The 446231-nt window shown below is 68.4% G+C and carries 450 protein-coding genes, 10 tRNA genes, 1 other RNA gene and 5 pseudogenes (1 of these 466 running past the window's edge); 285 read left to right on the top strand and 181 right to left on the bottom strand.

The features are described from left to right. Nucleotides 1-5 precede the first annotated feature (5 nt). From ABDC25_RS15820 to ABDC25_RS15810, 3 genes are read right to left on the bottom strand one after another with little or no spacing between them, the layout of a single operon-like run. Nucleotides 6-623 carry a TetR/AcrR family transcriptional regulator gene (locus tag ABDC25_RS15820; protein ID WP_021201283.1) on the bottom strand — a complete coding sequence of 206 codons (618 nt, stop codon included), beginning with the start codon at nucleotides 621-623 and terminating at the stop codon, nucleotides 6-8. A gap of 25 nt (nucleotides 624-648) precedes the next feature. Next, a complete protein-coding gene (locus tag ABDC25_RS15815; protein WP_347123580.1) occupies nucleotides 649-2829 on the bottom strand; it encodes a YhgE/Pip domain-containing protein in 2181 nt (726 codons plus the stop codon). Next, nucleotides 2826-5696: a YhgE/Pip family protein gene (locus tag ABDC25_RS15810; protein ID WP_347123578.1), complete on the bottom strand. Its 2871-nt coding sequence runs from the start codon at nucleotides 5694-5696 to the stop codon at nucleotides 2826-2828. The genes ABDC25_RS15815 and ABDC25_RS15810 overlap by 4 nt, the downstream gene beginning before the upstream one ends. A gap of 119 nt (nucleotides 5697-5815) precedes the next feature. Here ABDC25_RS15810 and ABDC25_RS15805 point away from each other — a divergent pair, with 119 nt between their 5' ends. Then, a complete protein-coding gene (locus tag ABDC25_RS15805) occupies nucleotides 5816-6643 on the top strand; it encodes an SDR family NAD(P)-dependent oxidoreductase (protein ID WP_347123576.1) in 828 nt (275 codons plus the stop codon). A 133-nt stretch (nucleotides 6644-6776) separates the two neighbouring features. Here the strand turns inward: ABDC25_RS15805 and ABDC25_RS15800 are convergent, their stop codons facing one another. Both ABDC25_RS15800 and ABDC25_RS15795 read right to left on the bottom strand, forming a co-directional pair. After that, the gene (locus ABDC25_RS15800) at nucleotides 6777-7793 is read right to left on the bottom strand and encodes a GNAT family N-acetyltransferase (protein ID WP_347123574.1); all 1017 of its coding nucleotides are present in this window, start codon (nucleotides 7791-7793) and stop codon (nucleotides 6777-6779) included. A 2-nt stretch (nucleotides 7794-7795) separates the two neighbouring features. Next, complete coding sequence (locus tag ABDC25_RS15795) at nucleotides 7796-8107, bottom strand: NIPSNAP family protein (protein ID WP_292767500.1); 312 nt, start codon at nucleotides 8105-8107, stop codon at nucleotides 7796-7798. Nucleotides 8108-8184: 77 nt separating this feature from the next. Here ABDC25_RS15795 and ABDC25_RS15790 point away from each other — a divergent pair, with 77 nt between their 5' ends. From ABDC25_RS15790 to ABDC25_RS15780, 3 genes are all read left to right on the top strand, one after another. Beyond that, a complete protein-coding gene (locus ABDC25_RS15790; protein ID WP_021201277.1) occupies nucleotides 8185-9078 on the top strand; it encodes a formylglycine-generating enzyme family protein in 894 nt (297 codons plus the stop codon). 85 nt (nucleotides 9079-9163) lie between these two features. Continuing rightward, nucleotides 9164-10663 (top strand): arylsulfatase, encoded by a 1500-nt coding sequence (locus ABDC25_RS15785; RefSeq protein ID WP_021201276.1) that lies wholly within the window; start codon nucleotides 9164-9166, stop codon nucleotides 10661-10663. Nucleotides 10664-10827: 164 nt separating this feature from the next. Next, the gene (locus ABDC25_RS15780; RefSeq protein ID WP_167255455.1) at nucleotides 10828-12036 is read left to right on the top strand and encodes an MFS transporter; all 1209 of its coding nucleotides are present in this window, start codon (nucleotides 10828-10830) and stop codon (nucleotides 12034-12036) included. A 15-nt stretch (nucleotides 12037-12051) separates the two neighbouring features. On the opposite strand, the gene ABDC25_RS15775 is transcribed toward ABDC25_RS15780, so the two are convergent. From ABDC25_RS15775 to ABDC25_RS15765, 3 genes are read right to left on the bottom strand one after another with little or no spacing between them, the layout of a single operon-like run. After that, on the bottom strand, nucleotides 12052-13266 hold the full coding sequence (locus tag ABDC25_RS15775) for an LCP family protein (RefSeq protein ID WP_347123571.1): 1215 nt from the start codon (nucleotides 13264-13266) through the stop codon (nucleotides 12052-12054). 58 nt (nucleotides 13267-13324) lie between these two features. Continuing rightward, nucleotides 13325-14719, bottom strand: coding sequence for a HAMP domain-containing sensor histidine kinase (locus ABDC25_RS15770; RefSeq protein ID WP_347123569.1), 1395 nt, complete (start codon nucleotides 14717-14719; stop codon nucleotides 13325-13327). Continuing rightward, entirely contained in the window at nucleotides 14716-15369 is a 654-nt protein-coding gene (locus tag ABDC25_RS15765; protein WP_347123567.1) for a response regulator transcription factor, read from the bottom strand. Before ABDC25_RS15765 ends, ABDC25_RS15770 begins: the two co-directional genes overlap by 4 nt. A 97-nt stretch (nucleotides 15370-15466) precedes the next feature. Here ABDC25_RS15765 and ABDC25_RS15760 point away from each other — a divergent pair, with 97 nt between their 5' ends. Beyond that, nucleotides 15467-15925: a hypothetical protein gene (locus tag ABDC25_RS15760; RefSeq protein WP_021201264.1), complete on the top strand. Its 459-nt coding sequence runs from the start codon at nucleotides 15467-15469 to the stop codon at nucleotides 15923-15925. 2 nt (nucleotides 15926-15927) lie between these two features. Then, complete coding sequence (locus ABDC25_RS15755; RefSeq protein ID WP_031208045.1) at nucleotides 15928-16269, top strand: hypothetical protein; 342 nt, start codon at nucleotides 15928-15930, stop codon at nucleotides 16267-16269. 39 nt (nucleotides 16270-16308) lie between these two features. On the opposite strand, the pseudogene ABDC25_RS15750 reads toward ABDC25_RS15755, so the two are convergent. Further along, nucleotides 16309-17057, bottom strand: a pseudogene (locus ABDC25_RS15750) (class I SAM-dependent methyltransferase). 118 nt (nucleotides 17058-17175) lie between these two features. On the opposite strand from ABDC25_RS15750, the gene ABDC25_RS15745 reads away from it, so the two are divergent. Together ABDC25_RS15745 and ABDC25_RS15740 are read left to right on the top strand one after the other, a co-directional pair. After that, on the top strand, nucleotides 17176-18984 hold the full coding sequence (locus ABDC25_RS15745; RefSeq protein WP_347123565.1) for an oleate hydratase: 1809 nt from the start codon (nucleotides 17176-17178) through the stop codon (nucleotides 18982-18984). 149 nt (nucleotides 18985-19133) lie between these two features. Then, entirely contained in the window at nucleotides 19134-19871 is a 738-nt protein-coding gene (locus tag ABDC25_RS15740; RefSeq protein ID WP_347123563.1) for a glycosyltransferase family 2 protein, read from the top strand. A gap of 13 nt (nucleotides 19872-19884) precedes the next feature. Here ABDC25_RS15740 and ABDC25_RS15735 read toward each other — a convergent pair whose 3' ends face one another. Then, nucleotides 19885-20775: an alpha/beta hydrolase gene (locus ABDC25_RS15735; RefSeq protein ID WP_347123561.1), complete on the bottom strand. Its 891-nt coding sequence runs from the start codon at nucleotides 20773-20775 to the stop codon at nucleotides 19885-19887. A gap of 128 nt (nucleotides 20776-20903) precedes the next feature. On the opposite strand from ABDC25_RS15735, the gene ABDC25_RS15730 reads away from it, so the two are divergent. The 4 genes from ABDC25_RS15730 (at nucleotide 20904) to ABDC25_RS15715 (ending at nucleotide 24855) form a co-directional block, all read left to right on the top strand. Next, on the top strand, nucleotides 20904-22646 hold the full coding sequence (locus ABDC25_RS15730) for an MDR family MFS transporter (protein WP_347123559.1): 1743 nt from the start codon (nucleotides 20904-20906) through the stop codon (nucleotides 22644-22646). Next, nucleotides 22609-23103, top strand: a complete 495-nt coding sequence (locus tag ABDC25_RS15725; RefSeq protein ID WP_231479914.1) for a MarR family transcriptional regulator — start codon at nucleotides 22609-22611, stop codon at nucleotides 23101-23103. Before ABDC25_RS15730 ends, ABDC25_RS15725 begins: the two co-directional genes overlap by 38 nt. 54 nt (nucleotides 23104-23157) lie before the next feature. Continuing rightward, nucleotides 23158-23688: a MarR family transcriptional regulator gene (locus ABDC25_RS15720; RefSeq protein WP_021201256.1), complete on the top strand. Its 531-nt coding sequence runs from the start codon at nucleotides 23158-23160 to the stop codon at nucleotides 23686-23688. 78 nt (nucleotides 23689-23766) lie between these two features. Beyond that, nucleotides 23767-24855: an alkene reductase gene (locus ABDC25_RS15715; protein WP_347123556.1), complete on the top strand. Its 1089-nt coding sequence runs from the start codon at nucleotides 23767-23769 to the stop codon at nucleotides 24853-24855. On the opposite strand, the gene ABDC25_RS15710 is transcribed toward ABDC25_RS15715, so the two are convergent. Both ABDC25_RS15710 and ABDC25_RS15705 read right to left on the bottom strand, forming a co-directional pair. Further along, the gene (locus ABDC25_RS15710) at nucleotides 24819-25553 is read right to left on the bottom strand and encodes a hypothetical protein (RefSeq protein ID WP_167255481.1); all 735 of its coding nucleotides are present in this window, start codon (nucleotides 25551-25553) and stop codon (nucleotides 24819-24821) included. The genes ABDC25_RS15715 and ABDC25_RS15710 overlap by 37 nt on opposite strands. A 29-nt stretch (nucleotides 25554-25582) precedes the next feature. Next, a complete protein-coding gene (locus ABDC25_RS15705; RefSeq protein ID WP_347123554.1) occupies nucleotides 25583-26368 on the bottom strand; it encodes a DNA/RNA non-specific endonuclease in 786 nt (261 codons plus the stop codon). Between the two features lie 100 nt (nucleotides 26369-26468). Between ABDC25_RS15705 and ABDC25_RS15700 the strand changes: the two genes are divergently transcribed. The 4 genes from ABDC25_RS15700 to ABDC25_RS15685 all read left to right on the top strand — a co-directional run bounded on the left by ABDC25_RS15700 (nucleotide 26469) and on the right by ABDC25_RS15685 (nucleotide 30317). Then, entirely contained in the window at nucleotides 26469-27830 is a 1362-nt protein-coding gene (locus ABDC25_RS15700) for an aminotransferase class I/II-fold pyridoxal phosphate-dependent enzyme (RefSeq protein WP_021201252.1), read from the top strand. Continuing rightward, nucleotides 27827-29077, top strand: a complete 1251-nt coding sequence (locus ABDC25_RS15695; protein WP_347123552.1) for a pyridoxal phosphate-dependent aminotransferase — start codon at nucleotides 27827-27829, stop codon at nucleotides 29075-29077. The genes ABDC25_RS15700 and ABDC25_RS15695 overlap by 4 nt, the downstream gene beginning before the upstream one ends. A gap of 13 nt (nucleotides 29078-29090) precedes the next feature. Next, nucleotides 29091-29161: transfer RNA gene (locus ABDC25_RS15690), tRNA-Cys, on the top strand. A 43-nt stretch (nucleotides 29162-29204) separates the two neighbouring features. Then, nucleotides 29205-30317: a DegT/DnrJ/EryC1/StrS family aminotransferase gene (locus ABDC25_RS15685; protein ID WP_347123550.1), complete on the top strand. Its 1113-nt coding sequence runs from the start codon at nucleotides 29205-29207 to the stop codon at nucleotides 30315-30317. Nucleotides 30318-30352: 35 nt separating this feature from the next. On the opposite strand, the gene ABDC25_RS15680 is transcribed toward ABDC25_RS15685, so the two are convergent. Continuing rightward, on the bottom strand, nucleotides 30353-31204 hold the full coding sequence (locus ABDC25_RS15680; protein ID WP_021201249.1) for an AraC family transcriptional regulator: 852 nt from the start codon (nucleotides 31202-31204) through the stop codon (nucleotides 30353-30355). A 123-nt stretch (nucleotides 31205-31327) separates the two neighbouring features. On the opposite strand from ABDC25_RS15680, the gene ABDC25_RS15675 reads away from it, so the two are divergent. Then, the gene (locus tag ABDC25_RS15675) at nucleotides 31328-31873 is read left to right on the top strand and encodes a peroxidase-related enzyme (protein WP_021201248.1); all 546 of its coding nucleotides are present in this window, start codon (nucleotides 31328-31330) and stop codon (nucleotides 31871-31873) included. A 98-nt stretch (nucleotides 31874-31971) separates the two neighbouring features. On the opposite strand, the gene ABDC25_RS15670 is transcribed toward ABDC25_RS15675, so the two are convergent. Both ABDC25_RS15670 and ABDC25_RS15665 read right to left on the bottom strand, forming a co-directional pair. Next, nucleotides 31972-32703: a glutamine amidotransferase gene (locus ABDC25_RS15670; RefSeq protein WP_021201247.1), complete on the bottom strand. Its 732-nt coding sequence runs from the start codon at nucleotides 32701-32703 to the stop codon at nucleotides 31972-31974. Then, nucleotides 32700-33710 carry a glyceraldehyde 3-phosphate dehydrogenase NAD-binding domain-containing protein gene (locus tag ABDC25_RS15665; RefSeq protein WP_347123547.1) on the bottom strand — a complete coding sequence of 337 codons (1011 nt, stop codon included), beginning with the start codon at nucleotides 33708-33710 and terminating at the stop codon, nucleotides 32700-32702. The genes ABDC25_RS15670 and ABDC25_RS15665 overlap by 4 nt, the downstream gene beginning before the upstream one ends. A gap of 51 nt (nucleotides 33711-33761) precedes the next feature. Here ABDC25_RS15665 and ABDC25_RS15660 point away from each other — a divergent pair, with 51 nt between their 5' ends. Next, the gene (locus ABDC25_RS15660) at nucleotides 33762-34442 is read left to right on the top strand and encodes an HAD-IA family hydrolase (RefSeq protein ID WP_136024483.1); all 681 of its coding nucleotides are present in this window, start codon (nucleotides 33762-33764) and stop codon (nucleotides 34440-34442) included. Between the two features lie 15 nt (nucleotides 34443-34457). On the opposite strand, the gene gabT (ABDC25_RS15655) is transcribed toward ABDC25_RS15660, so the two are convergent. Further along, a complete protein-coding gene (gene gabT, locus ABDC25_RS15655; protein WP_021201244.1) occupies nucleotides 34458-35795 on the bottom strand; it encodes a 4-aminobutyrate--2-oxoglutarate transaminase in 1338 nt (445 codons plus the stop codon). Between the two features lie 80 nt (nucleotides 35796-35875). On the opposite strand from gabT (ABDC25_RS15655), the gene ABDC25_RS15650 reads away from it, so the two are divergent. Continuing rightward, nucleotides 35876-36655 carry a YggS family pyridoxal phosphate-dependent enzyme gene (locus tag ABDC25_RS15650; RefSeq protein ID WP_051668098.1) on the top strand — a complete coding sequence of 260 codons (780 nt, stop codon included), beginning with the start codon at nucleotides 35876-35878 and terminating at the stop codon, nucleotides 36653-36655. Nucleotides 36656-36661: 6 nt separating this feature from the next. Then, nucleotides 36662-37537, top strand: coding sequence for a heme o synthase (locus ABDC25_RS15645; RefSeq protein WP_347123544.1), 876 nt, complete (start codon nucleotides 36662-36664; stop codon nucleotides 37535-37537). 37 nt (nucleotides 37538-37574) lie between these two features. Here the strand turns inward: ABDC25_RS15645 and ABDC25_RS15640 are convergent, their stop codons facing one another. Both ABDC25_RS15640 and ABDC25_RS15635 read right to left on the bottom strand, forming a co-directional pair. After that, a complete protein-coding gene (locus ABDC25_RS15640) occupies nucleotides 37575-37778 on the bottom strand; it encodes a CDGSH iron-sulfur domain-containing protein (protein WP_297555630.1) in 204 nt (67 codons plus the stop codon). Then, entirely contained in the window at nucleotides 37775-38818 is a 1044-nt protein-coding gene (locus ABDC25_RS15635; protein ID WP_347123542.1) for an iron-containing redox enzyme family protein, read from the bottom strand. The genes ABDC25_RS15640 and ABDC25_RS15635 overlap by 4 nt, the downstream gene beginning before the upstream one ends. Nucleotides 38819-38973: 155 nt before the next feature. Here ABDC25_RS15635 and ABDC25_RS15630 point away from each other — a divergent pair, with 155 nt between their 5' ends. Both ABDC25_RS15630 and ABDC25_RS15625 read left to right on the top strand, forming a co-directional pair. Then, entirely contained in the window at nucleotides 38974-39819 is an 846-nt protein-coding gene (locus ABDC25_RS15630; protein WP_347123540.1) for an AraC family transcriptional regulator, read from the top strand. Nucleotides 39820-39913: 94 nt separating this feature from the next. Continuing rightward, nucleotides 39914-40765: a phytanoyl-CoA dioxygenase family protein gene (locus tag ABDC25_RS15625; RefSeq protein ID WP_347123538.1), complete on the top strand. Its 852-nt coding sequence runs from the start codon at nucleotides 39914-39916 to the stop codon at nucleotides 40763-40765. Nucleotides 40766-40778: 13 nt separating this feature from the next. On the opposite strand, the gene ABDC25_RS15620 is transcribed toward ABDC25_RS15625, so the two are convergent. The 4 genes from ABDC25_RS15620 to ABDC25_RS15605 form a co-directional block, all read right to left on the bottom strand. Then, nucleotides 40779-41609 carry an endo alpha-1,4 polygalactosaminidase gene (locus tag ABDC25_RS15620; protein ID WP_347123536.1) on the bottom strand — a complete coding sequence of 277 codons (831 nt, stop codon included), beginning with the start codon at nucleotides 41607-41609 and terminating at the stop codon, nucleotides 40779-40781. Then, entirely contained in the window at nucleotides 41606-43003 is a 1398-nt protein-coding gene (locus tag ABDC25_RS15615; RefSeq protein WP_347123534.1) for an MFS transporter, read from the bottom strand. Before ABDC25_RS15615 ends, ABDC25_RS15620 begins: the two co-directional genes overlap by 4 nt. Before the next feature lie 91 nt (nucleotides 43004-43094). Further along, entirely contained in the window at nucleotides 43095-44207 is a 1113-nt protein-coding gene (locus ABDC25_RS15610; RefSeq protein ID WP_347123532.1) for a YbdK family carboxylate-amine ligase, read from the bottom strand. 8 nt (nucleotides 44208-44215) lie between these two features. Beyond that, nucleotides 44216-44482: a Rho termination factor N-terminal domain-containing protein gene (locus ABDC25_RS15605; protein ID WP_021201234.1), complete on the bottom strand. Its 267-nt coding sequence runs from the start codon at nucleotides 44480-44482 to the stop codon at nucleotides 44216-44218. A 123-nt stretch (nucleotides 44483-44605) separates the two neighbouring features. On the opposite strand from ABDC25_RS15605, the gene ABDC25_RS15600 reads away from it, so the two are divergent. Further along, on the top strand, nucleotides 44606-44770 hold the full coding sequence (locus ABDC25_RS15600) for a hypothetical protein (protein WP_017201713.1): 165 nt from the start codon (nucleotides 44606-44608) through the stop codon (nucleotides 44768-44770). 75 nt (nucleotides 44771-44845) lie between these two features. On the opposite strand, the gene ABDC25_RS15595 is transcribed toward ABDC25_RS15600, so the two are convergent. Beyond that, nucleotides 44846-45052 carry a CsbD family protein gene (locus ABDC25_RS15595; protein WP_017829324.1) on the bottom strand — a complete coding sequence of 69 codons (207 nt, stop codon included), beginning with the start codon at nucleotides 45050-45052 and terminating at the stop codon, nucleotides 44846-44848. 215 nt (nucleotides 45053-45267) lie between these two features. On the opposite strand from ABDC25_RS15595, the gene ABDC25_RS15590 reads away from it, so the two are divergent. After that, nucleotides 45268-45645 (top strand): hypothetical protein, encoded by a 378-nt coding sequence (locus ABDC25_RS15590; protein WP_347123529.1) that lies wholly within the window; start codon nucleotides 45268-45270, stop codon nucleotides 45643-45645. 52 nt (nucleotides 45646-45697) lie between these two features. On the opposite strand, the gene ABDC25_RS15585 is transcribed toward ABDC25_RS15590, so the two are convergent. Continuing rightward, complete coding sequence (locus ABDC25_RS15585; protein WP_347123527.1) at nucleotides 45698-46045, bottom strand: hypothetical protein; 348 nt, start codon at nucleotides 46043-46045, stop codon at nucleotides 45698-45700. Nucleotides 46046-46342: 297 nt separating this feature from the next. On the opposite strand from ABDC25_RS15585, the gene ABDC25_RS15580 reads away from it, so the two are divergent. Further along, entirely contained in the window at nucleotides 46343-46837 is a 495-nt protein-coding gene (locus tag ABDC25_RS15580; RefSeq protein WP_347123525.1) for an FBP domain-containing protein, read from the top strand. A gap of 99 nt (nucleotides 46838-46936) precedes the next feature. On the opposite strand, the gene ABDC25_RS15575 is transcribed toward ABDC25_RS15580, so the two are convergent. The 6 genes from ABDC25_RS15575 to ABDC25_RS15550 all read right to left on the bottom strand — a co-directional run bounded on the left by ABDC25_RS15575 (nucleotide 46937) and on the right by ABDC25_RS15550 (nucleotide 53608). Further along, the gene (locus ABDC25_RS15575; RefSeq protein WP_347123523.1) at nucleotides 46937-47758 is read right to left on the bottom strand and encodes a PaaX family transcriptional regulator C-terminal domain-containing protein; all 822 of its coding nucleotides are present in this window, start codon (nucleotides 47756-47758) and stop codon (nucleotides 46937-46939) included. Continuing rightward, nucleotides 47748-48986, bottom strand: coding sequence for an aminotransferase class V-fold PLP-dependent enzyme (locus ABDC25_RS15570; protein WP_347123521.1), 1239 nt, complete (start codon nucleotides 48984-48986; stop codon nucleotides 47748-47750). The genes ABDC25_RS15575 and ABDC25_RS15570 overlap by 11 nt, the downstream gene beginning before the upstream one ends. A 1-nt stretch (nucleotide 48987) precedes the next feature. After that, complete coding sequence (locus ABDC25_RS15565) at nucleotides 48988-49938, bottom strand: hydrolase (protein ID WP_347123519.1); 951 nt, start codon at nucleotides 49936-49938, stop codon at nucleotides 48988-48990. Then, nucleotides 49938-50789, bottom strand: a complete 852-nt coding sequence (locus ABDC25_RS15560; protein WP_347123517.1) for a tryptophan 2,3-dioxygenase family protein — start codon at nucleotides 50787-50789, stop codon at nucleotides 49938-49940. Before ABDC25_RS15560 ends, ABDC25_RS15565 begins: the two co-directional genes overlap by 1 nt. Nucleotides 50790-50852: 63 nt before the next feature. Then, complete coding sequence (locus ABDC25_RS15555) at nucleotides 50853-52568, bottom strand: amidase (protein WP_347123515.1); 1716 nt, start codon at nucleotides 52566-52568, stop codon at nucleotides 50853-50855. After that, on the bottom strand, nucleotides 52568-53608 hold the full coding sequence (locus ABDC25_RS15550) for an agmatine deiminase family protein (RefSeq protein ID WP_021201225.1): 1041 nt from the start codon (nucleotides 53606-53608) through the stop codon (nucleotides 52568-52570). Before ABDC25_RS15550 ends, ABDC25_RS15555 begins: the two co-directional genes overlap by 1 nt. A 68-nt stretch (nucleotides 53609-53676) precedes the next feature. Here ABDC25_RS15550 and ABDC25_RS15545 point away from each other — a divergent pair, with 68 nt between their 5' ends. Both ABDC25_RS15545 and ABDC25_RS15540 read left to right on the top strand, forming a co-directional pair. Next, nucleotides 53677-54363, top strand: a complete 687-nt coding sequence (locus ABDC25_RS15545) for a TetR/AcrR family transcriptional regulator (RefSeq protein WP_167255511.1) — start codon at nucleotides 53677-53679, stop codon at nucleotides 54361-54363. Nucleotides 54364-54373: 10 nt separating this feature from the next. After that, nucleotides 54374-55747: a pyridoxal-dependent decarboxylase gene (locus tag ABDC25_RS15540; RefSeq protein ID WP_021201223.1), complete on the top strand. Its 1374-nt coding sequence runs from the start codon at nucleotides 54374-54376 to the stop codon at nucleotides 55745-55747. Between the two features lie 70 nt (nucleotides 55748-55817). On the opposite strand, the gene ABDC25_RS15535 is transcribed toward ABDC25_RS15540, so the two are convergent. After that, nucleotides 55818-56342 (bottom strand): TetR/AcrR family transcriptional regulator, encoded by a 525-nt coding sequence (locus ABDC25_RS15535; RefSeq protein WP_029259969.1) that lies wholly within the window; start codon nucleotides 56340-56342, stop codon nucleotides 55818-55820. A gap of 82 nt (nucleotides 56343-56424) precedes the next feature. On the opposite strand from ABDC25_RS15535, the gene ABDC25_RS15530 reads away from it, so the two are divergent. Further along, complete coding sequence (locus ABDC25_RS15530; RefSeq protein ID WP_347123511.1) at nucleotides 56425-57135, top strand: MBL fold metallo-hydrolase; 711 nt, start codon at nucleotides 56425-56427, stop codon at nucleotides 57133-57135. Nucleotides 57136-57150: 15 nt separating this feature from the next. On the opposite strand, the gene ABDC25_RS15525 is transcribed toward ABDC25_RS15530, so the two are convergent. From ABDC25_RS15525 to ABDC25_RS15515, 3 genes are all read right to left on the bottom strand, one after another. Next, nucleotides 57151-57714, bottom strand: coding sequence for a cysteine hydrolase (locus ABDC25_RS15525; protein WP_347123509.1), 564 nt, complete (start codon nucleotides 57712-57714; stop codon nucleotides 57151-57153). Continuing rightward, nucleotides 57711-59153 carry a cytosine permease gene (locus ABDC25_RS15520; protein ID WP_347123507.1) on the bottom strand — a complete coding sequence of 481 codons (1443 nt, stop codon included), beginning with the start codon at nucleotides 59151-59153 and terminating at the stop codon, nucleotides 57711-57713. Before ABDC25_RS15520 ends, ABDC25_RS15525 begins: the two co-directional genes overlap by 4 nt. Nucleotides 59154-59220: 67 nt before the next feature. After that, complete coding sequence (locus ABDC25_RS15515; protein WP_347123505.1) at nucleotides 59221-60504, bottom strand: M18 family aminopeptidase; 1284 nt, start codon at nucleotides 60502-60504, stop codon at nucleotides 59221-59223. 149 nt (nucleotides 60505-60653) lie between these two features. Here ABDC25_RS15515 and ABDC25_RS15510 point away from each other — a divergent pair, with 149 nt between their 5' ends. Together ABDC25_RS15510 and ABDC25_RS15505 are read left to right on the top strand one after the other, a co-directional pair. Continuing rightward, nucleotides 60654-66194: a DUF11 domain-containing protein gene (locus tag ABDC25_RS15510; protein ID WP_347123503.1), complete on the top strand. Its 5541-nt coding sequence runs from the start codon at nucleotides 60654-60656 to the stop codon at nucleotides 66192-66194. Between the two features lie 238 nt (nucleotides 66195-66432). Continuing rightward, the gene (locus tag ABDC25_RS15505) at nucleotides 66433-67296 is read left to right on the top strand and encodes an EamA family transporter (protein WP_021201216.1); all 864 of its coding nucleotides are present in this window, start codon (nucleotides 66433-66435) and stop codon (nucleotides 67294-67296) included. Here the strand turns inward: ABDC25_RS15505 and ABDC25_RS15500 are convergent, their stop codons facing one another. Next, nucleotides 67297-67953 (bottom strand): response regulator transcription factor, encoded by a 657-nt coding sequence (locus tag ABDC25_RS15500; protein ID WP_021201215.1) that lies wholly within the window; start codon nucleotides 67951-67953, stop codon nucleotides 67297-67299. Nucleotides 67954-68180: 227 nt separating this feature from the next. Between ABDC25_RS15500 and ABDC25_RS15495 the strand changes: the two genes are divergently transcribed. Then, on the top strand, nucleotides 68181-69323 hold the full coding sequence (locus ABDC25_RS15495) for a histidine kinase (protein ID WP_021201214.1): 1143 nt from the start codon (nucleotides 68181-68183) through the stop codon (nucleotides 69321-69323). A 254-nt stretch (nucleotides 69324-69577) separates the two neighbouring features. Here the strand turns inward: ABDC25_RS15495 and ABDC25_RS15490 are convergent, their stop codons facing one another. Further along, a complete protein-coding gene (locus ABDC25_RS15490; protein ID WP_029259976.1) occupies nucleotides 69578-70321 on the bottom strand; it encodes a GntR family transcriptional regulator in 744 nt (247 codons plus the stop codon). 169 nt (nucleotides 70322-70490) lie between these two features. On the opposite strand from ABDC25_RS15490, the gene ABDC25_RS15485 reads away from it, so the two are divergent. The 6 genes from ABDC25_RS15485 to ABDC25_RS15460 all read left to right on the top strand — a co-directional run bounded on the left by ABDC25_RS15485 (nucleotide 70491) and on the right by ABDC25_RS15460 (nucleotide 77052). After that, entirely contained in the window at nucleotides 70491-71420 is a 930-nt protein-coding gene (locus ABDC25_RS15485) for a phosphate/phosphite/phosphonate ABC transporter substrate-binding protein (RefSeq protein ID WP_347123500.1), read from the top strand. Between the two features lie 108 nt (nucleotides 71421-71528). Further along, nucleotides 71529-72359, top strand: coding sequence for a phosphonate ABC transporter ATP-binding protein (gene phnC / locus ABDC25_RS15480; protein WP_029267504.1), 831 nt, complete (start codon nucleotides 71529-71531; stop codon nucleotides 72357-72359). Next, entirely contained in the window at nucleotides 72356-74113 is a 1758-nt protein-coding gene (gene phnE / locus ABDC25_RS15475; protein ID WP_347123498.1) for a phosphonate ABC transporter, permease protein PhnE, read from the top strand. The genes phnC and phnE overlap by 4 nt, the downstream gene beginning before the upstream one ends. Next, on the top strand, nucleotides 74110-75249 hold the full coding sequence (locus ABDC25_RS15470; RefSeq protein ID WP_347123496.1) for a TIGR03364 family FAD-dependent oxidoreductase: 1140 nt from the start codon (nucleotides 74110-74112) through the stop codon (nucleotides 75247-75249). The genes phnE and ABDC25_RS15470 overlap by 4 nt, the downstream gene beginning before the upstream one ends. Continuing rightward, complete coding sequence (locus ABDC25_RS15465) at nucleotides 75246-75953, top strand: phosphonatase-like hydrolase (protein WP_347123494.1); 708 nt, start codon at nucleotides 75246-75248, stop codon at nucleotides 75951-75953. The genes ABDC25_RS15470 and ABDC25_RS15465 overlap by 4 nt, the downstream gene beginning before the upstream one ends. A gap of 10 nt (nucleotides 75954-75963) precedes the next feature. Next, nucleotides 75964-77052: an alcohol dehydrogenase catalytic domain-containing protein gene (locus ABDC25_RS15460; RefSeq protein ID WP_029267498.1), complete on the top strand. Its 1089-nt coding sequence runs from the start codon at nucleotides 75964-75966 to the stop codon at nucleotides 77050-77052. A gap of 17 nt (nucleotides 77053-77069) precedes the next feature. Here the strand turns inward: ABDC25_RS15460 and ABDC25_RS15455 are convergent, their stop codons facing one another. Genes ABDC25_RS15455 through ABDC25_RS15445 form a run of 3 tightly spaced genes read right to left on the bottom strand, consistent with a single transcriptional unit; the run spans nucleotide 77070 to nucleotide 78525 of the window. Then, nucleotides 77070-77639 carry a CinA family protein gene (locus tag ABDC25_RS15455; protein ID WP_347123491.1) on the bottom strand — a complete coding sequence of 190 codons (570 nt, stop codon included), beginning with the start codon at nucleotides 77637-77639 and terminating at the stop codon, nucleotides 77070-77072. Continuing rightward, the gene (locus ABDC25_RS15450) at nucleotides 77636-78049 is read right to left on the bottom strand and encodes a CBS domain-containing protein (RefSeq protein WP_021201205.1); all 414 of its coding nucleotides are present in this window, start codon (nucleotides 78047-78049) and stop codon (nucleotides 77636-77638) included. The genes ABDC25_RS15455 and ABDC25_RS15450 overlap by 4 nt, the downstream gene beginning before the upstream one ends. Continuing rightward, nucleotides 78046-78525 (bottom strand): hypothetical protein, encoded by a 480-nt coding sequence (locus tag ABDC25_RS15445; RefSeq protein ID WP_347123489.1) that lies wholly within the window; start codon nucleotides 78523-78525, stop codon nucleotides 78046-78048. Before ABDC25_RS15445 ends, ABDC25_RS15450 begins: the two co-directional genes overlap by 4 nt. Nucleotides 78526-78716: 191 nt before the next feature. Here ABDC25_RS15445 and ABDC25_RS15440 point away from each other — a divergent pair, with 191 nt between their 5' ends. The 3 genes from ABDC25_RS15440 to ABDC25_RS15430 all read left to right on the top strand — a co-directional run bounded on the left by ABDC25_RS15440 (nucleotide 78717) and on the right by ABDC25_RS15430 (nucleotide 81119). Beyond that, nucleotides 78717-79064, top strand: coding sequence for a hypothetical protein (locus ABDC25_RS15440; RefSeq protein WP_021201203.1), 348 nt, complete (start codon nucleotides 78717-78719; stop codon nucleotides 79062-79064). A gap of 202 nt (nucleotides 79065-79266) precedes the next feature. After that, on the top strand, nucleotides 79267-80151 hold the full coding sequence (locus tag ABDC25_RS15435) for an SDR family oxidoreductase (protein ID WP_167255533.1): 885 nt from the start codon (nucleotides 79267-79269) through the stop codon (nucleotides 80149-80151). A gap of 50 nt (nucleotides 80152-80201) precedes the next feature. Beyond that, a complete protein-coding gene (locus tag ABDC25_RS15430; protein ID WP_029259985.1) occupies nucleotides 80202-81119 on the top strand; it encodes a DMT family transporter in 918 nt (305 codons plus the stop codon). Here the strand turns inward: ABDC25_RS15430 and yidC are convergent. After that, nucleotides 81091-81870 (bottom strand): membrane protein insertase YidC, encoded by a 780-nt coding sequence (yidC, locus tag ABDC25_RS15425; protein ID WP_347123486.1) that lies wholly within the window; start codon nucleotides 81868-81870, stop codon nucleotides 81091-81093. The genes ABDC25_RS15430 and yidC overlap by 29 nt on opposite strands. A 66-nt stretch (nucleotides 81871-81936) precedes the next feature. Continuing rightward, nucleotides 81937-82209, bottom strand: a complete 273-nt coding sequence (locus tag ABDC25_RS15420; protein WP_029259987.1) for a DUF6412 domain-containing protein — start codon at nucleotides 82207-82209, stop codon at nucleotides 81937-81939. A gap of 152 nt (nucleotides 82210-82361) precedes the next feature. On the opposite strand from ABDC25_RS15420, the pseudogene ABDC25_RS15415 reads away from it, so the two are divergent. Continuing rightward, nucleotides 82362-83407 (top strand): annotated as a pseudogene (locus ABDC25_RS15415) (nitronate monooxygenase). A gap of 185 nt (nucleotides 83408-83592) precedes the next feature. Here the strand turns inward: ABDC25_RS15415 and purU are convergent. Beyond that, the gene (gene purU / locus ABDC25_RS15410; protein WP_021201197.1) at nucleotides 83593-84444 is read right to left on the bottom strand and encodes a formyltetrahydrofolate deformylase; all 852 of its coding nucleotides are present in this window, start codon (nucleotides 84442-84444) and stop codon (nucleotides 83593-83595) included. Nucleotides 84445-84560: 116 nt separating this feature from the next. On the opposite strand from purU, the gene ABDC25_RS15405 reads away from it, so the two are divergent. Continuing rightward, nucleotides 84561-85775, top strand: a complete 1215-nt coding sequence (locus ABDC25_RS15405; RefSeq protein ID WP_029259989.1) for a cation:proton antiporter — start codon at nucleotides 84561-84563, stop codon at nucleotides 85773-85775. Continuing rightward, the gene (locus tag ABDC25_RS15400) at nucleotides 85772-86242 is read left to right on the top strand and encodes a glutaminase (protein WP_167255539.1); all 471 of its coding nucleotides are present in this window, start codon (nucleotides 85772-85774) and stop codon (nucleotides 86240-86242) included. The genes ABDC25_RS15405 and ABDC25_RS15400 overlap by 4 nt, the downstream gene beginning before the upstream one ends. Nucleotides 86243-86271: 29 nt before the next feature. Here the strand turns inward: ABDC25_RS15400 and ABDC25_RS15395 are convergent, their stop codons facing one another. From ABDC25_RS15395 to ABDC25_RS15380, 4 genes are read right to left on the bottom strand one after another with little or no spacing between them, the layout of a single operon-like run. Then, complete coding sequence (locus ABDC25_RS15395; RefSeq protein WP_029267484.1) at nucleotides 86272-86988, bottom strand: GMP synthase; 717 nt, start codon at nucleotides 86986-86988, stop codon at nucleotides 86272-86274. Between the two features lie 43 nt (nucleotides 86989-87031). Further along, nucleotides 87032-87772, bottom strand: a complete 741-nt coding sequence (locus ABDC25_RS15390) for a LysR family transcriptional regulator substrate-binding protein (protein WP_347123482.1) — start codon at nucleotides 87770-87772, stop codon at nucleotides 87032-87034. Between the two features lie 10 nt (nucleotides 87773-87782). Continuing rightward, nucleotides 87783-88094, bottom strand: a complete 312-nt coding sequence (locus ABDC25_RS15385) for a hypothetical protein (protein ID WP_029259993.1) — start codon at nucleotides 88092-88094, stop codon at nucleotides 87783-87785. Next, nucleotides 88094-89668: a PspC domain-containing protein gene (locus ABDC25_RS15380; protein WP_347123480.1), complete on the bottom strand. Its 1575-nt coding sequence runs from the start codon at nucleotides 89666-89668 to the stop codon at nucleotides 88094-88096. The genes ABDC25_RS15385 and ABDC25_RS15380 overlap by 1 nt, the downstream gene beginning before the upstream one ends. A 114-nt stretch (nucleotides 89669-89782) precedes the next feature. On the opposite strand from ABDC25_RS15380, the gene ABDC25_RS15375 reads away from it, so the two are divergent. Together ABDC25_RS15375 and ABDC25_RS15370 are read left to right on the top strand one after the other, a co-directional pair. Next, nucleotides 89783-91030 carry an ATP-binding protein gene (locus ABDC25_RS15375; protein ID WP_021201191.1) on the top strand — a complete coding sequence of 416 codons (1248 nt, stop codon included), beginning with the start codon at nucleotides 89783-89785 and terminating at the stop codon, nucleotides 91028-91030. After that, the gene (locus ABDC25_RS15370) at nucleotides 91023-91682 is read left to right on the top strand and encodes a response regulator transcription factor (protein WP_021201190.1); all 660 of its coding nucleotides are present in this window, start codon (nucleotides 91023-91025) and stop codon (nucleotides 91680-91682) included. The genes ABDC25_RS15375 and ABDC25_RS15370 overlap by 8 nt, the downstream gene beginning before the upstream one ends. A gap of 21 nt (nucleotides 91683-91703) precedes the next feature. Here ABDC25_RS15370 and ABDC25_RS15365 read toward each other — a convergent pair whose 3' ends face one another. The 4 genes from ABDC25_RS15365 to ABDC25_RS15350 form a co-directional block, all read right to left on the bottom strand. Next, the gene (locus ABDC25_RS15365) at nucleotides 91704-92111 is read right to left on the bottom strand and encodes a DapH/DapD/GlmU-related protein (protein WP_017829277.1); all 408 of its coding nucleotides are present in this window, start codon (nucleotides 92109-92111) and stop codon (nucleotides 91704-91706) included. An 80-nt stretch (nucleotides 92112-92191) separates the two neighbouring features. Beyond that, nucleotides 92192-92965 (bottom strand): DNA-formamidopyrimidine glycosylase family protein, encoded by a 774-nt coding sequence (locus ABDC25_RS15360; protein ID WP_021201189.1) that lies wholly within the window; start codon nucleotides 92963-92965, stop codon nucleotides 92192-92194. Beyond that, nucleotides 92965-93762, bottom strand: a complete 798-nt coding sequence (locus ABDC25_RS15355) for an EI24 domain-containing protein (RefSeq protein ID WP_347123477.1) — start codon at nucleotides 93760-93762, stop codon at nucleotides 92965-92967. The genes ABDC25_RS15360 and ABDC25_RS15355 overlap by 1 nt, the downstream gene beginning before the upstream one ends. A 23-nt stretch (nucleotides 93763-93785) precedes the next feature. Continuing rightward, nucleotides 93786-98366, bottom strand: coding sequence for an ATP-dependent helicase (locus tag ABDC25_RS15350; protein ID WP_347123475.1), 4581 nt, complete (start codon nucleotides 98364-98366; stop codon nucleotides 93786-93788). 227 nt (nucleotides 98367-98593) lie between these two features. On the opposite strand from ABDC25_RS15350, the gene ABDC25_RS15345 reads away from it, so the two are divergent. Genes ABDC25_RS15345 through ABDC25_RS15335 form a run of 3 tightly spaced genes read left to right on the top strand, consistent with a single transcriptional unit; the run spans nucleotide 98594 to nucleotide 101315 of the window. After that, nucleotides 98594-99355, top strand: a complete 762-nt coding sequence (locus ABDC25_RS15345) for a DUF998 domain-containing protein (protein ID WP_200861074.1) — start codon at nucleotides 98594-98596, stop codon at nucleotides 99353-99355. Between the two features lie 32 nt (nucleotides 99356-99387). After that, the gene (locus tag ABDC25_RS15340; RefSeq protein ID WP_347123473.1) at nucleotides 99388-100659 is read left to right on the top strand and encodes a sensor histidine kinase; all 1272 of its coding nucleotides are present in this window, start codon (nucleotides 99388-99390) and stop codon (nucleotides 100657-100659) included. Continuing rightward, nucleotides 100656-101315 (top strand): response regulator transcription factor, encoded by a 660-nt coding sequence (locus ABDC25_RS15335; protein ID WP_029260003.1) that lies wholly within the window; start codon nucleotides 100656-100658, stop codon nucleotides 101313-101315. Before ABDC25_RS15340 ends, ABDC25_RS15335 begins: the two co-directional genes overlap by 4 nt. Before the next feature lie 87 nt (nucleotides 101316-101402). Here the strand turns inward: ABDC25_RS15335 and ABDC25_RS15330 are convergent, their stop codons facing one another. Then, nucleotides 101403-103094, bottom strand: a complete 1692-nt coding sequence (locus ABDC25_RS15330) for an ATP-binding cassette domain-containing protein (protein ID WP_347123470.1) — start codon at nucleotides 103092-103094, stop codon at nucleotides 101403-101405. 289 nt (nucleotides 103095-103383) lie between these two features. Here ABDC25_RS15330 and ABDC25_RS15325 point away from each other — a divergent pair, with 289 nt between their 5' ends. Next, nucleotides 103384-103707 carry a hypothetical protein gene (locus ABDC25_RS15325; RefSeq protein WP_347123468.1) on the top strand — a complete coding sequence of 108 codons (324 nt, stop codon included), beginning with the start codon at nucleotides 103384-103386 and terminating at the stop codon, nucleotides 103705-103707. Here ABDC25_RS15325 and ABDC25_RS15320 read toward each other — a convergent pair whose 3' ends face one another. Beyond that, nucleotides 103708-104364 (bottom strand): alpha/beta fold hydrolase, encoded by a 657-nt coding sequence (locus tag ABDC25_RS15320; protein ID WP_347123466.1) that lies wholly within the window; start codon nucleotides 104362-104364, stop codon nucleotides 103708-103710. Between the two features lie 72 nt (nucleotides 104365-104436). On the opposite strand from ABDC25_RS15320, the gene ABDC25_RS15315 reads away from it, so the two are divergent. Next, a complete protein-coding gene (locus ABDC25_RS15315) occupies nucleotides 104437-105042 on the top strand; it encodes an NUDIX hydrolase family protein (RefSeq protein ID WP_347123464.1) in 606 nt (201 codons plus the stop codon). Nucleotides 105043-105099: 57 nt separating this feature from the next. Here the strand turns inward: ABDC25_RS15315 and ABDC25_RS15310 are convergent, their stop codons facing one another. Beyond that, complete coding sequence (locus ABDC25_RS15310; protein WP_347123462.1) at nucleotides 105100-106167, bottom strand: low specificity L-threonine aldolase; 1068 nt, start codon at nucleotides 106165-106167, stop codon at nucleotides 105100-105102. A 101-nt stretch (nucleotides 106168-106268) separates the two neighbouring features. On the opposite strand from ABDC25_RS15310, the gene ABDC25_RS15305 reads away from it, so the two are divergent. Continuing rightward, entirely contained in the window at nucleotides 106269-107723 is a 1455-nt protein-coding gene (locus tag ABDC25_RS15305) for an MFS transporter (RefSeq protein ID WP_347123460.1), read from the top strand. 12 nt (nucleotides 107724-107735) lie between these two features. On the opposite strand, the gene ABDC25_RS15300 is transcribed toward ABDC25_RS15305, so the two are convergent. Together ABDC25_RS15300 and ABDC25_RS15295 are read right to left on the bottom strand one after the other, a co-directional pair. Next, nucleotides 107736-108395, bottom strand: coding sequence for an SDR family oxidoreductase (locus ABDC25_RS15300; RefSeq protein WP_347123458.1), 660 nt, complete (start codon nucleotides 108393-108395; stop codon nucleotides 107736-107738). Nucleotides 108396-108531: 136 nt separating this feature from the next. After that, nucleotides 108532-109971, bottom strand: coding sequence for a DUF6421 family protein (locus ABDC25_RS15295; RefSeq protein WP_021201176.1), 1440 nt, complete (start codon nucleotides 109969-109971; stop codon nucleotides 108532-108534). Between the two features lie 72 nt (nucleotides 109972-110043). Between ABDC25_RS15295 and ABDC25_RS15290 the strand changes: the two genes are divergently transcribed. Beyond that, the gene (locus ABDC25_RS15290; protein ID WP_017829260.1) at nucleotides 110044-110502 is read left to right on the top strand and encodes an Lrp/AsnC family transcriptional regulator; all 459 of its coding nucleotides are present in this window, start codon (nucleotides 110044-110046) and stop codon (nucleotides 110500-110502) included. A 15-nt stretch (nucleotides 110503-110517) separates the two neighbouring features. Here the strand turns inward: ABDC25_RS15290 and ABDC25_RS15285 are convergent, their stop codons facing one another. Further along, nucleotides 110518-111543 carry a DUF5937 family protein gene (locus ABDC25_RS15285; RefSeq protein ID WP_347123456.1) on the bottom strand — a complete coding sequence of 342 codons (1026 nt, stop codon included), beginning with the start codon at nucleotides 111541-111543 and terminating at the stop codon, nucleotides 110518-110520. A 45-nt stretch (nucleotides 111544-111588) separates the two neighbouring features. Between ABDC25_RS15285 and ABDC25_RS15280 the strand changes: the two genes are divergently transcribed. The 3 genes from ABDC25_RS15280 to ABDC25_RS15270 are packed head-to-tail and all read left to right on the top strand — an operon-like array spanning nucleotide 111589 to nucleotide 113282. Next, nucleotides 111589-111951, top strand: coding sequence for a cupin domain-containing protein (locus ABDC25_RS15280; protein WP_021201173.1), 363 nt, complete (start codon nucleotides 111589-111591; stop codon nucleotides 111949-111951). Nucleotides 111952-111965: 14 nt separating this feature from the next. Beyond that, complete coding sequence (locus ABDC25_RS15275; RefSeq protein ID WP_021201172.1) at nucleotides 111966-112256, top strand: DUF4287 domain-containing protein; 291 nt, start codon at nucleotides 111966-111968, stop codon at nucleotides 112254-112256. Between the two features lie 51 nt (nucleotides 112257-112307). Beyond that, a complete protein-coding gene (locus ABDC25_RS15270) occupies nucleotides 112308-113282 on the top strand; it encodes a 1,4-dihydroxy-2-naphthoate polyprenyltransferase (protein ID WP_347123453.1) in 975 nt (324 codons plus the stop codon). A gap of 15 nt (nucleotides 113283-113297) precedes the next feature. On the opposite strand, the gene ABDC25_RS15265 is transcribed toward ABDC25_RS15270, so the two are convergent. Next, entirely contained in the window at nucleotides 113298-113603 is a 306-nt protein-coding gene (locus tag ABDC25_RS15265) for a DUF4229 domain-containing protein (RefSeq protein ID WP_136024437.1), read from the bottom strand. Between the two features lie 9 nt (nucleotides 113604-113612). Further along, on the bottom strand, nucleotides 113613-114647 hold the full coding sequence (locus ABDC25_RS15260; RefSeq protein ID WP_021201169.1) for a hypothetical protein: 1035 nt from the start codon (nucleotides 114645-114647) through the stop codon (nucleotides 113613-113615). Between the two features lie 305 nt (nucleotides 114648-114952). On the opposite strand from ABDC25_RS15260, the gene ABDC25_RS15255 reads away from it, so the two are divergent. From ABDC25_RS15255 to ABDC25_RS15235, 5 genes are all read left to right on the top strand, one after another. Then, a complete protein-coding gene (locus ABDC25_RS15255) occupies nucleotides 114953-115933 on the top strand; it encodes a glycosyltransferase family 2 protein (RefSeq protein ID WP_167255561.1) in 981 nt (326 codons plus the stop codon). Then, nucleotides 115930-117276, top strand: coding sequence for a polysialyltransferase family glycosyltransferase (locus ABDC25_RS15250; RefSeq protein ID WP_021201167.1), 1347 nt, complete (start codon nucleotides 115930-115932; stop codon nucleotides 117274-117276). The genes ABDC25_RS15255 and ABDC25_RS15250 overlap by 4 nt, the downstream gene beginning before the upstream one ends. A 26-nt stretch (nucleotides 117277-117302) precedes the next feature. Continuing rightward, nucleotides 117303-118463: an acylneuraminate cytidylyltransferase gene (locus ABDC25_RS15245; RefSeq protein ID WP_031208005.1), complete on the top strand. Its 1161-nt coding sequence runs from the start codon at nucleotides 117303-117305 to the stop codon at nucleotides 118461-118463. 93 nt (nucleotides 118464-118556) lie between these two features. Continuing rightward, complete coding sequence (locus ABDC25_RS15240; RefSeq protein WP_021201165.1) at nucleotides 118557-119429, top strand: N-acetylneuraminate synthase family protein; 873 nt, start codon at nucleotides 118557-118559, stop codon at nucleotides 119427-119429. Further along, nucleotides 119426-120835: a DUF6716 putative glycosyltransferase gene (locus ABDC25_RS15235; RefSeq protein ID WP_052514725.1), complete on the top strand. Its 1410-nt coding sequence runs from the start codon at nucleotides 119426-119428 to the stop codon at nucleotides 120833-120835. Before ABDC25_RS15240 ends, ABDC25_RS15235 begins: the two co-directional genes overlap by 4 nt. Nucleotides 120836-120969: 134 nt before the next feature. On the opposite strand, the gene ABDC25_RS15230 is transcribed toward ABDC25_RS15235, so the two are convergent. Both ABDC25_RS15230 and ABDC25_RS15225 read right to left on the bottom strand, forming a co-directional pair. After that, nucleotides 120970-121749 (bottom strand): ABC transporter permease, encoded by a 780-nt coding sequence (locus tag ABDC25_RS15230; protein WP_021201164.1) that lies wholly within the window; start codon nucleotides 121747-121749, stop codon nucleotides 120970-120972. Beyond that, on the bottom strand, nucleotides 121746-122798 hold the full coding sequence (locus tag ABDC25_RS15225) for an ATP-binding cassette domain-containing protein (RefSeq protein WP_347123449.1): 1053 nt from the start codon (nucleotides 122796-122798) through the stop codon (nucleotides 121746-121748). The genes ABDC25_RS15230 and ABDC25_RS15225 overlap by 4 nt, the downstream gene beginning before the upstream one ends. Nucleotides 122799-122861: 63 nt before the next feature. On the opposite strand from ABDC25_RS15225, the gene ABDC25_RS15220 reads away from it, so the two are divergent. Both ABDC25_RS15220 and ABDC25_RS15215 read left to right on the top strand, forming a co-directional pair. Further along, entirely contained in the window at nucleotides 122862-123848 is a 987-nt protein-coding gene (locus ABDC25_RS15220) for a WYL domain-containing protein (RefSeq protein WP_167255567.1), read from the top strand. 87 nt (nucleotides 123849-123935) lie between these two features. After that, nucleotides 123936-124011: transfer RNA gene (locus ABDC25_RS15215), tRNA-Met, on the top strand. 107 nt (nucleotides 124012-124118) lie between these two features. Here ABDC25_RS15215 and ABDC25_RS15210 read toward each other — a convergent pair. From ABDC25_RS15210 to ABDC25_RS15175, 8 genes are all read right to left on the bottom strand, one after another. Further along, nucleotides 124119-125009, bottom strand: a complete 891-nt coding sequence (locus ABDC25_RS15210) for a siderophore-interacting protein (protein WP_347123447.1) — start codon at nucleotides 125007-125009, stop codon at nucleotides 124119-124121. Beyond that, on the bottom strand, nucleotides 125006-126829 hold the full coding sequence (locus ABDC25_RS15205; RefSeq protein WP_167255569.1) for an ABC transporter ATP-binding protein: 1824 nt from the start codon (nucleotides 126827-126829) through the stop codon (nucleotides 125006-125008). The genes ABDC25_RS15210 and ABDC25_RS15205 overlap by 4 nt, the downstream gene beginning before the upstream one ends. Beyond that, on the bottom strand, nucleotides 126822-128459 hold the full coding sequence (locus tag ABDC25_RS15200; RefSeq protein ID WP_167255571.1) for an ABC transporter ATP-binding protein: 1638 nt from the start codon (nucleotides 128457-128459) through the stop codon (nucleotides 126822-126824). Before ABDC25_RS15200 ends, ABDC25_RS15205 begins: the two co-directional genes overlap by 8 nt. After that, nucleotides 128456-129244 carry an ABC transporter ATP-binding protein gene (locus ABDC25_RS15195; protein WP_208323802.1) on the bottom strand — a complete coding sequence of 263 codons (789 nt, stop codon included), beginning with the start codon at nucleotides 129242-129244 and terminating at the stop codon, nucleotides 128456-128458. Before ABDC25_RS15195 ends, ABDC25_RS15200 begins: the two co-directional genes overlap by 4 nt. Nucleotides 129245-129255: 11 nt before the next feature. Beyond that, nucleotides 129256-130359: an iron chelate uptake ABC transporter family permease subunit gene (locus ABDC25_RS15190; RefSeq protein WP_021201157.1), complete on the bottom strand. Its 1104-nt coding sequence runs from the start codon at nucleotides 130357-130359 to the stop codon at nucleotides 129256-129258. Then, nucleotides 130356-131429 carry an iron chelate uptake ABC transporter family permease subunit gene (locus tag ABDC25_RS15185; protein ID WP_208323803.1) on the bottom strand — a complete coding sequence of 358 codons (1074 nt, stop codon included), beginning with the start codon at nucleotides 131427-131429 and terminating at the stop codon, nucleotides 130356-130358. The genes ABDC25_RS15190 and ABDC25_RS15185 overlap by 4 nt, the downstream gene beginning before the upstream one ends. Nucleotides 131430-131437: 8 nt before the next feature. Continuing rightward, a complete protein-coding gene (locus ABDC25_RS15180; protein WP_167255575.1) occupies nucleotides 131438-132499 on the bottom strand; it encodes an iron-siderophore ABC transporter substrate-binding protein in 1062 nt (353 codons plus the stop codon). Nucleotides 132500-132685: 186 nt separating this feature from the next. After that, the gene (locus ABDC25_RS15175; protein WP_029267430.1) at nucleotides 132686-133528 is read right to left on the bottom strand and encodes an AraC family transcriptional regulator; all 843 of its coding nucleotides are present in this window, start codon (nucleotides 133526-133528) and stop codon (nucleotides 132686-132688) included. A 109-nt stretch (nucleotides 133529-133637) separates the two neighbouring features. On the opposite strand from ABDC25_RS15175, the gene arfB reads away from it, so the two are divergent. Beyond that, a complete protein-coding gene (arfB, locus tag ABDC25_RS15170) occupies nucleotides 133638-134078 on the top strand; it encodes an alternative ribosome rescue aminoacyl-tRNA hydrolase ArfB (protein WP_029267427.1) in 441 nt (146 codons plus the stop codon). Between the two features lie 15 nt (nucleotides 134079-134093). On the opposite strand, the gene ABDC25_RS15165 is transcribed toward arfB, so the two are convergent. Next, the gene (locus tag ABDC25_RS15165; protein ID WP_021201152.1) at nucleotides 134094-134699 is read right to left on the bottom strand and encodes a TetR/AcrR family transcriptional regulator; all 606 of its coding nucleotides are present in this window, start codon (nucleotides 134697-134699) and stop codon (nucleotides 134094-134096) included. A 70-nt stretch (nucleotides 134700-134769) separates the two neighbouring features. Between ABDC25_RS15165 and tet(42) the strand changes: the two genes are divergently transcribed. Beyond that, a complete protein-coding gene (tet(42), locus tag ABDC25_RS15160) occupies nucleotides 134770-136056 on the top strand; it encodes a tetracycline efflux MFS transporter Tet(42) (RefSeq protein ID WP_347123442.1) in 1287 nt (428 codons plus the stop codon). Between the two features lie 3 nt (nucleotides 136057-136059). Here tet(42) and ABDC25_RS15155 read toward each other — a convergent pair whose 3' ends face one another. From ABDC25_RS15155 to ABDC25_RS15135, 5 genes are all read right to left on the bottom strand, one after another. Next, nucleotides 136060-136875, bottom strand: a complete 816-nt coding sequence (locus tag ABDC25_RS15155) for a nucleotidyltransferase domain-containing protein (RefSeq protein WP_347123440.1) — start codon at nucleotides 136873-136875, stop codon at nucleotides 136060-136062. A 96-nt stretch (nucleotides 136876-136971) separates the two neighbouring features. Further along, entirely contained in the window at nucleotides 136972-139047 is a 2076-nt protein-coding gene (locus ABDC25_RS15150; RefSeq protein ID WP_347123438.1) for a DUF2156 domain-containing protein, read from the bottom strand. 45 nt (nucleotides 139048-139092) lie between these two features. Next, on the bottom strand, nucleotides 139093-139905 hold the full coding sequence (locus ABDC25_RS15145) for a tyrosine-protein phosphatase (protein ID WP_021201148.1): 813 nt from the start codon (nucleotides 139903-139905) through the stop codon (nucleotides 139093-139095). Between the two features lie 90 nt (nucleotides 139906-139995). Further along, nucleotides 139996-140649, bottom strand: a complete 654-nt coding sequence (locus ABDC25_RS15140; protein WP_029260036.1) for a thioredoxin domain-containing protein — start codon at nucleotides 140647-140649, stop codon at nucleotides 139996-139998. A gap of 73 nt (nucleotides 140650-140722) precedes the next feature. Next, nucleotides 140723-141148 (bottom strand): hypothetical protein, encoded by a 426-nt coding sequence (locus ABDC25_RS15135; RefSeq protein ID WP_347123436.1) that lies wholly within the window; start codon nucleotides 141146-141148, stop codon nucleotides 140723-140725. A 75-nt stretch (nucleotides 141149-141223) separates the two neighbouring features. Here ABDC25_RS15135 and ABDC25_RS15130 point away from each other — a divergent pair, with 75 nt between their 5' ends. Genes ABDC25_RS15130 through ABDC25_RS15120 form a run of 3 tightly spaced genes read left to right on the top strand, consistent with a single transcriptional unit; the run spans nucleotide 141224 to nucleotide 144097 of the window. Beyond that, a complete protein-coding gene (locus ABDC25_RS15130) occupies nucleotides 141224-141574 on the top strand; it encodes a PLD nuclease N-terminal domain-containing protein (RefSeq protein WP_021201145.1) in 351 nt (116 codons plus the stop codon). Between the two features lie 14 nt (nucleotides 141575-141588). Next, nucleotides 141589-143238, top strand: coding sequence for a 2-succinyl-5-enolpyruvyl-6-hydroxy-3-cyclohexene-1-carboxylic-acid synthase (gene menD, locus ABDC25_RS15125; RefSeq protein ID WP_347126016.1), 1650 nt, complete (start codon nucleotides 141589-141591; stop codon nucleotides 143236-143238). A gap of 16 nt (nucleotides 143239-143254) precedes the next feature. Then, complete coding sequence (locus ABDC25_RS15120) at nucleotides 143255-144097, top strand: polyphosphate kinase 2 family protein (RefSeq protein ID WP_347123434.1); 843 nt, start codon at nucleotides 143255-143257, stop codon at nucleotides 144095-144097. Between the two features lie 13 nt (nucleotides 144098-144110). Here ABDC25_RS15120 and ABDC25_RS15115 read toward each other — a convergent pair whose 3' ends face one another. Continuing rightward, nucleotides 144111-145364, bottom strand: a complete 1254-nt coding sequence (locus tag ABDC25_RS15115; RefSeq protein WP_347123432.1) for a chorismate-binding protein — start codon at nucleotides 145362-145364, stop codon at nucleotides 144111-144113. Between the two features lie 56 nt (nucleotides 145365-145420). On the opposite strand from ABDC25_RS15115, the gene ABDC25_RS15110 reads away from it, so the two are divergent. The 5 genes from ABDC25_RS15110 to ABDC25_RS15090 all read left to right on the top strand — a co-directional run bounded on the left by ABDC25_RS15110 (nucleotide 145421) and on the right by ABDC25_RS15090 (nucleotide 150323). Then, on the top strand, nucleotides 145421-145984 hold the full coding sequence (locus ABDC25_RS15110; RefSeq protein ID WP_021201141.1) for a hypothetical protein: 564 nt from the start codon (nucleotides 145421-145423) through the stop codon (nucleotides 145982-145984). Then, complete coding sequence (locus ABDC25_RS15105) at nucleotides 145981-146700, top strand: class I SAM-dependent methyltransferase (protein ID WP_021201140.1); 720 nt, start codon at nucleotides 145981-145983, stop codon at nucleotides 146698-146700. Before ABDC25_RS15110 ends, ABDC25_RS15105 begins: the two co-directional genes overlap by 4 nt. A 46-nt stretch (nucleotides 146701-146746) precedes the next feature. Continuing rightward, nucleotides 146747-147808, top strand: a complete 1062-nt coding sequence (locus ABDC25_RS15100; RefSeq protein WP_021201139.1) for a polyprenyl synthetase family protein — start codon at nucleotides 146747-146749, stop codon at nucleotides 147806-147808. A 62-nt stretch (nucleotides 147809-147870) separates the two neighbouring features. Continuing rightward, nucleotides 147871-149244 (top strand): FAD-dependent oxidoreductase, encoded by a 1374-nt coding sequence (locus ABDC25_RS15095; protein WP_021201138.1) that lies wholly within the window; start codon nucleotides 147871-147873, stop codon nucleotides 149242-149244. Between the two features lie 71 nt (nucleotides 149245-149315). Then, nucleotides 149316-150323, top strand: coding sequence for an alpha/beta hydrolase (locus ABDC25_RS15090; RefSeq protein ID WP_021201137.1), 1008 nt, complete (start codon nucleotides 149316-149318; stop codon nucleotides 150321-150323). Nucleotides 150324-150329: 6 nt separating this feature from the next. Here ABDC25_RS15090 and ABDC25_RS15085 read toward each other — a convergent pair whose 3' ends face one another. From ABDC25_RS15085 to ABDC25_RS15075, 3 genes are all read right to left on the bottom strand, one after another. After that, the gene (locus ABDC25_RS15085) at nucleotides 150330-150962 is read right to left on the bottom strand and encodes a GntR family transcriptional regulator (protein WP_021201136.1); all 633 of its coding nucleotides are present in this window, start codon (nucleotides 150960-150962) and stop codon (nucleotides 150330-150332) included. A gap of 455 nt (nucleotides 150963-151417) precedes the next feature. Then, nucleotides 151418-151906: a YajQ family cyclic di-GMP-binding protein gene (locus ABDC25_RS15080; protein ID WP_017829222.1), complete on the bottom strand. Its 489-nt coding sequence runs from the start codon at nucleotides 151904-151906 to the stop codon at nucleotides 151418-151420. Between the two features lie 13 nt (nucleotides 151907-151919). Then, nucleotides 151920-152351 carry a hypothetical protein gene (locus ABDC25_RS15075; RefSeq protein ID WP_021201135.1) on the bottom strand — a complete coding sequence of 144 codons (432 nt, stop codon included), beginning with the start codon at nucleotides 152349-152351 and terminating at the stop codon, nucleotides 151920-151922. 186 nt (nucleotides 152352-152537) lie between these two features. Between ABDC25_RS15075 and ABDC25_RS15070 the strand changes: the two genes are divergently transcribed. From ABDC25_RS15070 to rplQ, 44 genes are all read left to right on the top strand, one after another. Beyond that, the gene (locus ABDC25_RS15070; RefSeq protein ID WP_029267389.1) at nucleotides 152538-153746 is read left to right on the top strand and encodes an extracellular solute-binding protein; all 1209 of its coding nucleotides are present in this window, start codon (nucleotides 152538-152540) and stop codon (nucleotides 153744-153746) included. 69 nt (nucleotides 153747-153815) lie between these two features. Further along, the gene (locus tag ABDC25_RS15065) at nucleotides 153816-155420 is read left to right on the top strand and encodes an ABC transporter permease subunit (RefSeq protein ID WP_347123427.1); all 1605 of its coding nucleotides are present in this window, start codon (nucleotides 153816-153818) and stop codon (nucleotides 155418-155420) included. A gap of 1 nt (nucleotide 155421) precedes the next feature. Further along, nucleotides 155422-156360, top strand: a complete 939-nt coding sequence (locus tag ABDC25_RS15060) for a sugar ABC transporter permease (RefSeq protein WP_029267386.1) — start codon at nucleotides 155422-155424, stop codon at nucleotides 156358-156360. A gap of 103 nt (nucleotides 156361-156463) precedes the next feature. Continuing rightward, the gene (locus tag ABDC25_RS15055; RefSeq protein ID WP_347123424.1) at nucleotides 156464-156796 is read left to right on the top strand and encodes a PadR family transcriptional regulator; all 333 of its coding nucleotides are present in this window, start codon (nucleotides 156464-156466) and stop codon (nucleotides 156794-156796) included. After that, entirely contained in the window at nucleotides 156793-157446 is a 654-nt protein-coding gene (locus ABDC25_RS15050) for a hypothetical protein (protein ID WP_029258213.1), read from the top strand. The genes ABDC25_RS15055 and ABDC25_RS15050 overlap by 4 nt, the downstream gene beginning before the upstream one ends. Before the next feature lie 70 nt (nucleotides 157447-157516). Next, nucleotides 157517-157669 carry a hypothetical protein gene (locus ABDC25_RS15045; RefSeq protein ID WP_021201129.1) on the top strand — a complete coding sequence of 51 codons (153 nt, stop codon included), beginning with the start codon at nucleotides 157517-157519 and terminating at the stop codon, nucleotides 157667-157669. A gap of 135 nt (nucleotides 157670-157804) precedes the next feature. After that, nucleotides 157805-158836, top strand: coding sequence for a hypothetical protein (locus tag ABDC25_RS15040; RefSeq protein ID WP_021201128.1), 1032 nt, complete (start codon nucleotides 157805-157807; stop codon nucleotides 158834-158836). Nucleotides 158837-158904: 68 nt separating this feature from the next. After that, entirely contained in the window at nucleotides 158905-159336 is a 432-nt protein-coding gene (locus tag ABDC25_RS15035; RefSeq protein WP_347123421.1) for a hypothetical protein, read from the top strand. A gap of 78 nt (nucleotides 159337-159414) precedes the next feature. Further along, on the top strand, nucleotides 159415-160062 hold the full coding sequence (locus ABDC25_RS15030; RefSeq protein WP_029258210.1) for a hypothetical protein: 648 nt from the start codon (nucleotides 159415-159417) through the stop codon (nucleotides 160060-160062). 232 nt (nucleotides 160063-160294) lie between these two features. Next, nucleotides 160295-160663 (top strand): 30S ribosomal protein S12, encoded by a 369-nt coding sequence (gene rpsL, locus ABDC25_RS15025; protein WP_017201609.1) that lies wholly within the window; start codon nucleotides 160295-160297, stop codon nucleotides 160661-160663. 5 nt (nucleotides 160664-160668) lie between these two features. Further along, the gene (gene rpsG / locus ABDC25_RS15020; protein ID WP_017201608.1) at nucleotides 160669-161139 is read left to right on the top strand and encodes a 30S ribosomal protein S7; all 471 of its coding nucleotides are present in this window, start codon (nucleotides 160669-160671) and stop codon (nucleotides 161137-161139) included. An 87-nt stretch (nucleotides 161140-161226) separates the two neighbouring features. Then, nucleotides 161227-163341: an elongation factor G gene (fusA, locus tag ABDC25_RS15015; protein ID WP_021201125.1), complete on the top strand. Its 2115-nt coding sequence runs from the start codon at nucleotides 161227-161229 to the stop codon at nucleotides 163339-163341. Nucleotides 163342-163491: 150 nt separating this feature from the next. Beyond that, the gene (tuf, locus tag ABDC25_RS15010; protein ID WP_017829210.1) at nucleotides 163492-164682 is read left to right on the top strand and encodes an elongation factor Tu; all 1191 of its coding nucleotides are present in this window, start codon (nucleotides 163492-163494) and stop codon (nucleotides 164680-164682) included. Nucleotides 164683-164865: 183 nt separating this feature from the next. Next, complete coding sequence (locus ABDC25_RS15005; protein WP_021201124.1) at nucleotides 164866-165078, top strand: hypothetical protein; 213 nt, start codon at nucleotides 164866-164868, stop codon at nucleotides 165076-165078. Between the two features lie 845 nt (nucleotides 165079-165923). After that, the gene (gene rpsJ / locus ABDC25_RS15000) at nucleotides 165924-166232 is read left to right on the top strand and encodes a 30S ribosomal protein S10 (RefSeq protein ID WP_017201594.1); all 309 of its coding nucleotides are present in this window, start codon (nucleotides 165924-165926) and stop codon (nucleotides 166230-166232) included. Between the two features lie 8 nt (nucleotides 166233-166240). Continuing rightward, a complete protein-coding gene (gene rplC / locus ABDC25_RS14995; RefSeq protein ID WP_021201123.1) occupies nucleotides 166241-166900 on the top strand; it encodes a 50S ribosomal protein L3 in 660 nt (219 codons plus the stop codon). 2 nt (nucleotides 166901-166902) lie between these two features. Continuing rightward, nucleotides 166903-167565, top strand: coding sequence for a 50S ribosomal protein L4 (gene rplD, locus ABDC25_RS14990; protein ID WP_021201122.1), 663 nt, complete (start codon nucleotides 166903-166905; stop codon nucleotides 167563-167565). After that, complete coding sequence (rplW, locus tag ABDC25_RS14985) at nucleotides 167562-167885, top strand: 50S ribosomal protein L23 (protein ID WP_017829206.1); 324 nt, start codon at nucleotides 167562-167564, stop codon at nucleotides 167883-167885. The genes rplD and rplW overlap by 4 nt, the downstream gene beginning before the upstream one ends. Before the next feature lie 20 nt (nucleotides 167886-167905). Then, nucleotides 167906-168745: a 50S ribosomal protein L2 gene (gene rplB / locus ABDC25_RS14980; protein WP_017201590.1), complete on the top strand. Its 840-nt coding sequence runs from the start codon at nucleotides 167906-167908 to the stop codon at nucleotides 168743-168745. A gap of 12 nt (nucleotides 168746-168757) precedes the next feature. After that, on the top strand, nucleotides 168758-169039 hold the full coding sequence (gene rpsS, locus ABDC25_RS14975; RefSeq protein WP_017829205.1) for a 30S ribosomal protein S19: 282 nt from the start codon (nucleotides 168758-168760) through the stop codon (nucleotides 169037-169039). Continuing rightward, nucleotides 169039-169437, top strand: a complete 399-nt coding sequence (gene rplV / locus ABDC25_RS14970; RefSeq protein ID WP_021201121.1) for a 50S ribosomal protein L22 — start codon at nucleotides 169039-169041, stop codon at nucleotides 169435-169437. The genes rpsS and rplV overlap by 1 nt, the downstream gene beginning before the upstream one ends. After that, complete coding sequence (rpsC, locus tag ABDC25_RS14965) at nucleotides 169437-170192, top strand: 30S ribosomal protein S3 (RefSeq protein WP_017201587.1); 756 nt, start codon at nucleotides 169437-169439, stop codon at nucleotides 170190-170192. Before rplV ends, rpsC begins: the two co-directional genes overlap by 1 nt. Beyond that, nucleotides 170192-170611, top strand: a complete 420-nt coding sequence (gene rplP, locus ABDC25_RS14960) for a 50S ribosomal protein L16 (RefSeq protein ID WP_017829203.1) — start codon at nucleotides 170192-170194, stop codon at nucleotides 170609-170611. The genes rpsC and rplP overlap by 1 nt, the downstream gene beginning before the upstream one ends. After that, nucleotides 170611-170928, top strand: coding sequence for a 50S ribosomal protein L29 (gene rpmC / locus ABDC25_RS14955; RefSeq protein WP_017829202.1), 318 nt, complete (start codon nucleotides 170611-170613; stop codon nucleotides 170926-170928). Before rplP ends, rpmC begins: the two co-directional genes overlap by 1 nt. Further along, nucleotides 170928-171260: a 30S ribosomal protein S17 gene (gene rpsQ, locus ABDC25_RS14950; RefSeq protein ID WP_021201120.1), complete on the top strand. Its 333-nt coding sequence runs from the start codon at nucleotides 170928-170930 to the stop codon at nucleotides 171258-171260. The genes rpmC and rpsQ overlap by 1 nt, the downstream gene beginning before the upstream one ends. Then, entirely contained in the window at nucleotides 171257-171625 is a 369-nt protein-coding gene (gene rplN / locus ABDC25_RS14945; RefSeq protein ID WP_017201583.1) for a 50S ribosomal protein L14, read from the top strand. Before rpsQ ends, rplN begins: the two co-directional genes overlap by 4 nt. Nucleotides 171626-171627: 2 nt before the next feature. Beyond that, nucleotides 171628-171987, top strand: coding sequence for a 50S ribosomal protein L24 (gene rplX / locus ABDC25_RS14940; protein ID WP_021201119.1), 360 nt, complete (start codon nucleotides 171628-171630; stop codon nucleotides 171985-171987). Further along, nucleotides 171987-172577: a 50S ribosomal protein L5 gene (gene rplE, locus ABDC25_RS14935; RefSeq protein ID WP_021201118.1), complete on the top strand. Its 591-nt coding sequence runs from the start codon at nucleotides 171987-171989 to the stop codon at nucleotides 172575-172577. The genes rplX and rplE overlap by 1 nt, the downstream gene beginning before the upstream one ends. A gap of 132 nt (nucleotides 172578-172709) precedes the next feature. Further along, the gene (gene rpsH / locus ABDC25_RS14930; protein WP_021201117.1) at nucleotides 172710-173108 is read left to right on the top strand and encodes a 30S ribosomal protein S8; all 399 of its coding nucleotides are present in this window, start codon (nucleotides 172710-172712) and stop codon (nucleotides 173106-173108) included. A 6-nt stretch (nucleotides 173109-173114) separates the two neighbouring features. Continuing rightward, nucleotides 173115-173651 (top strand): 50S ribosomal protein L6, encoded by a 537-nt coding sequence (gene rplF / locus ABDC25_RS14925; RefSeq protein ID WP_017829197.1) that lies wholly within the window; start codon nucleotides 173115-173117, stop codon nucleotides 173649-173651. A 2-nt stretch (nucleotides 173652-173653) separates the two neighbouring features. Beyond that, on the top strand, nucleotides 173654-174013 hold the full coding sequence (rplR, locus tag ABDC25_RS14920; RefSeq protein WP_017201578.1) for a 50S ribosomal protein L18: 360 nt from the start codon (nucleotides 173654-173656) through the stop codon (nucleotides 174011-174013). Between the two features lie 20 nt (nucleotides 174014-174033). Next, nucleotides 174034-174711, top strand: coding sequence for a 30S ribosomal protein S5 (rpsE, locus tag ABDC25_RS14915; RefSeq protein WP_017829196.1), 678 nt, complete (start codon nucleotides 174034-174036; stop codon nucleotides 174709-174711). Next, nucleotides 174711-174896 (top strand): 50S ribosomal protein L30, encoded by a 186-nt coding sequence (rpmD, locus tag ABDC25_RS14910; protein WP_017201575.1) that lies wholly within the window; start codon nucleotides 174711-174713, stop codon nucleotides 174894-174896. The genes rpsE and rpmD overlap by 1 nt, the downstream gene beginning before the upstream one ends. Next, nucleotides 174896-175531 carry a 50S ribosomal protein L15 gene (gene rplO, locus ABDC25_RS14905; protein WP_021201116.1) on the top strand — a complete coding sequence of 212 codons (636 nt, stop codon included), beginning with the start codon at nucleotides 174896-174898 and terminating at the stop codon, nucleotides 175529-175531. The genes rpmD and rplO overlap by 1 nt, the downstream gene beginning before the upstream one ends. A gap of 183 nt (nucleotides 175532-175714) precedes the next feature. Continuing rightward, nucleotides 175715-177037 (top strand): preprotein translocase subunit SecY, encoded by a 1323-nt coding sequence (secY, locus tag ABDC25_RS14900; protein ID WP_021201115.1) that lies wholly within the window; start codon nucleotides 175715-175717, stop codon nucleotides 177035-177037. Continuing rightward, a complete protein-coding gene (locus ABDC25_RS14895) occupies nucleotides 177034-177639 on the top strand; it encodes an adenylate kinase (RefSeq protein ID WP_021201114.1) in 606 nt (201 codons plus the stop codon). The genes secY and ABDC25_RS14895 overlap by 4 nt, the downstream gene beginning before the upstream one ends. A gap of 1 nt (nucleotide 177640) precedes the next feature. Further along, a complete protein-coding gene (gene map, locus ABDC25_RS14890) occupies nucleotides 177641-178492 on the top strand; it encodes a type I methionyl aminopeptidase (protein WP_021201113.1) in 852 nt (283 codons plus the stop codon). Then, nucleotides 178492-179160 (top strand): thioredoxin domain-containing protein, encoded by a 669-nt coding sequence (locus ABDC25_RS14885; RefSeq protein ID WP_021201112.1) that lies wholly within the window; start codon nucleotides 178492-178494, stop codon nucleotides 179158-179160. Before map ends, ABDC25_RS14885 begins: the two co-directional genes overlap by 1 nt. Before the next feature lie 164 nt (nucleotides 179161-179324). Then, nucleotides 179325-179546, top strand: coding sequence for a translation initiation factor IF-1 (gene infA, locus ABDC25_RS14880; protein WP_017201569.1), 222 nt, complete (start codon nucleotides 179325-179327; stop codon nucleotides 179544-179546). 64 nt (nucleotides 179547-179610) lie between these two features. Then, nucleotides 179611-179727, top strand: a complete 117-nt coding sequence (gene rpmJ / locus ABDC25_RS14875) for a 50S ribosomal protein L36 (protein ID WP_005050492.1) — start codon at nucleotides 179611-179613, stop codon at nucleotides 179725-179727. Nucleotides 179728-179905: 178 nt separating this feature from the next. Next, nucleotides 179906-180280 carry a 30S ribosomal protein S13 gene (gene rpsM, locus ABDC25_RS14870; RefSeq protein ID WP_017201568.1) on the top strand — a complete coding sequence of 125 codons (375 nt, stop codon included), beginning with the start codon at nucleotides 179906-179908 and terminating at the stop codon, nucleotides 180278-180280. Nucleotides 180281-180311: 31 nt separating this feature from the next. After that, the gene (gene rpsK / locus ABDC25_RS14865; protein ID WP_017829189.1) at nucleotides 180312-180710 is read left to right on the top strand and encodes a 30S ribosomal protein S11; all 399 of its coding nucleotides are present in this window, start codon (nucleotides 180312-180314) and stop codon (nucleotides 180708-180710) included. 134 nt (nucleotides 180711-180844) lie between these two features. Further along, nucleotides 180845-181834 (top strand): DNA-directed RNA polymerase subunit alpha, encoded by a 990-nt coding sequence (locus ABDC25_RS14860; protein WP_021201111.1) that lies wholly within the window; start codon nucleotides 180845-180847, stop codon nucleotides 181832-181834. Nucleotides 181835-181867: 33 nt separating this feature from the next. Further along, complete coding sequence (rplQ, locus tag ABDC25_RS14855; RefSeq protein WP_031207971.1) at nucleotides 181868-182425, top strand: 50S ribosomal protein L17; 558 nt, start codon at nucleotides 181868-181870, stop codon at nucleotides 182423-182425. Nucleotides 182426-182496: 71 nt separating this feature from the next. Here rplQ and ABDC25_RS14850 read toward each other — a convergent pair whose 3' ends face one another. Next, nucleotides 182497-184071, bottom strand: coding sequence for an AMP-binding protein (locus ABDC25_RS14850; RefSeq protein ID WP_021201109.1), 1575 nt, complete (start codon nucleotides 184069-184071; stop codon nucleotides 182497-182499). Nucleotides 184072-184162: 91 nt separating this feature from the next. Continuing rightward, entirely contained in the window at nucleotides 184163-185383 is a 1221-nt protein-coding gene (locus ABDC25_RS14845) for a PAS domain-containing protein (RefSeq protein ID WP_021201108.1), read from the bottom strand. Between the two features lie 163 nt (nucleotides 185384-185546). Here ABDC25_RS14845 and ABDC25_RS14840 point away from each other — a divergent pair, with 163 nt between their 5' ends. The 13 genes from ABDC25_RS14840 to ABDC25_RS14780 all read left to right on the top strand — a co-directional run bounded on the left by ABDC25_RS14840 (nucleotide 185547) and on the right by ABDC25_RS14780 (nucleotide 197589). Then, the gene (locus ABDC25_RS14840; RefSeq protein ID WP_021201107.1) at nucleotides 185547-186566 is read left to right on the top strand and encodes a tripartite tricarboxylate transporter substrate-binding protein; all 1020 of its coding nucleotides are present in this window, start codon (nucleotides 185547-185549) and stop codon (nucleotides 186564-186566) included. Nucleotide 186567: 1 nt separating this feature from the next. Then, complete coding sequence (locus ABDC25_RS14835; RefSeq protein ID WP_347123408.1) at nucleotides 186568-187137, top strand: tripartite tricarboxylate transporter TctB family protein; 570 nt, start codon at nucleotides 186568-186570, stop codon at nucleotides 187135-187137. Next, a complete protein-coding gene (locus tag ABDC25_RS14830) occupies nucleotides 187137-188684 on the top strand; it encodes a tripartite tricarboxylate transporter permease (protein ID WP_167255606.1) in 1548 nt (515 codons plus the stop codon). Before ABDC25_RS14835 ends, ABDC25_RS14830 begins: the two co-directional genes overlap by 1 nt. Before the next feature lie 49 nt (nucleotides 188685-188733). Next, nucleotides 188734-189531: a sulfite exporter TauE/SafE family protein gene (locus ABDC25_RS14825; protein ID WP_017829181.1), complete on the top strand. Its 798-nt coding sequence runs from the start codon at nucleotides 188734-188736 to the stop codon at nucleotides 189529-189531. Nucleotides 189532-189601: 70 nt separating this feature from the next. Continuing rightward, nucleotides 189602-189898 carry a hypothetical protein gene (locus tag ABDC25_RS14820; protein ID WP_136025474.1) on the top strand — a complete coding sequence of 99 codons (297 nt, stop codon included), beginning with the start codon at nucleotides 189602-189604 and terminating at the stop codon, nucleotides 189896-189898. Continuing rightward, on the top strand, nucleotides 189888-191450 hold the full coding sequence (locus tag ABDC25_RS14815; protein ID WP_347123406.1) for an ATP-binding protein: 1563 nt from the start codon (nucleotides 189888-189890) through the stop codon (nucleotides 191448-191450). Before ABDC25_RS14820 ends, ABDC25_RS14815 begins: the two co-directional genes overlap by 11 nt. Nucleotide 191451: 1 nt before the next feature. Then, nucleotides 191452-192111, top strand: coding sequence for a response regulator transcription factor (locus ABDC25_RS14810; protein ID WP_029258937.1), 660 nt, complete (start codon nucleotides 191452-191454; stop codon nucleotides 192109-192111). After that, nucleotides 192108-193715, top strand: coding sequence for an SLC13 family permease (locus ABDC25_RS14805; protein ID WP_021201101.1), 1608 nt, complete (start codon nucleotides 192108-192110; stop codon nucleotides 193713-193715). The genes ABDC25_RS14810 and ABDC25_RS14805 overlap by 4 nt, the downstream gene beginning before the upstream one ends. Nucleotides 193716-193834: 119 nt before the next feature. Continuing rightward, complete coding sequence (locus tag ABDC25_RS14800) at nucleotides 193835-195037, top strand: glycerate kinase (RefSeq protein ID WP_347123403.1); 1203 nt, start codon at nucleotides 193835-193837, stop codon at nucleotides 195035-195037. A gap of 57 nt (nucleotides 195038-195094) precedes the next feature. Continuing rightward, nucleotides 195095-195565 carry a MaoC family dehydratase N-terminal domain-containing protein gene (locus tag ABDC25_RS14795; protein WP_021201099.1) on the top strand — a complete coding sequence of 157 codons (471 nt, stop codon included), beginning with the start codon at nucleotides 195095-195097 and terminating at the stop codon, nucleotides 195563-195565. Then, complete coding sequence (locus tag ABDC25_RS14790; protein WP_167255610.1) at nucleotides 195565-195963, top strand: MaoC/PaaZ C-terminal domain-containing protein; 399 nt, start codon at nucleotides 195565-195567, stop codon at nucleotides 195961-195963. The genes ABDC25_RS14795 and ABDC25_RS14790 overlap by 1 nt, the downstream gene beginning before the upstream one ends. Nucleotides 195964-195976: 13 nt before the next feature. After that, complete coding sequence (locus ABDC25_RS14785) at nucleotides 195977-197110, top strand: UDP-N-acetylmuramate dehydrogenase (protein WP_021201097.1); 1134 nt, start codon at nucleotides 195977-195979, stop codon at nucleotides 197108-197110. Between the two features lie 77 nt (nucleotides 197111-197187). Next, a complete protein-coding gene (locus tag ABDC25_RS14780; protein WP_347123400.1) occupies nucleotides 197188-197589 on the top strand; it encodes a VOC family protein in 402 nt (133 codons plus the stop codon). Here the strand turns inward: ABDC25_RS14780 and ABDC25_RS14775 are convergent. The 3 genes from ABDC25_RS14775 to ald form a co-directional block, all read right to left on the bottom strand. Then, on the bottom strand, nucleotides 197547-197984 hold the full coding sequence (locus tag ABDC25_RS14775; RefSeq protein ID WP_347123398.1) for a hypothetical protein: 438 nt from the start codon (nucleotides 197982-197984) through the stop codon (nucleotides 197547-197549). The genes ABDC25_RS14780 and ABDC25_RS14775 overlap by 43 nt on opposite strands. 98 nt (nucleotides 197985-198082) lie before the next feature. Beyond that, nucleotides 198083-199282: a pyridoxal phosphate-dependent aminotransferase gene (locus tag ABDC25_RS14770; protein ID WP_021201094.1), complete on the bottom strand. Its 1200-nt coding sequence runs from the start codon at nucleotides 199280-199282 to the stop codon at nucleotides 198083-198085. An 81-nt stretch (nucleotides 199283-199363) separates the two neighbouring features. Next, entirely contained in the window at nucleotides 199364-200458 is a 1095-nt protein-coding gene (ald, locus tag ABDC25_RS14765; protein WP_021201093.1) for an alanine dehydrogenase, read from the bottom strand. Nucleotides 200459-200561: 103 nt separating this feature from the next. On the opposite strand from ald, the gene ABDC25_RS14760 reads away from it, so the two are divergent. Further along, nucleotides 200562-201080 carry an Lrp/AsnC family transcriptional regulator gene (locus ABDC25_RS14760; protein WP_029258929.1) on the top strand — a complete coding sequence of 173 codons (519 nt, stop codon included), beginning with the start codon at nucleotides 200562-200564 and terminating at the stop codon, nucleotides 201078-201080. A 13-nt stretch (nucleotides 201081-201093) separates the two neighbouring features. Here the strand turns inward: ABDC25_RS14760 and ABDC25_RS14755 are convergent, their stop codons facing one another. The 3 genes from ABDC25_RS14755 to aceA all read right to left on the bottom strand — a co-directional run bounded on the left by ABDC25_RS14755 (nucleotide 201094) and on the right by aceA (nucleotide 204745). After that, a complete protein-coding gene (locus ABDC25_RS14755; RefSeq protein ID WP_021201091.1) occupies nucleotides 201094-201525 on the bottom strand; it encodes a hypothetical protein in 432 nt (143 codons plus the stop codon). A gap of 98 nt (nucleotides 201526-201623) precedes the next feature. Then, nucleotides 201624-203294 carry a malate synthase A gene (gene aceB, locus ABDC25_RS14750; RefSeq protein ID WP_347123395.1) on the bottom strand — a complete coding sequence of 557 codons (1671 nt, stop codon included), beginning with the start codon at nucleotides 203292-203294 and terminating at the stop codon, nucleotides 201624-201626. Between the two features lie 125 nt (nucleotides 203295-203419). After that, nucleotides 203420-204745, bottom strand: a complete 1326-nt coding sequence (gene aceA, locus ABDC25_RS14745) for an isocitrate lyase (RefSeq protein WP_347123393.1) — start codon at nucleotides 204743-204745, stop codon at nucleotides 203420-203422. 133 nt (nucleotides 204746-204878) lie between these two features. On the opposite strand from aceA, the gene ABDC25_RS14740 reads away from it, so the two are divergent. The 8 genes from ABDC25_RS14740 to ABDC25_RS14705 all read left to right on the top strand — a co-directional run bounded on the left by ABDC25_RS14740 (nucleotide 204879) and on the right by ABDC25_RS14705 (nucleotide 214211). Next, entirely contained in the window at nucleotides 204879-206330 is a 1452-nt protein-coding gene (locus ABDC25_RS14740; RefSeq protein ID WP_021201088.1) for a helix-turn-helix domain-containing protein, read from the top strand. A 256-nt stretch (nucleotides 206331-206586) separates the two neighbouring features. Then, the gene (locus tag ABDC25_RS14735; protein ID WP_347126014.1) at nucleotides 206587-208143 is read left to right on the top strand and encodes a glucoamylase family protein; all 1557 of its coding nucleotides are present in this window, start codon (nucleotides 206587-206589) and stop codon (nucleotides 208141-208143) included. A gap of 36 nt (nucleotides 208144-208179) precedes the next feature. After that, nucleotides 208180-208806: a TetR/AcrR family transcriptional regulator gene (locus tag ABDC25_RS14730; protein WP_347123391.1), complete on the top strand. Its 627-nt coding sequence runs from the start codon at nucleotides 208180-208182 to the stop codon at nucleotides 208804-208806. Nucleotides 208807-209045: 239 nt separating this feature from the next. Further along, nucleotides 209046-210149 carry an ABC transporter substrate-binding protein gene (locus ABDC25_RS14725; protein ID WP_347123389.1) on the top strand — a complete coding sequence of 368 codons (1104 nt, stop codon included), beginning with the start codon at nucleotides 209046-209048 and terminating at the stop codon, nucleotides 210147-210149. Next, complete coding sequence (locus tag ABDC25_RS14720; protein ID WP_136024938.1) at nucleotides 210149-210946, top strand: ABC transporter ATP-binding protein; 798 nt, start codon at nucleotides 210149-210151, stop codon at nucleotides 210944-210946. Before ABDC25_RS14725 ends, ABDC25_RS14720 begins: the two co-directional genes overlap by 1 nt. Next, entirely contained in the window at nucleotides 210939-211787 is an 849-nt protein-coding gene (locus ABDC25_RS14715) for an ABC transporter permease (protein WP_021201083.1), read from the top strand. The genes ABDC25_RS14720 and ABDC25_RS14715 overlap by 8 nt, the downstream gene beginning before the upstream one ends. A gap of 167 nt (nucleotides 211788-211954) precedes the next feature. Then, on the top strand, nucleotides 211955-213334 hold the full coding sequence (locus ABDC25_RS14710; protein WP_347123386.1) for an NtaA/DmoA family FMN-dependent monooxygenase: 1380 nt from the start codon (nucleotides 211955-211957) through the stop codon (nucleotides 213332-213334). Further along, a complete protein-coding gene (locus ABDC25_RS14705) occupies nucleotides 213327-214211 on the top strand; it encodes a ribokinase (protein WP_347123384.1) in 885 nt (294 codons plus the stop codon). Before ABDC25_RS14710 ends, ABDC25_RS14705 begins: the two co-directional genes overlap by 8 nt. A gap of 2 nt (nucleotides 214212-214213) precedes the next feature. Here ABDC25_RS14705 and ABDC25_RS14700 read toward each other — a convergent pair whose 3' ends face one another. Further along, a complete protein-coding gene (locus ABDC25_RS14700; protein ID WP_021201080.1) occupies nucleotides 214214-214819 on the bottom strand; it encodes a PadR family transcriptional regulator in 606 nt (201 codons plus the stop codon). A gap of 103 nt (nucleotides 214820-214922) precedes the next feature. Here ABDC25_RS14700 and ABDC25_RS14695 point away from each other — a divergent pair, with 103 nt between their 5' ends. Both ABDC25_RS14695 and ABDC25_RS14690 read left to right on the top strand, forming a co-directional pair. Beyond that, entirely contained in the window at nucleotides 214923-215447 is a 525-nt protein-coding gene (locus ABDC25_RS14695; protein WP_021201079.1) for a flavin reductase family protein, read from the top strand. Next, a complete protein-coding gene (locus tag ABDC25_RS14690) occupies nucleotides 215444-215851 on the top strand; it encodes a riboflavin kinase (protein WP_021201078.1) in 408 nt (135 codons plus the stop codon). Before ABDC25_RS14695 ends, ABDC25_RS14690 begins: the two co-directional genes overlap by 4 nt. Before the next feature lie 154 nt (nucleotides 215852-216005). Here the strand turns inward: ABDC25_RS14690 and ABDC25_RS14685 are convergent, their stop codons facing one another. After that, nucleotides 216006-217514 carry a PucR family transcriptional regulator gene (locus tag ABDC25_RS14685; protein WP_167255623.1) on the bottom strand — a complete coding sequence of 503 codons (1509 nt, stop codon included), beginning with the start codon at nucleotides 217512-217514 and terminating at the stop codon, nucleotides 216006-216008. 99 nt (nucleotides 217515-217613) lie between these two features. Between ABDC25_RS14685 and gabT (ABDC25_RS14680) the strand changes: the two genes are divergently transcribed. The 7 genes from gabT (ABDC25_RS14680) (at nucleotide 217614) to ABDC25_RS14650 (ending at nucleotide 226358) form a co-directional block, all read left to right on the top strand. Then, entirely contained in the window at nucleotides 217614-218978 is a 1365-nt protein-coding gene (gene gabT, locus ABDC25_RS14680; protein ID WP_029258916.1) for a 4-aminobutyrate--2-oxoglutarate transaminase, read from the top strand. A gap of 107 nt (nucleotides 218979-219085) precedes the next feature. Next, nucleotides 219086-220468, top strand: a complete 1383-nt coding sequence (locus tag ABDC25_RS14675; RefSeq protein WP_021201075.1) for an NAD(P)/FAD-dependent oxidoreductase — start codon at nucleotides 219086-219088, stop codon at nucleotides 220466-220468. Next, on the top strand, nucleotides 220468-221352 hold the full coding sequence (locus tag ABDC25_RS14670) for a universal stress protein (RefSeq protein ID WP_021201074.1): 885 nt from the start codon (nucleotides 220468-220470) through the stop codon (nucleotides 221350-221352). The genes ABDC25_RS14675 and ABDC25_RS14670 overlap by 1 nt, the downstream gene beginning before the upstream one ends. After that, on the top strand, nucleotides 221352-222899 hold the full coding sequence (locus tag ABDC25_RS14665) for an APC family permease (RefSeq protein ID WP_029258915.1): 1548 nt from the start codon (nucleotides 221352-221354) through the stop codon (nucleotides 222897-222899). Before ABDC25_RS14670 ends, ABDC25_RS14665 begins: the two co-directional genes overlap by 1 nt. A 22-nt stretch (nucleotides 222900-222921) precedes the next feature. Beyond that, complete coding sequence (locus ABDC25_RS14660; RefSeq protein ID WP_029258914.1) at nucleotides 222922-224388, top strand: NAD-dependent succinate-semialdehyde dehydrogenase; 1467 nt, start codon at nucleotides 222922-222924, stop codon at nucleotides 224386-224388. Nucleotides 224389-224444: 56 nt separating this feature from the next. After that, a complete protein-coding gene (locus ABDC25_RS14655) occupies nucleotides 224445-225809 on the top strand; it encodes an NAD-dependent succinate-semialdehyde dehydrogenase (RefSeq protein ID WP_029258913.1) in 1365 nt (454 codons plus the stop codon). Nucleotides 225810-225920: 111 nt separating this feature from the next. Beyond that, nucleotides 225921-226358 (top strand): pyridoxamine 5'-phosphate oxidase family protein, encoded by a 438-nt coding sequence (locus tag ABDC25_RS14650; protein WP_029258912.1) that lies wholly within the window; start codon nucleotides 225921-225923, stop codon nucleotides 226356-226358. A 16-nt stretch (nucleotides 226359-226374) separates the two neighbouring features. On the opposite strand, the gene ABDC25_RS14645 is transcribed toward ABDC25_RS14650, so the two are convergent. Then, complete coding sequence (locus ABDC25_RS14645) at nucleotides 226375-226545, bottom strand: hypothetical protein (RefSeq protein ID WP_167255625.1); 171 nt, start codon at nucleotides 226543-226545, stop codon at nucleotides 226375-226377. A 182-nt stretch (nucleotides 226546-226727) separates the two neighbouring features. On the opposite strand from ABDC25_RS14645, the gene poxB reads away from it, so the two are divergent. Further along, the gene (poxB, locus tag ABDC25_RS14640) at nucleotides 226728-228452 is read left to right on the top strand and encodes a ubiquinone-dependent pyruvate dehydrogenase (RefSeq protein WP_021201068.1); all 1725 of its coding nucleotides are present in this window, start codon (nucleotides 226728-226730) and stop codon (nucleotides 228450-228452) included. Between the two features lie 42 nt (nucleotides 228453-228494). On the opposite strand, the gene ABDC25_RS14635 is transcribed toward poxB, so the two are convergent. Together ABDC25_RS14635 and ABDC25_RS14630 are read right to left on the bottom strand one after the other, a co-directional pair. Then, the gene (locus ABDC25_RS14635; RefSeq protein ID WP_347123378.1) at nucleotides 228495-231293 is read right to left on the bottom strand and encodes a hypothetical protein; all 2799 of its coding nucleotides are present in this window, start codon (nucleotides 231291-231293) and stop codon (nucleotides 228495-228497) included. Nucleotides 231294-231316: 23 nt separating this feature from the next. Beyond that, complete coding sequence (locus tag ABDC25_RS14630; RefSeq protein WP_347123376.1) at nucleotides 231317-233140, bottom strand: HSP90 family protein; 1824 nt, start codon at nucleotides 233138-233140, stop codon at nucleotides 231317-231319. Nucleotides 233141-233335: 195 nt separating this feature from the next. Between ABDC25_RS14630 and ABDC25_RS14625 the strand changes: the two genes are divergently transcribed. The 9 genes from ABDC25_RS14625 (at nucleotide 233336) to ABDC25_RS14585 (ending at nucleotide 239156) form a co-directional block, all read left to right on the top strand. Beyond that, nucleotides 233336-233408 (top strand) — tRNA-Trp (locus ABDC25_RS14625). Nucleotides 233409-233448: 40 nt separating this feature from the next. Then, nucleotides 233449-233721, top strand: coding sequence for a preprotein translocase subunit SecE (secE, locus tag ABDC25_RS14620; protein ID WP_021201065.1), 273 nt, complete (start codon nucleotides 233449-233451; stop codon nucleotides 233719-233721). Nucleotides 233722-233761: 40 nt separating this feature from the next. Next, nucleotides 233762-234805 (top strand): transcription termination/antitermination protein NusG, encoded by a 1044-nt coding sequence (gene nusG, locus ABDC25_RS14615; RefSeq protein ID WP_021201064.1) that lies wholly within the window; start codon nucleotides 233762-233764, stop codon nucleotides 234803-234805. Nucleotides 234806-235053: 248 nt separating this feature from the next. Beyond that, complete coding sequence (gene rplK, locus ABDC25_RS14610) at nucleotides 235054-235485, top strand: 50S ribosomal protein L11 (RefSeq protein WP_017829145.1); 432 nt, start codon at nucleotides 235054-235056, stop codon at nucleotides 235483-235485. 11 nt (nucleotides 235486-235496) lie between these two features. Beyond that, nucleotides 235497-236186: a 50S ribosomal protein L1 gene (rplA, locus tag ABDC25_RS14605; RefSeq protein ID WP_021201063.1), complete on the top strand. Its 690-nt coding sequence runs from the start codon at nucleotides 235497-235499 to the stop codon at nucleotides 236184-236186. 284 nt (nucleotides 236187-236470) lie between these two features. Beyond that, nucleotides 236471-237292 carry an amino acid ABC transporter substrate-binding protein gene (locus ABDC25_RS14600; protein WP_029258909.1) on the top strand — a complete coding sequence of 274 codons (822 nt, stop codon included), beginning with the start codon at nucleotides 236471-236473 and terminating at the stop codon, nucleotides 237290-237292. Between the two features lie 3 nt (nucleotides 237293-237295). Then, on the top strand, nucleotides 237296-237961 hold the full coding sequence (locus ABDC25_RS14595; protein ID WP_029258908.1) for an amino acid ABC transporter permease: 666 nt from the start codon (nucleotides 237296-237298) through the stop codon (nucleotides 237959-237961). Continuing rightward, nucleotides 237948-238751, top strand: a complete 804-nt coding sequence (locus ABDC25_RS14590) for an amino acid ABC transporter ATP-binding protein (protein ID WP_347123372.1) — start codon at nucleotides 237948-237950, stop codon at nucleotides 238749-238751. Before ABDC25_RS14595 ends, ABDC25_RS14590 begins: the two co-directional genes overlap by 14 nt. Before the next feature lie 48 nt (nucleotides 238752-238799). Then, nucleotides 238800-239156, top strand: coding sequence for a DUF1801 domain-containing protein (locus ABDC25_RS14585; RefSeq protein WP_021201059.1), 357 nt, complete (start codon nucleotides 238800-238802; stop codon nucleotides 239154-239156). Nucleotides 239157-239162: 6 nt separating this feature from the next. Here ABDC25_RS14585 and ABDC25_RS14580 read toward each other — a convergent pair whose 3' ends face one another. After that, nucleotides 239163-239825, bottom strand: a complete 663-nt coding sequence (locus ABDC25_RS14580; RefSeq protein WP_021201058.1) for a LysE/ArgO family amino acid transporter — start codon at nucleotides 239823-239825, stop codon at nucleotides 239163-239165. Between the two features lie 70 nt (nucleotides 239826-239895). On the opposite strand from ABDC25_RS14580, the gene ABDC25_RS14575 reads away from it, so the two are divergent. Then, nucleotides 239896-240840 (top strand): LysR family transcriptional regulator ArgP, encoded by a 945-nt coding sequence (locus ABDC25_RS14575; RefSeq protein WP_021201057.1) that lies wholly within the window; start codon nucleotides 239896-239898, stop codon nucleotides 240838-240840. Here ABDC25_RS14575 and ABDC25_RS14570 read toward each other — a convergent pair. After that, a complete protein-coding gene (locus tag ABDC25_RS14570) occupies nucleotides 240779-241267 on the bottom strand; it encodes a MarR family transcriptional regulator (RefSeq protein WP_031207956.1) in 489 nt (162 codons plus the stop codon). The genes ABDC25_RS14575 and ABDC25_RS14570 overlap by 62 nt on opposite strands. Beyond that, nucleotides 241254-242975, bottom strand: a complete 1722-nt coding sequence (locus ABDC25_RS14565) for an MDR family MFS transporter (RefSeq protein ID WP_347123369.1) — start codon at nucleotides 242973-242975, stop codon at nucleotides 241254-241256. The genes ABDC25_RS14570 and ABDC25_RS14565 overlap by 14 nt, the downstream gene beginning before the upstream one ends. Before the next feature lie 279 nt (nucleotides 242976-243254). Between ABDC25_RS14565 and ABDC25_RS14560 the strand changes: the two genes are divergently transcribed. The 5 genes from ABDC25_RS14560 to ABDC25_RS14540 are packed head-to-tail and all read left to right on the top strand — an operon-like array spanning nucleotide 243255 to nucleotide 246285. Continuing rightward, nucleotides 243255-243875: a SipW-dependent-type signal peptide-containing protein gene (locus ABDC25_RS14560; protein WP_347123367.1), complete on the top strand. Its 621-nt coding sequence runs from the start codon at nucleotides 243255-243257 to the stop codon at nucleotides 243873-243875. A 7-nt stretch (nucleotides 243876-243882) separates the two neighbouring features. After that, nucleotides 243883-244500 (top strand): SipW-dependent-type signal peptide-containing protein, encoded by a 618-nt coding sequence (locus ABDC25_RS14555; RefSeq protein WP_347123365.1) that lies wholly within the window; start codon nucleotides 243883-243885, stop codon nucleotides 244498-244500. A 26-nt stretch (nucleotides 244501-244526) separates the two neighbouring features. Beyond that, the gene (locus tag ABDC25_RS14550) at nucleotides 244527-245144 is read left to right on the top strand and encodes a signal peptidase I (RefSeq protein ID WP_347123363.1); all 618 of its coding nucleotides are present in this window, start codon (nucleotides 244527-244529) and stop codon (nucleotides 245142-245144) included. Next, complete coding sequence (locus ABDC25_RS14545) at nucleotides 245141-245791, top strand: hypothetical protein (RefSeq protein ID WP_347123361.1); 651 nt, start codon at nucleotides 245141-245143, stop codon at nucleotides 245789-245791. The genes ABDC25_RS14550 and ABDC25_RS14545 overlap by 4 nt, the downstream gene beginning before the upstream one ends. 23 nt (nucleotides 245792-245814) lie before the next feature. Beyond that, on the top strand, nucleotides 245815-246285 hold the full coding sequence (locus tag ABDC25_RS14540) for a hypothetical protein (protein ID WP_347123359.1): 471 nt from the start codon (nucleotides 245815-245817) through the stop codon (nucleotides 246283-246285). A 28-nt stretch (nucleotides 246286-246313) separates the two neighbouring features. Here the strand turns inward: ABDC25_RS14540 and ABDC25_RS14535 are convergent, their stop codons facing one another. After that, nucleotides 246314-246994: a YqaJ viral recombinase family protein gene (locus tag ABDC25_RS14535; RefSeq protein WP_029267314.1), complete on the bottom strand. Its 681-nt coding sequence runs from the start codon at nucleotides 246992-246994 to the stop codon at nucleotides 246314-246316. Between the two features lie 335 nt (nucleotides 246995-247329). Here ABDC25_RS14535 and ABDC25_RS14530 point away from each other — a divergent pair, with 335 nt between their 5' ends. The 3 genes from ABDC25_RS14530 to rplL all read left to right on the top strand — a co-directional run bounded on the left by ABDC25_RS14530 (nucleotide 247330) and on the right by rplL (nucleotide 249628). After that, on the top strand, nucleotides 247330-248322 hold the full coding sequence (locus tag ABDC25_RS14530; RefSeq protein ID WP_347123357.1) for a hypothetical protein: 993 nt from the start codon (nucleotides 247330-247332) through the stop codon (nucleotides 248320-248322). Nucleotides 248323-248707: 385 nt separating this feature from the next. Beyond that, nucleotides 248708-249196 carry a 50S ribosomal protein L10 gene (rplJ, locus tag ABDC25_RS14525; protein ID WP_017829129.1) on the top strand — a complete coding sequence of 163 codons (489 nt, stop codon included), beginning with the start codon at nucleotides 248708-248710 and terminating at the stop codon, nucleotides 249194-249196. A gap of 48 nt (nucleotides 249197-249244) precedes the next feature. Then, nucleotides 249245-249628, top strand: a complete 384-nt coding sequence (gene rplL / locus ABDC25_RS14520) for a 50S ribosomal protein L7/L12 (RefSeq protein ID WP_017829128.1) — start codon at nucleotides 249245-249247, stop codon at nucleotides 249626-249628. Nucleotides 249629-249804: 176 nt separating this feature from the next. Here the strand turns inward: rplL and ABDC25_RS14515 are convergent, their stop codons facing one another. Then, nucleotides 249805-250809, bottom strand: coding sequence for a LacI family DNA-binding transcriptional regulator (locus ABDC25_RS14515; protein WP_347123354.1), 1005 nt, complete (start codon nucleotides 250807-250809; stop codon nucleotides 249805-249807). Nucleotides 250810-251096: 287 nt separating this feature from the next. Here ABDC25_RS14515 and ABDC25_RS14510 point away from each other — a divergent pair, with 287 nt between their 5' ends. From ABDC25_RS14510 to ABDC25_RS14500, 3 genes are all read left to right on the top strand, one after another. Beyond that, nucleotides 251097-252413 (top strand): extracellular solute-binding protein, encoded by a 1317-nt coding sequence (locus ABDC25_RS14510; RefSeq protein WP_021199172.1) that lies wholly within the window; start codon nucleotides 251097-251099, stop codon nucleotides 252411-252413. A 103-nt stretch (nucleotides 252414-252516) separates the two neighbouring features. Continuing rightward, a complete protein-coding gene (locus ABDC25_RS14505) occupies nucleotides 252517-253656 on the top strand; it encodes a sugar ABC transporter permease (protein ID WP_029258742.1) in 1140 nt (379 codons plus the stop codon). After that, nucleotides 253653-254615: a carbohydrate ABC transporter permease gene (locus tag ABDC25_RS14500; protein WP_021199170.1), complete on the top strand. Its 963-nt coding sequence runs from the start codon at nucleotides 253653-253655 to the stop codon at nucleotides 254613-254615. Before ABDC25_RS14505 ends, ABDC25_RS14500 begins: the two co-directional genes overlap by 4 nt. 66 nt (nucleotides 254616-254681) lie before the next feature. Here ABDC25_RS14500 and ABDC25_RS14495 read toward each other — a convergent pair whose 3' ends face one another. Next, complete coding sequence (locus ABDC25_RS14495; RefSeq protein ID WP_021199169.1) at nucleotides 254682-255689, bottom strand: glycerophosphodiester phosphodiesterase family protein; 1008 nt, start codon at nucleotides 255687-255689, stop codon at nucleotides 254682-254684. Between the two features lie 141 nt (nucleotides 255690-255830). Here ABDC25_RS14495 and ABDC25_RS14490 point away from each other — a divergent pair, with 141 nt between their 5' ends. The 5 genes from ABDC25_RS14490 to ABDC25_RS14470 all read left to right on the top strand — a co-directional run bounded on the left by ABDC25_RS14490 (nucleotide 255831) and on the right by ABDC25_RS14470 (nucleotide 261287). After that, entirely contained in the window at nucleotides 255831-257207 is a 1377-nt protein-coding gene (locus ABDC25_RS14490; RefSeq protein ID WP_347123351.1) for a cystathionine beta-synthase, read from the top strand. Nucleotides 257208-257283: 76 nt separating this feature from the next. Beyond that, nucleotides 257284-258438, top strand: coding sequence for a cystathionine gamma-synthase (locus ABDC25_RS14485; RefSeq protein ID WP_347123349.1), 1155 nt, complete (start codon nucleotides 257284-257286; stop codon nucleotides 258436-258438). Nucleotides 258439-258596: 158 nt separating this feature from the next. Further along, nucleotides 258597-259997, top strand: a complete 1401-nt coding sequence (locus ABDC25_RS14480) for a multidrug effflux MFS transporter (protein WP_029258738.1) — start codon at nucleotides 258597-258599, stop codon at nucleotides 259995-259997. A gap of 31 nt (nucleotides 259998-260028) precedes the next feature. Continuing rightward, nucleotides 260029-260658 (top strand): phosphatase PAP2 family protein, encoded by a 630-nt coding sequence (locus ABDC25_RS14475; protein ID WP_029258737.1) that lies wholly within the window; start codon nucleotides 260029-260031, stop codon nucleotides 260656-260658. A gap of 26 nt (nucleotides 260659-260684) precedes the next feature. Continuing rightward, nucleotides 260685-261287, top strand: a complete 603-nt coding sequence (locus ABDC25_RS14470; protein WP_029258736.1) for a GNAT family N-acetyltransferase — start codon at nucleotides 260685-260687, stop codon at nucleotides 261285-261287. Nucleotides 261288-261459: 172 nt separating this feature from the next. On the opposite strand, the gene ABDC25_RS14465 is transcribed toward ABDC25_RS14470, so the two are convergent. Continuing rightward, nucleotides 261460-261547: transfer RNA gene (locus ABDC25_RS14465), tRNA-Ser, on the bottom strand. A 171-nt stretch (nucleotides 261548-261718) separates the two neighbouring features. On the opposite strand from ABDC25_RS14465, the gene mpaB (ABDC25_RS14460) reads away from it, so the two are divergent. The 13 genes from mpaB (ABDC25_RS14460) to ABDC25_RS14400 all read left to right on the top strand — a co-directional run bounded on the left by mpaB (ABDC25_RS14460) (nucleotide 261719) and on the right by ABDC25_RS14400 (nucleotide 272427). Further along, nucleotides 261719-262795 carry a daptide biosynthesis RiPP recognition protein gene (gene mpaB, locus ABDC25_RS14460; protein ID WP_347123346.1) on the top strand — a complete coding sequence of 359 codons (1077 nt, stop codon included), beginning with the start codon at nucleotides 261719-261721 and terminating at the stop codon, nucleotides 262793-262795. 17 nt (nucleotides 262796-262812) lie between these two features. Next, nucleotides 262813-263844 carry a daptide biosynthesis RiPP recognition protein gene (mpaB, locus tag ABDC25_RS14455; RefSeq protein WP_347123344.1) on the top strand — a complete coding sequence of 344 codons (1032 nt, stop codon included), beginning with the start codon at nucleotides 262813-262815 and terminating at the stop codon, nucleotides 263842-263844. Continuing rightward, nucleotides 263841-265094, top strand: coding sequence for a daptide-type RiPP biosynthesis aminotransferase (gene mpaD / locus ABDC25_RS14450; RefSeq protein WP_347123342.1), 1254 nt, complete (start codon nucleotides 263841-263843; stop codon nucleotides 265092-265094). The genes mpaB (ABDC25_RS14455) and mpaD overlap by 4 nt, the downstream gene beginning before the upstream one ends. Further along, nucleotides 265091-266278, top strand: coding sequence for a daptide-type RiPP biosynthesis dehydogenase (gene mpaC / locus ABDC25_RS14445; protein ID WP_347123340.1), 1188 nt, complete (start codon nucleotides 265091-265093; stop codon nucleotides 266276-266278). Before mpaD ends, mpaC begins: the two co-directional genes overlap by 4 nt. Beyond that, on the top strand, nucleotides 266279-266413 hold the full coding sequence (gene mpaA1, locus ABDC25_RS14440) for an MpaA1 family daptide-type RiPP (protein WP_021199159.1): 135 nt from the start codon (nucleotides 266279-266281) through the stop codon (nucleotides 266411-266413). It begins immediately after the preceding gene. Nucleotides 266414-266450: 37 nt separating this feature from the next. Further along, a complete protein-coding gene (gene mpaA2 / locus ABDC25_RS14435; RefSeq protein ID WP_268741823.1) occupies nucleotides 266451-266576 on the top strand; it encodes an MpaA2 family daptide-type RiPP in 126 nt (41 codons plus the stop codon). Between the two features lie 40 nt (nucleotides 266577-266616). Next, nucleotides 266617-266730 carry an MpaA3 family daptide-type RiPP gene (mpaA3, locus tag ABDC25_RS14430; protein WP_021199157.1) on the top strand — a complete coding sequence of 38 codons (114 nt, stop codon included), beginning with the start codon at nucleotides 266617-266619 and terminating at the stop codon, nucleotides 266728-266730. 66 nt (nucleotides 266731-266796) lie between these two features. Beyond that, nucleotides 266797-267624: a daptide-type RiPP biosynthesis methyltransferase gene (mpaM, locus tag ABDC25_RS14425; RefSeq protein WP_347123337.1), complete on the top strand. Its 828-nt coding sequence runs from the start codon at nucleotides 266797-266799 to the stop codon at nucleotides 267622-267624. Then, nucleotides 267611-269347 carry a daptide biosynthesis intramembrane metalloprotease gene (gene mpaP / locus ABDC25_RS14420; RefSeq protein WP_347123335.1) on the top strand — a complete coding sequence of 579 codons (1737 nt, stop codon included), beginning with the start codon at nucleotides 267611-267613 and terminating at the stop codon, nucleotides 269345-269347. Before mpaM ends, mpaP begins: the two co-directional genes overlap by 14 nt. Then, entirely contained in the window at nucleotides 269328-270044 is a 717-nt protein-coding gene (locus ABDC25_RS14415) for an ATP-binding cassette domain-containing protein (RefSeq protein ID WP_347123333.1), read from the top strand. Before mpaP ends, ABDC25_RS14415 begins: the two co-directional genes overlap by 20 nt. Then, nucleotides 270041-270769: a hypothetical protein gene (locus ABDC25_RS14410; protein WP_021199153.1), complete on the top strand. Its 729-nt coding sequence runs from the start codon at nucleotides 270041-270043 to the stop codon at nucleotides 270767-270769. Before ABDC25_RS14415 ends, ABDC25_RS14410 begins: the two co-directional genes overlap by 4 nt. Continuing rightward, nucleotides 270766-271527 carry a hypothetical protein gene (locus ABDC25_RS14405; RefSeq protein ID WP_347123328.1) on the top strand — a complete coding sequence of 254 codons (762 nt, stop codon included), beginning with the start codon at nucleotides 270766-270768 and terminating at the stop codon, nucleotides 271525-271527. The genes ABDC25_RS14410 and ABDC25_RS14405 overlap by 4 nt, the downstream gene beginning before the upstream one ends. A gap of 9 nt (nucleotides 271528-271536) precedes the next feature. After that, nucleotides 271537-272427, top strand: a complete 891-nt coding sequence (locus ABDC25_RS14400; protein WP_021199151.1) for a rhodanese-related sulfurtransferase — start codon at nucleotides 271537-271539, stop codon at nucleotides 272425-272427. Between the two features lie 4 nt (nucleotides 272428-272431). Here the strand turns inward: ABDC25_RS14400 and ABDC25_RS14395 are convergent, their stop codons facing one another. From ABDC25_RS14395 to ABDC25_RS14385, 3 genes are read right to left on the bottom strand one after another with little or no spacing between them, the layout of a single operon-like run. Further along, the gene (locus ABDC25_RS14395) at nucleotides 272432-274699 is read right to left on the bottom strand and encodes a DUF3488 and transglutaminase-like domain-containing protein (protein ID WP_347123326.1); all 2268 of its coding nucleotides are present in this window, start codon (nucleotides 274697-274699) and stop codon (nucleotides 272432-272434) included. Continuing rightward, nucleotides 274686-275876, bottom strand: coding sequence for a DUF58 domain-containing protein (locus ABDC25_RS14390; RefSeq protein ID WP_021199149.1), 1191 nt, complete (start codon nucleotides 275874-275876; stop codon nucleotides 274686-274688). The genes ABDC25_RS14395 and ABDC25_RS14390 overlap by 14 nt, the downstream gene beginning before the upstream one ends. A gap of 11 nt (nucleotides 275877-275887) precedes the next feature. Beyond that, on the bottom strand, nucleotides 275888-276877 hold the full coding sequence (locus tag ABDC25_RS14385; protein WP_347123324.1) for a MoxR family ATPase: 990 nt from the start codon (nucleotides 276875-276877) through the stop codon (nucleotides 275888-275890). A gap of 143 nt (nucleotides 276878-277020) precedes the next feature. On the opposite strand from ABDC25_RS14385, the gene ffs reads away from it, so the two are divergent. The 16 genes from ffs to ABDC25_RS14305 all read left to right on the top strand — a co-directional run bounded on the left by ffs (nucleotide 277021) and on the right by ABDC25_RS14305 (nucleotide 296366). Continuing rightward, nucleotides 277021-277117, top strand: an RNA gene (gene ffs, locus ABDC25_RS14380) — signal recognition particle sRNA small type. A gap of 83 nt (nucleotides 277118-277200) precedes the next feature. Next, complete coding sequence (locus ABDC25_RS14375; protein WP_347123322.1) at nucleotides 277201-277809, top strand: rhomboid family intramembrane serine protease; 609 nt, start codon at nucleotides 277201-277203, stop codon at nucleotides 277807-277809. Continuing rightward, a complete protein-coding gene (locus tag ABDC25_RS14370) occupies nucleotides 277806-278528 on the top strand; it encodes a hypothetical protein (RefSeq protein WP_021199146.1) in 723 nt (240 codons plus the stop codon). Before ABDC25_RS14375 ends, ABDC25_RS14370 begins: the two co-directional genes overlap by 4 nt. 65 nt (nucleotides 278529-278593) lie before the next feature. After that, nucleotides 278594-280726, top strand: a complete 2133-nt coding sequence (gene pta / locus ABDC25_RS14365; RefSeq protein ID WP_297555949.1) for a phosphate acetyltransferase — start codon at nucleotides 278594-278596, stop codon at nucleotides 280724-280726. Continuing rightward, nucleotides 280723-281943, top strand: a complete 1221-nt coding sequence (locus tag ABDC25_RS14360) for an acetate kinase (RefSeq protein ID WP_347123320.1) — start codon at nucleotides 280723-280725, stop codon at nucleotides 281941-281943. The genes pta and ABDC25_RS14360 overlap by 4 nt, the downstream gene beginning before the upstream one ends. A gap of 112 nt (nucleotides 281944-282055) precedes the next feature. Continuing rightward, a complete protein-coding gene (locus tag ABDC25_RS14355) occupies nucleotides 282056-282814 on the top strand; it encodes an HAD-IA family hydrolase (protein ID WP_347123318.1) in 759 nt (252 codons plus the stop codon). After that, on the top strand, nucleotides 282811-285315 hold the full coding sequence (locus tag ABDC25_RS14350; RefSeq protein WP_347123316.1) for a glycosyl hydrolase family 65 protein: 2505 nt from the start codon (nucleotides 282811-282813) through the stop codon (nucleotides 285313-285315). Before ABDC25_RS14355 ends, ABDC25_RS14350 begins: the two co-directional genes overlap by 4 nt. Before the next feature lie 45 nt (nucleotides 285316-285360). After that, entirely contained in the window at nucleotides 285361-287664 is a 2304-nt protein-coding gene (locus ABDC25_RS14345) for a DNA polymerase III subunit gamma and tau (protein ID WP_021199141.1), read from the top strand. Next, complete coding sequence (recR, locus tag ABDC25_RS14340) at nucleotides 287664-288257, top strand: recombination mediator RecR (RefSeq protein ID WP_021199140.1); 594 nt, start codon at nucleotides 287664-287666, stop codon at nucleotides 288255-288257. Before ABDC25_RS14345 ends, recR begins: the two co-directional genes overlap by 1 nt. Beyond that, complete coding sequence (locus ABDC25_RS14335) at nucleotides 288254-289171, top strand: DMT family transporter (protein ID WP_347123313.1); 918 nt, start codon at nucleotides 288254-288256, stop codon at nucleotides 289169-289171. Before recR ends, ABDC25_RS14335 begins: the two co-directional genes overlap by 4 nt. A 238-nt stretch (nucleotides 289172-289409) precedes the next feature. Beyond that, a complete protein-coding gene (locus tag ABDC25_RS14330) occupies nucleotides 289410-290690 on the top strand; it encodes an aspartate kinase (protein WP_167255679.1) in 1281 nt (426 codons plus the stop codon). 180 nt (nucleotides 290691-290870) lie between these two features. Next, nucleotides 290871-291941: an aspartate-semialdehyde dehydrogenase gene (locus ABDC25_RS14325; RefSeq protein ID WP_021199137.1), complete on the top strand. Its 1071-nt coding sequence runs from the start codon at nucleotides 290871-290873 to the stop codon at nucleotides 291939-291941. An 83-nt stretch (nucleotides 291942-292024) separates the two neighbouring features. Next, nucleotides 292025-293497 carry a malate:quinone oxidoreductase gene (locus tag ABDC25_RS14320; RefSeq protein WP_347123310.1) on the top strand — a complete coding sequence of 491 codons (1473 nt, stop codon included), beginning with the start codon at nucleotides 292025-292027 and terminating at the stop codon, nucleotides 293495-293497. A 9-nt stretch (nucleotides 293498-293506) separates the two neighbouring features. Beyond that, nucleotides 293507-294160 (top strand): thymidine kinase, encoded by a 654-nt coding sequence (locus ABDC25_RS14315; protein ID WP_021199135.1) that lies wholly within the window; start codon nucleotides 293507-293509, stop codon nucleotides 294158-294160. 213 nt (nucleotides 294161-294373) lie between these two features. Continuing rightward, entirely contained in the window at nucleotides 294374-295096 is a 723-nt protein-coding gene (locus ABDC25_RS14310) for a GntR family transcriptional regulator (RefSeq protein ID WP_136024965.1), read from the top strand. 10 nt (nucleotides 295097-295106) lie between these two features. Further along, entirely contained in the window at nucleotides 295107-296366 is a 1260-nt protein-coding gene (locus tag ABDC25_RS14305; RefSeq protein ID WP_029258715.1) for an alpha-hydroxy acid oxidase, read from the top strand. A 42-nt stretch (nucleotides 296367-296408) separates the two neighbouring features. On the opposite strand, the gene ABDC25_RS14300 is transcribed toward ABDC25_RS14305, so the two are convergent. From ABDC25_RS14300 to ABDC25_RS14275, 6 genes are all read right to left on the bottom strand, one after another. Then, nucleotides 296409-297251: a DUF1295 domain-containing protein gene (locus tag ABDC25_RS14300; RefSeq protein WP_167255685.1), complete on the bottom strand. Its 843-nt coding sequence runs from the start codon at nucleotides 297249-297251 to the stop codon at nucleotides 296409-296411. A gap of 52 nt (nucleotides 297252-297303) precedes the next feature. Beyond that, entirely contained in the window at nucleotides 297304-298059 is a 756-nt protein-coding gene (locus ABDC25_RS14295) for an HAD-IIB family hydrolase (protein ID WP_167255688.1), read from the bottom strand. Continuing rightward, on the bottom strand, nucleotides 298056-298532 hold the full coding sequence (locus ABDC25_RS14290) for a VanZ family protein (protein WP_021199130.1): 477 nt from the start codon (nucleotides 298530-298532) through the stop codon (nucleotides 298056-298058). The genes ABDC25_RS14295 and ABDC25_RS14290 overlap by 4 nt, the downstream gene beginning before the upstream one ends. 67 nt (nucleotides 298533-298599) lie before the next feature. Beyond that, a tRNA-Pro gene (locus ABDC25_RS14285) sits at nucleotides 298600-298676 on the bottom strand. 55 nt (nucleotides 298677-298731) lie between these two features. Continuing rightward, nucleotides 298732-299673 (bottom strand): metallophosphoesterase, encoded by a 942-nt coding sequence (locus tag ABDC25_RS14280; protein ID WP_167255690.1) that lies wholly within the window; start codon nucleotides 299671-299673, stop codon nucleotides 298732-298734. Next, a complete protein-coding gene (locus tag ABDC25_RS14275) occupies nucleotides 299664-302228 on the bottom strand; it encodes a transglycosylase domain-containing protein (protein WP_029258710.1) in 2565 nt (854 codons plus the stop codon). The genes ABDC25_RS14280 and ABDC25_RS14275 overlap by 10 nt, the downstream gene beginning before the upstream one ends. 89 nt (nucleotides 302229-302317) lie before the next feature. Between ABDC25_RS14275 and ABDC25_RS14270 the strand changes: the two genes are divergently transcribed. After that, complete coding sequence (locus tag ABDC25_RS14270; RefSeq protein ID WP_021199127.1) at nucleotides 302318-302542, top strand: hypothetical protein; 225 nt, start codon at nucleotides 302318-302320, stop codon at nucleotides 302540-302542. Next, entirely contained in the window at nucleotides 302539-302997 is a 459-nt protein-coding gene (locus tag ABDC25_RS14265) for a RidA family protein (RefSeq protein ID WP_021199126.1), read from the top strand. The genes ABDC25_RS14270 and ABDC25_RS14265 overlap by 4 nt, the downstream gene beginning before the upstream one ends. A gap of 89 nt (nucleotides 302998-303086) precedes the next feature. On the opposite strand, the pseudogene ABDC25_RS14260 reads toward ABDC25_RS14265, so the two are convergent. Beyond that, nucleotides 303087-303371: pseudogene (locus tag ABDC25_RS14260) on the bottom strand (acetyl-coenzyme A synthetase); the annotation flags it as partial. A gap of 162 nt (nucleotides 303372-303533) precedes the next feature. On the opposite strand from ABDC25_RS14260, the gene ABDC25_RS14255 reads away from it, so the two are divergent. Further along, nucleotides 303534-305723 (top strand): hypothetical protein, encoded by a 2190-nt coding sequence (locus ABDC25_RS14255; protein ID WP_347123305.1) that lies wholly within the window; start codon nucleotides 303534-303536, stop codon nucleotides 305721-305723. Between the two features lie 28 nt (nucleotides 305724-305751). On the opposite strand, the gene ABDC25_RS14250 is transcribed toward ABDC25_RS14255, so the two are convergent. From ABDC25_RS14250 to acs, 3 genes are all read right to left on the bottom strand, one after another. Further along, on the bottom strand, nucleotides 305752-306390 hold the full coding sequence (locus ABDC25_RS14250) for a hypothetical protein (RefSeq protein ID WP_347123303.1): 639 nt from the start codon (nucleotides 306388-306390) through the stop codon (nucleotides 305752-305754). A gap of 217 nt (nucleotides 306391-306607) precedes the next feature. Next, complete coding sequence (locus ABDC25_RS14245; protein ID WP_347123301.1) at nucleotides 306608-307456, bottom strand: GIY-YIG nuclease family protein; 849 nt, start codon at nucleotides 307454-307456, stop codon at nucleotides 306608-306610. Between the two features lie 93 nt (nucleotides 307457-307549). Further along, complete coding sequence (gene acs / locus ABDC25_RS14240; protein WP_347123299.1) at nucleotides 307550-309526, bottom strand: acetate--CoA ligase; 1977 nt, start codon at nucleotides 309524-309526, stop codon at nucleotides 307550-307552. Nucleotides 309527-309927: 401 nt separating this feature from the next. On the opposite strand from acs, the gene ABDC25_RS14235 reads away from it, so the two are divergent. The 5 genes from ABDC25_RS14235 to ABDC25_RS14215 are packed head-to-tail and all read left to right on the top strand — an operon-like array spanning nucleotide 309928 to nucleotide 313045. Further along, the gene (locus tag ABDC25_RS14235) at nucleotides 309928-310935 is read left to right on the top strand and encodes a TadA family conjugal transfer-associated ATPase (protein ID WP_021199124.1); all 1008 of its coding nucleotides are present in this window, start codon (nucleotides 309928-309930) and stop codon (nucleotides 310933-310935) included. After that, the gene (locus ABDC25_RS14230) at nucleotides 310935-311831 is read left to right on the top strand and encodes a type II secretion system F family protein (RefSeq protein WP_347126012.1); all 897 of its coding nucleotides are present in this window, start codon (nucleotides 310935-310937) and stop codon (nucleotides 311829-311831) included. Before ABDC25_RS14235 ends, ABDC25_RS14230 begins: the two co-directional genes overlap by 1 nt. Before the next feature lie 56 nt (nucleotides 311832-311887). Continuing rightward, entirely contained in the window at nucleotides 311888-312061 is a 174-nt protein-coding gene (locus ABDC25_RS14225) for a DUF4244 domain-containing protein (protein WP_347123297.1), read from the top strand. A 9-nt stretch (nucleotides 312062-312070) separates the two neighbouring features. After that, nucleotides 312071-312826, top strand: a complete 756-nt coding sequence (locus tag ABDC25_RS14220; RefSeq protein WP_347123295.1) for a hypothetical protein — start codon at nucleotides 312071-312073, stop codon at nucleotides 312824-312826. Nucleotides 312827-312859: 33 nt separating this feature from the next. Continuing rightward, nucleotides 312860-313045, top strand: a complete 186-nt coding sequence (locus ABDC25_RS14215) for a hypothetical protein (protein WP_347123293.1) — start codon at nucleotides 312860-312862, stop codon at nucleotides 313043-313045. 286 nt (nucleotides 313046-313331) lie between these two features. Here the strand turns inward: ABDC25_RS14215 and ABDC25_RS14210 are convergent, their stop codons facing one another. Genes ABDC25_RS14210 through ABDC25_RS14180 form a run of 7 tightly spaced genes read right to left on the bottom strand, consistent with a single transcriptional unit; the run spans nucleotide 313332 to nucleotide 316978 of the window. Continuing rightward, nucleotides 313332-313502, bottom strand: a complete 171-nt coding sequence (locus tag ABDC25_RS14210) for a hypothetical protein (RefSeq protein WP_347123291.1) — start codon at nucleotides 313500-313502, stop codon at nucleotides 313332-313334. After that, nucleotides 313499-313879, bottom strand: coding sequence for a hypothetical protein (locus ABDC25_RS14205; protein WP_347123289.1), 381 nt, complete (start codon nucleotides 313877-313879; stop codon nucleotides 313499-313501). Before ABDC25_RS14205 ends, ABDC25_RS14210 begins: the two co-directional genes overlap by 4 nt. Before the next feature lie 22 nt (nucleotides 313880-313901). Continuing rightward, a complete protein-coding gene (locus ABDC25_RS14200; RefSeq protein WP_347123287.1) occupies nucleotides 313902-314087 on the bottom strand; it encodes a hypothetical protein in 186 nt (61 codons plus the stop codon). Between the two features lie 2 nt (nucleotides 314088-314089). Continuing rightward, nucleotides 314090-314539 (bottom strand): hypothetical protein, encoded by a 450-nt coding sequence (locus ABDC25_RS14195; protein ID WP_347123285.1) that lies wholly within the window; start codon nucleotides 314537-314539, stop codon nucleotides 314090-314092. Next, nucleotides 314536-315162, bottom strand: coding sequence for a DUF2807 domain-containing protein (locus ABDC25_RS14190; RefSeq protein ID WP_347123283.1), 627 nt, complete (start codon nucleotides 315160-315162; stop codon nucleotides 314536-314538). The genes ABDC25_RS14195 and ABDC25_RS14190 overlap by 4 nt, the downstream gene beginning before the upstream one ends. A gap of 11 nt (nucleotides 315163-315173) precedes the next feature. Further along, on the bottom strand, nucleotides 315174-316631 hold the full coding sequence (locus tag ABDC25_RS14185) for a phage/plasmid primase, P4 family (protein ID WP_347123281.1): 1458 nt from the start codon (nucleotides 316629-316631) through the stop codon (nucleotides 315174-315176). Then, complete coding sequence (locus tag ABDC25_RS14180) at nucleotides 316628-316978, bottom strand: hypothetical protein (protein ID WP_347123280.1); 351 nt, start codon at nucleotides 316976-316978, stop codon at nucleotides 316628-316630. Before ABDC25_RS14180 ends, ABDC25_RS14185 begins: the two co-directional genes overlap by 4 nt. 715 nt (nucleotides 316979-317693) lie before the next feature. On the opposite strand from ABDC25_RS14180, the gene ABDC25_RS14175 reads away from it, so the two are divergent. Together ABDC25_RS14175 and ABDC25_RS14170 are read left to right on the top strand one after the other, a co-directional pair. Next, complete coding sequence (locus tag ABDC25_RS14175; RefSeq protein WP_347123278.1) at nucleotides 317694-317966, top strand: hypothetical protein; 273 nt, start codon at nucleotides 317694-317696, stop codon at nucleotides 317964-317966. Nucleotides 317967-318292: 326 nt separating this feature from the next. Next, nucleotides 318293-318406 carry a hypothetical protein gene (locus ABDC25_RS14170; protein WP_347123276.1) on the top strand — a complete coding sequence of 38 codons (114 nt, stop codon included), beginning with the start codon at nucleotides 318293-318295 and terminating at the stop codon, nucleotides 318404-318406. Here the strand turns inward: ABDC25_RS14170 and ABDC25_RS14165 are convergent. After that, entirely contained in the window at nucleotides 318403-319875 is a 1473-nt protein-coding gene (locus ABDC25_RS14165) for a recombinase family protein (RefSeq protein ID WP_347123274.1), read from the bottom strand. The genes ABDC25_RS14170 and ABDC25_RS14165 overlap by 4 nt on opposite strands. Before the next feature lie 25 nt (nucleotides 319876-319900). On the opposite strand from ABDC25_RS14165, the pseudogene ABDC25_RS14160 reads away from it, so the two are divergent. The 10 genes and pseudogenes from ABDC25_RS14160 to ABDC25_RS14115 form a co-directional block, all read left to right on the top strand. Continuing rightward, nucleotides 319901-320008, top strand: a pseudogene (locus tag ABDC25_RS14160) (DUF4244 domain-containing protein); the annotation flags it as partial. After that, nucleotides 320008-320403 carry a TadE family type IV pilus minor pilin gene (locus tag ABDC25_RS14155; protein WP_347123272.1) on the top strand — a complete coding sequence of 132 codons (396 nt, stop codon included), beginning with the start codon at nucleotides 320008-320010 and terminating at the stop codon, nucleotides 320401-320403. The pseudogene ABDC25_RS14160 and the gene ABDC25_RS14155, both read left to right, overlap by 1 nt. After that, nucleotides 320403-320729: a hypothetical protein gene (locus ABDC25_RS14150; RefSeq protein ID WP_021199120.1), complete on the top strand. Its 327-nt coding sequence runs from the start codon at nucleotides 320403-320405 to the stop codon at nucleotides 320727-320729. Before ABDC25_RS14155 ends, ABDC25_RS14150 begins: the two co-directional genes overlap by 1 nt. A gap of 80 nt (nucleotides 320730-320809) precedes the next feature. Then, complete coding sequence (gene topA / locus ABDC25_RS14145) at nucleotides 320810-323683, top strand: type I DNA topoisomerase (RefSeq protein ID WP_167255708.1); 2874 nt, start codon at nucleotides 320810-320812, stop codon at nucleotides 323681-323683. After that, nucleotides 323680-324309 carry a dTMP kinase gene (gene tmk, locus ABDC25_RS14140; RefSeq protein WP_167255710.1) on the top strand — a complete coding sequence of 210 codons (630 nt, stop codon included), beginning with the start codon at nucleotides 323680-323682 and terminating at the stop codon, nucleotides 324307-324309. The genes topA and tmk overlap by 4 nt, the downstream gene beginning before the upstream one ends. 71 nt (nucleotides 324310-324380) lie before the next feature. Then, nucleotides 324381-325538, top strand: a complete 1158-nt coding sequence (locus tag ABDC25_RS14135; protein ID WP_347123270.1) for a DNA polymerase III subunit delta' — start codon at nucleotides 324381-324383, stop codon at nucleotides 325536-325538. Next, nucleotides 325535-327088, top strand: a complete 1554-nt coding sequence (locus tag ABDC25_RS14130) for an alpha/beta hydrolase (protein ID WP_347123268.1) — start codon at nucleotides 325535-325537, stop codon at nucleotides 327086-327088. Before ABDC25_RS14135 ends, ABDC25_RS14130 begins: the two co-directional genes overlap by 4 nt. Before the next feature lie 70 nt (nucleotides 327089-327158). Further along, a tRNA-Thr gene (locus ABDC25_RS14125) sits at nucleotides 327159-327231 on the top strand. A gap of 67 nt (nucleotides 327232-327298) precedes the next feature. Beyond that, nucleotides 327299-327880 (top strand): isochorismatase family protein, encoded by a 582-nt coding sequence (locus tag ABDC25_RS14120; RefSeq protein WP_029258702.1) that lies wholly within the window; start codon nucleotides 327299-327301, stop codon nucleotides 327878-327880. Further along, nucleotides 327877-328410: a DUF1697 domain-containing protein gene (locus ABDC25_RS14115; protein ID WP_347123266.1), complete on the top strand. Its 534-nt coding sequence runs from the start codon at nucleotides 327877-327879 to the stop codon at nucleotides 328408-328410. The genes ABDC25_RS14120 and ABDC25_RS14115 overlap by 4 nt, the downstream gene beginning before the upstream one ends. On the opposite strand, the gene ABDC25_RS14110 is transcribed toward ABDC25_RS14115, so the two are convergent. Continuing rightward, nucleotides 328391-328615, bottom strand: a complete 225-nt coding sequence (locus ABDC25_RS14110) for a hypothetical protein (RefSeq protein ID WP_021199113.1) — start codon at nucleotides 328613-328615, stop codon at nucleotides 328391-328393. The genes ABDC25_RS14115 and ABDC25_RS14110 overlap by 20 nt on opposite strands. Nucleotides 328616-328640: 25 nt before the next feature. Here ABDC25_RS14110 and ABDC25_RS14105 point away from each other — a divergent pair, with 25 nt between their 5' ends. Further along, nucleotides 328641-329156 (top strand): CGNR zinc finger domain-containing protein, encoded by a 516-nt coding sequence (locus tag ABDC25_RS14105; protein ID WP_021199112.1) that lies wholly within the window; start codon nucleotides 328641-328643, stop codon nucleotides 329154-329156. Between the two features lie 15 nt (nucleotides 329157-329171). Here the strand turns inward: ABDC25_RS14105 and ABDC25_RS14100 are convergent, their stop codons facing one another. Next, the gene (locus ABDC25_RS14100) at nucleotides 329172-329717 is read right to left on the bottom strand and encodes a type 1 glutamine amidotransferase domain-containing protein (protein ID WP_029267250.1); all 546 of its coding nucleotides are present in this window, start codon (nucleotides 329715-329717) and stop codon (nucleotides 329172-329174) included. A 171-nt stretch (nucleotides 329718-329888) separates the two neighbouring features. Between ABDC25_RS14100 and ABDC25_RS14095 the strand changes: the two genes are divergently transcribed. Next, on the top strand, nucleotides 329889-330344 hold the full coding sequence (locus tag ABDC25_RS14095) for a hypothetical protein (RefSeq protein WP_347123263.1): 456 nt from the start codon (nucleotides 329889-329891) through the stop codon (nucleotides 330342-330344). Between the two features lie 26 nt (nucleotides 330345-330370). Here ABDC25_RS14095 and ABDC25_RS14090 read toward each other — a convergent pair. Beyond that, nucleotides 330371-330443: transfer RNA gene (locus ABDC25_RS14090), tRNA-Lys, on the bottom strand. Between the two features lie 137 nt (nucleotides 330444-330580). Beyond that, nucleotides 330581-331240, bottom strand: a complete 660-nt coding sequence (locus ABDC25_RS14085; protein ID WP_021199109.1) for a fasciclin domain-containing protein — start codon at nucleotides 331238-331240, stop codon at nucleotides 330581-330583. Between the two features lie 196 nt (nucleotides 331241-331436). Between ABDC25_RS14085 and sigK the strand changes: the two genes are divergently transcribed. The 4 genes from sigK to ABDC25_RS14065 all read left to right on the top strand — a co-directional run bounded on the left by sigK (nucleotide 331437) and on the right by ABDC25_RS14065 (nucleotide 334565). Beyond that, the gene (sigK, locus tag ABDC25_RS14080; RefSeq protein WP_029258697.1) at nucleotides 331437-332036 is read left to right on the top strand and encodes an ECF RNA polymerase sigma factor SigK; all 600 of its coding nucleotides are present in this window, start codon (nucleotides 331437-331439) and stop codon (nucleotides 332034-332036) included. Next, nucleotides 332033-332824, top strand: coding sequence for an anti-sigma factor (locus tag ABDC25_RS14075; protein ID WP_021199107.1), 792 nt, complete (start codon nucleotides 332033-332035; stop codon nucleotides 332822-332824). Before sigK ends, ABDC25_RS14075 begins: the two co-directional genes overlap by 4 nt. A 29-nt stretch (nucleotides 332825-332853) precedes the next feature. Further along, a complete protein-coding gene (locus tag ABDC25_RS14070; protein WP_021199106.1) occupies nucleotides 332854-333483 on the top strand; it encodes a hypothetical protein in 630 nt (209 codons plus the stop codon). Nucleotides 333484-333680: 197 nt separating this feature from the next. Next, on the top strand, nucleotides 333681-334565 hold the full coding sequence (locus tag ABDC25_RS14065; RefSeq protein WP_021199105.1) for an aminodeoxychorismate lyase: 885 nt from the start codon (nucleotides 333681-333683) through the stop codon (nucleotides 334563-334565). A 275-nt stretch (nucleotides 334566-334840) separates the two neighbouring features. Here the strand turns inward: ABDC25_RS14065 and pstB are convergent, their stop codons facing one another. From pstB to ABDC25_RS14030, 7 genes are all read right to left on the bottom strand, one after another. After that, nucleotides 334841-335620 carry a phosphate ABC transporter ATP-binding protein PstB gene (gene pstB, locus ABDC25_RS14060; RefSeq protein ID WP_017828973.1) on the bottom strand — a complete coding sequence of 260 codons (780 nt, stop codon included), beginning with the start codon at nucleotides 335618-335620 and terminating at the stop codon, nucleotides 334841-334843. A 28-nt stretch (nucleotides 335621-335648) separates the two neighbouring features. Beyond that, nucleotides 335649-336752, bottom strand: a complete 1104-nt coding sequence (pstA, locus tag ABDC25_RS14055; RefSeq protein WP_029267231.1) for a phosphate ABC transporter permease PstA — start codon at nucleotides 336750-336752, stop codon at nucleotides 335649-335651. A 1-nt stretch (nucleotide 336753) separates the two neighbouring features. Next, nucleotides 336754-337704, bottom strand: coding sequence for a phosphate ABC transporter permease subunit PstC (pstC, locus tag ABDC25_RS14050; RefSeq protein WP_021199103.1), 951 nt, complete (start codon nucleotides 337702-337704; stop codon nucleotides 336754-336756). A gap of 92 nt (nucleotides 337705-337796) precedes the next feature. Next, nucleotides 337797-338903, bottom strand: a complete 1107-nt coding sequence (gene pstS, locus ABDC25_RS14045) for a phosphate ABC transporter substrate-binding protein PstS (RefSeq protein ID WP_021199102.1) — start codon at nucleotides 338901-338903, stop codon at nucleotides 337797-337799. Between the two features lie 150 nt (nucleotides 338904-339053). Beyond that, nucleotides 339054-340043 carry an NUDIX hydrolase gene (locus ABDC25_RS14040; protein ID WP_021199101.1) on the bottom strand — a complete coding sequence of 330 codons (990 nt, stop codon included), beginning with the start codon at nucleotides 340041-340043 and terminating at the stop codon, nucleotides 339054-339056. Beyond that, nucleotides 340040-342205 carry an RNA degradosome polyphosphate kinase gene (locus tag ABDC25_RS14035; RefSeq protein WP_029258690.1) on the bottom strand — a complete coding sequence of 722 codons (2166 nt, stop codon included), beginning with the start codon at nucleotides 342203-342205 and terminating at the stop codon, nucleotides 340040-340042. The genes ABDC25_RS14040 and ABDC25_RS14035 overlap by 4 nt, the downstream gene beginning before the upstream one ends. Nucleotides 342206-342256: 51 nt before the next feature. Continuing rightward, nucleotides 342257-342940 carry a response regulator transcription factor gene (locus ABDC25_RS14030; RefSeq protein ID WP_021199099.1) on the bottom strand — a complete coding sequence of 228 codons (684 nt, stop codon included), beginning with the start codon at nucleotides 342938-342940 and terminating at the stop codon, nucleotides 342257-342259. Nucleotides 342941-343011: 71 nt separating this feature from the next. Between ABDC25_RS14030 and ABDC25_RS14025 the strand changes: the two genes are divergently transcribed. The 3 genes from ABDC25_RS14025 to ABDC25_RS14015 all read left to right on the top strand — a co-directional run bounded on the left by ABDC25_RS14025 (nucleotide 343012) and on the right by ABDC25_RS14015 (nucleotide 345193). Further along, the gene (locus tag ABDC25_RS14025) at nucleotides 343012-343302 is read left to right on the top strand and encodes a hypothetical protein (protein ID WP_021199098.1); all 291 of its coding nucleotides are present in this window, start codon (nucleotides 343012-343014) and stop codon (nucleotides 343300-343302) included. A gap of 150 nt (nucleotides 343303-343452) precedes the next feature. After that, entirely contained in the window at nucleotides 343453-344055 is a 603-nt protein-coding gene (locus tag ABDC25_RS14020; protein ID WP_322954493.1) for an FABP family protein, read from the top strand. 1 nt (nucleotide 344056) lies between these two features. Beyond that, nucleotides 344057-345193 (top strand): folate-binding protein, encoded by a 1137-nt coding sequence (locus ABDC25_RS14015; protein WP_347123256.1) that lies wholly within the window; start codon nucleotides 344057-344059, stop codon nucleotides 345191-345193. Between the two features lie 2 nt (nucleotides 345194-345195). Here ABDC25_RS14015 and ABDC25_RS14010 read toward each other — a convergent pair whose 3' ends face one another. Then, the gene (locus ABDC25_RS14010; protein ID WP_021199095.1) at nucleotides 345196-346023 is read right to left on the bottom strand and encodes a class I SAM-dependent methyltransferase; all 828 of its coding nucleotides are present in this window, start codon (nucleotides 346021-346023) and stop codon (nucleotides 345196-345198) included. Nucleotides 346024-346082: 59 nt separating this feature from the next. Between ABDC25_RS14010 and ABDC25_RS14005 the strand changes: the two genes are divergently transcribed. After that, entirely contained in the window at nucleotides 346083-346832 is a 750-nt protein-coding gene (locus ABDC25_RS14005; RefSeq protein WP_347123254.1) for a phosphoglyceromutase, read from the top strand. A gap of 72 nt (nucleotides 346833-346904) precedes the next feature. On the opposite strand, the gene phoU is transcribed toward ABDC25_RS14005, so the two are convergent. Continuing rightward, entirely contained in the window at nucleotides 346905-347615 is a 711-nt protein-coding gene (gene phoU / locus ABDC25_RS14000) for a phosphate signaling complex protein PhoU (RefSeq protein ID WP_021199093.1), read from the bottom strand. 216 nt (nucleotides 347616-347831) lie between these two features. Here phoU and ABDC25_RS13995 point away from each other — a divergent pair, with 216 nt between their 5' ends. Together ABDC25_RS13995 and ABDC25_RS13990 are read left to right on the top strand one after the other, a co-directional pair. Further along, a complete protein-coding gene (locus ABDC25_RS13995) occupies nucleotides 347832-349055 on the top strand; it encodes an ATP-binding protein (RefSeq protein WP_167255732.1) in 1224 nt (407 codons plus the stop codon). Beyond that, nucleotides 349052-349735 (top strand): response regulator transcription factor, encoded by a 684-nt coding sequence (locus tag ABDC25_RS13990; protein WP_021199091.1) that lies wholly within the window; start codon nucleotides 349052-349054, stop codon nucleotides 349733-349735. The genes ABDC25_RS13995 and ABDC25_RS13990 overlap by 4 nt, the downstream gene beginning before the upstream one ends. 70 nt (nucleotides 349736-349805) lie before the next feature. Here ABDC25_RS13990 and ABDC25_RS13985 read toward each other — a convergent pair whose 3' ends face one another. Next, a complete protein-coding gene (locus tag ABDC25_RS13985) occupies nucleotides 349806-350339 on the bottom strand; it encodes a DNA modification methylase (protein WP_347123251.1) in 534 nt (177 codons plus the stop codon). Between the two features lie 137 nt (nucleotides 350340-350476). Here ABDC25_RS13985 and ABDC25_RS13980 point away from each other — a divergent pair, with 137 nt between their 5' ends. The 5 genes from ABDC25_RS13980 (at nucleotide 350477) to ABDC25_RS13960 (ending at nucleotide 355398) form a co-directional block, all read left to right on the top strand. Beyond that, the gene (locus ABDC25_RS13980; protein WP_017201416.1) at nucleotides 350477-350959 is read left to right on the top strand and encodes a CarD family transcriptional regulator; all 483 of its coding nucleotides are present in this window, start codon (nucleotides 350477-350479) and stop codon (nucleotides 350957-350959) included. Between the two features lie 69 nt (nucleotides 350960-351028). Further along, complete coding sequence (ispD, locus tag ABDC25_RS13975) at nucleotides 351029-352225, top strand: 2-C-methyl-D-erythritol 4-phosphate cytidylyltransferase (RefSeq protein WP_347123249.1); 1197 nt, start codon at nucleotides 351029-351031, stop codon at nucleotides 352223-352225. 103 nt (nucleotides 352226-352328) lie between these two features. Beyond that, nucleotides 352329-353729: a cysteine--tRNA ligase gene (gene cysS, locus ABDC25_RS13970; protein WP_347123247.1), complete on the top strand. Its 1401-nt coding sequence runs from the start codon at nucleotides 352329-352331 to the stop codon at nucleotides 353727-353729. Then, nucleotides 353722-354735, top strand: coding sequence for a 23S rRNA (guanosine(2251)-2'-O)-methyltransferase RlmB (gene rlmB, locus ABDC25_RS13965; RefSeq protein WP_021199087.1), 1014 nt, complete (start codon nucleotides 353722-353724; stop codon nucleotides 354733-354735). Before cysS ends, rlmB begins: the two co-directional genes overlap by 8 nt. 21 nt (nucleotides 354736-354756) lie before the next feature. Further along, nucleotides 354757-355398: an NAD(P)H-binding protein gene (locus ABDC25_RS13960; protein WP_347123244.1), complete on the top strand. Its 642-nt coding sequence runs from the start codon at nucleotides 354757-354759 to the stop codon at nucleotides 355396-355398. A gap of 180 nt (nucleotides 355399-355578) precedes the next feature. On the opposite strand, the gene ABDC25_RS13955 is transcribed toward ABDC25_RS13960, so the two are convergent. Further along, nucleotides 355579-356883, bottom strand: a complete 1305-nt coding sequence (locus ABDC25_RS13955; RefSeq protein WP_029258683.1) for a DUF4032 domain-containing protein — start codon at nucleotides 356881-356883, stop codon at nucleotides 355579-355581. Nucleotides 356884-356966: 83 nt separating this feature from the next. After that, a complete protein-coding gene (gene ugpC / locus ABDC25_RS13950) occupies nucleotides 356967-358070 on the bottom strand; it encodes a sn-glycerol-3-phosphate ABC transporter ATP-binding protein UgpC (RefSeq protein WP_021199080.1) in 1104 nt (367 codons plus the stop codon). A gap of 229 nt (nucleotides 358071-358299) precedes the next feature. Between ugpC and ABDC25_RS13945 the strand changes: the two genes are divergently transcribed. After that, nucleotides 358300-359244, top strand: a complete 945-nt coding sequence (locus ABDC25_RS13945) for a thioredoxin domain-containing protein (RefSeq protein WP_167255734.1) — start codon at nucleotides 358300-358302, stop codon at nucleotides 359242-359244. Between the two features lie 45 nt (nucleotides 359245-359289). Further along, a tRNA-Thr gene (locus ABDC25_RS13940) sits at nucleotides 359290-359365 on the top strand. Nucleotides 359366-359419: 54 nt separating this feature from the next. Here the strand turns inward: ABDC25_RS13940 and ABDC25_RS13935 are convergent. The 5 genes from ABDC25_RS13935 to ABDC25_RS13915 all read right to left on the bottom strand — a co-directional run bounded on the left by ABDC25_RS13935 (nucleotide 359420) and on the right by ABDC25_RS13915 (nucleotide 362766). Further along, nucleotides 359420-359692, bottom strand: a complete 273-nt coding sequence (locus tag ABDC25_RS13935) for a DUF2510 domain-containing protein (protein ID WP_021199073.1) — start codon at nucleotides 359690-359692, stop codon at nucleotides 359420-359422. Between the two features lie 256 nt (nucleotides 359693-359948). Further along, nucleotides 359949-360818, bottom strand: a complete 870-nt coding sequence (locus tag ABDC25_RS13930; protein ID WP_347123241.1) for a M15 family metallopeptidase — start codon at nucleotides 360816-360818, stop codon at nucleotides 359949-359951. A gap of 138 nt (nucleotides 360819-360956) precedes the next feature. Beyond that, nucleotides 360957-361166, bottom strand: a complete 210-nt coding sequence (locus ABDC25_RS13925) for a hypothetical protein (RefSeq protein WP_021199071.1) — start codon at nucleotides 361164-361166, stop codon at nucleotides 360957-360959. A 468-nt stretch (nucleotides 361167-361634) separates the two neighbouring features. Next, nucleotides 361635-362432, bottom strand: a complete 798-nt coding sequence (locus tag ABDC25_RS13920) for a M23 family metallopeptidase (RefSeq protein WP_347123239.1) — start codon at nucleotides 362430-362432, stop codon at nucleotides 361635-361637. Between the two features lie 196 nt (nucleotides 362433-362628). Continuing rightward, on the bottom strand, nucleotides 362629-362766 hold the full coding sequence (locus ABDC25_RS13915) for a hypothetical protein (protein WP_021199069.1): 138 nt from the start codon (nucleotides 362764-362766) through the stop codon (nucleotides 362629-362631). 98 nt (nucleotides 362767-362864) lie between these two features. Between ABDC25_RS13915 and ABDC25_RS13910 the strand changes: the two genes are divergently transcribed. Then, on the top strand, nucleotides 362865-363143 hold the full coding sequence (locus ABDC25_RS13910; RefSeq protein ID WP_021199068.1) for a hypothetical protein: 279 nt from the start codon (nucleotides 362865-362867) through the stop codon (nucleotides 363141-363143). Between the two features lie 31 nt (nucleotides 363144-363174). Here the strand turns inward: ABDC25_RS13910 and ABDC25_RS13905 are convergent, their stop codons facing one another. After that, nucleotides 363175-363513 (bottom strand): hypothetical protein, encoded by a 339-nt coding sequence (locus ABDC25_RS13905; protein ID WP_029267214.1) that lies wholly within the window; start codon nucleotides 363511-363513, stop codon nucleotides 363175-363177. A gap of 238 nt (nucleotides 363514-363751) precedes the next feature. On the opposite strand from ABDC25_RS13905, the gene ppk2 reads away from it, so the two are divergent. Continuing rightward, complete coding sequence (ppk2, locus tag ABDC25_RS13900; RefSeq protein WP_347123236.1) at nucleotides 363752-364630, top strand: polyphosphate kinase 2; 879 nt, start codon at nucleotides 363752-363754, stop codon at nucleotides 364628-364630. After that, nucleotides 364608-365561, top strand: a complete 954-nt coding sequence (locus ABDC25_RS13895; RefSeq protein WP_021199065.1) for an aldo/keto reductase — start codon at nucleotides 364608-364610, stop codon at nucleotides 365559-365561. Before ppk2 ends, ABDC25_RS13895 begins: the two co-directional genes overlap by 23 nt. A 10-nt stretch (nucleotides 365562-365571) precedes the next feature. Here the strand turns inward: ABDC25_RS13895 and ABDC25_RS13890 are convergent, their stop codons facing one another. The 5 genes from ABDC25_RS13890 to ABDC25_RS13870 all read right to left on the bottom strand — a co-directional run bounded on the left by ABDC25_RS13890 (nucleotide 365572) and on the right by ABDC25_RS13870 (nucleotide 369971). Next, complete coding sequence (locus ABDC25_RS13890) at nucleotides 365572-366246, bottom strand: response regulator transcription factor (protein ID WP_021199064.1); 675 nt, start codon at nucleotides 366244-366246, stop codon at nucleotides 365572-365574. After that, on the bottom strand, nucleotides 366243-367517 hold the full coding sequence (locus ABDC25_RS13885; RefSeq protein ID WP_347123233.1) for a histidine kinase: 1275 nt from the start codon (nucleotides 367515-367517) through the stop codon (nucleotides 366243-366245). Before ABDC25_RS13885 ends, ABDC25_RS13890 begins: the two co-directional genes overlap by 4 nt. A 9-nt stretch (nucleotides 367518-367526) precedes the next feature. Further along, nucleotides 367527-368342 (bottom strand): ABC transporter permease, encoded by an 816-nt coding sequence (locus ABDC25_RS13880; RefSeq protein ID WP_347123231.1) that lies wholly within the window; start codon nucleotides 368340-368342, stop codon nucleotides 367527-367529. Further along, complete coding sequence (locus ABDC25_RS13875) at nucleotides 368339-369250, bottom strand: ABC transporter ATP-binding protein (protein ID WP_021199061.1); 912 nt, start codon at nucleotides 369248-369250, stop codon at nucleotides 368339-368341. Before ABDC25_RS13875 ends, ABDC25_RS13880 begins: the two co-directional genes overlap by 4 nt. A 94-nt stretch (nucleotides 369251-369344) precedes the next feature. Continuing rightward, the gene (locus ABDC25_RS13870) at nucleotides 369345-369971 is read right to left on the bottom strand and encodes an SOS response-associated peptidase family protein (RefSeq protein ID WP_029267207.1); all 627 of its coding nucleotides are present in this window, start codon (nucleotides 369969-369971) and stop codon (nucleotides 369345-369347) included. Nucleotides 369972-370073: 102 nt separating this feature from the next. On the opposite strand from ABDC25_RS13870, the gene ABDC25_RS13865 reads away from it, so the two are divergent. Then, nucleotides 370074-370985: a DMT family transporter gene (locus tag ABDC25_RS13865; RefSeq protein ID WP_031206933.1), complete on the top strand. Its 912-nt coding sequence runs from the start codon at nucleotides 370074-370076 to the stop codon at nucleotides 370983-370985. Nucleotides 370986-370989: 4 nt separating this feature from the next. Here ABDC25_RS13865 and ABDC25_RS13860 read toward each other — a convergent pair whose 3' ends face one another. Both ABDC25_RS13860 and msrB read right to left on the bottom strand, forming a co-directional pair. After that, on the bottom strand, nucleotides 370990-371637 hold the full coding sequence (locus tag ABDC25_RS13860; RefSeq protein ID WP_347123227.1) for a nitroreductase family protein: 648 nt from the start codon (nucleotides 371635-371637) through the stop codon (nucleotides 370990-370992). Then, nucleotides 371634-372038: a peptide-methionine (R)-S-oxide reductase MsrB gene (gene msrB / locus ABDC25_RS13855; RefSeq protein WP_021199057.1), complete on the bottom strand. Its 405-nt coding sequence runs from the start codon at nucleotides 372036-372038 to the stop codon at nucleotides 371634-371636. The genes ABDC25_RS13860 and msrB overlap by 4 nt, the downstream gene beginning before the upstream one ends. A gap of 71 nt (nucleotides 372039-372109) precedes the next feature. On the opposite strand from msrB, the gene ABDC25_RS13850 reads away from it, so the two are divergent. The 4 genes from ABDC25_RS13850 (at nucleotide 372110) to groL (ending at nucleotide 375773) form a co-directional block, all read left to right on the top strand. Continuing rightward, nucleotides 372110-373102 (top strand): DUF2332 domain-containing protein, encoded by a 993-nt coding sequence (locus tag ABDC25_RS13850; RefSeq protein WP_347123225.1) that lies wholly within the window; start codon nucleotides 372110-372112, stop codon nucleotides 373100-373102. A gap of 9 nt (nucleotides 373103-373111) precedes the next feature. Then, nucleotides 373112-373369: a DUF3263 domain-containing protein gene (locus tag ABDC25_RS13845; RefSeq protein ID WP_021199055.1), complete on the top strand. Its 258-nt coding sequence runs from the start codon at nucleotides 373112-373114 to the stop codon at nucleotides 373367-373369. An 81-nt stretch (nucleotides 373370-373450) separates the two neighbouring features. Further along, the gene (locus ABDC25_RS13840; RefSeq protein ID WP_021199054.1) at nucleotides 373451-374029 is read left to right on the top strand and encodes a LytR C-terminal domain-containing protein; all 579 of its coding nucleotides are present in this window, start codon (nucleotides 373451-373453) and stop codon (nucleotides 374027-374029) included. Between the two features lie 124 nt (nucleotides 374030-374153). Further along, complete coding sequence (gene groL, locus ABDC25_RS13835) at nucleotides 374154-375773, top strand: chaperonin GroEL (protein WP_021199053.1); 1620 nt, start codon at nucleotides 374154-374156, stop codon at nucleotides 375771-375773. 66 nt (nucleotides 375774-375839) lie between these two features. Here groL and ABDC25_RS13830 read toward each other — a convergent pair whose 3' ends face one another. From ABDC25_RS13830 to ABDC25_RS13820, 3 genes are all read right to left on the bottom strand, one after another. Continuing rightward, nucleotides 375840-376127 (bottom strand): WXG100 family type VII secretion target, encoded by a 288-nt coding sequence (locus ABDC25_RS13830; protein ID WP_021199052.1) that lies wholly within the window; start codon nucleotides 376125-376127, stop codon nucleotides 375840-375842. 141 nt (nucleotides 376128-376268) lie between these two features. Continuing rightward, on the bottom strand, nucleotides 376269-377963 hold the full coding sequence (locus tag ABDC25_RS13825) for an ATP-binding protein (RefSeq protein WP_347123222.1): 1695 nt from the start codon (nucleotides 377961-377963) through the stop codon (nucleotides 376269-376271). 61 nt (nucleotides 377964-378024) lie between these two features. Continuing rightward, the gene (locus ABDC25_RS13820) at nucleotides 378025-378717 is read right to left on the bottom strand and encodes a response regulator transcription factor (RefSeq protein ID WP_021199050.1); all 693 of its coding nucleotides are present in this window, start codon (nucleotides 378715-378717) and stop codon (nucleotides 378025-378027) included. A 175-nt stretch (nucleotides 378718-378892) separates the two neighbouring features. On the opposite strand from ABDC25_RS13820, the gene ABDC25_RS13815 reads away from it, so the two are divergent. Continuing rightward, a complete protein-coding gene (locus tag ABDC25_RS13815) occupies nucleotides 378893-379942 on the top strand; it encodes a type II CAAX endopeptidase family protein (RefSeq protein ID WP_021199049.1) in 1050 nt (349 codons plus the stop codon). A gap of 10 nt (nucleotides 379943-379952) precedes the next feature. Here the strand turns inward: ABDC25_RS13815 and ABDC25_RS13810 are convergent, their stop codons facing one another. Genes ABDC25_RS13810 through ABDC25_RS13800 form a run of 3 tightly spaced genes read right to left on the bottom strand, consistent with a single transcriptional unit; the run spans nucleotide 379953 to nucleotide 383625 of the window. After that, nucleotides 379953-381593, bottom strand: a complete 1641-nt coding sequence (locus ABDC25_RS13810; protein ID WP_292762336.1) for a DNA repair helicase XPB — start codon at nucleotides 381591-381593, stop codon at nucleotides 379953-379955. Between the two features lie 36 nt (nucleotides 381594-381629). Then, entirely contained in the window at nucleotides 381630-383339 is a 1710-nt protein-coding gene (locus ABDC25_RS13805) for a helicase-associated domain-containing protein (protein ID WP_167255751.1), read from the bottom strand. 10 nt (nucleotides 383340-383349) lie between these two features. Further along, nucleotides 383350-383625 (bottom strand): hypothetical protein, encoded by a 276-nt coding sequence (locus tag ABDC25_RS13800; RefSeq protein WP_021200011.1) that lies wholly within the window; start codon nucleotides 383623-383625, stop codon nucleotides 383350-383352. 117 nt (nucleotides 383626-383742) lie between these two features. Between ABDC25_RS13800 and ABDC25_RS13795 the strand changes: the two genes are divergently transcribed. Both ABDC25_RS13795 and ABDC25_RS13790 read left to right on the top strand, forming a co-directional pair. After that, a complete protein-coding gene (locus ABDC25_RS13795) occupies nucleotides 383743-384123 on the top strand; it encodes a cold shock domain-containing protein (protein ID WP_021200010.1) in 381 nt (126 codons plus the stop codon). After that, complete coding sequence (locus tag ABDC25_RS13790; RefSeq protein WP_347123218.1) at nucleotides 384107-384727, top strand: DUF3027 domain-containing protein; 621 nt, start codon at nucleotides 384107-384109, stop codon at nucleotides 384725-384727. The genes ABDC25_RS13795 and ABDC25_RS13790 overlap by 17 nt, the downstream gene beginning before the upstream one ends. A gap of 10 nt (nucleotides 384728-384737) precedes the next feature. Here the strand turns inward: ABDC25_RS13790 and serC are convergent, their stop codons facing one another. Further along, nucleotides 384738-385850 carry a phosphoserine transaminase gene (gene serC, locus ABDC25_RS13785; protein WP_029258663.1) on the bottom strand — a complete coding sequence of 371 codons (1113 nt, stop codon included), beginning with the start codon at nucleotides 385848-385850 and terminating at the stop codon, nucleotides 384738-384740. Between the two features lie 100 nt (nucleotides 385851-385950). Here serC and ABDC25_RS13780 point away from each other — a divergent pair, with 100 nt between their 5' ends. The 3 genes from ABDC25_RS13780 (at nucleotide 385951) to ABDC25_RS13770 (ending at nucleotide 388567) form a co-directional block, all read left to right on the top strand. Then, nucleotides 385951-386652 (top strand): metal-dependent transcriptional regulator, encoded by a 702-nt coding sequence (locus tag ABDC25_RS13780; RefSeq protein ID WP_021200007.1) that lies wholly within the window; start codon nucleotides 385951-385953, stop codon nucleotides 386650-386652. Between the two features lie 361 nt (nucleotides 386653-387013). Beyond that, entirely contained in the window at nucleotides 387014-387760 is a 747-nt protein-coding gene (locus ABDC25_RS13775; protein ID WP_036271506.1) for a M23 family metallopeptidase, read from the top strand. Between the two features lie 309 nt (nucleotides 387761-388069). Next, nucleotides 388070-388567, top strand: coding sequence for an HNH endonuclease (locus ABDC25_RS13770; protein ID WP_029258662.1), 498 nt, complete (start codon nucleotides 388070-388072; stop codon nucleotides 388565-388567). A gap of 46 nt (nucleotides 388568-388613) precedes the next feature. Here the strand turns inward: ABDC25_RS13770 and ABDC25_RS13765 are convergent. The 9 genes and pseudogenes from ABDC25_RS13765 to idi form a co-directional block, all read right to left on the bottom strand. Further along, a tRNA-Arg gene (locus tag ABDC25_RS13765) sits at nucleotides 388614-388686 on the bottom strand. A 40-nt stretch (nucleotides 388687-388726) separates the two neighbouring features. After that, nucleotides 388727-390913 (bottom strand): MMPL family transporter, encoded by a 2187-nt coding sequence (locus ABDC25_RS13760; RefSeq protein WP_347123215.1) that lies wholly within the window; start codon nucleotides 390911-390913, stop codon nucleotides 388727-388729. Nucleotides 390914-390940: 27 nt separating this feature from the next. After that, nucleotides 390941-391834, bottom strand: coding sequence for a prenyltransferase (locus ABDC25_RS13755; RefSeq protein WP_021200003.1), 894 nt, complete (start codon nucleotides 391832-391834; stop codon nucleotides 390941-390943). Beyond that, on the bottom strand, nucleotides 391831-392175 hold the full coding sequence (locus ABDC25_RS13750) for a lycopene cyclase domain-containing protein (protein WP_347123213.1): 345 nt from the start codon (nucleotides 392173-392175) through the stop codon (nucleotides 391831-391833). Before ABDC25_RS13750 ends, ABDC25_RS13755 begins: the two co-directional genes overlap by 4 nt. Continuing rightward, nucleotides 392172-392519 carry a lycopene cyclase domain-containing protein gene (locus ABDC25_RS13745; protein WP_347123211.1) on the bottom strand — a complete coding sequence of 116 codons (348 nt, stop codon included), beginning with the start codon at nucleotides 392517-392519 and terminating at the stop codon, nucleotides 392172-392174. Before ABDC25_RS13745 ends, ABDC25_RS13750 begins: the two co-directional genes overlap by 4 nt. Then, nucleotides 392519-394171 (bottom strand): annotated as a pseudogene (crtI, locus tag ABDC25_RS13740) (phytoene desaturase family protein); the annotation flags it as partial. The gene ABDC25_RS13745 and the pseudogene crtI, both read right to left, overlap by 1 nt. Continuing rightward, nucleotides 394117-395025 (bottom strand): squalene/phytoene synthase family protein, encoded by a 909-nt coding sequence (locus ABDC25_RS13735; RefSeq protein WP_167255757.1) that lies wholly within the window; start codon nucleotides 395023-395025, stop codon nucleotides 394117-394119. The pseudogene crtI and the gene ABDC25_RS13735, both read right to left, overlap by 55 nt. Beyond that, nucleotides 395022-396101, bottom strand: a complete 1080-nt coding sequence (locus ABDC25_RS13730) for a polyprenyl synthetase family protein (RefSeq protein ID WP_029258656.1) — start codon at nucleotides 396099-396101, stop codon at nucleotides 395022-395024. The genes ABDC25_RS13735 and ABDC25_RS13730 overlap by 4 nt, the downstream gene beginning before the upstream one ends. Before the next feature lie 3 nt (nucleotides 396102-396104). Then, complete coding sequence (gene idi / locus ABDC25_RS13725) at nucleotides 396105-396626, bottom strand: isopentenyl-diphosphate Delta-isomerase (RefSeq protein WP_029258655.1); 522 nt, start codon at nucleotides 396624-396626, stop codon at nucleotides 396105-396107. Nucleotides 396627-396714: 88 nt separating this feature from the next. Between idi and ABDC25_RS13720 the strand changes: the two genes are divergently transcribed. Beyond that, nucleotides 396715-397362 (top strand): MarR family transcriptional regulator, encoded by a 648-nt coding sequence (locus ABDC25_RS13720; protein WP_347123208.1) that lies wholly within the window; start codon nucleotides 396715-396717, stop codon nucleotides 397360-397362. A gap of 45 nt (nucleotides 397363-397407) precedes the next feature. On the opposite strand, the gene ABDC25_RS13715 is transcribed toward ABDC25_RS13720, so the two are convergent. The 3 genes from ABDC25_RS13715 to ABDC25_RS13705 all read right to left on the bottom strand — a co-directional run bounded on the left by ABDC25_RS13715 (nucleotide 397408) and on the right by ABDC25_RS13705 (nucleotide 399388). After that, on the bottom strand, nucleotides 397408-397752 hold the full coding sequence (locus tag ABDC25_RS13715; protein ID WP_029258653.1) for an Lsr2 family protein: 345 nt from the start codon (nucleotides 397750-397752) through the stop codon (nucleotides 397408-397410). 97 nt (nucleotides 397753-397849) lie between these two features. Then, nucleotides 397850-398707 (bottom strand): LuxR C-terminal-related transcriptional regulator, encoded by an 858-nt coding sequence (locus ABDC25_RS13710; RefSeq protein WP_021199994.1) that lies wholly within the window; start codon nucleotides 398705-398707, stop codon nucleotides 397850-397852. 168 nt (nucleotides 398708-398875) lie between these two features. Further along, entirely contained in the window at nucleotides 398876-399388 is a 513-nt protein-coding gene (locus ABDC25_RS13705; RefSeq protein WP_347123206.1) for a methylated-DNA--[protein]-cysteine S-methyltransferase, read from the bottom strand. Nucleotides 399389-399627: 239 nt separating this feature from the next. On the opposite strand from ABDC25_RS13705, the gene ABDC25_RS13700 reads away from it, so the two are divergent. Continuing rightward, entirely contained in the window at nucleotides 399628-403296 is a 3669-nt protein-coding gene (locus ABDC25_RS13700) for an ATP-binding protein (RefSeq protein ID WP_021199992.1), read from the top strand. Beyond that, complete coding sequence (locus ABDC25_RS13695) at nucleotides 403289-403492, top strand: hypothetical protein (RefSeq protein WP_021199991.1); 204 nt, start codon at nucleotides 403289-403291, stop codon at nucleotides 403490-403492. The genes ABDC25_RS13700 and ABDC25_RS13695 overlap by 8 nt, the downstream gene beginning before the upstream one ends. A gap of 136 nt (nucleotides 403493-403628) precedes the next feature. Here ABDC25_RS13695 and mscL read toward each other — a convergent pair whose 3' ends face one another. The 3 genes from mscL to ABDC25_RS13680 are packed head-to-tail and all read right to left on the bottom strand — an operon-like array spanning nucleotide 403629 to nucleotide 404959. Then, entirely contained in the window at nucleotides 403629-404051 is a 423-nt protein-coding gene (gene mscL, locus ABDC25_RS13690) for a large conductance mechanosensitive channel protein MscL (protein WP_021199990.1), read from the bottom strand. A gap of 24 nt (nucleotides 404052-404075) precedes the next feature. Further along, entirely contained in the window at nucleotides 404076-404348 is a 273-nt protein-coding gene (locus ABDC25_RS13685) for an FmdB family zinc ribbon protein (protein ID WP_021199989.1), read from the bottom strand. 14 nt (nucleotides 404349-404362) lie between these two features. Beyond that, nucleotides 404363-404959 (bottom strand): 5-formyltetrahydrofolate cyclo-ligase, encoded by a 597-nt coding sequence (locus ABDC25_RS13680; protein ID WP_021199988.1) that lies wholly within the window; start codon nucleotides 404957-404959, stop codon nucleotides 404363-404365. A gap of 41 nt (nucleotides 404960-405000) precedes the next feature. Between ABDC25_RS13680 and galU the strand changes: the two genes are divergently transcribed. The 7 genes from galU to ABDC25_RS13645 all read left to right on the top strand — a co-directional run bounded on the left by galU (nucleotide 405001) and on the right by ABDC25_RS13645 (nucleotide 413147). Further along, nucleotides 405001-405888 (top strand): UTP--glucose-1-phosphate uridylyltransferase GalU, encoded by an 888-nt coding sequence (gene galU / locus ABDC25_RS13675; protein WP_021199987.1) that lies wholly within the window; start codon nucleotides 405001-405003, stop codon nucleotides 405886-405888. A gap of 43 nt (nucleotides 405889-405931) precedes the next feature. Further along, a complete protein-coding gene (locus ABDC25_RS13670) occupies nucleotides 405932-406543 on the top strand; it encodes a GNAT family protein (protein ID WP_021199986.1) in 612 nt (203 codons plus the stop codon). 92 nt (nucleotides 406544-406635) lie between these two features. Next, nucleotides 406636-407481 carry a hypothetical protein gene (locus tag ABDC25_RS13665; RefSeq protein ID WP_029267172.1) on the top strand — a complete coding sequence of 282 codons (846 nt, stop codon included), beginning with the start codon at nucleotides 406636-406638 and terminating at the stop codon, nucleotides 407479-407481. A 52-nt stretch (nucleotides 407482-407533) separates the two neighbouring features. Then, nucleotides 407534-407606 (top strand) — tRNA-Ala (locus tag ABDC25_RS13660). Between the two features lie 142 nt (nucleotides 407607-407748). Beyond that, a complete protein-coding gene (locus ABDC25_RS13655) occupies nucleotides 407749-408462 on the top strand; it encodes a GntR family transcriptional regulator (protein ID WP_347123202.1) in 714 nt (237 codons plus the stop codon). Between the two features lie 159 nt (nucleotides 408463-408621). Next, the gene (locus ABDC25_RS13650; protein ID WP_347123200.1) at nucleotides 408622-411753 is read left to right on the top strand and encodes a LamG-like jellyroll fold domain-containing protein; all 3132 of its coding nucleotides are present in this window, start codon (nucleotides 408622-408624) and stop codon (nucleotides 411751-411753) included. Continuing rightward, the gene (locus ABDC25_RS13645; protein WP_347123198.1) at nucleotides 411750-413147 is read left to right on the top strand and encodes a HupE/UreJ family protein; all 1398 of its coding nucleotides are present in this window, start codon (nucleotides 411750-411752) and stop codon (nucleotides 413145-413147) included. The genes ABDC25_RS13650 and ABDC25_RS13645 overlap by 4 nt, the downstream gene beginning before the upstream one ends. 45 nt (nucleotides 413148-413192) lie before the next feature. On the opposite strand, the gene ABDC25_RS13640 is transcribed toward ABDC25_RS13645, so the two are convergent. Together ABDC25_RS13640 and ABDC25_RS13635 are read right to left on the bottom strand one after the other, a co-directional pair. Beyond that, nucleotides 413193-414125 carry an arginase family protein gene (locus ABDC25_RS13640; protein ID WP_347123196.1) on the bottom strand — a complete coding sequence of 311 codons (933 nt, stop codon included), beginning with the start codon at nucleotides 414123-414125 and terminating at the stop codon, nucleotides 413193-413195. 2 nt (nucleotides 414126-414127) lie between these two features. Next, nucleotides 414128-415405, bottom strand: coding sequence for a DUF445 domain-containing protein (locus ABDC25_RS13635; RefSeq protein ID WP_347123194.1), 1278 nt, complete (start codon nucleotides 415403-415405; stop codon nucleotides 414128-414130). Between the two features lie 105 nt (nucleotides 415406-415510). Between ABDC25_RS13635 and ABDC25_RS13630 the strand changes: the two genes are divergently transcribed. After that, complete coding sequence (locus ABDC25_RS13630) at nucleotides 415511-415783, top strand: metal-sensitive transcriptional regulator (protein WP_021199979.1); 273 nt, start codon at nucleotides 415511-415513, stop codon at nucleotides 415781-415783. A 63-nt stretch (nucleotides 415784-415846) separates the two neighbouring features. Here the strand turns inward: ABDC25_RS13630 and ABDC25_RS13625 are convergent, their stop codons facing one another. Then, entirely contained in the window at nucleotides 415847-417397 is a 1551-nt protein-coding gene (locus ABDC25_RS13625) for an amino acid permease (protein ID WP_021199978.1), read from the bottom strand. Between the two features lie 156 nt (nucleotides 417398-417553). Between ABDC25_RS13625 and ABDC25_RS13620 the strand changes: the two genes are divergently transcribed. The 12 genes from ABDC25_RS13620 (at nucleotide 417554) to ABDC25_RS13565 (ending at nucleotide 429651) form a co-directional block, all read left to right on the top strand. Next, entirely contained in the window at nucleotides 417554-418909 is a 1356-nt protein-coding gene (locus ABDC25_RS13620; RefSeq protein WP_347123191.1) for a glutamine synthetase family protein, read from the top strand. Further along, entirely contained in the window at nucleotides 418890-419642 is a 753-nt protein-coding gene (locus ABDC25_RS13615; protein WP_292769280.1) for a gamma-glutamyl-gamma-aminobutyrate hydrolase family protein, read from the top strand. Before ABDC25_RS13620 ends, ABDC25_RS13615 begins: the two co-directional genes overlap by 20 nt. Beyond that, nucleotides 419639-421000 carry an aldehyde dehydrogenase family protein gene (locus ABDC25_RS13610; RefSeq protein ID WP_347123189.1) on the top strand — a complete coding sequence of 454 codons (1362 nt, stop codon included), beginning with the start codon at nucleotides 419639-419641 and terminating at the stop codon, nucleotides 420998-421000. Before ABDC25_RS13615 ends, ABDC25_RS13610 begins: the two co-directional genes overlap by 4 nt. 39 nt (nucleotides 421001-421039) lie before the next feature. Continuing rightward, nucleotides 421040-421819 carry a 3-oxoacyl-ACP reductase gene (locus ABDC25_RS13605; protein ID WP_021199974.1) on the top strand — a complete coding sequence of 260 codons (780 nt, stop codon included), beginning with the start codon at nucleotides 421040-421042 and terminating at the stop codon, nucleotides 421817-421819. Nucleotides 421820-421852: 33 nt separating this feature from the next. Beyond that, complete coding sequence (locus tag ABDC25_RS13600; RefSeq protein ID WP_136024173.1) at nucleotides 421853-422581, top strand: GntR family transcriptional regulator; 729 nt, start codon at nucleotides 421853-421855, stop codon at nucleotides 422579-422581. Nucleotides 422582-422718: 137 nt separating this feature from the next. Further along, a complete protein-coding gene (locus ABDC25_RS13595; protein ID WP_292766698.1) occupies nucleotides 422719-423879 on the top strand; it encodes an ABC transporter ATP-binding protein in 1161 nt (386 codons plus the stop codon). Further along, complete coding sequence (locus ABDC25_RS13590; RefSeq protein ID WP_021199971.1) at nucleotides 423876-425054, top strand: spermidine/putrescine ABC transporter substrate-binding protein; 1179 nt, start codon at nucleotides 423876-423878, stop codon at nucleotides 425052-425054. The genes ABDC25_RS13595 and ABDC25_RS13590 overlap by 4 nt, the downstream gene beginning before the upstream one ends. Beyond that, a complete protein-coding gene (locus ABDC25_RS13585) occupies nucleotides 425047-425931 on the top strand; it encodes an ABC transporter permease (RefSeq protein ID WP_167255777.1) in 885 nt (294 codons plus the stop codon). Before ABDC25_RS13590 ends, ABDC25_RS13585 begins: the two co-directional genes overlap by 8 nt. After that, on the top strand, nucleotides 425928-426803 hold the full coding sequence (locus ABDC25_RS13580; RefSeq protein WP_021199969.1) for an ABC transporter permease: 876 nt from the start codon (nucleotides 425928-425930) through the stop codon (nucleotides 426801-426803). Before ABDC25_RS13585 ends, ABDC25_RS13580 begins: the two co-directional genes overlap by 4 nt. A 2-nt stretch (nucleotides 426804-426805) precedes the next feature. Continuing rightward, a complete protein-coding gene (locus tag ABDC25_RS13575; RefSeq protein WP_347123185.1) occupies nucleotides 426806-428470 on the top strand; it encodes an amidohydrolase in 1665 nt (554 codons plus the stop codon). Between the two features lie 531 nt (nucleotides 428471-429001). Continuing rightward, a complete protein-coding gene (locus ABDC25_RS13570) occupies nucleotides 429002-429397 on the top strand; it encodes a hypothetical protein (protein WP_347123183.1) in 396 nt (131 codons plus the stop codon). 20 nt (nucleotides 429398-429417) lie between these two features. Next, nucleotides 429418-429651 (top strand): hypothetical protein, encoded by a 234-nt coding sequence (locus ABDC25_RS13565; protein ID WP_021199966.1) that lies wholly within the window; start codon nucleotides 429418-429420, stop codon nucleotides 429649-429651. A gap of 162 nt (nucleotides 429652-429813) precedes the next feature. Here the strand turns inward: ABDC25_RS13565 and ABDC25_RS13560 are convergent, their stop codons facing one another. Then, entirely contained in the window at nucleotides 429814-431202 is a 1389-nt protein-coding gene (locus ABDC25_RS13560; RefSeq protein WP_167255783.1) for an aspartate aminotransferase family protein, read from the bottom strand. A gap of 15 nt (nucleotides 431203-431217) precedes the next feature. Further along, nucleotides 431218-432702: a CoA-acylating methylmalonate-semialdehyde dehydrogenase gene (locus ABDC25_RS13555; protein WP_021199964.1), complete on the bottom strand. Its 1485-nt coding sequence runs from the start codon at nucleotides 432700-432702 to the stop codon at nucleotides 431218-431220. A 170-nt stretch (nucleotides 432703-432872) separates the two neighbouring features. On the opposite strand from ABDC25_RS13555, the gene ABDC25_RS13550 reads away from it, so the two are divergent. Then, a complete protein-coding gene (locus ABDC25_RS13550) occupies nucleotides 432873-434345 on the top strand; it encodes a PucR family transcriptional regulator ligand-binding domain-containing protein (RefSeq protein ID WP_292777719.1) in 1473 nt (490 codons plus the stop codon). Between the two features lie 31 nt (nucleotides 434346-434376). Here the strand turns inward: ABDC25_RS13550 and ABDC25_RS13545 are convergent, their stop codons facing one another. The 6 genes from ABDC25_RS13545 to ABDC25_RS13520 all read right to left on the bottom strand — a co-directional run bounded on the left by ABDC25_RS13545 (nucleotide 434377) and on the right by ABDC25_RS13520 (nucleotide 440410). Beyond that, nucleotides 434377-435771, bottom strand: coding sequence for an aspartate aminotransferase family protein (locus ABDC25_RS13545; RefSeq protein WP_167255787.1), 1395 nt, complete (start codon nucleotides 435769-435771; stop codon nucleotides 434377-434379). Then, on the bottom strand, nucleotides 435768-436235 hold the full coding sequence (locus ABDC25_RS13540; RefSeq protein WP_021199961.1) for an Lrp/AsnC family transcriptional regulator: 468 nt from the start codon (nucleotides 436233-436235) through the stop codon (nucleotides 435768-435770). The genes ABDC25_RS13545 and ABDC25_RS13540 overlap by 4 nt, the downstream gene beginning before the upstream one ends. 83 nt (nucleotides 436236-436318) lie before the next feature. Continuing rightward, a complete protein-coding gene (locus ABDC25_RS13535) occupies nucleotides 436319-437476 on the bottom strand; it encodes an acyl-CoA dehydrogenase family protein (RefSeq protein WP_021199960.1) in 1158 nt (385 codons plus the stop codon). Continuing rightward, the gene (locus ABDC25_RS13530) at nucleotides 437473-438231 is read right to left on the bottom strand and encodes an alpha/beta hydrolase (RefSeq protein ID WP_021199959.1); all 759 of its coding nucleotides are present in this window, start codon (nucleotides 438229-438231) and stop codon (nucleotides 437473-437475) included. The genes ABDC25_RS13535 and ABDC25_RS13530 overlap by 4 nt, the downstream gene beginning before the upstream one ends. Nucleotides 438232-438284: 53 nt before the next feature. Continuing rightward, nucleotides 438285-439205: a sugar kinase gene (locus ABDC25_RS13525; RefSeq protein WP_021199958.1), complete on the bottom strand. Its 921-nt coding sequence runs from the start codon at nucleotides 439203-439205 to the stop codon at nucleotides 438285-438287. Next, a complete protein-coding gene (locus tag ABDC25_RS13520) occupies nucleotides 439202-440410 on the bottom strand; it encodes an MFS transporter (RefSeq protein WP_029267132.1) in 1209 nt (402 codons plus the stop codon). Before ABDC25_RS13520 ends, ABDC25_RS13525 begins: the two co-directional genes overlap by 4 nt. A gap of 391 nt (nucleotides 440411-440801) precedes the next feature. Between ABDC25_RS13520 and nrdH the strand changes: the two genes are divergently transcribed. The 5 genes from nrdH to ABDC25_RS13495 form a co-directional block, all read left to right on the top strand. After that, nucleotides 440802-441035 (top strand): glutaredoxin-like protein NrdH, encoded by a 234-nt coding sequence (nrdH, locus tag ABDC25_RS13515; protein ID WP_017828869.1) that lies wholly within the window; start codon nucleotides 440802-440804, stop codon nucleotides 441033-441035. Between the two features lie 6 nt (nucleotides 441036-441041). After that, entirely contained in the window at nucleotides 441042-441476 is a 435-nt protein-coding gene (gene nrdI, locus ABDC25_RS13510; RefSeq protein ID WP_021199956.1) for a class Ib ribonucleoside-diphosphate reductase assembly flavoprotein NrdI, read from the top strand. After that, the gene (gene nrdE, locus ABDC25_RS13505; protein ID WP_021199955.1) at nucleotides 441473-443617 is read left to right on the top strand and encodes a class 1b ribonucleoside-diphosphate reductase subunit alpha; all 2145 of its coding nucleotides are present in this window, start codon (nucleotides 441473-441475) and stop codon (nucleotides 443615-443617) included. Before nrdI ends, nrdE begins: the two co-directional genes overlap by 4 nt. Before the next feature lie 54 nt (nucleotides 443618-443671). Continuing rightward, on the top strand, nucleotides 443672-444649 hold the full coding sequence (gene nrdF, locus ABDC25_RS13500; RefSeq protein WP_017828866.1) for a class 1b ribonucleoside-diphosphate reductase subunit beta: 978 nt from the start codon (nucleotides 443672-443674) through the stop codon (nucleotides 444647-444649). Between the two features lie 363 nt (nucleotides 444650-445012). Further along, nucleotides 445013-446231: the 5' portion of a site-specific integrase gene (locus ABDC25_RS13495; RefSeq protein WP_167255799.1), read on the top strand. The gene runs 53 nt beyond the window's last position; 1219 of the gene's 1272 nt are visible here — the first part of the coding sequence; the start codon lies at nucleotides 445013-445015; its stop codon lies beyond the right edge, outside the window.

Genomic DNA, 446231 nt, shown 5'->3' with positions numbered 1-446231 from the left:
AGGGTTCAGTCCTGCGCGAAGACCTCGGGGTGCGCGGCGATGAGCTCGGCCTGCTCGGTCCATGAGAGGCCCACGATGCTCAGCACCACGCGGACGACGGTCGAGTCTGCGTCGGTCGTGGTGAGCCGCAGTTCGCGCAGCGTTGCTCTGGCGGTCTCCTCGATGAGGAAGGCGAGCAGATCGGCCGGCATGTCTCCCCGGAACGCCCCCGAGTCCACTCCGACGCTGGTCAGATCGCGGATGCGGCGACGCAGCGGCGCCAGGGCGAGCACGGTATCGGCCAGATGCGCATCGTCGAGGGCGATGTTGGCCGAGGCGCGCACGGCGGAGGCCTCCCGCCACAGCCGCGTCGCCATCCGTGCCAGGGTCACCCGGGGGTCGGACTCGTCGGTCGTCTCGGCGATCGCGTTGAACCGCTGCGCACCGACCGCGATCACCTCGCGGAGCAGGCTGTCGCGGTCGGCGAAGTGGCCGTAGACGGCGCGACGGGTGAGACCTGCCGCCTGCGCGATGACATCGAGCGACGCCGTGGGGTTGGTCGCGAGCACCGACTGCGCCGCGCGCAGCAGGGCTTCCCGGTTGGCCAGGGCGTCGCGTCGACGCGGCGGGTTCGGTGCGGTCACTTCGGGTCCTTCGGGGGCGCGGGGATCAGGACATCAGCTTGGTCGACGCGAGCGCCTCGACCAGTTTGCGGTTGTAGGTCATCAACGGACGCCGCAGCACGAGTCCGAGGAGCAGCGCCGGAACGATGAACAGCGCGAGTGCGCCGAGCGCCCACCAGAAGTCGGCCTGGTAGACGCCGGCGATCGCCGATCTCACCATGTTCACGGCATAGGTCGCGGGGAGGAAGGGACTGACGCTCTGGAACCAGTCCGGAAGCAGCTGCAGGGGGTACGCACCGCCCGACCCGGAGATCTGGATCACGAGCAGCAGCACGGCGAGCGCCTTGCCCGCGTTGCCGAACGCGACCACCGCCGTGTACACGATGAGCGTGAACACGGTCGAGATCGCCCACCCGGCCAGGATCAGCAGAAGCGGATGCGCGGGTTCGATCTGGACGAAGAGGATCAGGCCGAGCGTCAGCAACGTGCTCTGCGCGAGACCGACCAGACCGAAGATGCCGTAGCGGCCGAGGTACTTCTGCGTCGGCGTGAGTTCGGGGCGGTCGGGGAGCGTCTCGGCGTTCACATCGACGCGGATCGTCACCGTCATCAGAAGGGCACCGACCCACAGGGCGAGGATCATGTACAGCGGGGCCATGGCCGCACCGAACCCGGCCACGGGGAAGACCGCGGTGCGATCGAGGCGCACGGGCTCGGCGAGCGACGTGGCCAGCACACCCGGATCGGCGCCGATCAGCGCGCTGAGATCGCCGGTGTCCGCGGCCTTCGCGATCGACTGCTGCACGGTGTCGAACCTGTCGGCCAGGGCGTTCAACGATGCGGACAGCTGCGTCGTGGCCTCCTGCGCTCGCGACAGCGTCGACAGCACGGAGTCGGATGCTCCGGACAGCCCGGAGGTGATGCCGGACAGGTCGGAGCGGATCGCCGACACGTCGGACCCGATCTGCGTGAGCGTGGACGACAGGGCGTTCAGCTGCGCCTTCAGCCCGTCGTCGTAGGTGCTCCGGGCGTCGGCGATCGCCTTCTTGGCCTCGGCGATCGCCGCCGTGATCTCCTGGTGCGAGCTCTGTGCCGAGTCGTTGCCGGCCGCGATCTCGGTCGCCGCAGTCTGCAGGCGCTGCTGCAGCGCCTGCTGCCGCGCGATCGCCTCGTCGAGTCGGCTGATCACGGCGTCGAAGTCGGGCTGGGCGGATTCGGGAAGGTTCGGTCCGACCTGCGTCACCAGCGTGTTCTTCACCGCGGCATACTGATCGATCTGCTGCTGCACGCGCTCCGCGAGTGTGGTGATCGCCTGCACCTGGCTGCCGCTGAGCGAGGCGGCACCTGCGTAGAGCTCGTCGATGCGCTGGCCCACCGCGTCGTAGCTGTTCGATGTGGCCGCGAGGGCGTCCGCCAGCGACTGCGCCGCCGTCTGCAGGGTCGATTTCAGCGTGCTCGCCGCATCCACTCCGCTGCCGAGAGCGCCCGAGGTGTCCGAGAACGCGTCGCCGGCCTCGTCGACCAGGGCCGACGCGCTGTCCAGCAGCGGTCGGCTCGTCTCGAGCAGGGCCGTGAACGTGTCGGCCGTGCGCGCGCCCGAGCGCAGCTGAGCGCCCACGCTTCCCAGTCGAGTCTCGATGCGCGTGAGCGTCGCCTGCGTGTCTTCATCGGTGAGGTAGTCCGACATCGACGAGACGAGGCCGAGCGCCACGTCGCCGAGTGTCTCGGCGAACGTGTCGCTGATCGCGGACGACACCCCCTCCGCGCCCTGGCCGGTGATCTTCGGCGCCAGGGCGTTCTTCTTCTCGTTCGTGTAGAGCGCGATGTGCGTGCGGTCGCCGCCGTCGGCGTAGAACGTCAGCATGTCGGCGCTGAACGTCTCGGGCAGCACGATGGCGGCGTAGTACTCGCCCGACTTGGTCCCATCGATCGCGTCGTGCTCATCGGTGATCACCCAGTCGAGCTGCTCGTTCCCGCGGAGCTGGGAGAGGACCTGCTCGCCGACGTTCACCCGGATCGGGACCAGGTCGCTCTCGTACCCGGCGTCGGTGCTGGCGACGGCGATCTTCAGGTCTTTCGTGTTCGCGAACGGGTCCCAGCTGGCGATGACGTTGAACCAGGTGAACAGGGAGGGGATGACGACCAGGCCGAACAGAACGATGCACGCCATCACGTTCTGGGTCGCGTGACGTATGTCGCGGGCCGTCAGGTGCAGGATGTCCTTCACGCGCGGTCCTCCCCTTCGGCGGGCTCGTCGTCTGCGGTGGGTGCTTCTTCCTCCGGGGGGAGCGGGTCGTCTGCCGCCTTGGTGGCGGTCGCTTCCTCCGTCGGCTCGGAAGCCGCGGGATCGGCCTCCGGTTCCGCTTCCGTGTCGCCGGTCGTCTCCGACTGTGCTTCCGGATCGAACCACTCCGTGAGCAGTGCGTCGGCCTCGGCGCCGGCGATCGGCGCCTCGGAGGTGTCCCGGTCATCCGCCTCAGCGGGTGCGACCGGGGCGACCGGTACGTGCGGGACGGTGGCGAACGACTCATCAGCCGTGGGTGGCAGAACCGCTGCAGGGCCGGCGGGGCCGGCGAGAGCGAGCTGGCGCAGTTCGGCGTCGTCGAGAGCAGCGACCTCTGCGCCGTGCTCGAAGCTGTGCTTGATGTACTCGATGGCCACGAGGAACCCGATCACGAGCAGTATCCAGAGGGTCCACAGTCCCAGCAGCAGCGCTTTCGATCCGGGGAGCGCCCAGGTGAGGACGCCGAGAACGACGAGCCCCGCGACCCCCGTGAGCACTGTCGCCTTCAGCAGCGTCGGGTAGCGGCGTGTGAACGGCTCGGCCCGCCGAGCGAGGTCGTCGCGGTACTCGGCGCGGTTCGACAGCGCCCGGATGACGTCGGTGAGCCGGTATCCGCTGCCGACGACCTGCACTTTCTCGCCGATGAGGAGGTCGGTCGAGAGCACCTGCCGGTTGAAGAGCAGGGTGAAGTTCGCGAGGCGGCGACGCAGGACGAGTCCGAGGAGGAAGGCGAGGGCGACGAACACGGCGAGGGCGCCGAGGAAGCGCCAGTAGTGGCCGTCGTAGAAGCCCCCGATCGTCTCCCGCATGGCGTCGATGCCGTAGGAGAAGGGGAGGAGGGGATAGATCGCACGGAAGAATCCGGGCATCAGCTCGATCGGGTACAGGCCGGACGCACCGGGGATCTGCATGATCACCAGCAGGATGCACAGACCGCGGCCGACGTGCCCGAACGCGACGCAGAGGGCGTAGATGATGCTCACGTACGCGAGGGCGATGAGCACACCGGTGCCGACGAACGCGGCGGCGCTCACGGTCTGCACGCCGATGATGAGGTTTCCGATGCACACGATCAGCGCCTGGCCCACGGCGAGCGTCGCGAAGAGGAAGAAGCGGCCGAAGTAGGCCTCGCGCACCGTGACGCCCTCGACGCCCTCCGTGTCGACCTCGACGCGGAAGATCACCATCAGCACGAAGGAGCCGATCCACAGCGAGAGGTTCGTGAAGAGCGCGGCCATCGCCGACCCGTAGGTGTCGACCGGGAACACCAGGTGCTCGTCGACCTCGACCGGAGAGGAGATGAACTGGGCGATCTGCTCGGGTTCCAGATCGGTCAGGGTACCGAGCAGGCCCCATTCGGATGCAGCGTTGAGCGCGACGACGTCGGTGCGCGACGTCTGCAGACCCTGCTCGATGCCCGCGAGGTCGTTGTCGAAGCTCTCCAGTGCCGACGAGGTGGCGACGAGTTGCGAGTCCAACCCTGCCAGCAGCTGATCGGCCTGTGCGAGGACGCCCTTCTGCGCGTCCAGCGCCCCTGAGAACGATCCGACGCTCGCCGACAGCTGCGACATGGCGCTGTTCAGTGAGGGGACGGTGCGGGTGAGGATGTCGCGCATCGCCGATGAGGCGTCGCGGGTGTCCTGCATCGCCTGGTCGACCGCGTCGGCTGTCGCCTGAACGGAGCGCACCGTGTCGGAGGCGGCGGTCTTGAGGTCCTTGAGGTCGGCGAGCAGCTGCTGGTCGGTGGCGTTGCGCTGCTGCAGCGAGGCGATGACCTCGGTCAGGCGCTGCTTCGTGTCCTCGCTGAGGTCGGTGTCGTCCAGGAGCGCCTGCAGCCGGGCGACCGCCGCCTCGTTCGCCTTCAGCACGTTCGAGACGTCGTCGATCCCGGCGTCGATGCGCACCCCCGCCTGCTCGAGGCTCTGGGTGAGACGGGTGATCGAGACGTTCGCCTTCGATGAGACGTCGGCGAGCAGCGTCGTGCCCCGCAGGAACGCGGTGGTGGCACTGTCGCTGAACGCGATCACCTCCTTCTGCGTCTCCGCGATGATCGACTGCGTCTGGGCGAGCGACTTCTGCACATCGCCGAGCGTCTTGTCGACGTCGCCGAGCGTGTTCCGTGCGGACGAGAGCGTGCCGCGCGAGGAGGCGAGCCCGTCCTGGGTCTCGGCGAGGTTCTCGCGGGCCGAGGCGAGTGTCTGTGTCGCCTGGTCGAACGCATCGAGGGTGTTGTCCCTCGCGTTCAGCAGCCGCAGCTCGGTGGAGTCGCCGACGTCCTTGAGTGCGTTCGTCGCCGCGAGTGCCACCTGCTCCTTGAAGGCGCTCGTGACCTGCTTGTCGAGCTCGGAGGCGCCGACGTCGGTGATCTTCGGCGCGATCGCCCCGGCCTTCTCGTTGACGTAATACTGCAGCGACGGCTGCGTGAAGTCGCCGCTGGTGATGCTGAGCAGGTCTTCGCTGAATGCGGCGGGGATGACGATGGCCGCATAGACGTCGCCCTTCTTCACGGCCTCCTGGGCCTCGTCTTCGCCCATGAAGGTCCAGCCGAGCTGGTCGTTGTCCTCGAGCTGCTCCGTCACCTGCGCGCCGATGTCGATGTGGCCGGTGAGGTCGGAGGTGGCGCCCTCGTCGAGGTCGACGACCGCCACGCGGATGTTCGCGGTGTGGGCGTAGGGGTCCCAGAACGCGTTGATGTTGAACCATGCGTACAGGGCAGGGGTGATGAGCACCCCGATGATGATGATCCACGCTTTGGGGACGCGGGAGAGTCTCTTGACGTCGCGCTTGTAGACCCGCCAGCTCTGTTTCACAGGACGAGTTTACACATTACGTGCACATCAACGTGCAAGTTAGCTGGAAGCGGGTGCATGCGTCAGTCCAGGGTCGTGACCGTCAGGGGATTCCGGACCGCGGGTCGTAGAGTCGCCTGATGAACGACATCGCACTGATCACCGGCACCTCGTCCGGAATGGGACTCCACGCCGCCGTCGAACTGGCACGACGAGGCCTGCACGTCGTCGCGACCATGCGCGACACCCGGAAGGCCGGGGCGTTGCGGGACGCTGCGGCCGAGGCGGGCGTCGAGGTCGACGTGCGCGCCCTCGATGTCGTGGATCATGCGGCCGCGGCCCGGCTGGTGGCCGAGATCGAGGCGGAGCTCGGCGGCATCCGCGTCCTGGTGAACAACGCCGGACAGGGGAACGTCGCCACCGCCGAGCAGCTGACGATGGAGCAGATCCAGGCGCAGCTCGACATCAACTACCTGGCGCCGGTCAACCTCGCCAAGCTCGTGCTGCCGGGGATGCGCGAGCGTGGCAACGGCCGCATCCTCACGGTGACGAGTGTCGGCGGGGCGGTCGGCCAGCCGTTCGCCGACGCCTACTGCGGGGCGAAGTTCGCCGTGGAGGGCTTCATGCAGTCGCTCGCGGTGGTCGCCGAGCGCTTCGGTGTCGGGGTCAGCGTGATCGAGCCAGCCGCGGTCGCCAGCGCCTTCGTCGAGAACGCGATCCGGCCGGAGAGCGGTGGTCCCTACGGTTCGCTCCTGGATGCGTACATCGCGCGCAGCACCGGGGCCTTCGCGAACGCGCAGTCCGCCGAATCCGCGGGGGCGGCGATCGCGGCGGCAGTCCTCTCCGACGAATACCGCTTTCGCTGGCAGACCTCGGAGGGTGCGACGCGGTTCGTGGGTGTCTCCCTCGCCGACACCGACGGCAGCGGCGTGCTCGGCTTCACGCGATCGTGGATCGCGGCGGGTTGATCACTCCGCCCGCACGCGCTCGTCGATCGCGCGCGGTCGCCGGTCGGGCCTCGTCTTGACCGCAGCCCGGCGCCGGCACCTCCGACCCGGCTCCGACGGCACTTCCGAAGAACCCGCGTCGGAGCAGCGACGATCAGCGGTCGCTCTCCAGGGCGAACGTGTTGCCATCGGGGTCTGCGAACCACACGATCCGACCTCCGCCGGCCCTCGCCGTGATGCCCCGAGCGTCGTGGCTGAGTCCGTCGTAGCGCAGGAAATCGAGGTCGTTCGCCGCGAGTGCGTCGACGACCTGATCCAGGTCGTCGACGTGCCAGGTCGCGACGGTCGCCTGCGAGGTGCCTGCGGTCGTCGACTGATAGACGTGCAATGCCTCGTCGCCGCCTGAGCGATAGACGCGACTGCCACCCGAGATCCGCGCGCTCGGACCCGACCGTGCCAGGGGGAGCCGCAGAGTGCCCTCATAGAAGGTGACGGCGCGGTCGATGTCCGACACGGCGACGGAAGCGTGCAATGGGAAGTCGCTCAGGTGCCTCGGAACCGCGGTTCTCTCGGGGCGATCCGCGATGTCAGCGGCTTCGGGAGCGGCGGGCCGCTCGTCGGTGCTCAAGACCGACATGAGGATCGAGTCGACCCACTCGCCGTCCCAGAACAGCGTGTCGCGTTGGCGGCCCTCGTACCGGAACCCTGCCTTTTCGTAGGAGCGCTGCGCGCGGGGGTTGAACGAGAAGACGTCGAGACTCACGCGGTGAAGCCCGATGCGGTCGAACGCGTGATCGAGAACGGCGCGGGTCGCCTCGGTGCCGAAGCCGCGCCCGAGCCGGCCGGGATTCAGCGCGATGCGGAAGTTCATCGACGCATCGTCCGGCTCCAGCTCGTTGAGGACGATCTCGCCGACGTACTCCTCGGAGCCGAGCTCGATGATCGCCCAGTCGGCGCGGTCGTCGCGGTCGGCGAGGGAATCGAGGTGTCGCACCACCGCCTCGCGGGTGAACACCTGACGCGTGCCCGTGAGCCGCATGCTCTCGTCGTCGAGCAACCCTTCCCACACGCCGTCGAGGTGGGCGACGCCCAGGGGTTCGAGGCGAAGTCGCGGGGTCGACAGCGTGGCGACGTCCGTGAGCGCCGAGACGTCGACGGCCGGTGGGTTCATGCCTACGCCCCCTCGAAGACCGGACTGAGGAAGCGGCGCTCATAGCGGCGGATGCACCGCGTCCTGCGAGCGAAGTCGAACGCCTCGACGCACTCCGGGTCGGTCTTCGAGGCCGTCCGGTAGACCTCGTACTCCGTGAGGGAAGGGAAGGTGAACAGGGCGAAGGCCTCGTCGCTGTCGCCTTCGCTCGGCAGGAAGTAGCCGTGGTGGGTGCCGCCGTGCTTCTCCACGAGCCGGATCCAGGTGCGCCCGTACTCGGTGAAGTCGTCCAGCTTGTCGGGGTCGATCTCGTAGCGCAGATGAACGGTGATCATGCGGATGATCTTTCCAGATCGGTCCGGATGTCGCAGAGCCCGGACACTACGCTGAGCACGTGACGAACGCGCGCGATATGGTCCACATCCCGGGCGGGACCTTCCTGATGGGGTCAGACGACTTCTATCCCGACGAGCGCCCGGCGCACCGGCGTGAGGTCGCGTCGTTCTTCATCGACCGCTACCAGGTGACGAACGCACAGTACGCCGAGTTCGTCGACGCCACCGGGTACGTCACCGTCGCCGAGCGCGAGCTCGATCCTGCCGCGTTCCCCGGCGCCGATCCCGCCGATCTCGTGCCGGGCGCGATGGTGTTCACACCGACCTCCGGGCCGACGAACCTGGGCGATTGGCGCAATTGGTGGCGCTGGCAGCCCGGCGCGTACTGGCGTCGTCCGTTCGGACCCGACTCGACGATCGACGATCGCCTGCAGCATCCGGTCGTGCATGTCGCGTTCGAAGACGCGGTCGCCTACGCCGACTGGGTGGGGATGCGGCTGCCCACCGAAGCCGAGCACGAGTACGCGGCACGCGGGGGAGTGGACGGCGCCCCCTTCGCCTGGGGCGACGAGGCCTACCCGGGCGGCATCGCCCAGGCGAACTCGTGGCTCGGACGTTTCCCCTACGACAACCAGGGCGTAGGAGGTACGGCGCCGGTCGGCTCGTACCCCCCGAACGGCTACGGCCTCTACGACATGATCGCGAACGTCTGGGAGTGGACGACCGACTTCTACACCCCTCGGCACATCCGCCTCTCCGACACCCCCGTCGACGCCGGCAAGCGCACCAACCTGCTCGCCGTCGCCAGCGCGCAGGAGGGTTTCCCCGACATCCCGCGCCGCGTGCTCAAGGGTGGGTCGCACCTCTGCTCACCGGACTACTGCCTGCGCTTCCGCCCGGCTGCGCGCTCGCCGCAGGCCGAGGACACCGGTATGTCGCACATCGGATTCCGTCTCACCCGCTCCGAGTGAGGCGCCCTGGGCGCAGCCGCGAGAAGGTGCTTGGCTTCGAGCGAGGGCGATCGCCCCGTCTCACGCGTCGAAGCAAGGAGTCGTCATGGCTGACAAGCCCAACATCCTCATCATCTGGGGCGATGACATCGGCATCAGCAACCTGAGCACGTACTCAGACGGCCTCATGGGCTATCGGACGCCGAACATCGACCGTATTGCCGACGAGGGTGTGAAATTCACCGACTACTACGGCGAGCAGAGCTGCACCGCGGGGCGCGCGGCCTTCATCACCGGCCAGAACCCGTATCGCACCGGACTCACCAAGGTCGGGATGCCGGGGGCGAAGCTGGGTCTGCAGCCCGAAGACCCCACGATCGCCGACGCGCTCAAGCACCACGGCTACGCCACCGGTCAGTTCGGCAAGAACCACCTCGGTGACCGTGACGAGCATCTGCCGACCGCGCACGGCTTCGACGAGTTCTTCGGCAACCTGTACCACCTCAATGCCGAGGAGGAGCCGGAGCACCCCGACTATCCGACCGACGAGGAATTCCCGGGCTTCAGTGAGAAGTTCCGCCCGCGGGGTGTGCTCCACTCGTGGGCGAACGAGGACGGCACCCAGCGGATCGAGGACACCGGTCCGTTGACGAAGAAGCGCATGGAGACCGTCGACGAGGAGTTCCGCGATGCGGCCGCCGACTTCATCCGCGCCCAGGCCGAGGATGATACGCCCTTCTTCGTCTGGTTCAACTCGACGCACATGCACTTCCGCACCCACACCAAGGAGGAGAGCAAGGGGCGGGCCGGGCGTTGGCAGTCCAACTATCACGACACGATGCTCGACCATGATGACGTCGTGGGGAGTCTGCTCGACCTGCTCGACGAGCTCGGGCTCGCCGAGAACACGATCGTCATGTACTCCACCGACAACGGCCCGCACATGAACAGCTGGCCGGATGCGGGTATGACCCCGTTCCGCAATGAGAAGAACTCCAACTGGGAGGGCGCGTACCGCGTGCCCGCGATGGTCCGCTGGCCCGGACACATTCCCGCCGGTACGACGCTCAACGGCATCGTGAGCCACAACGACTGGTTCGTCACGCTGTTGGCCGCCGTCGGAGACACCGATATCGCCGAGCGGTTGAAGGCGGGAACAGAGCTGCACGGCACGGACTTCACGGTGCACCTGGACGGGAACAACCAACTGGACTACATAACGGGTGCCGTCGAGCACAGCCCACGTCGACACTTCTTCTACGTCTCGGACGACGGCGACCTCACGGCGCTGCGCTTCGAGAACTGGAAGCTCGTGTTCCTCGAGCAGCGTGCCGTGGGGACGCTGCAGGTGTGGCAGGAGCCCTACATCGAACTGCGCTTCCCGAAGCTGTTCAACCTCCGCACCGATCCATACGAGCGTGCCGACATCACATCGAACACCTATTGGGATTGGGTGCTCGACCACGTCTTCCTGTTCGTCCCGGCACAGGCGTACGTCGCGCGGATGCTGCAGACGCTCGTCGAGTTCCCGGCACGGCAGGAATCGGCGTCGTTCACGATCAACCAGGTGATGGCGAAGCTGGAGTCGACGGCCGGCAACTCCTGACCGTCTTCCGCCCGCGTCCCCCCTCGATAGCATTGCCGTTTCCCCCTTTCGTACGGCAATGAGGATGGTTCCGCGTGGCGGCTCGGCAATCAGGAACCGCGGACCCATCGGGCAGCCCCGTTTCCGCCGCGCGCTACATCCTCCGCTCGAGGTTGTTGCGCGGCGTGTTCGTCAGCCTCGTCATCTCCGGAATCGGGATCTCGGTCACGATCCCGCAGATCACCCTGTTCCTCGTGGGGGAACTCCATCTCTCGACGGCGCAGGCCGGCCTCTACTTCCTGACCAACCTCACCGCTCCGATCGCCGGGTATCTCGTGGGCTCGCTGTCGGACCGCGCCGGCTCGCGACTGCTGGTCTTCCGCCTGTCCGCGCTCGCCGGATTCGTCGGCTGGGTCCTGATGGCGGTCGCGATGCAGGCATGGATGCCGTTCGCCATCAACATGCTCCTGTTGAGCACGGCGGGTGCCGGTGCGGCGCAACTGCAGGCCGCGGTGAGAGACGAACTGAATCGGAGACCGACTCCGGCGGACAACGAGGTCGTCGCGGTGATGCGGATGGCCATGGCGTTCGGGTGGATCGTCGGCCCGGTCATCGGCGCCGTGCTCGGCGCGGTCATCGGCTTGCGTCCCCTGCTGCTGGTCACAGGACTCTGCGTGCTGCTCTCGCTGGTGCCGCTGATCGGGGTGAAGACCGACTCGGCGGCCGCGCGCAGGGCGCTGTCGACGCCCATCCGCGAGCCCGGTGGCGCCGCTCCGGTCTCGGTCGCGCCGCCCGTGCCGCATCCGCGTTCGATGCTCCCGCTGCTCGTCTTCACCGCGATCTACGTGCTCATCATGTGCGGTGAGACGGTCAAGCTCGCCTACCTGCCGCTGTACATGGACGGTGAGCTCGCCGTCGATGCCGGGGTGCGCGGTGCGATCATCGGCTTCCAGCCCCTCGTCGAGCTGCTCCTGATGCCGTTCGCCGCGAGACTCGCGACTCGGTACGGGACCACACGCGTCCTCTTCGTCGGCGCCCTGATGGCGGTCGCCGCCCACATCTCCTACGCGTCCGCCGGTCTGATCGCGCCGCACATCGTCCCTCTCATCGTCGGACAGGTGCTCATGGCCGGTGTGATCGCGACGTTCGGCGTGCTGGGCATCACGGTGGCTCAGCGACTGGTTCCGGCACGTGTGGGCATGGCGACCAGCGTCTTCATGAGCTCCTATGCGATAAACGCCGCGGTCGGCGGCTTCGTGGGGAGCATCGGCTCGCTGTGGCTGGGCTTGCCGCAGCTGTTCTGGATCCCCGCAGCGATCTCCGCGATCGGGGGAGTGGCGCTGATCATCCTCAACATGCGGGTGCCGCTGGATCCGCCTGACCGCACCCGCTGAGCCGCAGTCGCGACGCTATCCGGAGTACGGGCGCACGCAGGTGTCCTGCGCCGCACTCTGCCCGTCGATGTTCCCGGGCAGGTTCTCGGGCTGCGTCTCGGTGTCCGGCGGGGTCGTCGGCTCGTCGGGATCAGCGGACGGCGGGGCGCTCGGAGCCGACAGCTCGCTGCCACGGCCGGTGTGGTCGGCGCTGATGTTCACCGTCTCGCCGGCCTTCACCCGTTCCATCAGCACAGCGGCGGCCTGCTCGTCGGGGACCACGCGGTCGCCCGCGGGAAGGTGCGGGTACGACACGAATGCGATGTTCTCGAGGGGGAGGTCGCTGAAGACCTTCGCCATCGACGCGAGCGTTCCCAGGTCGGCGAGCGGCGTGGAGAGGGTCATGTTCCGCGTCGCGGCATCGGCGATCCCGTACAGCTTCACCGGGTCCGTCAGGGTCGACTGATCGCGCAGCGTGCGCACGAGGGACGACAGGAACACCTGCTGGGTCGAGATGCGGGCGAGATCACTCCCGTCGCCGACGCCGTATCGGGAGCGCAGGAGCGCCAGGGCCTGTTCTCCGCTGAGGTCGTAGGTCCCCGCTGCGGGGATCTCCAGCCCGGAATGCCGATCATGGATCGGGCCGGCGAAGCAGATGGGCACGCCGCCGACGGCGTTGGAGGCGTCGATGACCCCGGTGAAGGTGATCTCCGCGGCATAGGCGAGGTCGATCCCGGTCAGCGCCGTGACCGCGGAGGCGACGCACCCCAGTCCGCCGCGGGCGAGGGACTCGTTGAACTGCACCCGGTGACCGGCATCCCAGGTCTTCCCGGAGTCGGGGTCGGTGCATGCGGGCATGTCGACGAGCAGATCGCGCGGGAAGGAGATCACGGTGGCCGCGTCGTGCGACTCGTTCACGTGCAGCAGCAGCGTCACGTCGTTCCTGCTGCCTTCGACGTCGCCGCCCTCACCGTACTGTGCCCCCTGCCCTGCGCGACCGTCGGAACCGACGAGCAGCACGTCGAACTCGCCGTCGAAATCCGCGACGACGGGTGGCTCGTCCGTGCGTGCGGGGTGCAGGTCGACCGTGGTGACGTTCTGCGACAACCGGATCGCCGCGACGGCCACGGTCCCTCCGCTGACCACCAGGATCGCGACCGCGGTCAGGGTGAGGAAACGCCGGAGGCGTCTCCGGCGTCGTGTGCGCGGAGATGCCGGGCTGTTCGGAGAAGGGGACGGGGGAAGACTCATCGGAAGACCTCTCGACATCGGCGAACGGCCAGTGTCGATGACGAATGTCACACGAGTGTCACACGCGCGGAAGAGTCACGCGGAAGGTCGCACCGGGGGATCGGGGGAGCAGCGTGAGATCGCCGCCGAGGAGTCGCGCACTGTCGCGGGCGATCGCGAGCCCGAGCCCGGTTCCCGCACCGTCGGAGCGCGAACGGTCGGTGGTGACGAAGCGGTCGAACACCCGCTCGGCGTCGGCCGCGGGGATGCCGGGGCCCTGATCGCCGACATCGATGTGCAGTGCGTCGCCGTCTTCGTGCACGCGGACGGTGACGGGCGGGCGACCGTGCCGGGATGCGTTGGTGAGCAGGTTCGCCACCACCGTATGCAGCCGTGACGGGTCGGTGCGGATCTGCAGGCCGGGCGAGGCCCGCAGTTCGACGACATCGACGCCCGTCGCATCGATCACGTCGGCGAGCAGATCGGGGAGCACGAGGGTCGTGCGGTGGACGCGTGCGACCCCGGCATCGAGGCGGGAGAGCTCGAGCAGGTGCTCGATCAGGGTATGCAGACGGCGCGTTCCGGTGCGCACGACCGCAGCAGCGACCGCCCGCTCCTCGGCGGTCGTGTGCTCGTCTTCGTCGAGGAGCTCGTCGACCGCCATCATCGAGGTGAGCGGTGTGCGCAGTTCGTGGGCGACGTCGCTGACCAGCTGTCGGGACTCCGCTTCCCGGCGCTGCAGCTGCGCGATGGTGGACCCCAACTGTTCGGAGGAGAGACGAAGAGCGTCGGCCACCCGGTCGACGTCGTCGAACGACGGTTTCCACGCCGGTGGCCCCTCGCCGGACCCGACCGCCTGCGCGGTGTCGACCAGACGGCGGAGCGGGCGTGTCAACGCTCCGCCGAGCAGGCGTTCGAGCAGCACGACGAGCACCACCACGCCGCCGCTCAGGAGCGCCCCGGAGATGACGAGCTCCCGCACCTGCTCCCGCTGCGGCTCCATCGAGTACGCGGTGACCACGGCGAGTCGGGCGCTCGGGTCCTGGGGGAGATCGTCCCGCACCACGGAGACGAAGAAGACGTCGCGCCCTTCGAGCGTGGTCATCAGCGACGTCAGGTCTCCGGAGCGACGGGTGTCGTCGTCGATGGCGAGCGCATCGGGCACCTGGTCCGGCCGGAGCTCGCCCGCGCTCCGGCCGCTGTCGAGGTCGATGATGACCGTCTCGCCGGGAAGGATCTCGGCGTAGTACTTCCAGGTGTCCTCGGGGGACCCGGTGGAGATGGAGGTGAACAGGGCGTCCGCGGTGGTCGAGAACTCGTCGAGCAGACCCTGTTGGCGCGACTCGTAGACGATGCGCCCCGCGGTGAACACGACGACTCCGGTGACGATGACCGAGACCGCGATCGTGCTGCCGACGAGAACGAGCGCGATGGCCGTGCGGAGGGTGGGACGACGAAGACGACGTGCGGTCATCGCAGCCGGTATCCGATCCCGCGCATCGTCTCCAGCTGCGGTGTCGAGACCTTCGCCGCAGTCAGCTTCGCGCGCAGCCGCTGGATCGCGGTGTCCACGACCCGCGGGGTCTCGGGCGGGGACTGCGCCCAGACCGCGTCGATCAGGTGCGAGCGACTCAGGGTATGTCCGTCGTTCAGTGCGAGCTCGTGCAGGAGCCGGAACTCGGTGGCGCTCAGCGGCAGGGCCTCGCCGTCGGCCAGCGCTTCCGCGGAATCCTCGTGCAGCACGAGGGAGCCGACCCGCAGCGGCTCGGCGGTGAGACGGGAGCTGCGGCGCAGGACCGTCCGCAGGCGCGCTTCGAGCACGGCCACGCTGACCGGCTTCGCGATGTAGTCGTCGGCTCCGGCGTCGAGGCCGACCACGACGTCCGCATCCTCATCACGCGCGGTCAACAACACGGTCGGGAAGCCCCATCGGGTGCGGATCTCGCGACACAGCGAGAACCCGTCTCCGTCCGGGAGCATGACGTCGACGATCGCGACATCCGGGGCCGTGCGTTCGGCGAGCAGGCGTGCCGAGGCGACGTCCTCGGCGGTGTCGACGGTGTGTCGCGGCTCATCGAGGCGTCGAACATCCGGGAGGTGACGCTCTTCCCACGCGATCTGCACCGGCTCACCCCGTGAGCGGTCGGCGTCGGCATCCGTCGTGACTCCTTACGGAGGGAGGCGTATAGACTTCCGAATACGTTCCGAATATCATGAGGATATGACCCTGATCCATGATCCTCACATCACGTCTCGTCGTTCGTCCGACCTGAGTAAGCATTCGGCAGATGTGTTCGCAGAGGCCGAAGATCACACGGTTCGGATCACGCGTCGCGACGGCGAGCCGCTCGTGCTGATGTCGCAGCGCGCGGCGGATGCTCGCGCAATGCTGCTGCAGTTCGCTGCTGATCTCATCACGGTCACCCTCGATGACGAGGGCACTCTTGCCGCGCGCATGTCTGATCGATTCCCCTGGATGCTTGCCTTGTCGGAGGCTGATCGAGCCGCGTGCGCGCAGAACCTCGTCGATGCTGCTCGGGCATCATTTGCCACGGGGCAGCCCCACCTCGCTATCGCAGAGCTCACCTCCTGGCGGGAGACGGCGACGGCTATCGCGGCAGGGCTCTCTGCTCAGCCTGTCGAATGGCTGGATGACGACGAGCTGATCGAGCGTCCCTGAACGTGGCGAAGGACGACCTGGTCCCCAGACCCATGAAGAAGACCGAGTACACCGTCCGGTTTGCTACCTCGGGAGCACGGAAAGGCTGGCGAGACCTGGTCGCGACCATCCGGAACCCGATGGCGGATGCCTGGGACTTCCTCACTCGCACTCCCGCGGAGCGCACACCGACGAACTACCCGATGAGAGGTGAGCTGCAGTTCGTCCAGCGCGGCGCGGCGCGTCACGAGCGCTGGCAGCACAAGCCGACAGCACAGGGCGATGCGCGGATCTGGTTCTACATCGACGGTGACGCTGTGTTGATCGAGCAGGTGCACACGCATCACCCGAACGCGACCAAGTAGCTCCCTTCGACGTCGACGGCGACGGCGACGGCGCGCTCGCTAGGGGCGGCGCGCTTCGATGAGGTGACGGGTCGAGTGCGCGATGAACGGCCCGTCCTGCTGGATCAGGTCGTGGAGGTCGCGCAGTCGGTCGCGGCTGTTCTCCACGGTGAATCCCGGCACCCACCAGATCACCTTGCGCAGGAGATAGACAGCGGCGGCGACGTCGTGGATCTCGATGCGCAGGCGCGCAGGTCGACGATCTCGAGCCCGGCAGCCTCCGCGGCGGCGACCTCATCATCCTGGTGGCGTCCGCGGCGTGCCTGAGGCTGCGGGCCCAGGAAGAACTCGATCAGCTCGAACGCGCTCGCCGGCCCCACGTGCTGCGCGAAATAGGTGCCGTCGTGCGCCAGCACCCGTGCGATCTCCGACCACCAGATCGTCGCGGGGTGTCTGCTGGTGACCAGGTCGAAGGCCTCGTCGGCGAAGGGCAGTGGAGGCTCGTCGGGGTCGGCGACGACCACCACTCCCCGAGGGTGCAGCAGCTGCGTCGCGCGACGCACGTTCGGCGGCCACGACTCGGTCGCCACGGCCGTTGGCGGGAAAGACGCCGCTTCGGCGAGCACCTCACCGCCCCCGGTCTGGATGTCGAGCGACGCCGAAGCGGTGCCGAGGCGGTCGGACAGCAAGCGGGCATAGCCCCAGGGCGGCCTCTCCTCGGTCGCTCGGCCATCCAGCCAGGCGAAGTCCCACCCGGTGACGTCAGCGGTGTCGCCGGCCTCGATCAGCGCCTCGAAGGAATCCGTCATGGGTCGATTCTCCCAGCCCGGTCTACTACGGGTGAGATGCCCCGGCCCGCCTTCCGTTCCTCGCGCTCCTGCGGTCTACTGGACGCGAATCGACCGATGGGCGGGAAGGAAGATCGACATGTATCGGAGCAACGGAAACTACGAGGCCTTCGCGCGGCCCCGCAAACCCGAAGGGGTGGACGACAAGACCGTGTGGCTGGTCGGGGGCGGCCTCGCCGCGATGGCGGCGGCGATCTTCATGATCCGCGATGGCCAGATCGCCGGCGAGCGGATCACGATCCTCGAGGAGCTGGGTCTTCCCGGTGGAGCGCTCGACGGCATCAAGTATCCGGAGAAGGGATTCGTGATCCGCGGCGGGCGCGAGCTCGAGGACCACATGGAGTGTCTGTGGGATCTGTTCCGCTCGGTGCCATCGCTCGAGATCGACGGCGCCAGCGTGCTCGACGAGTTCTACTGGCTGAACAAGGACGACCCGAACTCGTCCCTGTGCCGGGTGACGGAGAAGCAGGGGCAGGACGCCCACACCAACAAGCTGTTCACGCTCTCCGACAAGGCGCAGAAGGACATCATCGATGTGATCCTCGCCACGCGGGAGCAGATGGAGGGCAAGCGCATCGATGAGGTGTTCGGCGAGGAGTTCCTCGCGAGCAACTTCTGGCTCTATTGGCGCACGATGTTCGCCTTCGAGGAGTGGCACTCCGCCCTGGAGATGAAGCTGTACCTCCACCGTTTCATGCACCACATCGGCGGTCTCCCCGACTTGTCGGCGCTCAAGTTCACGAAGTACAACCAGTACGAATCGCTCGTGCTGCCGATGCGGAAGTACCTCGACGACCACGGGGTGCGGTTCCGCTTCCATCACACCGTCACCGACGTGCACTTCGACCTCACGAACGGGCGCAAGCAGGCGACGCGCATCGACTGGATCGTGGATGGCGAGCCCGGTGGCGTGGACCTCGGACCGGACGATCTGTGCCTCATGACGATCGGGTCGCTGACGGAGAACTCCGACAACGGCGATCAGAACACGGCGCCCCGGCTCCTCGACGGTCCCGCCCCCGCGTGGGACTTCTGGAAGAAGGTCGCCGCGAAGTCGCCCGACTTCGGGCGCCCCGAGGTGTTCTGCAACGACATCGACAAGACGAAGTGGGAGTCGGCGACGGTCACCACGATCGACGAGCGCATCCCCGCGTACATCGAGAAGATCGCGCAGCGCGACCCCTTCTCGGGGAAGGTCGTCACCGGTGGCATCGTCACGGCGAAGGACTCGTCGTGGCTGATGAGCTGGACCGTGAACCGGCAGCCGCATTTCAAGGCGCAGAAGCCCAACGAGATCGTGGTGTGGGTGTACGGGCTGTTCGTCGAGACGCCGGGCGACTTCATCAAGAAGCCGATGCAGGACTGCACGGGCGAGGAGATCGCGCAGGAGTGGCTGTATCACCTCGGCGTTCCCGTCGCGGACATTCCCGAGCTCGCCGCATCCGCCGCGAAGACGGTGCCGGTGATGATGCCGTACGTCACGTCGTTCTTCCTGCCGCGCAAGGCCGGCGACCGCCCGCAGGTGGTGCCGGACGGCAGCGTGAACTTCGCCTTCCTCGGTCAGTTCGCCGAGACCACCCGCGACACCATCTTCACGACCGAGTATTCGGTGCGCACCGCGATGGAGGCGACCTATCAGCTGCTCGACATCGAGCGCGGCGTGCCGGAGGTGTTCAACTCCACCTACGACATCCGCTACCTGCTGAAGGCGACCGCGCGGTTGCGCGACGGCGAGGCCGTGCACATCCCCGGGCCGAACTTCGTGAAGGGCAAGCTTCTCGACAAGCTCGACAACACCCAGATGGGCGAGCTCCTCACCGACTTCGGTCTGATCCCGGCGCACGGAAGCACGACCAGGCGCGAGCGAGCGGACGACGCCATCGAGTGACCGGCTGCGGGGGAGTGGGACGCGACCTCACTTCCCCGCCGCGGAGTAGCTTCTGCACGACGCAGTTTCGGGTGAGGGCGGGGCACACGGCCGAAACGGTCGGCTACGCGCACAATGGGGGGACGATGACGACCGCCTTCTCTCGTTCCGTGTCCGTGGTCATACCGGTACGGAACGACGCCCGCCTGCTGGAGGTGTGTCTGCGGGCACTCGAGCATCAGACCCGGATCGCCGATGAGATCGTCATCGTCGACAACGGCAGCAGCGACGACACGGCCGCCGTCGCCGAGGGGTTCGGGGCACGGGTCGTCACCGAGCCGGTCCCGGGCATCCCGCGCGCATCGGCGGCCGGTTACGACGCAGCGACGAGCGACATCATCGCCCGGCTCGACGCCGATTCCCGCCCGGGGCCGGATTGGGTGGAGCGGATCGAGCGCACCTTCCGCGACCGCCCCGACGTCGACTTCGTCACCGGCGAACCGCGCTTCTACGGTTCGACACCTCTGGTGCATTGGATGGGGACGCATCTGTACATCGGCGGCATGTACGCCTCGATGGCTCCGGTCCTCGGGCACGCACCCCTCTATGGATCGAACATGGCCATGCGCGCCACCGTCTGGCGGATGCTGAGCGCCGAGGTGCACCGAGAGCAGACGAACATCCACGACGACTTCGACCTGTCGTTCCACATCCGCCCGGGGATGACCGTGCTGCGCGATCGGGGCCTCGTGGTCGCGGTGTCGGCGCGACCGTTCCAGGACTGGGCGTCTCTCCGACGGCGGTTGAGCTACGTGCTGCCCACGGTGCGGTTGCACCTGTCGGAGGAGCCCCTGCATCGGCGGCGGCAGGCGCGGCGCGAGGCCGACCGGTCCGCAGCCGGTCGGTGACGCCGGAGGCGGGTCAGTCGCGAGCCCGCGCGTAGAGATCGAGCAGGTCGGCGGTCAGCTGGTGCGGGGTGGTCTCGCTCGGGCTGTGTCCCGTCGGGTACGCCCGGAACTCCGCGCCGATCTCGCGCGCATACCGTTCGTGGGCGGCCAGCGGCCACAGGTCGTGCGATCCCGCGACGACGAGCTTGGGCATCGGCAATCCCCGCACGCGGCTGCGCAGATCGGGAGCGACCGTCATCAGGCCGACGATCTCATCGACGCTGCGTCTGCTCGTAAGTGCGAACCGCGAGCGGACGAACTCGAGCCGCCGTGGGGGCACCCGGTTCTTGTTCGTCACGATCCCCCAGATCATGAGGCCGGCGCCGCGACGAGGGCTCGCGATCGGGGCGAGGGGTCCCAGCCACTTCATGCTCGCGAACACGTTGCCGGAACCGGGAGGAGTGGTCAGGAGCGTGAGGGAGAGCACGAGGTCGGGGCGACGGACGGCGACCAGCTGTGCGACGGTGCCGGCGAACGAGTACCCGAGCAGATGCGCCGGCGCGCCAGCGTCGAGGAATGCGACCAGGTCGGCGATGAACAGCTCGTACGTGTAGGCGGAGTCCGCGCCGGCCGCGTGCGACTCGTACTGCCCGGCGAGGTCGAACGACTGCACGAAGTACCCCGCCTCGGCCAGCAGCGGCAGCATCAGGGCGAAGTCCTCCTTGGAACCGGTGGCCCCGGGCACCAGGACCACGCGCGGACGCTCGGGTGCGCCCAGCGAGATCACGGACAACTCGCCGCTGGGGGCACGGAACCACGATCTCGTCGATCCGGCGGGAGGCACGGTCCAGTCGACGTCCCCGATGGCCGCGTCGAGAGAGGCCGGGGCGCCGGGCGCCCGTCCGCTCCTGGAATCAGTCGACACGCTGACACGGTACCGCTCGGTTCCGCCGAGCAGAAGCACGACGCGAGCACATACGCCTTTAGTTGCGCTTTGGCAACTAAAGGCGTATGGTTGACCTCGATCAACTTTCTACGCAGGAGCGTTACCCCGTGACACACACCCCATCCGCACCCCCCGAGACGACCCGGTCGGCTCGCGAGGTCTTCACCGCGATCTCCGGACTCGTCGTCGGCATGTTCGTCGCCGTGCTCTCGGGCACCGTGGTGTCGACCTCGATGCCGGTCATCATCGCCGACCTCGGCGGCACGCAGTCCCAGTACACCTGGGTCATCACCGCGAGCCTTCTGGCCACCGCCGTCTCGACCCCGATCTGGGGCAAGCTCGCCGACCTCGTCGACCGCAAGGTGCTCGTCCAGATCTCCCTCATCCTCTTCACGGTCGGCACCGTGATCGCCGGCTTCTCGACCGACACGAACATGCTCATCGCGGTCCGCGTCATCCAGGGCGTCGGCGTCGGCGGCCTGATGTCGCTGGTCATGATCGCCGTGGCCCTCATCATCTCCCCGCGTGAGCGCGGCAAGTACATGGGCGTCGTCGGCGGCATCATGGCCCTCGGCACCATCGGCGGCCCGCTGCTCGGCGGACTCCTCACCGACGTGTGGGGCTGGCGCTCCAACTTCTTCGTCGGCGTGCCGTTCGCGATCCTCGCCCTGGTGCTCCTGCAGTTCACCCTGCACCTGCCGAAGCCCCAGCGCGACACCAAGGTCTCGATCGACTACTTCGGCATCGTGCTCCTCGCGGTCGGCGTCTCGACCCTCCTGATCTGGGTCTCGATGGGCGGCAACCAGTTCGACTGGGACTCCTCGACGAGCATCATGCTGATCGTCACCGCCGCGGTCGCGATCGCCGCGTTCATCACGGTCGAGTTCTTCGTCAAGGAACCGATCGTCCCGATGTCGCTGTTCCGCAACCGCACCTTCACCCTGTCGGTCATCGCCTCGATCGCGATCGGCGTCTCGATGTTCGCGACGTCGGTGTTCCTCGCGCAGTACTTCCAGCTCGCCCGTGGCGCCACGCCCACCGAGTCCGGCCTCATGACCATCCCGATGATCATCGGCCAGATGGGGGCGTCGATCATCATCGGCCAGCTCGTGAGCCGCTTCGGCAAGTGGAAGGGCTGGATGCTGACCGGGTCGGTCCTCGCGACCGCCGGCGTCAGCCTGATGGCCACGCTCCGCTACGACACCCCGTTCCCGCTCGTCGCCGTCTACATGTTCGTGCTCGGCGCGGGCCTCGGCATGGTCATGCAGAACCTCACGCTGATCGTGCAGAACGACACTGCTCCGCAGCAGCTGGGCGCCGCCTCGTCGAACGTGAACTTCTTCCGCACGATCGCCGGCACCATCGGCGTCACCGTGATGGGTTCGCTGCTGTCCACCAGCGTCGCGAACTACATCACCGATGCGCTCGACGGCTTCGTCCCGTCGACACCCGCCGAGATCGACGCGCTCAAGCACCTCGCCTCGGGTGACGTCCCCAAGGTCGGTCAGCTGCCCGACACGATCCGCACGATCGTCGAAGGAGCATACGGTCACGGCATCGCCGATTCCTTCATCATCGCGATCCCGCTCGCGGTGATCGCGATCATCGCGATCGCGTTCATCAAGAACAAGCCGCTGTCGACCAAGAACGCCGCCGAGCAGATGCTCGAGCAGGCTGAGGAATCGGTGATCGAGGTCTCCGAGGCGGAGGTCGGAGCCTCGCTCTCCACCGGAACCATCCGGATCGAGGGTGCCGGCAGCGCCCCCGCGACCGGTGCGGTCCGCGTTCTCGAGCGCGACGATCGTGCCCGTGATGACGTTGCCCGCGAAGACCGGGACGGGGAGCGCTGAGGTCATGGCCTCGGCAGCGGTCGCGGCGTCGGATGTCGACAGTGCGCTCGGTGACCTCCAGGCGCATCTGAACCTCATCTTCGCGAGGACCCGGTCGCTGTGGAAGGAATCCGCAGCCCGGGTCCACCCGGAGCTGCAGGTGGCCGGCTACAAACTGCTGACCTTCATCGACAGGGCGGGAACGGCCAACGCGCACGAGATCGCCGAGCGGTTCGAGATGGACAAGTCGGTCATCAGTCGTCAGGTGCGGATGCTGGAAGAGCTCGGTCTCCTCGAGTCCCGCCCCGACGAGCGCGACGGTCGGCTGCGGGTGCTGAGCGTGACCGCCACGGCCTGTGATGCGCTCGCCGCGGTCCGCCGCGACTACGGCACCCGTCTCCAGGCCGTGATCGATGAGCTGACTCCCGAAGAGATCCGGGCGGCGTCCAAGGCCTTCCGGCTGCTGGCCGAGGTCTGACCCGAAGCCCCGCCGTCACGATCGACGGCGGGGCTTCGCCGTACACTGGCGAGCATGAGCGCCTCCTCCGACGCCCCTGCCGATGATGCCGCCGATGATGCCGCGGGGGCCCCTGGCGAGACCCGTGCATCCGCTGCCGCGACCGACCTGCTGGGCGACGCCGACCTCGACCAGGCCGTCACCAGGGTCGAGCAGGAACTGGGTCGACTCTTCGCGCGGATCCGCATCGGCTGGCGTGAGGCCGCAGCGACCGTGCATCCCGATCTGCAGCCCCTCGGCTATCAGGTGCTGACCTCCATAGCGACGGGAAAGGCGACTTCGGCCGGAGCGATCATCGAACGGCTGCAGACCGACAAGTCGGCGGTGAGCCGCCAGGTGCGACAGCTCGAACAGCTCGGACTCGTGGAGAGCGTGCCGGACCCGGAAGACCGCAGGGCCCGTGTGCTCGTGGCGACCGACCTGGCGCAGGAGCGGGTGGCGCTCGCCCGTTCGCGCTATGAGGGGCGCATCGGCGAGCGGCTGCGCAACTGGACCGCGGCCGATCTCGACCACTTCGCCGATCTGCTCGCCGGCCTCGGCGGCTGAGGGAGACGACCGACCTCGTCCGGCGGAGCGAAACGCCGACCGGGAATACGCTGATCCCCTCGCGCCTTACCTCCCACTGTGAATCTCTACGAGCCCGCCGTCTTCGGCGCCCTGCAGCTGTCCAACCGCGTCGTCATGGCGCCGCTCACCCGCACCCGTGCGGATGACGACGGTGTCCCGACCGCGACGATGGAGGAGTACTACCGGCAGCGTGCGGGGCAGGGGCTCATCATCTCCGAGGGCACATGGCCGGTCGCCGAAGGCAAGTCGTACCCCGGGCAGCCGGGCATCGTGACGCCCGGGCAGATCGAGGGGTGGAAGCCGATCACCGCAGCCGTCCATGACGCGGGGGGAACGATCGTCATGCAGCTCATGCACGGCGGCCGTGTGGGGCACCCCGCCATCTCAGGCGAGGTGCGGGTCGTCGGTCCGAGTGCGCTCGCCGCACCCGGACAGACGCGCACGCCCGAGGGCAAGGCCGATCTGCCGGTGGCTCATGCGCTCACCCTCGACGAGATCCCCGAGGTCGTCGAGCAGTTCGCGCAGGCCGCCCGCAACGCGATCGCCGCCGGCTTCGACGGCGTCGAGGTGCACGGCGCGAACGGGTATCTCGTGCACGAGTTCCTCTCGCCGGTGTCGAACATCCGCGAGGACTCGTACGGCGGATCGCCCGAGAACCGCGCGCGCTTCGCGATCGAGGTCACCGCGGCCGTCGCCGCCGCGGTCGGAGCCGACCGCACCGGCATCCGCCTGTCGCCGCAGCACAACATCCAGGGTGTGCTGGAGGAGGACGATGCGGATGTCCGCGCGACGTACACGGCCCTCGCCGAGGGTCTCGCGCCGCTCGGCCTCGCGTTCATCGACGTGCTCAACGCCGACCCCGCCGGAGAGCTCGTGCAGCACATCCGTCGCACGGCGGGTGCGCCCCTGATCGTCAACACCGGCTTCGCGGCGGAGACGACCAAGGATGAGGCCGAGTCGCTCGTCGCCGACGGGCGGGCGGACGCCGTCGCCGCCGGCCGTCCCGTGATCGCGAATCCCGACCTGGTCGAGCGCTGGATCCAGGGAGCCGAGCTGAACGACCCGCGTCCCGAACTGTTCTACGGCCGGACCGCCGAGGGATACAGCGACTACCCGTCGCTGGAGTCGGTGCGCGCCGGGGTCTGAGGCGGCGTCGACAAGCGCGTGACGGCGAGGTCGACGAGGGCGAGAGCGTCCCGCGGGATCACCGCGGTGCACACGACGTGCTCGTCGACCCGGAAGCCGATGCTGTAGACGAACGGGTCGGTGTCGACGCACAGCGCGGGATGCTCCTCACCGTCGACCTCGACCGAGGCGTCCGATGCCGAGGCGGCCGTGGTCTTCCCGGTCCCGTCGGCGTCGGCACGGGGGTCGGTCGAGAGGCCGAGCTCGCCGCGGAAGCGGTTGCGCAGGATGTGGTCGGTGTGCGCGGCGAGCTGCTCGGCGAGAGAGGCCCCCTCCCGGCCGGGCGATGCATGCCAGGTCGTTCGCACCGCCTCCCACAGCATCGGGTACCGGAAGGCCTGCACCTGCGCGATCAGCCAGGCCGGACGACCCCAGGGCGGCTCTTCCGTGAGGGAGCGCCGTGTGGGTTCGTCCAGCTCGATCTCGTTGCGGGGATCGGCATGGTCGTCGGGGTGCCGCCACAGCGTGTAGCTGAACGATGCCGAAACCTCGTCGCGGCCCGCTGCGCCGGAGATCTCCATGAAGCCGGCCACGGGGAGTCGCGTGAGAGCGCGCTGCGGCTTCAGCTCGAATACCGGGAAGGGGAGGCTCTGCAATCGGGCATCGGACTCGATGCTCGGGTCGGGGGCATCGGTCGGGACCACTCCGCTGTACTCCATCGGTCCAGTGTGGCGCGATCGCTCCCGGATCACAGCACGATGTCGCCCGCGGTGTCGAGCGTCCGCCATCCGGACTCCCGCGCTCCCTGTCGCGGGAGCGTGTCCGCCTCGACCAGTGCTCCGAGGTCGATGCCGGTGAGTGCGACGATGTCGGCGATCGGCACCTGGAACGTACGGAAGGCGCCGAGCGGGGGGACGGCGAGCGTCTCATCCCGCATGTCGACGAGGTCGGACTGATCGAGCACGAAGCCCGCGGCGGCGAGGCCATCCGGTCCCTGCCACGCGGCGACCTTCCAGAAGCGGAGGGGCACGCGGATGCCTCGGTAGGGAGGATCGCTCTCGGCCAGTACCGGGGCGGTGAACACCGACAGGCGCTGATCGGTGCTCTCGGCATAAGCGAGCACGTGGTCTTCGAGGCCGAGCCACAGCTCCTTCGACTGGTTGAATCCCGCAGCCTGCGGCGCAGCGTTGGGATAGAAGAAGGTCGCCTCGCTGGCGGCGCGCGCGGTCTGCGTCGGTCCCCATCCCGGGTCTCGTCGCCGCACGAGGTGCCCGCGGTCGAGGTCGTTCCGCGTGTACACCTCGGGTCCCGTCTGCTCGTCGGCCGGGAGGCGGTCGTCGAGTCGCCAGTCGCCGGTGCGCGGCAGGTCCTGCAGCGTGGCGCCGTCGATGTTCACCGCCGTGACCGCCGCGAGACGCCGCTCGGGGTCGAGCAGCACCGTGAATCGCGGATACGGGAGCGAACGCATCTCGCGTTCGGGACAGGGGAGGGGGAGCCGGTTCCCGAGGAAGTCCGATTCGTAGCCGTCGGTCATGCACCCATCGTGCCCGGTGCCTCCGACGTGCGCACCCCGAAGCCGAAGCAGACCCTGCAGATCTTTTGACATAGGTCAAAAGATCGCCTACGGTCGAACCATGGCCCAGGCACCCGATCGCGAAGACCTCGAAGATGGCATCGTCGGGTCGACCGCGGCGGAGATCTCCGAGAGCGTGCGCGACCTCGTCGAGCGGGGTGCATACGCTCCGGGAGACCAGCTGCCGTCGGTCAGATCCCTCGCCGCTCGCCTCGGCGTGAACAGGAACACGGTGCTGGCGGCCTATCGTTCGCTGGTCACCGCGCGCATCGCCGCCACGGGTGGCCGCACCGGAACCACGGTGCTCGGGCCGGCGCAGAACCCCGACGAGGGATTCACCCCCGGCTCGGTGCTGCGTGATCTCGGCAGCGGCAATCCCGATCCCGCCCACCTTCCCGACCTCGCAGCCGCCTTCGCCGCTGTCACGCCCGGCCACGTGCTCTACGGCGAGTCCGTCATCGACGCCGACCTCGCCGAATGGGCGACCGAGTGGATCGCGGCCGACCATCCGCGTCCGTTCCGCCTGTCGATCACCGCCGGGGCGGTCGATGCCGTCGAGCGCCTCTTGGCCCAGACCCTGGTGCAGGGCGACCGCGTCGGGCTCGAAGACCCGTGCTTCCTCTCCAGCATCCACACCGCGCGTCTCGCCGGATACGTGCCGGTCGCCATCCCCGTCGATCGCGAAGGGATGACCGTCGCCGGCCTGCGTGCGGCCCTCGAGAGCGGCGCGCGCGCGATCGTCTGCACGCCGCGTGCCCACAACCCGACCGGTGTCGGCACCAGTCCTGCACGCGCACGAGAGCTCCGCGAGGTCCTCGCCGATCATCCGCACGTGCTCGTCATCGAAGACGACCATTTCTCGATGCTCGCACCCACGCCCTACGAGAGCATCATCGCCCCCACGCAGCAGCGGTGGGCGCTGGTCCGCTCGGTGTCGAAGTTCCTCGGGCCCGACATGCGCCTCGCGGTGACGGCATCCGATCGGGTGACCGCTCAGCGTCTGGCGCTGCGCCTGAGCCCCGGAACCATGTGGGTGAGCCATGTGATGCAGCGGCTCGCCGCCACGATGCTGCGCGATGACGAGACCCGGGAGCTCATCATCGAGGCGGGCGCGCACTATGCGGGGCGCAACCGCCTCTTCGTGTCGATGCTCGTCGAACAGGGGATGCACGCGCAGGCGGACAGCGGGCTCAACGTGTGGGTCGACGTCCGCGACGATGCGACGGAGATCAGCCGTCGCCTCGCTTCGCGCGGCTGGCTCGTGCGCCCCGGCTCCGAGTTCGCGCTCGATCCCGGCAGCTCGCAGGGCTCCACCCAGCTTCGCCTGACCGTGCACACGCTCGACGACGCGGAGATGCAGCGCCTCGTCGACGACCTCGTCGGGGTCGCCGGGGGCTCGAGCGCGGCGGGGGTGGAGGCATGACCCCGTCCCGGCCGGAGAGGGTCGATCATCGGATCGGACGCTCCTCGCGGTTGGAAGGCGTCCTGTACGACCTGCGCGGACCGGTTGCCGAGCGCGCGGCCGAACTGGAGAAGCGCGGAGAGTCCATCCTCCGTCTCAACATCGGCAACCCCGCCCCGTTCGGCTTCGACGCCCCGCCGGCCATCGTCGAGGCTCTCCGCTCGGCGTTGCCTCAGGCGCACGGCTACTCCGAGTCGGCCGGTCTTCCCGAGACCCGCGAAGCGATCGGAGCGCATTACGCGCTGCGCCCCGGATTTCCCGCACTGGGGATCGACGACATCACCGTAGGGAACGGCGTCTCGGAGCTCGTGGGGCTGACGCTGCAGGCGCTGCTCGAGCCGGGCGACGAAGTGCTCATCCCGAGCCCTGACTACCCCTTATGGACGGCGTCGACCGTGCTGGCCGGAGGGCGAGCGGTGCACTATCCGTGCCTCGAGGCCGAAGGATGGACGCCCGACCTCGCCGCGATGGAGGCGTCGATCGGTCCGCGAACCGCGGCCATCGTGGTGATCAACCCGAACAATCCGACCGGTGCGGTCTACACGCGTACGGTCCTCGAGCGGATCGCCGAGCTCGCGCGGCGCCACGGCCTCCTGCTGCTCTCGGACGAGATCTACGACCGGGTCGTCTTTCCGGGATACGCGCATGTGTCCATGGCGCAGGTCGCCCCCGACGTTCCGTGCGTCACGTTCGCCGGGCTGTCCAAGACCCACCGTGTCGCGGGCTACCGTGCGGCATGGATGACGACGACAGGGTTCCACCGCGACGATCCCTTCCTCTCCGGAGTGCGTCTGCTCGCCTCGATGCGCATGTGCGCGTCGGTGCCGGCGCAGCACGCGATCACCGCGGCCCTGACCCACGACGACTCGCTCGACGCTCTGGTGGCGCCCGGCGGCCGGCTGACGCGGCAACGGGATGCGGCCCTCGAAGCGCTCGAGGCGATTCCCGGGGTCGATACGCAGCCGGCGGGTGGGGGGCTCTACCTCTTCCCGCGACTGGATCCCGAGGTGCACGGCATCGAAGACGACGAGCAGCTGGTGCTCGACTTCCTCGACGCCGAGCGGATCCTCCTCGTACACGGCAGGGCCTTCAACCTGCAGACGCCCGACCACCTCCGGATCGCTTTCCTTCCGGAGGCCGAAGTGCTCACCGACGCGCTCCGTCGGCTCGGAACGTTCCTGAACGGGTACTCGCCGCCCGGACGCTGAGCACATCCGACCCGGTGGAGTGACCGAGTGGCCAGGTCGCGGTCCGCAAGACCGTGCACGCAGGTTCGATTCCTGCCTCCACCTCAACCGGGCTCATGCGAGCCGCCGCCGACGAAGGGCTTCCACGATGGACAGCGCATTCATTCCCGCCGCCAAGCCGATCATCGGCGATGACGAGGTCGCCGCCGTCGAACGCGTGCTCCGCAGCGGCATGCTCGCCCAGGGAGCGGAAGTCGCAGCCTTCGAAGCCGAGTTCTCCGCGCAGTTCCTCGACGGACGGACGGCGGTCGCCGTCAACTCCGGCACGAGCGGTCAGCTGCTCGGGCTCATCGCCGCAGGCGTGGGTCCGGGGGATGAGGTGATCGTCCCCTCCTTCACCTTCGCGGCCGTCGCCAACTCCGTCGTCCTCGCTGGGGCGACTCCGGTCTTCGCCGACATCGAGCCGGCGCACTTCACCCTCGACCCCGAACGGGTGCGGGCGGCGATCACCCCGAGGACGAAGGGGATCATGCCCGTGCACCTGTACGGGCACCCCTTCCTCGTCGATGGCATCGAAGCGCTGGCGGGAGAGCACGGACTCGCCATCTACGAGGATGCCGCGCAGGCGCACGGAGCCGCCTGGCGCGGACGTCCGGCGGGAACCATCGGTGCGTTCGGGATGTTCAGCCTGTACCCCACCAAGAACATGACCGCCATCGAGGGCGGCATCGTCTCGTGTGCTCGGGACGATCTCGCCAGGACCGTCCGCCTGCTGCGCAATCAGGGGATGGAGACGCAGTACGCGAACGAGATCGTCGGGTACAACAACCGCATGAGCGAGGTACTTGCGGCGGTGGGGCGTGTGCAGTTGCGCAAGGTGGGAGAGTGGACGCGGCAGCGACAGCGGAACGCCGCCCTGCTGGATGCCGAGCTCGCCGGCCTCCCCGGTCTCACCCTGCCTCCGGTCGCTCCCGAAGCCGAGCACGTCTACCACCAGTACACCGTCCGCATCGCCGACGGCGAGCGGGATCGTGTGCGTGATGCCTTGCGGGACGAGCATGGGGTCGGCGCAGGCGTCTACTACCCGATCCCGAACCATCGGCTGCCGTCCCTGCAGAGGTTCGCCCCGGAAGCGGAGTTGCCGGAGACCGAGCGGGCAGCGCAGGAAGTGCTCTCCATCCCGGTTCATCCCTCACTCTCGTCCGCCGATCTCGAACGGGTGATCGATGGGCTCCGAGCGGTGCTCGCGGCCGGTCGCTGATCGGTTCCGTCACACGGACCTGTCACGGTCGATCATCACGCGGCGAGCGTCAGCCACGCTCGAGGCGAGTGCCCGATGCGCTGAGCGAACACCCGCGAGAACGCCGATGAGCTGGCGTAGCCCAGTTCCGCCGCCACGGTGCTCACGGACACGCCCGCGCGCAGTTGCTCCTGGGCGATCGTGAGCCGCCACTCCGTGAGATAGTCGCCGGGGGAGCGCCCGAGCACCTCTTTGAAGCGGGCGGCGAATGCGCTTCGCGACATCGTGGCGGTGCGGGCGAGGGCCTCCAGGCTCCAGGACTCTCCTGGGGCCTCGTGCATCGCGACCAGTGCGGGGGCTAGCCGCTCGTCGGCGAGGCCGGGTATCAAGCCTGGCGGGAGGTCGAGTCGTTCGGCGTGATCGAGCATCCACCGCAACAACTGGATGAGCACGACCTCGAACATGCGATCCGCCACCAGGGGGCGACCGCACCGCACGTTGTCGACCTCGGAGAACATCAGGTCGAGTGCGGGGCTGAGCGTCTCGACCTCGTCGAGCGGCAGGACGATCGACGACGGCAGAGTGCGCACCAGCGGGTGCGTGGCGCCGCCGTCGAAGTCGAGCGTCGCGCAGGCGAAGTCGGATTCATCGGTCGGTGCGTTGAGGAAGGAGTGGTCGATCGGGCGGGGGAAGAACAGCAGGCTCGGTCGGGTGATGACCTCGCGCTCTGAGCTGCCGTCCGCACGGCGGTGCGTCACCTCCATCTCGCCGCGGCGCAGGACGTGCAGGAAGCCGTGGCCGCCGCTCGCCGGAAAGACCGTCGTTCCGCAGAGGGGGCCGTTGTGGAACAGCCGGGTCCGCACGCGGAAGCGTTCGAGCAGGGGAGAGAGGCGGTCGACGGCGGGCATACCTTCAGTATCGTGGACGATATGTCATGAAAGCAAGACTCTTTGGTGCGTATCGTCCGATATCTTTCGAAAGACTGAAGTGAGCCCGGATCCGGGCCCATCCCGTCATCGAAGGAGCATCCCGTGCCCAACGTCCCTCTCATCGACCGCGACAACGCCACCGGAAACGTCAAGGAGCAGCTCGACCAGATCGCCGGCGCCTTCGGAGCCGTGCCGGCCATGTTCCGCGCCGTCGCCAATTCTCCTGCTGCTCTCACGAGCATGTGGAGCGCATTCGGTGCCTTCGGCGGAGGATCCCTCGGTGCGGCGCTCGGCGAGCAGATCGCCGTCGCCGTCGCCGACCGGAACTCGTGCCAGTACTGCCTCGCAGCGCACACCGCCCTCGGCAAGAAGGCCGGTCTCAGCCGCGAGACGCTCACTGCCGCGCAGAGCGGCGAGTCCGACGACCCGCGCACGGCGGCACTGCTCGCCTTCGCGCTGAAGCTCGTCGAGGAACGCGGCCAGGTGTCCTCGGCGGACGTCGACGCCGTGCGCGCGCAGGGCTGGACCGACGAGCAGATCGTCGAGACGATCGCACAGGTCGCGCTGAATCTGTTCACGAACTACGTGAACATCGCTCTGGATGTCCCGATCGACTTCCCGAGCGTGGCGCTGCGTCGCGCGAGCTGAACGCCGCCACGCAGAAGGGGCCGGGTCCGTGGGGACCCGGCCCCTTCTGCGTGCACGGTCGGCTTCTGCGTGTGCTGCGCGCCTCGTAGGCGGCGGCGTCAGGCGGGGGAAGTCGGCTTCTCCACCGCATCCAACCAGGCGGCGATGGTGGAACGAGCCGCCTTTTCGAGCTTCGGTCCGTAGGCTCTGGCATCCTCGCGGATGATGCGCGGATCGATGCCGTTGTGGTGCAGCTCGTGCGCGTGGCCGATCAGCCAGCGTCCGATCGTGCGGTGGTCGGCCTCGAGGTGGAACTGCAGGGCGAGCACGGCGTCAGTGCTGAAAGCCTGGTTCGGGAACTCGGGCGTAGAGGCGAGATGGCGGGCGTTCGGGGGAATCGTGAAGGCGTCGCCGTGCCAGTGCAGCACCGGCATGCCGTCGAGCGGACGCAACGGCGAATCGAGGCCCTCCGTGGTGAGGTCGAGCGGTGCATAGCCGATCTCGACCGCACCTGTCGGGCGCACCTCGGCACCCAGCGCCTCGGCGATCAGCTGCGCGCCGAGACAGATCCCCAGCAGAGGCCGCCCGGAGCGGAGTCGATGGGAGACGGCCTCCTTCGACGCATGCAGCATCGGATAGCCGTCGGCGTCGTGCACGCCGATCGGACCCCCCAAGACGACCAGGAGATCGGCGTCATCCACCCGCTCGATGTCGATGGCCTCGATCCCGAGGTCGACGTACTGCACGCGATACCCGCGTTCGCGCAGGAGCGGTTCGATGTTTCCCAGGTCTTCGAAGTGCACGTGCCGGAAGGCGAGCGCGGTGCGCTCCCACGGGGTGGCGTTCGTCATGCGGGCAGCCTTTCTGCGACGTATTCGGCGAGCTCGGTGAGACGGTGCGAGTACCCCCACTCGTCGTCGTACCAGGCGGAGATCTTCACCTGCGACCCGATCACCCGGATCAGCCCGGCATCGAGGATCGACGAATGCGGATCGATGACGGTGTCGGCGATGGCGATCTCGTCGTCGGCGCAGCGCAGGATGCCCTTCAGCGGGCCGTCGGCGGCGGTCTCATAAGCGGCTCTGACCTCGTCGACCGTGACCGGACGGGAAGCGGTGACCGTGAGATGCGTGATGGAACCGCTGATCGCCGGGACGCGCAGGGCGAAGCCGTCGAGACGGCCCTCGAGTTCGGGGATCACGCGTCCGATGGCCAGCGCCGCCCCGGTGTCGCCGGCGGAGATCTTCGTGCCCTTCCCTCCGGCGGATCGTGGATCGGAGTGCGGGATGTCCTGCAGGAGAAGGTCTGTCGAGTCGGCGTGGATCGTCGTCATGAGGCCGGCGTCGATGCCGAAAGCCTCATGGAAGACCTTCGCCACGGGGGCGAGGCAGTTCGTCGTGCAGGAGGCGCTGGAGATGACGTGGTGCCGGGTCGGGTCGTAGGTGTGCTCGTTGACCCCGCGCATGAACGTGCCGTCGTCGCCCGCGGTGGGAGCGGTCATGATCACCTTCCTGGCCCCTGCGGTCAGATGCTTCCTCGCGTCGTCGGACCGGGTCTCGGCCCCCGTGGACTCGATCACGATGTCGATCCCCAGTGCCGCCCACGGAAGCCGCAGCGGATCGCGTTCCGTGAACATGCGGATCGCGTGGCCGTTGAGGAAGAGGTGCTTGTCGTCGAACCGCACGCCGCGGGTCGACGGACCGCTGTGACCGTCTCGCTGCAGCAGCTCGGCGAGAGCACGGGGCCCGCGCGGATCGTTCACCGCGACGAGCTCGAGCTCCGAGCGGCGGGCGGGCAGCAGGCGGAGCTGGTTGCGGCCGATCCGGCCGAGCCCGTTGACGGCGATCCTCGTTGGCATGGTGGTCCCCTCCGTGGCGCGGTCCCCCCGTGCCGATGATAGTTTTGGCCTATGCCAAAATTATCACATGTGCGAAGCGGAGATTCCTGGGAGTTCGAACGCGCCGGCGTGCTGTTCGACTGCGATGGCGTCCTGGTGGACTCGGTCGCGTCGGCGGCTCCCGCCTGGGAGGCCTGGGCGCGTCGGCACGCCCCGTCGTTCGACTTCCTCCGGGATGCGCCGCATGGCATGAGGCCGAGTGAAGTCGTCGCGGGTCTGGTGGGCCCCGATGCCGCGGCCGCCGCGACTGCAGAACTGGTCGCCCTCGAGATCGAGGCGGCCGTGCATACGAGAGCGATCCCCGGTGCCGCACGCCTCGTGGGGTCGTTGCCGCGTGATGTCTGGGCGGTCGTGACGAGCAGCAATCGCGCCGTGGCGCTGGCCCGGTTGCAGAGCTCCCACGTGCCACGGCCTCCGACCCTGGTTGCGGCGGAGGACGTGCCTCGCGGCAAGCCGGAACCCGACCCGTACCTCCTCGGCGCCTACCGGCTGGCGCGTGCTGCCGAGGACTGCATCGTGTTCGAGGACTCGGTCCCGGGGATCCGCTCGGCTCGCGCGGCGGGTGCCGGATTCGTCGTCGGCGTCGGAGCAGGATCGGCCGACGGCGATCCCGACGTGGTGGTCGCAGACCTCCGCGCGGTTCGGTGGCGGGACGGCGTCCTCGTGGTCGACACCGCCGGCGGGGTCGACTGACGTGCCGGTAGAGCGTCAGCCGAGCGTCGTCAGGGCGCGGTCGATCACGTCCATGGCGATGTCGATCTGATCGTCGGTGGTCGTGAGCGTCGGCAGGAATCGGATGACGTTCGAGTCGCTGCCCGCGGTCAGCAGCAGGATGCCGTGCTGGGCCGCGTAGGCCGCGATCGCCGACGCGGCCCCGGCTGCCGGCAGCGACGTGTCGGGGTCGCTCAGCTCGAACGCGTACATCGCGCCGATCCCGCGGACGTCTCCGATCAACGGGTGGCGGGAGGCCAGGGCGGCGAGATGGTCCTGGAGGCGTGCGCCGATGCGCAGAGCCTCCGCGAAGAAGTCGCCGCGGTCGAGCTCGTCGAAGACCGAGAGGGCGGCGGCGATGGAGACCGGGTTGCCGCCGAAGGTGCCCCCGAGCCCACCCGGGTCGGGCGCATCCATGATCTCGGCGCGACCGGTGACGCCGGCGAGCGGGAGTCCGGCCGCGATGCCCTTCGCCGTGAGCACGAGATCGGGGATCACGCCGAAGTGCTCGCTCGCGAACCAGGTGCCTGTGCGGCCGAGCCCCGTCTGGATCTCATCGGCGATGAACACCACGCCGTTGCGCGTGCACCATTCCTGCAAGGCGGGGAGATATCCGTCTGCAGGAACCACGAATCCGCCCTCGCCCTGGATGGGTTCGGCGATCAGAGCGGCGAGGTCGGCGGTGCCGATGCGCTGTTCGAGGTGGGCGATCGTCCGCTGCGCCGCCTGCGCGCCGGTGAGTCCATCGCGGTAGGGGTACGAGTTGGGCACGCGGTGGATGTCGGGGGCGAAGGGCCCGAACCCGGTGCCGTACGCGGCCTTGTGGTTCATCGCGAGTGTGAGGTTGGTGCGCCCGTGGAAGGCGTGGTCGAGGGCGGCGACCGCGCGGCGACCGGTGTATCGACGAGCGATCTTGACCGCGTTCTCGACGGCCTCCGCGCCGGAGTTCACGAACACCGAGCGCTTCTCATGGTCGCCCGGCGTCTTCTCGGCGAGGCGCTCCGCCAGTCGCACGTAGCCCTCATAGGGGGTCACCGTGAAGAGGGTGTGCGTCACCTGCTCGAGCTGTGCGGCGGCGGCGGCGATCGCGGCCGGATTGCCGTGCCCGATGGTGGTGACGCCGATGCCACTGCCCAGGTCGAGGAAGCGGTTGCCGTCGACATCGGTCACCCAGGGACCCTCGGCGTGCGCGATGTACACCGGCAGAATGCTCCCGACACCGCGCGCGACCGTTCTCGTGCGACGTTCGTGGATCGACCGGCTGCGCGGGCCGGGCACCTCGGTCAGGAGGGAAGGCGCGGCGGACGCGTCGGGGAGGACGAGAGACGAGGGCATGGCGGCTCCTTGGGTGAGCGGTGCCGAGCGAAGGACCTCGCCCGGTCGAATCGGCCTAAGACTATGTTACAGTTTGACCTATGTCAAAAATGGAAGCACCGGTCGGCTCCGATGACCGCTATCCCACGGCGTTCACCGTCGAGGACTTCCGGCGCAACCTCGCGGGCGTGGAAGCACGCATCGCCGCGGCGGCGCACCGAGCGGGCCGTGACCCGGACGAGGTGACGCTGCTGCCGGTGAGCAAGACCGTTCCGACCGATCGCGTCCGGGTCGCGATCCAGTCGGGTATGCGCCTGCTGGGCGAGAACAAGGTGCAGGAGGCGGTGCGCAAGAACGGCGAGACCGCCGACCTCGATGTGTCGTGGTCGATCATCGGACACCTGCAGACCAACAAGGCGAGAGACGTCGCCGCATTCGCTGCGGAGTTCCAGGCTCTCGACCGGCTGCGCGTCGCCGAGGCGCTCGATCGGCGTCTCCAGGCCGCGGGTCGCAGCCTCGACGTCTTCGTGCAGGTGAACACCTCGGCCGAGGACTCGAAGTTCGGGATGCCCCCCGAAGAGCTCCCGGCATTCCTGGAGGCGCTTCCCTCCTACGGGACGCTGCGGGTGCGGGGCCTGATGACGCTCGCCATCCTCACCCCCGACGACACCCGCGTACGTGAGTGCTTCTCCCTGCTGCGCACGCTGCGAGATCAGGCCAGAGAAGACGCCCCCGACCTGATCGGTGCGGGCGAGCTGTCGATGGGCATGTCGGGCGACTACGAGATCGCCGTCGAAGAGGGGGCGACCTGCGTGCGCGTGGGGCAGGCGATCTTCGGAGCCCGCGCGCTCCCGGACAGCTACTACTGGCCCGAGGGCTGAACGCGCGTGCTGCAGACCCTGCGCGCGTACGTCGAACTCACCAAGCCCCGCATCCTCGAGCTCCTCCTCGTCACCACGATCCCGGTCATGGTGTTCGCTGCCGATGGCCTGCCCGATCTGGGTCTGATGGCGGCGGTGCTCATCGGCGGGGCGCTGAGTGCCGGGTCCGCCGGTGCGTTCAACATGTACATCGAGCGGGAGAGCGACGCGCTGATGGAACGGACGGCTCAGCGCCCGCTGGTCACCGGCATCGTCTCACCGCGGGCTGGGCTGACCTTCGCGTGGGTGCTCGCCGCAGGCTCCGTCGTGTGGATGCTGACTCTGGTCGGTCCGTTGCCCGCTGCGCTCTCGACAGCGGGACTCGTGCTCTACGTGGCGTTCTACACGGTACTGCTGAAGCGTCGCACCGAGCAGAACGTGGTCTGGGGCGGTGTCGCGGGGTGCGTTCCCGTGCTCGTCGGCTGGAGCGCGGTGCGAGGCGGCATCGAATGGCCGGCCGTCGTGCTGTTCCTCGTGGTCTTCTTCTGGACTCCGGCGCACTACTGGCCGCTCTCGATCCGGTACCGGGACGACTACCGGCGTGCGGGCGTGCCGATGCTCGGTGCGACGCGCCCCCCGGCCTATGTCGCCGTCAGGGTGATCGGGTTCGCCGTGGCGACGGTCGTGTGCTCGCTGGCACTCCCGTTCGTCGCCGAGGTCAGTGGACTGTACGTGGTGACGGCACTCGCCGCGGGCGCGGGTTTCCTCATCTCTGCGTACCGCATGCGCGTGCGCGACCGGCGCGGTGCGGAGCTGCGCCCCATGCTCGTCTTCCGCGCGTCGATCGTCTATCTCGCGGTGCTGTTCCTGGCGGTGGGCATCGATCCGCTCTTGACGCGATGACGCGATGACGCGCTGGCGCCGAGCCGCGGAGGCAGCCTCAGTCGTCGGTGCGGAAGCCCGCCGCCTTGTGGGTGCCGTCGCAGAAGGGCTTGAGCGCCGAGAGGCCGCAGCGGCACAGTGCGACCGTGCGGCGGTGCGGTGCGATCCGCTCGCCGTCGGCCGTGCGCAGATCGATCTCACCCCGCACGAGCAGCGGGCCGTCGGGGTAAGGCGTGATCGTCGCGCGCTCCTCGCCGCTCACGACGGTGTCCGTTCGCGGAGGGATGAGGCACCCGCGGACCAGGACTCCAGGATGTGCGCCCCGCCCCACCCGTCCATCGTGAGGCCGGCGGCGGCACCGAACATGATGTCGGGCAGGAGCTCCGGGCGGTCCTCGGCGAGGCTGCCGGCGAGGTCTCGGGCGGCGATCTGCTCGTGCACCGCGTCGGCCTCGACGTGCTCGTCGAAGTACTCGGTGACATCGGGGGCGAACCCCAGCCGGCGCAGACCGTCGGCGTACAGGCGGCAGGGAATCGACGAGGTCATCTCGTAGGCGGCCAGGTGTCCGACGATCGAACCGACCAGGCGGCGATTGAGTCCGAACATCGACATCATGTTGAGTGACGCGAGCGTGACGGCGGGCAGATCGTCGATGTATGCGCCGTAGGTGTCATCGAGACCGGCCGCACGCATCGCTCGCGCGAAGAGGGTGGCATGCACGCGATGCGGGCGTCCGCCGCCGTACTCGTCGGACTGGATCTCGACGAGCGCCGCCTTGGCGCGTCCGTCCAATCGAGGAATCGCCCAGGAGTGCGGGTCCGCCTCGCGCAGTGTGTAGGCCGAACGCTGGATGAGCATCTCCTGCGCCTGCGCCTCGGTGGCCTTCTTCGCGAAGTACCGCGAGAGACTCGGTCCGGAATCGGCGCCCGCGAGCGCGAAGAGCGCTCGACCGACGGCATCGACCGTCGGCTCCGGGAGGTCAGGCATCGGCACCTTCCCGCGCAACTCGCCCTCGAAGGCCGCTTCGAGCAGGCGCCGGGTCGCGAGGAGCGCGGGATCCCACTCCCGATCGGGATCGAGCTGCGGGAGCGATCCGTAGGCGGAGGCGTAGAGCACGAACAGGGCGAGCTGGACGTCGTCGTCGCGGACGACGTCGGCGCTCGCCGCGACGACCTCCTCGGCGATGGTGGTGTGGTCGCCGGCGTCTTCCGCGCCGGTGAGATGCGCGATCACGGCGCGGCTCACCGGCCCTCTGTCGGAGAATGCCAGGGCTGGTGCGGATGCCGGGGCGGATGAGGTCATGTGTCGAGCTCCCAATCGATGCGGACACTCCGTATCCTGCGCGGAACGGTGGGATCCGGCCAGGGACTTGACGTGGGCTCTTCCGTGAGCCACGCGCGGGAGCTGCCGGAGCGATGCGCGGGGTGGACGGCGGGCGCGGCAGTAGGCTGACGTCGATGACGCCGACGGCCTCCTGGTCCCACTACGCCTCACCGCGCCATGCGATGCGACGATTCCTGATCTCGTGCCATGGAGCCGGGGAACAGGCGGGCCTGCAGCCGCCTTTCCGTCAGCGGGCACTCCCGACCCGCGGCCTCGTCTACATCTCCGAAGGGCGCGGCAGCTACGAGGAGTACGAGCCGCGCGGCCTGCAGGTGCCGGTGGCGGGCCCGGCGGTGATCTGGCTCACGCCCGGAGTCCGTCACGGATACGGCTCCGACGCCCGGGGGTGGTCGGAGCACTGGGTGCTGTTCGAGGGCGAGCCCTTCGCGGCATTCGAGACGACCGGACTGGGAGGGCGCCACCGGCCGGTGCAGAAACTCCTCCGTCCGGTCGAAGACGCGGATGCGATCTTCCGTGAGCTCTGCGTGGCTGTCGCCGCGGTGGGGGCGCGGGCGGAGATCGCCGCATCGGTCGCGACGCAACGGCTCTTGCTCGCCATCCTCGATGCCGCGGATCCGGCGGAAGGGGCGGCGGCCGGTGCCACCATCGTCGACCTCGTCACTCGTGGTGCGACCCGGACCCTCTCGGTCGCCGAGCGGGCAGCCGCCGTCGGGCTCACCGCGCGCGAGCTGGGGGATGCCGTGCGTTCCGCGACCGGGCTCACAGTGAACGATCTGGTCATCGAGGTGCGCATCGCGCAGGCCCAGTCGCTCCTGGCGGAGACCAGGCTCGATGTGGGCCAGATCGCCGCGCAGGTCGGCTACGACGACGCGGCCTATTTCTCCCGACTCTTCCGGCGGCGCACGGGGGCCGCGCCATCGGCGTTCCGCCGGCAGCAGGCCCGATCGCGCTTCGACTGAATACTCCAAGTCGCGGTCGGTTCATCCCGGATAATCCAATGATCCGGCGGAAAAGTCCATGGACGGAAGTCCAAGTGTCGCCGACGCTGGAGTCATGCTCACCTCCAACGGATACACCCTCGACGATTCTCCGTCCCGCCTGGGCAGGATGGAGCCCGTGCCGGACGCCATCCGCAGCGACAAGGATGCGCTGTGGGATCGGTTGCGTCGCGACGGCTATCTCTATCTGCCGCAGCAGCTCGATCCGCAGCTGGTCGCCTCGTTCCGCGAGTACTACTTCACGGCGATGGCGGACACCGGGATCACGGAGTCCGGTTCCGATCCCGCCGTCGGCATCGGCGCGCAGGGAGAGATCGACAGGGCGAAGATCCGCGCCGCCCTGTTCGACGAGATCGTTCCGGGGGAGCGATACGCGGCGCTGACCGGACACCCCGACATCCGCGGGTGGTTCGAATGGTTCCTCGGCGATGACGTGCACCTGCACCGGCGCAAGATCATCCGCCACATCCGTCCGGGCGAATCGGGCATCGGCACCGCCACACAGGCACACTACGACCTCGTCTATCTGCGCGAGGGAAGCGAGCGCGTGCTCTCGATGTGGATCCCCCTGGGAGACTGTCCCGTCGAGCAGGGCGGTCTCACCTATCTCGAAGGCAGCCACCACTGGGCCCTCGCCGCCGAGCGGGATCGCGGTGACAGGCCCCCGGCTGCGTCGATCACGGCCGACCTCCCCGCTCTCGCCGAGGCGCACGATGCGCGGTGGCTGCTCGCCGACTACCGGGCCGGCGACGTGATGGTCCATTCGTCGTACGTGGTGCACGCCAGCACCGACAACGTCGACCCGCAGGGGCGTATCCGTCTCTCCACCGACATCCGCTATCAGCGGGCATCCGAGCCGATCGACTGGCGCTGGCAGGAGCACTGGCACGAGGACGACGGTCTTTGAGCAGCCGGATCGCTCAGCCGCAGGTCTCGAACACGTAGGCGCCGTCGTCCGGGGTGACGAGGTCGCGGTCGCGGAGCACCATCGCGGCGGGAGAGGCGTCGTCGGCGCACATCTCGGCGAAGGACCGCGGGAGCTCGTCGGCGTACTCGATGTCGATGACGTGGTCGCCGTAAACCGACGTGTAGGCCTCGCACTCCTCGTACGCGGCGCATTCCTCGGTGACGGCGAAGTCGAAATCGGCCCGCGCGCGGAGCGGAGCCGCGTCCTCGGCGGCGTTCTTCTGCCCGGCGGCGAGCCCCGCGGTGTGGGCGGCATCGACGAGGAGCGAGGCCAGTGCCCGGTTGTCGTCGAACGAGAGGGAACCATCGGACCGTGAGTACGAGTCGAGGTTGTCGAATTCCACCGCGTCGAAGCCGGCATCCGCGCATTCGTCGATCCAGGGCTTCACCGTCTCGGAGATCCTGTCTCGATGCTCCGCGGTCGACGTGTCGAGCAGCGCCTCGTCCGGCCAGTCCGGATCGAACACGACCTCGCCCCCGCGCTGGAGCAGCAGATCGCGCGGCCAGTCTGCGAGTTCGCCCGGCTGCGTCTGGAAGCCGTTCACGTAGCAGATCGAGTACACGCCGGGTACGGGCTCGGCGCTCCGGTCCCGCCCGACGATGCCGACCTCGGGGCCCGGTGCGTAGGCTCCGCCCAGCTGGTAGTCGGGCACCGCGCCGGAGGGCGGAAGGGTGACGCTCGACGAAGGCGAATGCGCGGGCGCGGGGGAGCAGGCCGTCAGCGCGAGCGCTCCGACGACGATCAGACCGCCCCATCGGCCTCGCGCGAGTGCGGCCACGGTCATCGCGGAACGGGTCCGGTCGCGGCCGCGTCGGCCGGTGCCGGTTCGGCCGGATTGCGGCGGATGCCGATCCACGACACCACGCCGCCGATCACGAGCAGCGTCGCCGTGACCCATGCCGCGCTGTGGAACCCGTCGAGGTCGAGCGCACCGCCGACGATCGTCGACAGCATCGCCACCACGAGCAGCCCGGCGACACGCGAGACGGCGTTGTTGACGGCCGAGGCGATACCCGAGTGGTTCTCGTCGATCGCTCCGAGGATCGCGGCCGTGAGCGGAGCGACCGTGAGCGAGAGCCCGAGGCCCATCACGATCATCGCCGGCAGCACCTGCCACCAGTAGTCGAAGTCGGCCGAGACGAGGAGCAGCATGAGGGCGCCGACGGCCATGAGCAGCGGTCCGATCGTCATGAAGATGCGCGGTCCCCACCGACCGGCCCACTGGCCCGCGCGCGAGCTGACGAGGATCATCAGGATGGTCATGGGCAGGCTGGCCAATCCCGCGGCGGTCGCGCTGAGGCCCGCCCCCTGCTGCAGGTAGACGCCGACCACGAAGCCGTTGAGCGACAGGGCCGCATACACGAAGAAGGTGGCGAGGTTGCCCCAGCCGAAGTCGCGCACCCGGAACAGCCACAGGGGCATGAGGGGCGACGCCGAATGCTGCTGACGCCACAGGAACAGGGCGAACAGGGCGGCGCCGGCCACGGCCGGAATCCAGATCGCGGGCGACTGCCACCCCAGATTCGGCTGTTCGATGAGTGCGAAGACCACGGCGCCGAGTCCGACCGCGCACAGCGCCCCGCTCCACCAGTCGACCGTGATGCCACGGGGATGCTCGGGCAGACGAAGACGGGAGAGCAGGAGGAGAGTGATGCCGATCGGGATCACGTTGATGAGGAAGACGAAGCGCCAGGACAGGTAGTCGACGAACAATCCGCCCAGCAGTGGACCGACCAGCTGTGCTCCCGTGGTGAACGCCGTCCAGACGCCGATCGCCCTCGACTGCACATCGGAGCGCATGGTCGCGGTGATCAGTGCGAGCGAGCTCGGCACCAGCAGCGCACCCGCGGCCCCCTGCGCGGCCCTGGCGATGATCAGGACGAGTGGATCGAATGCCGCGGCCACGGCGATGGATGCCACGCCGAAGGCGATCAGCCCGATACGCATCACCAGCACCCGGCCGTAGGCGTCCGACACCGATCCGGCCAGCAGGATCAGGGCACTCAGAGTGATCAGATAGGCGTCGACGACCCACTGCTGGGTGGTGATGCCGCCTCCGAGTTCGCGACTGATCGCGGGCAGCGCCACGTTGACGACCGTGCCGTCGAGGAACGTCACGAACGACGCGAGCACCGCGATCGAGATCACGAGGCGCTGGAGCGGGGCGAAGGAGGCCACAGGCCGACCATACCGCCGTCATCGGACGTCGGGGCCGGCGAAGATCGGGGCCGGCGAAGATCGGGGCGGGTGAAGATCAGGTCGGCGAAGATCAGGTGGTCGGTGCGGAGGCCGGCTGCTCTGCGGGGGCGGGAAGCGGTGCGGCTGTCCCTGCGCGGAGAAGATCGCCGAGGGCACGCGTCCCGCCCTCGGCGACGGCGCGGCGCTGGCGCTGCGCACCGGACCCGTCGGTGCGCAGCCGATCGATGCCATCGCGGACCCGATCCTCGTCGCCGAGTTCGCGGAGCGTGGGAGCGATCGCGGACAGCATGCGGTCGGCGAGCTTCCAGGCGTCTTCGGCCTCGCCGGTCGTCGGATCGAGCAGGCGTGCGTCCATCCCTCGACGGGCCGCCGTCCACAGAGAGGCGTCGATGCCGTCGACACCGATGTCGGCGAGCGGCAGATCGGTGGTGAGCACGAGTGCGCGGGAGAGGAGCGCGGCGGACACCGAGTCCTCGGCCGTCAGTTGGGCGTCGAAGACCCGGACCTCGACGGTCGGGTACCGCTCCGATATCCGGGCCGACCATGAAAGCGACGCCGCATCGGTGAGCGCGCCGACGTCGATGAGACGCTGCACACCTGAGCGATAGTCGTCGTAGTCGCGGAAGCATGGCGGGGCCCATGACGACGGCAGCCGACGGATCAGGATGCTGCGCCAACTGGCGAAGTCGGAATCCCGTCCGTTCACGAACGGGCTGTTCCCGGTGAGCGCCAGCAGCACGGGGAGCCAGCCGCGCACCCGGTTCAGGGCGCGGACCCGCTCCTCGTCGTCGGTGACCTCGACGTGCACGTGCAGCCCGTTGACCTCGTGGTCGCGCGTGAGATGTCCGAGCTGCGACGCGACGTCGTCGTAGTGCGGCGAGGGCGATACGGCGGAGGACCGGGTCGAGGCGAACGGGGTGCCGGTGCCGGCGGCGATGGCATGCTGATCCTGGGCGTGCCATCCGATGAGGCCGCGCAGATGGGCCAGCTGCGCTTCAGCGTCCGTCGCGGTCGTGACCGGCTCGGTGAGGCACTCGATCTGCGAGGTCAGGTACTCTCTCGTCACTTCTCCGCCCGTCCTGAGGCGCGTGATGCGCTCGCGAGTGCCGGCGGTGAGCGTCACGGGCACCAGCGAGTGCGCATCCAGGAAGAGGAACTCCTCCTCGATGCCGAAGCGCGCCATCCGCGGCCTCAGTGATTCCTGAGCGCGGAGATCAACTCGGATTTCCGCTTGCCGCTGTAGCCGGTCAGACCGAGTTCCTTCGCACGCGCGCGCAGCTCCGGCACGGTCCAATCCTCGTAGTCTCCGTGTTCGCCGCCGCGGCGCCCCACGGCACTGCGCCCCTCTTTCGCCGCGGCGTTCGAGATGCGCGCGGCCTTCTCCTTCGAGGCGCCGTCTTTCCTCAGCTCTTCGTACAGCTCGGGATCCTTCAGCGAGTTGTCGCGTCTTCCTGGCATGTGCTCGTCTCCTTCGCGCACTCGGAGGGGGTAAGTCAACCCCCTCGGGCATAACGCTTCCCACGGCTAGCGTGGAGGCACCACAGTCGGGCGTTCGCGCCTGCCGAAAGAAGGGAAAGACCGATGAACATCCTCCTGATCATCGTCATCGTCGTCGCAGTGATCCTTGCGATCACCGGAGGACTGGTGCAGTCGCTCCAGTTCCTCCTGTGGGTCGGGCTCGTCCTCCTCGCGATCGCTGTGATCGCCTGGTTGATCCGAGCGATCAGCGGCAGCCGCAAGGTCTGACGACTCCACACGTCTGCCCCATCGAGGTGAGGCCCGCCGTTCGGCGGGCCTCACCTCTTCGGTGTGTGGGGCGTCTTACTTCTCGAACGCGTCCCGGACGCTGTCGCCGGCCTTGCCCGCGGCGTCCTTCACGTTCTCGCCGGCCTGCTTGGCGGAGGCCTTGACCTGATCCGCCTTGCCCTCGGCTTCGAGCTTCTCGTTGTCGGTGAGCTTTCCGACGCCTTCCTTGACCTTTCCGGCGGCCTTCTCGGCGGCGTTCTTGATGTCGTCTGCGGCACTCATGTGCGGCTCCTCTCGTAGGCGGATCGATTGCTTCCGACACTCTCACTCCTGCGGAGAAGCGGCCACGGGATTGACAATCGGCTCGCACCATGACAACGTTCGGCGCCCATCGACTCATGCACCGGGAAGGACTAGCCTGGCGCCAGGCGGGTGGTCCTGCCCGCGGACCTCGACCAAGGAAGCGGTGTGCGATGGACTCGATGATGATGGGCGCCATGTCGAAGAACATGGAGTCGATGCCCGACATGCAGATGATGGACATGGCCGTCATGCAGGCGTGCATGGATGCGTGCGCCGCCTGCGAGCAGGCCTGCACGGTGTGCTCGACGCAGATGATGGACTGTTCACCGGCGTGCATGAACTGCGCCGACATGTGCAACACCATGATGCGGTCGATGATGCGGATGCAGGGCATGACCCCGGCGTCGATGATGGCGATGCTGAACGCCTGCATCGCGATGTGCAGGACGTGCATGGACGCGTGCGCGCGGCATGCCGACGAGAGCGACGTCTGCCGGATGTGCGCTCAGGCGTGCCAGGCCTGCATGGATGCCTGCACCGCCATGAAGGAAATGCTGATGGCGAGCGCCTGAACCGGAACGCCTGAACCTGAACGCCTGAACCGGGGGCGGGCTCAGGGCGCGATCAGACGGCTGCGACGTTGAACTGCGTGCCGCCGACGGCCAGCACGCCGTAGCGCGCGTGGAGTGCGACGGGGGTGCCCGGGGCGGCTTCGAGCGCAGCGCCGGAGCCGTTCCACAGAACGTGCGCTTCGCCGTCGAGCGTGCGCACCACGAGGTCTCCCGATACCGCGTCGGCAGACTCGACCAGGGCGTCGATCCACTCCGTGGGCGTCGCCGAGGCGATGCGTGCCTGGATGAGGTGCAGAGCATGGCCGGGGGCGAAGGAGGAGCACCGGCCGCCGTGGCTGCACATGCACGCCGCACGCTCACGCACCGGGAGGGGCGAAAGGCGGTTCAGCGGCGTGGACACGGTGGTCTCCTTCTGCTCGGACGTTCCGGAAAGACTAAGACGCCCGTCGCGCTGTGCCCAGGCGGGCCGACACGGAGTGAAACAAACGGGTGTAAGCTCGCCGGGTGCTGTCGTCGATGAGCGCCCACGGGGCGCAGAACGGAGCTGCAGGCGCCTTCCGCGCCGCAGACAGAGGCTGAGGACCCACCGGAGGCGGAACCCCCGTCCCCGGTGTCGTGACGTACCCGGCATCCGCGTCCGGGACCTTCCTCCCATCGACTCGCCCTCGCGGCGACCACCCCGAAAGCACTCATTCTCATGCGTCCCATCGACGAGCGCGCCATCCGCGCCTCCTTCCTCAACGCCTCCCGCAAGGAGGTCTCCGACCTGACCCTGCCGCACGGCTTCGCCGAGATCGACTTCGATCGCCTCGACTTCCTCGGCTGGGCTGACCCGAGGATGCCCCGCCGGGCCTACGTCGTCAGCTGGGTCGACGACGCCCCGGTCGGCGTCTTCCTGCAGCGCGCCGAACAGCGCGTGATCGCGCGGGCGCAATGCTCATGGTGCGAAGACGTCACGCTCCGCAACGACGTGCAGCTGTACGTGGCGCGCAAGGCCGGGCCGGCCGGACGCAAGGGCGACAGCGTGGGCGTGCTCACCTGCGCCGAGTTCGGCTGCAACCACAATGTCCGCATCCTGCCGCCCCTGGCCTACCAGGGGTTCGACCGCGAGTTCGCGCGCGACCTGCGCATCCTGCGACTGCAGGAGCACGTGGCCGGCTTCCTCGCCGAGGTCGCGGGGCAGACGGGCTAGGCGATCCCGGCTTCGGATTGCTCCGGTCGCACTTCCTGTCGCCCGCGAGGCGCGCAGGCGACAGAAAGTGCGACCGGAACGGCGGGGTGGATGACGGAACTAGGTGATCCGGGCGCGCACATGCGCCCAGGCGGGTGCGGCCAGCTCCGCCGACCGACGGGCGAACTCGTCGAAGCTGCGACGACCGGGCCAATCGGTCGGCAGCATCGAGGGGGGAAGCCCCGGGTCGGTGTACGGCAGCACCCGCCAACGGTCGATCAGCTGCACGTACGCGGCGAACGGCTCGGCGGGCAGCGTCGCGAGCGCGCCCTGGAAAGCGAGGTGCTCGCGGCGCAGCGCCTCCAGGTCCCACCACTGCGCCGCGGCCTCGATCAGCGTGCCGGCGGGCACGGGCACGGATGTCGGGAACAGCGTCGCCCAGCCGCGCACGTCGAGTTCATGGAGGATCTGCTCCACCTCCGCCTGAAGGTGGCCGGGACAGATCCACAGCGCCGGCGATACGACACCCGCGCCGATCCACTGCAGCCGTCGACGCAACTGGTGGCGTACGCTCCGTGCGCTCTCGGGGATCGAGAACGACACCAGGCACCAGGTGTCGGCATCCGTCATCTCCCGCATCTCGAAGATGCGTCGATCCCCACGTTCCAGCATCCCGGTGGCTGCGGGATTGAGGCGATAGCCGATCTGCTCTTCGCGCGAGGCGAGCAGCAGGCCCTTCTGCTTGAGGCGGGCGACACCCGTGCGTGCCTGTGCCGCTTCGATGCCCAGGTCGCCGGCGAAAGCGACCAGGTCGGCCGTCGAGATCCATCCGCCGAGCGGGCGCAGGAAGACGCCGATGAACGTCCGCAGCAGCGAGGCGGTGCTGCCGGGGCGCGCATCGATGTCGTCGAGCACGGGGGCGACGGCGGGGTCAGAGGTCACCGGACTCCAACGCGTCACGCACCGCGAGAACGCCGGTGACCGTCTCGACGTGCGAAGTGCTGAGCGGGGAGAGGCCGAGGCGGATGCCATCCGGGAACCGGAAGTCGGGGATGATGCCGTCCGCCCACAGGCGCCGCGTGACCTCACGGAAGTCGGGGTGGCCGATCGTCACGTGACCGCCGCGCACCCCGGCGTCGCGGGGGCTGAGCAGTCGTACGCCGAGAGGGGCGAGCAGCTCGTCGTAGGCCTGCACCGCAAGATCGGTCAGCGACTGCGACTTCGCCCGCACTCCCTCGACCGTCGACTGCTCGATGAGGTCGAGCATGCCTTGCATCGCGAGCATCGATGTCACCGGCGGCGTGCCGCTGAGCAGTTGGCGGATGTCGCCCGCTGGTACGTACTCCGGCCCCATCGCGAAGATGTCGGCGGCGCTCCACCAGCCCTGGATCGGCTGGCGCAGCACACCCTGCAGTCCGTGGCGGAGGTAGGCGAAGGCGGGGGAGCCCGGTCCGCCGTTCAAGTACTTGTAGGTGCAGCCGACGGCCATGTCGACACCCCACTCGTCGAGCTGCATCGGGACCACGCCGGCGGAGTGGCACAGATCCCACATCATCAGTGCTCCGGCCTCATGCGCGGCAGCCGTGATGCCCGGCATGTCGGCCAGGGCGCCCGAGCGGTAGTCGACATGGCTCAGCGACACCAGCGCGGTGCGTGCGGAGACGACGGCCTCGACGTCGGCGACGGTCACCCCGTGCACCGGGTCGGGTTCGAGCCAGCGCAGAGTCATCCCGGTCTCGACGGCCACCCCCTCGGCGAGGAACCGGTCGGTGGGGAAGTTGCCGGCCTCGATCACGAGTTCGGTGCGGGTGGGATCGGCGCTCGCGGCGGCGCGCATGAGCTTGTAGATGAGCACGCTGGTCGAATCGGCGACGACCGTCTGCCCGGCAGCGGCACCGAGCGCCACCCGCCCGATGCGGTCACCGAGCTCCATCGGCAGCGCCATCCACTGCTCGTCCCAGGAGCGGATCAGCCGTGTTCCCCAGTCGTCGCGCACGAACGCGGCGAGCTTGTCGGGCATGTCGCGCAGCGGTCGGCCGAGGGAGTTGCCGTCGAGGTAGGCCGTGACGCCCGGGGCTTCGGCGAACGCGTCGAGGTGGGCGCGCAGCGGATCGGCGGCGTCGAGAGCGCGGGCGTGCGCGAGGAGCGAGGGGTCGGATGTCGTGGTCATGTCACACCTTCAGATCTGCGGGGGTGAGGGGGCGGGCGTCGAGCGGATCGGCCGTCGAGGCTGTTCCGCCCGAGAGGAGGAGCACGGAGGTGGGGTCGAACGGATCCCCGGGCGCGAGTGCGCGCAGGAGGGCGGCGTCGTCGAGCCCGGCTTCGCGGAGGGCGGCGATCTCGCGCGGGTTCAGGTCGACCGGCATCGGCCCGTTGCCCAGATCGGTGCCGTAGAGCACGGTCCCGCCTGCGGCGTGGAAGCGGCGCACGTTGTCGATCGCGATCGCGCGCTCGGGGTCTTCGTGGATCGCGAGCGTCGAGATCCACGAGGCCGAGGCCGCCTGGCGCACGATCTCCGCGTCGTCGAGGCGCTCCGTGAACGGGGCATGGGCCAGGTGGGAGGCTCCGAGACGCACGACGCGCTGCGCTTCGCCCGCCCCTTCGGCATGCGCGACGACCGCAAGGCCGTGCTCGTCGGCCGCCCGCACGATCGCGCGGAAGAGGTCGTCGGAGAGCACCGGTCCTGCGGCGCTGTTGCTGGTGACCTTGAGGCGGGTGGCTCCGGCCGCCGCCATCCCGGCGACCGCGGCGGCGGCGGAATCCGCGTCGGTGATCTCGCGGACGGAGCCCTCCGGTGCCCAGTCGCGGTCGGAGGGGTAACCGCCCGGAGCGGTCAGGAAAGCGCCGGCATAGTCGATCGCGACCGCCTGCACGGCGAGCCGGCGCAATACCTGGGGGTTGCCGCCGAGGTCGATCACGCGGCCGAGGCGCGACCCTGCCAGCAGGCCGTGCGCGACGAGCTGCAGGTGCACGTGGTGGTCGGTGAATCCGCCGGTGATGGCGCCGGGGATGCGGGGGAGGTCGGGGGTGGGGCGCTCATCGCGCAGCCGCACGCGCCCGTCGGCGAGCTCGACGACGCCCTCGCGCCATGCGGTCCCGTCGAAGAACGTCGCGGCCTTCATCAGCTGCCGATCTCGGTGCGCACGGTGTAGAGCTCGGGGAAGAACGTCAGGTCCAGCGCGCGCTGCAGGAATCCGACCCCGCTGGAGCCACCGGTGCCGACCTTCATTCCGATGGTCCGGGCGACGGTCTTGAGGTGCCGGAAGCGCCAGAACTGGAAGTTGTCCTCGAGGTCGACCAGGTCTTCGCACGCCTCGTACAGGTCCCAGTACCGGCTCGGATCCTGGTAGATCTCGCGGATCGCCGGCACCAGCTCCGGGGTCTCCCGGTAGGGCTCGCGCACGTCGCGCTCGAGGATCGAGCTCGGGATCGGCAGCCCACGGCGGGCGGCGAAACGCAGGAATTCGTCGTACAGGGTCGGCTTCTCCCACTCGGCGGTGAGCAGAGCGAGGTTGGCGGGGTGGTCGGCGAAGACGCTCAGCATCTTCGCGTTCTTGTTGCCGAGGGCGAACTCCACCGCCCGGTACTGCACGGACTGGAAGCCCGACGAGTTGCCCAGTGCCCCGCGGAACTGTGCGTACTCGGTGGGGGTGAGCGTGGCGAGCACCGACCACTGCTGCGTCATCACGTCTTGGATGCGCTTGACCCTGGCGATGCGCTTCAGGGCCTCGCGCAGGTCGTCGTGGGCGAGCAGCTCGCGAGCGGAGGACAGCTCATGCAGCAGCTGCTTGAGCCACAGCTCGGTGGTCTGGTGCTGGATGATGAACAGCATCTCGTCGTGGTGCTGCGGTGCGCTCACCGGGTGCTGCGCGGTGAGCAGCTGGTCGAGCGCCAGGTACGAGCCGTAGGTCATCCGCCCCGAGAGGTCGGTGACGATACCGGATTCGAGGGCGCGTTCGTTCTCGCTGTGCATGCGCCGAACATATCACTATCGTGGCGAGCGTCACAGGAGTGTTATGTCACGCTGGCGGCTCTTTCAGAGCGCGGGGGTGCGCGTCGGCGGCGTGCGACGCGTGCCAGGGCCGCCTGCCGCTTCGAATGCCGAGGCGAAACGCAGCAGTCGCGTGTCGTCGTACGCCCGTCCCGCGAATGTCAGCCCGATCGGCATGTCGATGTCGCTCATCAGTCCCATCGGCACGGTGACGGTCGGGATGCCGAGGTGACGTATCGCGAGGTTGCCGTTCGCGATCCACACGCCGTTGCGCCAGCCGAGGTCGGCGGATTCCGGGTTCACGTCCATGTCGGCCGGCCCCACGTCGGCGACCGCGGGGAAGACCACGGCGTCGAGCCGCAGCACATCCATCCACACCTCGAGGTCCCGGCGGCGGGTCTCCTCCAGGCCGCGCAGCCCGTCTTCGAGCTCGGGCATGTCCCTGTACGAGACGTCGGGATGGCGGCGCACCCAGTCCGGATACTCGGCGATATCGTCGTCGAACCCGGTGTAACGGTCGGGAAGCGCGCCCTCCGGATGCGGGAAGATCCTGGCGCCGTCGACCTCGGCGAGCGAGCGCAGGCCCGGGTCGCCGTTCGCCTGCAGGAAGTCCTCCCACGCCCACGCCGAGAGGTCGACGATCTCGCGGTGCAGGTACTCGGGTGACACCAGGCCGCGAGTCGCGATGGTGTGCGCCCCCGGACGGTCTCTCTCGTAGTTCGACACCGCGGGGAAGTCGACCTCGATCACGGTCGCTCCGGCAGCGGTGAGGTCGCGGCGGGCGGCCTCCCAGCGCGCGATGATGCTCGCCCGTGTGTCGATGCGCCGGCCGGTGGGGCCGCCGATGCCCGGGCTCTCGGTGCTGCCGGCATCCGGGTCCGCATTGATGTACATGCGGGGGATGCCGATGCGTGCACCGACGAGCGTGCGCGCCGTGTCCGCGGCGAGGGCGCGATACGACTCCGGGCGGACGGCGGATGCGGCGGGCAGCTCGACCCACGGCTGCGCCCGCCAGAAGTCGCCGCGGGTCTCGGCGTCGTCGGCGACGATCACGTCGAGCACCTCGAGCAGATCGGCCATCGAGCGGGTGTGCGGCACAACGACGTCCATGGTCGGCACGAGAGGCCAGTTCCCGCGGGTCGAGATCACGCCGCGTGAGGGGGTGTAGGCGCACAGCGCGTTGTTGGTCGCGGGGCCCCGGCCGCTCGACCAGGTCTCCTCACCGAGGCCGAAAGCGGCGAAACTCGCCGCCGTCGCCGTGCCGGAGCCGTTCGACGAGCCGGAGGCGAAGGGCGCTGTGAGGAAGGCCGCGTTGTACGGACTCTCCGCGCGACCGTAGGCACCACGCTGCATGCCGCCGTTCGCCATCGGAGGCATGTTCGTGAGCCCGAGGCAGATGGCTCCGCCCGCACGCAGCCGCTCGATCGTGAAGGCATCGCGCTGGGCCACGAGCTCCGCGAAAGCGGGACTTCCCGCGGCGGCGGTGAGGCCGCGCACGAGGTAGCTGTCCTTCGCTGTGTAGGGGATGCCGTCGAGGGGCCCGAGGGCCTCGCCGCGGGCGCGACGAGCATCCGATGCCGCCGCCTCGGCACGGGCCTCCGGGTTGGCGACGACGACGGCGTTCAGCGCCGTAGCCGTGCCGGGGGCGTCGAAGGCGGCGATGCGCGCGAGGTAGGCGTCGATGAGTTCGACCGCGGTCGTCTCGCCGGTCTCGAGGGCGCGCCGCAGCTCGGCGATGGATGCCTCCACCACGTCGAACATCAGTGGCTTCCGTCGAGGGCGGGCTGCTGCTGAGTGATGCAGTGGATCCCTCCGCCGCGGTCGAACAGCGGGCGCGCATCCACCGTGACGACCCGGCGTCCGGGGTAGGCGTCGGCGAGGATCTCGCGCGCCGCGGCATCCGCCTTCTCGTCGCCGAAGCCGCACGCCACCACGCCGTCGTTCGTGACCAGGTGGTTGACGTAGCTCCAGTCGACGGGCCCCTCCTGGTCCGTCAGCGTGGAGGGTGCGGGCAGGTCGATCACCTCGAAGCGGCGTCCGGCGGCATCGGTCTGCTCCGAGAGCAGGGCGCGCAGCTCACGGGTGACGGCGTGGTCGGGGTGCTCGGGGTTCTGCTGATCGTGCAGCAGCAGCCGCCCGGGCGAGACGATGGTGGCGACGATGTCGACGTGGCCGTTCGTGCCGAAGTCGTCGTAGTCGCGAGTGAGCCCACGGGGCAGCCACACGGCCTTGGTCGCGCCGATAGTGCGGGCCATCTCGGCCTCGATCCGCTGCTTGTCGGCGAAGGGGTTGCGCCGAGGGTCGAGCTGCACGGTCTCGGTGAGCAGCACGGTGCCCTCGCCGTCGACGTGGATGCCGCCGCCCTCGTTCACGAGTGTGGAGCTCACGAGCTCCGCCCCGACGGCGCCGGCGACGATGCGCGCGTGCTGCGCGGCCTTGCGCCACTCGGCCCATTCCGGCGCACCCCAGCCGTTGAAGATCCAGTCGACCGCACCGAGCACTCCCGGCCGGTCGTCGTCGACCACGAACGTCGGCCCGGAATCGCGCATCCAGAACTCGTCGACCGGCGCTTCGACGATCTCGATGCTGCTGCTGAGCATGCGCCGGGCCCTGTCGACCTCGCTCGGGTCGACCAGCATCGACACGGGCTCGAATTCTGCGACCGCATGGGCGACGGCGGTCCAGGTGGCGTAGCCCTCTTCGCGCGCCGTGTCGGTGTCGCCGAGGGTCTCGCCCTCTGCAGGGAACGCCATCCAGGTGCGCTCGTGACGTGCGGTCTCGGTGGGCATGCGCCAGCTCATCGTGATCTCCTCGCTGCTGCCGGTTCTTCTATTGAACATGCGATCAACAGGTGTTACGGTAACCCCTGATGAAGACCACGTCAACAGGTGCGGGCGCTCGCCGGATGTCGCCGGAGGAGCGCGATCACTCGATCCTCGACGGCGCGATCGGCCTTGCGCGCGAGAGTGGTCTCGAGAGCCTCACCGTGCGGGCGGTCGCCGCTCGCGTCGGGGTGACTCCGGCGCTCGTGGCGCACTACCGGCCGGGGATGGACGCGTTCGTCGCCGATGTGTTCGGGCTGATCGTGGCGGCTGAGCGCGACGAGGTGATCGCCGCGTTCGATGGCGCCGACGGCCCCGCCGCGCTGCGGGCCGGTCTGCTGCGCCTGATCGAGACACTCCTCGACGCCGACCGCGACGACGTCACCCTGATCTGGGTGCAGGCGTGGGCGCTCGGTGCTCGCAACGAGGCGCTCGCCGCCCGCGTGCGGCAGGAGATGGACGGGTGGCAGAGCGCGCTGGAGCAGATCTTCGCCCGGGCCGCGGCGACCGGTGCGATCGCGGCCGGCCGCGCCGACATGGCCGCGTGGCTGCTGCTCGCGATGGTCGACGGAATGAACGCGCACTCCCTCGTGAAGTGGGCGCCCCGCGACCGCGCCGACCTGGCCAGGCGTGCACTGTCGGCCGTGCTCGACACCGCACCGCTCGACATCGCACCGCTCGACACCGCACCCGCCGACTCTCTATCTGCCGACTCCCGATCTGATGACAAGTAAAGGAACGCCCATGGATGCTGTGCGCATGCACGCGGCCTCGCCCGAATCGACGGCGATCGTCGACGCCGTGCTCGACTACTCGCGTCGTCGCATGCTCGCCGCCGACGTGCCGCTCGACAAGCCCCAGTCCGAGGCCGAGCTGAACCGCCTCGTCGGGCCCACGATCACCGATGCGGGACTCGGGGCCGCGCGTGCCCTCAGCGTGTTCGAGCACGTCCTCGCCCCGGCGTGCCTGACCACGAGCCACCCGTTGTATCTGTCGTTCATCCCGACAGCGCCGACCATGGCGGCGATCGCGTTCGACCTCGTCGTGTCGGCATCCGGACTCTACGGCGGCAGCTGGCTCGAGGGCGCGGGGGCCGTGCACGCCGAGAACGAGGTGCTGTCGTGGCTCGCGAGCGAGTTCGGGCTGCCCGAGACCGCGGGCGGAGTGTTCGTGCAGGGCGGCACGATCGGCAACCTCTCGGCACTGGTCGCCGCGCGCGAGGCGGCGAAGGCGCGGCTGATCGCGGCCGGCAAGGAGCTGCCGAGCCGATGGAAGATCCTGTGCAGCGTCGAGGCGCACTCCTCGAACAAGTCGGCCGCGAAGGTGATGGATGCCGACGTGCTGCTGGTTCCTGCGGGCGACGACGGCGTGCTGCGTGCGGAGGGCGTGCGCGAAGCCCTCCTCGCGCACGGTGACGAGATCTGTGCGGTCGTCGCGACCGGCGGCTCGACCAACTTCGGCATCGTCGACGACATCGAGGGGATCGCGGCGCTCAAGGACGAGTTCGATTTCTGGCTGCATATCGACGGTGCCTACGGTCTCACCGCGATGCTGGCGCCGGAAGCGCGGCACATCTTCGCCGGCGTCGAGCGCGCCGACTCGGTCATCGTCGATCCGCACAAATGGCTGTTCGCACCGTTCGACTGCTGCGCGCTGATCTACCGCGACCCCGACAGCGGGCGCCGGGCGCACACGCAGCATGCCGAATACCTCGACATCCTCACCGACGTCGACGAGTTCAGCCCCTCGGACTACTCCATCCAGTTGACGCGTCGCCCGCGCGGCCTGCCCATGTGGTTCTCGGTCGCGACCTATGGGGTCACGGCCTACCGTGAGGCGGTGAGTGCCGGACTCGCGCTGACGCGACGGATCGCCGCGGAGATCGCCCGACGTCCGGAGCTGCGTCTGGTGCGAGACCCGCAGCTGTCGATCGTGGTGTTCGAGCGCGACGGCTGGGAGCGTGCCGACTACGACCGATGGTCGGCGGCCCTGCTCGACTCGCAGCGGGCGTTCGTGGTCCCCAGCTCCCATGCCGGGCGTCCGAACACACGCTTCGCCATCCTGAATCCCCTCACCACGTTCGAAGACCTCGTCGGCATCCTCGACACGATGAAGTAGCCCGGCGGCCCGCGGTGCGCGACTCCGGATGTGGATGCCGGTGCGCGACAGTGATCGAACCCGTGGCGGTTCAGCCGGCCATCCCGGCGATGAGTCGACGCAGGCCGTACTCGAAAGCGCGGTCGACGTCGCCGCCGAGTCGGAACGCTCCGGACAGCTCCATCTGCAGGAAGCCGGTCGCCCAGGCGGTGAACAGACGGGCGGCGTCGAGCGCGTCGTCGTCACCGACCAGGGAGGCGGCGGCGCGCATGAGGGGTGCCGCCGAACGTTCCAGCGCGTCATGCGGAGCCGCGATCGTGAACATGATCCGGAAGCCCTCCGGATGCGCGTGCGCGAAGTCGCGGTAGGCATGAGCGAGCGCACCGATGTCGTCACCCGCGGCTTCGAGCCGCGCCGTGAGCGCATCGATCGACGCGGTGGCGACGGCGGCGTGCAGAGCATCCCGGTCCCGCACCCGCTTGTAGAGCGAGGGGGCGCGGACGCCCACCCTGTTCGCGACCGCCTGCATCGTGAGGCCCGAAGGTCCCGCGACCTCGAGGATCTCCCGTCCGGCCGCGACGATCTCGTCGGTGGACGTGCGTTCCGGTGTCGGCATCGGATCCTCCCTGGATGGCTATTGACAATAGCCATGATAGCTACGTAACGTAGCCATCGCAATCATCCCGAGAGGATCCGCCATGAAGCTCGCACCGCACCTGCACCGCCTCGGCAACGACATCGTCGCCTCGTACCTGATCGACCTGCCCGAGGGCATCACCCTGATCGACGCGGGGCTGCCAGGGCACTGGCACGATCTGCAGCGCGAACTCGCCGCGCTCGGTCGCCCGCTGTCCGACATCCGCGGACTCGTCCTCACCCACGGCGACGGCGATCACATCGGCTTCGCCGAGCGGCTGCGCACAGAGGCGGGAGTGCCGGTGTTCATCCATGCGGCCGACAGCCATCGTGTGCGCACCGGGGAGAAGCCGAAGACCGCGATGGGACCGGCGAAGATCGGGCCCACGCTCGGCTTCTTCGCCTACGGCCTGCGCAAGAACGCCCTGCGCGCACATCACGTGTCGGTCGTCACGGAAGTCGGCGACGGCGACGTGCTGGATCTGCCCGGTGCTCCGGTCGTCATCGGGATGCCCGGCCACTCGCCGGGGAGCATCGCGGTGCACGTGCCGGCCGTCGACGCGGTGTTCGTCGGCGACGCGCTGACCACTCGGCACGTGCTCACGGGACGGACCGGGGCGCAGCGCGCGCCCTTCACGGACGAGCCCGACGAGGCGCTCGCCTCGCTCGACCGCCTGGCCGCGGTCTCGGCCTCCTGGGTGCTGCCGGGTCACGGCGCGCCCTGGCACGGCTCCCCGACCGACATCGCCGCCGCCGTGCGAGCCTCGGACTGAGGCCCACGCCCGCCGTCAGCGGTTGCCGAGCACGGTGGCGGTGTCGCTCACGGTGATCTGCGGGGGATACAGTCCCATGACGTGCAGCGCAGTCGCGTGGTTCTCCGCAGTCGAGCCGGCGCAGGCATCCGCGGCGATCGTGACGTGCGCACCCGCGTCGGCCGCGGCCAGAGCCGTCGAGATCACGCAGCAGTCCGTCGAGACCCCGGCGAGCACCAGGCGCCCTCCGCGACCGACCACCGCTTCGAGCTCGGGGCCCCACTTGCCGAACGTCGGCAGGTCGAAGCTCGGATGCGGGGAGAGGTCGATCGCTTCGGGCACCAGGGCGAACAGCGGGTCGCCCGGCGGCTGGTCGGCGAACGGCCAGGCTGCGAAGTAGTCGCCCCAGGAGGTGGACCGATCGGCGGTCGGCACCCAGCGCGTCACGAGCACGCGGTCGCCGAACGCCTCCGCCAGGGCGCGGATGCTCGGCATCGCCTCGGCGAAGAAAGGTGAACCCCACGCAGACTCCGGCGAGGCGAAGATCGCCTGCGGATCGATCACCACGAGCCAGGTGTCCCCGGCAGCCGGAGCGCTCACACGGCCTCCTGGCGTCGGATCTTCGCGGCCCTGGCGGCGTAGGTCACGAGGAACGACAGCACCAGCGCGAAGAACACCCCGAGGTTCGCGTATGCCCACTCGCCGTCCCTGCCGCCGATGAGGAACAGCAGGTAGCCCTGCCAGTTGTTCCACGCGGCATCCTCGGCGAAGTTGTTCACGACCAGGCCCCAACCGATCACGCTCGTGACGACCAGGGTGCCGATCGATGTCCAGTCCCACGCGCCGTAACGACCGTTCTGATCGAACAGGGCCTCCTCGTCGTAGTCCTTCTTCCGACGCAGGATGTCGGCGATCAGGATGCCGGCCCACGAGGCGAGCGGCACACCGAGCGTGATCAGGAAGCTCTGGAACGGCCCCAGGAAGTCGGTCGCGAAGAACACCACGAAGATCGTGCCGAGTGTGAGGATCACGCCGTCGATCGCGGCCGCCGACGGGCGCGGGATGCGGATGCCGAGGCTGAGCAGGGTGAGCCCGGAGGAGTAGATGCCCAGCACCGCGCCCGAGACGAGCGCGAGCACGGCCGTCAGCAGGAACGGCACGAGTACCCAGGGAGGAAGGATCGAGGCGAGCGCGCCGATCGGGTCGGCGGCGATCGCGTTCATGAGGTCTTCGTCGGAGCCGCCGAGCAGCAGGCCGAACACCACGAGGATCACGGGTGCCACGGAGCCGCCGATCGTGTTCCAGGCGACGATCGCTCCGTCGGACGCCGTGCGCTTCTGGTACCTCGACCAGTCGGCGGCGATGTTGATCCAGCCGAGCCCGAATCCGGTCATCACCATCACGAGCGCGCCGATCACCTGACCGACACCGCCGTCGGGGCGGGCCAGCACGGCGGCGAAGTCGATCGCCGGCGCCGCGAGGACGATGTAGACCACGGTCACCACGCCGGTGATCCACGTGAGCACCGACTGCAGCTTCATGATCGTGTGATAGCCGAGCACGGAGGCGGTCACGATCAGCGCTGCGACGATGACGGTCGCGACGATGCGCAGCCAGATGCTGTCGCCGTCACCTCCGAGTTGCGTGATGACGGTCGCGGTGGCGAGTACCGCCATGATCGCGAGGAACGTCTCCCAGCCGATCGAGGTCAGCCACGAGACGATACCCGGAACCTTCTGGCCCTGCACGCCGAACGCCGCGCGGGAGAGCACCATGGTGGGCGCCGAGCCGCGCTTGCCGGCGATCGCGATGAGCCCGCACAGCAGGAACGACACCACGATGCCGATGATCGAGACGAGCGTCGCCTGCCAGAACGAGATGCCGAAGCCCAACACGAACGAGCCGTACGACATGCCGAACACCGAGACGTTCGCCGCGAACCACGGCCAGAACAGGTCACGAGGCTTCGCGGTGCGCTCGGATTCGGGGATGATCTCGATGCCCGCACGCTCGATGAGGGCCGGCTTGATGTCCGTCATGCTCACATCCTGGCACTGCGGGGGCGCGGCCGGGCGGACTTCGCGTGGGCCGGATCCGCCCGCGTGCTCAGCCAGCGAAGAACGACTGCGCGGTGCGGGCCAGATCGTGCAGGTCGGAGACCCCGGCGAGCTCTCGTGCGGAGTGCATCGAGAGGATGGGGATGCCCACGTCGACCGTGCGGATGCCGAGGCGGGTCGCCGTGATCGGGCCGATCGTCGAGCCGCACGGCACGCTGTTGTTCGACACGAACTCCTGCGTCGCGACGCCTGCGCGCTCGCACCAGCTCCGCCATGACGCCGTGCCGATCGCGTCCGTCGCATAGCGCTGGTTGGCGTTGATCTTCAGGATCGGTCCCGAGCCGAGCACCGGTTGCACCACGGGGTCGTGCTTGGCGGCGTAGTTCGGGTGCACCGAGTGTCCGACGTCGCTCGACAGGCACCACGACGAGGCATACGCCTGACGGCGCGCGGATCCATCGGCGCCCAGCCTCGCGTACACGCGCTCGAGCACGTCTTCGAGGAAGGGGCCGGCGGCCCCGGAACGGGACTCCGAGCCGAGCTCCTCGTGGTCGAACGCGGCGAGCACCGCGATCGGTGCGCCCGCGGACGGTTCGTGCGTCGCGAGTGCGACCACGCCGGCGTGCACCGAGGCGAGGTCGTCGAGACGGCCGGAGGCGAAGAACGCGTCGTCCTTGCCGAACACCGCGCCGCGTGCGGAGTCGGCGACGACCACGTCGTATCCGCGGATCTCGGACGCTGCCACGTCGGCCGATGCGGCGAGTTCGGCGAGGATGTCGGCCTCGGTCGGGTCGCCCAGCCCCCACACGGGCTGCGTCTCGGTCTGCTTGTCGAGGGCCAACCCGTTGTTGACGCCGCGATCGAGGTGGATTGCGAGCTGTGGCAGGCGCAGCAGGGCGCCGGTGTCCGCCAGCACGACATGGCCGTCGGCCAGCGCCAGTCGCCCGGCGAGGCGCAGCTCGCGGTCGAGCCAGGAGTTCAACAGCGGTCCGCCGTACACCTCGACTGCAGCCTGCAGCCAGCCCCGCGAACCGGTGGTCGGCTGCGGCTTGAGCTTGAACCCGGGGGAGTCGGTGTGCGCGCCGAAGATCTGCACCGGCGTGGTGGTCGCGGCGTCCGACGGCACGACCCAGGCGATCGCCGCGCCGTCGCGCACGACCACGAAGCGCCCACCGGGCTGAAGAGGCCATTCGTCTTCCTCGTGCAGCCGCGTGAACCCGGACTCCTCCAGTCGTCGAGCGACCTCGGCTGCCGCGTGGTAGCTCGAGGGCGAGGCGGCGACGAAGTCGGCGAGGTCCTCGGCGTGGGCGAGGGCTGCGGGGGTGACGGGCATGTCGTGACCTTCCTGGAGAACGCGGTGCTTCGAGCGTAGTCGGGGACTTCGTCCGAAGGCCGGTCTACCACTTTCGGCTACACCCGGGTTAGCCTTCCAGCGGGGGAGATGCCGGTTCGGGCTCTTCCGTGAACCGGGGAGAACTTCACATGCGTGCACACCCACGTCTGTCCATTCGTCGCGCCATCGCGGGGGCGACTTCGGTACTGCTGCTGGCTGCTGGCCTCACCGTCGTCACCGAAGCGGTCGCTCCGACATCGGCATCGGCGGCGCAGACCCCGACCAGCTGTCAGGGAACGGTCGCCCTCGTCAACGGCGGGTTCGAGGCGCCGGTGATCCCGAACGCCTCGGTGTCGCTCCCCGACGAGAATCAGGTCCCCGGGTGGTTCACGAACGACAGCCTGAACCAGATCGAGCTGTGGAGCAGCGGATTCAACGGCGTCACCGCCGCCGCGGGGCGGCAGTTCGCCGAGCTCAACGCGAACAGCCCCAGCCGGCTCTATCAGGACGTGGCGACGACGCCGGGCCAGACGCTGTCGTGGTCGCTCAAGCACCGCGGGCGCACCGGGACCGACGTCATGCGCGTCGTGATCGGCACCCCGACCGGAGCCCTCGTGCAGAGCGGCCCCAACCTCTCCGACGGGAACACGGCCTGGGGCGCGCACACCGGCACGTACACCGTTCCCGCGGGTCAGACGGTGACGCGCTTCGGCTTCGAGGCGGTCAGCTCGGCTGGTGGCAGCGCTTCCGTCGGCAACTTCCTCGACGACATCACCTTCGGAACCGGCCCCTGTCTCATCACGAACAAGTCGGTGACCAATCTGACGCGCGGAGGCACGACCGCTGAGGTGGGCGACACGCTGCGCTACACGGTCACCACGAACAACGGCGGCGGGAACCCGGCGCTGCAGTCGGTGTCGTCCGACGTGCTCGCCGCAGGGATCGACTTCGTCCCGGGCTCGCTCAAGATCATCAGCGGAGCGGGCACGGGTGCCCTCACCGACGCCGCCGGCGATGACCGCGGCTCGTACACCTCGGGGAGCCGCACGGTGCAGGTGCGCCTCGGTGACGGGGGTACGGCCACTGCAGGCGGGTCGATCGGCGTGGGAGCGAGCACGAGCTACACCTTCGACGCCAAGGTCAATGTCTCGGCCGCGGCGACCACGATCGTCAATGAGGCACGGGTCGCCTTCCGCGACAACGTCGTCGGCCAGGACCGCACCTCGGTCAGCCAGGAGACCCAGACCCCTGTGAACGCCGCCGCCGACCTGGCGATCACCAAGAGCATCGACACGGATCCGCTGGTCGCCGGCCAGCCGGTGACGTTCACGATCGGTGTGACGAACAACGGCCCGCAGACTGCGACAGGGGTGACGGTCACCGACCCCATCCCTGCAGGCATCACGAACGTCAGGGTCGACTCGGGTGACGTGACGTGCACCGTCACCGCGACGGTGAGCTGCGCGGTACCGGACATGGCGGTCGGGCAGAGCACCGAGATCAAGATCACCGGAACGCTCTCCCCGTCGGGCGACCCCGGGGCCTCGTTGTCGAACACCGCCACGGTCTCGGGCACCCGCACCGATCCGAATCTCGCGAACAACACCGCGAGCGTCGTCAGCACGATATCCGCCCAGACCGACGTGTCGATCGTCAAGACGTTCTCCCCGTCCACGCCGGTCGCCGGCGAGCAGGTGACCTACACCCTCTCGGTCTTCAACGCCGGGCCGTCCGAGGCGCGCAACGTCGTGGTCACCGACCCGCTGGACCCGGACACGACCTTCATCAGCGCCGATCCCGGCCAGGGCACGTGCACGGCTCAGGGGTCGATGCTCACCTGCCAGGTGGGTACGCTCGCCCCCGGCGCGAGCTCCGTCGAAACCTTCGTCGTGGTGGAGATCAACCCCGGCGCCACCGCTGTGCTGCAGAACACCGCGACGGTGACGACCAGCACGACCGACACGAACCCGGCGAACAACGTCTCGTCGACCAGCTTCCAGCCCGATGTGATCGCCGACATGGCCGTCGTGAAGACGGCCTCCGCTGCGCAGGTCTCGGCCGGCGACACGATCGACTTCACTCTCGCTGTACGCAACCTCGGTGCGTCGGACGCCGTGAACGTGGCGCTCGTCGACACCGTGCCCGAAGGGTTCTCGGTGACGGGTGTCGACGCCCCGCCCGGCGCGACGTGCACATCCACCGCGAGTTCGATCATGTGCACCTGGGCGTCGTTCCTCGTCGGGGGACCGTCGAACGTGGTCGTGCACGCTCTGGTCGACGCCGATGCACCCGTCGGCACCGTGACGAACACCGCGTCCGTCGCGGCCCCCGCGGCCGACCGGGACACCACGAACAACTCCAGCTCGGTCGACGTCGAGGTCGTCCAGAGCGCTGACCTGAGCATCGTCAAGACGGCGCCGACGACGGGCGAGCCGGGGAGCTCTTTCACGTACACGCTCCGGGTTGCGAACGCGGGGCCCTCCGTCGCCCGCGGCGCCTCGGTCTCGGACACGCTCCCGGCGGGATTCCTCGACGTCGTCGTCAACGGACCGGGCTGCTCGATCGTCGGAGGGACGCTCGGGTGCGAGCTCGGCGACATCGCTCCCGGGGGATCGGTGGCGATCGAGGTCACGGGCACGTGGAGCACGACCGCGACGGGCGTGGTGTCGAACACCGCGACGACCACCTCCGGGACTCCGGATCCGAACACCGACAACAACACCTCGACGGTCGACGTCACGCTCGCGCCGAACGCCGACGTGAGCGTCGTCAAGACGACCTCGACCCCGACGGTTCCGCTCGGCGGGACCGCGACGTTCGAGGTCACGGTCACCAACGAAGGTCCGTCGGCGGCCGCCGGCGTGGTGCTCGACGAGCTGCTCCCCGTCGGGTTCATGCTCACCGGAGCCACGCCGTCGACAGGCACGTGGTCGATGGAGGACGCGCGCTGGACGGTGGGCACCCTGCTGCCGGGCGACTCCGAGACGATCACCGTCACCGCGACCGTCAACACGGAAGGACAGCTGACCAACACCGCGACGGCGAGTTCGCGCACGCCGGATCCTGACACGTCGAACAACACCGGCACCGCGTCGGTGACCGTCACGCCCTCCGCCGACCTCGCGATCGTCAAGACGATCTCGGCGAACCCGGCTCCTCTCAACGGCGCCGTGACCTACACGCTCGTCGTGACCAACAACGGGCCGAGCATCGCCTCCGCCGTCGCGGTCTCCGATGCCCTTCCCGCCGGCCTGCTGAATCCGTCGACCGCCACCCCCGGGTGCACGGTCACCGGATCGCAGCTCGCGTGCACGCAGCCGACCCTCGCGGTCGGCGCCACCTTCACCGCGACGGTGAGCGGCACGGTCGACCCGTCGATCGCGGGTGCGACGCTGTCGAACACGGCGACGGTGACCTCGAACACTCCTGACCCCGACCCGAGCGACAACACCTCGACGGTGACCGTTCCGGTCTCGGGAACGCCGCAGGTCGAACTCGTCAAGAGCGTCAGCGCTCCGACCGACACCGACGGCGACGGACGCATCGGTGCGGGTGACACGGTCGCCTATACCTTCACGGTCCGCAACACCGGCGACGTCACGCTCACCAGTGCCGCGATCACCGACCCGCTGCTCGGCGGTGCGGTGGCGTGCGCGGCCTTCGCCGCACCCTTGGCACCGGGCGGCACGGTGACCTGCGCGCCGGTCTCGTACACGCTCACGCAGGCGGACGTGGATGCCGGGACGGTGCGCAACACCGCCGCGGTGACGGCCCAGTCGGCCCAGGGCCCCGCGACCGACGATGCCGAGGCGAACGTCACGATCGCGGCGACCAACGGCATCAGTCTCGCCAAGAACCCGTCGACCGTGGTCGACGTGGACGGCGACTCCGCCGTCGGAGCCGGTGACACGATCGACTACACGTTCACCGTCACGAACAACGGCACGACGACGCTGCGCGACGCGGTGATCACCGACCCGATGCTCGGCGGAACCGTGACGTGCCCCGAGCTCGATGGAATCGCGCTCGCACCGGGGCAGTCGGTCTCCTGCACACCGATCACCTACACGCTCACCCAGGCCGACATCGACGGCGGGCTCGTGCACAACGAGGCCGCGGTCACGGCGAACGCACCGATCGGCACGGTGACCGACACCGCGCAGGCGGACGTGGACATCACCGGTACCGCGGCGATCGAACTGCTCAAGAACGTCGGGCGCGTGCTCGACGCCGACGGCGACGGCTTCATCGGTGCCGGTGACACGGTCGACTACACCTTCTCGGTGCGCAACCTCGGCACCACCACCCTCACGGGTGTGGTGATCACCGACCCGATGCTCGGTGCGGGAACCCTCTGCGCAGTCGGTGCTCTCGCGCCGGGCGGCACCTCGGACTGCGGCTCGTTCACGTACACGCTGACCCAGGCCGACATCGAGGCCGAGATCGTCCGCAACACCGCCACGACGACCGGCACCAGCCCGCTCGGTCCGGTCAGCGACGACGCATCGGCCGACGTCGTGATCACGGGCACGAGCGCGATCGAGCTGACCAAGACCCCGGGAGCGATCGCGCTCGGCGAAGACGGTCGGGCAGGAGCCGGTGACACGGTCGGCTACACGTTCACGATCCGCAATAGCGGCACGACGGTGCTGCGCGACATCGTCCTCGACGACCCACTGCTGGGTGGCAGGGTCGACTGCGCCGCTCTTGACGGTCTCGAGCTGAGTCCGGGTGACGAGGTCACCTGCGGGCCGGTCGACTATGTGCTCACGCAGCAGAACGTCGACGACGGGACCGTGCACAACGTGGCCACCGTCGAGGGGCAGTCGCGCAACGGCAGCGCCGACGCCCAGGACGAGGCCGACGTGCGCGTCGCGGGCACCGACGACATCACGCTGCTGAAGTCCGCGGCAGCCGTTGTCGATGCCAACGGCAACGGACGCACGGATGCCGGTGACACCATCGCGTACACGTTCACCGTGACGAACGCGGGCACGACGACCCTCACAGGCGTCACGGTCAGCGACCCGCGCCTCGGGGCGGCGGTCACGTGCGATGCGACCGAGCTCGCCCCGGGTGAGTCGACCGTCTGCGCGGCCGGCGCCCCTGCCGTGCTCACGCAGGCCGAGATCGATGCGGGCGAGATCGAGAACACGGCCACCGCCACGGGAACCGGCACCTCGGAGATCCCGCCGGTCGCGACCGACACCGTGGTGACCCCGCTCGTGGCACAGCCGGCCATCGCCCTGACGAAGACCGGCGGCGACTACGTCCATGCCGACCGCAACGGGAAGATGAACGCGGGCGACACCATCGCCTTCCGGTTCACCGTCACCAACACGGGAGCGGTGACGCTGACGAACGTGAAGATCGACGACCCGAAGCTGGGTGGCGTCGTCGACTGCGCGATCCCCGCCCTCGCTCCCGGCGCCACGGCGAGCTGCGGTCCGGTGACCTACGCCCTCACCACGGCGGACATCGCGGCGAGCACGGTCGTCAACGTGGCCACGGCGAGTGGCGTCGGCGGGGCCGTGACGGTCACGGCTGCCGCCACCGCGACGGTCGACCTGAACGGGCTCGCCGCCACGGGTGGCGTGATCACCGGAATCGGCTGGGCGCTCGCGTTGCTCGCGGTCGGGGCCCTGGTGCTGCTGATCGCCCGCGTGCGTCGCCGCGACGTCGAGGTCTGACGCCGCTCCATCCGCACGACGCGCCCCGCCCGATGATCGAGCGGGGCGCGTCGTCGTTTCCCCGCCGTTCATCCGATCGCGTTAGGCTCGTCCCGATAGCGCCTAGGGTTCCGGGGTTCGCGCCCGTCTGGTCCGAGCGGCGCCACGGCCCTCCTCCACAGGAGAGCCGTCATCTGACAGGACAAAAGCCCGGAGGACCCTGTTCGTCGCGCCGCGCGTCGGACGGAAGGGTCTCGTCGTGTCTCCACTCGCCTTCGTCCTGGTCTTCGGCGCCGCCATTGCCCACGCGGCGTGGAACATCATCGCGCACGGCATCAGCCGGGCCGGAGCGCCGTTCCTGTGGTGGGGATCGGTCGGCAGCACGGTCGTGTGGATCGGCGCGGTGCCGTTCACCGGCGGTCTCGGGGCCGACGACCTGGGATCGTTCGCCCTCGGCGTCGCCGTCTCGTCGGTGCTGCACGTCGGTTACATGGCGGTGCTCCAGCGCGGGTACCGGGAGGGCAACCTCTCCACCGTCTACGCGACGGCGCGGGGCACGGGCCCCTTCCTCTCGGTGATCGTGGCCGTGCTGCTGCTCGGCGAGCGTCCTTCGGCGGTCGCGCTCGTGGGCGTCGCCGCCGTGATCGTCGGCGTCGTCGCCATCGGACTCGTCGACCGGGGGAGAGGGGCGGGTTCTCGGCGGCTCGATCCCGGCATCGTCTTCGGGCTCCTCACCGGTGTCGCGATAGCCGTCTACACGATCTGGGACGCGCACGCGGTACGCACCTGGGGCCTCTCGCCGGTCGCGTTCATGGTCGGAACCACGCTGCTGCAGGTGCCGTTCTACTCGATCGCGGTGCGTCGGCGCTGGGGTGCGGTGTGGGCGCTCGGGCGCACGCAATGGCGCCGCATCCTGGCCTTCGGCATCCTGTCGCCGCTGTCGTACATCCTGGTGCTGACCGCGATCCAGATCGCACCGGTCGCGCTGGTGGCCCCCCTGCGCGAGGTCAGCGTGGTGCTGGTGAGCCTGTTCGGGGTGTTCGTGCTGCGGGAGTCGCGTCCTGCCTGGCGGATCGCGGCGTCGCTCGTCGTGGTCGCGGGGATCGTCCTGCTCGCGTGGTGATCAGCGGAAGCTGACGAGACCAGCGTGCGCGGCCGTCACGAGGATCTGCACGCGGTCGCGCAGGTGCCACTTGGACATCATGCGGCCGAGATGCGCCTTCACCGTACCCTCGGAGACGATCAGCGCCTTGGCGATCTCTGCGTTCGACATGCCCTGGGCGAGGCAGTGGAGCACCTCGACCTCGCGCTCGGTGAGCGGCTCGAGGGCGTCGGCGTCGGCCGCCACGGGCGTAGATTCGCGGACGTGCTTGATCAGCATCGAGGCGATCCGGGGAGAGAGGGAGCTGGCGCCGCTGTGCACTTCGCGGACGCCCGTGACGATGTCGTCGGCGCTGGAGTCCTTGAGCAGGTAGCCGGAGGCGCCGGCGCTGAGCATCGGAAGCACCGTGTCGCTGCCGTCGAGCGTCGTCACCGCGAGGACGCGGACGTGCGGCCAGCGCTCGGCGATCACGCCGGTGGCCTCGATGCCGTCCATCTCGGGCATCTGCACGTCCATCATCACCACATCGGGCTGCTCGCGTTCCACCGTGGCGATCGCCTCGAGGCCGTCCTCCGCCTGCGCGATCACGGTGATCTCCGGGTCACGCGACACGAAGTGCGACAGCGCCGAACGGACCAGTGGATCATCGTCGACGATCACGACACGGATTTCCTGCATAGGGGGAAGCCTAACGGCGGGAGCGCTTCGATGACGTCATGTAGACCTTTGGCCAAAAACCTCTAGACGTGAGACAGATGTGCGCCGCGTTGTTCGCCGAGAAGATGAATACAGACATCGACAAACGACTACATAATGGAGGTGAACGTAATGACTTTCTGGCAGCAGGTTGGCAAGTTTTTTGGTCTCGTCCGCTAGCGTACCTGGCGAATAGGAGATAGTGAACCATGGCCTTCGACCAGTCCACCCGACGATCTGCGGATTCGTTCCGGTTGGGTCGGGGCGAGAAGCTCAGCGCGATCGAGCGGATCGTCGTCCTGGTCATCGTCTCCATCACCATCGCCACGGACGTCATAGGTTTTTTCACCACGCCGGGTGTGAACCCGGTCGCACTTTTGGTGAGCGTCGCATGTACCGCAGCGTTCGCCCTCTATCTCTGGAATCCACTCATCGCGACATGCGCCCTCGGCGTCGTGTTCGCGACATCATTCCTCGTGGGAACCGAGTCCCAGGTTCTGACCGCAGCCGCTGTCGCGGCCGGGCTGGTCATGAGGCTGGGATGGACCTCCCTGATCCTGTCGTACACCGGTGCGTTCCTCATCGCTGCAGCACTCGTCGCCAACGGCGATGCCGACACCGATGTGAACGTCGGTCTGTTCCTCATCTTCGCCACGGTGGCCGGAGCTGTCGGGTTCGCCCTGCGGCTCGCCTTCGCTCGGGGCAGTCGCCTCGAGCGCGAACTCGAGGAGCGCGCGGAACAAGAACGTCAAGCAGTGCTCGCCGAGCGACGATGGATCGCCGGTGAGCTGCACGACAGCATCGCGCACCACCTCACGGTGGTGGCGCTGCACGTGCAGATGCTCGAAGACCCCGAGACCAGCACCGATTCGCAGGAAGCGATCCGTGTCGCCGCGCGCAAGGCGATGACCGATCTTCGCTTCGTGATCGAATTGGCGGACGACGGTCCGCAGTCGTCCAGTGTGCAGACGGGCGACCTCGCAGCAGCGATCGACGAGGCGCAGAGCGAGTTCGAATCCGCGGGTCACTCCGTGGCCCGCGACGGAGACCCCCGCGACGAGCGCATCCCGCGTGCCGTCGAGATCGTCCTCGCGCGCATCGTGCGCGAGTCCGCCACGAACATCCTCAAATACGCAGGACCCGGTGAGGTGCAGATCGACCTCGCCGTGGACGACGACGTCGCCCACCTCACGCTGCGCAGCCCGCTCCCGACGACGCCGCGCCGCGAGCTCTCCTCCAGTCGCACCGGCCTGGGAAGGATGGCGGAGCGCGTCATGGGCGCGAGCGGCGAGTTCAGCGCCGGCGAAGTCGAGGGATTCTGGGTCGTGTCGGCCCGACTTCCGGTCGTCTGATGCTCTAGAGTGTGTGAGCACCCCTTCCACGATCCGCGAGAACCTAGACGAAAGTCTAAGGAAGTCTCGACGTTCGACCCTGTGGAACGCGTTGCAGCCTCCCGTAATCTGAAGGCTCCCCAGATAAAGCGTCCCCAGCGCTGCGATCGCGGGCGCGGTCTTTCTGGCTTCTGAAACACCTTGCGCGCTCGCGATCGCCTTCTGCGTTAACGGCCGATTCTCCGGCCTCCCGACCGGTGCTCATGCACGTCCTGCTAGGCGCCGACGGCACGCATGAAATGGCCGTCGGTGGAGATCCCCGACGCGGCGACCGTGAAGCGCACGACCTCGCTCAGGTAGCGGTCCTCCGAGGCCTCGAAGATCCGCCCCTCCGCATCGCGCGACGTGCGTGTGAGGCGCAGGATGGGCGTGCCACGGGGCACGCGCAGCAGCGCGGCATCCTGGTCGTCGGCGGCCACCGCATCGATGACGTGCTGCAGCGTGACGATCGGGTGTCCGACGGAGCCCAGGTACTCCGTGATCGAGACCTCGTCGAGGTTCACCTCGAACAGTCGTCGTCCCGCGACCTCCGTGTAGTGGAGGCGCTCCAGCATGGTCGGGCGGCCGTCGAGCAGGCGCAGCCTGACCACGCTCACGATGGTGTCGCTCGCGTCGACGCCGAGTGCTGCTCCCAGATCGCCGGCGCGCCGCAGGCTCAGCTCCTGCGTCTGCGCCCCCGGGGTGACGCCCAGCTCCCGAGCCCAGCGCGTGAACGGCACCGACACGTCGACGGCCTGATTGGCCTTGCGGGCGACCACGCGCGCCGGCCGCCCGCGGCTCGTCTCGATCAGACCTTCGCCGCGCAGGGCGGCCAGGGCATTGCGGATCGGACCGCGAGATGTGCGCCACTTCTCGGCGAGGTCCGCCTCGGTCGGGACGTCGTCGCCCGGGCGCAGGGTGCCCGCCGCGATCTGCGCGCGAAGGTCGTCGGCGATCTGGGTGTACACAGCTTCGGCCACATAGGTACATTACTTCGCCATCTCGGTGGGCGCGATCACGTTCGAGGAGTGTTCATCCAGGCGAATGCTCGGTAAACGAGCCCTGAACTCTTCCGAGTTAGGTACATATCTCGGCGTGGCACCTGAGAGAGTCTTCCGTGGATCACCCCTCACACCCTGAAAGGTCCTCATGAAGCTTCGCGCTCTTCCCGCCCTCGCCGGCGTCGCGCTCCTCGCCCTCGGCCTCGCCGCCTGTTCCGGCTCGGCCGACGCAGCCGGCACACCCGGTGCCGACGAGTCGTCCTCCGCCAGCGGATTCGCGGTCGACGAGAACACGCTCGTCTTCGGCGTCGTGCCCGACTCGGTCGACACCGAGACGAACTACCAGCCGCTCATGGACTACATCGCCGAGATCACCGGCAAGACGGTCGAGTACCACGAGTCGACCGACTACGCCGCACTCATCGAGGCCGCGGTCGCCGGCAAGGTCGACGTCGCGTCCTTCTCCGGATTCACCTACGTCACCGCCACCAACAACGGTGCCAAGCTCACCCCGATCTCCTCGATCGTGACCGAAGAGGGCCAGGAGCCGGGTTACTTCTCGCAGGCGATCGTCCCGGTCGGCAGCGACATCACGAGCATCGACGACTTCAAGGGCAAGAAGGTCTGCTTCGTGGACCCGTCGTCGACCTCGGGCTACCTGTTCCCGTCGTACAACCTGCTCAAGGCCGGCATCGACCCCAAGACCGACATCACCCCGGTGTTCGCCGGCAAGCACGATGTCAGCGTCACCAAGGTCGGCGAGGGTGTGGAGTGCGAGGCGGGCTTCGCCGAGGACTCCGAGGTCGAGAAGTCGGACAAGGTGAAGGTCGTCGACGAGACGATGGTGCCCGGTGCGCCGCTGGTCTACTCCTCCACGCTCCCGGACGAGGTCTCGAAGAAGCTCATCGACGGCCTCGCCGAGATCACGATCGACGACATCATCGCCGCGGGCATCGACGGTGCCGACACCGACGCCTTCCGCAGCGTGTTCTACGCCACGAAGCCGGTCGACGACGCGTACTACGACCTGATCCGCGACATCTGCAAGGAGACCGAAGCGGACCAGTGCAAGGCCTGAGCCCGGCCTGACCGCTTCCCCTCACCCGGCGCCCTCCGTCCCTTCCGTCGCGCACGGACGGGACGGAGGGCACCACCGCACGACTCACGACACCACAGGAGCTACGACATGACCGCCTCGGCATCCGACGCCCTCATCCGCCTCGACGGCGTGACGAAGACCTTCGGGACGACCACTGCACTGAAGGATGCCTCGCTCGAGGTGTCCCGCGGCGAGATCGTCGTGCTCCTCGGCCTCTCCGGCTCGGGGAAGTCGACCCTGCTGCGCCACCTCGACGGTCTCGAGACCCCCACCGCGGGCTCGGTCGAGGTGCTGGGCTCCCAGGTCCCGGCGCTGAAGGGCAGGGCGCTGCGCGACCTCCGCAGCCGCGTGGGCTTCATCTTCCAGCAGTTCGAGCTGGTGCCCTCGCTCACCGTGCTCGAGAACGTGCTCACCGGCTCGCTGTCCGGCGTGCGCGGACCGCGCCTCGGCCTCTGGGGATACTCGCGTGCCGCCAAGCTCACCGCACTCGAGCACCTCGATCGCGTCGGTCTGCTCGACCGCGCCTACCAGCGCAGCGACACCCTCTCGGGTGGGCAGCAGCAGCGCGTGGCCATCGCCAGGGCCCTGATGCAGAAGCCCGACATCCTGCTCGCCGACGAGCCGGTCGCCTCGCTCGATCCGGAGTCGAGCGAGCAGGTCATGGCGCTGATCCGGGAGATCGCCGCCGACGAGGGACTCACCGTCGTCTGCAGCCTGCACCAGGTCGACCTCGCGATCTCGTGGGCCGACCGCATCGTCGGTCTGCGTCACGGCGAAGTGGTGCTGGACACCCCGACCGACGATCTCACCAAGGCCGAGGTCATGGAGATCTACGGCCGCGTCGCCACCACGACCGCCGAGATCCGTGCCGTGGCCGAGGAGCTGGTCGAGGCGGCTGCGCAGGTGGCCGCATCATGACGGCCCTCGATTCCGCGACGGATGCCGCCACACGCGGCGGAGGCCCCGTGGCTCAGGGCGGCGGGCGCAGCGTCGCCGAGCGCGCCCCGAAGCGTCCGATCTCGCCGGAGCGGATCGCGGCATCCCTCACCCTGGTCGCCCTCGTGGTGCTCGGCATCCTCGCCGTCCGCGATGTCGACATCTCCCTCCCGGCGATGGTGCAGAGCTGGGGGAATGCCGAGAACTTCATGGCGCGCGTCGGCGGTCTCACCTTCCCCGCCCCTGGCGACCTCGCCTGGCTGATCGCCCTCACCGTGGGACTCGTGCTCGTGGGCACGCTGCTCGCCGCCGTGCTGTCGGTGCCGATCGCCTACCTCGCCGCCGCCAACACCACGCCGGGCAACGGATGGCGCGCAGCCGCGCGGTTCATCGGCGTGCTCACCCGTGCGCTTCCCGACGTGGTGCTCGCGATGGCGTTCGTGCTGATGTTCTCGCTCGGCACCCTTCCCGGGATCCTCGCCATCGGCATCCACTCGATCGGCATGATCTCGAAGATGTTCGCCGATGCGATCGAGCAGATCGATGAAGGCCCCCGCCTCGCCATCCGTGCGGCGGGCGGCTCGAAGATGCAGGAGTTCACGTCGGGCATCCTGCCGCAGGTGCTGCCCAGCTGGGTGGCCACCGTGCTGCACCGCAACGACATCAACCTGCGCGGCAGCGTGGTTCTCGGCTACGTCGGCGTCGCCGGTCTGGGCCTGGAGATGTCGTATGCGTTCAAGTCGCTCAACTACGGCAAGGGCCTCGGCATCGCCCTCGTGATCTTCATCCTGTGCGTCGCGATGGAGATCGTCTCGAGCATGGTCCGCGGCGCGATGCTCGGCGAGCAGAAGCACACCCGATCCTGGATCGACAGGATCCTGCATCCGCGTCTCGGCGCGAATGCCGCATCGGCACCCGACGCCCGCCCCGCCTGGGCGGCCAGCCCGGAGACCGCGGTGCGGCGGCCCTGGACCGCGCAGCGCGTGCGCCACACGATCGCCGGCGTCATCGCGGTGCTCGTGGTGATCGGCAGCGTGGTGGTCAGCCAGATCAACTGGATGGACCTCATCACGTTCTGGGCCAAGCTGCCCGAGGTGGCGGCGAAGTTCTGGCCGCCGTCGTTCGGCAACTACGACGCGAGCGCGATGTTCCAGGCGATGCGCGAGACCGTCGCGATCGCCCTCGCGGCCACCGTGCTCACCCTGCTCCCGTCGTTGCTGCTGGGTTCGCTCGCGGCACGCAACGTCGCCCCGAGCTCCGGTGCCCGTGGCACCGCACGTCTGCTGCTCGTCGGCATCCGGGGCATCCCGGAGCTGATCCTCGCGATCGTGCTCGTGGTCATCACCGGACTCGGCGCGCAGGCCGGCGTCATCGCTCTCGCCATCGGCGGCATCGGACTGCTCGGCAAGCTCATCGCCGACTCCTTCGAAGAAGTGGACCGCGGACCGGAACGCGCACTTCGCGCGGTGGGCGCGACGCGTCTGCAGACCTATACCTCGGCGACAGTGCCGCAGGGCATGCAGGCGCTCATCGGCCACAGCTTCTACATGCTCGACACGAACATCCGCGCGGCGACGATCCTCGGCATCGTCGGCGGCGGCGGCGTCGGCTATTACCTGCTCAACGCCAGCCAGGGCTCTCGCTACGAGACCGTGACGGCGATCGTGCTGATGATCCTCGCCACCGTGCTGGTGGTCGAAGGGCTCGCGATGTGGATGCGGAAGGTGTTCCGATGAATCGTCCTCTCGACACGGCCGACGTGGTCGTCGTCGGCTCCGGGATCGTCGGTCTGGGTGCGGCGTACGCGGCGGTCCGGCGCGGTCTGCGCGTGATCGTGGTCGACCGCACCGACGCACCGGTCGGCGCCACGATCCGCAACTTCGGGCACCTCTGCATCGGGGCTCAGGGCGGGGAGGCCCGGCGGTACGCCGACATCTCGCGCGACCTGTGGCTGCGCCTCTCCCACGATGCGGGCTTCTGGCTGCGCGAGTCGGGCACGCTGGTCGCCGCCCGGCACGACGATGAGCTCGCCGTGCTGGAGGCCGCCTCCCGCGAGGGCGGGATCCGGATGCTGGATTCCACGGAGCTCCTGCGTCTCGCCCCGCTCCGTGCCGAGGGACTCATCGGCGGCGCGCACATCGAGACCGACCTGCAGACGGATCCGCGCACCGCGGCGGATGCCATCGTGCGTCACCTGGCTCGTCTGGGTGTCGAGTTCCGCTTCCGTACCGCCGTCACCGCGGTCGGAGACGGACGTGTCGAGACCACCCGCGGTCCGATCGCCTGCGGGAGCGTCGTCGTCGCCGTGAACCACGACATCGATCAGCTGCTCCCCGAGGTCGCCGAACGGCACGGGGTGGTCCGCTGCGCTCTGGACATGATGCGGGCGGCCGTGTCGTTCCGGCATCCGCTGGCGGCGCCGCTGCTCACCGGCTGGTCGCTCGTCCGCTACGGTCGGTTCTCCGACGGACCCGAGGCCGCCGTGCTGCGGGAGCGCCTGCACACCGAGCGGCCCGACCTCGCCGCGATCGACCTCAACCAGATGTATACGCAGCTCCCCGACGGCACGCTCATCATCGGCGACTCGCACGCGACGGCCGTGGCCCCGGCGCCGTTCCAGCCCGAGGCCGCCTTCACCGCCTTCCTCAGCGAGGCGGAAACGCTGTTCGATGCGCCGGCGCCCCGCGTGATCGAGCGGTGGCAGGGCGTATACGCGAAGGGGCGGCAGGAGTTCCTGATCGACCGGACCGACGACGGCGTCCTGGTGCTGGCCGCGACGACCGGCATCGGGATGACCACAGGGCTGGGGCTCGCCGAAGAGAATCTCACCGCCGCCTTCGGGTGGGCGGCAGCAATGGAAGGAACATCATGACCACTCCTCTCGAACTCGTCGTCCTCGACATGGCGGGAACCACAGTGCTCGACGACGGCGTCGTGGAGCAGGCGTTCCAGCGCGCCGCCGAGCGCACCGGCGTCGCGGACCGGATGCCGTGGGGCGAGGCGCTCGACTACGTGCGCGTGACCATGGGGCAGTCGAAGATCGATGTCTTCACGCACCTCTCCGGTGGCGACGCCGAGTCGGCCGCACGGGCGACCGCCGCGTTCGAGGGCGCGTACGCCGAGATCGTCTCCGAGCAGGGAGTCTCCGAGGTGCCTGGCGCCGCCGACGCGATCCAGGGGCTGAAGGATGCCGGGTTGACGGTCGTGCTCACCACCGGCTTCGCCCCGGTGACCCGCGACGCCCTGATCGACGGTCTGGGGTGGGGCGATCTCGTCGACCTCGTCCTGTCGCCGATCGATGCCGGACGCGGGCGTCCCGCCCCGGACCTGGTGCTCACCGCGCTGCTGCGCACGCAGACCGCCTCTGTCCAGGCCGTCGCTGTCGCCGGCGACACCGTCAGCGACGTCGAGTCGGGCCGCCGAGCCGGTGCCGGATTCGTCGCGGGCGTGCTGACCGGTGCACACGATCGTCCGGCGCTGAGCGCCGCAGGGGCGGATGCCGTGCTGAGCGATGTGACCGCCTTGCGCGGCGTGCTCGTCCAGCGCGAACTGCTCCCGCTCGTCGCCACCTCCTGAGAGGCCCGACATGGGAACGCTGCTGATCCGTCCTCCCGGGCACCGGAGAGACGTCGCCCTGCGCCCGGCGGCGACCGCGATGGTCTGGATCGGCGAGGGCCATCCGCACGAGACGATCGCCGTGCCCGGGGTCGCGCTCGCCGACGGCGATGTGCTCGTGGCGGTCGAGATGTCGACGATCTGCGGCTCGGATGTGCACACCGTGCAGGGCCGTCGATCCGCGCCGACGCCGCTCGTGCTCGGACACGAGAGCGTCGGGCGGGTGATCGCGACCGGCGACGCCGGAGCGCTCACCGTCGACGGCACTCCGCTGCGGATCGGCGACCGGGTGGTCTGGTCGGTCACGGTGTCGTGCGGGTGCTGCGACCGCTGCCTGCAGGGCATGCCGCAGAAATGCCGCGACCTGGGGAAGTACGGACACGACCGCGTCGGCGCGCACGGCGATCTCACCGGAGCCTTCGCGAGTCATGTGCAGCTGCGGGAGGGGACGGCCATCGTGCGCGTGCCGGAGGCGCTCCCCGCCTCGGTGCTCGCCCCCGCTTCGTGCGCCACGGCGACCGCCTGGGCGGCGGTGGCGAGGGCCGCCAAGGACCGCGACCTCGACGGGGCCGCCGTGCGGATTCACGGGGCCGGACTGGTCGGGCTGTCGGCTGCGGCCATCGCGGCCGAGCAGGGCGCGACCGTCGAGGTGCTCGACCCCAATCCGGATCGACGTGCGCTCGCCGCACGCTTCGGCGCGACGGGTCTCGCCCGTGAACCCGACGTGGTGATCGAGGCCTCGGGGCATGCCGTGGCCGAGGCACTCGCGGGTGTCGCGGTCGGGGGAACGGTCGTGCTCGTCGGGAGCGTGTTCCCCGCCGACCCGGTGCCGTTCGATGCCGAGAGCATCGTGCGACGGCTGGTCACGGTCGCCGGTGTCCACAACTACACCGGTGCCGAGCTGGCCGATGCCGTGGCCTTCCTCGCCGGACGGGGGCGGGCCTACCCGTTCGCGGATGCGGTCGGCGCGGTGCGCGGGCTGTTCGAGATCGACGCGGCTCTGGCGGCAGCCGCTAGCCCGGGCGCGCCCCTGCGGATCGGGCTCATCCCGGGGCAGTGACGCCCGGATCGCCGACGCTACTCGTCGGCGTCCTGACCGCGCAGGGGCCCGAGCGGGCGGAGCCCCTCGGAATGGAAGGCGAGCAGGCGGACGGCGGCGGCGACGGTCGCGGCCAGGACCTCTTCCGGGTCGCCGACCAGAGCGAGCCTCCGATGACCCGTATCGTCAGCGGTGGCCCAGCCCAGGTAGACGGTCCCCGCGGGGTGACCCCCCTGCGGCTCGGGGCCTCCGACGCCCGTGGTCGACACGGCGATGTCGGCGTCGAAGAGGTGCCGTGCCCCCGCGGCGAGCTGTTCTGCGCACGAGGAGGAGCAGGGATCGGTCCCCGGCGTCAGCCCGAGCACTCGCTCCTTGACGTCCGTCCGGTAGGCGACGACGCCGCCGGCGAACCAGTCCGAGGCCGCGTCGCCGGAGCCGATGGTGTGCGCGAGCAGGCCGGCCGTGAGCGACTCCGCCACCCCGACCCGCAGCGGTCGCTCGGCGGCGAGCTCACTCAGTCGCGCGATGTGGCTGCGCATGCCGGGGTCGCCGCTCGTGCCGTCCGCCTCGGTGTCCGGATCGGCTGTGGGGTCGTCGTGCAGGGTCACCGTGAGATGCTCTCCACCGTCTTGCCGGTCGTCGCCGCGGAGAGCGAACGGGCGATGTCCGCCTGACTGACGATCCCGACCAGCCGACGATCGGCGATCACCGGCAGGCGTCGCACCTGGTTCTCCTGCATCCGATCGAGGGCCACACGGATGTCGTCGTCGGCGTCGACCGTGACCGGCCTGCCCTTCGCGAGAGCGGACGCCGGCGTCGTCTCCGGGTCCATCCCGAGGGCGATCGCTCCGACGACGATGTCGCGGTCGGTGAGCATGCCCTTCAGCTTGCTGTCCTCGCCGCAGATCGGCAGGGCGCCGACATCCAGATCCGCCATCACGGACGCGGCGATGCGCAGCGAATCGTTCACCCCGATGCACCGCGGACTCGGCGTCATCAGATCGCGGGTGGTGGTCATCGCTCTTCGCTCTCGTCATAGTCGGGGCGAGGAGGCTGGAGCGGCTGGTCGGAGTACTCGCCGCCCGCGCGGCCTCCGTACGGGCGACCGTGATCGGCGAACTCATCCCGCGCGAACACGAGAGTCCACGGACCGGCCGTGAAGTGCGCTCCCGTGCGCAGTGTCTCGGAGTCTTCATCGACATGGGTCGCGTCCACACCCAGGCTCGCGTTCGTCTCGCCCTCGCCGTGCATCGTCAGCACATACTCGTCGCGGTCGTCGTGCGTGATCGTGGCATGCACGGGGTCGGTGTCGGCGAGGCGCAGCTCGTTGCCGTCGGCCGAGCCGATGCGCACCACGTCGTCTTCCAGGGCGAATTCGGTGCGTTCGTCGTCCCGCGTGATGCGCAGCCGCGGGTTTCCCGCGCCCCACTGGGCGTGGGTGGTCGTCGGCGTGTAGCCGTCGTCGGGACGGTCGTCGATGTGTCGGTCGTTCATGGCATTGCCCTTCTCGAGTTCGAGTGACCCCGAGGCTAGGCTCCGGTCGATGTCTCGCCGAGGGGGTTGACTTCGGTGTATCGAGTCGGCATCGGGCACACCTGCCCGTGAGGGCGGCATCCGGCGGAGGAGTGCGCGACAATGGATCGAAGCCGTCGTCTCGGCCAGGCAGCGACCAAGGAGCACCACCAATGGGAAAGTTCGTCTACGAAGGCGGCGTGAAGACCGAGATCGAGGACCGCGCCCTCACCCACCTGCAACTCGTCATCACCGCGAAGCTGCGGCGCGGCGAGCCGTTCCCGTTCAGCTGGCGCGAAGATGCGAGCGTGGGCGGCGGGCGCACGACCGTCTGGATCCAGCCCGGGAGCTCGCTCGTCTTCAAGTACTTCGGCAGCCGTCAGCCTTCGATCAACCGCGCGTGGATCGAGGCGCTGGCGTTCACGGCGAACGCTCCGAGCGGTCTGTACCTGGTGCCAGAACCCGCCGAGGCCGGCGACGAGCCCGGTGCCGGAGAGGTTCCGGTCACGCCCCCGCTCTGACCTCCGGGGCTCTCCTCGAGCCCACGCACCTCATCGAGACCCACCGGCGCGGAGCATCCGTCGGTGGGTCTCGGCGTTGCGCCCCGGACATCGACGGCACCCCGGCGAACGGCGAGATCTGTCAACCCCCTGACGAAGGACGGGACGATCGGGGAGGGTTGCTCCGACGACGACACGTCCGACGAGACGAGGAGGATCGGCCATGACCGACGACACCACCGACCCACGGCACGCGCACCGCGAGGAGGGTTTCCCCGCACAGCACCAGGACCAGCCGGGACTGACCGAGGAGACCAGGCCCGAACCGGACCACGGTGAGCGGACCTACGTCGGCCACGGTCGCCTGGACGGACGCCGCGCCCTCATCACCGGCGGAGACTCGGGCATCGGGCGGGCCGTGGCGATCGCCTTCGCACGCGAGGGCGCGGACATCGCGATCGCGCACATGCCCGAGGAGCAGGACGACGCGGAGGACACCCTCGCCCTGGTCCGCGAGGCGGGACGCACCGGAGTGGGCTTCGCCGGTGACCTGCGGGACGAGGCGTTCGCGACCGAGATCGTGGCGGGGACGCGGAGTGCGCTCGGCGGACTCGATGTGCTCGTGCTCAATGCCGGCTACCAGCACGACATCGACGGCTTCGAGAACCTGGAGACGGAGCGGATGCGCCGGGTGTTCGACACCAACCTCGCGGGAATGCTGTTCTCGGCACGGGCGGCCTACCCCCAGCTCGAGCCTGGAGCGAGCATCATCGTGACCGCGTCCGTCCAGGCCTACAACCCGTCGCCGGGATTGATCGACTACGCCATGACGAAGGCGGCGCAGGTGGCGTTCGTGAAGGCGCTCGCGGAGGAGGCAGGAACCAGGGGCATCCGGGTCAACGCCGTCGCGCCCGGGCCGATCTGGACGCCGCTGATCCCGGCGACCGGGTGGGACGCCGAGCGGCTGGCGACCTTCGGAGACGACACCCCGCTGGGCCGGGCGGGACAGCCGGCAGAACTGGCCGGGGCGTACGTGTACCTGGCATCGTCCGAGTCGTCGTACACCTCCGGATCGGTCATCGCGGTCACGGGCGGCAAGGCTCTCTGATCTGCGTCGAGGCGGCGGTCCGGCCGGGGGCCGCCGCCTAAGCTTGTCTGGTGCAGAAGCCCGCCGCGTCCAGTCCCCTCGTGGGGGTCGCGCTCGTCATCGGCTCCTGCCTCTCGCTCCCTTTCGGGGCCGCGGTCGCGGCCCAGCTCTTCCCCGTGCTCGGGCCGTGGGGCGTGACCTCGCTGCGCGTCGCGATCGCCGCGATCCTGCTCGTCGTCATCGTGCGCCCGCGACCGCGGAAGTGGACCCGCCCGCAGTGGCTCGCCGCGGTGCTCTTCGGTGTCTCGCTCGCCGCGATGAACGGCTTCTTCTACGCCGCGATCGATCGCATCCCGCTGGGCCCCGCCGTCGCGATCGAGTTCCTCGGTCCGCTCGTGCTCGCCGCCGTGCTCACCCGCAAGCTCGCGGACTTCGCCTGGGTCGGGGTCGCCCTGCTCGGCATGGTCGTCCTGGGCATCGACGGCATGATCGGCGCCGAGCCGCTCGATCCGCTCGGGGTCGTGTTCATCCTCATCGCCGCCGGCTTCTGGGTGATGTACATCCGGATGAGCGCCCGTGTCGGCGCGCTGATCCCCGGGAGCAGCGGACTGGCGATGGGCCTCGTGGTCGCGGCCGTGCTCCTCATCCCGGTCGGTATCCCCGCCGCATCGACGGTCGCGATGGACCCGCAGCTCCTGCTGCTCGCGGCGATCACCGCGGTGCTGTCGTCGGTGATCCCCTACAGCTTCGAACTCGCGGCGTTGCGCCGTCTGCCGCAGCGGGTGTTCGGGGTGCTGCTGAGCCTCGAACCCGCGTTCGCGACCCTCGCCGGGTGGCTCATCCTCGGGCAGGACGCGACACCGCTGCGGATGCTCGCCGTCGGGCTCGTGATCGCCGCGAGCGTCGGCACCACGCTCGGCGTACGGAGGGACCGTCGCGACGGCGGCCCCTCCGGCCCCTTCACCGCGCCGATACCGCTGCCCGACTGACCGCGGGCGTCGGCAGCGGGAACCGCCGCCGCAGGATGACACGCTGCACGAGCGTCCACACCACGGTGACCGTGAGATACAGCGCGGCAGCGAGCGGGACGAACGCGGCGAAGACGGCGGTGAGGTAGTGCATCGCCGAGACGACGCGCAGCATGGCGGGGGAGTTCAGCGGAGAATCGTCGCCCTCCACCGGTGCCGGACGGAAGACGCGACGGGTGATCTCGGCGGTGATGATCATCACCGCCAGCAGCGCGCCGAAGACGAGGAACGTGGCAGGGGTCGCGGTGCCGCCGAAGAGCGCCGACACCAGGCTCGTCCCGAGCGGCGCACCGAACAGGTCGTGTGCGAGCAGTTCGTTCGGGTGCCCCGCGATCTCCGGTCGGAGGAACAGCGTGTAGAGGATGCCGACGACCGGGGCCTGTGCCAGCACGGGAAGCATCCCGGCGAACGGCGACGTGTTCTCGGCCTTGTACAGCGCCAGCGTCTCCTTCTGCAGGCGCTCGGGGTTCTTCTTGTGGCGGCGCTGCAGCTCACGCAGCTTCGGGGCGAGGCGCGCCCTGGTCTGCTCGGCCTTGGCCTGGGAGATGCCGACGGGAATGAGGAGCGCCCGCACCAGCAGAGTGACGAGGACCACCGCGAGGGCGGCCGCCGAGGCACCGGCGAGGGGTGTGAGGAGGTCGGAGAGCCCGGTCAGGGCGCCGTAGGCGGCGTCGAGGAGGGCGGCGAGAGGGGGGAAGGCGAAGATGTCCATGCGGGTGTCCGTTCGTGGCGTCGGGAAGGGTCGGCGAAAGCCGCGTGATCCCATCGTGTGAACGGACTACGCGGCGGTCGCGACTCCCGGCGCCCGAGGGCGCGGATGCCCCGCGGCATCGGGATCGCTCTGCGTGAGGAGGGTGCCGACGTCGATCGCGCGCAGCGGATGCGGGGCGTCGGCTGTGGCTCCGGGGCGCACGCTCAGCACGATGGCGAGCGTGAGGGCGGTCACGGCGAGCAGCGCGATCGCGAGGCCGAGAGCCGCCGCGTCGGGCATCGAGACGAGACCGAGCGCGGTCGCGACGAAGCTCAGCATCTGCCCGAACCACTCGCTCATGTGCGCGCTCCTCCCTGCGACGAGGGTATCACCGGGGTCGGCGCTTCGCCCCGGCTTCGAATCGCGCGAAGCGTCGCATCGGCGGCTCGAATGCAACCGTTCGCGCGATCCGAACGGGGACGATACCTGCGCCGCGGGCGTAACGTCGAAGCATGAGTGACCTGCGCGCCCTGCTCGGCATCGATCATCCGATCATCCTCGGCCCCTTCGGCGGGCTCTCCTCGACGGCGCTCACCGCGGCCGTGAGCGATGCGGGCGGACTGGGATCGTTCGGCTTGTACGGCTACGACGGCGATCGCATCCGCGCGACCGGGGCCGAGCTGCGTTCCCTGACCGATCGACCGTTCGCGGTGAACATCTGGCTGCCCAGAGGCGATGAGGTCGAACCGAACCCGCAGCACACGGTGTTCGCGCAGGCACTTGAGCCCTTCTACGAAGCCGTGGGGGTCGAGGTTCCCGGAAGACCCGAGCGCTATACGCCCTCCCTCGATGAGCAGCTCGACGCCATCTGGGAGATCGACCCCGCGGTGCTGAGCGTGGTGTTCGGGGTGCCCTCCGACGCGCTGGTGGAGGGGCCCGACGTCGCGGCGTCCGGATCGTCGGCACGGCGACAACGGTGGCGGAGGCGGTCGCGCTCGCCGCAGCAGGAGTGGATGCCGTGGTCGCCACCGGCGCGGAGGCCGCCGGTCATCGGGTGTCGTTCCTGCGCCCTGCCGAGGAGTCGCTCGTCGGGACGTTCGCCCTGATCCCGCAGGTCGTCGATGCGGTCGACGTGCCCGCGATCGCCGCGGGAGGCATCGCCGACCGGCGCGGCGCGGCCGCGGCGTTCGCTCTGGGCGCCGCCGGTGTGCAGGTCGGTACGGCCTTCCTCGCGACGGCGGAGTCGGCGGCGAACCAGGCGCACCGTGACGCGATCCGCTCGACCGCCGCCGACGAGACCGTGCTCACGCGCGCGATGAGCGGACGCCTCGCCCGGGGCGCGCGCAACCGCGTGGTGCGGGCGATCGAGGCGAGCGGCACGATCGCGCCGTTCCCGATGCAGAACTGGCTCACCGGACGTTTTCGCACGGCGGCCGGCGAGCAGAACCTGGGCGCGTTGCAGTCGCTGTGGATGGGGCAGGCCGCGCCGCTCGTGCACCACGAAACCGCCGGTGAGGTGTTCGCCGAACTCCTCGCCGGGGTTCCGGCCGCTCCCTGACGCTCGCTGACGCTCGCTGACGCTCGCTGACGCTCGCTGACGCTCGCTGACGCTCGCTCTGCGGCGTTCCGGTCGCAGTTCCTGCCGCGCTGACGGCCTCGGAGCGACAGGAAGTGCGACCGGAACCCTCGCGAGCCAGACGCTGCTCTACGAGCCAGACGCTGCTCTACGAGCCAGACGCTGCTCTAGAGGATGACGGTGGACTTTCCGTGCACGATCACGCGGTCCTCGGCGTGCCACTGCACGGCGCGGGCGAGCACCAGGCGCTCGACATCGGCACCGCGGCTCTGCAGCTCGGCCGCCGACTCGGAGTGGGTCACGCGCGTGACATCCTGCTCGATGATCGGTCCTTCGTCGAGATCGGCGGTCGCGTAGTGCGCGGTCGCGCCGATGAGCTTGACGCCGCGATCCTTGGCGCGCGCATACGGGTTCGCCCCGATGAACGCGGGCAGGAACGAGTGATGGATGTTGATCACCGGGGCTTCGAGACGGGTGATGAAGTCGTCGGTGAGGATCTGCATGTAGCGGGCGAGCACGACCAGGTCGACGTTGCCGCGCAGCAGTTCGAGCTGTCGCTCCTCCATCGCGGACTTGTCGCCGGAGGGGATGTGCACGAACGGCACCCCGAACGAGCGGACGGCCTCCGCCAGGTCGGGGTGGTTGGAGACGACCATCGTGATGTCGATGTCGAGCTGTCCCCGCTGGGTGCGCCAGAGCAGCTCCATCAGGCAGTGATCGTACTTCGAGACGAAGATCGCGACGCGCTTGCGACGGGCCACGTCATGCAGCGACCACTCCATGCGGAAGCGCTCGGCGACGACCGCGATGTCGGCCTCCAGCGCGGGACGCGCGGCCGCCAGCCCGTCGAGGTGGATGACCGTGCGCTGGAAGAAGCGGCCCCCCTCGGAGTCGGTCGAGTGCTGATCGAGCGAGATGATGTTCGCCCCGTGCTGCGCGAGTACGCCGGCCACGGCGGCGACGATGCCGGGCTGGTCGTCGCAGGCGATGAGCAGGCGGGCGGTATCGGGCTGAGACATGGGGGCTCCTCGAGGGTGTGCATCGATTCTGCCGTGGATGCGCCGAGCGGGCGAATCGCGAAAGATCACCCGCAGCGCGTCACCCGCGAGGCGGCGGGCTCACCTACCCTGAGAGCATGGAAGCGAGCGACCTCGGCCTGGTGCTGATCCCCCTGCTGGCGGTGGCCGCGCCGTTGCTCGCGCGTGGTGTGCGACCCGTGGTGCGGGTGCCCATCGTCGTGTTCGAGCTCGTGCTTGGCATCCTCGTCGGCCCGGCCGTGCTCGGCTGGGTCGAGCCGGGACCGCTGCTCGAGAAGCTCAGCGACTTCGGCCTGGCGCTGCTGTTCTTCGTCGCCGGAACCGAGATCGACTTCAAGATGGTCGCGGGCAAGCCGCTGGCGCGCGCATCGCTCGGGTGGCTGCTCAGCGTCCTGCTGGGCATCGGGCTGGGGTTCTTCTTCGCGCCGGGGGAGGGCATGGTGGTGATCGGCATCGCGCTGAGCTCGACCGCGTTGGGCACGCTGATGCCCATCCTGCGCGATGCCCGCGAGCTCGACACCCCCTTCGGCCGTGCGATCAGCGCGATCGGCGCGGTCGGCGAGTTCCTGCCGCTCATCGCGATCTCGATCTTCCTGAGCACGCGGACGACGCCGATCGCCACCGTGATCCTCTTGACCTTCGTCGTGCTCGCCGGTCTCGCCGTGCTTCTCGCCAATCGTGTGCCGCATGGACGGCTGCACCGTATCGTGCGCGCCACGCTGCACACCTCCGACCAGTTCGGCGTACGCTTCGTGATCCTCCTCATCGCCGCGCTCGTCGGCCTCAGCGTCATGCTCGACCTCGACATGCTGCTCGGCGCCTTCGTGGCAGGCGCGATCTGGCGCATCATCATGGCGCGCGCCCCGAAGAAGGACGCGGAAGAGGTCGAGAGCAAGATCGAGGCGATCGCCTTCGGTTTCCTCGTGCCGATCTTCTTCCTCTACACCGGCGTCACCTTCGACCTGCAGGCGCTGCTCACCTCGTCGTCCGCGCTCGCAATGGTGCCGATCTTCCTGGTCGCCCTGCTGGTGATCCGTGGATCGGCGGCGCAGCTCTCTGTTCCGCACGGTGCGAGCGTGCGCGATCGGGCGGCCCTCGGGCTCCTCGCCGCGACTGGCCTGCCGATCATCGTCGCGGTGACGGCCATCGGTGTCGACCAGAAGATGCTCGATACCGGCACGGCCGCGGCGCTGGTCGGGGCCGGCATGCTGTCGGTGCTGCTGTATCCGCTCATCGGCATGACGCTCCGCGGCGATCGCGCCGAGGTCGTCGGGCCGACGCACGCCGCCGAATCCACGCAGGGAGAACTGTGACCACCGCATCCGCCCTCCTGACCCAGGCCGTGATGGACCTGAAGGACGCTCCGAAGGAGGGCCTCGGCGAGCAGCGCGACTCCCGGTGGCGCGGGCGTCGCATCGTGCGGGTCGGCGCGGCCTGGCACCTGGGCGTGCTGCTGCTGACCGATACGCATGCGCTGGCCACGAATGAAGTGTTGCGCGCCGCCGACCCCGGTCGCCGCGGCTACACGGCCGAGTCGGCGAGGGAGCGCGCCGAGCGCCGTGCCGAGGCCCTGCGCGGCGGCTTCGACGAGGGCGACGTGGTGCACGTGGGGTGGAGCGTGATCGACGTCGATGCGGTGGATGCCGGCGGTTCCTCGGGTCCGCTCGCCCTCATCGATGCGGTGCCCTCCGTGCGGTGGAGCACCGCCGGTGGATTCATGCCGCTGGAGGCATACCTGCGCGAGCGCGTGGCGCTGCTGCGCGACTCCGCGTCGAGCTGACGCCGGCGAAGAGACTCCGGCGGACCGACTCAGGCGAAGGTCTCGGCGAAGCGGCGCAGGAGTGCTGCGCCCTCGGTGACGGATGCGGCGAGCACCTGCTGCTGCACCGCGTCGAACTCGTCGGGGTCGAAGTAGCCGGTGGTGCGGTAGAAGGTCATCCGGTCGGCGAAGTCGCGAGGGGTGGGCTCGGGGTGGAACTGCGCCGCATACAGGTGCGTGCCCACGCGGTAGGCCTGCACAGGGCAGACCTCGTTCGTCGCCAGCAGCACCGCACCGGGAGGCACGTTCGCTGCGCTCTCCTTATGCGCGGTGAACACGGTGAGGGCGGAGCCGCTGGGACCGAAAACCGGGTCGAGCGCGCCCTCGGGGGTCGTCTCGATCACGGTGGCGCTCGCGGGCTCGGGGGTGTCGGTCACGACGTCTCCACCGAGCATGCGGGTGACGACTCCGATGCTGAAACAGGTGAAGAACACCGCGATCTCCGCCGCCATCGCCGCATCGGCGAGAGTCCGCAGATCGGCTTCGACGCGCATCTGCTCCGGAGTCTTCACGGCGTCGGAGACGTTGAAGGGCGAGCCGCCGACCACGACGCCGCGGTAGCCGCGCAGGCGCTCGATGTGCAACGGCGTCTGCAGCAGGTCGAGCCGGTCGACCACGTCCACGCCCAGCGCCCGCCGGAACGAAGCGTGCTCGGCATCCGCCGCCCCGATCTCGGGACGCACGCAGATGTAGAGAAGCGAGGCCATCAGGAGATTCTAACGAGCGTGCGGCGGTCGGCCGTCGCGGTCGTCAGCGCGAGGAGTTCGCCGTGCGGCCGCGGACGATGCCCACGAACGTCTCGACATCGGGTGTGGTGCGCTCGCGGGGCCAGGCCAGGGCCACGGTCGAGGTCGGTCCGTCCGTGAGGATGCGGTGGTCGGCGTCCTTGCGGTGGTGCTTGCGGGCGAGCGACATCGGGACGATCACGATGCCGACTCCGGATGCTGCGGTCGCGATCGCGTCATCGGTGGGGAGCGCCGCGAACGTCGCCGGGAGTGCGCCCGGGAGATCGAGGGGACCGAGCACATCGTCGGTCAGCGCGATCACGATCTCGCCCTCCAGGTCTGCCGCCGTGAGGTCATCGGCCGCCATCAGATGTGAGTCCGCCGCGGCGACCACGACGGGGAGCTCGTCGTAGAGCGGGATGACGTGCAACGACTCGTCCAGGAGGGGCAGGCGCACCAGGGCGGCATCGAGATCGTCCAGCGCTGCCCGCGAGGACGCCGCCTCGATCTCCACGAGTTCGAGCGGAACGTGCGGCATCCGCTGCTTCCACGCATCGACCCACTTGCCCGGCGTCGCGCCGGGCACCGCGCCCAGACGGAAGGTGCGGGGTGCCTCGGGTTCGGGCTGCGGAGAGTCGAAGACCACCTTGGTGGTCTTCTTCTTCGGCTTCTGCGGGGGGAAGCGCTCGGCAGGAGCGGCTTTGTTCCGGCGAACCGGTGTGCCGCGGCTTGCGCCCTTCGCGGGCCGTCTTCCCTGATTCGCCATGGGGACCAGGCTACTCGGCGAGCGGCCCCGGCACCTCCGGTGACGCAGCGGGGGTCGCGGCCGCGAGCTTGCGCTGCGCCCGGCGGATGAGTCCCGTGGCGCCGCCGACGAGCAGCAGCACGCCCGCGGTCAGCAGGAGGATCGTGATGATCGTGGGTGGAGTCAGAGCCAGGAGCGCGTCCGCGACCGCTTCGCGTCGGGTTTCGTCGGCGAGCGCCCAGAGGGCACCTCCCGCGATGGCGGCGAACAGGAGCCCCCAGATGATGGCGGCCCAGCGGGTGCGGGGCGGGGTGGTCGTCTCGGTGATCGTTGGCGTGCTCATCACTGGTCTTCCTTCGCGGGCTCGATGACGATGACGGCGATCTCGCCGCTCGACTGATGGATGGTGACCGGCTGGGCCGTGGTCGTCGAGGCGTTCTCCGCGGCGATCTTCACCGACACGGATGAGCGTCCGTCGCGTTCCTCGACGGGCCAGACGCCGCTGTCGACGATCCCGCCTCTCTCCTCGTCCTGCCGCGTCCAGGAGACAGTGGCCGTATCGACGGTGGCGCGCAGATCGAGCTCCACTCCCGGCTGCACGTAGATGAAGGTGTTCCCGGAACCCTTGTCCACGACGATCGACCGGGGGCCGTCGTCGTGCGGGTTCAGCGTGACGTACACATCTCCGAAGGGCTGGCGCACATGAGCGGGCGCGTTGTTGCCGATCGAGGCATAGCCGAGCGTGACGCCGGGGAAGGCCGAGAATGCACCGGCCACCAGTCCGCCCACCAGCGTGAGCACTGTCGCGAAGGCCAGGAAGCCGCTCCGCCGACGGAACGCTCCGGCGACGATCATCCCGAGGGCGAGGATGAGGGCGGCGGCGAGCAGGCCCAGTGCCCCGCCGAGGGCTTCCCCACCGGCGACGAGACCGACGGCGGCGCCCGTGATGATGGCGAGGCCGATCATGGTCGCGGCGAAGGCGAAGCCCGCTCGCGGGTTCGATGCGCGGCGGATGCGGCGGCGCTCGGCCGCCTCCGCGGCGAACACGGCGGCCTCAGCCTGGCGCTCCCGGCGCAGCTGGTCGCGGGCGGCCCGTTCGACATCCTGCTGCTGGCGCCGCCACGCTTGATCCTGTTCCTTCCAGGCGGCATGCTGGGCGCGCCACGCCTCGAGGGCGAGAGGGTCCTGGGATCCGGGCGGCAGCGGGGCCGGCGGCGCCGGCGGGGTCAGCCCGAGCCCGGCATCCGGTGCGGCGGGCTCCGTCACGGTGTCGGCAGCGGGGAGCGCCTGCGTGGAGAGAGTGGCGTCCGCCCCCTCGGCGGTACCCGAACCGTCGAGGGGAGCGGACGCGGCCGGGGCCGTCTGATCTGCGGACGCCGTCGGCAGATCGGACGCGGAAGCACCCGGGGTGCGGCTGGCCGCGCGCACGATCAGGAAGAGCAGACCGGCGACCAGCACCAGCCCGAGGATCCAGCTGAGGAGGGACAGAGCGGACCAGCCGTCGTATCCGAGCCCGAACAGGCGGCCGGCGAGGGGCGCGGTCGGGAACAGGCCGATGACGGCCATCGCCAGGATGCCCCACTGCACGGGCTGGTAATCGCGGCGCAGGAGGTCGCGCACGTGCACACGTCCGTCGATGTCGGGCAGCAGTGCCCAGGCGGCGGCGTAGAGGAAGATCGTCGGCAGTCCGAACAGGGCCGCGACCACGAGCACACCCCGCACGATCAGCGGGTCGATGCGGAGGCGGGCGGCGATGCCGGCGGCGACACCGCCGAGCCAGCCCTCGGAACGGGCGACGCCGAGACCGGCGACCCAGAGCAGGAAGCGATCGGCACCGCGCGGGATGTCGGTGCCCGGAGCGCCGACGGCCGGAGCGGCGGGGTCGGCGGGGGGTGGGGGCGCAGTCGGAATCGTCATGCTTCGATCCTGGCGGCGACAGCGGGATTGCTGCCATGGGGGGAACCCCTGAACGGACCCTGATTCCGGGCAGGGGAGCCCCCGGAGTACACGTGCGGATGATTGGATTGCCACATGTCCTCTTCGGCGCACGTTCCCGCGCGACCCCCGCGTGCCGCGGCACCGCCGCGCCCGCCGTTGAGCCGCGATCGCGACTGCCTGGTCGCCGGCGTCAGCACCGGGCTCGCGCGTCATCTCGGCGTGCGGGTGTGGACCGTGCGGGCACTGTTCATCGCCCTCACCCTGTGCGGCGGCGCAGGAGTGCTCCTCTACGCCTGGTGCTGGATGTTCACGCCGTGGGAGCAGGGGGAGGGTGCGCCGACGAGGCGGATGCCGGTGGCCTGGCTGCTGCTCGCTCCCGCGGCCGTGGGAATGCTCGTCGTGCTGGTCTGGCGCGGGGGCAGCGACTGGTTGAGCGGATCGATCCCGCCGGACCTCGCCGCGTTGGTCGTGGGCGGTACGGCGGCGCTCGCGACGGGTGCCGGGCTCTGGGCCACGCTGATCGACCGCACGGACACGGCGCGAGGACCCCGGCACACCATGAGCATCCGGATCCTCTCGATCCTGCTGCTGGCTCTGCTGTTCACGATCCTGCTGTCCTGGCCCGTCGCCCGATCCGGCGTGGCACTCGTGCTCCTTCCTCTGGCCGGACTCGCGGCCGTGGTGTCGTCGACGTTGATCCCTCGATGGCGTGAGCTCTCGGGTGAGCGCGTGCGCCGCATCCGCGAGGAGCAGCGCAGCCAGATGGCCGCGCACCTGCACGACTCGGTGCTGCAGACGCTGGCGCTGATCCAGAACAGGGCGGGGGCCTCCAGTGAGGCCGCACGCCTCGCCAGGGCGCAGGAGCGCGAGCTGCGCGCGTGGCTGTACGACGGGGACGCCCCGGCCGACAGCGACCTTCCGACAGACCTGCGCGACTATGCGGGAGCGCTCGAGCTCGACTATCCGGTGCGCATCGACGTGGTCTCGGCCGGACTGTCGACCGAACGTGCGAGCGGGGAGCTCGCGGCGGCCGCCAGGGAGGCGATCCTGAACGCAGCCCGTCATGCGGGTGGCGAGATCTCGGTGTACATCGAGGGGAGCGCTTCGGGCGTCGACGTGTTCATCCGTGACCGAGGTGCAGGGTTCCGCCTCGACGACGTGCCCAGCGATCGGCTGGGCGTGCGGGAGTCGATCATCGGGCGCATGCGGCGTGCGGGTGGCAGCGGAGCGGTCCGCAGCGACGAGAACGGCACCGAGGTGCACCTGCGGATCATGACGGGCCCGCTCCAGGATCGCCCGGCCGCGCGGCCGGCACCCGCTCGGGAGGAACAACGTGGCTGACAGCATCCGGGTCGTGATCGTCGACGACCACTCGATCTTCCGCTCCGGCCTGCGTGCCGATCTCGACGCGGGCGTCGACGTGGTCGGCGAAGCGGCCGACGTGCCCTCCGCCATCACCGTGATCGGCGCGACACAGCCGGATGTCGTGCTTCTCGACGTGCATCTCCCGGGCGGAAGCGGCGACGATGCGGCCGGCGGCGAAGCCGTGATCCGCGGTTCGGCACCCACTGGCGCACGGTTCCTCGCGCTGAGCGTCTCGGATGCAGCGGCCGACGTGGTGCGGGTGATCCGTGCGGGGGCCAGGGGCTACATCACCAAGGGCTCGTCCGGCATCGAGGTCAGCAGCGCGGTGCGGGCGGTGGCCGAGGGAGACGCCGTGTTCTCGCCGCGACTCGCCGGCTTCGTGCTGGACGCGTTCGGGGCGGTCTCCGGAGAGACCGCCACCGCGACCGACGAGCTCGACCGGCTCTCGGCGCGCGAGCAGGAGGTCATGCGCCTCATCGCCCGCGGGTACGCCTACAAGGAGGTGGCGTCGGAGCTGTTCATCTCGATCAAGACGGTCGAGACGCACGTGTCATCGGTGCTGCGGAAGCTGCAGCTGTCGTCGCGGCACGAACTCACCGCATGGGCGTCGGAGCGGCGCCTGCTGTGAGCCGGCTCAGGGCTCGGCCGGTCAGGCCGCGAGCCACAGGCCCTTCTGGTCCGTCGCGATGGTGAGTCCCGCGGCGACCGTCTCGTCGTCGCCGATCCTGGCGCCGCGGACGATGCGCGCTCCGGCGCCGATGTCGGTGCGGACACCCACGTAGGCGTGATCGCCGATCGCCGCACCGTGGCCGACGTGCGCGTGCGCGTCGACGAACGCGCCTTCGCCGATCACGGCATCCTCGTCGATCCAGGCGCCGCGGGCGATGGTGGCCCCGGCGCCGACGCGCGCCCCCGGTTCGATATACGCACCGGCCTCGATGTGCGCTTTCGGGTGCACTTTCGCGCCGTGCGCGACGAGACCCCGGCCGTTCGCGTGCTTGCGATACCGCAGCGTCGCGCCCTGGTCGTTCTCGATGTCGACGTAGTTCTTGCCCACGATTCCTCCCGTGCTCCGGAGTTCTCCGGATATATCAACAACCACGGCAGGGGCGGATTCATTCCCGCGGATGGATGTGGTCAGCGCTGGCAGGAGGGACACCAGAAGGTGACGCGCTCGCGGGTCGGATCGGCACCCTGCTCACCGCGTCGGATGAGGGTTCCGCAGCGTCGGCACGGGCGTCCGGCGCGACCGTATACCCAGGTGCCCTGACCCGGGCGATCGATGCCGGTGAAGGTGCGGTGGCGGCGGTCGCGATTGGCGCGGATGGTGCGGACGCCGAGATCGATGAGGGCGGACACATCGACGTCCGGCGTCGGCGTGGTCGGCAGGATTCCGCGCAGGAACAAGAGTTCCGCGGCGTACTCATTGCCGAACCCCGCGACGTTGCGCTGATCGAGGAGCGCGACATGGATGCTGCGCGTATCGGCCCGGAGACGCCTGACCGCTTCGGCCGCGTCCCAGCTGTCGGCGAGGGGATCCGGCCCCAGGTACCCCACGAGCTGGTCCTCGTCGCGCGTGGCGACGACCTCGATCTCGGCGATGTCGACGCCCACGGCTTCACTCCGCGGTGTGCCGACGACGGCGCGCACCTTGAACGCCGGGTGCCGCCACTTCTCTCCCGGGCGGTACGTGAACCAGGCGCCGTCCATGCGCAGATGCGAATGCAGTGTGCTGTCGCCGATGCGCATGAGCAGATGCTTGCCGCGGGGAACCACGCCGTGCACGGGCTGCCCGGTCAGATCGAGCGTGGCGAACCGGGGGACGCGGAGGTCGAAGCGGGTGACCTCCGCACCGGCCAGCGCTTCGTCGAGGCGTCGGGCCGTGCGGAAGACCGTGTCGCCCTCGGGCATCAGGAAGCCCCGAGGGGCGCGGGCGGGGGCGGCGTCGGGGTCGTCGTCGTGGGCAGCGCAGCGGTTCCCGTGCGGGTGAGCATGTCCCGCGCGAGCATGGTGCTGCCGGCGACGGCGGCGGGCATGATCGCGACGGCGCCGCCGGGGATGAGGAAGCAGAGCTGGGTCGCGACACCGAAGCCGAGCACCCGTGCGCGGCTGCCGGAGAACAGCACGGCTCGGTCGGCGGGGTTGAGGTCGCGGGCGTCGAAGGCGCGGCCCGTCAGTTCGCGTGCGAGCAGTCGACCGGTGAGCACGACACCGGCGATGGGGCCGAGGAATCCACCGACGGCCGGGATGAGGCCGATCAGCAGCACGAGGACCGCGATCAGGATGCCGAGCAGGACCAGTCGGAGCCCTTCGCCGAGGGCGCTCCAGAAGCCGCCGCCGTCGGCAAGGGGAGCGTCACCGAGATCGACCTCGACCGCGTGCCAGATGCGCTGATAGAACGGGTCGCCGATCGTCAGGGTCAGAGCGCTGAACACGACGCTGGCCAGGGCGAGCGCCGCCGCGACGATCACGAAGCTCACTGCGGACCGCAGCAGTCCGCGCCACGGTTCGAGCCACCCCTCGGCGAACGGCGTCAGCCAGGTGGAGACCGACGGCAGCGAGATGATCAGCGGCACGAGTGCGGCAGCGAGCAGGATCAGCGCGATGATCGCGGGGATCAGTCCGAGCACCATGAGGCCCGGCCGCGTGCGCCACAGGCCGAATCCCCGCAGCAGCGTACGGATGCCGGCGGCGAACTCTCGGATCATGGCTTCCAGCGTAGAGGCATCGCTCAGACGACCTTGCGGAGGGTGTATCCGCGCGGCGTCGCCACGAAGCCGGCCTCCTGCAGGGCGAGCGCGAGTGCGGTGCCGTAGACCCCCTCGCCGTTGATCTTCTCGACGGTGAGGGTATCCAGGCGTCGGCTGCGCGCGGTGGCAGCGAGGTCGGCGGTGGCGGCACGCAGCACGTCGACGTCATCGCTGAACGACAGCACCGTGCGGCCACCGCGTTCCAGGGAGAGCACCAGGGTGCCGTCGACCAGGACGACCAGACCTCCCGCCTTGCGCCCGGGGCGGTGCGACACCCCGTCGAGCTTGGGCCAGCCGAGCGCCGCACCGTAGGGGTTCGCGGGGTCGGTCGCGGCGAGGGTGACGGCCGTGCGGGGTGGTGGATCGGCGAGGCCCGCGTAGGTGCGCAGTCGGTCGACGGTGCCTGAGGCGGCGAATTGCGCGGCGCCGAGCTTCTCGATCACGTAGCCGCGGCGACAGTGCCCCGCCTCTTCGAAACCGGCGAGCACTCGATAGGCCTGCGCGAAGCCGCCGGGCACGCCTTCGGCCTGCACGGCCCCGCGGGTCACGACGCCGTAGCGGTCGAGCAGGAGGCCGGCGGTGACGGTCGCCCGACGGGAGGGATCGGTCTCGAGTGCGGGCAGCAGCGACCAGCGTCCGCCGATCGACGCGGGCCGCGGTGCGGCGGATCCGGTGAAGGACACGCCGCGGTAGGTGCGGGCACGGGGGGCGCGGCGCTTCACCTTGTGTGCCTGCGAGCCGCCGGCGAGAAGAGAGCGGATCGGGGCGAAGGTGTCGTTGGTGACGTAGCCCGACCACGTCAGCGACCACAGCGCCTCGAGCACGGACTGCTCGTTCTCGGCCGCGGCCATCTCTTTCAGCTGGCCGGCGAAGTAGGCGCCGCCGACGTCGAGGGCGATGAGGATACGTGATTCCAGGGAGTCGGAGGCGATCTCGGTGTCGCGTTCCGGGAGGGTGAAGGGCGCGATGTCGGCGGGATGCAGCGACACCCAGCCGTCGCGCCCCGGAAGCGTGCCGTGCCCCGACCAGATGACCTCGCCGGCGGCCGTCAGCTCATCCAGCATCCCGGGGGAGTAGTCGCGCACGCGGGAGGGGAGGACCAACGATTCCCAGGCGCTCGCGGGAATCGGAACACCGGCGAACTGCTCGATCACGCTGAGCACGCCGTCGACGCCGTCGAGGGGGCGACCGATGTGCTGCCAGTCGGGCAGGAATCGGGCGTACGCCTCGGGGGAGACCGGTTCGACCGATCCACGGATCGCGGCGAGCGAGCGCATCCGCAGGCGGCGCAGCACCTCGGTGTCGCACCATTCGATCGCATCGCCGCTGCCCGCCGCCTCCGGCAGGAAGTAGCCGCTCGTGATCCGCCCCGCGGTCTCGAGGCGCTGCAGGGTGTGCCGGGCCACCGCGGCGCCGAGTCCGAACCGGGCGGCGATGGCATCCGTCGTGAACGGGCCGTGCGTGCGGGCATGGCGGGCGACGAGGTCGCCGAGCGGGTCGGCGACGGGTTCGAGGAAGGCGACAGGGACACCGGTCGGGAGCGCAGCGCCCAGGGCATCGCGCAGGCGTCCTGCATCTTCGATCGCCGCGACCCGGCTCGTGCCGGCGATGGTCACGGGGATCGCCCGGCGCGCGGTGATCAGCTCGTCGAGCAGGGCGGCTGCCGAGGTGTCGACGATCGAGTCGGGGTCGAGGCGGGCCGTCGCCTCGTCGGCGTCGAGGGGGCCGAGCATCCGCAGCAGGTCGGCGACGCCCTCGAGTCCGCGCGCTCGGCGATCGGGGTCGAGACGCTGCGCCTCGCGCTCGAACTGGGCGATCACGTCGGGGTCGAGCAGTTCGCGCAGCTCGACCGTGCCCAGCAGCTCGCCGAGCAGTGCGGGGTCGACCGAGAGAGCGGCCGCTCTGCGCTCGGCGAGAGGGGAGTCGCCCTCGTACATGAAGGCGCCCACGTAGCCGAACAGCAGGTCACGGGCATACGGCGAGGGCTGGCCGGGCTCGGTCTCGACGAGGCGGATGCGGCGGTCGGCGATCGACGTCGCGAGGGTGCGCAACGAGGGGAGGTCGTAGACGTCCTGCAGCACTTCGCGCAGGGTCTCGAGGATCACCGGGAAGGTCGGATGGCGCCTGGCCACCTCGAGCAGCTGAGCCGACCGCTGTCGCTGCTGCCACAGCGGGGTGCGCTTGTTGGGATTCATGCGGGGCATGAGCAGTGCCCGCGCCGCGCACTCGCGGAAGCGGGACGCGAACAGGGCGGAGCCGCCCACCTCTTCGGTGACCAGGTGTTCCAGCTCGTCGGGCTCGAACACGAACAGCTCTGCGCCGGGCGGCTCGGCCTCGGCATCGGGGATGCGCACGATGATGCCGTCATCGCTCGCGACCGCCGACCCCTCGACGCCGAGGCGCTCACGCACCCGGGCGTTGATCGCCAGCGCCCAGGGTGCGTGCACCTTCATGCCGTAGGGGGAATGCAGGATGACACGCCAGTCGCCGACCTCGTCGCGACCGCGTTCGACGGTGAGCGTGCGGTCGGTCGGGAGCGTGCCCGTCGCTTCGCGCTGCTCCGTCAGGTGCGCCATGAGGTTCGCGCGCGCCTGCTCGTCGAGTCCGGCGTCGATCAGTCTCTGCGCCGCCTTCTCGGGAGTGGCCGCCGACACCTCACGGGAGAACGCGCCCAGAGCCTCGCCGAGCTCGAACGGGCGGCCGATCCCGTCGCCGTGCCAGAACGGCACCTTGCCCGGCTGCCCGTAGGCCGGGATCACGTTGACGCGGTCGTGGGTGATCTCCGCGATCCGCCAGCTCGTCGTACCGAGCGTGAACACGTCTCCCACCCGCGACTCGTAGACCATCTCCTCGTCGAGCTCGCCGACCCGCGCGCCCGTCGATTCGCCGGCGACGAAGACGCCGAACAGGCCGCGGTCCGGGATCGTGCCGCCACTGGTCACCGCGATGCGCTGCGCTCCCGGTCGCCCGGTCAGCGTGCCGGCATCGCGATCCCACACCAGTCGGGGGCGCAGCTCGGCGAACTCGTCGGACGGGAATCGACCGGCCAGCAGATCGAGCGTCGCCTCGTAGGCCGAACGCGGAAGAGCCTGGAAGGGCGCCGACCGGCGAACAGTCTCGAACCACTCCTCGACCCCGATGGCTCCGAGGGCGCTCGCGGCGACGGTCTGCTGCGCGAGGATGTCGAGCGGGTTGCGCGGCACCTGGATCGCCTCGATCTTGCCCGCGAGCATCCGCTCGGTCACGATCGCGGTGTGCAGCACGTCGCCGCGGTGCTTCGGGAAGAGCGCGGCGCGACTGATCTCGCCCACCTGGTGACCGGCGCGGCCCACCCGCTGCAGACCGGAGGCCGCCGAGGGCGGTGCCTCGACCTGGATCACGAGGTCGACCGCTCCCATGTCGATGCCGAGCTCGAGGCTGCTCGTCGCGACGACGCAGCGCAGCACGCCGGACTTGAGCTCTTCCTCGACCTGCGCGCGCTGCTCCTTCGAGACCGAACCGTGGTGCGCCTTCGCGAGCACGGGATCGGCACCTGCGGTCGCTCCGGCCTGCGCCATCATGGCGGCGGGTACGGTCGCCGCCGGAAGTTCGACGCCGATCCGCTCGGAGTAGATCTCGTTCAGACGCCCGGTGAGGCGCTCGGCGAGGCGACGGGAGTTGGCGAACACGATCGTCGAGTTGTTCTGCAGGATGCGGTCGACGATCGCCTCCTCCACATGGGGCCAGACCGAGCCGGTGACCTCGGAGTACTCGGCATCGGCCGCATCCCCCGGCACGCCGGGAGGGGGCGGCGGGTTGGTCATGTCATCCATCGGCACGACCACGCCGAGCTCGAAGGTCTTGGATGCGGGGGGCGCGACGATCTCGACCGGAGCCGAGCCGCCGAGGAACCGGGCGACCTCGTCGATCGGGCGGACGGTGGCCGAGAGTCCGATGCGCTGCGCGGGAGTCTCGATGCCGTTCGCGCGGCGCAGCGCGTCGAGGCGCTCCAGGCTCACGGCGAGGTGCGCGCCGCGCTTGGTGGCGGCGACCGCGTGCACCTCGTCGATGATCACGGTGTGCACGCCGCGCAGCGTCTCACCTGCGCGGCTCGTCAGCATGAGGTACAGAGACTCGGGGGTCGTGATGAGGATGTCGGGCGGGTCGGACACGAGCTTGCGTCGGTCGCTCGAGGTCGTGTCGCCCGAGCGCACGCCGACCGTCACCGCCGGCGCCGGAACTCCGAGCCGTCTGGCCGACTGTCCGATGCCGATCAGGGGCGAGCGGAGGTTGCGCTCGACGTCGACGCCGAGCGCTTTCAACGGAGAGATGTAGAGGATGCGCGTGCGTGGCTCGCCCTTCGCCGGAGGGGCGGTCTCCGCCATGCGCTCCCGGAAGACGCTGTCGATCGCCCACAGGAACGCCGACAGTGTCTTGCCCGACCCGGTCGGTGCCACCACGAGTGCGTGCTTGCCCGCGGAGATCGCATTCCAGGCGCCTGCCTGCGCCGGCGTGGGCGCGGCGAAGGCCCCCCGGAACCAGTCCTGCGTCGCGGAGGTGAAACGGTCGAGCACGTCGCTCATCACTCCATCTTCGTCGAGGCCGGGGACATCGGGGTCGTGACGATGTCGGCGGAAGGCGGGATGTTCGCATGCGCACACCTCCCGCGACCGCGAAGGGACGGCTTTCGGCAGAGGTCGTTCCCCCGCATCGCGGCGACGACGAGGCGTCGTACCTCGGTACGACGCCCCTCGACAGTGGGCACTCCGGGCCGACGCGACCGGGTTCCCTCCGCTCATACCGTCTCCCTATGCCCACCGAAAACACCGCCTCTCACCCTGCCGGGACCACTCTCCGCATCATCGCCTCGATCGTCGGAAGCCTGCTCGTCGCCGTCGCGCTGACCATCATCTGGGTCGCCCGTCTGAGCATCGACCGCGTCCTGTATGTGAGCGGACTCGGAGCCGACGGCGAGCCGACCGCGGGATGGTTCGAGCTCGCACTGCTGCTCCTCGTCACTGGTGGCTTCGCTGTGGCCTGGGCCTCGCGCGGGCTGCGTTCGACGGTGCCGTGGTTGAGCATCTGGTCGCCGTCGTTCTCGGTGGCGATGGCATCATCGCTGTTCCTGGTGGCCTCGCAGGTCACGTGCACGACCGGGTGCCCGCTGCCGGTGGGGCCCGCGTTCACCTGGCAGGATCTGGTGCACACCACGGTCGCCGTGCTCGCCTTCGCCCTGGCCGCGTTCGCGATGCTGCAGGTCTCCTTCGTCGAAGGTCGGCGCACGCTCCGGGTGCTCTCGCTCGGCGCGGGCATCTCGACGGCCGTGATCGCCGCGGCGGGAGGCATCCTCTCCCTGCTGCAGTTCCGCACGGACATCGGCAGCATCTTCGAGCTCGTCGCGACCACCATCGGCATGGGGTGGCTCGCGATCCTCGGAATGGACACGGCGGTCGCGCAGCGGCGTCGACGGGTGCGGCGCGAGACGTGGAAACCGGTGGCGCCGACCCTCGACCCGCATCAGAGCACCGCGCGTCGCACCGCGACGGGTGCGCTCGTCGCCGTCTCCCGCTGAGGAACCCGACGTGCGATGCGTAGAGTCGTCATATGCGAGAGTCAGCATCCGTCGGCGAGAGCGGGGTCCGGTCGGTGGACCTGCCGCGGCCGCCGGGGATCGTCCGGCGGTTCTGGGGAAACCACCCCTGGCTCTTCGACGGTCTGCTCGCCTTCGCCTACCTCGTCGTGAGCGTGTTCTGGGCGGTCGTCGCTCCCCTCTCCTCGGGCGACTGGTCCCCGCTCGCTCCGATCGTCGTCCCTATCGTGCTGGGCGTGCTCGCGGCGATCGGACTCCTCTTCCGCAGGTATCGACCGTGGCTCACGTTCGGGGTCTTCGCGGTCGTCGCGGTCGTGGCGCTCATCGCCGACACGCCTGCCGAGCCGATCGGCGTCGGCTTCGCCCTCTACGCGCTCTTCGTCTACCGCTCGAACCGCAGCGGATGGGTCGCCTTCGGGGTGACGGTGCTGGCCGGGGTCGTGGTGCTCCCCGCTCTCGACTGGCTGCGCCGCGGTGCCCCCGATGGCGGCTTCACGTATGTGCCGGGCAGCCTGCTGTTCCTCGTCGTGATGCTGATCGCCGCGCTCCTCGGAGTCACCGTGGGTGACCGGCGGCGCTACATCGGGGCGATCCTCGACCGCGCCAACCAGCTCGCACGCGAACGTGACCAGCAGGCGCGGATCGCGACGCTGGCCGAGCGCGCGAGGATCACCCGCGAGATCCACGACGTCGTCGCGCACAGCGTATCGGTCATGGTGTCGCTCGCCGACGGCGCCGGCGCGCTCGCGGAGAAGGATCCGCAGCGTTCGCGCAGCGCCATCCAGGAGATCGGCGAGGTCGGACGGCAATCGCTCGTCGAGATGCGCCAGCTGCTGGGCGCGCTCGGCGACGACGCGGACGACGGCGAGGAGCAGAGCCCGCTGCGCCCCAACCCCGGACTGGCGGAACTCACGGCCCTGGTCGAGACCTTCCGCTCCGCGGGTCTGCCGGTGACGGTGCATATGCAAGGGGCGGCGCCCGGGTCACCGGCGCTGCAGAACACGATCCACCGCATCGTGCAGGAGGCGCTCACGAATGCGCTGCGCTATGCCAAGGACCCGCGTGAGGTGCTCGTGAGTCTCGATTTCCGTGGAGAGGTCCTCGTGATCGAGGTCACCGATGACGGCCGGCAGGGCCCGCCGGCGGTCTCGGTCGGATCGGGCCGCGGCCTCGTGGGCGTGCGGGAACGCGCGCGGCTGGCCGGCGGGACGGTCGACGCCGGTCCGCTCCCCGAGGGCGGATGGCGCGTGCGGGTGGAACTTCCCGAACAGGAGGAACAGGGATGACCGAGGAGAAGATCCGGCTGCTCATCGTGGACGACCACGAGTTGATCCGTCGCGGCATGCGGATGGTGCTCGATGCCGAAGATGACATGCAGGTGGTCGGGGAGGCCGTCTCAGGAGCGGAGGCCGTGCACCTCGCGGCCGATCTGCGACCCGATGTGATCCTGATGGACATCCGGATGCCGGAGATGGACGGTATCGAGGCGACCAGGCGCATCGTGCGGAGCACGCCGTCGAGCCGGGTGCTGGTGCTCACGACCTTCGACCTCGACGAGTACGCGTTCGGCAGCCTCCGCGCAGGAGCGAGCGGGTTCCTGCTGAAGAACACCCCGCCCGCGCAGCTGACCGCCGCGATCCGCGCGATCGCCGCCGGTGACGCCCTCGTCTCGCCGCGCGTCACACGGTCGATGCTCGACCTGTTCGCCACCCGTCTTCCCCGACAGGCCGAGGCGGTCGATTCACGGCTGGACGTGTTGACCGAACGCGAGCGGGATGTCTTCCTCGCGATCGCCAAGGGATACAACAACACCGAGATCGGCGAGAGCCTGTTCGTGTCGGAGTCGACGGTGAAGACCCACGTCGGCCGCATCCTGCTCAAGCTCGATCTGCGCGACCGCGTGCAGGCCGTCATCCTCGCCTACGAGGTCGGCCTCGTCTGACGGTTCCGGTGCGACGACGGCGCGCGCCGAGGAAACGGAGTCCCGGCGCGCGTCGTCGTCTTCCGCGCGTTGTCGTCCTCCCGCGCGTCACTGCTCCAGCGAGACCTCCTGGAGCGCGCCGTCGGCGTCGATCTGGAGTGTCAGATCGAGGTCGAGCCGCCGCAGGAACGCATCGTCGTGACTCACGATGAGCACGGCCCCGCGATAGGCGCGGAGGGCGTCGACGAGCTGGTCGACCGTGTCGAGGTCGAGGTTGTTCGTCGGCTCGTCCAGCACCACGAGGTGGGGTGCCGGGTCGGCGAGCAGCAGCTTCGCCAGCGCGACGCGGAAGCGTTCGCCACCGGAGAGGGCGGCGACCGGTCGCTCGGCGGTGGCCCCTCGGATGAGGAACCGCGCGAGGCGGTTGCGCAGCTCCTTCTCCGGGACGTGCGGCGCCGCGGCCGCGATGTTCTCGAACACCGACCGCGCCTCGTCGAGGCCGTCGACCCGCTGCGGCAGGTAGCCGATCAGGTCGGTATGGGCTTCGGCATGCAGGGCTGGCCGTACGGAACTCAGGACCTCCGTCTCGGATCCGCTTCCTTCCCGCCCCTGCGGCCCGACGGGAGTTATTGTTCCTGAGCTGTGAACGCCGGTGGCGACCAACCGCTCCAGCAGCGTGGTCTTCCCCGCGCCGTTGCGTCCGATCAGCGCGACCCGCTCCGGCCCCTGGATCACCCACGCGCGTTCGTGATCGCCGACCGTCGCGATGCGGCGGCTGCGCGACACCTGCGGGTCGGGCAGCTCGATCTTCATCGACGAATCGGAGCGTACCCGTCGCCCGGCCTCGTCGAGAACCGAGCGCGCGGCATCCTCCTTCGCTCCCACCTCGGTGCGGAGCCTGCCGGCCGATACCTCGGCGGCCATCTTCCGGCCGTGCGCGACGATCTTCGGGACCCGCTTCTCGATCTCCGCCTTCTTCGCCGTGCGCGCGCGGTGGGCGAGCTTCACCTCGGCTTCGATCCGCTGCCGTTTCTCCTTGCGGAGCACCTGGGCGGCGGTGACCTCGGCCTGCTTCGCGGCATCCTGCTCGGCGTCCAGCCACGCACGCCATTCCGAATACGGACCGCCGAACACGCTCAAGGTCTGGGCGTAGAGCTCGGCGGTATCGTCCATCAGCTCGAGCAGCGACAGGTCGTGGCTGACGACGATGAGCGTGCCTTTCCAGGCGCGCACCATCGCCGCGAGCTTCGCCCTGGAGTCACGGTCGAGGTTGTTGGTCGGCTCGTCGAGGAGCGTGATCGGTGCGCGGCGCAGGCGGATGCCGGCGATCGCCGCGAGCACGGCCTCCCCGCCGGAGAGCTCTCCGACCCTGCGGTCGAGGAAGTCCGGCGCGAGACCGGCCTCCGCCAGGGACGCCTCGGCGCGCGCCTCGATGTCCCAGTCGTCGCCGACCGCGTCGAAGTGGGCGGGATCGACGTCGCCGGCGCTGATCGCCCGCACGGCGTCGAGCGCCTCCGACACTCCGAGAAGCTCGGCGACGCGGCGGTCGACATCGAGAGTCAGCTGCTGCGGAAGGTACGCGACCTCGCCGGATGCCGTGACCATGCCCGAGGTCGGTTCGAGCTCGCCGGCCATCAGCCGCAGCAACGTCGACTTGCCCGCGCCGTTGCGACCGACCAGGCCGGTGCGTCCCGAGCCGAATGCGCCCGAGACGCCGTCGAGCGCGACCGAGCCGTCGGGCCAGGTGAAGGTGAGCCGGTCGAGGATGACCGACGCGTGAAGAGTGGTGGGAGTTGACATGAGTGTCTCCTGTCGAGTGCGAGGGTGCACTGACACCGAGCCTCTGCCGGGCCGTGACACGCGTCACAGGATGCGAGAGGAGAGGGTCTGCCGTGGAGTCGGCGATCGTCGGGTCAGCGCGCGGAAAGAAGAGCGCGGAGGCGACGGATCAGATCAAAGGACTTCCAGACACGGCGGACAGGACTCCCCGACGATACCCGGGGCTGTCAGGATCGCGCAACCCCCGGGCGTGTCGGACATCCGTCGTGCGGGGGATGCCGTCGAGCCGGCGGATCCGTACCGTGGAGTCATGGCAGATCAGGATCCGAGTCCGCAGGAGTCGCGTTCGCGCATGGGCCTGGGCGTGGGGCTCGCGCTCGGGGTGGCGATCGGAGCGTCGATGGGTGCCGCCCTGCAGAACTGGGCGCTCGGTATCGGGATCGGAGTGGCGATCGGTGTCGCGCTCTCCGTCGCCATCGCGTCGGGCGGGGGTTCCCGCCCGGGAAGCCAGCCTGAGGGCGACCCTGACGACGGCCCTGACAGCGACGGCCCTGACGGCGACGACACCGACGACGGCCCCGACGGCGATCCCGGCGCTTCCGCGGAGAAGCCAGAGGAGAAGCCCGAGCTCTGATCAGCCGGTGGTGATCCCCTCCAGCCACTTCGTGAGGAACCGGTGCACGTCGGTCAGCTCCTCCTCGGAGATGCTGTGCGTGAGGCCGGTGTACACCCGTCCGGAAAGCTCGGAGTGCGCAGGCAGCCACTGCGCGGTGTGATCGATCAACGCGGGCGGGATGACGTCGTCGTGCGTGCCCCGACCCCAGAACACGTGCGGGCGCAGTTCTGCCAGCGACTCGTCGTTCGGCAGCTCGCCCGGTGCCGCGTAGCCGCTCAGGACCGCGACGGCTCCGAAGCGCTCCGGTGCCAGGCGCAGAGCCTGCAGCGACACCGCCGCACCCTGGGAGAAGCCGAGCAGGGCGACCGAGGAAGCATCGGCCGCCGCGGAGTCGAGCCAGCGCAGGAAGGCCTCCGCCGCGGCGGTCACGGCCTCGGAGCTGCGCCCGTCGAGTCCCTCGATCGGGTACCAGGAGCGCCCGGGCATCGGCCACGGGGGCGCGAGGGGCGCGGCGACGGATGCGACGGCGATGCCCTCGGGAAGGTAGGGGACGAGTCCGAACAGGTCGTGCTCGTCGGCGCCGTAGCCGTGCAGCAGGACCAGCAGAGGCATGCCTCCGCGGTCGGGGGATGACCATCTGGTCGCGGTGTCGTCGATCGTCAGGTTCTCGCTCACACCGTCATCCTGCCAGGGGCGACCGACGTGCGCGCGGTGTCGGTTCGCAGAAGCGGCTGGTAGAAAGGACACATGGCCGTCCGCACACCTGATCCCGATCCGGAGCCCGATGACGACGGTCTCGGTGACTTCCCGGATTCGAACCGGCTCGCGCCCGACGCGAATCCCGGCTGGCTGAGCGAGTTCGAGCTCGAAGAGGCTCGGCGCCGTCTGCCGATGCTCTACGTCGAGGCGATCCCGGTGCGCACCGACGGCTCCGGCCAGGTGATCGAGATCGGCATCCTGCTGCGCTCCACTCCGATGGGCGAGATGACCCGCACGATCGTGTCCGGTCGCGTCCGCTTCGGTGAGACGATCCGCGACGCCCTCTTCCGCCACGTCGAGAACGACCTGGGCCCGATGGCCTTCCCGCTGCTGCCGCCGCAGCCGCTGCCGTTCACGGTGGCCGAGTACTTCCCGATCCCCGGGGTGAGTGCGTTCCACGATGATCGGCAGCACGCCGTGTCGCTGGCGTTCGTGGTGCCGGTGACGGGAACGTGCGAGCCGCGTCAGGACGCTCTCGAGGTCACCTGGTTCTCGCCGGAGGCCGCCGGTTCCGACGCGGTCGCCGCCGAGATGGAGAACGGCCGGGGCACGCTCATCCGACAGGCTCTCGCGAGCCTCGGTCTGCTGCGCTGACGTCCGTTGCGCTGACGTCTTCTGCGCTGACGTCTGCTCTGCTGGCCTTCGCGGCGCTCAGGCCGTGGTGAGCCGGGCGAGTTCGGCGACGAAGGCGTCGACGTCGGCTTGCTCGGTGTCGAAGCCGCACATCCACCGCACCTCCTTGCGCGCCGCGTCCCAGTCGTAGAAGCGGAACGAGTCGCGGAGCTGGTCGGCGACTCCGTCGGGGAGCGTGGCGAACACGCCGTTGGACTGGGTCGGCTGGGTGAATCCGACGCCCCGGATGGAGCCGTCGGCGATGCCGGCCTCGATCTCGGAACGCAGACGGGCCGCCATGGCGTTGGCGTGCTGGGCGTTGCGCAACCAGAGGTCGCTCTCGAGCAGGGCGATCAGCTGCGCCGACACGAACCGCATCTTCGACGACAGCTGCATGTTGAACTTGCGCGAGTACTTCAGTCCGTGGGAGGCCTCGGGGTTCAGCACGACGATCGCCTCGCCGAGCATGGCACCGTTCTTCGTCCCGCCGAAGGTGAGCACGTCGACACCCGCGTCACGGGTGAACGCGCGCAGCGGCAGGTCGAGGGCGGCAGCGGCGTTCGAGAGGCGTGCGCCGTCGAGGTGCAGCTTCATGCCGCGCTCATGCACGTGGTCGGCGATCGTGCGGATCTCGTCGGCCGTGTACAGCGTGCCGAGCTCGGTGGTCTGGGTGATCGAGACGACCAGCGGCTGCGCGCGGTGCTCGTCGCCCCAGCCCCAGGCCTCGCGGTCGATCAGCTCGGGGGTGAGCTTGCCGTCGTCGGTGGCGACCGTGAGCAGCTTGAAGCCGCCGATCTTCTCGGGCGCCGCAGCCTCGTCGACGTTGATGTGCGCGGTGGAGGCGGCGATCACCGCGCCCCAACGCGGCAGCATCGACTGCAGGCCGGTCACGTTCGCGCCGGTGCCGTTGAACACCGGGAACGCCTCCGCGCCCTCGCCGAAGTGCTCCTGGAAGACCTCCTGCAGGCGCGCGGTGTACGCGTCCTCGCCGTAGGCGCTCTGGTGGCCGCCGTTCGCCGCGACGATCGCCGCAAGGATCTCGGGGTGGATACCGGAGTAGTTGTCACTGGCGAAGCCCCGGATCGCGGGGTCATGCTGGATGCTCACCTCCCCAGCCTAATTGTCCGGCCGGTGCTCGCGGTGCGACGACGATGCTCTGTCCGGAGAGGGGCTTCCGGATGTCGGAGGCCGGTCCTACCCTCTTAGGCATGCAGCGCACCGCAGCGAAGAGGGCCTTCGCCAACGTCCTCGTCAACACGCTCATCGCGAACGTGACGACGAGCTTCCTGTGGTTCGCGCTCACGTTCTGGGTCTACATCGAGACGCAGTCGGTGCTGGCCACGGGCATCATCGGCGGTGCCTACATGCTGTTCGTCGCGTTCTTCGCGATGGCGTTCGGCACGATCGTCGATCGAAACCGCAAGCACACCGTCATGGTGATCTCGAGCGTCATCTCGGCTGTCGCTTTCCTGGTGGCCGGGGTGCTCTACCTCTGGCAGCCCGAGGCGGCCCTGCTCGACCTGGGAGGACCGTGGTTCTGGCTGTTCTCTGGCATCATCCTGTTCGGCGGAGTCATCGAGCAGCTGCGCAACATCGCGCTGTCCACGACGGTCACCCTGCTCATCCCCGAAGAGAGACGTGCGAACGCCAACGGCCTGGTCGGCACGGTGCAGGGCATCGCCTTCCTCGTCACGAGCGTGTTCTCGGGACTCTCGATCGGCTTCCTCGGCATGGGGTGGACGCTCGCGATCGCGATCGCCGCCATGGCGCTCACGTTCGTGCATCTGCTGTTCGTACGCATCCCCGAGGGCAATCCGGAGCCCGACCCGAACGCGTCGAGCGCGCTCGACTTCCGGGGGAGCGTGCGGGCCATCCGGCTGGCTCCCGGCCTCTTCGCACTGATCATCTTCTCCACGTTCAACAACCTCATCGGCGGCGTCTACATGGCGCTCATGGATCCTTACGGGCTGACGCTCTTCGACGCCCAGACCTGGGGATTCGCCCTGGCGTTCGCGTCGACCGGATTCCTGGTCGGCGGGGGACTCGTGGCCAAGTTCGGTCTCGGTCCGAAGCCGATGCGCACGATGCTGCTCGTGGTCATCGCGATGGGGCTGCTGGGCTCCGTGTTCATGCTGCGGGAGTGGTGGCCGCTGTATGTGGTCGGCATGTGGGTGTACATGGCGCTGGTGCCTCCGGTGGAGGCGGCCGAGCAGACCGTGATCCAGAAGGTCGTGCCGTTCGAGCGGCAGGGGCGCGTGTTCGGAGTGGCCGCCGCGATGGAGGCGGCAGCGGCCCCGATCACCGCATTCCTGATCGCACCGATCGCCGAGTTCCTGATCATCCCGTACATGGACACGGCGCAGGGGCAGCGGCAGTGGGGGTGGCTGCTCGGCGAGGGAGAGGCTCGAGGCATCGCGCTCATCTGCCTGTTCGCCGGACTGATCATGGTCGTCGCCGCCACCCTGGCCTTCTTCACCCGCTCGTATCGCAAGCTCACAGAGCTGTACGCAGAGGCTCCGGAGCAGGAGGTCGCGGGGGCGGAGGAGGAGATCTCGGACCGGACACCGGACGATGACGAGACCGAGCCCGTCGTGACCCGGCGTGCGGACGCACCGCCCGTCGTGCCGGGGATTCCCCCCGAATCCGGGGGACCGCGTCGGTGATCCCGGGCGGAATCAGGCCACGTCGAACACCCGGTCGTTGAGCTCGGCGGCGTCCGCATCCCACAGCGCGACGATCCGTGCAGCGAGCACCTCGGCGTCGAGCGCCTGGGCGCGGAACACGACGGATGCGGCCCGCAGTGGGTCCCCGGCCTCGCGCGACGCCTTGGCATACCCCTGCGCGACCGCTCGGGCCCAGGCTTCGCTCGCGGCCTTGACGGCGGCGTAGTTCGCCCCGCCGGCGAGGGGACGTGCGACGGCGGTCGAGGAGACGATCGCGAAGCGTCCGGCCGCGGAGGCGCGCAGGGCAGTGTCGAACGCCCGGCTTGTGGCGCGCACCGCTTCGAGTGCCGGCAGCAGGGCGGCGAAGTCAGCGTCGGATTGCCCGGCTAGCCCTCCACCACCGCGCCAGCCGCCGACCAGCGGGACCACCGCATCCACGGGGCCGATCCGCGAGGCCACGGCGGTCATCGCGTCGAGGGAGGTCGCATCGGCGACCTCGACCTGAGCCCCGGCATCTGCGAGTTCCCGCAGGCGCTCCGCGGAGCGGCCGGTGGCGATGACACGGGCATGCGCGGCGACCAGTGCGCGTGTGGCGGCGAGGCCGGCGGCGCTGGTCGCTCCGGCGAGGACGACGGTGCGTCCGGCGGCGTTCGAATCGGTGCGTTCAGCCATGTGTCCACTCTTCCGCGTCGTCGGGGCTTCTGCGGCCGGAACCCGCGGAGAGATCCGCAGAACAGGTTCCGGCCGCAGCGCGGTGCGCCCCAGCGTCACACTCGGAACGCGCGCGGTGCGCGCGTGGTCTTCATCCTCAGTCGTCGGTACCGCGGATGCCGACAGTCGACTCGATGACCGGCTTCATCTTCTTGTCGAGGGTCTCGAAGAACATCGACAGCGGGAACTCGTCGTCCATCACGGCGTCCGTGTAGCCCTTCGGCGCACCGGCGAGGATCTCGTCCGAGAGCCCGCGAGCCCACTGCGATGCCGGGTGCGGGGTGAGCGTGCCGCGCACCAGTTCGTATGCGGCGAGCCAGTGCGCGACCTTCGGGCGGTCGATCGAGTGCCAGTACAGGTCGTCGATCGCATCGCCCAGAGCCACCACGGCATCGGGCACGTTGTCCCAGTCGAACGCCAGAGCGGTGTCGGTCCAGTGCAGCACGCCGCGCTGGTGCAGCCATGCGAACAGCAGCTGCCCGCCGACCGCGTCGTAGTTGCGGGTGCGGGTGCCCGTGATCGAGAAGCGGAAGATGCGGTCGAAGATCACCGCGTACTGCACGAGGTGCGCGTAGTCGTGCATCTCCTGCTCGGTCGCAGTGAGCTCCTCGCCGGCGTCGATGCGTGCCGCGAGGGCGCGCTCGATCTTCACGGACTCGCGGAACGCCGTCATGTCGCAGCGCATCTCCTCGAGCGAATAGAGGAAGAACGGCATCCGCTGCTTGATCATGAACGGGTCGAACGGCAGGTCTCCGCGCATGTGGGTGCGGTCGTGGATGATGTCCCACATCACGAACGTCTTCTCTGCCACCTGCTGATCGTCCAGCATCGCGGCCGCGCGCTCCGGCAGGTCGAGGTTGGTGATCTCGGCAGCGGCACGGGTGACGCGACGGTAGCGGGCCGCCTCGCGGTCCTGGAAGATCGCGCCCCACGTGAAGGACGGGATCTCGCGCATCGCGACGGTCTCGGGGAACAGCACGGCCGAGTTGGTGTCGTATCCGGGCGTGAAGTCGACCAGACGCAGCGAGACGAACAGCTTGTTGCCGTAGTCGCCCGCTTCGAGCGCCGCGATGAACTCCGGCCAGATCGTCTCGACGATCAGCGCTTCGACCAGGCGGTCGCTGGATCCGTTCTGCGTGTACATCGGGAACACGACGAGGTGACGGATGCCGTCGACGCGGTGCTGCTGCGGCTGGAAGGCCATGAGCGAGTCGAGGAAGTCCGGCACGCCGAAGTCCGAGGCGGACCAGCGGTCGAAGTCGACCACGGAGGCGGCGAGATACTCGGCGTCGTGCGGGAAGGCCGGGGCGAGCGCGCGGATCGCGGCGGTGATGGCGCCGACCAGCTCGCGGGCGGCGGCATGATGAGCGGCGTCCGGGATCGAGCCGTCCTTGATCTGCATCTCGCGGATCGCGATCGCCGCGTCCTTGAGCTGTGCCCAAGCGGTCGACTGCTCGGCGATCGATGCGTCCTCGACGACCTCGGGTTCGCCGACGATGGCCTGAACAGCGGAACTGTTGGCGGAAAGAAGGGACATCGGGACCTCCGATCGGAGCTTTTAACGGAAAGATTCCTGCACAAACGGAATCCTGACGATAATCTTACAGCCATGGATGACTCTGTCGACCGCGCGATCCTGACCGCGATCTCCCGTGACGGCCGTGCCACGCTCTCCCAGCTCTCGGATGCGGTGGGGCTGTCGGTCTCGGCGGTGCAGTCGCGCCTGCGTCGATTGGAGACGCGGGGAGTCATCTCCGGATACCAGGCGATCCTCGACCCCGAGCAGGTGGGCACGCCGCTCTCGGCGTTCATCGAGATCACCCCGCTCGACCCGGCGCAGCCCGACAACGCGCCCGAGCTGCTGGAGCACCTGGACGCGATCGAGGCATGTCACTCCATCGCCGGCGATGCCAGTTACATGCTCTTCGTGCGGGTTCCGTCACCGCGTGCGCTCGAAGAACTGGTGCGCGACGTGCGGCTCGCGGCGAACGTCAGCACCCGCACGACCGTGGTCCTGCAGACGTACTACGAGCACCGGCCGATCATCCCGGTGGGCTCCACCGAGTAGTCGGACGAGCGGGCGTCAGAGCATCGCGCCGACCATCGCCTCGCCCAGCGGCGTGCGCAGATGCAGCATCCTGGCGCCGTCGCGTTCGCTGGCGATGAGACCGCCGCCCCGCAGCACCGAGAGGTGGTGCGATGCCGTCGATATCGCGATGTCGGCATCGCGTGCCACCTGCGAGGTCGTGCGGGCCGTGCCGGCGCCGAGCAGGATGGCCGCTCGGGCCGGCCCCAACAGGGCGCCGAGGGCGTCGGCGATCTCGGTGGCGTCGCGGGCCCATCCGGCCGTGACTCCCCGGGCGGGATAGAACAGGGTGGGCTGTGCCGGCGGCTCGGTGAGCACCATGCATCCCCATGACGACATGACGGACGGGACCAGGACCAGGCCGCTTCCCCGGCAGTCGACCTGTTCGCTGTGGCGGCGCAGCGAGACGCGGACGGCACCGGACCCCCAGGTCACCTGTCGGTGCAGATCGCCGGCCATGCCGGCGATGCCCGCGCTCGCCATCGTGCGTGTGCGGACGGCGATGTCGGCGCGCAGCAGCCGGTCGAGCTGCGGCCACACCGGGGCGAGTGCGGCGTCCCACACGGCGCCCCACGCGTCGGCGATCAGGCTGCGGGCGCGGGCGGGGTGATCCCGCATCGCGCGGAGAGCCTCTCGCCGGGTTCCGCTCGACCGCGCCACCATCTTCCCGAAGTCGACGCGCATCGGGTCGAGGGGTGCGGCACGCAGTTCGTCGAGCTCGATCTCGGGCGTGAGGTCCCAGCGGGGTGTGGTCGTCAGGAAGTCGGGCAGGTAGCCGTCGTCGCCGATCACGGTGGCGAGCAGCGCGATGTCGTCGCGGGGGAGGCGGTCGCGCACGGAACGCAGCCACCCCCATTGCAGGGGGTGGGCGGTCGGTCGCCGTAGTACCCGTACCGCGTGCGCGAGCTCGTGTCCGGGCGAGATGCCGAACCGCACCGCCTCGACGTCACCCGGGCTCAGGTGGAACTCGACGCGGTGATCGGGGTGCTCGACGCCCTCGATCGGGCCGTAGTTTCGATCCACGTCGAAACTCTAGGGACTCTTCGCGAGTCTGTCGAGACTGGTGCCATGAACAGCACATCACCATCGAACGGGGTCGTCTCCGGGGCGGACATCCGCATCGGTACGGGCGGCAGCCGCAGGTTCGTGGGAGCCGAGCACGGCGCCGAGGTGTCGTACTTCTTCGTCGAGAACCAGCCGGGGGAAGGGCCGGGGCTGCACTGGCATCCCTATCCTGAGACCTGGGTCGTGATCGAGGGCATTGCCTCGATCGCGGTGGGCGAGGAGACTTTCGTGGCCGGGGCGGGAGACACGGCCACCGGGCCCGCCTTCATCCCGCACCGCTTCACCAATGTGGGGGACGGGGTGCTCCGTATCATCGGCATCCACGCCTCCGCCACCATCATCCAGACGTTCCTCGATGAGGACTGACCACAGGAGCACCGATGTCCTTCCAGGCATACCTCGACAACATCGAGACCAAGACCGGCCTCACCCCGCGGCAGTTCATCGCGCTCGCGACCGAGAAGGGGTTCGACCGCACCACCAAGGCGACGCCGATCGTCGCGTGGCTCAAAGAGGACTACCAACTCGGTCAGGGGCACGCCATGGCGCTCGTGCACGTGATCACCAAGGGCCCGCAGATCAGCGACAAGCACGTGGGCACGGGCGGTGCCCACGCAGACGCGTCCGACACTCTGTGGCTCGACGGCAAGGACAGCAACCCGAACTCCTGATGGGCCCTCACGCTGAGGTCGGGCATCGCCCCGGCCAGTAGGATTCCCTGCGTGGAAGCATCCTCCCAGCGCAAGAAGAAGACCCCGACCGCGAAGCGCACCCCGGTCCGCACGAGCGGCAACCCGGCGAAGCGTCCGGCGGTCGAAGCGGGCCCCGTGACGGCCTCCGACTGGGTCGGGGCCGCGCGTCTTCGCACCCTTCCTCTCGCGATCGCGCCGGTCGTGATCGGCACGGGAGCCGCGCGCAGCACCGGGCCCGAGTTCCACTGGGTCATCGCGCTCGCCTGTCTCGCCGTCGCGGTGCTGCTGCAGATCGGCGTGAACTTCACGAACGACTACAGCGACGGCGTGCGCGGCACCGATGCCCACCGGGTAGGGCCCGCGCGCCTGACCGCATCCGGGCGGGTCGCGCCGCGCACCGTCCTCATCATCGGGCTGGTGTTCTTCGCGCTCGCCGCGCTCGTCGGGCTGGCGATCGTCGTGCGCACCGGACAGTGGTGGATGCTCGCGGTGGGCGCCGCCTGCATCGTGGCCGCCTGGTTCTACACCGGCGGCAAGCGGCCCTACGGCTACTACGGCCTCGGCGAGGTCTTCGTGTTCGTGTTCTTCGGGCTCGTCGCCACCCTCGGCACGACCTGGGTACAGATCTTCGCGCTGCCGCAGCAGGCGTGGCTCGGTGCGATCGCGACCGGTCTTTTCGCCTGCGCCGTGCTCCTCGCGAACAACCTGCGGGACATCGATCAGGACCGCGAAGTGGGAAAGCGCACGCTGACGGTGCTGATCGGACGCCGGGCCACCCAGGTGCTGTTCACCCTCTTCGTGATCGCGCCGTTCGGGATCGCGGCCTTCCTGGCGTTGGCGTTCCCGATCGCATGGATCTCGCTGCTGGCGCTGCTCGCAGGGCTCCCGGCGATCGCGATCGTGTGGTCCTACCGGCAGCCCAAGGAACTCGTGACCGCTTTGGCGCTCACGTCGCTGACGTCGCTGCTCTACGCGGGCGCCCTCTTCTGGGCGTTCGTCGGCTGAGCGCAGCCGGGGCGCTCAGGCCCTGGCGTCGCCGTCGATCGGGTCGTTCGACTCGTCGATGACCTGGTCCTCGGCGTCCGCATCGGCCTGTCCGGCGGACGAGCGGCTCTCGCGGCGTTCCTGCAACCGGGCGGAGGCGTCGGTGAGGGGCGCACGCAGGAACAGCATCGAGATGCTCATGCCGATCAGCGCGGCGAAGATCGCGGCGAGCCACCAGAACTCTCGGAAGATCGGGAAGAACACCCAGAGGATGGCGAGCGGGACGAGGAACGCCAGCAGCCGCAGCACGGTGTAGACGAGGAAAGGCGCGGGCTTCTTCACCCCTCCAGTCTACGTTCGCTGCGGACGGCCTCCGTCGCGGGTGCTGTCGTCGGTCCCGTCGTCGGTGCTGCGGGGGATGCCGAGTCGGGGGAAGGGGATGCCGCGCACCACGCGCCGCCACGGATGCTCGCCGAGCGACCACAGCAGTCCCGCCTCGAGGTCGAGGGCGAGGTCTTCGCATCCGACCGGCAGCGGCACCGGAGTCGGCGCGAGCGCCTCGCGCCGGCCGCTCCAGAGCGTACCGGGGTGCATACGGTCGGATTGCGACACGAAGTGCCGATCGCCCCAGCGGACGGCCCCCTGCATCCGCGGGATGCCCGGGGTGAAGCGATCGACCTCGGTGAAGTCGTCCTCGGCGCTCGCGGGGACGATGAACTCGCCGATCCGGCCGCTGTCATCCGTGCGGTGCTCACCGATGAGCACTCGCGGCAACGACGCGCCAGCGTCGTCGAACACGCGGCCGAGGTACGAGCAGCGCAGCGCGATCGGATGCGCGCGGGTGCGTACCGCGATGAGCGCCGTCGTGCGTCCACTGCGACCGCGTGCCCCGGCCAGTCGCTGAGCGAGTGCGCCGTGCACCTGACGGATGTCGGACATGTCGAATTCCCAGACACCGCGTCCTGTGGCCGCGGCGAACAGGCGATCCCCGAACCAGGCGAGCCCGCCGGCGTGGATCCGCGCCGGTTGCAGCTCGCCCTCGTCATCGGTGACCGCGAGCAGGATGTCGATGTGGCGCGAGCGCTCCAGATCGACGAGCGTGACGCGGGAGGCGAGGTGCTCCCCGGAGAGCTCCTGACGGAACCAGCTCACGGCCAGGGTGCGTCGCCCGCGCCACTCGCCGACGTCGACGCCCTGCGGGTACCAGCGCCTGGTCCACGTCCTCGCGCTGAGCCATCGCAGATCGACGGTGTCGCGACGACGCTGTCGCACGGGACGCCAGGTCGATCCGAAGGGCCAGAGCATGCTCCCATCGTCGTCGATGCGTCGCGCGGGTGCGAACCGAACCTCGAAGAGCGCGGCATCGCGGCGCGCAGATTCCATCATGCTGGCATGTATTATGTTACCGGAGGTCGATTTCGTCTCTGGGAACGAATGCGACGACGAAGAACGTCTCGGGGGAGTCTGATGGGGGTCAGACGACCCCGTGGCCCGCGGGGTCGTATCTGCGATCCTGCATCCCGAACGTGTCACGTTCGGCAGTGCGATGCACTGGGAGGTGTGGTTCCGTTCGGGTGCGGGACCACACCTCAGTGCTCGTCTCCGTGGACACCCATCGTTCACCTCCGCGTCGCCATCCGGCAACGACCGCCTGGCACCATTCCCGGACACCGTCCGTCTCCGGGAGTCCTGTGCGCACACCCTTCGTCACCGTCATCCTGCCCGCGAAAGACGCCGGCGAGTACATCGGGACGACGCTCGAAACGCTCACCCGCCAGTTCGACGATGCCGGAGCGGTCAAGCTCGTGGCCATCGACGACGGGTCCCGCGACGACACCGGCGAGCTCATGCAGAAGTACGCGCAGTGCTTCGATCACGCCGAGGTGCTCCGGAATCCGACGGCGCGCGGGCTCGCGACGGCCCGCAACCAAGGCCTCGCGCATGTCGAGGGCGACGCCTTCTGCTTCCTGGACGGCGACGACTGGATGCAGCCGCGGCGGCTCGAGGTACTGCTGTCGCGTATGCGGGAGCTCGGCTGCGACTTCGTGCGCACCGACCACGTCACGGTGACCGACGGACAGCGGGCGCTCGTCCGCGCACCGCACCCGTGGCGGGAGCGGGTGACACCGCCGCGAGAGGCGATCCTGCCCGAGAACGAGTCGACGATGGTCGACTATCCCTACGCCTGGGCAGGGCTCTTCCACCGCCGGATCATCGACAGCGGTCTCGCGGCGTTCCCGGAGGGCCTGTTCACAGCGGAGGACCGTCCTTGGATCTGGCGACTGCACCTGCAGGCCCGATCGTTCGCTGTGGTCGATGCGCCTGCCCTGCTCTACCGCCGAGGCGTCGCCACATCGCTGACGCAGGTGCACGATCGGCGGCAACTCGACTTCGCCAGGGCCATGAATGAGGTCGTCTCAGTGGTCGAGCAGGACGCGGAGGCGGAGCGCTTCCTGCCCAAGGTCGTCTGGACCGCACTCGCCCTCAGCTCCCACCACCTCGTGCGCGCACGGCGGATGAGCCCACAGCTGCGCACGGAGATGCGATCCGGGATCCGCGACATGCTCCGCCGGCTCCCCACTGATGAGGTGACTGCGGTGCTGGGGCGCTTCGACGGGCCGCGCCGCCGCGTGCTCGCGCGCATCCTCCGACAGGCAGGGAGTGCGGCATGACGCAGATCTTCGCGCTCCACAGCGCCTATGGCCTGGTGACGGCCGTCGCCGGGATCGATTCCGGACTCCTCGACGCGTCCGTCGGCGAGCGCCTCCTGGTTCCCTTCACCTCGTCTCGAGTGCCCGAGACGGTGGTCGGGATCGCGCACGACCCGGCGCTCGGATCTCTGCGTGCGCGGTTCGACCGTATCGAGCCGTGGGAAGACCTGCTCGGGCCCATGCATCCGAGTTCGTGGGAGCCGGCCGATTCCGACCTGCCGATGCTGGAGCGGCTGTTCGCACGCGCGTGGGATCTGGATCCTCACGATCTCGAACTGTTCGTGCAGAGTCCGCAGGTCGCGCCGGCCCGCACACTGATGGCGTTGTTCCCGCAGGCGCGCATCACGATCATCGGCGATGGTCTGATGACGTACTCGCCGATGCGGGTGCGGATCCCCTACTCCGTCGCCGCACGCATCGAACAGGTCGTCTACGCCGATGTCGTACCGGGGGTCCGACCGCTCGTCGGGTCACCCGGTGCACAGGTCGTGCCGGTGCCGCCGCGGGTGTTCGCCGCCGCCCTGCGCGAGACGGATGCCGGTTCCCCCGAGCCTCGGGACGAGGCCGGTCCGACGGTGCTCGTGCTCGGACAGTATCTGTCGGCGCTCGGACTGATGACGGCGGCTGCCGAGATCGATCTGCAGACGCGCCTGGTCGACCGCGCGGCGCAGTGGGGACCGCAGTGCATCGTGTTCAAACCGCATCCGGCCGCTCCGCCGCTGGTGACCGCCGCCGTCGAAGGGGCAGCGGCCCGTCGCGGCATCGACTTCGAGGAGTATCGCGGCCCCCTCCCCGCGGAACTGCTCGCCGAGCGACTGGACGCGGTGGCGGTGGTCGCCGGGTTCTCCACCGCGCTGCCGACCGTGCATGCGCTCTTCGGCCGGGCGATCGGTTCGGCGGGAAACGACACCGTGCTGGCCGCCCTGACGCCTTTCGAGAACAGCAACCGGATTCCCGTCACCCTGGTCGACGCCCTCACGCGTGAGGACTCGCCCTATGCCGATCCTGCCCGACTGCAGCTGCTCATCGACGCGGTCGGCTATGCGATGCAGCCGGAGATCGCCGGCCACCTGCGGGGTCGGGCCGAGGAACTGCTGCGTGGCCTCGACGCCGACGAGCGTGCTCGGTACTTCACGCCCCGACGGCTCGCCGAGCTGCGGCTGCCCGGTGCGCCGGCGGAGAACGCCCTGCGTCGTGCGCTGCGTCCTGCCGGGGGAGTGGGCAGGATCGAGGAGTGGCGCCTTCACGCCCTCGGGGCCAGGAGGCGGGCAGGGCGTGCGTGGCGGGCGCTACGCGGACGATGACGATGGCGACGACGAGGATGTGGACGATGGACGAGCGGAAGCCCCTCACGGTGGCGATCATCCCGGCGCGCGGGGGATCGAAGCAGGTGCCACGCAAGAACCTTCAGCGCGTCGGCGGTGTGCCCCTGGTCGAGCGTGCGGTCCGCGCCGCGGCCGCCGCACCCGGCATCGATCTGGTCGTCGTCTCGACAGACGATGACGAGATCGCTGCGGTGGCGACGTCGGCCGGCGCGCGGGTGGTCCGTCGCCCCGCGGCGCTCTCCGGTGACACCGCGACCTCGGAGAGCGCGATCCTGCATGCATTGGACGACCTCGAGGTGAACGGAGCCGCCGTCGGCATCGTGGCGTTCCTGCAGGCGACCTCGCCGTTCATCCCGAGCGATGCGCTCGCTGACGCCGTGGAGGAGATCCGCGCCGACCGCGCCGACAGCGTCTTCTCGGCTCACGAGACCTATGCGTTCCTGTGGCGGGAAGGGGAGGGGAGCGAGGCGGTGGCGATCAACCACGAAGCCGCGCACCGCCCGCGCCGACAGGACCGCGAGCCGCACCACCTCGAGACCGGCGCGTTCTATGTGTTCCGTGCCGCGGGCTTCCGCGAGAACAGGCACCGCTTCTTCGGCAGGACCCGCATCGCGGCGGTGCCGGAGTGGACGGCGATCGAGATCGACGATGCGGATCAACTCCGCGTCGCCCGTGCGCTCGCCCGCCTGCACGAGGCCCCCACGCCCATCGTGGTCCGCGCGGTCGTCACCGACTTCGACGGCGTGCACACCGACGACACCGCGATCATCGACGCCGACGGCGGTGAACGGGTGCGGGTCAGCCGGGAGGACGGCATGGGCGTCGCCCTGCTGCGCCGAGCCGGCGTGCCGCTGCTGATCCTGTCGACCGAGGTGAATCCGGTGGTCCGCGCTCGCGCCGACAAGCTCAGGGTCCCCGTGCTGCACGGCATCGACGACAAGGAGACGGCGCTGCGCAACTGGGCGCGCGACAACGAGGTGCCTCTCGGCGACATCGCCTACCTCGGCAACGACGTCAACGACCTGCCGGCGATGCGGATCGTGGGGTGGCCGGTCGCGGTCGCGAACGCGCATCCGCTGGTGATCGAAGAGGCCCGTGTCGTGCTGCGTCGCAGAGGTGGAGAGGGTGCGGTGCGGGAGCTGATCGAGCGGGTGTTGTCGAGCTGACCGATGCCGGTAACCCGGCGGTCGCCCGGTGTTCATCCTCGGCCCGTATCCAGGAAGGAGGGGTAGCACCAACGCTCGAACACCGGAGGAATCATGACTGTCAGCATCGGCTCACGAGTGATCGGCGGAGGGCGTCCTGCCTACGTCATCGCAGAGATCGGCCTGAACCACAACGGCGACGTCGACATCGCGAAGAAGCTCATCGACGTCGCGGCCCGAGCCGGTGCCGATGCCGTGAAGTTCCAGAAGCGCACTCCGGAGATCTCGACGCCGGAGCACATGCGCGACGTTCCGCGCGAGACGCCCTGGGGTGTGATGAGCTACCTCGACTACCGCCGTCGTGTCGAGTTCGGGCGCGACGAGTACGTCGAGATCGGCGACCACGCCACGATGCTCGGCCTGGACTGGTTCGCCTCGCCGTGGGACGTTCCCAGCGTCGCGTTCCTCGAAGAGTTGAACGTGGTGGCCCACAAGGTCGCCTCGGCCAGCCTCACCGACACCGAACTGCTGATCGCGCTGCGGGAGACCGGCAAGCCCGTGATCCTCTCCACCGGCATGTCGACCATCGAGCAGATCGACCGGGCGCTCGACACGCTCGGCACCGATCGGGTGGTCCTCATGCATGCGACGTCGACCTACCCGCTGGAGCCGGAAGAGGCGAACCTGCGGGTGATCGCGACGCTGCGCGACCGCTATCCCGGCGTGCCCGTCGGCTACTCGGGTCATGAGCGCGGACTGCAGATCTCTCTCGCCGCCGTGGCCATCGGAGCCGTCGCTGTCGAGCGCCACATCACCCTGGACCGCACGATGTGGGGATCCGACCATGCGGCCTCGCTCGAGCCGACGGGCCTCGAGCACCTCGTACGCGACATCCGTGTGATCGAGCGTGCGACCGGCGACGGAGTCAAGCGGGTGTTCGACAGCGAGCGTGCGCCGATGGCGAAGCTGCGCCGCGTTCCGGCATGACGGCGGCCACCGGCATCCGCGTCGTCGCCATCGCGGATGCCGACTCGTTCGTGAAGTGGGCCGCCTCCCTTCTCGGTTCCGTGCCGGGTGTGCGCCCGCACCTGCTGCTCGTGCGCACACCGCTCACGGCCAGCGCCGAGCAGCAGCGCACGGCTCTCGCCGGCACGACGCTCAGACCGGATGACGTCACCCGCATCGGGTTCGCGCAGACGGAGGCCTGGCTGGCCGGACAGCGCCCCGACGTGGTCCTGCTCGCGGGGCGCGGACCGTTCGTGCGGCTGATGGGACGCGTGATCGACGCGTTGGAGCATCGACCGGTCACGGTCTCGGGACTGCCCGGCATGGCGATCCCCGCCCAGCGCGGGGCGCTGGATTATCGCCGCCACACCGATCTGCTGGTCGTGCATTCCCACAGGGAGGTGCGGGCCTTCGAAGAACTCGGCCGCCGCATCGGGGTGCAGACGCCGGCGGCGCTCGCCACCCTCCCGTTCGCCCGGCGGCGGCAGCGCATGCTGCGTCCGGAGCGCGTCGGCATCGATGCGGTGGCGGGTCGGCGAGCCGGTCTTGCCGCGCGGGGCGGTGGCGTCGCGGTCGCCGAGCGCCCTCCGCGGCCTGCCCCGGTCAAGCCACCGGCGACCGACGTCGTCTTCGCCGCGCAGGCCCTCGTTCCGCTCGCGAAAGACCAGCGGGCCGAGATCGCGGCCATGCTCGTGCGGGCGGCCGAGGCCGAGCCGGGTCGCCGTGTGGTGGTGAAGCTGCGTTCGCGGCCGGGGGAGTCGGAGACCCACCTCGAGCGCGAACCGTATGCGGGGCTGCTGCCGTCGCGCCTGCCGCCGAATCTCGTCTTCTCCTACGACTCGATGAGCACCGCGCTCGAGACGGCCGCGGGCCTCGTCACGGTGAGCTCCACCGCCGCCATCGAGGCCACGGCTCTCGGTGTGCCCGTGATCGCCCTCGACGCGTTCGGGGTGAGCAAGAACCTGCTGAACACGGTGTTCGTGGGAAGCGGGCTGCTCGGCGGTCGTAGCGAGGTCGTGGCGGGGCGCTTCCGGCATCCGCACCCTGACTGGCTGCGCGACAACTACTTCCACCCCGATGGCGAGTCGACGTGGTGGGAGCGGGTCGAGCAGCTCGTGGCGCTGCGGCGTTCCGGGGCACTGCCGGCGCGGCGGGTGCCGTCGGCCCGCGGCGGATCACTGCACGAGGCCTGGCATCGGGCGAGTGTGCTCGGCGCGGAGGATCGCACGATACGAGGGACGGTGGCGCTGGCCATGGGCGCGCCGGCGACCCGAGCGCTGGCCGCGGTGCGCGGACGCCGACTGCCCGCCGACGGGGGAACCTGGGCGGACGCGTTGACCGACTACACGTTGGAGCCGAACCCGTTCGACGACTCCCTCCGGCGCTGAGCGAGCGCGCTCCTCGGCGCTGCCGAAACCCAGACGCTTCGTTCCACCGTCGGGGTGTCGCCTCACGACGCGCGGATGATGCGCCACTGCGTCTGGGTTTCGGCATGCCCGCAGCGGCGCACCATCGGGCGCGGTCAGTTGCTGCGACGGATCGCGCGCACTCCGACGATCAGTCCGACGACCGCGACGGCGAGCGCCGAGACCCAGCCCCACAACACGGTGACATCGCCGAGGTCTCCCGCGAACAGGGCACGCTCGGCCTGGACGACCCAGTTGACCGGGTTGACCGAGGCGACGACCCGCATCCAGTCGGGTGCCGCGTCGAGGGGCAGCAGCATCCCCGACAGGATCAGCAGCGGGAAGATCAGCGACTGCTGCACACCCCAGAACAGCCACTCCCGATCCTTCGTCGCGAGAGCCAGCGAGTACGACAGCGAGCCGAGACCCACCCCGAACACGGCAAGCAGTGCCAGGCCGATGAGCAGACCGGGGATGTCGGCCGCGAATCCGAACGGCCAGGCGATCAGCACGATCACCAGAGCCTGCACGACGATCGGTGCGATCTCCTTGAGGGCGCGTCCGACCAGCAGCGAGGACCGGGCGAGCGGGGCGACCAGGGTGCGCTCGTGCGATCCGGTCATCATCTCGTACTGCAGGTTCGACCCGGTCGACCCGGTGCCGAACAGCACGATCATCACCAGCACGCCCGGCACGAACCACGCCAGCGTCTCACCGGCCGGCTGTCCGGAGTCGCCGATCAGCAGGGGCGCGAACAGCCCGAGGAAGATGAGCGGCTGCAGCAGGCTGAAGATCAGCGTGAAAGGGTCGCGGAGCACGGGCTTGAGTTCGCGCGTCAGCACGTTCCGGGTGTCGCGCGCGAGGTTCGGGCGCACGAGGGTGTCGTTGGTGATCATGACAGGACTCCTGTCGTGCGGTTCTCGGAGGCGGGGCTGTTCTCGGGGGTGCCGGGAGCGGATGCTTCGCCCGTGGCATCCGCTCCTTCTCCGGCATCGCGGAGGGTGCGGCCGGTGAGGGCGAGGAAGACGTCATCGAGCGTCGGCGGTACTCCTGTGGCCCGACGGACCAGGATCCCGGCGGCGTCGAGTTCGCGCACGATCACCGGGAGCAGCCGGTCGCCGTCCTGCACGGCGAGGGAGATCGATTGCCCGTCCGCGGTCACCGGCGCCGGGCTGAGACGGGCGACCACGGCGCGGGCGCTCGCCGCCTCGTCGGCATCCGCGAATCCGAAGGTCAGCACGTCGCCGGCAAGAGTCGCCTTGAGGGAGGCGGCGTCGTCGTCGGCGATGATCCGCCCCTTGTCCATCACCATCACCCGCTCGGCGTAGCGGTCGGCCTCTTCCAGATAGTGCGTGGTGAGGAAGACGGTCGTGCCGTGCTGCGTGCGCAGGTCGAGGATGTGCTCCCAGAGGTTGGCCCTGCTCTGCGGGTCGAGTCCGGTGGAGGGCTCGTCGAGGAAGATGAGGGGAGGTGCGTGCATGAGTCCGAGCGCGATGTCGAGTCGGCGCTTCTGTCCGCCGCTGAGCTGCTGCACACTGCGGGTCGCGAAGGACGTGAGATCGAGGGAGTCGATGAGCTCGTCCGCTCGCCGGGCGCTGTCCCGACGCGACATGCCGTAGAAGGCGCCCTGGCTGAGCAGCTCGTCGCGTACGCGCTGCGAGAAGCTGCCGCTCGTGAGCTGACCGACATACCCGATGCGTGCGCGTACCCCGGCCGCGTCGGAGCGGATGTCGTGGCCGACGACCCGCGCATGGCCGGAGGTGGGCGGGATCAGGGTGGTCAGCATCCGCAGAGTCGTCGATTTGCCGGCGCCGTTGGGACCGAGGAAGGCGACAAGCTCTCCGCGCACGGCGGTGAAGGAGACATCGGTCACGGCGTGGACCGGCGTCTTCTTGACGGTGAAGACCTTGGTCAGGCCTTCGGTCTCGATGAGGGATTCGTTCATGGGAGCGAGCGTAAGAACCAATGCGGACAGATCCTGTCCGCATATTCTGACAATCTGAGACGCATGACCGACACCACCTCCCGTGCTCTCGCTCTGCTCAACCTGCTGCAGACGCACCGGCACTGGCCGGGGACGGAACTCGCCGCCCGGCTGGGGGTGACCGAGCGCACCGTGCGCCGCGACGTCGATCGGCTGCGCGAACTCGGCTATCGGGTCGAGTCGACGCCCGGTGCCGCCGGCGGATACCGGTTGGAGGCGGGGAGCGCCGTGCCTCCGCTGCTGCTCAACGACGACGAGGCGGTGACCATGGCGATCGGACTCCGCATCGCCGCCACGCAGCAGCTGGTCGGCGGACCCGACGTGACGCTCACGGCTCTTGCGAAGCTGGAGCAGGTGCTTCCATCGGCGCTGCGGCAACGGGTGAACGCGCTCGCCGCATCGGTGCAGGCGCCGCGCATCGGAGAAGGGCCGGTGGTCTCACCCGAGGTGCTGGGGGAGATCGCGCTCGCCACCCGCGACACCGAGCGGCTGCGCCTGCGGTACCTCGACGGGGAAGGGCGCGAGAGCGTGCGCCGCGTCGAGCCGCATGCCCTGGCCCCGGCCGGTCGCAAGTGGTTCCTGTTGTGCTGGGACCTCGATCGGGACGACTGGCGCACGTTCCGCGTCGACCGCATCGCCGCGGTGGAACACACGCGTGTGCTGTTCACCCGTCGCGAGATCACGGAGGACGAGATCGAGGAGCGCGTGCTCGTCGCCTCGTCGTGGTCGCCGCAGAAGGTCGAGGCGGCCGCCGTGATGGAGCTGCCGCTCGCCGAGATGCAGGAGCGCTTCGGGCCGTGGTGGCAGGGCGCGACCGCTGTGGGCGACGACCGCACGCGGTGGCCGTTCGGAGGCTCGGACTGGCGCGAGGCCATGTACGCGCTGCTCTGGATCCCCGAGGGCGTCGAGTACGCGGTGGCGCTCGCCGAACCGCACCGGAGCGAGTTGCGCGAGGCGGTCGCACGGCTGATGCGTGCCCTCGACGCCCCGGAGCCGGATGACGCCGGGTGACGAAGAGGCGTCATCCGCAGACTCATAGGGTTATCCCAGGCAACCATCCTGGCGGGGAAGATCACGGCCGGGTAACGTCATTCCCATCGCGGCGATCCGGGCGGTCCCGGGCCTCAGTTCATACCTGAAGGCGTTGCGGGTTCGACTCCCGCCGTCGCGTCCACTTGAAGCCATCTCACCCGTTCCGGTCGCAGTTGCTGCCGCCTCGACGCACGCAGAACGGCAGGAACTGCGACCGGAACACGACGGGGTTCCCGGGGAGGATCCGCCTCACAGCCCCAACTGGTCCAGTCTCTCCTCGAAGCGCACCTGCACGTCTTCCGGCTCATCGCCCTCGGACTCGGCCCATATCGCATCCAGCTCCTTCTGCACCGACTCGGGCAGGGCGGCGAACTTCTCGTCCCACGCGACGACCGGCGTCCAGTAGCCGACGACCTTGAAGCGGGTCGCGGGCAGGGCGAGCTCCTTGCGCAGGTACTTGCGCACGTCGCGCAGCGCCACGGTCTCACCGGCCACCCAGACATAGCCTTCGTCGAGCGGAAGCCGGTCGTCGACGATGCCGCGCACGAGCGGACCGAGCGCACTGGGACCGCGGCCGTTGCCGCCGACCACCCAGGTGACCTCGACGTCGGCGCCCACCTCGAGAGCGACGCGGTCCGCCTCGCTCGGCACTTCGAGCACGACCCGCGTGCGCACGCCCTCCGGGGCCTCGGCGATGATGCGCGCCACGGCCGGAAGCCCGGTGAGGTCGGCGACGAGCACCTGCCACGTGATGCCCTCCGGCGGCGAGTACAGGCCCGTCGGGGAGTTGAACCCGAGCACGTGCCCCGGCTCCGCCCGCGCGGCCCAGGGGCCCGCGACACCTGCCTCGTGGATCACGAAGTCGATGTCGAGTTCGCCGGCGTCCGGGCGCACGCCGCTGATGGTGTACGTGCGCATCGGGGCCTCGGGCGCACCCTCGGGCGTCTCCCACCAGTCGCCCGCCGGCACCGGCAGCGACACCTCCTTCGGGTCGTCGCCGTGCGGGAAGAACACCCGCACGTATTCGTCGCCGATACCGGTGCTGAGGAAGTCGGCGACGCCCTCGCCGCCGAGCGTGACGCGGACCAGGGTCGGGGTGAGGGTGGTCGTGCTGCTGACGATGCCGCGGTGGATGCTCACGGAGTCTCCGTCTCTGTAGGGCGAATCTCTTCGGTGGGGGATGGGTCGGTGGGGGCCGGGTGGGATGTGCTGCGGGTCTGGGCGAGCCAGGAGTCGCGGTAGAGCCCTTCGGTCGCGAGGAGCTCTTCATGCGTGCCGCGCTGCGTCATCCGTCCGTCGGCGAAGACGACGATCTGCTCGGCGGTCACTGCCTGCTGCAGTCGGTGGGCGATGAGCACCGCCGTGCGTCCCTCCCGCAGTGCCGCGATCGCGTCTTCGACGGCTTCGCGGTGGTGGAGCCCCACGTCTGCGGTGGCCTCGTCGAGGATCACCACATCCGGGTCGGCGAGGAAGGCGCGGGCGACCGCGAGCTGCTGGATGCGCCCCTCGTCGAGCGGTACGACGGAATCGGCGGACGAACTCTCGCCCTCTGCGGACTCCTCACGACGCATCGCCTCGACCGCCCACTGCGCCCCGACCGCCCGCAGCGCCGCCGCCATCTCCTCGCCGCTCGCTTCGGGGGCGACGAGGCGCAGGTTGTCGGCGATCGTGCCTCGGAAGTGGTGCAGCTCCTGCGACAGGTAGTACGGGGCGTCTGTGCGGGACGCCAGGTGCACGCTTCCCGACGTCGGCGGGTGATGCCCGGCGATGACGCGCGCCAGCGTGCTCTTGCCCGACCCCGAGGTGCCCACCAGCGCCGCCGTGGTGCCGGGGTCGACCCGCAGGTTCACGCCGCTGATCCCCCGGCCGGTGGTGGGGTAGTGGAACGTCACGTCCCGCACCTCGATGCCCGCGGATGCCGGCGGTGCAGCTTCCGTCTCCGGGCTCTGGGCGGCCGGCGCGGGCGCGAGATCGATGACCCCGACAAGTCGCGCGAGACCGATGGCTGCCCGCTGGATGTCGTCGAGTCCGAAGATCAGCTGTCCGACCGGGCCGAACAGGCGATGGAACAGCAGCGCAGCAGTGGTGACCGCGCCTACCGTGACAGCGCCGGCGGACTGCAGAAGGAATCCGGCGCCGAGGATCGCGGCCAGCCCGACGAGCTCACCGCCGTTGATCCAGCGGAACAGACGATTCGTCACCCGCACGCCCTCGATCTGCATGTGGATCGACGCCACCGCGCGCTCGCGCACCCGCTCGAGAGCGGGCTCCTGCTCGTTGAACGCGGTGAGGGTCTCGATGCCGTCCACCGTGTCGAGCACGGCCTGGCTGCGGGCGGCCTCGCGCACCCGCACCTCGCGGAACACCACACGGGACTTCCGCAGAAAAGCGCGCGTACCGAGGATGTAGAACGGCACGGAGGCAAGCCCCGCGAGCGCCAGCCAGGGATCCAGAGCGGTCAGCGCGACCACCGAGACGCCGATCGCGAACCCCGCGGACAGCAGGGTCGGAGCGACGTTCCCTCCGGCTTCGGCAACGGCATCGACGTCGCCGGTCACGCGGGAGAGCAGATCGGCGCTCTCTCCGTCGTCGACCGCGCTGACGGGCAGCCGCATCGCCGAGGCGAACACGTCTTCACGCAGGCTCGCGAGCATGTCCTGCACCAAGCCGGTGAGCACGCGCACGGCCCACAGCATCACCACAGCTGCGCCGATGGCACCCAGACCGGCCGCGGCGACCCACCCGGCGATGGTCGCGAAGCCGGCGTCGGACGACACGGCATCGACGATGCGCCCCAGGCACGCGGGCATCACGATCCCGAGAGCGGATGCCGCGAGGAACAGCGCGGCGACAGCGGCGGTGCGACCGGGATGCTGCCGCAGCAGCCCACCCACGACGGCCCGCACCCGAGCGCCGGAGGCGATCGGGAGCAGCGCGCCGGTCGAGGTCGAGTCACTCATGGCGTGTATCCGATCCTTCGGAGGGAAGCTCGACGACCCGGTCGCAGGCTCCGAGCAGCACCGGCGAGGTGGTGATCACGATCACGGTCTCGGTGTGCTCTGCAAGGGCGCGGGCGATGTGCGCCTCGGTGATGGCGTCGACGGCCGAGGTGGGCTCGTCGAGCACGAGCACGTCGGCCTCCGCGTGCAGGGCTCGGGCGATGCCGATGCGCTGGCGCTGTCCGCCCGAGAGGCGTCGCCCGGCCTCTCCTACCTCTGACTCCCACCCTCCGACCTGCACCACGGTGTCGTGCAGCGCCGCCATCTCGATGAAGGGCGCGTGCGGCTGGTCCTCCACGCCGTGGCCGCGCACGGCCTCGCGCAGGGAGCCGCTCACGATCGTCTGCCTGTGCGGAGGGGCGACGACCCGACGCCGATACTCGACCGGGTCGAGGTCGGTCAGATCGTGCAATTCACCGTCGATCGCGAGCGCGACCCGGCCGCGGTCGGGTCGGGTGCGCAGACCGAGCAGGCGCGAGAGGGCACGGGCCGTGTCGCTGTCGGCGGGACGGATGCCGAGCAGTTCGCGCTCGCGCACCTCGACGGGCGCGGAGGCGGATCCCGCGCGGAAGGTCAGGACGACGTCCTCCGCCGGTCGTACCGGGGCGGCCGCCGCGACGGGCGCATCGAGCAGGTCGTCGGCGTCGATCACCTCGGCGAGTCGCTTGGCCGAGGCGAGCTTGTGGATCCAGTTCGAGGGGAAGGAGCCCGCATACGCGAGGTAGCCGCTGATGAACTGAGCGAGCCCGAGCACCGTGACCAGCTCGCCGATGCTGATGCGGCCCTCGGAGGCGAACCAGGCCGACATACCTGCCAGCGCGGTGGTCGCGATCGCCGCCAGCGTGCCGCTCACCGCCTCGTATGACGCGAGGGAGCGACCTGCCGCGGTCGCCGCCCGCCGAGAGGTGTCGCTCGCGGCGATGTAGCGGCGCACGGCCTCCTCGCGGGCGCCGATGCCCACGAGCACCCGGAATCCGCTCATGAAGTCGGCGGCGACCGCCCCGGCCTCGGTGGCCGCCTGCTGCTCGACGAGGCCACGGCGTTCCAGCGGGCGCGACACGACCTGCATCACGAGCATCATCGCGATGGTCGAGCCGAATACGACGAGCGTCGCGACGGGCGAGATCACCAGCATCGCGAGACCGGCTCCGATGATCGCGGCGATCGTGGAGCACTGCTGCGCGACCGACCAGGCGACGCCGGCGACCCGATAGGTGTCCGACGTGACGAAGGTGAGTGCCTCGCCGGGGGCCACTGTGCGGCGAGAGAGCCGGGGGCGCAGCATCCGAGAGAGCGTGAGGTGGCGCAGCGCCTGCTCGCCGTAGCCGTAGATCGACACCATGAGGTGGGACGCCGACTGGTAACTCGCCGTCAGCACGAGGAACGTGCCGACCAGGGCGCCGAGCCAGAGGGCGAGTGCTGCGGGGTCGGCGGGGAGCACGGCGCGGTCGATCGTCGCACCGATGATGACGGGGATCGTCGCCTCGGCGAGCGCATGCACGATGAGCAGCGCGGTCGCTCCGGCGAGGGCGATGCCACGCCCCTCCGACTTCAGCGCGATCCCGAAGAGCCTCCGCGGCGTGGGCGTCACGGTGTCCGCCGACCGAGCGGGAGCACCAGCGGCGTCCCGGAGACGGGGTCGGTGATCACTCGACACGGAAGGTCGTACACGGTGTGCACGAGCTCTGCGGTGATGATCTCGCGCGGATCGCCCTGCGCCACGATGGCCCCGTCGCGCATCGCCACGAGGTGCGTCGCGTAACGGGCCGCATGGTTGAGGTCGTGCAGCACGGCGACGAGCGTGGTGCCGCTGCGGTGCAGGTCGGCGAACAGCTCCATCAGGTCGATCTGGTGCGCGATGTCGAGGAATGTCGTCGGTTCGTCGAGCAGCAGATGCGTGGTCTGCTGGGCGAGGGCCATGGCCACCCAGACGCGCTGCCGCTGACCGCCGGAGAGCTCGTCGACCAGGCGCCGCGACAGATCGGTGACCCCGGTCGCGGCCATCGCCTCGGACACGGCGCGCTCGTCGGCGCTGCTCCACGTGCGCAGGGCGCTCTGGTGCGGGAAGCGTCCGCGCCCGACGAGATCGGCGACCGTGATGCCGTCGGGGGCGATGGACGACTGCGGAAGCAGTCCCAGCTTGCGGGCGACTTCTTTCGGCTTGAGCGAACGCAGTTCGTCGCCGTCGAGCAGCACGGCGCCGGTGGTCGGGCGCAGCAGCCGGGCGAATCCGCGCAGCAGGGTCGACTTGCCGCACGCGTTGGGTCCGATGATGATCGTGAACGAGTTGTCGGGAACCTCGAGAGTGAGGTCGGAGATGATCGGGGTGTCCCCGTAGCCCAGCGTGATGTCGCGGGCCTGCAGCGAAGCGGTCAAGGGTGTTCCTTTCAGGTGCGGCGCGCGTACTGGGCAGCGAGCAGCCAGGCGAGATAGAGGCCGCCGACCGACACCGTCACGACGCCGACCGGCACAGCGACGAGCTGGGCCACGGCGTCCGACACCACGACGAGGGCGGCGCCGGTCAGCATCACGGGCACCGTGCCCATCGGGGTGTTCGAGCGGGTGAGGCGCTGCGAGATCTGCGGGGCCGCGAGGGCGATGAAGGAGATGGGGCCGGCCGCGGCGGTCACCAGCGCGACCAGGGCGACGCCGAACACCATCGCTGCGAGACGGGTGCGACCGGGACTGATACCGAGAGCTGTCGCCGCGTCGTCGCCCATCTCGAGCACGGGAAGCGTGCGGGCGAGGGGGAGGGAGAGCAGGGTCACGATCGCGAACACGATCGCCGCCGGGATCAGCTGGTCGAAGCCGAGCGAGGCGATCGAGCCCGCGCCCCAGGTCGCCGCCATCATGGCCTTCTCGACGCTGACCGAGATCAGGATCCACGAGGTGAGGGATCCGAGTCCCGCCGAGACGCCGATGCCGACGATGATGAGCCGGAACGACGACATCGTGTTCTTGCTGGCGAGCACGTAGACGAGCAGCGCGGTGAACAGGCCTCCGACGAGCGCACCCGCCGCCTTGAACATGTAGGTGTTCAGCTCGAAGACGATCATGACCAGCGTCACACCGAACTGTGCGCCGATGCCGAAGCCGATGATGTCGGGGGAGCCGAGCGGATTGCGGGTGAGGGACTGGAAGATGCCGCCGGCGAGGGCGAGGGCTGCGCCGCACAGCACCGCGAACAGCACGCGCGGCAGGCGCCATTCGAACACCACCTGGCGGATGTCGGGGTCGGATGCGGGATCGAAGATCGCTCGGATGACGGCCGCGAAGTCGACCTCGTAGGCGCCGAGGGTCATGGAGAACAGGCCCGCGCCGATGATCACGACGACCAGCAGGAGGCTGACGATGACGGATCGCACCGGGATGAGCGTGGCGATCCGCGCGGTCTCGATCCGGAACAGGCGTCGACCGTGATCGACCGGGGTGAACGCGGCGGGCGATGCCTCAGTGTGGGGCGCGGTGCGGGTCTTCTGGTCGATGCTCACAGGCCGCTCACCCGCTTGCGACGCACGAGCATGATCAGGATCGGGGCTCCGAGGAGGGCCGTGACGATGCCGACGCGCATCTCCCCGTTCGGGAGCACGATGCGGCCGAGGACGTCGGCGAACAGCAGGAAGGCGGGGCCGATGATCATCGAGTACCCGAGCACCCAGCGCTGGTCGGGGCCGGTGAACCAGCGGACGATGTGCGGGATCATGAGCCCGACGAAGGCGATGGGTCCGGCGGCGGCGACGCTGGTTCCGGCCAGCAGGGTGACGGCGATGATGACGAGGATGCGAGTCACGCGCACGCGTGCACCGAGGGCCTGCGCCAGGTCGTCGCCGAGGGCCAGGGCGTTCAGGGAGCGCGCGCACAGGAGTCCGATCAGGAGACCGGCGACGATCAGGGGCACGGCCCAGGTGAGCTGGTCGAGGGTGCGTCCACCGATCGAGCCGACGCCCCAGAACCGCATCACCTGCAGGGTGCTGTGGTCGCGCAGCACGATCGCGGTGGTGAAGCCGGTGAAGGCCGCGCCGAGGGCGACGCCGGCGAGGGTGAGCTTCATGGGGGTCGCCCCCGAGGCTCCGAACGAGCCCAGTATGTAGACGAGCATGGTGAGGACGAAGGCTCCGCCGAGGGCGAAGGGCACGTAGGCGCCGGGGGCGGTGAGGCCGAGCACACCGACGGCGAACGTGACGGCGAAGGATGCACCGGCGTTCACACCGAGGATGCCGGGGTCGGCCAGCGGGTTGCGGGTGAAGGCCTGGATCAGGCCGCCGCACACCGCGAGAGCGGCACCCACGACGATGCCGAGCAGGGTGCGCGGCACACGCAGCTCCATGACCATGAGGTGCAGCGGGTTCTCGTCGTCGTAGGAGAAGAGGGACTGCAGCACGGTGATGGGGTCGATCGCGAGGGCGCCGACGGCGAGCGAGGCGATGGCGGCGATGGCCAGCACCACGACCGAGATGACCAGTCCCGCCACGAGCGTCCCGTTACGGTGCGGGGAGTCGACTGCACGACTCCCCGCACCCGTGTTCGAGACGTCCGTGCCGTCATCCGTCGCCAGGGACATCTCTCGGATCACTTGCCGGTGATGGTGGGCTCGCCCTGGAGCGCCCCGGCGAGGTCGTCGACGTACGTCGGCAGGATGTACTTCAGCGAGAGCACGGTGGGCGCGCTGATGGCCGAGGCCTCGGCGTCGTCGGCGTAGATCACGTACGAGCCGTTGGCGATCGGGTTCCAGCGCGACACGACCTTGTTCTCGACCGTGTACGTGCCCTCGTCGGCGCTGCCGCCCCAGGCCGCGAACAGATCGGCCTCCACGTCGTAGAGGTTCTCGAGGCTGACGCCGGTGTACCAGTTGTCGCCCTCCGCGGTCTGGAGGAAGCTGTCCATCGCCGGGGTCGAGGTGAATCCGAGGGCCTCGGTGATGCGCACGCGGGGGTCGTACTCGAGGTAGACGCCGAGGTCGGTGCCGCCCTCGTTCAGGGTCAGACCCCAGACGAAGGTCTTGTCCTCGAACTCGGGGTGCTCGCCGGCCAGGGTGGTGATCTGCTTCTCTGTCTCGGCGATCAGCTCATCGGCCTTGTCCTCTTCGGACAGTGCCTTGCCGACCGTGCGGGTCATGTCCTCCCAGGTCCCCGGGTTCCAGGGGCCTTCGATGTAGGGGACGGTCGGGGCGATCTCGGTCAGGCGCTCGTACTCGATGTCGGAGACGCCGGAGTAGAGGCTCAGGATCAGGTCGGGCTTGAGCTCCTTGATGGCCTCGTAGTTGGGGCCGTCCTCGAGGAAGGGGATGATCTCGGGGGTCTCGCCGTACTCCTCGGTGACATAGTCCTCGAACCAGGGCTGGTAGCCGCTCTCGCCTGCGCCCCAGACCTCCTCCATGCCGACGGGATTGGTGCCGAGGGCGGCGACGATGTCGGCCGTCATCCAGCCGAGGGTGACGATGCGCTGCGGCTTCTCGGGGATCACGGTCTTGCCGTGGCCGTGCTCGATGACCACGCCGTCTGTTGCGGTGGAGGCGGAACTCGATTCCTCGGGGGTGGACGAGCACCCGGCGAGGGTGAGGGCGGCGGCGACGGCCGCGGCGACGAGGGCCGAGCCTCGGCGGATCTTCGGGCGCGCAGAAGCGAGCGACATGGTTCTCCTTCGGGAAGGGGGGAGGGTGTTGCCGCGTCGACGCGGCGAGAAGTTAGGTAAGCATGCCCTAACAGAACGATGCTAGAACGCGGATCCTGCGCTCAGTGTCGCGGGAGCGACGACTTGTATCGCGGAACCGACAACGACGGTCGGATTCGCCGTCAGGGGATCAGGATCGCCCCGCCGTCACCGCCAGTACAGCTGGTGCGCCGCGTCGGCCTGCACGCGCGCCACGTGCTGCCGGGGAGTGAGCCCGAAGCGCTCCTTGAACGCGGCGGAGAAGGCGCTCGTCGTGGCGTAGCCGCAGCGGTGCGCGGCCGCACCGATCGGAGTGCCGTCGACGATCAGACGCGCCCCGAGGGTCATCCGCACGCCGGTGCGCCACCGCCCGAAGCTCATGCCGACGTCGTTCTGGAAGATGCGCAGGACCGTACGCTCGTGGAGCCCGTGCGCGAGGAACAGCTCGATCGCACTGCGGGGGTCGCCGGGGTCGGCGAGAACGGCCTGCACGAGCGGGGCGACCCGCTCATCCGCCGGCATCGGCACCTCGCCCCATTCGCTCGCGGCCTCGGGAAGCGGCTGCTGCAGCATCTCGATGAGCACCGACTGGATGCGCACGCGCAGGTCGGTGGGCATGTCGTTGATGCCGAGGTGGAGCAGCATCTCCTGCACCGCGCGCGGCACCAGCACCCGTGTGATGTCGTCGATCGGGGCGATCAGCGATGAGTCGGGGATGTACGTGTAGCAGCCGGTCGAGTCGGGTTCGTGATGGGCCGTGTGCGGGGTGCGTGCGGGGATCCACACGCCCTGACCGGGAGCGAGGCGCCACCTCGTGTCCTGCAGGTGCACCCACACCGTGCCGCGATAGCACCAGGCCAGCATCGGGTCGGCGTGGCTGTGCGGAGGGGAGAGCGGGCGGGTGCCGGTGTCCTCGGCGGTGACCACGCCGGTGCCCATCAGATACGGCTCGTTCACGGTCGACGGATACGACGGGCTCGCTGCCCAGTCGTCCTGCCGGTATGAGTTCATTCGTGCTCCGCATGAGGCGGCGCCGACTGCTCGGGAAAACAGGTCCTGCCGCCCTCGCCATGCTATCCGGGTGAGGCGCGATGGCCCCGCGAGGCCCGATGATGGACACATGCCTTCCGCCCATCGCCCCGGTTTGCGGGTCTCGTCGGGTCTCACGATCCCCGAGGCCGAGTTGTCGTGGCGCTTCTCGCGGTCATCCGGGCCGGGGGGACAGGGCGTCAACACCGCGGATTCCCGCGCTGAACTGGTCTGGGATGCGGCGAACTCCGCGGTGCTCTCACCGCATCAGCGCGAGAGGCTGCTCGACCGACTGAGCGCTCGCCTGGTCGATGGAGTGCTGACGATCGCCGCGTCCGAGCACCGTGCCCAGTTGCGCAACAGGGATGCGGCGCGGGAGCGGCTCGTCGCCCTCGTCGCAGAGGCTCTGCGCCCGCCGGCACCACCGCGACGGCCGACGAAGCCGAGTCGGGGGTCGAAGGAGCGCCGGCTGAAGGCCAAGCAGCGGCGCACCGACGTCAAGAGTCTTCGCCGGCGCCCTCGCGACGACTGACCCGGCGCCGGAGAATCACCTGGCGAGACGCTCTTCGACAGGGTCCCAGCCACTCGCGAGCACCCGGAATCCCGCGTCCACCGTCTCGAGTGGATCTTCGCTGTCGTTGATCAGCAGTTGCATCTGCAGGACGAATCGGGCGTAGACGCGGATCTCGGCGACCGGCTCGGCGAGCCCGAGCTCGTCGGCGATGGCCGCGGCGAGGGCATCCTCGTGTCGGAGCCACATCTTCGCGGCATAATCGCGCAGGGCGGGTGTCTCGTTGAGGAAGCGCATGAACACGCGGGTGACGTCATCACCGTGCTCGTCGAAGTTCGCCCTGATCTCGGCGGCGAAGAAGTCGTGGATCGCGCGGTTGATCGTGCGTCCGGCGGGCCGGTCGCGCACGGCCGAGACCAGACGGTCGCGCTGTTCGTCGTCCTCGTCGAAGACGAGAGCCTCCTTCTGCGGGAAGTGCGCGAACACGGTCGTAGGGGAGACGTCCGCCGCATCGGCGACCTCGCGGATGCTGACGTTGTCGAAGCCGCGCTCGAGGAACATCATCGTCGCGACGTCGGAGATCGCCTTGCGGGTCGCGGCCTTCTTGCGCTCGCGGCGTCCGAGGGGCTCTGGGTTCGTCATGACAGCAGTCTATCGTGGACCGACTACAAACCTGGCTTGACACCAAAACTGGTATCGGTACACTTTCGGTATGACTTCACCCAACGTCCTCACGCGACGGGATCAGAACCGCGCGTGGATCATGCTCATCGTGCTCACGATGCTCACCGTCATCGGTATGACGGTCGTCCTTCCCGTCCTGCCCTTCGCCGTGCTGCAATACGTCTCGCACGAGAGCGACCTCGCCATCTGGGTGGGCGTGCTCGAGGCTGTCAACGGCCTCTGCGCCTTCCTGGTCGCCCCCTTCCTCGGCCGGCTCTCCGACCGCTTCGGTCGTCGACCCGTCATCATCGTCGCCGCGTTCGGCGCCGCATTCTCGATGGCGCTGTTCGGCATCGGCGGTGCGATCTGGGTCCTCGTGCTCGCGCGCATGATCCAAGGCCTGACCGCGGGAGATCTCCCCGCCCTCTTCGCCTACCTCGCCGACATCACCCCGCCGGAACAGCGGGCGAAGCGCTTCGGTCTCCTCGGCGCTCTCACGGGAATCGGCACCATGGTCGGCCCGGGGATCGGCGGTCTGCTCGCCGCGGTGAGCATTCAGCTCCCCGTCTTCCTCACCTCCGCCGTCGCCCTCACGATCGCGATCCTCAGCATCTTCCTGCTTCCGGAGAGCCTCAAGCCCGGGAACCGCATCAGCGCCATCCGGCTGCGTGACGTGCAGCCGTTCGCGGTCTTCAAAGAGGCGTTCGGGCGCAAGGAGCTGCGCGGACTGATGATCGGCTTCGGTCTGCTCGCCCTGCCGTTCGGCTTCTTCGTGAACAACTTCAGCGTCCTCGCGCTGGACTCCATCCAGTGGGGGCCGACGCAGATCGGACTCCTGACCGCGGCCGTCGGCATCATCGACATCCTCATCCAGGGTGTGCTGCTCGGCATCCTGCTCCCGCGCATCGGTGAGCGCGGCGTGATCATCAGCGGCATCGTCGCGCAGATGGTCGGTCTCGCGGCGCTCGCCATCGTCGCGTCGATCTTCGCCCAGCCGTGGGTGTTCATCGTCGGTGCGCTCATGCTCGCTGCCGGCCAGGGAGCATCCCAGGCGGCGATGGACGGTGCCATGTCGAACGCGGTGGGCGACGACGAGCAGGGCTGGCTCGGCGGAGCGACGCAGTCACTGAACGCGGCCATGGGCACGGCCGCCCCGCTCATCGCGGGGGCGCTCTACGCGCTGGTCAGCCACGCCGCCCCGTACTGGCTCGGTGTCGCACTCATGATCGTCGCCGTGATCGTGGTCAGCCGTGCACACATCGCGAACACCGCGAAGCGCCCGGTCACCGATGGTGTGGGAGCGACTCCGGTCGAAGCCGTCGAGACCGTCGGCTGAGCATCAGGCTGCGGGAGCTGCCGGACGCGGCAGCTCCCGCAGCCGCGTGATCGAGGCGAGCAACTCCTCCGGCGTCGTGCCGAGATTCCCGAGTGCCAGTGCCGCCGACGCGCTGAATCCCGCCGAGTCGATCGGGAGGCGTGCCACGTTCGGCACCAGCCCCTTCTCGTTCGTCACCCAGTTCCCGGCCGCGGCGTGCCAGGCGTGCGCGGTCAGCATGGCCGTCGTGGTTCCGCAGAGGGAGACGTATGCGACGTCTCCCGCCTTCGCGCCCTTCACGGCCGCGTTCAGCAGGAAGTCGACCTGCCAGAGGCTCGTGAGGAACGCCTCGCGCAGCGCCGCGGGATAGGGGATGACGCTCCGTGCCAGACCGACCAGGAGTCCCTCCGGATCGCGAAGCGGCACGCTGGTGGCCACCTCGCCCGCATAGGCGACATCGAGGAAGCCGAGGGGGTGACCCGGTTGGGTGTGGAAGGCGAACTCGCCGCGGACGGCGCGAGCGCATTGCTCTCCGACGCGGGTGACGTCGCGGAGGATGAGGTCGACCGGGACGCCGTCGACGATCAGCCAGGCGCCGCCGTCGACCCAGGGTCCCCATCCGCCGCGCTCGGCGACCTCGACGGGTTCGCCCGTCCACCCGCTCGCCACGCGCGCGATACCGGCGCGGTCGACATCCGAGTCCACGTAGAGCCCCAGATCGATGTCGGAGTCGGGTCGGTGCGTCCCGCGGGCGCGGCTGCCGCCCAATGCGACGGCACGCACGCCGGGAACCCGGCTCAGTTCGTCGGCCATCGAGCGGAGGCGGTCTTCATCGAGCACGACACCGATCGTACTCACGTGGTCTCACGCCGTCGGAGAACAGACGCCATCCGGAGATCGACCCACCCGACGCGTTCTCGGACGGCGTGGGCTCCGTCAGTCCTTCCCGCCCCGTACGAGTTCGAGCCCGGCACCCGCGAACTGGCGCAGCGTCGCATCCGGCAGGAACGCCCGCGTGAGTGCTCCACCGATGCGGGTGAGGTCGCTCTCGTCGCGGAAGAGGAGATACATGGTCTCGTACCGGGGGTGGAACTTCTGCTTGAACCGATGCAGCGACCCGAAGCCGTACACCGGTTCCAGCGCATCGGCCAGCCGGTCGCTGAGAGCGGCGATCATCCCGGCATCCGGCGGATAGTCGTGGGCGAGGGGCGCGCCGGAGAGCGACATGATCTGCGCGCCCTCCTCGGCGAACTGCTTGGCCGAGGAACCGATCAGATACTCCATGACGGGCCCGAAACCGCCTTCGCGGCGACGCATGAGGTCGAGGGTCCAGCCCCGCACCGCACCGTCGTCGCCGTACACCGGCAGCCAGGAGAGGAAACCGTCGACGTCGCCGTTGGGAGCGAGCGCCAGGGCGAGCCGCACCTCCGGATCCTCGGCCTCGTCGAGGGTGCCGAGCGTGAAGCGCATCTCGGGCAGGTCCTTGTCTCCGACCCAGGCCTCCGAGATCGCTCTGAGCTGCTGCTGCACACCCCACGGCTCCGCTTTGAGGTGTGTCATCCGGAAGGTCATCTCCTCGCGACCGGCCTTGTTCAGTGAGGTGCGCACCGAGTTCCAGCGCTTGCCCGTGAACTCCAGCCCCGGCAGGTCGACGATCGTGTCGTCGGCCACGACGATGCTGCGCCAGGTCGAGGGGACGGCCGCCCGCGTGGCCTCATCCGCACTGAAGAAGCAGGGAACGAGGCCGGCGAGCTCCACGGCGTGGATGAAATCGTTCACGGCTTCTGCGCGTGTCTCCGCAGGGCCGATCGGGTCGGCCAGGGCCAGGGCGACGCCGTTGCGACGCTGGTACGCGACGATGCCGCCGGCCACCCGGGCATAGCTGTTGCCCTCCCAGGTGGTCATCCACGAGAGCGTTCCGCCGCCATGAGTGCGCAGCTCGCGCTTCATGTCATCGACGTTCGGAGCGGGCTGGATGCCCAGCTTGGCGCGGCGCTTGGCTCGGAACGCGCGTCGCACCCACACCAGGTATACGAGCATGATGAGCCACAGGAAGCCGTTGGCCATCGCGAGCTCGGTCTCACCGTCCCAGCGCAGATCGAGCTCCGCCTGGCTCGTGATGATGATGAGGGTGAGCACCAGCGCGGCGCCCGAGATGTTGAACAGGCCGAGCAGGATCGCGAGCACCCACGCGAAGCGCCGCCCGCGACGGAGCCCGTTCACGAGCACGAGGATCACGACGAGGTCGATCGCGAGGTCGATGAATCCTCCCGACGCGGGATCGGTCGGTCCGAAGGGTCCGTCCGTGGGCAGGAAGGTCGTGATGATCTCGACGGCGCCCAGGACGAGGATCGCCACCACGGCGATCAGCCGCTGCTCGCGGACCGTCGTGTGCCGCACCCGCAGCGATCGGTCGACGACGAGGATCAGCAGCACCGCGAGCAGGTGCTCGAGGTCGGCGACCTTGCCCCAGAAGAGCATCGCGATGAACACGAAGCCGAGCAGGATGAGCCAGCCGCGCACCCGCCACGGCGGACGGAACAGGCCGACCGCGGCGGCGATGCACGCCATGGTGCCGCCGGATGCTCCCACGTCGAGCGCCTGGGCCTGCTCCGCCGCCCACGCCCACGGGAACTGCGAGAGCACGTACAGCAGCAGGGCGGTGGCGAAGATCGCGAACAGCTGACCGAGCCAGTAGTAGGCGAGCGCCACGCGCGATCCGCGACGGAACTCCAGGTAACCCATACCCCAGAAGCCTGCGATCGTGAACAGGTACACCCAGGGCTGGTTCACGAAGAACGTGCCGGTCAGGGGCGTCCACCACTTGCCGTCGGCGAGGTTCGGGAGCCCGTAGGCGACTGTCTGGAAGAGTGCGGTGTCCTCGAACGGCGCCCAGAGGCCGCTCCAGACGACCCCCACCGCGATGATCAGCAGCACCATCGTCAGCGTCGCCGGAATGCGCCGGACGACGGCCATCACCGGATGGGGGGAGGGGGAGTGCTCCTCGGTCATGCGCTCAGCGTAGCGAGGGCTGCGTCCGCACGGGCACGGGCGCTCCTACTCCCCGCGAAGCACTCGACGAAGGTCGGCGATCTCGTCGTCGGTCAGACCGCCGCTTCGCAGATAGCCCGCGACGTCGCCGTGGTTGTCGTCGATCCAGTCCATCGCAGCCTCGATGGCGGATGCCGGAGCCTCGGTCGCGAGCGTCTTCAGGGCCGGCGTGAGGGGGACGCCGAGCGAGGTGATCAGTGCGGTGAGGGCTTCGGCGAAACCCCGCGCCAGATTCTTCTCCGTCTGCGTGTAGTCCTCGACGATCGCCTCGCGAGGTGCTTCGGCGACGAGCAGCAGGATCGCGGCGGCGAGCCCCGTGCGGTCCTTGCCCGCAGTGCAGTGGAACAGCACGCCGGGTCGTTCGGTGCGCGAGGCTTCGAGCACCGTCCGCGCGATGGTCGCGAACGGGGTGGCGCTGGCCGCCAGGATCGAGACGTACAGCTCCTCCAGCGTCGGCACCTGCTTCAGCACCTCGGCGACCTGGGTCACCGAGAGTCCCGCTCCGCCGGTTGCAGGGAGCAGCTGCTTCACCATCTCGTCCATCGCGCCGCCCTGCATGGGCAGAGTCAGGAGCGTCACGCTGCCGTCGTCGGGCAGGCGATCCGCGGCGCGTGCGCGTTCGCCCTCGGTGCGCAGATCGATCACGGTGCCGATGCGGAGGTCGGCCAGCGCCTGCATCCCCTCGTCGGTCAGCGCGGCGAGCGCGTCCGATCGGAAGAGCAGACCGGAGGCGAGCGTGCCGCCGCCCGAGGTCGGGATCCCGGCGAGTTCGCGGGCGTTGTGGGTCGTCTGCAAGGCGGTCGTGATGTCGATGGTCATTCTGGCCCTCTCCTGGGTAGGCGGCCAGAATATCGGTGCGGCGGGATCGCGCGGCTTCGACACGGAAGCCGCGCGATCCGCCTTTCCATGTCAGCCGTTCACGGCCTTCTCGATGGCCTGTTCGAGGTCATCCCACTCCTGCAACACGATCTTCTCGCCGTCGATGAAGAACGTCGGCGTGCTGTTCACCCCGAGCTTCTCGCCGTCGGCCTTGTCGGACTGCACGCGCTCCGCGGTGGCCGGGTCGGCGATCGCGGCATCGTACGCGCCCATGTCGAGCCCGAGATCCTGGGCGAACCCGCGGAACACCTCGGGGGTCTCCTCGGGCTGCTCGCCCCACTGCGCCTGCGTCTCGAACAGACGGCGGTACATGTCCTCGAAGCGGTCCTGCTGCCCGGCGGCCTCGGCGGCCAGCGCGGCCTGGGTGGAGTTGATGTGCCCGGGCAGGGGGAAGTATCGGACGACATACGTGATCTCGCCGTCGTACTTCTCCCTGAGGTCTTCGACGACGGGGTAGAACGCCCCGCACGCCTCGCACTCGAAGTCGAGGAACTCGACCACGGTCACGGCGCCCTCGCCCCCGTCGTCGAGCACATGGGAATCGGTGCGGACGGTCTGCTGCGGCTCTCCGCCCTCCGCGGGCGCGGCGGGTTGCTGTTGGCTGATCGCGAAGACAATTCCGGCGATCAGCAGGACGATGGCGACGGCGATGGCGATCAGGGTCGCTTTGACAGAGTTCTTCATGGGGTCTCCAGACACACGGGTACGACGAGGGAAGGGTGCCGCTTTCGGGCGGCTCGATGCGCGCGTCGGCGGGTCAGGTGCGGGAGATGGAGAGCTGCGTGAGAGTCAGGGCGGGGACGAAGGCGCGCGGACCCGCGCGACTCGGCGACACCGTGCGCGGGGCGCGGGTGCCGAGCGGCCGGGTGCCCCCGGCGAGCCGGCGGAACAGCAGGACCAGCGCGACGCCGCCGAGCACCGCGAGCAGGCAGATCCCGACACCGGAGCTGAGCACGTCGATCGTGGGCGCTGTCGCCGCGTCACCTGCCGTCGGGGCGGCAGCCGTCGACTCCGAGACGCCGGAGGCGAGACACAGCGTCGCGTGCACATCGGCCGAACCCCGCGAGGTCGACCAGGCGCCGACCACGAGCAGGAGCGCGAGGCCGACGGCGGTGATCACCCGGGCGATCAGCATCCGCTCGGCCCGCGCTCGCGGCATCGGATCCGGCGATGAGGGCAGCATTTCCCGCGCAGTCTAGCAACGGCGCCTCTGTCCTCCCCGGGGCCGGGGAAGCCGTGGCGCGCCTACACTGGAGGGGTGGCGAGACTACTGATCGTCGGCGGCTTCCTCGCCGCCGTGTTCTGGGTGTTCAGCATCGTCGACTGCGCAGTGCAGCCGGCGACGCGGCACCGCGGTGTGTCCAAGCCCGTCTGGATCCTGATCGTGGTGCTCCTTCCCGTGATCGGAGGCATCCTCTGGTTCGTGATCGGCCGTCGACGTGCGAACGATCCCGGGGTCCGTCCGGTCGTCGCGCCCGACGACGACCCGGCCTTCCTGCGCAGCATCAGCAAGACCGAGCAGGATGCGCGCATCCGCCGCCTCGAAGAGGAGCTCGCCCGTCTGGACGAGGAGACCGACGAGCCTCCCGCCACGGACCAGCGCCCGTGACCCCGTCGCCGGCCATGGATGCTGCGGCATCCCTGATCGCCGACCTCGTCGCCCAGGGCGTGCGCCACATCGTGGTGTCTCCGGGCTCACGCTCGCAGGCCCTCGCGCTCGCCGCGGTACGGGCCGCCGATGACGGACACGTCCGGGTGCACGTCCGGATCGACGAGCGGGTCGCCGGCTTCACGGCTCTCGGAATCGCCCGTGAGACGGGCGTGCCCGCCGCGGTGGTGTGCACCTCGGGAACGGCCGTCGCGAACCTGCTGCCCGCGGTGATGGAGGCTTTCCACTCCGGGGTGCCGCTGCTGCTGCTCACCGCCGACCGGCCGCCCGAGCTGCGCGGGGTCGGTGCCAACCAGGCGACGCTCCAGGACGGCCTCTTCCACCCCTGGGTGCGTGACCAGTTGGACGCTCCGGTGCCCGGGGATGGCGACTGGTCGGGACTCGCCGCGCAGGCCGTGGCCGCGGCGATGGGGGCTCGCGAGGTCGAGAGCGGCCTTCGCGGGATCTCCGGACCCGTGCATCTGAACCTCCCGTCCCGGGAACCGCTCTCGGGCGATCTGCCCTCGATCGCCATCACCCCGGGCGAGGCGCCGGAGGCTCTGAGAAGCACACCGTTCGAACTCGACCGCGGGCCGCGCACCGTCGTGGTCGCCGGGGCCGACGCCGGCCCCGATGCCGAGGAGATCGCGCACGCCGGCGGCTGGCCGCTGATCGCCGAGATCGTGAGCGGCGCGCGATTCGGACGCCAGATCGTACACGGCTACCGTCGACTGCTCGCGCGTGAGGATCTCGGCGGACGCGTCGAGCGGGTCGTCGTCCTCGGGCATCCGACACTCAGTCGCGAGGTCGCGGCACTCCTCTCGCGTCAGGATGTCGAGGTCGTGGCCGTGCACCGCGGCGGCGAGGAGCTGAACCTCAATCACCGTACGAGGGGGGTCGACGCCGTCGTCGTCGCTCCGGGCGTCGCGGATCGCAGCTGGCTCGGGGAGTGGATGCGAGCATCCGCGGCCGAGACTGTCGACCTGAGCGAGCGCGCCCCCGATCCGGAAGCGCTGGCGTCCTCCGATTTCGCGGCGCGCAGGCAAGCTGTGAAGGCCGAGCTCGACGCCGTCCGCCGTCCGCTCGATCGCGAGCTGCTCGTCGATGCCGTGTGGCGCGCCACCTGGCCGCACGACCGCCTGGTGTTCGGCTCCTCCCGGCTCGTCCGCGTCGCCGATCAGGTGCTCGGCGGCAAGAAGGTCCCCGTCCATGCCAACCGCGGTCTCGCCGGCATCGACGGCACGATCGCCACCGCGACCGGAGTCGCGATCGCGAGTCAGGCGGCCGGCGCCCCCGGCGTGACGCGGGTGCTGCTGGGCGACCTCGCCTTCCTGCACGACGTCGGCGCCCTGCTGCTGCCGCCTGACGAGACCGAGCCCCGGTTGCAGGTCGTCGTCGGCAACGACGGCGGGGGCACGATCTTCGACTCTCTCGAGGTCGCATCGTCAGCACGCCCCGGCGACCTCGATCGCGCCTTCTACACGCCGCACACGGTCCGCCTCGAGCACCTCGCTCTCGCGTACGGCTGGGAGTACCAGCGGGTCACCACCCGCACGGCACTGGATCAGGCCCTGACCTCGCCTCGTGGTGGACGTCAGATCATCGAGGTGCCACTGGCGCGTTGACTGGCAGGATGTGCGTATGAACGCGCACACCTGGACGCAGACGCTGCGAGTCGACGAGGGATTCCGTCTCGCCGACGTCGACCCCGACGCCAAGCCCGGATACGACCACGGCAAGTCCCGCGGGGTCTCCGACCTCGCAGCCGGGCTCACCGACCTCAATGTGCTGCAGGAACGGCTCTTCGCCGAGAGCCGGGTAGGGGTGGCGAAGGATGCGGTGCTGCTGGTGCTGCAGGCGATGGACTCGGCCGGCAAGGGCGGCATCGTGCGGCACGTCGTCGGCGGCGTCGACCCGCAGGGCGTCGCGCTCGCCGCGTTCAAGGCGCCGACGGCAGAGGAACGCGCGCACGACTTCCTCTGGCGCATCGAGAAGCGTCTGCCTGAACCGGGGTTCATCGGTGTGTTCGACCGCTCCCACTACGAGGATGTGCTGATCGGGCGTGTGCGCGAACTCGCCCCGCCGGACGAGATCGACCGCCGCTACGACGCCATCAACGAGTTCGAGTCCCGGGTCGCGGCATCCGGCACCCGCATCGTCAAGGTCATGCTGCACATCTCACCGGAAGAGCAGAAGTCGCGGCTGATGGAGCGACTCGAGCGTCCGGACAAGCACTGGAAGTACAACCCCGGCGACGTGGACGAGCGCATGCTGTGGCCGCAGTACATGGAGGCGTACCAGACGGTGTTCGAGCGCACCTCGACCGAGGTGGCCCCGTGGCACGTGATCCCGGCGAACGCCAAGTGGTACGCCCGGCTGGCCGTGCAGGAACTGCTGCTCGCGGCCCTGGAAGACATCGACCCGCAGTGGCCACGTGCCGACTTCGATGTCGAGGCCGAGAAGAAGCGTCTCGCCGCCAGCTGAGGGTCGGCCGCGGTCAGGCCAGCGCGTCGACCAGGGGGCGGAACTTCACGCGCGTCTCGAGCAGTTCGCTCTCCGGGTCGGAGCCCGCGACGATCCCGGCGCCCGCGTAGGCCGTCACCCCGATCTCTCCCTGGCGCACGGTGAACTGCGCGCAGCGCAGCGCGATCGCCCACTCGCCGTTGCCGGCGGCATCCACCCAGCCCACGGGGCCGGCGTAGCGCCCGCGGTCGAAGGGTTCGAGCTCGCGGATCGCGTCGATCGCCGCCGGTGTCGGCGTGCCGGCGACGGCGGCGGTCGGATGCAGTGCCCGCACCAGGTCGAGCGCGCTCTCCCCATCGGCCAGCTCGCCCTCGACGTCGGTGGCCAGATGGAACAGATTCGGCAGCTTCAACAGGAAGGGCTGCTCGCTCGCCGCCAGCGCCCGGGTGTGGGATCGGAGCGAGGCGAGCACGCTCTGCACGGCGTACTGGTGTTCGTCGAGGTCTTTGACGCTCGACGCGAGGTGAGCGGATGCGGCGGTGTCGGCGTCGGCGTCCGCGCCACGGCCGATCGTCCCCGCCAGCACCCGTGCGGTGACGGTTCCGTCGTGCACGGTGACGAGCGTCTCCGGGCTCGCACCGATCAGCCCGTCGACGGCGAACGCCCACGTGTCGGGGTAGCCGGTCGCAAGGGCGCGCACGAGCCGACGCAGGTCGGAGCCTGCCGGGATGCTCCCGGTGAGGTCGCGGGCCAGCACGACCTTGCTCAGGTCTCCGTCGGCGATGCGGGCGAGGGCGCGGCGCACCGAATCCTGGTATCCCTGCGGGCTCTGCGCTCCGGGGCCGACGGTGCCGGCCCAGTGCGGGCCGTAAGGCTGGGTGACGAGCTCGTCACGGTCGTCCGGAGCGCCGGCGAAGCGGAGCGTGGTGCGCCAGAACCGGTCGCCGTGTCGCCCCACCACCTGCGTGGGCACCACGAGCACGCTGTCCGCGGCCGAGTCCTCGTCGAACGCGAATGCCCCAAAGGCCACGAGCCCCGTGCCCGGGAGGCCCATCGGGTCGGAGATCTCGGACTGCGCCGCCATGGTGCGCCAGGCAGCCGCGAGGGTCTCGACGCGTGACGTTCCCGCTTCGACCGCGGGACGGATCTCCGTGAGCGGTCGGCCGACGGCGACGATCCCGTCTCCGCGGCGCAGCCAGGCAAGAGGGCGGGCGGGGTCCGCGTAGGCCAGGAGGTCTTCGACCGGGTCGATCTCGCGGGTCTCCACGACCAGGTGGGTGGTGTGCACGTCTCCAGCCTATGCCGCTCAGGGCGCATGGATCCGCGTGGTCGTAGGGTGAGCGGATGAGCGACGCACGTCCTGCACCCGGCACCGAGATGGTCTTCCAATGGCGCAAATGGGATGGCTCGCCGCACTGGCGGCACGAGTGCGTCTATCTCGGCGCCGACGAGTGGGGCGACTGGATCGGGCAGCCCGTCGGATGGCACAGTGTGCGCCCCGGCGCCGAGTTCCACGCGGGCGGTCCGAACGTCACCCTGGTCCCGGCGAGCGGTGACCATGCGCTCACCGTCAATCGCCGTCACCGCAAGGGCATGCGCATCTACATCGATCTGGGGTGGGACATCCGCTGGTCCGATGATCCGCTGCTGGCGACCGGGATCGACATGGACCTCGACGTGGTGCGCGTGGAAGGGGAACGGGGAACGTGGGTCGACGACCGCGACGAATGGGCCGACCACAGTGCCCGTTACGGCTACCCGACCGATGTCATGGCGCATCTGGAAGCCCTCGCGCTCGACCTCGAGGAGCGGGTGCGGGCCCGGGTCGCGCCGTTCGACGATGCGACCGCCGATCCCTGGCTCGACCGCCTCGAAGCGCTGGGCCTCGCGCCTAGACTGAACTCGTGACCTCGAACGAGAAGAACCGCGCCGATCTCGGCAAGGACCCCGCCCGCGTCAGCGGCATGTTCGACCAGGTCGCCGCAGGGTACGACCGGACGAACACCGCGATGACCTTCGGCAACGACGTGCTGTGGCGTGCGGCGACCACCCGAGCGGTCGCTCCGAAGCCGGGGGAGCGGATCCTCGACCTGGGGGCGGGCACGGCCTCGTCGTCGGCGTCCCTTGCGCGGAGCGGTGCCCAGGTGGTCGCGGCCGATTTCTCTCCCGGCATGCTCGCCGAGGGCGAGCGCCGGCACGGCGCCATGCGCAACCTGTCGTTCGTGCAGGCCGATGCCACGGATCTTCCGTTCCCGGATGCGACGTTCGACGCGGTCACGATGTCGTACGCGCTGCGCAACGTGAACGATCCGAAGAAGGCGCTGAGCGAGCTCTACCGCGTGACCAAGCCCGGAGGACGGCTCGTGATCAACGAGTTCTCGACCCCGCCGGGAAAGCTCTTCCGCAGTGCCTACCGCTTCTACAACGCCCAGGTGCTCCCGCGGGTGGCCCGCGTCGCCGGTACGAACGGCGAGGCCTACGACTACCTGAACGAGTCGATCCGCGAGTGGCCGGACCAGAAGCGGCTCTCCGCCTGGATCCGCGAGGCGGGCTGGAGCGACGTCGCCTACCGCAATCTCTCGTTCGGCATCGTGGCCCTGCACAGAGCGCGCAAGCCGGAGTGAGTCTCTCGGGCGAAACCTCGACATCCGACGAAGGTAGGCTGAGAACGTGACTTCGAGCCCCATCGCCCCGGGTTCGCGACTGGCGAGCCGTCTCGGCTTCAGCGATCGCGTCTTCATCGGCCCTGCCGCCCGACGTGTCGCGCGCGCCATCGAAGACGGGCTGGAGCTCGTCGAGACCGGCCTGGCCGACGACGTCCGCGTCGCCGACCCGCTGGCCGACGCCGCCAGCCGTTACCTGTACGAGGCGGGTGGGAAGCGCATCCGCCCCGTGCTCACGCTCCTCGCCGCGCAGCTCGGCGACGGCAACACCACCGAGGTCATCGACGTCGCGAAGGCCCTCGAGATCACGCATCTCGGCTCGCTGTACCACGACGACGTGATGGACGGTGCCGACCGCCGCCGAGGGGTTCCCGCCGCGCATGCCGTGTGGGGCAACAACATCGCGATCCTCACGGGCGACATCCTGTTCTCCCGCGCCAGCCAGCTGATGTCGCGGCTGGGGGAGCGTGCCATCCGTCTCCAGGCCGACACGTTCGAGCGTCTGGTGCTCGGTCAGATGCACGAGACCCTGGGACCGCAGGACGGCGACGACCCGATCGAGTTCTACATCCAGGTGCTCGCCGACAAGACGGGCTCCCTGATCGCCGCGGCCACGCAGGGCGGGGTGATCTTCTCGAACGCTCCCTCGGAGTACGAGGAGCCCCTGCGCGTGTACGGCGAGAAGATCGGAGTCGCGTTCCAGCTGCTCGACGACGTGATCGACCTCTCCGCGAAGCCCGAGGAGACCGGCAAGGTGCCGGGCACCGACCTGCGCGCCGGCGTTCCGACGATGCCGTATCTGCTGCTCAAGGCGGAGGGGGACGAGGCGTCGATCGACCTCGCGGCGCGCATCGATGACGGCGTCGCCCTCATCGCCGACGGAGCGGACCCGGCCATCCTCGACGGCCCGTTGGACGAGTTGCGCGACCATGTCGTGACGCAGAAGACCCTCGAGCTCGCCCACGCGTGGACGCGCGACGCCGTCGACGCTCTCCGGCCTCTCCCGCGCGGAACCGTGCGCGAGGCGCTGACCCGATTCGCTGAGACCCTCGCCGAACGCTCCAGCTGACTCCGCGCGGCGGCCCTTCGGGCCGCGGGCACCGGCTGCGACGGCATACGAAAGGACCTCCCATGACCAAGCTCAGACTGGCCATCGTCGGTGCGGGCCCCGCCGGCATCTACGCGGCAGACATCCTGCTGAAGGCGGAGCGCAAGTTCGACGTCTCGATCGACCTCTTCGAACAACTCCCCGCGCCGTACGGACTGGTGCGCTACGGCGTCGCCCCTGACCACCCCCGCATCAAGGGCATCATCACCGCCCTTCGCGACGTGCTGGACCGCGGTGACATCCGCCTGTTCGGCAACGTACGCTTCGGCGAGGACATCACCCTCGAAGACCTCAAGAAGCACTACAACGCGGTGATCTTCGCGACCGGTGCGATCCGTGACACCTCGCTCGACATCCCCGGCATCGATGCCGTCGCCTCGTACGGGGCGGCGGACTACGTCAGCTGGTTCGACGGCCACCCCGACGTGCCGCGTGAATGGCCGCTCGACGCCGCTTCCGTCGGCGTGCTCGGCAACGGCAACGTCGCGCTCGACGTGGCCCGCATGCTGGCCAAGCACGCGGAGGACCTGCTCGTCACCGAGGTGCCGGCCAACGTTTACGAGGGCCTCAAGGCCAGCGAGATCACGGATGTGCACGTGTTCGGGCGGCGGGGGCCGGCGCAGGTCAAGTTCACCCCGCTCGAACTGCGCGAGCTCGGCGAGCTGCGCGACGTCGACATGGTCGTCTACGACGAGGACTTCGACTACGACGATGCCGCCAAAGACGCCGTCGCCAGCAACAAGCAGGTCATGGTCATCGATCGCATCCTGCAGTCGTGGCGCAAACGGGGGTCGGTCAACAACGCCGGAGGCACGGCATCGCGCCGTCTGCATCTGCACTTCTGGGCGAAGCCGGTCGAGGTCCGCAAGGACGAGAACGGTCGCGTCGCGGCTCTCGTGTACGAGCGCACCCGGCCCGACGGCCAGGGTGGCGCGGTCGGCACCGGCGAGTTGCGCGAGGTGCCCCTGCAGGCTCTCTACCGTGCCATCGGCTACTTCGGATCCCCGCTTCCCGGCGTTCCGTTCGACAAGAAGCACGGGGTGATCCCGAACCGCGAGGGCCAGGTCCTCGCGAAGGACTCGAACGACCGCGTGCCCGGCATCTACGCGACCGGATGGATCAAGCGCGGCCCGGTCGGGCTGATCGGGCACACGAAGTCCGATGCGATGGAGACCGTGCGCCACATCATCAACGATCAGGGTTCCTGGTGGCACCCGGAGGACCCATCGGAGGAGGCGATCGTCGAACTCCTGCAGGAGCGCGGTGTGCGCTGGACCGACCTCGATGGCTGGCACCGCCTCGACGAGCACGAGATCGCTCTCGGCGCCCCGGAGGAGCGCGCCCGCGTGAAGGTGGTCCCGCGCGACGAGATGGTCCGCGTCTCGCGCGGCGAATAGCGCGGTCGCGGTCGGCCTTCCCCCGACCGGTCGCGCTCTCGGCTAGCCTGGCGACGACGGGGGAGGAACGCATGGCCGAGTGGATCCCTGATGTCCTGGGCGACGAGTTCGAGCAGCTGACGCTCGATCTCGGCACGGACGATCAGGGCCCCGTGGTGGCGACTCTGGTGCGTGCGCTGCCGAAGAGGCCCGGTCTGTGGGCGCGGGCGAGCGGCAATCGTCCGCCTCTCGACGGAGTCGATGTGCTGTACGTGCACGGCTGGTCCGACTACTTCTTCCAGAAGCGGCTCGCTCGATTCTGGACGTCTCGGGGGGCCCGCTTCTTCGCCCTCGACCTGCGCAAGTACGGTCGCAGCCTCCGCGACGGGCAGACCCCGGGCTACATCGCCGACCTCGCCATCTACGACGAGGACATCGGGGCGGCGCTGGATGGGATGGGTCGAGGTGAGGGCGGCCTCGAATCCGATCGACGACTCGTTCTTCTCGGGCATTCCACGGGCGGCCTGACGTTGAGCCTGTGGGCTTCCCGGCACCCGGGCGCGGCCGACGCGGTGATCCTCAACAGCCCCTGGCTGGAATTCCAGTTCGCGCCGGCGAGGGCCGCGATCGCGCCGATGGTCGAACTGCAGGCGCGGATCCGGCCGATGGAGGCCGCACCGCAGATCGACCTCGGCTTCTACACCCGCGCGCAGCAGGAGGTCGCCGATCCCGACGACCCGATGGAGGTCAACCCGGTGTGGCGCCCCGCGCAGACCATGGCGGTGTACGCGGGGTGGCTGCACGCCGTGCTCTCCGGGCACAAGACGGTGGCCGCGGGGCTGTCGATCACCGCACCGGTATGTGTGCTGCTCTCGGCACGATTCGTGCCGCCGACGCGCTGGTCGAACGATCTCACCTCCGCCGACTCGGTGCTGGTGGTCGACGACATCGCGCGTGCGGCACTCCGCCTCGGTCCCAGTGTGACCGTCGAGCGCATCGACGGCGCGCTCCACGACGTCTTCCTCTCCCGACACGACGCGCGGGAGGACGCCTACCGGCGCTTGGACAGATGGGTCACGGGTTGGCGCGCGGCGCTGTGACGGGGCTCACAGGTAGTACATCGCCCTGACCAGGCGTTCGGCTCCATCGCCGTCGGCATCGCGCACGGCGTCGCGGAAATCGTCGTAGACCTGCCCCATCCGCGCCCGATCGGACGCGGGAACCACCCAGTCCCGAAGGTTGCGGAAAAGCACCATGCTCGCATCGTCGATCAGTGTGCGATGCTGCTCGTTGCCGCTGTGCGAGCCCAGGTACGAGAACACGGCCCAACGGGCGCCGGAGGTCGTCGCCAGGTCGTCCAATGACGCATTCATCGCGGCGACGAGCGTGATGACATGCTCGCGCTGAGCCGCCGTGAGCCTCGGCACCGCCAGTCGCGCCGCGATTCCGGCCTGATACCCCGCGAACTCGAGCGACTGCGCCATCGTCTCGGGCGTCACCGCCGTGACCTCGGTGTACCGGCTCGGGTACATCGTGACCATTCCCAGTCGCTCCAGGCGCTGAAGCGCCTCTCGAACAGGTGTGCGCGACACATGCAGCTCTTCGGCGACGTCGACATCGCGGATGCGCTCACCCTCTGCCAACGTGCCGTCGATGATCTGCCTTCCGATGTGGTGGAAGACCTCCTCGGCCAAGAGCTGCTTGCTCTCTCCGATGTTCGTCGATCCGATACTCGCCATGGACCTGCCCCCAGTTGTCCTTCTGATCCCGAGCGCCCCATGATTCGCCCGGGAGGGCAACTACATCATGAAGTCGCATCGGATGCCAACAGCCCCACCCGAGTCCGCGAACCGCGTGGGGGCGCGCAGCGTGACTCAGGTGGGCTCTTCTTACTCGCGGTCTCCTTGCTCGCGGTTCCGTGGCCGGCGGATGCAGGGCATCCGCCGGCCACCGAAGACGCGAGCGCATGGAACTGCCGCGGCCTCGTCCCCACGAGGGCAAGCTCGCAATCCCGAGATCGCGTAGCCCTACGACGGCAGTGCGTCATGCGGCGTTCGCGTCATCGGTCGCATTGAGTCGACCACTCCCAGTCTTGGGCACCGCAACCCATATATCGGTATGCAATCCAACAATGACGAGAGAGGGGGCCGAGTGCGCTGCACCCGACCCCCTCCCCGCGACGTGTCGCGGCGGCTTACCGGTAGTTGATGAACTGCAGATCGAGATCGAGGTCGGCACCCTTGAGCAGTGCGATGACCGACTGCAGGTCGTCTCGGCTCTTGGATTGCACGCGCAGCTCGTCGCCCTGGATCTGGCTCTTCACTCCCTTGGGGCCCTCGTCGCGGATGATCTTGTTGATCTTCTTCGCGTTCTCCGAGGAGATGCCGTCCTTGAGTGTCGAGACGATGCGGAACTCCTTGCCGCTGGCGAACGGGTCGCCCGACTCGAGGCTCTTCAGGGAGATGCCCCGCTTGATGAGCTTGGACTGGAACACGTCGAGCACGGCCTTGGCCCGCTCCTCGGTGTTCGCGATGATGAGGATGCTCTCGCCGCTCCAGGCGATCGACGCACCGGTGCCCTTGAAGTCGTAGCGCTGCTCGATCTCCTTGCGGGCCTGGTTCAGGGCGTTCTCCGCCTCCTGGTGGTCGACCTTCGAGACGATGTCAAATGAACTGTCAGCCATGGTTTCATCCTACTCAGGGGCTCAGCGCGTACACATTGTCGGAGATCCGGGTGGCTCCGTCCGGGGCGGGGTAGTCGTCCGGAACGGTCACGAAATGGCCGGCGGGGCCGCTCATCTCGACGGGGCCGCCTTCGCTGCCGCACCCCATGATCCCTGCGGTCTCGTCCCGGTAGGCGAGTATGCAGACAGAGCCCTGATCCAGCCCGCGCAACAGCCAGAGCGAGCTGCCGGAATGCTCGCCGACGTACCGCGCCGACGAAAGGTCGGCGATGTCTGCGGGGTCCTGCTCGATGAACGCGTCCGGAAGGGCGTCTGCGCCTTCGGCTTCACGGTCCAGAACGGCGTAGCCGGTGGCGAACGCGGTGCACCCGCTGAGGACAGCAGCGGAGAACGCCAGGACGAACCCTGCCGTCATCCGCGCGCTGCGAAGCGAACCATCAGCCATGTCGGCAGTCTACGGGGCGACCTCTTCTCCGCAGGTGGAAGCGTTTTCACACCTGACGGCCACTCCTCTTCTCGGTCACGGGTTGATATCGACGCCCGGTCTCATTGCAAACAGCGTCGTTTTCGATGCATACTGTAAGCGCTTGCAGTCCTTGCAGGTGATCAGCACTGAGAGAGGCACACACCAATGAAGGTGAACAAGAGGGGCATCGTCGCCGCGGGCGCGATCGCCATCGTTTCGACTCTGACGCTTGCCGGCTGCTCCACGGGGACCAGCAGCGACGACACCTCGGGCTCCGACGACAGCGGGAAGCTGGTCGTCTGGGTCGATGCCGAGCGCGTCGATGCACTGCAGGGCGCGGCAGACGCCTACCAGGAGAAGACCGGCGTCAAGGTCGAGCTCACGGGCAAGTCGGTCGACGACATGAAGGACGACTTCATCCAGCAGGTCCCGACCGGCAAGGGCCCCGACATCGTCATGGGCGCGCACGACTGGCTGGGCGAGCTCTCCACGAACGGAGTGGTCGCGCCGATCGAGCTGGGTGACAGCTCCGAGGACTACCTCCCCGTCGCCCTGCAGGCCGCCACCTACGATGGCACCGTCTACATGCTTCCGTACGCCGTCGAGAACATCGCGGTGCTCCGCAACGCCGATCTCGTCCCCGCCGCGGCGACCAGCTTCGACGACATGGTCTCGAAGGGCACGTTCGTCGTGGAGCAGGGGACCGAGGGCAACCCGTACCACCTGTATCCGTTCCAGACCGCTTTCGGGGCCCCGGTGTTCGGCACCGATGACACCGGCAGCTACGACTCCACCGACCTCCAGCTGGGCAGTGCGGGCGGCTTCGCCTTCGCCGACTGGCTGGGCGCACAGGGCGCAGCGGGCGTGCTGAACACCGACGTCGACGGCGAGATCGCCAAGCAGCAGTTCCTCGACGGCACCGCGGCCTTCTGGCTGACCGGTCCGTGGAACGTGGGCGCGGCCACCGACGCGGGCATCAACGTCGCGATCGACCCGATCCCGAGCCCGACCGGTGAGACCGCCTCGCCGTTCGCCGGCGTCAAGGGCTTCTTCGTGAGCTCCGAGTCGAAGAACAAGGTCGCGGCCAACGACTTCCTCGTCAACTACATCGGCACCGAAGACGTGCAGCTCGAGCTGTTCAAGGCCGGCAACATCCTGCCCGCCCTGACCGCCGCAGCCGACACCGCCGCCGCCGATCCGATCATCGCCGGATTCCAGGCCGTCGGCGCCGACGCCGTCCCGATGCCCGCCATCCCGGCCATGGGCGCGGTCTGGCAGTACTGGGGCGTGGCCGAGGCCGCGATCATCAACGGCGAGGACCCGACGACGACGTGGCAGAAGCTCGTCGACGACGTGACCGCCGCGATCAAGTAACAGCCAGAACACTGACTCTGCCGGGGTGGGCGTCTTCGTCCGCCCCGGCAGGATCATGACGAGGACGACATGACAGACACCGACGAGCGCACAGCGCCTCCGACCAGACGCCAGCGCCAGGCCGCGAAGATCGCGGAGGCCGCATCCGGACCCATCGGCTGGATGCTGCTGAAGATCCTCCTGCTGGCGGTGGTCGACGCGATCGCGCTGTATGCGGCCTTCGTGCTCTTCGCCCATCAGGAATGGGTGATCCTCGGCGTCGTCGTCGTGGTCGCCGTCCTCGTCAACTACATCTACTTCTCCCGCAAGCGCATCGCGGCGAAGTACCTCACGCCTGGCATCATCTTCCTGGTCGTGTTCCAGGTCTTCACCCTGCTTTACACCGGGTACATCGGGTTCACGAACTACGGCACGGGTCACAACGGGACCAAGGACCAGGCGATCTCCTCGCTCCTCGCCTCGGCCCAGGAGCGGGTCGACGATTCGCCGACCTACCCCGTCACGGTGGTCGAGCAGTTCGGCACCTACGGGCTGCTCGCGACCGATCCGGAGTCCGGCGACGCGCTGCTCGGCACCGCGGAGCAGCCCCTGGAAGAGGTCGACGCCCGGTTCGAGGGCGGGAAGGCCGTCGCGGTCGACGGCTGGACCACGCTCCCGCTCGCGACCGTCTTCACCCTCTCCGAAGAGCTGGAGAAGCTCTCGGTCCCCTTCAGTGATGATCCGAACGACGGCAGCCTGCGGGCTCCCGACGGGCAGAAGGGCTATCTGTACGTCTCGACGCTCGAATACGACGAGGCCGCGGACACCATCACCGACACCACCACCGGCACCGTGTACGCGGACACCGGTGACGGAGCCTTCACGGCCGAAGGCGGAGAGCAGCTCCTCCCCGGATGGCAGACGACGGTCGGGTTCGACAACTTCGTTCGCGCGGTGACCGACTCGTCGATCCGCGGGCCGCTCATCTCGGTCACGCTGTGGACCTTCGCGTTCGCGCTGATCTCTGTCGCGACGACGTTCTTCCTCGGACTCCTGCTCGCGCTCGTCTTCAACAACACCCGCATGCGATTCCGCAACGGATACCGGATCATCCTCATCCTCCCGTACGCGTTCCCCGCGTTCCTCTCCGCGCTGGTCTGGGCCGGGATGATGAACGAGAGCTTCGGCTTCATCAACCAGGTGATCTTCGGCGGGGCCGCGATCCCGTGGCTCACCGACCCGGTGCTCGCGAAGGTGTCTGTGCTGCTGGTGAACCTGTGGCTCGGCTTCCCGTACATGTTCCTCGTCTGCATGGGCGCCCTGCAGGGCATCCCCGAGGATGTGAACGAAGCCGCGGTGATGGACGGCGCGAACCCGTGGCAGGTCTTCCGGCGGATCAAGCTGCCGCTGCTGCTGGTCACCGTCGCGCCGCTGCTGATCTCGTCGTTCGCGTTCAACTTCAACAACTTCAACCTGATCTACATGCTCACCAATGGCGGTCCGCGCTTCAGCGACGTGTCGATCCCCATCGGGCACACCGACATCCTGATCTCGATGGTCTACAAGGTCGCCTTCACGGGGCAGACGCGCGACTACGGTCTGGCGTCGGCCTTCACGATCCTGATCTTCATCGTGGTGGCCACGATCTCGATCATCAGCTTCCGCAAGACCAAGGCCCTCGAGGAGCTGAACTGACATGAGCACCCACAGCCCCACCGCCGGGCGGTCCGCCGCCACTCGCTCGACCGACGACCTGCAGAGCCTCGCTCCGCGGCGCCGCAGCTTCGGCGCGTGGTTCGCCGACACCGGATGGCGACACCTCGTCGCGATCGTCGTGAGCGCCTTCGCCCTGTTCCCGCTGCTCTACGTCGTCTCCGCTTCGCTGAACCCGAAGGGGACGCTGACGGGCTCGAACCAGCTCTTCTCCGCGATCGGTATCGACAGCTACGTGCGCATCCTGAGCGACCCGCAGAACCCGTACGGCACCTGGTTCCTCAACACGCTGCTGATCGCCGTCGTCACCGGCGCGGTCACCGTCTTCATCGGCGCCTGCGCCGCATATGCCTTCTCGCGCATGCGGTTCGCCGGGCGACGGGTCGGTCTCGTCACGATCGTCGTCGTGCAGATGTTCCCGCAGCTGCTCGCCGTGGTCGCGATCTTCCTGCTCATGTCGACGCTGGGGGACTGGTTCCCCGCCATCGGTCTCAACACGCACACCGGGCTGATCCTGGTGTACCTCGGTGGAGCGCTCGGCGTGAACACCTACCTGATGTACGGCTTCTTCAACACCATTCCGAAGGAGATCGACGAGGCGGCCCGGATCGACGGCGCCGGTCATGCGCGCATCTTCTTCACGATCATCCTGCGTCTGGTCGCCCCCATCCTCGCAGTGGTCGGCCTGCTGTCGTTCATCGGCACCGTGAACGAGTACGTGATCGCGAGTGTCATGCTCGTCGACGTGGATCAGCAGACGCTGGTCGTCGGACTCACCAAGCTCGTCGCCAACCCGCGGTATGCAGACTGGTCCGCGTTCTCGGCCGGCGCCGTGATGGCCGCGATCCCGGTGATGATCCTGTTCCTCTTCCTGCAGAAGTACATCGTGGGCGGGCTGACGGCAGGCGCGACGAAGGGCTGACGGCACGGGCGGTCGTCCCTTCGGTGGCGACCGCCGTCCCTCCCCGGGTCCTCCTCTCCCCGGCGCTTACCGCTCACTTGTCTCGCATGCTACCTTGTCATGCATGACAGCGGACGTCGGCGCCCAGATGCGCAGGGGCGTGGTCGAGTACTGCGTGCTCGGTCTGCTCGCGCGTGAGCCGATGTACGGCTGGCAGCTGGCCGACGCACTCACCGGCGCGGGATTGATCGCCAGTATCGGGACGCTGTACCCGCTGCTCGGGCGGCTGAAGGACAACGGCTGGGTCACCACCTTCGACCAGCCCTCCGGAAGCGGTCCGGTGCGCAAGTACTACCGGCTCACCGCCAGCGGGACCGATCAGCTCGAGCGGTTCCGTGCGCAGTGGACACCATTCGCCCGTGTCGTCACGGGCATCGTCGGAGAGGGACGACCATGACAGAGCTCACCGCAGACGACCTCCGTGCGGATTACCTCGCGCGGCTCGACGAGGCCATGCGCAACCTGCCGCACGGTGTCGCGAGCGACATCCGTGCCGGCATCCTCGAAGAGCTGCAGGGACTCGACGCCGAAGCGACGGCGGCGCGCATCGCGCATCTCGGCGATCCGGTCGTGATCGCGGATGAAGCCCAGGCGGAGGTGCCCTCGGCGACGATCGTCGGTGCTCCCACGATCGCCGCAGCGCCCACACCCCGTCCGCCCGCGACATCGACGAGAGGGTTCGCGATCGCTGCGGCGCTCACGTTGAGCTTCGGAGGGATCGTGGTGCCCGTGGTCGGCTGGTTCGTCGGCGCCGCGCTCGTGAGCGCGAGTGCACTCTGGAGGGCCTGGGAGAAGGCGATCGCTATCGTCGTGCCGTTCGTCGTCACCGGCATCTCGTTCCTCACGGTCTCGACGCTGACGGCCCTCGCCTCGTCGGAGACGGGAAGCAGCTCCTCGGGGACCGGGACGCCCCCGGAGGTTGCCGCCGTCAACCCCCTCGTCCCCGGCGTGGGGGAGTGGCACGTCCTCATCCTCCTCGGGTTCCTCCTCGTCCCCCTCTCGGGGCTGTGGCTGCTGTGGCGACTTCGCGGGCGCACCGCAGGATGAAAGGCGCTGCCGTTGCCGGATATCGGCGTTGCTCCGCAGCCTGTCGGGGCTTCGGCCGTAGCGTGGAGCCATGGCACGGGTGGGGGGACGCAACCTCGGGATGAGCTGGTTCGCCGGGATCGTGTGCGTCGGCATCATCGGGGCTCTCGTGTGGCTGTCCCTGCCGATGGTCCCCGTGCTCGCGCAGTTCGCGGGCGATGCGCTGCGCAGCGCGCTCCCCTGAACCCGCGTCACGACGACCGGTCCTCGCGGATGACGACGCGTCTCCGCGTATGACGACACGTCGGCACGCCTCCGCGAGCGGTCGTTCGCGCGGAGGTACCCTCGCAGTGCACGTATCCGATGAGAGGCGCACCCCATGAGTGACCCCAACGTTCCCCAGCCCGAGAAGCCGGCTGACGTTGACGACGTCGTCGGCAGTGCGAACGAAGGCCTGGACGCCGCTGCGGCTGCGGGTGCTGGCGTTCCCGGCAACAACGACGGCGTGAACGACGGCATCGATCAGAAGCCCGTCGCAACGCCGGTCGACCCCGACCTCGCCGCTTTCGAAGAGGCCGAGCGTGATCACCCCGGTACGTTCGCCTCCCCGCCGCCGGCCGTGACGCCTGCTCCGGTCGCTCCGTCGCGCGACTACGCCGACGAGGTCAGGGCTCAGGCCGACGCCGAGACCACCTCGTTCTACCCCGAGCCCGTCGTGGGCGAGCCCGTCCCGTTCGGCCACGAGCAGTCGGGGATGGCCGGTGCGGCGTACGCCCAGTACGGCGATGAGGTCGAGACGCGCGTCGTCCCGTCGGAGCCGCTCGTCGCCGCTGCCGCCGCACAGCCGCAGCCCATCTTCGTCCAGGCGCCTGAACCGCCCCGTGACCGCGGCAACCGCGGCACCGCGGGAGCCATCGGACTCCTGGCGACACTCGTCTTCGCGGTGCTCTACCTGGGGGCTGCGCTCGGACTCGGTGCCATCGCCGGAGATGTGACCGGCGAGAACATCGGCCAGACCGCGATCGCACCCCTGATGACATGGGGGTTCTGGACGCCCGTCGTCGTGTTCTTCCTCGGATTCTGGCTGCTGGGTGCGGTCATCAACCGTGGACGCTGGGGCCTCTGGGTCGTCTTCGGCCTCATCGTCGGCGTCATCGCGTATGGGGGCCACATCCTCGGGCAGCTCTTCGAAGCTCCGTTCTGGAAGCTCAGCGCCAGCCAGGGACTCGACCTCGTCGGGGAGCAGATGCTCGCCCCGCTCGCGATCGCGGCCTTCGTGTTCGCCCGCGAGCTGACCATCTGGTTCGGTGCCTGGGTCGCCCGAAGCGGTGCTCGCAAGACCGAGCTGAATGCCGAGGCGCAGCGCGAGTACGAGCGCACGCTCGAGGCCGGCCCGACGTTGTCGAGGTAATCACGAACTCCACCACGCCGAACCCCCGGGGACCCGAGTCCGCGGGGGTTTCGGCCATCCTGGCGGTGGTGCTCGCCACCATCAGCTTCTTCGCGCTCGCGGTGTTCGGGCTCGGCGCCGTGAGCATCGCCACCGACACGGACATCATCGCGGTCCCCGATCTCGGCCAGACCCCTGGCGTGCTCGGGATGATCGCGGCTGTCGTCTCGTTCGCGCTCGTGCTGTGGTCCACTCTGCGTCGACCGCATCCGTCGTATGTCGCCACGATCGCGATCGCGCTGGTCGCCGGCCTCGTCCATCTGATCGCGGTATGGGTCGCCGTCCTCGTCGGCGCCGGGAGCATCGTGCTCGCGACAGCGGTCGCCGGCGGTCTCGTGCGAGGCGGCGCGAGCGCCGTCCTCGTGCTGGCGGGCGTGATCGCCGGATGGGGTGGGATCGCGCTGCGTCGCACGCGCGCCGAGCATCCGCGTTGGCCGTGGGAGCGCGACGAAGAGGAATGACGTCCGAGCGATCCTCCCACGCCCCGCCGGGACCGGGAAATCGCGACGGTGACGGGCGACGCGCCGTACTCTGGTGGGGTGGAGCGCTCGTTGGAGACGCAGGTGGACCAGGCCGTGGAGGCATGGTTGCGCTGGGTGCCGCGCTGGGAGCCGGCAACCCATCGTGGTCGCGTCGCGCCATGCCGCCGGTGCCTCGGATCGCCGATCCTCTCCGCAGCCGGTATTGGTGCCAACGTGCCGCACGGCGTGCAGCACGGCCTCTCGACGCGTATCAAGACCATCGTCGATCACGCTGTCGCGGAGTACACGGCGCGGAATCTGCCGATGCTGCAGCGCGAGCTGGATCAGCAGGCTGCGCGGAACCGCGCCCGCAGCTACCGCCCGGCCGAGGACCTCGATCCCGAGTTCGACGGGCTGCCCCTCGATCCGGATCCGGTGCCCGGAGCACCGTTCCTGTTCACGATCGCGGGGCTCGCAGACGAATCCGCCGCCGCGCTGCCCGCGCTGCCCCCGCTCACGGAGGAGGCGAAGATCGCCCTCCGCCAGGAGGTCGCCCTCGCCGACGAGTACGCCAACATGGTCGGCCGCGAGATCTGCGGGATCCTGTTGCGTCATCGCATACATATCCAGGCCGCGATCTCTCAGCACGTCGAACCGCAGATCGAGGCACTGCTGGCTGAGCTGACCGAATCGCTGGACTCGCCGTTCGATCCCGATCTGCCCTGATCCTGCACTCGGGCCGCGCGGCCGGAGTTGCGCTCATTTGACCGCTACGTTACGCGGCATTACACTTGATCAGGTGTGTGCACGCCTCCGCGTGTGCGCTGGGCGCCGGCACCATGCCGGTCCGCCCCCACGGCATACCCATCACACCAAAAGCTCGTCGGTTCCGGCGTGCCGGTGGGTCATGATGTGAAACCCATCACGCTGTCACCGTGCAGCACTATGAGGAGAGAACGTGCCAACCATTCAGCAGTTGGTTCGCAAGGGTCGCTCGCCCAAGGTCACCAAGACCAAGGCGCCGGCGCTCAAGTCGAACCCGCAGCAGGCCGGGGTCTGCACCCGCGTCTACACCACCACCCCGAAGAAGCCGAACTCGGCGATGCGCAAGGTCGCTCGTGTGAAGCTCCGCAACGGCACCGAGGTCACCGCGTACATCCCCGGTGAGGGTCACAACCTGCAGGAGCACTCGCTCGTGCTCGTGCGTGGCGGTCGTGTCAAGGACCTCCCCGGTGTGCGTTACAAGATCGTCCGTGGCGCCCTGGACACCCAGGCAGTCAAGAACCGTAAGCAGGCTCGTTCCCGCTACGGCGCGAAGAAGGGTTGAGTTAGATGCCTCGTAAGGGACCCGCCCCGAAGCGCCCCGTCGTCAACGACCCGGTATACGGCGCACCCATCGTCACCTCGCTGGTGAACAAGATCCTCGTCGACGGCAAGAAGTCGCTGGCCGAGTCGATCGTCTACGGCGCCCTCCGCGGCGTCGAGGCGAAGAACGGTCAGGACGCCGTCGCCACGCTGAAGAAGGCGCTCGACAACGTGCGCCCGACCCTCGAGGTCCGCAGCCGCCGCGTCGGTGGCTCGACCTACCAGGTGCCGGTCGAGGTCAAGCCTCACCGCGCCAACACGCTCGCTCTGCGCTGGCTCGTGAGCTACGCAAAGGGCCGTCGTGAGAAGACGATGACCGAGCGTCTGCAGAACGAGATCCTCGACGCATCCAACGGCCTGGGTGCCGCGGTCAAGCGCCGCGAGGACACGCACAAGATGGCCGAGTCGAACCGCGCGTTCGCTCACTACCGCTGGTAAACAGCTTCGCCCGCCCCTCGGCCACTCGCCGCGGGGCGGGCACCCCCTCTTCGCAGTACGACTGCTCGAAAAGATAAGGACACTCCTGTGGCACAAGACGTGCTCACGGACCTGAGCAAGGTCCGCAACATCGGCATCATGGCGCACATCGATGCCGGCAAGACCACGACGACCGAGCGCATCCTGTTCTACACGGGCGTCAACCACAAGCTCGGTGAGACGCACGATGGCGCTTCGACCACCGACTGGATGGAGCAGGAGAAGGAGCGCGGCATCACGATCACGTCTGCCGCCGTGACCTGCTACTGGAACAAGAACCAGATCAACATCATCGACACCCCCGGCCACGTGGACTTCACGGTCGAGGTGGAGCGCTCGCTCCGCGTGCTCGACGGTGCGGTCGCCGTGTTCGACGGCAAGGAGGGCGTCGAGCCCCAGTCCGAGACCGTCTGGCGTCAGGCCGACAAGTACAACGTCCCGCGCATCTGCTTCGTCAACAAGATGGACAAGCTCGGCGCCGACTTCTACTTCACTGTCGACACCATCATCAACCGCCTCGGCGCCAAGCCGCTCGTGATCCAGCTGCCCATCGGCGCGGAGAGCGACTTCATCGGCGTCGTCGACCTGATCGAGATGCGTGCACTGGTCTGGGCCGGAGACGCCAAGGGTGATGTCACCATGGGCGCCTCCTACGAGATCCAGGAGATCCCGGAGGACCTCAAGGAGAAGGCAGCGGAGTACCGCCAGCAGCTCCTCGAGACCGTCGCCGAGACCGACGACGCGCTGCTCGAGAAGTTCTTCGGTGGCGAGGAGCTCACGGTCGCCGAGATCAAGGGTGCGATCCGCAAGCTGACCGTCGCCAGCGAGATCTACCCGGTGCTCTGCGGTTCCGCGTTCAAGAACCGTGGCGTCCAGCCGATGCTCGACGCGGTCGTCGACTACCTCCCGAACCCGCTCGACGTGGGCTCGATCGAGGCGCACGACCCGAAGGACTACGACACGATCATCGAGCGTCACCCCGACGCCAATGACCCGTTCGCCGCCCTCGCGTTCAAGGTCGCCGTGCACCCGTTCTTCGGTCGCCTCACCTACGTGCGCGTCTACTCGGGTCACCTGGACTCCGGTTCTGCGGTCGTCAACTCGACCAAGAACAAGAAGGAGCGCATCGGGAAGATCTTCCAGATGCACGCCAACAAGGAGATCCCGGTTCCCTCGGTCACCGCCGGAAACATCTACGCGGTCATCGGCCTCAAGGACACCACCACGGGTGACACCCTCACCGACCCGACGGCTCCGGTCGTCCTCGAGTCGATGACGTTCCCCGAGCCCGTCATCGAGGTCGCGATCGAGCCGAAGACCAAGGCCGACCAGGAGAAGCTGGGTGTCGCCATCCAGAAGCTCGCTGAAGAGGACCCGACCTTCCGCACGGAGCTCAACCCCGAGACCGGTCAGACGACCATCAAGGGCATGGGCGAGCTGCACCTCGACATCCTCGTGGACCGCATGAAGCGCGAGTTCAACGTCGAGGCCAACGTCGGCAAGCCGCAGGTGGCGTACCGCGAGACGATCCGCAAGACCGTCGAGAAGCACGACTACACGCACAAGAAGCAGACCGGTGGTTCTGGACAGTTCGCAAAGATCCAGTTCACCATCGAGCCGCTCGACCTCGACTCCGAGAAGACCTACGAGTTCGTGAACGCCGTCACCGGTGGTCGCATCCCTCGTGAGTACATCGGCTCGATCGACGCCGGTTTCCAGGACGCGATGAACGTCGGGGTGCTCGCGGGCTACCCGATGGTCGGCGTCAAGGCGACCATCGTCGATGGTGCAGCGCACGACGTCGACTCCTCGGAGATGGCGTTCAAGATCGCGGGCTCCATGGGCTTCAAGGAGGCCGCTCGTCGTGCCAACCCCGTGCTGCTCGAGCCGCTGATGGCCGTCGAGGTCCGTACTCCCGAGGAGTACATGGGCGACGTCATCGGCGACCTGAACTCGCGTCGTGGCCAGATCCAGTCGATGGAAGACGCCGCAGGCGTCAAGGTCGTCCGCGCTCAGGTCCCGCTGTCCGAGATGTTCGGCTACATCGGCGACCTGCGCTCGAAGACCTCGGGCCGCGCCGTCTACTCGATGGAGTTCCACAGCTACGCTGAGGTTCCCCGCGCAGTGGCCGACGAGATCGTCCAGAAGACCAAGGGCGAGTAATCGTCCTTCTGGGAGCCGGGCCCCGGTCCGGCTCCCAGGACACCTACAACTTCACATTCCCTCTCTACTAAACTGAGAACCTAACCCGTAGAGAACCGGTCGCAAACCAGTGCCCGGTCACCTCTACAACGACGTCCTGAGGAGGACCCAGTGGCTAAGGCCAAGTTCGAGCGGACCAAGCCGCACGTCAACATCGGAACGATCGGTCACGTCGACCACGGCAAGACCACGCTCTCCGCAGCGATCTCGAAGGTGCTTGCTGACAAGTACCCGTCCGACACCAACGTGCAGCGTGACTTCGCTTCCATCGACTCGGCGCCGGAAGAGCGCCAGCGTGGTATCACCATCAACATCTCGCACATCGAGTACGAGACCCCGAAGCGCCACTACGCGCACGTTGACGCTCCCGGCCACGCCGACTACGTCAAGAACATGATCACCGGTGCGGCTCAGATGGACGGCGCGATCCTCGTGGTCGCCGCCACCGACGGCCCCATGGCTCAGACGCGTGAGCACGTGCTGCTCGCCAAGCAGGTCGGCGTTCCCTACCTGCTGGTCGCGCTGAACAAGTCCGACATGGTCGACGACGAGGAGATCCTGGAGCTCGTCGAGCTCGAGGTCCGCGAGCTGCTCGCCGGCCAGGGCTTCGACGAGGACGCTCCTGTCGTCCGCGTCTCCGCTCTCAAGGCCCTCGAGGGCGACGAGAAGTGGACCCAGGCGATCCTGGACCTGATGCAGGCTGTCGACGACAGCGTTCCGGACCCGGAGCGTGACCGTGACAAGCCGTTCCTGATGCCCGTCGAGGACGTCTTCACGATCACCGGTCGTGGAACCGTCGTCACGGGTCGCGCCGAGCGTGGCACGCTGGCCATCAACTCCGAGGTCGAGATCGTCGGACTCCGTCCGACCGTCAAGACCACGGTCACGGGTATCGAGATGTTCCACAAGCAGCTCGACGAGGCCTGGGCCGGCGAGAACTGTGGTCTGCTGCTCCGCGGCACCAAGCGTGAGGACGTCGAGCGCGGTCAGGTCATCGTCAAGCCGGGTTCGGTCACGCCGCACACCGACTTCGAGGGCACCGCGTACATCCTGTCCAAGGACGAGGGTGGCCGTCACAACCCGTTCTACACGAACTACCGCCCGCAGTTCTACTTCCGCACCACCGACGTCACCGGCGTCATCTCGCTTCCCGAGGGCACCGAGATGGTCATGCCCGGCGACACCACCGACATGACGGTCGAGCTGATCCAGCCGATCGCCATGGAGGAGGGCCTCGGCTTCGCCATCCGTGAGGGTGGACGCACCGTCGGCGCCGGTACGGTCACGAAGATCATCAAGTAAGCATCTGCTTCCTCGCAAAGGGGTCGGACCTTCGGGTCCGGCCCCTTTGTCGTCGATGCCGACCTGTGGGGCGCGGTGCTGTCGTCGACCCGGGACGCGAGGGTTCCGTTTGCCGGGGTGGACATGCACAATGAGTGTGGTCGGCTCGATCGGTCGGCGGCACACCTTCAGAAGGGGAATCACATGGGCATCGAAGACGCCGTGAACAAGGGCAAGGATCTGTACGAGCAGAACAAGGACAAGATCGCCGAGGCCGTCAAGAGCGAGCAGGCCGAGGACATCAGCGACAAGGTGCTCGACGGCGTCGCGGACTTCGCCAAGAAGATCGCCCCCGGTGCCGCGGACAAGATCGATGAGATCCGCGACGGCGCTGACAAGGCCGTCGGCAACGAGTAAGAAAGACCGCAAGCCCTGAGCGGCGATCCACCACCTGTGGGTCGCCGCTCGTGCGTGCTGGAGGGGCAGCGTCCGTGCCGGAATGTCGTCGAATGTGGCGCATTCACGGTTGTATCCAGTAGGATCGTCTCGACCGCCTGGGGATCTTGCGGTCGGGGGAGCCGAAGGGGTTCGGTTTCCCGAAGCACGCGGAGTTCCGCGTACAAACTGGGGATATGCGATCTTGGGGATCATCGTGCGACGCGCGCACTCATTGCGCCTGAGCGTCACCCCGCCTGCGCGGCGGGTCTTCCGCCGCGCCCTCGGTCGAGGAGTTCGGCGTCCCTTCACGCCGGGCTACTCGCGTTCGGTGTGCCCCCTCGCACTGAACGCCCTCCCCAAGCGGGGCGAGGCATGGGGATGCCTCGCCCCGCTATCTCCCGCACTCTGACCTGTTCACACACCGTCTGGGTCGCGTTCGTCGGACCGCGACACGCCCGGGTTTGCACAAGTGAAATCAGCCGTGGCAGAATAGACAGGTTCGATATTCCGTCGCCGCTGTGCGTGCGTCGGATCACTGCCAGGGCAGTGCATAGACGGCGCCTCCTCCGGGACGGTGCAGGGTTCTAGGCCGCGGGTAGCAGAACACACCCCGACACCCTTCTTCACGAAGGCTTCCGCCGTGCGCGGCGGAAGGTCGGCATCCGGTCGCCTCACGGCTTCCGGCTGACAGAAGAACAGTGGTGCAGCAGATCGACTCGCGAGGGTCGTTCTCGTGCCGAGGCGCGAACAGCGCCGACGTGCGTCCAATGCCCCAGGGCCACCCGGTCCCGGTCGGTAAGACGCTTAAAGAGAGAGAGCAGACAATGGCGGGACAGAAGATCCGCATTCGCCTGAAGTCGTATGACCACGAGGTCATCGACACGTCCGCACGCAAGATCGTCGACACCGTGACCCGTGCGGGCGCAACCGTCGTCGGCCCCGTGCCCCTTCCGACCGAGAAGAACGTCGTGTGCGTCATCCGGTCGCCGCACAAGTACAAGGACAGCCGCGAGCACTTCGAGATGCGCACCCACAAGCGTCTGATCGACATCGTCGACCCGACGCCCAAGGCCGTCGACTCGCTGATGCGTCTCGACCTGCCGGCCGATGTCAACATCGAGATCAAGCTCTGAGGTTCGACATGGCTGACATCAACTCCAAGGTTTCCAAGGGCATGCTGGGCACGAAGCTCGGCATGACCCAGGTGTGGAACGAGAGCGGCAAGCTCGTTCCCGTCACCGTCATCGAGCTGGCACCCAACGTGGTCACCCAGGTCCGCACGCCCGAGAAGGACGGCTACAACGCCGTGCAGATCGCGTACGGCCAGATCGACCCCCGCAAGGTCAACAAGCCGCTCTCCGCTCACTTCGAGGCAGCCGGCGTCACGCCGCGTCGTCACGTCACCGAGATCCGCACCGCGGACGCCGGCGACTACAACCTGGGCCAGGAGCTCACGGTCGACGGCACCTTCGAAGCGGGCCAGCTCGTCGACGTCGTCGGCACGAGCAAGGGCAAGGGCTTCGCCGGTGTCATGAAGCGTCACAACTTCAAGGGCGTCTCGGCTTCGCACGGTTCGCACCGCAACCACCGCAAGCCCGGCTCGATCGGCGCATCGTCGACCCCGAGCCGCGTCTTCAAGGGCATGCGCATGGCCGGCCGTATGGGTGGCGAGCGCGTGACCGTCCTCAACCTCACGGTGCACTCCATCGACATCGAGAAGGGACTCATGCTCGTCAAGGGCGCCGTCCCCGGTGCTCGTGGCCGCATCGTCTATGTCCGCAACGCAGTGAAGGGTGCCTGATCATGGCTGACTCCACTCTCGCGCTCGACGTCCTCAAGGCAGACGGCAAGAAGGCAGGCTCGATCGAGCTTCCCGCCGCGCTGTTCGACGCCAAGACGAACATCCCGCTCATCCACCAGGTCGTCGTCGCGCAGCTCGCGGCGGCTCGCCAGGGCACGCACTCGACCAAGCGTCGTGGCGAGGTCTCGGGTGCCGGTCGCAAGCCCTTCAAGCAGAAGGGCACGGGTAACGCCCGTCAGGGTTCCATCCGCGCGCCGCACATGACCGGTGGTGGCATCGTGCACGGCCCCAAGCCGCGCGACTACTCGCAGCGCACCCCCAAGAAGATGATCGCCGCCGCCCTCCTGGGCGCGCTCAGCGACCGCTTCCGCGGTGACCGCATCCACGCCATCGAGTCCTTCGGGATCGACGGAACGCCTTCGACCAAGACCGCGGTGAACTTCCTCACCAACGTCGTCTCGTCGAAGAACGTGCTCGTCGTGATCGAGCGCAACGACGACGTGACGCTGAAGAGCATCCGCAACCTGTCGAACCTGCACGTGCTGACGTTCGACCAGCTCAACGCATACGACGTGCTCGTCTCCGACGACATCGTCTTCACCCAGGCCGCGCTCGAGGGCTTCATCGCCTCCAAGTCCGGCGCCAACCAGGAGGTCTCCGCATGAGCGAGCAGGCATCTGTTCTCCAGACGGCCCTGAACAAGGACCCGCGCGACATCATCCTGAAGCCGGTCGTGTCCGAGAAGAGCTACGGTCTCATCGATGAAGGCAAGTACACCTTCCTCGTCGACCCGCGCGCTTCGAAGACCGAGATCAAGCTCGCCATCGAGAAGATCTTCGGCGTCAAGGTCGCAGGGGTCAACACCCTCAACCGCGTCGGCAAGGCACGCCGCACCCGCTTCGGCACCGGCAAGCGCAAGGACACCAAGCGCGCCATCGTCACCCTGAAGTCGGGCACCATCGACATCTTCACGGCAATCGGCTGATCCGGGGGATAAGGACAATAATGGCTATTCGCAAGTACAAGCCCACGACCCCGGGCCGTCGCGGCTCGTCGGTGGCTGACTTCGCCGAGATCACTCGATCGACGCCGGAGAAGTCGCTGCTGCGCCCGCTCTCGAAGACCGGTGGTCGCAACAACCAGGGCCGCATCACGACCCGTCACATCGGTGGTGGCCACAAGCGCCAGTACCGTGTCATCGACTTCCGTCGTAACGACAAGGACGGCGTCAACGCCAAGGTCGCTCACATCGAGTACGACCCCAACCGCACCGCGCGCATCGCGCTGCTGCACTACTTCGACGGTGAGAAGCGCTACATCCTCGCTCCGGCGAAGCTGAAGCAGGGCGACATCGTCGAGTCGGGTGCCGGGGCTGACATCAAGCCGGGCAACAACCTCCCGCTGAAGAACATCCCCACGGGTACCGTCATCCACGCGATCGAGCTCCGCCCCGGCGGCGGCGCGAAGATGGCACGTTCGGCCGGTGCATCCGTCCGTCTCGTCGCCAAGGACGGCCCCTACGCCCAGCTGCGTCTGCCCTCGGGCGAGATCCGCAACGTCGATGCGCGCTGCCGCGCGACCATCGGCGAGGTCGGCAACGCCGAGCAGTCGAACATCAACTGGGGTAAGGCCGGCCGCATGCGCTGGAAGGGCGTCCGCCCGACCGTGCGTGGTGTCGCGATGAACCCGGTCGACCACCCGCACGGTGGTGGTGAGGGTAAGACCTCCGGTGGTCGTCACCCCGTCTCCCCGTGGGGCCAGGCTGAGGGTCGTACCCGTCACGCCAACAAGGAAAGCGACAAGTACATCGTGCGTCGTCGTAACGCCGGCAAGAAGCGTAAGTAGGAGTAAGAGAAGATGCCTCGCAGTCTTAAGAAGGGCCCCTTCGTCGACGATCACCTGCTTCGCAAGGTGGTCGTGCAGAACGAAGCCGGCACCAAGAACGTCATCAAGACCTGGTCCCGTCGGTCCATGATCATCCCGGCCATGCTGGGTCACACGATCGCGGTCCACGACGGACGCAAGCACATCCCTGTGTTCGTGTCCGAGACCATGGTCGGTCACAAGTTGGGCGAGTTCGCGCCCACCCGCACCTTCCGCGGCCACGAGAAGGACGACAAGAAGGGGCGGCGCCGCTAATGGTCGAATCGATCGCACGCGTGCGACACATCCGCGTGACCCCTCAGAAGGCTCGTCGTGTCGTCGCGCTCATCAAGGGCAAGCAGGCACAGGAAGCTCTCGCGATCCTCAAGTTCGCACAGCAGAGCGCCAGCGAACCGATCTACAAGCTTGTCGCGTCGGCCATGGCCAACGCGCAGGTGAAGGCGGATCGCGACGGCGAGTTCCTCGACGAGCAGGACCTGTACGTGGCCAACGCGTACGTCGACGAGGGCACCACGCTCAAGCGTTTCCAGCCCCGTGCTCAGGGTCGCGCTTTCCAGATCAAGAAGCGCACGAGCCACATCACGGTCGTGCTCTCGACGCCTGAGGCAGCTCCGGCCGCCACGGGCGACAGCAACAAGAAGGCGAGCAAGTAATGGGACAGAAGGTAAACCCGTACGGCTTCCGTCTCGGCATCACGACGGACCACGTCTCGCGTTGGTTCTCTGACTCGACGAAGCCGGGTCAGCGCTACGCCGACTACGTCGCCGAGGACATCAAGATCCGTAACCTGCTCAAGACGCAGCTCGACCGCGCCGGTGTCTCGAACATCGAGATCGAGCGCACCCGTGACCGCGTCCGCGTCGACATCCACACCGCCCGTCCGGGCATCGTGATCGGTCGTCGTGGGGCCGAGGCCGAGCGCATCCGCGGCGACCTCGAGAAGCTCTCGGGCAAGCAGATCCAGCTGAACATCCTCGAGGTCAAGAACCCCGAGGCCGACGCTCAGCTGGTCGCACAGGGCATCGCCGAGCAGCTCTCTGCTCGTGTGGCGTTCCGTCGTGCGATGCGCAAGGGTCTGCAGGGCGCGCAGCGCGCCGGCGCCAAGGGCATCCGCATCCAGGTCTCCGGCCGCCTCGGCGGCGCCGAGATGAGCCGTTCGGAGTTCTACCGCGAGGGTCGTGTGCCGCTGCACACGCTGCGCGCGAACATCGACTACGGCTTCTACGAGGCGAAGACCACCTTCGGCCGCATCGGCGTGAAGGTCTGGATCTACAAGGGCGACCTGACCGCGAAGGAGCTCGCTCGCGAGCAGGCCAACGCACCCAAGGCTCGTCGTGACGACCGTGGTGGCGACCGCCGCCGTGCCCCGCGCAACGAGGCACCTGTCGCAGAAGGAGCGTCGGCATAATGCTCATCCCCCGTAAGGTCAAGTTCCGCAAGCAGCACCACCCGGGTCGCTCGGGTCAGGCCACCGGCGGCACGAAGGTCTCCTTCGGCGAGTACGGTATCCAGGCCCTCACGCCCGCTTACGTGACGAACCGTCAGATCGAGTCCGCTCGTATCGCGATGACCCGTCACATCAAGCGTGGTGGAAAGGTGTGGATCAACATCTACCCCGACCGTCCGCTCACGAAGAAGCCTGCCGAAACCCGCATGGGTTCCGGTAAGGGTTCCCCCGAGTGGTGGGTCGCCAACGTCAAGCCGGGCCGTGTCCTCTTCGAGGTCGCGGGTGTCGACGAGGAGCTCGCACGCGAAGCTCTGACCCGTGCAATTCACAAGCTGCCGCTCAAGGCACGCATCATCAAGCGCGAGGAGGGCGACGCGTAATGGCGATCGGCACCAAGGAGCTCGCCCCGGCAGAGCTCGACACATTCGAAGACCAGCGCCTCGTCGAGGAGCTGCGCAAGGCCAAGGAGGAGCTGTTCAACCTCCGTTTCCAGTCGGCCACCGGCCAGCTGGAGAGCCACGGCCGCATCCGCGCCGTCAAGCGCGACATCGCGCGCCTCTACACCGTGATCCGCGAACGCGAGCTGGGCATCCGTGCGACGCCCGCTCCGGTCGAGGCTCCGGCCAAGAAGGCGACCAAGTCGAAGGCGAAGAAGGCGGACTCCGCCGACGACGCCGTGAAGGAAGAGGCTGAGTGATGGCCACCAAGAAGGAAGCGACTGTGGAGACGCAGGCCGCAGGACACGAGTCGTCCGAGCACGACGTCCGCGACTCCGCTGCCCGCGGTTACCGCAAGGCGCGTCGCGGCTACGTCGTCAGCGACAAGATGGACAAGACCATCGTGGTCGAGGTCGAGGACCGCGTGAAGCACCCGCTTTACGGCAAGGTCATCCGCCGCACCTCGAAGGTCAAGGCGCACGATGAGGCGAACTCCGCCGGCATCGGCGACCTGGTCCTGATCAACGAGACCCGCCCGCTGAGCGCCACGAAGCGCTGGCGCCTGGTGGAGATTCTGGAGAAGGCCAAGTGATCCAGCAGGAATCCCGACTCAAGGTCGCCGACAACACCGGCGCCAAGGAGCTGCTCACCATCCGCGTTCTCGGTGGCTCGAAGCGCCGTTACGCGGGACTCGGCGACACCATCGTCGCGACCGTCAAGGACGCGATCCCCGGTGGCAACGTCAAGAAGGGCGATGTCGTCAAGGCGGTCATCGTCCGCACCAAGAAGGAGGTCCGTCGCCCGGACGGCTCCTACATCAAGTTCGACGAGAACGCCGCAGTGATCCTGAAGAACGACGGGGAGCCCCGCGGCACCCGTATCTTCGGGCCGGTCGGTCGTGAGCTTCGCGACAAGAAGTTCATGAAGATCGTCTCGCTGGCGCCGGAGGTCATCTAATCATGGCGAAGATCAAGAAGGGTGACCTGGTTCAGGTCATCACCGGTGCCACGCAGGAGCGTGGCGGCGACCGCGGCAAGCAGGGCAAGGTCCTCGACGTCCTTTCCGACAAGAACCGCGTCATCGTCGAAGGCGTGAACTACGTCACCAAGCACACCCGCGTCGGCCAGACGCAGCGTGGCACCAAGACCGGAGGCATCGAGACCGTCGAAGCCTCCATCCACATCTCGAACGTCGCACTCGTCGACCCCTCGACCAAGAAGCCGACCAAGGTCGGCCACCGGGTCGAGGAGCAGACCAAGGACGGCGTCAAGCGCACCGTCCGCGTGCGCTACGCGAAGAAGAGCGGTAAGGACCTCTGATGAGCACCGACACTGCCGCGCCGGCTGGCAAGATCCAGCCGCGCCTGAAGCAGAAGTACAACACCGAGATCAAGAAGGCGATGCAGGACGAGTTCGGTTACGCGAACGTCATGCAGATCCCCGGACTGGTCAAGGTCGTCGTGAACACCGGTGTCGGCGAGGCAGCTCGCGACAGCAAGGTGATCGATGGAGCGGTCGACGATCTCACCAAGATCACCGGCCAGAAGCCGATCGTCACGAAGGCTCGCAAGTCCATCGCGCAGTTCAAGCTGCGCGAGGGTCAGGCCATCGGCGCGCACGTCACCCTCCGCGGTGACCGCGCGTGGGAGTTCGTGGATCGCCTCGTCTCGCTCGCACTGCCCCGTATCCGCGACTTCCGCGGTCTCTCGGGCAAGCAGTTCGACGGCAACGGCAACTACACCTTCGGTCTCCAGGAGCAGAGCGTGTTCCACGAGATCGATCAGGACAAGATCGACCGGGTTCGCGGTTTCGACATCACCGTCGTCACCACCGCGAAGACGGATGAAGAGGGCCGGGCACTGCTCCGTCACCTCGGATTCCCGTTCCGCTCGGAAGACGCACAGGCGTAACACCCTCGACGGGCTCAGTGGTCTCGTGTCACTGAGCCCGTCGATGTGCACGTACAATTGAAAATTGCGTGTCATCGCAGGCCGTCTGTCGTGTAACGGCAGCCGGAACCTCATGAACAAAGGAAATCAACAATGACAATGACAGACCCGGTCGCAGATCTGCTGACCCGTCTGCGCAACGCGAACTCGGCGCACCACGATTCCGTGACCCTGCCGTCGAGCAAGCTCAAGACGCACATCGCTCAGATCCTCCAGCAGGAGGGCTACATCGCCGGCTGGGAGACCTCTGACGCCCGCGTCGGACAGAACCTCACGCTGACGCTGAAGTACGGTCCCAACCGTGAGCGCTCCATCGCTGGCATCAAGCGCGTCTCGAAGCCCGGTCTCCGCGTCTACGCGAAGTCGACCGAGCTTCCCACGGTCCTCGGCGGCCTTGGCGTGGCGATCCTGTCCACCTCCTCCGGTCTTCTCACCGACCGTCAGGCAGAGCAGAAGGGCGTGGGCGGAGAAGTTCTCGCCTACGTGTGGTAATTCGAAATGTCGCGTATTGGACGACTTCCCATCGACGTTCCCGCGGGCGTGACCGTTTCGGTCGACGGCCGCGAGGTCGCGGTGAAGGGCCCCAAGGGTGAACTCACCCTCACAGTGGCCAGCCCCATCGAGGTCGCGGTCGAGGAGAACCAGGTTCTGGTCTCCCGTCCCGACGACGAGCGCGAGTCGCGGTCGCTTCACGGCCTGACCCGCACGCTCATCAACAACAACATCATCGGCGTGACCCAGGGCTACACCAAGGGTCTCGAGGTCGTCGGCACCGGTTACCGCGTGCAGCAGAAGGGCAGCTCGGTCGAGTTCGCCCTCGGCTTCTCGCACCCGGTCCTGATCGACCCGCCCGCCGGCATCACGCTCACGGTCGAGGGCACCACCAAGCTCACCGTCAGCGGGATCGACAAGCAGGCTGTCGGCGAGGCAGCTGCCAACATCCGCAAGATCCGCAAGCCCGAGCCGTACAAGGGCAAGGGTGTGCGCTACGCCGGCGAGAACGTGCGTCGCAAGGCCGGAAAGAGTGGTAAGTAACCATGGCTCTCAAGTCAAAGTCTGACGCCCGCGCGCGTCGTCACGCCCGCCTTCGCAAGAAGGTCGTCGGCACCGAGGCGCGTCCGCGTCTCGTCGTCAACCGCTCGGCCCGCCACGTCTTCGTGCAGCTGGTCGACGACAGCAAGGGTCACACCGTGGCGTCGGCTTCGACGCTCGAGACCGACCTGCGCTCGCTCGAGGGTGACAAGACCGCCAAGGCCCGCAAGGTCGGCGAGCTCCTCGCCGAGCGTGCGAAGGCTGCCGGCGTTTCCGAGGCAGTGTTCGACCGTGGCGGCAACCGCTACGCCGGTCGTGTCGCCGCCATCGCCGACGGCGCCCGCGAGGGGGGTCTGGCACTGTGAGTGACAACAAGGAGAACGAAGTGACCGAAGCGGCTGCTGCCACTTCCGAGACGGCTGCCGGCACCACGCAGGCTGAGCCGGCTCGCGATTCGCGTGATGGCCGCCGCGGCGGTCGTGACCGCAACCAGGGTGGCGGCCGTGACCGCAACTCTCGTGACCGTGGCGACAACCAGTTCCTGGAGCGCGTCGTCACCATCAACCGCGTCTCGAAGGTCGTGAAGGGTGGTCGTCGCTTCAGCTTCACCGCCCTCGTGGTCGTCGGTGACGGCAACGGTCTGGTCGGCGTCGGCTACGGCAAGGCCCGCGAGGTCCCTCTGGCGATCTCGAAGGGTGTCGAAGAGGCCAAGCGCAACTTCTTCCGCGTTCCGCGCGTCGGCAGCACCATCCCGCACCCCGTGCAGGGTGAGGCGGCCGCTGGTGTGGTCCTGCTCCGTCCGGCCGCTGCCGGTACCGGTGTCATCGCCGGTGGTCCGGTCCGCGCCGTGCTCGAGTGCGCCGGTATCCACGACGTGCTGTCGAAGTCGCTCGGCTCGTCGAACACGATCAACATCGTGCACGCGACGGTCACCGCCCTGAAGCAGCTCGAGGAGCCTCGTGCGGTCGCCGCGCGTCGTGGCCTCGAGTTCGACCAGGTCGCCCCTGCGCGCCTCGTGCGCGCCGAGGCCGAGGCCATCGCCGCACAGAAGGTAGGTGCCTGATGGCCGCGCGACTGAAGGTCACGCAGATCAAGTCCAAGGTGAGCGAGAAGCAGAACCAGCGTGACACGCTGCGCAGCCTCGGTCTGAAGCGGATCGGTGACACCACCGTCCGCCCCGACGACGCGCAGACGCGCGGTTACGTCAAGACCGTCGCCCACCTCGTCAAGGTTGAGGAGATCGACTAATGGCTGAGAAGAACGAGGCCGTCGAGGCTGAGAAGGCCACGAAGAAGGCTGCAGCTCCCAAGGCTGCCGCCGAGAAGAAGCCGGCCGCGAAGAAGGCTCCGGCCAAGACCGCTGCCGCTGACGCCAAGGCTGAGGGCGCTGCCAAGAAGCCGGCCGCCAAGAAGGCCGCGCCGAAGAAGGATGCTCCGGCGTCCCGCCCCGGCGTGCTGAAGGTGCACCACCTGCGTCCCGTCCCCGGATCCAACACCGCCAAGACTCGCGTCGGCCGTGGTGAGGGCTCCAAGGGTAAGACCGCTGGTCGTGGAACCAAGGGCACCAAGGCGCGCAACACCGTTCGCGTCGGCTTCGAGGGTGGGCAGATGCCGCTCCACATGCGCACCCCGAAGCTGCGCGGGTTCAAGAACCCGTTCCGCGTGGAGTACCAGGTCGTGAACCTGGAGAAGCTCGCGGAGCTGTACCCGAAGGGTGGCGATGTCACCATCGGCGACCTGGTCGCCAAGGGTGCCGTTCGCAAGAACGAGAAGGTCAAGGTTCTCGGAAACGGCGACATCGCCGTGAAGCTCACCGTTTCGGTCGACAAGGTCTCGGGTTCTGCCGAGCAGAAGATCGTCGCGGCTGGCGGATCCGTCAAGTAACCGCTTAGCAAGAGGGGTCGGAGATTCTCCGGCCCCTCTTGTGGTTTCACACTCCGAGACCTCGCTCTGGGGCCGCATCCGGCGGGCCTGGTATCGGTGGCGAATTCCGGGAAGCCCGGTTTGCGTTACCCTGGTCTTTCAGCCGTCCTTCGGGAATCGGCAACCTTTTCAGGAGGAACGTCCTTGTTTAGCGCCATCGCGCGGATCTTCCGCACCCCCGACCTGCGTCGGAAGATCGGTTTCACACTCGCCATCGTCGCGATCTACCGGCTCGGCTCCAACGTCCCGGCGCCGTTCGTGAACTTCCCGAACGTCGAAGAGTGTCTTGCCGCCAACGCGGGCACCGATGGGCTGCTCGGACTGGTCAACCTCTTCTCCGGCGGCGCGCTGCTGCAGCTGTCGATCTTCGCGCTCGGCGTCATGCCGTACATCACCGCGACGATCATCACGCAGCTCCTGCGCGTGGTCATCCCGCACTTCGAGGCGCTGCACAAGGAAGGACAGGCCGGCCAGGCCCGTCTGACCCAGTACACGCGTTACCTCACGATCGCCCTCGCGCTGCTCCAGTCGACGACTCTCGTCACGGTGGCCCGTAGCGGCCAGCTCTTCGGCACGACCGATCTCGCGGCCTGCCAGCAGCTTCTGACGAACGATGTGTGGTGGGCGCAGCTGCTCATCATCATGGCGATGACGGCCGGTACCGGCCTGATCATGTGGTTCGCCGAGCTCGTCACCGAGCGCGGCATCGGCAACGGCATGTCGCTGCTCATCTTCACCTCGATCGCCGCCACGTTCCCCGGTGCCATGAGCCTCATCTGGCAGACCAAGGGCTTCGAGGTCTTCCTGCTGGTGCTGCTGGTCGGAATCATCGTGATGGGGCTCGTCGTGTTCGTCGAGCAATCCCAGCGACGCATCCCGGTGCAGTACGCCAAGCGCATGGTGGGTCGACGCACCTACGGTGGCACGAACACCTACATCCCGATCAAGGTGAACATGGCGGGCGTGATCCCCGTGATCTTCGCCTCGTCGCTGCTGTACATCCCGGCACTCATCGCGCAGTTCAACACCCCGCAGGACGGATCGACTCCGGCCGCCTGGGTGACCTGGATCACGACGAACTTCACGTCGGGCAACAGCCCGGTCTACATGGCCGCGTACTTCCTGCTGATCATCGGGTTCACGTACTTCTACGTGGCGATCACGTTCAACCCGGTCGAGGTCGCGGACAACATGAAGAAGTACGGCGGTTTCATCCCCGGCATCCGCGCGGGCCGCCCGACGGCCGAGTACCTCGACTACGTGCTCACCCGCATCACGCTCCCCGGCTCCCTGTACCTCGGTCTGATCGCGCTCATCCCGCTCATCGCTCTGGCCACCGTCGGCGCCAACCAGAACTTCCCGTTCGGCGGCGCCTCGATCCTCATCATCGTCGGTGTGGGTCTCGAGACGGTCAAGCAGATCGACGCGCAGCTGCAGCAGCGACACTATGAAGGGCTCCTCCGATGACAGCATCCGCACGTCTTCTCATCGTCGGCCCGCAGGGCTCCGGCAAGGGCACGCAGGGCGTGCGCATCGCCGAGTCCTACGGCATCCCGGTCGTCTCGACCGGCGACATCTTCCGGGCGAACATCAAGGAGGGGACGCCCCTCGGGCAGCAGGTCACCGCGATCCTCGACAAGGGCGACCTCGTTCCGGACGAGCTGACGAGCGAGATCGTGCGCGACCGCCTGTCACAGGAGGATGCCGCTCACGGCTTCCTGCTCGACGGCTACCCGCGCAACACCGCGCAGGTCGCCCACCTCGAGTCGTTCCTCGCCGAACGGGGACAGGCGCTCGACGCCGTCATCCTCCTCGACGTGCCGCGCGAGGAGAGTCTGGAGCGTCTGACGCTCCGTGCGACCGAGCAGGGACGCTCCGACGACACCCCGGAGGCCATCGGCCACCGCCTCGACATCTACGAGCGCGAGACCGCCCCGATCCTCGAGGTCTACGGGGCCAAGGGCATCGTCGACCGTATCGACGGCGTCGGCTCCCTCGACGAGATCACCGAGCGCATCGCCGAGGCCCTGGCCGCGCGCGGTCTGCGTCTCGCGGCCTCCGCCTCCTGAGATGTTCCGCCGGTCGATCTACAAGACCCCGGCTCAGCTGCGAGCCATGGTGGAGCCCGGCCTCATCACGGCGGCGGCACTGGATGCCGTCCGCCCGCTGATCAAGGCCGGTGTGACGACGCTCGAGCTCGACACGGTGGCGAACCGCACGATCCTCGCCCGCGGCGCCGAGTCGAATTTCCAGCTGGTGCGCGGCTATCACCACACCACCTGCATCTCGGTGAACGAGCAGGTCGTGCACGGGATCCCGGGGGAGCGGGTGCTCCAGCCGGGTGACATCGTGTCGGTCGACTGCGGTGCGCAGTTCCAGGGGTGGAACGGCGACAGCGCCATCACCGTGGTCGTGCCCGACCCGGAGCGCCCCGAGGTGGTCGCCCGTCGCGAGGAGCTCTCCCGCGTGACCGAGGGGTCCATGTGGGCGGGAATCGCCGCCATGGCCTCGGTCTCGTCCATCGACGAGATCGGTGCGGCCATCCAGGACTACATCGAGGCTCAGGGACCGTCAGCGGTCTCCGGCGAGCCATACGGCATCCTGCGCGAATACGTCGGACACGGCATCGGTCGCAAGATGCACGAAGCCCCCAGCGTCTTCAACTACCGCACACCCGACCGCGGTGAAGACGTGAAGCCCGGCCTCGTGCTCGCGATCGAGCCGATGGTCACCGCCGGTGGGGAGGCGACCTTCATCGAGGAGGACGACTGGACCGTCACCACGGTGGACGGCACAGACGGCTCCCATTGGGAACATAGCGTCGCCCTGCATGATGGGGGTATCTGGGTGCTGACTGCGCCCGATGGTGGAAGAGCCGGACTCGCCCCGTTCGGGGTCGAGCCTCGAGAGATCGGAAAGTAATGGCAGCGGCGAAGAGCAACACCAACTGGTTCGCGATCGGCGTCTCCATCGCCGTCGTCGTGGTGCTGGTGGCGATCGGTGGACTCGTGGTGTTCCTCAACAACCAGGCGACCTCGCCCGGCGCGGCGCCGAAGGCCAACGACACCTTCAACTCCGAGACCGGTGCGGTCTCGTTCGGCGACGGTGAAGACACCATCGCGGTGTTCGTCGACTTCCAGTGCCCGGTCTGCAAGACCTTCGAGGACCAGTTCGGTGCTCAGCTCGAAGCCGCGGCTGCCGACGGCCGCATCACGCTCGAGTACCACCCGATCGCGATCCTCGACCGTTTCTCGCAGGGCACCGAGTACTCCTCGCGGTCGGCAGGTGCCGCGTTCTGCGTCGCCGAGTCGAACCCTGACCTGTACCTCGACTTCGCCAAGACGCTCTTCGAGAACCAGCCCGAGGAGAACTCGACCGGTCTGACGAACGACCAGCTGGCCGGCTTCGCGACACAGGTCGGTGCGGACGACGCGGTCTCGTGCATCACCGACGAGACGTACCGCAAGTTCGGTGCGGCGCAGGCGAAGTCCCACGAGATCGCCGGCACGCCGACGGTGGACATCAACGGCACGCGCCTCAACCTGCAGGACCAGGCCGACCTGAAGAAGTTCACCGACCTGATCAGCTGAACCGGCGGCTTCCCGGCCCTGGCCGTCAAGTTGCCGGATGGCTCCGGAGCGTCTAACATAGATCTTTGGTGCTTTGTGCCTTGATTCGGCGTGTCCGGCGGTGCAGCACCACAAACCAATCACCCACCGCAGATCGACCGATCTGCAGAAGCGTCAGCGAGGCTATGGCTAAGAAAGACGGTGTCATCGAGATCGAGGGCGTGATCTCCGAGGCTCTGCCCAACGCGATGTTCCGCGTTGAGCTCAGCAACGGACACAAGGTCCTTGCAACGATCTCCGGCAAGATGCGGCAGAACTACATCCGTATCATCCCCGAGGACCGTGTGGTCGTGGAGCTCAGCCCCTACGACCTGACCCGCGGCCGTATCGTCTACCGCTACCGCTGATCGGTCGAGAAGTAACGGCCTGCCCCTGCCTGGGGCGGTACGAAGACAGCGAACAGGAAACATCATGAAGGTCAACCCCAGCGTCAAGCCCATCTGCGATCACTGCAAGGTGATCCGCCGTCACGGCCGCGTCATGGTGATCTGCAAGAGCAACCCGCGTCACAAGCAGCGCCAAGGCTGAGTCCCTGGCGGGCCCGCCGGTCTGATCGACGGGCCCGCGCTGCGCGGCATCGCTCACGCACATCTCACAACTGAAAACACAACGGCAGGATCAGAACTCGCGGAAGCGGGGGACACCTCGGGGCGGAGGCCCGGGCACCGATCCTGTTCCATACCTCCACAACACCCAGGAGAACCGCATGGCACGTCTTGCCGGCGTTGACATCCCGCGCGACAAGCGCGTGGTGATCGCCCTTACCTACATCTACGGCGTCGGCCGTACCCGCTCGGTCGAGATCCTCAAGGCGACGGACATCGACGAGAGCATCCGCGTGAAGGACCTCAGCGACGACCAGCTGATCGCCCTCCGCGACCACATCGAAGGCAACTACAAGGTGGAGGGTGACCTGCGCCGCGAGGTTGCAGCAGACATCCGCCGCAAGGTCGAGATCGGCTCCTACGAGGGCATCCGCCACCGTCGTGGTCTCCCGGTCCGTGGTCAGCGCACCAAGACCAACGCCCGTACCCGCAAGGGCCCGAAGCGCACCGTCGCAGGCAAGAAGAAGGCCCGCTAAGCGCGGCCCCAGGGACTAGGAGAACACTTTCATGGCTGCACCCAAGGCCGCCGCGCGCAAGCCGCGCCGCAAGGAAAAGAAGAACATCGCGCTGGGCCAGGCCCACATCAAGTCGACGTTCAACAACACGATCGTCTCGATCACCGACCCGTCCGGCGCCGTCATCGCCTGGGCATCGTCGGGTGGCGTGGGCTTCAAGGGCTCCCGCAAGTCGACCCCGTACGCCGCAGGCATGGCCGCCGAGTCGGCTGCCCGCCAGGCTGCGGAGCACGGCGTCAAGAAGGTCGACGTCCTCGTGAAGGGTCCGGGCTCCGGCCGCGAGACCGCGATCCGCTCGCTGCAGGCCGCCGGCCTCGAGGTGGGTTCGATCCAGGACGTCACCCCGCAGGCGCACAACGGCTGCCGTCCGCCGAAGCGTCGCCGCGTCTGATTCGCGTGTCGAGCCGCTCGGTCCCTTCGTGGTCTGAGCGGCTCGACGCCCGCGTGCGGGCATCGACTTCCACAACTCAAAACCTCACCCCACCACATGTCATATAGCGGGCATGTGATCGAAAGGAACACAGAGTGCTTATTGCACAGCGTCCCACACTGACCGAGGAAAAGATCGTCGAGAACCGTAGCCGGTTCATCATCGAGCCTCTGGAGCCCGGCTTCGGTTACACGATCGGCAACGCGCTGCGTCGCAGCCTGCTGTCGTCGATCCCCGGTGCTGCTGTCACCAGCGTTCGCATCGACGGCGTGCTGCACGAGTTCAGCACCATCCCCGGCGTGAAGGAGGATGTCACCGAGATCATCCTCAACATCAAGCAGCTCGTCGTCTCGTCGGAGCGTGATGAGCCCATCACCGCGTACCTGCGCAAGACCGGTGCGGGCGAAGTCACCGCCGCTGACATCTCGGCTCCGGCCGGTGTCGAGGTGCAGAACCCCGAGCTCGTCATCGCGACGCTGAACGACACCGCGAAGTTCGAGCTCGAGCTCACCATCGAGCGTGGCCGTGGCTACGTCTCGGCGACGCAGAACCGCAACGAGTACGCCGAGGCCGGTCAGATCCCGATCGACTCGATCTACTCGCCGGTCCTCAAGGTCAGCTACCGCGTCGACGCGACCCGTGCCGGGGAGCGCACCGACTTCGACAAGCTCGTCCTCGACGTCGAGACCAAGTCGGCCATCAGCCCCCGCGACGCCGTCGCTTCGGCTGCGAAGACGCTCACCGAGCTGTTCGGTCTCGCCCGCGAGCTGAACGTCGAGGCCGAGGGCATCGAGATCGGCCCGGCGCCGGTGGAGGCAGTGAACTCCAGCGAGCTGTCGATGCCGATCGAGGACCTCGACCTGTCGGTCCGCTCGTACAACTGCCTGAAGCGTGAGGGCATCAACACCGTTTCTGAGCTCGTCGCCCTGTCGGAGACGCAGCTCATGAACATCCGCAATTTCGGCCAGAAGTCGGTCGACGAGGTGCGCGACAAGCTCATCTCGCTCGGTCTGTCGCTCAAGGATTCGGTGCCCGGTTTCGACGGCGCCCACTTCTACGGCGGCAGCGAAGACGAGTCCTTCTGATACCCGACCTTTCTGACCAGGAGTTAGACGATTATGCCCAAGCCCACTAAGGGTCCCCGCCTCGGAGGCGGCCCCGCACACGAGCGCCTGATGCTTGCCAACCTCGCGGCGGCGCTCTACACCCACAAGTCGATCAAGACGACCGAGACCAAGGCCAAGCGCCTTCGTCCGCTCGCCGAGCGTCTGATCACCTTCGCCAAGCGTGGCGACCTGCACGCGCGTCGTCGCGTGCTGTCGGTCATCGGTGACAAGGAAGTCGTGCACGTCCTGTTCTCCGAGATCGCGCCGCTCGTCGCTGACCGTGAGGGCGGCTACACCCGCATCACGAAGGTCGGCAACCGCAAGGGCGACAACGCGCCTATGGCCGTGATCGAGCTCGTCCTCGAGCCCGTCACCCCGAAGGCGAAGTCGACCAAGAAGGCTGCTGCTCCGAAGGCCGAGAAGGCCGAGAAGCCGGCTGAGGTCGTCGAGGAGGCTCCCGCTGAGGAGGCTCCCGCCGACGAGACCGTCGAGGCCGGCGCCGAGTCGCAGGCCGAGGGCGAAGCAGCCGAGGCTGCCGCCGAGGACGCTGTCGAGAAGAAGTCCGAGTAAGTACTTCGCTCACGAAGAAGCCCGCCACCCCGAAAGGGATGGCGGGCTTCTTCGTGTACCCGGTGACGTCGTCAGCGGGTACGCAGATCCTTGCGCAGGATCTTCCCCGAGCTCGACTTGGGGATCACATCGATGAACTCCACCTGACGTACCTTCTCGTGCGGCGCGACATGCGAGGCGACGTGGGCCATGACCGCCTCGGCATCGAGTTCGGCTTCCGGCTGGCGTACGACGAAGGCCTTGGGCACCTCCTGGCCGTCCTCATCGAGTGCGCCGATCACGGCGGCATCCGCGATGGAGGGATGCTCGAGCAGCACGGCTTCCAGCACGGCCGGAGCCACCTGGTAGCCCTTGTACTTGATGAGTTCCTTGAGCCGGTCGACGATACGGTAGATGCCCTCATCGGTGACGGTGGCGACATCACCGGTGTGCAGCCAGCCGTCGGCATCGAGCATCTCTGCCGTGGCGTCCGGGCGGTTGAGGTAGCCGACCATGACCTGCGGTCCCCGCACCCACAGTTCGCCGGGCTCGCTCGCGCCCTCTGCCGGCACTGTGACGTCTTCGCCCGAATCGGGATCGACGAGCCGTGCTTCGGTGTTCGGGACGAGCGGCCCGATGGTCGAGCGGTCGATGTCGGTGCGCGCCTCGGAGATGAGGTTGACCGCGGGGCTGGTCTCGGTCATGCCGTACCCCTGGGTCACGATGCACCCCAAGCGGTTGGCCACCGCCGAGGCCAGGGCGCCGTCGAGAGGCGCGGCGCCGGAGAAGATCACCTTCACGGCGGAGAGGTCGTACTGGTCGACGATCGGATGCTTCGCGAGCGCGACTGCGATCGGGGGAGCGACGAACACCCAGGTGGTGCGGTGATCGGCGATGATGCGCAGGAACTCGGGGAGGTCGAACTTCGGCATCGTGACGAGCCCGGCCCGTTGACGCAGCGCGAAGTTCAGCAGCACCGTCATGCCGTAGATGTGGAAGAAGGGCAGGACGGCGAGCACCCGGTCACTGGCATCGACGCCGAGGACCGGACGGCACTGCGACACGTTGGCCACCAGGTTGCGGTGCGTGAGCATGACGCCCTTCGGGCGGCCGGTCGTTCCCGAGGAGTAGGGGAGGACGGCGAGATGGGTCGCCGGGTCAAATGTCACGTCCGGTGCGGGGTGCCCTTCGCTGAGCAGCGCGGGGAGGGACGGGTGGCCCTCGGCGCCATCGAGAACGATCACGTGGTCGGCGTCGAACCCGAGCTTGTCCGCGGCGGCCTGTGCGCCGGGAAGCAGAGGGGAGACCGTCACGAGCCAGGTCGCTCCGGCGTCGGTGAGCTGGTTCGCGATCTCGTCGGCGGTGTAGAGGGAGTTGATGGTGGTGGCCGTCGCCCCCGCGCGGAGGATGCCGTGGAAAACGGTGGCGAAGGCCGGGATGTTCGGACAGAGGACGCCGACAGTGGTGCCCACCCCGACTCCGCGTGCCGCGAGGGCGCCGGCGAAAAGGTCGATCTGTCCGACGAGCTGCCGGTAGGTGGTGGTTGCCCCGCTCATCCCGTCGACGAGGGCGATGGTGTCGAGTTCGGCTTCGGAGAGATCGCCGAACAGGAACTCGTGGATGGAGACCTCGGGGATCTCCACATCGGGATAGGTACTGCGAACCATGAGATCTCCTTCGATCCGGGCAGGCTGACGACGACGTCGAATGCGATCCAGTGTCGCACACAATGGCACTGCGTCCCAGGGGTGACGGGCTTCAGACGGCGTCGTTCGACCGGTAGCGGGTACTCGGGCGGCCCTTGGTCGAGTAGTCGAGTGTGCGGGTCGCTCGGCCGGAGCCGGCGAGATGCTCGAGGTAGCGGCGGGCGCTGACGCGCGAGATCTCGAGGTCGTCGCCGATCTCGGTCGCCGAAGCGTCGGGGCGCGCAGCGAGAGCTGCGCAGACACGATCGAGCGTCTCGGCGCTCAGTCCCTTGGGGAGCCCGAGTCGCTGTCGGAACGCGATGATCGCATCCGCGGCCTCGACCCGTCGCACCACGTCATGCAACTCGGTGTGATCGCGCAACAGCAGCGTCGCTCCGATGCCTTCGCCGTCTGCCTCGCTTCCGGTGCTGCGGGCGACGAGCACGTGCGCCCCGACGATCACCGGCCGGCCGGCGGACTCGCCCTCCCGGAGCACCGTGGCGAGCTCTGTGCCCAGGACCTCGGCGGCGGGTTCGCCATCGAGATCGGCGGCATCCCTGTCGAGGAATCGGGCGGCGGCGTCGTTGACGAGCGTGATCCGCCCGGTGCCGTCGACCGTGATGACCCCTTCGCTCAGACCGTGCAGCGTGGTCTCCTGGTTCTTCACGAGAGCGGCGATCTGGTGGGGTTCGAGACGGTAGATGCGCCGCCGGATGATGGAGGTCACCCACGCCGAGCCGAACACCCCGAGAACAGCAGCCGCCAGCATCGCCGAGATCAGCCAGACGAGATTGGCCGAGAACTCCTCGTTGAGCTCCGACTCGAGAATCCCGACGGATGCGGTGCCGATAACGTCGCCCTCATCGTCACGGATGGGCACCTTGACCCGCCACGACGTGCCGAGCGTGCCGGTCTGCGTGCCGACGTAGATCTCGCCGGCGAGAGGGATCGACGGGTCGGTGGAGACCTTCTCGCCGATGCGCTCCGGATTCGGGTGCGAGTAGCGGATGCCGTCTTCGTTGGCGACGACGACGTAGGCGAGATCGGAGGCCTCGCGGATGACCTCGGCGATCGGCTGGATGGCTGCGGAGGGCTCGGCATCGTCGAACGCCGCGTGCACCGTCGGGAGCGCGGCGATCGACTGGGCCACGGCCTGCATCCGGTCCTTGTACGCCTCGCGGAGAGCCTGCTCCTGGAACGCGCCGGCCACGATGCCGGTCGCCAGGGTCACCAGGAACACGATCAGCGCCTGCAGCACGAGCAACTGCACGCGGAGCGTCATCTTCGAGGCCACCTGCTCATTCTGGCCCTTCGGCGAGTGCGGTGCGAGCGGGCGGGAGAGCCGCTCGTGACCAATAGTTCCGAAACTCCGACCAATGGTTTCCGAAGCTGGAGCAGGCGCAGCTCCCGCTCCAGGGTGGAGCCACAGCACCACGAACGCTCAAGGAGGAGCGCACATGAAGAACGCACGCATCGCAACCCTGGCCGGGCTGGCCGCGGTCGCAGCCCTCACACTCACCTCGTGCGCGGGAGGCAGCGCAGCGACCGACGACGGTGGAGGGGAAGCAGAGACCGCCACCGTCACCGACGTCTCGATCGTGGTCCCGGCGGATCCCGGTGGGGGATGGGATCAGACGGGCCGGGCGCTGTCGCAGGTGCTCACGCAGGACGACCTCGTGGCCTCCGCCCCGGTGACCAACGTGGGCGGTGCCGGTGGCACGGTCGGCCTCGCCCAGCTCGCCAACGAGAAGGACCCGAACACGCTGATGGTGATGGGCCTGGTCATGGTCGGAGCGGTCGAGACCAACGCCTCGGCCGTGCGGATCGAGGACACCACACCGATCGCCCGGCTCACCGACGAACCGCTCGTCGTGGTGGTGCCGGCCGACTCGAAGTACGACACGCTCGAAGACCTCGTCGAAGACGTCGTCGACAACGGCCAGGCGGTCACGATCACCGGCGGCTCGGCGGGCGGCGCCGACCACATCCTCGCCGGTCTCATGCTCGAGGAAGCAGGACTCGACGGGGCCGAGATCGCCGAGAAGCTGAACTACACGCCGAACTCCGGCGGCGGCGAGGCCGTTCCGCTGCTGATCGGCGGCAAGGTCGCCGCGGGCATCTCGGGCGTCGGCGAGTTCGCGCAGCACATCGAGAGCGGCGCGCTCAAGGCTCTGGCTGTCTCGAGCGAGGAGCCGGTGTCTCAGCTCCCGGATGTCCCGACCATCACCGAGGAGGGGTACGACGTGGTCCTGACCAACTGGCGCGGCGTGATCGCCCCCGGTGGCATCTCCGACGGCGAGAAGGACGAGCTGGTGCGCGTGATCACCGAGCTGCACGAATCCGAGGCGTGGACGGAGCAGCTGGAGACCAAGGGGTGGACCGACGCGTTCCTGGTCGGCGCGGAGTTCGATGACTTCCTCACCGGGAACATCGAAGAGGTCACGGCGACGCTGAAGAACATCGGTCTGGTGCAGTGACATGATGGTCCCCGCCTCATCGGGGACCGAGGAGCAGGGGGTGCGGGTCGACCACGATGGTCGACCCGCACGCCGCTCTCCCTCCGTCCCCCTCGGCGAGCTCGTGTTCGCCGGAATCATGGTCGCGCTCGGCGTCTTCGCCGTCGTCGGCATCTTCCTGATCCACGTCCCCGTCGGGATGAAGGCCGGTCCGACGGTCTTCCCGATCTTCGTCTCGGTCATCCTGCTCGCCTCGGCCGTCGCCGTTCTCATCGGCGTGCTGCGCGGGGAGCGCGGCGGTGCGGAGGAGGCGGAGGACATCGATGAGAGCCTGCCGACCGACTGGGTCACCCTCGCCAAGCTGGCCGGTCTCGTCGTCGCGCACCTGCTCCTGATCGAGCCGCTGGGGTGGGCGCCGGCGGCCGCTCTGCTGTTCGGCGGGGTCGCGTGGTCGCTCGCCGCCAAGCGGTGGTGGATGGCGTTCCTGATCGGCATCGTGGTCGCGCTCGTGATCCAGGTCGTCTTCGGCGGTCTGCTCGGCCTGTCGCTGCCCTGGGGCCCTGCTCTCGGCTGGCTCGGAAGGATGTTCTGATGGACAGTTGGACCCTGCTCCTGGAGGGCTTCGCGACCGCGCTGCAGCCGCAGTACCTCGCCTTCGCCTTCCTCGGCGTCTTCGTCGGCACCGCGGTCGGGGTGCTCCCGGGCATCGGCCCCGCGATGACGGTGGCGCTGCTGCTTCCCCTCACCTACACGCTCGACCCCGCAGCGGCGTTGATCACGTTCGCGGGCATCTACTACGGCGGCATGTACGGCGGCTCGACGACGAGCATCCTCCTGAACACACCGGGGGAGTCGGCCTCGATAGTCACAGCGATCGAGGGCAACAAGATGGCCAGGATGGGGCGGGGCGCTGCCGCGCTCGCCACCGCCGCCATCGGGTCCTTCATCGCCGGCACCCTGGCGACGCTGGGCCTCACGCTGCTCGCACCGCTGCTCGCGCAGTTCGCCGTGAACCTCGGGCCCGCCGACTACGTGGCCCTCATCGTCATCGCGTTCATCACGGTCGGCGCGCTGATCGGCAGCTCGATCTCGCGCGGCATGCTCTCGCTCGGCGTCGGCCTGTTCCTCGGGCTGGTCGGCACCGACTGGCTCTCCGGTCAGCAGCGCTACACGCTGGGGCTTCCCGCACTGTCGGACGGCGTCGACATCGTGCTGGTCGCCGTCGGCCTGTTCGCGGTCGGGGAGACGTTCTACATCGCCGCCCGGTTGCGGCACGGCGGGGTCGATGTGATCCCGGTCACCCGAGGATGGCGTTCATGGATGACGAGGTCCGATTGGCGGAGGTCCTGGAAGCCGTGGCTGCGCGGCACGGCGATCGGCTTCCCGATCGGCACGATCCCCGCCGGCGGCGCGGACGTCGCCACGTTCCTGTCGTATGCGACCGAGCGCAAGCTGTCGAAGCACCGCGACGAGTTCGGCCGCGGTGCGATCGAGGGCGTCGCCGGTCCGGAGTCGGCGAACAACGCCGCGGCCGCCGGAGTGCTGGTGCCCCTGCTCACGCTGGGCCTGCCGACGACGGCGACTGCGGCGATCATCCTCACGGCGTTCCAGTCGTACGGCATCCAACCGGGACCGCTGCTGTTCGAGAGCCAGTCGAACCTGGTGTGGGCGCTCATCGCGAGCCTCTACATCGGCAACGTGATCCTGATCGTGCTCAACCTGCCGCTCGTGGGCATGTGGGTGAAGCTGCTGCAGATCCCGCGGCCGTATCTGTACGCGGGCATCCTTCTGTTCGCAGTGTTCGGGGCCTACGCGCTGCACAGTTCGCCGTCGGACATCGTGATCCTGCTGATCGTCGGCATCCTCGGCTACTTCATGCGCCGGTACGGCTATCCGGTCGCGCCGCTCGTGGTCGGCATGATCCTGGGGCCGATGGCCGAGGAGCAGCTGCGCAAGGCGCTGCAGCTGAGCCAGGGGGATCTGAGCACGCTCGTCATGCAGCCGTTCGCGGCGATCGCCTACGGGGTGCTCGCCCTGCTGATCGTCGGCGGACTCTGGTTGCGGCGTCGCCAGCGCCGGTACGAGCAGGCGCTGACCGCGTCGATCGCGGTGCCGATCAAGGCGGACGCCGAGGTCTGATCCGCGACGCGGGTTCGAGAGGGGAGGAGGCCGCGAGTAGGCTGATCCGGTGAGTGACGTACAGGCCCCCGCACGAGGGCCTCGCGCCTATGCGGCGTTCATCGGCATCGGCCTTCTCGCCGGCCTCCTCTCCGGACTCTTCGGCGTGGGCGGTGGCACGGTCATCGTTCCGCTTCTCGTGCTCCTGCTGCACTTCGATCAGCGCCTCGCGGCAGGGACATCCCTCGCGGCGATCGTGCCGACGGCGAGCGTCGGCGTCATCTCCTACGCCACGACCGGGTCTGTCGCCTGGATCCCCGCGATCATCCTCGCCGCCGGCGCCGTGGTGGGTGCGCAGATCGGCACACGGCTGCTGCCGCGCATCTCGCAGACCGCCCTGCGCTGGGGCTTCGTCGGCTTCCTGCTGGTCGTGATCGTCAGCCTCTTCCTGGTCATCCCCTCGCGCGATGCCGCGTTCGAACTGTCCTGGCTGACAGGTATCGCCCTCGTCGGCGTGGGCATCGGCACCGGCATCCTCGCCGGGCTCATCGGCGTCGGCGGCGGCGTGATCGTCGTGCCCGTGCTGATGCTGGCGTTCGGCACCAGCGACCTGGTCGCCAAGGGCACGTCGCTGCTCATGATGATCCCGACGGCGATCTCGGGCACCGTGGGAAACCTCCGCAACCGCAACGTCGATCTGCTCGCCGCGCTGCTCATCGGCGTCTCCGCCTGCACGACGACGGCGCTCGGGGCATGGTTGGCGACGATCGTCGATCCGACTCTCGGCAACATGCTGTTCGCGGCATATCTGGTCGTGATCGCGGTGCAGATGGCGATCAAGGCGGTCAGAGGGCGCAAGCGGGCCTGAGCGTGTCCGGATGAAGGGATCTTCATCCACGGCTCATCTGCCCATCATGATCGACGGGCATCATGGGGTCATGCCCACTCCACGTCGCCTTCTCGTCACCGGCGCCCTGATCGCGATCCCGGTCGCCTTCGCGGTCGGAAGCGTCGTGCTGGCGCAGATGCCGCCCTCGCCGCGGATCCCTACCGAACCCGTGTCGGTGCAGCTCGCGCCGCCGGTGCCGAGCGAGGTGCCTGCGCCCGTGCCTGCGCCGGCACCTGCGCCTGCGCCGGGACCTGCGCCGGCCCCTGCCCCGGCACCGGTACCTGCGCCTGCGCCCGCCCCACCCGCCGGCGACGACGACGATGACGGTGGCGGCGATGATGACTGACGCCCCTACCCTGCCCCTGGATCTCGACGAGAGCGCCACGCCGCCTGCGCCGACGCGTGCGGCGGCGCAGGGCCTCGCGGCCACCGATGCGCCGCTGCGCACCTTGCGCCGACGCACTCTGCCCGCCCGCTGGCGTATCACGCTGTGGATCATCCTCAGCACCGCCATCACGCTCCTCGCCGTCGGCATGGTCGGCCGCAGCATCTTCCTCGCCGGTGTGGAGCAGTCGGCCAACGCCGAGATCGAGCAGGAGGCCTCCGAGTTCTCCCGATTCGCGGAGGATGCCGCGGCCAGCGGTCACACGACGGCCGAGGAACTGGTCAGCGAGTACGTCGCCCGCCAGTCCGTGCACGAGAACGAGGTCGTGATCGCCACCGTCGAGGGGGCGGTGATCGCGGTCGCGAACGGCCGGGTGCAAGCGACGGATGCCTCCGCGCTCGCCGCGGTGCCGGGCGGCGAGGCGCTCGTGAACCGGCTGCTCGATGAGACGTCGGCGTCCGGCGCGATGGATGCGCCCGACGTGGGCCCCCTGCGCTGGGGGCGGTTGGAATTCACCACCGGTGATCGCGGCGGTGCGGTGCTGATCGTGCAGTACACGCAGGAGGCGCGCTCGCAGGTCGACGCGGGATTCGCCACGATCGCGTGGGTGGCGCTGATCGGGATCCTGCTCAGCTCCGGCGTCGCCTGGCTCGTCGCCGGGCAGATCCTGGCTCCCGTGCGAGAGGTGTACCGGGTCGCCCGCGACATCGGAGAGCACGACCTCTCGGCGCGCGTGCCGGTCGAGGGCACCGACGACATCGCGGCCGTGGCCACGACCTTCAACCAGATGCTCGACCGCCTCGAGGCCGTGCACGCGACGCAGCAGCGCTTCGTCGACGATGCGGGGCACGAGCTGCGCACGCCGATCACCATCGTCCGCGGTCAGTTGGAACTGCTGAGCGAAGACCCGGAGGAGCGTGCGGCGACCCTGCGTCTCGTCAGCGACGAGCTCGACCGGATGAGCCGCATCGTCACCGACCTGCTCGTGCTCGCGAGGGCCGAGCAGCCCGACTTCGTGCGGGTCGCGAACTGCGACACCGCCGCCCTCACCCTCGACATCGAGGCCAAGGCGCAGAACCTCGGAGATCGTCGCTGGCAGCTCATGGAGGTGGCCGAGGGGACGGCGGCGCTCGATCCCCAGCGGGTGACCCAGGCCGTGCTGCAGCTCGCGGCGAACGCGGTGCAGGTGACCGAGACAGGTGACCGCATCCTCATCGGCTCGCGCTTCGACGGCGAGGGGAGCGAGCGGCGGCTGCGGCTGTGGGTGCGCGACTCCGGTCCCGGGGTCGCCGTGGCCGACGCCGAGCGCATCTTCGAGCGCTTCGCCCGCGGCGACAGCTCTGGTGCGCGACGAGGGTCGGGGCTCGGGCTCGCGATCGTGCGGGCGATCACCGATGGACACGGCGGTTCAGCCTGGGTCGACAGCGTGTTCGGAGAAGGTGCCACGTTCGGCATCGACCTTCCGGCACCCACCACCACGCGGTTCGACACCGCGGCAGAGAGGAGCGAGTGAGATGCGCAGCATCCTCATCGCGGAAGACGACCCGCACATCACCTCGTTCGTCCGCCGGGGCCTGCGCGCGGCCGGCTACGAGACCGCCGAGGCGGCCGACGGCCACACCGCGCTGCTGATGGCCCGCAGCGGCATGTTCGATCTGGTGCTGCTCGACATCGGGCTCGGCGGCATGGACGGTTTCGACGTGCTCGCCAACCTGCGTGGCGAGGGCGTCGCGACACCGGTCATCATCCTCACCGCCCGTGACTCGGTCATCGACACGGTGCGGGGCTTGGAGAGCGGGGCGAACGACTACGTCACCAAGCCGTTCCAGTTCGCCGAGCTCATCGCCAGGGTGCGGCTGCGGATCGGCGACGGCGAGGGACGCGCGGCCGGGCCCGTGCTCACCCACGGCGATGTGCGGGTGGATGTGCGCGCCCGCACGGTCACGGTCGACGGCGACATGCGCGAGCTCACCTCGCGGGAGTTCGCCCTGCTCGAGGTGTTCCTGCAGAACGCCGGCCAGGTGCTGTCGCGCGACCAGCTGATCGGGCACGTGTGGGGGATGGACTTCGATCCGGCCTCCAACGTGGTCGACGTGTACGTTCGGGCACTGCGCGGCAAGATCGGTGTCGATCGCATCGAGACGGTGCGCGGGGCGGGATACCGATTCCGATGAGTGATCCCACCCATACTCATGCCGAGAACGCGCGCCGGCTGGCCGAGCCGTCGGCGGTCGAGCGCACGCGATTCTCGACGATGCCGCCGCAGCGCCCGACTCCGTTCCCCGGTCGCAACCCGGCCGGAGGTGGCTTCGCGGTGCGCCGGCTCGGGCGTGGGCGCATCCTCAGCCTCCTCGCCCTCGGACTCGTGCTGATCGCGGGGCTCGCCATGGCGCTGTCGTCGCTGTCTCAGGGCGCCGGCCCCGGCCGGGTGACCATGCCGATCGCCGTGACTCTCACCGTGTTCCTGCTCGCGGTGTGGGCGTGGACATCCACCGGCCTCGATGACACGCTCGTCGCCTTCCTCGCCGCGATCGCCCTGATCGTCACCGGCGTGCTGCCGGCGAGCGACTTCTTCGCCTCCCTCGGCGACGAGACCATCTGGCTGCTCATCGGCGCGTTCGTGATCGCCTCCGCAGTGTCGTCCTCCGGCCTCGCTCTGCGCGGTGCCTCGCATCTGCTGCGGTTCGCACGCGGGCCGCGGAGCCTGTTCCACCTGACGACCGTAGCCCTCACGCTCACCGCCTTCGCCGTGCCCGCCACCTCCGGGCGCGCCGCGCTCGCCGTCCCGGTGCACACGGCGGTCGCGGCCGCGCTTCCCGGACGCGAGCGGGTGATCCGCGCCCTCGCCCTGCTGATGCCGACCGTGGTCCTGCTCTCGGCCGTCGGCTCGCTGCTCGGCGCGGGGGCGCACATCGTGACGGATCAGCTGCTGCGGGCCGCGGGCGAGCAGGGCTTCACGTTCCTGAGCTGGCTCTGGCTCGGGCTGCCTCTCGCCACGGTCTCGTCGCACCTGGCCTGCGAGCTCATCCTCTGGCGCTTCACCTGCCGCGACGACCGCAGCACGCCGCTGCGGATGAGCGCGACGGATATCGGTCGCTCCGCATCGACCGCCGTGACCGGACCTCTCAGCACCATGGAGCGACGCGCTGGCGTGCTGCTGGGCGGCGTGATCCTCCTCTGGGCCACGGAACCGCTGCACCATCTGTCGCCGGCATTGGTCGCCCTCATCGGAGCCGTCGCCGCCGTGACGCCCGGGATCGGCTGCCTGACCTTCCCCGCTGCGATCAAGCGCGTGCCGTGGTCGCTGCTGCTGTTCCTCGCCGCGACTCTCGCGCTGGCATCCGCGCTCACCAGCACGGGCGCCGCCGCCTGGTTGAGTTCGTCGGCGCTCGCCCCGCTCCGGGGGCTCGGCGCCGCGGGAGCCGTCGCGTTCGTGCTCGTGGTCATCGCGATCTCGACCGCCGCGCACCTGCTGATCCCGTCGCGGTCGGCCCGCTCCGCCGCGATCGTCCCGGTCGTGATCGCGCTCGCTCCCGCACTCGGCGTCTCCCCGATGGCGGCGGCGTTCGCCTCGACCGCCGCGGCCGGGTTCTGCCACACGCTCCCCAGTTCGGCGAAGCCGGTCGCCATGTTCGCCGACCCCGACATCGTGAGCGGGGGCTTCACCCCGCTGGACCTGCGCCGGCTCTCGGTGCTGCTGGCACCGGCGATGTTCGTGCTCGTGGCCGTCTTCGCCCTGTGGGTGTGGCCTCTGATGGGGCTGCCGCTGCTGCTCTGATCCGCGGCCCCGGCCCATCCCACACCCGCTTCACTCCGCGTGCACCGCCGGTGCACCGGTGCTCGTCGTGCCCGCACACCGGGCGCTCGTCGCCCGTCTCGGGCGCAGAAGGAGGAATCATGTCGATCCACACCCCGCAGCGCATCCTGGTCGCACCCAGTGGCTTCAAGGAGAGCCTGAGCGCCGAGGCCGTGGCCCAGGCGATCGCCGCCGGCGTTCGTCGGGTCATCCCCGGCGTGCAGGTGGACGAGTACCCGGTGCCGGACGGCGGAGAGGGCACGGCCGCCGCGCTCGCCGCGGCGACCGGAGGCGAGCTCATCCCGGCACGGGTGACGGGCCCCGTCGGCGACCCGGTGGACGCGCATTGGGCGCGGCTCGGTGGGCACGCCATCGGGACCGCCATGGTCGAGATGGCCTCGGCAGCGGGTCTGCGGCTCGTGCCGCGCGATCGCCGCGACCCGGGGGAGACGACGACGCGTGGCGTGGGCGAGCTGATCGCCTCTGCGCTGGACGCCGGTGCGGAGCGGATCGTGGTCGGCTGCGGCGACTCCGGCACGAGCGACGGCGGTGCCGGAGCGCTCGAAGCGCTCGGCGTGCGCATCCTCGACCGCGACGGTGTGCCGATCACCGCGGGCGGGCGGCATCTCCGCGATGCGGTGCGCCTCGATCTCGCGGGTCTTCATCCCCGCATCGGCGAGGTCGAGATCGTGCTCGCCTGCAACATCCACAACGTCCTGTGCGGACCGCGCGGCGTGGCCAGGGTGTTCGGTCCGCAGAAGGGAGCGACGTCCGAGCAGGTCGAGGAGCTCGCGGACGCCCTCGACGTCTGGGCCGGTCTGCTTGAGGAGCAGAGCCCGTTCGGAGCGGCGATGGATGTGCGCACCGGCGGCGGCACCGGCGCCTCTGGCGGGCTCGGGGCGGGTCTCGCCGCCGTGCTCGGTGCGCGTCTCGCCCCGCGTTTCGAGGTGCTCCTCGACAGCGGGCTGCTGCCCGAGCCCCTCGATGAGCTGATGGCGGTGGCCGATCTCGTCATCACCGCCGAAGGGGCGATCGACTTCCAGACGCCTCGGGGCAAGGTGCCGGCCGAGATCGCGATGCGCGCCCGAGTCGCCGGCGTCCCGGTGCTCGGCATCACCGGATCGCTGGGTGTCGGCGCGCCGACCGTGCATGACATCGGCATCGACGCGATCGCCTCGATCATCACCGTGCCGATGCCCCTCGAACAGGCGGTGGAACACGGCGAGGCACTGCTGCGCGACGCCGCGGAGCGCAGCATGAGGATGGTGCTGCTCGGATCGGCGATGTCCGCGCGTGCGGCCTGAACTCCCGGGAGCCGACCCGCGGCCTGGGTCGCCGCCACCCCTCGGTAGGATCGAAGGGTGGCAGTGAACCAAGATCTGGTCGGCCGGGAGTTCCCGCCGACGGCCCCGTACCTCGTCGGCCGCGAGAAGGTGCGCGAGTTCGCTCGTGCCGTCTTCGCCGACGCCCCGCAGCACACCGACCTGAAGGCGGCCCGCGCGGCGGGCTTCTCCGACGTCGTGGCGCCGCCGACCTTCGCGATGGTCATCCAGGACCTCTCGCTCCAGCAGCTCCTGGGGCAGGAGGATTCCGGCATCGTGCTCGCGCGCACCGTCCACGCCGAGCAGCGCTTCACCTACACGCGCCCCATCGTCGCGGGCGACGAGCTCACCGCGCAACTGCGCGTCACCGGCATCCGGATGATGGGCGGCAACGCGATGATCACCAGCGAGGCCGAGATCACCGACCCCGCGGGTGCCCACGTCGTCACCGCCACCAGCGTGCTGCTGGTCGGTGCCGAGCCGAGCGCGGATGAAGGAGAGGCCGCCTGATGGGCTACACCGTCGGAGACGTGCTCGCCGAGCGCACCGTACACCTGACCCGCGAGTCGCTGGTGCGGTACGCGGGAGCGTCCGGAGACTTCAACCCGATCCACTACCGCGATGATGTCGCCGCGTCCGTCGGGCTTCCCGGCGTGCTCGCGCACGGCATGCTCACGATGGGCATCGCCTCGTCGGTGGTCGTCGCGGCTCTCGACCCGGCCACGCGCATCCTCGACTACGGCGTGCGCTTCACCAAGCCGGTCGTGGTCGACCCCGACGAGGGCGCTGATATCACCGTCGTCGCCACGGTCGGCGCCGTCGACGACGAGTCCGCGCGCATCGACCTCAAGGTCACGTTCGGCGACACCACCGTGCTCGTCAAGGCGCAGCTGCGCGTCGCTGTCTGATGAGGGCGAGCTGATGCGGGAGATCGAGCCGGTCCGTCTGGCGGAGCTGACCACGCTGCGCACAGGAGCAGCACCGGAGCGGATGTTCGAGGCGACGACGACGGCGGGTCTCGTCGATGCTCTGCGTGAGACGTGGGCGCGCGGCGACGAGTGGTTCGTCCTCGGTGGCGGCTCCAACCTCTTCGTGGGCGACGAGCCGTTCGAGGGCACGGTCATCCGCGTGCGCACCGAGGGCATCGAGGAGCTGCCGTCCCCGCACGCCGGCCGCATCCGTCTGCGCGCGCAGGCCGGCCACGGGTGGGACGACCTCGTCGCCTATGCCGTCGCCCACGGGTATGCGGGCCTCGAGGCCATGAGCGGGATCCCCGGCACGGTCGGCGCCGCCCCCGTGCAGAACATCGGGGCGTACGGGCAGGAGATCCAGGAGACGCTGGTCGAGGTCGAGCTGATCGACGAGTCGACCGGCGAGATCTCGACGGTTCCCGCTGCCGAGCTCGGGCTGGGTTTCCGCACCTCGGTGCTCAAGCATCACCATGGCAGTGTGCCGCTGCGCCGTGCCGTGATCCTCTCCGTGACCGTCGACCTGCTGATCGCGGGCGAGCGTGTGGTGCGCGGTGAGCAGCTGCGTCGGGCACTGGGTCTGACCGATGAGACACCGGTTCCGCTCGGCTGGGTGCGCGAGCGCATTCTCTCGACTCGCGCGTCGAAGGGCATGCTGCTCGACGCGGATGACCCCGACACCCACGGCGTCGGCTCCTTCTTCCAGAACGCGATCGTGACGGCGGCGGTCGCCGGCTCGTTGCCCCCGGAGTGCCCGCGCTGGCCGGTCGCCCCCGATCTGGACGCCGTGACCGTGATCCCGTTGGCGTCTTATGACGGACAGGTGCCGCTGTCGAAGCCCGCGGCGGTCTCCGACGTGAAGGTGAGCGCGGCGTGGCTGATCGAGCAGGCGGGCATCCGCAAGGGGTTCAAGCTCCCGCGCTCCCGCGCATCCGTGTCGACGAAGCATGCGCTCGCGCTGACCAACCGTGGCGGGGCGACCGCGGGTGAGGTCGCCGAGCTCGCCCGGTTCATCCAGAGCAGGGTGCACGCCGAGTTCGGTCTCGTGCTGCAGCCGGAGCCGGTTCTCGTCGGCGTCGAACTCTAAGGCGTCGAACGCCAAGGCGTCGAACCGCAAGGCGTCGAACCGCAGGACACGTCGGCTGTCGCGGCTACACTCGCGGCATGAGCGGATTGATCCCGTACCTGCTGTTCCCCGGCAACGCCGCGGAGGCGCTGCGTCATTATCGATCGGTGTTCGGCGGTGAGCTCCAGCTGCTCGACTACGCCACCGCGGGGAGGCACGACGGCCCCGGCGATGCGATCGCGCACGGGCAGCTGAGCGGACTGGTCGAGATCGCCGGAGCGGATGCCGGAGCCGATGACGATGCCGTGCAGATGGGCGGCATGTTCCTCTCGCTCCTCGGCACGGCCGACGCCCTCACTCTGACCGACTGGTACGACGAGCTCGCCGTCGGAGGCCGCGTGATCGACGCACTGCAGAAGCGACCCTGGGGTGACTTCGACGGCACGCTCGTCGACCGTTACGGCGTGCGCTGGCTGATCGGCTTCCGTCCCGAGGACTGAGGTGTCCCGCTGCCGAAGTAGGAACGAGACGACGGCAGGAGGATCAACACGACCGCCGCCGTGGTGACGGCGAGGGCCGCGATGGCGACCCAGAACTCCCAGATCGGGGCTGCTACCGCCGGAACATAGAGCGCGAGCGGGAGCGGGAACAGCAGGGTCGCGTATCGGGCCCATGACTTTCGTCTGATCACGAGCACCGTGATGGTCGCGTAGACGACCACCGGTACGAAGGCGAGCGCACTGAGCCACTGACGCGACTCTCCTCCCCAGTACCAGAGGAAGGGAGCGACCGCGAGGGAGAGGAAGAAGACCAGCACGGTCACCGTGATCAGGATGGGGAATGCCACCCGCAGAGTCAGTGGCATCCGCTCATACTCCTGCTCGCCGTTCGTCATGCCTCCAGTATCGCTGACCCCCGCCTGAGGGCAGGAGACGTCGTGGCGAAGGCCCCTCCCATCTGCAGACGGGAGGGGCCTTCGTCGGGTTCCGCGGGTCAGGCGAACAGACGCTGCAGGCGCTGCACGCCCTCGAGCAGCTGCTCGTCGCCCAGTGCGTATGACATGCGGATGTAGCCGGAGGGACCGAAGGCCTCGCCGGGGACGACCGCGACCTCGGCCTGGTCGAGGATGAGATCGGCGAGTTCGAGCGAGGTGGTCGGGGTCACGCCGCCCCAGGTGCGGCCCAGCAGGCCCTGCACGTCGGGGTACACGTAGAACGCGCCCAGCGGGTTCGGCACGACGAGGCCGTCGATCTTCGACAGCTCCGAGACGATCAGCTGGCGGCGACGGTCGAAGGCCTGGCGCATCTGCTCGGCCTCGTCCTGCGGGCCGGTGAGCGCGGCGATCGCGGCCTTCTGGGCGACGTTGTTCACGTTGCTGGTGAGGTGCGACTGCAGGTTGCCGGCGATCTTGATGGCATCGGCCGGCCCGACCATCCAGCCCACGCGCCAGCCGGTCATGGCGTAGGTCTTCGCGACGCCGTTGACGAGGATCGTCTGGCCGGCGACCTCGGGCACGGCGTCGACGATCGAGGTGGCCTTGACGCCCTCGTAGGTGAGGTTCTGGTAGATCTCGTCGCTGATGATCCAGATGCCGTGCTCGAGCGCCCACTCGCCGATGGCCTTGGTCTCCTCGGCGGTGTAGACGGAGCCGGTGGGGTTCGACGGGGAGACGAACACGAGGGCGGTGGTGCGGGCGGTGCGTGCGGCTTCGAGCTGCGCGACCGTGACCTTGTACTCCTGGTCGGCCCCGGCGAAGACCTCGACGGGGGTGCCGTCGGCGAGGCGGATGGCCTCGGGGTACGTGGTCCAGTACGGGGCGGGCAGCAGCACCTCGTCGCCGGGGTTCACCACGGCCTGGAAGGCCTGGTAGACCGACTGCTTGCCGCCGTTGGTGACGATGACCTGGCTCGGAGACACCTCGAGTCCGGAGTCGCGGAGGGTCTTCGCCGCGATCGCCTCGCGCAGCGCCGGGAGGCCGGGAGCGGGCGTGTACCGGTAGCTCGCCGGGTCGGCCAGAGCCTCGGCCGCCGCATCCACGATGAACTGCGGCGTCGCGAAGTCGGGCTCGCCGGCAGCGTACGAGATGACGTCCTTGCCTTCGGCCTTGAGGGCCTTGGCCTTGGCATCGACCTTGAGGGTCGCGGACTCGGCGATGGCGGACAGCTTGCGGGAGAGGGGAGCGCGTTCGGTCACGATTACGAGCGTACTCGGGTCGGCGCGGCAGGAGAGGTGTGGGATGCCGCCAAGATCCGGAGTTCTTTCGGGTTCGGAAGGTCAGTCGGTCGTGAGTCCGTGCGCCTGTGCGACGGCCGGAAGCGTGATGCGTCCGCCCTGCACGTTCAGACCCGCGGCCAGCGCGGCGTCGTCGGCCGCCGCCCGCTCCCAGCCCTTGCCGGCGATCGCCGAGACATAGGGGAGGGTCGCGTTCGTCAGTGCACGGGTCGCGGTCTCGGGAACCGCGCCCGGCATGTTCGCCACGCAGTAGTAGATCGAGTCGTGCACCGCGAATGTGGGGTCGTCGTGGGTGGTCGGGCGCGAGCCCTCGAAGCACCCGCCCTGGTCGATCGCGATGTCGACGAGCACGGACCCCGGCTTCATCGCGGCGACCATGTCGTCGGTCACGAGCTTGGGGGCCGCGGCACCGGGGATGAGCACGGATCCGATCACGAGGTCGGCGGTCTTGAGCTCTTCGGCGATGTCGTAGCGGCTTGACGCACGGGTCTCGAGGGCGCCGCCGTAGCGGTGCTCGAGCTCGCGCAGACGCGGTAGGGAGACGTCGATCACGGTGACCTTCGAGCCGAGTCCGAGGGCGTTCGCCGCGGCGTGTTCTCCAGCGACGCCGCCGCCGATCACGACGGTTTTGGCGCGCGGCGTGCCGGCGATGCCGCCGAGCAGCATTCCACGTCCGCCCTGGGAACGCAGCAGCGAGTACGAGCCCATGGTGACCGAGAGGCGTCCGGCGATCTCGCTCATCGGCACGAGCAGCGGCAGGCTGCGGTCGGAGAGCTGCACGGTCTCGTACGCGACGGCGGTGGTCCCCGCCTCGACGAGGGCCGTCGTCAGCGCGCGGTCGGCAGCGAGATGCAGGTAGGTGAAGAGGGTGAGGTCGTCGCGCAGGAAGCCGTACTCCTGGGCGATCGGCTCCTTGACCTTGATGACCATATCGGCCTCGCCCCACGCGTCGGCGGCGGTGGCGACGATCTCTGCGCCGGCGGCCCGGTAGTCGTCGTCGGTGATGCGCGAGCCGAGCCCGGCCCCGGACTGCACGAGCACCCGGTGGCCCTCGTGCACCAGACGGTCGGCGCCGGCGGGAGTGAGGGAGACGCGGTTCTCGTTGTTCTTGACCTCGGTGGGGACGCCGATCTTCATTGATCCTCCAGGTTCGATGCGGTGCGGCACCCAGGATCGCAGAAACATCGACAGAACAACAGAATTGGTGAAGATGATTCGTGTGATGCGGAAATCCTGAATAATGCTTCGTATGGAGACCACCTCAGAGGCCCCGGAGCCGAACACCGTTCGGGCCCCCGCCCTGGATGCGATCGACGCCAGGATCGTGCAGCTGCTCACGGCCGACGGGCGCATGACGAATGCCGAGCTCGCCGGGCGTCTGGGTGTCGCGCCCTCGACGGCGCACACCCGGCTGCGGGCGCTCGTGGATCGTGGCGTGATCACGGGCTTCCACGCGAGCGTGGACGAGCGGGCGCTCGGCGCGGGCCTGCAGGCGATCATCGGCGTCACGCTGCGTCCGAGCGGACGCCGGGAGAGCATCGTGGAGTTCGCGGACCGCGTGCGCGTGCTGCCGCCGGTGATTCAGCTCTTCTTCCTCGGTGGCGACGACGACTTCCTGCTGCACATCGCGGTCGCCGACTCGTCGGAGATGCGCGAGTTCGTGCTCGAGCATCTCTCGGCGCAGAGCAGCGTCGCCTCCACACGCACGAGCATCGTGTTCGACTACCACCGCAACTCGGTGGCCGCTTCCTTCCGCTGAGGGCTGCCGCGGGTCAGGCGCCGTAGGACGCGGGCAGTGCGCAGTAGTCGGCGAACCGCCGCGTCGGGTGCGCGGGGTCGGTCACGTCGACGATCGCACCCGCGACCGTGTGCGGTGGCTCGTCGCCGGCCAGCTGCCACACCGCGTAGTTCCACATGCCCCTGGTGCGCTCGCCGAGCAGAGTCGCCGGTCCGGAGACGAGCAGGATGTCGCCGCTCTTCGGGCCTTCGCGGAACGCGGTGACCACGGAGCGGAGCTCGGCCTCGGCACCGTCCGGTGAGTGGTCGCGGATGACCGGCTGCCCTGACGCCGTCAGCGCGGCCGCGAGGTCGTCTGCCGCCTGTCGCGAGCGCCCGGCATCCGCCCCGGCCACCGCGAGCAGTCGTCGGCCGCGCGGGTAGAAGTGCAGGAACTCGGAGGCGATGTCCGCCCAGACGTCGGTCATGCGTCCAGGCTACGCCCGGGGAGGGGTATGGGAGCGGGAACAGAGGGAGCCCCCGGGACCACGGCGGATGCCGCAGTCCCGGGGGCTCCCTCGTCTGCTCAGTCCTCGTCGATCAGGAACCGGCTGTAGGCGCCCAGTGTGAGGAAGGTGGGGAACTCCTCCTGGAGGGCGACCTCGCGGAAGATCTCCGCCGCGTCGTCGTACCGGTCGCCGTGGCTGCGCGTCGCCTGCGCGAGCACCTGGGCGATCAGACCCTCGATGTACTCCGCCGTGATCGGGGTGCCGTCCTGAGTGGTGCGGTCCTGGTGGATCCACTGCCACACCTGCGAGCGGCTGATCTCGGCCGTCGCGGCATCCTCCATCAGGTTGTCGATCGCCACGGCCCCGAGTCCGCGCAGCCAGGCCTCGAGGTAGCGGATGGCGACCGACACGTTGTCGTGCACGCCCTGTGCTGTGATGGGCCGGCCGATGTGCAGGTCGAGCAGGTCGCGGGCCTCGACGTGCACGTCGTCACGCTGGCGGTCGACCTGGTTGGGGCGGTCGCCCAGCACGGCGTCGAACTCGGCCTGAGCCGTGGGGATCAGGTCGGGGTGGGCCACCCAGGTGCCGTCGAACCCGTCGCCGGCCTCGCGCTTCTTGTCGGCGGTGACCTTCTCGATCGCGCGTGCCGTCACCTCGGGGTCGCGGCGGTTGGGGATGAACGCGCTCATGCCGCCGATCGCGAAGGCGCCCCGCTTGTGGCAGGTCTGCACGAGCAGATCGGTGTACGCCCGCATGAACGGCACCGTCATCGTGACCTCGCTGCGATCGGGAAGCACGAAGCGCGCCCCGCGGCCGCGGTAGTTCTTGATGATCGAGAAGATGTAGTCCCAGCGGCCGGCGTTCAGGCCCGCGCAGTGGTCACGCAGCTCGTAGAGGATCTCGTCCATCTCGAACGCCGCCGGCAGGGTCTCGATCAGCACGGTCGCGCGGATCGTGCCGTGCGGGATGCCGATGTACTCCTCGCTGAACGAGAAGACGTCGTCCCACAGCTTCGCCTCCTCGCTGGACTCCAGCTTGGCGATGTAGAAGTACGGTCCGCGACCGCCGTCGATCAGCGCCTGCGCGTTGTGCAGGAAGTAGAGGCCGAAGTCGACCAGGGAGCCGGATGCCGAGGTGCGACGACCGGCGCGGTCGATGAAGGCGATGTGCTTCTCGGGCAGGTGCCACCCGCGAGGGCGCATCACGATCGTCGGCGTGCGCTCCGCCGTGACGCGGTACTCCTTGCCGGGGCCGGATTCAGAGGCAGGCGATGTGAACGACAGCTCGCCGCGGATGGCGTCACGGAGCGACAGCTGCCCCTCGATGACGTTCTTCCAGGTCGGGCTCGTGGCATCCTCCTGGTCGGCGAGCCACACCCGCGCGCCGGAGTTCAGCGCGTTGATCGTCATCTTCGGGTCGGTCGGTCCGGTGATCTCGACGCGGCGATCCTCGAGGCCGGGCCCGGCACCGGCGACCCGCCAGTCGCGATCCTCACGGATGTGGGCGGTGTCGTCGCGGAACTTCGGGTCATGACCGTTGCCGATCTCGAAGCGACGGCGCATGCGGTCGGCGAGGCGGTCGTGGCGACGGGAGGCGAAGCGGTGGTGCAGCTCGGTGAGGAAGGCGACCGCTTCGGGGGTCAGGATCTCCGCGTAGCGGTCGCGGAGGGGGCCGGTGACCTCGATCGCGGGACCCTGCTGGGTCGTCTGGATCGGAGCCGTGGTCGGGGGAGCGGTGGGAGTGGTCATGATCGTGAGTCCTTTGAGTCGTGTCGGGTACTGCGACGAATGCGTCGAGCACCGCGACGAAGAGGGGCCACGCGCCTGGAGGCTCCGCGCGGCGCGCCAGCGCCGTGTGGAGGGGGGCGTGGGGATCAGTGGAACTGCGCGGCTTCGGTGGAGCCGGCGAGGGCGAGTGTCGCGCTGTCGGGGTTGAGCGCGGTGGAGATGACGTCGAAGTAGCCGGTGCCCGCCTCGCGCTGGTGCTTGGTGGCGGTGTAGCCGTCTGCTTCTGCGGCGAACTCGGCTTCCTGCAGCTCGACGTACGCGCTCATGGCGCGATCGGCGTAGCCGCGGGCGAGGTCGAACATCGAGTAGTTCAGGGCGTGGAAGCCGGCCAGCGTGATGAACTGGAACTTGTAGCCCAGGTCGGCCAGCTCCTGCTGGAACGTCGCGATCTCGGCGTCCGACAGGTGCTTCTTCCAGTTGAAGCTCGGCGAGCAGTTGTACGCCAGGAGCTTGCCGGGGAACTGCTCGTGGATCGCTGCGGCGAACGAGCGGGCGAGCTCGATGTCGGGCTCTCCCGTCTCGACCCACAGCAGGTCGGCGTAAGGGGCGAAGGCGAGGCCGCGGCTGATGACCGACTCCAGTCCGGGCCGGATCCGGTAGAACCCCTCGGTGGTGCGCTCGCCGGTGGTGAACTGCTGGTCCCGCTCGTCGAAGTCGCTGGTGAGCAGGTCGGCGGCGAGGGCATCGGTACGGGCGATGATGACGGTCGGCACTCCGGCGACGTCGGCCGCGAGGCGGGCCGCGTTCAGGGTGCGGATGTGCTGCTGGGTGGGCACGAGCACCTTGCCGCCGAGGTGGCCGCACTTCTTCTCGCTGGCGAGCTGGTCCTCCCAGTGGATGCCGGCGGCACCGGATTGGATGAGCGACTGCGCCAGCTCGTAGGCGTTCAGGGGCCCTCCGAAGCCCGCCTCGGCGTCGGCGACGATCGGCGCGAGCCAGTCCTGCGTGGTCTCGCCCTCAGCGTGCTCGAGCTGGTCCTGGCGGATGAGCGCGTTGTTGATGCGGCGCACGACTGCCGGCACCGAGTTCGCGGGATACAGCGACTGGTCGGGGTAGGTCTGACCGGCGAGGTTGCCGTCGGCGGCGACCTGCCATCCGGAGAGGTAGATGGCCTTGAGTCCCGCCCGCACCTGCTGCACGGCCTGGCCGCCGGTGTAGGCGCCGAGCGCACGGACGTAGTCCTCGGTGTGCAGGAGGTTCCACAGATTGTCGGCACCGCGATGGGCGAGCGTGGCCTCTTCGCGGACCGAACCGCGGATGCGGATGACGTCTTCGGCCGAGTAGGTGCGCTCGACGCCGTCCCAGCGGGGGTCGGTGTCCCAGATCTCCTGGAGCTCGGCGGCCGTCTGAACCTGGTCGCCGGCTCGCAGACCGGCGGGGCGGGGCGTCGGGGTGTGGGCGGTGTTCGTCATGGTGTCTCCTCGGTGGATCCGGCGGCTGTGCCGGTGTGGCGTGGTTCCACTGTGCGTGAAGTTCGGAGGGCTGATCGACCGAATGTGAGGAGAAGATCGATGGAAATTCTGTTTCTGTGACAGAATCGGCCGCATGAGCACCATCGACGCTGCAGAAGAGGCCGACGCTCTCACGATCGGCCGCCGCATCCGCCAGCTCCGCACGGCGAAGGGCATGACCCTCGACGACCTCGCCTCTGCCGTCGATCGAGCGCCGAGCCAGATGTCGATGATCGAGACCGGGAAGCGCGAACCCAAGCTCACGCAGCTGCAGGCGATCGCCCGGGCGCTCGGGGTCACGATCGATGCCCTGCTGGAGGGCGAGCCGCTCGACGAGCGCAGTGCGGTCGAGATCGCACTCGAGCGGGCGATGAAGGGGCAGACGTTCCAGGCGCTGGGCATCGAGCCGTTCCGCATCGCGAAGAGTCTGCCGACCGACGCTCTGAAAGCACTGCTCGCCCTGCACGGCGAGATCGACCGGCTCAAGGATGAGCGGGCCGCGACACCGGAGGAGGCCCGGCGGGCGAACGTCGAGTTGCGGCACCTGATGCGTCGGCAGGACAACCACTTCGCCGACCTCGAGGCGAAGGCCGCCGAGATCCTCTCCGCGGTCGGTCATCCGGGTGGTCCGCTGACCCAGCGCACGGCGTCCGAGATCGCGGCCTACCTGGGCTTCACCCTGCACTACGCGCCCGACCTGCCGCAGACCACCCGGAGCGTCGCCGACCTCGCGAACGGCCGGCTCTACCTGTCGAGCAGCGTGCCCGCGAAGGGCGATGCCCGCACCGCGGTGCTGCAGGCGCTGTCGAGCCGCATCCTCGGGCACTCCGAGCCGCGCAGTTACGCCGAGTTCCTGCGTCAGCGCGTGGAGACGAACTACCTCACCGGTGCGCTCCTCATCCCCGAGGCGCATGTGGTCCCAGCGCTGAAGGATGCCAAGCAGCGTCGGGCGATCTCGATCGAAGACCTGCGCGACGCCTACTCGGTGTCGTACGAGACGGCCGCGCATCGGTTCACGAACCTCGCGACCCGGCACCTCGACATCCCCGTGCACTTCCTCAAGGTGCATGAGTCGGGCACGATCACCAAGGCGTACGAGAACGACGACGTGAACTTCCCCACCGACCGTCTCGGGGCCATCGAGGGGCAGATGTGCTGCCGCCGGTGGACCTCGCGTGTGGTGTTCGACGAGGACGACCGCTTCAACCCGTATTACCAGTACACCGACACCGGGAACGGCACGTACTGGTGCACCGCCCGGGTGGAGTCGTCGAGCGAGGGGCTGCACTCCGTCAGCGTGGGCGTGCGCTTCGACGACACGAAGTGGTTTGTGGGGCGCGACACCTCGCATCGGGGCGTCTCGAAGCACTCGGTCGAGGTGTGCTGCCGCCGGGCGCCGGCCGACCTGGAGGACCGCTGGCGAGACAACTCCTGGCCGAACGTGAAGACCCCGCGCACGCTGCTGGCGACCCTTCCTACCGGGGCCTTCCCCGGCGTCGACACGACCGACGTGTACGAGTTCCTGGAGGCGCACGCCCCCCGCTGACCCCGCCCCGCCCGTCCCCGCCCTCCGCCCCCGCCCCCGCCCGCTCCGCCCGGCGTTCCGGTCGCAGTTGCTGCCGCCCGGGAGCGGCGAAGGCGACAGGAAGTGCGACCGGAGCGGATGGATCGACTCGCGCGGGCATCCTGCGCAGGCTACGGAGCGGACGGAAGCGGGGGTTGAGCCAACACTGAACACCTGTTAGGTTTTCGCGTGTGGAGTGGCTCCGGTCAGCGGCGCCCGTTCTCGATGAGGAGACGTGATGAAGCGATGGATGAGCACACTGGCCACGGTCGGACTGGTCGTCTCAGGCCTGGCCCTGGCCGGACCGGCGGCGGCGGGAGGCGGCCGTCAGGGCGACGCCGAGCTCACGCGCTGGGCACAGGACACCTGGGGCTCCCTCGCGGCGATGACCGATGAGGAGACGGGCCTTCCGGCCGACAACATCACCGGCGACCTGCAGACCCCCAGCGCATACACTTCTCCGACGAACATCGGCGGATACCTGTGGTCGACCGTCACGGCGCGAGACCTCGGCATCATCGGCGCCGACGAGGCGCGCAGCCGCATGTCCGCCACGCTCGACACCCTCGAAGGGCTCGAGCGCAATGACGCGAGCGGCATGTTCTACAACTGGTACTCGCCCACGACGGGGGAGAAGCTGACGACCTGGCCCGACTCCGGCGATCCGGTGCACCCGTTCCTCAGCACGGTCGACAACGGGTGGCTGGCCGCCGCCCTGCGTATCGTCCGCGAGGCGGATCCTGCCCTCGCGGTGCAGGCGGACGCCCTCTACGACTCCATGGACTTCGCCTCGTTCTTCGATCCCGCGGGTGCCGCCGGCCTCCCCGCCGGCACCAACCGCGGCGGTTTCTGGGACGAGGTGCCGCCGGACTGCAGCGTCGCGGCCCCGATGTACAACGGATCGGGCGAGACCGCCTACTACACCTGCCACCACTACGACACGACCGTGAGCGAGAGCCGCATCGCGACCTATCTCGGCATCGCCAACGGCCAGATCCCGGCGACGGCGTTGTACGGCACGCATCGCACGATGCCGCCCGGCTGCGACTGGGCCTGGCAGGAGCAGCTGCCCGAGGGGGAGTACCGCACCTACGACGGCGTCGAGGTCTGGGAAGGCGCGTACAGCTATGACGGTATGTCGTTCGTCCCCAGCTGGGGCGGCAGCATGTTCGAGTCGCTGATGCCCGACCTGCTCGTCCCGGAGACGAAGTGGGGTCCGAAGTCGTGGAAGCTCAATCATCCGATCACGGTCGCCGTGCAGAAGCAGCACGGGCTCGACGAGGCCGGATACGGGTATTGGGGCTTCTCGCCCGCGAGTGATCCCTTCGGCGGATACGCAGAATACGGCGTCGACATCGCGGGCATGCGGTCTGACGGCTACACGTCCGACATGGAGAAGACCGACGTCGATGTGGACCGTCCGGGCTGTGCGGTGGGCACGAACCCCGCTCCCGAGTTCGGCGACGGCGTGATCACGCCGCATGCGGCCTTCCTCGCGCTGCCCTATGACCGCAAGGGTGTGCTGCGCAACCTCGAAGGCATCGAGGAGGATCTCGGCGCCTATGGCCCCGGTGGGTTCTACGACGCGGTCGCCGTGAAGAGCGGCACGATCGCCGAGCGCTACCTGTCACTCGACCAGTCGATGATCATGGCGGCGATCGGCAACGAACTCACGAAGGATAAGCTCAAGAACTACTTCGTGGATCGCGAGATGGAGAAGCTTCTGCGTCCCGCGATGCGGCAGCAGGAATTCAGCTCGTCGTGGGGTGCGGGTGGCAACGGCCACCAGGGCTGAACTGCCGCTTCCCTCGACGAGGGATGGGAGTGGGCAGTGGGAACGGACGGCCAGTCGACAGCGGGTCGTGGCCCCCGTGGCTCCTACGCCACGGGGCAGGCGCGACGGCAGGCGATCGTCGACGAAGCGCTGGTCGTGTTCGCCCGGACCGGATTCCACGGCGGGTCGCTGCGGGAGATCGCGAAGCGCGTCGGCGTGACGCCTGCCGGCCTCCTGCATCACTTCGCCGACAAGGAGGAGCTGTTCGCTGAGGTGCTGCACCAGCGCGACGAGAAGGTACGAGCGGCCGCGGGCGATCCCGCGGAGCACACCCTCCTCGAGCAGGCGAAGAGAGTCGTCGCCCACAACCAGACCTCGCGCGGCCTCACGTCGTTGTACGCGATCGTCTCGGCCGAGGCGACCGATCCGGAGCATCCGTCGCACGCCGAGTTCGCCGCCCGCTACCGGGCCCGAGCCGACGAAGCCGTGGAGATCCTTCGCCGTGGGCAGGAAGCCGGTGAGGTGCGCGACGACATCGACCCCGCGCTCGCTGCACGCCTGATCAGCGCCGTCATGGACGGGATCCAGCTGCAGTGGCTCCTCGACGAATCCGTCGACATGGTCCCGCTCTTCGACGAGTTCGTGCGCCGCTACCTCTACCCTGCCGACCCTCCCCGGCCCTGACGGCTCCCGCTCCGCCCTCGCTCCCGCTCTGTGTCGCCGGGTGCACGACTTCCTGCCGAGTGCACGGCTTCTCGACGTCGACAAGTCGTGCACTCGGCGAGTTCGCGTGCACTCGACGCCCGTCCAGCCCCCGTCCGTGTCGTGCCTGTCGTCAAAAGTTAGTTTGATCTTGCTTAGTCAATCTTGACTATGTTACTTTCATCGAGCCATCAACGACGAACGGCCGAGAAGGGACCCTCATGGCTACTTCCTCTGCGGAAACCCGATTCCGCATCACTGCCACCCTGACGTGCGTTCTCGCCGCCACGCTGACGCTCGGAGCATGCTCCGCGCAGACGCCAGGCGGCGATACCGCCCCCACGAGTGCGAGCGACACCGACGCCTGCAAGCGGAATCAGGATGCCGGCACCATCACCTACATCTCCGGCTACGGCTACTCCGCCAGCGCCGGCCAGCTCGACGTGTTCCTCGCCGAGGAGCTGGGCTACTTCGACGACCTGTGCCTCGATGTCGAGATCAACGCCTCCGGGGCGAACGGGCAGCAGCTCGTGGCATCCGGTCAGGCCCAGTTCACCGCTCTCGGTTCGGCATCCGACGTGATGCTGGCGGCGGCGAACAGCAAGAACCTCACGGCGGTCGCCACCTACGGCACGACCCTGCCGTTCTCGATCTTCGGCAACGAGAAGCTCGAGAGCCTGAAGGACCTCGAGGGCGGATCGCTCGGATACTTCATCAACCTGACGCCGATCGCCTCGGCCATGCTCGACGAGGCCGGCGTCGACGTCTCGAAGGTCGAGATGGTCAAGATGACCAACTACGACCCCACGGTCGTCGTCCGCGAGCAGGTCGACGCGATCGTCGGCTACGCCTCCAACCAGCCGCAGTCGCTCAAGGCTCAGGGCCTGCCGTTCAGCGAGTTCCTCCCCGCCGATCTCGGCGTCGAGGGTACATACAACGTGATGGAGGTGAATTCCCGATTCCTCGACGAGCACCGCGAGGTCGCCGCCGACTTCATGCGGGCGAGCCTCAAGGCGCTGCAGTACTGCCTGGACGAGTCGGATGCCTGCATCGACAAGCTCGCGAAGCTGGCCGAGGACAGCGGTCAGGGCGCAGCGTTCCCCCGCGACCAGCTCGCCCGCACGTGGGAGGTGGAGTCCGCGTGGGTGCGCGAGAGCGCCGGCGGGAACCCCGGCGTGCAGAACGAGTCGATGTGGGAGCCCGAGCACGCCCTCGTGAAGAAGTACGGCGACGTCAAGGAGCTGCCCGCGATCGCCGACATGATGGACGCCGACCTGGTCGCCGACCTCTACGACGGCGACACCCTGATCTGGCAGGAGAAGTGATGACGGTCGCACACGGCGCCGGCGTCGAGGTCAGGAACGTCTCGAAGTCGTTCGGCGTCGACGGCGCGAAGGTCACCGTGCTCGATGATGTGAGCCTGACGATCGGAATGGGCGAGTTCGTGTCGGTGATCGGCCCGAGCGGCTGCGGCAAGTCCACACTGCTCAAGGTCGTCGCCGGCCTTCTCGACGCCGACTCCGGAAGCGTCACGATCGACGGAGAGAGCGTCACGGCGGCTTCGCGCGACAAGAAGATCGGTCTCGTGCCGCAGTCGCCCGCACTGCTGCCGTGGAAGACGGTGCGCGAGAACGTCGAGCTGCCGGTGCGGATCAACGCCAAGGCCAACACCGGGCGAGCGCTGCGCGACCCGGAGGAGCTGTTGTCGACGTTCGGGCTCGGACAGGCGATGAAGAAGTACCCCGGTCAGCTCTCGGGCGGCATGCAGCAGCGCGCCGCGATCGCGAGGGCCTTCGTGTTCGACCCGGCCATCATGCTGATGGACGAGCCGTTCTCGGCGCTCGACGAGATGAACCGCGACCTGCAGCGGATCGCGCTGCTGGAGTTCTGGCAGTCCAACCGCAAGGCCGTCATGTTCGTCACGCACTCGGTGCCGGAGGCGATCATGCTCTCCGACCGCATCGTGGTGATGGCCGCGCACCCGGGGCGCATCGCCCAGGTGATCGATGTGAACCTGCCGCGGCCGCGCACCGAAGAGGCCTACGCGACGGACGAGTTCCGCGAACTGGAAGCAGTCGTGCGCGGTGCGCTGCGCGCGCAGACGGAGAAGGCCCATGTCTGAGCTGACGATGAGAGACACGACCGCCACCCTCGCGACCGCCCGCCTGAAGGCCCAGCCACGCCGGGGAGTTCCTTCCTGGCTGCGCTGGGGAGCGTGGGGACCCACGTTGATCACCTTCGTGATCGCCGCTCTCCTCTGGCAGGTCGTGGCCTGGACCAACCCGTACGTGCTGCCGACGCTGGAGGCGATCGGCGCCAGCCTCGTCGATGACGCCGGCATGTACTGGTCGAACTTCCTCGTCACGCTCCTCGAGGTGGTGGTCGGCGCCGCCGCCGGTATCCTCGCCGGATTCCTCCTGGCGGTCGTCATGGCGGAGTTCCAGATCATCGAGCGGGCGGTCATGCCGCTGGTCATCATCGTGATGGTGACCCCGATCGTGGCGATCGCCCCCGCACTGGTCGTGGCCTTCGGCTTCGGCATGGTGCCGAAGTTCATCGTGACGGGGCTCGTGGTGTTCTTCCCGATGCTCGTGAACTCGCTCGCGGGTCTGCGCGACGTCGATCAGAAGGCGCTCGACGTCTTCAAGACGCTGCACGCCTCGCGGTGGGAGATCTTCCGCGAGCTGCGCTTTCCCGGCAGCATGCCCTACGTGTTCGCAGGGCTCCGCATCGCCCTGCCGCTCGCGGTGGTCGGCGCGGCGGTCGCCGAGTTCGTCGCGGCGGGACAGCAGGCCGGTCTCGGCTCGCTCGTCACCACGTCTGCGGCTCAGGCGAACCTCGCGGTCACCTGGGCCAGCATCGCTCTGCTCTGCCTGCTCGGTGTGCTCCTGATCATCGTCCTCGCCCTGGTGCGCAAGCGCGTGCTCTGGTGGAGCGACGGCGAGGTCACGGCCAAGGGCTGACGCGGCACCCTCATCCCGGGACGGGTGCCCCCCAACCCGTCCCGGGGTTCCTCCGGCGTGCCCGGAACCACTCCAGAACCGCTCCGGAACCACCAGAACGACTCCGGAACCAGCAGAACGACTCCGGAACCAGCAGAACGAACCACCCACAAGGAAGGCACCCGCACATGACCGATCAGAACACCGTCAAGCAGTTGCGTCTCGGCCTCTTCGAGAACGCCCAGGCGAACGACTCCGGCACCGCCACGTGGCGGCACCCCGACAACGGGCGCTACCTGTTCGACAAGCTCGAGTACTGGCGCGACACCGCGCGCATGGTCGAGGACGCCGGGTTCGACTTCCTGTTCCTCGCGGATGCCTGGGGGTGGGCCGACGTCGCCGGCGAGCGTCCCGACATCTGCTCCCTCGAAGGTCTCGACCTGCCGCGTCTGGACCCGGCGATCATCCTCGCCGCTCTCATCCCCGAGACGACGCGCCTGGGGCTCGTCGCCACCGGCTCGACACTGCTCGAACCGCCCTATTCGTTCGCGCGACGGATGGCGACGCTCGACATCCTCTCCGGCGGCCGCATCGGCTGGAACGTGGTCACCACCGGCACGGCGGACACGGCTGTGCAGGGCTTCGGCGTGCCGATGGTCGGCCACGACGAGCGCTACCTCATGGCCGACGACTTCATGCAGGTCGTCTACAAGCTGTGGGAGCAGGCGTGGGAGGAAGGGGCTCTGGAGCGCGACAAGTCCGGGCGCTTCGCCGACCCGTCCAAGGTGCACCGCATTGCGCACGACGGCCCCTACTTCCGATCGCACGGCTACGGCAACACCTCGCGCTCGCCGCAGGGTACCCCGGTGCTGTTCCAGGCCGGGGCTTCCCCCGCGGGCCGGGAGTTCGGGGGCAAGCACGGCGAGGCGATCTTCGTCGGCAGCGGCTCGGTCGAGCAGCTGCGTGCGCACTCGTCGGCGATCCGCGAAGAGGCCGTCAAGAACGGCCGCGGGGCCGACGAGGTGAAGATCATGTCGGCATTCGCCGCGATCGTCGGCAGCACCGAGGAAGAGGCGCAGCGCAAGTACGCCGAGGTCGCCGACGCGCAGAACCCCGACGTCACCGTCGCCTCCTACGCATGGTTCACCGGCCTCGACCTCTCGGCCTATGCGCCGAACACGCCGATGTCGGAGCTGAGCACCGAGCTGTCGCAGACCCAGGTCGCCCGCTTCGCCGACAAGACGGTCGGCGACGTTCTCGGAGACTGGCACGCGCACGGCGTCGGCGCCCGCCCGATCGTCGGCACCCCCGAGCAGGTGGCAGACCGGATGATCGAGCTCGCCGACGGCGCCGACCTGGACGGATTCCTGTTCGCTCCCGTCATCCCGCCGGCGTCGACGATCGACTTCATCGAGCACGTGCTGCCGATCCTCAAGGAGCGCGGTGCGATCGCCGAACCCTCGGCCGAGCCGCAGTCGCTGCGTGAGCGTCTGATCGGCACGCCGACGCCGGCGCTCTCCGACTCGCACACCGGCTCCCAGTACCGACGGACGATGTCGCGTGTCTGACACCCTCACCGGTGTCGCCGTCGTGGGGAGCGCGAATCTCGATCTCGTGGTCGAGGTCTCGCGCCCTCCACGTGTCGGCGAGACCCTGCTCGGTCGGGCCGGCGGCCGCTTCGCCGGGGGCAAGGGGCTGAATCAGGCCGTCGCCTCCGCACGCAGCGGGGCTCCGACCCGGTTCTGTGCGGTGGTCGGAACGGACGAGGCCGCCGACGTGCTGCAGCAGACGCTGGCGGATGCCGGAGTCGCGGCGGCCCTGCGCCGGAGTGCCGCCGTTCCGACGGGCGTCGCCCACGTGCTGGCCTTCGACGACGGCGACAACAGCATCATCGTCGCGGCCGGTGCGAACGCCGAGCTCGATGTCGACGACGCGGTCGCCGGGATCGCGGGCGCGGCGGTCGTGCTCGCGCAGCTGGAGGTTCCGCTCGCGAGCGTGGCGGCCGCCCTGCGCGCGGGCCGGACGGCCGGAGCCCTGACGATCCTGAACGCCGCGCCCGCACATGCCGAGGCGGTCGAGATGCTCGGCGACGTCGACGTGCTGGTGGTCAACGAGACCGAGTGCACCGCGCTCGGCGGCATCGACCGGCTGCACGCCGCCGGAGCCCCGGTGGTGGTTCTCACCCGGGGTGCCGGGGGAGTGGTGCTGCATCGCGCGGGGAGCGATCCTCTGCAGGTCGACGCGTTCCGGATCGATCCGGTGGATACGACCGGCGCCGGCGATGCGTTCTGCGGAGCCCTGGCCGCCGCGCTCGCCCAGGGAGAAGCAATCGAGACGGCGCTGATCCGGGCCTGTGCGGCCGGCGCCGTGGTGGCGCAGCATCGGGGTGCGACGACGTCGGCCCTGTCGCGCGAGTCGATCGACGCGCTCGTCTCGTCGCGCTGACCTCAGGCCGACGAGGCCGCGTCGGCCGACGCTGCGCCCTCGGTCGTCTCGCCGGCGAATGTGTACTCCCCACCGCGCAGACGTTCCAGCAGGTCGAGCAGCCACTGCTTCTCGGCCGTGAGGCGGGCTGTGGAGAGGTCGAAGATCTCCCGCACGTACTTGGGCGTCGTCTCGGAGCGCAGCGTGTCCTGCACGTCGAAGCCGTTCTGCGTGATGATCGCGTCGCTCTTGATGAGGCGGTGCTCGAGGCCGGCGATCACCTCCTGCCGACTCAGAACGAACATGAACGAGGCCACGGTCATGATGGCCTGGGTGTCGAAGGCTGCGACGTTCCAGAGGTTCTCGCGCAGCATGCGCTGCAGTTCGACCTCGCCGGCCGGGGTGATGCGGTAGGTGGTCCGCGCCGGGCGCTTGCCCTCGGCTTCGGTGCCGCTTTCGGCGATGTAGCCGTCGACCTCGAGGGCGCGCAGGGCGTTGTAGATCGATCCGGGTTGGATATGCGCCCACTCGTCGACGTGCCAGGTCATGAGTTCGCGACGGAGGAAGTACCCGTGCACGGGCTGGAACTGCTTCACGGCGCCGAGGACGACGAGGCGGGTGGTCGACATGCCCCTCATGCTAACGGCTGGCCTTCGCCTTTCCTGTTGTTTGCATGATCAAAGTTGCCTATTATCAAAACTAGTCAAAGTTGACTAACGAAAGGAAGCCGAAATGACGACTGTCGTGACCGACGCGCTGACGAACGATACGGTCCCGCGCGACCTCGCCCTCCGCCGGGCCTTCTCGGTATACCCGACCGGCGTCGTGGCCCTGGCCGCGCACGTCGACGACCGTGCCGTGGGAATGGCGGTCAACTCCTTCACCTCGATCTCGCTCGAACCGGCGCTGGTGGCGATCAGCGCCGCCCGTACGTCGAAGACCTGGCCGGTGCTGCGCACCGTGCCCGAGCTCGGCATGAGTGTGCTCGCCGCGCACCACGAGCCGCTCAGCCGCTCGCTCTCGGCGAGGGAAGGCGACCGGTTCGGCGGCCATGAGTGGCGCCGCACCGATGGCGGAGCCGTGCTGATCGCGGACGCAGCGCTCTGGCTCACGTGTCGCCTGCACAGCACGTTCGACGGCGGCGACCACGAGATCGCGCTGTACGAGATCGCCGACATCACGCTGTTCGACGACGTCGAGCCACTGGTCTTCCATCAGAGCCGCTACCGCTCGATCGCCGCCCCCGAGAACGCGTGAGCGCGTCGCCGCCCGGGACGATCGTCGGACTGGTCGTCCCCGGCGACGGTCGGGGTCGCGAGCTCGGCTTCCCGACGGCGAACCTGGCGCTCGACCACGAAGATCTGCCCGACGACGGGATCTACGCGGCGTGGGTGCGGATCGACGACGACCTGCTGTCGTGGGCGGCGAGTGTCAGTGTCGGGATGAACCCGACCTTCGACGGCGATCGCGAGCGACGCGTCGAGGTGCACCTGCATGATGCCGACATCGACCTCTACGGTCGGCGCCTGTGCGTGACCCTCGTCGCGCGCCTTCGCCCGACGCTGCGGTTCGACGGCGTCGAGGCGTTGATCGCCCAGACTGCCGATGACGTCACGCGGTGCCGGGCGGTGCTGGCTGCGGGAGCGCGCATCCACTCCTGACCCGCTCTTGGCCCGATGTTGGCCCGCTGCTCCGGTTGCAGTTCCTGCCGCTCAGACGTCGCGGGGGCGGCGCGAAGTGCGACCGGAGCGTTCCCGCCGCGCGGGGTGCGAGCAGGAAGCACGTGGATGATCGGGAGCGTGCAGCCGCCCCGGCTCAGTCGCGGGCGGTCTGCAGGATCGTCCAGAGCTCGGCGCGGGCGGGGAAGGTCGACAGGTCGACGTCGAGCAGCGCGCCCGCGTGGGCGATGCGGGAGCGCAGGGTGTGCCGATGCACTCCGAGCGCGACCGCGGCGGATTCCGCTTTCGCGTCATGCTCCAGCCAGGTGCGCAGCGAGCGTTCGAGCTCGGCGCCCGTACGGGCGTCGTGCTCGCGCACCGGGGCCAGGCGCGATTCGGCGACGAGGCGCGCCTCGTCGGTCGCGAGGGCCGTGAGGATGCTCGACCCGACGGTGTCGGAGTAGCGGGCGACCCCGTGGGTGCCCTGCTGACGCAGCGCCGTGAGCGCCTGCGCGTGTGCCCGGGCGAACGAGTCGTACCCTTCGGGATCGGAGACGCCGATGCGGATGCCGAAGCGGGCGGCGACCTCGTCGAGCAGGGCCTCGTCTCCGGCTGAGACGCACATCGTCACCCCGTCCTCGGATTCGGCGAGGAAGATCGAGGTCCCGTGCTCGGCGCGGTGCCGCTCCCACCAGTCGGAGAGCGGCCCTGCCGGCGCGTCGGCGGCGACGGCCACGAGCACGGGTGCGGTGGGCAGGCTGCCCAGCACCCTCCTGGCCAAGGTGGGGTCGTCGGCGAGGAGTGATCTGAGGAGCTGCGCGTGCAGGCGACGACGACTGCGGGCGAGCTGCTCGCTCTGCTCCATCGCGAGTCCTGCCATGGCGATCACCGAGGTCACGACCGACCGGGCTTCGGGATCGAGCGTATCGACGGCGAGGGCGATGACGCCCCGCAGATGCCCGCCGCGGCCGACCGTGAACAGCATGAACGAATGGTCTTCGATGCTGAGCGACTGCCCCGCCTCGAGTCCACGGGTCAGGATCTCCACCGCGCGATTCCCGAGCTCGTCGAGCACACGGGCCTCCACCGTTTCGCGAGGGTGGGAGAGGGTGAGCGCTCCGGCGGCGTCGAACATCCCGGCCCAGACGCCGATTCGCCGCCCGAGTTCGGCGATCGTCGCATCGAGGCCGTGCGGACGGAGGGCGGCGAGAGCGAGGGCACGCTGCGTGTCGAGGGCCCAGGACCGTCGGGCATACGCCTGAGCCGCGATCGCCTCGGAGTGCGCGCGGGCGACGGCGATGAACGGGGTACGGTACGGGACGGCGAACAGCGGCATCCCGTGCGCGGCGCACGCGTCGACGAGCTCTTCCGGGATGCCGGATCGGTGCACCTCGGTGCCGAATCCCAGACCGATCACCCCGCGGTCCGCGAGCCGCCCGACGTACGTGTCGATGCTGACGGCTTCGTCGAACTGGGTTCCGGTGGTCAGCAGCGCCAGGTCTTCGGACAGGAACGGGGTGGGGTCGGCGAGATCGGAGCTGTGCACCCAACGCAGCGGGCGGTCGAGTGCCCCATCGGGGATGTCGCCTTCGCGGGGGATCAGAGAGAGCCCGAGGTCGCGACGCTGCAACAGGGCGCGCAGGGTCGGCTGGGCGGTGACGACCACGGTGACCTCCGGCGAGTTGTACGAGCGGGCGATTTGCTTCTCCAGATTGTACAGACCGGTGAGTGCAGCCGGCTCGGTGGCCGCCGTACGCTCGCGAACATGGCACTCCTCGACACCGCAGCCCCCGCAGTCCCTCTCGGCGGACCCGACCTCCCCCAGGAGCGTCGTCTGGTCACGGATCTTCCCGGCCCGCGCTCGGCCGAGATCCTCGCGCGCAAGGCGGATGCCGTGGCAGCGGGCGTCGGACACACCGTTCCGGTCGCCGCTGTCGCCGCCGGTGGCGGCGTCGTCGTGGACGCCGACGGGAACTCGCTCATCGACCTCGGCTCTGGCATCGCCGTGACCACCGTCGGCAACGCGCACCCCAAGGTCGCCGCGGCCGTCGCCGCTCAGGCCGCGCAGTTCACCCACACCTGTTTCATGATCTCGCCCTACGAGTCGTACGTCGGCGTCGCCGAGGCGCTCAACCGCGTGACCCCCGGTGACTTCGCCAAGAAGAGCGCCCTGTTCAACTCGGGCGCCGAGGCGGTCGAGAACGCGATCAAGATCGCCCGCAAGCACACCGGTCGCCAGGCGGTCGTCGCCTTCGACCACGGCTACCATGGCCGCACCAACCTCACCATGGCGCTCACCGCCAAGTCGATGCCCTACAAGAGCGGTTTCGGCCCCTTCGCGCCCGAGGTCTACCGGGCGCCGATGTCGTACCCGTTCCGCGACGGACTCGATGGACGTGAGGCCGCGGCCCGCGTCATCCTCCAGCTCGAGAAGCAGATCGGCGCCGACAACCTGGCCGCGGTCATCATCGAGCCCATCCAGGGCGAGGGCGGCTTCATCGTCCCCGCCGACGGGTTCCTCCCCGCGATCGTCGAGTGGTGCCGCGCGAACGGCGTCGTGTTCATCGCCGACGAGGTGCAGACCGGCTTCGCCCGCACCGGGCACATGTTCGCGAGCGAGATCTTCGGCATCGAGCCCGATCTGATCACCACGGCCAAGGGCATCGCCGGCGGCCTCCCGCTCGCTGCGGTCACCGGTCGCTCCGAGATCATGGACGCCTCGCACTCGGGCGGCCTCGGTGGCACCTACGGGGGCAACCCCATCGCCTGCGCCGCAGCCCTCGCCTCGATCGACGTGTTCGAGAACGACGGCGTGATCGAGCGGGCGCGCGAGATCGGCACGATCCTCATCGACCGCCTCACCGCGATCCAGCAGAACGACCCGCGCGTCGGCGACGTCCGCGGCCACGGTGCGATGATCGCCGCCGAGTTCGTCGACCCCGAGACCAAGGCGCCGAACGCCGCTCTCACGGCCGCCGTCGCCAAGGCGTGCATCGCGCAGGGCGTCATCGTCCTCACCTGCGGAACCTACGGCAACGTCATCCGCTTCCTCCCTCCGCTCTCGATCGGCGACGACCTGCTGAACGAGGGACTCGACATCGTCGCCGCCGCCCTGGCCGCCGCCGAATAGCATCCGGGCCGCACTCCCGTGCGGCCCGACCCCCTGTCCGGTCGCGACCCCAATCGGGGGATTTCGGGTCGCGACCGGCACTACTTCCCCCAACGAAGGAGTTGCAGATGTCTGAGATCACCCGCGACGTACTCATCATCGGCGCCGGAGCCGCAGGGCTCACCGCCGCGAACGACCTGCGCAAGGCCGGCCTGTCGGTCGCCGTGCTGGAGGCCCGCGACCGCGTGGGCGGACGCCTGTGGACCGACGTCATCGACGGCGCCATGCTCGAGATCGGCGGTCAGTGGGTCTCGCCCGATCAGGATGCGCTCAAGGACGCCATCGAAGAGCTGGGCCTCGAGACCTACAGCCGCTACCGCGAAGGCGACAGCGTCTACGTCGGCCCCGACGGGAAGACGCACCGTTTCACGGGGGAGATGTTCCCCGTGTCGCCGGAGACCGAGGCCGTGATCGCCCGGATCACGGGCATCCTCGACGCCCTGGTCGCCGAGATCGACCCCGATCAGCCGTGGGCGCACCCGAACGCCGAGGAGTGGGATTCGATCACCTGGGACGCCTGGCTGCGCTCGCAGACCGATGACGACGAGGCCGTGCGCAACCTGGCCTTCGCCACGGGATCGGCGATGCTCACCAAGCCCACGCACTCGTTCTCGCTGCTGCAGTCGCTGCTGATGGCCGCATCCGCCGGTTCGTACTCGAACCTCGTCGACGCCGACTTCATCCTCGACAAGCGCGTGGTCGGCGGTCTGCAGCAGGTGCCGCTGCGTCTCGCCGAGCGCCTGGGCGACGACGTGCTGCTGAACCAGCCGGTCCGCAGCCTCGAGTGGTCGGACGCGGGGGTCGTCGCCACCACCGACGAGCTCACGGTCCGCGCCCGCCACGCGATCCTCGCGCACGCGCCGGTGCTGTACAGCCGTATCTCCTTCGATCCGCCGCTGCCGCGTCGTCAGCACCAGCTGCACCAGCACCTCTCGATGGGCTTCGTCATCAAGGTGCACGCGGTCTACGATCGTCCGTTCTGGCGCGAGCAGGGTCTCAGCGGCACCGCGTTCAGCCCGTACGAGCTGTCGCACGAGGCGTACGACAACACGAACCACGGCGACGAGCGCGGCACCCTGGTGGGCTTCGTCTCCGACGCCAACGCCGACGGCGTGTTCGAGCTCTCTGCCGAGGAACGCAAGGAGCGCATCCTCGAGTCGCTCTCGCACTATTACGGCCCAGAGGCCAAGAACCCGGTCGTCTACTACGAGAGCGACTGGGGCAGCGAGGAGTGGACGCGTGGTGCCTATGCCGCGAGCTTCGACATGGGTGGCCTGCACCGTTACGGCGCCGACCTGCGCACGGCGGTCGGCCCGATCCACTTCGCCTGCAGCGACATGGCCGGAGCCGGGTACCAGCACGTCGACGGTGCGATCCGGATGGGACACCTCGTCGCATCCAACATCGTCGATGCGAGCCGCGAGTCCGGCGCTGTCGAGAGCAGCAGCTGATGACCGGCTCGGTCGTCGTGGGGTACACGGCGACGGATGCGGGAGCGGATGCCGCGGCGCTGGGCGCGCGCATCGCCCGCAGCCTGGGCGCGACCCTGCACCTGGTGATCGTGCTGCCGAACGAAGGAACACGCAACGCCGCGGTGCCGCCGGAGCGCGCCTATGAGGAGCACATCCGGTCGCAGGCCAGGAAGTGGCTCGCCGACGCCGTCGTCCGGCTGCCGCAGGAGCTGACCCGCAGCGGTCATGTCCGGTTCTCCGAGTCGTTCGCCGAGGGGCTCATTGCCGCTGGCGAGGAGTTCGGCGCCCGGGTGATCGTGATCGGTGCGGCGGGCGGGGGCATCTTCGGACGCCACCGGCTCGGCAGCGTCGCCTCCGAGCTGCTCCATTCGTCGACCATCCCGGTCGCACTGGCTCCGGTGGGCACCGCCCAGCAGGACGACCACGTCATCCCGCGCGTCACGGTCGCCGTCGGATCGAGGCCGGGCGCCGATGCGCTGCTCGACGAGGCTGTCGCCCTCGCCGGCGACAGCGGCGTCGACCTGCGCCTCGTGTCCCTCGTGCCGTTCGATGTGCCCCCGGGGCTCGATACGGGCGCGATCCGCACGGTCGGTGACGACCACGGGCAGGAGGTCCTCGCGATGGCGACAGAGCTGCTCCCCGACGGGCGCACCGCCGCCGTCGAGAAGGCTCCGGGCGACACCGTCGAAGATGCGGTCGCGAACCTCTCCTGGCTTCCCGGCGAGGTGGTCCTGGTCGGCTCCAGCAGGCTGGCGCAGCCCCGTCGTCTCTTCCTGGGCTCCACGGCGGCGAAGATGCTGCACGAGCTGCCCGTCCCCATGATCGTCGTCCCGCGCACCCGCAACGAAGCAGGAGAACGCTGATGAGCAGCACCAACCGGGCGACGGAGCCCGAATCCGGTGTCACGACCGGGATCTCCACCAAGGGCCTGAGCGCCGGAACGGTCGGCCTGATCGGCGCGGTCGTGATCGGCATCTCGTGCATCGCACCCGCCTACACCTTCACCGCCGCCGTCGGCCCTGTGGCCTCCACGGTGGGGTCGCAGATCCCCGCGATCATCCTGGTCGGCTTCATCCCGATGCTCCTGGTCGCCTTCGGGTACCGCGAGCTCAACAACCGGATGCCCGACTCCGGCACCTCGTTCACCTGGGCGGCCCGCGCCTTCGGTCCGTGGGTGGGCTGGATGGCGGGCTGGGGCCTGGTCGTCGCCACGATCCTCGTGCTGTCCAACCTCGCGGGCATCGCCGTCGACTTCCTCTTCCTGCTGATCTCGCAGATCACGGGCAACCCCGACATCGCCTCCCTCGCGAGCGTCACCTGGATCAACATCGGCGTGTGCCTGCTGTTCATGCTCGGGGCGACCTGGATCTCGTACCGCGACATGCAGACGACGCAGAAGCTGCAGTACTGGCTCGTCAGCTTCCAGATCCTCGTCCTGCTCTTCTTCGCCGGTGCGGCGATCGTGCAGGCCGTCAACGGCAACGGGTTCGACTACCAGCCCTTCGATCTGAACTGGTTCAACCCGTTCGCGATCTCGTCGTTCAGCGCCGTCGCCGCCGGACTCTCGCTGTCGATCTTCATCTTCTGGGGCTGGGACGTCACCCTCACCATGAACGAGGAGACCAAGGACCCGGAGAAGACCCCGGGTCGCGCGGCCACCGTCACGGTGCTGATGATCGTCTCGCTCTACCTGCTGCTCGCGGTGGCGATGATCATGTTCGCCGGTGTCGGCACCGGTGCGCTGGGTCTCGGCAACGAGGACATCCAGGAGAACGTGTTCTTCCACCTCTCCGGCCCGATCCTCGGCCCGCTCGCCTTCCTGGTGTCGCTCGCGGTGCTGACCAGCTCGGCGTCGTCGCTGCAGTCCACGTTCGTGGGACCGGCGCGCACGCTGCTGGCGATGGGGCACTACGGCGCCCTGCCCAAGTCGTTCGCGAAGGTCAGCCCCCGCTTCTTCACCCCGGGGTACGCGACCATCATCTCCGCCATCGTCGCGTCGGCCTTCTACGCTGTGATGCGCGTCGTGAGCGAGGACACGCTGTGGGACACCATCCTCACGCTCGGCATGATGATCTGCTTCTACTACGGGATCACCGCCTTCGCGTGCGTCTGGTACTTCCGCAAGCAGTGGTTCGACTCGACGAGGAACTTCTTCTTCACGTTCCTCTTCCCGCTCGTCGGCGGTGCGATCCTCGCGGTGCTGTTCTTCACGACGCTGATCGACTCGATGGACCCGGCCTACGGCTCGGGTTCTCAGATCGGCGGCGTCGGCATCGTCTTCATCCTCGGAATGCTGATCATCGGCGTCGGCATCGTCGTCATGGTCTGGAACGCCATCAGACGGCCGGCGTTCTTCCGCGGTCAGACGCTGAGCATCGACGCACCTCCCAGCCGACGCACGCGCTCCTAGCCCTCCTCACAGAAAGAGAATCATGAGCACTCAGACCGAACAGGCGCTCCTGGACAGCATCCCCACCGGCCTCTTCATCGGCGGTGAGTGGATCGACGGCGAGACCGGCGGCACGTTCGACGTGCAGGATCCCGCGACCGGTGCCGTGATCCGCACGATCGCCGACGCGACGCCCGCAGACGGCATCCGCGCCCTCGATGCGGCCGTCGCCGCGCAGGACGCGTGGGCCGCGACGGCTCCGCGCGTGCGCAGTGAGATCCTCCGCCGGGCATTCGACCTCGTGCAGGAGCACAAGGAGGACCTGGCGCTGCTCATGACGCTCGAGATGGGCAAGCCGCTCGCCGAGGCGCGTGGCGAGGTCGGCTACGGCGGCGAGTTCCTGCGCTGGTTCAGCGAGGAGGCCGTGCGCATCAGCGGCCGCTACGGCATCAACCCCGAGGGCACCGGTCACATGGTCGTGTCGCAGCGCCCGGTCGGACCGTCGTTCTTCGTGACGCCGTGGAACTTCCCGTTCGCGATGGCGACGCGCAAGATCGCTCCGGCACTCGCGGCCGGCTGCACCGTGGTGATCAAGCCCCCGGCACTCACGCCGCTGACGACGATGTACTTCACGAAGCTGCTCGAAGAGGCCGGCCTTCCCGCCGGTGTCGTCAACGTCGTGCAGACCTCGAAGTCGAGCGCGCTGTCGGCGCCGATCATCGCCGACCCGCGTCTGCGCAAGCTCTCCTTCACGGGCTCGACCGAGGTCGGACGCAAGCTCATCGCCCAGGCGGCGGAGGGCGTGCTGCGCGTGTCGATGGAACTCGGCGGCAACGCCCCGTTCGTGGTGTTCGACGACGCCGACCTCGACAAGGCCGTGGACGGTGCGCTGGCCGCGAAGTTCCGCAACATCGGACAGGCCTGCACGGCGGCGAACCGTTTCATCGTGCACAAGGACGTCGCGGGCGAATTCGCCAAGCGTGTCACCGAGCGCGTCAACGGCATGAAGATCGGCCGTGGCACCGAAGAGGGCGTGGCGATCGGACCGCTCATCGACGCGGATGCCGTCGCGAAGGCCGGCGAACTCGTCGACGATGCGGTCGGTCGCGGTGCGACGCTGCTCGCAGGTGGCAAGGCCGTGGAGGGCACGGGCACGTTCTACGAGCCGACCGTGCTGACCGATGTCGTCGCGGGAAGCGCGATCCTGCGCGAGGAGATCTTCGGACCGGTGCTCGCGATCGCGACCTTCGAGACCGAGGAAGAGGCCGTGCGCCTGGCGAACGACACCGAGTACGGACTCGTGTCGTACGTCTTCACCGAGAACCTGCAGCGCGGTCAGCGGATGATCGACGGGCTCGAGACCGGCATGATGGGTCTCAACGTGGGCGTTGTCTCGAACGCGGCCGCACCCTTCGGCGGCGTCAAGCAGTCCGGCGTCGGCCGCGAGGGCGGCTTCGAGGGCATCCACGAGTACCTGTCCACCAAGTACACGCTGATCCCGGTCTCCTGATTTCCGATGCGGGGCCCGCGCGTCGGGCCCCGCACCACCACACGAGAGGACATGTCATGACCGACTACGCCGTCACCAACCCCGCCACCGGAGAGACGCTGGCGTCCTTCGACACGTTCACGGATGCCCAGATCGATGAGGCGGTCGCCGCCGCCGACGAGGCCCACCGCGAGTGGTCGCGCTCGTCGACGGTCGCCGAGCGCGCGGCCCTCGTCCGGCGTGCCGCCGAGCTGCACCGCGAACGCCGCGAAGAGCTCGCCGACATCTTCGTGCGTGAGATGGGCAAGCCCCGCGAGGCCGCCCTGGGCGAGGTCGACTTCGCCGCCGACATCGCCGAGTACTACGCCGACCAGGCGGAGTCGATCATGGCCGACCAGCCGATCGCGATCCTGGGGGAGGGGTCGGCCATCATCCGCCGTTCCTCGCTCGGCCCGCTCGTCGGCATCATGCCGTGGAACTTCCCGGCGTACCAGATCGTGCGCTTCGCCGCTCCCAACCTGATCGTGGGCAACACGATCCTGCTCAAGCCCGCCCCGCAGTGCCCGGAGTCGTCGACCGCGATCGAGAAGATCTATCACGATGCCGGATTCCCGAAGGGCGCCTACCAGAACGTCCTCGCGACGAACGAGCAGATCGCGACGATGATCGCCGACCCGCGCGTGCAGGGCGTCTCGCTCACCGGATCCGAGCGCGCCGGTGCCGCGGTCGCCGAGATCGCCGGACGCAACCTCAAGAAGGTCGCACTCGAGCTCGGCGGCTCCGACCCGTTCATCGTGCTCTCCACCGACGACCTCGACGCCACGGTGCAGGCCGGCGTCGATGCGCGCCTCGACAACAACGGGCAGGCCTGCAACGGCGCGAAGCGCTTCATCATCGTCGACAGCCTGTACGACGCCTTCGTCGAGAAGTTCACGGCGGCGATGGCGGCCGTCGAGGCGACCGATCCCATGCTCGACGACACGGTCCTCGGTCCGGTGTCGTCCGAGACGGCTGCGGTCAACCTGCAGAAGCAGATCGACCAGGCGGTCGAGCAGGGAGCGACGCTCCTCACCGGCGGCACCCGTGACGGCGCGTTCTTCGCTCCGACCGTGCTGGCTGACGTGACGCCCGAGATGAACGTCTACCGCGAGGAGCTCTTCGGCCCCGCCGCCGTCGTCTACCGCGTGGCGGATGAGGACGCGGCGGTCGAGCTCGCGAACGACACCACCTTCGGTCTCGGCTCCTACGTCTTCACGACGGATGCCGCGCAGGCCGAGCGCGTCGCCGACAAGATCGAGGCGGGCATGGTCTACGTCAACCTCGTGCTCGCCGACAGCCCCGAGCTGCCGTTCGGCGGCGTCAAGCGCAGCGGCACGGCCCGCGAACTGGGTCACCTGGCCGCGGACGAGTTCGTCAACAAGAAGCTCATCCGCATCGGCTGAGCGCACGATGAACGGCCCCTCGCAGAACGCGGGGGGCCGTTGTCACATCCACCACCGAATGCGGGACGGATGCCCTGTCGGTGGGGACATCGAGTGGGAGACAATGGCGGCATGAGCGCGCACACCGACCCCATCGAGATGCTGACCACCGACCGGAGCCGGGAGCTGCTCGGCACGCAGGAACTGGGAAGACTCGTCACCCACGTCGGGGACACGATCGACATCTTCCCGGTGAACTACGTGGTCGACGGCGACGGCATCCTGTTCCGCACGGCGCCAGGCAGCAAGCTGTTCGAGCTGACGGTGAACACCGACGTGCTGTTCGAGGTCGACGATCATACCGACACGGACGCCTGGAGCGTCATCGTCCGCGGGCACGCGACCGCTCTGGAGGCGGATGCGGACGTGCACCGCGCGGATGCCGCGGGCCTTCGCCCCTGGATCCCCACCCTCAAGCGCGTCTACGTGCGCATCGACCCGACGTCGGTCTCCGGGCGGGCGTTCCGTCGCAGTGCAGAGCCGGACAGGGATGGTGCTCAGGAGTACTGAGCGCCACTCGTCGCCCTCAGGCGGAGAAGAGCTTCAACTCCTCGGGAGTGAAGTAGTTCTGGGTCACGTCCGTGATGCGCACGAGGTACTTTCCCCGCTTTCCGTCGATCGAGACGACGGTTCCGACATTGCCGGTCATCGTCGGTCCGGTGATCTGCACGGTGTCTCCGATGGCGAAGTCGCTCATTCTGCATCCTCTCGTCGTGCCGTGACCCCGGATGCGCCGGCGAGCGTCTCGGCTTCTTCTGATGCTTCGAGGCTAGATCGCGCGTCGAAGCGGCGACAGTGTCGGATGTCGGCAGTTCGAGTGACATCTGTCACGGTCGTCCGACGAGCCTCAGCCCCGTGCCTCGGGCGTAGGGTCGAAGCATGGCAAACGTCGCTGAGAACATCGTCAAGACTCTGCACGCCAACGGGATCGACCGTGTCTACGGCATTCCCGGGGACTCGCTGAACGGCTTCACGGATGCGCTGCGCAAAGACGGCACGATCCGATGGGTGCATGTGCGGCACGAGGAATCCGCCGCGTTCGCCGCCGCCGCCGATGCCGCAACCACCGGCGAGCTCGCCGTCGTCGCCGGATCCTGCGGGCCCGGGAACCTGCATCTGATCAACGGCCTCTACGACGCCAACCGCTCACGTGTTCCCGTGCTCGCGATCGCCGCCCACATCCCCACCACCGAGATCGGAACCGGATACTTCCAGGAGACGCATCCGCAGGAGCTCTTCCGCGAGTGCAGCGTCTACGTCGAGTACGTCGCCGATCCGAAGCAGATGCCGCGCCTGATGGAGATCGCCATGCGTGCTGCCATCGAAGAGCGCGGGGTCGCGGTGCTCGTGATCCCCGGTGACGTCGCCCTGGCAGACATCGCCGACGACCGTGCCGTCGTGATCGAGCGCACCCGCCCGGTGGTCGTGCCCAATCCGGCGGAGCTCGAGAAGGCGGCGACGCTGTTGAACGCCGCGAAGAAGGTCACGATCCTCGCCGGAGCCGGCGTCGAGGGCGCGCACGACGAGGTCATCGCGCTCGCCGACACACTGGGTGCTCCCATCGTGCATGCGCTCCGCGGCAAGGAGTTCATCGAGTACGACAACCCCTTCGACGTGGGGATGACGGGGCTTCTCGGCTTCGCTTCGGGCTTCCGGGCCATGGAGGCCGCCGACGCGCTGCTGGTGCTGGGCAGCGACTTCCCGTACGAGCAGTTCTACCCCGACAACGCGACGACGATCCAGGTCGACATCCGTGGTGCCCAGCTCGGCAAGCGGCATCCGCTCGATCTGGGGCTGGTCGGCGATGTGCGTGCCACGGCGGACGCACTGCTGCCTCGACTGGCGCGCAAGGACGACCGTACGCACCTCGACGATGCCACCGCGCACTACCGCAAGACTCGCAAGAAGCTCGACGAGCTGGCGGTGCCGGCCAAGGGCAAGCGTCCCATCCACCCGCAGTACCTCGCTCGCCTCCTGGACGAATACGCGGCCGACGATGCGATCTTCACGGCCGACGTGGGGTCGCCGACCGTGTGGGCGGCGCGATACCTCTCGATGACCGAGAACCGGCGACTGATCGGTTCGTTCACGCACGGCTCCATGGCCAATGCGCTGATGCACGGCATCGGGGCCCAGGTCGCACACCCCGACCGTCAGGTCGTGGCGCTCGCGGGTGACGGCGGCCTCTCGATGATGCTCGGCGAGCTGCTGACCCTGACGCAGAACAAGCTGCCCGTGAAGACCGTCGTGGTCAACAACTCATCGTTGAACTTCGTCGAGCTCGAGATGAAGGCCGCCGGCTTCGTGACGTACGGGACGGGGCTGGACAACCCCAGCTTCGCTGCGATCGCCGAGGCGATGGGGATCTTCGCACGCCGGGTGGAGCGGAGCGAGGACCTCCCCGACGCCGTCCGCGAAGTGCTGGCCCATGACGGTCCCGCTCTGCTCGACGTGGTCACCGAACGGCAGGAGCTCTCCATGCCGCCCGCGATCGAGGCGGCGCAGGTCAAGGGCTTCGCGCTCTACGCGATCCGCACGGTCATGTCCGGGCGTGGCGACGAACTCCTCGATCTCGCGAAAGCCAACTGGCGCCAGCTCTTCTGAGACGGCGCCCCCAGCGACGGCGCCGTCTCGCCGGCCCTGCGCTCAGCTCTCCAGGTGCGCGCGGATCTCGGCGGCTTCGCCGTGACGGCCGAGTGCCTCGAGCACGTTGCCGAGCTCGAGGGCCGACACCTGCAACAGCGGCGGGTGTCCGGCCGCGTGCTCGATGGCGCTGCGGTAGACCGGGACCGCGTCGGCTGAGCGCTCGTTGCCGGCGAGCACCCGTGCCGCGAACAGCTCCGAGCCTCCGGCCGAGCCCAGGTCTCCGAGCGCTGCGAAGCCGTCGGCCGCGGTGAGAGCAGCCGAGACGGCTTCATCGACACGGCCGAGCTCGGCCAGCGCCCGTGCGCGCGAGTCGGTCACATCCGCGAGCAGCCACTCGGCCTCGTGCTGCTGCGCGAGGGCGGCGACCTCGTCGAAGAGCCCGAACGCCCGCTCATCGCCGCGTCCGCCGTAGGCCTGGCCGAGACTGTGCAGAACCTCGGTGAGCGCGCCGACGGCTTCGGGCGCGCGCCGCACGATCTCGGCGGCGGACTCGAGCAGGGCGATCGCATCGTCGTGCTCGTCGAAGCGCGCGAGGATCTTGGCCTGCTCCGTCATCGACATCGCCTGGTCCGCGTGCTCCTCGGCCTGCCCGAACAGTTCGGAGGCATAGCCGTGCGCACCGACCGACTGACCGAACTCGCCCGCGGCGCTCAGGGCGCGCGCGAGCATCGACACGGTCATGGCGCGCGAGCCGGCGGGGACGTCGGCCTCCTCCTCGCGCTGCAGCACGTCGCCGAACAGCTCTGCGGCTTCTTCTGCATCGCCGACACGCAGCATCGCGCGCGCGAGACGGAAGTCGAGTCCGGTCGTGTCCGCTCCGGCTTCGCCTCCCAGGCGCGCGGCGAGGCGGTAGCGCGAGACGGCTTTCTCCGGCTCGTCCGCGTCCTCCCAGAGGGCTCCGGCGAGCAGGTGCGCGTCACCGAGCGCGCGGGTCGCTCCCAGTTCGGCGAGCAGGCGGCAGGCCTCGTCGGCATCGGCCGCGCCCTCCAGGTATGTGTTCCCGCCGCCGCGCACGCGTGCGCGGGTCTGCAGCGCCTGGGCCCGGTGGCCCGCGCTGAGGTCGTCCTGAGCGAGGAAGCGGTCGAGCAGCGCGCTCCCGGCCTCGAGGTCGCCCTTGCTCAGCACGGCCGAGATGGCCAGCAGCGTCGTGGTGTTCGTCAGACGGGTGTCCTCGGCCTCGGCGAACGACCGCGCCGCCACCTCGGCGTGATCGAGCGCGGCGTCGGGTTCGCCGGACTGCAGGTGCAGGGCGGCGCGGCTGATCGCGAGGTCGCCGCGCGTCCAGGCGGGGAGATGCTCGGAGGCGCCGATCTCCTCTTCGAGCGCGGCGGTCGTCTCCGGGGTGTTCAGGCCGAACGTCGCGAGGCCGATGCGCTCCTCGAGGTCGGCCTGCACGTCGCGGCCGGCCGCCCGCAGCGCAGCGATGCGTTCCGGCAGAAGCTGCAGGGCCTCGTCGGCGCGATCGAGGGCGATCAGGATGCCCAGGCGCATCGAGAGCAGCTGGGCGCGCTTGGCGGGGTCCTCGACCTCGAGGGCACGGGGCAGGGCCTCGAGCGTCTCGTGCTCGGCGCCGAACTGGGCGAGCTGCATCGCCCGTTCGAACCATCCGTCCGCGTCGACCGGTGTGGTGGTGGGTGCCGCGGCGACGAACGCGTCGGAGCGGATCGGAACGTCGTACCGCTCGTCCGCCAGCGCCCGCATCCGTTCCAGGCTGCGGGCGTGCCCGTCCGTCCCGTCACGCTCGTCGAAGCCCGCTCCGATCCGCTCCGCAGCGGTCCACGCGGTTGCCGCGAGCTCGGCGGCGCTCCAGGTGCCGTCGTGCTCGCCGAAGAACGGGACGAGGGCGGCCGACTCCGCGCCGCGCACGGGAGTGTCGCCGTGTCCGACGGCCGTCACCCGGTCCAGCGCCACGGCGAGGGCCGCGAGAGCCGCGAAGTGGGCGTCGACGTTCAGGCCGTCGTGCGCGAGCCAGGAGATGTGCTTCTCGACCAGTGCGAGCGCGCGCGCCTCGTTGCCGGTGAGGGCTGCGAACACGATGTTGTTGGCGACGATGCGAAGGTTGTCGGGGTTGTCCTTGGCCAGTCGGTAGCTGCGCAGATGCGCGGTCTTCGCCTCGTCGAGGCGTCCGGCACGCAGGTACGGCAGGAGCACGCGCGAGAGGGCGTGCTCGGGCTCCTCTCCACAGGAGAATCCGCCCTCGATCATCTCCTCGACGAGCACGATCGCCTCGGCGTCGCGGTCGGTGTCGGCGAAGAAGCCCGCGATCTGACTGCGTCCACAGGCGTCGCAGTGGCTGTGGTCGTCGCGCGGCGTCGCCTCCAGCTGCACGCGCAGCGCCTCGGCCTCGTCCATGCGACCGGCGTCCCAGGCGTCCTCGAAGCGCGCGGTGAGCACGCCGCTGACGCCGAGCCCCGCGGCGCGGTAGTGCGACTCCATGTCGTCGAGCACGGCGGCGATCTGCTCCTGCGAGAACGCGGGGGAGGACCGCAGCGACGAGGCCATCCACTTGAACTGCCACATCAGATCGGCTCCGCCGTTGTCGAGATCGGCCGGGAAGCGCTGCGGGTCGGCATCGTGATGGGCGAGGCACCACGCGAACGAGTTGAGCATCACGTCGGTGGCGCCGTTCATGTTCGCCGACGCGGTCTGACGCATCCGAGCCTCGTACTCGAGCCGCTCGTCGCCGATCTCGATCGCCAGGGCGACGGCCTCGGAGACCAGCGCCTGCTCTGCGGGCCCCCAGGGGGTGCGATCGATCTCCTCGATCAGCTGCTGGAAGCGCTTCTTCGGACGTGCCATGGAGGGGACCTTTCGGTGGAGAGTCAGCGGGCGTCGCCGAAGGGGATGGTGTCGCCCTCCAGGCCGGTCGAGAGCGAGACGAGGTCGGCGAGGGCGCTGGTCATCAGCGTCCGATCGGCGTCCGCGAGCGGATGGTGCCCGGCGAGAAGCGCCTGGATGTAGAGGAGCTGCACGGTGCGCGCGAAGACGGCGTCGTCCTGCACGCGCACCAGGGCGCGCACGACCCGATTGGACCAGTTCAGGCACAGGCGCGCGCGCAGATCGTCGTCGCGGGCGGATGACAGGGTCTGGTCGATGCGATCCAGCACACCGCCCCACAGGGCCCCGGTGACGCCCTTGGTGCGTCCGCGGTCGATCGCCCGCAGCACCTCGGGGTCGGCCACGTAGAGCCCGGCGAGATCGGGGCGGTCGATCGACCGGACGACCACGGAGCAGTCGGATGCGTCGAGCACGGCACCGGCGCGCGCTTCGAGGGCGACGGCCGCATCGCGGTCGTCGAGGGGTGGCGGATCGAGACGATCGAGTTCGCCCGTGACATCCACCTTTTCGACGGAGACGTGCGGGTAGAGGTCGGGCAGCATCCGGATCAGATCGGCGTCGTAGAGGTAGCCGCCGTTGACGAGCACCTCATCGGAGGGGGAGATGCCGGCCACCTGGCGGAATTCGTCCACGCTCTGCGCGTAGCGGATGTGCGGGTATCTCTCGACGAGGTCGCCGATCCGCACCGTGCCGTGCGTCGTCTCGACCGTCAACCAGCGGGAGATGAAGTGGGCGAGCTCCTCGTCGTGGCGCACCAGGGATTTGAGGCCGACCTCGTGCACGGCGACGAACTGCGCGAGACGATGGGGTTCGCGCAGCCCCAGCTCGAGCACCCAGCGGCGGATGCCGGCGCCCAGCTGCTCGCGCACGCGTTCGAGCGCCGCGTCCTCGACGAGCGATTCCCTGCTCGCGGTGGGAGCGAGGCCGGTGGAATCGATCACGGCGCGCACGAAGAAGGCCCAGTCGGGGAGCACGTCGTCGACGCGCTCGGAGAGCAGCATCCGTCCCAGGTACATGCGCGTGGCCTGGCGTGCACCGGGAGGAGGGGCGAACGGCAGCACGTACGCGAGGCCGCGCGTGCCCGTGGCGGGCTCGCTCAGCTCGATGACGTCGAGCGGACTCGCTCCGAGGAGATCCCGACCGTAGCCGACCGCGGCTTCGGGGTCCTGCGCGGCGTCGAGGAACGGAGCGTCTCGGGTGATGTCGATGTCGCCGGCGGCGGCGTCGATCGTGACGCGCACCGGCAGGAACTCCCCGAACGTCGTCGCCAGCTCGTGCACGGCGGCGGGGCGCAGCAGCTCGTCGGCGTCGAAGCGCGGGACGAGGTGCACACTGGTGCCGATCGGCAGCTCCTCGTCGATCTCGGCCACCTGGAACGTGCCGTCGGCACTGCCGGTCCACTCGACCGAGGCGCCGCCGCGGGCGCTGCGCGAGCGGATGACGATCGTGTCGGCGACCATGAAGCAGCTGAGCAGACCGATGCCGAACTGCCCGAGGTAGTCGCTGCGGGGGAGGTCGAAGATGTCCCGCTTGGAGCTGCGGCCGACCGTCGCCAGCAGATCGGCGACCTCCGTGGCGGTCAGCCCCACGCCGTCGTCGCGCAGCACGAACTCGCCGGTCTCGGCGGTCAGCGGAGTGATCCGGATGCGGCCGCCGCCACCGTCGACCTCGCGGCGGGCGGTGATCGCGTCGCGGGCGTTCTGCAAGAGCTCTCGCAGGTACACGCGAGGACTGGAGTAGATGTGCCGGCTGAGCAGATCGACGACTCCGCGCAGATCCACCTGGAACTGCTGCACTTCAGCGCTCACCGGCGCTCCCTCCTCCTGCATACGCTCGCTGAGCCTAACAAGAACACGCCATCGCGATCCCGGTTCGGCGCGACCGGATCGATGCCGTATGCTTGTGGGGCAGTTGTTGTCTGCATTCTTTCGCCATGCCTGGGGTCTTCCGATCGCGGCTACGGTGGCAGAGTGGGGAGAACACCCCGAGACCTCCCGGTCTCTAGGGCGGTAGCTCAATTGGCAGAGCAGCGGTCTCCAAAACCGCAGGTTGCAGGTTCGATTCCTGTCCGCCCTGCGCGTCAGCGCAACGCTGACACACGAAAGGTACATTCAGGATGGATCAGGACGAACCGCGCGGCGAGGTCGTCGCGGCCGGCGCCACCCGCGAGAAGAAGGGCAACCCCTTCTCCCGGTTCTTCGGGAGCATCGCCCTGTTCATCCGCCAGGTCATCGCCGAGCTCCGCAAGGTCGTCACCCCGACTCGCAAGGAGCTGTTCAAGTTCACCGGGGTGGTGCTCGTCTTCGTGATCATCGTCATGGGCATCGTCTACGGCTTGGACTTCGCCTTCGGGCTCTTGGCGCACTGGGTGTTCGGAATCCCTGGCTGATGACCCCCGCGGCTCGCGCCGCAGCTATGGAGAAAACAACGTGTCTGAACGATATTCCGACGACGCCGACTGGGCGACCGCCGCAGAGCAGTCCAGCGAGGAAGACGAGGCCCAGGAGGGCAACGTCCTCGCTGAGGAAGAGCTCTCGGTCACCTCGGCCGAACACGTCGCGGTCCACGTCGAAGATGAGGACGGCGAAGAGGATGACACGGCTGACATCGACATCGACATCGACGACCCGGAGGCGGACGCGATCGTGAACGACGCTCTCAACCTGGACGAAGCGGCTGAGTCTGAGGCTGCCGCTGAGGTCCTCAACGAATCAGTGGCCGAAGAAGTCGCCGAGCAGGAGGCGGAGGCGGCCGACGAGGTCACTCCCTACGACGGTCCCGAGCTCGGCGCTGACGACGCGCAGGCCGACGAGGACTCCTCGACGGACGAAGACGACGAGGACGCCGAGGAAGACCCGTACGAGGCCTTCCGCATGGACCTCCGCATGCTCCCGGGCAAGTGGTACGTCATCCACTCCTACGCCGGTTTCGAGCGCAAGGTGAAGGCCAACATCGAGCAGCGCAAGTCGACGCTCGAGGTCGAGGACGAGATCTACCAGGTCGAGGTCCCGATGGAAGACGTGGTCGAGATCAAGAACGGCCAGCGCAAGATGGTCACCCGCGTGCGCATCCCCGGCTATGTGCTGGTGCGCATGGAGCTCACGGAAGACACCTGGTCGGTCGTGCGGCACACCCCGGGTGTCACCGGCTTCGTGGGCAACGCCCATAACCCGACGCCGCTGCGCTTCGAAGAGGCCTTCAACATGCTGAAGTCGCTCGTCGAGGTCAAGGACGTCCCCACGGCCAAGAACATCGCGTCGAAGGGCGGCGTCGCCGTCGCTCGTCCGCTGCCGGCCGAGGTCGACTTCGAGGTCGGCGAGACCATCACGATCAAGGAGGGCTCGTTCGCGGGTCTTCCCGGTTCGATCAGCGAGATCAAGCCCGAGAGCGGCAAGCTCACGGTCCTCGTCTCCCTCTTCGAGCGCGAGACCCCGGTGGAGCTGTCGTTCGACCAGGTCACCAAGATGGTCTGACACACATTCACACGAGAACGGCCGTCCCTCTCGGGGCGGCCGTTCTTGCGTCGGGCAGGCGCCTCTTGCGTCGGGCAGGCGTCCGTTGCGCCGCTGAGCGGCCGTGGCCGGCAGGACTCCTTCTGATCGGGTAGACTTGTGTGGTTTGTGCGACGCTTCGGCGTGCGCGGAGACGACCACGTTCCGGAACCGCCGGATCTGTGGGAGAAGCGGATGCTCCGGCATCCGATTCGATGAAAGGAAAGAGAATGGCACCGAAGAAGAAGGTGACCGGCCTGATCAAGCTTCAGATCAACGCCGGTGCAGCCAACCCGGCGCCGCCGATCGGCCCCGCGCTCGGTCAGCATGGCGTCAACATCATGGAGTTCTGCAAGGCGTACAACGCCGCGACCGAGTCGCAGCGCGGCAACGTCATCCCCGTCGAGATCACCGTCTACGAGGACCGCAGCTTCACCTTCGTCCTGAAGACCCCGCCTGCTGCGGAGCTCATCAAGAAGGCCGCCGGCGTCCCCAAGGGCTCCGCGACCCCGCACACCGTCAAGGTCGCGAAGATCACCAAGGACCAGGTCCGTCAGATCGCCGAGACCAAGCAGGCCGACCTGAACGCGAACGACATCGAGGCCGCGATCTCGATCATCGCCGGCACCGCCCGTTCCATGGGCATCACGGTCGAGGGCTGAGGAGAATAATCATGGCTACCAAGTCCAAGGCTTACAAGGCTGCCGCCGAGAAGATCGAGGCAGACCGTTTCTACACCCCCACCGAGGCCGTCGCCCTCGCGAAGGAGACCGGCTCGACGAAGTTCGACTCGACCGTCGAGGTCGCGCTGAAGCTCGCCGTCGACCCCCGCAAGGCGGACCAGATGGTGCGCGGCACCGTCATCCTGCCCCACGGCACCGGTAAGACCGCCCGCGTCATCGTCTTCGCCACCGGCCCCGCGGCCGAGGCTGCGATCGCCGCAGGCGCAGATGAGGTCGGCGGCGCCGAGCTCATCCAGAAGGTCGCCGATGGCTGGACCAACTTCGACGCCGCTGTCTCCACCCCGGAGCTCATGGGCCAGGTCGGTCGTCTCGGAAAGGTGCTCGGACCGCGTGGTCTGATGCCGAACCCGAAGACCGGCACCGTGACTCCGAACCCGGCCAAGGCCGTCGAGGAGATCAAGGGCGGAAAGATCGAGTTCCGCGTCGACAAGCACGCCAACGTGCACTTCGTCGTCGGCAAGGCATCCTTCACCGCAGAGCAGCTGAACGAGAACATCGGCGCAGCGCTCGAGGAGATCGTCCGCCTCAAGCCGTCGAGCTCGAAGGGCCGTTACATCCAGAAGGGTGCGGTGTCGACCACGTTCGGCCCCGGCATCCCGCTGGACGTCAACTCCATCTGAGTCTGACTCTCTGAAACGCCCCCGGGTTCGCCCGGGGGCGTTTCTGCGTCCTGCGCAGACCTCGTTCCGGTCGCACTTCCTGCCGCATCATCGACTGCTGAGCGGCAGGAAGTGCGACCGGAACAGGGCTGGCGCTCGAACGGGGCAGGGCCCCGAGAGGGCAGGCCAGACCCGCGAAACGCAACGTCATCGGATGCGGCGATCCGCCGAGCGCCACGTACTGTGGGGGAGTTCGCGCGTCGGTCGCGTAAACTCGCACCGCGCTTCACACCCCAGGAGGGTTCATGTCCCGTCGTCTCATCGCCGTCACCGCACTCGTCGTCGCCGCCGCAGCCCTGACCGCCTGCAGCGGGTCGAGCACGCCCGCGAGCACCTCGGGCAGTGGCGAGAGCTCCGCGAGTTCGGAGTACGGTCTCGCGAAGGACGGCACGCTCACCGTCGGAACCGAGGGCACGTATCGCCCGTTCAGCTTCCACGGCGACAACGGCGCCGGTGACCTGACCGGATACGACGTGGAGATCATCGAAGCCGTCGCCGACAAGCTCGGCCTCGAGGTGAAGTTCGAAGAGACCCAGTGGGATGCAATCTTCGCGGGCCTCGACGCCGGACGCTTCGACGTGATCGCCAACCAGGTCACGATCAACGACGAGCGCGAGGCGAAATACCTCTTCAGCACGCCCTACACGGTCTCGCCCGGCGTCATCGTCGTGAACGAGGATGACGACTCGATCTCGTCGTTCGCCGACCTCGAGGGCAAGACCACCGCACAGTCGCTCACGAGCAACTGGAACGACCTCGCCACTGAATCGGGTGCCAAGGTCGAGGGCGTCGAGGGCTGGGCGCAGGCCGTCGAGCTCCTGCGTCAGGGCCGCGTCGATGCGACCATCAACGACAAGCTGACGTTCCTCGACTACGAGACGACCAACAGCCCGACCGGTCTGAAGATCGCCGCCGAGACCGAAGATGCCGGCGAGCAGGCCTTCGCGTTCACCAAGGACAAGGAAGCGCTCGTCACGGCGGTCGACGGGGCGCTCGACGAGCTGCGTGCGGACGGAACTCTGGCCGAGATCAGCAAGAAGTACTTCGGCGAAGACGTCTCGCAGTAATCGATGGAGAACCCCTGGCAGCTGTTCCTCGACTCGCTCGGGCCGATCGCCTGGGCGGGGCTGACGGCGACGGTGCCGCTCGCACTGGCATCCTTCACGCTGGGACTCGTCATCGCCATCGGCATCGCGCTGATGCGGATCTCCGTGAACCCGATCCTCTCTGGCGTCGCGCGGTTCTACATCTCGGTGATCCGGGGGACGCCGCTGCTGGTGCAGCTGTTCGTGATCTTCTACGGCATGCCGTCGATCGGGATCACGATCGATCCATGGCCGAGCGCGATCATCGCGCTGTCGCTCAATGTCGGCGGCTACGGCGCCGAGGTGGTGCGTGCGGCCATCCTCTCCGTCCCGCAGGGGCAGTGGGAGGCCGCGTACACAGTGGGGATGAACCGCACGCGCACGCTCACGCGCATCATCCTGCCGCAGGCGGCGCGGGTGTCGGTGCCGCCGCTGTCGAACACGTTCATCTCCCTCGTGAAGGACACCTCGCTCGCGTCGCTGATCCTCGTGACCGAGCTGTTCAAGGTGGCCCAGCAGATCGCGTCGACGACCTACGAGTTCATGGTGCTCTACCTCGCCGCGGCGCTGGTCTACTGGGTGTTCTGCCTGGTGCTGTCATTCGGACAGAGCGCCCTCGAGAGGAGGCTCGACAGTCGTGTCGCGCACTGACAACACTTCAGAGGCTCTGCTCACCGCCCGTGGCCTGCACAAGAGCTTCGGTGACAACGAGGTGCTCCGCGGCATCGATCTGACTCTGCACCGTGGCGAGGTCGTCGTGCTCATCGGCCCCAGCGGCTCGGGTAAGACGACCGTGCTCCGTGCGCTCAACGGGCTCGAGACACCGGACGCCGGCACGATCGTGGTCGCGGGCGGGCCGGAGATCGAGTTCGCGCCCGCCGTGCAGCCGAAGCCCCGCGTGCAGAAGCAGAAGCGACTCGCGCTGCGCGACCGTTCCGCGATGGTGTTCCAGCACCACAACCTCTTCCCACACCTGACGGTTCTCGAGAACGTCATCGAGGGGCCGTGGCGGGTGCAGGGGCGTCCGAAGGCCGAGGTGGTGGCCGAGGCGCTCGCGCTGCTCGACCGGGTCGGTTTGGCCGACAAGGCGGATGCCCGCCCGCACCAACTCTCCGGAGGGCAGCAGCAGCGCGTGGGAATCGTGCGCGCGCTCGCGCTCAAGCCCGACCTGCTGCTGTTCGACGAGCCGACCAGTGCGCTCGATCCGGAGCTCGTCGGCGAAGTGCTGCTCGTGATCAAGGAGCTCGCGGACGAGAACTGGACCATGGCGGTCGTCACCCACGAGCTGAGCTTCGCGCGCGAAGCCGCCGATCACGTGCTGTTCATGGACGGCGGCGTCGTCGTGGAGCAGGGGCCGCCGGCCGAGATCTTCAGCGCGCCGAAGCACGAGCGCACGAAGCGTTTCCTCACGCGCATCATGCGTCCGCTCGACGGCGTCTGATCGCGCTCGGTCCTCGCCCTGCGCGCCGATCGGTGGCAGGATGCCCTCGTGGGAACCATCGACGACTACCTCGCAGATCTCGCCGTTGCCGATCGTGATGCGATCGACCGCGTCTATGCGGTCGCCCGTCGGGAGGCTCCGGATGCGGAGCAGGGCACGGGCTACGGCATGCCCGCGCTCGTGCACGGCGGCAAGCCGCTGCTCTCGGTGATGCGCGCCAAGAAGCACATCGGCATCTACCCGTTCAGCCCGGATGCCGTCGCCGCCGTCGCCGACATGCTCGACGGGCATCCGGGAGTCAGCGTCGACAAGGGCACCATCCGGTTCCAGCCCGAGCATCCGATCCCGGGCGAGGTGCTCGAGACGCTCGTCCGCGCCCGGCTCGCGCAGATCGACAGCGTCTGACTCCGCTCAGATTCCTAGCACCGGCAGCACGAGGCTGATCGCGATCGCGATCATGACCACCGCGATCACGGCGTCGAGGATGCGCCACGACCGCGGGGTGCGCAACCAGCGCCCCAGATAGCGGGCGCCGAACCCCAGCGCCGTGAACCACAGGATGCTGGCGGCGATCGCCCCGCCCGCGAACAGCCAGCGCTCGTCGCCGTGGGTGGCCGCGATCGATCCGAGCATCAGCACGGTGTCGAGATAGACGTGAGGGTTGAGCCACGTCAGCGCGAGCGTCGTCAGGATCACGGGTGTCAACCGCGTGCGAGTGAGCGTCGCCGTCACGCCGCTCGATGCGAGCGATGCGGAGGGCGAGGAGTCGGAGGTCTCGACGACCAGCTCCTCACCTCCACGCCAGGCCCGGCGTGCGGCCAGGATGCCATAGGTCAGCAGGAACAGCGCCCCCGCCCATCGTGCGACGACCACCAGCCACGGCGCGGCAGAGATCACGAAGCCGAGCCCGGCGACGCCCGCCGCGATCAGCGCTGCGTCGGAGAGCGCGCAGATGGCCACGACGGCGAGGACGTGCTCGCGGCGGATCCCCTGACGCAGCACGAAGACGTTCTGCGCGCCGATGGCGACGATGAGGGAGAGACCGAGGCCGAGGCCGGCGAGAACCGTGAGCATGGATACAGCCTAGGAACGGCCGGACATCAAGAGAAGCGAAGATTTCTACCGAACCATTAGCATTGCTGATGTGCGAATCGATCCCGAACTCGCGGCCACCCTCGCCGCCATCGTCGACGAGGGGACACTGGATGCCGCCTCGAGGCGACTGCAGATCACTCCTTCCGCGGTGAGTCAGCGGTTGAAGACTCTCGAGCAGCAGCTGGGGCGCATCCTGGTCGTGCGCACCAAGCCCGCACGGCTGACGCAGGCGGGGGAGGCGGTCGTCCGTCTGGCGCGGCAGGTCGCTCTGCTGGAGCATGATGCGCTGGCCGGGGTGGGTATCGACGAGGCCGGCGCGGCGCGCAGGATCAGCATCCCCCTCGCGGTCAACGCCGACTCGATGGCGACCTGGTTCCTCGCTCCGCTCGCGCGCCTGTCCGCAGCGCACGACATCGACTTCGACCTGCATCGAGATGACCAGAACTTCACCGCCCGTCTGCTGGAGTCGGGGACGGTGATGGCGGCCGTCACGAGTGAGGAGACTCCGGTCTCCGGCTGCTCCGTGTCGCCGCTCGGAGTGCTCGAGTATCGGGCGATGGCAGAGCCGGGGTTCGCCGCCCGATGGTTCCCCAAGGGAGTGACATCGACCGCGTTGACGGCCGCGCCGTTCGTCGACTTCGACCGGAGGGACACCCTGCAGCACGAATGGCTCAGGGCGATGTCGGTCGCGCAGGAGGGCGTGCCGCGGCACTACGTCCCGGCATCCCACGATTACGCCCTCGCGGTCACCCTCGGACTCGGCTGGGGCATGGTGCCGCTGCTGCAGGAGTCGGCTGGGCTCGTGCCGTTGGGGGGACCGACCCTGCGCGTGCAGCTCTATTGGCAGCAGTGGAACCTGCGCTCGGAATTGCTCGACACGATCGCCGCGGAGGTCGCCACCGAGGCCCGGCGCGTCCTCGGCAGCGTCCCGGTCAATCGGCCGCGGTCGACCCCGGTGTCACTCCGGAAGCCAGGGCGTGCAGCAGCCGGGTGAGGTTGCCGATGTCGGTGAGGCTCCACTGCTCGAGCGTGCGCAGCAGCAGGCCCTCCTGCGGCAGTCGAGCCGCTGACAACCGCTCCGTGCCGAGGGGCGTGAGCTCCAGGAGGGACGAACGGCCGTCGGCGGGGTCGGCGGTGCGTTCGATCAGACCGAGTTCCTCCAGCTCGCGCACCGTGCGGCTGACCTGTCCCTTGTCCATGAGCATCCGCTCGGACAGCGTCGACACGGTCACCCGTTCGCATCGGGCGATCGTCGTGAAGATCTTGTAGCCGCCGGGCAGCAGACCGGGGCTCACCCGATGGGCGTTCTCAGTGATGACGCGGCGGAAGTGCGTGATCAGCTCACTGAACTCCGCCTCGAGGGCGCGGACCGCTTCGGCCCGCGCCTCCGGGGTGTCGATGTCTTTCTCAGCGTCGGACATCGGAGGCGCCGTCCCCACGGTCACCTGCGCGGTCGACGACCGTCACGGTACCGGTCGTCGGGGCACCGGAGAGCGCAGTCGCGTCGGCGATCGCCACGTCGACCGCGCCGTCGACGCTGCCGTCGACGGGCTTCTTCTTCGCGGCGTCCGCCTGGGCGCGCTCCGTCGTGGTCATCGTCGTCAGCGGTCGGTTCGGCAGGAACAGGATCGCGATGAGGCTGATCACCGCGAGCGGGATGCCGATCAGGAACGCGTGCGAGATGGCCTGGGCGTAGAAGTCCTCGATGATCGAGCGCACCGGTTCGGGGAGGAGGCGGACCTCCGGCAGCGTTCCGCTGGAGAGCTGTGCGGCGACTTCGGCGCCCTTGTCGCCGAGCTGGGCGATCGCTGCCCCGATGCGCTCCTTGCCGTCGCTGAACAGACCGGTGAGGCTGTTCGCGAGCACGGCGCCCATGACGGAGACGCCGATCGTGCCGCCGAGGCTGCGGAAGAAGGTCACGCCCGAGCTCGCGACGCCCATCTCGCTGGGCTTCGCGACGTTCTGCACGATGAGCACGAGATTCTGCATGGTCATGCCGACGCCCGCGCCCATCACGAACATGTAGATCGAGACGAGGACGAAGTTCGTGTCGTAGTGCAACGTGGACAGCATCACGGAGCCCGCGATCAGCAGCACGGACCCGAGGATCAGGTAGCCCTTCCACTTGCCGAAACGGGTGACGAGCTGGCCGATGACCATCGACGAGATCAGGAGGCCGGCCATCATCGGCAGGGTCATGAGCCCGGCCTCGGTCGGCGTCGCACCGCGGGAGAGCTGCATGTACTGCGCGAGGTACACCGAGGTGCCGAACATCGCGACGCCGATCGAGATCGACGCGAGCACCGAGAGGGTGAAGGTGCGGCCGCGGAACAGCGTGAGCGGGATGAGCGGCTCGCGCACCTTGAGCTCGACGATGATGAAGGCGATGGCCGAGACGATCGCGCCGCCGACCATGAGCACGGTCTCTGTGCTCCACCAGTCGAACGTCGAGCCGGCGTTGGTGATCCAGATGAGGATCAGCGAGACGGCGGCCGACAGCAGCACGATGCCGACGTAGTCGATCGACACCTTGCGGGTGCGCTCGGTGCTGATGTGCAGAGTCTTCTGCAGGATGATCAGTGCGGCCACGGCGAAGGGGAGGGCGACGAAGAAGTTCCAGCGCCAGTTGGCGACGTCGGTGATCCATCCGCCGAGCAGCGGGCCGCCCACGGTGGCGACAGCCATCACGGCACCGAACAGACCCATGTAGCGGCCGCGCTCGCGCGGGCTGATGATGTCGGCCATGATGACCTGGCTGAGGGCGGCGAGCCCACCGCCGCCGATGCCCTGGATGGCGCGGAAGGCGATGAGGGTGTTGGTGTCCTGCGCGAATCCGGCCGCAGCGGTCGCTCCGACGAAGACGACGATCGCGATCTGGATCAACAGCTTGCGATTGAACAGGTCGGCGAGCTTGCCCCAGATCGGGGTCGAGATCGCGGTGGTGAGGAGCGTCGCCGTGATGACCCAGGTGTAGGCGGCCTGGTCGCCGCCGAGGTCGTGCACGATGACCGGCATCGAGGTGGAGACCACCGTGGTCGCGATCATCGAGACGAACATGCCGAGGAGGAGGCCGGTGAGGGCTTCGAGCACCTGGCGATGCGTCATCTTGACGGGGGAATCCGTGGTCATGCGTGACCTTTCGCAGAAGGGTGGTGGAGATGCTGCGACAGCTCTGGCGCGCACGAGATGGTTGAACTGCGTCAACTATACGCCGATCGTTGATATACGTCAACGATCTTCGAGAGGGATTCGGATCTGCGCGGGATGAGCGAATGTCGTGCGCGAAATCGCCTTGTTCTGCGGATGAGGCGGGGAGAGGATGGCGCAAACGCGCGGATGCGGGGTCGTTGAGGGGCGACCGGACGACAGGCATTCGCGTGGTTCACGAATTCCTGAGGGGGAAGCGACATGGCAACCAAGGCAACCCAGCGCAAGGTCCTGGCGGTACTGGCCGGTGGACTCGTGCTCGGCATCGGCACCGCAGTGACGCTCGCGGTCTGGAACGACTCCGAGTTCGCGAACGGCACGTTCACCGCGGGCGCATTCAATCTGCAGGGGTCCACCGACGGCACCGCGTACGCCGACCACAACTCCGCTGGCTCCGCGGCGACTCTCGCCTTCACCCTGCCGGCGGGGCTCGTGGGCAACATGTCGCCGACGAGTTCGGTCTACGCCGGATTTTGGGTGCGCCTCGCAGCCGGCACCACGAGCGGAGCGAACCTCGTCGCCGACGGCACGACGGCCGACCCCGCCGCGAGTTCGAACACCGGTCATCTGTCGTACTCGATCTACCAGCTCGCACCGGGCGCCACGTGCAACGCGGCGAGTGCCACGGGCACGCCCATCGCGACCGGAACGACGCTCGATGTGCAGACCGGCGTGACGCAGGTTCCGCTCACGGCCGGCGGCACATCGGCCGTGCCCGGCACAGCGGTGCAGCTGTGTTTCAAGGTGACGGCGGATGCGTCGCTCACGCCGAGCCTGGTGACCAACGCCACCTGGAAGTTCACGGCCACGTCGACGAACTGAGCATGTGATGGTCACCCGCAGAGATGTGCGGGAGAGGCGGCGGCTGCGCTCCCGTCGGCTGAGAGCCGTCCTCGCGGGCGGGCTCGTACTCGGCATCGGCGTCGCCGCCACCCTCGCCGCCTGGAATGACTCCGAGTACGGATCCGCCAGCTTCACGGCCGGGAGATTTGACATCGTCGGAGCGGTCGACGGTTCCACGTTCTCGAGTCACGCCACCACGGGCGCGGCGGCGACCCTGAACTTCCAGCTCGCGCCCACCGCGATGGCGCCGGGGAACGCGACGTATGCGCTGTTCAGCGTGAAGACGGCGAACCCCTCGGTGGCGGGAACCCTCCAGCTGACTGCGGGAACACCCGGCGGCACGGGGCTCGCGACGTATCTCACCTACGGTGTGCGCACGATCGCGGGCACCACCTGCAACGCGACCACGTACGCGGCGGGGACGGCCGTCGTCGCGGACGGGTCGGCGCTCACCGCCGGGGGTTCGGGGACGCAGGCGGTGACGGCGAACGGTGCGGCTCAGGTCAACTACTGCTTCGCGGTCACTCTCCCGACGACGGCCCCGAACGCCGCGCAGGGACTCACGATGACGCAGACCTGGCAGCTCCTCGGAACGTCGTCGTAGGCGCGGATGGCAGGGAGGAGGACGAGATGACGACCCCCATGACGCGAAGGAGCCTGCGCGAGAAGGAGACGTCCCTCGCCGCGGTCGAACCCCACGCGACCGCGGCGAGGGTACATACCGGCATGCGGCCGGGGCGTGTGATCGGCGACGCGTTGCTCTGGATGGCCGCGGTCGCCGGGGCGATCTGCATCCTGCTCGTCGTGCTCGCCTTCACGGCGCAGATCACGCTCATCATGTTCCGCACCGGGTCGATGTCCCCGACGATCCCCGCGGGCTCCGTCGCGGTGGTGCAGCGCGTCCCGGCGACCGAGATCGAGGTCGGCGACGTCGTGACCGTCGACCGCGAAGGGGAGCTGCCGGTGACCCACCGCGTCACCACGATCTTCCGGGGTGCGAGCGCGGATGAACGGGTGATCACGATGCGTGGCGACGCGAACGCCGCAGACGATCCCTTCCCCTACCCTGTGACATCGGTGCGGAAGGTGTTGTTCTCCGTTCCCGGTATCGCGCTCGTCGTCGCGGGCATGGGGAACCCGATCGTGCTGGGAGCTCTGACAGTTGCGGCGACGTCGCTGGTCGTCTGGGCGTTCTGGCCGCGCGGGCAGCGCCGGTCCGGGCGCGATCCCGACGGGAACGGGCCATGAGGCGCGCGCTCGCCGTCGTCCTGCTCTCCGTCCTCGCGGTCACGATGCCGGTGGTCACGATGCCGACGGCCGCATGGGGTGCGCCGACGACGCAGATCATCCAGGGGTCGGTCCTGCGCCTCGTCTCCGTCGCGGACTGGGCGGCAGCCGGCAGTCTGCTGCCGGGACAGCCGGTGGAATGGGACATCGCGGTGAGTGCCGATGCCCCGGATCCGGGGGTCGTGCGGATCGCGGTCAGCGCGACGGGTGATGCACAGCTGCTCCTCGACGTCTCCCTGTGCCTGCAGGAATGGACCGACGCCGGGTGTCCCCATGGCGCCGCCACGCTTCGTACGGCGTGGAGCATCCCGCGCGACGGGGTCGAGATCCCGCTCGCACAGGTCGCCGACACCGAGACGGCGCATCTTCGCCTCGCGATCTTCCTGGATCCCTCCGGGGGTGCGGGTGCGGGCAGCACCGATGTGCGCGTGCACGCGCAGGGGGCGGGCGAGACGGTGATCGTGGGGTCGGACGGCGACCTCGCGACGACGGGGCTGCCACCGGGCATGCCGTGGGCGGTCATGGCCGGTTCGGCGCTGGTGGCGTCGGGCATCGCACTCGCGGGTCGGCGTCGACGCGCGACATCAGAGACGCGTAGTCGACGATGAGGCGGCCGACGCGCGCACGCATCGTGGCAGGGGCCCTCGGCATCGTCGTGCTCGTCGGCGTCGCCTCGACGCCCGCTGTGCAGGTCACCGACGCCGCATTCACCGACAGCGAGTATGCGACGCGCACGTTCACCGCGGCGACCCTGGCCGCCCCCGTGGTCACCTCGTGCACGGTGACGAGCTTCCTCGGCACGTTCACCGGCTTCACGATCACGTGGACATCGCCCTACCTGACCGTGCAGCAGCGGCTGTCGATCAACAACGTCGTCGTCGACAACAGCAACGTCACGCAGAGCGGATCCGGCCCCTACACCTACTCGTCCACGATCAGCTCCGGATTGCTGAACACGCTGCTGGGGAGTCTTCTCGGATCGTCCAACGCGGTGAAGGTCGAGACGATCTACGCGGGAACGTCGTGGGTCTCACCGGCCGCGACACGCACGCTCTCGGTCGGTGGTCTGCTCGGTCTCGGTGGCAACAACACCTGCACGTGAGGGCGGGCTCGGCCTCGGCGGGGTCGGATCAGTCGGCGAGGGCCAGCGCGCGGAACGCGTCGCGTTCACGGAGCTGTTCGCGCCGGCTCGCGGCGGCATCCATCACCCGGCTCGGAACCTGCTGGCCGGTGGTGCGTCGGTAGAGCTCATCGATGAGATCCGTGGCGAGGCCGACGAGTTTCGCGATCTCGCGGTCGTCGCGGTCGATCCACACGCAGCGCGGCTCATCGTGGATCGGGGCGAAGTCGACGTGCTCTTCCCAGACGAACAGGGTCCGCTCGGCGCCGAGCACGTGCTGCTGCCACCACACCTGACGGAGGTAGGTGCGCGGGATGCCCCGGAACGCCTTGTTCGTGGTCTTGATCTCGGCGAGCTTCACGCGTCCGTCGGCGTCGACCGCGATGCCGTCGGGGGTGGCCAGGTGCCGGTGCTCGACCTCGGCGCGGAACAGTGCGGAGGAGGGAAGGATGCCATGGGTGGCCGCGACCCATGCCGCGATCTCGGGCTCGCGTCGTCGACCATGATCGGTGTAGGCGTTGCCGCCGAAGCGGGGTCCGCCGCCGAGCTTGGAGTCGGCCGCGCGGGCGATCGACTTCTCCGAGGTGAGACCTGCCACGTCGGTGGCCGTGATGCCCCGCGAGCGCGCACGCAACCATGCCACGCGGTCGCGGGAGTCCGCGACGATGCGTGCAGAGAGTTCCGGGGTCACCCTTCGACCCTAACCCCGCGCGCCGACCCTCCCTCCCGTACACGCCGCCCTCCCGCCCCTCCCGCTCCCGCCCGCTGCCTCCCCTCCCGCTCCCGCCCGCTCCCGCCCCTCCCCGTCGCCGAGACCCATTGGCGTCGCCGACACCCACGTGTGCAGTTGCTTCGGCGCGTGGGTTTCGACGACAAGCGTGGGTTTCGCTGGGAGGAAGGCGCGAGGTCTCGCCGGGATGCGGGAGGGAGAGGCAGGGAAGCGAACTGCACGGCGATGGTTCTGAGCGAGTTGCTATCGGTTCCCGGTGAAATGCGCGGATCCTGGGTCGCGGGCCGGCTGCAAGCATGAAGATCGAGCGCATGCGGAAGGCTGTCACGATCGAGGAAGCGCGTCAGCTCCTCCTCTCCAGACGGGATGTTCTCGCCCGAGGAATCACCGAGCGGGAACTCAAGGGCATGGTCGACGGTGGCGTGCTCATCCGGGTGCGTCGGGGCTGGTACGCGGAGGGGGAGGCGTGGGCACAGCTCTGGGCGGAAGGCCGGCATCTCCTGAAGGTGCTCGCCGTGCACCGGGAGTCCTCGGGCGGAGGCGCCGCATTCTGCTTCGACTCGGCAGCTGTGCTCCACGGTCTGCCGCTCGATCGGACGTTCCCGGCGCACGTGCACGTGTTGCTCGGCCGGACGAGTCACAGCAGGGTGAAGGGCTGCGTGGCACGGCACGACATACAGGTCGGTGAGGGGGACCTCGAAGAGATCGAGGGCATAAGATGCACGTCGCTCGAGAGAACCGTGCTCGACCTGACCAGCCGGCTCGGGCCGGAAGCGGCTATCTCCGTGGCCGATGCTGCTCTCCGGCGAGTTGCCATGCGCGGGAATGAGCAGGATTCCGAGGTGGCCGCCACGTGGCGAGGAGAACTTGCTCGGCGTGCCCGGGCTATGTCGGGCCGTGGGATCCGTCAGGCCCGCGCGATGATCGCGCTGTCGGACGGTCGTGCCCAGCTTCCCGGGGAGAGCGTCAGTCGTCTGCACCTCCACAGGCTCGGCTTCACGGGCATCGAGCTGCAGTCGCACGTCACCGGGCCAGGCGGTGAGGACTATTGGCTCGATTTCGCCTTCCGCGGTTTGCAGGCCTTCGGCGAGTTCGACGGCAGAGGCAAGTATCTCGATCCGGATCTGCGCGGTGAGAGGTCGGCGGAGGACATCGTGATCGCTGAGAAGTGCCGTGAGGACGCTGTCCGTGGCGTCACGGGATGGCGCGTCGTCCGATGGGGATACGAGCACATCGTGACGCCTGAGGCTCTCGGCGCACGCCTGGGTGCCTTCGGCCTCCGCCCCTAACATCGTGCCTCGCTTTTCTGCCAGCTATTGCCGCCGACACCCATGCCCCTCGTCCAGACCCATGCCAGGAGACGAGTCCCGCCATGGGTCTGGGTGCGGAGCGTGGGTCTCGGCGAGGGGGTGGGTGGACGGAGGGCGGAGGGGCGGAGGAGAGGCGGGATTTGGGGGAGCAGGGGCGGGTGGGGTACAGTTATCTCGAACCGAAGACCGCTGGTCATCGTCGTGTGCGCAAGCACGCAGCGATCGAAGCTCTGCATAGCAGGGGCCCGCGCAGGCCACGAACTCTCAAAGCTCCGTGCGCTTGCGCCGGAGCTTTTTCTCTTGCAGGTGGTCCAGGTCGGCGCCTCACCACCGTGCGGCGCCTCGTACACACCAAGGAGTGACCATGGCGCAGAAGGATGCATCGGTCGCCGAGCTCACGAAGTCATTCGAGAACTCGACTGCCGTTCTGCTGACCGAGTACCGCGGTCTGACGGTTGCCCAGCTCAAGGAGCTGCGCAACAGCATCCGTCAGGACGCTGAGTACGCCGTGGTGAAGAACACGCTGACCAAGATCGCCGCCAACAAGGCTGGCATCTCCGCGCTGGACGACGACCTCAAGGGTCCGTCGGCTGTCGCGTTCGTGCACGGTGACTTCGTCGCCACCGCCAAGGCTCTGCGTGACTTCGCCAAGGCCAACCCGCTTCTCGTGATCAAGTCCGGCATCTTCGAGGGCAACGCCCTCACCGCGGACGAGGTCAACAAGTACGCCGCGCTCGAGAGCCGTGAGGTTCTGCTGGCGAAGGCTGCGGGCATGATGAAGGCGACGATGGGCAAGGCTGCCGCCACCATCGATGCTCTTCGCGAAAAGCTGGAGACCGCAGAGGCCGCGTAAGCGACCTGCGATCTCGTCTACAAACCCCATCTATCTAGGAGATACATCATGGCGAAGCTTTCCACCGAGGAACTGCTCGAGCAGTTCGCCGGCCTGACCCTCATCGAGCTCAACGAGTTCGTGAAGGCGTTCGAGGAGAAGTTCGAGGTCACCGCTGCTGCTCCCGTCGCCGTCGCCGGTGCCGCGGGTGGCGCAGGCGCTGCTGAGGCTGAGGAAGAGAAGGACTCCTTCGACGTCATCCTCGAGGCTGCTGGCGACAAGAAGATCCAGGTCATCAAGACCGTCCGCGAGCTCACCTCGCTGGGTCTCGGCGAGGCCAAGGCTGTCGTCGACGGTGCCCCGAAGGCCGTCCTTGAGGGCGCCAACAAGGAGACCGCCGAGAAGGCCAAGGCTGCTCTCGAAGAGGCAGGCGCCACGGTTACCCTCAAGTAATCGCGACGCTCACGCGTTTCTCGTCGAAGGCCCCGGGTTCGCCCCGGGGCCTTCGTGCGTTCCGGGTGGTTTTGCCGTTGCCGACGCTTCCCCTGCTGTCCTCCCGGCGCACCAGGAGCCCGGGCCGCGGTCGCGTGGCACCACGAGCCCGGCCTGCATCCCGGCATGCTGCGAAGTCAGCGCGGAGGAGCCGTCGAGCTGCGCACGACGAGGGCCGACGCCGCGTAGATGCGCTCCAGCGGTGCGTCGGGGTGCTCCATCCGCTGCGTCAGAAGGCGCACCGCCTCATGGCCCTGGTCGCGCGGTGACTGTCCGATCGTGGTCAGCGCGAACATGTCGGCGTGTTCGTGATCATCGATGCCGACGACGCTGAGCTCGGTCGGCACGGCGATTCCGAGTCGCCGCGCGGCGATGATCGCCCCGATCGCGGCTTCATCGCACACTCCCACGATCGCCGTCGGCCTCCGCCGTCGGTCTCCCAGCAGTCCCGCTGCCGCGGTGTACCCGCCGGGCATCGTCGGAGACCCGCCGGCGACGCGCGCATGAGCCCCGATTCCGGCCGCCTGCAATGCGCCGCGATAACCCTCCAGCCGCTGCGCGTCACCGTAGCTCAGCGTGGCCGCGTCCGTCGATCCGCCGACGAAGGCGATGTCGGTGTGCCCGAGCTCGATGAGGTGCTCGGTCGCGATGCGCGCGGCGGCCGTGTCGTCGATCGACACCGCGCTGGAACCCTCGCTGTACGGTCCGACGCTCACGAGCGGCCGCCCGGTCTGCTGCAGGCGCTCGAGCTCCCGGGCGCTCGGCTGGATGCCGACCGCGATGATCCCGTCGAACCGCCGGCCGGGGAGCACGCTCTCGAACAGCCGCTCCCTGGTCTGCGACCCTTCCGGCACGCCGTAGAGCGACAGGTCGTAGTCGAGGGCGAAGAGCGATTCCTGCACGCCGGCGAGCAGCTCGGCGAAGAACCATCGGTCCACGGGCGGCATCACGACGCCCACGGTCTGCGTGCGCCCGGTGGCCAGGCTCGTCGCGGAGGAGTGGGCGACATAGGAGAGATCGCGAGCGGCGTCCTCGACGCGCTGCCGGGTGGTCTCCGACACGTACCCGCGGCCGCTCAGGGCGCGACTGGCGGTGGCCTTCGATACGCCGGCACGCGACGCGACGTCCGCGATCGTGCTCATCGGTCCTCCTCGACCTGATCACGCAGCTGCGTGGCCCCGACGCGGGGGTGCGCGCCGCGTCAAATCGTAGTCGCCGGCATACGAAAAAGGAACCGGTTCCAGAGCGGAAGCGAGGGAGCGCTCCCACGTCGGGGGCGCGAGCACGTCGAATGGTTGCGAGCTTGTGACCCTAGCGTGTTGTGCGGGGGTGCGCATGGCCAGTAGGTTGGCCTGGAATCGGTTCCCTAACGATGCCCCGGGGTGGCGTCGCACCAGTCGGGAACCTGTACTCGAAGAGGAGAATTCACATGGCTCTGTCACAGCGTTCCCGGCGTTACGCGCCGCTCGCCCTGCTGGGGGTCGCGGGCATCGCGCTCGCCGGATGCGGGGCTCCCGGAGGGGCACCGGGCACCGACGGCGGCGATGGGGGCGATGCCACCGTCACCATCTACGGAACGATCGTCGATGACGAGGCGAAGCTCCTCCAGGAGTCCTGGAAGGACTGGGCCGACGAGAACGGCATCACGATCAAGTACGAGGGCAGCCAGGACTTCGAGACCCAGCTCGGCACGCGCGCCCAGGGCGGCAACCCGCCGGACATCGCGATCTTCCCGCAGCCGGGACTGTTCAAGGACTTCGCGGACCGCGACTACCTGAAGCCCGCACCCGAAGAGGTCGAGAAGAACGCCAACGAGTACTGGACCGAAGACTGGGTGAACTACGGCACCGTCGACGGCACCTTCTACGGCGCCCCGCTGATGGCGAACGTCAAGGGCTGGATCTGGTACTCGCCGGCGAAGTTCAAGGAGTGGGGCGTCGAGGTTCCCAAGACGCTCGACGAGATGACCGCCCTCACCGAGAAGATCCAGGCGACCACCGGAACCCCCGCATGGTGCGCCGGCTTCGAATCGGGCACCGCGACCGGCTGGCCGGGAACGGACTGGATCGAGGACTACGTGCTGCGTCAGTCCGGACCGGACGTCTACGACCAGTGGGTCACGAACGAGGTCAAGTTCACCGACCCGCAGATCAAGCAGGCGTTCGACTCGGTCGGCGGCATCCTGCTCAACCCGGCCAACGTCAACGCCGGCTTCGGTGACGTGCGCTCCATCAACTCCACCGCGTTCGGAGATGTCGCTCCGAAGCTCGCGGGCGGCGAGTGCGCGCTGACCCACCAGGCCTCGTTCCTGTCGGGCTTCTTCCCCGACGGCACGAAGGTCGCAGAGGACGGCGACGTCTGGGCATTCATGCTGCCGGGCGAGACCGAGGGCGACACGGCTGTGACGGGTGCCGGTGAGATCGTCGGCGGGTTCAGCGACTCCGAGGCGACGCAGAAGGTGCTCGCGTACCTGTCCAGCCCCGAGTGGGCGAACAGCCGCGTCAGCCTCGGCGGCGTGACCTCCGCGAACAACGGCCTCGACCCCGCGAACGCGAAGGACCCGATCCTCCAGGAGACCATCAAGATCCTGCAGGACCCGGACACCACCTTCCGATTCGACGCGTCCGACCTGATGCCCGGTGCCGTCGGTGCCGGAACGTTCTGGAAGGGCATGGTCGCATGGGTCAACGGCACCTCGACCGATGAGGTGCTCACGCAGATCGAGACCGGCTGGCCGAGCAGCTGATCCAGCAGAGGGGCCGCCCCGCACCGGGGCGGCCCCTCTGACCCCACGGCGCGCACTCCGACGTGTGCGTCGATGATCCGGTCCGCGTGATGAAGGGGAATCCGTGAACGCGACTAATTTCTTCAAATGGATCGGCTCGCTCCCGCCGGTCCTGCAGGCCGTCGCCGTGGTCATCGCCTTCGCGGTGGTCGTGGCGATCATCCTGCTCCTGGTGGACATCGCTCCCCGTAGGGGGAAGGTCTACACGTTCGTCCGATTGGCGATGTGCCTGCTCATCCCGCTCGCGGTGATGTTCTTCTTCAACTCCTATTACTGGGCGATGGGAGTCGCCGTCGCCGTCGGCGCCTTGTTCTTCTGGCTCGACTACCGTTCCCGCGATGGCGCGGGATATCTGATCCAGCTCGTGGCCTTCATGGCTCCGGCGCTGCTGTTGCTGATCGTCGGTCTCGTCCTGCCGTCGATCCAGACGATGTTCTCGTCGTTCATGAACTCCTCGGGGAAGGAGTTCGTCGGCCTGTCGAACTACCTCTGGATCTTCACGCAATCCGACGGCATCACCGCCGTCATCAACACGATCATCTGGGTGCTCCTGGTTCCGACGGTCTCCACGATCGTCGGCCTCGCGTACGCCGTGTTCATCGATCGCACCCGGGGCGAGAAGATCTACAAGGTGCTGGTCTTCATGCCGATGGCCATCTCCTTCGTCGGGGCGAGCATCATCTGGCGATTCATCTACGAGTACCGTGGCCCGCAGTACGAGCAGATCGGTCTGCTCAACCAGCTCCTCGTGTGGTTCGGTGGCACGCCGCAGCAGTGGCTGCTCAATGAGCCGTGGAACAACCTGTTCCTGATCGTCGTGCTGATCTGGGTGCAGACCGGTTTCGCGATGGTGGTGCTGTCCGCATCGATCAAGGGCGTACCGGCGGAGCTGCTGGAAGCGGCCGAGCTGGACGGCGCGAACGCGTGGCAGCGGTTCATCTCGGTGACGGTCCCTGCGATCCGCCCGGCGCTCATCGTGGTGCTCACGACCATCTCGATCGCCTCGCTGAAGGTGTTCGACATCGTGCGCACGATGACCGCCGGCAACTACGGCACGTCGACCCTCGCGAACGAGATGTACACGCAGTTCTCGAAGTTCGAGGCGGGACGCAGTGCCGCGCTCTCCGTCATCCTGTTCATCCTGGTGTTGCCGATCGTCATCTACAACGCGCGCCAGATCAAGAAGCAGCGGGAGATCCGATGACCGACACCGTGAAGTCAGACGCCGCCGTCAGCACGCGCGCGATCACCACCGGCGGCGGGTTCGACGGCGCCGCCGGTCGCACCCGCAAGCGCCTGTCCCGTCCGTGGGCGTCGGTGGCGTCCATCGTCATCGCGTTTTTGTGGACGATTCCGACGCTCGGGCTGTTCATCTCGTCGTTCCGGCCGAGGGACCAGATCCAGACGACCGGCTGGTGGACCTTCTTCGCCGACCCGCAGGTGACGCTCGAGAACTACGTCGACGTGCTCCAGTCCGGCACGACGCAGCTCACGATCCTGGAGTCGTTCGTCAACTCGATCGCGATCACGATCCCCGCCACCATCGTGCCGCTGATGATCGCGTCCATGGCGGCCTATGCGTTCGCGTGGATCGACTTCAAGGGGCGCAACGCGCTGTTCATCTTCGTGTTCGCGCTGCAGATCGTGCCGATCCAGATGGCGCTGGTGCCACTGCTGAGCTCGTTCTCCCGAGGGATCAACCTCTTCGGGCTGCAGGTCACGACCCCGCTCGGTGCCTCCTCGGGCTACGCCCAGGTGTGGATCGCTCACTCGATGTTCGCTCTCCCCCTGGCGATCTACCTGCTGCACAACTTCATGTCGGAGATCCCCGGAGAGATCATCGAGGCCGCGCGCGTCGACGGTGCGTCCCGTGGGCAGATCTTCTTCCGCGTGGTGCTGCCTCTCACGATGCCGGCGATCGCTTCTGTCGCGATCTTCCAGTTCTTGTGGGTGTGGAACGATCTGCTCGTGGCGCTGGTGTTCGCCGACGGCGCCGCGGCGCCCATCACGAAGCTGTTGGCCGAGATCACGGGCACGAGAGGAAACGACTGGTACCTGCTCACGGCGGGCGCCTTCGTGTCGATCATCGTGCCGCTGATCGTCTTCTTCGCACTGCAGCGCTACTTCGTCCGCGGCCTGCTGGCGGGATCGACGAAGGGCTAGCGGTACGGATCCGCTTCATCGACGACGCCGCGCCGACCTGAGGAGGTCGACGCGGCGTCGTCGATGTCAGCGGGAGTGGCCGTACTTCCAGCTCACGGCATCGCGGGGCGAGTCCACGAGGACCGCATCGACGCCGACGCGGGCGAGGTCTCGATACCGTTCGGCGTCCGCGACTCCGATCGCCATGAGATTCACACGGTCGGTGGGATCGATGCACCGCACGGCCTCGCGATCCCAGGGGGTGACTTCCACCTCGCTCTTCGCGGTACCCGAGGTGAAGGTCTCACTGACGGTGATCTTGCGGCGATCCTCGAAGGCCATCCAGGTTCCGGCCGCGGGCGGCGGCTCGCACTCGTGTGCGAGAGCGATGTCGAGGAGTCGCTTGCGGGTGACATCGCGGTCTTCTGCGACCTGGACGTCGCCGGCGTCACGGGCTCGACCGGTCGCGGCCGCATCCGTGGAGTAGATGACGGTGTTCTCCGTGCGCTCCGCATCGCGGAGAACGGCGACGACCGCGTCCGCCAGAGGAACCGGATCCGCCTGCTTGAGATCGAGGAACACCAGGCGGTCGGCGGGGATGTCCGCCAGAGCCTGTCGGAGTGTCGGGAGAAGGGCCGGGTCGTCGCGATACGGCGTCTCTTCCGATCCACGAGGGCGGAAGTTCCATCCGGCGTTGAGCGCGGTCAGTTCTGCGACGGTCTTCTCCGCCACGGTCCCCGTCCCGTTCGTCTTCTCGTCGAGGCCGATGGGCCGGTACAGCACGGGCACGCCGTCGCGAGAGAGCTGGACGGTGATCCAGAGCGCGTCAGCGCCATCCTCCAGCGAACCTCGGATGCCCTCCCTGGTGTTCTCCGGATAGTCGGCGGTCCCCGCCCGATGAGCCACGATCAGCGGTGCCTCTTGCCCGTAGCCGGTTTCGGGGCCGGAGCCGGCATCGGTGCCGGTTTCGGTGCCTGTCCCGGCTCCGACTTTCGGGGGCCGATCTGCCGCGATCATCGGCGCGATGCCGAGCACGAGACCGAGGGTCGTGATACCCGCCGCGCGCGCCCAGAATGGATGCTGTTTCGAGAACATGGTGATCTGCTCCTTCGTGAGCCCGCCGCTGGGATCTTTCCCGCCATCAGGCAAATGTAACATTTTAGACTTTCGGCCCTCGGTTCGATCGGCGTCGAAACACATCCCCGTCCGCGGCATCCGCGCGTCTACCCTGAAGGCATGAAGTACGCAGACTCGATCGTCGATCTCGTCGGCGACACGCCCCTCGTGAAGCTGCAGCACGTCACCGAGGGCGTCGCGTGCACGGTGCTCGTGAAGCTCGAGTACCTGAACCCCGGCGGTTCCTCGAAGGATCGCATCGCCGCGCGGATCATCGACGCGGCCGAGGCGACGGGTGCGCTGAAACCCGGCGGCACGATCGTCGAGCCCACCAGTGGCAACACCGGGGTCGGCCTGGCGCTCGTCGCCCAGCAGCGGGGCTACAAGTGCGTGTTCGTGCTGCCGGACAAGGTCGGCGAAGACAAGATCGACGTGCTCCGTGCCTACGGCGCGGAGGTCGTGGTGACCCCCACTTCGGTCGCCCCCGACAGCCCGGAGTCGTACTACAGCGTGAGCGACCGGTTGACACGCGAGATCCCTGGAGCGTTCAAGCCGAACCAGTACGAGAACCCGAACGGTCCGCGCAGTCACTACGAGACCACGGGTCCCGAGATCTGGCGCGACACCGACGGCGAGGTCACGCATTTCGTGGCGGGCGTGGGCACGGGTGGCACGATCACGGGGACGGGGCGGTACCTGCGGGAGGTCTCGGATGGTCGAGTACGGATCGTCGGCGTCGACCCCGAGGGCAGCGTATACAGCGGCGGCACCGGCCGTCCGTACCTCGTCGAGGGCGTGGGCGAGGACATCTGGCCCGGTGCATACGATCCCACGGTGCCGCACGAGATCGTCGCTGTCGGCGATGCGGAGGCGTTCGCGATGACCCGGCGCCTCGCCCGCGAGGAGGGCATCCTCGTCGGGGGATCGAGTGGCATGGCCGTCGTCGGTGCGCTGCGCGTCGCGCGTGACCTGCCGGCGGACGCCGTGATGGTCGTGCTGCTGCCCGACGGCGGACGCGGCTACCTGGGCAAGATCTTCAACGACGGATGGATGCGCTCCTACGGGTTCAGCGAGCTGGAGGACGGGGAGACCGTCGCCGACGTGCTCGCGGCTCGTCCGTCGCGGCAGGGCGCCGGCATCCCCGACCTGGTGCACGCCCACCCGACCGACACCGTGCTCGAGGCCATCGGCATGATGACCGAGTACGACGTCTCGCAGCTGGTCGTGCTCAGCGCCGAACCGCCGGTCATGATGGGCGAGGTGGTCGGCACGGTCGATGAGAAGGGGCTGCTCGACCTGCTGTTCCGCGGTGAGGCGAACGCGACCGATGCCGTGGGCGCGCACGTGGGGGAGAGGCTCCCGCTCGTCGGCATCCACACCTCCGTCGCACAGGCCAAGGCCGCGCTCGCCGATGCCGACGCGCTGCTGGTGACCGAAGACGGCAAGCCGCACACCGTGCTCACCCGTCAGGACCTGCTGGCGTATCTGTCGCGCTGAGGGGCGCCGGGAGGTCGGCCGACCCGGGGCGTAACCGGGAGGCCCTCCCCGCAGGGGCGGACGTAGGCTGAGAGGCATGTCCGATCACGCCTTCGCCACCCGAGCCATCCACGCAGGACAAGCGCCCGACCCCGTCACGGGAGCGATCATCCCGCCGATCTACCAGTCCTCGACGCATGTGCAGGACAGCGTCGGCGGCCTGCGTGCGGGCTACGAGTACAACCGTGCGGGCAACCCCACGCGGTCCTCGCTCGAGACCCAGCTCGCGGCCCTCGAAGGGGGCGCGAGCGCGCTCTCGTTCGCGTCGGGACTCGCCGCGGAGGATGCGCTGCTGCGTGGCATCCTCAAGCCCGGCGACCACATCCTGCTCGGCAACGACGTGTACGGCGGCACCTACCGGCTGCTCACCCGGGTCCTCGCACCGTGGGGGATCGAGACCACGACGGTCGAGCTCTCCGACGTGGATGCGCTCCGCGCGGTGATCCGTCCCGAGACGAAGATCGTGTGGCTGGAGACGCCCAGCAATCCGCTCCTGAAGATCGTCGACATCGCTCTGATCGCCGAGATCGCGCACGCGGCCGGCCTGATCGTGGTCGTGGACAACACCTTCGCCTCGCCGGCGCTGCAGCAGCCGCTCGCGCTCGGCGCCGACCTGGTGGTGCACTCCACGACCAAGTACCTGGGCGGGCACTCGGATGTGCTCGGCGGCGCGGTCGTGTTCGGCGATGATCGGTTCTTCGATCAGGTCAAGTTCCAGCAGTTCGCGGTCGGAGCGGTCTCCGCCCCGCTGGACGCCTGGCTGACGACCCGCGGCATCAAGACCCTGGCGCTGCGGATGCGGCAGCACTCCGAGAACGCGCAGGCCATCGCCGAGTGGGCGCAGGATCGGCCGGAGTTCGCGCAGGTCTACTTCCCGGGACTGGCCTCGCATCCCGGCCACGAGATCGCCGCGAAGCAGATGAGCGGTTTCGGCGGGATGCTGTCGCTCGGTCTCGCCGCCGGCGCCGACGCGGCACGGGCCTTCGTCGAGAGCACCTCGGTGTTCCAGCTCGCCGAGTCGCTCGGTGGCGTCGAGTCGCTCATCGGATACCCGCCGGACATGACGCACGCCTCCGTGCGCGGCACCGAGCTCGCGGTCCCGGAGAACATCGTGCGCCTCTCCGTCGGGATCGAAGACGCGGGCGACCTGATCGCCGACCTCGAGCAGGGACTCGACCGCATCTCGCGCTGACGTCGCACCGGGCCGTGAGAGACGCACCTTCGCATCCGCGGGGGTGCGTCTCTGCTCTGCGCGTGGGCGGGCGGACGAGGCCGTGGCGGCGGTATCATGGGGGCTTCCCCGGTCGAATCGATTCGACCCTTGCACCCCCTGAACTCTGGAAGGACGTCGTGTCCGACGCTCCCCGCACTGATTCCCTCCCCGTCGTGAAGGCGGGGGATTCCGCCGCCGACGAATCGCGGATCCCGCAGCCCGAGCGCACCGCGACGGGGAGCATCCGCATCCCCACCGCGACCGGCGCGATCCGCACCCTCGGCGCGAACCCTGCCACCGCGCCGATCATGCTGCACCCGGGCGATGCCATCTCCCTGGGCCGCCGCACGCTGTACATCATCCTGCTCGGCGCGCTCACCGCCCTCGGCCCCTTCACGATCGACCTCTACCTCCCGGCGTTCCCGGTGCTGGAGCAGGACTTCCAGACCACGGCCGCCGCGATTCAGCTGACCCTGACCGGAACCATGATCGGGTTCGCGCTCGGCCAGCTCGTGGTCGGACCGCTCAGTGACAAGGTCGGTCGTCGCGTGCCGCTGATCGCCGTCACCGCGCTGCACGTGCTCGCGAGCGTCGGGGCGGCCTTCGCACCGGACCTCGGGCTGCTCAGCGTCGCCCGCGTGCTGATGGGAGTGGGTGCCGCGGCCGGCGGCGTGGTGGCCATGGCGATCGTGCGCGACCTGTTCGGCGGGCGTCGACTGGTCGTCATGCTCTCCCGCCTCGCTCTGGTCTCGGGCGTGGCACCGGTCATCGCGCCCCTTATCGGATCGTGGCTGCTCACGCTCATGCCGTGGCGCGGGATCTTCGGCGTGCTCGCGGCCTACGGCGTGGTCATGCTGCTGTCGACGATCCTGTTCATCCCGGAGACGCTGCCCGTCGCCCGGCGCCAGGGTCACGGTGGCGCCACCATGCTGCAGCGATATCGCTCCGTGCTCTCGGACCGGGTGTTCCTCGGCGTGCTCGTCATCGGCGGGATGACCTTCTCCGGTCTGTTCTCGTACCTGTCGGCATCGCCGTTCCTGTTCCAGGTGACCCACGGGCTCGACGCGCAGCAGTACGGTCTGCTCTTCGCCGTGAACTCGCTCGGCGTGGTCGTCGGCGTGCAGACCGCCTCCCGCTTGGCCGCACGCTTCGGACCGCAGTGGGTCATGGCCTACTCGACCGCAGTGTTGCTGCTCGCCGGCGTCGCGATCATCGTCACCGACCAGCTCGGCCTCGGCCTGTGGGGCACGGTGATCCCGCTGTTCGTCTTCATGACTGCTTGTGGCTTCACATTCCCGAACGTGCAGGTGCTGGCGCTCGACCGCCACGGGAAGGCCGCGGGAACCGCGGCATCCATCATCGGCGCGACGAACTTCGGCGTCGCCGGGCTCATCTCGCCCGTCGTCGGCTGGCTCTCGCACGACGCCGGGATCACCGCGACCACCATGGCGTCCGTCATGGTCGGCTGTGCCGCGATCGGCATCCTGTCGCTGTGGTTCGTCGTGCGCCCGCGCACCGTCGGGATGCTCGCTCCCTGAGTCTTCAGGTGTCGTCCGACAGAATAGGACGATGAACAGGCGCATGCTGCTGTGGTGGGGAGTGGGCCTCCTCGCGCTCGCAACGGTCCTGGGCGCCGTGGTCGTGTTCGCCTACCCGCAGACTCCGGGATTCGACCACTGGTGGAACGAGACGATCGCCGGGGTCCGCGCGGACTGGATGGTCGACTTCGCCCTCGTTCTGAACTGGATCGGCGGCGGCTGGGTCGCGATCCTCGGGGTGCCGCTGCTGGCGATCCTGGCGCTCGTGCTCGCACGGCGCTGGCGTGGCGCGCTGTTCGCGGCACTCTGCTTCGCCGCCAGTGCCGCCGGCGTGCAACTGCTCAAGCAGCTCTTCGGGCGGGCGCGGCCCGACGACATGCTCGTGGTGAGCGACTACGGCTCGTTCCCCTCCGGGCACACGGCGAACGCCGCGACGATCGCCCTCGTGCTCTGGGTGCTGTTCCCGCGCGTCTGGGTCGCGATCGTCGGCGCGGCGTGGGTGCTCGCGATGGCGCTCTCGCGCACCTTCCTCTCGGTGCACTGGGCCAGCGACACCCTCGGCGGCGCCCTGGTCGGCGCCGGCGTGGTGCTGGTGCTCGCCGCCTGGTTGCTCCCGTGGGTGCAGCAGAAGAAGTCGGCGGTCGAGGCGCCGATAGGCTGAGAAGACCCGTCCCCAGAGGAGTCGTCGTGTCTCGCATCCGTCCGTACCGCCCCACCGATCGTGCCGCACTGTATGAGATCTGCGTGAAGACGGCCGACGCCGGGGCGGATGCGACCGGCGTCCTCTCCGACGACTCGCTGTGGGGCGACCTCTTCGCCGTCCCCTATGCCGAGCGTCATCCCGACCTCGCCTGGGTGGTCGAGAGCGATGACGAGCGCACGATCGGCTACATCGTCGCGACCGACGACACCGATGCCTTCTACACCTGGTTCCGCGAGGAGTGGTGGCCGACGCTCGAGGGTCGCCACCCCCGGCCGGCGGAGGTGGTCACGCGGGAGGATCGGATGATCGACTACGGCTACAGCCGCGCCGCCGGCATCGAGCCGAACGTCGCGGATCACCCGGCCCATCTGCACATCGACCTGCTTCCCGAGACCCAGGGTCAGGGGCTCGGTCGCCAGCTCATCGAAACGCTGTTCGCCGAGCTGACCCGACGCGGAGTGCGCGGGCTGCACCTGGGCATCGATCCGAACAACACCGGAGCCGCCGCCTTCTACGAACGGCTCGGGATGACGCGTCTCCCGGCCGAGCCCGGCGGACAGATCTACGGCGTGCGCTTCGACGACTGAACGCCGAACGATCGCGTGGGCGAAGTGAAAGAGCCCCCGCTGACGCGGAGGCTCTTTCACTTTTGGCGGTGACGGCGGGACTCCGGTGCTCGCTGCGCTCGCTCCTCCCCGAATCCCCGGTGCTCGATAAAAAGTGAAAGAGCCCCCGCTGGCGCGGAGGCTCTTTCACTTTTGGCGGTGACGGCGGGATTCGAACCCGCGGTTGCTTGCACAACACACGCTTTCCAAGCGTGCTCCTTCGGCCGCTCGGACACGTCACCAGGGAACAACCTGTCCATCCTATCCGATGCGAGGACGACGACGTGACAGGCCTCTGGGGTCCGCGACCTGAACGTCCACCGATGTGAAATATTGCACGTCACACGTCACCTGTATAGCCTCATATGAGGACGTATCGCATTCGCTGGGGGTGCGGCGTCCAGAGGGGGAGCATGGACGCGAGCTCGATCACGACGGCGAGAGACCGCCACCGCACCACGACGGCTTTCGAACAGTGCGTCAGCGGAAGACGGAACCTCGTCACGGGCGCCGTGTTCTTCGTCGAGGCGGGTGACCACGTCGGTGCGGTGCTGAGCCAGACCCGCCTCGACGACATCGTGTTCGCTCCCGCGGGCGGTGTCGTCATGAGCAGCGGCTCCCGGGTGATCCCCTACGACGGTGCTCTGCGCGAGCCCGGCGATCGGATCATGTTCGACGGCGGGCAGACGTTCGAACTCCGCGAGTACGTGGCGGCTCCCTTCCTTCCGATCGTCGGGCCCACTCTCTTCCGGCAGTGCAACGCCGCGGGCGTGGCCGCGTTCCTGAGTGATGCCGATACGGCGAAGGACTCCGGGATCTTCATCGATCCGCTGCTGAGCAGCACGGTTCTGCTCGACTCCCTGCCGTCATTCCTCGGCTCCGGCCGCGAGGGAGAGGCCCTGCCCCGCGTGCACGTCACGGCGGAAGGCGAGTACAGGGACGGGCCAGACGGGCTCCTGCTCGGCGAGGTGGGCGACGGGCGGGCAGACATCGAGGCCCGCGCAGGAGAAGGCGCCGGCCGAGGGCGGGCGTTCGCGCGCGTCGTCGACCGCGGGATGCTGGAGGCCGATCTCGACGACCGGCCGTGGTTCGCACGGTACATCGGCGCGATCGACCTGCTGCGTCGATGGGAGGGAGTTCCGAATCGCCCCGCCATCTCCGGCTTCGGCGGACACCTCGTGCGGGCTCTCGACGAACTCGCCGCGCTTCCGGGAGTCGTCTCACCACGCGTCCCGTACCTGCTGACGGGCGACGGCGAGGAGTGGATGCTGATCGATCCCGTGAGCCGGCGCGGGATCCGGCTCGGCATCGACAGCGCACGCGCGGCGGAATGCCTGATCGCGACGGCGGACGAGTCCGCGGCGGTCGGATTGCTGGCGGCCGAGCTCGGCAGGGGGACGAGCAGCGTCGCCTCCCTGGTGCAGGAGGTCCGATGCCGATTGGCGGTGGTCGGCCTCGATCCCGCCGCGGGCGGGCAGGCGGGACTGTGATGCACGACGGTGAGCGGATGGAAACAGGGGAAGTCAGCGGAGCGCGGGCACTCCGCGCATGGATCACCGGGCAGGGGGAGGAACACTCGCGAGTGTTCCTCCTCGAGAGCGGGGCTCCGGCAGCCGATGTCGCGAAGGTGGCGCGCGGCGACGACGTGGTCCTCCTGCCGGTGGAGAGTGGGATGTACGACGGTCTCGGCAGCGTGGTGCGCTACCGAGGCGCACTGCGAGAAGCGGGTGACGAGCTGTTCCTCGGCGAACACGGCGTCGAACTCCAGGACTATGTCGCTGCTGCGTTCGTCCAGATCGTCGGTCCCACCGTGGTGCGCTTCTTCGACGCATCCAGCGGGCAGGCCTTCCTCGAGGATGCCGAGCTCGCTCGCCGAACCGGGGTCTTCCCCTCGGCGTTGATCGACCCACGGGTGCTGCTCGCGGACCGCGACGCCCTGGACTGCCCGAGGGAGAGGAAGACTCCGAAGGCGCTGCGGGTGGGTGCGGACGGCAGCGTCGGCATCGGCGTGCAGGGGCGGATCATCGGCACCGTCGACGACCTGCCGTCCGTTCTCGCCATCCCGCTGCCCCGGGCCGCGGCACTGGGAGAGGTCGCGGCGGGCGATGGGTTCGCCGCCGACCTCGCGAGCCGGGAGTGGATCGGACGCTACCTCAAGGCGACGGACCTCATGAAGATGCTCCGCGCAGAGAACGGCGCCGCCCGGGTCTCGGGATTCGGCTGGTTCCCGATCGACGACGACCTCTCGGATGCCGAACCGTTGACTGCGGATCCGTTTCTGCTCGAGACCGCCGCCGGTTTCATGCTCGCAGACACCGGGACCCTGCGCCGCCAGCTGCTCACGCCATCGACGGCCCGGGTCATCGCGGTGATACAGACGTCGAGCACGATCGAGATCGCCACCGAGCGCGTGGCCCGGCTGCGGGGCACATCGTCACCGGACGCGCGTGACCTGTGCCTGCAAGCCCGCACCGCTCTCAACGTCCACACGGGCCGGCGTACCGGATCCGCTGACGGGACGAACGGGGCCGAAGGATGACATCGCCGCACGCGCTGTGGACCTCGATGCTCCCCGCGGACTCGACCTTCGCACCGGAGCGCGTCGCCGTCGGCGCTGCCGGGAACCGGATCGAGTTCGCTGACGGATCCACACGTCTCTGCGCGACGAGCGGTCTCTGGAACGTCCCTCTCGGGTTCGGCAACCCGACGGTCGTCGAGGCCGTCAACAGGGCGAATCACGATGCCTCCTATCTCTCGCTGTTCCGCGCGCCCCATGAGTACGCGCAGCGCGCGGCCGAAGCGCTGATCGAGCTCGCGGACCCCGTCCGCTACCGCCGCGTCATCTTCTCGACCTCGGGAGGGGCGGCGAACGACGCGGCGATGAAGCTGGGCAGGCAGTACTGGGCGCAGAAGGGGCTCGCGTCCCGCTCGTTGATCGTGGGCCTGAAAGGCAGCTATCACGGCACGGCATACGGCAGTCACGCCCTGAGTGGGGACGACCTCCTCCAATCCGTCTACGCCGTCGACCGCCGGTCGGTGCGGCATGTATCCCACAGCGACGACGGCGAGGAGCTCGAACGGCTGCTGCAGCGGGAGGGGGCGCGCGTGGCATCGGTCGTCGTCGAACCCGTGCTGGGCAGCGGTGCCTACGCGCTGTCTGAGGCGTTCGTCCAGCGTCTGCTCGCACTGCGCGAGGAGTACGGCTTCCTGATCGTCGCCGATGAGGTCGCGACGGGCTTCGGCCGCACCGGGACGATGTTCGCCACCGACAGGTGGGCTGCGGCACCGGACATCCTCATCCTCTCGAAGGCGCTGACCAACGGGGCGATGGGTGCGGCGGCGCTCCTGGTGGGGGAACGGGTCGCCTCGGAGTTCGTGCGGGGCGGGTGGACGTTCGTACATGGCGAGACCCAGGCGGGGACGCCGGCTTGTGCGGCGGCGATCCTCGCCGTGATCGAGGAACTGCGCCGCATCGATGTGGAGTCGACCGCTCAGGCACTGGGCATCGACCTGCTTCGCCTCGCGGCCGAGTGGGAGGCGGACGGTGTGGTCGCGGAGATCAACGGACGCGGGTGCTTCATGGGACTCGGGCTCCGCCACGCGGACGAGAGCCCGCTCTCTGGGCCCGACATCCTTCGCGTCGTCTCCGCGATCGCGGACAACGGCGTCCTGGTGCAACCGGGCCCCAGCTCCATCGAGTTGATCCCGGCCTACGGATTCACTGCGGAGGAGCTTCTCGCCGTGGACGTGGCCATACGTGCAGGCCTGGCCCGAGGAGTGCCGGGATGACCGCGGAGTTCGGTCGACTTCCCACCCTGTGGCAGGGGGAAGGGGCCACCGGCCGGTTGACGAAGCACCTCACGGCCGGCCGAGAGAGCCTCCTGATCGTGGATTCGGCGGTTACGGTTGTCCTCCCGTCCGGGCGCCGGACCACGACGATCCAGATCGATGCGTCGTCGGTCGACGTCGCTGCAGTCGTCGAACTGGCCCGACAGATCGTGCGTCGATCGCCGAGCGTCATCGTCGCGGTCGGCGGCGGAACCGTTCTCGACGCCAGCAAGATCGCCGCGCTCGCTCTCGCTCGGGGGCGGGTGTTCGACTTCGCCATCGGGCATGCGTCGAGGTCGGCGCTGACTCTCCTTCCCCACGCATTGCCACCCGTCGACATCATCGCCGTGCCGACGACGCTCGGCACCTCGTCGGAGACCAACAGCGTCGGAGTGCTCAAGAACGACAGCGGATACCGGCTCATCGTCGGTCTTGCCCTGAGGCCTCGCCACGCGATCATCGATCCGGGCAATCTGGCTTCGCTGACGCACGCCGCCGTCCGGGAGGGAGCATTGGAAGCCTTCCTCCGGGTAGCGGGCGCCTCGACGAGCTCGCGGAGGAGCGCGCGGCAGAACCGAGACGCCGTCGCGCTCGGGAGAGCCGTCCTCGATTCCGCCACCCGTGACCCGGACTCGCGCGGGGGAAGGATGCGTCTCGCTCGACTCAGCGCGGCGACCCAGCGCAGCGCGGCGCTGCGGGGGCCGGACCCCTACAGCGCGCGCCACTGGTATGCGGCGAACGAGATCGCCTTCGTGCTGGGGGTCCGCAAGATCGTCGCCACGGCGGCGGTCATCGGCGCGGTCTGGCGGCGGATCTGCGCAGGAGACATGCGCTGGGGAGACCGGCAGAGTCTCCAGGACTTCTGGGTGAACGTCGTGGGCGGGATGGCATTACCGCTGGACCCGCCGACGGGCATCGAGGCCCTGATCGAACGGTGGGGAATCGAGCGCGCTCCGACACCGAGCCCCGATGACATCGACCGCATCTCCGTCGCCACAGAGAGGGCGTGGGGAAGACGCCACCCGATGCTGCCGGGCCTCCTCGCAGACGACTTCCGTGTCGTGCTCCACGATTCCCGGTGGAGTTCTGAGCTGGTCGGCCCTGATCGCCGACCTCCGATGTCTGTTGCGAAGGAGGTGAATTAGATGGGCGAGAAAGTCGAGAGCAGTATCCGGTTCCAGGAGCTGGAAACGATGGAGGCCCCCAGTTGGGAGAGCTTCTATCAGGGCGCGATAGGGGCGTTGGTCCTCATCGGGATCGGCGCAGCCGCGGCGACCTGATCCCTGGCACGCGCAGCGACACGGAAGGGAGGTGAAGATGCACACCACAACGCCGACGCTCGAGTTCACGGAACTCGAGGCCATGGAAGCCCTGAACGACACCGACGACTACATCCGAGGATTCGCCGTGGGAGTCATCATCGGAATTCTCGCCCTGACATAGGGCGGCGACCGACAGCTCGAGAAGGAGGTGCAGATTGCAGATGACGTCTCTGGAGTTCACGGAACTCGAACAGATCGACGCACCGTTGGAATGGTGGGAGCACGCCAGCTACATCATTGCCATCATCGGCGGCGCGGCAGCGATCGCAACCTAATCCCCGGGGTGCGGGTGGAGCATGCCCGTCCGCACCCCACCGCTCCCGTTGAGAGGCGATGTGTGAATGTCCGGTTTGATCACCGAAGCAGTATCGGCGCGGCTCGAGACCGCGGGCGCGGTTCCCCGGGAGCTGGATCTGTACTCCGGGGAGGGCACCGACTTCTATGAGCGATTGGTCGGTACCGACCGTGCAGAGATTCGAGAGGTGCTGGCGCTCGCGAGGAAGACCGACGACCCCATCCTCGACATCGCCGCGGGCGGCGGGAGGTTGACGGTTCCGCTGGTGAGAACGGGAAGAGAGGTCACCGCGATCGATCTCTCCGACGACATGCTCTCCCACCTGCGTCGAGCGCTTCCTGCGCGATCGACGGTGGAGTGCGTCGTGGCGGACATGCGCGACTTCTCCCTGGGGCGGCGATACGGTCTCGTGATCATCGGTGCCACATCCATCACGTTGCTCGATCGTGTGGGCCGCTCGCTCCTGTACGGAAGTGTGCGTCGTCACCTCGCCACCGGAGGCGTGTTCGCCTTCACCGTCGCGGGAGGCGCGGCGGCGCAGAGCCTGGCGGTGTCGAGAACGCAGGAGATCGGCGTCCCCGGTCCGCAGGGCGAAGAGACCTACCTCTTCGCGCAGCAGATGGAAGACGGCGGAGCGGCGCGAGTGGTCAACTGGGTGCGCGTCGCCGACATCGCGGCCGGCCTCGAAGCGACGGTGCTCACGAGCCGCCTACAGGTGCTCGGCCATGACGTCCTCGCCGGGGAGCTCGTCGACGCGGGCTTCGCGGCACCTGCCGTGTCGCCCGTCCGCACCGACCACGGGGTGGAGATCCTCCTGCTCACGACGTCGTGGGCGGGATCCTCGGGAACGGTGGACGACGATGCCACCGGCTGACTCCCCGCGTCGACGCGGCTCCCGCGCGAGGGTTCGGCTCTCTGCCGATGCATGCCCGAGCCTCGCCTCCGGTGTCGCTTTCGAGGAAGGGGCCGACGACAGGGCATGGATAGCGACGATCCACGGAGTGCCGTCGTCGAGGGTGTCCCGGTCGGTCGCCGACCTGCTCTCGGCGATGAACGGCGAGACCGCGCTCCGCGACCTGCACCTGCGCTTCGCCGCATCCGAATCGCTGGAGGACTTCCTCGACCTCGCCGAGCGCTTCCGCGCCAGTGGACTCCTGAGAGGCGACGCGATCCTCCCGCCCGGGCGGCTGACCTACCGCCCGCCATTCACCCTGCAGATCGCGACGCTCCGTGCTCCCGCCCTCTTCCGGCGCGTGGACCATGTGATCGTCCGGCTGCCGGCTCGGGTGGTCCTGGCATCGGTGGTGGTGCTGCTCGGCGGAGGGCTCGTGGCCGCCATCGTTCAGGCGCGGGACCTGCTGAGCGTCCTGACCACGCCGATGCCCTTGACCGGCCTGCTGATCCTGATCGCGGTGCTCTCGCTCGCGACGCTGCTCCATGAGGCCGCCCATGGACTCACCCTCGCCCGCTTCGGCGGGAGCCCCCGTCGTGCCGGCTTCATGCTCTTCTACCTCACCCCCGCGTTCTTCGTGGACGTGACCGACGGCTGGCGCCTCCCGAAGAGATCGCAACGCGTGGCGATCGCGTTGGCCGGCCCCGCAGTGCATGCGGTCATCGCCGCCGTCGCGCTCATCGCCGCTCTCGCGCTTCCGCAGCCGGAGACCGACAGGGCGATGCTGCTGCTCGCTCTCTCCTGCATCGCCGTCGTCATCGTCAACCTGATCCCGTTCGTGCGGTTCGACGGGTACATCGCACTCATGAGCGCGCTCGACGAGCCGAACCTCCGGGGACGCGCCATCCGCGACGCCTCGAACTTCCTCACCCGATTCCTGTTCGGCGGTCGGCGGATCGGCAGAGCCCTGGACACCGCGTGGAGCGTTCCGTTCGGCCTCGCCAGTCTTGCCGCCCCGGTCGTGATGGTCGTGTTCGCCGTCGCACGCACCGCTCAAGCGCTCGCCGGAGGAGGACCGGTCCTCGGCCTGCTGGTGGTCGCGTTGGAAGCCGTCGTCGTCCTCGTCGGTGTGGCTCTGCTGGCGAAAGCCCTGCGGCGAGTCCTCCGCTCGGGTGTCTCCCGGCTCCGGTTCGTGTGCGTCGGGGCGGTGGTGGTCGCGAGCATCGTGACCGCCGGAGCCCTCATCCGCGTACCCGTCACCGACACGCTCGGCTTCTCCGTAGACGGGGGCCGGGTGATGCTCCTTCGCGCAGGAGCAGGAGCAGGAGCAGGCGCAGGCGCAGGCGCCGACACCGAGGCGGAGGTGCCGGCGGGCGCCCCGGTCGTGTTGATGAGCAGTGGCATCGTCGCGAACGTGCCGGTGGGAGAGGGCACAGCCAGGCCGCTGCCTCCGACGCCGACGACGGTGCCACTCGACGCGCTGTTTCCCGTGACGGCGGATGGGGTGGCGATCCCTGCGGTGGTCGTCGCCGAGGTGCTCGTCGCCGGGAAGAGCGACGGCCTGCCCCCGACGGGGCAGGCGCGGGTCGAGCTCGGTGAGACGGACCTGTGGCAGGCGCTCTGGGCGAGAGGCGTGATGCTGCCGCTGACAGCGCTTCAGGGTGAGAGAGAAGAAGAGGAAGAGAATGAGCGACCACGCGATTGAAGTCCGAGGACTCACGAAGAGGTACGGGCGCCGAACGGCCGTCGAGGAACTGTCGTTCGACGTGCCGCGGGGGACGGTCGTCGGACTCCTCGGCCCGAACGGGGCGGGAAAGTCGACGACGCTGCGGGCACTGGTGGGGTTGATCACTCCGACCGGTGGCGACAGCGTCATCGACGGTGCGCCGTTCTCCGCGCTCGACAACCCTGCATCGCACGTGGGCGTTCATATGGACGGGTTCGGCTTCGAGCTGGGCATCACAGCGAGAAGGCACCTGGAGATCTCCCGCCTCGCGGCCGGCGCACCCCGGGGCCGTGTCGACGAGGTGCTCCAGGAGGTGGGGCTCGCAGCGGATGCCGACCGTCGCGTGAAGACGTTCTCGACGGGGATGGCACAGAGGCTCGGGTTGGCGACCGCTCTTGTGGGTTCACCCCGGACGCTCATCCTGGACGAGCCGGCGAACGGGCTCGACCCCGACGGCATCCGGTGGCTTCGCCGGTTCCTGCGGAGCTTCGCCGAACGCGGCGGCACCGTGCTGGTCGCCAGCCATCAGCTGGCGGAACTCGAGCAATTCGTGGACGAGGTCGTCGTGATCAAGCGCCGTGCACTCTTCGCGGGGCGGTTGCACGACCTCGTCACGGACGACGGCGACTCCCTCGAGAGCCAGTACTTCGATCTCGTGGGAAAAGCGGCAGCATGAGGAACGCGATCCGCAGCGAAGCGCTGCGTGCACTGAGCGGACTCTCCGTCCTGCCGGTCTATCTCGTGGCCCTGCTCATGCCGGTATTCGTGCTCGTCTCCGACGGTTCCCGCTTCGAGTTCGCCGGTGTCGATCCCGGCACGGCCACCGCGCGCCTGCTGGAGCCGCTCGCGTGGTCGGTCGTCTCCGCGGCGTTCGTCGGTGCGTACTCCGTCACGCGGGAGTACTACTACGGCTCGATGGACAGAACGCTCACCGGGGTCGGCTTCCGTCGCGCCTTCGGGGGAAAGCTCGTCGCGGCGGTGTTGGCCGCCGTCGCGCTGTCGGTGTGCATCTTCGTCCTCTGGACAGGGGGCATCTCCGTGATCCTGATCCGGAACGGACTGGCGCTCGCTCTCACACCGGAGTCGTGGCAGCTGTATGCCGGCGCGCTGGCCGGCACGGTCCTCGGTGCACTGATCGGAGTGTCTGTCGGCTGGATCACCCGCAACTACTACCTGACGGCAGGTATCGTCCTCATCTTTCCGATGGTCGTGGAGCTCGCACTCGTGCGCACGGCGCCGGAGGTGGCGAAGTTCTCGCCCGGATTGGCACTCGCCGCGCTGGGTGTTCCCGGCTACCAGGGGCGACTGCTCGAGTTCGCGCCCGCACTCGGTGTCGGGCTCGTCTGGGCCGCAGCTCTCGTCGTGATCGCCTGGTTCAGGGGACGTCGGGGAGCCGCGTGATCGGCCGGGCGCTTCGCGCGCAGGCGCGCAGCTTCGCCGGTGACGTGGTCCTCCTCGGGATGCTGGCAGCGGCGCTGCTGATGTCGCTCGCCGTGGCGACGAGTATTCCGCCCGACCTCGCGGAGGCCCCGGCGGGCGTCCGATCCGCGTTCGCCGAGTCCTTCACCGTCGTGCTCGCGACGTACGGAGCGGTCCTCGCGGCGGTCTACGGCTCCTTCCGATACACGATCGACCGCCGGGACGGTGTCATCGCGCAACGTCTGATGATGCTGCCCCGGTGGACGATCTTCGTCGCCAGGATGCCGACGGCCGCTCTGGGAGGGGCGATCGTGGCGCTCACCGTCGTCGTCGTCGGGCAGATCGCGCTGAACGTGTCCCGGGGCGGTGCGACCCTCGATGGAGCGACCCTCGATGGAGCGACTGTGGCATCGACTCTCGCCCTCGGGGCGGTCGCCGGGCTCTGGGGGATGGGGCTGGGAGTCGTCGTACAGGTTCATCTCGTCGCTCTCTTCGTGGTGTCGATGTCGATGAGCGGGGCGCTGCTCCTCACGATGTTCTGGAGCTCCGGCGCCGGCTATCTCCCGCCCCTCGTGATGCTCCGAGCCCTCGGATTCGACGTGTCAGCCATGGGCATCCCGCCGAACGATCTTCTCGAGAGCTCCCTGGCGCTCTGGGCGACCGCAGGCTGGGTGCTCGCCGCGCTCCTCGCCGGGGGAGCGGCTTTCATGAAGCGTGATGTCGGCGCGGAGACGACGTAGGATCCCTAGGTGGCAACACCCAAGATCGTCCTCTTCTACGCCTTCACTCCTCTCGCCGACCCCGATGCCATCCGCGTCTGGCAGCGAGACCTCGGTGAGGCGCTCGGACTGCGCGGACGTCTGCTCATCTCGAAGGACGGCATCAACGGCACCCTCGGCGGCGACATCGGCGCGCTGAAGAAATGGCTGCGCTCGTTCCGCTCGTACCGTCCGTTCGCCGACGCCGACATCAAATGGAGCGAGGGGACCGGTGTGGACGCCGAGGGACGCAGCCTCGACTTCCCCAAACTCAGCGTCAAGGTGCGCGACGAGATCGTGTCGTTCGGCGCGCCGGGTGAGCTCCGCGTCGACGAGAACGGCGTCGTCGGCGGCGGCACGCGTCTGACGCCCGAAGAACTGCACGGTCTGATCGACGAACGCGGCGACGATGTGGTGTTCTTCGACGGTCGGAACGCGCTCGAAGCGCAGATCGGACGCTTCCGTGGCGCGGTCGTCCCCGACACCGAGACGACCAGGGATTTCGTCGAGCTTCTCGATTCGGGCGTCTACGACGACCTCAAGGGCAAGCCCGTGGTCACGTACTGCACCGGCGGCATCCGCTGCGAGGTGCTGTCGAGTCTGATGACCGCCCGCGGGTTCGGTGAGGTCTACCAGCTCGAGGGCGGCATCGTCCGATACGGCGAGAAGTACGGCGACGACGGCCTGTGGGACGGATCGCTCTACGTCTTCGACGGCCGGGGCTCCGTGGACTTCTCCGACCATGCCGCGGTCATCGGAGAATGCGTCGGATGCGGGGCAGCGACCAAGCGCACCGCGAACTGCCCCGATCTCTCGTGCCGATCGCAGTTCGTGGTGTGCGAGGAGTGCGGCGCTGTGCCCTGCACCTCTCACGCTGCCTGACGGGTCAGATCGTCACACCGGGCTCGGCGGCTCTCGGGGCGTACAGGGAACGCGGGATCAGCACGGCCCGCACCCTGGTGGCCCGATCGGCGCTCTGCCGCAGGCTCGTGAGAACGTCGCCCAACGGCTCGGCGAGATCGTCGGATGCATCGACGGAGCGGGCGTAGTTCGCACGTTCGACCGCATCCGTCAGACGTCCCATCGCCTCGACGCCGACATCGTGCTCGCGCACCAGTCCTGCCGCGCGCGTGCGTGGCGTGTCGGCGTCGGACACCGGGATCTGCAGGTCGATCAGGGTGTCTCGGAGTTCCGCCCATGCCGCAGCGGAATCTCCTCGACGTGCCCTGTTCAGCCGCGCTCGGCGTTCCACGAGCCGGATCAGTGCGGGAAGCAGGAGCAGCACGACGATGCCGACGGCTGTGAAGACCACCGGCGTCGGGTCGAGGCGGCGCAGATCGTCGCCGCTGGCCGCGTCGCCGCCGGCATCGTTGCGGTCGATCTCGGGACCCGAGGTCTGCTCGGCCTGCGGTGCCGTGGTCGGGGCCGGGGCGGACGGGCTTCCGGAACCTCCGCCCTGCGTCGCTCCGGGGCGGAAGGCGGTGGGCACACCCAGCGACGCGGTGGGCTCGAACGGAACCCATCCGATACCGGGGAACAGCACCTCCGGCCAGGAGTGCAGCCGGTCGCTGGTCACGGAGAACACCGACTCGCTGCCGCGCTTCTCGTCGGTCAGCGAACCGGGAAGGTATCCGACGACGATGCGCACCTGCATGCCCAGGCTCTCCGCCATCAACGCGAACGCCCCCGCGAAATGGACGCAGTATCCCGACCGCGCCTCGAGGAACTCCGCGACGGCTTCCGCCCCGGTGCCGTCGAAGCCTTCCTCCACCGGGGTCTCCAGCGAGTAGGCGAACTGCGAGCGGAACCAGTTCTGCAGCGCGATGAGCCGGTCGTAGTCGGTGCTCGCCGCCGCTGTCACGTCGTCCGCGAGCTCACCGATGATCCCGGGGAGCTCGACCGGTTCGGCATCGGGATCGACGACGGGGGCGGCGGCATCGATCGCGCGGATCTGCTCGAGGGTGGGGATCAATCTCGACGACGTGACCGTGTAGTCGTTCCCGACGGCGTCCGCGCCACGGGAGTACAGCGTGCGATTCTCGGGGGCGATCCTCCAGGCATTGCTGAGTCCCTGCACGGCGGTGGCGGGATAGGGCACAGGGAGCCAGGAACTCGACATCCGCAGCACGCGGATGGAGGTGTTCTGTTCTTCCGTCGCGATGTCCTCGCCCCATTCCGGGGGACCGAATCCGTCGTTCTGCGCCTGCAGGTCGCCGTCGTCCGGCTGCCAGACGCGGCCGTCGAAGCGCGAGAGCGTGGTCAGACGCAGGTACGGTGCAGTGTCGCCTTTCGCGGCAACGGTGAGGACTTCGACCGGATTGGGCTGGCGCAGGTCGTCTCCGAGACGCAGCGAGGCGTCGACCGTGACGCCGACCCCGTTGCCGGCGAGGCTCGCGGTGACGGGCAGCATCGGCGCGATGGCCACTGTCGTCGCCAGCGCGGCGGCTCCGAGCGCGACGGCCAACGACGTCGACGAGCGGCGCGGGGATTCCGGATGCCAGCGTGCGGTGTAGCGGAGGAGGAGCAGGGCGACCACGCCGAAGAGCAGGAACCAGGCCACGTTCGTGTCGCCGAGCGTGACGATCATCGGCACGGCGCCGATGACGCCGGTCAAGAGGACGGCCAGCACGGCCGAACGATGCGCGACGAGATGGTCGAGGAGGATCGCGACGACCGCGAAGCCGATGCCCATCACCGCAGCGAGGCCGGGGGAGGGATCCAACGGCGCGGATCCGAACACCACGGCCTCGACGGCGGAGGCCCCGAGCACGCCGAACAGCGTCAGCGTCGCCGATGTCGGGACGATCCCGAAGATGGCGGTGTCGCCGGCCACGAGCAGCGTCACGACGGCGATGGCGACCACGATCTGCACGGCGAAGGTGACGATGTCCTGCGCCCACGCCGCTCGTCGCCGCAGCAGGTGTCGCGTCAGCATCCCGGTGCCCGCCACGGCGACGATCACGGCGATCACGGTGAAGGACCACGCCCCGGGGCCGATCACCGAGGTGAACGGCCACATCGCCGTGAGCGCCGCCATCGCCGCGAGTGCGCCGGGGCCGACGATGCCGGCCGGCTCCTCGTGGTCGCGGTGCCAGAAGGCCGGCCTGCGCGTGGCGACGGTCGGCGCCGGCGGGGCCTGCTCAGCGCGGAACATCGCCGACCCCGATCCGGGCCGAGACGGCGTCTTCCCACGCCGCGGGGATGTCGTCCCCGAGTGGGGCCACCGTCCATCCATGGCGGACGGAGGCCTCGGTGGCGCCGGGGAGCAGCTCTGTGCTGAACAGCATCGGTGCAGCGGCACCTGCTGAACGCAGCAGGGCCGCATCCTCCTCGTCGAGGCGGCCCGTGATGTAGACGAGCGGACCGGGCGGGGTGCCGCCGACGAGCGCCATCAGGTCACGGCTCTCTCCGCGCGGGGTGACCGTCGCGAGCGCAGCGAGCAGACCGTCGCGATCGTCTTCATGCCCGCGAAGCGCGCCGAGCAGCGTTCCTGCGCTGTCGAGAACGTCGACGCTGTACCCCTCCGATGCGAGGTGCACGGCCGCGGAGGCGCACAGGGAGACCGCTGCTTCGAAGGCGGGATCCTCGTCGGTGCCCGGTGCGTCCCAGCGGCGCCCGCTGCGGTCGAGCACGACCACTGCGTCGGGGCTGGACTCCTCCTCTTCCTGACGCACCATCAACTGACCGCGATGCGCGGTCGCCCGCCAGTGGATACGGCGCATCGAGTCGCCCGGGATGTATCCGCGGGGCGAGAGGTTGTCGCTTCCCTGCCCGAGCCGGGTGGAGGAGGTGTGCGCGGTGCCGCCGGCGGCACCGACACGCACGGCCAGCGGGGCGAGCGCGAACACCTCGGGAACGACCGTCACGCTCCTCGTCTCGCCGAATGCCTGCTCGCGCTGCGCCAGACCGAACGGGTCGACTGTGCGCAGCATCAGCGGCCCGAGGGGCCAGACGCCGCGTCGAACACCGGTGATGAGGTACGTCAGCTGGCCGGTCTCGGGGGGATACTCACCGCCGGAGTCTCCGGAGACCGCGTCGGGGAGCACATCGTGCCAGAGCCCCCGCGGCACCCGGATCGCTCGCAGCGAGAACCGCACCGTCACTCGTGACGTCTCGGACACGGTCAGCAGATCGGTCGAGATCTGGCGGGTGACCGTTCCGGATCGTCGTGGCAATCGCACCGCGATGAGGGAGAAGAGCGTGACGGCCGCGAGCAGCACGCCGATGTAGAGCAGGACGCGCGTGCCGAGGAGGTTCGCGGCGATCATGCAGCCGAGCGCGGCGACGAGCGCTCCGGCACCGCGGCCGGTGAGGGATCGACGTCTTCGCATGATGAGGTCTGTCAGGAACGCGTCGCGACGGGGACACGCACCCGCTCGACGATCTGGGTGAGGGCGGCCTCGACCGGCTGCGCGCCGGCGCGATGTGCGCCCCTGGCCGGGAGCAGGCGGTGCGCCAGCACAGGGATGAGCAGCGCGGTGATGTCGTCGGGGATCACGTAATCGCGTCCGTCGAGAGCAGCCCACACCTTCGCGGCCCTGACCAGCTGCAGGGTGGCCCGAGGGCTCGCACCGAGATGCAGGTTCGGGTCGGAGCGGGTGGCTTGGGCGAGCGCGACAGCGTACTCCTCGAGCGCGGGGGCCACGTGCACCGAGCGCGCCCAGGCGATGAGGTGGGCGATGGACGCCGCGTCGGCGACGGGCGACACGGCCGCGAGGGGGCTGACGACATCACGCTGGCGCAGCATGAGAGCCTCGGCGGCGGCATCCGGATACCCCATCGAGATCCGCATCATGAACCGATCGCGCTGCGCTTCGGGCAGGGCGTAGGTCCCTTCCATCTCCAGCGGGTTCTGGGTCGCGACGACCAGGAACGGCTGGGGCAGCAGGTGCGTGGAGCCGTCGACGGTGACCTGCCCCTCCTCCATCGCCTCCAGCAGAGCGGACTGCGTCTTGGGGGAGGAGCGGTTGATCTCGTCGGCGATCACGATGTGCGCGAACACCGCGCCGCGCTTGAATTCGAATTCGCGATCCACGGGGTTGTAGACGGACACCCCCGTGACGTCGCCGGGCAGCAGATCGGGCGTGAACTGGATGCGGCGCACCGTCGCATCCACGCTCGCGGCGAGGGCCCTGGCGAGCATGGTCTTGCCGACCCCTGGAACGTCTTCGATCAGCAGGTGCCCCTCGGCGAGGAGGCATACGAGAGCGCTGCGCACCGCGTCCGGCTTGCCGTCGATGACCTGGCCGATCGAGCCGAGGATCGCAGACGTCTGTGCGGCGAACCTCTCGGCATCCATCGATACCGGGGTCAGGGGGGCGTTCTCTGGCATGCGTTCCCTCTCACGTCGGCGCTGCGGTGCGCGTGACTCGATCGTAACCCTGCACGGGGTGCGCCGCTCTGGCAGGTTCCCCTGAGGATGCTCGTGGAGACGTGCGCGGTTCGGACCATCGCGCCGGTCGGGTTAGGATGGTTGACGGCTCTCCGCGTGGCGGCATCCAGGCCAATTCCCCCAGGGCGGAAACGCAGCAAGGGTAACCGGGCTCTGCTGGGTGCGCGGAGAGTCATTTTCTTTGTGCGGGCGTCTCGTTCGTGTGCGGGCTTCTCGCCCCGGGCGCACAGCCCTCTCGTGGCTGCACCTGCGACAATCGTCCGGTGACCGTCACCCCGCCGCCGCAGACGCAGCATCCGCTCGGCCGATTCGCCTCGCCGGTGCTGCTGCTCGTCGCGATGTGGGTCGTGCAGTTCGCCGACGCGATCCTCCCCGGCTCGTTCACCGGATTCGGGCTGCGGTCCTGGGACGTCTCCGGACTCGGCGGCATCGTGCTCGGGCCGCTCCTGCACGCGAACTGGCAGCATCTCATCGCGAACTCCGTCCCGTTCCTGGTGCTCGGCTGTCTCGTCGCGGTCGAGGGCACGCGACGGTTCTGGACCGTCACCGCGATCGTCGCCGTCGTCGGGGGCATCGGCACCTGGGTGTTCAACGCTTCCGGCACTCTGACGGTCGGGGCGTCCGGGCTGGTCTTCGGCTACTTCGGGTACGTCGTGATGCGGGTGTTCGCCCCCGGCCGTGTGGCGCACCGCATCCTGTACGCCGTGATCGCGATCGTCGTGATCGCGCTGTACGGCGGCTCGATGCTGGCCGGCGTCTTCGGTGTGGCCGACGGCATCTCCTGGCAGGGGCATCTGTTCGGGGCCATCGGAGGTGGCATCGCCGCCCTCGCCGGCCGCAGGCCGCGAACCGGCGGAGCCCTCGCGCCATGAACGCCGCACCGGCATCGCGGGCCGGACGCAGGCCGGCGACGAAGAAGCCGGCAACCAGAGGCACGCGCACGAAGAGCACGACGAACACCAAGAAGACCAGGAAACGCCGCGGTCCCGGCGCGCGACGGCAGGCGGCGAATCGTCTGCGCCGGCGGAAGATCCTGCAGCGCATCCTGATCTCCGGGGGCGCCGTCGTCGTCGCCGTCGGTCTGTTCGTGCTCATCCCCCTCGGGCTCGCGCGCGATCCCGCGCCGATCTGCATCGACCGCCCGCAGACGTTTCCTGCGGAGGGCATCGAGGGATGGAGTGGTGAGCAGCTCGAGAACGCGGCCACCATCATCCGCACCGCCGCGGTTCTCGGCTACGCGCGTGAGGGGCAGATCCTCGGGGTGATGACGGCGATGGGGGAGAGCAGCCTGCGCAACATCGACTACGGCGACTGGGAGACGCGCGGATTCACCAACCCCGATGGAACCCGGACGACCAGCATCGGACTCTTCCAGCAGCAGGAGTGGTGGGGAAGCGTGGAGCAGCGGATGGATCCGGCGACCGCGACGACGCTGTTCTTCGATCGCCTCGGACGGCTCCCGGACTGGCAGACGATGGAGCCCTCCCACGCGATCCACCGGGTGCAGATCAACACCGACCGCGACTACTACTCGCGGTTCCAGGCGGATGCCACGGCGGTCGTCGATGCGATGTCCGGACCGTGCGAGTGACGTCGCGGCATTTGACCCGGTGAGACGCTCGGTGCGTTCATGGATGCCGCGCCTAAGCTGAAGTCGTGGCGCAGAGCATCTACATCACCTCGGCCGAAGGCCATACCGGAAAGTCGACGATCGCCCTCGGGGCGCTCGACGCTCTGATGCGCGTCTCGCCGCGGGTGGGCGTGTTCCGTCCGATCGCCCGCTCGGTCACCGCGCGCGACGAGATCCTCGAACTGATGCTCGCGCACGACGGGGTGAACCTCGACTACGAGGACTGCATCGGCGTCACCTACGACGATGTGAGGGCCGACCCGGAGGGCGCCCTGTCGACCATCGTCGCGCGGTTCAAGGCGGTCGAGGCCCAGTGCGATGCCGTCGTCGTCATCGGCAGCGACTACACCGATGTGGCCAGCCCTGCGGAGCTCGGTTTCAACGCCAGGATCGCCGCCAACCTCGGAGCCCCGGTGCTCCTCGTTCTCAGCGGTCGCGACCAGCAGCGCCAGGCCGAGCAGTTGGGGACCACCACGGCGCGGTCGGCCGCCGCGATCGCGCAGATCGCGGCGCTCGCCCTGTCCGAGTTGACGGAGGAGCGGGCGGAGCTGTTCGCCGTCGCGGTCAACCGCGCCGACCCGGAGGCGCTCGACGCCATCATCGAGGCGGTGCATGCCGCGCTCCCCGCGGAGAGCACGCCGGTATGGGCGATCCCCGAGGACCGTGCTCTCGTCGCGCCGTCGATCCGTGGCATCCTCGCGGCCGTCGACGGCACGCTGCTCAAGGGCGACGACGATCGTCTCACGAGGGAGGCGCTGACGATCGTCGTCGCGGGCATGTCGATGGTGAACGTGCTGCCCCGACTGACCGAGGAGGCGGTCGTGGTGATCCCCGCCGACCGCACCGAGGTACTGCTGGCTGCGCTGCTCGCCGATTCGTCCGGCACCTTCCCCCGCATCGCCGGCATCATCCTGAACGGGCCGTTCCCACTGCCGGAGCCGATCGTGCGACTGCTCGACGGCTTCGCCTCGTCGGTGCCGATCATCACGACGGATCTCGGCACCTATGACACGGCGGTGCGCGTGATGAGCACCCGCGGACGCATCTCCGCCGATTCGCGCAGCCGCTATGACCGTGCGCTCGGCCTCTTCCAGGCGCATGTCGACATCGCCGAGCTCACCGAGCAGCTCGGCCTCGCCGAGGCTCACGTGGTGACTCCGCTGATGTTCCAGTACGGACTCATCGAACGCGCACGCGGGGACCGCCGCCGCATCGTGCTGCCGGAGGGGGACGACGATCGCATCCTGCGCGCCGCGGCCACGCTGCTCGCGAGAGAGGTCGCCGACCTGACGATCCTCGGCGACGAGGCAACCATCCGCGCCCGCGCCGTCGAACTCGGCATCGACATCACGGCGGCCCAGGTGCTCAGCCCGACCGATCCCGAGCTGGTCGAGCGTTTCGCCGCGGAGTACGCCCGGCTACGGGCCCACAAGGGCATCACGCTCGCCCAGGCGGCGGACACGGTGACCGACGTGTCGTACTTCGGCACGATGATGGTGCACCTCGGCCTCGCCGACGGCATGGTGTCGGGCGCCGCGCACACCACCGCTCACACGATCCGCCCGTCGTTCGAGATCATCAAGACCAAGCCGGGAGTGAACGTGGTCTCCAGCGTGTTCCTGATGGCGCTCGCCGACCGCGTGCTCGTCTACGGCGACTGCGCCGTGATCCCCGACCCGACCAGCGAGCAGCTCGCCGACATCGCGATCTCCTCCGCGACGACCGCCCGGCAGTTCGGCATCGATCCGCGCGTGGCGATGCTGTCGTACTCGACGGGGGAGTCCGGATCCGGTGCGGACGTCGACAAGGTGCGCGCCGCCACCGCCCTCGTGCGCGAACGGGCGCCCGAGCTCCCGGTCGAGGGGCCGATCCAGTACGACGCCGCCGCGGATGCGGCGGTGGCCAAGGCCAAGCTCCCCGGCTCCGCTGTGGCCGGACGGGCGACCGTGTTCGTCTTCCCCGACCTGAACACCGGCAACAACACCTACAAGGCCGTGCAGCGCTCAGCCGGCGCCGTCGCGATCGGCCCGGTGCTGCAGGGGCTCAACAAGCCGATCAACGACCTCTCCCGCGGTGCGCTCGTCGACGACATCGTCAACACGGTTGCGATCACGGCGATCCAGGCGCAGGGAGCCGAGCAGGCGGGAGAGGCGGCATGAGCGCCATCCTGGTCATCAACAGCGGCTCCTCCTCGTTGAAGTACAGCCTGATCGACATCGAGCAGGAGAATCTGCTCGCGAGCGGGCTGATCGAGCGCATCGGTCAGGAGATCAGCCCGGTCGCGCACACGGTGCGCCCCGCGGTCGACGGCGACGCCGTGCCGACCATGCTCGACGCCACCTACCGCAGTGAGAGGCCGATCGCCGATCACGCCGCCGCCTTCGAGGTGATGCGCGAGCAGTTCGTCACGCACGGCCCCTCTCTCGACGAGCATCGCCCCGTCGCTGTCGGGCACCGTGTGGTCCACGGCGGCGCCCGCTTCTACGCCCCCACGCTGATCGATGCCGACGTGGAGCGGCAGATCGACGAGCTCGCGGTGCTCGCACCGTTGCACAACCCCGCGAACCTCGCCGGCATCCGCGCCGCGCGCGCCGTGTTCGACGGCGTTCCGCACGTCGCGGTGTTCGACACGGCCTTCCATCAGACGCTCCCTCCCGCCGCCTACACCTACGCGATCGATGCGGCGCTCGCCGCGGAGCACCGGGTGCGCCGCTACGGCTTCCACGGCACGAGTCACCAGTACGTCAGCGAGTCCGCCGCCGCGTTCCTCGGTCGTGACCTCGGGGATCTCCGGCAGCTGGTGTTCCACCTCGGCAACGGGGCCTCGGTGACGGCGATCGACGGCGGCCGCTCGGTGGAGACCTCGATGGGGCTCACCCCTCTCGAGGGGCTCGTCATGGGCACGCGCTCGGGCGACATCGATCCGGCCGCGCTCGTGCACCTGTCGCGCCGTGCCGGGCTGTCGATCGACGACCTCGATTCTCTGTTGAACACCCGCAGCGGGCTCGCCGGTCTCGCCGGGCGCAGCGACATGCGCGACATCCTCGCGGGCGTCAAGGCGGGGGAGGACGCGGCGATGCTCGCGTTCGACGTGTACGTGCACCGGCTGCGCGCCTACGCCGGCGCCTACATCGCACAGCTGGGGGGAGTGGACGTCATCTCCTTCACCGCCGGCGTGGGCGAGAACGCCGCGCCGGTACGCGCCGGCGCGATGGCGACGCTCGGCTTCGCCGGTGTGGAGATCGACCCCGCCAGGAATGCGGCACGAGAGCGCGGCATCCGCCGGATCTCCACGGATGCCTCCCCGGTGACCGTCCTCGTCGTGCCGACCGACGAGGAGCTGCAGATCGCGCGGCAGACGGCGGAGCTGCTCTGATCGCTGCGCCGATCCTCCCGCAGGGGTTACCCCGCGGTGCGCGACCGCATTACGCTTGCACAGTGGCACGGAGAGGTGCCGGCCCGACGATCGCCCTTCTCCTGGAGGCTCTGTGCCTGAAGCACTGCCCGACCTGTTCCACGCCGACGGCGTGCTCTTCGACCTCGACGGCGTGCTCACCCCGACGGCCGAGGTGCACATGCGCGCCTGGAAGGCCGTGTTCGACGATGTGTTCACGCGATGGGGGATCACTCCGCCGTACACCGATGCCGACTACTACGACTACGTCGACGGCAAGAAGCGCTACGACGGCGTCGCGAGCCTGATGCACAGTCGCAACGTCGAACTGCCGTGGGGCGACGTCGACGACGACCCCTCGGCCGAGACCGTGTGCGGTATCGGCAACCGCAAGAACGCCGCGTTCGCCGCATCGCTGCGCGGCCAGGGGATCGCGCCGTATCCCGGCTCGCTCGCACTCGTCGAGAGCCTGCATTCCGCCGGAGTCCCGCTCGGCGTGGTGTCGAGCTCCAAGAACGCCGAAGAGGTCCTGGGGGCCGCGGGCCTGCGCTCCTTCTTCCGGATCGTCGTCGACGGCGTCGTGGCCGAACGCGACGGACTCGCCTCCAAACCCGCCGCCGACATGTTCGCCGCCGGTGCCGTCGCCCTCGGGATCGACCCCGCCCGTGCGGTCGCCGTGGAGGACGCCACGTCCGGCGCCGCCTCCGCTGCCGCGGCCGGCTTCGCAACCGTGGTCGGCGTCGACCGTGGCACGGGTGCCGACGCCTTGCGCGCGGCTGGCGCCACCGTCGTGGTCGACGACCTCGCCGTCCTCCTTCCCTCTTCCCGCACCGACATCCCGGAGACCGCATGATCGACCGCGACCGCTTCCCCGTCGACCCGTGGCGTCTGATCGACACTCACTACTCGGAGGAGGGCGTCGGAGAGACGCTGTTCTCCGTCGGCAACGGCTATCTCGGCCTGCGCGGCAACCACATCGAGGGTCGCGGCGCGCAGGAGCACGGCACGTTCATCAACGGCCTGCACGAGACCTGGCCGATCCGTCACGCCGAGCAGGCCTACGGCTTCGCAGAGGTCGGGCAGACGATCGTCAACGCGCCGGATGCCAAGGTCATGCGCGTGTACGTCGACGATGAGCCGGTCTCGCTGGACGACGCCGATGTGCGCGAGTACCGGCGCACACTCGACCTGCGCACCGGCGTGCTGGAGCGCCACGTGGTCTGGGAGACGCCCTCGGGCAAGCGCGTGCGCATGCGGGACGAGCGCATCGTCAGCTTCGAGGAGCGTCATCTCGCCGTGCTGCGCCTCGAGGTCGTGGTCGAGAACGCCGACGCGCCCGTCACCATCAGCTGCCAGCTGCTCAACAGGCAGGACGGTGCGGGCGTCTACGCGGGCACACCGATCGGCACGAAGGCCGCGGCGTTCGACCCCCGCAAGGCCGAGAAGATCGCCGACCGCGTGCTGGAGCCGGCCGAGCACTGGCAGGACGGGCTGCGATCCGCGCTCTCCTATCGTGTCGCCGATTCGGGCATGACCGTCGCCGTGGTCGCCGATCACGTCGTCGAGACCGAGAACGAGTACAACGCCCGCACGCTGGTGGAACCGGACATCGCCAAGAACGTGTTCCGTGTGCAGGCGAAGGCCGGCGTGCCGATCACCGTGACCAAGCTCGTCAGCTACCACACGTCGCGAGGCGTGCCCCCGCGCGAGCTCGTCGACCGCTGCCGTCGCTCGCTCGACCGGGCGGCGGACGAGGGCGTCGAGACCGTGTTCCGTCGGCAGCGGGAATGGCTCGACGCGTTCTGGGAGCGCAGCGACGTGCAGATCGGCGGGCGCGACGACCTGCAGCAGGCCACCCGCTGGTGCCTGTTCCAGCTCGCCCAGGCCTCGGCGCGTGCCGACGGCGCCGGAGTCCCCGCCAAGGGCGTCTCCGGCTCGGGATACAGCGGGCACTACTTCTGGGACACCGAGATCTACGTGCTCCCGTTCCTCACATACACCTCGCCACGCTGGGCGTACAACGCGCTGCGCGCCCGTGTGCGCATGCTCCCGGCCGCACGTCGTCGGGCCGCGCAGCTCAACGAGGCGGGGGCACTCTTCCCCTGGCGGACGATCAACGGCGAGGAGGCATCGGCCTACTACGCGGCCGGCACCGCGCAGTACCACATCAACGCCGACATCAGCTTCGCCCTGGGCAAGTACGTGCGTGCGACGGGGGACGAGGAGTTCCTGCGTCGGGAAGGCGCCGACATCGCGATCGAGACCGCCCGGTTGTGGGCGACTCTCGGCTTCTGGCGTGCCTCCCGGTTGATCGAAGGCATGCCGGGGGAGGGTACCGAGACGTTCCACATCCACGGCGTCACCGGCCCCGACGAGTACACGACGGTCGTGAACGACAACCTCTACACGAACGTCATGGCGCGCTACAACCTCCGCTACGCGGCCAAGATCGTGCGCGAGATCAGGGAGGGCTATCCCGACGACTACGTGAAGCTGGTCGACCGCACCGGCCTCGGCCCCGGCGAGGCCGAAGCCTGGGATCGCGCCGCAGAGGCCATGTACATCCCCTACAGCGAGGGCCTCGGCATCCACCCGCAGGACTCCCTGTTTCTTGAGCGTGAGGTGTGGGACCTCGCCAATACGCCCGCCGATCAGCGTCCGCTCCTGCTGCACTTCCACCCCCTCGTGATCTACCGGTTCCAGGTGCTCAAGCAGGCCGACGTCGTGCTGGCGCTCTTCCTGCAGGGCAATCACTTCACGCCAGAGGAGAAGAAGGCGGACTTCGACTACTACGACCCGCTGACCACCGGCGACTCGACTCTCTCGGCCGTCGTGCAGTCGATCCTCGCCGCCGAGGTGGGGTATCAGGACCTCGCGCAGAAGTACTTCGAGCAGTCGCTGTTCGTCGACCTGCACGACCTGCACCACAACGCGGCGGACGGCGTGCACGTCGCTTCCGCCGGCGGGGTGTGGACGGCTCTGGTGTGCGGTTTCGGCGGGATGCGCGACTACGCCGGCGAACTGAGCTTCGACCCGCGGCTTCCGGCGAGCTGGCCGTCGCTGTCGTTCCCGCTGCAGTGGCAGGGATCGACGCTGCACGTGACGGTGACTGCGGCCGAGCTGCGGGTGCAGGTGAGGAACGGACCCCCCGTTCCCTTCAGCGTGCGAGAGACCGCGTACATCGCGACCGTCGACGACGAGGTCGTCGTGCCGCTCGCGGATCAGGGTCCCCTGCTCCCCGGTCGTCCGACGCTCCGACAGTTCGCCGACGCTCGACGCGAGGACGGCACGCGCATGTCGGCATCCGTTCCCGTGATCACGACGACGATCCCGGTGATCGAGACGATCGACTGATGCTCGGGCCCGCCGAAGGTCGGTGGCACGCCGTAGGCTGTTGAGGTGACCACAGCCCTCTACCGCCGCTACCGACCCGAGACGTTCGGCGAGATGATCGGGCAGTCCCAGGTGACCGATCCGCTCATGACGGCGTTGCGCGGTGACCGGGTCGGCCATGCCTATCTGTTCTCCGGCCCCCGCGGGTGCGGCAAGACCACGTCCGCGCGCATCCTGGCGCGGTGCCTGAACTGCGCCGAGGGGCCGACCGACGTGCCCTGCGGCGTCTGCCCGAGCTGTGTGGAGCTGTCGCGGGCCGGCGGCGGATCACTCGATGTCGTCGAGATCGACGCGGCGAGCCACAACGGCGTCGACGACGCGCGCGACCTGCGCGAGCGGGCGACATTCGCCCCCAGCCGCGACCGGTACAAGATCTTCATCCTCGACGAGGCGCACATGGTGACGCCCCAGGGCTTCAACGCGCTGCTCAAGCTCGTCGAAGAGCCGCCGGAGCACGTGAAGTTCATCTTCGCGACCACCGAGCCCGAGAAGGTGCTGGGCACGATCCGCTCGCGCACCCACCACTACCCGTTCCGGCTCGTCCCGCCGGCCGCGATGCTCGAGTACGTCGCCAAGCTGTGCGCCGAAGAAGGCGTGATCGTCGAACAGGGTGTCCTTCCGCTCGTGGTCCGCGCCGGCGGCGGCTCGCCCCGTGACACGCTCTCGCTGCTCGACCAGCTGATCGCCGGCTCCGACGCCCCCGCAGGTTCGGAGACGGTCACCGTCGGCTATGCGCGCGCCGTCTCCCTGCTCGGGTACACGCATGCCGCCCTCCTCGACGAGATCGTCGACGCGCTCGCCGCGGGCGACGCGGCGACCGCGTTCCCCGCGATCGACCGGGTCGTGCAGACCGGGCAGGACCCCCGTCGCTTCGTCGACGATCTGCTCGAGCGTCTGCGCGATCTCATCGTGATCGCGGCGGTCGGCGCCGGCGCATCCGCCGTCCTGCGCGGTATCGCCGAAGACGACCTGGAGCGCATGCGCGCCCAGGCCGCAGAATTCGGCTCCGCACGCCTCTCGCGCACGGCCGACGTGGTGAGTGCGGCACTCGACGACATGTCGGGAGCCACATCTCCGCGCCTGCATCTCGAGCTCATGGTCGCACGGGTGCTCGCGGGAGCGACGGATGCCGCCGTGGCTGCGCCCGCGCCGGCGGGGGAGCGTACCGCGGTTCCCGCCCGACAGGTCGCGACCCCGGCAGCGTCGGCGCCTTCCGCGTCATCCACGATCGGGGCTTCGGCCGGTTCATCGGCTCCCGCGGCCCCGGCGGCGTCTGCGGCTCCCGTCAGCCCGGCCGCTACCACGCAGACGCCGGAGCCGGTCGTCGTCGAATCCGCTCCTGCTTCGGCTGCCCAGACTCGGGTCGTCGAGCAGGCGGCGAGCGAGAGCGTCGGTGCGGTATCCGACGGTGCCGCACCGGAACCCGCGGCTCCTGCGGAACCCGCGGCTCCTGCGGCATCGCAGGGACCGGTCACGTTCGAGCGCATCCGCGCCGCGTGGCCCGCCGTGCTGACGCGGCTCGAGAGCATCAGCCGCACGTCCTGGCTGCTGGCCACGGCCGTGCAGCCCCTGGCGTACGTCACCGAGACCGAGGTGCTCACGCTCGGATTCACCAGCCAGCACGATGTCGCCAAGTTCAAGGGCACGACCCCGGGCTCAGGGCCTTCCGACCACCTGCGTTCCGCGATCGAGAACGAGCTCGGCGTCCGCGTGAAGTACCTCCCCGCCCCGATGCCGACCGGGGGTGCCCCGCGCCAGCCGGCGTCGTCCGGATCCTCGGCACCGACTGATTCCGCTCCCGCATCGGAGCCTGCGTCAGCGCGTTCCCCTCGTTCGCAGGTCCGTGGCGCGTCCGCATCGTCGGTGACGGAGTGGGCCGTCGCGTCGATTCCGACCGCGAACGAGGAGTCGGTGCGCGACGCTCCGATACCGTCCGCGCCGCTCCCCGTCGACGATGAGCCCGAAGAGGTCGAGGCAGCGGCCTCGGCACCGGTTCCCCCGTCCGACGGCGTCATCGATCGCGACGAGCCGCCGCTGCCCGGCGACGACGAGGCTCCGGCCTACGACGATGAGCCTCCGTACGACCCCTCGTACGAGCCGCCGGCCGACCCGTCCGTGTCGCGCGGGGCTGCTCCCGACCGGTCGGCGCCGCAGACGCAGCGCACGGCCGTCGCCACTCCGCCGGTCGTCATCGAGCGTTCGCCCTCCGTCGGAGGAGTGCAGCGCTACGGTGAGGCCGTGATCCGCCAGGTGCTCGGCGCGACATTCCTGCGCGAAGAGCCCTACGAGCCCCCGACGAGGTTCTCCTGATGTACGACGGCATCGTTCAGGAGTTGATCGACGAGTTCGGTCGGCTCCCCGGCATCGGCCCGAAGTCCGCGCAGCGGATCGCGTTCCATATCCTGCAGACGCCGACGTTCGACGTCGCCCGTCTCGCTGAGCTGCTCAGTGAGATCCGTCTCCGCGTGCGGTTCTGCGAGATCTGCGGCAACGTCGCCGAGCAGGAGCGTTGCGCCATCTGCCGCGACCCGCGTCGCAGCCAGGCGCTGATCTGTGTGGTCGAAGACGCCAAAGACGTCGCCGCCATCGAGCGCACCAGGGAGTTCCGGGGCCTCTACCACGTCCTCGGCGGAGCGATCAGTCCCATCGCCGGCATCGGACCGGACGACCTGCGCATCGCCCAGCTCATGACCCGCCTCGCCGACGGCACCGTGCAGGAGGTCATCCTCGCCACCAACCCCAATCTCGAGGGGGAGGCGACTGCGAGCTACCTCAGCCGCCTGCTGACGACGATGCAGATCACGGTCTCCCGTCTCGCTTCGGGCCTGCCCGTCGGCGGCGACCTCGAGTACGCCGACGAGGTCACCCTCGGTCGCGCCTTCGAAGGCCGGCGCATCCTGTGAGCCCCCACACGGGCTTCTCACGTCGTGGCTGGCTCCTCTTCGGTGCTATGGCGCTGCTGTGGGGAGTTCCGTATCTGTTCATCAGCGTCGCGGTCGAGTCCTTCTCGCCACCGGCGATCGTGGCGGGGCGCACGCTCATCGCGGCTCTGCTGCTGCTGCCGTTCGCCCTCCGCAGCGGCGCGCTGCGTGCCGCTCTGAAGCACTGGCCGTGGGTGCTCGCGTTCGGCGTCGTCGAGATGGCGGGCCCCTTCCTGTTGCTCGGGCACGCCGAGATGACGCTGCCCTCCGGCATGACGGGCCTGCTGGTGGCGACCGTGCCGCTGTTCGCCGCTCTCATCGCCCTCGGCGGTGGCGACCGCGGCGTGCTGCGGCCGGCCCGCGGGATCGGTCTGCTCGTCGGGTTCGTCGGTGTCGCGGTGGTGGTCGCGGGCCCCGGGCTCTTCGGTGGTGAGGTCAGTCTTCTCGCGGCCGGCGAGGTGCTGCTGGTCGCGGTGCTGTATGCGACCGCGCCCTTCATCGTCGCTCGCAAGCTCAACGATGTGCCGTCCCTCGGCACCATCACCCTCTCTCTTCTCATGATCGGGATCTTCTACCTCCCGATCGGGCTGCTCACTCAGCACGAGGTGCCCACTCTGCCGTCGATCGTCGCGCTGCTCGCGCTCGCCGTGATCTGCACGGCGGTGGCCTTCCTGGCCTTCTTCGCGCTCATCCGCGAAGTCGGTCCGGTGCGCGCGCCACTGTTCACCTATGTGAATCCGGTGGTCGCGATCGTCCTCGGAGCCATCGTCCTCGCCGAGCCGTTGACTCCCGGCCTGCTGCTGGGCTTCCCGCTGATCATCATGGGGTGCTGGTTCGCCGCCACAGGTGGTCGGCTGCGCCCGGTCTCTCCCCAGGCTCTCCCGCCCTCCCTCTGAGCCGCGCCCCGCACCTCCTGCCGCGCACCTCCCACTCCGAGTCGTCGAGTGCACGGCTTGCCGCCGAGTGCACGGCTTGCTCATGCGAACATCCCGTGCACTCGGCGATATCCCGTGCACTCGACGCACCGCACTCGACGCACCGCGACGCACGCGGCCTGACACATGCGCAACGGGGCATACGCGCCGATCGTAGAATGAGCGTGGGCGGATCCGCCCGTCATCCCAGGGAGTGATCGTGGCCCTCATCGTGCAGAAGTACGGCGGCTCGTCCGTCGCCGACGCAGAGAGCATCAAGCGCGTCGCCAAGCGCATCGTCGATACGCGTCGTGCCGGGCACGACGTGGTCGTCGCTGTGAGCGCCATGGGCGACACCACCGACGAGCTGCTCGATCTCGCCAACGAGGTCGCACCGATTCCCGCGCCCCGTGAACTCGACATGCTCCTCTCCAGCGGAGAGCGCATCTCGATGGCGCTGCTGGCCATGGCGATCCACTCCATGGGCTTCGAGGCGCGGTCGTTCACGGGCAGCCAGGCGGGCATGATCACCGACTCGCAGCACGGTGCCGCCCGCATCGTCGATGTCACGCCCGTGCGTCTGCGCGAAGCTCTGGACGAGGGCGCGATCGTGATCGTCGCCGGGTTCCAGGGCTTCAACCGCGACACCCGTGACATCACCACGCTCGGTCGCGGCGGGTCCGATACCACCGCCGTCGCCCTCGCCGCCGCGCTCGACGCCGATGTCTGCGAGATCTACAGCGACGTCGACGGCATCTTCACCGCCGATCCGCGCGTGATCCCGAAGGCACAAAAGCTCGATCATGTCTCGAGCGAGGAGATGCTGGAGCTCGCCGCCAACGGGGCCAAGGTGCTGTACATCCGCGCCGTCGAGTACGCACGCCGTCACGGCGTCCTGATTCACGCTCGGTCGACGTTCTCGTCGGCCGAGGGCACATACGTTCTGGGCGAGGGTATGAAGAACCCCCGCGAAGCCGAGGGAGCAGTCATGGAAGAACCGATCGTCGCCGGCGTCGCCACCGACTTCAGCCAGGCCAAGATCACGGTCGCGGGTGTGCCCGATGTGCCGGGCAAGGCCGCCGAGATCTTCAAGATCGTCGCGAAGTCGGGCGCGAACGTCGACATGATCGTGCAGAACGTCTCGGCCACCGGGCGCACCGATATCTCCTTCACCGTCCCCAAGGCGGATGCGGCGGCCGCCCTCAAGGCCCTCGCCGGGGAGCAGACCGAGGTCGGGTTCCAGAACCTGATCCACGACGACCAGATCGGCAAGCTGTCGGTCGTCGGTGCGGGCATGCGCACGCACTCGGGTGTCTCCGCCACCCTCTTCGAGGCGCTGTCGGCCGGGGGGATCAACATCGAGATGATCTCGACCTCGGAGATCCGCATCTCGGTCGTGCTGCGCGACACCGACCTCGCCGAGGCCGCGCGCACCGTGCACACCGCCTACGGACTCGACGGTGACGCCGAAGCCACGGTCCACGCCGGCACCGGCCGCTGATCTCCGCCGTTCATCGCCGTTTTCCTGCCGACTCCGTGCCCCATCGGGACGCAGCGCCGGCAGTTCGTGAGACCACGGTAGACTCGCCGAAACCCTGACACCGGCGCCTGGCGCAGCTTCATCACCCCGACGCCGCGCCCGAAGCCTCGTACGCAGTACCGCACGACGCCAAGGAACATCATGACCCGCATCTCCGATTCAGGACTCTCCGTCGCCATCGTCGGCGCCACCGGCCAGGTGGGCACCGTGATGCGCGAGATTCTCGCCGAGCGGTCGTTCCCGATCCGCGACCTGCGCCTGTTCTCCTCCGCGCGCTCGGCCGGCACGGCCATCGAATTCGGTGGCGCGACGGTCATCGTCGAAGACGTCGAGACGGCGGATGTCGCGGGCATCGACATCGCCCTGTTCTCGGCCGGTGCCACCGCGAGCCGCGCTTATGCGCCGCGCTTCGCCGCCGCCGGCGCCGTGGTCGTCGACAACTCCAGCGCCTGGCGCATGGACCCCGAGGTCCCGCTCGTGGTCAGCGAGGTCAACCCGCACGCGATCGACGAGCGCCCCAAGGGCATCATCGCGAACCCGAACTGCACCACGATGGCCGCGATGCCGGTGCTGAAGGCCCTGCACGCCGAGGCCGGTCTCGAGCGTCTGATCGTGTCGACCTACCAGGCTGTCTCCGGCTCCGGCCTCGCCGGTGCCCAGGAGCTCCTCGGCCAGGTCGAGGGCGTGCTCGCACAAGGCGACACCCTCCGCCTCGTGCACGACGGGTCGGCGGTCGACTTCCCCGAGCCCGAGAAGTACATCGCGCCGATCGCGTTCGACGTGATCCCGTTCGCCGGCAACCTCGTCGACGACGGCGACAACGAGACCGACGAGGAGAAGAAGCTCCGCAACGAGAGCCGCAAGATCCTCGAACTCCCGGACCTCCGTGTCGCGGGCACCTGCGTGCGGGTGCCGGTCTTCACGGGGCACTCGCTGTCGATCAACGTCGAGTTCGCCGGCGACATCACGCCCGAGCGTGCGCGCGAGGTGCTGAGCGTCGCTCCCGGTGTCGTGCTCGACGAGGTTCCCACCCCGCTGCAGGCCGCGGGGAAGGACCCGAGCTTCGTCGGTCGCATCCGCGCCGACCAGTCCGCCCCCGAGGGCAAGGGGCTCGTGCTGTTCCTCAGCAACGACAACCTGCGCAAGGGGGCGGCGCTGAACGCCGTGCAGATCGCCGAGATCCTGGCAGAGCGCCTGGCGGTCATAGCCTGACGGTATCCCCGCGATGTGGAAGCGGTCTGACCGGGCCGTGCCGCATGGTCGGCGGTGGCGTGCCCGCGAACTAGACTGGTTCGGTGACTGAAAACGTCGATGTCGTCCTGATCGGCGGTGGCATCATGAGCGCCACCCTGGGTACTCTCCTGCACGAGCTGCAGCCGGAGTGGAAGATCGTCGCCTTCGAGCGACTCTCCGAGGTGGCTCAGGAGAGCTCGAACCCGTGGAACAACGCCGGCACGGGGCACGCCGCACTGTGCGAGCTGAACTACATGCCGCAGCAGGGTGATGCCCCGCTCGACCCCGCCAAGGCGGTCTCGATCAACGAGCAGTTCCAGCAGAGCCGGCAGTTCTGGTCGTCGCTGGTGGAGAAGGGCGTGCTCGATGCGCCGTCGACCTTCATCAACGCGACGCCGCACATGACGTTCGTGCGCGGTGAGAAGGATGTCGCGTACCTCAAGAACCGGTACGAGGTACTCAAGAAGCAGCCGCTGTTCGCGGGCATCGAGTACAGCGAGGATTCCCGCGTCATCAACAAGTGGGCGCCGCTCCTCATGCAGCAGCGGGTGAAGGGCGAGCCGTTCGCCGCGACCCGCGTCCCCGCGGGCACCGACGTCGATTTCGGCGCCCTCACGCACCAGCTGTTCGACCATCTGACCGACTCCGGCGTCACGCTGCGCACCAACCACGAGGTGCGCAGTCTGAAGAAGCAGAAGGACGGTACCTGGCTGGTCAAGTACCGCAACAGCATCGGTCACACCCCGAGCGAGGTCAAGGCGCGCTTCGTGTTCGTCGGGGCCGGCGGCTGGGCTCTCAAGCTGCTGCAGAATTCCGGCATCCCGGAGATCAAGGGCTACGGCGTCTTCCCGATCGGCGGCCAGTTCCTCAAGACCACCAACCCGACGATCGTCGCCCGGCACAAGGCGAAGGTGTACTCGCAGGCGTCGGTGGGTGCTCCGCCCATGTCGGTCCCGCACCTCGACACGCGTGTCGTCGACGGCGAGGCCTCGCTCATGTTCGGGCCGTTCGCGACCTTCAGCCCGAAGTTCCTGAAGAACGGGTCGATGCTCGACATCGTCTCGCAGGTGCGCGCGCACAACCTGCTGCCGATGCTGCAGGTGGCGGTGAAGAACCCCGATCTCATCACGTATCTCATCAGCGAGCTGCTGAAGAACCACGCCAAGAAGGTCGACAGCCTGCGTACGTTCATGCCGACTGCGAAGGACGAGGACTGGACGCTCATCGACGCCGGCCAGCGCGCCCAGGTCATGAAGAAGGACCCGAAGAAGGGTGGCATCCTGCAGTTCGGCACCGAGGTCGTCGCGGCGGCCGACGGGTCGATCGCGGGTCTGCTCGGTGCTTCTCCGGGCGCCTCGACCGCCGTGCCGATCATGCTCGATCTGCTCAAGAAGTGCTTCCCCGCGGAGTACCCGGGTTGGGAGCCCGAGCTGCGCGCGCTGATCCCCACGTTCGGCGAGAAGCTGAACGAGAATCCGGAGCTCGCCGAGAAGTCGACCGCAGCGACCGCAGCCGCACTCGGCATCAACGTCTGAGGTCGCACCGTGGCGAAGCTCTACTTCCGCTACGGCGCGATGAACTCCGGAAAGTCGACCGCCCTGCTGCAGGCCGCCTACAACTACGAGGAGCGCGGGCAGCACGTGCTTCTCGCGAAGCCGGCGATCGACACCAAGGGGGCATCCGAGATCGAGAGTCGACTCGGCGTCACCCGTCGGGTCGACTTCCTGATCGATCCCGATGACGACGCGCGTGCGATCTTCGCCGCACATCGCGGGCGCATGCAGCATGCGTCGGACGACGAGCTGCTGCCGGAAGGGCCGAGCGACGTCGCCTGCCTGCTGATCGACGAGGCGCAGTTCCTCACGCCGACCCAGGTCGATGATCTCTTCCGCATCGCGGTGGTCGACGGAATCCCGGTCATCGCCTACGGCATCCGCAACGACTTCCTCACTCATGCCTTCCCCGGATCCGCGCGACTGCTCGCGATCGCGCACTCGCTGGAGGAACTCAAGACCATCTGCCGCTGTGGGCGGAAGGCCGTGTTCAACGGTCGCGTCGTCGGCGGACGGTTCGTGTTCGACGGCGACCAGGTCGCTATCGACGAGGGCGCGACCGGATCGGCCTCGCCGGAGCTGACCACCTATGAGTCGCTCTGCGGTACCTGCTACCTCGAAGAGTCCGGTGGTCGCCTGGGCTGAGGCCGGCCCGATCCGTCGAGGCGCCCGTCGGCCGCTGCCGTCGCGCAGCCGTGCACAATCCAGGAAGACAGTCGGCCCCGTGCCGCGGTGAGCCGTCTGCGACGCACGTCGTCGTCTTCTTCCTGAGGTGCGCACGCGGGGCGGGGATCGAGCGTGCCTGTTTGCGTGGTCTGACCACACGCGATACTCTGTGGTCAGACCACAGGAGGTTCGATGACCGACCAGCCGGCGCGCGCATGGCGACTCGTGCTCGAGCACATCGAACGCGACCTCCTCGACGGCCGTCTCGGCCCGGGTGATCGTCTCCCGTCCGAGCGTGATCTGGCATCCGAACTCGGCGTCGGACGCTCGAGCGTGCGCGAGGCGTTCCGGGTGCTCGAAGTGATGGGGCTCATCCGCACAGCGACCGGCTCGGGCCCGCAATCGGGCGCCATCGTCATCGCCACCCCCACCGGTGGCATGTCAGCGCTGCTGCGGCTCCAGGTGGCGGCGCAAGGCTTCCCGCTCGACGACGTCGTGCGCACGCGTCTGGTGCTCGAAGACGCGGTCGTCGCCGCGATGGCAGGCGCCCCCGAGCGCGACACGGACCGCGCCCATGAACTGCTCGCCGCGATGGACGCCCCGGGCCTCGCCCCGTCGGAGTTCCTCGCCCTCGACGCGCAGCTGCACCTCTCGCTCGCCGAGGCCAGCGGAAACACGGTCATCGCCGCGATGATGGCGGGTCTTCGTTCCTCGATCGAGTCCTATGTGCAGGCGGGCGTCTCCGCGATCGCCGATTGGGGGGCGATGGCGACGCGGCTTCGCGCCGAGCACCACGCACTCGTCGCGGCGATCGATGCCGCCGACGTCGAGACAGCGCGTTCCCTGGTCCACACGCACATCACCGGCTACTACACGTCCGCGGGCCTGACCCGTGAGATCCACCCCCAGATCTGAGAGGCACATCATGGTGCAGCGCCAATTCCCCAACCCCGTCGAGCTCCTCGAGCTGATGAAGTTCAAGAAGCCCGAACTCGACGGTCGCAAGCGACGGTTGGAGGGTGCTCTCACGATCGATGATCTTCGCCTGATCGCCAAGCGCCGCACGCCGAAGGCCGCGTTCGACTACACCGACGGCGCCGCCGAGGGCGAGCTGTCGCTCACGCGCGCACGTCAGGCGTTCCAGGACGTGGAGTTCCACCCCGGGATCCTGCGACCGGCGCCGACCGTCGACACCAGCGTCGAGATCCTCGGCGGTCCGTCCGCTCTGCCGTTCGGAATCGCCCCGACCGGGTTCACCCGTCTGATGCAGACCGAGGGGGAGACGGCGGGCGCGGGCGCCGCGGCCGCCGCCGGGATCCCGTTCACGCTCTCGACCCTCGGCACCACTTCGATCGAGGGCGTGAAGGCCGCCAACCCGCACGGACGCAACTGGTTCCAGCTCTACGTCATGCGCGACCGTGAGATCTCCTACGAGCTCACCCGTCGCGCCGCCGCCTCGGGGTTCGACACCCTGCAGTTCACGGTGGACACCCCGGTCGCGGGAGCGCGTCTGCGCGATAAGCGCAACGGGTTCAGCATCCCGCCGCAGCTGACCCTCGGCACGATCATCAACGCGATCCCGCGCCCATGGTGGTGGTATGACTTCCTCACCACCCCGAAGCTCGAGTTCGCCTCGCTCAGCACCACCGGGGGGACCGTGGGCGAGCTGCTGGACGCCGCGATGGACCCCACGATCAGCTATGACGATCTCGCCGTCATCCGCGATATCTGGCCAGGCAAGATCGTGATCAAGGGCGTGCAGAACGTCGAGGACTCGGTGCGTCTGCGCGATGCCGGAGTCGACGGGATCGTCCTCTCGAACCACGGTGGCCGCCAGCTCGACCGTGCACCGATCCCGTTCCACCTGCTTCCCGAGGTGCGCAAGGCCGTGGGCGACGACTTCACGGTGATGATCGACACCGGCATCATGAACGGTGCGGACATCGTCGCCGCGGTGGCGCTTGGAGCGGACTTCACGCTGATCGGACGGGCGTACCTCTACGGTCTGATGGCGGGCGGACGTCAGGGTGTCGACCGCACGATCGCGATCCTGCGCAGCGAGATCGAACGCACGATGCGCCTGCTGGGTGTCGCCTCGCTCGCCGAGCTCGAGCCCGCGCACGTGACCCAGTTGACCCGCTTGGTTCCCGTGGCCCGCGCCGCCGCGGAAGCCCGCGTGCACTGAGCCCTGCTCGTCCGGATCTGACCGGGAGGTGGCCACGTCGTCTCAGGACTGCGTGGCCACCGCCCTGGTGCGTGGGGGCCACGGCACCAGCATCGACGTGGTCTTGCGGTACTGGGCGTACGCCGGATACTTCGACGCGGTGATCGACTCGGTGAAGATCGTCGAGCCGATGAAGAGCACGGTCAGCAGAGCCGGACCGACGATCGTCGGATTCAGCACCCCGCCGATGACGCCGGCTCCGCCGGTGACCGCAGCCGTCGCTCCGATCGCGTAGAAGGCCCACCACTGCGCCTGCTCGAAGAAGAAGTTCGGGTGCCGGCTGTATCGGAAGAGGCCCGTCGTGGCGAATCCCGGTGCGAGCGTGCCACCCGCCTGCTTCTTCCGCTGATGGAACACCCACTGCTGCTGATCGGCGATCGTCTCTCCGACGAGGAAGGCGACGAATGCGGCGATGAACAGCGCGTCCCACCCGGTGAGGGCCGAAGGGTGCTGTGTGGCGACCAGCGTCGGCAGCGTGATGAGCACGAGCAGTGCCATCTGATAGCAGATGATGAACAGCGCGTTGAAGATCTGGAACTGCCAGGGCCGCATCCGCCCACGCAGGATGGCCCAGCGGTAGTCCTCCATCCCGGTGTAGCCACCCTTGCGGGCGAAGTTGAAGGTCAGGCGTGCGCCCCACGCGGTGGCGAGCACACCCATCACGACCACACGCGCCGACCCGTCACCGTTCACGAAAGCACCGGCGACGAAGATCCAGACGTAGGCCACCGGCACGATCGACCACGCGCGGTCGACCCAGGAGGTGTCGCGGGTGATCAGGGAGAGCACCCAGCAGACGGCGCTGGTGGCCGCGGCGACGATGATGACGATCAGCAGGGCATCCATGACGCCATGCTAGGACTCTCGCGGAGGGTCGCGCAGCGCGACACCGCGAAGGTCAGAGCGTCAGCAGGAGCGCGTCGAGCTTGTCGGCGGTGTCTTCCCAGCCGTCGACGGCGATGGCGGGAACACCGATCGCGAGCACGGGGTAGTCGTTGCCCCCCTCATCGAGCCGGTCGCCGTAGAACAGCATCTCGGTGAGGGCGATGCCGGTGTGCGCGGCGAGTTGCCGCATCCCGAAGGCCTTGTCGATACCGGCTTGGGTGATGTCGATCGAGGTGGATCCGCCCGAGCGCACCTCGAGACCGGGAAGGCGTGCGGCGACCGCATCCCGCAGCGCAGCTCGCTTGGCGCCCGTCGGGTCCCAGTCGTGCTTCGCTTCGCGCGGCGCACGCTGACCGAGCGCCGAGAAGGTGATCTGCGATCCGCGGTCCTCGAGGATGTCGCCCCACGGCTCGGCCTCCCACAGTCCGAGGCGCTCGGCCTCTTCGCGCAGAGCCGTGAGGGCCGCCTGCTTGTCGGCCTCGCTGAGATCGTGGGCGTAGACCGGGGCGAAGTCCGTGCCGTCGTGGCGGAGGTAGCGGGTGCCGCAGGTGGGCAGGAGGTGCAGCCGGGCGAGATCGGAGGGGTCAGCGTTTCCGAGCTGTGCGATCACCTGCGAGCGGAACTGCGCCTCGTTCCCTCCGGAGATGATGGCGACGTCGACGGTGCGCAGCAGAGTGCGGAGCAGCGCGGCGATCCGCGGGTCGATCAGGCCCTTGGAGGGGGCGAGCGTGTCATCGAGATCGAAGGCGACGAGTGTGGGCGCGGTCATGATGTCTCCAGCCTAGAAGGTGGACGCTGGGAGGATCTCGGGGCGATCAGCAGGGTGAAGGCGACCGCGACGGCGACGCCGATGATGGCGCCCGTCGAGTTGGCGACGACATCGTTCACGGTGGCCGCGCGGTGGGGGAGAGCCACACGTTGGGCGATCTCGATCATCGCTGACAGCAGCGGCCCCACCAGCACAGCGAGGAACCAGATACGACGGGGGAGGAGTAGGAAGGCGAGGATGCCGACCGGCACGAAGACGAGCACGTTCGCGATGATCTCGAGCCGGGTGAAGTCGAGCCACTCCCAGCCGAGACGGTGAGCTGTGGCGAGCACGAGGTCGAGCAGATTCGGCATCGACTCCTCGACCTTCGACGGCGTGAGGGTGAGAGCGGCGAGGCCGATCAGGAAGGGGACACCGAGGGCGATCGCCCAGGCCCGGGTGAAACGGCGCGGCGGCGGGAGCAGAGAGTTCATGCGTTCCCTTTCGTGCACGGTCCCGGTACAGAGAAGGCCGCCCCTGAGGGCGGCCTTCCGGTGTTACTGGTCGGGGTGACAGGATTTGAACCTGCGACCTCTTCGTCCCGAACGAAGCGCGCTACCAAGCTGCGCCACACCCCGTTTGCAACCCTCCGAGTCTACAGGGAAATGTTCCCTGCGCCGAATCGAGGCCGGATCACACCTGTGCGGTCAGAGTGAGCAGCGTCGCCTCGGGGCGGCAGGCGAACCGGACCGGCGCGTAGATGGAGTGTCCACACCCCGCGCTGACGTTGAGCGGCACAGTGCGGCCGCCGTGCGACCAGGTGCTGAGCCCCTTGGCCTGCTTGAGCGGGATGTCGCAGTTCGCCACGAGAGCCCCGTACCCGGGAATGCACACCTGACCGCCGTGCGTGTGGCCACCGAGGATCGCATCGGCACCGAGATCGATGAAGCCGTTGAGCACCCGCTGATACGGCGCGTGCGTGACGCCGAGGACGGGCGTCGCTGCGTCGCGGGCACCGAGAGCCGCGATGGCATCGGGAAGCTCATCCAGACGGTCCCAATCGCGGTGAGCGTCGTCGACACCGAAGAGATCGACGTCGCTGCCCGCGATGTTCAGCCGCGCCGCAGAGTTGTTGAGCTCGGTCCAGCCCAGCTCGTCCGCGAAGTACCGATCCATCGCGTCCGTGTCGAGAAGCTCCGGCTTGTGGTGCTTCTTGGACGGTCCGAGGAAGTAGCGGAAAGGGTTCCGCGGAGACGGCGCGGCGACGTCGTTCGAGCCGTGCACGAACACGCCGGGGATGCCGGCGAACGGAGCGAAAGCGCGCCGGATGCCGTCGAGTCCGTTCTCGTGGCCGAGATTGTCCCCGGTGTTCACGATGAGGTCGGGCTTCAGCTCGGCGAGGGAGGCGAGCCAGTCCTGCTTGCGATGCTGCCACGGCGCCATGTGCGCATCGGAGATGTGCAGGATACGCAGCGGTGCGGCACCGGGCGGGAGAGCCACTATTGAGGCCTCGCGCACGGTGAACAGGTACCGCTCGATCCCGATCCCCCAGATGGCGGCGCCGGCACCCACGGCCCCCACCGCGCCGAGCGCGATGAGGGCCGGGTGCGCGCCGCGACGGGCCGCTACTGGCACGTCACACGCACGGCGGTGGACTTGCTGGCCGCGGTGCCGGGCGCAGGGTCGGATCCGCCGACGACGGAGGTCGGTGGATTGCAGGAGTTGTCGAATTCGATATTCGTGAATCCTGCGGCACCGAGCGCGGCAGAGGCTTGGGCTCTCGACATCCCGACGAGATTCGCCGGGACGGTCGTGCCCTGTCCGTTGCTGGTCGTGAGGGTCACCGTCGCGCCAGTGGCCGCCTCCCCGGTCGGATCCTGGCCGGCGACCAGGCCGACGGCGAGGTCGCTGTCCACTGCTCCTCCGACAGAGACCTGGAAGCCGGCGTCCGTCAGGATCGCGGTCGCTTCCTCGACGGACTTGCCCACGACACTCGGAACCGTCGTCAGCTGCTGTCGGGTGAGCTTGCCATCGGGCTTCGGGAAGGCGTCTCCACCGTACGCAGCGTTCGCTGCGGCCTGCGCGGCCTGCGCCACCGGGTAACGCATGTCGTTGAGGTTCCAGCCGTTGGCCCTCTTGCGGTAGATGTTCTCCTGGCCCTGCCAGCGGCCGGCCCAGACCGCCGTGGCGACCTTGGTGCTGGACTCGATCATCATCGTCGACCAGGTGTCGTGCGTTCCGGTCTTGCCGATCAGCGGCGTGCCGTCGTTGGGGTTCGCCCGGGAACCGGTGCCGCCGCCACCCATGACGCTCTGCAACGCGAAGGCGGCCGTCGCGGCGACCTCGGGAGAGATCACTCCGTCGGTGCACGACGATGCCGGCAGTTCGCGGTCCTGACCGTCGGGGCCGACGACGCGATCGATCGCGCGCGGTGTGCAGTACTTCCCACCGCTCGCGACGGTCGCGTAGGCGTTCGCCATCGCGAGGGGGGAGATGTTCTTCGGGCCGAGCACGTCGAAGGGCACGTTCTCGTCGGTGACCTTGTCGCCGTTCGCCAGCGTGACACCCATACGGTCGGCGACCTTGTTGATGTCGCAGATATCGAGCTTCGACGCCATCGCGAAGTAACCACTGTTGAGCGAGTTCTTCGTGAAGCTCAGCACGGATCCGGTTCCACCGCCACCGCCACCGAAGTTGCCGATCTCCTTGGTGTTGGCGTTCTGCTTGGCTCCGCAGACGGGGATCTTCAGGTTCGTCTGCACGCTTCCGTTGAGAACCTCGTTGACGGAGTGGCCCTTCTCGAGCCAGTCGATCAGCGTGAAGAGCTTGTAGGTCGAGCCGACCTGGAAGCCACCCGAGTTCCCGTGGTTCTTATCGCCCGCGAACACCAGGGAGGAGTAGGCCTGATCATCGGTGGGAGTCTCGGTGAAGGTCGTGTTCTGCGTCATGGAGAGGATTCGGCCGGTGCCGACCTCGACCGAGACGCCGGCCGCCCCGAAGTACTGGTTGTCGGCGTTGGCGGGAACAACCTCGGCCATCTTCTCGGCGGCAGGGTTCTGGATGCGGTAGTCCAGCGTCGTGTAGATCTTGAGGCCACCGCGGCGGAGCAGATCCGTCCGCTCCTGCTGGGTCTTGCCGAAGGCCTCGTCGTTCAGCACGATCGACTTCACGTACTGGCAGAAGTAGGCGCTCGTGCCTGCGGAGGCGCATCCCTGCGTCGGTGGGTTCAGCGCGGGGGCGATCTCCGAGGCATCGGCTTCGTCGTACTGCGCCTGCGTGATCTTGCCGTCCGTGAGCATGCGCCCGAGCACGTAGTGTCGGCGGTCCTTCGTGAGCGAGTATCCGTCCGCCGCAGTGTTCAGGGCGACGCCCTCGGCGTTGGTGGTCGTGCCCTGTTCGGCCTTGTCGATGCGATACGTGTTGGGGTTCTGCACGATGCCCGCGAGAGTCGCCGACTGCGCGACCGTGAGGTTCGCCGCGGTCGTCGAGAAGTAGTAGTTCGCGGCGGCCTCGATGCCGTACACAGTGCCACCGAAGTTGGCGATGTTCAGGTAGCCGAGCAGGATGTCGTTCTTCGAGAAGTCCTTCTCGATCTGGATCGCGTAGCGCATCTCCTGCAGCTTGCGCTCGATGCCCTTGGCCCCGGTCGCGTTGGTCGCATCCTTCCAGCACTGCTGGAGGTCCTCAGAGTAGGTGTCGGACGTGGTGTCGACCTCCTGCTCGCACTTCTGGATGAGGACGTTCTTCACGTACTGCTGGCTGATGGTCGACGCACCACGGCTGGACGTGCCGCGTACGTTGTCCACCAGAGCCTTCACCGTGGCGCCGATGTTGACGCCGCCGTGGCTGTAGAAGTTCTTGTCCTCACTCGAGAGGATCGCGTCGTACAGGTTCGGGGAGACCTGTTCGTACGTCACGGGGACACGGTTCTGCTCGTAGAACGACGCGAGTTCGACCTGGGATCCGTCGGGGGCGGTCGCGTAGATGGTCGACTGCTCCATCGGCGTGCTCGGGTCGAGGCTCTCGGGGAGCTGATCGAAGAGCGTGAGGGCCTGGGTGCCTGCGAGACCGGTCATCGCGAGGACCGGAGTGACGCTGGCCGTGACGAGGAGACCGGCGACGGCGCTCAGGCCGACGAGCCCGACGAGACCGCCGAGCACGCCTCTCACCGTGCGATTCTTTTGGGGCATACGCTTGATCGTAGGGGAGTTCCCTGAATACCGCCTTTGACGAGCCCGCCCCGGATCTCGGGTGTCGTGCCCCGATCGACAGGAGTGCCATGACCACGTGGGAGTACCTCACCACGCCGCTGCTGATCCACAACACCGCAGCCATCCTCAACAACTGGGGCAAGCAGGGCTGGGAGCTCGTCCAGGTCGTGCAAGGCCCCGAGGGCGGGCTCGTCGCCTACTTGAAGCGCCCCGTAACGTCGGACGCGTCGACGAACGCCGGTCTCGCAGCCGCAGAACAGGCCGCCCGTCAGTTCGAGGGAGGCCAGGCATGAGCGTCTCCGCCCGTCTTGCCGAACTCGGCATCGAGCTCCCGGCCGTCGCTGCCCCGGTCGCCGCCTACGTCCCGGCGGTCGTGCACGGCGGTCTCGTCTACACCTCCGGGCAGCTTCCGTTCGTCGACGGTGCGCTTCCGGCCGTCGGCAAGGTCGGCGGCGAGGTCTCCGCCGAGGACGCCAAGTCCTACGCCCGCACCTGCGCGCTCAACGCCCTCGCCGCGGCAGCGGATGCGGCCGGCGGGATCGATCGCATCGTCGGTGTGCTCCGCGTCGGCGGCTTCGTCGCCTCGGCGGAGGGCTTCACCGGTCAGCCCGGCGTCATCAACGGCTCGAGCGAGGTACTCGGTGAGATCTTCGGCGATGCCGGGCGGCATGCCCGCGCGGCCGTCGGCGTCGCCGAGCTTCCGCTCGGCAGTCCGGTCGAGGTCGAGGTCGCCTTCCTCCTCGCCTGAGCGCCGGTCGGCGGCACGCGGTGTCGCCGTGAACGAGCAACGCGCCTCCCCGAAGGGGGAGGCGCGTCTTCTGTCTCGTCCGGGTGGCTCTACTTGACCTGCGCCGAGATGATGCTCATCACCGCGGTGTCGGCGAGGGTCGTCGTGTCGCCCACCTCGCGGCCCTCGGCGACGTCGCGGAGCAGACGCCGCATGATCTTCCCGGAGCGGGTCTTCGGCAGCTCACCCACGATGTAGACATCGCGCGGGCGGGCGATCGCGCCGATCTGCTCTCCCACCCAGAGGCGCAGCTGCTGGGCGAGGCCGGCAGGCTCGTGCGCGGCGAGATAGCTCTCCTTGATGATGACGAAGGCCACCACTGCCTGGCCCGTGGTTGTCGTTCGCGACGCGGCGTCGTCTCGTTTTGTTCGGTTGCTTCGTTCGAACGAGGTCGATCTTCGTGCCTTCAGGCGGCTAGTGCAGGCGCGTCACGCACCGGCTGCAACTAACTCCCACGTACTACACGACGTGTCGAAGCCCTCCGTTAGATTGGGAAAATGGAGAAGCTCAACATCGCGCTGAAAAACTGTCACGGAATTCGCGAGCTGAACGCGGACTTCTCATTCGTCAAAGGCAACGCCGTCGCGATCTACGCGCCGAACGGCACGATGAAGACCTCCTTCGCTCGCACCCTCGCGGATCTGTCGAACGAAGTCGAGACCACGGACCATATGTTCCCCACGCGCGAAACCGTCCGCAGCGTCACCGACGAGAAGGGTGACGAACTCGACCCGCAAGACGTCGTTGTCGTTCTCTCCTACGACGAGGAGCTTGGTCCGTCGGAGTCCACTTCCACCCTGCTGGTCAATGCGGACCTCCGGAAGGAGTACGAAAGCCTGCAGGTCGACTTGTTTGCCGCGCGGGAGAGTCTCGTTGCTGCGCTTCGCGAGCAGGTCGGACCGAAGCTGGACGTACCTGCCGCTATCTCCCAAGTTTTCATGCAGCAGGACGACAAGTTTTTCGATGCTCTCGTTCGCGTGAGCTACGAGGTCGAACAACAGGAGGACGCACCCTTCGCTGACCTGCCGTACGAGCTTCTCTTCGCGGAGCGGGTCGTGGCGATGCTCCGAACGCCCGCCGTGCAGAGCGCCCTCGCGCAGTACGTAACGCGCCTGAACGAGCTGCTGGACGAGTCTTCGTTCTTCAGCCGCAACTCCTTCGACTTCTACAGCGCGAGCAAAGTGACGAAGAGTCTCGGCGACAGCGGCTTCTTCGCAGCCAGCCACACCTTGCTGCTTCACGGGGAGGAGACACCGCGAAGCGTCAGCAACCACGAGGAGCTTGAAGCGATCATCGAGGAGGAAAAGTCGAGGATCACCGATGACCCTGCCCTCAAGAAGAAGCTGGACCTCGTCGAGAAAGCTCTCCAGAAGAACGTGGACACTCAGAAGTTCTTCGACTTCATCGCGGAGCGCGAAGAGCTGCTTCCGTTCCTGGCTAACGTTGATCAGTTTCATCAGGGGGTGTGGAAGTCATACTTCAAGACCCACGAGAGCCTGTTCCAGCACGCCGTGAAGTGCTTCAAGGACACGGAGGTCCGACGCAAGGAGATTGAGCGGCAAGCCGCTGCTGAGAGCACCCAGTGGGAAAATGTCATCAAGATCTTCAATGACCGCTTCTTCGTTCCGTTCCGGCTGAGCGCCGAGAACAAGCATCGTGTGATGCTCGGCCAGGACTCCATGCTCAAGCTCGTCTTCCAGTTCCAGGACGGCGATGAGTCGCGTGGCGTCGAGCGAGATGACCTGCTTGACGTGCTTAGCAACGGAGAGAAGAAGGCGCTCTACATATTGAATGTGTTGTTCGAGATGGAAGCGCGCAAGGCAGCCGGACGCGAGACCCTGTTCGTGATCGACGACCTCGCGGACTCCTTCGACTACAAGAACAAGTACGCCATCATCCAGTATCTCAAGGAGATGGCAGATCACACCAACTTCAAGTTGATGCTGCTTACCCACAACTTCGACTTCTTCCGTACCCTAAACAGTCGGGGCGTGGTCGGCTACAAGCGTTGCTTCATGGCTCAGAAGGGAGAGACGAAAGTCGTTCTCAGCCAGGCGGCCCATATCAACAACCCGTTCATCCACGGGTTCAAGAAGCATTTCTTCACAAACGGTATGGAGCGGATCGCTTCCATTCCGTTTGTGCGGAACATCCTCGAGTACACCAAGGGGACCGACGACCCGGACTACATGAAGCTCACCTCGCTTCTTCACTGGAAGCAAGACTCGCGATCAATCACCAACGCTGAGCTCGACCGGATCTTCATCGACACGTTCCAAGGCTTCGAGGGCGAAGCGTGGGGCACGCCCACCGAGCCAGTGCTCGACCTCCTTATTCAACAGGCCGATATAGCCGTCCAGGCAGACGAAGGGGTCAATTTCGAGAACAAAATCGTACTCTCAATCGCCACGCGACTCTTGGCAGAGAGTTACATGGCCGCTGAGATTGCGGACTCATCGTTCACAAACAGCATCACCGGCAATCAGACTCAGGCGCTGTTTCAGCGGTTCAAGAACCGCGGGCTAGGCACGTCGGAGTCGAGGAGCACGCTAGACGGTGTCGTGCTCATGACCCCCGAAAACATCCACGTCAACTCATTCATGTACGAACCGATCATCGACATGTCCGATGCGGCGCTTCGAGGTCTGTACACGGACGTGAAGCGCATCAGCCCCGGTCTGAGCTGACGGTGCAGGTCCTCACTGACGTCGGCTGTCATTTTGGACTTTTCCGCTCCTCGTTAGGCTCGCTAGGTTCATCGACGCTGACGAGAGCTTCTGCCTGCACTGGAGCGCGACCCAGGTCCGCTCGGGCGGCGGCTACGAACGCTTCGACCAACGCCTTCTTCTCTCCGAACTCCAACCGCACCGGAGCCATCCTCACCCGACGGGGATTGCTGGCGGCGAGCGCCTTGTCGTAGTCGTCAGCCGCTCGAAGCACGTCGTCGGTGGCAACAAGGCGCATTGCGGCGAGAGGAGCCCATGCTGCGTGCCGCGCGCGATCAATCTCGCCGCTCGCTACCTCCAGCCGCGTGTGAATCTCGGCCACGCGCGCCTCCTCCTCTGGCGTGTCCTTCTTGAACGGCGTCTGCTTCAGTTCGTTTCGGATCGTGGCGTAGCGATCGAACGCGTCCGACCTAGCGCTCTCCGCCACGAGGAAGTCAGAGTAAGCCTTCGCGCGTTCACGACGGTCGGCGTCTTCTGCGCGGTGGCGCTCCGTGCGTTCGATGGCTTCGACTCGTTGCTTGTCGGCCAACGTACGCGCGTCCGTGGCCTCCTTGGTTAGCCGAGCTTGCTTGTTCGCTTCCGTCGAACGAGCTTCACTCGCTTCTCGTCGCTCATCGCGGTCCTTCATGAACTGCCGACGAAGTGTCCAAGCTGCGACCAACACCGATAGGAGAGTGACGCTGGAAGTAATTAACGCTGCGACGATAGGCGGCTGCACATCACGACTTTCGCAGTCGTTCAATGCCAGTGCAAGCGCCGCGGGGCGGCTACTCGCCGAACCTGACGATCTTGTCGGGCCTTGAAAGCCGAGCATCAGCGTGCCCCGGGGGCTGTGAGGCGGAGCGTCAGCCAGTGTTCGCGCCTGCGCTAGCGATACGCACACACTCGGCTCGAAGAGCCTTCAATTGTGGCAAAGCTGCTGGGTTGCCCTGGAGGTTCAGCAACGGGGTGTGCGCACGGAGAAGCGAAGACTCTTCCACCGCGTGCGCACCCGCGAACTCGATCCAGTTGACGATAAGGTTCGCGTTGATCCAGTTGATGATCGCGCCGTTGTCCTGCGCGGCGAAAGTGTAGTTCCTGCCGTTGGCCATGCCAACCAGGCTGCCCGAGGGCGGCCGGAAGCCGAGGACTGCACCGATACTTCGAAAGAAGGTCCCATGCCCCCGCGCACGCAACTCCTGCCCGAGGAAACGCTTGCGCAGGCTGGTACCCGCAATGCCGACGTAGATCAGGTCGCTGTCCCTGCTGTCGAGCAAGTTGCCAAAGGGTTGGGGGAGCGCCGCCCGGTCGCGAACCTTGATCGCGTACAAGCCCGGACGGTCCGGCACCTCAGGGTCGATGCTGCCAGCAGGCCGGAACGCTTCGTCGTTCAAGAGACTCGTTTCGACGTCCGAAGCGACGGCAGGGGAGGGGGTGGTAGAACGAACGGCACTGGCGGGCACGGTGCGGGAGGGCTCGTCGATGGTTGCCTGATTGGCAGAGTCACCCCATCGGGCCAAACTGATGGTGCTCCCCGCCTTTGAGAACAGTCGAGGATACTTCCGCGTCCTGCCGTGAACCTGAAACGGCGTCACGGGTGAGCCGTCACGCTTCTTATACAGGCCACTGGTGTTGACGCGCTCTGCCAGCTCCGCTGTCGTCATCGCGCGACCCGCCTCGCTCAGCGCAGCTTCTATTGCGTAGTGAAGTGTCATAACACGTCCCCCTTCTCCCGCGAGAGTAACGACTGCTTCTGACACGGGGACGGGCACCGGCGAGGCATCGAGCGCTCCGGTGCGCAGGAGTAACTACTTGCCGGTGACCTGACCCTTGATCGTGCTCATGACCATGGTGTCCGCGAGCGTCGTGGTGTCACCCACCTCGCGACCTTCCGCCACGTCGCGGAGCAAGCGCCTCATGATTTTGCCGGATCGCGTCTTCGGCAGTTCGGTGACGAGGTAAACGTCGCGGGGACGGGCGATTGCACCGATTTGCTGCGCGACCCACGCCCGCAACTCGTCGACGAGACCCGTCAACTCCTCGTGCTTTGCGGTGTACGACTGCTTGATACATACAAAAGCAACCACGGCCTGACCGGTCGTCTCGTCCGAGGCACCGACCACGGCGGCCTCGGCCGTCGCTTCGTGCGCGACCAACGACGATTCGATCTCCGCGGTCGACAGGCGATGTCCGGAGACGTTCATGACGTCGTCGACGCGACCCAGCAGCCACAGGTCGCCGTCGTCGTCGAGGCGCGCGCCATCCCCGGCGAAGTAGTAGCCCTGGTCTTCGAACTTCTCCCAATAGGTCTCCCGGTAGCGCTCGGGGTCGCCCCAGATGCCGCGCAGCATGCTGGGCCAGGGTTCGGTGATCACGAGGAGGCCGCCGCTGCCGTTGCCGACCTCGACGCCGCTCTCGTCGACGACGTCGATAGAGATCCCGGGCAGAGGCACCTGCGCGGAACCGGGCTTGGTCTCGGTGACTCCCGGAAGAGCGGACACCATGATCGCGCCGGTCTCGGTCTGCCACCAGGTGTCGACGATCGGGGTCTTGTTCGCCCCGATGACCTCGCGGTACCACATCCACGCCTCGGGGTTGATGGGCTCTCCCACCGAGCCGAGCAGTCGCAGCGACGACAGATCGAACTTCGCGGGGACGCTGCGCCCGATCTTCATGCACGAGCGGATCGCGGTCGGCGCGGTGTAGAAGATCGACACCTTGTACTTCTCGATGATCTCCCACCAGCGGCCGGGGTGCGGGGCATCCGGTGTGCCTTCGTAGAGCACCTGGGTCGCACCGTTGGCGAGGGGGCCGTACGTGACGTAGCTGTGTCCGGTGATCCAGCCGATGTCGGCCGTGCACCAGAACACATCGGTCTCCGGGTGCAGGTCGAAGACGTACTTGTGCGAGTACGCCGCCTGGGTCAGGTACCCGCCTGAGGTGTGCAGGATGCCCTTGGGCTTGCCCGTCGTGCCCGAGGTATAGAGGATGAAGAGCGGATTCTCGGCGGGGAACGCCTGTGCCGTGTGCTCCGCGGAGGCGGCAGGGACGGCGTCGTGCCACCAGATGTCGCGGCCGTCGATCCAGTCGACCTCGTTCTCGCCACGGCGGACGACGAGGACGTGCTCGACGGTCTGCTGCTCACCGTCGCCGCGGTCGGCGAGGGCCTGGTCGACGGCCGGCTTCAGCGCCGAGACGCGGCCCTTGCGGTAGCCGCCGTCGGCGGTGATGACGAGCTTGGCGCCGGCGTCGTCGATGCGCGAACGCAGGCTGTCGGCGCTGAAGCCGCCGAACACGACGGAGTGGATCGCTCCCAGGCGAGCGACCGCGAGCATCGAGGCGATCGCTTCGGGGATCATCGGCAGGTAGATCGCGACGCGGTCGCCCTGGCCGATGCCGAGACCTTCGAGCACGTTGGCGACGCGCTTGACCTCGTCCGTGAGCTCGGCGTACGTGATGCGGCGGGAGTCGCCCGGCTCGCCTTCCCAGTGCAGGGCGACGCGATCGCCGTTGCCTGCTTCGACATGACGGTCGAGGCAGTTGTAGGCGACGTTCAGCTCGCCGTCCTCGAACCACTTCGCGAAGGGCGGGTTGCTCCAGTCGAGCACCTGGGTGAACGGCTTGTGCCAGTGCACCAGCTCTCGGGACTGCTCACCCCAGAAGGATTCGCGATCGGCGGCGGCACGCTCGTACAGCTCGGGCGAGGAGATGGTGTGGGCGACGAAGTCCTCCGACGGCGGGAACTTCCGGGTCTCGTCGAGAAGATGATCGATCTGGCTGCTCATCGGCAGGCGCTCCTTTGCGGCATACGGGTCTTACGAGCATGGTCGTGGGGGTGGCGACCAGGTCATGGCGAATCTATCTCCGCGGCCTCCTGTCGCATACTGCCGAAAGTCGGTAGTGCGGCCGGTTTTGTCAGGACGGTCGCCTTGCGTACACTCGACGACAGCCGAATTCTCATTCCGGCCTTGGCGTGCCCGATTCCCCCAATCGTGGTTCGTCGTGGGCGGCATCTCATTCCCCCCGTGAGATGCCGCCCATTCCTTTGGGAGCGCTCCCTGCCGTGCCGGGTTCCGCCGGAGGCGTCGCCTGCACCGTGGGCGGATGAGTGGTCTTATTCACAGGCGCTGAGCCGACCCGCGCCTCACGCCTTTCCCACACGACGGCCGCGCATAGCGTCGCGTCCATGCCTGATTCCTTCGTCATCCAGCCCAGGGGAGTTCGTTCGGCTGCGCCCGAAGGGGAAGCCCCGCCCGAGACCCGTCGCCTGGATCCGGCGTTCGGGCCGCTTCTCACCCACCTCGACGATGCCGTCACCGATGTGTTCGTGAACGGGGCGAGCGGGCTGTTCGTCGACCGCGGGAGTGGAGCAGAGCCCGCACCGGGGTGGAGGGCTTCGGAGCGGGAGGTCCGCGACCTCGCCGTCGCACTGGTCGGTCTCGGGGGACGCCATATCGACGACCAGGCGCCCTGCGTCGACGTCCGTCTCGATTCCGGCGTCCGGGTTCATGCGGTCCTCGCACCGGTATCGACCACCGGAACCGCCCTCTCGATACGCATTCCCCGCGTACGTGTCGCGGATCTCGACGCGCTCGCCGCTCTCGGTGCCTTCGATGCGCGCCAGCATGCCTGGCTGCTCGGGCTGGTGGCCGAGCGGGCGAACATCCTCATCACCGGGGGAACCGGAACGGGCAAGACGACGCTGCTGTCGGCGCTGCTGTCGGAGGTGTCGTCGACGGAGCGCATCGTCACGATCGAAGACGTCGCCGAGCTGCGTCCGCGTCACCCGCATCACGTCGCCCTCGAAGCGCGGCAGTCGAACCTCGAGGGCGCGGGCGGCATCTCTCTGGCGCGACTGGTGCGCGAGTCGTTGCGGATGCGTCCCGATCGGCTGGTGGTCGGGGAGTGCCGCGGTGAAGAGGTCCGGGAGCTGCTCACCGCCCTCAACACCGGTCACGACGGGGGTGCGGGCACTCTGCACGCGAGCGGGCTCCGCGACGTCCCCGCGCGGCTCGAAGCCCTCGGCGCCCTCGCCGGGATGGACGCGATCGCTCTCGCGCGGCAGGCGGTCAGCGCGTTCACGATCGTCCTCCACCTCGACCGCGCCCCCGGGGGCACCCGTCGCATCCGGCAGGCGGGGCGTCTCGTGATCGTCGGGGATCGTCTCGATATCGAGGAAGTGCAGCCGTGGTGATGCGGTGGGGCCGTGTGGGGCGACGAGGGTCGGCCGGCGCGACGGATGCCGCGACCTCGGTGCAGACGCTGGCCGTGCTGCTGCAGGCGGGGGCTGCGCCGGTCATCGCGTGGCGCCACCTGGCCGAGGCCGATGATCCGCAGGCGCGGGCTGTCGTCGACCGCCTCGATCGTGGCGTGCCGCTTCTCGAGGCCATCGAGGCTGAGGGCGGGGCATGGATCGATCTGGCCGCCGCCTGGGAGATCGCGACGACGGTGGGGGCGCCGCTCGCCGAGGTTCTCCGCATGATCGCGGAGACGCTGCGAGACTCCGAGGCCGCGGCTGACGATGTGCGCATCGCACTCGCCGAACCCGCAGGAACCGCACGGCTGCTGCTGTGGATGCCGTTCGCCGGGGTGCTCCTCGGGTTCGCACTCGGGTTCGACACCATCGGAGTGATCTTCGGGAACGTGCTCGGCGCCGCCTGCGTCACCGTCGGCCTGCTCCTCGTCGCCGCGGCGCATCTGTGGACGACGCGCCTGCTGCGGCGGGCACGACCGGCGCCCGGCACCCCCGGGATGCACGCAGAGCTCGTCGCGGTCGCACTGTCGGGCGGGGCCTCGATCGATCGTGCGCATCAGCTGGTCTCGCAGGCGTCCCCCTCGGAGACCGGCGATGAACGCGTTCGCTCCGTGCTCGAGCTCTCTCGCGCCGCGGGGGTGCCGGCAGTCGAGCTGCTCAGGGCATCCGCGGCCCAGGACCGACACGCCGCCAGAGTGCAGGGGCGGCTCCGTGCCGCGAAGCTCTCGACACGCCTGTTGTTCCCGCTCGGGGTCTGCACGCTGCCGGCTTTCCTCCTTCTCGGTGTGGTGCCGCTCCTGCTCAGCGTCCTCGTATCCGCGCCGATGCCGCTGTGACGTTCCCGAACACCCGTACACCCCGATGCCCTGCATCCCACAGAAAGAAGGAACACATGAAGAACATTCCCCTGCTGGATCGACGGCGCGCCGAGGCGTTGTTCGGCGACGACACCGGAGCCGCCACGGCCGAGTACGCGATCACGACGATGGCAACTGTTGCGGAGTTAGAGCAATTTTCATCAGATCGTGGCTTCTCAATGCCGCTGCCGGGTGTCCGGTGTAGGTAGCCTGAGCCCGTGCATAGGGGGCTCGCGCTATTTCTCAAGCTGTTGCTCGGTCTAGGGCTGTTCGTTCTAGTACTGTTCAACGGTCTCGTCGACCAAAGCTTCATCAAGGATGATCCGGTCGCACGCTTCTGGTTGCTTGCCGGTACCGGAGCCTTGGTGCTTACCGACGCGATCTGGACTGCGGTGGCGGTGTTCATCGGCCGAGGTAAGGCGGCTCGCCAGGAGCGCATTCGACTGTTCCTGCTGCCGGTTATAAGAGAGGTCGCCCGTCGGCACCGAATCGACATCACACTGCTGGGAGCCAGCGTGTTCCGGGTGCGGCGCCGGTTCGGGCTCTTCGGGCGCAAGCAGCTCGAAAGAGTTGACCGGTACCGCATGTCCGATCTCCCTCAGCAATCGAAGGTCGTATGGGTCTCGGGCAAGGGTGCCATAGGAGAAGCCTGGCGCAACGTCGCCATCGAGCATGTCGACTGGCGCCCCATCCAAGCGCGTTGGGGCAGCGGCAAGGTTAAGACTGAAGCTGACTGGACTCGTGTGCCGCTCGAGGATCGATGCGGCATGACGATGGCTGAGTTCCTCAACATCGTCGACAAGTACGCCGAGGTGCTCGCCATCCCGATTCTCAAGCCGAACACAACTCGGTGTGATGGAGTGCTCTCACTAGATGTCCCGATCCGAGCCAATGTCGGGAGTCTGGTGTTGAATGACGTGGACACGGTGGAAAAAGCGACCGAGGCCGCGACGGTCATTCACAATGTCCTATAGGCGAGTTATCATCAGAGCACAGGGGAGGCGATCATGGCCAAGCGAAGACTAGTCACTCAGGCAACGCGATCCGGACAGTCGGCCCGCGATCAGTACTACGCGGAGCTTCAGAACCTCGAGTTGGATCACCGCATGCAGGAAGCGGTCAGCATTGCTCAGCGCTCGCAGAGCCAGCGTCACCTGGTCGAGGTTTGGCAGCAGTCCGCTCGCACCGCCTGACTTAGTGACGAATCACTAACATTTTCGGCTCGACGCGGTGTGTCCGCAGAGGCTCGCGCCAGGAACTGATTAGGCTGTCGGCATACCTAACGCACTGAACCTGCCGCCGACAGCCTAATCAGTTCCTGGCATCGGCCTCCCTCGTTGGCAATAAATCCCTGGTCAGGGCAAGAATTTGCAAGAGCCCCCTCAGCGTTCCACTCGCTGAGGGGGCTCTTTCATCGCGCCGAGGCGCGGAAGCCGAGCGACCGTCGCAACACTCTCGAAAGGCCGGCCGCCCGGTGGTCTAGCACCACCGACGGTGGTGCCGCTCGCGGTGCTCCTGAGCGATGATAAGCGCCCGCCCGTGGTCACCCAGTGGCCCGAGTGCAGCGCCGCATGTGCACACGACGAGGCTGCCGGTGTCGGGCGAGCGGTCGACGTTGGTGACGTGCCCGTCCTGCTTGTAGCGGGTCATGACGTGTGACCGAGGCGGCCATCGCCGGCCAGCCAGGCGGTGACGCGGTTGGGTGCGCTGCTCAGCGGCGTCGAGCGAGCCCCCGGGGCCGTGACAGTGCCGTTGACGAACAGGTTGCCGCCGATGGACACCGAGCCCGAGAACCACGACGCCAGCGCGATGGCGACCCGCTGGTCGACGATGGTCTCGACATCGTTGGCGATGAAATCGGCGAGCTCGGCCTGAATGTCGTTGACGAGCGCCTCGAGCTTGGCGACCGTTCTGAACACCTGGGTGCCAGTCGGTGACTCGAGCTCGCTGAGCCGGTCTTTGAGGGCCTTGAATTCGATGGCGATGCGGTCGTAGTCGCCGACTGGGGTGCGAGGGTCGATGGGCATGGTGTCCCCGAGCGTCCTCGATCTAGCTCTCGCCGAGCAGGTGGTTGGCCTGCTGCCTGCTCGTATCGATGTCCGGGTCGTACCCATCCTCGACCTCGGTGCCGAGCAGGGCGTCGGCCTGCCGTTCGCTCGGGGACTTCCGGCGCTCGAGTTCGGCGACAAGGGCGGCCTCGCGAGCTCGGAGCTGTGCGGGGGTCTTGGTGGTCATGGTCATGCCTTTCCGGTGGTGGGGTGGTGGGGCAGCGCCTCGAGGCGAAGCTTGTAGATGCCGACCAGCACGTTGAGCAGGTCTGAACGCTCGCCGGGCATCGCCTCGTCGAGCCCGAGGTAGGCGCGGCGCGTGACTTCGGTGAGGCCCGCCTCGATCACCGCGTAGGCCGCGGTGACGGTGGGCAGCTCCGTGATGCGACGTTCGATCGCTTGGCGCTTGAATTCCTCGAGCTCGATGAGGTCTAGCTCGAGTTCCTCAGCGGCGGTGGCAGGGCGCTCACCCGTGATGAGCCCGTACATGACTCGCTCGTGCGGGTCATTGGTGCCGAAATCGTCGTCGAACGGGTCAGGCTCGGGGTCAGGAACGACAGCGAGTCGGGCGGTCTCGCTCGCGGCCTCGGCGGCGAGACCTGCCGCCAGCCACTCGCTGACGATGCGCGCCTCGCTCACAGTCCCTCGACCTCTCGCTGTGCCGCGACAAGCGCTTCGCGGAGGTTGTCGATGGCGGTGCCGATGGCGATGGCGTGGTTGCCGCCCCGCATCGCCAAGTTGAGCGCGGGGTCGTCGCCGGCCTTTCGGGCCTCGAGCATCTTGAGCACGCCGACCGCCTCGTCGAGCTCGAGGCGAGCCTTGACGGCCATGTCGAGAGCGGTGGTGAGCGTCAGCACCGCGCTGGCGGCCCGCTCCCGCATTGTCTTGCCCCACGCTTTGCCGTTGCCCGCGACAGCCGCCTCGAGCTCATCCACGGCCAGCCTGCGAGCCTCGACGAGGCCGCTGAGGCGTGTCTGCGCCGTGCGTGCCACGGTCTGCGCCTCGAGTGTGGTCTCGGCAACTCCCTCGGGGACGAACGACAGGTCGTCGAGCATCGCCTTGGCGATGTCGTCGCGCTCGGAGGTCATCGCCTGAGCGAGCGTGGCGCTCGCTGTGTCTCGCACGACGATGGCCTCACGTCGAGCGGCGCTGATGGCCTTGAGCTTGTCGAGCGCGGCCGCGATGTCGGGCTGGGCGACAGGGTCGGGCAGCATGATGAGCTTGCCGTTGATGCGCTCGTTGTACAGGGTCTTGTCGGTCATGGTCGTGCCTTTCAATCGGTGGTGAGGGTGGTGGGTGCGGGGGTGAGGTGCGCGACCTGGCGAGCGAACTCGACGTTGACGCGGGCGTCGTCGCGCAGGGCGAGCCCTCGCCAGCCGCGCAATGCGGTGGTGCGGGTGAGCTCGACACGGCCGGCGAGGTCGTCGTGCTGAGCGAGGCGGGCGCTGAATGTCTGCGTTGACCACTTACCGAGACCGTTGACCGCCTGCCATCCGGTGAACAGCGCGTACAGCTCGCTCGAGGCGGTGAATGCCTCCGGGTCGACGATGAGCGCGTCATCGACGAACCGCATGATGACATCGGTTTCCTTGCGCCATTCGCGGGTGTCAGCCTCTACGCGCTGAGGCGGCACCGGCAGGCGCATGCCCTCGTCGAACCATTCCCGCGCACCCGCGACGAGCCAGGCGAGCACCGCCTCAGATCGGCCGCCCGAGCCTCGGCGCAGGCGGGTGCGCAGGTGGCGGTCGCCCTTGCGCTGCCCCTTGCGGGTCGGGGTGCCCTTGACGAACTCGCGAGGGAACGTGAGCGGGATGAGGCGGCGCCAGGTGCCGTGGTCGGTCTCGCTGACGATGGGCAGGTAGTTGGTGCTCACGAACAGCGAGTGGGTGGCCGGGAAGCTCACGAAATCCTGCCGCATGCGACGCGCGGTGATGACCTCGGTGCCGGTGATGTCCTTGAGCCGCTTGACGTTGATGCGGTGCCCATCGGGCAGTTCCTCGGCGACGGCGAGGCGCACACCCTTGAGTGTCATGAGGCTGGCGGGGTGGTCGCCGGGGCGGGCGAGCAGCACCTCATCGGGCACGACGGTCGCGTAGTCGCCGAGTGCATGGCGCACCGCGTCGAGCATCGTGCTCTTGCCGTTCGACCCGCCACCGATGAGGAACACCTGCGTGTCGTCGTCGGGCGTGTGCCCCGTGATGGCCTGCCCGAACCGCATGCGGGCGTATCCGCGCGCCGACTTGGGCAGCGCGGTGAGAGCCGCCTGCCAGTCTTTGTGCGTCGCCCCGGGCTTGTACTCGACGGGGGCCAGCTTGGTGAGCAGCAGGCCGGGGTCGTGGCGGCTGAGCTCGCCTGTACGCAGGTCGAGCACGCCGTTGGCGACATTGAGCAGGTGCGGGTGAGCGTCGAACTCGTCGGTGCGCCGCATCAGGATGCCGGCCAGCAGCTTGAGAGTGGCGCTGATGGCCCCGATGCCGAGAAAGCGGCCGATATCCTTGGCCGGCAGGTTACCGAGCACGTCGCGGCTGTAGTCGTAGTGCCACTTCCGCACGACCTCGAGCGCGCGTGCGTCAGGCACCTCGAGCCAGCGCTTGCCATCCCACTCGAGCCACTGAGCGCCGTTCTCGCTCACGAGGTCGTGGCGCAGTGTGTCGGCGGCCTCATCGGCGCGGGCGGTGTCGTTGAGCGCGTCGAGCATATGACGCTCGGTCGCGACCACCTCGCGGCTCATCGCTGACCCCTCGCCCTGAGTGCGGCGTGCAGGAGAGCGAACGGGGTGTCGGTCGGGGGCTTGGCGTTCTCGAGCGCGGCCTCGGCAGCTGCCTGACGAGCGAGCAGCGTGGCGCGGCGACGTAGCTGAGGGCGGGACATCGACAGCCGCACCGCGACCGGGATGCGCTCGACCCAGTAGTCAAGCTCGGCACCACTGAGCAGGGGGTAGCTCGGGCGCTTGGGCTCATGACCCTGCCAGCGTGCCGTTGCGGCAGCGCGCGCTATCTCGGTCGCGCGCTCGGTGGTGCGGCTCGCGTTGCCCTTGAGGCCGGCGGCCAGCGCCTTTTCGCGGCTGTCGTACGGCATCACGCACCTGCCTTGAACAGGGCGGCGATGGTGGTGCGCGTGGCCTCGCTCAGGGGCGGGGCGGAGGCGACGATGCGCTCAATGGTGTCGTCGGTGGTGGTGGCGGTCTCAGCCATGCTCGTGACTCCGAAAGTGGAGTCACGCTCACCGAGAGGACATCGCCTAGGCCGAGCGATTCGGTTCTACGTGACGGGCTTACCGCCTACCTTGCCGAGGTGTTCCTCGGGGCCTGATATCAAGCGTAGGGATAGTGGTGAACCACTACAAAGCGCGAATATGCACGCTTTCGAAGTTCTTTCGGCGCCCCCTGAACGGACGACCATGACGGACATGACGGATGGTTCTGCTTACCCCTGTGTGAGCGCTCTTAGCTGGTAATCAATTCCATCCGTCATGTCCGTCATGGTGGTCATAGCGAGGCCCTCGACGGGGCGCTCGTAACGGTGAGACAGGGCCTGTCTCACCGTTCTTGTCTCACGGCACTCGCAGGATGGGGTGCAGGCCCTCGAGGCGCGGAAACATGCGGGTCTCAGCGTGGTGCTGTGCGTGCATCGGCGCCTGTTGTGTGTGAGAAAAACAGGGGGCGCGCGTCGGTAGCGACCGCCTCGGCGCAGGCGCAGGATGGCGGGCACACTAAGACCCCTCGGATACGCCCTGTTAGCAACAGTGGGCGCGGTCGCTAAGAGGGCGTATCCGGCGACGCTAGACTCGCGCGATGACTTCGACTCAGGTGCTCGCCATCGTCCTGTATTCGGTGGGTGGCGTGTTCGCGGTCGTCGGCCCGCTCATCGCGGCCGTTCGCATCATGGGCAAGAACCGTGATGCACAGAGCGAGCTCACGGGAACGTGGATTGACCCTGCCAACGATCCCGACCACATCAGGGCCACCGCTCGAGCAGATGCGTGGTGGGGCCTAACTGAGTTCGGTTTCGTGGGGCTGGGTGTCGTGCTCGCCTCAGTGGCGAGCATCATCTTGGTGGTCGGGTGATGCTCGACGATGCCGCACAGCCTCGGTGTCCTGAGTGCAGTGTCGTGATGCGCGACGACCCGCGCGGGTTCCGCTGCCCCTCGTGCGGCCACCTTGACGACCACACTGTCGAGCTCGAGGCGGTCGTCATCCCGCCCGACTTCGACGGCCCGGCCATTCACGGGGGCTAGGTAGCCGTTGCGCTGGACACCCTGCTGCCGCCAGACTCATGCTCAAACGACGACAAGGGGGTCGCTATGGCGGCTGGAGTACTGAAGTTTCACCTCTGGAAGACGAACGCGAATCAGCCATACCACTGGACGCTGAACTCAGCGCAGAATGGGCAGGTGATCTGCACGAGCGAGAACTACGCACGCAAGGCCGATGCGATGGCCTCTCTCAACAGCGTCTACGCCAACGCTGGCGACAGCCTTTACGAGGACCACACCGGCGAGGGCTAGTGCCAGGTGATCGTGAGCGTTCGGGCCATCGCCTCATCGCTCATGTTGCGCCGGTTGCCCTGACCCACGCTGTGCACCTCGATGGTGAGCAGCGCCTCGAGCACGGCACGCTTGCGCCCGAGCGGCAGGGCATCCCACACACCGCGCACATCGGCCGCACCCACGAGGTCGCGCAGGGGCTCGACATTCGCGCCGGCCTGTAGCTTGGCGTCGAGCTCGGCGATGCGGGCGTTGGCGCGCTTGGTGAGGCGCACGCGCTCGGGGCGCGTAATGAGCCCATCCTGCTCGTCGTCACCTGCTTGCCTGATGCTGACCTCGAGGCGGCGCCGCTCAGCCCTCAGCGCATCCACGTCGGGGCGCTCGCGGTCGACGAGCAGGTCGACGGCGTCGGCGCGCTCGAGGCGTGCCACGATGAGGCGCTCGATGAAGTCGTCGAGGGGCACCCCGCGGCGCATGAAATGAGCCATCGAGCCGCACCGGTAGCTGTGTATCCCGCGCTCGCCGCCCCCTGCCCTGATGGGTTGCTTGCACACCCCGCACAGTGCCAGCCCGGAGAGCAGCCATCGCCGAGTGGGCCCGGGGGATGTCTTGCGCTCGGGGTGCTCGAGGCGGGCCTTGGCCTCGGCCCACTCATCGGGCGTGACGATGGCGGGCCATGCGCCGTCGATGCAGGTGTCGCGCGTGATGGCACGTTGATCGTAGGGGGCATCCTTGTCGTCGTTGGGCAGCGGCAACAGCGCCGCGTAGTAGGGGCTCATCAGGATGCGCCGCAGAGTGGTGGGCGAGAACGGCACCCCCTCGGGGTGGCGCTTGGTCGGCAGGGTGCGCCTGCCACTGAGCGTCAGGTCGCGTGCGATCGAGCCGAGCGGCACCCCAGCCAGGAACTCGTCGTAGATGCGTCGCACGTCGGGGGCTCGCTCGTCGTCGAGTTCATACGCCTCGATGGTGCCGCGCTCGAGGCGCACCTTGGTCGGCACCCACTTGTAGCCGTAGGGCACGCGCCCCGAGGTGGGGATGCCGCGCCCGCGGCGGTCTGCGTTGGCGAACACCCGGCGCTCGGCCTTGGTCTCGCTCTCCGCACGCGCGACCGAGGTGAGCACGTTGGCGATGAGTCGCCCTGACGGCGTCGTGAGGTCGAGTTCGCCATCGGTGGTCACCACCTGTACCCGGGCCGCGTTGAGCGCCTCGAGGGCGGCGAGCGAGCGCCCGAGCCGGTCGAGCTTGCGCACGATGAGCACGTCGAATCGGCCGGCGCGTGCATCGTCGAGCATCCGGTTGAACGCTGTGCCATCGCCTCGCGACTTGTAGCCGCTCACGCTGTCGTCGGTATAGGTCTCGACGACGAGGTAGTCGCGTGCATCCGCGAGCTGTTGGCACGCCTCGACCTGGCGGCGAATACCCTCGGGCTCAGCGACAGACTGGCGAGCGTAGAGGGCGGCGCGCAGGGTCTTGGTGCGTTTCGGGGTCACGGGTCAATTCTGCTCTAACCCGACGACAATGGCTGCTGTGGCTTTCGCAGGACTCCTCGTCGTCATCATGCGATCGGACGAAGTGCGTGGCATTCTCACCGATCTCGTGCGCCGGGCGCTGACGGTGTCGTGATGAAGATCACGAGACGATCCCGGAACGCCCGTGGCGTCGGCGAGGTGTCGCCGGCGCCGCGACACGCGGGCGACCGCGGATCCGTCTCGGCGGAGTTGGCCCTCGCTTTTCCCGCGGTGGTGCTGGTGTTCCTGCTCGGCGCGGGAGCTCTCGGCACGGCATCCCGCCAGGTGGCGCTGCAGGATGCCTCTGCCGACGCGGCGCGCCTGCTCGGACGCGGCGAAGAACAGGGCACCGCGAAACGAGTGGTGCAGTCCGCAGTCCCGGGAGCGAGGATGACATCCTCGCTCTCGGGCGACCTCGTCTGCGTCAGCGCGTCGCTCGACGTTTCCGTCGGATCGGTGCTCCGTCTGCCTCTTCGTGCCAGGAGTTGCGCGCTCGACGGGGGACTCTGATGGCAGGTTCGGCGCTCGCGGCGGGAGTTCTCGCCGTCGCGGCGACGCTGTCCCTCGGCCTCGCCGCTGTCGGCGGGGCTGCGGTGACAGCACAGCGGGCGGCGGGTGCCGCTGATGCCGCGGCGCTCGCCGTCGCGGACGCCGCGAGCGGTGCCGTGCCGACCGACGAGCAGCCCTGTGAACTCGGAGCGAGGGTCGCGCGGGCGTCGGATGCCGTGCTCACCGGCTGTGTCCTCAGGGGCTTCGTGGCGACCGTGGAGGTGCAGGCGGCGTACGCTGGACTCGCAGCCGTCTCCCGAGCCCGTGCCGGGCCACCCGAGGGATAGCGACGGCAGCGCGACCTCGCTCACTGTGAACGACCCCGCACAGTGGTGTGTATGGTGTGCTTCGAAGAAAGGACGCACCCTTGGCTGAAGGCAAGAAGCTCGTCATCGTCGAGTCCCCGACGAAGATGCGGTCTATTCAGGGATACCTCGGCGACGGCTACGAGGTGCTCAGCTCCGTCGGCCACATCCGCGACCTCGCTGACAAGAAGGACATCCCGGCTGCGGACAAGCAGGCCTACGGGAAGTACTCCATCGACATCGACAATGGATTCGACCCGTACTACGTCGTCTCCGATCGGAAGACCAAGACGGTCGCCGAACTCAAGCGCGCGCTGAAAAGCGCCGACGAACTCCTGCTCGCCACTGATGAGGACCGCGAGGGCGAGGCGATCGCCTGGCATCTGCTCGAGACCCTCAAGCCCAAGGTGCCCGTGAAGCGGATGGTGTTCCACGAGATCACCAAGGATGCGATCCAGGCCGCAGTCGGCAACACACGCGAACTCGACCACGACCTCGTCGATGCACAGGAGACCCGACGCATCCTCGACCGTCTGTACGGCTGGGACGTCTCGCCCGTGCTCTGGTACAAGGTGAAGACAGGCATCTCGGCCGGACGCGTGCAGTCCGCTGCGACCCGCCTGATCGTCGACCGGGAGCGCGAGCGCATGGCGTTCACCTCCGCCGAGTACTGGGACGTCGATGCGGCGGCTGCCGCGACCGGCACCTCGTTCAAGATCCGTCTGGTGCGCGTCGACGGTGGCCAGCTCGCTCGCGGTAGCGACTTCGATGACGACGGCAAGCTCAAGAAGGCCGTCGTCATCCTCGATGAGGCCGCAGCGTCTGCCCTGGCGAAGGCCGTCGACGCCGTGGGCGCCGGCACCGTCACCAAGGTCGAGGCGAAGCCCGGCACCCGCAGCCCCTACGCTCCCTTCACGACATCCACGATGCAGCAGGAAGCCGGGCGCAAGCTCTCGATGGGCGCGAAGCAGGCGATGGGTGTCGCCCAGCGCCTGTACGAGAAGGGCTACATCACCTATATGCGTACCGACTCCACGTCGCTGAGCACCCAGGCGGTGCAGGCGGCGCGGAGCCAGGCGGTGGCCCTCTACGGCGACGCCGCGGTGCCGCTGAAGCCGCGGGTGTACAAGTCCAAGAGCAAGAACGCACAGGAGGCCCACGAGGCCATCCGTCCGTCCGGTGACAACTTCCGCACGCCGGCCTCGCTGTCGTCGGAACTCGATCGCGACGAGCAGCGCCTCTACGACCTCATCTGGAAGCGCACCGTCGCCAGCCAGATGGCCGATGCCAAGTACGAGACCACCACGGTCACGATCGCCGTCGACGCCGCGGGCAAGAAGGCCGAGTTCACGGCCTCCGGGACCGTGTACACCTTCAAGGGCTTCCTGGAGGCGTACGAAGAGGGTCGCGATGAGAAGCGCGGCGACGCGGACGCCGCGGAGAACCAGTCGCTCCCCGCTGTCGCGGTCGGCGATCAGCTCGCGGTGTCGGATGCGGAGGCCAAGGGGCACCGCACCACCCCGAAGCCGCGATACACCGAGGCTTCGCTCGTGAAGGTGCTCGAGGAGAAGGGCATCGGTCGCCCCTCGACGTTCGCCTCGATCCCCGAGACGATCCTCGATCGTGGGTACGCGGTCAAACGTGGGCAGGCCCTCGTGCCGACCTGGCTCGCGTTCAGTGTCGTGCGCCTGCTCGAAGAGCACTTCGCCGAACTCGTCGACTACGACTTCACGGCTGCGCTCGAAGACGACCTCGACACGATCGCCCGCGGCGAGCAGAACCGGGTCGAGTGGCTCAAGTCCTTCTACTTCGGATCCGACAACCACGTGGGTCTGCGCCAGGTCGTCGACAACCTCGGTGAGATCGACGCTCGTGCACTGAACTCCACGCGCATCACCGACACGGCCACACTTCGCTTCGGCAAGTACGGCCCGTATCTCGAAGTGGCCGACCCCGCGAACCCCGAGGCCAAGCCGCGCATCGTCAACGTGCCGGAAGACCTCGCACCCGACGAGCTGACCGCTGAGAAGGCTCAGGAGCTCATCGACGCTCCCGTCGCCGGCGACCGCGTGCTGGGGGAGAACCCCGAGAACGGCAAGATCATCGTGGTGAAGGACGGCCGGTTCGGGCCGTACGTGCAGGAGAACGACCCCGTGTCGGAAGACGCGGCGGTCGACGAGACCACGGGCGAGGTCGTCGAGGCTCCGAAGCCGAAGCGCGGTTCGAAGAAAGAGGCTGCCCCGAAGCCCCGCACTGCATCGCTCTTCCGCTCGATGTCGGTCGACGAGATCGATCTCGACACCGCGCTGAAGCTGCTCAGCCTTCCCCGCATCGTGGGCGTCGACCCGGAATCCGGCGACGAGATCACGGCGCAGAACGGCAGGTTCGGGCCGTACCTGAAGAAGGGCACCGACTCGCGTTCGCTCGAGTCCGAGTCGCAGATCTTCGACGTGACGCTCGAACAGGCACTCGAGATCTACGCGCAGCCGAAGTACGGCGCAGGCCGTCGGGCCTCCAGCGCGCTCGCCGAATTCGAGGCCGACCCTGTCAGCGGGAAGCCGATCCGCATCCGCGACGGCCGTTTCGGCGCGTATGTGACCGATGGCGAGACGAACGTGACGATCCCGCGCGGTCAGACCGTCGACGACATCACCTTCGAGGTTGCGGTCCAGATGCTCGCCGACAAGCGTGCCAAGGGCCCGGCCCCCAAGCGCGGAGCGGCCAAGAAGGCTCCTGCCAAGAAGCCTGCAGCCAAGAAGACCGCCGCCAAGCCAGCTGCCAAGACGACCGCCGCCAAGAAGGCCCCTGCGAAGAAGCCGGCAGCGAAGAAGACCACCGCTGCCGCGTCCGCCGCTCGTTCGGCCGCGGCCAAGAAGGCCGCGGCGACGCGTGCGGCCAATGCGGCAGCGAAGGCGGCGGAGAAGGCGGACTCGTGACCTCAGGGCACGGGGTATGGATCACGTTCGAGGGCGGCGACGGCTCGGGGAAGACCACGCAGTCGAATCTGCTCGCCGAGTGGCTCGAAGGAGCCGGACGCACGGTGGTCCGCACGCGTGAACCCGGGGGTTCCGAGGTGGGACAGCTGATCCGAGACATCGTGCTGCACCATCGGGGCGACATCGCGCCCCGAGCGGAGGCACTGCTGTACGCCGCGGATCGGGCTCACCATGTCGCCACCGTCGTGCGACCAGCGCTCGAGCGGGGCGACATCGTGCTGCAGGACCGCTACCTCGATTCGTCCGTGGCGTATCAGGGTGCCGGCCGCGTGCTCGACGCGGCCGAGATCCGAGACCTGTCGCTCTGGGCGGCGGAAGGCGCGCTTCCGGACCTCACGATCCTGCTCGACCTCGACCCTGCGGCGGCGCGCACCCGTCTGGACTCCGCCGACAAGCCCTTCGACCGGCTCGAAGCCGAGAAGGCGGAGTTCCACGAACGCGTGCGCGACGCCTTCCTCACACTCGCGGAGGAAGAAGAGGAGCGGTTCCTCGTCGTCGATGCCTCCTCCGCGCCGGAGATCATCGCGGAACGGATCCGTGCGGGAGTCGACGCCCTTCTCGACTGAGCCGACCTGGCCGGTCGGCTCGACCACGATCTCGTGCGGTGGGCGTCGGTGGTCGCGATTAGGCTGAGTGCATGCCCCAGACCGTTCCCGCCCCTTTTCCCTGGGCGGATGTGTGGGGGCAGGACGCCGCCGTCGACACTCTCCGCGCCGCCGCATCCGATCCGTCCGCGCTCTCGCACGCCTGGTTGATCACGGGCCCGCCGGGCTCCGGGCGCTCCACCCTCGCGTACGCGTTCGCCGCGGCGTTGATCGCCGACCGACCTGACGACGAGAATGCGATGCGGCAGGTGCTCGCCGGTACTCACCCCGACGTCACGGCACTGCGTACCGACAAGGTCATCATCACGATCGCCGAAGCGCGCGGTCTGGTTGAACGCTCGTACTTCGCGCCCTCTGCGGGGCGCTATCGGGTCATCGTGGTCGAAGACGCCGACCGCATGGTCGAGCGCACCTCCAACGTGCTCCTGAAGGCGCTCGAAGAGCCGCCGGAACAGACGGTGTGGATCCTGTGCGCGCCGAGCGAGGCCGATCTGCTCCCCACGATCCGATCGCGCGTGCGGTCGTTGCGGTTGCGGGAACCCGATGTCGCCGATGTCGCCCGGCTCATCGGTCTTCGCACGGGCGTCGATGCGGGCGTCGCAGAGCAGGCGGCACGGCACGCCCAGCGCCACATCGGCATGGCTCAGCGACTGGCCACCGACGATGCGGCTCGGCGTCGGCGAGACGAGACCCTCCGCTCCGTCCTCGGCGTCAGGGGAGTCGGCGGTGCCGTCGAGGTCGCCGGGCGCATCATCCAGGCGGCGACGGAGGATGCGAAGGCGCTCACGGCCGAACGCGACGCTCAGGAGCGCGCTTCGCTGCTGCGTACCATCGGCATCGCCGAGGGGCAGGCGGTGCCGCCGGCGCTGCGCACGCAGCTCTCCGCACTCGAAGACGATCAGAAGAAGCGGGCCACGCGGAGCCTCCGCGACGGGATCGACCGTGTTCTCACCGATCTGCAGTCGCTGTTCCGCGATGTGGTTATGGTGCAGTTCGGACAGGGCCACGACCTCATCAACAGCGAGTTGCGCACCGAGCTGTCCGACCTCGCTTCCGCCTGGTCCGAGACCCGTACTCTTGTCGTACTTGACCACCTTGCCGAGACGCGGCAGTCGTTGGAGCGCAATGTCGCTCCTCTGCTCGCCCTGGAAAGCTTGCTCGTGACGATCACGAGCGGGAGGAAACCGTGAACAACCGATCGACTTCCCGCTGGCGTCGAGCCGCCGCGATCATCGCAGGTCTCGCAGCCGCATCCGTCGCACTCTCGGGGTGCCTGTACGCGATGATTCCCGAACAGTCCTCGCGGCCGGCGACGTCCAGCGAACCCGACACCGAGGGCGTCGCGGAGGATCTGCTGCCCTTCTACTCGCAGGATCTCACCTGGACCGAGTGTGGCGTTGGCTTCGACTGCACCGACGTGACGGCCCCTCTCGACTGGGAGGACCCGGGCAAGGGTGAGATCACCCTCTCGGTGGTCCGGCACCGTGCCGAGGGCACTCCCGTCGGTTCGCTGCTGACGAATCCGGGCGGCCCCGGGGCCAGCGGCGTCGACCTGATCCTCAACAGCCTCGACTTCGCGGTCGGAGCCGACATCATCGAGAACTTCGATGTGATCGGCTTCGATCCGCGCGGAGTCGGTGACTCGACCGCGGTGAAGTGCTACGACGCCCCGCAGATGGACGACTACCTCTACGGCATTCCTTCCGCTGCCCGTGGGACGGCCGAGTGGGAGGCCGAGCTGCTCGACTCCCACAAGGCCTTCGCCGAGGCGTGTGATGCGAACAGCAACGGCATCCTGCCCTACATCACGACCGTCAACGCGGCCCGAGACATGGATCTGATCCGGGCGGTGCTGGGCGACAAGCAGCTGAACTACCTCGGCTACTCGTACGGCACGTTCCTCGGTGCGACCTACGCGAAGCTGTACCCCGAGAAGGCAGGCCGCCTGGTGCTCGACGGCGCCATCGATCCGGCCGTCCCCGGGCTCGAGGTCGGGGCGACCCAGGCACTCGGGTTCGAATCCGCGTTGCGCGCCTACATGCAGGACTGCCTCGACTCGGGGGAATGCCCGTTCAACGGCACCGTGGACGAGGCGATGGCCGATCTGGGCGCACTGCTGGCGAGCGTCGACAGCACGCCTCTGAAAAGCGGAGACGGCCGCATGCTGGGTGCCGACTCGCTGATGACGGCCATCATCGCCGCGCTCTACTCGCAGGACAGCTGGGGCTACCTCACGCAGGCGCTCGACGAGGCTCTTCAGGGCGACCCGACCTCGGCACTGTTCCTCGCCGACTTCTACAACGGCCGAGAGAACGGCACCTACACCGACAACTCCGCCGAGGCGTTCCGTGCCTACAACTGCATGGACTACCCGGTGGAAGACGACCCGGCCGCGGAAGCGGCGACGAACGCGAAGATCGCCGAGGGTGCCCCGACGATCGCGCCGTACTGGACGGGCCCCGACTCCTGCGCGGTCTGGCCCTACCCGCCCACGGGCACGCGGGGTGAGATCAAGGCCGAAGGCGCCGGTCCCATCCTCGTGATCGGCACCACGAACGACCCGGCCACCCCCTACGAGTGGTCGGAGTCGCTCGCGAAGCAGCTCGAAGAAGGCATCCTCATCACGCGCGTCGGCGAGGGCCACACCGGCTACAACAAGGGCAACGCCTGCGTCGATGATGCGGTCGAGGCGTTCCTGCTCGACGACGTCGTGCCGGAAGACGGTCTCCGCTGCGAGTGATCGCGGCCTCGATTCGCGAGTGAGCGCGAGACAGGGTAATATCGGTGATCGCGCCGCTCACGCGTCGCACGCCGCTTTAGCTCAGTCGGCAGAGCATTTCACTCGTAATGAAAAGGTCGTCAGTTCGATTCTGACAAGCGGCTCCGAAGGCCCCGTGATGCGAAGAACATCACGGGGCCTTTCCCGTTCCGCACCGCGTACCCTCGAAGCATGAGCAGAGCGCTTCTCATCGTCGATGTGCAGAACGACTTCACCGAAGACGGCGCCCTCGCCGTCGCGGGGGGCGATGCGGTGGCCGCAGCCGTCACAGCATTCCTCGCCGCCCACACGGGCGACTACGCGGTGGTCATCGCCTCGAGGGATTGGCACGATGCCGACGGCGACAACGGCGGACACTTCGCCGACGCGCCCGACTACGTCGACTCCTGGCCTGTGCATTGCGTCGCGGGGACCACGGGGGCGGCGTACGACCCGCTGCTCGCGACCGATCCCGTGACGCACCACGTCCTCAAAGGGCAGGGGAGACCGGCGTACTCGATGTTCGAGGGGCAGACAGAGGCCGGGGAGACGGTCGGTGCGATCCTGACCGCAGCAGGTGTGCTCAGCGCGGACGTGGTGGGCCTCGCGACAGATCACTGCGTCAGGGCGAGCGCCCTCGACGCCATCGCGCACGGCGTGCGGGTCCGCATCCTCACCGACCTCGTCGCCGGTGTCGCCGCGGAGACCAGTGATGCCGCACTCGCCGAACTCGTCCACGCGGGGGCGGAGCTGGTCGAGAGCGCCGACGCGTGAGCCGCAGCGTCCTGCTCCTGCGGGCGGTCAACGTCAGCGGCCGCAACAGGGTGCCGATGTCGCGCCTCCGCGAGCTGCTCACGGCAGAGACCGAGCTGAACGACGTCTCCACCTACATCGCGAGCGGCAACATCATCTGCGGGACACCAGAGCATCCGGCTGCCACGTGTGCGGCCGTCCGCATGGCCATCCACGATGAGTTCGGCGTCGACACTCCGGTCATCCACCGCACTCATGCGCAGCTGGTCTCTTCGGAATCCGCCCAGCCGTTTCCCGAAGGCGACGTGAAGTCCGTGCACGCGATGTTCCTGGAGGGTGCGCCCTCGGGCGACGCGATCGAGGCGTTGCGGCAGCGTCTCCGCGACACCGAGCGGATCGCGCTGATCGGCGACGACCTGTGGATCGATTACGGTGCGGGCGGCGTGCACTCCACGAAGCTCACCAAGACGGTGCTCGATCGCGCGCTCGGAGTGGCCGGAACGGCGCGTAACCTGCGGACGACGCGCACGCTCATCGAACTGACGGCGTGACGCCGCCCAGTTCGCCGCTCAGCGCTGCCGGAGGCGTCTGCGAATGCGCCTGCACGTCGACCCGGCGCGTGTCACAGGCGGTGCACCGCACGTAGAGCACGACTCCCTCGCTCGTCGGATGCCGTGACTCCACCAGCCAAGCGTGCTCGTGCGCCTCGGCGGCGGGGCGGATGCGGGGGACGGGAAGGGTGTTCAGCGAAGTCATGCTTCCAGCGTGATGTAATGGTCTTATGCATCTCAACCCTTACGGCGAGTACGCGGTGCTGCTCGCCGCGTCGCTGGCCAACGACTGGCCGGAGACCCGCGCTGGGATCGAGGAGCGCACCCTGGAACTCGGGATGACGCAGACGTTCCCGCCCGCCGCCGACGACCACGAGAAGGTCAGAGCCGTCATCGACGACTGGCTGGCGATCGTGGATCAACCCGACCCCGACGCGCGGGCGGTGCTACTCAACGCACAACTCGCCGCCGCAGCCGCCTATCCGAGATTGACGAACCACGACGGCGAGGGGTGGCACCTGCACTACCGCGACGACGTCCCGTCCCTGCCCTACGTGCTCCGGGCGATCATCAGCCTCGGCACGTCGCTGCACCTGGTCACCCGGGGAATGAGCCGGCTCGGCCGATGCCAGGCCACGCCGTGCACGAACGTCGTCGCGGACGTGACCCGCAACGGCCGCCAGCGCTTCTGCTCCGTGCGCTGCGCGAACCGTGCGGCCGTGCGTCGGCACCGTGCGCGAGCCTGAGCCTGAGCCTGACCGTCAGGCGGTCTGTCCGGCGTGCTTCCCTTCGCCGATCTCCTCGACGAGCTTCGCGTTGAAAGCCGGCAGGTCGTCGGGAGTGCGGCTGGAGACCAGGCCCTCATCGACCACCACCTCCTCATCCACCCACGTCGCTCCGGCGTTGCGCAGATCGGTGGTCAGGCTCGGATAGCTGGTGAGCGTGCGTCCGTCGACGACACCGGCTTCGATCAGGATCCACGCACCGTGGCAGATCACGCCTACCGGCTTGTGCTGCTCGAAGAATGCTCGTGCCAGGTCGATCGAAGCCTTGTCCATGCGCAGGTGATCGGCGTTGACGACGCCGCCGGGGAGTACCAGCGCGTCGAAATCGTCCGCACTGGTCTCGGTTGCGCGCAGATCGACGGCTTGCTCATGGCCGTTCTTGCCGGTGATGGCAGCGCCGTCCGGAGCGATCAAGGTCGCGCTCGCGCCTTCTGCCGTCACGGCATCCCAGGGACTCGTGAGCTCACTGTCTTCGAATCCGTCTGTCGCGAGGAATGCCACGCGGCTGCCGCTGAGAGTCATCGTCCGTCCTTTCCTTGAGAGTCGTCCGCCGTTCGGGGACGACTCGACGATCTCCCGGATCGGGGGGAGGAAGGAAGGGGGTGGCCGAGGTGATGAGCCGGTGATAAGGGGGAACGGTCCTCCACGGAGCGCTCGTCACAGGTGCGCGAGTCCCGGCAGTACGATCCAGATATGCGCGTCCGTCCTGCACTCCTCCTCCTCCCGGTACTCATCCTGCTCGCGGGGTGTGCCCCCGAGCCGGCGTCGAGCCCTTCGCCCTCCGCATCGAGGACCTCTTCACCCACGCCCACCCCGACCCCCTCGGCGATCGAGACCACGGAACCGCCGGCGACGGGAACGGAGTTCACCACGACTGCGCTCGTCGATCTCTGCACCGAGAGGACCCGAGCTCTCGCACCGGATGCCACGTATTTCGGAGACATGGCGACCACCGAATGGCTCGCGTCGTCGTCGCTCTGGTTCGTGGTCATCCCCAAGTCGCTCGACGGTGCGGACAGCGTCGCGGTGTGCGGCATCGGGGGAAGCCAGGAAGCGCCGGTCTTCGCTCTCGAAGGGGAGTCGCTGCCGGACGGTGTGGCCGACATCCGAGCGGAACTGTTGTCGGGCGCGCCCGGCGGCGAGTCCTGAGACAGTCGCCGAGCGGCGACCTGCGGTGGGCCCCGTGGGGCTCGAACCCACGACCCGCGGATTAAAAGTCCGATGCTCTGCCAACTGAGCTAGAGGCCCCTCATCAAAGTCTAGTGCGCACGACGAGGGGCCGTCGGCGACACAGCACCGCCGACGGCCCCTTTTCCCTCTCGGGATCCTCCCCCTGCTTCCGAGAGGGCGTGTGCCGGGCGTCCTCCCACCCGGCGATCCCTGGCTCAGGAAGCCGGGGGCATCAGAACCGTGTCGATGAGGTACACGGTCGCGTTCGCGGTCTTGACTCCACCGCAGATCACCTTGGCGTCGTTGACCATCAGGTCGTCACCGCTGCCCGTGACCTCGAGCTCGGCGCCCTGCACGGTCTTGTGCATGCCGTCGATGTCGGCCGGGTCGATCTGGCCGGGAACCACGTGGTACGTCAGGATCGAGCTCAGCGTGGCGCTGTCGGTCTTGAGGGCCTCGATGGTGGCCGGGTCGATCTTCGCGAACGCGTCGTCGACCGGTGCGAAGACCGTGAACTCGCTGCCGTTCAGGGTGTCGACGAGGTCGACGTCGGGGTTGAGCTGTCCGCTCACCGCCGAGACCAGCGTGGTCAGCAGCGGGTTGTTCGAGGCCGCGACCGCGACCGGGTCCTGCGACATTCCCTCGACGGAACCCGCGCCGTCCGGCACAGCGTCGGCGTACGCCGCGCAGCCGGGGCCGACCAGGTTGGCTGCCGGGTCCATCTCCATCGGCGTCGACTCCGACGTCTCCGGTGCCTTCGGCTCGGAAGACGAGTCCGAGGTGCTGCCGCTGCCCATGGAACAGGCGGAGAGCAGGAACGCGCTCGCCAGGCCGAGGGTGATTGCCGCGGTGACCTTCTTCTTGGTGCTGAACATGTCGAGCTCCTTCAGAAAACTGAGCCACGGCCTCTCCGTGGCGTCGAGTGCTGTTCGGAGCCCATTCGGGATCGGATGGGAAGAATCTCAGAAATCTTGGAAACAGCTCCGACGACGGCGCCGGAGCGCACGATTCGCGAGGTCGATTCCTTCACATTCGGGTGACGTCTGCACGTGATCGGGGAGGAGATGCGGCATGCTTATGGGGATGGTCATCGATGGGTTCGACGTTCCCGAGGACGGAGCGACGCAGGATGCTGTCGCCGACCTCCTCGTCCGCGTCGCCTCCGGTGATCAGGCTGCCTTCGCCACGCTCTATGACACGCTGTCCTCCCGCGTGTTCGGCCTCATCCTCCGCGTCCTTATCAATCGCGCGCAGAGCGAAGAGGTGCTCCAGGAGGTTTTTCTCGAGATCTGGCAATCCGCTTCCCGCTTCGCTCCGAACAGAGGTCAGGGACGAGCGTGGGTCATGACGATCGCTCATCGCCGGGCCGTCGACCGAGTGCGGGCATCGCAATCGAGCGCGGACCGGGACGTACGAGCAGGATTCAAGGACATCGGCGTCGCGCACGACAGTGTCGCGGAGCAGGTCGAATTGGGGATCGAGGGAGGGAAGGTCGTCGAGGCGCTTTCGGGGCTTCCGGAAGCTCAGCGCGAAGCACTCGTCCTCGCGTATTACGGCGGTTACAGTCAGAACGAGATCGCGGCCCTCGTGGGGGCGCCGCTGGGGACAATCAAGACACGGATGCGAGACGGGCTCAGCCGTCTGCGTACGGCGATGGGGGTGACGGCATGAACGAGAAGGACTTCGAGCAACTCGCGGCAGGTGCCGCGCTGCACTCGCTCTCCGCTGACGACGAGCGTCGATACCGTTCAGCCCTCGCGGAGCACCCGGAATGGGAGGACACGGTGGATGCGGATATCGCGACGGCCGCGTCGCTCGCAGACCCTGTCGAGCCCGTCGCCGCTCCCGCACACATCCGATCCGCGCTGCTCGCGCAGATCGCGGACATGCCCCAGAACGGTGGATCGCGGACCGACACCGACGTCTCGTCATCGCACGAGGAACGTCCCGCAGTCGTCGACGTGTCCCACACCGAGCCTCAGCCCGAGCCGAAGAAGCAGCGTCGCTGGACCCGCACCGTCTTCGCCCTGGCGGCGTGTCTCGCCGTGCTGGTGGGCGTCGGCATCGGCGCGGTCGCCCTCAATCAGCAGCTGAACCCGCCCGCGAGTGTCATCGCGCTGCAGGAGATCGAAGCAGCCGACGACGCCCAGCAGGCGACGGTGACGCTCGACGACGGAGGAAGCGCGACAGCGCACTGGTCGGCTTCCACCGGCAAGGCCGTGCTCGTGGCCGATGGTCTCCCGAGTGCGGGTGAAGGCCAGACGTATGAGCTGTGGTTCGTGCGCGGTGACGCTCCGGTCTCCGCCGGAGTGTTCGATGTCGACGGTGGTGACGCCACCGCCCTCCTCGCCGGTGATATGCAGGCGGGTGACGCGATCGCGGTGACCGTGGAGCAGGCCGGCGGATCTCCGTCGGGCCAGCCGACGACCGATCCGGTGATCGTCATCCCCACGGCGTGAGCCGCACTGATCGCGCGTACCCTGGAGGGATGCCCGAGCAGTATCATCGCCCCGTGCGCCGCCCGACGAGCGCCTTCGACAACATCGTCGGCGCACACGACCCCGCCGAGGAGACGCGTATCGCGCATGCCACGGCATCCGCTCTGCTGACCCGCGTCCGCGCCGACGAGAGCGGAGCGAGCGCCGAAAGACTCGTCGCCTTCACCGCCGAACACGGAATCGACGAGATCGCGGAGCTGTGGTCGAAAGCACCCTCACGGACTCTCCCCGGCGCCCTGTGGCGCCTCTACGTGCTGCAGCTCGCGATCCACGGCGACCCGCAGACCGCGGCCCTCCTGTACGACCGCGGGCGCGTCGAATTGCCGTCGGCGGATGCGGCGATCGCCGGTGCGCCGGTGCCGGCGAGTCCGGACGAGCTGGTCGCTCTGATCGACACGATCCTGCGGGGGGCATTCCGTGGCGACTTCGCCGTGGCGCTCGACCGCGCCGCGGCCTTCTGCCGTGTGCAGGCCTCCGGGGCGACACACACGGCTGACGACTACGAACCGACCGAGCCCGCACGATCCAGCGAACTGACCACGCGAGCGCTGCGACTGAGCAGTTACGGACAGGATCTGGCCGCATCCGCCGTGCTGTGGCGGATGGATGCGCTCGCCTGACGAGCATCGGGTGGCCCGATGGGAAGGCGATCCGGATGAGCGAAACCGCTCCGGGCAAGAAAAGACCGGGCCGCAAGAACGCCTCTCGGCGGAAGGCCGCTCGCAGCGGCAAAAATTGGAGCCCGGGGTTATGCGGCCCGGCCACTCCATTGTAACGCGATGCGGCGGACGGTATTCCCGCCCTCTAGGCTCGGATCATGACCGGGCGCTTCGCACTCATGATCGATCCCGTCGCCGCCGACGAACAGCGCAGCGACTTCTCCGAGACCTTCACGCAGGTGGACGCCGCCGCCCCCGCGCTCAGTGTGGGGGAGCTGAGCACACAGCGCGGTGACGGGGTGTTCGAGTCGATCGGCGTGATCGACGGGCACGCGCAGGAGGTCGTCCCGCACCTGGAACGCCTCGCCCACTCGGCACGGCTGTGCGACCTTCCGGTCCCGAATCTCATGCAATGGCGGCAGGCGGTCGATCAGGCGGCTGCACAGCTCGGAGCGGGCGAGTCCGTCATCAAGCTCATCCTCAGCCGCGGAGTCGAGCACGGGCCCACTCCGACGGCATGGGTGACCGCGGCTCCGGCCTCCGATTTCTCCGCCGTGCGAGAGCATGGTGTGCGCGTCGTGACGCTCGACCGCGGGTACGACCTGGGTGCAGCGGAGCGGGCTCCGTGGCTGCTGCTGGGAGCGAAGACGCTGTCGTACGCCGTGAACATGGCGGCCCTGCGCGAGGCGCACCGGCGTGGTGCGGACGATGCGATCTTCCTCTCGAGCGACGGCTTCGTGCTGGAGGCTCCGACGGCTTCCCTGATCCTCCGCTTCGGCGACCGTTTCGTGACGCCGGCTCCGACGGGTGGCATCCTGCACGGTACGACGCAGCTCAGCGTGTACGAGCACCTCGCCGCCCAGGGTTTCGACGTCGGGTACGACCGCATCCCGGCAACCGACCTTCCGCAGGCGGACGCCGCGTGGCTCGTGTCGAGCGTGCGCCTCGCCGCGGCGATCACCGCCGTCGATGGCGTCTCCCTTCCGGTCGACCGCACGCTCACGGCCGCGCTGAACCGCTACCTGCTCTCGCCGCGCGACTGATCCCACCCGCCCACCCTCCCACGCACGCCCGCCTCGAGCCCATGCTCCGCTGCGGCTCGCGCACATCGGATCGTGCCTCCGTGAGAGGCCGCATGCACCCAGGCCTCCGCGGTGTCGGGGAGCGCATAGACGCCCTGGCGAGGTCGCAGCGCTTCGCCGGAACGCACCGCACGAACGACGCGACGGCGTGTCAACAGGTGACACGCCGTCGGCGACTCAAGTGATCTGGGTTTTGGCGAAGAAGCAGCAGGGGTGCAGCAGCAGGGACCCAGCGCTCAACCGAAGCGGCCGGAGACGTAGTCCTCGGTGGCCTGCACCGACGGTGTCGTGAAGATCGAGGTCGTGTCGTCGTATTCGATCAGCTTTCCGGGCTTGCCGGTGCCCGCGATGTTGAAGAACGCGGTCTTGTCCGACACGCGGCTCGCCTGCTGCATGTTGTGCGTCACGATCACGATCGTGAACTCGTTCTTCAGCTCGCCGATCAGCTCCTCGATCGCGTACGTCGAGATGGGGTCGAGAGCCGAGCAGGGCTCGTCCATCAGCAGCACCTGCGGCGAGACGGCGATCGCACGGGCGATGCACAGACGCTGCTGCTGACCGCCGGAGAGGCCGGAACCGGGCTTGTCGAGGCGGTCCTTGACCTCGTTCCACAGATTCGCACCGGTGAGCGACTTCTCGACCAGGGCATCCTGATCGCTCTTCGACATGCGGCTGTTGTTGAGCTTCACGCCGGCGAGGACGTTCTCCTTGATCGACATCGTGGGGAACGGATTCGGACGCTGGAAGACCATGCCCACCTGGCGCCGGACGAGCACCGGGTCGATGCCGGGGCCGTAGAGGTCCTTGCCGTCGAGCAGCACCTCGCCCTCGACGCGGGCACCGGGGATGACCTCGTGCATGCGGTTGAGCGTGCGCAGGAAGGTGGACTTGCCGCAGCCGGAGGGGCCGATGAACGCGGTGACGCTGCGCGGCTGGATGTCGAGGGAGACGCCCTCCACGGCGAGGAAGTCGCCGTAGTAGACGTTCAGGTCGTTGACTTCAATGCTCTTGGACACTGCAGTTCCTTGCTTGTCGGGTCGAGGCTCAGCGGCCGGTCTTGGGTGCGAAGATCTTCGCGACGAGGCGCGCGATCAGGTTGAGCAGCATGACGATGATGATGAGCGTCAGGGCTGCGGCCCAGGCCCGCTCCACGTATGCCTCAGCGGGGATGCCCTGGTACGCGTACTGCGAGTACGTGAACACCGGGAGCGTCTGCATGCGTCCGCTGAACAGGTTGTAGTTCATCGCGTCGGTGAAGCCGGCCGTCAGCAGCAGGGGCGCGGTCTCTCCGATCACGCGCGAGATGGCGAGCATGACACCCGTGGTGATGCCGGCGATCGAGGTCGGGAGGACCACCTTGACGATCGTGAGCCATTTCGGCACCCCGAGCGCGTACGACGCTTCGCGCAGCTCGTTCGGCACCAGTCGCAGCATCTCCTCGGTGGAGCGCACGACGACGGGGATCATGAGCACGGCCAACGCGACCGAGCCCGCGATGCCCATGCGCACGCCGGGTCCGAAGATCAGCGCGAAGACGGCGTAGGCGAACAGACCGGCGACGATCGACGGGATTCCCGTCATGACATCGACGAGGAAGGTGATGGTGCGGGCCATCCGGCCGCCCTTGCCGTATTCGACGAGGTAGACGGCCGTCATCAGACCGATCGGGATCGAAATGATCGCGGCGGCGAGGGTGACCAGGAGCGTGCCGATGATGGCGTGCAGGGCGCCGCCGCCTTCACCGAGCACTCCGCGCATCGATGACGAGAAGAACAGTCCGTCGAAACGGGCGACGCCGTTGGCGACCACGGTGATCGCGACGGACACCAGCGGCACCATCGCGATGGCGAACGCCGAGGTCACGATTCCGGTGATCAGGCGGTCCAGCGCCTTCCTGGAGCCTTCGATGATGCGCGACATCACGTAGATGAGCACCAGGTAGATGACCGCGCCGAGAACGACGGAGCCGGCGATGTTGAGGTCGGATCCGCTGGCGAGGGCCTCGAGAGCGAAGGGCGTGAAGCCGATGAGGAGGGAGAGGGCGAGGAGCGCCCACGGCGACCAGCGGGGGAGGTGTCCCGAGCTGAGCGACAGCTGGGTGGGGGCCGCGCTCGCCGTGCGAGACGATTCAGGGGCGGTAACGGTCATGTCAGTTCGCTCCCGAGAATTCCTTGCGGCGGTTCACGAACCAGCGTGCGAGAGCGTTCACCGCGAACGTCACGACGAACAGGATCAGACCGGTCGCGATGAGGATGTTGATGTTGACCTGGTACGCCTCGGGGAACGTCAGCGCGATGTTCGCTGCGATCGTGGAGGGGTTCGTGGAGGTGAGCAGTTCGAAGGTGACGGCCTTGCTCACCGAGAGCACCATCGCGACGGCCATGGTCTCGCCGAGCGCACGGCCGAGGCCGAGCATGGAGGCGGAGACGATGCCGGAACGGCCGAAGGGAAGAACGGCCATCCGCACCATCTCCCAGCGGGTGGCGCCGAGGGCGAGGGCGGCCTCCTCGTGAAGGCGAGGGGTCTGCAGGAAGATCTCGCGGCAGATGGCCGTGATGATCGGGACGACCATGACGGCGAGCACCATCGCGGCGGTCAGGATCGTCCGTCCGGTGGGGGAGACGACGCCGTCGAAGAACGGGATCCAGGAGGCGTTCGTGTTCAGCCAGACGTAGATGGGCTGCACAGCGGGAGCCAGGACGAGGATTCCCCAGAGGCCGAACACGACCGAGGGGACGGCGGCCAGCAGGTCGACCACGTAGCCCAGGCCCTGAGCGAGCCGCCGCGGTGCGTAGTGCGTGATGAACAGGGCGACGCCGAGCGAGAGCGGCACGGCGAGCAGGAGGGCCAGGAAGGCGGCCCAGACCGTGCCGAACAGGAGTGGGCCGACGTAGTCCCAGAAGTTCGTCTTGAGGAGCGAGGCATCCTCGGCTGTCGCGGTGAAGGCCGGAATGGACTGCACGATGAGGAAGATCGCGACCGCGGCCAGCGTGATCATGATCATGGATCCGGCGGCGACCGCCGTTCCGGAGAACCAGAGGTCACCGGCGCGCTTCTTCGCGACGATGCGCGTCGACGCCGGCGAGGTCGTGGCTGTCATGGGAGCTGCTTCCTGCTCAGTGGAGATCGGGTGTCTGACGCGAGCAGACGGTCTCCGGGATGCCGCGCGGCATCCCGGAGACCGTCACTGGCTCACTTGATGAGGTCGATCGCAGCCTGAGCCTGCGTGCGCAGGTCGTCCGAGATCGGGGCGCTGCCGGCGTTGGTCGCGGCGGCGTCCTGGCCCTCGGCGCTGATCGCGGTGGTGAAGAACGCCTTGGTCAGCGCGGCGACGTTCTCGTCCTCGTACTCGGCGCAGCCGATGAGGTAGCTGACGAGGAGCACGGGGTACGCGCCGTCGGCGGTGGTGGTGCGGTCGATCGCGAAGGCGAGGTCGCCGTCGGTGCGGCCTTCCTCGATCTTCGAGGCGTCGAGCGTGGCGGCGGCACCTTCGGCCGAGTGCGGCACGAACTTGTCGCCGACCTTGACGTTCACCGACGCGAAGTCGGCGGCCTGCGAGGAGTCGATGTAGCCGATGAGGCCCTGTCCACCCTTGACGGCGTTGGCGACGCCCGAGGTCTTCTCGGCGGACTCTCCGGCGAGGTCGGCCGGCCACTCCTCGACGCTGCCCGCGGTCCACACGTCGCCGGCGGTCTGCGCCAGGTAGTCGGTGAAGTTGCCCGTGGTGCCCGACTTGTCGGAGCGGTGGACGGGCGTGATGGCGAGATCGGGGAGCTTGGCGTCGGGGTTGTCCTTGGCGATCGCCGGGTCGTTCCAGTTGGTGATCTTGCCGGCGAAGATCGACGCGATGGTCTCGGGGTCGAGGTTCAGCTCGTCCACGCCGTCGAGCGAGAAGACGATGGCGATCGGCGAGATGTATGCGGGGATCTCGATGAGGTCGGAGCCGTCGACGCACGCGCCGAAGCCGCCGGCCGAGATCTCGTCGGTCTTGAACGCGCGGTCCGAGCCGGCGAAGTTGACCGCGCCCTGCTGGAAGGACTCGCGGCCACCGCCCGAGCCCTGCGGGTCGTACTCGACCTGGGCGTCGGGGTTGGTCTTCTGGAACTCGGCGGTCCATGCCTGGATGGCGACCTGCTGCGAGGAGGCGCCCGCGCCGACCAGGGAACCGCTGACGGCGGCGGTGCTGGAGGTGGGCTCGTCGGTGGAACCGGTGCCTGCTTCGTTCGCGGCACAGCCGGCGAGTGCGAGGGCGGCGACGGCGCCGATGGCGCCGATTCGTGCGATTCGGGAGATCTTCACTGTGGATCCTTCGATCTGGAATGGGTGGGGCCCGGTGCAGGGCACACAGTGACGCTATGGGCGACGGTTAACGAGACTCTCCCGAGCAGGTGAACGGCAGGTGAACGACGGGCGACTCTCTGGGGTGCTCCCGCGAGAAATCAGGGGACGTCAGACCTTGGGGATGTGCGTCTCGATCGCGATGATCCCGGATCCGGGGTTCGTGGCCGACAGATGCACGACCGAGAACGCGGCCGGCTCGAGGTCTGCGGCACTGCTGAGATACGACCCCTGGATGGTGCCTGTGGCCAGGGCGATCTCGGAGAGCAGACCCGGAAGCACCGGCCCGTGGCTGCACAGCACTGCAGGCTTGCCGGCGCGGATGCGGCGACCGATGACCGCGCGCAGATCGGACTCGCCGTCCTCCCAAGCGTCCTGGCTGATCTTCTCCGTCTTCACGGGCTTGCGATCGAGTGCGCGAGCGAGAGGAGTGATCGTCTCCACGCACCGCACCGCGTCGCTCGTCACGATCCTGCGCACGCCGAAAGCGCGCAGCGGTCCCACGATCGACTTCGCCTGCTTCCGTCCGCGGTCGGTGAGTGGCCGTGAGGCATCCGACCCGTCCCACTCCGAGCGGGGCGTCGCCTTCGCATGCCGCAGGGCGATCACCGGGAAGGTGCGCAGCACACCGTCGTCGACGAGGTTGGAGAAGAAGTCGAGGATCTCGAGGTCGACGGGGTAGCTCAGGCGCGCTCTCGCCTTCTTCACGCTCACCCACTCGAGCGCAGCGATCTCCCGGTTGGGAACGAACGTCGACTCCCGGATCGCGGCGTCGGTCGCCTCTGCGGCCCAGTAGTGCACGACCTTCTGCTTCTGCGACGCCAGGTGATAGCGGCTCACACCGACCGAGACCCCGAGCGAGACCCGGATGCCGGTCTCCTCCTGCACCTCGCGCACGGCTGTCTCGGCGAGCATCTCCCCAGGATCGACCTTGCCCTTGGGAAGCGTGATGTCGCGGTACTTGGTGCGGTGGATCAGCAGGATGCGCAGCTTGCCCTCGACGAGGCGCCACACCACGGCTCCCGCCGCGTACACGGCCTTGTCCGTCCACTTCGAGTTCGTCGTGGTGCCGACCGGGAGCTGCAGTTGCCGCGTGTTCATCGGACCGCCCGCGCGCGACGGCGCCGCTGGATCAAGCCCATGGTCTTATCCTGCAGGTCGATCAGGGGCTTGCCCTCCGCGTCGACGGCGTGGCGCTCCCAGACCCCTCCTGCACCGAGATGCCACGAGGTCGTGCCGGCATCCATCGCCAGGTCGAAGAACGTTCCGAGTTCCTTGAGGTGGGCGGGGTCGGTGACGCGCACCAGGGCCTCCACGCGGCGGTCGAGGTTGCGGTGCATCATGTCGGCACTGCCGATGTACACCTGAGGATCGCCGCCGTTCTCGAAGGCGAAGATGCGCGAGTGCTCCAGGTATCGACCGAGGATGCTGCGCACCGTGATGTTGTCGCTGATCCCGTCGAGGTCGGTGCGGAGACTGCAGATACCGCGCACCCAGACGTCGACCTTCACACCCGCCGCGCTCGCACGGTAGAGCGCGTCGATGATCTCCTCGTCCACCATCGAGTTCACCTTGATGCGGATGTGCGCGGGAATCCCCGCCTCGGCGTTCTTCCGCTCGGCATCGATCTGGCGGACCAGGCCCTTGCGCAGGTGCAGGGGCGCGACCAGGAGGCGCTTGAACTTCTTCTCGATCGCGTAGCCGCTGAGCTCGTTGAAGAGTCGTGTCAGGTCCTTGCCGACCTGCGCGTCGGCGGTGAACAACCCGAAGTCCTCGTAGATACGGCTGGTCTTCGGGTTGTAGTTTCCGGTGCCGACATGGGAGTAGTGCTGCAGCTTGCCGTCTTCCTCGCGGATGACGAGCGCGAGTTTGCAGTGGGTCTTGAGCCCGACGAGGCCGTAGACCACGTGCACGCCGGCCTTCTCGAGCTTGCGCGCCCAGACGATGTTGTTCGCCTCGTCGAAGCGGGCCTTCACCTCGACGAGGGCCAGCACCTGCTTGCCCGCCTCCGCCGCGTCGATGAGCGCCTGCACGATGGGGCTGTCGCCGGAGGTGCGGTAGAGGGTCTGCTTGATGGCGAGCACGTGCGGGTCACGGGCCGCCTGCTCGAGGAACGCCTGCACGCTCGTGGTGAACGACTCGTACGGGTGGTGCACCAGCACGTCCGACTTGCGGATCGCCTTGAAGATGTCCGCCCGGTTGCTCGATCCCGCGGGCTGGAAGGCCACGGCGGTGGTCGGCAGGTGCGGCGGATACCGCAGGTCGGGGCGATCGATGCGGGACAGGTCGAACAGACCGCGCAGGTCGAGCGGCCCGGGAAGCCGGTAGACCTCGAGGTCGGTGATGTCGAGTTCGCGGACCAGCAGGTCCATCGTGACATCATCCATGTCGTCGGTGATCTCGAGACGGATCGGCGGACCGAAACGTCGACGCAGCAGCTCGGCCTCGAGTGCCTGGATGAGGTTCTCGCTCTCGTCCTCCTCGATCTCCACGTCCTCGTTGCGCGTCAGACGGAACGCGTGGTGGTCGAGCACCTCCATGCCGGGGAACAGATCGCCCAGATGATTGGCGATGAGCTCCTCCAAGCGCAGGAAGCGCTTGATCTCGCCGCCTCCCGGAACCTCGACGAAGCGCGGGAGCATGGGCGGCACCTTGAGCCGAGCGAACTCCTGCCGTCCGGTGCGGGCGTTGCGGATGCGGATCGCGAGGTTCAGCGACAGCCCCGAGATGTAGGGGAACGGATGCGCCGGATCCACGGCGAGCGGCATCAGCACAGGGAAGACCTGGGCTCCGAAGTACTCCGACAGCGCGGAGCGCTCGCCGTCCGTGAGCTCGGACCACTCGGTGATCTCCACGCCGGATTCGGCCAGAGCCGGACGCACGAGCGAGGTCCAGGCATCCGCGTGCCGCAGCTGCAGGGCATGCGCCTCGCGCGAGATGTCGGCGAGCGCGTCGACGGGGGAGCGGCCGATGTTCGTGGGCACCGCGAGGCCGGTCATGATGCGGCGCTTGAGGCCCGCGACGCGCACCATGAAGAACTCGTCGAGGTTGCTCGCGAAGATCGCCAGGAAGTTGGCACGTTCGAGTTCGGGAAGCGAGGGATCCTCGGCGAGCTCGAGCACGCGCTGGTTGAAGGCGAGCCAGCTGAGCTCGCGATCCAGGTAGCGGTGGTCCGGGAGCTGGGAGTCGTAGGACTCGATGGCGTCGAAGTCGTCGTCTTCGGCGTCACCCAGCCCGGCGTCGGCGAGTGCGGGATCGATCATGGGGTACATCTAAGCACCGAGAGGTGACGCCCGTGTGAACGGAGTCGATCGTCAGCCCGCGCTGGCGAGGCCCTCATCCTCGTTGACGTTGAAGCGGTAGCCGACGTTGCGCACGGTGCCGATGATCTGCTCCTGGTCGCCGAGCTTCGCCCTGAGCCGTCGCACATGCACGTCGACCGTGCGGGTGCCCCCGAAATAGTCGTACCCCCAGACCTCGCTGAGCAACTGCTCGCGGGTGAACACGCGAGCGGGGTGCGTCGCCAGGAAGTGCAGAAGCTGGAACTCCTTGTAGGTGAGATCCAGAGGCCTGCCGCGCAGTTTGGCGGAGTAGGACTGCTCATCGATCGTGACGCCGGATGCCTGCACGCGCGCGGGCTCGGCGACCTCGTCGCGTCGGGCGAGGGCGAGACGGAGTCGGGCGTCGATCTCCGCGGGCCCCGCCGTGGAGAGCAGGACATCGTCGATGCCCCAGTCTCCCGACAGCGCGCTCATCCCGCCTTCCGTGACGACGAGGAGCAGCGGCGCATCCTGCCCGGCGGTTCGCAGCAGGCGGCACAGCGACTTCGCGGCGACCAGGTCGTGACGGCCATCGACGATCACGACGTCGTACTCGGGGGCGTTGACCAGTTGCGAGGGCTCTGCGGGTATCTGGCGCGCGCGGTGGCTCAGCAGCTCGAGCGCGGGGAGCACCTGCTCGGAGAGCGGAGCGTTGGTCAGAACCAGCACCTGGGCCACGCGCACTCCTCACAGACGCGGATCGACGTCGTGCCGCCATGATACCGGGAGCGATGCGCAACAATGGAGACATGACGGATCCCGCACTCGCACCGCGCAACGCGTTCGTCGGTGTGCTCGTCGTCTGGGCCACCGCGTTCCTCGCCACCGTCGCCATCGGCATCTTCGTGCCGGAGGAATGGCGCGTGTCCTGGCTGCTGGTCGGGTTCGGCGGCGTCGTGCTCCTGTCCTTCGCCGTGCAGCTCTGGTACGGGCGCACGCAGGGTTTCATCTTCCGGGTGGCGGGGAGCGTGATCGGCGGTCTGCTGCTGATGGGCATCATCTCGGTCGGATTCGGTCTCGCAGCGCTGATCCCGTCCTGACACCGGCGCGGCGCGGTAAGGTGGAGCACATGGACCTCATGGCGCTCGAAATCTTCTTCATCGGCCTGCTGGGCCTCGCGAGCCTCGCTATCGTCTTCGTCTCGGCAGTGGTGCTGCGCAACCTCTTCCGCGGCCAGCGCTGACGCGACGATGCTCGAACTGCCCGTCGACCTTCCGGCCGATCTCGTCCCGTTCGCGTGGCTGATCGGCGTCTGGGAGGGAACAGGTGTCATCGACTACCCGGTGGGCGAAGACCGCCTGCAGGGCGAGTTCACGCACCGGATCAGCTTCAGCCATGACGGGGGTCCGTTCCTGAACTACTCCGGCACGGCCACGTTCCTCACGGAAGAGGGCGCCCCCGCCGCGGCGTTGCTGGCCGAGACAGGCTTCTGGCGTCTGGCGCGCCCGGCCACGGCCGCGGATCCCGGTCCCGCGCTGCTGCCTCCGACCGCGCCCGCCGTCGCACGCACGGTCGACGACGTGGAGGAGCTGCGCGCGCCGAGCGGCGGATTCCCCATCGAGGTCTCGCTCGCGCACGCCGACGGCGCCCTCGAGTTGTACATCGGCGAGATCAACGGTCCGCGCATCGACATCGGCTCGGACGCCGTCGTGCGCAGTGCCGGTGCGAAGGTGCACACGGCGTCTTCGCGCATGTACGGCCTCGTCGACGGTCACCTGCTGTGGGCCTGGGACATCGCCGCCCTCGGCACCCCGCTGCGCTCCCATGCGTCGGCTCGACTGGCCAAGGTCTGAGATGTCCGTCTTCGGCGGGATCGACGGTGCCGTCGCCGACGGCGATCTGATCGCGCACTTCGGCGATGCGTTCCGTGAGCAGCGGCGTCTCGCCGACGGCGCGGCCCTCGCGCCCCTCGGCGACCGCACCGTGATCGAGGTCGCGGGTCCCGAACGGCTGAGCTGGCTCGATTCGATCACCTCGCAGGCCGTCGGACGGCTCGCCCCCGGAGAAAGCACCGAGCTTCTGGTTCTCGACCCGCAGGGCCGGGTGGAACACGCGGCCGGCGTCATCGACGACGGTGCATCCACATGGCTCATCGCGGATGCGGGAGACGCCGAGGCGCTCGCCGGCTGGCTGACGCGCATGAAGTTCCGCACCCAGGCCACCGTCGACATCCGCGCCGACCTCGTGCCGGTCGGGTTCATCGACGGCGGTGTCGTCGCTGCGGCGGCCGCCGCCGCCGCAGCCTCGCCGCACGGCATCGCTCTCGTCTGGGCCGACCCGTGGCAGCGGATCAGCGTCGGCGGACACCAGTACTCCGAGGTCATCGAGCATCCGGCGGCCGACTATGCGTGGCGGGTGGCGATCCTGTCCGCGGACGGGGCTGAGGCCCTCGCCGCGTCCCTCGATCGGGAGGCGCTCGCCGGTCTCCTCGCCGCCGAGGCACTGCGCGTGGCTGCCTGGCGCCCGCGCTGGACGACAGAGGTCGACGAGCGTTCGCTGCCGCACGAGTCCGACTGGATCCGCAGCGCGGTGCACCTGAACAAGGGCTGCTACCGCGGACAGGAGACGGTCGCGAAGGTGCACAATCTCGGTCACCCGCCCCGCCGTCTGGCCGCCCTCCACCTCGATGGCAGCGATGCGGTGCTTCCCGAGCCGGGCGCGCCGGTGTACGCCGGCGACGACGAGGTCGGGCACCTGACCTCGGTCGCGCGTCACCACGAAGACGGTCCCATCGCTCTCGCGATCCTGTCGCGGCGCGCGCCGGTCGGGGATCTGGTGGTGCGTGCGGACGGCATCGACATCGCCGCCTCGCAGCAGGTGATCGTGCCGGCTGACGCGGGGGCCACCGCAGATATCCCGCGCCTCACCCGTCTGTCTCGCCGACCCACGGCACCGGACCCGCGCGATTCCGTCTCCGGCGCCGGAAGCTGAACTCAGGCGGGGAGCGGGGCGACCGCGGACCAGGGCAGTGTGAGCTCGCCCAGGCGCCACCGAGTGCGTCCGCCGAGCACCGGCCATCCCTGGTCCCGGAGTGCGCCCACGGCGGCGAGGAAGCGCTGCGTGGCGCCGAACGTCGAAAGCGGAGCCGCGCGGTCCCACTCCCGATCGAGATCGACGAGCAGGGAATGGATGCGCTCGCCCGGGACGTTGCGGTGGATCAGCGCCTTCGGCAGACGCTCGGCGACGATGCTCGGGCGCTCCAGATCGGCGAGACGCAGGGAGATCGTGAAGCGCAGCGGCGCAGCGTGCGCATCCACGTCGATCCAGCTCGACACCCGGCCGATCTCGTCACAGGTCCCCTCGAACAGCAGGCCGCCAGGGGCCAGGCGGGAAGCCATCAGGGACCAGGCATCCGCGACGTCCTGCTCGTCGTACTGCCGCAGCACGTTCATGGCGCGGATCACCGCGGCCGTGCGTCCCTCGGGGAGCGGAACCTCGAAGCCGCCGCGCGCGAAGGAGACGGGCAGATCGGGAGCGAACGGCGTTCGCCCCGCACGCACCTCGGCGAGCTGGGAGTCGGCGGTCGCGACGCGCGCGGGGTCGATCTCCAGGCCGCGCACCTCGACGTCGTCGCGCGCCCGGACCAGGCGGGTCGCGAGCTCGAAGGCGGTGACGCCGCTGGCGCCGTAGCCGAGGTCGACGACCAGCGGATCGGATGCCCGCCGCAACGCGGCGCTCGCCGCGATCCAGCGATCGTTGCGTCGCAGTCGGTTGGTCCCCGTGGTGCCGCGGGTCGGCCGACCGAGGGGAGATGACGCCATGTCTCCATCCTCCCAGCATCCGAATCGGGTGCCGTGCCCCGGGCGGATAAACTGACGGCATGACTGCGACGCGCACCCTCATCCTGCTCCGCCACGGCCGGAGCGAGTGGAACGAACTGAACCTGTTCACCGGTTGGGTGGACGTCCGCCTCAACGCGCAGGGCGAGAAGGAGGCCCGCCGCGGTGGTGAGCTGCTGGCCGAGTCCGGCATCCTCCCCGACGTGCTGCACACCTCGCTGCTGAGCCGCGCCATCCAGACCGCGAACATCGCGCTCGATGCCGCCGACCGGCTGTGGATCCCGGTGACCCGCTCGTGGCGCCTCAACGAGCGCCACTACGGTGCGCTCCAGGGCAAGGACAAGGCGCAGACGCTCGAGGAGTTCGGTCCCGAGCAGTTCCAGCTGTGGCGCCGCTCGTTCGACGTGCCGCCGCCCGTGCTCGACGACGAGAGCGAGTTCAGCCAGGTGAACGACGTCCGCTACGCGGGGATCGATGGCGAAGTGCCGCGCACCGAGTCGCTCAAGCTCGTCATCGACCGTCTGCTGCCGTACTGGGAGAGCGCGATCGTCCCCGACCTCGAAGCCGGCAAGACCGTGCTCGTCACAGCGCACGGCAACTCGCTGCGTGGTCTCGTGAAGCACCTCGAGGGCATCAGCGACGACGACATCGCCGAGCTGAACATCCCGACCGGCATCCCGCTGGTCTACGAGCTGGACGAGAACAACGTCCCCACCGGACCCGGCCGTTACCTCGACCCCGAGGCCGCCGCCGCCGGCGCCGCCGCCGTCGCGGTGCAGGGCAAGAAGTAAGAGCTTCCGCTCGGAACGCCGAAGCCCCCGATGCGCACGCATCGGGGGCTTCGGCGTTTCTCGATGTGCGGGTCAGGCGTGGCCGAACTCCTGCTGGCCCAGCTCCTGCTGCTCGACGGCGAGGGGGATGTCCTCCTCCTCGACGGCCCAATCGCCCGTGGCGAGGTAGACGACCTTCTTCGCGACGGCCACCGCGTGGTCCGCGAAGCGCTCGTGGTAGCGGCTGGCGAGCGTGGCATCGACGGTCGCCGTGGCCTCGCCCTTCCAGTTGTCGCTGAGAACCTTCTCGAAGACGGTGGCGTGCAGCTCGTCGACGTCGTCGTCCGCGTTGCGGATGGCGTCGGCGAAGCGCAGGTCCTGGGTGCGCAGCAGCTCGGAGAGCGTGCGGGCGACCTCGACGTCGAGCTCGCCCATCTTCACGAAGGTGCCCTTGAGGCCCTTCGGGATGGCGCGCTCGGGGAAGCGGAGACGGGCGAGCTGGGCGATGTGCTCCGACATGTCGCCCATGCGCTCGAGCGAGGCGCTCACGCGCAGAGCCGTGACCACGATGCGCAGGTCGCGGGCGACCGGCTGCTGGCGGGCGAGGATCTCGATGGCCTGCTCGTCGAGGGCGACGGCCAGCTCGTCGATCTTCGCGTCGTCGGCGATGACCTCCTCGGCCAGGGCCACGTCGCTCGTCGCGAACGCCCTGGTGGCCTTGTCGATCGAGACCGTGACGAGGTCGGCGATCTCGACGAGACGATTCTGAAGGTCCTCGAGGGACTGGTGGAAGACTTCGCGCATGTTGGGGCGCAACCTTTCATTCGGATCTCGGCTGTGTCAGCGCGAGACGGCGGGTCGTCCGCACGAGAGCAGGTCTGTGCTCCCGCACAAGCCCGAAGCGATTGTCTGCTTCGAAGGTTAACGAACGGTGCCCAGCACGTGAATAGTACTTCTCCTGTTCCCGCCAGGGCGCGGAAACCCGCCGGACGGACGGTGAACGCACTCTACGCTTGTGTCATGACCTTGCCGCAGCTCGCGCTGTCTTCGCTCGCCATCGGGCTGGTGATCGGCGTCGGCCTCTCCCTCCTCGTGGTGTGGGCATACCGTGCACGGGCGCGGGTGCAGGAGGAGACGTCGCTGGCGATCCCGGCCGGCATCACCGACGTCCTGCACAGCATGGACGATGCCGCGGCGATCGTCGACACCTCCGGCCTCGTGCTGGCTTCCTCGCAGGCCGCGACGCGTTTCGGCATCGAGGTCGGCTCGACGCTCGACCACCCGGAGCTCCGCCAACTGGTGCGCGGCGTCCGGGAAGCGGGCGGCTCCGTCACCGAGTCGATGCGCATCACACGTGGGGGACTGAGTCTCGACCCCCGTCTGGTCTCGGCCCGTGCCAGCGTGATCGGCACCCGCCTGGTGCTGCTGATCATCCGCGACGTCACCGAGCAAGAACGACTCGACCAGATGCGCCGCGACTTCGTGGCGAACACCAGTCACGAGCTGAAGACCCCCGTGGGCGCCGTGAGCCTTCTCGCCGAGGCCATCGAGTCGGCGGCCGACGATCCCGCGCAGGTGCGCATCTTCGCCGCACGCATCTCCGCCGAGGCCGGAAGACTCGGGCAGCTCACCGGGCGCATCATGAGCCTGTCCCGGCTGCAGGCCGAGGACGGCCTGACGAAGGTCGGTCCCGTCGCGATCGACGAGGTGATCGCCTCCTCGATCGAGGCCCATGTCGTGCAGGCGGATTCCGCCGGCGTCGAGCTCGCCAGAGGCGGGGACCGCGGCGTGTTCGTGCGCGGCGACGCGCAGATCCTGATCGAGGCGGTCGGCAACCTGATCGCCAACGCGATCGTGTACTCGCCCCGCGGCTCCCGCGTCGGAGTCGGCGTGCGGGCGGAGGCGGGCGTGGTCGAGATCGCCGTGTCCGACCAGGGCATCGGTATCGCCGAAGCCGATCGCGAGCGCATCTTCGAACGGTTCTACCGTGCGGATGAAGCCCGCTCCCGGCGCACCGGGGGTACCGGTCTCGGGCTCTCCATCGTCAAGCACGCGACGCAGCGGCACGGCGGAGAGGTGCGGCTGTGGTCCCGTCCGGGCCGGGGCTCCACGTTCACGATCCGTCTTCCCCGGATCGAGGCCCTCGACAACCTCGACGCGGGCAAGAAGAGCAAGAAGAAGCGTGCGCGCAAGGCGGCCAAGGCCGCGTCGTCCGCGCGCGTTCGAAACGGAGAGAGAGCATGACCCGAATCCTTCTCGTCGAAGACGAGCCCGACCTCGCCGACCCGCTCGCGTACCTGCTCCGGCGTGAGGGTTACGAGGTGGAGATCGCCGAGGACGGCCCCGGCGCTCTCGCGGCTTTCCGGGAGCGCGGTGCCGACATCGTGCTGCTCGACCTCATGCTTCCGGGGATGCCGGGCACCGAGGTGTGCCGACAGATCCGGTCCACCTCGGCCGTGCCCATCATCATGCTCACAGCGAAGGACTCCGAGGTGGACATCGTCGTGGGCCTCGAGCTCGGCGCCGACGACTACATCACGAAGCCCTACTCGTCCCGCGAGCTGCTCGCACGCATGCGTGCCGTGCTGCGTCGGGTCGTGCAGGCCGAGGGTGAGCTCGACGAGCGCGTGCTCGACGGCGGGCGGGTCTCGCTCGACATCGACCGGCATACCGTCTCCGTCGCCGGCGCGCAGATCAACATGCCGTTGAAGGAGTTCGAGCTGCTCGAGGTCCTGATGCGCAACTCCGGACGCGTCCTGACCCGCGGTCAGCTCATCGACCGGGTCTGGGGGAGTGACTACTTCGGCGACACCAAGACCCTCGACGTGCACATCAAGCGCATCCGCTCGCGCATCGAGGAGAACCCGAGCGAGCCGGTCATGCTCGTCACCGTCCGAGGTCTGGGGTATCGCTTCGAAGGCTGATCCTCAGACGGAACGGAGAAGAGGCCGGCACCCTGCGGGGGTGCCGGCCTCTTCTCGATGCGGTGACGCGTCAGTTCGCGGGCGCCGGAGCTGCCGTGTCGGTCGGCAGGGGTGTCGGGCGAGTGGTCGACTCCTTCTCGGAGGGGACCAAGTCTGCGTAGTACGGGAGAGTGCCGTCGAGTACGGGCACCTCGGTCTTGACGCCGGTGGAGTCTCCGGACTGGAAGTGCATCTCCACCGTGGCGCCGGGCTTGGTGTCGAGGCCGACGATGCGCAGCGGCTCCTCATCCGCGCCCAGGCTCACCGTGCCCCCTGCGGGGACGGTGACGACGAGCGGATCCAGGCCCTCGACGGTGATCGTCAGGGTCGCCTTCTCCTCGGAGGGGTTCACGATGGCGGCGACGAAGTTCCCGACCGAGCCGTCTTCGGTGGCAACCACGAGGGCGTTGCGCACGTCGATCGGGCCGTCGGCGTCGGACACGTTCACTCCGTCGGACGCGGCGTACTCGGTCTTGGTGGACTGCGGGGTGATGAACGTGCACCCGGTCGCACCGAGCAGAACGAGGGCGCTGAGGGCTGCAGACGCAACAAGGCGCGATTTCACGGGTCCTCCTGAGGTCCGGCGGGGATATCCGCATCCATTCTATGCGTAAGTCGTGAGGGCTCCTGCGGCACCGGAGGCGCGAACCTTAGCGCATGACCCCTGTGGTATCCTTGAGGTTGCCGAAAGGACACGTTTTTATGCTTTTTGAGGTTGGCGAGACCGTCGTCTATCCCCACCATGGCGCTGCGACCATCATCGAGGTCAAAGAGCGCATCATCAAGGGTGAGGCGAAGAAATACCTGAAGCTCAATGTCACCCAGGGCGATCTCATCATTGAGGTCCCCGCGGAGAATGTCGACCTGGTCGGCGTTCGTGACGTCATCGGCAAGGAAGGCCTCGATCATGTTTTCGAGGTGCTGCGAGCACCCTTCACAGAAGAGCCCACGAACTGGTCGCGTCGGTACAAGGCGAACCTCGAGAAGCTCGCCTCCGGCGATGTGATCAAGGTGAGCGAAGTCGTTCGCGACCTGTGGCGTCGTGACCAGGACCGCGGACTCTCCGCGGGTGAGAAGCGGATGCTGGCGAAGGCTCGTCAGATCCTCATCTCCGAGCTGGCGCTCGCCGAGAAGACCGACGAGGACAAGGCGGGCGCACTGCTCGACGAGGTCCTCGCGTCCTGAGCTGTTCCACGACGAAAGGCGGGTGCTTCGGCATCCGCCTTTCGTCGTCTTCGCCGGTAACGTGATGCTGTGACCATCCTCCCCGTCCCGCGTACCGCGATCATCGTCGTCGCCGCCGGCTCAGGCACGCGTCTGGGCGCACGCGCCCCGAAGGCCTTCGTCGGTATCGATGCCCGTCCCATCCTTCGCCATGCGCTCGACGGCGTCTTCGCCGCGGCCCCGGCCCAGGTCATCGTGGTCGCCCCGGAAGGGTGGGAGGGCGACGCCGAGACAGAGCTTCGAGAGGCCGCCGGCGAACGGGCCGACCTCGGGCGTGTGGTCATGGGCGGTGCGACCAGACAGCAGTCGGTCGCGGCGGGTCTCGCCGCGCTCTGGGGTGACGTCGAGACGGTGCTGGTGCACGATGCGGCGCGCGCTCTCACCCCTCCGACGCAGATCGATGCGGTCGCCGCGTCGGTGACGGCAGATGTCGGCGTGATCCCGGCGCTGCCCGTCGTCGACACCCTCAAGAAGGTCGTGGACGGTGTCGTCGTCGCCGCCGTCGACCGTTCCGAACTCGCCGCGGCGCAGACGCCGCAGGGGTTCCCGAGGACGCTGCTCGAGTCCGCGTACGCCGCGGCACGCGACGGTGGCACCGAGTACACCGACGATGCGGCGCTGTTCGCTGCGGCGGGTCATCCCGTGCGCTACATCGGGGGCTCCGAGCGGGCTTTCAAGATCACCACGCCGGCCGACCTCGAGCGTGCCCGGCATCTGCTCGGCACGAGAGCCGCAGCATCCGGCATCCCCCGCGTGGGCATCGGGACGGATGTCCACGCTTTCGGCGGCGAAGGGAACCTGTGGCTCGCCGGGCTCGAATGGGAGGGGGAGCAGCCGCTGTCCGGTCATTCGGACGGAGACGCCGTCGCTCACGCGATGGTCGACGCGCTCCTCGGGGCCGCGGGTCTCGGCGACATCGGGGAGCACTTCGGCACCTCGCACCCCGAGTACGCCGGCGCGCACGCCGACGTCTTCCTCGCCCGCACCCGCGAGCTCCTTGCTGGAGCCGGATTCGACATCGGCAACGTCTCGGTGCAGTTCCAGGGCAATCGGCCGCGTTTCAGCCCTCGACGGGCAGAGGCCGAGGGCGTTCTGTCCGCTGTCCTCGGTGCCCCGGTGACGGTGACCGCGACGACGACGGACGGGCTCGGATTCCCCGGGCGGGGCGAGGGCATCGCGGTGACGGCCATCGCGTCGGTGATCCCCACCGGTCCCAGAGAAGGCTGACGATCAGGGGAGGAGGCCTCCCGGTCGGTCGCCGAACGTCATATCGGACGGCGAATAACGCTGCGGGGGCTGGCGCTCAGCGGTCGCCGAGTAGGCTTGAGCGGTGACAGTCCGCCTCTACGACACCCGCGCGCAGCAGCTGCGCGACTTCGTGCCTCTCGATCCCGAGAACATCACGATGTACGTGTGTGGACCCACGGTGCAGTCGGGGCCCCACATCGGGCACGTCCGGGCCGCTCTGAGCTTCGATCTGCTGCGCCGCTGGCTGGAGTACCGCCACGGTCGGGTCACGTTCGTGCGCAACGTCACCGACATCGACGACAAGGTGCTCGCCAACGCGACGGACTCCGAGCCGTGGTGGGCATTGGCGTACCGGATGGAGCAGGAGTTCAACGCGGCGTATGCGGGTGTCGGCATCCTGCCGCCGACCTACGAGCCTCGGGCCACGGCGTCCGTGCCGCAGATGCAGGAACTCATCGCGGTGCTGATCGAACGCGGCCACGCCTACCCGGCGCCCGACAGCTCCGGCGACGTGTACTTCGACGTGCGCTCCTGGGCGGAGTACGGATCGCTCACCCATCAGTCCCTCGACGCCATGGAGGCCGCAGAGGATGCGGACCCTCGGGGCAAGCGCAACCCGCAGGACTTCGCGCTCTGGAAGGGCAGCAAGCCCGAAGAGCCGGCCGATGCGACCTGGGCGTCGCCGTGGGGATCCGGGCGGCCCGGATGGCACATCGAATGCTCCGCGATGTCGAAGCGCTATCTCGGCGCCGAGTTCGACATCCATGGGGGAGGGCTCGACCTGCGCTTCCCGCACCACGAGAACGAGCTCGCGCAGTCGACGGCAGCAGGTGACGGCTTCGCGCGCTACTGGGTGCACAACGGGCTCGTGACCGTCGACGGCCAGAAGATGTCGAAGTCGTTGGGGAACTTCACGTTGGCGGCCGATGTGCTGGCCGCGCACGATCCACTGGTGGTGCGGTACGCACTCGCCGCCGCCCACTACCGGTCGAGCCTCGACCTCGGCGACTCGTCGTGGGCCGAGGCCGAGGCGGCTCTCAACCGGATCGGCACGTTCCAGCAACGTGCCGCACGTGTTGCCGGAGGGGGCATCGGGTTCCTCCTGTCGCAGAGCCTCCCCGCCGCGTTCGCAGAGGCGATGGATGATGACCTCGGCGTGCCCCAGGCGCTCGCGGTGCTGCACGAGACGGTGCGTGCGGGAAACGCAGCGCTGGACGCGGGGGAGGACACCGCCGCGCTCGACGCGCTGCGTGCCGTGCTGGCGATGACTTCCGTCCTCGGCCTCACACGGACAACCGGGGCGAAGGCCGACGCCTCGCAATCCGCTCTGGACGCCCTCGTCCAGACGATGATCACCCAGCGCGCTCAGGCACGCGCTGACAAGGACTGGGCGGCGGCGGATCGCATCCGAGATGCGATCGCCGCCGCAGGAATCACGCTGGAGGACACTCCGGCCGGAACTCATTGGAGTATCGATGGCTAAGCCAGGGCGCCCCGGCGCGAGCAAGGGAAACAAGAAGGGCCCGACCAAGGGCACCGGCGGACTCGGGCGCAAGGCGCTCGAGGGGCGGGGACCGACGCCGAAGGCAGAGGACCGCGCCTGGCACCCGGCGGGCAAGCGCAAGGCCGCAGCCGAGCGCTACGCGGCCGCCACGGGCGGCAAGGGACGCCCCGGCGGCAGTCGGCCGGGCTCCGGTGGCGGGGGGAACCGTGCGCCGAAGGCCAAGGCGGGCGACGACACCGAGAATGTCACGGGTCGCAACTCGGTCCTCGAGGCACTGCGGGCGAAGATTCCGGCGACGGCGTTCTACATCGCGCAGCGCGTCGAGATGGACGACCGCGTGAAGGAGATGCTCTCGATCGCCACGCATCGGGGCATCCCCGTGATGGAGGTCACGCGTCCGGAGCTCGACCGTATGGCCGGGTTCGACGGCGTGCACCAGGGCGTCGCGATCAAGGTGCCGCCGTACGAGTACGCGCACCCGCAGGATCTGCTCGAGCAGGTCATCGACCGCGGAGAGGTCCCCCTGTTCGTCGCCCTCGACGGCATCACCGACCCCCGCAACCTGGGCGCCATCATCCGTTCCACCGCGGCGTTCGGCGGGCAGGGCGTCATCCTTCCCCAGCGTCGCTCGGCCGGCGTCAACTCGGCGGCTTGGAAGACCAGCGCCGGAGCCGTCGCCCGAACCCCCGTGGCGCTGGCGACCAACCTCACCACGCAGCTCAAGGAGTTCAAGAAGCAGGGCGTGTTCGTGCTCGGTCTCGACGGTGACGGCGACGTGTCGCTCCCCGAGCTGCAGCTCGCCGATCGTCCCGTCGTGATCGTGGTCGGCTCGGAGGGCAAGGGACTGTCGCGCCTGGTGTCCGAGACCTGTGACCAGATCGTCTCGATTCCGATCTCCGCGGCCACCGAGTCGCTGAACGCCGGTATCGCGACATCCGTCGCCCTGTACCAGGTCGCGTCGCTCCGCGCCGCGAAGAAGAACTAGACGTCCGAGGGAAGGCTGACCATGGCTCGCATCATCGTGATCGGAGGGACCGGGTACGCCGGTCGCCACATCGTCACGGAGGCGGTGAGTCGTGGCCACGCCGTCATCGCGATCTCGCGTTCGGAACCGACCGATCCGGTGGCCGGAGCCGCCTACCTGCAGGGCTCCGCGCTCGACCTGGCGCCCCTCGCGGACGCGTTCGTCGGTGCGGATGCCGTGGTGTCGGCGCTCTCTCCACGCGGCGACATGGAAGACCGTGCGCTCGAGGCGCTGTCGAACGTCGTCGAGCAGATCGCCGGTACGGCGACCCGTCTCGGCGTGGTCGGCGGTGCCGGAGGAAGCCTGGTGGCGCCCGGAGGCCCGCGTCTGTTCGATCAGGACTTCCCCGAGGAGTACAGGCACGAGGCGCAGGTCGGGATCGACTCGCTCGCGCTCCTCGAGGCGACCGACGCGGGACTGGACTGGTTCTTCATCCATCCGGCTGAGGTGTTCGGTCCTTGGGCGGAGGGCGAGCGTACCGGCCGCTATCGCGACGGGGGCGATGTGATCGTCCGCGATGCCGAAGGCAAGTCGTACATCTCCGGGGCCGATTTCGCCGTCGCCGTGGTCGACGAGATCGAGCAGGGCAACCACCACCGCGAGCGTTTCACCGTCGGCTACTGACCCCCACGCTCCGCCCACTCTCTCTCCCCCCCCCCACGCCCGCCGGGCCGCGTCGAGATCACGTGAGCTCGCCGAGCGCACGGCTTGCTGGCGTCAACAGGCGGTGCACTCGAAGACAACCCGTGCACTCGACTACCCCCGCACTCGCCGACAACCCGTGCGCGGGGAGCGGAGGGGCGGTCAGACCAGGTCGCGCCAGTCGACGTCCTCATCCTCGTCGGCCACCGGGGTCACGCCGGTGATCACCGGAAGGCTCATCGTCTCGGTGGGCGGCCCCATGATGGTGGCTTCGTCGCGCCGGTGGCGCAGCACCTCGTTGATGTAGCTGGTGAGCACCTCGGCGAGTGGGATCGAGCGTCCTTCCGCCTGAGACAGGTACCAGCGGTGTTCCAGCACCTGGTGGAACACCTCAGCCGGCTCGAGCTTGGCGCGCAGCTCGTAGGGGATCGCGCGAACGACGGGCTCGAACACGCGGGTGAGCCACTCGTGCGCGTACATCTCTTCGTCCGCCCATTGCTTGGTCGAGCGCGCGCGGAACTCGTCGAGGTCGTTGAGCAGCCGTCGTGCCTGGTTCTCCTCCACGTCGAGCCCCGTGAGACGGATGAGGCGCCGCTGATGATGCCCGGCGTCCACGACCTTCGGCTGGATCTCGACGACGGTGCCGTCCGCGGTGGTCGACATCGACATCTCATCGATGTCGAATCCGAGGGCGTTGAGCCGTTCCACGCGCTCGGTGATGCGCCACGTCTCGGCGGCGGAGAAGGACTCCTGTGCGGTGAGCTCGGCCCAGAGCGAGCGGTAGGACGACACGATGCCGTCGGCGATCGCGACCGCATCCACCCCGTGCTCGAGGCGTCCGCCGGCGGCGAGGTCCATGATCTCGCCGGCGATGTTCGTTCGAGCGAGGTCGAGGTCGTAGGCGCGCTGCCCATCGGTCAGACCCTCCTCATGGAGCTCTCCGGTCTCCGCGTCGACGAGATAGGCGGCGAAGGCCCCGGCATCACGACGGAAGAGGGTGTTCGACAGGGAGACGTCGCCCCAGTAGAAGCCCACGTTGTGGAGGCGCACGAGCAGCAGCGCGAGCGCGTCGACCAGACGGTTGGCGGTGTCCGGGCGCAGGACGCGCGTGAACAGCGCACGGTACGGCATCGAGAAGCGCAGGTGCGAGGTGACCAGTGCCGCGGGGAGGGGATCGCCATGGGCATCGGTGCGCCCCGCGATCACAGCGACCCGGTCGACGCACGGTACGTCGAGCCGGGCGAGGTTGCCCAGCATGTCGTACTCGCGCTGTGCCATCTCGGCAGTGGTCTCCTTGACGGCGACGACGCGACCCGAGAGGTCGGCGAACCGGACGAGGTGGCGGGAGAGCCCCTTGGGGAGCGAGACGATGTGCTCGGACGGCCACTTGGCGAGCGTGGTGGACCAGGGGAGGGCGAGCAGTCCCGGATCGACCTTGCTGGCGGTGATCCGCAGCGAATCCTGCATGATGCTCCTGGTGGCGTACGAAGAGGAAAAAGAGACGCGGCGCAGGCGACCGAGGTCAGCCTGCGCCGCGTCTGTGGATCCGATCAGGCGGAGACGACCGGCTTGTCGTTCAGACGGTCACCCGACTCGATGTCGAACGCGTGCACGTGGCCGGCCGAGGCGGCGAGCGTGACGGTCTCGCCGGCGTTCGGGTGGTTGCGACCGTCGACGCGAGCGACGAGGTCGGCGCGCTTGCCGTTGATCTCGGTGTGACCGTAGAGGTAGCCGTCGGCGCCGAGCTCTTCGACGAGGTCGACCGTGACCGAGAGGCCCTTGCCGTCGGCGGGGCCGACGACGATGTCCTCCGGACGCACGCCGACCGTCACCTGCGAACCGTTGGCGCGACCGACGGTGTCGCGGTCGAGCGGGACGACCTCGGTGCCGAAGCGGATGCCGCCCTCGGCGAGGTCGGCCGAGAACAGGTTCATCGCGGGCGAGCCGATGAAGCCGGCGACGAAGACGTTGTTCGGCTTCTCGTACAGGTCGCGGGGCGAGCCGACCTGCTGGAGCAGACCGTCCTTGAGGACCGCGATGCGGTCGCCCATGGTCAGCGCCTCGGTCTGGTCGTGGGTGACGTAGACCGTGGTGACGCCGAGACGACGCTGCAGCGATGCGATCTGGGTACGGGTCTGGACGCGGAGCTTGGCGTCGAGGTTCGACAGCGGCTCGTCCATGAGGAACACCTGCGGCTGACGCACGATCGCACGGCCCATGGCGACACGCTGACGCTGACCACCGGAGAGGGCCTTCGGCTTGCGGGTCAGGTAGGGCTCGAGGTCGAGGAGCTTCGCGGCCTCGAGCACGCGTGCGGCGCGCTCTTCCTTGCCGACGCCGGCGATCTTGAGCGCGAAGCCCATGTTCTCGGCGACGGTCATGTGCGGGTACAGGGCGTAATTCTGGAAGACCATCGCGATGTCGCGGTCCTTCGGCGGGACGTCGGTCACGTCGCGGTCGCCGATGAGGATGCGGCCGGCGTTGACCTCTTCGAGGCCGGCGAGCATACGCAGAGATGTGGACTTACCGCAACCGGAAGGACCGACGAGGACGAGGAACTCTCCGTCACCGACCTCGAGGTTCAGCTTGTCGACGGCCGGACGGGTTCCACCGGGGTACAGGCGGGTGGCTTCGTCGAAAGTCACAGATGCCATTGTGTTTCTCCTTCACCGGCAGGTACGTGCCGGACGATCCGTAGTGATGAAGCGGTGGGATGAGCCACCGTGACCCGTCTTTGGGTCGAGATCAGTATGACATGAACGGCTGTACCTGGGTATTTCTCAGCCTCACTGGTTAGCATCGATCTCGGCCGCGCCCAGCGGCGATCGTCGCTCAGCGGCGGTCGGGGCCAACCCGGACCCCCGCAGACTCACAAGAGGAACGATGTCGAGCGACGAAACGCCGAACGTCCCCACACCTCGCAATTCTCGCGAGGCCGTGCGGGAGAAGGCTCAGAAAGTGCACGCCCAGCAGTCGAGGGCGCGCCTCATGCGACGGATCATCATCGGCGCCGTCGCCGTCGTCGCGGTGGGGGCGATCGGCACCGCCGTGACCCTTGCGGTGTCCGCTCAGGTGTCGAAGCCGAAGCTCACCCCGACGGGGATGGAGTCGGATGGCGTCGTCGTCACCGACATCACCGCCGTTGCCGGATCCGATGAGGTCCCCGCGACGCCCTCGGCAGAGCCGACCGATGCGGGCGCTTCGACTGAGCCGACCCCCAGCGCGACCTCCTCCGACAAGGTCGACATCCACGTCTACGTCGACTACCTCTCGCCGGACGCCGGAAAGTTCGAGCGGGCAAATGCGCGTCAGCTCGCCGGTTGGATCGAGGAGGGGGCGGTCACCGTCAGCTACCACCCGGTCGCCTTGCTCACCGCGAGCTCGAACGGCACCAAGTACTCGTTGCGTTCCGCCGCGGCCGCCGCGTGCGTCGCCACGCACTCGCCTGCGCAGTTCTACGCCTTCAATCACGACCTGCTCGACGACCAGCCCGAGGTCGGCAGTGACGGGATGTCAGACGAGGACCTGGCGAATCTGGCAGCCGCCGTCGGCACCGACAACACCAAGGCCGTCCGGTCGTGCATCGAGAACGGTGACTTCGTCGGTTGGGCGAAGGAGGCGACCACGCGCGCGCTCGACGGACCGCTCGCCGGCTCGAAAGACCTGATGCTCAACACCGCGCCCATGATCGTCGCGAACGGCGAGGCGTACGTCGGTGCGTTCGACGACCCGGCCGAGTTCTCGCAGTTCGTGCTGAGCGTCGCGAGCGATGCCTCCCGTGAGACGCCGTCTCCGACGCCCACGTCGACCACCACGCCCGCCCCGTAGTTCGAACCGGGGTCGATGCCATCGCTAAGCTGATGGATGGCATCCGCCGACTTGGCGCAATTGGTAGCGCACCGTACTTGTAATACGGGGGTTACGGGTTCGAGTCCCGTAGTCGGCTCCACACACGAAGGCCCGCATCCCATGGAAACAGTCGGGATGCGGGCCTTTGTCCTGTCTAGGCGAGGAGCATCTCGACACTCCACCCGGCGGCAATCGATCCGCCGATGATCCACTTTTTCTTCGCGGGCATCTTCGCCTTCGCGCTGGGTTCCGCCTCGGTCGGCGTTGCGGCCTCACCGGGAACATCTGCCGCCGTCGGGAGTGCATCGCTGGTCACGTTGGCAGGGGCGGGCTCCGGCTCGAGCCAGTGCATACCGTCCCAGTAGCGCAGCTCGTTGTCGGCGTGCGGTGCCGGGTACCAACCGGCGGCGGGCGTGGCGTCTGACATGAGGGTTCCTCTCGGCTGCGATCGGCCACCCAGAAGACTCACAGGCCGAATGATCCGAATGCTGTCGGCAGTTCGGACATTCAGCGGAGGAATCAGGTCGGATAGCGCGGAAGGAGAGCAGATGAGACCGATGAACATCAGGCCAGCCCAGGACAGCCCCTCACGGCTCGAGTGCACTTGATCGCAAAAAGATCCCCGCCTAGCTTGGCGGGGATCTTCTGTCGTTTCAGCGTGTCACGCTGTTGACGCTGCGTACCTACTCGGGGGCGCCGATGTAGCGCGAGAGGTAGATGAAGGTGTCCCACGTCACGCCGGGCACTGTGGACAGCTCAGGAAGCGCCATCACATCGGTCGCACCGGCGTTGCGAAGGAAAGCGATCTGATCACGGAAGAGGTTGTACTCCTGCGGTGTCCCGAAGTTCGTCTTTCCTCCAGGCCGGAGGTGCACGACGATTCCGTTCGGGGCCTTGACGATTGCTTCCACGTTGTTCTCCGTTGCTGATGTCTCGGGGGTCGGCTTGTAGACGCCTGTGTACTCCCAGTGCCAGGCTTCGTCTGGTTTCTGCCCACCGGGCTCTGCCCAGTTCGGATGGATCCACCCCCACTGGGGGGCGTTCGATTTCATCCAGAGGTAGATCGGATTGGTCCATGCATCGATAGGGATACCAATGTCGATGGCGACAGCCCAGCCGTGGTTCGATTGCCCAGGTATTGCAGCGTTCTCGCAATGGCCCCGGGCGCACCAGTCTTGGCGGGCTTTGACTTGGTTGGGGAGGTCTCTGTAGGCATCTGACAGTGGCAGGTCGCGTCCGAACTGTTTCCGGAACGAGGCGTTCAGAGCAACGAGCGCTGCTACTGCGTCGGACCGCAGGTAGAGAGACGGCTTCCATGGGATAGGGGTGAGCGCATCCAGTGGGATCTCACCATTCCGATATGGCCCCCAGTCGGCACGGGCAGAAGTTGCCTGCCCCACGACTGGGCCCGCGGCAGCCACAAGGGCTGCGATGGCAGCTGCGGATAGGAAGATCCGTCGTGATACGGGTGGACGGCTAGCGGGCGGTGGTGCTGTGCCGGGGTTATCGGCTGCAATGATTCCCGGCGGCGGCGCCTCGAGGGTGTTGTGCATGGAACTAAACCTAGGGTTCACCGTCCGGCCCGCGCTGTCCCCTTTTCGGCCTACAGACGCGCGAGCTCAGACGTCGATATGTTGAGAGACCCCCACCCGGCTTCGGCCGGGTGGGGGTCTCTCGTCGTCCCTAGGGAGTCAGGACGTGGGGGCGCCGATGTAGCCGGCGAGGAACGAGAACGTGTCCCATGCGACGCCGGGAACCTTCGACAGCTCAGCGAGCGCCATGACGTCGGTCGCGCCGAGCGAGCGTCGCCGCAGGGTTCCCCATCGCCGGTGATTCCTTCCTCCGGCCGAGAGGTTCGGTTCTATGCCGAGGCATCCGACGTCCTGAACGAGAGCCGTCAACTCTCGTGTGAGCGGAGCACGGCGCGCCCACGTTCTACCCACGGGTGTCCGCGTCTGACGGTGGTTGTAGGCGGTTGAGCGTGGTCGATTGCGCCCGTCGTTTCGCGGATGTCCCCGCGCCGCGGCCGTGAAGGAGAGTTCGAGTCCCGTAGTCGGCTCTGAGACGAAGGCCCGCGTCCCTGGAGCCAGTGGGATGCGGGCCTTTATCGTGTCTGGGCGAGGAGTGTTGCCCACGATTTGCCCGCACTCTGCGCGCGGGCGGCGCTCTCGAGGTTCGCCGAGACAGCACTGAGATTGTCGTCGAAGAGGTCGGCATAGACATCGAGCGTGATCGCAGCGGACTCGAGCGATCCGCACCGCCGTGCAGGTCATCACCGCCGCGGCCGCGGCCGCGATCCACCGATCGCCTCGGACTCTGAACGCAGAAGACCCCACCCTGCCCGACGCAGGGTGGGGTCTTCTGTTGCTTTACGGAGTGGTTGCTGCCGGATAGATCTGCTGATACCGCGCCGAGGTGATCGGAGGCTGGAGGCCCCCCACCTCACGGTAGCCGACAGCTTTCAGGTACTCGTACTCGCCCCCGTCGATGTTCCGCTTGGTTCCTGCGGCGGGGTCGATGATCCAGCGGTATACGCCGGCGTCGGCGTTGGTTCCGTTGATGGGGGTGATGCGCAGGAAGGTCATGTCAGCGATTCCAATCGGTTCGTAGCCGGGGTCAGGGTTGGGGTTAGTCACGGGCGGAGATGAGTTGCCCGCCAAGAATGCGAGGGGGCTGACGAAGGCACCGTTCACGAGAATCTCGAAGTGCAGGTGCACTCCCATCGCGGAGTTGCGTGGTCCTCGTTGGCTGTTGCCCATGTAGCCGAGCACCTGCCCCTGTGCGACCGTCGCGCCTCGCGCGACGATGGGGGCCCCTTCGAAGTGGGCATACCTGCTCACAACGCTGTTGCCATGGTCGACGACGATGTGGTTCCCCCACCCGTGGGGATCGCTGGGCGTGGACTCCCAGTCGCCTCCGGATACATATCCACCTGCTATTGCGAGGATCGGCATGCCACGGTACCCCCAGGTGTCCAGCCCCATATGGCGTCGCGTGCCCTCACGTGGCGCGTTGAACTGTCCAGCTGCCTCGGTGGATGCTTTGAACGGGTCAGTGGGGTAGATGTATCCGTTCGCGGCGGGTACAGCTGCGGACGCCGATTCACCGGTCAGGATGCCGTGCCCGACGAGCGCTACGCCTGCGGTAATGCCGGTGGCCGCGAGCATGGTCCGACGCGATACGGGGCGATGTGCGAAGCTCGCACCCAGCGGATGTGGTTCTTGAGGAGGACTCATACGCACAACGTATTGAAGAACACGCCCGCCGCGCTGTCCCCTCTTTGGTCTACAGACACCCGACCTCAGAGCTCGATAACGTGAGAGATTGCCTCCCGCTTCGGCCGGGTGGGGGTCTTCTGTCGTTTCAGGAGACTTCGTCGGCGAGCGCCACGGCGTTACCCCACACCCAGCATCGGAACGTCTTCTCTTCCGCGCGGAACTCGACGACGGCGGCGAGGGGAGTGGAGCGCACGATCTGGGCACTGCCCACGGAAGTGCCCACGCTCTGCGCGCGGAAACGGATCAGCTGCAGAATCCGGTTGCCGGCAGCGTGTCCGTGGCCCCGACGGGATCGCGGGTGGAGGGTCGTAGGCTGGTCTGATGCTCCACGGACTGATCCGCCCGCTCGAAGCCCACAGCGTCACCCTCAAAGGCGAAGATCTCGCCGAGGTCCGTGCACAGCTCACCGCCCAGGCGCCTGCGGGATGGGACCTGGTGTCGGCCATGGCGACGATGGAGAAGGCCGGATCGATGCGATCCGTCGAGGGCAAGTTCCTGCGTCGCGACGGCATCCGCGAGATCGAGGGTGACGACATGGCCGCGCTCGAGTCCCAGGTGCCGGAAGGATGGCAGCTGCTCTCCGTGTGGCGGGCGAGCTGACGCGCGTCCGCACGTCGCTCATTCGGAGAGTTCAGTCCAGGTGAGGTGAGTCCGCGTCGCCGGTCGGCGGCGCTTCGACCACTTCCTCGATGAGGCTGATCCCGCCCGTGGAGCTCGCCGACTGCATGAGGTCCTGAATCCATTTCGGGTTGAGCTGAGGGGCCTCTGGCTCGTCGAAGGTGAAGCGCAGCGGGATCGATGGGTGCAGCCAGATGGTCGAACGGCCGGGGGCGTCGCCGTCGGGGTGCCGCCACGACAGCGTGAAGCTCTCATTGCGTCGCAATTTCGTGGCGATGACCACTTTGAGATGTGCGAGTGCGCGGTCCTCGATGTGGATCTCGTCACCGCTGCCGTACTGGATCGTTCCCATGAGTGAACGATAGCCGTGACTTCGACCTCGTCGCGTCTCCGGTGACGGCTGGGTGCGAGAAGTACATTCCGGAGTATCGCGCTACGAGGTGATATGTTACTAAGCGTTGAGTTTCCTGGTGGATTCAACGAGATCACGCCGGGTCGATGACGGCGCAGGTGGCCGACTCCCCGCCGCGGCCACCTGCGCTTTGCCTCATGCGTCGCGCGATCGAGAAGCGCCAGGGGAGGGGGAGGCGATGGGCAGCTCGTCCGAACTCCCGACGGTCACACGGGCGGCATACGCGCGCGAGAAACGACTGCTGCAGATCGAACTCCTCAAACTCCAGGCGCACATCACGCGCTCGTCGGAACGGGTCCTCATCCTGTTCGAGGGGCGGGATGCGGCGGGCGCGGGCGGTGCGATCGCACGCTTCATGGAGCACCTGAACCCCCGCGGCGCTCGTGTCGTCGCGCTCGACAAACCCAGCGATGTCGAGCGGACGCAGTGGTATTTCCAGCGCTACGTCGCGCATCTGCCGTCGGGCGGTGAGATCGTGCTGATGGATCGCTCCTGGTACAACCGAGCGGGCGTCGAACGCGTGATGGGGTACTGCTCGTCGGCGGAGTACGAGGAGTTCATCCAGACCGCGCCGGAGTTCGAGCGCATGCTTGTCGGTTCGGGCATCCGCCTCATCAAGCTGTGGTTCTCGATCGGCGAGGCGGAACAACGGCGCCGGTTCACCCGTCGCGGCGAGGATCCGCTCAAGCAGTGGAAGCTCAGCCCCACCGACCTCACGAGCGTCGACAGATGGGAGGACTACACCGAGGCAGCGGCGGCCATGTTCTTCCACACGGACACCCCGGCCCTCCCGTGGGTCGTCATCTCGTCGAACGACAAGAGGCGCGCGCGGCTGGAAGCGATGAGATGTGTTCTCGCACGGTTCGACTATCCGGGCAAGGACCCGATGGTCGCCCACGCTCCGGATCCGCGGATCGTGGGCCGCCCCTCGCAGATCCACGACGAGGGGGGAGGCATTGCCACCGTGACGTTCATGGAGCGCAACACGGCGTCGTCCGGGAATGCGGGAGGCGGGATCACCGGTTGCTCTCATCATGACCCGCATCGGTACCAGTGATCTCGACGTCCTTCCGCTCTCGCTCGGCGGCAACGTGTTCGGCTGGACAGCCGACCGTGACACGTCCTTCGCCGTCCTCGACACCTTCGTGGACGGAGGCGGAGACTTCATCGATACCGCCGACTCGTACAGCGCGTGGGTGCCGGGAAACGAAGGAGGAGAGAGTGAGACGATCGTCGGCGAGTGGTTGGCCTCGCGCAAACCTGCGGGTGTGGTCGTCGCGACCAAGGTCAGTCAGCACCCGCAGTTCCGCGGCCTCTCCGCCGCGAATGTCCGCAAGGCCGCCGAGGCCTCGCTGAAGCGCCTGGGCATCGATGAGATCGACCTGTACTACGCGCATTTCGATGACGAGACCGTTCCGCTGGAGGAGACCGTCAGCGCATTCGGGCGACTGGTCGAAGACGGCCTGGTCCGGCACATCGCCGTGTCGAACTACTCCGCCGAGCGTATCCGCGAGTGGGTCGAGATCGCCCGTCACCTCGGAGTCGCGCTGCCGGTCGCGGTGCAGCCGCACTACAACCTCGTGCACCGCAACGAGGTCGAGGACACGATCATCCCGGTCGCCGAGGAGTTCGACCTCGGACTCATCCCGTACTACTCCCTGGCCAGTGGCTTCCTCACCGGCAAGTACCGCTCGACGGACGCCGCGGGTCAGACTTCGCCCCGGGCGCAGGGCGCCGCGAAATACGCCACCGAAGCGGGCCTGCGGATCATCGACGCGCTCGAGGAGATCGGCGATGTGCACGGCGTTTCGATCGCCGCGACCTCGCTCGCGTGGCTTCGCGCGCAACCGACCGTGGTCGCACCGATCGCGAGCGCGCGAACCGTGGAACAGGTTCCCGACCTGCTCGCCGGGGCGCGTCTGGAGCTCTCGGACGATGAGGTGCAGCGGCTCGACCGCGTCTCGGAATGGGCGCCGTCGCGAGCCTGATGAGATCGGGCTAGTCGCCGACGAGCCCGAGCCGATGCGCCAGGATGACCGCGTGGATCCTGTCCCGCGCGCTGAGCTTCGCCAGCACACGACCGACGTGGGTCTTGACCGTGGACTCGCCGACGTACAGACTCTGAGCGATCTCTGCGTTGGTGAGTCCGCGGCCGATCGCGAGGAAGACGTCCCGCTCACGTTCCGTGAGCGATTCGAGAGCAGCGCTCTCCTCTGCGGCCGGAGTCGCGGGCGCTCCGCCGAGCCGAGGCGTCACGTGCTCCAGCAGCGCTCTCGTCACACGCGGGGACAGCACCGCATCCCCGCGGTGGACGGCGCGCACCGCGGAGATCATCTCGTGGCGCTGGGCATCCTTCAACAGGAATCCGCTCGCGCCCGCGCGGATGGCTCCGAACGCGTATTCGTCGAGATCGAAGGTGGTCAGAACGAGCACCTTGGTCTGCGGACGTTCTCGGACGATGGCCTCGGTGGCGGCGATGCCGTCCAGCTCCGGCATCCGGATGTCCATCAGCACCAAGTCGGGAGCGAGCAGCGCGCTCTGCGTGATCGCCGCTTTCCCGTCGCCGGCTTCGCCGATGACGACGATGTCCTCCTCAGACTCCAGCACCATGCGGAAGCCGAGACGGATCAGCTCCTGGTCATCCACCAGCAGCACTCTGATCGCCTGCGTCATGCGTCGTCCTCCATCGTCTGTCGCGGTGCGGCGGGCCTGCTTCCCGATGTGGGAAGCACCGCCCGCAGAATCCATCGTCCTCCATCCTCAGGTGCGGATCGCACCGTCCCATGCACGTGGGCGGCACGCTCGGAGAGCCCGCGCACACCGAATCCGTCTGAGCCGATCTCACCCGAGACGCCGTCGTTGACGATCTCGATCACGACCGTGTCGGCCGTGTACTCCAGCCGCACGGTGATGCTCTTCGCGGTCGGGGCGTGGCGCATGGCGTTGGTCACGCCCTCCTGCACGATCCTGCCGATCGCATGCGCGACGGCGGGGGAGACATCGGCCTGCCCGATGACGGTGAGCGTCGCCGGGTAGCCCGCGCGCTGAGCCGTCTCCACGGTGTCACGCGCGGGTACGGGTTGCATCGGCGCCAGGGGCAGCGGCGATTCGTCGTCGCGCAGCACACCGAGCATCGAACGCATCTCGGTGAGAGCGCCTCTGGCGGTGTCCGCGACGGATACCGCAGCCCTCCGGGCCTGTTCCCGATCGGGGGTGGCGGCCGCCCCTTCGGACAGTGCGACGATCACGGTGAGGGAGTGGGAGACGATATCGTGCATCTCCCGTGCGATGCGGGCGCGTTCCGAGGCGGCGGCGAGTTGCGCCTGCTGATCGCGCTCGATCAGGAGTTGACGGGATCGGTCGATGATGGCGAGGAGATAGCGCTTGCGGCCGCCCACATTGACCCCGACGAGCGTGCCGATGAGCCCGAGCGCGACGTAGCCGAGGGCGGTATCGATGCCGACCTGGAGCAGGGTCGTGCCGGTCAGCATGAGGATCGTGGTGAGTCCGAGGAACCAAGCGGCACCGATCCCGTAACAGATCCAGGCCAGACGCGCCGATCTGTAGACCGCCACGCCGTAGCAGGCGACGAGCAGGAGGACGATGCCTCCGGACATGCCTGTGAACAGTCCGACGGTCCCCAGGATCACCGCAGCGACGAAGGGACCCAGGGGTGCCCGTCGACGCCAGAGCAGAGTGCTGCATCCGATCGCGACCATCACCAACGTCGCGATGTTGATGGCGATGTATGTGCCCTCCGGGAGCGAGGTGTTGGGGTACGGCGCGGCGGGGGCGAGGGATAGGAACAGGCAGATCAGCGCGAGCAGGATGTCGGCGAACAGCGGATGGCGGGCCCAGAACCGTCGGAACAGGCCCGGGGCGCGCGGAAGCCGCAGCTCCTCGTCCTCGCGGACCGAGTCGCTGCGGCTTCGCGTTCTGCTCACAGGCCGACTTTACGCGTCGCGGGTGCGCAGCACGCCCCACGCGACGGCGGCACCACCCACGACCCAGCAGCCCAGCGTCAGGAACGCAACCGGAGCGTCGAGCGCGGCACCGGCTCCGGGCATGATCGCACTCCGTGCGGCGGCGTCCGGAAGGTAGGCGGCGGCCTGCAGGACCCATGCCCACGTCTCTCCGGCGAAGGAGAAGAAGTTCGCCACGATCGGCAGGACGAACAGCACACCGACGGTTGCGGCGATGGCGCCCGCACCGGAGCGCAGGACGAATCCGAACGCGACGCCGATGAGCGCGAAGACGGCCATCGACAAGGAAGCCACCACGATCGGAAGCACCGATGCTGTCGGGTCCGACCAGTCGATGCCCTGGTCACGCGGGGCGACGATGAGGGAGACGGCCACCGCGGAGACGACGAAGATCACCAGCGACGAGACGAACAGGAACAGTGCCAGCACCGTCGACTTCGCGGCCAGCACCGAACCGCGAATCGGGTTCGCAGTGAGCGTCGAACGGATCATCCCCGTCGAGTACTCACCGGTGACCGAGATCGCGCCGATGATGCCGGCGAGCAGCATCGTGAACTGGATCGGCATGACCACGGCCTGGATCGGGCTGAAGTCCGGCACATCGACAGCGAGGGCGATGAGCACGGCGATGCCGACCGTGAGGGCGGCGGTGATGCCGATCGACCACCACGTCGAGCGCAGGGTGGCGAGCTTGATCCACTCGCCGCGCAGTGCGCGCATGAACGTCAGCCGACGACCGGTGTCGACGCGTGTCCGCGTGGGAGCGGGAGCCTGTGTCGTGGTCATGAGATCTCCTTGGTGCGGTACTCGACGGAGTCGCCGGTGAGGGCGAGATAGGCGTCTTCGAGTGATCCGGTGGTCGGGGTGAGTTCGTGGAGCGGGATGCCGCGGTCGGCGGCCAGATCGCCGATCCGCGCGGCGGGCAGCCCCACGATGTCGAGCAGATCGGGAGCCGAGCTCACGATCTCCACCTCCGGCCCTCCGACGGCGGCAGCCAGGTCGGCTGGTCTCGGTGTGCGGACCCGCACCGTGTTCCGAGTCCAGGAGCGCACGAGCTCCGCGAGCGGGGCATCCGCGAGCACCCGACCGCGGCCCATCACGATGACGTGGTCGGCGGTCTGCGCCATCTCACTCATCAGGTGGCTCGAGAGCAGCACGGTGCGCCCCTCTGATGCCACGTGACGGACGAACTGGCGCACCCAGCGCACCCCCTCGGGGTCGAGGCCGTTCACCGGCTCGTCGAGGATCAGCGTGTGCGGGTCGCCGAGCAGTGCCGAAGCGATGCCGAGGCGCTGCCCCATTCCGAGCGAGAATCCGCCCGCGCGTTTACGTGCCACCGACCCGATGCCCGCAAGGTCGATGACCTCATCGACTCGGGAGGAGGGGATGCCGTGTGTCGCGGCCATGGCGCGGAGGTGGTTGCGAGCGGTGCGACCGGTGTGCACCGCCTTGGCGTCGAGGAGGACACCGACTTCGGTGAGAGGTGCGCGGAGCTTGCGGTACTCGCGTCCGGCGATGGTGGCACGCCCCGACGTCGGGCGGTCGAGGCCGACGATCATCCGCATGGTGGTCGACTTCCCGGCGCCGTTCGGGCCGAGGAAGCCGGTGACGCTGCCCGGCTTGACCGTGAACGACACGTCGTCGACGGCGGTCTTGTCTCCGAACCTCTTCGTGAGGCCTTCTGCTGTGATCATGGGCACAACGTTACGGAGCGCCCCGGGTGTCGCGCGTCCCCCTCAGGTACACATCTGACGGCGAAGTGTCCGACCCGCGTGGGACATCAGAGGGTCAGGCGCGAGGGCGAGCCTGCACCCGCGCGGCCATCTCGTCTGAAGCGATGACGGCCTCGTCGATGATCTCCCGCGACGCCGGTGCGGTCAGCCAGTCATGGCTCAGGGTGGACGGAACGAGGAGGGGCATCCGGTCGTGCAGGTCGACGAGGTGAGGGGGAGCGGGACGCATCACGATGGAATAGCACGTGAACCACTCGCCGTCGGCCGTGCGGCCGCGCTGCGTGACCGCAGCCATGCCGAACAGAGTGCCGTCGTCGACGATGAACTCGTTCCACTGCCGAGACGGCTTCTGCATCTCGTACCAGCTCGTCGCGGGGACGATCGCTCTCGACTTCGCCCCGCCCGGACGCTCCTGCAGCCGCTCCGAGCGGGTGTTGATCGAGGGGAATTTCGCCGGCTCGCCGTCGACGAGGAACCCCCACCACGCGGGTTCGAGGGTCGGGGCGGTATCTGGCTGCACGATCAGCGGGTTGAGGTTGCGCAGGTTCTTGCCCGTCGGTCGGACGGTCTCGCCGGCGTTCTCCTGCGCCCACACGCGGAGGCCCTCGAGCACCGCATCGTCGGCGGCGGCGAGGAGTTCGGCATCGGTGAATCGGGGATCGAGTCCGTAGCTCGCGCACATGCCGCCAGCGTAGTCCCGGCCTCGGACATTCACGGAGAGAGGAGCGGGCGAGCGCTCGGGTAGGGTCGACAGGTGCCAGAGACCCGTCGACTTCCCGCTCCGCTGGCCCTCGGAGGAGCGGTCGCGATCGGTGTCATGACGGCGATCCAGGCGCGGATCAACGGGGTGCTCGGTGTGCGCGTCGACGATGGGATCGTCGCCGGCTTCCTCTCGTTCTCCGTGGGACTCGTGGCGCTCGCCGTCGTGATCTCCGCCCTCCCGTCGGCTCGGCGAGGCGTCGCACGCCTGTGGAGCGGCATCCGACACCAGACGATCCCCGTCTGGATGCTGCTCGGGGGAGCGTGTGGCGCACTCACCGTCTCGACGCAAGGTCTCACCGCCGGTGTGCTCGGCGTCTCCCTGTTCACCGTCGGTGTGGTGGCGGGGCAGACCGTTCACGGCCTCGTGCTCGATCGGATCGGATTCGGGCCCGCAGGAGTCGTGGCGGTCACGCCAGGGCGGGTGCTCGGGGGGCTGCTCGCGCTCGCCGCGGTCGGCATCTCGCTCTCCGGCGACGTGCTGGCCACCGCGCCGCTGTGGATGCTGCTGCTCCCGTTCGCCGCGGGTGTCGGGATCGCCTGGCAGGCAGCGACCAACGGGCGCCTGGCCCAGCGGGCGCGTTCGCCCCTCGCCGCCACTCTGATGAGCTTCATCGCCGGCACCGTGGTGCTCGCCCTGGCATCCGGGGTGAGCATCGCGTTCCGCGGCGCACCGGCGGGGCTTCCCACCGAGCCCTGGCTGTACCTCGGAGGGTTCCTGGGTGCCTCCTACATCCTCCTCGGCACGTTCATCGTGGCGCAGACCGGGGTGCTGCTCATGGGCCTGGGGTCGGTGCTCGGGCAATTGGTCACGTCGGTCGTGATCGACCTCATGTGGCCGCCCGCGGCCGGACCAGCGCTCTGGCAGGTGCTCGCGATGGTCGTCGTGGCCGTCGCGTCGGTGGTGGTCGCGGTCCCGTGGCCGCGTCGCCGCTGAAGGGTTACTTCTTCTCGGCCTTCTTCGCCTTCTTCGCTTTCTTGGCGTTCTTCACCTTCTTCACCTTCTTCACCTTCTCGGTGTTCGTCGCCGTCTTCGGGGCATTCTCGGCATTCGCCTGCGGCATGCGCGTGACGAGCGCGCGTGCATCTATGGGCTTGCGTCGACCGGGCTTCTTGTCTTCGGGCTTGCCTCCCACATACAGCCAGCCGAGGAGCTCCTCGTTCTCGGCGAGGCCGTGAGCTCTGGCGACCGCCTTCGCGCGCGTGTAGTGGCCGGTGCGCCAGATGACGCCCCACCCCGCTTCGTCGAGGAGCAAGCTCAGCATGTGGGCGACACCGGAGGCGACGGCCTCCTGTTCCCAACGGGGTACCTTCTCGCTCTTCCGGTAACTGGCGACGACGGCGATGAGCAGAGGGGCACGAAGCGGCTTCGACGAGGGCGAGGAGTCGCCCTGGGCTTCGGCGATCGCCGCGCCCAGCACCTCGCGATCCGCGCCGCGGAGTTCGATCAGCCGCCAGGGGCGCAGAGAAGAATGATCGGCCACACGGCCGGCCGCCGAAATGAACGTGAGAAGTTCGTCGCGAGTCGGGGCGGTGTCTTCGACCTTCGACCAGGACTGCCGTGCCAGGACAGCGTCGAGGGCGCTCACGAGGCTTCGGGAGTGAAGTTCAGTGCGATCGAGTTCATGCAGTAGCGGTCGCCGGTCGGCGTGCCGAATCCGTCGGGGAAGACATGGCCGAGGTGCGATCCGCAGTTGGCGCAGCGCACCTCGGTGCGCACCATCCCGAGGCTGTCGTCCTCGATGAGTTCGACCGCATCGGGGCGGATCGACTCGTAGAAGCTCGGCCATCCGCATCCGGAGTCGAACTTCGTGCCGCTCTTGAAGAGTTCGGCATCGCATGCGCCACAGGTGTACAGGCCCGCCCGCTCCTCATCGAGCAGCTCGCCGGTCCAGGCCCGCTCGGTCGCGGCCTGGCGCAGCACCGCGTACTGCTCTTCGCCGAGCTCCTCGCGCCATTCTTCTTCGGTCTTGTCCACGCTGTACGACATGTGTCCTCCTGAGTCCCGTCCATTCTCCCCCGTGCGACGGGGTATCGGGTGCTCCGGGTCAGAATGGACGCATGACGGATGCCGAGCAGGAACGTTACGCACGATTCGCCCGTGACGAGGCCCCCGGCCGCAGCGCGCTGTACGCGGAATGGGCGGCCGGCGTGGCGGCCGATGTCGAGGTGAGGCGCATCCTGCTGCGGATTCCCGAGACCCGGAGGCAGCCGCCCCTCGTGTTCGCCGTCACCCGTCTGCTTGGGGCCGAGCTCGCCGGTTATCCGCAGTGGCGGGACTTCGTGCTGCGCAACGCCGACGAGGTGGTGGCGGAATGCGGCCGTCGCAGCCTGCAGACGAACGAACCGCTGCGCCTCGCCGCGCTGCTTCCCGTGCTGTCCGAGATCGAGGGTCCGATCGCGTTGCTCGAGATCGGAGCCTCCGCCGGGCTGTGTCTCTATCCCGACAGGTACTCGTACCGCTTCGTCGATGAAGAGGGTGCGCTCCGCGTCGGCCTTGATCCCGTGGAGGGACCGTCGACCGTCGTGCTGGAGAGCCGGGTGACCGGCGCGATGCCCCCGCTGCGGATGCCGCAGGTGGCGTGGCGGGCGGGCATCGATCTGGCGCCGCTCGACGCGGCCGACCCACGTGACCGGGGATGGCTGCGGGGACTCGTGTGGCCGGGTGAGGAGAGACGGGAGCAGCGGATCGATGCTGCGCTCGAGATCGCGGCCTCCGATCCCGCACTGCTCCTCGTCGGAGACGCTCTGGAACGCATCGATGCCCTGGCGGCTGCCGCGCCTGGGAATGCCACGCTCGTCATCACCACGCCCGGAGTGCTGGTGCACATCCCGCGAGCGCAGCGGAACGCGCTGGTCGCCCGCATAGCAGCGCTGGACGCCCGCTGGATCACGATCGATCCGCCGGGAGTGCTCGACGTCTGGGTGCCGTCGGTGGATGCGGACGACTGGCCGGGCTTCGTCGTCGCCATCGACGGGAGGGTGCGTGCCGCCGCCGATCCCCTCGGAGGCTGGTGGGAGTGGCGAACGTCTCCCTCGACCGTCGCGTCCTAACCTGGAGTCATGCTCGGAGACCTGACGGAGCGCGATCGCGCGATCCTCGCCATCGAGGTCGCCTGGCCGCGGCACGGCTCAGCCAAGGAAGAAGTCATCCGCGCCCAGCTGGGCATGAGTTCGGCCCGCTATTACCAGCTCCTCGGGCGGCTCATCGAGTCGGAAGCCGCTCTGGAGTACGATCCGATGCTGGTGCGGCGGCTGCGCCGCATCCGGGATTCACGCGCCAGGCAGCGCTCGGCTCGCACACCGGGTTTCGTCGGCTGAGAAGAGCCGTCGGCGGCTTCCCGAATCGGGTGTTCCGCGCCGCGGATCGGAATGCCAGGAAGGTGACGCTAGCATCGAGGGGTGTCCAAGCCCTCCCGCGATCGCTTCGATGACGTTCCCCGTTCCTCCGGACGTGTGGGAGCGCATCGCGCCGAAGCTCCGGGGATGAACGGCTGGGTCGTGCTGCTCTGGTCCTTCGTCGCCGCCCTCGTCCTCATCATCGCCGGGATCTTCGGTTCCCTCGTGGTGATGGGGCGCATCTCGCTCTTTCCCGAGGCGGCGTCCACGCCGGTCCCCACTCCGGTCGAGACGGGTGTGGTGGACACCTCGGTCTCCGTGATGATCCTCAACGGCACGCCGGACGAGGGGCTCGACACGCAGATGCGGGACGTCCTCGTCAACAATGGATGGGCGCCGGACATCGTCTTCGCCGGAGACAGCTCGAGTCAGGACTTCGCCACCACCACCGTCTTCTACGTCAACGATGAGGATGAGCTCGCCGCGATCGGATTGGCGAACCTCCTCGGTGGCGCTGCCGTGCAGCAGAGCGACTATTACTCCGGTCAGACGGAGGACGGTCTGAAGCAGTTCACGGTGGTGATCGGCCTCGATCGATCGAGTTCCGCGCCCGAGACGCCCGGGGAGACCCCGGCCCCCTGACCTCCGCGTGCGCCACTCCTCCGGCGGCTTGCACTCGAAGGTGTCGAGTGCCAGAATGGCGTTAGCACTCTCTTACTCTGAGTGCTAAACCCAACGTCTACGTCCAGGAGGGACGAAAAAACTCATGGCAAAGATCATTGCTTTCGATGAGGAGGCCCGCCGCGGCCTCGAGCGCGGCCTGAACATCCTCGCCGACGCGGTCAAGGTCACCCTCGGCCCGCGTGGCCGCAACGTCGTTCTCGAGAAGAAGTGGGGAGCCCCCACGATCACGAACGACGGTGTCTCCATCGCCAAGGAGATCGAGCTGGACGACCCGTACGAGAAGATCGGCGCGGAGCTCGTCAAGGAGGTCGCCAAGAAGACCGACGACGTCGCAGGTGATGGCACCACGACCGCCACGGTCCTCGCTCAGGCTCTGGTCCGCGAGGGTCTGCGCAACGTCGCAGCCGGCGCCGACCCCATCTCGCTCAAGCGCGGCATCGAGAAGGCCGTCGCCGCGATCACCGAGGAGCTGCTCGCCAGCGCCAAGGAGATCGACTCGAAGGAGCAGATCGCTGCCACGGCTTCCATCTCCGCTGCTGACCCCGCGATCGGCGAGCTCATCGCCGAGGCGATCGACAAGGTCGGCAAGGAAGGCGTCGTCACCGTCGAGGAGTCGCAGACGTTCGGTACCGAACTCGAGCTCACCGAGGGCATGCGCTTCGACAAGGGCTACCTGAACCCGTACTTCGTCACGGACCCGGAGCGCCAGGAGGCTGTCTTCGAGGACCCGTACATCCTCATCGCGAACCAGAAGGTCTCCAACATCAAGGACCTCCTGCCCATCGTCGACAAGGTGATCCAGGACGGCAAGGAGCTCGTCATCATCGCCGAGGACGTCGAGGGCGAGGCTCTCGCGACGCTCGTCCTGAACAAGCTCAAGGGCATCTTCAAGTCGGTCGCCGTCAAGGCTCCCGGCTTCGGCGACCGCCGCAAGGCGCAGCTGCAGGACATCGCGATCCTCACCGGTGGACAGGTCATCACCGAAGAGGTCGGCCTCAAGCTCGAGAACGCCACGCTCGACCTGCTGGGTCGTGCGCGCAAGGTCATCGTCACCAAGGACGAGACCACGATCGTCGAGGGTGCCGGTGAGGCAGACCAGATCGAGGGTCGCGTCACGCAGATCCGTCGCGAGATCGAGAACACCGACAGCGACTACGACCGCGAGAAGCTGCAGGAGCGCCTGGCGAAGCTCGCCGGTGGTGTGGCCGTCATCAAGGCCGGAGCCGCGACCGAGGTCGAGCTCAAGGAGCGCAAGCACCGCATCGAGGACGCTGTCCGCAACGCGAAGGCGGCCGTCGAGGAGGGCATCGTCCCCGGTGGTGGCGTCGCGCTCATCCAGTCCGGAACGAAGGCGCTCGACGCGCTCTCGCTCACGGGTGACGAGGCGACCGGCGCGAACATCGTCCGCGTCGCGATCCAGGCTCCGCTGAAGCAGATCGCGCTGAACGCCGGTCTCGAGGCCGGTGTCGTCGCGAACAAGGTCGCCGAGCTCCCCGCGGGCCAGGGCCTGAACGCGGCTACGGGCGAGTACGTCGACATGTTCGGCGCCGGCATCATCGACCCCGCGAAGGTGACCCGCTCGGCGCTGCAGAACGCAGCCTCGATCGCGGCGCTGTTCCTCACCACCGAGGTCGTCGTCGCTGACAAGCCGGAGAAGGCCGCTGCTCCCATGGGTGACCCGTCGGGTGGCATGGACTTCTGATCCTGCTCTCATGACAGAACGCCCCCGGCTTCGGCCGGGGGCGTTCTGCGTCGATACGCGTGTGCGTCAGCGGAACAGGCTGGCCGAGTACTGATCGGCGTCTGCGTACTGGGTCGCGACCGCGCCGAGCGACGTTCCGATCGATTCGAGCACCTGCTCCACATGGAGCTGCGCGCCCTGCCACTGCTCGGCGCACGTCTGGAAAGCATGGGATGCCGTGCCGGACCACGTCGACTGCAGCTGTCGGAGCTGCGCCATCAGAGTCGCGGACTCGCCCTGCAAGCGCTCGATCGTTGCGCGGGTGGCGCCGTGGGCCGCGTAGACGGCCTCGGTGTCGACGGTGAAGACAGACATGGGAACTCCTTCTCGTAGGGGTTCCGAGGCTAAGCGAGCGTCGGCGTCCTTATCCTCTCCGGGTCGCTGTCATCCCGTGCGCTGTGAGCAACGGGGCAGCCGGGCAGGCGGTGCAGAAAGCGCCCGGCGTCGGAACGGCCGCTACGGCAGGTCGAGTCGATCCAGAGGCTGCGTGTCTTCGAGGAGATGCGCAGGCGTGGCGCGCGCCGGTGCGAGCGGGAGAGTCACAGTGAACGTCGCACCCCCACCCGGAGTCTCCGATACATCGACGCCGCCGTGGAGCGCTTTCAGGATCGACGCGACGATCGCGAGTCCGAGGCCGGAGCCTCCGGTCTCCCGCGCGCGGGAGGTGTCGGCACGCCAGAAGCGTTCGAAGATCTGCTCCCGGATCTGCGGCGGGATGCCCTCGCCGTGATCGACGATCGCGATGCTCGCGGTGCCGGCCGCCCGGTCGGAGTCGACCACGAGCTCGATCGGCCCGTCCTCGGGGGAGAAGCGGCGCGCATTGCCCAGGAGATTCGTGACGACCTGGCGGACCTTGTTCTCTTCGCCGAGCACGATCGGCGGGGTGCGCACGGGCAGATCGGGAACTTCGGTGAAGTCGATCGCGGGAGTCTGGTCCGGCTGCCGTGGGCGTCGGCGAAGACGCGAGAGCGTGGCTCGGGAGAGGCCTCGCGGCGTCGGCGGCTGCGGCGGTTGGAGCGGTGGGATCTCGTGCAAAGGTACCGCGGTCTTGCTGTCCGCGGTGCGGTCGATCACCGTCACGGTCCGGCCGGGGGCCGCGGCACGCAGATCGAGCGCTGCATCCCGCGCGATCGGCCGTAGGTCGAGGGGGACGATCTCCGGTTCGCGCTCCTCGTCGAGCCGGGCGAGAGCGAGGAGGTCCTCCACCAGGACCCCCATCCTGATCGCTTCCTTCTCGATGCGCTCCATGGCCCGCGCCGTGTCCTCCTCGCCCTTGATCGCGCCCATGCGGTAGAGCTCCGCGTAGCCGCGCACGCTCACCAGGGGGGTGCGCAGCTCGTGGCTCGCATCGCCGATGAAGCGCCGCATGTGCTGCACGGTGCGGTCCCGCTGTGCGAGCGAGCGATCGACCCGGTCGAGCATCGTGTTGATGGCGGTGTTCAGCCGGCCGACCTCGGTGGTCGGCTCGAGGTCGGTCAGCCGCTGCCGGAAGTCGCCGGCCGCGATCGACATGGCGGTGGCCTCGACCTGACCGAGCCTGCGGAACGTGAGTGTCACGAGCCCGCGCGTGAGCAGTGCGGCGATCAGGATCGTGATCAGGGCGATCGAGATGTAGATGCCGAAGTACTGGCTGATGATGCGATCGGCGGGTGCGAGAGGAAGAGCGACCAACTGGATGCGCAGGACACCGCCTTCCGAGGGGACGACGGCGACCGCCGCGTGGAACAGCTCGCCTTCGGCTCCCGTCATCTCGAGCGGGATCTGATCCGTGTTGGCGGTCGCCTTCGCGAGCGAGTACTGCGAGGGGAAGAGAGGCGCCTGGCCTGAAGTGCCTCGTGCTGTGGCGCGGAGTTCACCCGTCGCATCGTAGATCGCGAAGGAGAAGTCTCGAGGCTGCTCATCGCGCGGGCTGTAGGTGGTGACGCCGTCGACCGTCACCGTGTCGAAGTAGCGGTCGACGAGATCGCTCGAGACCAGGGCGGGCAACTGGGCATCGATGTTCGCGACCAGGGCGTTGCGCAGGATCGGCACCGTGCCGATACCCGCGACGAGCAGCCCGAGCGCCAGCACCGCCACCGTGACGCCGGTGACCTTGGCCCGAAGGCTGATGCGCCGCCACCAGCTGGTGACCGCATCGGGCTTGTGCGCCATGCGGTCCTCCCCGGTGCGGCGGCTGCGCCGCGAGGCGGCGTCGTTGGTGGTGCGGTGGTCGTCAGACCGTCTTGCCGACCTTCAGCATGTAGCCGAAGCCGCGCTTGGTCTGGATGAGCGACTCCTCGGTGTGCGGGTCGATCTTGCGACGCAGGTAGGAGATGTAACTCTCGACGATGCCGGCGTCACCGTTGAAGTCGTACTCCCACACGTGGTCGAGGATCTGCGCCTTCGACAGCACGCGGTTGGGGTTGAGCATCAGGTAGCGCAGCAGCTTGAACTCGGTCGGGCTCAGCTCGATCGGTTCCTTGCCGACATGAACGTCGTGCGTGTCCTGGTCCATGGACAGCTCGCCGGCGCGGATGATCGACTCCTCGTCGGCCTGCATCGTACGGCGGAGAATGGCCTGAGCCCTGGCGACGATCTCGTCGAGGCTGAAGGGCTTGGTGACGTAGTCGTCGCCACCCGCGTTGAGTCCCTCGATCTTGTCCTCGGTGCCGTCCTTCGCCGTGAGGAACAGGATGGGCGCCGTGAATCCCGCACCGCGGAGGCGCTTGGTCACGCTGAACCCGTTCATGTCGGGCAGCATGACGTCCAGGATGATGAGGTCGGGTTCCTCTTCGAGGACGGCCGAGATCGTGGCGGCGCCGTTGGCGACCGTCTTCACCTGGAATCCGGCGAAGCTGAGACCCGTGGAGAGCAGGTCGCGGATGTTGGGTTCGTCGTCGACGACCAGGATGCGCGGAGCAGTCATGTCCCCATTATGGTGACTTCGGCCATGGGGATGCTGACTATTGTGCGGAACGGCGTGGAGTCGCCCCTTCGGGAAGCGTGCGCACGCATCCTCCGATGCTGTGTGCACAGTCCGTAGGAGCGAGATCGTCCCGGGGGTGGATGCGCCGCACAGGTGCACGGGGGAGGATCGATGCATGAGCTGGAACGAGGACGTCACCGTCGCCCCCGGAAGCCCTGAAGCCCCCGGAAGCCCCGTCGCCCTGCCGGACGCGCCTGATGTCGATCAGGTCGCCTATCATCGGCTGGCGCATCTGCGTCCGCGGTATCGCTGGTGGCGCATGCTGCTGACCGGACTCGTCGGCATCGCCCTCTACGTCGCGATCCTCGTGATCGTGATCGTGCCGTTGGCCATCGTGTCGATGTTCGTCCCCGGGTGGGGTGTCGAATCGCAGACGCTCCTCGCCACCTCGCAGTTCTTCGACCTCGACCGGCCGTGGCTGCTCGTCGCACTGGTGCTGCCGCTGATCCTGATGATCCCCGCACTGCTGCTGGCCTCGCGCATGGTGGAGGGTCGCGGTGTGGGGCTGCTGTCATCGGTCACCGGACGGCTGCGGATGGGGTGGCTCGGAAAGAGCCTGCTGCTGGCGCTCGCCGTGTTCGCCGTCTACTTCGTTGCGGTGCTGGGTTGGTCGGCCCTGAGCGGCGATGCGGTCGTCGCGGACTTCTCCCACCCCGGGCTCTGGACGATGGTGCTGCTCGTGCTGCTGCTCATCCCTTTTCAAGCCGCCGCGGAGGAGTATGTGTTCCGCGGATACCTGATGCAGTTGGTCGGGAGCTGGCTCCGTCATCCCGCCTTCGCGATCCTGCTGCCCGTGCCGCTGTTCGTGCTCGGTCACGGCTACGACATCTGGGGCGCGGCGAGCGTGGGCATGTTCGCGATCGTCGCCGCCTGGCTGACCTGGCGTACGGGGGGACTCGAAGCCGCGATCTCCCTGCACATCGTCAACAACGTGCTCATCTTCCTGCTCGGATCCGTCACGCTGGTCGATGCCAACGCGACTTCGGGGACCGCCGTCGACCTGCTCGCCTCGGCACTGGCCATGGTCGTCTACGCCCTGCTCGCCGACCGCTGGGCTGCAAGGCTCGGGATCGCACGCACGGCCCGGGCCGCATCCGCGCCGGCCGGAGTGCTCGGAACCCATCGACTGGGCGGCGTACTGCACGGCCGCACCACCGGAGCATGATCTCCCGAGGTCAGGCAGCGATCGCGTCCGAGTCCATGATCGTGTAGCTGTAGCCCTGCTCGGCCAGGAAGCGCTGACGGTTCTGGGCGTAGTCCTGGTCGATGGTGTCGCGGGCCACGAGGGTGTAGAAGCTCGCGGTGTGGCCCGACTGCTTCGGGCGCAGCAGGCGGCCCAGACGCTGGGCTTCCTCCTGACGCGATCCGAACGACCCGGACACCTGGATCGCGACGGAAGCCTCGGGAAGGTCGATCGAGAAGTTCGCCACTTTCGACACCACGAGCAGCGAGATGTCGCCTTCACGGAACGCACGGTAGAGCTCTTCGCGCTCGTCGACCGGGGTCGCGCCGGTGATCTGCGGGGCGTTCAGGGCCTCGGAGAGCGACTCGAGCTGATCGAGGTACTGCCCGATCACGAGGATGCGTTCGCCCTCGTGCTTCGCGATGAGCTCGCGCACGGCCTGGACCTTCGCCGGGGCGGACGCCGCGAGACGATACCGCTCATCGTCGGTCGCCGCGGCGTACTCGAGCCGGTCGTCCGGCGGCAGATCGACGCGCACCTCGTAGCAGGCGGCGGGGGAGATGAAGCCCTGCGCTTCGATCTGCTTCCAGGGGGCGTCGAAGCGCTTCGGGCCGATCAGGCTGAAGACGTCGCCCTCGCGACCGTCCTCGCGCACGAGGGTGGCGGTGAGGCCGATGCGGCGGCGCGCCTGCAAGTCGGCGGTCAGCTTGAAAACCGGCGCGGGGAGCAGGTGGACCTCGTCGTACACGATGAGCCCCCAGTCGAGCGCGTCGAGCAACGCCAGGTGGGCGTACTCGCCTTTGCGCTTCGCGGTGAGGATCTGGTAGGTCGCGATGGTGACGGGCTTGACCTCTTTCGCCTGGCCCGAGTACTCGCCGATCTCCTCGGGGGTCAGACTGGTGCGCTTGAGCAGTTCGTCGCGCCACTGCCGCGCCGACACCGTGTTCGTGACGAGGATCAGCGTCGTCGTCTTGGTCGCGGCCATCGCGCCGGCGCCCACGATCGTCTTGCCGGCACCGCAGGGCAGCACGACCACGCCCGATCCGTCCTTCGCGAAGGCGTCGACGGCATCCTGCTGGTAGGGACGGATGTGCCAGCCGTCCTCGGCGAGGTCGATCTCGTGCGGGGTGCCCGGGGTGTATCCGGCGAGGTCTTCGGCGGGCCAGCCGATCTTCAACAGCTCCTGTTTGATCTGCCCGCGCGCCCAGGCATCGACGACGAACGTCTCCGGTGTCGGGTGCCCGATGAGCAGCGGCTGGATGCGCTTGTTGTTCGCGACCTGCGCCAGCACCGCGGGGTCGGAGGAGCGCAGGATGAGCGTTCCCTCCTCATCGCGTTCGATGACCAGACGCCCGTAACGGTTGACGGTCTCGCGCAGATCGACGGAAACCGAGGGGGGCACCGGGAAGCGCGACCAGCGGTCCAGAGTCTCGAGCATGTCCTCGGCGGTGTGCCCTGCGGCGCGGGCGTTCCACAGACCCAGACGCGTGATCCGGTACGTGTGGATGTGCTCGGGAGCCCGTTCCAGTTCGGCGAAGATCGCCAGTTCATGCCGGGCGCTCTCGGCATCGGCATGGGCGACTTCGAGCAGCACGGTGCGATCGCTCTGGACGATCAGGGGGCCATCAGACATAGCTCACCAGTTTAGCGGTCGTGCGGGGTGCGAGGCCTATGACGCGACGATCGTCGCTGTGAGGATGCTCGACACGGGAAGTGTCCGTTCGACATCGGCTGCACGGTCGCGCCCGCGGAGTCGGCCACCGCCCATCCCGGTCGCTTCCAGGAGGAGCTGTCGGGTGGACCCGTCCGGCATCCCCACCGTGACTTCGAGGACCGACTTCGCCCGCACGGCCGCTTCGAGCTCGCGGTCGAGCCACGCGGCGTCGGCATCGGGCCCCTGGTGGGACCGGAGCCGCGTGATCAGCGGCATGAGGTCTGTGGAGTCTCCGCTCGGAGCGGGGGCAGGGGGAGCGGGGTGGCGCTCCCGCACCAGGAGGGATCCGTCGGGGCCGACGAGCGTCGCGGGGTACCGCGCGTCCGTGAGAGCCCAGTACACCGTGTCGCGTCCGACGCGTGTGGTCAGGGAATCGAGATGCGCCGACAGGGCCAGCGGACGCAGCGACTGGTCCACCGCCATCGCCTGGATGAGGTGAGCGTCGGAGCTCTCGATCCGCGTGCGGCCGGTCTCGTCGTCCGTCGAGACGCGGACCAATCCGTGACGCTGCGCTGTCTGCGCGATCAGGTAGCCGAGGGGCTGCGGGATTCCCGTGAGGGAGACGGAGGTGAGGAAATCGAGGATCGACGCCTCGGTCTCGCCGGCGACGAACGCGTGCGCCACGGACTCGGAGGTGAAACGGTACGACGACGCCTGGGCCGCGGACTCACGGGCGGCGATCGTGCGCAGCCGCACATCCAGCGCCGGCTGCAGCGGACCCGGTGCGATCGCGGTCAGGTCGTTCTGCAGGAAGATGCGATCGACCTCGGCCGGCAGCAGTCGCGCGAGAGCCTCGGCCTCCGCGTCGCCTCCGCGTCGCAGGCTCACCGCCCATGCGGGTTCGGTGCCGTCTTCGGCGATCAGGCCGAGGAGCGCGGCCGCATCCTGCAGGACGTGCGCACGCTCGGCCCAGGTGGGATCCCAGGGGTGGGCGAACGGCCAGGCCTCCGGAGGAACCCATCCGCCGCCTGCGGAACGGACACCACGGGGAAGGGCGTCCCGGAATGCGGTGACCAAGACAGCCCATCGGTCCGCTGCCGACGAACGCAGCCATTCCTCTGCGGACTGGCTCGATCGCAGCCGCCGGTCCGCGGACACGGCGAGCCCGGCCTGGAGGGCGATCGCGGCGAGGGTGTCGACGATCTCGGTGGGGACGCCGGCCTCCGCCAGCTGGCGCTTCTCACCCGCGCTGACGCCGCCGCCGGTGAGGAGGGCGAAGGGGCTCTCCCTCGCGATCAGGAGCAGGTCGGCGAGGACGGCCACTGTCGTGAAGGCCCGCTCCGCCGCGTGCGCCGCGGCGGTCTCCGAGGACGGAGACGCCGGTGCCGCGGCGGGCGGGAGGGGGATCGAGCGCCCGGCGATCGCGGTCACGACCGGTGGATAGGGGGTGCCGTCCGGGCGGAGCAGTGCGAGCGCCGTCAGCTGTTCCCGGTCCCGCCCGGCTTCGCCGCCGGACGCGGCGTCGAGCAACGCGCGCGCTTCGGATGCCGTGAGCGCGGGCAGGACACGCGACAGCGACGCCGGATCGAGCAGTGCCTCGGCGGCGTCGAAGAAGTCGTGCCACGGGGCGTCGGCGCGCACGGCCCGTGCCGCGAAGAGGCGGAGGAGGTCTTCGTCGCGCGCCGCCGCCAGCCAATCGGCCAGCGGTCGCGCGTGAGTGCTCATGGGCGTGGCCTCAGGAACGCGACGACGCGCGGCCCTTCCGGATGAAGCTCATCGTCAGGAGCGTGATGATCATGAGGAACGCCACCGGCAGTCCCCAATAGGGGATCGCGGCGATCACGGGCCAGATACCCTCGCCGAATGCGGCCTGCCCCATCCCGAGCGCCGTGCCGATGATGATCGCGAAGAAGCACACCACTGACGCGGCGGCGATTCCGAGCGCGGTGAACGCCAGGATGCGATCCAGCCGGCGGATGGGAACCTCCGGTTCCGAGTTCTGCGTGCTCATCCGCATCAGCCTACTCGCACTGAGGCTTCTGCTCTGCGCGCGCCGCGACCGGTAGGCTGGGGACACGCGCACGAGCGCGTCCACTGTTCTGCATATCGATCTCAGCGAGGTTCTCCCATGCCCACCGGCAAGGTCAGGTTCTACGACGAAGACAAGGGTTTCGGCTTCATCGCCAGCGATGACGGCCAGGACGTCTTCCTGCACGCCTCCGCGATGCCTGCCGGCACCGCGGTGAAGGCCGGTGCGCGCGTGGAGTTCGGCGTGGCCGACGGCAAGCGCGGGCTGCAGGCGCTGTCGGTACGTGTGCTCGAAGCGCCGCCCAGCCTCTCGAAGGCCAAGCGCAAGCCGGCTGACGACATGGCCATCATCGTCGAGGACCTCGTGAAGCTCCTCGACGGCATCGGCGGGGATCTGCGCCGTGGACGCTACCCCTCCTCCGCTCAGGGTCGCAAGATCGCGGCCGTCCTGCGCAAGGTCGCTGATGACCTCGAAGCCTGACGCCGACGCGCGTCTCCTCGACGCCCATGATCTCGCGCTGGCCGCGCTGGCCGAGATCACTCCGGCGTCCACCGTCGGCCCCGCCGCCGGATATCTCGCCGAGGACGACGGGTCGGTGTCGCTGCGCTTCGAGAACCGGCTCGCCGGCTACCCGGGGTGGTACTGGACGGTGACCGTCGCTCGCGTCGAAGGCGAGGAACCGACGGTACTCGAGGTCGAGCTCCTTCCCGGTGACGGCGCTCTCCTGGCCCCGGAGTGGGTGCCGTGGGCCGAGCGTCTCGCCGAGTACCGCGCGCATCAGGTCGAACTCGCCGAGGCGGCCGCCGCCGCCGGGGGCGACGCGGTCGGCGAGGTAGCGCTCGACGCCGACGAGGACGGTGTCCTCGAGGACGACGACCTCGACGATGACGATGACGATGACGATGACGACGGTGAGGCCGACATCCTGCACGCCGGCGACCTGGACGGCGTCGATATCGACGAACTCGATGAGGGCGCCGCCGACGACGAAGAGTCGGAAGACGAAGAGTCGGAAGAAGAAGAGTCCGACGACGACGCCGACGCCCTCGATGAGGACGCCGGCGAGGTCGACGAGGAGGAGTGACGCCGGGCGCTCAGGCGCCCAGGTTCTCCAGGACATACTCGATCGATCGGGTCAGTTGGCGCACGTCATCCGGCTCGATCGAGACGAACGTCGCCACCCGCAGCTGGTTGCGCCCGAGCTTCCGATACGGCTCCGTGTCGACGATGCCGTTGGCGCGGAGGGCCTTGGCGATCGCCGCGGCGTCGATGCTGTCGTCGAAGTCGATCGTCGCGACCACGGGGGAGCGGTGCGACGCGTCCGTGACGAAGGGCGTGGCGACCGAAGACGCCTCGGCCCAGTCGTACAGAACCGAAGACGACTCGGAGGTGCGTGCGGCCGCCCAGCCGAGCCCGCCGTTGTCGAGGATCCAGCGGAGCTGGTTGTCGAGGAGGTGCAGGGTCGTGAGCGCGGGGGTGTTCAGCGTCTGGTTGAGGCGCGAGTTGTCGACCGCGTTCTTCAGGCTCAGGAACTCCGGGATGTAGCGACCCGATGCCGCGATGCGCTCGATGCGCTCGACGGCAGCCGGCGAGACCGCGGCGAACCACAGGCCGCCGTCGGAGCCGAGGTTCTTCTGCGGCGCGAAGTAGTACACGTCGGCCTGAGCGGCGTCGAAGTCGATGCCTCCCGCGGCACTCGTCGCATCGATGACGGTCAGGGCGCCGTCGGCGGCGATGCGCTGGATCGGAGCGGCGACGCCGGTCGAGGTCTCGTTGTGCGGCCAGGCGTACACATCCACGCCCTCCACGACCTCGGCGACGGTGAGCGAACCGGGCTCGGCCTTGCGCACATCGGGCGCCTCGAGCCAGGGGGCGCCTGCGGAAGCGGCGAACTTCCCGCCGAACTCGCCGAAGACGAGGTTCTGGCTGCGCTGCTCGATGAGGCCGAAGGCCGCAGCGTCCCAGAAGGCCGTCGATCCGCCGTTGCCCAGGATGATCTCGTATCCCTCGGGAATGCGGAACAGAGCGGCGAGCTGCTCGCGGATGCTGCCGACGAGGTTCTTCACGGGCGCCTGTCGATGGGATGTCCCCAGGATCGAGGCTCCCGACGTGACCAGCGCCTCGAGCTGCGCAGGGCGCACCTTCGAGGGACCGCAGCCGAAGCGGCCGTCGATGGGCAGGAGGTCACGGGGAATCTCGATCGCCATGCGTCGATTCTAGGGGGCGCCCGGCATGTCTCCGGACCGCAGCGAGTCCGATGTCGGTCCGGGAATGTAGGCTTGCCTAAGAACCTCGGAGGGCCTGCACATGACCGACCTGATCGACACCACGGAGATGTACCTCCGCACCATCCTCGAACTCGAGGAGGAGAACATCGTGCCGCTGCGCGCGCGCATCTCCGAGCGCCTCGGCCACTCGGGGCCGACCGTGTCGCAGACCGTCGGTCGGATGGAGCGCGACGGGCTCGTCATCGTCTCGGAAGACCGCACGCTCGAGCTCACCGACGCCGGCCGTCGCAAGGCGGTCGACGTGATGCGCAAGCACCGTCTCGCCGAGCGTCTGCTCTCCGATGTGATCGGACTCGACTGGGCGTTCGTGCATGAAGAGGCCTGCCGGTGGGAGCACGTGATGAGCGAGCAGGTGGAACGTCGCCTGGTAGAGCTGCTCGGACACCCGACGGAATCGCCGTACGGCAACCCGATCCCCGGTCTCGACCAGCTCGGCGACGTGCCGGCGCGCACCTTCGACGAGGGGGTCATCGGTCTCGTCCAGCGTCTCAATGCGGCGGGGGAACCGGTCGAGGGCACGGTCCGTCGTCTCGCCGAGCCCGCGCAGGTCGATCCCGAGCTTCTCGAGCAGCTGCGCGATGCGGGAGTCGTTCCCGGAGCGCACGGCGACTTCCGCTTCAGCGAGGGTTACGTGCTCATCCAGATGGACGGCAAGGAAGACGGCCTCGAGCTCCCGGTGGAGCTGGCATCGCACATCTTCCTGGTGGGCGAACCGGCCTGATCCCGCGAGGAATCCGGGTGCGACACCGCCACGCAGACGGGGGGTCGCGGGCTTCTGCGAGGATTGCCAGTTTCCCAGGGTGACATGATCGTTATCTTCCGGTAACCTCGATCAAGTCGCCAGCGAAGAAGCCCGCTGGAGATGAACCCGCGAAGATCGCCTTCCAGGCTCGTCGTCTTCACGGCAGGAACGCACAAAGTACCCGAGCTACATTCGTGCCACGAGAGCAGAGTGCCGACGAGCCAGCGCTGACCCGAACAGCGTGAGGGCCCAGGAGGACCAAGTTTTGGCCGCAGACATCGAACCGCCCGCGAAGAAGACATCTGAAGACCGCGTACCCGCCCGCCGCACCGGCGCGAGGGTGAGTGCTCGCAAGGCCGTCAAGCCACTCCGATCCATCGCCATCTTCGGGGCCGTCGGCGCACTCGTCGCCGGCATCGCCCTGCCCGCTTTCGCCTCGTCGAAGCCGAGCGAGGCTGCGCCGACGACCGTGCAGCAGCTTGCTGCCGTCGACGCACAGTCGCTCGTCGTCGCCTCCCAGGCCACCGCGGCGCCGCTCGCTCGCGGCACGTTCAGTGCGACGACTCCCGAGGAGATCGCGAAGAAGAAGGCAGAAGAGGCTGCTGCCGCCCGTGCCGCTGCCGCTGCCGCTTCCACCGCATCGACTTCCTCCCGCTTCAACACCGCGGGCTACGCGCTCACGTCGCCGGGATCGGGTGAGGTGCGCTATCCGCTTCCGATGGGATCGTGGAACGTCAGCCGTACCGTGGGCGGTGGGCACAACGGTGCCGACATGCTCGCCCCGGCCGGCACCCCGATCTACGCGGCTGCCGCCGGTGTGGTCCGCGCCTCCGCCGAGAGCATCGGCGGCTACGGCGTGGCCGTGATGCTCGACAGCGTCGTGGGTGGTCAGCGTCTGCAGACCACGTACGGCCACATGCTCTATGGTTCGCGTCAGGTACAGGTCGGCCAGACGGTCTCCGCCGGACAGCTGATCGGCTACGTCGGCAGCACCGGTCGCTCGACCGCGAACCACCTCCACTTCGAGGTCTGGATCAACGGCGGACTCGTCGAGCCGATGTCCTGGCTCTCCGTCAACGCCGGCTGATTTCCGGACACGCCTCCTTCCATTCATCCGCCGTTTCGCCCTGCACCCAGGGGGATGGGTTAGCCTGATCCCGTTGTCGTACAGGTGGGAGAGGCTGATGGAGCGAATACCGACCATCCGAACCATGGATGCCCTCGGTCGTCACGTCCTTCTGCATAGCCCGCAGGGATGCCACGGCGTTGCCGTGCGCGAAAGGCGCTGTCTTTAGACGGCGCCTTTTTTCGTCCCCGCGTTCGATCTGCCTCCTGCACGACCTCGTGTGAGTCGAGAGTGCCGGGAAGCCGTCCCGGCGGATCGAGAGGATGACGAATGCGCACACTGGTCCTGAATGCCGGATACGAACCGCTCGCGATCGTGTCGTTCAAACGAGCCCTGGTGCTGGTGATGAACGACAAGGCGACCGTGATCGAACGCGTGGAGGAAGACCCCGTCTGGGGCACCCACGGCGTCTACGATCGCCCGGCGGTCATCATCCTGGCGCGTTATGTGCGGGTTCCGACGAGCAGGCGCGTGCCGGTCACGCGTCGCGGTGTGCTGCGCCGCGATAACCACCGCTGCGGTTACTGCGGCAAGGCGGCGTCGACGATCGATCACGTGCTGCCGCGTTCGCGCGGGGGAGCGGACTCCTGGGAGAACCTCGTCGCCTGCTGCCTCCGCTGCAACAACGTCAAGAGCGATCGCACACCGCAGGAGATGCGCTGGCAGTTGCGCTTCACTCCGCGTCCTCCGCACGGCACCGCCTGGACGGTGCGGGGGACCGAACGCAGCGATCCACGGTGGGAGCCCTACCTGGCGCTCGCCGCCTGAGACGTCGAAGAGGGGCCACCCTTCGGATGGCCCCTCTTCGACGTCGTGCCCGCGACAGGATTCGAACCTGCGACCTGCCCTTTAGGAGAGGGCTGCTCTATCCCCTGAGCTACGAGGGCGTGCACCCAGTCTAAGCGACCGGATGCACGCCGCCACGTCTCAGTCCTCTCCGCGCCGCCACAGCTTCGACGGCCACCAGATGGCTTTGCCGATGTCGTAGGTCAGGGCGGGAACCAGCAGCGAGCGGACGACGAAGGTGTCGAGGAGCACGCCGAAGGCCACGATGAAGGCCAGCTGCACGAGGAAGAGGATCGGGATCACCGACAGTGCGGCGAAGGTCGCGGCGAGGACGAGACCCGCCGAGGTGATCACCCCGCCCGTGATCGAGAGCCCACGCAGGATGCCCTCCCGAGTCCCGTGCGCCTTCGATTCCTCACGGACGCGCGTCATGAGGAAGATGTTGTAGTCGATGCCGAGCGCGACGAGGAACACGAACCCGAAGAGCGGAACCGCGGGGTCGGCGCCAGGGAACGCGAAGATCCCGTTGAAGACGAGGGCGGAGACCCCCATCGCCGTGCCGAAGGAAAGCACCGTCGTGAGGATCAGCAGCACCGGCGCGAGGATCGACCGCAGCAGCAGCATCAGGATGAACATGATCACCACGAGGATCACCGGGATGATGAGGTTCCGGTCGTGGATCGATGCATCGTTCGTGTCGATCGACGTGGCCGTGACACCGCCTACGAGCGCGCCCATGCCGTCGAGTTCGCCACGCAGCTCGCGCACGGTCGACGCGGCGGCGGCGGAGTCGGCGGCATCGGTCAGGGTGCCCTGCAGGAGCACCTCTCCGTCGACCGTCGTCGGCTCGGGTGCGGGCGTGCCGGGTGCTCCGATCGCCGAGATGCCGTCCTCGGTGACGGGGGCGCTGCCGCTGGGCGAGTCGGCGGCCGTCACGGAGACCCCGTCGACACCGTCGTTCGCGAGCAGGACGTCAGCCGCATCCTGCAGCCGATCCTCCTTCACCACCACGTATACGGGGCTTCCGGATCCACCGGGGAAGTGCTCGCCGAGCGCGACCTGTCCGTCGCGGGCCTCCGACGCGCCGAGCACCAGGTCGGACTGCGGCACGCCATCGGCGTCGAGCTGGGTGATGCCCGCCGCCCCAGCCAGGAGCACGAGCGTCGTCACGATCCAGATCACCCGTGGACGGCGCTTGATGAGGCCGGCGAGACGTGCCCACAGGCCCGTCGTGCGCATACCGTGCTCGGCCGCGACGACCTCCGGTTCGAAGCGGGGGCGTCGCGGCCAGAACACCGCGCGGCCGAAGAGCAGCAGCAGCGACGGCAACAGGGTGAGAGCCGAGAGCATCGCGAACACGATGCCGATCGCCGCGACCGGCCCCAGGGTGCTGTTCGACTTCAGATCGCTGAGCAGCAGACAGAGGAGTCCGGCGATCACGGTGCCGCCCGACGCGACGATCGGTTCGACCGAGCCCTTCCATGCCGCCATGACCGCCGTTCCCTTGTCCTGCGCGACGCGCAGTTCCTCTCGGAAACGCGCGACGAACAGCAGCGCGTAATCGGTGGCGGCGCCGATCACGAGGATGAAGAGGATCCCCTGTGTCTGACCGCTGAGCAGCAGCACCTCGAACTTCGCCAGCCGCCACACCACGAGCAGAGCGACGCAGAGGGCGAACAGGCTCGTCGACAGCACGACGAGTGGCAGGAGGAACGATCGGTAGACCAGCACCAGGATGACGAGGACCGCGAGGAGGGCGACGCCGAGGAGCAGCCCGTCGATGCCGGCGAAACCGGCCACCAGGTCGGCGCTGAAGCCAGCGGGTCCTGTGATGTACACGGTGACCCCGTCGGGGACCGCGTCGCGCAGTTCCTCGCCGAGAGCCGTCGTCACGTCCGCGAGCTCGGCATCGGCGTCGATCGGGATGAACGCCTGCACCGCCTGCCCGTCATCGGAGGGGAGCGCCGGAGAGACCTCGTCGCCGACGCCTTCCACCTTCGGCGCATTCGCGACGGCGTCGGAGATCGCGTCGATCTCCGACGCCGTGAGCGCGTCGTCGGACGTGAACACGGCGATCGCCGGGATGGAGTCGCTGTCGTTGAACTCCCCGAGAAGCTTCTGCACCTGGGTGGCATCCGCCGATTCGGGGAGGTAGGTCGTCTGCTCGTTGGAGGACACCTCGTCGACCTTGCCGAACAGGGGCCCTCCGAGTGAGGCACCCACCAGCCAGACGAGGATCAGCGCCACAGGGAGGAAGATCCGCGCCCAGGAGTGTCGTCGTGAACGCTCCCTCGCGGGCGGGGTCGGCGTGGCATCGGGGCGGGACATCGGGTTCCTTTCGGGCGGAGGTGGGGGTCAGGAGATCCAGGCGAGGATGAGGATCATCGTCGCGAGGAAGCCGGCGAAGTAGTTCAGGGCGATGAAACGTCGCCAGGCGCGGTTCGTGGAGGCGGAGGTCTCGTCGGTCACGTTCCACCACGGCGCCGCGTTGACGATGTAGGGCAGCGCGAGGGCGGCGGCGAGCGTGCCCGGCCAGGGGGTCAGCAGCATCGCCGCCCCCGCGATCACCCACAGCGACACCGACAGTCGCACCGTCGCGCGTGCGCCGATGACCGTCGCGATAGACGAGATCCCGGCTTCCCGGTCAGGGCCGATGTCCTGCACAGCTCCGAAGGCGTGGGCGGCCATGCCCCACAGGAAGAAGGCGCCGAGCGTGATCGCCGCGCCGACGGTCACGGGCGCCTCGGCCAGGGCGAGCCCGACGATGGCGGGGCTCACGAAGTGCGTACTGGAGGTGACGGAATCCAGGAACGGGCGCTCCTTGAATCGGAGGACAGGCGCGGAGTAGGCGATGACCGCGAACACGCTGACCGTCAGCCAGAGCCACGACGCCGGGTTTCCCACCACGACGAGGTAGACCAGGAAAGGGATGTTGGTCGCCGCGGCCGTCCACAGCGTCGCTCGATGGATGCGAGGGGCGAGGAGAGCCCCTTCGATGCCGCCCTTGCGCGGGTTCGCCAGATCGGAGGCGTAGTCGAAGACATCGTTGATCCCGTACATCGCGAGGTTGTAGGGGATCAGGAAGTACAGCGTGCCGATCACGAATGTCAGATCGATCTCGCGGGTGCTGAGGAGGTAGGCGGCGGCGAAGGGGAAGGCGGTGTTGATCCAGCTGATCGGACGCGACGACAGGATGATCTGGGCGATGTCTCGTCCGATGCTGCTCGGCGGAGCTGCGGCGGTGCTCATCGTGAAGTCTCCTCATCGATCGGTCGACGATCGTGCGCCCGCCGCCGGGCACGCATTGCGGTCCACAGGGCCGGGAGGAGCAGCGCCCCCGCGAGCGGATAGGCGAAGTCCTCGATCGGAGCCAGGCCGACGTGCACGCCGAGCAGCGGGTCCTGCGCATAGTGGAACAGGCCGCTCGCGATCATCGCGGTATCGAACGCCGCGGTGAGCACGAACAGCATGACCACGGTCAGCAGCACGGCGAGCGGGCGCGGGCCGCGCGTGCGGGAGGCGAGCGCGAGCCCGATTCCGCCCAACGTGGCGACAGCCACGAAGCAGGCGGAGAGCTGGAGGTAGGTCATGATGCCTCCGCCTCGTCGCGCCGCCGCGCTCGGCGTCGGGAGATGACCCGGGCGGATCCGGTGTAGATCACCATGGTGCACACCACGAGGAACACCAGGAACACGGGTTCCTCGATGGGAAGCTCGGGGGCCAGGAGCAGACCCGACGCGATCGCGCCCTCGCCCCGGAAGAAGATTCCGTTGGCGATGCCCGCCACGTCCCAGAGCAGGAAGAAGACGAGGCCGACGGCCGTGACGGCCGCGGCCGACACCGCGTCGCGCCAGAAGAAGAGGCGGAACCGCCAATCCAGCAGCAGCATGCAGCTCAGCGACAGGAGGAGGGCCGCCAGATACACGACGCCCATCAGGGCGCCTCCGTCATGGCAGCGGAAGAGCCGGGAACGGGGAGCGGGCCGGGGGAGTGGTCGCCGCGGACGCGCTTGAGGACGATCTCCGCACTGATCAGGCACATCGGGACACCGACGCCGGGCGCGGTGGTGGCCCCGGCGTAGAAGAGGCCCTGCACGCGCCGAGAAGTGTTCTGCGCGCGGAACATCGCGCTCTGCGAGAGGATGTGCGCCGGCCCCAGCATTCCTCCGCGCCAGGAGTGATAGTCGTCGCGGAAGTCTGCGGGACCGGTCGTCTCGCGCACGACGATGCGTTCGCGGAGGTCGGGGATCCCCGCCCACGCCGCGATCTGATCGATTGCCGCATCCGCGGCGCGCTCGATCTCGGGCGATCCCGCTCCGTCGGGTCCGCCGTGTCCGAGATCGACGTCCGCCGGGACCGGGATCAGCACGAATAGGTTCTCGCTGCCGGCAGGGGCCACGTCGGGATCCGTTGCGCTCGGCCGGCACACGTAGATCGATGCCGGCTCGGGAACGGTCGGCGTGGCACCGAAGATCGCATCGAAGTTCGCGTCCCAGTCGTCGGTGAAGAACAGGGAGTGGTGCGGCAGCTCGGGGAGTGTGCCGCGAACCCCGAGCATCACGAGGATTCCGCCCGGTCCGCTGGTGCGCCGTGCCCACCACGACTCGGGGTAGGTCTGCAGCGAGGGGGGAAGCAACGCCGTCTCCGTGTGGTGCAGATCGGCTGCCGAGACCACCACATCGGCGCTCTCCGTGTGCGTGGAGCCGGAGGCGTCGACCCAGCCCACGCCGGTCACGTAGGTACCGTCGCCGCCGTCCTGGGTGCGGATTCCGGTGACTTCCGCCCCGGTCTCGATGCGGACCCCCGCGTCGCGCGCCAGCGCCTCGATCCGCTCGATCACCCGCCAGAAGCCGCCCTGCGGATAGCTGACTCCCTGGTCGAGATCGAGGGCGCTCATCAGGTGGTACATCGCCGGCGCGCTTCGCGGGTCGGTGCCGAGGAACACTGCGGGATAGCCCAGGATCTGTCGGACCACGGGGTGCGTGAAGCGCCGGGCCGCGAAGGACTGCAGGCGTGTTCCGAGCAGGGCGGAGAGGCGCGGCAGTGCTCGGAGGACCTCGGGGGCGAGGAGCGAACGCATGCGTGTGAAGGGGTTGTAGAGGAAGTACTTCTGCGCCATCGCTCCGGCATGCTGCGCGGAGTCGAGGTAGGCGTCCAGCGTCGCCGTGGAGCCGGGCTCCAGCGCTTCGAAGAGTCCAGTGACCTGATCGCGTCCTGCGGGGACGGTCACGGGACCGGATCCGCCACCGACCGCATCCGGGTCGCGGAACACCCGGTATCCCGGATCGAGGGGGATGAGATCGAGCTGCGCATCGGTCGTGGTGCCCATCATCTCGAAGAAGTGGTCGAAGACCTCGGGCATCAGATACCAGGACGGCCCGGAGTCGAAACGGAAGCCGTCGCGTTCGATCGTCCCGGCGCGGCCGCCGACGCGATCGTTCTTCTCGAGGATCACGACCTCGTGCCCGTCCCGGGCGAGCAGTCCCGCGGTCGCGAGACCGGCGACTCCGGCACCGATCACCACAACCCGGCTCATCGGTCCCGCTCCATCGCTGTGACGAACACGGACCGCGCGGCGAGAGCGGCTTTGATCGGATCCGGAACGCGTACCCGGCGTCGGTAGAGGACGTCGGCGGGGGTCTGCGCCACACGGCGGGTCAGAGCGGCGAACAGAGCCAGGGCGCTGCGCACCGCCGCGCGGGCGTCCTTCGGCAGCAGGGGGATAGCGTCACGCGCGTCGGCCAGTTGCCGGAACACGGTCTGCACCCATGCGTCCCGGTCAGCATCGGTCAGACGCGCAGCGCCGCCGAGGTAGCCGCGGTGCAGGCGGTCGGTGTCATCGGCGAGGTCGCGCAGGAAGTTCACGTTCTGGAAGGCCGCACCGAGCTGACGGGCGCCGTGCCGCAGCGTCGCGAGGTCTTCGGGCGCACGTTCGGTATCCCGGAGGAACACCCGCAGGCACATGAGACCGACGACTTCGGCGGAGCCGTAGACGTACGCCGCGTGGGCTTCGACGTCATAGGCGGCGAAGCCGGCGTCTTCGTCGATGTCTGCGCGCATCGAGTCGAAGAACGGCTGCGTCAGGTCCTCGCCGATCCCGCACTCGCGCGCGGTCCGCGCGAACGCATGCAGGATGAGATCGCTGCTGTAGCCGCTGCGCATCGAACGATGCGTCTCCGCGATGTAGGAGTCGAGCGCGGCGGATTGCGCGGTCACGTCCAGACCAGCTTCGGCGGCGACGCCGTCGACGATCTCATCGGCGATGCGCACCATCGCGTAGATGTTGCGGACGTGCTGGCGATGACGGCGTCCGAGAAGACGGGTCGCGAGTCCGAACGACGTCGAATAGCTGCGGATGACATCGGTCGTCGCGATCTCCGCCGTGCGGTTGAAGCGCCGGAGGGCGGTGCTGTCCCGACGATCAGCCGCGTCCGCGTTCATCGACTGCGACTTCCGACTCGGGAGGCGAGGGTGCGCAGTACCTGTCCGGCCGCCGGGGGCAGACCATCGGCTTCCGCTTCGAGGAGTGCGGCGTCCGTGGCATCGAGGTGCTCCTGCACCAAGCCTCGGACGAAGGTCTCCGAGCCGCATTCGCGCAGTCGATCACGGGCAGCGGCACCGTCGGTCGGGCTGAGATCCGGTCTTCCGAAGTGCAGTTCGATGTCGTCCCACTGGCTCGTCATGCGGGCGTAGGCGATGATCGCGGTCTCCTTGCCTTCGCGTAGATCCGAGAACGGGTCCTTGCCGTGCTCTTCCGGGTCTCCGAACACGGAGAGCAGGTCATCCTGCAGCTGATAGGCGAGGCCGAGGTGCAACCCGATCATGGCGAGATACTCCTCGGTCGCAGCCGACGAGGCGGCGAGCACCGCCGCAGCGCGCAGCGGGAGCACGAAGGAGTATGTCGACGTCTTGTATGCGCTCGTGGAGAGGATCGTGCGCAGATCGGGGGCGATGATGCCGTCGCTGAGGGCGACGTCGGCGTGCTCGCCGGCCACCGTCTCGAAGATGGTCTGTTCGAGCAGGCCGAGCAGACGATCGCGGGCTTCGGGCATCACGTCCGCTCGGGCGAAGCCCAGCACCGCCGAAGACAGGAGCAGGTCTCCGAGCAGGATCGCGCTCGATCGGGCCCAGTGCAGGGCGGCTTCGGTCGGTCGCGCCGCGTGCTCGGCGACGAGCGCACCGATCAGATTGGGACGCCGTCGTCGCATCAGATCGCCGTCGATGACATCGTCGTGCAGCAGGAAGGCGAAGTGGAGAAGCTCGACATGGGCCGCGACATCGATGGCCGTGCGCGTCTCATCGGCGGTCAGGGGAGCGGGGGCCAACGCGTGCGTCAGATCCAGGAGGAGCCGGGGGCGGATGAGCTTTCCGCCGAGGGCGTGCTCCTCCGCGGCCCGCCACAGCCCCACGAACTCGTTCCCGTACCGCTCTGCGGCGGCGCTCCTCTCGGAGAATCGATGACGCAGCGCCTCCTCGATCCGCGTCGCGAGCGATTCCTCGGTCGTCGTCACGCTCATGCGTCACACCTCGCCGAGTTGTCGCAGCTGCGGCAGCTGCTCCACGAGCCAGGGGCTGAACGCGAAGGGTGCATGCGTGACAGCCTCGATCAGCGAATCGACTTCGACCCAGATCCATTCCGACACCTCATCGGGATTGGCGGCCGGGTCGCCGTCGAGGATCGTGACGTGCACGGGGCAGATCTCGTTCTCGACGATGCCACTCGCATCCACCGCGCGATAGCGGTAGTCGGGGAGTGCCATGCGGATCTCGGTGAGGTGGATGCCGAGCTCGCCGACGCCATGTCGGCGCACGGCCTCGTCCATCGTCTCGTCCGGTCGTGGATGACCGCAGAAGCTGTTCGTCCAGACGCCCGGCCACGTCTTCTTCGCGAGCGCTCGACGAGTGAGGAGCAGCCGCCCCTCCCTGTCGAGGACATAGCAGGAGAAGGCGAGATGCAGGGGAGTGTCTCTCGTGTGGACTTCGCTCTTCGGGAGCGTGCCGAGAGCTGTCCCGTCTTCGGCGAGGAGGGTCACATCGTCCATGGCATCTCCCAGATCTCGAGCGTTCATATTTAGCTAACTTGGTGAGTAGTCAACTTAGCATGAAACTGTTGGTGTGTAACATGATCGCATGACCACGGAGCCCGGCACCAGCCCGCACGCGGGCGCGCAGGATTCGCTCCCCGTCGGCGACGGCGGATCGCGAACGTCCGCGGATACGCCTGACGGGCTCGTCCACTCGGCGATCTACGACGTCGAGGCAAGTGATCCCCGCAGCGTCCTGATCGATCGCAGCGGTGTTCCGCCGGAGGAGTTGAAGCAGATCGCCCGGGTGATGGAGTCGCTCGCCGGACTGCGCGAAGCCGAGCAGGCGCTGTCCCAGGCGTCACGTCGATACATGCGTCTGAATGAGACGGACATGCGTGCGTTGCACTATCTGATCGTGTGCGCGAACCGGAACCTGGTGGCGACACCGGGGGGAATCGCGCACCACCTCGGTGTCTCGACCGCGGCGACCACGAAGCTCCTCGATCGCCTGGAGCAGGGAGGGCACATCACGCGTGCCCCCCACCCCACCGACCGCAGGGCACTGCAGATCTCCATCACCGCGGAGACGCGACGTGCAGCGATGGAGACGGTCGGGCGTCAGCAGGCGAAGCGCTTCTATTCTGCCGCCCGCCTGAGTCCCGCTGAAAGGGAAACCGTGATCCGATTCCTCACGGATATGACGGAGGAGATCACGCTCCGCGACGAAGCCTGGGTGCAGGAAGGGGCGTAAAGTTCCCCCGCTTCAGCAGGGGAACTCGACGATCTCGGTCTGCGATCAGTGCGCCGCGTTGTACGCGTCGACGATCTGCGCGGGAATGCGGCCACGCTCGGAGAGCTTGTGTCCGTTCTCGTTCGCCCACGCGCGGATGGCCGCGACCTCAGGGTTTCGTGCAGGTCGCTTGCGAGTCGATGTCGCGCGCGGAGAATTCGACGAGCCGGCCTTTCGGCCTGCTGCCACATAAGGCGCCAATGCCGAACGCAATTCATCCGCATGCGCGGCATTCAGATCGATCTCGTATGCCGTGCCGTTGAGCGAGAAATGCACCGTCTCGCCTTCGCCCACTTCCAGGACGCTGCCATCGATGTCGTCGACCAGCTGATGCACAATTCTTCTCGCCATGATCGCGACCTTACTCGCTCCGAGGAAATGCGACAAGTTGCGAATAGCGAGCCGCGGTAATGTGACGCGCAATACGCAATAAATCAATTCTGTGTGGTCAGGGGAGAAGTCCGGCGCGGCGAGCCCTCGCCACGGCGGCATGACGAGTCGAGGCGTCGAGTTTCGACATCGCCGTGCCGAGGTAGGCCTTGACGGTCCCCTCGCGCAGACCGAGCTGCGCGGCGATCTCGGCATTCGTCGAACCGAGAGCCGCGCATGCGAGCACATCGGTCTCTCGCGGAGACAGGTGGACGGTGGGGATGGGGCTCGTCGCGGGTGATGCGATGTCGCCGGCGAGGGTCATGAGGCGTCGTTCGACCTGCGCGATCCGGTCGCGGACATCCGCGTCTTCCACGGAGGCGGCGATGCTCCGCAGCTCTGCGAAGCTCTGCCTCAGCTCCTCGCGCTGTGCCGGCGCCACGACCTCGTCGCCGCGCGTGGTCTCCTGCAGACGGCGCTGCACCTCGTCGCGGATGCGCAGCTCATCGGCGACGGCCTGCGCGACCTGCATGGCGGGTGCCGTGGTCACACCGCCCACCCGCTCCTCATCCCATCCGCCGGCGTACAGCACTCCGCGGGAACGGCCGTGGACCACGATCGGCAGCGCGAGAAGGGTGCGCAGGCCCTCGCCGAGGACGAACACGTCGTAGTCGTGCGTGATCTGCTGTGACGACCCGTAGTCGCTCGTCATCCGGGGGCGGAGCTCCATCATGGCCCGCCCGCCGAGCCCGCGCTCGGGTCGCACCCGGAGCCCGTCCAGCGACCGCGTGCGCGCACCGACGATGCTCGTGACGCTCACGACGCCTTCTTCGATGAGACCGCCGAACGCGACGGGGAAGCGCGTCCGCCTGGCGAGCTCGCGCACGGCGTTCGCGACGAGATCCGCCTCGGATTCGCGGGTGACGGGTGAGGACACGACTACCTACTTCCGGGGTGACGCTGTTCCCCGTTTCGTAGCGTCGACGATATCACCCGTGTCATCGTCACCGTCGTCGTCGCGGACGGCGTCGGATCCATCGGCTCCCAGGGGAAGCGTGTGGACCCGGCGGCCTACTCGCCGGGTCCACGACGTGGCCTGCCGACCTCAGTGCGCCTCGAGGTCGAGCAGGAACCGCTTGCGTTCGGGGTGCGCTCCGTACTGCCCTGCGCTGCCGTCGGAGCGCACCACCCGATGCACCGGCACGATGATCGAGAAGGGGGTGATGCGGCACGCGGTGCCGACGGCGCGCGCAGCCCCGGGGTGACCCGCGAGGATCGCCACCTCCCCGTAGCTCATGGTCTGGCCCCACTCGATGCTGCAGATGGTCTGCAGCGCGGCGAGGGCGAACCCGTCGACGAGCCGCCAGTCGAGGCGGATGTGCTTGTCGAAACGCACCGGCTCGCCGTCGAAGTAGTCGGACAGGAGATGAGCGAGTTCGTCGGCGGCTCCGGGGTCGGGCTCTGGCACTGCTCTCAACTGATGGGACACGCCTTCGAGCAGCCAGGGCACGCGCGGGTCCTCGGACTCGGAGAGGTCGAATCGCACGATGCCCTCGTCGGAGAACACCGCGAGAGCATCCCCGAACGGCGTCGGGGCGAAGTCGTAGCGGAACGTCATGCCCCCATCCTGTCCGCTCGGCTCGACGCGGAATCGCATGCTTGACGTTCCGAGTGGAGAACGCGACCCGGGTTCACATCGGGCAGGAGAAGTGCGCCACCCCCTACGCAGCGCAGAATCGCCGGAAATTCGGCGGAAACCCGCCTGGGATACCCCGTCTCCGCAGGTCGCACGCCTAGGGTGTCAGTGTGTGGCGACGTGAAGACAAGTCTGCGGACGACACAGCGGTGGATGCTGCTGTGTCGATCAGCGATCTGCACGGAACCACGACAGGCCTCGACATCGCACACGCCGCAGAGGCCGAGCGGACGCGTCTGAGGGCCGAGGCAGCCGATCTCGGTGGCCCTTCGCCGCTCGTGAGCTTCCGTGACAGCCCGGAGTCGGGCATCGATATCTCCAAGGCGCACCCGGGGAGCTTGCCGCAGTTCATCACCGGCAAGTCGACTCTCCTCTCGAATCTCTTCCGCGACGAGGTCGGGCTGCGGACAGCTCGGCTCGCCGCGGAGCGCATCACCGCGAAGAACACCGAGCTCCGTACCGTCCGCGGCATCGAAGCCGTGCACCTCGCCGTCGGAGTCGCCCGGTGGCGCATCGGGGGAGCGGGTTTCGCGGCCCCCGTGCTGCTGCGTCCGCTGGCGATCCGCCGCCACCACTCCGATTTCGAGTTGAAGCTGCAGGGCACCTTCGAGGTGAATCCCGAACTCGTGCGGATCGCTCGCGACCACTTCGGCCTCACGATCGATGCCACCGCGCTCGCCTCGTTGGCCTACGACGGCGGCATCTTCAAGCCGCAACCCGTGATCGACAGTCTGCGCGCGATGACGCGTTCGATCGACACGTTCTCGGTCGAACCGCGTCTGGTGGTCTCGACGTTCGCCGATGTGTCAGGACTGATGTCCCGCGACGGGGGTAGCCTCGATCATCCGGTGCTGAACGCCCTGGCCGGTCACGTGGGAGACCGCGAGCGCGTCACCGCTCCGCGAGCCATCCCGCATCACATCGGCCCGGATGATCGCGCACCGGCCTCGGACAACCTCCTCCTGGATGCGGACGCGGAGCAGGAAGCAGTGCTGGCCCGTATCGCGGCAGGGCATTCCCTCACCGTCGCGACCCTTCCCGGAACCGGGGGGACCCAGACCGTGATCAACGCGCTGGGTGAACTGGTGCGCGGCGGCAAGCGCGTGCTCGTCGTCTCCGCGCGGCGCTCCACCTTGGACGGGGTGCGTCACCGACTCGCCGGGATCGGCCTCGACAGCCTGGCGATCTCGCCGGCGAGCGTGCGGCGCGATCTGGTCAGGGCCATCGGACGCAATGAGAAGGCCACGGCGCCCAAGGTCAGCGAGGTCGACGATGCACTCGTGCGTCTGCGGACCGTCCTGCGCGACTACCGTCAGGCGCTCAGCGCACCCGTCGCCGGCCTGGACGCCTCGGTGCTCGACGCCACCCGTCAGCTGACACGGCTGGCGTCGCTGCCCGTGCCGCCGTCGACCACTGCTCGACTCGGCCCCGATGCCCTGCGTCGACTCGCCGCCGATCGCACCGAGGCCGCCGAGGCGCTCGCCCAGGCGGCCCGTCTCGGGGAGTTCCGCTTCGGCCCGAACGACTCGCCGTGGTACGGCGTCACCTTCTCCAGCACCGAGGCCGCTCGTGCCGCCCACGAGCTCGCCGGTCGACTGCACGCGAACAGCGTTCCCGCCCTTCTCGAGCGCGGCTACGAGCTGATCGCCCAGACCCACATGCGGCCGTTCTCGACCATCGACGAACTGGGTGAGTACCTGCGTCTGCTTCAGGGGATCCGCGACTCGCTGGACCGATTCAGCCCGACGGTGTTCGAGCGGCCGCTGGGCGAGCTCATCCAGGCCCACGGTTCGCGCCGCGACGCGCCGGGGCTGTCCGGGGCGAACAGACGTCGGCTGCGGCGTCTCGCGAAGGAGTACGTCCGTCCGGGCGTGCACGTCACGGAGATGCACGAGGCGCTGCTGCGCATCCAGGCGCAGCGCACGCAGTGGCAGCGGTGCGTCGAGGCGGGCGTCGCGCCCGAGATCCCCCTCGGTCTCGCCGACGTGTACGTGGCCTGGCAGCGGGTGGAGGCCGAGCTCGCCGAGCTCGACGCCGCCCTCGGACGGCGCGAGCCGTTGGCGTCGCTCCCGGTGGCGCGACTCGTGCGCACGCTCGCGGGACTGGCCGCCAAGTCCGATGTCTTCGAGAACCTCGTCGAACGCGCCCAGCTGCGCGACCGACTCGCTCTGCTCGGGCTGGAGCCCCTGCTCGCCGAGCTCTCCGTGCGCCATGTCTCCGAATCCCAGGTGGGGGAAGAACTCGAGTTCGCGTGGTGGCAGTCCCTCCTCGAGCGCGCGTTGCAGGACAACCGCGCCCTCCTCGGCGCGAACACCGCAGTCGTCGATCGGCTCGAACGCGACTTCCGGCTGGTCGATGAGGCGCACGCCGCCATGGCCGGACCGCTGCTCGCCTGGCAGCTGGCCAACCAGTGGCGGATCGCGATCGTCGACGAGCCGCAGCAGTCGCAGCACCTGCGCCGTGCGCTGACGCAGTCGGCGACCACGACCGCGCAGGTCGTCAGCGCCGCGCCCACCCTCGTCGACGTGCTCGCCCCGGTCTGGATCTCGTCGCCGTACCTGGTGCCGGAGATTCCGGACTCGGTGGAGTTCGACACGGTGATCCTGGTCGATGCCGCAGCGATCAACCTCGCAGAGGCCGCCCCGGCGATCCGGCGCGCGCGCCAGATCGTCGCGTTCGGCGACCCGGTGACGCAGCGTCCCACGCCGTTCCGCATCGCGGTGGACCCGGAGGAGTCGTGGGAGGCCGAGGTGCCGTTCGACGACGTCTCGGCCTTCGAGCGGCTCTCCGAGCTCCTGCCGGTGATGACGCTCACCCGCAGCTACCGTGCGGGCGGCGAAGACCTCGCGGAGCTCATCAACGACGCGTTCTACGGCGGCGAGATCGTGTCGCTTCCCTGGGCGGGCTCGTATCTCGGTCGCGGCAGCCTCACGGTCGACTACGTGGAGGGCGGCACGGGAACACCGGATCCGATCTCCGGCGCCGTCGAGAGTCCGGACGCCGAAGTAGCGAGGGTCGTGACGCTCGTGGTCGAGCACGCCGTGCATCGTCCTGCCGAATCGCTCATGGTCGTGACCGCGAGCGCGCGCCATGCCGAGCGCGTACGGGCCGCCGTCACCTCGGCGTTCGCCGGGCGCTCCGACGTCGCGGACTTCGTCGGACGCGACACGGTCGAGCCGTTCGCGGTGCTGACGCTCGAGGAGTCGGTCGCCGAGAGCCGTGACCGCGTCATCTTCTCGCTCGGCTTCGGACTCACCAAGCACGGTCGGGTGCTGAGCGACTTCGGCGATCTCTCCACTCCCGACGGAGAGCGACTCCTCACTGTCGGGATGACGCGCGCGCGCCGCTCGATGGTGCTCGTCTCCTCGATCCGTCCCTCCTCCTTCGACGACGGACGCCTGGAGCATGGAGCGGCGACGCTGATGTCGATCCTCGGCGGACTGGCCGCCCGCAGCCGAGACGCGCGCCTGGAAGACCTTGCCGATCCTCTCACCCTCGCCCTCGCGCGGGAGTTGCGGCGTCTGGGCGCCTCGGTGGACGTCGACTATCGCGGATTGCTGCCCCTGGTGGCCCAGCACGGCGGCAAGGCGGTCGTGATCGAGTCCGATCCGGAGACGCGGGGTGAGTCTCTGCGGGAGACGCTGCGGCTGCGACCGCACGTGCTGCGTCGTCTGGGCTGGCACTATGTGCGCGTGCACGCCTTCGATCTCTACAGCGACCCCGTGACCGCCGCGACGCGGATCGCCGCGGTTCTCGGCATCTCGGAGTCGACGCCGCGCGCGGAGAACGACACGCAGCCGATCGACATCGTCGACACCCGCGATGACTGACCAGTCCGACACCCCGACGCCGCGCCAGCGCGTGGTGCGGGTCACCGGTTCACGGCGTGCCCGCCTGACCCCGGTGCCGGGGAGCGACCCGGCACCGGAGTCCGGCCCCGCCGAAGTGCCTCCGCGGTCGCGGCCGAAGGGCGCCAAGGGGCCGAACGACGACCAGCTGATCCAGGATGTGCCGCCGCACTACTGAGGCGCCGGAAGAACGGAGTCGCCGGATGACGGGGCAGTGCTGTCGCTGAACGCCGTGTCCGGTCGTCCGGGCAACGGAACCAGAAACGCACGGCCCTCCGAAGAGGACCGTGCGTCTCGGGTGCGAGCGGAGGCGGTCAGGCTCCGCGTTGTGCCTTGAGCAGGTCGCGGATCTCGACGAGCAGCTCGGACTCGGTCGAGGCGGCCGGCTCCTCCTCGGGCTCCTCGGCCGGAGTGCCCTTGCGGGCCTCGACGCGGGCCTTGAACGTGTTCATCGGCAGCACGAAGACGAAGTAGACGACGGCGGCGACGGCGAGGAAGCTGATGATCGCCGAGATCAGCTCGCCGATGGGGAACGTGACGGTCTCGCCGTAGATGTTCGTCACGGGGATGCCGAACTGACCGGCGGCATCCGCCTTCAGGAAGAGCGCGATGAGCGGGTTGATGATGCTGTTCACGACGGCCGTGACGATCGCGGTGAAAGCCGTACCGATGACGACAGCGACGGCCAGGTCGATGACGTTGCCGCGGAGCAGGAAGTCCTTGAAACCTTTGAGCATGGGATCCCCCAACAGATCGGGGCCTCAGGAAGAGGCCGGAGTCGACGCAGCCGCCGGTTTGGCGCTCGTCGTCGATTCCGTCTTCGATGATGCCGAACCATCCTTCGATCCACCGGATTTGGCGCGCGAGTCCGTGCGATAGAAGCCGGAGCCGTTGAAGGTCACGCCGATCGAGCCGTACTGCTTGCGCAGCGCGCCACCGCATTCGGGGCACACGGTGAGAGCGTCGTCGGCGAAGCTCTGCACGGCGTCGAACTTGTGTCCGCACGAGGTGCAGGCATAGGCGTAGGTGGGCATGGGGGTCCTTGCGATCAGCGTCGCCGCGGCGACAGGGTGAGGGTCTGCGACGGGGTCACGACGCCATCCACGGGCTGGTCGTGTACCTCGCGCGGAAGTTCGTCGAGTACCTCGGAATCATAGATCACGGCATAGACGGGCGGGCACTTCTCCATCGAGCCGATGGTCTTGTCGAAGTAGCCGCGTCCCCAGCCCATGCGCATCCCGGTGCGATCGACCGCGGCAGCGGGGACGATCATGAGATCGACGTCGTTGACGGCGATCGGGCCCAGCACCTCGCCTGTGGGCTCGGGCAGACCGAACAGCCCCTCGCTGACCTCGTCGTCGTCGGTCGCCACGGCCCAGTCCAGCAGCCCATCGGCGCGAGTGACGGGGAGGAGCACGCGGATGCCGCGCCGCACGGCCCTGGTCACGAATTCACGGGTGCCCGGCTCGGTGGTGGTGGACAGGAAGCACGAGATGGAGCGGGCGCCGAGCTCGTCGATCAGGGCGTCGAGGCGTTCGCCGATGGCCGTGGCCGCGGCGTCGCGCTGCGTGTCGGAGAGGAGCTGGCGTCGTTCGCGGAGTTCGGCGCGGAGTGCACGCTTCGCATGTTCGACGTCGTTCGACATGGCTCCGAGTCTACGTCGACGCTCACCACTAGGCTGGCAAGATGGCTGACCACAAGATCAAAGCCGTCATTCCCGCCGCAGGCCTGGGGACGCGATTCCTCCCTGCGACGAAGGCGATGCCCAAAGAGATGCTGCCCGTCGTCGACAAGCCGGCGATCCAATACGTCGTCGAAGAGGCGGCGAACGCCGGCATCGACGACATCCTCGTCATCATCGGCCGCAACAAGAACGCCATCTCCAACCACTTCGACTCCGTGCCGGAGCTCGAGGTGAAGCTCATGGAGAAGGGCGATACCGGTCGTCTCGAGCGCGTGATGAAGTCGAGCGATCTCGCCGACATCCACTTCGTCCGCCAGGGCGAGCCGAAGGGGCTCGGTCACGCGGTCCTGCGTGCGCGCACCCACGTCGGCGACAGCTCTTTCGCCGTGCTCCTCGGAGACGACCTCATCGACGAGCGCGACCCGCTCCTCACCGACATGATCGCCGAGCACGAGCGTTCGGGCGCGGCCGTGATCGCGCTTATGGAGGTCGACCCCGCGAACATCCACATGTACGGTGCGGCCGCCGTCGAGCCGCTCGAGGGGTCCGACGCCGTCCAGGTGACCGGTCTCGTCGAGAAGCCCGCGCAGGAAGACGCGCCGTCCAACCTGGCCATCATCGGCCGCTACGTGCTCCCGGCGTCGGTTTTCGACATCCTCGAGCACACCGAGCCGGGCAAGGGCGGAGAGATCCAGCTCACCGACGCGCTACAGGTGCTCGCGACCGATCCCGACGGCCCCGGCGTGGTCGGCGTCGTCTTCGGTGGACGCCGTTACGACACCGGCGACCGCGTCGACTACATCAAGGCGATCGTGCAGCTCGCCGCGGACCGCGATGACCTCGGGCCCGAGCTGCGTCCCTGGCTCAAGGAGTTCGCGGAACGCCTCTAGGCGACTCTGCGGGCGTCGGTGCGGCATGGATCTGGCGACGGGAATGCGACACGGACCCATAGAACTGCGGCTCGTCCGTGCGAAGGATGCGCGACCGCTGCAGCATGAACTGCTCGCCAACAGGTCGTGGCTCCAGCCGTGGGAGGCGACCGTCCCCTACGGCTCGGTGTCGTTCGACATGAGGCTCAGCATCCGACGCCTGCTCCAGCAGTATCGTGACGGCTCGGGCTATCCGTTCGTCATGGAGTACGACGGCGAGGTCGCGGGACAGCTCAACGTGTGGGGAGTGTCCCGCGGCTCGCTGTGCTCGGCCACGATCGGGTACTGGGTGAGCGAGCGGTTCGCCGGCCGGGGGATCACTCCGACTGCCGTGGCGATGGCCACGGACGCGTGCTTCACGGAGTACGGACTGCACCGCATGGAGATCTGCATCCGGCCGGAGAACGCGGCGAGTCTGCGCATCGTGCAGAAGCTGGGGTTCCGGTACGAGGGGCTGCGTCGTCGTTACATCCATATCGACGGCGACTGGCGCGACCACTATGCGTTCGCCCTGACGAAGGAAGATGTGCCGCAAGGGGTGCTCGCACGCTGGCTCAGCGGTCAGGTGCCGCCCGACGCCGCAACGGTGCCCCCCTCCGACCGCATTTCGCAGTGAAAAGGGTCATCTGGTCCTGATCCGGACGGACACGCCGCGACACGCGCCTTACTGTACGGCCCAGCCAGCTTCCAGCCCTTAGCGTTGTCGGTATGGACGGGCCGGTGCTGAGCGGGGGAGTGATCGTGCTCGTCGCCGTGCTGCTCTGGATGCTCTATCTGCTGCCATCCTGGCGGGGGCGATTCCAATACAACGCCGCTGAACGCAACGCGGTGCGGCTGAACCAGGCCCTGCGTGTGCTCGCCGAGACGAGCGAGACTCCCGGTGAAGTGCGCTTCGAGTTGAACGCGCGCACCGCGCTGGCCCAGCAGAAGCTGGCCAAGCGGGTGCAGTCCGAACGTGAGGCTGCCGAACTCGAGTCCCTTCGTGAGCAACTCGCGGCGACCAGGGCCGATCCCGTGATCCGACGGGCACGGGCACGTCGACGTGTCCGTGTCGCCGCGACCAGCACCCTCCTCGTCGGACTCGTCATCGCCGGGCTCGGCGTCTGGCAGCTCCTGGCTGCCGGGAGCTCGGCGCTGCTGTGGATCGGTGGCGCCGCCGTCGTCGTCGCCGGCATCGCCCTGCAGCGCATGGCCGCGGTCGCCGGCCGTGTCGCACGCGCCACGCACGTGGTGGCCACGCCGGCCGCCCCGCGCGTCGCCCCCGAGCTGCACGACCAGGGGCGGGCGACGTGGACACCGCGTCCGCTGCCGGAGCCGCTCGTGTCGGTGCCCGGGTCTCGTGCGCAGGCTGCGCAGGCCCAGATGGAGGCACAGGAACAGCGTCGCAAGGCCGCGCGCGTCGCCGCCCTGCGCGAGCGTGCGGAGCAGATGGCCCCCGAGGCGCCGGTGGCGCTGCCCGCGGCCTCATCGCCGTATGCGCGGATGGGCTTCGTCGACGACGCCGAGATCGAAGCGCACGTGCGCGAGTTGCTCTCGCGCCGCGCCGCCGGATGACCGTCCGCGGCGCGAACAGCTTCTCCGTCGTGATAGCGTAGATGTCGTTCACGGGCCTATGGCGCAGTTGGTAGCGCGCCTCGTTCGCATCGAGGAGGTCAGGGGTTCGAATCCCCTTAGGTCCACCGAACACTGAAGCCCCCAGGCACATGCCCGGGGGCTTCAGTCATCTCCGGGGTGTCGGCGCATGGGCGTTAGAGTGAGCTGTGCCGTCGCAACCCGGGAGCGCTCCGCTCGACAACACCGTGATGCGATCGCATGCGGCCGATGAGTGAGGTGCTCGCGCTCCTTCGCGCGCAGATCCTTGACGGCACCTACGCCGGGGGAGCAGGGCTTCCCAGCGAGATGGAGCTGGCCGCCCTCCACGGCGTCTCTCGACGCACGATCCGCACCGTGCTCGCCACCCTGGCGCGGCAGGGGCTGGTCGAGTCGCACCGGGGCTCAGGATGGTTCGTGCAGCCCAGCCAGCCGCAGGGATTCGACCGGATGCGGTCGTTCACCCAGTGGGCGCGTGGCCGCGGGCGCGCACCCGGCGGTCTCATCGTGGCCCGCACGACGCGGAAGGCCACGGCGCGGGAGGCGCGTCTGCTCGGGATCCGCACGGACGCAGACGTCCTGACCTTCACCCGTGTGCGGACACTCGACCAGCGCCCCGTGATGGTGGAGCGCTCGACATGGGCGCCCTGGGTGGTTCCGCACGTCGCAGGTCTTCCGGATGACGTGGTCTCCACGACACGAGTGCTCGCAGACGCCGGGATCGTGGTCTCGTCGGGAAACCACCGGATCGAAGCGGTGGCTGCGGCGACCGAGGATGCGCGTCTGCTCGGTGTGCGGAGATCCAGTCCGCTCCTGCAGGTGCGACGCGAAACCTTCGCCTCGAACGGCCGACCCGTCGAATGCGCCGAGGATCGCTACGTTCCGCACACGATCTCCTTCGAAGCGCAGGCCTTCGGAGCGGCCGCGCTCCCCGGCGAAGACTGAACGGGTCGCGCGACTGCGCCCACTGTGCGCACCGGGTCGCCCGGATCGCCGCGCGGGCGGCCGATGACACGTCTGCGTCGGCCGGTGTTCACCCCGGCGTCATCTTGCGGCGGTCGATTGGGGAAGTCCGATTTCTTCTCGTCTCACAGAGGATGCTCCGTGTCTCGTCGTAAACCGCCCGCCCCCGATCCGTCCCTTTCCCGCCGCGGATTCGCGCGGCTCCTCCGCCCCGCATCGCTCGTCGCCGTCGCCGCCTGTATCGCGGGGCCTGTGCTCCCGGCTGCTGCGTCCGTGGCCGCACCGGTCGTCACCACGTCGAACGCGAGCCTCGCCGTGACCGATCCCGAAGACGTGTCGCCCGCCACCGAGACGGGCGGCACCATCATCCGCCTCGAGCGCGAGGCACCGACCAGCGGTCGGGTCGGGAGTGCTGTGCTGCTTCCTTCGGCCTCCGCGGCCGATGTCGACGGCTCCGCGAGCGAGCTCGTCGTCACGGTGGAAGACCCTTCCGGTGTCGTCACGATGGTCATGCCGGAGGAGTCCGGCGGGTATCGATTCACCCCGACCGTCCCCGGTGATTACGTCGTCGGCTACTCGATCAGCGATGCCGCAGGCGGCGTGAGCACGGAGACCCGCACGATCACGGTGACCGGGGCTCCGGATGCGGCCGTGGCTGCGGCTCCGAGCGTCGCAGCGGCGCCGGCGGTCGAGGCCGGAGGACCGGACGTGCGCTTCGCGGCGATCGGTGACATCCACGTCAACTGGGACGAGCTCGCCGAGGCCTACGACTTCTGGGCACAGGAAAACGTCCAGACCGCCCTGTTCGTCGGCGACCTCACCAACAGTGCGACGCCGGGCGAATTCGCCGGACTCAAGCAGACGATGGATTCCAAGGCAGGCCTCGGTATCCCGGCGATCGCGTCGCTCGGAAACCACGACGTCTCGGGTATCTCCTCGTACGACCTGTTCACGCAGGCGACGGGCGGCCAGAAGCCGAACGCCGACTACACCGTGAACGGCTACCACGTCATCACGGTGTCGCCGGGCAGTGGCACCATCGACCCCGACACGGGCAAGCCCTCGGGAGCGAGCGGCGGCAACTACGCCTACGCCCAGTCCTGGTTGCAGCAGAGGCTGGCAGCCGCCACGGCTGAAGACCCGAACAAGCCCGTCATGGTGCTGGTGCACCACCCGCTCCAGTGCACCCATTACGTCTCGAACGAGTGGTACGGCACCGGTCTCTCCAGCGGCTGCGGCGACGGCTTCCAGTCCGTGTTCGACGACTTCCCGCAGGCTGTCGTCTGGGGCGGTCACATCCACACGCCGCAGAACATCCCGACCTCGATCTGGCAGGGCCAGGAGAACCGGAGCGGCGAGCGGTCGACTCAGGGATTCACCACCGTGAACGCGCCGCCGCTGGCGTACTACGAGTTCGAGTCGGGTGTCGTGAACTCGAGCCCGACCAGCCGCGGCAACGACACCACGCCGGATGACGCGGGCAACAACCGCCAGACGGCCATCGTCGAGATCACCGGCACCACCGTCACGATCAAGAACTACGACCTGCTCGCCGATCAGTGGATCGACCAGACCTGGACCTGGGACGTGGCCGACTCGGTCGATGAGACCAAGTCCTATGACGAGCGTTTCCCGTTCAACAACTCTCACCGCGCCGCGCAGTCCGCCGGCCCGATCTGGCCGGAGGGTGCGGCCGTGACCGTCGGCGACATCGCGAGCACGAAGGCGATGGCCTCCTTCCCGCAGGCCGTGCCCGCGCCGAACTCCGTCGGCGACATCGTGCACAAGTACCGTTACTCCACGGTCGACGTCGCCACCGGCGAGGAGGTGAACTCGTTCCTGCAGTGGTCGGGCTTCTACAACCTGCCGATGCCTGCCGACCGCAGCCACGAGGTGTGGAACCTGCTCCCCGGGAAGGAGTACGAGGTGCGGGTCACCCCGATCAACGCCTGGGGCAAGGAGGGTGCCGCGCTGACGACGCGGTTCACCAGCACCGAAGGCAGCGGCGGTGAGGGGCCCTTCGACCCCAGCAGTCTGACCTTCGACGACCTCCGCGCCGCCCTGCCCACGGCTGATCTCCTGGATGTCGGCTTCGCGGGCGGCACGGCGAGCGACTCCTCTCCGGCCGCGCGTCCGCTCACCGCAGGCGCCGATGCCCGGATCGAGAACGATCCCGGCGTGGGATCCGATGTCGTGATCGGCGCGGAGGGAGCTGCCACCGGCATCCGCACTCCGAAGTGGACGGACGCGGAGTATGCAGCGCTGCAGGATGGTTTCACCCTCGATGCGACCTTCCGTCTCGACGCGATCGCCGGCGGATACGTCGACGTGTTCGGCGGCATGCAGAGCGGGGGCATCGGTCTCGAGGCCGTCGGCACCAGCGCGACGACGTACGAGCTGCAGTTCTGGTACGCCTCGCCTCGTCCGGCGGTCAGCCTGAAGTACGGCCAGTGGTACCACGTGACCGCCTGGTATGACGGCCAGGATGCACGGCTGTACGTCGACGGTGTCCGAAAGGCCGAGTCCGAAGGAGTGTCGTTCTCCGTCAAGCCCAGCGCGGCCGACGCGCGCTACATGGTGATCGGCGGCGACGCGAACACGTCGGGCGCGCTCGACGACGCCACCATGGACGGACGGATCGCCGGAGTCGAGGTCTACAGCGCTCCGCTCTCCGACAAGGACGTGTACCGGGTGGCGACGCGGGAGCTCACCGCACTCGACACCATGCCGCCGCTCGTGCGCGTCGCCCCGGAACCTGCGGGTGAGGCCACGGTCGGAACCGCCTACACCGCCCCGCGCGCCGAGGCCGTGGACAACTCGGGACGCGTGAGCACGATGCTCGAGGTGACCGACCCGTCGGGTGCCCCCGTGGCGGTCGACGACCCGGCGTCCGGCCTGCGGGCGCTCGCCGCGGCTGCCGGAGACGGATACACGTTCACCCCGACCGCGACCGGCACCTACACCCTGAAGTACATCGCGACCGACGCGGCCGCCCGGCAGAACCAGGTCACGTTCACCGTGACCTCGACAGCCGGCTCCGACGGCGGCAACCCCGGCGGCAACCCCGGCGGCACCCCCGGTGGCACCCCCGGTGGCACCCCCGGTGGCGGCGCGAACCAGGGCGGCGGTTCCGCCGGCGGACAGTCCGATCCACTGGCGGCGACCGGTGGCCCGGCCCCGACGATGCTCGCCTTCGCCGGACTGCTGCTGCTCGCCGGAGGCGGCGTTCTGCTCCGCCGACGGATGCTGCGCCACCCGGAGGGACAGGAATGAGGAACCGGCGTCGGCATCCGGGTGCGCGTCAGCGCCCCCGACTGGCGATCCGCACCCTGGTCGCCGGAGTCGTCGCCCTCACCGGGGTCGCCGTCAGCGTGATGCTGACGGCGGCCCCGGCCGCGGCGCACAGCTATGCGGCGACGGTCTTCGCCGATGTGTCCGAACCCGAGCGCGGCGTCGTGCGCACCGTGCTCGACATCGAGTACGTCCTGCTCGCGACCGACGGAGCGCGGGCGATGGGCGACACGGCCTTGGAGCAGGAGGCCTACGCCGACGTGCAGGCGAGCGGCCGGGATCCGGAGAAGCTCACGCCCGCGGTGCTCGACGATCATGCCGACTCCGTCGAGGGATACGTGCTGCCTCGGTTCTCGGTGAGCGTGGCGCAGGACGAGGAACCGTCGCAGGCGTGCCCCAACGCCGTGGTGGCGCCCTACGAGATCGTCATCCGGGACGGCGTACCGCATGCGCGCCTGGTGATCGAAGCCGACTGCACGGCGCAGGTAGAGGCGATGCCCGTGCCGTATCGGATCACGACCGAGCTGTTTCCCGGAACGGCTCCCGGGGGCATGACGACGACGATCGTCGACTACGACGTGCGTTCGGGGGCGGGTGTGGCCAGCCTCGACACCGACACGAACCCCTCGATGGTCACCACGACCGACTGGGGCTCTCGGATGGGTGAGTTCCTCGTGCTGGGGGCGGAGCATCTGCTGCTCGGCCCCGACCACCTGCTGTTCCTGCTGGCGCTGATCATCGGATCTCGACGGCTCCGGGATATCGTGCTGGCGGCGACGGCGTTCACGGTCGCGCACTCGGCGACCTTCATCCTCGCCGCCCTCGGGGTGGTGAGCATCCCCGCCTGGATCGTCGAGCCGGCCATCGCCCTGTCGATCGCCGTCGTCGCGCTCTGGGAGATGCGGCGGTTCCGGCGTGCCGGACAGGCGGATGCGATAGGGGTGGGCGGGACGCTTCGGCCCTTGTCCGGGAAGGCCCAGGGTCCTCTCGACGAGCAGCCGCTCGTCGGAGGCGGCGGGAGCGCTGTCGCCGTGCGGGAGCAGATCCTCGCGGCGCCGGCATCCGCACCGGCGGTCGACGGCTTCACCCGAGGGGATCTGCTGCGCATCGGCGTGGTCTTCGCCTTCGGGCTGATGCACGGCGTGGGCTTCGCCGGAGCGTTGGGAATCGACGAACCGTTCTCGTGGGATCTGCTCGGGGCGCTCCTCGTCTTCAACGTGGGTATCGAGCTGGCGCAGCTCCTGGTGATCGCGGTGGTGTTCCCGCTGTTTGTGCTGCTGCGCCGTCGGCTGCCGTCGGCGGGCTTCTGGATCGCGGCTGTGGTCGCCGCGATCGGGCTGTTCTGGTTCGCCGAGAGGCTGATCGCCGGAGTCTGATCCGCGTGCGCCCGCCTCCGACACGGGGGTGGGCGCACGGTGGTCTCAGCCGCGAGCGGCGAGCCCGGTGAGCAGTTCCAGCACGCACAGCGCCGCGAGCCGCACGGTGCGGGCATCGTCGGCGTCGGCGGTCGCATCGACCTCCGCGAGGTCGGCACTCACGACGCGGGCGTCCGCAGCCACGGCACGTGTGAGGGCCCGAAGCTCCCATGCCTGCAGGCCGCCGGGAACGCTCGCGGGGCACCCGGGCGCGACGGAGCGGTCGCACACGTCCACATCGATGTCGAGATGGACGCGCGGATCGGCTCCGGCGCCGGCGACCTCCACCGCCTCCGCGACCACGTCGTCGATGCCGCGGCGGCGCAGTTCGTCGAGTGTGATGACGCGGATGCCCCAGTCGGCGGCGCGCCGGGCGTAGGCGGCCGAGTTCGCGAAGTCGGCGATCCCGATCTGCACGATCCTCGTCGGGTCGATCCGAGACGTGTGCAGCGAGGATGAGCCGGGGACGTCCTCCACCAGACGCCGCACGGGCGTGCCGTTGGAGACGCCGTCGCGCAGGTCGAAGTGCGCGTCGAAGGTGATCAGTCCCGTCGCCTCGGCGCCGAGTGCCACGGGATATGTGAGCGAGTTGTCGCCGCCGAGTGCGATCACGAGTCTCGTGGCCGCGGCGAGATCGCGCACGCGGGAGATGACCCTCGCTTCGCCGGCGGAACCGTCCGGGTCGGCGACGTCACCGGCGTCGGCGATGCGCAGCACGTCATCGAGCTCGACCATGGGAGGCCCCATCACAGTCGTCCCGTAGCGGGGGAGGGCGTCGCGGATGGCGGCCGGAGTCGCGTGGGCTCCGGTCGGTGAGAGCGAGGTGCGCCAGGTGGGTACGCCGAGCAGCACGGCGTCGGCGGCGGTGTCGAAGGCGGCCCAGGATCCGGCGCGCGGCCAGAGCGGGTCGTGACTCAGCTGTCGGGAGGAGGGGGACATGGTCAGACTCCGGGGATCAGGGCGTGGGCGATGGAGAAGATGGCGAGACCGGCCAGGGCGCCGACGAACGTGCCGTTCAGGCGGATGTACTGCAGGTCGCGGCCGACCATGAGCTCGATCTTCTCGGTGGTCTCGGCCGGATCCCAGCGCTCGACGGTGTCGGTGATGATCGAGGCGATGTCGTGCCGGTAGCGGTCGACGAGGAAGACCGCGGCGTCGGATACCCACGTGTCGACCCGATTCTGCAGCGCGGTATCGGTCGTGAGGCGCTCGCCGACCTCCTGCAGTGCCTGCACGGCGCGGCGGCGCAGACCGCTCTGCGGATCGGCGAGGGCCGTGAGCAGGCCGTTCTTCGCGGTGTTCCAGGCCTCGGCGGCCAGGGCGCCGACACGGGGGCTGTCGAACAGCGAGGCCTTGGCGTTCTCGAGCTTCGCGCGCGTGGCCGGATCGTTCTGCAGGCTGTCCGCCAGACGCGCCAGGTAGCCGTCGACGGCGAGACGAGCCGGATGGCGCGGGTCGGCCTGCACGGCGTGCACGAACTTGACGGCCTCGTGATAGACGGTGTCGTCGATGAACCGGTGCGCGAGCTTCGGCACCCACCCGGGGAGGCGTCGGGAGACGAGGCCGCTGAACGACTCGGCATTCGCGTCGAGCCAGCGCGCGATGCTGTCGGCGGCGAGGTCGACAGCGCCATGATGGGCATCCGCCTCGACGATCTTCTCCAGCCACGCTCCGGCGGGCGGACCCCATTCGGGATCGACCAGGTGCTCGCGGGCGAGGTCGGTGATCAGGTCGCGTACGTCGTCGTCGCTCAGCGCATTGAGCACGGCCGTGGCGATCGTCGCCCCCTCGGTGCCCACCCGCTCGGCGTGCGGGGCCTCGCGCAGCCATTCACCGGCGCGGAGCGCGATCCGCGTGCTCGACAGCTTGGTGCGCACCACGTCGGCTGCGAGGAAGTTCGTCTCCACGAACTCCCCGAGGGAGCGGCCGATCTCGTCCTTGCGGTTCGGGATGATCGCGGTGTGCGGGATGGGCAGCCCGAGCGGACGGCGGAAGAGCGCCGTCACCGCGAACCAGTCTGCGAGGGCACCCACCATGCCGCCCTCGGCCGCAGCGCGCACATAGGCGAGCCCGTCGAACCGCTGTTGGAACGCGAAGGCGAACACGAACACGACGGCCATGAACACCAGAGCCCCGAGGGCGACGGCCTTCATGCGTCGGAGCGCGCGGAGGCGTTCCTGGTCGGCGGGCGAGAGCTGCGTCATCGGTGTTCGCGGCATGACGTCATCCTTTCACGGTGCTGCCCCGACGGTCCCGACCGGCGACGGTGCGGTGTCTCGGTGCGCAGACAGCCGCGCACCCGGAGAGACGAGTACCCTCAAGGGGTGATCGAAGACATCAAGAAGCGTGCGCTGCACCGCACCAGCATCCTCGAGGGGCAGATGCGCGGCGTCGCGCGGATGATCGAGAACGAGGACTACTGCATGGACATCATCACGCAGTCCCGTGCGATCCAGCGCTCGTTGGAGTCGCTGAACCGGCTGCTGCTGGAGAACCACCTGCGTACGCACGTGACGCACATGTTCGACGAGGGCGGCGAGGAGCGCGACAAGGCCGTCGTCGAGCTGCTCAAGGCCTTCGACTTCGACCGCAAGTAGAGCGCTCCGGGGTCGGGCACGACACAGCGCCCCGACCGACTCGTCGAGGCGCTGTGGGCGGACTCACCGGCCGCTGTCGTCGAACACCTCACCCTCCATGGCGTCATAGCCCTCGGTCTGCGGATCGCCGTGCGAGCCGCCCGAGATCGCGTACTCCTCCTCCGGGGAGAGCACCAGACGGTGGCGGAAGAAGAGTCCGAACCCGAGCAGGATCACGACGTACACGATCGCGATGGCGATGATCGCCGGGCCGAACGTCGGGTTCAGCAGGAATCCGACGAAGATGAGTGCGGCGATCACCAGCGCGACGGCCGCACCGGGGATGCCCCACGGGCTGCGGTACGGGCGGTCGACGTTCGGATACTTCTTCCGCAGGATCATGAACGACACCAGCTGCAGGCCGTAGGCGAGCACGGCACCCCAGACCGCGATGTTCAGCACGATCGCGCCGGCGACCGAACCCGCGCCCTCGGCGTCGACGGCCGCGAGCACATCGAGCACGATGAGGGCGACGAAGCCGATCGCCGCACCCACGACGAGAGCCACCCAGGGGGTCTGTCGCTTGCCGGTGAGGGACAGGAACCGCGGGTAGTAGCCCGCACGGGACAGTGAGTACATGTTGCGGCCGTAGGCGAACATGATGCCCTGCAGGGACGCGAGCAGTCCGATCAGGGCGAAGAGGGCGAGCACCGCGGCGAGCTGGTCGCCGACGATCGCGCGGAAGCCGTCGAGCAGGGGCTCGCCGGCGGTGCCCGTGGCCTCGGCCCCGATCACGCCCGTGTTCAGGAACAGCACGAGCAGACCCGTGACGATGAGGGTACCGCGAGCCCAGAATCCGGCCTTGGGGATGTCGCGGGTGGGATTGTGCGATTCCTCCGCGGCCAGGGGCAGTTCTTCGATGCCGAGGAAGAACCACATCGCGAACGGGAGAGCGAACAGGATCGGCAGCACTCCGTGTGGCAGGAACTCGGTCTGGCCCGGGTCGGGCGCGATGTTCCAGAGAGCGTCCCAGCTGAAGGCGCCGGAGAAGATGGCCATCAGGGAGAAGACCAGGATGATGCCGATCGAGATGATCGACACGACGATCGCGAAGCGGAAGGAGATCGCCGCGCCCGCGGAGTTCAGCGCGATGAAGACGACGTAGAGGATCAGGTACCAGAGCCACCCCGGCAGTTCCAGCCCCAGCAGCTCGCTCGTAATGCCGTTCGCATACGACGCCGAGAAGTAGACGATCACCGCCGTGGTCGCCACGTACTCGATGGTCTCGGCGGCGCCGGTCACCAGGCCGCCCCACGGGCCCATCGCGGAACGGGCGAACGAGTAGGCGCCGCCGGTGTGCGGCATCATCGCGGCCATCTCGCCGATCGCGAAGATCATGCCGTAGTACATGAGGACGAGGATCACGAAGGCGATCAGCATCCCGCCGAAGCCCGCGAAGTCGATACCGAAGTTCCATCCGGAGAAGTCGCCGGAGATGACGGCTGCGACCGCGAGCCCCCACAGTCCCCAGACGCCGGCGGATCTCTTCAGCGTCCGTTTCTCGAAGTACTCGCTTCCGGCACGTGTATAGGTCGCCCCAGCGACCTTGCGGGACTCACTGCTCTGCTCAGACATCCGCTCTCCGTTCGCATGCACACAGGCGCCGGGTGCACCTTGCGGATGATTGTGGCAGTCAATGGTGGTTTCGTCTACCTTTAGACGCCGAGGTGATCTACTCTGAGGGCGAAGCCGGTCGGCCGATCGCTTCACCACGACGACGGGAGCGAGAAGATGTCGGGAAACCTGAGCATCGAGCAGCTGGATGCCGGCATCGCCGCCGGCGAGATCGACACGGTGATCGTCGCCTTCGCCGATGCGCAGGGACGGCTGGTCGGCAAACGGGTCTCCGCGAGGCTGTTCCAGGAGGACATCCTGCATCACGGCGCCGAAGCCTGCGACTACCTGCTGTCGGTCGATGTCGACATGAACACGGTCGACGGCTACGCGATGTCGGGATGGGATCGCGGGTACGGCGACATGGTGCTGCGGCCCGACGTCGCGACCCTCCGCCGCATCCCGTGGCTCGATGGAACCGCGCTCGTGATCGCCGATCTGGTGTGGGGGAACGGTGAACCGGTGGGGCCCTCACCGAGAGCCATCCTCGATCGGCAGCGCGACCGTCTCGCCGAGCGGGGCTGGACAGCGTTCTCGGGCACCGAGCTCGAGTTCATCGTCTTCGACGACACCTATCGCGAAGCCTGGGCCCGCAAGTACGAGGGGCTCACACCGTCGACCGATTACAACGTCGACTACAACCTGCTCGCCTCCACGCGCCTCGAACCCCTGCTGCGCAACATCCGCAACAGCATGGACGGCGCGGGACTGTACTGCGAGGGCGTGAAGGGGGAGTGCAACCTGGGGCAGCAGGAGATCGCGTTCCGCTACGCCGAGGTGCGCGAGACCGCCGACCAGCATGCGCTCTACAAGAACGGCGCGAAGGAGATCGCGGAGCAGCACGGACAGGCACTCACCTTCATGGCCAAGTTCAACGAGCGCGAGGGCAACAGCTGCCACATCCATCTCTCCCTACGTGCCGACGACGGCACCCCGGTCATGGCGGGGGACGGCGAGCATGGGTTCAGCCCGATCATGGAGCACTGGATCGCCGGCATCCTCGCTACCCTGCGCGAATTCACGCTGCTCTACGCGCCCAACATCAACTCGTACAAGCGGTTCGCGAAGGGCAGCTTCGCCCCGACCGGCGTCGCCTGGGGCATCGACAACCGCACCTGCGCGCTGCGCGTGATCGGCTCCGGCTCCGGCCTGCGGGTCGAGAACCGGGTGCCGGGCGGCGACGTGAACCCCTACCTCGGCATCTCGGCGATCATCGCCGGGGGCCTGCACGGCATCGAGAACGAGCTGCCGTTGCCCGAGCGCTTCACGGGCAACGCCTACGAATCCGGCGTCGAGCACCTGCCCACTACCCTCCGGGAGGCGGCGCAGCTGTTCAGCGAATCATCCATCGCCCGCGCGGCGTTCGGCGACGACGTCGTGGACCACTACCTGAACCAGGCGCGCATCGAGGTCGAGGCCTACGACGCCGCCGTCACCGACTGGGAGCGCATCCGTGGTTTCGAGCGGCTCTGACCTGGCCCCGCTGATCGGTGTCACGACCTATCTCGAGCGGGCGCAGCAGGGGGTGTGGGATGTGCGGGCGGCGTTCCTGCCCGAGCAGTATCTGACCGGGGTGACGGATGCCGGCGGCATCGCGCTGCTGCTGCCGCCACAGGACCCGGCGTCGGCGGAGGCCGCCATCGCCGGCATGGACGGCCTGATCCTCTCCGGAGGTGCGGATGTCGCCCCCGAGCTCTACGGCGAGGAGCGGCATCCGCTCACCGATCCCGCACGCGTGGACCGCGACGCGTGGGAGCTGGCGCTGTTCCGTGCGGCCGAGCGACGACGCATCCCGGTGCTCGCGATCTGCCGAGGGCTGCAGCTCGTCAACGTGGCACGGGGAGGCACACTCCAGCAGCATCTACCCGAATCGCTCGGCACCGAGCGGTACCGCCTCGGCGGCGGCATCTTCGCCGAGAACGACATCGAGGTCTCGGGCGACACCACGCTCGCCGAGGTGCTCGGTGCGGGCGGCGTGCGCGTGCACAGCTACCACCACCAGGGCATCGATCGCCTCGGGGAAGGGCTGATCGCGGCTGCGCACTCCGACGACGGACTCGTGCAGGCGTTCGTCGACACCTCGGCCGGCCACATCGTCGGCATCCAATGGCATCCGGAGGAGAACGCCGACGACCGGCGCCTCTTCGCCGATCTCGTCTCACAGGCTCGTGCGCTCGCCGCGCGGCGGAAGGAGGGCGCCCGATGAGCGCGTTCACAGTCATCAACCCGTCGACCGGGAAAGCGATCCGCGACGTCGCCCGTGCCGATGCCGCCGAGACCGATGCCGCGATCGCCCGCGCCGTCGCTGCTCAGCGCCGATGGGCGGCGCTCGCCCCGGTCGCGCGAGCCGATGTCCTCCGGTCGTTCGCCCGTGCGGTCGAGGGCGTGGTCGAGGAGCTGGCACAGCTGGAGGTGCTCAACTCGGGGCATCCGATCGGCTCGGCCCGGTGGGAAGCCGGCCACGTGGCCCAGGTGCTCAACTACTACTCCGCCGACCCGGAGCGGCTGTCCGGGCGTCAGATCCCGGTGGCCGGTGGCCTCGACGTCACCTTCCACGACCCCTACGGCGTGATCGGCGTCATCGTGCCGTGGAACTTCCCCATGACGATCGCGTCCTGGGCGTTCGCGCCGGCGCTCGCCGCTGGCAATGCCGTGGTGCTGAAGCCGGCCGAGCTCACACCGCTCACCGCGATCCGCCTGGGCGAGCTCGCGCTCGAGGCGGGGCTCCCCGAGGGGCTGTTCCAGGTCGTCACGGGCTCGGGCTCCGTCGTCGGTCAGCGCCTGGTCGAGCATCCGGATGTGCGCAAGGTGGTCTTCACGGGCTCGACCGAGGTCGGGATCGAGGTCGCCGCCGGATGCGCCAGGGCGCTCAAGCCCGTGACGCTCGAGCTCGGCGGCAAGAGCGCGAACATCGTCTTCGCCGATGCCGACCTCGAACGCGCGGCGGCGGGAGTCCCGGGCTCGGTGTTCGACAACGCCGGCCAGGACTGCTGCGCACGCAGTCGGCTCCTGGTGCAGCGCTCGGTGTACGACCGCTTCCTCGAGCTGCTCGAACCGGCCGTGACCGCGTGGCGCGTGGGCGACCCCGCGCGTGAGGACACCGACATGGGGCCGCTCATCTCGGCGGGGCACCGCGACACCGTCGCCTCGTTCCTCGACGGCGCCGACATCGCGTTCCGCGGGAGCGCGCCCGAGGGAGACGGCTTCTGGTTCGCGCCGGCCGTCGTGCTCGCGGCTCCCGCCGACCGCATCGCCCAGCAGGAGGTGTTCGGTCCCGTCCTCGCGGTGATGCCCTTCGAAGACGAGGCCGACGCGATCCGCCTGGCGAACGACACGGCCTATGGTCTCGCCGGCTCGGTGTGGACCGAGAGCCTCGGGCGCGGGGTGCGTGTCGCGCGTGGTGTGCGCAGCGGCGTGCTGTCGGTGAACTCTCACTCCTCGGTGCGGTACTCCACGCCCTTCGGCGGCATGAAGGCGTCGGGGCTGGGGCGCGAGCTCGGGCCGGACGCCGCGGAGCACTTCACCGAGACCAAGAACGTCTTCTTCGCGACCGATGAATCCTGATCGTCGCGCAACCCACCCCATCCGGAACGGAGAACCCACATGAGCATCGATCTGACCCAGCGACTGAAGGACCGCGTCGCCATCATCACCGGTGGCGCGAGCGGAATCGGGTTCGCCACCGCGCAGCGCTTCGCAGCGGAGGGTGCGTTCGTCGTGATCGCCGACGTCGATCCGGCCACGGGCGAGACGGCGGCTGCCGAGGTGGGTGGGGTGTTCCGCCGGGTCGACGTCGCCGACGAAGACCTGGTCAATGCGCTGTTCGACGGCGTCGCCGAGGAGTTCGGACGTATCGACATCGCCTTCAACAATGCGGGCATCTCGCCGGCGGACGACGACTCGATCGAGACGACCGAGCTCCCGGCGTGGGATCGGGTGCAGGACGTGAACCTCAAGAGCGTGTACCTGTGCAGCCGCGCCGCGCTGCGTCACATGGTGCCGGCGGGACGCGGGTCGATCATCAACACCGCCTCCTTCGTCGCGCTGCTCGGTTCGGCGACCTCGCAGATCAGCTACACCGCGTCGAAGGGCGGCGTGCTGGCGATGTCCCGCGAGCTGGGGGTGCAGTTCGCGCGCCAAGGAGTGCGGGTGAACGCGCTGTGCCCCGGACCGGTGAACACCCCGCTGCTGCAGGAGCTGTTCGCGAAGGATCCGGAGCGGGCGCAGCGGCGTCTCGTGCATGTGCCGATGGGACGCTTCGCCGAGCCGACGGAGCTCGCAGCGGCGGTCGCCTTCCTCGCCTCGGACGACTCGTCGTTCATCACGGCGAGCGCCTTCGTCGTCGACGGCGGGATCACGAACGCCTACGTCACCCCGCTGTGAGCGACCCTCACCTCGCTGTGACAGGGTGAAGGCATGAGCGAGCACCCCCACGACGGCGACCTCGTCGAGGTGCGCAGAGCGGTCTACCGGCCGTTGCGGCGCGGCAACGCCCTGGAGGACACGGTCGCCCGGCTCGTGCAGACGATCCGTCTCGGCGTCGTCGCTCCGGGGGAATCGCTGCCGCCCGAGCGCGAGCTCGCGGCATCGTTCGGGGTCAGTCGCGACACCGTGCGCGAGGCGATCCGCGAACTCGCGGACACCGGCTACCTGCTCCCACGGCGCGGCCGGTACGGAGGGACGTTCGTCGCCGATCCGCTGCCGCACCCGACCGTGTCGGGCACCGTGACCGCGGAGGAGATCGACGATGTGCTCGGGCTGCGCCTGGTGCTCGAGACCGGTGCCGTGCGTGCCGCGGCGAGCCGATCGCTCGACGCCGCGACGCGCGCCGACCTCTGGGCGCGGCACGAGGCGGCTCTGCCGGCCGGGCCGGATGAATACCGGCGCCTGGACACTTTGCTGCACCTGTCGATCGCCGAGGCCGCGGGCATCCCCTCGCTCGTCGCTCTGGTCGCCGAGAACAGGGCGGATGTGAACGCCTGGCTCGACACCTTCCCGCTGATGCCGCGCAATATCCAGCACTCGGGCGCGCAGCACGAGGGCATCGTCTCGGCGATCCTCGCCGGACGCCCGGATGCGGCCGAGGCCGCAATGCGCGATCACCTCGCCGGATCCGAGGCGTTGTTGCGCGGCTTCCTCATCTGATCAGCGCTAATCGGTCGCGACTTCGACGATTCGCAACGGATATCGTTGCGAATCGATCAAGAGACTTCCGATTTCGCTATACCTGGCGACTTTCCTGTGTCAGACTCGCGGCAAGCGAATCTCAATGGGGAGGCTCCATGCCCGACACCACCCGAACGTCGACGGCGACACTCGACGCACCCACCGTCACCGGTGCGGTCCGCATCGATGGCGTGACCAAGCGGTACGGCACCGCCATCGCGGTCGACGACCTGAGTCTCGACGTGCAACCGGGCGAGTTCCTCTCGCTCCTCGGTCCGTCGGGCTGTGGGAAGACGACCACGCTGCGTATGATCGCGGGCTTCGAGTATCCGGATGCCGGGGACATCCTCATCTCCGGCCGCAGTGTCCTGAACCTGCCGCCCTATCGGCGCGAGGTCAACACCGTCTTCCAGGCCTACGCCCTGTTCCCGCACCTCACGGTCGCCGAGAACGTCGCCTACGGTCTGCAGCAACGGCGCGTTCCCAAAGCCGAGCAGCGGGAGCGGGTGAGCGAAGCGCTCGACATGGTGCAGCTGCGGGCGTTCGCCGATCGCAAGCCGACGCAGCTCTCCGGCGGCCAGCAGCAGCGGATCGCGCTGTCGCGGGCGCTCATCAACCGGCCGAGCGTGCTCCTGCTGGATGAGCCGCTCGCGGCGCTGGACCGTCAGCTGCGTGAGGAGATGCAGCTCGAGCTCAAGCTCCTGCAGGCCCGCCTCGGTACGACTTTCGTGTTCGTCACGCACGATCAGGCCGAGGCGCTGTCGATGAGCGACCGGATCGCGGTGATGCGGGCCGGGCGGATCGAACAGCTCGATGCGCCCGCGGCCATCTATGCGGAGCCCGCGTCGGCCTACGTCGCCTCGTTCATCGGGCAGCAGAACTTCGTGCACGGCACGGTGCGTGCCGACGGTGAGGCCGTCGACACGGCGATCGGCGTGATCGCCGGTCGCTGGGGTGGCGAGCGGGTCGCCGCCGGTCAGCCGGCGGTCGCTGCGATCCGGCCCGAGTACGTCCGCCTGGAACAGGGCGAGGGTGCAGGGGTCCGCGGTCGTGTGCTCGGGGTCTCGCATCTCGGCGAGACCCTGCAGGTCGCGGTGCGCATCGGCGAGGATGCCACGTTCCTCTCGCGCATGCCGGCGCCCACGGCGCCGGAGGTGGGAGTCGACGACGAGGTCCGTTGCGTCTGGAGTTCCGCGGATGCACGGCTGTTCGCCGCGGACGGCATCCCCACGACGGCGACGCACGTGATCACCCTGCCCAAGGACGGCGGCCGGTGACCGGCACGCCTCCGGTGCGGGTGCTCGCGCACCGGAGCGCCGCGCGGGTGATCCGCACCGAGCTGACCAGGCGCGGCTTCCTCGCCACCGCCATCATGGCGGGCGGCGCGGTCGTGCTCAGCGCGTGCGCACCGGGCCAGAACGCCGCGGCCGTGCACGCCAAGGGGGGACCGCTCGAGGACAAGCTCTCGATCTACAGCTGGGGCGACTACGACGCGCCGGAAGTGCTCGAGCAGTTCACAGCCGAGAGCGGCCCGCGCATCGTGCTCGACGCCTTCAACTCGAACGAAGAGCTGATCGCCAAGCTCGTCGCGGCGCGGGGCACCTCGGGCTACGACATCGTGGTGCCGACCGGCGTCTTCGTCGGACCGATGGCCGAGAACGGCCTCCTGCAGAAGTTCAACCTCGACCTGTTGCCGAACATGAAGCACGTGGCGCCGGAGTTCCGCGGGCGCTCGTGGGATCCGGGCAACGAGTACTCCGTGTGCAAGGCATGGGGGACGACCGGTTTCGTGTACGACAAGAGGGTGATCTCCCGAGAGCTCACGACCTGGAACGACTTCATCGACGCCGCACAGAATGAGGCCTCCGGTTCGACCTCGGTGCTCGACGATCCGGCGCCGCTGCTCGGCATCTACTTCTGGGCGAACGGTATCGACTGGACCACCACGGACCCGGACGACCTCGACGCCGTCGAGAAGTTCCTGGTGAAGGACCTCGCGCCGCACATCTCGGCGTTCGACTCGTACCCGGGAGGTTCGTCGATCCCGCAGGCCTCGCACGCGCTGCTGCAGTCCTACAACGGCGACGCGAGGCTCGGCATCTTCGAGTCCGACGACCCCGATCGGTGGCAGTGGGTGCTGGGGAGCCCCGCGACCGAGCTGTGGATGGACAACTGGGCGATCGCCGCCGGTGCCCCGCACCCCGAGGCGGCGCACGCGTTCATCGACTTCGTGCTGCAGCCCGACGTGCAGCTCGCACAGGTCGACTACATCGGCTACGACACCGGCATCTCGGGGATCCGGGAGGAGGCGGAGGCCGCGGGGCTGGAACGGCTCGACATGGTGTTCTTCGACGAGGAGCAGGTGGCCACGATGCACGAGGGCAAGCTGACGGACGCACAGGACCGCGTCGTCTCGATCTGGAACTCGATGAAGGCGGCTGCCGGTGCCTAAGCTCAAGTTCGGTCTCGCCATCCCGGCCTGGGTGTGGTTGCTCGTCTTCTTCGTCGCCCCGATCTTCATGGTGATCGTGTTCAGCTTCGGATACAAGCCGAGCATCTTCGCCACGCATGCGCTCGACCACCTCTCGTTCGACCGCTACCTCGAGGCGCTCTCGCCGACCTTCTTCAGCACGTTCCTGAACACGCTGTGGATCGGCATCCTGGGCACGGCCCTGTGCCTCGTGATCGGCGGGCCGGTCGCGTACTGGATCGCGGTGAAGGCACCGCCCTCGAAGCGGGGGTTGCTTCTCGCGCTGGTGATGGTGCCGTTCTGGACCAACTTCCTGGTGCGTACCATCGGCTGGCAGGTGATCCTCGCGCCCGAGGGCTGGCTCTCGCAGCTGCTGCAGGGGGTCGGGGTCATCCCCGGTCCGCTCGACCTGCTGTACTCGCGCGGCGCCGTGCTCCTCGGCGTCGTCTACAACTACCTGCCGCTGATGATCCTGCCGCTGTTCGTCGCCTTCGACCGGGTGTCGGGACCGCTGCGCGAGGCGAGCAAGGACCTGGGCGCGAACAGCATCACGACCTTCCTGCGGGTGACGGTGCCGCTGGCCCGACCCGGCATCATCGCCGGCGTGCTCCTGGTGTACATCCCGCTGATGGGCGACTACATCACCGCCACCGTGCTGGGCGGAGCGAAGGGCAACATGATCGGGCAGGTGGTGGCGAGCCAGTTCCAGACCGCGCAGAACTGGGCATTGGGCTCGGCGATGGCCGTGCTGCTGATCATCGTCATCATGCTCTCGATCGCGGTCGCGGCCGGACTCCTCTGGCTCCTGACCCTGCCGCTCAGACAACGCAACCGACTCGTCCTGGGGGAGGGATCATGACCGATACGAAGACCGCCATGACGGCACCGCGCGTGCGCCGGGGAGCCGGACGCTTCGTGCTGCCGATCTGGGCGGCGCTGGTGTTCCTGTTCCTGTTCCTGCCGATTCTCGTGATCATCGCGTACTCGTTCAACGTCGGGCGCCTGCTGGTGTCCTGGGACCACTTCGGCTTCGACTCGTTCCTCGCGATCGTGAACAAGCCCGCGATCCGCGATGCCGTGCTCGTGTCGGTGCGCACCGGTCTGCTCGCGGCTCTGCTCGCCACCGCGCTGGGCACGCTGGCGGGCATCGCGATGGCACGCAATCCCGGCAGGTGGGTGTGGTGGTTCCTCGGGCTTCTGCTGCTCGTGTCGGTCACGCCCGAGATCGTCGACGCGGTCGCGCTGCTGCCGTGGCTGGTGTTCCTCGGGCAGGATGCCGGGATAGGCATCTTCAACGACGGCACGATGAGACTCGTGGTGGGGCAGTCGCTGTTCTCGATCGCCATCGTGTCGTACATCGTGCGGGCGCGGCTGGTCGGGCTCGACGCCCGCCTGGAGGAGGCATCGGCCGACCTCTACGCGCCGCCCGTGCGCACGTTCCTCAAGATCACGCTGCCGCTCGCGATGCCGGCCGTGCTCGCCGGGTTCCTGCTCTCGTTCACGCTGAGCCTCGACAACACGGTCGTGTCGGCGTTCGTGCAGGTGTCGGGAACGACGCCGTGGCCCGTCTACGTGCTCAGCGCGCTGCGCAGCGGCTTGCGTCCGGAGATCGCCGCGGTGTCGACGATCATGCTCGTGCTCACGCTGTTGGCGCTCGCGCTGGTGGCCGTGGTTCTGAAGAGGGCGGGGGACTCGGCGACCGAGATCGCCCGCACGATGGCAGGGGGTTGAGGGTGGGATACGCAGATCTGGTCTTCACGGGTGGCGTGCGCGGAGGGCGGGTGTTCCTCGCCGATGCCGCGCGCACCACGGCGCACGCGGTCGCCGTGACGGACGGGTTCATCAGCGCGGTGGGGCACGACGTCGCGGCGCTGATCGGGCCGGAGACCGAGGTGATCGACCTCGCCGGCGGACTGCTGGTGCCCGGTTTCCAGGACGCGCACGTGCACCCGGTGTGGGGCGGGTTGGACATGCTCCGCTGCGATCTGTCCGCTCTGGCCACCCGCGAGGAGTACCTCGACCGGATCGCCCGGTATGCGGCCGCGCACCCGGACGACGAGTGGATCCTCGGGGGCGGATGGCAGATGTCGGCGTTCCCCGGAGGCACACCGACGGCAGAGGACCTCGACCCCGTCGTGCCCGATCGCCCGGCGTTCCTGCCGAACCGTGACGGACACGGTGCCTGGGTCAACTCCCGTGCGCTCGCGCTCGCCGGCATCACCCGCGAGACGGCCGACCCCGCGGACGGGCGGATCGAGCGCGATGCGACCGGTGCCCCCAGCGGCACGCTGCACGAGGGCGCGATGGGCCTGGTCAACCGGCTCCTGCCGACCGAGGCGCCCGAGCGGCTCGTCGAGGCGCTCCTGCAGGGGCAGCGCCACCTGCACTCCTACGGGGTGACGGCCTGGCAGGATGCGATCGTCGGCACCGAGTACGGCGATGCGGGCGATCCGCTCCCGGCCTATCGGACCGCCGCCGCATCCGGGATGCTCACCGGTCGCGTCGTCGGCTCCCTGTGGTGGGATCGATCACGGGGCCTGGAGCAGATCGACGACATCGTGCGCCGTCGGGACGAGAGCACGGTCGGCCGCTTCCGGGCGCGCAGCGTGAAGATCATGCAGGACGGCGTCGCCGAGAACTTCACCGCCGCGATGCTGGAACCGTACTGCGACGGCCACGGGCACCCGCGCGAGGATTCGGGGATCTCCTTCGTCGAACCGGAGCTGCTCAAAGAAGCCGCGACCCGGCTCGACGCCCTCGGCTTCACGCTGCACTTCCACGCGATCGGCGACCGCGCCGTGCGCGAGTGCCTCGATGCGGTCGAGGCCGCGCTCGTGCAGAACGGTCCGCGCGGCAACCGGCACCACATCTCCCACATCCAGGTCGTGCACCCTGACGACATCCCACGGTTCCGGGCCCTCGACGTCACCGCCAACATGCAGATGCTGTGGGCGACGCTCGAGCCGCAGATGGTCGACCTCACCATCCCGTTCCTCGGGGCGCAGCGCAGCGCGTGGCAGTACCCGTTCGGCGACCTGTTGCGTTCCGGCGCCGCGCTCGCGGCGGGCAGCGACTGGTCGGTGAGCACGCCGAACCCGATGGCGGCGATCCACGTGGCCGTCAACCGCCGTTCCGCGCCGACCGAGTGGGAGGGCGACTACGAACCGTTCCTCCCGGAGCAGGCGATCGACCTCGCCACGGCCCTCGTCGCCTACACGGCGGGATCGGCGCGGGTGAACCACCTCGACGACACCGGGACGATCGCGGTGGGGATGCGGGCCGACCTCGCCCTGCTCGACCGGGATCCGTTCGAGCATCCCGCGGAGGAGATCGGCCTGACCGAGGTGCGCGGCACCTGGGTCGGGGGAGAGCGGGTGTTCGACTCCGTGGGCGACTGAATGACACCACACCGACAATTACGCCGAGGGGAATCGGGGGGAGTAGCTCAGGGCCCCTCGGTCGCTAACCGCCCCCCAGACCTGGTGCGTTGCGATCTCCTCGGCGGCCGCCGGACGCACAACGATCTGCGTGCGAAAGGTGGGGCCGGCGTAGACCTCGGGAAGCCACCAGTCGAACACATCGACGTGAGAGTGGAGTTTGCCGCCTAATCGTATATCGGTCGCTCTTCGCGATGTGGTGCGGGTTTCGCTGGTCCGTCCCCCGAATGGTGGACAGACAGGTTCTGCTGGAGTGCGGGATGCTTGTGCGCGCGGCGGGTCGAGTGATCGGAGAAACACAGTGAGATATCGAACAAAGGTTTCGGCTGGGGCGGTGGTGGCCTCCGTGGCTCTGATCTGTACGTGGGTGGGTCCGGCATATGCGTCCGAGGATGTTGACACGGTTTCGGTGGCAGACGTTGAGCGGGCTCTTGCCGGAAAGCTCCCGAGCGCTTCGCCTACGGAATCGACGTTCCTGTCGGCGGTTCGGTGATGTTGGTCGAGGACGGATCAGCGGTGGTTGCGGATCGAGATGGCATCACGGTGCTCACAACGAATGTGCCATGGGCGGTCGATGCGAACGGCGCTGCAGTTCCGACTCGATACGAAGTTGATGGCACTCAGCTCGTGCAGGTCGTTGAACACACTGCCCGCGATGTGGCCTATCCGGTCGTCGCCGATCCGACCTATTGGTGGGGAGGGAAAACGTGGATCCCCGCGAACAAGGTCTCGATCAGTCAAACTGCGTCCATCCTGTACGCACTGATTCCAGGATTTGTTGGCCCGGTAGCTCTCTACAACGTGGGGCTGGGGCTTTGCAACCAGGCCGGTAAGGGCATCTGGGTGTACTGGACCTGGGCGGGTCACATCTGGTGTACAGGACCGTAAGGAGATAAGGAGCTTCAACCATGGTCTCTCTCAATGAACTTGGCCCTATGGCGAAACGGAAGCGCAGTCTTCTCATCATCAGCTGGGTGGCGCCTGTCCTCGCGCTGGTCGCAGCTATCGTTTTCTGGAATGACCCTCCAATGCTGAGCGCGATCGCTGCAGCGATCTTGCTGCTCATGATGACGGCGCTCTATCTTGTAGAAAGAAGATTCTCCAGAGCCCTTATCGCGGCTCTGAGGCGTCAACAAACATGAAGTGACAAACGAGAAGGGGTGAGAGCGGCTGCGCTCACCCCTCCGCTGTTCCGGACTAGCGGCTAGTGCCCTCGTTGAGGTTCGCGTGGGTCGTAGCGAGGGCTGTAGTCGGGCTCGTAGTACGAGGGTCGAAGGTCGTCATCTGAAACCCGTGTTCTCGCGTCAGCCTGCGGCGGCCTCGTCGGCCACGGAGAGCGCTTCGTCGAGCACGGTGAGTCCGCGCACCAGGTCTTCTTCGCTGATCACCAGCGGCGGGGCCACGTGCATGCGGTTGAAATGCGTGAACGGCCAGACACCGGCCTTCTTGGCGGCAGCGGCGAAGGCGCCCATCGGAGCGGCATCCGCGCCGGAGGCGTTGAACGGCACGAGGGGCTCGCGCGTCGCCTGGTCACGGACCAGCTCGACCGCCCAGAACAGTCCGAGACCGCGCACATCCCCGACGCTCGGGTGCTTCTCGGCCCAGGAGCGCACGGTCGGACCGACCACGCGTTCGCCGAGGTCGCGCACGCGCTCGAGGATGCCGTCGCGACGGAACACCTCGAACGTCGCGACGCCCGCCGCACAGGCCAACGGGTGCCCCGAGTAGGTCAGCCCGCCGGCGAAGGGCATCGTGTCGAAGGCGCTGGCGATGCGGTCGGAGATCACCACGCCGCCGAGGGGCACGTAGCCCGAGTTCACGCCCTTCGCGAAGGTGATCAGGTCGGGGCTGGCGTCGAACGCGTCGATGCCGAACCATTCGCCCAGTCGCCCGAATCCCACCATGACCTCGTCGGCGATGTAGACGATGCCGTAGCGGTCGCACAGCGCGCGCACGCCCTGCAGATATCCGGGCGGCGGCACCAGCACGCCGTTGGTGCCGACGACCGTCTCGATGATGATCGCCGCGATCGTCTGCGGTCCCTCGAGCTGGATCGTCTGCTCGAGATGCGCGAGTGCTCGTTCGGACTCCTGCTCCGGGGTCTCGGCGTGGAACGGCGAGCGGTACAGGTACGGTCCGAAGAAGCGCACGGCGCCGGAGTCGACGGTGTCGTTCGCCCAACGCCGCGGGTCGCCGGTGAGCGAGATCGCGGTCGATGTGGAGCCGTGGTAGCTGCGGTACATCGACAGCACCTTGCGACGGCCGGTGAACTGGCGGGCCATGCGCACCGCATACTCGTTGGCCTCGGCGCCGCCGTTGGTGAAGAACACCTTCTCAAGACCTTCCGGCGCGACCTCGGCGATCAGACGCGCGAGTTCCCCGCGCACGTCGTTGGCGATCGCGGGCTGGATCGTCGCGAGACGCCCGGCCTGCTGTTGGATCGCCGCAACCAGGTCGGGATGCTGGTGCCCCAGGTTCAGGTTCACGAGCTGGCTCGAGAAGTCGAGGTACGCGTTGCCCTGGTAGTCCCAGAACGTCGAGCCCTCGCCCGCGGCGACGGGAAGCGGATCGATCAGGCCCTGCGCGCTCCAGGAATGGAACACGTGGCCGCGGTCGTCCGCACGCACCTGCGCTTCGGCCTCGGGCGCGGGGAGCGGGTGCGAGACGCCGTGGCGGTCGGTGAAGTTAATCATCGTGGTCGCTCCTCGTCAGTGGTTGCTCGGGAAGCCCAGGTCGACCTGGGAGGGCGTGTGGTCGGGCCACCGGGTGGTGACGACCTTGGAGCGTGTGTAGAAGTGCACCGACTCGGGACCGTAGATGTGGGAGTCTCCGAACAGCGAGTCCTTCCATCCGCCGAACGAGTAGGCGCCGATCGGCACCGGGATCGGCACGTTGACGCCGACCATGCCGACCTCGATGTCGAACTCGTACTGCCGGGCCGTGCCGCCGTCGCGCGTGAAGATCGCGGTGCCGTTGCCGTAGGCGTTGGCGTTGACCAGCTCGACCGCCTCGGCGTAGGTCTCGACGCGCACGACCGACAGCACCGGGCCGAAGATCTCGTCGTCGTAGACCTTCATGCCGGGCGCGACCTCGTCGATCAAGCTGACGCCCAGGAAGAAGCCCTCCGAGTCGAACTGCTTCTGCGTGCCGTCGACGACGACCTTCGCGCCCTCGCCCTCGGCGCCCGTCACGTACGAGGCGACCTTGTCGCGGTGCTCGCGGGTGATGAGCGGACCCATCTCGCTCGCGGCATCCGTGCCGGCACCGATCGTGAGGCCGCCGATGCGATCGGCGATCGCGGTGACGAGGTCATCGGCGATGTCGCCGACGGCGACCAGCACCGAGACGGCCATGCAGCGCTCGCCGGCGGAGCCGTAGGCGGCGGAGACCGCTGCGTCGGCAGCCGCGTCGATGTCGGCATCGGGCATGACGACCATGTGGTTCTTCGCGCCGCCGAGCGCCTGCACCCGCTTGCCGGCGGCCGAGGCGCGCTGGTAGATCGAGCGGGCGATGGGGGTCGAGCCGACGAAGCTCACGGCATCGACCCGGGGCGACTCCAGGATCGCGTCGACGGCCTCCTTGTCGCCGTGGACCACGTTGAGCACGCCGTCCGGCAGCCCGGCCTCGGCGAAGAGCTTCGCGAGCCACACGGAAGCCGACGGATCCTTCTCGCTCGGCTTGAGGACGACCGTGTTCCCGCAGGCGATCGCCGAGGCGACCATCCACAACGGCACCATGACCGGGAAGTTGAACGGTGTGATCGCCGCGACGACACCGACCGGCTGCTTGACCGAGTGCACGTCGACACCGCGCGACACCTGCTCGCTGCGTTCACCCTTGAGCAGATGCACGAGTCCCGCCGCGAACTCGACGTTCTCGATGCCGCGCGACACCTCGCCGGCAGCGTCCGAGAGCACCTTGCCGTGCTCGGAGGTGACGATCGCGGCGAGTTCGGGTGTGCGCTCCTTGAGCAGCTGCCGCAAGCGGAAGAAGACGTCGGCGCGCTTGATCAGGCTCGTCTCGCGCCAGGCGGGGAGCGCGGCCGCCGCCGCGGCGATGGCGGAGTCGACCTCGGCGGTCGAGGCGAATGCGACCTGCTTCGACACCTGGCCGGTGGCGGGGTCGAAGACCTGGCCGGTGCGGGCCGCTTCTGCGGCCTCCACTCCGTTGATGACGTGACGGACGATGTCCACGATGTTCCTCCGAGGCTGAAGAATACGGATTCGAACACTCTGACTGAACGTTCGATACGCTGATGTTCCTCAATGATCACAGAGCGGAAGAGCGTCGAGTGGTGTCAGAACGTCAGGACTTGAGCCCGCATCGGACAGATCGTCCGAGTCGGGCAGGGGGTGTGCTCACGGTGGCCGACGTTCTCGCCGATCCGGTGCTGCAGGCGGGCGCACCGGACGTGGTCGTGGGCGGCGCCGCTCTCGATGCCGACGTGCGCTGGGTGCATGTCTCCGACAGCGCAGGAGTCGCCCGACTGCTCGACGGCGGCGAGCTGCTGCTCAGCACCGGGGCGGGATGGCCGACGGCTCCGGACGAGCTGCGCGACTTCGCGAGAGCCCTGCACCGTGCGGGGATCGCGGGCATCGTCGTGGAGCTCGGGTCCGGCCAATCGCAGATCCCCGATGCCGTGACCGAGGTGTGCCGGGACGTCGGTCTCGCCCTGATCGCCCTGACCAGCGAGATCAAGTTCGTCGCGGTGACGGAGTCGGTGCACAGATCGCTCATCGCCGCTCAGACGGATGCGCTGCACGAACGCCAGCGCCTGCACGAGCTCTTCACTGCGCTGAGCCTGCAGGGCGCTCCGGCCGACGTCGTCGTCGCCGAGACCGCGAGAGCGCTCGGCGCGCCCGTCGTGTTGGAGAACCTCGCGCACGAGGTGATCGCGCTCGAGACCCTGCGGATGCCGGTCGCGCAGGCGCTCGGACAGCTCGACGCGGCCGATCGCATCCCGGTGCAGGCGCGGGGGGTGCGGTGGGGAACCCTGCTCGCCCTTCCGGGCCCCGTGCACCCGGCGGGCCGGCACACGGTGCTCGAACAGGGGGCGACGGCACTGGCCTTCGGCTGCCTGGCGGACGGGGGCGACACCGAGTGGTCGCTGCTCGCGCAGCGGGGCATCATCGACGATCTGCTCGGCGCGCGGTTCGCGAACCCGGCCGACATCGCCGCCCGTCTGGCTTCGGGCGGGTTCGCTCTTTCGGGTCGGCATTGCCACGGCTTCGTCGCCCGCGGGGCGGAGTCGGCGGCCGAGCTCGCCTACCGGGCTCGGCAGGCCGGGGCCGCCGTGGTCGCCGCCCGCGTGGGAGAGGATGACGTCGCCCTGCTATCGCTCCCCGAGTCCGCGCTGCTCACCGATGCTCTCGCCGTGCGCATCGCCGGGCCCGCGCGCACGGTCTTCGTCGGCCCTCCCGCCGAAGATGTCCTGGGGCTGCTCGCCTCATTGCGCGCGGCGAGAGACCTCGCGGCGAGCGACCGCTCCGAATCCGGCCCGCGCGTGCGACGCGTCGACGACCGTCCGCTCGAGCGCTTCGTCGCCTCGTTGCGTGACGATCAGCGCCTGCTCGCGCACAGCGAGCGGATGCTCGCCCCGGTCGTGGCGTACGACCGCGACCGGCGCGGAGACCTGCTCGACGTGCTCGCGGCGCTCGTCACCCACCCCGGAAATCGCTCCGCGGCGGCGGCCGCGAGCCACCTCTCGAGATCCGTCTTCTACCAGCGGCTCACCCTGATCGGTGATCTGCTCGACGTCGACCTCGACGACGGGGAGACGCTCGCCGCGCTCCACCTCGCGCTGCTGGCGAAGCGGAGCGCGGTGCCGGTGGCCTGACCCGTATCGGCCCGATCGGTGCGCGCGAGGGTCAGAGCACCGACTGCGCGCGTATCAGCACGTCGCGCAGGATCTGCTCGATCTCGCGGAATTCCGAAGGCCCGACGGTGAGCGGCGGCGCGAGCTGGATCACGGGGTCGCCGCGGTCGTCGGCGCGGCAATACAGACCGGCCTCGAACAGGGCGGGGGAGAGGAAGCCGCGCAGCAGCCGCTCGGACTCGTCGTCGTCGAAGGTCTCCTTGGTCGACTTGTCCTTCACGAGCTCGATGCCGAAGAAGTAGCCGTCGCCCCGCACGTCGCCCACCAGCGGCAGGTCGAGCAGCTTCTCGAGCTCGGTGCGGAACAGCGGGGAATTCTCGCGCACGTGCGCGTTCAGCCCCTCCTCATCGAAGATCGCCAGGTTCTCCAGAGCGACAGCGGCCGACACCGGGTGTCCGCCGAACGTGTAGCCGTGCGGGAAGGACAGATCGCCCTTCGAGAAGGGCTCGTAGATACGGTCGCTGACGATGGTCGCGCCGATGGGGGAGTAGCCGCTCGTCATGCCCTTGGCGCACGTGATCATGTCGGGCACGTAGCCCAGGCCCGTGCAGGCGAAGGTGTGACCGAGGCGGCCGAAGGCGCAGATGACCTCGTCCGAGACGAGCAGCACGTCGTGGCGGTCGCAGATCTCGCGGACGCGGGCGAAGTAGCCGGGAGGGGGCGGGAAGCATCCGCCGGAGTTCTGCACCGGCTCGAGGAACACGGCGGCCACGGTGTCAGCGCCTTCGAAGAGGATCATCTCCTCGATGCGGTCGGCCGCCCAGCGTCCGAACGCCTCGAGGTCGTCGGCGGGTCCACCCATCTCGGCCGCGCGGTAGAAGTTGGTGTTGGGCACGCGGAAGCCGCCGGGGGTGACGGGCTCGAACATCGACTTCATCGCCGGGATGCCCGTGATCGCCAGCGCGCCCTGCGGGGTGCCGTGATACGCGACGGCGCGGGAGATCACCTTGTGCTTGGCGGGCTTGCCCTGCAGCTTCCAGTAGTGCTTCGCGAGCTTAAATGCGGTCTCGACCGCCTCGCCGCCCCCGGTGGAGAAGAAGACCTTGTTGAGGTCGCCCGGAGCCTCGTCGGCGAGACGGTCGGCCAGCTCGATCGCTGCCGGGTGCGCATACGACCAGAGGGGGAAGAAAGCCAGCTCGGAGGCCTGCGCCGCCGCGGCCTCGGCCAGCCGACGCCGACCGTGGCCGGCGTTCACGACGAAGAGTCCGGCCAGGCCGTCGAAGTACTCCTTGCCCTTGGCATCCCAGATACGATGCCCGTCTCCCTTGACGATGATGGGCACACCCGACTCCGCCATCGTCGACTGCCGGGTGAAGTGCATCCAGAGATGGTCCTTCGCCATCGTCTGCAGTGCGGACTCGGAAGGGATGGTGCGTGCGGTGCTCATCTGGTCCCCCAGTTGTAGAGCTGCTTCTGCAGCTTGGCGTAGATGAAGGTTTCGGTGGAGAGGACGCCATCGATCGGGCGGATGACGTCGTTGATCAGCGCGAGCAGGTCGTCGTCGTCCTCGCAGACGACCTCGGCGAGGACGTCGAACGAGCCGACCGTGATGACCACGTAGTCGACGGACTCGATCGCGGCGATGGCCTCGGCGACACGGCGCGCGTCGCCGGACACGCGGACGCCGATCATGGCCTGGCGGTGGAAGCCCAGCTGCATCGGGTCGGTGACGGCGACGATCTGCATCACACCCGACTCGGTGAGCCGCTGCACCCTCTGGCGCACCGCGGCTTCGCTCATCCCGACGGTGCGGCCGATCTCCGAATACGAACGACGGCCGTCCTCTTGGAGCAGCTCGACGATCGTCTTCGAGACCGCATCGAGGGAAGGGTGCTTCTTCGCCGGACTCATGGTGCGATCTTCGCACTCCGCAATGCGCTCGGCAACCGATTTCGCAGAATCTGGCGATTCGTCCAGCGGAATCGGCAGGAAATTCAGCTCTCGAGCGGACCCAGCCAGGCGTTCGCCGCCGTCGAATGCGCGGATTCGGGGTCGGAGGGGTGGAACGCCCCGGCCAGCACGTCACGGTAGAGACGCGAGAGCTCGTTGGCGGAGAAGTACGACCCGCCGCCGGCCACGAGCATCGCCTCGTCGACCACGTGCTTGGCCATCGTGATCGCCCGGTGCTTGACGCCGGAGAGCTGCGGGAACCAGCGCGCGCCGTGATCGACGCCGTCGTCCACATCACGGGCGAGGGAGGCGATCTGCGGCGGCAGGGCGTCGTAGGCGATGGCCATGTCGGCGATGCGCCAGCGGATGTCGGGGTCCTGGCTGTAGGCGAGGCCGGTCTTCTTCGAGTGCCGCTTCTGCGCCGTCGTCACGGCCAGCTCGAGCGCTCTCCGGGCGATGCCGGTGTAGACGGAGGCGAGCAGGATCTCGAACACCGAGAAGATGCCGAACACGATCGGATCGGGGCTGGGCCCGGGGTCGATGCGCCGCACCACGTGCGCGGCATCGGCCACGGCGCCGTTCAGCCGGGTGGTGCGGCTCTGCGTGCCCCGCATGCCGAGGGTGTCCCAGTCGTCGGACGTCGTGACGGCGTGCGTCCGCTCCACGAAGGCGAACACGAGCTTCGGCCCATCGGGGCTGGTGGTGTCGAGGCCGTGCAGCCCCAGCCGCGTCCAGACCGGAGCGAGGGAGGTGAAGATCTTGGTCCCGGTGAACGCGTAGCCGCCGTCGCCGTCGGGCACGGCCGCGGTGTCGCTGCCGAACAGCACCAGGTCGTTGCCGCCCTCGCTGATGCCGAAGGCGAAGACCTCGCCTGCCGCAGCGCCGTCCTGCACGAACTCGAGGCCGGGGACGCCTCTGTCGGAGAAGACCTTCGCCACGCCGGTCCACACGAGATGCATGTTGATGGCCAGCGCCGTCGCCGGCGCGGCACCGGCGAGACGCTGCTGCAGGATCGCGGCCTCGGCGAGTCCGAGCCCCGCCCCTCCGCGCTCCTTCGGCACCAGGATCGACAGGTAGCCGGCCGCGCGCAACTCGTCGAGGTCCTGCTGGGGGAAGGTGTTCTCGCGGTCGTGGATCGGTGCGCGCTCGCGGATGCGCTCGAGAAGGTCGTCGGGCAGGAGCGTCGCAGGGTCGAATGTCATGCCAGAGCCTCCAGAAGCTGACGGACGGATTCCTCCGGGCGGTCGCGGTGCAGGGAGTGTCCTGCACCCTCGACGACGGAGAGGGTGATCAGGGGGTTCGCCGCGAGGACCTCGTCGGCGAGTTCTCCCGTGAAGATGCTGTAGACCGCGGGGTCGGCGCCGATCACATGCGTGGGCACGGTCAGACGCGCAGCCTCTGCCCGTACGTCCCAGGGCTGATTCTGGGTACTGGTCTGCTCCACCGCCCACGCGCTCGCACGCAGCACCGCGTCGACCTTGAGCTCCTGATCCTGCGGATGCCAGTGCGGATGCTCCGCCTGCACCACTTCGAGGCGGGTGTCGGCGAATGCGCGCTCCTGGCTCCGTCGCACGATCGCCGCATCGCGCCCGCCCACATGGATCGCGGGGTCGATCAGCACCAGCCGTCGAGTCCATTCCGGGGTCGATGCCGCCGCGACCGTGCTGGATGCGCCGCCGAGCGAATGGCCGATGACCGCGTCCCACGCGCCGCCGCCGTCCGGGAGGGTGGCGGCGAGATCGGCACCGTACGCGGCCACCGAGTAGTCGAGAGCGCGCGGTGCATCGCCGTGACCCCGCAGGTCGACGGCGGTCGCGTGCCATCCCGCTGCGGCGAGAGCGTCTCCGAGACGCCACATCAGTGCTCCGGAGGAACCGAGACCGTGGACGAGGAGAGCGCGACGGGATGCCGACGGGGAGCCCCACGAGATACGGGGCAGGGTGAGCGGGGCGGGCATGGCACCAGCCTACGACCGGTGGTGTTCAGGCGGCCGGGATCACCCGAGCCGCATCAGGCGAGCGGCACCAGCGGTGGGAGGTCGGCGGCGATCGTCAGCACGCGCTCCGCGGCCGCGTGGCCGGCGGAGAGGCGCGCGGCGAGGTCGGCTCCGTCGAGGGTCGCCGCCAGGAAGCCGGATGCGAACGCATCTCCCGCGCCGACCGGCTCGACGACGTCGACCACGGGAGCGGGCACGAAGATCGGCTCGTCGTCGCCATGGAAGGCAGTGGCGCCGACATCGCCGTCCTTGACGACCAGCAGCGCGCAGTTCGGGAGGAAGGCGCGGATCTCGGCGGGTGTCGCGGTACCCCAGATGCGTTCAGCCTCGTCTCGGCCGACGAAGGAGATGTCCGCGGTGTCGGCCAGGCGGGCGAGCGTCTCTGCGGCATCCTCCCTGCTCCACAGCGGACGCCGGTCGTTCACGTCGAACGACACGAGGGCTCCCGCGGTGCGGGCGTCGGAGAAGAGCTGGTCGACCGTCTCGCGGCACGACGCGGACAGCGCGGGGGTGATCCCGGTGGTGTGCACGATCCGCACCCCGTCGAGACGCCGCGCGGTCAGGAACCCCGGTTCCATGCGGGAGGCAGCGGATCCCCGACGGTAGTAGTAGACGGAGGAGGATTCGGCGCCCGGGTCCTTGAACATCACTCCGGTGGGCGCGGCATCGTCGCGCTCGACCCACAACTCCACACCCCGCCGCTCGAGCTCGAAGGCGACCCTGTCGCCGAGCGGGTCGGCGCCCAGCCGCGACGCCCAGGCGACCCGGTGTCCGGAGGAGGCGACGCCGGCGGCCACGTTGGACTCGGCGCCGGCCAGGCCGATCGACGCCTGCGCGGCGTCGGCGAGCGGGGCATCCGTCGGAGTGATCAGCGCCATGGTCTCGCCGATGCAGACGATCTCGGGGGCAGAGGTCGAAGAAATGGGGGAGCTCATGAGGGGGTGACCGCCAGGGGTTCGGTGTCGGGATGCGGGCTCGCGTCGCGGTGACGCAGATCAGGGAAGGAACGGACGAAGACGACGGCCACGAGCAGTCCCACCGCGGCGAAGATCGTGGCGGCGAGGTAGGCGCCGCGCCAGTCGCCGACATCGACGAGGAAGCCGGCGACCGCGGATCCGGCGGCGGCGCCGATGAGCTGGCCGGTGCCGGCCCAGCCGAAGGCCTCAGCGGTCTCGCTGAACTTCACACTGGCCGAGGTGATCGCGAAGAGCACGGCGAGAGCCGGAGCGATGCCGATGCCGGCGAGGATCAGGGTGCCGCCGAGCCAGAACACGTTGAGCATGACCATCGTCAGGCCGAGGCCGATCGTGACGATCAGCAGACGGCGCGCCATGGCCCACGGCCCGATGGGGATGTGACCGAAGGCCAGACCGCCGGCGAGGCTTCCCGCCGAGAACACGGCGAGCACGAGACCGGCCGCGAGGCTTCCGTGCTCGAACGTCGCGACGACTCCCACCTCCACAGCCGCACAGGCTCCGATCAGGAGGAAGCCGATCACGGTCGCCAGCAGTACGGGCGGCTTGAGCACGACCTTGCCCAGAGCGTTGCGGCTCCGGGGGATGCGGACCCGTCCGACCTCTGGGGAGAGGATGAACCAGGCGCCGCCGCCGACGAGGATGATCGCCACCAGCAGCAGGCCCTCCGGCGTGCCGATCTGGGTCGAGACGAGCGTGATCACGACGGGGGCCAGCACCCAGATGATCTCCTGCAGCGACGCGTCGAGGGAGAACAGCGGCGTGAGGTTCGAGGAGTTGACGAGCTTCGGATAGATGGTGCGCACCGCGGCCTGGACGGGCGGGGTGGAGAGTCCGGCGACCATGCCGAGAGCCATGTAGCCCGGTACCTCGAGCGGCAGCAGTGCGAGGCACAGCACCGCCACGACGCACACCGACAGCGTGAGCGTGAGCACACGTCGCATGCCCCAGACGCCCATCCAACGGCTCGTGATGGGACCGGCGATCGCCTGGCCCACACTGGTCGCGGCGAGGACCAGGCCTGCCGATCCGTACGACCCGGTCTGCTGCTCGACGTGCAGCAGGATCGCCAGCGACATCATTCCGTTGGGGAAGCGCGCGGTCAGCTGAGCAGCGATCATGCGCGCCACTCCCGGCGTGCGAAGAAGATCCCGATATCCCGCCACCAGACCACGGTACCGGGCCGCGGGGTCGGCCGCCGAAGAGGTCGATCCGCGACACGCCCGCGACACGCCGAAGGTCGATTTCCACAGGAATCCGAATGTCGGTGGGGCGTCGTAACGTCCCCCCTGTGGATGGATCGCTCACAGGGGCTTCCCAGCCGCGATTTCACGCGGTTCGAGTGCCTCCGGACGAGGGCTCGGCCTGTGGAAGAAACGGTGGAGAACCTGTGTTGTATCTGTAGAGAACGGTGGATAACTACACGGATGTAACTACTACCCCTTGTGGTCGCCCCCAATGTCGGTCCCCATATGTAGTATTGAAGTCCCGGCAGGGGGTCTACCGGGAAACAGCCTGATGAGAAGCGGGCCAGAGATTTGAGGGGTTACGAAAAAGATGTCGATCACGGTCTACACAAAGCCTTCCTGCGTTCAGTGCAACGCCACCTACCGTGCCCTCGATGCCAAGGGCATCGAGTACGAGATCCTCGACCTGTCGGAAGACCCGACGGCGCTCGAGCAGGTCAAGGCGCTCGGTTACATGCAGGCACCCGTCGTCGTCACCGACGAGGGTCACTGGTCGGGTTTCCGTCCCGACAAGATCGACGAACTCGCCTCCCGTCTGGCGTGACGCCGCATGAGCGCCGTCGCGACCGCAGCGCCGCTCCTGATCTACTTCTCGAGCGTCTCGGGTAACACCGCGCGGTTCATCGAGAAGCTCGGACTCCCGTCCCGACGCATCCCCCTCCACCGACACGAAGAAGACCTCGTCATCGACGAGCCCTTCGTGCTGGTCACCCCCACCTACGGCGGGGGAGCGGGGCGCGGCGTCGAGAAAGGCGCAGTTCCGAAACAGGTGATCCGGTTCCTCAACGATGAGCGCAACCGGCGCCACATCCGCGGCGTGATCTCCGCGGGCAACACCAACTTCGGCGACGCCTTCTGCCTCGCCGGTGACATCATCAGCCGCAAGTGCAACGTGCCTCACTTGTATCGGCTCGAGATCTTCGGCACACAAGACGATGTGGATCGCGTGAGCGACGGATTGGAACGACGGTGGCAGCTTCAGTGACCGAGACAGTGGCATTCAAGGCGAACCCCTCTTACGAGGGTCTCGACTATCACGCCCTCAACGCGATGCTCAACCTGTACGACGCGAACGGGAAGATCCAGTTCGACGCCGACAAGCGCGCCGCGCGGGAGTACTTCCTGCAGCACGTGAACCAGAACACGGTGTTCTTCCACTCGCTCAAGGAGCGTCTGGACTACCTCGTGGAGAAGGAGTACTACGAAGGCGCCGTCATCGAGAAGTACTCGATGGAGTTCATCCAGAAGCTCAACGACCTCGCGTACGGCAAGAAGTTCCGTTTCGAGACGTTCCTCGGCGCGTTCAAGTACTACACGAGCTACACGCTGAAGACGTTCGACGGCAAGCGCTACCTCGAGCGCTTCGAGGACCGCGTCGTGATGACCGCCCTCGGCCTCGCCGACGGCGATGAGAAGCTCGCGGTCGCGCTCGTCGAGGAGATCATCTCCGGTCGCTTCCAGCCGGCCACCCCGACATTCCTCAACGCCGGCAAGGCGCAGCGCGGCGAACTCGTCAGCTGCTTCCTGCTGCGCATCGAAGACAACATGGAGTCGATCGCCCGCGGCATCAACTCGGCCCTGCAGCTCTCCAAGCGCGGCGGCGGCGTCGCCCTGCTGCTGTCGAACATCCGCGAGTCGGGTGCGCCGATCAAGCAGATCGAGAACCAGTCCTCCGGCATCATCCCCGTGATGAAGCTCCTCGAAGACAGCTTCAGCTACGCCAACCAGCTCGGTGCGCGTCAGGGCGCCGGTGCGGTGTACCTCAACGCCCACCACCCCGACATCATGCGCTTCCTCGACACCAAGCGCGAGAACGCCGATGAGAAGATCCGCATCAAGACGCTGTCGCTGGGCGTCGTGGTTCCGGACATCACTTTCGAACTCGCCAAGAACGACGAGGACATGTACCTGTTCTCGCCGTACGACGTCGAGAAGGTCTACGGCGTTCCGTTCGGCGACATCTCGGTCACCGAGAAGTACCGCGAGATGGTCGACGACCCGCGCATCAAGAAGACCAAGATCAACGCGCGCGAGTTCTTCCAGACCGTCGCCGAGATCCAGTTCGAGTCCGGCTACCCGTACGTCATGTTCGAAGACACGGTGAACAAGGCCAACCCGATCAAGGGTCGGATCAACATGTCCAACCTCTGCAGCGAGATCCTGCAGGTGAACACGCCGACCACGTACAACGACGACCTGTCGTACGACAACATCGGCAAGGACATCTCCTGCAACCTCGGCTCGATGAACATCGCGCTGTCGATGGATGCCGATGACCTGGGGCAGACCGTCGAGACGGCGATCCGCGCCCTCACCGCGGTGAGCGACCAGAGCCACATCGGCTCGGTGCGGTCGATCGAGGACGGCAACGACCGCTCGCACGCGATCGGCCTCGGCCAGATGAACCTGCACGGATACCTTGCCCGCGAGCATGTGTACTACGGCTCCGAAGAGGGCATCGACTTCACGAACATCTACTTCTACACGGTGCTGTTCCACGCCCTGCGGGCGTCCAACAACCTCGCGATCGAGCGCGGCACGACGTTCGACGGGTTCGAGGACTCGAAGTATGCGTCGGGGGAGTTCTTCGACAAGTACATCGACCAGGCGTGGGTTCCCGCGACCGAGAAGGTCAAGGAGCTCTTCGCCGGCAAGCACATCCCGACCCAGGACGACTGGGCCGAGCTGAAGGCGTCGATCCAGAAGCACGGCATCTACAACCAGAACCTTCAGGCCGTCCCGCCGACCGGCTCGATCTCGTACATCAACAACTCCACGTCGTCGATCCACCCGATCGCGTCGAAGATCGAGATCCGCAAGGAAGGCAAGCTCGGTCGCGTCTACTACCCGGCGGCGTTCATGACGAACGACAACCTGGAGTACTACCAGGACGCGTACGAGATCGGCTACGAGAAGGTCATCGACACCTATGCGGCCGCCACGCAGCACGTCGACCAGGGTCTGTCTCTGACCCTGTTCTTCAAGGACACCGCCACCACGCGTGACATCAACAAGGCGCAGATCTACGCATGGCGCAAGGGCATCAAGACGATCTACTACATCCGTCTGCGTCAGCTGGCGCTCGAGGGCACCGACATGGCCGAGTGCGTCTCGTGCATGCTCTGACCTGACAAACTGTCGACCCGAGAACGCGGCTGAAACCCGAGAAACGACGAAGAAATGACTCCCGAAAGACTCAAGCTGGTCTCCAGCGTGCAGGCGATCAACTGGAACCGCATCCAGGACGACAAGGACCTCGAGGTCTGGAACCGTCTGGTGAACAACTTCTGGCTGCCCGAGAAGGTGCCGCTGTCGAACGACGTGCAGTCGTGGAACACGCTCACCCCCGACGAGCAGCTGCTCACCATGCGGGTGTTCACCGGTCTCACGTTGCTCGACACGATCCAGGGCACCGTGGGCGCGGTGTCGCTGATCCCCGACGCGATCACCCCTCACGAAGAGGCCGTATACACGAACATCGCGTTCATGGAGTCGGTGCACGCGAAGAGCTACTCCTCGATCTTCTCGACCCTCGCGTCGACGAAGGAGATCGACGAGGCGTTCCGCTGGTCCACCGAGAACCCGAACCTTCAGAAGAAGGCTCAGATCATCATGGACTACTACCAGGGCGACGACCCGCTCAAGCGCAAGGTGGCCTCCACCCTTCTGGAGTCGTTCCTCTTCTACTCGGGCTTCTACCTGCCGATCTATTGGTCCTCGAAGGCGAAGCTGACGAACACGGCCGACCTGATCCGCCTCATCATCCGCGACGAGGCCGTGCACGGGTACTACATCGGCTACAAGTTCCAGAAGGGCCTCGAGAACGAGACCCAGGAGCGCCGCGATGAGCTCAAGGACTACACGTTCTCGCTCATGTACGAGCTCTACGACAACGAGGTGCAGTACACGCAGGACCTCTACGACGGTGTCGGTCTGACCGAAGACGTGAAGAAGTTCCTGCACTACAACGCCAACAAGGCCCTCATGAACCTGGGCTACGAGGCGATGTTCCCCTCCAGCGTCACGAACGTGAACCCGGCGATCCTGTCGGCACTCTCGCCGAACGCCGACGAGAACCACGACTTCTTCTCGGGGTCGGGCTCGTCGTACGTCATCGGCAAGGCCGAGGCCACCGAAGACGACGACTGGGACTTCTGAGAGCTTCTCTCTGAGGTTCCAGCGAAACAGCTGGTCAGAGGCCCGGATCCGCGAAATCTCGCGGGTTCGGGCCTCTTTCGTGCCCTCTTCGAAATGACAGAGGAGGACAGACATGACCAGAAATACCCGTTCGGTGGGGCACGCCGGTGGCACGAGCACACCTCCCTTATGGAGGCGAGAGAGTCCGGCACCCGAAATTTCGGGTTGGCGAGCGGCTGGGGGCGTGCCACTTCGTGCCACAGGTGACCTACGGAATTCCTCACGATCTGCGGAAATATGCGGATCCTGGGTCTCGTGGGCGTCGAGTGGCACGGAGTGGCACGACCGTCCACGCTCGTCCGTCCGAGTCCACGGGAGGGCACGATGAGTGCATCGAAGCGAGAGTCGTGGGGCAGCCTGCGCAAGCTCCCCTCTGGCCGCTGGCAAGCGCGCTATCCCGGACCCGACGGAGAGACGTACACGGCTCGGACCGAGGGCGACAAAGCGCTTACGTTCCTCACGAAGACGGACGCGCGGACATGGCTTGCCGCCGTGCACGCGAAGATCTCGCTCGGCCAGTGGAACCCGCCAGCGGCCGTAGCGGCACAGAATCGCGCCGAGGCCGCTGCTCAGAAAGCGCGGTCGATGGGGTTCGAGGAGTACTCGGAGCGATGGGTGCAGATGATCAAGACAGAGCGCAATCGCAGCGGCAAGATTCGGGCAATCGCAACCGTCCGCTCGTATCAGAGCAAGGTCAGCGGTTACCTCATTCCGGAGTTCGGCGACACTCCGGTGAGGGAGATCGACGTGAACCGCATCCGAGCAATGACGCAGCGACTCGACCGGATCCCTGCGCCATTGAATCCAAAGTCGAAATTCAACGGGATCACGCGGCCGGTGCTGGTCGTGCTCATGATGATCTTGCGCCAAGCGGCCCGTGACGGGATCATCCCTGCGGCACCGAGCGTCTCCATTCCGCGTCAGGAGTCGGTGCGTCACGATTCTGACCACGACGAAGGTGAGGATGTCGTGGCGCCCAGGCAGGTCGAAGCGCTCTACAGGGCGGTTCCCGAGCAGTGGGCGATCATGGTGCCGCTTGCCGCCTGGTGCCAGCTGCGTCGCGGGGAGTGCCTGGGACTCCAACGACGCGACATCGAGTGGCACGATGACGGCAGCGCAATCTTGCATGTGCGTCGTCAGCTGAACGCCAACACTGGTGACTACACCGACACCAAGAGCGATGCAGGCAAACGGTCGCTCACCATCCCAAAGCTCATGACCGCTCGACTCAAGCAACACCTGGCTGACAATGTCGCCGCCGAAGCCAAAGCGCCGGTCGTTCCGGCGAGCGTCAGGGGCAGGATGCCGCTCTCGAACACTCGCTGGGGGTACGTCTGGGCCGACGCGCGAGACGGCGTCGACGGCTTGCCGCATCGTTTCCGCTTTCACGACCTGCGACACACGGGCCTGACAATCTTTGCTCAGGAAGGTGCGACGCTCGCTGAGCTGATGCGTCGGGGCGGGCACGCGGATATTCGAATCGTGCTGCGGTACCAACACGCCACCATGGTCCGTGATCGCGAGCTGGCGAATCGAATGAGCG

This window comes from Microbacterium sp. SY138, assembly GCF_039729145.1.
GTDB lineage: Bacteria > Actinomycetota > Actinomycetes > Actinomycetales > Microbacteriaceae > Microbacterium > Microbacterium maritypicum_A.
Note: the sequence above shows the minus strand (reverse complement) of the source record. Positions and strands in the feature narration are given on the sequence as shown.

Excerpts from the sequence above, each read along its gene's own strand:
- ABDC25_RS15040 (WP_021201128.1), top strand. The coding sequence starts at position 157,805 with ATGAGTGACCCCAACGTTCCCCAGCCCGAGAAGCCGGCTGACGTTGAC.
- ABDC25_RS13720 (WP_347123208.1), top strand. The coding sequence starts at position 396,715 with ATGACCACGGAGCCCGGCACCAGCCCGCACGCGGGCGCGCAGGATTCG.
- infA (WP_017201569.1), top strand. The coding sequence starts at position 179,325 with ATGGCTAAGAAAGACGGTGTCATCGAGATCGAGGGCGTGATCTCCGAG.
- ABDC25_RS14230 (WP_347126012.1), top strand. The coding sequence starts at position 310,935 with ATGCGGTGGGGCCGTGTGGGGCGACGAGGGTCGGCCGGCGCGACGGAT.
- ABDC25_RS14185 (WP_347123281.1), bottom strand. The coding sequence starts at position 316,631 with ATGAGCCGCGAGGTGGTCGCGACCGAGCGTCATATGCTCGACGCGCTC.
- ABDC25_RS15180 (WP_167255575.1), bottom strand. The coding sequence starts at position 132,499 with ATGTCGCTCGCTTCTGCGCGCCCGAAGATCCGCCGAGGCTCGGCCCTC.
- ABDC25_RS15770 (WP_347123569.1), bottom strand. The coding sequence starts at position 14,719 with ATGACCGCACGTCGTCTTCGTCGTCCCACCCTCCGCACGGCCATCGCG.
- ABDC25_RS13595 (WP_292766698.1), top strand. The coding sequence starts at position 422,719 with ATGCCCGACACCACCCGAACGTCGACGGCGACACTCGACGCACCCACC.
- ABDC25_RS14395 (WP_347123326.1), bottom strand. The coding sequence starts at position 274,699 with ATGTTCCGCGCTGAGCAGGCCCCGCCGGCGCCGACCGTCGCCACGCGC.
- ABDC25_RS15390 (WP_347123482.1), bottom strand. The coding sequence starts at position 87,772 with ATGGCGAATCAGGGAAGACGGCCCGCGAAGGGCGCAAGCCGCGGCACA.
- ABDC25_RS15420 (WP_029259987.1), bottom strand. The coding sequence starts at position 82,209 with ATGAGCGAGTGGTTCGGGCAGATGCTGAGCTTCGTCGCGACCGCGCTC.
- ABDC25_RS14215 (WP_347123293.1), top strand. The coding sequence starts at position 312,860 with ATGGCCAAGCGAAGACTAGTCACTCAGGCAACGCGATCCGGACAGTCG.
- ABDC25_RS15290 (WP_017829260.1), top strand. The coding sequence starts at position 110,044 with ATGGATGACTCTGTCGACCGCGCGATCCTGACCGCGATCTCCCGTGAC.
- mpaP (WP_347123335.1), top strand. The coding sequence starts at position 267,611 with ATGCCACCGGCTGACTCCCCGCGTCGACGCGGCTCCCGCGCGAGGGTT.
- ABDC25_RS15800 (WP_347123574.1), bottom strand. The coding sequence starts at position 7,793 with ATGAACCCACCGGCCGTCGACGTCTCGGCGCTCACGGACGTCGCCACG.
- ABDC25_RS13890 (WP_021199064.1), bottom strand. The coding sequence starts at position 366,246 with ATGACGCAGGCGATCAGAGTGCTGCTGGTGGATGACCAGGAGCTGATC.
- ABDC25_RS14495 (WP_021199169.1), bottom strand. The coding sequence starts at position 255,689 with ATGTTCTCGAAACAGCATCCATTCTGGGCGCGCGCGGCGGGTATCACG.
- ABDC25_RS15570 (WP_347123521.1), bottom strand. The coding sequence starts at position 48,986 with ATGACCACGACATCCGACCCCTCGCTCCTCGCGCACGCCCGCGCTCTC.
- gabT (WP_021201244.1), bottom strand. The coding sequence starts at position 35,795 with ATGCCCTCGTCTCTCGTCCTCCCCGACGCGTCCGCCGCGCCTTCCCTC.
- ABDC25_RS14815 (WP_347123406.1), top strand. The coding sequence starts at position 189,888 with ATGATGACTGACGCCCCTACCCTGCCCCTGGATCTCGACGAGAGCGCC.
- rpsS (WP_017829205.1), top strand. The coding sequence starts at position 168,758 with ATGCCTCGCAGTCTTAAGAAGGGCCCCTTCGTCGACGATCACCTGCTT.
- ABDC25_RS13545 (WP_167255787.1), bottom strand. The coding sequence starts at position 435,771 with ATGAGCACCGCACGCACCATCCCTTCCGAGTCCGCACTGCAGACGATG.
- rplX (WP_021201119.1), top strand. The coding sequence starts at position 171,628 with ATGGCGAAGATCAAGAAGGGTGACCTGGTTCAGGTCATCACCGGTGCC.
- ABDC25_RS14250 (WP_347123303.1), bottom strand. The coding sequence starts at position 306,390 with ATGAAGGACCGCGATGAGCGACGAGAAGCGAGTGAAGCTCGTTCGACG.
- ABDC25_RS14475 (WP_029258737.1), top strand. The coding sequence starts at position 260,029 with ATGAACAGGCGCATGCTGCTGTGGTGGGGAGTGGGCCTCCTCGCGCTC.
- ABDC25_RS13920 (WP_347123239.1), bottom strand. The coding sequence starts at position 362,432 with ATGCTCGCGGCCACCGGCATTACCGCAGGCGTAGCGCTCGTCGGGCAC.
- secE (WP_021201065.1), top strand. The coding sequence starts at position 233,449 with ATGGATCAGGACGAACCGCGCGGCGAGGTCGTCGCGGCCGGCGCCACC.
- ABDC25_RS15550 (WP_021201225.1), bottom strand. The coding sequence starts at position 53,608 with ATGAGCTGGCGCATGCCCACCGAGACCGCACGTCACGAGCGCACCTGG.
- ABDC25_RS13605 (WP_021199974.1), top strand. The coding sequence starts at position 421,040 with ATGAGCATCGATCTGACCCAGCGACTGAAGGACCGCGTCGCCATCATC.
- ABDC25_RS14600 (WP_029258909.1), top strand. The coding sequence starts at position 236,471 with ATGTCCCGTCGTCTCATCGCCGTCACCGCACTCGTCGTCGCCGCCGCA.
- ABDC25_RS14155 (WP_347123272.1), top strand. The coding sequence starts at position 320,008 with ATGAAGATCACGAGACGATCCCGGAACGCCCGTGGCGTCGGCGAGGTG.
- acs (WP_347123299.1), bottom strand. The coding sequence starts at position 309,526 with ATGAGCAGCCAGATCGATCATCTTCTCGACGAGACCCGGAAGTTCCCG.
- ABDC25_RS14025 (WP_021199098.1), top strand. The coding sequence starts at position 343,012 with ATGACGGATCCCGCACTCGCACCGCGCAACGCGTTCGTCGGTGTGCTC.
- ABDC25_RS13535 (WP_021199960.1), bottom strand. The coding sequence starts at position 437,476 with ATGACATTCGACCCTGCGACGCTCCTGCCCGACGACCTTCTCGAGCGC.
- sigK (WP_029258697.1), top strand. The coding sequence starts at position 331,437 with ATGCTTATGGGGATGGTCATCGATGGGTTCGACGTTCCCGAGGACGGA.
- ABDC25_RS15465 (WP_347123494.1), top strand. The coding sequence starts at position 75,246 with ATGACCACTCCTCTCGAACTCGTCGTCCTCGACATGGCGGGAACCACA.
- ABDC25_RS14485 (WP_347123349.1), top strand. The coding sequence starts at position 257,284 with ATGTCCGATCACGCCTTCGCCACCCGAGCCATCCACGCAGGACAAGCG.
- rplB (WP_017201590.1), top strand. The coding sequence starts at position 167,906 with ATGGCTATTCGCAAGTACAAGCCCACGACCCCGGGCCGTCGCGGCTCG.
- ABDC25_RS15405 (WP_029259989.1), top strand. The coding sequence starts at position 84,561 with ATGGAAGCGAGCGACCTCGGCCTGGTGCTGATCCCCCTGCTGGCGGTG.
- ABDC25_RS14065 (WP_021199105.1), top strand. The coding sequence starts at position 333,681 with ATGACCGGGCGCTTCGCACTCATGATCGATCCCGTCGCCGCCGACGAA.
- ABDC25_RS14010 (WP_021199095.1), bottom strand. The coding sequence starts at position 346,023 with ATGGCGTCATCTCCCCTCGGTCGGCCGACCCGCGGCACCACGGGGACC.
- ABDC25_RS15150 (WP_347123438.1), bottom strand. The coding sequence starts at position 139,047 with ATGACCGAGGAGCACTCCCCCTCCCCCCATCCGGTGATGGCCGTCGTC.
- ABDC25_RS14255 (WP_347123305.1), top strand. The coding sequence starts at position 303,534 with ATGGAGAAGCTCAACATCGCGCTGAAAAACTGTCACGGAATTCGCGAG.
- menD (WP_347126016.1), top strand. The coding sequence starts at position 141,589 with ATGGATGCTGCGGCATCCCTGATCGCCGACCTCGTCGCCCAGGGCGTG.
- pstA (WP_029267231.1), bottom strand. The coding sequence starts at position 336,752 with ATGACCGTTACCGCCCCTGAATCGTCTCGCACGGCGAGCGCGGCCCCC.
- rpsC (WP_017201587.1), top strand. The coding sequence starts at position 169,437 with ATGGGACAGAAGGTAAACCCGTACGGCTTCCGTCTCGGCATCACGACG.
- ABDC25_RS13540 (WP_021199961.1), bottom strand. The coding sequence starts at position 436,235 with ATGAGTCCGGCGAAGAAGCACCCTTCCCTCGATGCGGTCTCGAAGACG.
- ald (WP_021201093.1), bottom strand. The coding sequence starts at position 200,458 with ATGAAGATCGGCGTCCCCACCGAGGTCAAGAACAACGAGAACCGCGTC.
- ABDC25_RS13910 (WP_021199068.1), top strand. The coding sequence starts at position 362,865 with ATGCTCCACGGACTGATCCGCCCGCTCGAAGCCCACAGCGTCACCCTC.
- ABDC25_RS13895 (WP_021199065.1), top strand. The coding sequence starts at position 364,608 with ATGACCCGCATCGGTACCAGTGATCTCGACGTCCTTCCGCTCTCGCTC.
- ABDC25_RS15315 (WP_347123464.1), top strand. The coding sequence starts at position 104,437 with ATGGCCGTCCGCACACCTGATCCCGATCCGGAGCCCGATGACGACGGT.
- phnC (WP_029267504.1), top strand. The coding sequence starts at position 71,529 with ATGACCGCCTCGGCATCCGACGCCCTCATCCGCCTCGACGGCGTGACG.
- ABDC25_RS15665 (WP_347123547.1), bottom strand. The coding sequence starts at position 33,710 with ATGCCAACGAGGATCGCCGTCAACGGGCTCGGCCGGATCGGCCGCAAC.
- ABDC25_RS14295 (WP_167255688.1), bottom strand. The coding sequence starts at position 298,059 with ATGACCGCGCCCACACTCGTCGCCTTCGATCTCGATGACACGCTCGCC.
- ABDC25_RS15335 (WP_029260003.1), top strand. The coding sequence starts at position 100,656 with ATGACCGAGGAGAAGATCCGGCTGCTCATCGTGGACGACCACGAGTTG.
- pstC (WP_021199103.1), bottom strand. The coding sequence starts at position 337,704 with ATGACAGCCACGACCTCGCCGGCGTCGACGCGCATCGTCGCGAAGAAG.
- rplD (WP_021201122.1), top strand. The coding sequence starts at position 166,903 with ATGGCTGACTCCACTCTCGCGCTCGACGTCCTCAAGGCAGACGGCAAG.
- ABDC25_RS13960 (WP_347123244.1), top strand. The coding sequence starts at position 354,757 with ATGGCTCGCATCATCGTGATCGGAGGGACCGGGTACGCCGGTCGCCAC.
- ABDC25_RS14675 (WP_021201075.1), top strand. The coding sequence starts at position 219,086 with ATGTCTGAGATCACCCGCGACGTACTCATCATCGGCGCCGGAGCCGCA.
- ABDC25_RS14570 (WP_031207956.1), bottom strand. The coding sequence starts at position 241,267 with ATGTCCGACGCTGAGAAAGACATCGACACCCCGGAGGCGCGGGCCGAA.
- ABDC25_RS14205 (WP_347123289.1), bottom strand. The coding sequence starts at position 313,879 with ATGCCCATCGACCCTCGCACCCCAGTCGGCGACTACGACCGCATCGCC.
- ABDC25_RS14490 (WP_347123351.1), top strand. The coding sequence starts at position 255,831 with ATGAAGTACGCAGACTCGATCGTCGATCTCGTCGGCGACACGCCCCTC.
- ABDC25_RS13780 (WP_021200007.1), top strand. The coding sequence starts at position 385,951 with ATGACCGACCTGATCGACACCACGGAGATGTACCTCCGCACCATCCTC.
- poxB (WP_021201068.1), top strand. The coding sequence starts at position 226,728 with ATGGCAAACGTCGCTGAGAACATCGTCAAGACTCTGCACGCCAACGGG.
- ABDC25_RS13990 (WP_021199091.1), top strand. The coding sequence starts at position 349,052 with ATGACCCGAATCCTTCTCGTCGAAGACGAGCCCGACCTCGCCGACCCG.
- ppk2 (WP_347123236.1), top strand. The coding sequence starts at position 363,752 with ATGGGCAGCTCGTCCGAACTCCCGACGGTCACACGGGCGGCATACGCG.
- ABDC25_RS13995 (WP_167255732.1), top strand. The coding sequence starts at position 347,832 with ATGACCTTGCCGCAGCTCGCGCTGTCTTCGCTCGCCATCGGGCTGGTG.
- ABDC25_RS14110 (WP_021199113.1), bottom strand. The coding sequence starts at position 328,615 with ATGACTTCGCTGAACACCCTTCCCGTCCCCCGCATCCGCCCCGCCGCC.
- rplW (WP_017829206.1), top strand. The coding sequence starts at position 167,562 with ATGAGCGAGCAGGCATCTGTTCTCCAGACGGCCCTGAACAAGGACCCG.
- rplQ (WP_031207971.1), top strand. The coding sequence starts at position 181,868 with ATGCCCAAGCCCACTAAGGGTCCCCGCCTCGGAGGCGGCCCCGCACAC.
- ABDC25_RS15185 (WP_208323803.1), bottom strand. The coding sequence starts at position 131,429 with ATGTCCCTGGCGACGGATGACGGCACGGACGTCTCGAACACGGGTGCG.
- mpaA2 (WP_268741823.1), top strand. The coding sequence starts at position 266,451 with ATGCACACCACAACGCCGACGCTCGAGTTCACGGAACTCGAGGCCATG.
- ABDC25_RS14820 (WP_136025474.1), top strand. The coding sequence starts at position 189,602 with ATGCCCACTCCACGTCGCCTTCTCGTCACCGGCGCCCTGATCGCGATC.
- ABDC25_RS14595 (WP_029258908.1), top strand. The coding sequence starts at position 237,296 with ATGGAGAACCCCTGGCAGCTGTTCCTCGACTCGCTCGGGCCGATCGCC.
- ABDC25_RS14830 (WP_167255606.1), top strand. The coding sequence starts at position 187,137 with ATGGACAGTTGGACCCTGCTCCTGGAGGGCTTCGCGACCGCGCTGCAG.
- ABDC25_RS14800 (WP_347123403.1), top strand. The coding sequence starts at position 193,835 with ATGTCGATCCACACCCCGCAGCGCATCCTGGTCGCACCCAGTGGCTTC.
- ABDC25_RS14410 (WP_021199153.1), top strand. The coding sequence starts at position 270,041 with ATGAGGAACGCGATCCGCAGCGAAGCGCTGCGTGCACTGAGCGGACTC.
- ABDC25_RS13825 (WP_347123222.1), bottom strand. The coding sequence starts at position 377,963 with ATGGCGCACAAGCCCGATGCGGTCACCAGCTGGTGGCGGCGCATCAGC.
- rpmC (WP_017829202.1), top strand. The coding sequence starts at position 170,611 with ATGGCGATCGGCACCAAGGAGCTCGCCCCGGCAGAGCTCGACACATTC.
- ABDC25_RS13570 (WP_347123183.1), top strand. The coding sequence starts at position 429,002 with ATGTTGGTCGAGGACGGATCAGCGGTGGTTGCGGATCGAGATGGCATC.
- ABDC25_RS13810 (WP_292762336.1), bottom strand. The coding sequence starts at position 381,593 with ATGTCTGATGGCCCCCTGATCGTCCAGAGCGATCGCACCGTGCTGCTC.
- ABDC25_RS13625 (WP_021199978.1), bottom strand. The coding sequence starts at position 417,397 with ATGTCTGAGCAGAGCAGTGAGTCCCGCAAGGTCGCTGGGGCGACCTAT.
- ABDC25_RS13845 (WP_021199055.1), top strand. The coding sequence starts at position 373,112 with ATGCTCGGAGACCTGACGGAGCGCGATCGCGCGATCCTCGCCATCGAG.
- ABDC25_RS15710 (WP_167255481.1), bottom strand. The coding sequence starts at position 25,553 with ATGGAGTACAGCGGAGTGGTCCCGACCGATGCCCCCGACCCGAGCATC.
- ABDC25_RS14555 (WP_347123365.1), top strand. The coding sequence starts at position 243,883 with ATGGTCACCCGCAGAGATGTGCGGGAGAGGCGGCGGCTGCGCTCCCGT.
- ABDC25_RS14515 (WP_347123354.1), bottom strand. The coding sequence starts at position 250,809 with ATGAGCACGATCGCGGACGTCGCGTCGCGTGCCGGCGTATCGAAGGCC.
- ABDC25_RS15340 (WP_347123473.1), top strand. The coding sequence starts at position 99,388 with ATGCGAGAGTCAGCATCCGTCGGCGAGAGCGGGGTCCGGTCGGTGGAC.
- galU (WP_021199987.1), top strand. The coding sequence starts at position 405,001 with ATGGCTGACCACAAGATCAAAGCCGTCATTCCCGCCGCAGGCCTGGGG.
- ABDC25_RS14655 (WP_029258913.1), top strand. The coding sequence starts at position 224,445 with ATGACCGACTACGCCGTCACCAACCCCGCCACCGGAGAGACGCTGGCG.
- ABDC25_RS14075 (WP_021199107.1), top strand. The coding sequence starts at position 332,033 with ATGAACGAGAAGGACTTCGAGCAACTCGCGGCAGGTGCCGCGCTGCAC.
- serC (WP_029258663.1), bottom strand. The coding sequence starts at position 385,850 with ATGGCGATCGAGATTCCCCGTGACCTCCTGCCCATCGACGGCCGCTTC.
- ABDC25_RS15110 (WP_021201141.1), top strand. The coding sequence starts at position 145,421 with ATGAGCGACGCACGTCCTGCACCCGGCACCGAGATGGTCTTCCAATGG.
- ABDC25_RS14725 (WP_347123389.1), top strand. The coding sequence starts at position 209,046 with ATGGCTACTTCCTCTGCGGAAACCCGATTCCGCATCACTGCCACCCTG.
- mpaA3 (WP_021199157.1), top strand. The coding sequence starts at position 266,617 with ATGACGTCTCTGGAGTTCACGGAACTCGAACAGATCGACGCACCGTTG.
- ABDC25_RS14020 (WP_322954493.1), top strand. The coding sequence starts at position 343,453 with ATGCTCGAACTGCCCGTCGACCTTCCGGCCGATCTCGTCCCGTTCGCG.
- ABDC25_RS13805 (WP_167255751.1), bottom strand. The coding sequence starts at position 383,339 with ATGAGCACTCACGCGCGACCGCTGGCCGATTGGCTGGCGGCGGCGCGC.
- ABDC25_RS14840 (WP_021201107.1), top strand. The coding sequence starts at position 185,547 with ATGAAGAACGCACGCATCGCAACCCTGGCCGGGCTGGCCGCGGTCGCA.
- ABDC25_RS15515 (WP_347123505.1), bottom strand. The coding sequence starts at position 60,504 with ATGCCCGTCACCCCCGCAGCCCTCGCCCACGCCGAGGACCTCGCCGAC.
- ABDC25_RS13645 (WP_347123198.1), top strand. The coding sequence starts at position 411,750 with ATGAGGAACCGGCGTCGGCATCCGGGTGCGCGTCAGCGCCCCCGACTG.
- ABDC25_RS14350 (WP_347123316.1), top strand. The coding sequence starts at position 282,811 with ATGATCGACCGCGACCGCTTCCCCGTCGACCCGTGGCGTCTGATCGAC.
- ABDC25_RS14360 (WP_347123320.1), top strand. The coding sequence starts at position 280,723 with ATGAGCGCCATCCTGGTCATCAACAGCGGCTCCTCCTCGTTGAAGTAC.
- ABDC25_RS13680 (WP_021199988.1), bottom strand. The coding sequence starts at position 404,959 with ATGTCGAACGACGTCGAACATGCGAAGCGTGCACTCCGCGCCGAACTC.
- ABDC25_RS15005 (WP_021201124.1), top strand. The coding sequence starts at position 164,866 with ATGGGCATCGAAGACGCCGTGAACAAGGGCAAGGATCTGTACGAGCAG.
- ABDC25_RS13980 (WP_017201416.1), top strand. The coding sequence starts at position 350,477 with ATGCTTTTTGAGGTTGGCGAGACCGTCGTCTATCCCCACCATGGCGCT.
- ABDC25_RS15535 (WP_029259969.1), bottom strand. The coding sequence starts at position 56,342 with ATGCCGACACCGGAACGCACGTCCACCGACGAGATCGTCGCGGCCGGA.
- ABDC25_RS15775 (WP_347123571.1), bottom strand. The coding sequence starts at position 13,266 with ATGAGTCTTCCCCCGTCCCCTTCTCCGAACAGCCCGGCATCTCCGCGC.
- ABDC25_RS14710 (WP_347123386.1), top strand. The coding sequence starts at position 211,955 with ATGACCGATCAGAACACCGTCAAGCAGTTGCGTCTCGGCCTCTTCGAG.
- ABDC25_RS15685 (WP_347123550.1), top strand. The coding sequence starts at position 29,205 with ATGGACAGCGCATTCATTCCCGCCGCCAAGCCGATCATCGGCGATGAC.
- ABDC25_RS13685 (WP_021199989.1), bottom strand. The coding sequence starts at position 404,348 with ATGCCCACCTACGCCTATGCCTGCACCTCGTGCGGACACAAGTTCGAC.
- ABDC25_RS15050 (WP_029258213.1), top strand. The coding sequence starts at position 156,793 with ATGACAGAGCTCACCGCAGACGACCTCCGTGCGGATTACCTCGCGCGG.
- ABDC25_RS15230 (WP_021201164.1), bottom strand. The coding sequence starts at position 121,749 with ATGATCACCAACGACACCCTCGTGCGCCCGAACCTCGCGCGCGACACC.
- ABDC25_RS13730 (WP_029258656.1), bottom strand. The coding sequence starts at position 396,101 with ATGAGCGTGACGACGACCGAGGAATCGCTCGCGACGCGGATCGAGGAG.
- phnE (WP_347123498.1), top strand. The coding sequence starts at position 72,356 with ATGACGGCCCTCGATTCCGCGACGGATGCCGCCACACGCGGCGGAGGC.
- ABDC25_RS15635 (WP_347123542.1), bottom strand. The coding sequence starts at position 38,818 with ATGACCTCATCCGCCCCGGCATCCGCACCAGCCCTGGCATTCTCCGAC.
- ABDC25_RS15045 (WP_021201129.1), top strand. The coding sequence starts at position 157,517 with ATGGCACGGGTGGGGGGACGCAACCTCGGGATGAGCTGGTTCGCCGGG.
- ABDC25_RS15275 (WP_021201172.1), top strand. The coding sequence starts at position 111,966 with ATGTCCTTCCAGGCATACCTCGACAACATCGAGACCAAGACCGGCCTC.
- ABDC25_RS14235 (WP_021199124.1), top strand. The coding sequence starts at position 309,928 with ATGCCTGATTCCTTCGTCATCCAGCCCAGGGGAGTTCGTTCGGCTGCG.
- ABDC25_RS15260 (WP_021201169.1), bottom strand. The coding sequence starts at position 114,647 with ATGATGGAATCTGCGCGCCGCGATGCCGCGCTCTTCGAGGTTCGGTTC.
- mpaB (WP_347123346.1), top strand. The coding sequence starts at position 261,719 with ATGGACGCGAGCTCGATCACGACGGCGAGAGACCGCCACCGCACCACG.
- ABDC25_RS14700 (WP_021201080.1), bottom strand. The coding sequence starts at position 214,819 with ATGTCGACCACCCGCCTCGTCGTCCTCGGCGCCGTGAAGCAGTTCCAG.
- ABDC25_RS14040 (WP_021199101.1), bottom strand. The coding sequence starts at position 340,043 with ATGAACACGCGGCAACTGCAGCTCCCGGTCGGCACCACGACGAACTCG.
- ABDC25_RS14530 (WP_347123357.1), top strand. The coding sequence starts at position 247,330 with ATGAAGATCGAGCGCATGCGGAAGGCTGTCACGATCGAGGAAGCGCGT.
- rplK (WP_017829145.1), top strand. The coding sequence starts at position 235,054 with ATGGCACCGAAGAAGAAGGTGACCGGCCTGATCAAGCTTCAGATCAAC.
- rplC (WP_021201123.1), top strand. The coding sequence starts at position 166,241 with ATGGCTGACATCAACTCCAAGGTTTCCAAGGGCATGCTGGGCACGAAG.
- ABDC25_RS13695 (WP_021199991.1), top strand. The coding sequence starts at position 403,289 with ATGACTGACCAGTCCGACACCCCGACGCCGCGCCAGCGCGTGGTGCGG.
- rplV (WP_021201121.1), top strand. The coding sequence starts at position 169,039 with ATGGTCGAATCGATCGCACGCGTGCGACACATCCGCGTGACCCCTCAG.
- ABDC25_RS14545 (WP_347123361.1), top strand. The coding sequence starts at position 245,141 with ATGAGGCGCGCGCTCGCCGTCGTCCTGCTCTCCGTCCTCGCGGTCACG.
- ABDC25_RS15725 (WP_231479914.1), top strand. The coding sequence starts at position 22,609 with ATGACGTTGCCCGCGAAGACCGGGACGGGGAGCGCTGAGGTCATGGCC.
- ABDC25_RS15245 (WP_031208005.1), top strand. The coding sequence starts at position 117,303 with ATGGACGAGCGGAAGCCCCTCACGGTGGCGATCATCCCGGCGCGCGGG.
- ABDC25_RS14715 (WP_021201083.1), top strand. The coding sequence starts at position 210,939 with ATGTCTGAGCTGACGATGAGAGACACGACCGCCACCCTCGCGACCGCC.
- ABDC25_RS14015 (WP_347123256.1), top strand. The coding sequence starts at position 344,057 with ATGTCCGTCTTCGGCGGGATCGACGGTGCCGTCGCCGACGGCGATCTG.
- nrdI (WP_021199956.1), top strand. The coding sequence starts at position 441,042 with ATGAGCGCCGTCGCGACCGCAGCGCCGCTCCTGATCTACTTCTCGAGC.
- ABDC25_RS15605 (WP_021201234.1), bottom strand. The coding sequence starts at position 44,482 with ATGCCAGGAAGACGCGACAACTCGCTGAAGGATCCCGAGCTGTACGAA.
- ABDC25_RS13850 (WP_347123225.1), top strand. The coding sequence starts at position 372,110 with ATGACGGATGCCGAGCAGGAACGTTACGCACGATTCGCCCGTGACGAG.
- ABDC25_RS14560 (WP_347123367.1), top strand. The coding sequence starts at position 243,255 with ATGGCAACCAAGGCAACCCAGCGCAAGGTCCTGGCGGTACTGGCCGGT.
- ABDC25_RS15440 (WP_021201203.1), top strand. The coding sequence starts at position 78,717 with ATGGGAAAGTTCGTCTACGAAGGCGGCGTGAAGACCGAGATCGAGGAC.
- ABDC25_RS14180 (WP_347123280.1), bottom strand. The coding sequence starts at position 316,978 with ATGCCGTACGACAGCCGCGAAAAGGCGCTGGCCGCCGGCCTCAAGGGC.
- rplF (WP_017829197.1), top strand. The coding sequence starts at position 173,115 with ATGTCGCGTATTGGACGACTTCCCATCGACGTTCCCGCGGGCGTGACC.
- groL (WP_021199053.1), top strand. The coding sequence starts at position 374,154 with ATGGCAAAGATCATTGCTTTCGATGAGGAGGCCCGCCGCGGCCTCGAG.
- ABDC25_RS15300 (WP_347123458.1), bottom strand. The coding sequence starts at position 108,395 with ATGGCTGAACGCACCGATTCGAACGCCGCCGGACGCACCGTCGTCCTC.
- ABDC25_RS14290 (WP_021199130.1), bottom strand. The coding sequence starts at position 298,532 with ATGAACTCTCTGCTCCCGCCGCCGCGCCGTTTCACCCGGGCCTGGGCG.
- ABDC25_RS15235 (WP_052514725.1), top strand. The coding sequence starts at position 119,426 with ATGACGGCGGCCACCGGCATCCGCGTCGTCGCCATCGCGGATGCCGAC.
- ABDC25_RS15175 (WP_029267430.1), bottom strand. The coding sequence starts at position 133,528 with ATGAACTCATACCGGCAGGACGACTGGGCAGCGAGCCCGTCGTATCCG.
- rpmJ (WP_005050492.1), top strand. The coding sequence starts at position 179,611 with ATGAAGGTCAACCCCAGCGTCAAGCCCATCTGCGATCACTGCAAGGTG.
- ABDC25_RS14660 (WP_029258914.1), top strand. The coding sequence starts at position 222,922 with ATGAGCACTCAGACCGAACAGGCGCTCCTGGACAGCATCCCCACCGGC.
- ABDC25_RS13945 (WP_167255734.1), top strand. The coding sequence starts at position 358,300 with ATGTCGAGCGACGAAACGCCGAACGTCCCCACACCTCGCAATTCTCGC.
- ABDC25_RS14100 (WP_029267250.1), bottom strand. The coding sequence starts at position 329,717 with ATGACTCTCAGCGGCAGCCGCGTGGCATTCCTCGCGACAGACGGATTC.
- ABDC25_RS14245 (WP_347123301.1), bottom strand. The coding sequence starts at position 307,456 with ATGACACTTCACTACGCAATAGAAGCTGCGCTGAGCGAGGCGGGTCGC.
- ABDC25_RS15580 (WP_347123525.1), top strand. The coding sequence starts at position 46,343 with ATGCGTCCCATCGACGAGCGCGCCATCCGCGCCTCCTTCCTCAACGCC.
- ABDC25_RS15795 (WP_292767500.1), bottom strand. The coding sequence starts at position 8,107 with ATGATCACCGTTCATCTGCGCTACGAGATCGACCCCGACAAGCTGGAC.
- ABDC25_RS15250 (WP_021201167.1), top strand. The coding sequence starts at position 115,930 with ATGACGCAGATCTTCGCGCTCCACAGCGCCTATGGCCTGGTGACGGCC.
- ABDC25_RS14270 (WP_021199127.1), top strand. The coding sequence starts at position 302,318 with ATGACCACGTGGGAGTACCTCACCACGCCGCTGCTGATCCACAACACC.
- ABDC25_RS14895 (WP_021201114.1), top strand. The coding sequence starts at position 177,034 with ATGACAGCATCCGCACGTCTTCTCATCGTCGGCCCGCAGGGCTCCGGC.
- ABDC25_RS13760 (WP_347123215.1), bottom strand. The coding sequence starts at position 390,913 with ATGTCCCGCCCCGATGCCACGCCGACCCCGCCCGCGAGGGAGCGTTCA.
- ABDC25_RS14885 (WP_021201112.1), top strand. The coding sequence starts at position 178,492 with ATGGCAGCGGCGAAGAGCAACACCAACTGGTTCGCGATCGGCGTCTCC.
- ABDC25_RS14210 (WP_347123291.1), bottom strand. The coding sequence starts at position 313,502 with ATGACCCGCTACAAGCAGGACGGGCACGTCACCAACGTCGACCGCTCG.
- ABDC25_RS14325 (WP_021199137.1), top strand. The coding sequence starts at position 290,871 with ATGACCCGCATCTCCGATTCAGGACTCTCCGTCGCCATCGTCGGCGCC.
- ABDC25_RS13735 (WP_167255757.1), bottom strand. The coding sequence starts at position 395,025 with ATGAACGCGGACGCGGCTGATCGTCGGGACAGCACCGCCCTCCGGCGC.
- ABDC25_RS14225 (WP_347123297.1), top strand. The coding sequence starts at position 311,888 with ATGAAGAACATTCCCCTGCTGGATCGACGGCGCGCCGAGGCGTTGTTC.
- ABDC25_RS15345 (WP_200861074.1), top strand. The coding sequence starts at position 98,594 with ATGCCCACCGAAAACACCGCCTCTCACCCTGCCGGGACCACTCTCCGC.
- ABDC25_RS14370 (WP_021199146.1), top strand. The coding sequence starts at position 277,806 with ATGAACGCCGCACCGGCATCGCGGGCCGGACGCAGGCCGGCGACGAAG.
- rplO (WP_021201116.1), top strand. The coding sequence starts at position 174,896 with ATGGCTGAGAAGAACGAGGCCGTCGAGGCTGAGAAGGCCACGAAGAAG.
- ABDC25_RS15220 (WP_167255567.1), top strand. The coding sequence starts at position 122,862 with ATGACCGACACCACCTCCCGTGCTCTCGCTCTGCTCAACCTGCTGCAG.
- ABDC25_RS15145 (WP_021201148.1), bottom strand. The coding sequence starts at position 139,905 with ATGACCATCGACATCACGACCGCCTTGCAGACGACCCACAACGCCCGC.
- ABDC25_RS13800 (WP_021200011.1), bottom strand. The coding sequence starts at position 383,625 with ATGAGCACGCAGAACTCGGAACCGGAGGTTCCCATCCGCCGGCTGGAT.
- ABDC25_RS13930 (WP_347123241.1), bottom strand. The coding sequence starts at position 360,818 with ATGCACAACACCCTCGAGGCGCCGCCGCCGGGAATCATTGCAGCCGAT.
- ABDC25_RS14190 (WP_347123283.1), bottom strand. The coding sequence starts at position 315,162 with ATGACCGACAAGACCCTGTACAACGAGCGCATCAACGGCAAGCTCATC.
- rpsK (WP_017829189.1), top strand. The coding sequence starts at position 180,312 with ATGGCTGCACCCAAGGCCGCCGCGCGCAAGCCGCGCCGCAAGGAAAAG.
- ABDC25_RS15120 (WP_347123434.1), top strand. The coding sequence starts at position 143,255 with ATGAACGCGCACACCTGGACGCAGACGCTGCGAGTCGACGAGGGATTC.
- aceB (WP_347123395.1), bottom strand. The coding sequence starts at position 203,294 with ATGACCACTCCCACCGCTCCCCCGACCACGGCTCCGATCCAGACGACC.
- ABDC25_RS14105 (WP_021199112.1), top strand. The coding sequence starts at position 328,641 with ATGCATCTCAACCCTTACGGCGAGTACGCGGTGCTGCTCGCCGCGTCG.
- ABDC25_RS14805 (WP_021201101.1), top strand. The coding sequence starts at position 192,108 with ATGAGTGATCCCACCCATACTCATGCCGAGAACGCGCGCCGGCTGGCC.
- ABDC25_RS15380 (WP_347123480.1), bottom strand. The coding sequence starts at position 89,668 with ATGACGATTCCGACTGCGCCCCCACCCCCCGCCGACCCCGCCGCTCCG.
- ABDC25_RS14120 (WP_029258702.1), top strand. The coding sequence starts at position 327,299 with ATGAGCAGAGCGCTTCTCATCGTCGATGTGCAGAACGACTTCACCGAA.
- ABDC25_RS14755 (WP_021201091.1), bottom strand. The coding sequence starts at position 201,525 with ATGACCGACGTCTGGGCGGACATCGCCTCCGAGTTCCTGCACTTCTAC.
- ABDC25_RS14665 (WP_029258915.1), top strand. The coding sequence starts at position 221,352 with ATGAGCAGCACCAACCGGGCGACGGAGCCCGAATCCGGTGTCACGACC.
- rlmB (WP_021199087.1), top strand. The coding sequence starts at position 353,722 with ATGGCTAAGCCAGGGCGCCCCGGCGCGAGCAAGGGAAACAAGAAGGGC.
- ABDC25_RS14095 (WP_347123263.1), top strand. The coding sequence starts at position 329,889 with ATGCGCGTCCGTCCTGCACTCCTCCTCCTCCCGGTACTCATCCTGCTC.
- ABDC25_RS15225 (WP_347123449.1), bottom strand. The coding sequence starts at position 122,798 with ATGAACGAATCCCTCATCGAGACCGAAGGCCTGACCAAGGTCTTCACC.
- rplR (WP_017201578.1), top strand. The coding sequence starts at position 173,654 with ATGGCTCTCAAGTCAAAGTCTGACGCCCGCGCGCGTCGTCACGCCCGC.
- mpaC (WP_347123340.1), top strand. The coding sequence starts at position 265,091 with ATGACCGCGGAGTTCGGTCGACTTCCCACCCTGTGGCAGGGGGAAGGG.
- ABDC25_RS13750 (WP_347123213.1), bottom strand. The coding sequence starts at position 392,175 with ATGACCTACCTCCAGCTCTCCGCCTGCTTCGTGGCTGTCGCCACGTTG.
- ABDC25_RS14760 (WP_029258929.1), top strand. The coding sequence starts at position 200,562 with ATGCTTCGTATGGAGACCACCTCAGAGGCCCCGGAGCCGAACACCGTT.
- ABDC25_RS15360 (WP_021201189.1), bottom strand. The coding sequence starts at position 92,965 with ATGCCCGAGGGCGACACGGTCTTCCGCACGGCCCGACGCCTCGACGAA.
- mpaA1 (WP_021199159.1), top strand. The coding sequence starts at position 266,279 with ATGGGCGAGAAAGTCGAGAGCAGTATCCGGTTCCAGGAGCTGGAAACG.
- ABDC25_RS15555 (WP_347123515.1), bottom strand. The coding sequence starts at position 52,568 with ATGTTCGACGTGGTGGAGGCATCCATCGCCGAGCTGCGGCGCGCCCTC.
- ABDC25_RS13665 (WP_029267172.1), top strand. The coding sequence starts at position 406,636 with ATGGACGGGCCGGTGCTGAGCGGGGGAGTGATCGTGCTCGTCGCCGTG.
- ABDC25_RS14135 (WP_347123270.1), top strand. The coding sequence starts at position 324,381 with ATGCCCCAGACCGTTCCCGCCCCTTTTCCCTGGGCGGATGTGTGGGGG.
- rpsJ (WP_017201594.1), top strand. The coding sequence starts at position 165,924 with ATGGCGGGACAGAAGATCCGCATTCGCCTGAAGTCGTATGACCACGAG.
- ABDC25_RS14070 (WP_021199106.1), top strand. The coding sequence starts at position 332,854 with ATGCCCGAGCAGTATCATCGCCCCGTGCGCCGCCCGACGAGCGCCTTC.
- ABDC25_RS13955 (WP_029258683.1), bottom strand. The coding sequence starts at position 356,883 with ATGCAGGATTCGCTGCGGATCACCGCCAGCAAGGTCGATCCGGGACTG.
- ABDC25_RS15720 (WP_021201256.1), top strand. The coding sequence starts at position 23,158 with ATGAGCGCCTCCTCCGACGCCCCTGCCGATGATGCCGCCGATGATGCC.
- rplJ (WP_017829129.1), top strand. The coding sequence starts at position 248,708 with ATGGCGCAGAAGGATGCATCGGTCGCCGAGCTCACGAAGTCATTCGAG.
- aceA (WP_347123393.1), bottom strand. The coding sequence starts at position 204,745 with ATGACGAACACCGCCCACACCCCGACGCCCCGCCCCGCCGGTCTGCGA.
- ABDC25_RS13830 (WP_021199052.1), bottom strand. The coding sequence starts at position 376,127 with ATGTCTGTCTTCACCGTCGACACCGAGGCCGTCTACGCGGCCCACGGC.
- ABDC25_RS13525 (WP_021199958.1), bottom strand. The coding sequence starts at position 439,205 with ATGAGCTCCCCCATTTCTTCGACCTCTGCCCCCGAGATCGTCTGCATC.
- ABDC25_RS13905 (WP_029267214.1), bottom strand. The coding sequence starts at position 363,513 with ATGGGAACGATCCAGTACGGCAGCGGTGACGAGATCCACATCGAGGAC.
- ABDC25_RS14775 (WP_347123398.1), bottom strand. The coding sequence starts at position 197,984 with ATGACGAACGGCGAGCAGGAGTATGAGCGGATGCCACTGACTCTGCGG.
- rplA (WP_021201063.1), top strand. The coding sequence starts at position 235,497 with ATGGCTACCAAGTCCAAGGCTTACAAGGCTGCCGCCGAGAAGATCGAG.
- ABDC25_RS14720 (WP_136024938.1), top strand. The coding sequence starts at position 210,149 with ATGACGGTCGCACACGGCGCCGGCGTCGAGGTCAGGAACGTCTCGAAG.
- ABDC25_RS14390 (WP_021199149.1), bottom strand. The coding sequence starts at position 275,876 with ATGCGAAGACGTCGATCCCTCACCGGCCGCGGTGCCGGAGCGCTCGTC.
- ABDC25_RS14835 (WP_347123408.1), top strand. The coding sequence starts at position 186,568 with ATGATGGTCCCCGCCTCATCGGGGACCGAGGAGCAGGGGGTGCGGGTC.
- ABDC25_RS15510 (WP_347123503.1), top strand. The coding sequence starts at position 60,654 with ATGCGTGCACACCCACGTCTGTCCATTCGTCGCGCCATCGCGGGGGCG.
- ABDC25_RS15445 (WP_347123489.1), bottom strand. The coding sequence starts at position 78,525 with ATGAACGACCGACACATCGACGACCGTCCCGACGACGGCTACACGCCG.
- ABDC25_RS14645 (WP_167255625.1), bottom strand. The coding sequence starts at position 226,545 with ATGAGCGACTTCGCCATCGGAGACACCGTGCAGATCACCGGACCGACG.
- ABDC25_RS13705 (WP_347123206.1), bottom strand. The coding sequence starts at position 399,388 with ATGACGTTCCGCTACGACTTCGCCCCGACGCCGTTCGGGGATGCTCTC.
- idi (WP_029258655.1), bottom strand. The coding sequence starts at position 396,626 with ATGGACGATGTGACCCTCCTCGCCGAAGACGGGACAGCTCTCGGCACG.
- ABDC25_RS15540 (WP_021201223.1), top strand. The coding sequence starts at position 54,374 with ATGGATGCTGTGCGCATGCACGCGGCCTCGCCCGAATCGACGGCGATC.
- nrdH (WP_017828869.1), top strand. The coding sequence starts at position 440,802 with ATGTCGATCACGGTCTACACAAAGCCTTCCTGCGTTCAGTGCAACGCC.
- ABDC25_RS15695 (WP_347123552.1), top strand. The coding sequence starts at position 27,827 with ATGACCCCGTCCCGGCCGGAGAGGGTCGATCATCGGATCGGACGCTCC.
- map (WP_021201113.1), top strand. The coding sequence starts at position 177,641 with ATGTTCCGCCGGTCGATCTACAAGACCCCGGCTCAGCTGCGAGCCATG.
- ABDC25_RS13815 (WP_021199049.1), top strand. The coding sequence starts at position 378,893 with ATGAGCTGGAACGAGGACGTCACCGTCGCCCCCGGAAGCCCTGAAGCC.
- ABDC25_RS13870 (WP_029267207.1), bottom strand. The coding sequence starts at position 369,971 with ATGTGCGCGAGCTACGGACTCGATCCCCGATTCACCGATGCCGAACTC.
- recR (WP_021199140.1), top strand. The coding sequence starts at position 287,664 with ATGTACGACGGCATCGTTCAGGAGTTGATCGACGAGTTCGGTCGGCTC.
- yidC (WP_347123486.1), bottom strand. The coding sequence starts at position 81,870 with ATGGACATCTTCGCCTTCCCCCCTCTCGCCGCCCTCCTCGACGCCGCC.
- rpsH (WP_021201117.1), top strand. The coding sequence starts at position 172,710 with ATGACAATGACAGACCCGGTCGCAGATCTGCTGACCCGTCTGCGCAAC.
- msrB (WP_021199057.1), bottom strand. The coding sequence starts at position 372,038 with ATGTCGTACAGCGTGGACAAGACCGAAGAAGAATGGCGCGAGGAGCTC.
- rplE (WP_021201118.1), top strand. The coding sequence starts at position 171,987 with ATGAGCACCGACACTGCCGCGCCGGCTGGCAAGATCCAGCCGCGCCTG.
- ABDC25_RS15460 (WP_029267498.1), top strand. The coding sequence starts at position 75,964 with ATGGGAACGCTGCTGATCCGTCCTCCCGGGCACCGGAGAGACGTCGCC.
- ABDC25_RS15385 (WP_029259993.1), bottom strand. The coding sequence starts at position 88,094 with ATGAGCACGCCAACGATCACCGAGACGACCACCCCGCCCCGCACCCGC.
- ABDC25_RS15785 (WP_021201276.1), top strand. The coding sequence starts at position 9,164 with ATGGCTGACAAGCCCAACATCCTCATCATCTGGGGCGATGACATCGGC.
- ABDC25_RS15470 (WP_347123496.1), top strand. The coding sequence starts at position 74,110 with ATGAATCGTCCTCTCGACACGGCCGACGTGGTCGTCGTCGGCTCCGGG.
- ABDC25_RS15135 (WP_347123436.1), bottom strand. The coding sequence starts at position 141,148 with ATGCTGCCCTCATCGCCGGATCCGATGCCGCGAGCGCGGGCCGAGCGG.
- ABDC25_RS15065 (WP_347123427.1), top strand. The coding sequence starts at position 153,816 with ATGACAGACACCGACGAGCGCACAGCGCCTCCGACCAGACGCCAGCGC.
- purU (WP_021201197.1), bottom strand. The coding sequence starts at position 84,444 with ATGTCTCAGCCCGATACCGCCCGCCTGCTCATCGCCTGCGACGACCAG.
- ABDC25_RS14085 (WP_021199109.1), bottom strand. The coding sequence starts at position 331,240 with ATGTTCAGCACCAAGAAGAAGGTCACCGCGGCAATCACCCTCGGCCTG.
- ABDC25_RS15745 (WP_347123565.1), top strand. The coding sequence starts at position 17,176 with ATGTATCGGAGCAACGGAAACTACGAGGCCTTCGCGCGGCCCCGCAAA.
- ABDC25_RS15085 (WP_021201136.1), bottom strand. The coding sequence starts at position 150,962 with ATGGCGAGTATCGGATCGACGAACATCGGAGAGAGCAAGCAGCTCTTG.
- ABDC25_RS13610 (WP_347123189.1), top strand. The coding sequence starts at position 419,639 with ATGAGCGCGTTCACAGTCATCAACCCGTCGACCGGGAAAGCGATCCGC.
- ABDC25_RS15610 (WP_347123532.1), bottom strand. The coding sequence starts at position 44,207 with ATGGCGCGCTTCGGCATCGAGGAGGAGTTCCTCTTCCTGGATGCGCAC.
- ABDC25_RS14305 (WP_029258715.1), top strand. The coding sequence starts at position 295,107 with ATGGTGCAGCGCCAATTCCCCAACCCCGTCGAGCTCCTCGAGCTGATG.
- ABDC25_RS15305 (WP_347123460.1), top strand. The coding sequence starts at position 106,269 with ATGCAGCGCACCGCAGCGAAGAGGGCCTTCGCCAACGTCCTCGTCAAC.
- ABDC25_RS14265 (WP_021199126.1), top strand. The coding sequence starts at position 302,539 with ATGAGCGTCTCCGCCCGTCTTGCCGAACTCGGCATCGAGCTCCCGGCC.
- ABDC25_RS15495 (WP_021201214.1), top strand. The coding sequence starts at position 68,181 with ATGGCCTTCGACCAGTCCACCCGACGATCTGCGGATTCGTTCCGGTTG.
- ABDC25_RS15395 (WP_029267484.1), bottom strand. The coding sequence starts at position 86,988 with ATGGCCTCGCTTCTCTACATCTGCGTGCGTCCCGAGATCGGGGCGGCG.
- nrdF (WP_017828866.1), top strand. The coding sequence starts at position 443,672 with ATGACTCCCGAAAGACTCAAGCTGGTCTCCAGCGTGCAGGCGATCAAC.
- ABDC25_RS15560 (WP_347123517.1), bottom strand. The coding sequence starts at position 50,789 with ATGCACAGCGAGAACGAACGCGCCCTCGAATCCGGTATCGTCACCGAC.
- ABDC25_RS14035 (WP_029258690.1), bottom strand. The coding sequence starts at position 342,205 with ATGATCGATCCCGCACTCGCCGACGCCGGGCTGGGTGACGCCGAAGAC.
- ABDC25_RS15500 (WP_021201215.1), bottom strand. The coding sequence starts at position 67,953 with ATGCAGGAAATCCGTGTCGTGATCGTCGACGATGATCCACTGGTCCGT.
- rpsM (WP_017201568.1), top strand. The coding sequence starts at position 179,906 with ATGGCACGTCTTGCCGGCGTTGACATCCCGCGCGACAAGCGCGTGGTG.
- rpmD (WP_017201575.1), top strand. The coding sequence starts at position 174,711 with ATGGCCGCGCGACTGAAGGTCACGCAGATCAAGTCCAAGGTGAGCGAG.
- ABDC25_RS13620 (WP_347123191.1), top strand. The coding sequence starts at position 417,554 with ATGTCGGGAAACCTGAGCATCGAGCAGCTGGATGCCGGCATCGCCGCC.
- ABDC25_RS13755 (WP_021200003.1), bottom strand. The coding sequence starts at position 391,834 with ATGAGCACCGCCGCAGCTCCGCCGAGCAGCATCGGACGAGACATCGCC.
- ABDC25_RS15095 (WP_021201138.1), top strand. The coding sequence starts at position 147,871 with ATGACCAAGCTCAGACTGGCCATCGTCGGTGCGGGCCCCGCCGGCATC.
- ABDC25_RS14790 (WP_167255610.1), top strand. The coding sequence starts at position 195,565 with ATGGGCTACACCGTCGGAGACGTGCTCGCCGAGCGCACCGTACACCTG.
- ABDC25_RS14300 (WP_167255685.1), bottom strand. The coding sequence starts at position 297,251 with ATGGATGCCCTGCTGATCGTCATCATCGTCGCCGCGGCCACCAGCGCC.
- ABDC25_RS14385 (WP_347123324.1), bottom strand. The coding sequence starts at position 276,877 with ATGCCAGAGAACGCCCCCCTGACCCCGGTATCGATGGATGCCGAGAGG.
- ABDC25_RS15680 (WP_021201249.1), bottom strand. The coding sequence starts at position 31,204 with ATGCCCGCCGTCGACCGCCTCTCTCCCCTGCTCGAACGCTTCCGCGTG.
- mpaD (WP_347123342.1), top strand. The coding sequence starts at position 263,841 with ATGACATCGCCGCACGCGCTGTGGACCTCGATGCTCCCCGCGGACTCG.
- ABDC25_RS15375 (WP_021201191.1), top strand. The coding sequence starts at position 89,783 with ATGTCCTCTTCGGCGCACGTTCCCGCGCGACCCCCGCGTGCCGCGGCA.
- ABDC25_RS15070 (WP_029267389.1), top strand. The coding sequence starts at position 152,538 with ATGAAGGTGAACAAGAGGGGCATCGTCGCCGCGGGCGCGATCGCCATC.
- ABDC25_RS15165 (WP_021201152.1), bottom strand. The coding sequence starts at position 134,699 with ATGACGAACCCAGAGCCCCTCGGACGCCGCGAGCGCAAGAAGGCCGCG.
- ABDC25_RS13935 (WP_021199073.1), bottom strand. The coding sequence starts at position 359,692 with ATGTCAGACGCCACGCCCGCCGCCGGTTGGTACCCGGCACCGCACGCC.
- ABDC25_RS13880 (WP_347123231.1), bottom strand. The coding sequence starts at position 368,342 with ATGACCACGACACAGGCTCCCGCTCCCACGCGGACACGCGTCGACACC.
- ABDC25_RS15760 (WP_021201264.1), top strand. The coding sequence starts at position 15,467 with ATGACCCTGATCCATGATCCTCACATCACGTCTCGTCGTTCGTCCGAC.
- ABDC25_RS13635 (WP_347123194.1), bottom strand. The coding sequence starts at position 415,405 with ATGCCGCGAACACCGATGACGCAGCTCTCGCCCGCCGACCAGGAACGC.
- ABDC25_RS13715 (WP_029258653.1), bottom strand. The coding sequence starts at position 397,752 with ATGGCGAGAAGAATTGTGCATCAGCTGGTCGACGACATCGATGGCAGC.
- ABDC25_RS15355 (WP_347123477.1), bottom strand. The coding sequence starts at position 93,762 with ATGATCCGAGAGTTCGCCGCCGGCATCCGTACGCTGCTGCGGGGATTC.
- ABDC25_RS15650 (WP_051668098.1), top strand. The coding sequence starts at position 35,876 with ATGTCAAAAATGGAAGCACCGGTCGGCTCCGATGACCGCTATCCCACG.
- ABDC25_RS14510 (WP_021199172.1), top strand. The coding sequence starts at position 251,097 with ATGGCTCTGTCACAGCGTTCCCGGCGTTACGCGCCGCTCGCCCTGCTG.
- ABDC25_RS13580 (WP_021199969.1), top strand. The coding sequence starts at position 425,928 with ATGACCGATACGAAGACCGCCATGACGGCACCGCGCGTGCGCCGGGGA.
- ABDC25_RS14695 (WP_021201079.1), top strand. The coding sequence starts at position 214,923 with ATGACGACTGTCGTGACCGACGCGCTGACGAACGATACGGTCCCGCGC.
- mpaM (WP_347123337.1), top strand. The coding sequence starts at position 266,797 with ATGTCCGGTTTGATCACCGAAGCAGTATCGGCGCGGCTCGAGACCGCG.
- ABDC25_RS15660 (WP_136024483.1), top strand. The coding sequence starts at position 33,762 with ATGCCAAAATTATCACATGTGCGAAGCGGAGATTCCTGGGAGTTCGAA.
- ABDC25_RS14415 (WP_347123333.1), top strand. The coding sequence starts at position 269,328 with ATGAGCGACCACGCGATTGAAGTCCGAGGACTCACGAAGAGGTACGGG.
- ABDC25_RS13565 (WP_021199966.1), top strand. The coding sequence starts at position 429,418 with ATGGTCTCTCTCAATGAACTTGGCCCTATGGCGAAACGGAAGCGCAGT.
- ABDC25_RS14565 (WP_347123369.1), bottom strand. The coding sequence starts at position 242,975 with ATGACCACGGATTCCCCCGTCAAGATGACGCATCGCCAGGTGCTCGAA.
- ABDC25_RS13560 (WP_167255783.1), bottom strand. The coding sequence starts at position 431,202 with ATGATTAACTTCACCGACCGCCACGGCGTCTCGCACCCGCTCCCCGCG.
- ABDC25_RS15090 (WP_021201137.1), top strand. The coding sequence starts at position 149,316 with ATGGCCGAGTGGATCCCTGATGTCCTGGGCGACGAGTTCGAGCAGCTG.
- ABDC25_RS15080 (WP_017829222.1), bottom strand. The coding sequence starts at position 151,906 with ATGGCTGACAGTTCATTTGACATCGTCTCGAAGGTCGACCACCAGGAG.
- ABDC25_RS13530 (WP_021199959.1), bottom strand. The coding sequence starts at position 438,231 with ATGCCCGCCCCGCTCACCCTGCCCCGTATCTCGTGGGGCTCCCCGTCG.
- ABDC25_RS15060 (WP_029267386.1), top strand. The coding sequence starts at position 155,422 with ATGAGCACCCACAGCCCCACCGCCGGGCGGTCCGCCGCCACTCGCTCG.
- ABDC25_RS15140 (WP_029260036.1), bottom strand. The coding sequence starts at position 140,649 with ATGAAGAACTCTGTCAAAGCGACCCTGATCGCCATCGCCGTCGCCATC.
- ABDC25_RS14635 (WP_347123378.1), bottom strand. The coding sequence starts at position 231,293 with ATGGCACGTCCGAAGAAGCGCTTCCAGCAGCTGATCGAGGAGATCGAT.
- ABDC25_RS13820 (WP_021199050.1), bottom strand. The coding sequence starts at position 378,717 with ATGACTGCTCCGCGCATCCTGGTCGTCGACGACGAACCCAACATCCGC.
- ABDC25_RS13790 (WP_347123218.1), top strand. The coding sequence starts at position 384,107 with ATGACCTCGAAGCCTGACGCCGACGCGCGTCTCCTCGACGCCCATGAT.
- ABDC25_RS14150 (WP_021199120.1), top strand. The coding sequence starts at position 320,403 with ATGGCAGGTTCGGCGCTCGCGGCGGGAGTTCTCGCCGTCGCGGCGACG.
- ABDC25_RS15520 (WP_347123507.1), bottom strand. The coding sequence starts at position 59,153 with ATGACGGACATCAAGCCGGCCCTCATCGAGCGTGCGGGCATCGAGATC.
- ABDC25_RS13770 (WP_029258662.1), top strand. The coding sequence starts at position 388,070 with ATGCGCACACTGGTCCTGAATGCCGGATACGAACCGCTCGCGATCGTG.
- ABDC25_RS15600 (WP_017201713.1), top strand. The coding sequence starts at position 44,606 with ATGAACATCCTCCTGATCATCGTCATCGTCGTCGCAGTGATCCTTGCG.
- ABDC25_RS13795 (WP_021200010.1), top strand. The coding sequence starts at position 383,743 with ATGCCCACCGGCAAGGTCAGGTTCTACGACGAAGACAAGGGTTTCGGC.
- ABDC25_RS15625 (WP_347123538.1), top strand. The coding sequence starts at position 39,914 with ATGCTCACCTCCAACGGATACACCCTCGACGATTCTCCGTCCCGCCTG.
- ABDC25_RS15705 (WP_347123554.1), bottom strand. The coding sequence starts at position 26,368 with ATGACCGACGGCTACGAATCGGACTTCCTCGGGAACCGGCTCCCCCTC.
- ugpC (WP_021199080.1), bottom strand. The coding sequence starts at position 358,070 with ATGGCATCTGTGACTTTCGACGAAGCCACCCGCCTGTACCCCGGTGGA.
- ABDC25_RS15435 (WP_167255533.1), top strand. The coding sequence starts at position 79,267 with ATGACCGACGACACCACCGACCCACGGCACGCGCACCGCGAGGAGGGT.
- ABDC25_RS15565 (WP_347123519.1), bottom strand. The coding sequence starts at position 49,938 with ATGAAGGCCGCGACGTTCTTCGACGGGACCGCATGGCGCGAGGGCGTC.
- ABDC25_RS14670 (WP_021201074.1), top strand. The coding sequence starts at position 220,468 with ATGACCGGCTCGGTCGTCGTGGGGTACACGGCGACGGATGCGGGAGCG.
- ABDC25_RS14310 (WP_136024965.1), top strand. The coding sequence starts at position 294,374 with ATGACCGACCAGCCGGCGCGCGCATGGCGACTCGTGCTCGAGCACATC.
- ABDC25_RS14005 (WP_347123254.1), top strand. The coding sequence starts at position 346,083 with ATGACTGCGACGCGCACCCTCATCCTGCTCCGCCACGGCCGGAGCGAG.
- ABDC25_RS13670 (WP_021199986.1), top strand. The coding sequence starts at position 405,932 with ATGCGACACGGACCCATAGAACTGCGGCTCGTCCGTGCGAAGGATGCG.
- ABDC25_RS14740 (WP_021201088.1), top strand. The coding sequence starts at position 204,879 with ATGAGCACCATCGACGCTGCAGAAGAGGCCGACGCTCTCACGATCGGC.
- ABDC25_RS13640 (WP_347123196.1), bottom strand. The coding sequence starts at position 414,125 with ATGTCCCCCTCCTCCCGACAGCTGAGTCACGACCCGCTCTGGCCGCGC.
- mpaB (WP_347123344.1), top strand. The coding sequence starts at position 262,813 with ATGGAAACAGGGGAAGTCAGCGGAGCGCGGGCACTCCGCGCATGGATC.
- gabT (WP_029258916.1), top strand. The coding sequence starts at position 217,614 with ATGGCACTCCTCGACACCGCAGCCCCCGCAGTCCCTCTCGGCGGACCC.
- ABDC25_RS15280 (WP_021201173.1), top strand. The coding sequence starts at position 111,589 with ATGAACAGCACATCACCATCGAACGGGGTCGTCTCCGGGGCGGACATC.
- rpsQ (WP_021201120.1), top strand. The coding sequence starts at position 170,928 with ATGGCCACCAAGAAGGAAGCGACTGTGGAGACGCAGGCCGCAGGACAC.
- rplL (WP_017829128.1), top strand. The coding sequence starts at position 249,245 with ATGGCGAAGCTTTCCACCGAGGAACTGCTCGAGCAGTTCGCCGGCCTG.
- ABDC25_RS14650 (WP_029258912.1), top strand. The coding sequence starts at position 225,921 with ATGAGCGCGCACACCGACCCCATCGAGATGCTGACCACCGACCGGAGC.
- ABDC25_RS15205 (WP_167255569.1), bottom strand. The coding sequence starts at position 126,829 with ATGAGTGACTCGACCTCGACCGGCGCGCTGCTCCCGATCGCCTCCGGC.
- ABDC25_RS13875 (WP_021199061.1), bottom strand. The coding sequence starts at position 369,250 with ATGATCACAGCAGAAGGCCTCACGAAGAGGTTCGGAGACAAGACCGCC.
- ABDC25_RS15805 (WP_347123576.1), top strand. The coding sequence starts at position 5,816 with ATGAACGACATCGCACTGATCACCGGCACCTCGTCCGGAATGGGACTC.
- ABDC25_RS14780 (WP_347123400.1), top strand. The coding sequence starts at position 197,188 with ATGAGCGGATTGATCCCGTACCTGCTGTTCCCCGGCAACGCCGCGGAG.
- ABDC25_RS15590 (WP_347123529.1), top strand. The coding sequence starts at position 45,268 with ATGTCGAAGAACATGGAGTCGATGCCCGACATGCAGATGATGGACATG.
- ABDC25_RS15325 (WP_347123468.1), top strand. The coding sequence starts at position 103,384 with ATGGCAGATCAGGATCCGAGTCCGCAGGAGTCGCGTTCGCGCATGGGC.
- ABDC25_RS14580 (WP_021201058.1), bottom strand. The coding sequence starts at position 239,825 with ATGCTCACGGTTCTCGCCGGCCTCGGCCTCGGTCTCTCCCTCATCGTC.
- rplP (WP_017829203.1), top strand. The coding sequence starts at position 170,192 with ATGCTCATCCCCCGTAAGGTCAAGTTCCGCAAGCAGCACCACCCGGGT.
- ABDC25_RS14810 (WP_029258937.1), top strand. The coding sequence starts at position 191,452 with ATGCGCAGCATCCTCATCGCGGAAGACGACCCGCACATCACCTCGTTC.
- ABDC25_RS15350 (WP_347123475.1), bottom strand. The coding sequence starts at position 98,366 with ATGAGCGACGTGCTCGACCGTTTCACCTCCGCGACGCAGGACTGGTTC.
- ABDC25_RS15055 (WP_347123424.1), top strand. The coding sequence starts at position 156,464 with ATGACAGCGGACGTCGGCGCCCAGATGCGCAGGGGCGTGGTCGAGTAC.
- ABDC25_RS15620 (WP_347123536.1), bottom strand. The coding sequence starts at position 41,609 with ATGACCGTGGCCGCACTCGCGCGAGGCCGATGGGGCGGTCTGATCGTC.
- ABDC25_RS15630 (WP_347123540.1), top strand. The coding sequence starts at position 38,974 with ATGACGCCGACGGCCTCCTGGTCCCACTACGCCTCACCGCGCCATGCG.
- ABDC25_RS14850 (WP_021201109.1), bottom strand. The coding sequence starts at position 184,071 with ATGGTTCGCAGTACCTATCCCGATGTGGAGATCCCCGAGGTCTCCATC.
- ABDC25_RS15075 (WP_021201135.1), bottom strand. The coding sequence starts at position 152,351 with ATGGCTGATGGTTCGCTTCGCAGCGCGCGGATGACGGCAGGGTTCGTC.
- ABDC25_RS13600 (WP_136024173.1), top strand. The coding sequence starts at position 421,853 with ATGAGCGAGCACCCCCACGACGGCGACCTCGTCGAGGTGCGCAGAGCG.
- phoU (WP_021199093.1), bottom strand. The coding sequence starts at position 347,615 with ATGCGCGAAGTCTTCCACCAGTCCCTCGAGGACCTTCAGAATCGTCTC.
- rpsG (WP_017201608.1), top strand. The coding sequence starts at position 160,669 with ATGCCTCGTAAGGGACCCGCCCCGAAGCGCCCCGTCGTCAACGACCCG.
- ABDC25_RS15485 (WP_347123500.1), top strand. The coding sequence starts at position 70,491 with ATGAAGCTTCGCGCTCTTCCCGCCCTCGCCGGCGTCGCGCTCCTCGCC.
- ABDC25_RS14550 (WP_347123363.1), top strand. The coding sequence starts at position 244,527 with ATGACGACCCCCATGACGCGAAGGAGCCTGCGCGAGAAGGAGACGTCC.
- ABDC25_RS15790 (WP_021201277.1), top strand. The coding sequence starts at position 8,185 with ATGGTCCACATCCCGGGCGGGACCTTCCTGATGGGGTCAGACGACTTC.
- ABDC25_RS14200 (WP_347123287.1), bottom strand. The coding sequence starts at position 314,087 with ATGACCACCAAGACCCCCGCACAGCTCCGAGCTCGCGAGGCCGCCCTT.
- ABDC25_RS15450 (WP_021201205.1), bottom strand. The coding sequence starts at position 78,049 with ATGACCACCACCCGCGATCTGATGACGCCGAGTCCGCGGTGCATCGGG.
- ABDC25_RS15330 (WP_347123470.1), bottom strand. The coding sequence starts at position 103,094 with ATGTCAACTCCCACCACTCTTCACGCGTCGGTCATCCTCGACCGGCTC.
- ABDC25_RS14275 (WP_029258710.1), bottom strand. The coding sequence starts at position 302,228 with ATGCCCCAAAAGAATCGCACGGTGAGAGGCGTGCTCGGCGGTCTCGTC.
- ABDC25_RS14500 (WP_021199170.1), top strand. The coding sequence starts at position 253,653 with ATGACCGACACCGTGAAGTCAGACGCCGCCGTCAGCACGCGCGCGATC.
- ABDC25_RS15595 (WP_017829324.1), bottom strand. The coding sequence starts at position 45,052 with ATGAGTGCCGCAGACGACATCAAGAACGCCGCCGAGAAGGCCGCCGGA.
- ABDC25_RS15700 (WP_021201252.1), top strand. The coding sequence starts at position 26,469 with ATGGCCCAGGCACCCGATCGCGAAGACCTCGAAGATGGCATCGTCGGG.
- ABDC25_RS15295 (WP_021201176.1), bottom strand. The coding sequence starts at position 109,971 with ATGTCCCTTCTTTCCGCCAACAGTTCCGCTGTTCAGGCCATCGTCGGC.
- ABDC25_RS14175 (WP_347123278.1), top strand. The coding sequence starts at position 317,694 with ATGACTTCGACTCAGGTGCTCGCCATCGTCCTGTATTCGGTGGGTGGC.
- ABDC25_RS14735 (WP_347126014.1), top strand. The coding sequence starts at position 206,587 with ATGAAGCGATGGATGAGCACACTGGCCACGGTCGGACTGGTCGTCTCA.
- ABDC25_RS15530 (WP_347123511.1), top strand. The coding sequence starts at position 56,425 with ATGAAGCTCGCACCGCACCTGCACCGCCTCGGCAACGACATCGTCGCC.
- ABDC25_RS15240 (WP_021201165.1), top strand. The coding sequence starts at position 118,557 with ATGACTGTCAGCATCGGCTCACGAGTGATCGGCGGAGGGCGTCCTGCC.
- ABDC25_RS15545 (WP_167255511.1), top strand. The coding sequence starts at position 53,677 with ATGAAGACCACGTCAACAGGTGCGGGCGCTCGCCGGATGTCGCCGGAG.
- ABDC25_RS15670 (WP_021201247.1), bottom strand. The coding sequence starts at position 32,703 with ATGACGAACGCCACCCCGTGGGAGCGCACCGCGCTCGCCTTCCGGCAC.
- arfB (WP_029267427.1), top strand. The coding sequence starts at position 133,638 with ATGCCTTCCGCCCATCGCCCCGGTTTGCGGGTCTCGTCGGGTCTCACG.
- ABDC25_RS13655 (WP_347123202.1), top strand. The coding sequence starts at position 407,749 with ATGAGTGAGGTGCTCGCGCTCCTTCGCGCGCAGATCCTTGACGGCACC.
- ABDC25_RS14785 (WP_021201097.1), top strand. The coding sequence starts at position 195,977 with ATGCGGGAGATCGAGCCGGTCCGTCTGGCGGAGCTGACCACGCTGCGC.
- mscL (WP_021199990.1), bottom strand. The coding sequence starts at position 404,051 with ATGCTCAAAGGTTTCAAGGACTTCCTGCTCCGCGGCAACGTCATCGAC.
- ABDC25_RS13745 (WP_347123211.1), bottom strand. The coding sequence starts at position 392,519 with ATGGGCGTCGTGTATCTGGCGGCCCTCCTCCTGTCGCTGAGCTGCATG.